Annotated in this window: 372 protein-coding genes, 5 tRNA genes, 1 pseudogene, 1 CRISPR repeat array and 2 riboswitches (2 of these 381 only partly in view); of the genes and pseudogenes, 248 read left to right on the top strand and 130 right to left on the bottom strand. The window is 40.7% G+C overall.

The features are described from left to right. From ACUR5C_RS15545 to ACUR5C_RS15515, 7 genes are all read right to left on the bottom strand, one after another. Positions 1-1198, bottom strand: the 5' portion of a protein-coding gene (locus ACUR5C_RS15545; protein ID WP_454466099.1) for a histidine phosphatase family protein. 11 nt of this gene lie to the left of the window's left edge; only the first 1198 of its 1209 coding nucleotides appear in the window; the start codon lies at positions 1196-1198; its stop codon lies off the left edge, out of view. A gap of 73 nt (positions 1199-1271) precedes the next feature. Beyond that, a complete protein-coding gene (locus tag ACUR5C_RS15540) occupies positions 1272-1799 on the bottom strand; it encodes a DUF6942 family protein (protein ID WP_454466098.1) in 528 nt (175 codons plus the stop codon). 45 nt (positions 1800-1844) lie between these two features. Beyond that, positions 1845-2054, bottom strand: a complete 210-nt coding sequence (locus tag ACUR5C_RS15535) for a hypothetical protein (protein WP_454466097.1) — start codon at positions 2052-2054, stop codon at positions 1845-1847. A 96-nt stretch (positions 2055-2150) separates the two neighbouring features. Further along, complete coding sequence (folA, locus tag ACUR5C_RS15530) at positions 2151-2663, bottom strand: type 3 dihydrofolate reductase (RefSeq protein WP_454466096.1); 513 nt, start codon at positions 2661-2663, stop codon at positions 2151-2153. 40 nt (positions 2664-2703) lie between these two features. Next, positions 2704-3555, bottom strand: coding sequence for a thymidylate synthase (locus ACUR5C_RS15525; RefSeq protein WP_454466095.1), 852 nt, complete (start codon positions 3553-3555; stop codon positions 2704-2706). Positions 3556-3568: 13 nt separating this feature from the next. After that, positions 3569-4390 carry a prolipoprotein diacylglyceryl transferase gene (lgt, locus tag ACUR5C_RS15520; RefSeq protein WP_454466094.1) on the bottom strand — a complete coding sequence of 274 codons (822 nt, stop codon included), beginning with the start codon at positions 4388-4390 and terminating at the stop codon, positions 3569-3571. Between the two features lie 60 nt (positions 4391-4450). After that, positions 4451-5284 (bottom strand): sulfite exporter TauE/SafE family protein, encoded by an 834-nt coding sequence (locus tag ACUR5C_RS15515; protein ID WP_454466093.1) that lies wholly within the window; start codon positions 5282-5284, stop codon positions 4451-4453. 211 nt (positions 5285-5495) lie between these two features. Here ACUR5C_RS15515 and ACUR5C_RS15510 point away from each other — a divergent pair, with 211 nt between their 5' ends. Next, entirely contained in the window at positions 5496-7589 is a 2094-nt protein-coding gene (locus ACUR5C_RS15510) for a VIT and vWA domain-containing protein (RefSeq protein ID WP_454466092.1), read from the top strand. Between the two features lie 257 nt (positions 7590-7846). Here the strand turns inward: ACUR5C_RS15510 and ACUR5C_RS15505 are convergent, their stop codons facing one another. After that, on the bottom strand, positions 7847-8179 hold the full coding sequence (locus ACUR5C_RS15505; RefSeq protein WP_454466091.1) for a hypothetical protein: 333 nt from the start codon (positions 8177-8179) through the stop codon (positions 7847-7849). Positions 8180-8734: 555 nt separating this feature from the next. Continuing rightward, entirely contained in the window at positions 8735-9166 is a 432-nt protein-coding gene (locus tag ACUR5C_RS15500) for a GFA family protein (protein WP_454466090.1), read from the bottom strand. A gap of 313 nt (positions 9167-9479) precedes the next feature. Between ACUR5C_RS15500 and ACUR5C_RS15495 the strand changes: the two genes are divergently transcribed. After that, positions 9480-9707: a phage integrase N-terminal SAM-like domain-containing protein gene (locus ACUR5C_RS15495; protein ID WP_454466089.1), complete on the top strand. Its 228-nt coding sequence runs from the start codon at positions 9480-9482 to the stop codon at positions 9705-9707. 13 nt (positions 9708-9720) lie between these two features. On the opposite strand, the gene ptsP is transcribed toward ACUR5C_RS15495, so the two are convergent. Both ptsP and rppH read right to left on the bottom strand, forming a co-directional pair. Further along, positions 9721-11991 (bottom strand): phosphoenolpyruvate--protein phosphotransferase, encoded by a 2271-nt coding sequence (ptsP, locus tag ACUR5C_RS15490; RefSeq protein ID WP_454466088.1) that lies wholly within the window; start codon positions 11989-11991, stop codon positions 9721-9723. A 33-nt stretch (positions 11992-12024) separates the two neighbouring features. After that, positions 12025-12567: an RNA pyrophosphohydrolase gene (gene rppH, locus ACUR5C_RS15485; protein ID WP_454466087.1), complete on the bottom strand. Its 543-nt coding sequence runs from the start codon at positions 12565-12567 to the stop codon at positions 12025-12027. A 127-nt stretch (positions 12568-12694) separates the two neighbouring features. On the opposite strand from rppH, the gene mutH reads away from it, so the two are divergent. Next, positions 12695-13375: a DNA mismatch repair endonuclease MutH gene (gene mutH, locus ACUR5C_RS15480; protein ID WP_454466086.1), complete on the top strand. Its 681-nt coding sequence runs from the start codon at positions 12695-12697 to the stop codon at positions 13373-13375. 100 nt (positions 13376-13475) lie between these two features. Here the strand turns inward: mutH and ACUR5C_RS15475 are convergent, their stop codons facing one another. Next, entirely contained in the window at positions 13476-14762 is a 1287-nt protein-coding gene (locus ACUR5C_RS15475) for a threonine/serine exporter family protein (protein ID WP_454466085.1), read from the bottom strand. 435 nt (positions 14763-15197) lie between these two features. Between ACUR5C_RS15475 and ACUR5C_RS15470 the strand changes: the two genes are divergently transcribed. Next, a complete protein-coding gene (locus ACUR5C_RS15470; protein ID WP_454466084.1) occupies positions 15198-19553 on the top strand; it encodes a two-component regulator propeller domain-containing protein in 4356 nt (1451 codons plus the stop codon). Position 19554: 1 nt separating this feature from the next. Here ACUR5C_RS15470 and ACUR5C_RS15465 read toward each other — a convergent pair whose 3' ends face one another. The 10 genes from ACUR5C_RS15465 to ACUR5C_RS15420 form a co-directional block, all read right to left on the bottom strand. Further along, positions 19555-20139 carry a hypothetical protein gene (locus tag ACUR5C_RS15465; protein WP_454466083.1) on the bottom strand — a complete coding sequence of 195 codons (585 nt, stop codon included), beginning with the start codon at positions 20137-20139 and terminating at the stop codon, positions 19555-19557. Positions 20140-20159: 20 nt separating this feature from the next. Continuing rightward, a complete protein-coding gene (locus tag ACUR5C_RS15460; RefSeq protein WP_454466082.1) occupies positions 20160-24809 on the bottom strand; it encodes a carboxypeptidase regulatory-like domain-containing protein in 4650 nt (1549 codons plus the stop codon). A gap of 242 nt (positions 24810-25051) precedes the next feature. Next, a complete protein-coding gene (locus tag ACUR5C_RS15455; RefSeq protein ID WP_454467880.1) occupies positions 25052-25579 on the bottom strand; it encodes a DUF2878 family protein in 528 nt (175 codons plus the stop codon). An 83-nt stretch (positions 25580-25662) separates the two neighbouring features. Beyond that, positions 25663-26949, bottom strand: a complete 1287-nt coding sequence (locus ACUR5C_RS15450; RefSeq protein ID WP_454466081.1) for a class I SAM-dependent methyltransferase — start codon at positions 26947-26949, stop codon at positions 25663-25665. Continuing rightward, on the bottom strand, positions 26946-27734 hold the full coding sequence (locus ACUR5C_RS15445) for a DUF1365 domain-containing protein (protein ID WP_454466080.1): 789 nt from the start codon (positions 27732-27734) through the stop codon (positions 26946-26948). The genes ACUR5C_RS15450 and ACUR5C_RS15445 overlap by 4 nt, the downstream gene beginning before the upstream one ends. After that, positions 27724-28977, bottom strand: coding sequence for an NAD(P)/FAD-dependent oxidoreductase (locus ACUR5C_RS15440; RefSeq protein ID WP_454466079.1), 1254 nt, complete (start codon positions 28975-28977; stop codon positions 27724-27726). Before ACUR5C_RS15440 ends, ACUR5C_RS15445 begins: the two co-directional genes overlap by 11 nt. Continuing rightward, positions 28974-29732: an SDR family NAD(P)-dependent oxidoreductase gene (locus tag ACUR5C_RS15435; RefSeq protein ID WP_454466078.1), complete on the bottom strand. Its 759-nt coding sequence runs from the start codon at positions 29730-29732 to the stop codon at positions 28974-28976. Before ACUR5C_RS15435 ends, ACUR5C_RS15440 begins: the two co-directional genes overlap by 4 nt. After that, positions 29732-30217 carry a nuclear transport factor 2 family protein gene (locus tag ACUR5C_RS15430; RefSeq protein WP_454466077.1) on the bottom strand — a complete coding sequence of 162 codons (486 nt, stop codon included), beginning with the start codon at positions 30215-30217 and terminating at the stop codon, positions 29732-29734. The genes ACUR5C_RS15435 and ACUR5C_RS15430 overlap by 1 nt, the downstream gene beginning before the upstream one ends. After that, a complete protein-coding gene (locus tag ACUR5C_RS15425) occupies positions 30207-31175 on the bottom strand; it encodes an acyl-CoA desaturase (protein ID WP_454466076.1) in 969 nt (322 codons plus the stop codon). Before ACUR5C_RS15425 ends, ACUR5C_RS15430 begins: the two co-directional genes overlap by 11 nt. Further along, a complete protein-coding gene (locus tag ACUR5C_RS15420) occupies positions 31172-31711 on the bottom strand; it encodes a DUF3833 family protein (protein ID WP_454466075.1) in 540 nt (179 codons plus the stop codon). Before ACUR5C_RS15420 ends, ACUR5C_RS15425 begins: the two co-directional genes overlap by 4 nt. Positions 31712-31904: 193 nt before the next feature. On the opposite strand from ACUR5C_RS15420, the gene ACUR5C_RS15415 reads away from it, so the two are divergent. Together ACUR5C_RS15415 and ACUR5C_RS15410 are read left to right on the top strand one after the other, a co-directional pair. Then, positions 31905-32552 carry a sigma-70 family RNA polymerase sigma factor gene (locus tag ACUR5C_RS15415; protein ID WP_454466074.1) on the top strand — a complete coding sequence of 216 codons (648 nt, stop codon included), beginning with the start codon at positions 31905-31907 and terminating at the stop codon, positions 32550-32552. Beyond that, the gene (locus ACUR5C_RS15410; RefSeq protein WP_454466073.1) at positions 32549-33193 is read left to right on the top strand and encodes a ChrR family anti-sigma-E factor; all 645 of its coding nucleotides are present in this window, start codon (positions 32549-32551) and stop codon (positions 33191-33193) included. The genes ACUR5C_RS15415 and ACUR5C_RS15410 overlap by 4 nt, the downstream gene beginning before the upstream one ends. 64 nt (positions 33194-33257) lie before the next feature. Here the strand turns inward: ACUR5C_RS15410 and ACUR5C_RS15405 are convergent, their stop codons facing one another. The 3 genes from ACUR5C_RS15405 to ACUR5C_RS15395 all read right to left on the bottom strand — a co-directional run bounded on the left by ACUR5C_RS15405 (position 33258) and on the right by ACUR5C_RS15395 (position 36102). Continuing rightward, a complete protein-coding gene (locus ACUR5C_RS15405; protein ID WP_454466072.1) occupies positions 33258-34658 on the bottom strand; it encodes a cryptochrome/photolyase family protein in 1401 nt (466 codons plus the stop codon). Positions 34659-34729: 71 nt separating this feature from the next. After that, the gene (locus ACUR5C_RS15400) at positions 34730-35671 is read right to left on the bottom strand and encodes a YbgA family protein (protein WP_454466071.1); all 942 of its coding nucleotides are present in this window, start codon (positions 35669-35671) and stop codon (positions 34730-34732) included. 92 nt (positions 35672-35763) lie between these two features. Then, entirely contained in the window at positions 35764-36102 is a 339-nt protein-coding gene (locus tag ACUR5C_RS15395) for a hypothetical protein (RefSeq protein WP_454466070.1), read from the bottom strand. A 259-nt stretch (positions 36103-36361) separates the two neighbouring features. Between ACUR5C_RS15395 and ACUR5C_RS15390 the strand changes: the two genes are divergently transcribed. From ACUR5C_RS15390 to ACUR5C_RS15375, 4 genes are read left to right on the top strand one after another with little or no spacing between them, the layout of a single operon-like run. Next, a complete protein-coding gene (locus ACUR5C_RS15390; protein ID WP_454466069.1) occupies positions 36362-36898 on the top strand; it encodes a rhomboid family intramembrane serine protease in 537 nt (178 codons plus the stop codon). Between the two features lie 9 nt (positions 36899-36907). Then, positions 36908-37558, top strand: coding sequence for a hypothetical protein (locus ACUR5C_RS15385; protein WP_454466068.1), 651 nt, complete (start codon positions 36908-36910; stop codon positions 37556-37558). A gap of 38 nt (positions 37559-37596) precedes the next feature. Further along, complete coding sequence (locus ACUR5C_RS15380; protein ID WP_454466067.1) at positions 37597-39561, top strand: flotillin family protein; 1965 nt, start codon at positions 37597-37599, stop codon at positions 39559-39561. 51 nt (positions 39562-39612) lie between these two features. Next, positions 39613-44859: a DNA repair ATPase gene (locus tag ACUR5C_RS15375; RefSeq protein WP_454466065.1), complete on the top strand. Its 5247-nt coding sequence runs from the start codon at positions 39613-39615 to the stop codon at positions 44857-44859. Positions 44860-44903: 44 nt separating this feature from the next. Here the strand turns inward: ACUR5C_RS15375 and ACUR5C_RS15370 are convergent, their stop codons facing one another. Both ACUR5C_RS15370 and ACUR5C_RS15365 read right to left on the bottom strand, forming a co-directional pair. Next, positions 44904-45419 (bottom strand): GNAT family N-acetyltransferase, encoded by a 516-nt coding sequence (locus ACUR5C_RS15370; protein WP_454466064.1) that lies wholly within the window; start codon positions 45417-45419, stop codon positions 44904-44906. An 11-nt stretch (positions 45420-45430) separates the two neighbouring features. Then, entirely contained in the window at positions 45431-46516 is a 1086-nt protein-coding gene (locus tag ACUR5C_RS15365) for an acyltransferase family protein (RefSeq protein WP_454466063.1), read from the bottom strand. Between the two features lie 398 nt (positions 46517-46914). Here ACUR5C_RS15365 and ACUR5C_RS15360 point away from each other — a divergent pair, with 398 nt between their 5' ends. Continuing rightward, the gene (locus tag ACUR5C_RS15360) at positions 46915-48306 is read left to right on the top strand and encodes an alanine/glycine:cation symporter family protein (protein WP_454466062.1); all 1392 of its coding nucleotides are present in this window, start codon (positions 46915-46917) and stop codon (positions 48304-48306) included. 67 nt (positions 48307-48373) lie between these two features. Here ACUR5C_RS15360 and groL read toward each other — a convergent pair whose 3' ends face one another. Further along, positions 48374-50014 carry a chaperonin GroEL gene (gene groL / locus ACUR5C_RS15355; RefSeq protein ID WP_454466061.1) on the bottom strand — a complete coding sequence of 547 codons (1641 nt, stop codon included), beginning with the start codon at positions 50012-50014 and terminating at the stop codon, positions 48374-48376. Positions 50015-50064: 50 nt separating this feature from the next. Beyond that, entirely contained in the window at positions 50065-50352 is a 288-nt protein-coding gene (groES, locus tag ACUR5C_RS15350; protein ID WP_454466060.1) for a co-chaperone GroES, read from the bottom strand. A gap of 375 nt (positions 50353-50727) precedes the next feature. Here groES and ACUR5C_RS15345 point away from each other — a divergent pair, with 375 nt between their 5' ends. After that, positions 50728-53982 carry a DEAD/DEAH box helicase gene (locus tag ACUR5C_RS15345; RefSeq protein ID WP_454466058.1) on the top strand — a complete coding sequence of 1085 codons (3255 nt, stop codon included), beginning with the start codon at positions 50728-50730 and terminating at the stop codon, positions 53980-53982. 96 nt (positions 53983-54078) lie between these two features. Here ACUR5C_RS15345 and ACUR5C_RS15340 read toward each other — a convergent pair whose 3' ends face one another. Next, positions 54079-54570: an FxsA family protein gene (locus ACUR5C_RS15340; RefSeq protein WP_454466057.1), complete on the bottom strand. Its 492-nt coding sequence runs from the start codon at positions 54568-54570 to the stop codon at positions 54079-54081. A gap of 300 nt (positions 54571-54870) precedes the next feature. On the opposite strand from ACUR5C_RS15340, the gene ACUR5C_RS15335 reads away from it, so the two are divergent. The 6 genes from ACUR5C_RS15335 to ACUR5C_RS15310 all read left to right on the top strand — a co-directional run bounded on the left by ACUR5C_RS15335 (position 54871) and on the right by ACUR5C_RS15310 (position 62283). After that, positions 54871-56574, top strand: coding sequence for a response regulator (locus ACUR5C_RS15335; RefSeq protein ID WP_454466056.1), 1704 nt, complete (start codon positions 54871-54873; stop codon positions 56572-56574). 9 nt (positions 56575-56583) lie between these two features. Beyond that, positions 56584-56943: a divalent-cation tolerance protein CutA gene (cutA, locus tag ACUR5C_RS15330; RefSeq protein ID WP_454466055.1), complete on the top strand. Its 360-nt coding sequence runs from the start codon at positions 56584-56586 to the stop codon at positions 56941-56943. Between the two features lie 47 nt (positions 56944-56990). After that, on the top strand, positions 56991-58874 hold the full coding sequence (locus ACUR5C_RS15325) for a protein-disulfide reductase DsbD (protein ID WP_454466054.1): 1884 nt from the start codon (positions 56991-56993) through the stop codon (positions 58872-58874). 346 nt (positions 58875-59220) lie between these two features. Beyond that, positions 59221-60024, top strand: a complete 804-nt coding sequence (locus ACUR5C_RS15320; RefSeq protein WP_454466053.1) for a GNAT family N-acetyltransferase — start codon at positions 59221-59223, stop codon at positions 60022-60024. A gap of 26 nt (positions 60025-60050) precedes the next feature. After that, positions 60051-60623 (top strand): hypothetical protein, encoded by a 573-nt coding sequence (locus ACUR5C_RS15315; RefSeq protein ID WP_454466052.1) that lies wholly within the window; start codon positions 60051-60053, stop codon positions 60621-60623. 79 nt (positions 60624-60702) lie between these two features. After that, positions 60703-62283 carry a polyamine aminopropyltransferase gene (locus ACUR5C_RS15310; protein WP_454466051.1) on the top strand — a complete coding sequence of 527 codons (1581 nt, stop codon included), beginning with the start codon at positions 60703-60705 and terminating at the stop codon, positions 62281-62283. A gap of 14 nt (positions 62284-62297) precedes the next feature. On the opposite strand, the gene ACUR5C_RS15305 is transcribed toward ACUR5C_RS15310, so the two are convergent. The 3 genes from ACUR5C_RS15305 to ACUR5C_RS15295 all read right to left on the bottom strand — a co-directional run bounded on the left by ACUR5C_RS15305 (position 62298) and on the right by ACUR5C_RS15295 (position 66460). Beyond that, a complete protein-coding gene (locus ACUR5C_RS15305) occupies positions 62298-63734 on the bottom strand; it encodes a tetratricopeptide repeat protein (RefSeq protein WP_454466050.1) in 1437 nt (478 codons plus the stop codon). A 99-nt stretch (positions 63735-63833) separates the two neighbouring features. Further along, positions 63834-65495 (bottom strand): DNA repair protein RecN, encoded by a 1662-nt coding sequence (gene recN / locus ACUR5C_RS15300; protein ID WP_454466049.1) that lies wholly within the window; start codon positions 65493-65495, stop codon positions 63834-63836. 65 nt (positions 65496-65560) lie between these two features. Further along, positions 65561-66460, bottom strand: a complete 900-nt coding sequence (locus tag ACUR5C_RS15295; protein WP_454466048.1) for an NAD(+) kinase — start codon at positions 66458-66460, stop codon at positions 65561-65563. Between the two features lie 223 nt (positions 66461-66683). Here ACUR5C_RS15295 and hrcA point away from each other — a divergent pair, with 223 nt between their 5' ends. The 5 genes from hrcA (at position 66684) to ACUR5C_RS15270 (ending at position 72298) form a co-directional block, all read left to right on the top strand. Then, positions 66684-67730, top strand: a complete 1047-nt coding sequence (hrcA, locus tag ACUR5C_RS15290) for a heat-inducible transcriptional repressor HrcA (protein WP_454466047.1) — start codon at positions 66684-66686, stop codon at positions 67728-67730. A gap of 144 nt (positions 67731-67874) precedes the next feature. Next, positions 67875-68459 carry a nucleotide exchange factor GrpE gene (grpE, locus tag ACUR5C_RS15285; protein ID WP_454466046.1) on the top strand — a complete coding sequence of 195 codons (585 nt, stop codon included), beginning with the start codon at positions 67875-67877 and terminating at the stop codon, positions 68457-68459. Positions 68460-68583: 124 nt separating this feature from the next. Further along, positions 68584-70518: a molecular chaperone DnaK gene (gene dnaK, locus ACUR5C_RS15280; protein ID WP_454466045.1), complete on the top strand. Its 1935-nt coding sequence runs from the start codon at positions 68584-68586 to the stop codon at positions 70516-70518. A gap of 104 nt (positions 70519-70622) precedes the next feature. Further along, entirely contained in the window at positions 70623-71762 is a 1140-nt protein-coding gene (gene dnaJ / locus ACUR5C_RS15275; RefSeq protein ID WP_454466044.1) for a molecular chaperone DnaJ, read from the top strand. 131 nt (positions 71763-71893) lie between these two features. Beyond that, positions 71894-72298, top strand: coding sequence for a MarR family winged helix-turn-helix transcriptional regulator (locus tag ACUR5C_RS15270; protein WP_454466043.1), 405 nt, complete (start codon positions 71894-71896; stop codon positions 72296-72298). A 355-nt stretch (positions 72299-72653) separates the two neighbouring features. On the opposite strand, the gene hemF is transcribed toward ACUR5C_RS15270, so the two are convergent. From hemF to purE, 3 genes are all read right to left on the bottom strand, one after another. Next, positions 72654-73559: an oxygen-dependent coproporphyrinogen oxidase gene (gene hemF, locus ACUR5C_RS15265; protein ID WP_454466042.1), complete on the bottom strand. Its 906-nt coding sequence runs from the start codon at positions 73557-73559 to the stop codon at positions 72654-72656. 99 nt (positions 73560-73658) lie between these two features. Continuing rightward, positions 73659-74243, bottom strand: coding sequence for an L-threonylcarbamoyladenylate synthase (locus ACUR5C_RS15260; protein WP_454466041.1), 585 nt, complete (start codon positions 74241-74243; stop codon positions 73659-73661). Between the two features lie 19 nt (positions 74244-74262). Beyond that, positions 74263-74769: a 5-(carboxyamino)imidazole ribonucleotide mutase gene (purE, locus tag ACUR5C_RS15255; RefSeq protein WP_454466040.1), complete on the bottom strand. Its 507-nt coding sequence runs from the start codon at positions 74767-74769 to the stop codon at positions 74263-74265. A 148-nt stretch (positions 74770-74917) separates the two neighbouring features. Between purE and bluB the strand changes: the two genes are divergently transcribed. Then, on the top strand, positions 74918-75562 hold the full coding sequence (bluB, locus tag ACUR5C_RS15250; RefSeq protein ID WP_454466039.1) for a 5,6-dimethylbenzimidazole synthase: 645 nt from the start codon (positions 74918-74920) through the stop codon (positions 75560-75562). A 9-nt stretch (positions 75563-75571) separates the two neighbouring features. Here bluB and ACUR5C_RS15245 read toward each other — a convergent pair whose 3' ends face one another. Then, on the bottom strand, positions 75572-76936 hold the full coding sequence (locus ACUR5C_RS15245; protein WP_454466038.1) for a Na+/H+ antiporter NhaC family protein: 1365 nt from the start codon (positions 76934-76936) through the stop codon (positions 75572-75574). A 209-nt stretch (positions 76937-77145) separates the two neighbouring features. Here ACUR5C_RS15245 and ACUR5C_RS15240 point away from each other — a divergent pair, with 209 nt between their 5' ends. The 4 genes from ACUR5C_RS15240 (at position 77146) to ACUR5C_RS15225 (ending at position 79332) form a co-directional block, all read left to right on the top strand. Continuing rightward, positions 77146-77286, top strand: a complete 141-nt coding sequence (locus ACUR5C_RS15240) for a hypothetical protein (RefSeq protein WP_454466037.1) — start codon at positions 77146-77148, stop codon at positions 77284-77286. A 128-nt stretch (positions 77287-77414) separates the two neighbouring features. After that, on the top strand, positions 77415-78092 hold the full coding sequence (gene rpe / locus ACUR5C_RS15235) for a ribulose-phosphate 3-epimerase (RefSeq protein ID WP_454466036.1): 678 nt from the start codon (positions 77415-77417) through the stop codon (positions 78090-78092). A 103-nt stretch (positions 78093-78195) separates the two neighbouring features. Next, complete coding sequence (locus tag ACUR5C_RS15230) at positions 78196-78765, top strand: anthranilate synthase component II (RefSeq protein ID WP_454467879.1); 570 nt, start codon at positions 78196-78198, stop codon at positions 78763-78765. Positions 78766-78918: 153 nt separating this feature from the next. Then, positions 78919-79332, top strand: coding sequence for a hemerythrin domain-containing protein (locus tag ACUR5C_RS15225; protein ID WP_454466035.1), 414 nt, complete (start codon positions 78919-78921; stop codon positions 79330-79332). Here ACUR5C_RS15225 and ACUR5C_RS15220 read toward each other — a convergent pair. Next, the gene (locus ACUR5C_RS15220) at positions 79329-81992 is read right to left on the bottom strand and encodes a bifunctional diguanylate cyclase/phosphodiesterase (RefSeq protein WP_454466034.1); all 2664 of its coding nucleotides are present in this window, start codon (positions 81990-81992) and stop codon (positions 79329-79331) included. The two genes, ACUR5C_RS15225 and ACUR5C_RS15220, sit on opposite strands and share 4 nt — an antisense overlap. A 303-nt stretch (positions 81993-82295) precedes the next feature. On the opposite strand from ACUR5C_RS15220, the gene ACUR5C_RS15215 reads away from it, so the two are divergent. The 10 genes from ACUR5C_RS15215 to ACUR5C_RS15170 all read left to right on the top strand — a co-directional run bounded on the left by ACUR5C_RS15215 (position 82296) and on the right by ACUR5C_RS15170 (position 92481). Next, positions 82296-83246, top strand: a complete 951-nt coding sequence (locus ACUR5C_RS15215; protein WP_454466033.1) for a hypothetical protein — start codon at positions 82296-82298, stop codon at positions 83244-83246. Between the two features lie 17 nt (positions 83247-83263). Continuing rightward, a complete protein-coding gene (locus ACUR5C_RS15210) occupies positions 83264-84157 on the top strand; it encodes a DUF350 domain-containing protein (RefSeq protein WP_454466032.1) in 894 nt (297 codons plus the stop codon). Positions 84158-84191: 34 nt separating this feature from the next. Continuing rightward, a complete protein-coding gene (locus tag ACUR5C_RS15205; RefSeq protein WP_454466031.1) occupies positions 84192-85922 on the top strand; it encodes a polyamine aminopropyltransferase in 1731 nt (576 codons plus the stop codon). Positions 85923-86013: 91 nt separating this feature from the next. Next, positions 86014-86430: a DUF2170 family protein gene (locus ACUR5C_RS15200; protein ID WP_454466030.1), complete on the top strand. Its 417-nt coding sequence runs from the start codon at positions 86014-86016 to the stop codon at positions 86428-86430. Between the two features lie 55 nt (positions 86431-86485). Then, entirely contained in the window at positions 86486-87166 is a 681-nt protein-coding gene (locus tag ACUR5C_RS15195) for a PspA/IM30 family protein (protein ID WP_454466029.1), read from the top strand. 54 nt (positions 87167-87220) lie between these two features. Further along, positions 87221-87859, top strand: coding sequence for a hypothetical protein (locus ACUR5C_RS15190; RefSeq protein WP_454466028.1), 639 nt, complete (start codon positions 87221-87223; stop codon positions 87857-87859). A 33-nt stretch (positions 87860-87892) separates the two neighbouring features. Beyond that, positions 87893-88207: a hypothetical protein gene (locus ACUR5C_RS15185; RefSeq protein ID WP_454466027.1), complete on the top strand. Its 315-nt coding sequence runs from the start codon at positions 87893-87895 to the stop codon at positions 88205-88207. A gap of 13 nt (positions 88208-88220) precedes the next feature. After that, complete coding sequence (locus tag ACUR5C_RS15180) at positions 88221-89345, top strand: ion channel (protein WP_454466026.1); 1125 nt, start codon at positions 88221-88223, stop codon at positions 89343-89345. Continuing rightward, positions 89338-89763 (top strand): hypothetical protein, encoded by a 426-nt coding sequence (locus ACUR5C_RS15175; RefSeq protein WP_454466025.1) that lies wholly within the window; start codon positions 89338-89340, stop codon positions 89761-89763. The genes ACUR5C_RS15180 and ACUR5C_RS15175 overlap by 8 nt, the downstream gene beginning before the upstream one ends. Positions 89764-89772: 9 nt before the next feature. Beyond that, on the top strand, positions 89773-92481 hold the full coding sequence (locus tag ACUR5C_RS15170) for a DEAD/DEAH box helicase (protein WP_454466024.1): 2709 nt from the start codon (positions 89773-89775) through the stop codon (positions 92479-92481). On the opposite strand, the gene ACUR5C_RS15165 is transcribed toward ACUR5C_RS15170, so the two are convergent. Further along, a complete protein-coding gene (locus ACUR5C_RS15165; protein WP_454466023.1) occupies positions 92471-93319 on the bottom strand; it encodes a 2OG-Fe(II) oxygenase in 849 nt (282 codons plus the stop codon). The genes ACUR5C_RS15170 and ACUR5C_RS15165 overlap by 11 nt on opposite strands. Positions 93320-93414: 95 nt before the next feature. Beyond that, on the bottom strand, positions 93415-93768 hold the full coding sequence (locus ACUR5C_RS15160) for a GFA family protein (protein ID WP_454466022.1): 354 nt from the start codon (positions 93766-93768) through the stop codon (positions 93415-93417). 285 nt (positions 93769-94053) lie between these two features. On the opposite strand from ACUR5C_RS15160, the gene ACUR5C_RS15155 reads away from it, so the two are divergent. Beyond that, a complete protein-coding gene (locus ACUR5C_RS15155; protein WP_454466021.1) occupies positions 94054-94263 on the top strand; it encodes a cold-shock protein in 210 nt (69 codons plus the stop codon). Between the two features lie 147 nt (positions 94264-94410). Continuing rightward, complete coding sequence (gene dbpA / locus ACUR5C_RS15150; RefSeq protein WP_454466020.1) at positions 94411-95796, top strand: ATP-dependent RNA helicase DbpA; 1386 nt, start codon at positions 94411-94413, stop codon at positions 95794-95796. Here the strand turns inward: dbpA and ACUR5C_RS15145 are convergent, their stop codons facing one another. Further along, a complete protein-coding gene (locus ACUR5C_RS15145) occupies positions 95797-96174 on the bottom strand; it encodes a YacL family protein (protein WP_454466019.1) in 378 nt (125 codons plus the stop codon). Positions 96175-96378: 204 nt separating this feature from the next. Further along, positions 96379-96591 carry a hypothetical protein gene (locus ACUR5C_RS15140; RefSeq protein WP_454466018.1) on the bottom strand — a complete coding sequence of 71 codons (213 nt, stop codon included), beginning with the start codon at positions 96589-96591 and terminating at the stop codon, positions 96379-96381. 357 nt (positions 96592-96948) lie between these two features. On the opposite strand from ACUR5C_RS15140, the gene hldE reads away from it, so the two are divergent. From hldE to ACUR5C_RS15055, 17 genes are all read left to right on the top strand, one after another. Then, positions 96949-98382, top strand: a complete 1434-nt coding sequence (gene hldE, locus ACUR5C_RS15135) for a bifunctional D-glycero-beta-D-manno-heptose-7-phosphate kinase/D-glycero-beta-D-manno-heptose 1-phosphate adenylyltransferase HldE (protein ID WP_454466017.1) — start codon at positions 96949-96951, stop codon at positions 98380-98382. A gap of 2 nt (positions 98383-98384) precedes the next feature. Beyond that, positions 98385-98846 (top strand): DUF423 domain-containing protein, encoded by a 462-nt coding sequence (locus ACUR5C_RS15130; RefSeq protein WP_454466016.1) that lies wholly within the window; start codon positions 98385-98387, stop codon positions 98844-98846. A gap of 186 nt (positions 98847-99032) precedes the next feature. Next, a complete protein-coding gene (locus tag ACUR5C_RS15125; RefSeq protein WP_454466015.1) occupies positions 99033-100175 on the top strand; it encodes an FIST signal transduction protein in 1143 nt (380 codons plus the stop codon). Beyond that, on the top strand, positions 100168-102075 hold the full coding sequence (locus tag ACUR5C_RS15120) for a putative bifunctional diguanylate cyclase/phosphodiesterase (RefSeq protein ID WP_454466014.1): 1908 nt from the start codon (positions 100168-100170) through the stop codon (positions 102073-102075). Before ACUR5C_RS15125 ends, ACUR5C_RS15120 begins: the two co-directional genes overlap by 8 nt. A gap of 41 nt (positions 102076-102116) precedes the next feature. Then, the gene (locus tag ACUR5C_RS15115; RefSeq protein WP_454466013.1) at positions 102117-102299 is read left to right on the top strand and encodes a hypothetical protein; all 183 of its coding nucleotides are present in this window, start codon (positions 102117-102119) and stop codon (positions 102297-102299) included. Positions 102300-103518: 1219 nt separating this feature from the next. Next, positions 103519-104010, top strand: coding sequence for a DUF2199 domain-containing protein (locus ACUR5C_RS15110; protein WP_454466012.1), 492 nt, complete (start codon positions 103519-103521; stop codon positions 104008-104010). 76 nt (positions 104011-104086) lie between these two features. After that, positions 104087-104437: a hypothetical protein gene (locus tag ACUR5C_RS15105; RefSeq protein ID WP_454466011.1), complete on the top strand. Its 351-nt coding sequence runs from the start codon at positions 104087-104089 to the stop codon at positions 104435-104437. Continuing rightward, positions 104434-104916, top strand: coding sequence for a hypothetical protein (locus ACUR5C_RS15100; protein WP_454466010.1), 483 nt, complete (start codon positions 104434-104436; stop codon positions 104914-104916). Before ACUR5C_RS15105 ends, ACUR5C_RS15100 begins: the two co-directional genes overlap by 4 nt. 14 nt (positions 104917-104930) lie before the next feature. Then, positions 104931-105209: a hypothetical protein gene (locus ACUR5C_RS15095; protein WP_454466009.1), complete on the top strand. Its 279-nt coding sequence runs from the start codon at positions 104931-104933 to the stop codon at positions 105207-105209. Continuing rightward, a complete protein-coding gene (locus tag ACUR5C_RS15090) occupies positions 105194-105667 on the top strand; it encodes a hypothetical protein (protein ID WP_454466008.1) in 474 nt (157 codons plus the stop codon). The genes ACUR5C_RS15095 and ACUR5C_RS15090 overlap by 16 nt, the downstream gene beginning before the upstream one ends. A gap of 124 nt (positions 105668-105791) precedes the next feature. Then, entirely contained in the window at positions 105792-106496 is a 705-nt protein-coding gene (locus ACUR5C_RS15085; protein ID WP_454466007.1) for a suppressor of fused domain protein, read from the top strand. 491 nt (positions 106497-106987) lie between these two features. Then, positions 106988-107413 carry a hypothetical protein gene (locus ACUR5C_RS15080; protein ID WP_454466006.1) on the top strand — a complete coding sequence of 142 codons (426 nt, stop codon included), beginning with the start codon at positions 106988-106990 and terminating at the stop codon, positions 107411-107413. Between the two features lie 67 nt (positions 107414-107480). Next, entirely contained in the window at positions 107481-107771 is a 291-nt protein-coding gene (locus ACUR5C_RS15075) for a DUF7674 family protein (RefSeq protein ID WP_454466005.1), read from the top strand. A 135-nt stretch (positions 107772-107906) separates the two neighbouring features. After that, entirely contained in the window at positions 107907-108455 is a 549-nt protein-coding gene (locus ACUR5C_RS15070) for a hypothetical protein (RefSeq protein WP_454466004.1), read from the top strand. 554 nt (positions 108456-109009) lie between these two features. Continuing rightward, entirely contained in the window at positions 109010-109831 is an 822-nt protein-coding gene (locus ACUR5C_RS15065; protein WP_454466003.1) for an FkbM family methyltransferase, read from the top strand. Between the two features lie 38 nt (positions 109832-109869). Then, positions 109870-110139 (top strand): hypothetical protein, encoded by a 270-nt coding sequence (locus tag ACUR5C_RS15060; protein ID WP_454466002.1) that lies wholly within the window; start codon positions 109870-109872, stop codon positions 110137-110139. 76 nt (positions 110140-110215) lie between these two features. After that, positions 110216-110746, top strand: a complete 531-nt coding sequence (locus ACUR5C_RS15055) for a hypothetical protein (RefSeq protein WP_454466000.1) — start codon at positions 110216-110218, stop codon at positions 110744-110746. Positions 110747-110967: 221 nt separating this feature from the next. Here ACUR5C_RS15055 and rhlP read toward each other — a convergent pair whose 3' ends face one another. Then, a complete protein-coding gene (gene rhlP / locus ACUR5C_RS15050; RefSeq protein ID WP_454465999.1) occupies positions 110968-111810 on the bottom strand; it encodes a rhombotarget lipoprotein in 843 nt (280 codons plus the stop codon). A 655-nt stretch (positions 111811-112465) separates the two neighbouring features. Continuing rightward, positions 112466-114160, bottom strand: a complete 1695-nt coding sequence (locus ACUR5C_RS15045) for an NAD-dependent malic enzyme (RefSeq protein WP_454465998.1) — start codon at positions 114158-114160, stop codon at positions 112466-112468. Between the two features lie 326 nt (positions 114161-114486). Here ACUR5C_RS15045 and priA point away from each other — a divergent pair, with 326 nt between their 5' ends. The 5 genes from priA (at position 114487) to dapB (ending at position 122786) form a co-directional block, all read left to right on the top strand. Further along, the gene (priA, locus tag ACUR5C_RS15040; protein WP_454465997.1) at positions 114487-116769 is read left to right on the top strand and encodes a primosomal protein N'; all 2283 of its coding nucleotides are present in this window, start codon (positions 114487-114489) and stop codon (positions 116767-116769) included. Between the two features lie 473 nt (positions 116770-117242). Then, positions 117243-119033, top strand: a complete 1791-nt coding sequence (locus tag ACUR5C_RS15035; RefSeq protein ID WP_454465996.1) for an FAD-dependent oxidoreductase — start codon at positions 117243-117245, stop codon at positions 119031-119033. After that, a complete protein-coding gene (locus tag ACUR5C_RS15030; protein WP_454465995.1) occupies positions 119024-120880 on the top strand; it encodes a 2-oxoacid:acceptor oxidoreductase subunit alpha in 1857 nt (618 codons plus the stop codon). The genes ACUR5C_RS15035 and ACUR5C_RS15030 overlap by 10 nt, the downstream gene beginning before the upstream one ends. Further along, a complete protein-coding gene (locus ACUR5C_RS15025; protein ID WP_454465994.1) occupies positions 120877-121929 on the top strand; it encodes a 2-oxoacid:ferredoxin oxidoreductase subunit beta in 1053 nt (350 codons plus the stop codon). Before ACUR5C_RS15030 ends, ACUR5C_RS15025 begins: the two co-directional genes overlap by 4 nt. 71 nt (positions 121930-122000) lie before the next feature. Beyond that, positions 122001-122786 carry a 4-hydroxy-tetrahydrodipicolinate reductase gene (gene dapB, locus ACUR5C_RS15020; RefSeq protein ID WP_454465993.1) on the top strand — a complete coding sequence of 262 codons (786 nt, stop codon included), beginning with the start codon at positions 122001-122003 and terminating at the stop codon, positions 122784-122786. A 127-nt stretch (positions 122787-122913) separates the two neighbouring features. On the opposite strand, the gene polA is transcribed toward dapB, so the two are convergent. Beyond that, positions 122914-125712, bottom strand: coding sequence for a DNA polymerase I (gene polA / locus ACUR5C_RS15015; RefSeq protein ID WP_454465992.1), 2799 nt, complete (start codon positions 125710-125712; stop codon positions 122914-122916). A 466-nt stretch (positions 125713-126178) separates the two neighbouring features. On the opposite strand from polA, the gene ACUR5C_RS15010 reads away from it, so the two are divergent. Next, positions 126179-126733, top strand: coding sequence for a TRAP transporter small permease subunit (locus ACUR5C_RS15010; RefSeq protein WP_454465991.1), 555 nt, complete (start codon positions 126179-126181; stop codon positions 126731-126733). Next, positions 126733-128079, top strand: a complete 1347-nt coding sequence (locus ACUR5C_RS15005) for a TRAP transporter large permease (RefSeq protein WP_454465990.1) — start codon at positions 126733-126735, stop codon at positions 128077-128079. The genes ACUR5C_RS15010 and ACUR5C_RS15005 overlap by 1 nt, the downstream gene beginning before the upstream one ends. Before the next feature lie 110 nt (positions 128080-128189). Here ACUR5C_RS15005 and ACUR5C_RS15000 read toward each other — a convergent pair whose 3' ends face one another. Further along, positions 128190-129266, bottom strand: coding sequence for a TRAP transporter substrate-binding protein (locus ACUR5C_RS15000; protein ID WP_454465989.1), 1077 nt, complete (start codon positions 129264-129266; stop codon positions 128190-128192). A gap of 349 nt (positions 129267-129615) precedes the next feature. Between ACUR5C_RS15000 and ACUR5C_RS14995 the strand changes: the two genes are divergently transcribed. Next, positions 129616-129975: a hypothetical protein gene (locus tag ACUR5C_RS14995; protein WP_454465988.1), complete on the top strand. Its 360-nt coding sequence runs from the start codon at positions 129616-129618 to the stop codon at positions 129973-129975. Positions 129976-130070: 95 nt separating this feature from the next. On the opposite strand, the gene ACUR5C_RS14990 is transcribed toward ACUR5C_RS14995, so the two are convergent. After that, positions 130071-130664: a carboxymuconolactone decarboxylase family protein gene (locus ACUR5C_RS14990; RefSeq protein WP_454465987.1), complete on the bottom strand. Its 594-nt coding sequence runs from the start codon at positions 130662-130664 to the stop codon at positions 130071-130073. A gap of 403 nt (positions 130665-131067) precedes the next feature. Between ACUR5C_RS14990 and ACUR5C_RS14985 the strand changes: the two genes are divergently transcribed. Continuing rightward, complete coding sequence (locus tag ACUR5C_RS14985) at positions 131068-131370, top strand: hypothetical protein (RefSeq protein WP_454465986.1); 303 nt, start codon at positions 131068-131070, stop codon at positions 131368-131370. A gap of 91 nt (positions 131371-131461) precedes the next feature. Here ACUR5C_RS14985 and ACUR5C_RS14980 read toward each other — a convergent pair whose 3' ends face one another. The 3 genes from ACUR5C_RS14980 to ACUR5C_RS14970 all read right to left on the bottom strand — a co-directional run bounded on the left by ACUR5C_RS14980 (position 131462) and on the right by ACUR5C_RS14970 (position 134397). Further along, on the bottom strand, positions 131462-132313 hold the full coding sequence (locus ACUR5C_RS14980) for a sulfurtransferase (RefSeq protein WP_454465985.1): 852 nt from the start codon (positions 132311-132313) through the stop codon (positions 131462-131464). 106 nt (positions 132314-132419) lie between these two features. Next, complete coding sequence (gene hemB / locus ACUR5C_RS14975) at positions 132420-133427, bottom strand: porphobilinogen synthase (protein WP_454465984.1); 1008 nt, start codon at positions 133425-133427, stop codon at positions 132420-132422. 106 nt (positions 133428-133533) lie between these two features. Beyond that, on the bottom strand, positions 133534-134397 hold the full coding sequence (locus ACUR5C_RS14970; RefSeq protein WP_454465983.1) for an alpha/beta hydrolase family protein: 864 nt from the start codon (positions 134395-134397) through the stop codon (positions 133534-133536). Between the two features lie 225 nt (positions 134398-134622). Between ACUR5C_RS14970 and rpmE the strand changes: the two genes are divergently transcribed. From rpmE to ACUR5C_RS14955, 3 genes are all read left to right on the top strand, one after another. Then, a complete protein-coding gene (gene rpmE, locus ACUR5C_RS14965; protein ID WP_454465982.1) occupies positions 134623-134838 on the top strand; it encodes a 50S ribosomal protein L31 in 216 nt (71 codons plus the stop codon). A 224-nt stretch (positions 134839-135062) separates the two neighbouring features. Beyond that, on the top strand, positions 135063-135485 hold the full coding sequence (locus ACUR5C_RS14960; RefSeq protein ID WP_454465981.1) for an Hsp20/alpha crystallin family protein: 423 nt from the start codon (positions 135063-135065) through the stop codon (positions 135483-135485). Between the two features lie 221 nt (positions 135486-135706). Further along, complete coding sequence (locus ACUR5C_RS14955) at positions 135707-136324, top strand: YceI family protein (RefSeq protein WP_454465980.1); 618 nt, start codon at positions 135707-135709, stop codon at positions 136322-136324. Here ACUR5C_RS14955 and ACUR5C_RS14950 read toward each other — a convergent pair. Next, entirely contained in the window at positions 136321-137808 is a 1488-nt protein-coding gene (locus tag ACUR5C_RS14950; protein ID WP_454465979.1) for an AAA family ATPase, read from the bottom strand. The genes ACUR5C_RS14955 and ACUR5C_RS14950 overlap by 4 nt on opposite strands. A gap of 122 nt (positions 137809-137930) precedes the next feature. Here ACUR5C_RS14950 and coq7 point away from each other — a divergent pair, with 122 nt between their 5' ends. Together coq7 and ACUR5C_RS14940 are read left to right on the top strand one after the other, a co-directional pair. Beyond that, entirely contained in the window at positions 137931-138569 is a 639-nt protein-coding gene (coq7, locus tag ACUR5C_RS14945; RefSeq protein WP_454465978.1) for a 2-polyprenyl-3-methyl-6-methoxy-1,4-benzoquinone monooxygenase, read from the top strand. 418 nt (positions 138570-138987) lie between these two features. Continuing rightward, positions 138988-140250, top strand: a complete 1263-nt coding sequence (locus tag ACUR5C_RS14940) for a hypothetical protein (protein ID WP_454465977.1) — start codon at positions 138988-138990, stop codon at positions 140248-140250. Positions 140251-140591: 341 nt separating this feature from the next. On the opposite strand, the gene ACUR5C_RS14935 is transcribed toward ACUR5C_RS14940, so the two are convergent. Next, entirely contained in the window at positions 140592-142757 is a 2166-nt protein-coding gene (locus ACUR5C_RS14935; protein ID WP_454465976.1) for a winged helix-turn-helix domain-containing protein, read from the bottom strand. 207 nt (positions 142758-142964) lie between these two features. Between ACUR5C_RS14935 and ACUR5C_RS14930 the strand changes: the two genes are divergently transcribed. The 12 genes from ACUR5C_RS14930 to ACUR5C_RS14875 all read left to right on the top strand — a co-directional run bounded on the left by ACUR5C_RS14930 (position 142965) and on the right by ACUR5C_RS14875 (position 167269). Further along, positions 142965-143786: a hypothetical protein gene (locus ACUR5C_RS14930; protein ID WP_454465975.1), complete on the top strand. Its 822-nt coding sequence runs from the start codon at positions 142965-142967 to the stop codon at positions 143784-143786. 472 nt (positions 143787-144258) lie between these two features. Continuing rightward, a complete protein-coding gene (locus ACUR5C_RS14925; RefSeq protein WP_454465974.1) occupies positions 144259-144642 on the top strand; it encodes an HIT family protein in 384 nt (127 codons plus the stop codon). Beyond that, positions 144643-145770: an HNH endonuclease gene (locus tag ACUR5C_RS14920; RefSeq protein WP_454465973.1), complete on the top strand. Its 1128-nt coding sequence runs from the start codon at positions 144643-144645 to the stop codon at positions 145768-145770. Positions 145771-145909: 139 nt separating this feature from the next. After that, entirely contained in the window at positions 145910-146863 is a 954-nt protein-coding gene (gene cas1f / locus ACUR5C_RS14915; protein ID WP_454465972.1) for a type I-F CRISPR-associated endonuclease Cas1f, read from the top strand. Between the two features lie 2 nt (positions 146864-146865). Next, entirely contained in the window at positions 146866-150162 is a 3297-nt protein-coding gene (gene cas3f / locus ACUR5C_RS14910) for a type I-F CRISPR-associated helicase Cas3f (RefSeq protein ID WP_454465971.1), read from the top strand. Continuing rightward, positions 150159-151685: a type I-F CRISPR-associated protein Csy1 gene (gene csy1, locus ACUR5C_RS14905; RefSeq protein ID WP_454465970.1), complete on the top strand. Its 1527-nt coding sequence runs from the start codon at positions 150159-150161 to the stop codon at positions 151683-151685. The genes cas3f and csy1 overlap by 4 nt, the downstream gene beginning before the upstream one ends. Continuing rightward, on the top strand, positions 151682-152860 hold the full coding sequence (gene csy2, locus ACUR5C_RS14900; protein ID WP_454465969.1) for a type I-F CRISPR-associated protein Csy2: 1179 nt from the start codon (positions 151682-151684) through the stop codon (positions 152858-152860). The genes csy1 and csy2 overlap by 4 nt, the downstream gene beginning before the upstream one ends. A gap of 18 nt (positions 152861-152878) precedes the next feature. Next, positions 152879-153859 carry a type I-F CRISPR-associated protein Csy3 gene (csy3, locus tag ACUR5C_RS14895; protein ID WP_454465968.1) on the top strand — a complete coding sequence of 327 codons (981 nt, stop codon included), beginning with the start codon at positions 152879-152881 and terminating at the stop codon, positions 153857-153859. 18 nt (positions 153860-153877) lie between these two features. After that, positions 153878-154480: a type I-F CRISPR-associated endoribonuclease Cas6/Csy4 gene (gene cas6f, locus ACUR5C_RS14890; protein WP_454465967.1), complete on the top strand. Its 603-nt coding sequence runs from the start codon at positions 153878-153880 to the stop codon at positions 154478-154480. A gap of 265 nt (positions 154481-154745) precedes the next feature. After that, positions 154746-160109: direct repeats of the CRISPR family, unit length 28 nt; unit sequence GTTCACTGCCGCACAGGCAGCTTAGAAA. 159 nt (positions 160110-160268) lie between these two features. Further along, the gene (locus tag ACUR5C_RS14885) at positions 160269-161123 is read left to right on the top strand and encodes a hypothetical protein (RefSeq protein ID WP_454465966.1); all 855 of its coding nucleotides are present in this window, start codon (positions 160269-160271) and stop codon (positions 161121-161123) included. Between the two features lie 389 nt (positions 161124-161512). Then, positions 161513-165535, top strand: a complete 4023-nt coding sequence (locus ACUR5C_RS14880) for an ATP-binding protein (RefSeq protein ID WP_454465965.1) — start codon at positions 161513-161515, stop codon at positions 165533-165535. A 327-nt stretch (positions 165536-165862) separates the two neighbouring features. Further along, on the top strand, positions 165863-167269 hold the full coding sequence (locus ACUR5C_RS14875) for a PKD domain-containing protein (RefSeq protein WP_454465964.1): 1407 nt from the start codon (positions 165863-165865) through the stop codon (positions 167267-167269). A gap of 675 nt (positions 167270-167944) precedes the next feature. Here the strand turns inward: ACUR5C_RS14875 and ACUR5C_RS14870 are convergent. After that, positions 167945-168922, bottom strand: a complete 978-nt coding sequence (locus ACUR5C_RS14870) for a hypothetical protein (protein ID WP_454465963.1) — start codon at positions 168920-168922, stop codon at positions 167945-167947. Between the two features lie 323 nt (positions 168923-169245). On the opposite strand from ACUR5C_RS14870, the gene ACUR5C_RS14865 reads away from it, so the two are divergent. The 6 genes from ACUR5C_RS14865 (at position 169246) to ACUR5C_RS14840 (ending at position 173912) form a co-directional block, all read left to right on the top strand. Next, positions 169246-169818, top strand: coding sequence for a DUF2799 domain-containing protein (locus ACUR5C_RS14865; RefSeq protein WP_454465962.1), 573 nt, complete (start codon positions 169246-169248; stop codon positions 169816-169818). 397 nt (positions 169819-170215) lie between these two features. Continuing rightward, positions 170216-170704, top strand: coding sequence for a hypothetical protein (locus ACUR5C_RS14860; RefSeq protein WP_454465961.1), 489 nt, complete (start codon positions 170216-170218; stop codon positions 170702-170704). Positions 170705-171045: 341 nt separating this feature from the next. Next, complete coding sequence (locus ACUR5C_RS14855) at positions 171046-171345, top strand: antibiotic biosynthesis monooxygenase family protein (protein WP_454465960.1); 300 nt, start codon at positions 171046-171048, stop codon at positions 171343-171345. A 6-nt stretch (positions 171346-171351) separates the two neighbouring features. Continuing rightward, positions 171352-172422, top strand: coding sequence for a cobalamin B12-binding domain-containing protein (locus tag ACUR5C_RS14850; RefSeq protein WP_454465959.1), 1071 nt, complete (start codon positions 171352-171354; stop codon positions 172420-172422). After that, positions 172419-173390, top strand: a complete 972-nt coding sequence (locus ACUR5C_RS14845) for a GGDEF domain-containing protein (protein ID WP_454465958.1) — start codon at positions 172419-172421, stop codon at positions 173388-173390. The genes ACUR5C_RS14850 and ACUR5C_RS14845 overlap by 4 nt, the downstream gene beginning before the upstream one ends. A gap of 195 nt (positions 173391-173585) precedes the next feature. Beyond that, on the top strand, positions 173586-173912 hold the full coding sequence (locus ACUR5C_RS14840; protein ID WP_454465957.1) for a topoisomerase DNA-binding C4 zinc finger domain-containing protein: 327 nt from the start codon (positions 173586-173588) through the stop codon (positions 173910-173912). Between the two features lie 84 nt (positions 173913-173996). Here ACUR5C_RS14840 and ACUR5C_RS14835 read toward each other — a convergent pair whose 3' ends face one another. Continuing rightward, positions 173997-174611: a gamma-glutamylcyclotransferase family protein gene (locus ACUR5C_RS14835; protein WP_454465956.1), complete on the bottom strand. Its 615-nt coding sequence runs from the start codon at positions 174609-174611 to the stop codon at positions 173997-173999. A gap of 76 nt (positions 174612-174687) precedes the next feature. Further along, positions 174688-175482 carry a hypothetical protein gene (locus ACUR5C_RS14830; RefSeq protein ID WP_454465955.1) on the bottom strand — a complete coding sequence of 265 codons (795 nt, stop codon included), beginning with the start codon at positions 175480-175482 and terminating at the stop codon, positions 174688-174690. Positions 175483-175827: 345 nt separating this feature from the next. On the opposite strand from ACUR5C_RS14830, the gene ACUR5C_RS14825 reads away from it, so the two are divergent. The 15 genes and pseudogenes from ACUR5C_RS14825 (at position 175828) to ACUR5C_RS14755 (ending at position 193954) form a co-directional block, all read left to right on the top strand. Continuing rightward, a complete protein-coding gene (locus ACUR5C_RS14825) occupies positions 175828-176463 on the top strand; it encodes a hypothetical protein (protein ID WP_454465954.1) in 636 nt (211 codons plus the stop codon). Between the two features lie 5 nt (positions 176464-176468). Continuing rightward, positions 176469-176690 (top strand): hypothetical protein, encoded by a 222-nt coding sequence (locus ACUR5C_RS14820; RefSeq protein ID WP_454465953.1) that lies wholly within the window; start codon positions 176469-176471, stop codon positions 176688-176690. A 389-nt stretch (positions 176691-177079) separates the two neighbouring features. After that, positions 177080-181864, top strand: coding sequence for an RHS repeat-associated core domain-containing protein (locus ACUR5C_RS14815; RefSeq protein ID WP_454465952.1), 4785 nt, complete (start codon positions 177080-177082; stop codon positions 181862-181864). 1115 nt (positions 181865-182979) lie between these two features. Further along, positions 182980-183498, top strand: a complete 519-nt coding sequence (locus tag ACUR5C_RS14810) for a DUF6714 family protein (RefSeq protein ID WP_454465951.1) — start codon at positions 182980-182982, stop codon at positions 183496-183498. Between the two features lie 90 nt (positions 183499-183588). After that, positions 183589-183834, top strand: a pseudogene (locus tag ACUR5C_RS14805) (hypothetical protein); the annotation flags it as partial. Continuing rightward, complete coding sequence (locus ACUR5C_RS14800) at positions 183831-184304, top strand: hypothetical protein (protein ID WP_454465950.1); 474 nt, start codon at positions 183831-183833, stop codon at positions 184302-184304. The pseudogene ACUR5C_RS14805 and the gene ACUR5C_RS14800, both read left to right, overlap by 4 nt. A 127-nt stretch (positions 184305-184431) precedes the next feature. Then, positions 184432-184935, top strand: a complete 504-nt coding sequence (locus tag ACUR5C_RS14795) for a hypothetical protein (protein ID WP_454465949.1) — start codon at positions 184432-184434, stop codon at positions 184933-184935. A 125-nt stretch (positions 184936-185060) separates the two neighbouring features. Next, the gene (locus ACUR5C_RS14790) at positions 185061-185504 is read left to right on the top strand and encodes a DUF3592 domain-containing protein (protein WP_454465948.1); all 444 of its coding nucleotides are present in this window, start codon (positions 185061-185063) and stop codon (positions 185502-185504) included. Positions 185505-185674: 170 nt separating this feature from the next. Continuing rightward, positions 185675-185974 carry a hypothetical protein gene (locus ACUR5C_RS14785; protein ID WP_454465947.1) on the top strand — a complete coding sequence of 100 codons (300 nt, stop codon included), beginning with the start codon at positions 185675-185677 and terminating at the stop codon, positions 185972-185974. Positions 185975-186706: 732 nt separating this feature from the next. Then, the gene (locus ACUR5C_RS14780; RefSeq protein ID WP_454465946.1) at positions 186707-187201 is read left to right on the top strand and encodes a hypothetical protein; all 495 of its coding nucleotides are present in this window, start codon (positions 186707-186709) and stop codon (positions 187199-187201) included. Positions 187202-187614: 413 nt separating this feature from the next. Then, positions 187615-187989, top strand: coding sequence for a BlaI/MecI/CopY family transcriptional regulator (locus ACUR5C_RS14775; RefSeq protein WP_454465945.1), 375 nt, complete (start codon positions 187615-187617; stop codon positions 187987-187989). Continuing rightward, positions 187989-189164 carry a TonB family protein gene (locus ACUR5C_RS14770; protein WP_454465944.1) on the top strand — a complete coding sequence of 392 codons (1176 nt, stop codon included), beginning with the start codon at positions 187989-187991 and terminating at the stop codon, positions 189162-189164. Before ACUR5C_RS14775 ends, ACUR5C_RS14770 begins: the two co-directional genes overlap by 1 nt. A gap of 310 nt (positions 189165-189474) precedes the next feature. Beyond that, positions 189475-191280 (top strand): right-handed parallel beta-helix repeat-containing protein, encoded by a 1806-nt coding sequence (locus ACUR5C_RS14765; protein ID WP_454465943.1) that lies wholly within the window; start codon positions 189475-189477, stop codon positions 191278-191280. 159 nt (positions 191281-191439) lie between these two features. Further along, a complete protein-coding gene (locus tag ACUR5C_RS14760; protein WP_454465942.1) occupies positions 191440-192864 on the top strand; it encodes an MBOAT family O-acyltransferase in 1425 nt (474 codons plus the stop codon). After that, positions 192839-193954 carry a hypothetical protein gene (locus ACUR5C_RS14755; protein WP_454465941.1) on the top strand — a complete coding sequence of 372 codons (1116 nt, stop codon included), beginning with the start codon at positions 192839-192841 and terminating at the stop codon, positions 193952-193954. Before ACUR5C_RS14760 ends, ACUR5C_RS14755 begins: the two co-directional genes overlap by 26 nt. 157 nt (positions 193955-194111) lie before the next feature. Here ACUR5C_RS14755 and ACUR5C_RS14750 read toward each other — a convergent pair whose 3' ends face one another. Further along, positions 194112-195494, bottom strand: a complete 1383-nt coding sequence (locus tag ACUR5C_RS14750; protein WP_454465940.1) for an ATP-binding protein — start codon at positions 195492-195494, stop codon at positions 194112-194114. Then, positions 195487-196185, bottom strand: coding sequence for a response regulator (locus tag ACUR5C_RS14745; RefSeq protein WP_454465939.1), 699 nt, complete (start codon positions 196183-196185; stop codon positions 195487-195489). The genes ACUR5C_RS14750 and ACUR5C_RS14745 overlap by 8 nt, the downstream gene beginning before the upstream one ends. A 255-nt stretch (positions 196186-196440) precedes the next feature. On the opposite strand from ACUR5C_RS14745, the gene ACUR5C_RS14740 reads away from it, so the two are divergent. Then, entirely contained in the window at positions 196441-196908 is a 468-nt protein-coding gene (locus ACUR5C_RS14740; RefSeq protein WP_454465938.1) for a Spy/CpxP family protein refolding chaperone, read from the top strand. 77 nt (positions 196909-196985) lie between these two features. Here ACUR5C_RS14740 and ACUR5C_RS14735 read toward each other — a convergent pair whose 3' ends face one another. Beyond that, positions 196986-198062: a patatin-like phospholipase family protein gene (locus tag ACUR5C_RS14735; protein ID WP_454465937.1), complete on the bottom strand. Its 1077-nt coding sequence runs from the start codon at positions 198060-198062 to the stop codon at positions 196986-196988. 33 nt (positions 198063-198095) lie between these two features. Then, on the bottom strand, positions 198096-198914 hold the full coding sequence (locus tag ACUR5C_RS14730) for a symmetrical bis(5'-nucleosyl)-tetraphosphatase (RefSeq protein ID WP_454465936.1): 819 nt from the start codon (positions 198912-198914) through the stop codon (positions 198096-198098). Between the two features lie 140 nt (positions 198915-199054). On the opposite strand from ACUR5C_RS14730, the gene ACUR5C_RS14725 reads away from it, so the two are divergent. Continuing rightward, positions 199055-199816: an SDR family oxidoreductase gene (locus ACUR5C_RS14725; RefSeq protein ID WP_454465935.1), complete on the top strand. Its 762-nt coding sequence runs from the start codon at positions 199055-199057 to the stop codon at positions 199814-199816. 81 nt (positions 199817-199897) lie between these two features. Here the strand turns inward: ACUR5C_RS14725 and rph are convergent, their stop codons facing one another. After that, on the bottom strand, positions 199898-200611 hold the full coding sequence (gene rph / locus ACUR5C_RS14720) for a ribonuclease PH (RefSeq protein WP_454465934.1): 714 nt from the start codon (positions 200609-200611) through the stop codon (positions 199898-199900). A 140-nt stretch (positions 200612-200751) separates the two neighbouring features. On the opposite strand from rph, the gene ACUR5C_RS14715 reads away from it, so the two are divergent. Beyond that, positions 200752-201618: a YicC/YloC family endoribonuclease gene (locus ACUR5C_RS14715; RefSeq protein WP_454465933.1), complete on the top strand. Its 867-nt coding sequence runs from the start codon at positions 200752-200754 to the stop codon at positions 201616-201618. Positions 201619-202014: 396 nt separating this feature from the next. On the opposite strand, the gene ACUR5C_RS14710 is transcribed toward ACUR5C_RS14715, so the two are convergent. From ACUR5C_RS14710 to ACUR5C_RS14700, 3 genes are all read right to left on the bottom strand, one after another. Further along, a complete protein-coding gene (locus ACUR5C_RS14710) occupies positions 202015-202614 on the bottom strand; it encodes a hypothetical protein (RefSeq protein WP_454465932.1) in 600 nt (199 codons plus the stop codon). A gap of 94 nt (positions 202615-202708) precedes the next feature. Then, on the bottom strand, positions 202709-203236 hold the full coding sequence (locus ACUR5C_RS14705) for a hypothetical protein (protein ID WP_454465931.1): 528 nt from the start codon (positions 203234-203236) through the stop codon (positions 202709-202711). A gap of 147 nt (positions 203237-203383) precedes the next feature. Continuing rightward, positions 203384-203911, bottom strand: coding sequence for a hypothetical protein (locus tag ACUR5C_RS14700; protein ID WP_454465930.1), 528 nt, complete (start codon positions 203909-203911; stop codon positions 203384-203386). 565 nt (positions 203912-204476) lie between these two features. Between ACUR5C_RS14700 and gmk the strand changes: the two genes are divergently transcribed. The 8 genes from gmk (at position 204477) to ACUR5C_RS14660 (ending at position 211393) form a co-directional block, all read left to right on the top strand. Next, positions 204477-205106: a guanylate kinase gene (gmk, locus tag ACUR5C_RS14695; protein ID WP_454465929.1), complete on the top strand. Its 630-nt coding sequence runs from the start codon at positions 204477-204479 to the stop codon at positions 205104-205106. 144 nt (positions 205107-205250) lie between these two features. After that, complete coding sequence (gene rpoZ / locus ACUR5C_RS14690) at positions 205251-205496, top strand: DNA-directed RNA polymerase subunit omega (protein ID WP_454465928.1); 246 nt, start codon at positions 205251-205253, stop codon at positions 205494-205496. Between the two features lie 42 nt (positions 205497-205538). Beyond that, positions 205539-207653: a bifunctional GTP diphosphokinase/guanosine-3',5'-bis pyrophosphate 3'-pyrophosphohydrolase gene (gene spoT, locus ACUR5C_RS14685; protein ID WP_454465927.1), complete on the top strand. Its 2115-nt coding sequence runs from the start codon at positions 205539-205541 to the stop codon at positions 207651-207653. A 137-nt stretch (positions 207654-207790) separates the two neighbouring features. Next, positions 207791-208174: a RidA family protein gene (locus ACUR5C_RS14680; protein WP_454465926.1), complete on the top strand. Its 384-nt coding sequence runs from the start codon at positions 207791-207793 to the stop codon at positions 208172-208174. 100 nt (positions 208175-208274) lie between these two features. Beyond that, positions 208275-208952 carry a tRNA (guanosine(18)-2'-O)-methyltransferase TrmH gene (trmH, locus tag ACUR5C_RS14675; RefSeq protein WP_454465925.1) on the top strand — a complete coding sequence of 226 codons (678 nt, stop codon included), beginning with the start codon at positions 208275-208277 and terminating at the stop codon, positions 208950-208952. Continuing rightward, positions 208922-209797, top strand: coding sequence for a methyltransferase domain-containing protein (locus ACUR5C_RS14670; protein WP_454465924.1), 876 nt, complete (start codon positions 208922-208924; stop codon positions 209795-209797). The genes trmH and ACUR5C_RS14670 overlap by 31 nt, the downstream gene beginning before the upstream one ends. 122 nt (positions 209798-209919) lie before the next feature. Further along, positions 209920-210819: an adenylate/guanylate cyclase domain-containing protein gene (locus tag ACUR5C_RS14665; RefSeq protein WP_454465923.1), complete on the top strand. Its 900-nt coding sequence runs from the start codon at positions 209920-209922 to the stop codon at positions 210817-210819. Positions 210820-210832: 13 nt separating this feature from the next. Then, positions 210833-211393 carry a nucleotide-binding protein gene (locus ACUR5C_RS14660; RefSeq protein ID WP_454465922.1) on the top strand — a complete coding sequence of 187 codons (561 nt, stop codon included), beginning with the start codon at positions 210833-210835 and terminating at the stop codon, positions 211391-211393. Between the two features lie 78 nt (positions 211394-211471). On the opposite strand, the gene ACUR5C_RS14655 is transcribed toward ACUR5C_RS14660, so the two are convergent. From ACUR5C_RS14655 to ACUR5C_RS14645, 3 genes are all read right to left on the bottom strand, one after another. After that, positions 211472-212116, bottom strand: a complete 645-nt coding sequence (locus ACUR5C_RS14655) for a hypothetical protein (RefSeq protein WP_454465921.1) — start codon at positions 212114-212116, stop codon at positions 211472-211474. Between the two features lie 251 nt (positions 212117-212367). Then, the gene (locus ACUR5C_RS14650; protein ID WP_454465920.1) at positions 212368-213363 is read right to left on the bottom strand and encodes a DUF3530 family protein; all 996 of its coding nucleotides are present in this window, start codon (positions 213361-213363) and stop codon (positions 212368-212370) included. Between the two features lie 39 nt (positions 213364-213402). Beyond that, the gene (locus ACUR5C_RS14645; protein WP_454465919.1) at positions 213403-213843 is read right to left on the bottom strand and encodes a YiiD C-terminal domain-containing protein; all 441 of its coding nucleotides are present in this window, start codon (positions 213841-213843) and stop codon (positions 213403-213405) included. 284 nt (positions 213844-214127) lie between these two features. Here ACUR5C_RS14645 and ACUR5C_RS14640 point away from each other — a divergent pair, with 284 nt between their 5' ends. The 6 genes from ACUR5C_RS14640 (at position 214128) to ACUR5C_RS14615 (ending at position 219956) form a co-directional block, all read left to right on the top strand. After that, a complete protein-coding gene (locus ACUR5C_RS14640) occupies positions 214128-214754 on the top strand; it encodes a sigma-70 family RNA polymerase sigma factor (protein WP_454465918.1) in 627 nt (208 codons plus the stop codon). After that, positions 214751-215458: a hypothetical protein gene (locus tag ACUR5C_RS14635; RefSeq protein ID WP_454465917.1), complete on the top strand. Its 708-nt coding sequence runs from the start codon at positions 214751-214753 to the stop codon at positions 215456-215458. The genes ACUR5C_RS14640 and ACUR5C_RS14635 overlap by 4 nt, the downstream gene beginning before the upstream one ends. A 250-nt stretch (positions 215459-215708) precedes the next feature. Further along, the gene (gene coxB / locus ACUR5C_RS14630) at positions 215709-216869 is read left to right on the top strand and encodes a cytochrome c oxidase subunit II (RefSeq protein WP_454465916.1); all 1161 of its coding nucleotides are present in this window, start codon (positions 215709-215711) and stop codon (positions 216867-216869) included. 11 nt (positions 216870-216880) lie between these two features. Then, positions 216881-218434, top strand: coding sequence for a cytochrome c oxidase subunit I (gene ctaD / locus ACUR5C_RS14625; RefSeq protein ID WP_454465915.1), 1554 nt, complete (start codon positions 216881-216883; stop codon positions 218432-218434). 30 nt (positions 218435-218464) lie between these two features. Then, positions 218465-219025 (top strand): cytochrome c oxidase assembly protein, encoded by a 561-nt coding sequence (locus ACUR5C_RS14620; protein ID WP_454465914.1) that lies wholly within the window; start codon positions 218465-218467, stop codon positions 219023-219025. Between the two features lie 31 nt (positions 219026-219056). After that, positions 219057-219956 carry a cytochrome c oxidase subunit 3 gene (locus ACUR5C_RS14615; RefSeq protein ID WP_454465913.1) on the top strand — a complete coding sequence of 300 codons (900 nt, stop codon included), beginning with the start codon at positions 219057-219059 and terminating at the stop codon, positions 219954-219956. 118 nt (positions 219957-220074) lie between these two features. Here the strand turns inward: ACUR5C_RS14615 and ACUR5C_RS14610 are convergent, their stop codons facing one another. Then, positions 220075-220302: a twin transmembrane helix small protein gene (locus ACUR5C_RS14610; RefSeq protein WP_454465912.1), complete on the bottom strand. Its 228-nt coding sequence runs from the start codon at positions 220300-220302 to the stop codon at positions 220075-220077. A gap of 95 nt (positions 220303-220397) precedes the next feature. Here ACUR5C_RS14610 and ACUR5C_RS14605 point away from each other — a divergent pair, with 95 nt between their 5' ends. The 6 genes from ACUR5C_RS14605 (at position 220398) to envZ (ending at position 225842) form a co-directional block, all read left to right on the top strand. After that, entirely contained in the window at positions 220398-221156 is a 759-nt protein-coding gene (locus tag ACUR5C_RS14605) for an SURF1 family protein (RefSeq protein WP_454465911.1), read from the top strand. Between the two features lie 4 nt (positions 221157-221160). Next, on the top strand, positions 221161-221805 hold the full coding sequence (locus ACUR5C_RS14600) for a redox-active disulfide-containing membrane protein (RefSeq protein WP_454465910.1): 645 nt from the start codon (positions 221161-221163) through the stop codon (positions 221803-221805). 27 nt (positions 221806-221832) lie between these two features. Continuing rightward, positions 221833-222858 (top strand): COX15/CtaA family protein, encoded by a 1026-nt coding sequence (locus ACUR5C_RS14595; protein WP_454465909.1) that lies wholly within the window; start codon positions 221833-221835, stop codon positions 222856-222858. Beyond that, on the top strand, positions 222845-223738 hold the full coding sequence (gene cyoE / locus ACUR5C_RS14590; RefSeq protein WP_454465908.1) for a heme o synthase: 894 nt from the start codon (positions 222845-222847) through the stop codon (positions 223736-223738). The genes ACUR5C_RS14595 and cyoE overlap by 14 nt, the downstream gene beginning before the upstream one ends. An 11-nt stretch (positions 223739-223749) precedes the next feature. Next, positions 223750-224394, top strand: a complete 645-nt coding sequence (locus ACUR5C_RS14585) for an SCO family protein (RefSeq protein ID WP_454465907.1) — start codon at positions 223750-223752, stop codon at positions 224392-224394. Positions 224395-224552: 158 nt separating this feature from the next. Next, on the top strand, positions 224553-225842 hold the full coding sequence (envZ, locus tag ACUR5C_RS14580; RefSeq protein WP_454465906.1) for a two-component system sensor histidine kinase EnvZ: 1290 nt from the start codon (positions 224553-224555) through the stop codon (positions 225840-225842). 93 nt (positions 225843-225935) lie between these two features. On the opposite strand, the gene plsB is transcribed toward envZ, so the two are convergent. The 3 genes from plsB to ACUR5C_RS14565 form a co-directional block, all read right to left on the bottom strand. Beyond that, entirely contained in the window at positions 225936-228413 is a 2478-nt protein-coding gene (gene plsB / locus ACUR5C_RS14575; RefSeq protein WP_454465905.1) for a glycerol-3-phosphate 1-O-acyltransferase PlsB, read from the bottom strand. A 156-nt stretch (positions 228414-228569) separates the two neighbouring features. After that, a complete protein-coding gene (locus tag ACUR5C_RS14570; protein WP_454465904.1) occupies positions 228570-229808 on the bottom strand; it encodes a pyridoxal-dependent decarboxylase, exosortase A system-associated in 1239 nt (412 codons plus the stop codon). A 24-nt stretch (positions 229809-229832) separates the two neighbouring features. Further along, positions 229833-231434: an acyl-CoA ligase (AMP-forming), exosortase A system-associated gene (locus tag ACUR5C_RS14565; protein ID WP_454465903.1), complete on the bottom strand. Its 1602-nt coding sequence runs from the start codon at positions 231432-231434 to the stop codon at positions 229833-229835. A gap of 375 nt (positions 231435-231809) precedes the next feature. On the opposite strand from ACUR5C_RS14565, the gene ACUR5C_RS14560 reads away from it, so the two are divergent. After that, complete coding sequence (locus ACUR5C_RS14560) at positions 231810-234050, top strand: S8 family serine peptidase (RefSeq protein WP_454465902.1); 2241 nt, start codon at positions 231810-231812, stop codon at positions 234048-234050. 79 nt (positions 234051-234129) lie between these two features. Here the strand turns inward: ACUR5C_RS14560 and ACUR5C_RS14555 are convergent, their stop codons facing one another. Both ACUR5C_RS14555 and ACUR5C_RS14550 read right to left on the bottom strand, forming a co-directional pair. Then, positions 234130-235527 (bottom strand): response regulator, encoded by a 1398-nt coding sequence (locus ACUR5C_RS14555; protein WP_454465901.1) that lies wholly within the window; start codon positions 235525-235527, stop codon positions 234130-234132. A 218-nt stretch (positions 235528-235745) separates the two neighbouring features. Next, entirely contained in the window at positions 235746-236108 is a 363-nt protein-coding gene (locus tag ACUR5C_RS14550; protein WP_454465900.1) for a DUF3192 domain-containing protein, read from the bottom strand. A 318-nt stretch (positions 236109-236426) separates the two neighbouring features. Between ACUR5C_RS14550 and ACUR5C_RS14545 the strand changes: the two genes are divergently transcribed. Then, on the top strand, positions 236427-237080 hold the full coding sequence (locus tag ACUR5C_RS14545; protein WP_454465899.1) for a hypothetical protein: 654 nt from the start codon (positions 236427-236429) through the stop codon (positions 237078-237080). Positions 237081-237143: 63 nt separating this feature from the next. Here the strand turns inward: ACUR5C_RS14545 and ACUR5C_RS14540 are convergent, their stop codons facing one another. Further along, positions 237144-238454, bottom strand: a complete 1311-nt coding sequence (locus ACUR5C_RS14540) for an NAD-dependent malic enzyme (RefSeq protein WP_454465898.1) — start codon at positions 238452-238454, stop codon at positions 237144-237146. A gap of 120 nt (positions 238455-238574) precedes the next feature. Here ACUR5C_RS14540 and ACUR5C_RS14535 point away from each other — a divergent pair, with 120 nt between their 5' ends. The 3 genes from ACUR5C_RS14535 to ACUR5C_RS14525 all read left to right on the top strand — a co-directional run bounded on the left by ACUR5C_RS14535 (position 238575) and on the right by ACUR5C_RS14525 (position 242849). Further along, the gene (locus tag ACUR5C_RS14535; protein WP_454465897.1) at positions 238575-239270 is read left to right on the top strand and encodes a Dph6-related ATP pyrophosphatase; all 696 of its coding nucleotides are present in this window, start codon (positions 238575-238577) and stop codon (positions 239268-239270) included. A gap of 468 nt (positions 239271-239738) precedes the next feature. Next, a complete protein-coding gene (locus ACUR5C_RS14530; protein WP_454465896.1) occupies positions 239739-241412 on the top strand; it encodes a tetratricopeptide repeat-containing diguanylate cyclase in 1674 nt (557 codons plus the stop codon). A 249-nt stretch (positions 241413-241661) separates the two neighbouring features. Further along, complete coding sequence (locus tag ACUR5C_RS14525) at positions 241662-242849, top strand: PQQ-dependent sugar dehydrogenase (protein WP_454465895.1); 1188 nt, start codon at positions 241662-241664, stop codon at positions 242847-242849. A 142-nt stretch (positions 242850-242991) separates the two neighbouring features. Here ACUR5C_RS14525 and ACUR5C_RS14520 read toward each other — a convergent pair whose 3' ends face one another. Continuing rightward, positions 242992-244089, bottom strand: a complete 1098-nt coding sequence (locus ACUR5C_RS14520; RefSeq protein ID WP_454465894.1) for a M24 family metallopeptidase — start codon at positions 244087-244089, stop codon at positions 242992-242994. A gap of 158 nt (positions 244090-244247) precedes the next feature. Here ACUR5C_RS14520 and ACUR5C_RS14515 point away from each other — a divergent pair, with 158 nt between their 5' ends. The 3 genes from ACUR5C_RS14515 (at position 244248) to ACUR5C_RS14505 (ending at position 258687) form a co-directional block, all read left to right on the top strand. Next, a complete protein-coding gene (locus tag ACUR5C_RS14515; protein ID WP_454465893.1) occupies positions 244248-245126 on the top strand; it encodes a GntR family transcriptional regulator in 879 nt (292 codons plus the stop codon). 104 nt (positions 245127-245230) lie between these two features. Beyond that, a complete protein-coding gene (locus ACUR5C_RS14510; RefSeq protein WP_454465892.1) occupies positions 245231-245602 on the top strand; it encodes a VOC family protein in 372 nt (123 codons plus the stop codon). A gap of 234 nt (positions 245603-245836) precedes the next feature. Continuing rightward, a riboswitch (cyclic di-GMP riboswitch) is annotated at positions 245837-245926 on the top strand. An 83-nt stretch (positions 245927-246009) separates the two neighbouring features. Beyond that, positions 246010-258687: a fibronectin type III domain-containing protein gene (locus tag ACUR5C_RS14505; RefSeq protein WP_454465891.1), complete on the top strand. Its 12678-nt coding sequence runs from the start codon at positions 246010-246012 to the stop codon at positions 258685-258687. 41 nt (positions 258688-258728) lie between these two features. Here ACUR5C_RS14505 and ACUR5C_RS14500 read toward each other — a convergent pair whose 3' ends face one another. From ACUR5C_RS14500 to ACUR5C_RS14490, 3 genes are all read right to left on the bottom strand, one after another. Beyond that, positions 258729-259889, bottom strand: coding sequence for a tetratricopeptide repeat protein (locus tag ACUR5C_RS14500; RefSeq protein ID WP_454465890.1), 1161 nt, complete (start codon positions 259887-259889; stop codon positions 258729-258731). A 102-nt stretch (positions 259890-259991) separates the two neighbouring features. Beyond that, entirely contained in the window at positions 259992-261269 is a 1278-nt protein-coding gene (locus ACUR5C_RS14495) for an NAD(P)/FAD-dependent oxidoreductase (protein ID WP_454465889.1), read from the bottom strand. A 24-nt stretch (positions 261270-261293) separates the two neighbouring features. Further along, the gene (locus tag ACUR5C_RS14490; RefSeq protein WP_454465888.1) at positions 261294-262514 is read right to left on the bottom strand and encodes a M24 family metallopeptidase; all 1221 of its coding nucleotides are present in this window, start codon (positions 262512-262514) and stop codon (positions 261294-261296) included. A 193-nt stretch (positions 262515-262707) separates the two neighbouring features. Between ACUR5C_RS14490 and dapA the strand changes: the two genes are divergently transcribed. The 9 genes from dapA (at position 262708) to purD (ending at position 273522) form a co-directional block, all read left to right on the top strand. Then, positions 262708-263607: a 4-hydroxy-tetrahydrodipicolinate synthase gene (gene dapA, locus ACUR5C_RS14485; protein ID WP_454465887.1), complete on the top strand. Its 900-nt coding sequence runs from the start codon at positions 262708-262710 to the stop codon at positions 263605-263607. A gap of 38 nt (positions 263608-263645) precedes the next feature. Next, positions 263646-265226 carry an aldehyde dehydrogenase family protein gene (locus tag ACUR5C_RS14480; RefSeq protein WP_454465886.1) on the top strand — a complete coding sequence of 527 codons (1581 nt, stop codon included), beginning with the start codon at positions 263646-263648 and terminating at the stop codon, positions 265224-265226. A gap of 45 nt (positions 265227-265271) precedes the next feature. Further along, positions 265272-266258 carry a proline racemase family protein gene (locus tag ACUR5C_RS14475; RefSeq protein ID WP_454465885.1) on the top strand — a complete coding sequence of 329 codons (987 nt, stop codon included), beginning with the start codon at positions 265272-265274 and terminating at the stop codon, positions 266256-266258. Between the two features lie 82 nt (positions 266259-266340). Further along, complete coding sequence (gene prmA, locus ACUR5C_RS14470) at positions 266341-267228, top strand: 50S ribosomal protein L11 methyltransferase (protein ID WP_454465884.1); 888 nt, start codon at positions 266341-266343, stop codon at positions 267226-267228. Positions 267229-267294: 66 nt separating this feature from the next. Next, positions 267295-268947, top strand: a complete 1653-nt coding sequence (locus ACUR5C_RS14465) for a zinc-ribbon and DUF3426 domain-containing protein (RefSeq protein WP_454465883.1) — start codon at positions 267295-267297, stop codon at positions 268945-268947. Positions 268948-269188: 241 nt separating this feature from the next. Continuing rightward, complete coding sequence (gene dusB / locus ACUR5C_RS14460; RefSeq protein WP_454465882.1) at positions 269189-270175, top strand: tRNA dihydrouridine synthase DusB; 987 nt, start codon at positions 269189-269191, stop codon at positions 270173-270175. Beyond that, a complete protein-coding gene (fis, locus tag ACUR5C_RS14455) occupies positions 270172-270465 on the top strand; it encodes a DNA-binding transcriptional regulator Fis (protein WP_454465881.1) in 294 nt (97 codons plus the stop codon). Before dusB ends, fis begins: the two co-directional genes overlap by 4 nt. Before the next feature lie 106 nt (positions 270466-270571). Beyond that, positions 270572-272149, top strand: coding sequence for a bifunctional phosphoribosylaminoimidazolecarboxamide formyltransferase/IMP cyclohydrolase (gene purH / locus ACUR5C_RS14450; RefSeq protein ID WP_454465880.1), 1578 nt, complete (start codon positions 270572-270574; stop codon positions 272147-272149). Between the two features lie 83 nt (positions 272150-272232). Next, a complete protein-coding gene (purD, locus tag ACUR5C_RS14445; RefSeq protein ID WP_454465879.1) occupies positions 272233-273522 on the top strand; it encodes a phosphoribosylamine--glycine ligase in 1290 nt (429 codons plus the stop codon). A 99-nt stretch (positions 273523-273621) separates the two neighbouring features. On the opposite strand, the gene ACUR5C_RS14440 is transcribed toward purD, so the two are convergent. Then, positions 273622-277002: a ligand-binding sensor domain-containing protein gene (locus ACUR5C_RS14440; protein ID WP_454465878.1), complete on the bottom strand. Its 3381-nt coding sequence runs from the start codon at positions 277000-277002 to the stop codon at positions 273622-273624. Positions 277003-277371: 369 nt separating this feature from the next. Here ACUR5C_RS14440 and ACUR5C_RS14435 point away from each other — a divergent pair, with 369 nt between their 5' ends. The 10 genes from ACUR5C_RS14435 (at position 277372) to ACUR5C_RS14390 (ending at position 291414) form a co-directional block, all read left to right on the top strand. Then, positions 277372-278364 carry an ABC transporter substrate-binding protein gene (locus ACUR5C_RS14435; RefSeq protein WP_454465877.1) on the top strand — a complete coding sequence of 331 codons (993 nt, stop codon included), beginning with the start codon at positions 277372-277374 and terminating at the stop codon, positions 278362-278364. Between the two features lie 12 nt (positions 278365-278376). Then, entirely contained in the window at positions 278377-279642 is a 1266-nt protein-coding gene (locus tag ACUR5C_RS14430; RefSeq protein WP_454465876.1) for a sensor domain-containing diguanylate cyclase, read from the top strand. A 217-nt stretch (positions 279643-279859) separates the two neighbouring features. Further along, complete coding sequence (locus ACUR5C_RS14425) at positions 279860-281491, top strand: TldD/PmbA family protein (protein ID WP_454465875.1); 1632 nt, start codon at positions 279860-279862, stop codon at positions 281489-281491. A gap of 38 nt (positions 281492-281529) precedes the next feature. Next, the gene (locus ACUR5C_RS14420; protein WP_454465874.1) at positions 281530-282876 is read left to right on the top strand and encodes a TldD/PmbA family protein; all 1347 of its coding nucleotides are present in this window, start codon (positions 281530-281532) and stop codon (positions 282874-282876) included. Positions 282877-282985: 109 nt separating this feature from the next. Further along, positions 282986-283693, top strand: coding sequence for a DUF4159 domain-containing protein (locus tag ACUR5C_RS14415; protein ID WP_454465873.1), 708 nt, complete (start codon positions 282986-282988; stop codon positions 283691-283693). An 18-nt stretch (positions 283694-283711) separates the two neighbouring features. After that, complete coding sequence (locus ACUR5C_RS14410) at positions 283712-284707, top strand: AAA family ATPase (RefSeq protein WP_454465872.1); 996 nt, start codon at positions 283712-283714, stop codon at positions 284705-284707. A 2-nt stretch (positions 284708-284709) separates the two neighbouring features. Beyond that, positions 284710-285615 carry a DUF58 domain-containing protein gene (locus tag ACUR5C_RS14405; protein ID WP_454465871.1) on the top strand — a complete coding sequence of 302 codons (906 nt, stop codon included), beginning with the start codon at positions 284710-284712 and terminating at the stop codon, positions 285613-285615. Further along, the gene (locus ACUR5C_RS14400) at positions 285616-286971 is read left to right on the top strand and encodes a BatA domain-containing protein (protein WP_454465870.1); all 1356 of its coding nucleotides are present in this window, start codon (positions 285616-285618) and stop codon (positions 286969-286971) included. It begins immediately after the preceding gene. Continuing rightward, positions 286968-289361: a hypothetical protein gene (locus ACUR5C_RS14395; protein ID WP_454465869.1), complete on the top strand. Its 2394-nt coding sequence runs from the start codon at positions 286968-286970 to the stop codon at positions 289359-289361. The genes ACUR5C_RS14400 and ACUR5C_RS14395 overlap by 4 nt, the downstream gene beginning before the upstream one ends. A gap of 1 nt (position 289362) precedes the next feature. Beyond that, positions 289363-291414, top strand: a complete 2052-nt coding sequence (locus tag ACUR5C_RS14390) for a hypothetical protein (RefSeq protein WP_454465868.1) — start codon at positions 289363-289365, stop codon at positions 291412-291414. On the opposite strand, the gene ACUR5C_RS14385 is transcribed toward ACUR5C_RS14390, so the two are convergent. Continuing rightward, positions 291403-292638 (bottom strand): PilT/PilU family type 4a pilus ATPase, encoded by a 1236-nt coding sequence (locus ACUR5C_RS14385; protein WP_454465867.1) that lies wholly within the window; start codon positions 292636-292638, stop codon positions 291403-291405. The genes ACUR5C_RS14390 and ACUR5C_RS14385 overlap by 12 nt on opposite strands. Before the next feature lie 263 nt (positions 292639-292901). Continuing rightward, positions 292902-293198, bottom strand: coding sequence for a ribosome assembly RNA-binding protein YhbY (yhbY, locus tag ACUR5C_RS14380; RefSeq protein WP_454465866.1), 297 nt, complete (start codon positions 293196-293198; stop codon positions 292902-292904). Positions 293199-293387: 189 nt separating this feature from the next. Here yhbY and rlmE point away from each other — a divergent pair, with 189 nt between their 5' ends. From rlmE to pdxH, 3 genes are all read left to right on the top strand, one after another. Continuing rightward, positions 293388-294008 (top strand): 23S rRNA (uridine(2552)-2'-O)-methyltransferase RlmE, encoded by a 621-nt coding sequence (rlmE, locus tag ACUR5C_RS14375; RefSeq protein WP_454465865.1) that lies wholly within the window; start codon positions 293388-293390, stop codon positions 294006-294008. 192 nt (positions 294009-294200) lie between these two features. Beyond that, positions 294201-296117, top strand: coding sequence for an ATP-dependent zinc metalloprotease FtsH (ftsH, locus tag ACUR5C_RS14370; RefSeq protein ID WP_454465864.1), 1917 nt, complete (start codon positions 294201-294203; stop codon positions 296115-296117). A gap of 98 nt (positions 296118-296215) precedes the next feature. Further along, positions 296216-296866: a pyridoxamine 5'-phosphate oxidase gene (gene pdxH / locus ACUR5C_RS14365; protein ID WP_454465863.1), complete on the top strand. Its 651-nt coding sequence runs from the start codon at positions 296216-296218 to the stop codon at positions 296864-296866. Positions 296867-297170: 304 nt separating this feature from the next. Here the strand turns inward: pdxH and ACUR5C_RS14360 are convergent, their stop codons facing one another. Further along, entirely contained in the window at positions 297171-298142 is a 972-nt protein-coding gene (locus ACUR5C_RS14360; RefSeq protein ID WP_454465862.1) for a transposase, read from the bottom strand. A gap of 452 nt (positions 298143-298594) precedes the next feature. On the opposite strand from ACUR5C_RS14360, the gene ACUR5C_RS14355 reads away from it, so the two are divergent. Both ACUR5C_RS14355 and ACUR5C_RS14350 read left to right on the top strand, forming a co-directional pair. Beyond that, complete coding sequence (locus tag ACUR5C_RS14355; protein ID WP_454465861.1) at positions 298595-299266, top strand: TIGR00153 family protein; 672 nt, start codon at positions 298595-298597, stop codon at positions 299264-299266. Positions 299267-299290: 24 nt separating this feature from the next. Beyond that, positions 299291-300559 carry an inorganic phosphate transporter gene (locus ACUR5C_RS14350; RefSeq protein ID WP_454465860.1) on the top strand — a complete coding sequence of 423 codons (1269 nt, stop codon included), beginning with the start codon at positions 299291-299293 and terminating at the stop codon, positions 300557-300559. Between the two features lie 85 nt (positions 300560-300644). Here the strand turns inward: ACUR5C_RS14350 and hslU are convergent, their stop codons facing one another. The 5 genes from hslU to ACUR5C_RS14325 all read right to left on the bottom strand — a co-directional run bounded on the left by hslU (position 300645) and on the right by ACUR5C_RS14325 (position 305545). Further along, the gene (hslU, locus tag ACUR5C_RS14345) at positions 300645-301970 is read right to left on the bottom strand and encodes an ATP-dependent protease ATPase subunit HslU (protein ID WP_454465859.1); all 1326 of its coding nucleotides are present in this window, start codon (positions 301968-301970) and stop codon (positions 300645-300647) included. Positions 301971-302034: 64 nt separating this feature from the next. Continuing rightward, positions 302035-302580 (bottom strand): ATP-dependent protease subunit HslV, encoded by a 546-nt coding sequence (gene hslV, locus ACUR5C_RS14340; protein ID WP_454465858.1) that lies wholly within the window; start codon positions 302578-302580, stop codon positions 302035-302037. Positions 302581-302863: 283 nt separating this feature from the next. Continuing rightward, complete coding sequence (locus ACUR5C_RS14335) at positions 302864-303466, bottom strand: SPOR domain-containing protein (RefSeq protein ID WP_454465857.1); 603 nt, start codon at positions 303464-303466, stop codon at positions 302864-302866. 13 nt (positions 303467-303479) lie between these two features. Beyond that, the gene (gene argS / locus ACUR5C_RS14330) at positions 303480-305165 is read right to left on the bottom strand and encodes an arginine--tRNA ligase (protein WP_454465856.1); all 1686 of its coding nucleotides are present in this window, start codon (positions 305163-305165) and stop codon (positions 303480-303482) included. Positions 305166-305302: 137 nt separating this feature from the next. Then, positions 305303-305545, bottom strand: coding sequence for a GrxA family glutaredoxin (locus ACUR5C_RS14325; RefSeq protein ID WP_454465855.1), 243 nt, complete (start codon positions 305543-305545; stop codon positions 305303-305305). Between the two features lie 364 nt (positions 305546-305909). Between ACUR5C_RS14325 and ACUR5C_RS14320 the strand changes: the two genes are divergently transcribed. Beyond that, entirely contained in the window at positions 305910-307103 is a 1194-nt protein-coding gene (locus ACUR5C_RS14320; protein WP_454465854.1) for a glycine C-acetyltransferase, read from the top strand. A gap of 59 nt (positions 307104-307162) precedes the next feature. Then, positions 307163-308188 carry an L-threonine 3-dehydrogenase gene (tdh, locus tag ACUR5C_RS14315; protein ID WP_454465853.1) on the top strand — a complete coding sequence of 342 codons (1026 nt, stop codon included), beginning with the start codon at positions 307163-307165 and terminating at the stop codon, positions 308186-308188. Positions 308189-308254: 66 nt separating this feature from the next. Here the strand turns inward: tdh and ACUR5C_RS14310 are convergent, their stop codons facing one another. Together ACUR5C_RS14310 and ACUR5C_RS14305 are read right to left on the bottom strand one after the other, a co-directional pair. Continuing rightward, complete coding sequence (locus ACUR5C_RS14310) at positions 308255-308659, bottom strand: flagellar basal body-associated FliL family protein (RefSeq protein WP_454465852.1); 405 nt, start codon at positions 308657-308659, stop codon at positions 308255-308257. A 148-nt stretch (positions 308660-308807) separates the two neighbouring features. Next, positions 308808-308972 carry a rubredoxin gene (locus ACUR5C_RS14305; protein ID WP_454465851.1) on the bottom strand — a complete coding sequence of 55 codons (165 nt, stop codon included), beginning with the start codon at positions 308970-308972 and terminating at the stop codon, positions 308808-308810. A gap of 145 nt (positions 308973-309117) precedes the next feature. On the opposite strand from ACUR5C_RS14305, the gene ACUR5C_RS14300 reads away from it, so the two are divergent. Genes ACUR5C_RS14300 through ACUR5C_RS14290 form a run of 3 tightly spaced genes read left to right on the top strand, consistent with a single transcriptional unit; the run spans position 309118 to position 311040 of the window. Continuing rightward, complete coding sequence (locus tag ACUR5C_RS14300; RefSeq protein ID WP_454465850.1) at positions 309118-309618, top strand: chorismate--pyruvate lyase family protein; 501 nt, start codon at positions 309118-309120, stop codon at positions 309616-309618. 21 nt (positions 309619-309639) lie between these two features. Continuing rightward, positions 309640-310647, top strand: coding sequence for a 4-hydroxybenzoate octaprenyltransferase (ubiA, locus tag ACUR5C_RS14295; RefSeq protein ID WP_454465849.1), 1008 nt, complete (start codon positions 309640-309642; stop codon positions 310645-310647). A gap of 24 nt (positions 310648-310671) precedes the next feature. Continuing rightward, positions 310672-311040 carry a response regulator gene (locus tag ACUR5C_RS14290; protein ID WP_454465848.1) on the top strand — a complete coding sequence of 123 codons (369 nt, stop codon included), beginning with the start codon at positions 310672-310674 and terminating at the stop codon, positions 311038-311040. 25 nt (positions 311041-311065) lie between these two features. On the opposite strand, the gene ACUR5C_RS14285 is transcribed toward ACUR5C_RS14290, so the two are convergent. From ACUR5C_RS14285 to ACUR5C_RS14255, 7 genes are all read right to left on the bottom strand, one after another. Continuing rightward, complete coding sequence (locus ACUR5C_RS14285) at positions 311066-312112, bottom strand: RDD family protein (RefSeq protein WP_454465847.1); 1047 nt, start codon at positions 312110-312112, stop codon at positions 311066-311068. Between the two features lie 111 nt (positions 312113-312223). After that, the gene (locus ACUR5C_RS14280; RefSeq protein WP_454465846.1) at positions 312224-313597 is read right to left on the bottom strand and encodes an FAD-dependent oxidoreductase; all 1374 of its coding nucleotides are present in this window, start codon (positions 313595-313597) and stop codon (positions 312224-312226) included. 10 nt (positions 313598-313607) lie between these two features. Continuing rightward, a complete protein-coding gene (gene kynU, locus ACUR5C_RS14275; RefSeq protein ID WP_454465845.1) occupies positions 313608-314888 on the bottom strand; it encodes a kynureninase in 1281 nt (426 codons plus the stop codon). A 71-nt stretch (positions 314889-314959) separates the two neighbouring features. Next, on the bottom strand, positions 314960-315787 hold the full coding sequence (locus ACUR5C_RS14270) for a cyclase family protein (protein ID WP_454465844.1): 828 nt from the start codon (positions 315785-315787) through the stop codon (positions 314960-314962). A 5-nt stretch (positions 315788-315792) separates the two neighbouring features. Beyond that, the gene (locus tag ACUR5C_RS14265; protein ID WP_454465843.1) at positions 315793-316812 is read right to left on the bottom strand and encodes an amidohydrolase family protein; all 1020 of its coding nucleotides are present in this window, start codon (positions 316810-316812) and stop codon (positions 315793-315795) included. 20 nt (positions 316813-316832) lie between these two features. Continuing rightward, positions 316833-317363, bottom strand: coding sequence for a 3-hydroxyanthranilate 3,4-dioxygenase (locus ACUR5C_RS14260; RefSeq protein ID WP_454465842.1), 531 nt, complete (start codon positions 317361-317363; stop codon positions 316833-316835). A 71-nt stretch (positions 317364-317434) separates the two neighbouring features. Next, positions 317435-317863, bottom strand: a complete 429-nt coding sequence (locus ACUR5C_RS14255; protein WP_454465841.1) for a RidA family protein — start codon at positions 317861-317863, stop codon at positions 317435-317437. 578 nt (positions 317864-318441) lie between these two features. Between ACUR5C_RS14255 and ACUR5C_RS14250 the strand changes: the two genes are divergently transcribed. The 4 genes from ACUR5C_RS14250 to ACUR5C_RS14235 all read left to right on the top strand — a co-directional run bounded on the left by ACUR5C_RS14250 (position 318442) and on the right by ACUR5C_RS14235 (position 320141). Continuing rightward, positions 318442-318981 (top strand): RNA polymerase sigma factor, encoded by a 540-nt coding sequence (locus ACUR5C_RS14250; protein ID WP_454465840.1) that lies wholly within the window; start codon positions 318442-318444, stop codon positions 318979-318981. After that, positions 318978-319430, top strand: a complete 453-nt coding sequence (locus ACUR5C_RS14245; protein ID WP_454465839.1) for an anti-sigma factor family protein — start codon at positions 318978-318980, stop codon at positions 319428-319430. Before ACUR5C_RS14250 ends, ACUR5C_RS14245 begins: the two co-directional genes overlap by 4 nt. Beyond that, positions 319427-319789 (top strand): YbjQ family protein, encoded by a 363-nt coding sequence (locus ACUR5C_RS14240; protein WP_454465838.1) that lies wholly within the window; start codon positions 319427-319429, stop codon positions 319787-319789. Before ACUR5C_RS14245 ends, ACUR5C_RS14240 begins: the two co-directional genes overlap by 4 nt. A 115-nt stretch (positions 319790-319904) precedes the next feature. Then, the gene (locus ACUR5C_RS14235) at positions 319905-320141 is read left to right on the top strand and encodes an RNA recognition motif domain-containing protein (RefSeq protein WP_454465837.1); all 237 of its coding nucleotides are present in this window, start codon (positions 319905-319907) and stop codon (positions 320139-320141) included. 203 nt (positions 320142-320344) lie between these two features. Here the strand turns inward: ACUR5C_RS14235 and ACUR5C_RS14230 are convergent, their stop codons facing one another. Beyond that, the gene (locus tag ACUR5C_RS14230) at positions 320345-322024 is read right to left on the bottom strand and encodes a glutamine--tRNA ligase/YqeY domain fusion protein (protein ID WP_454465836.1); all 1680 of its coding nucleotides are present in this window, start codon (positions 322022-322024) and stop codon (positions 320345-320347) included. 202 nt (positions 322025-322226) lie between these two features. After that, a riboswitch (TPP riboswitch) is annotated at positions 322227-322345 on the top strand. Positions 322346-322437: 92 nt separating this feature from the next. On the opposite strand from ACUR5C_RS14230, the gene ACUR5C_RS14225 reads away from it, so the two are divergent. The 5 genes from ACUR5C_RS14225 to ACUR5C_RS14205 all read left to right on the top strand — a co-directional run bounded on the left by ACUR5C_RS14225 (position 322438) and on the right by ACUR5C_RS14205 (position 326711). Continuing rightward, positions 322438-324612 carry a TonB-dependent receptor gene (locus tag ACUR5C_RS14225; protein ID WP_454465835.1) on the top strand — a complete coding sequence of 725 codons (2175 nt, stop codon included), beginning with the start codon at positions 322438-322440 and terminating at the stop codon, positions 324610-324612. A 33-nt stretch (positions 324613-324645) separates the two neighbouring features. Next, positions 324646-324909, top strand: coding sequence for a YkoF family thiamine/hydroxymethylpyrimidine-binding protein (locus ACUR5C_RS14220; protein ID WP_454465834.1), 264 nt, complete (start codon positions 324646-324648; stop codon positions 324907-324909). Positions 324910-324933: 24 nt separating this feature from the next. Continuing rightward, positions 324934-325536 carry a nicotinamide riboside transporter PnuC gene (pnuC, locus tag ACUR5C_RS14215; protein WP_454465833.1) on the top strand — a complete coding sequence of 201 codons (603 nt, stop codon included), beginning with the start codon at positions 324934-324936 and terminating at the stop codon, positions 325534-325536. Next, positions 325514-326347, top strand: a complete 834-nt coding sequence (locus ACUR5C_RS14210) for a phosphotransferase (protein ID WP_454465832.1) — start codon at positions 325514-325516, stop codon at positions 326345-326347. The genes pnuC and ACUR5C_RS14210 overlap by 23 nt, the downstream gene beginning before the upstream one ends. A gap of 106 nt (positions 326348-326453) precedes the next feature. Beyond that, complete coding sequence (locus tag ACUR5C_RS14205; RefSeq protein ID WP_454465831.1) at positions 326454-326711, top strand: hypothetical protein; 258 nt, start codon at positions 326454-326456, stop codon at positions 326709-326711. A gap of 63 nt (positions 326712-326774) precedes the next feature. Here ACUR5C_RS14205 and ACUR5C_RS14200 read toward each other — a convergent pair whose 3' ends face one another. After that, a complete protein-coding gene (locus ACUR5C_RS14200; RefSeq protein WP_454465830.1) occupies positions 326775-330329 on the bottom strand; it encodes a S8 family serine peptidase in 3555 nt (1184 codons plus the stop codon). A 452-nt stretch (positions 330330-330781) separates the two neighbouring features. Here ACUR5C_RS14200 and ACUR5C_RS14195 point away from each other — a divergent pair, with 452 nt between their 5' ends. Continuing rightward, positions 330782-332071 carry a M20/M25/M40 family metallo-hydrolase gene (locus tag ACUR5C_RS14195; RefSeq protein WP_454465829.1) on the top strand — a complete coding sequence of 430 codons (1290 nt, stop codon included), beginning with the start codon at positions 330782-330784 and terminating at the stop codon, positions 332069-332071. Between the two features lie 141 nt (positions 332072-332212). Beyond that, positions 332213-333100, top strand: coding sequence for a hypothetical protein (locus tag ACUR5C_RS14190; RefSeq protein WP_454465828.1), 888 nt, complete (start codon positions 332213-332215; stop codon positions 333098-333100). A 47-nt stretch (positions 333101-333147) separates the two neighbouring features. On the opposite strand, the gene ACUR5C_RS14185 is transcribed toward ACUR5C_RS14190, so the two are convergent. Then, on the bottom strand, positions 333148-334119 hold the full coding sequence (locus ACUR5C_RS14185) for a flagellar motor protein MotB (RefSeq protein WP_454465827.1): 972 nt from the start codon (positions 334117-334119) through the stop codon (positions 333148-333150). Between the two features lie 15 nt (positions 334120-334134). Continuing rightward, positions 334135-334893: a flagellar motor protein PomA gene (gene pomA / locus ACUR5C_RS14180; RefSeq protein ID WP_454465826.1), complete on the bottom strand. Its 759-nt coding sequence runs from the start codon at positions 334891-334893 to the stop codon at positions 334135-334137. A gap of 200 nt (positions 334894-335093) precedes the next feature. Between pomA and ACUR5C_RS14175 the strand changes: the two genes are divergently transcribed. The 8 genes from ACUR5C_RS14175 to maoP all read left to right on the top strand — a co-directional run bounded on the left by ACUR5C_RS14175 (position 335094) and on the right by maoP (position 343450). Beyond that, the gene (locus ACUR5C_RS14175) at positions 335094-335315 is read left to right on the top strand and encodes an exodeoxyribonuclease VII small subunit (protein WP_454465825.1); all 222 of its coding nucleotides are present in this window, start codon (positions 335094-335096) and stop codon (positions 335313-335315) included. 3 nt (positions 335316-335318) lie between these two features. Next, on the top strand, positions 335319-336209 hold the full coding sequence (gene ispA / locus ACUR5C_RS14170) for a (2E,6E)-farnesyl diphosphate synthase (RefSeq protein ID WP_454465824.1): 891 nt from the start codon (positions 335319-335321) through the stop codon (positions 336207-336209). A gap of 62 nt (positions 336210-336271) precedes the next feature. Further along, complete coding sequence (gene dxs, locus ACUR5C_RS14165; RefSeq protein WP_454465823.1) at positions 336272-338125, top strand: 1-deoxy-D-xylulose-5-phosphate synthase; 1854 nt, start codon at positions 336272-336274, stop codon at positions 338123-338125. Positions 338126-338353: 228 nt separating this feature from the next. Continuing rightward, a complete protein-coding gene (locus ACUR5C_RS14160) occupies positions 338354-339142 on the top strand; it encodes an SDR family oxidoreductase (protein WP_454465822.1) in 789 nt (262 codons plus the stop codon). Positions 339143-339193: 51 nt separating this feature from the next. Continuing rightward, a complete protein-coding gene (locus ACUR5C_RS14155) occupies positions 339194-340681 on the top strand; it encodes an aldehyde dehydrogenase (RefSeq protein ID WP_454465821.1) in 1488 nt (495 codons plus the stop codon). A gap of 27 nt (positions 340682-340708) precedes the next feature. Continuing rightward, positions 340709-341323 carry a LysE family translocator gene (locus ACUR5C_RS14150; RefSeq protein ID WP_454465820.1) on the top strand — a complete coding sequence of 205 codons (615 nt, stop codon included), beginning with the start codon at positions 340709-340711 and terminating at the stop codon, positions 341321-341323. A gap of 31 nt (positions 341324-341354) precedes the next feature. Next, positions 341355-342863: an FMN-binding glutamate synthase family protein gene (locus ACUR5C_RS14145; RefSeq protein WP_454465819.1), complete on the top strand. Its 1509-nt coding sequence runs from the start codon at positions 341355-341357 to the stop codon at positions 342861-342863. Positions 342864-343033: 170 nt separating this feature from the next. Beyond that, positions 343034-343450, top strand: coding sequence for a DUF413 domain-containing protein (maoP, locus tag ACUR5C_RS14140; RefSeq protein ID WP_454465818.1), 417 nt, complete (start codon positions 343034-343036; stop codon positions 343448-343450). 49 nt (positions 343451-343499) lie between these two features. Here maoP and greB read toward each other — a convergent pair whose 3' ends face one another. Further along, on the bottom strand, positions 343500-343976 hold the full coding sequence (gene greB / locus ACUR5C_RS14135) for a transcription elongation factor GreB (RefSeq protein WP_454465817.1): 477 nt from the start codon (positions 343974-343976) through the stop codon (positions 343500-343502). Positions 343977-344260: 284 nt separating this feature from the next. Here greB and ACUR5C_RS14130 point away from each other — a divergent pair, with 284 nt between their 5' ends. Next, complete coding sequence (locus ACUR5C_RS14130; RefSeq protein WP_454465816.1) at positions 344261-345712, top strand: NAD-dependent succinate-semialdehyde dehydrogenase; 1452 nt, start codon at positions 344261-344263, stop codon at positions 345710-345712. A gap of 98 nt (positions 345713-345810) precedes the next feature. Here ACUR5C_RS14130 and ACUR5C_RS14125 read toward each other — a convergent pair whose 3' ends face one another. Beyond that, on the bottom strand, positions 345811-347865 hold the full coding sequence (locus ACUR5C_RS14125) for a winged helix-turn-helix domain-containing protein (protein ID WP_454465815.1): 2055 nt from the start codon (positions 347863-347865) through the stop codon (positions 345811-345813). A 155-nt stretch (positions 347866-348020) separates the two neighbouring features. Here ACUR5C_RS14125 and ACUR5C_RS14120 point away from each other — a divergent pair, with 155 nt between their 5' ends. Continuing rightward, positions 348021-350369 carry a CocE/NonD family hydrolase gene (locus ACUR5C_RS14120; RefSeq protein ID WP_454465814.1) on the top strand — a complete coding sequence of 783 codons (2349 nt, stop codon included), beginning with the start codon at positions 348021-348023 and terminating at the stop codon, positions 350367-350369. Between the two features lie 358 nt (positions 350370-350727). Further along, positions 350728-351336, top strand: coding sequence for a LuxR C-terminal-related transcriptional regulator (locus tag ACUR5C_RS14115; RefSeq protein WP_454467878.1), 609 nt, complete (start codon positions 350728-350730; stop codon positions 351334-351336). 140 nt (positions 351337-351476) lie between these two features. On the opposite strand, the gene ACUR5C_RS14110 is transcribed toward ACUR5C_RS14115, so the two are convergent. The 5 genes from ACUR5C_RS14110 to ACUR5C_RS14090 all read right to left on the bottom strand — a co-directional run bounded on the left by ACUR5C_RS14110 (position 351477) and on the right by ACUR5C_RS14090 (position 358332). After that, a complete protein-coding gene (locus ACUR5C_RS14110) occupies positions 351477-352169 on the bottom strand; it encodes a hybrid sensor histidine kinase/response regulator (RefSeq protein ID WP_454465813.1) in 693 nt (230 codons plus the stop codon). A gap of 348 nt (positions 352170-352517) precedes the next feature. Beyond that, positions 352518-354923: a hypothetical protein gene (locus tag ACUR5C_RS14105; protein WP_454465812.1), complete on the bottom strand. Its 2406-nt coding sequence runs from the start codon at positions 354921-354923 to the stop codon at positions 352518-352520. Positions 354924-355276: 353 nt separating this feature from the next. After that, positions 355277-356968 (bottom strand): GMC family oxidoreductase, encoded by a 1692-nt coding sequence (locus tag ACUR5C_RS14100; RefSeq protein WP_454465811.1) that lies wholly within the window; start codon positions 356966-356968, stop codon positions 355277-355279. Positions 356969-357090: 122 nt separating this feature from the next. Next, positions 357091-357741: a gluconate 2-dehydrogenase subunit 3 family protein gene (locus ACUR5C_RS14095; RefSeq protein ID WP_454465810.1), complete on the bottom strand. Its 651-nt coding sequence runs from the start codon at positions 357739-357741 to the stop codon at positions 357091-357093. Between the two features lie 48 nt (positions 357742-357789). Beyond that, positions 357790-358332: a peroxiredoxin family protein gene (locus tag ACUR5C_RS14090; RefSeq protein WP_454465809.1), complete on the bottom strand. Its 543-nt coding sequence runs from the start codon at positions 358330-358332 to the stop codon at positions 357790-357792. Between the two features lie 191 nt (positions 358333-358523). Between ACUR5C_RS14090 and murB the strand changes: the two genes are divergently transcribed. The 21 genes from murB to tuf (ACUR5C_RS13985) all read left to right on the top strand — a co-directional run bounded on the left by murB (position 358524) and on the right by tuf (ACUR5C_RS13985) (position 380342). Continuing rightward, a complete protein-coding gene (gene murB, locus ACUR5C_RS14085; RefSeq protein WP_454465808.1) occupies positions 358524-359543 on the top strand; it encodes a UDP-N-acetylmuramate dehydrogenase in 1020 nt (339 codons plus the stop codon). Between the two features lie 38 nt (positions 359544-359581). After that, entirely contained in the window at positions 359582-360613 is a 1032-nt protein-coding gene (gene birA / locus ACUR5C_RS14080) for a bifunctional biotin--[acetyl-CoA-carboxylase] ligase/biotin operon repressor BirA (RefSeq protein ID WP_454465807.1), read from the top strand. A gap of 26 nt (positions 360614-360639) precedes the next feature. Further along, positions 360640-361431: a type III pantothenate kinase gene (locus ACUR5C_RS14075; RefSeq protein WP_454465806.1), complete on the top strand. Its 792-nt coding sequence runs from the start codon at positions 360640-360642 to the stop codon at positions 361429-361431. 134 nt (positions 361432-361565) lie between these two features. Beyond that, positions 361566-361641: transfer RNA gene (locus ACUR5C_RS14070), tRNA-Thr, on the top strand. A gap of 164 nt (positions 361642-361805) precedes the next feature. Next, positions 361806-361889: transfer RNA gene (locus ACUR5C_RS14065), tRNA-Tyr, on the top strand. Between the two features lie 97 nt (positions 361890-361986). Then, a tRNA-Gly gene (locus ACUR5C_RS14060) sits at positions 361987-362060 on the top strand. 13 nt (positions 362061-362073) lie between these two features. Continuing rightward, positions 362074-362149 (top strand) — tRNA-Thr (locus tag ACUR5C_RS14055). A 115-nt stretch (positions 362150-362264) separates the two neighbouring features. Next, a complete protein-coding gene (tuf, locus tag ACUR5C_RS14050) occupies positions 362265-363455 on the top strand; it encodes an elongation factor Tu (RefSeq protein ID WP_454465795.1) in 1191 nt (396 codons plus the stop codon). A gap of 59 nt (positions 363456-363514) precedes the next feature. Continuing rightward, positions 363515-363590 (top strand) — tRNA-Trp (locus ACUR5C_RS14045). Between the two features lie 42 nt (positions 363591-363632). Further along, positions 363633-364010: a preprotein translocase subunit SecE gene (gene secE / locus ACUR5C_RS14040; RefSeq protein WP_454465805.1), complete on the top strand. Its 378-nt coding sequence runs from the start codon at positions 363633-363635 to the stop codon at positions 364008-364010. Positions 364011-364014: 4 nt separating this feature from the next. Next, on the top strand, positions 364015-364548 hold the full coding sequence (gene nusG, locus ACUR5C_RS14035) for a transcription termination/antitermination protein NusG (protein ID WP_454465804.1): 534 nt from the start codon (positions 364015-364017) through the stop codon (positions 364546-364548). Positions 364549-364703: 155 nt separating this feature from the next. After that, positions 364704-365132 (top strand): 50S ribosomal protein L11, encoded by a 429-nt coding sequence (gene rplK, locus ACUR5C_RS14030; RefSeq protein ID WP_454465803.1) that lies wholly within the window; start codon positions 364704-364706, stop codon positions 365130-365132. 3 nt (positions 365133-365135) lie between these two features. Further along, positions 365136-365837 (top strand): 50S ribosomal protein L1, encoded by a 702-nt coding sequence (rplA, locus tag ACUR5C_RS14025; protein WP_454465802.1) that lies wholly within the window; start codon positions 365136-365138, stop codon positions 365835-365837. Between the two features lie 313 nt (positions 365838-366150). Beyond that, complete coding sequence (gene rplJ / locus ACUR5C_RS14020; protein WP_454465801.1) at positions 366151-366681, top strand: 50S ribosomal protein L10; 531 nt, start codon at positions 366151-366153, stop codon at positions 366679-366681. 78 nt (positions 366682-366759) lie between these two features. Beyond that, the gene (gene rplL / locus ACUR5C_RS14015; RefSeq protein ID WP_454465800.1) at positions 366760-367131 is read left to right on the top strand and encodes a 50S ribosomal protein L7/L12; all 372 of its coding nucleotides are present in this window, start codon (positions 366760-366762) and stop codon (positions 367129-367131) included. Positions 367132-367387: 256 nt separating this feature from the next. Next, positions 367388-371458, top strand: a complete 4071-nt coding sequence (rpoB, locus tag ACUR5C_RS14010; protein ID WP_454465799.1) for a DNA-directed RNA polymerase subunit beta — start codon at positions 367388-367390, stop codon at positions 371456-371458. Between the two features lie 78 nt (positions 371459-371536). Further along, a complete protein-coding gene (gene rpoC, locus ACUR5C_RS14005) occupies positions 371537-375760 on the top strand; it encodes a DNA-directed RNA polymerase subunit beta' (protein ID WP_454465798.1) in 4224 nt (1407 codons plus the stop codon). Positions 375761-375922: 162 nt separating this feature from the next. After that, positions 375923-376294: a 30S ribosomal protein S12 gene (rpsL, locus tag ACUR5C_RS14000; RefSeq protein ID WP_142942590.1), complete on the top strand. Its 372-nt coding sequence runs from the start codon at positions 375923-375925 to the stop codon at positions 376292-376294. Positions 376295-376496: 202 nt separating this feature from the next. Continuing rightward, complete coding sequence (gene rpsG / locus ACUR5C_RS13995; RefSeq protein WP_454465797.1) at positions 376497-376970, top strand: 30S ribosomal protein S7; 474 nt, start codon at positions 376497-376499, stop codon at positions 376968-376970. A gap of 46 nt (positions 376971-377016) precedes the next feature. Further along, the gene (gene fusA / locus ACUR5C_RS13990; protein ID WP_454465796.1) at positions 377017-379104 is read left to right on the top strand and encodes an elongation factor G; all 2088 of its coding nucleotides are present in this window, start codon (positions 377017-377019) and stop codon (positions 379102-379104) included. 47 nt (positions 379105-379151) lie between these two features. Then, the gene (gene tuf / locus ACUR5C_RS13985) at positions 379152-380342 is read left to right on the top strand and encodes an elongation factor Tu (RefSeq protein ID WP_454465795.1); all 1191 of its coding nucleotides are present in this window, start codon (positions 379152-379154) and stop codon (positions 380340-380342) included. 82 nt (positions 380343-380424) lie between these two features. Here the strand turns inward: tuf (ACUR5C_RS13985) and ACUR5C_RS13980 are convergent, their stop codons facing one another. After that, a complete protein-coding gene (locus ACUR5C_RS13980) occupies positions 380425-380676 on the bottom strand; it encodes a hypothetical protein (protein ID WP_454465794.1) in 252 nt (83 codons plus the stop codon). Positions 380677-381571: 895 nt separating this feature from the next. Between ACUR5C_RS13980 and ACUR5C_RS13975 the strand changes: the two genes are divergently transcribed. The 9 genes from ACUR5C_RS13975 (at position 381572) to ACUR5C_RS13935 (ending at position 389072) form a co-directional block, all read left to right on the top strand. Then, a complete protein-coding gene (locus tag ACUR5C_RS13975) occupies positions 381572-382282 on the top strand; it encodes a hypothetical protein (protein WP_454465793.1) in 711 nt (236 codons plus the stop codon). A 2-nt stretch (positions 382283-382284) separates the two neighbouring features. Next, on the top strand, positions 382285-382713 hold the full coding sequence (locus ACUR5C_RS13970; protein WP_454465792.1) for a hypothetical protein: 429 nt from the start codon (positions 382285-382287) through the stop codon (positions 382711-382713). 236 nt (positions 382714-382949) lie between these two features. Beyond that, positions 382950-383927 (top strand): transposase, encoded by a 978-nt coding sequence (locus tag ACUR5C_RS13965; protein ID WP_454465791.1) that lies wholly within the window; start codon positions 382950-382952, stop codon positions 383925-383927. Positions 383928-384114: 187 nt separating this feature from the next. After that, positions 384115-384399 (top strand): hypothetical protein, encoded by a 285-nt coding sequence (locus ACUR5C_RS13960; RefSeq protein WP_454465790.1) that lies wholly within the window; start codon positions 384115-384117, stop codon positions 384397-384399. A 616-nt stretch (positions 384400-385015) separates the two neighbouring features. Then, on the top strand, positions 385016-385480 hold the full coding sequence (locus ACUR5C_RS13955) for a hypothetical protein (RefSeq protein WP_454465789.1): 465 nt from the start codon (positions 385016-385018) through the stop codon (positions 385478-385480). A gap of 928 nt (positions 385481-386408) precedes the next feature. After that, the gene (locus tag ACUR5C_RS13950; RefSeq protein WP_454465788.1) at positions 386409-386807 is read left to right on the top strand and encodes a hypothetical protein; all 399 of its coding nucleotides are present in this window, start codon (positions 386409-386411) and stop codon (positions 386805-386807) included. A gap of 401 nt (positions 386808-387208) precedes the next feature. After that, positions 387209-387550 carry a hypothetical protein gene (locus ACUR5C_RS13945; RefSeq protein WP_454465787.1) on the top strand — a complete coding sequence of 114 codons (342 nt, stop codon included), beginning with the start codon at positions 387209-387211 and terminating at the stop codon, positions 387548-387550. 158 nt (positions 387551-387708) lie between these two features. Next, positions 387709-387978, top strand: a complete 270-nt coding sequence (locus tag ACUR5C_RS13940) for a MoaD/ThiS family protein (RefSeq protein ID WP_454465786.1) — start codon at positions 387709-387711, stop codon at positions 387976-387978. 20 nt (positions 387979-387998) lie between these two features. After that, complete coding sequence (locus ACUR5C_RS13935) at positions 387999-389072, top strand: WD40/YVTN/BNR-like repeat-containing protein (RefSeq protein ID WP_454465785.1); 1074 nt, start codon at positions 387999-388001, stop codon at positions 389070-389072. A gap of 31 nt (positions 389073-389103) precedes the next feature. Here the strand turns inward: ACUR5C_RS13935 and hslO are convergent, their stop codons facing one another. The 3 genes from hslO to ACUR5C_RS13920 all read right to left on the bottom strand — a co-directional run bounded on the left by hslO (position 389104) and on the right by ACUR5C_RS13920 (position 393110). Then, positions 389104-389958: an Hsp33 family molecular chaperone HslO gene (gene hslO, locus ACUR5C_RS13930; RefSeq protein ID WP_454465784.1), complete on the bottom strand. Its 855-nt coding sequence runs from the start codon at positions 389956-389958 to the stop codon at positions 389104-389106. Between the two features lie 173 nt (positions 389959-390131). Then, positions 390132-391886 (bottom strand): S8 family serine peptidase, encoded by a 1755-nt coding sequence (locus tag ACUR5C_RS13925; protein WP_454465783.1) that lies wholly within the window; start codon positions 391884-391886, stop codon positions 390132-390134. 408 nt (positions 391887-392294) lie between these two features. Next, entirely contained in the window at positions 392295-393110 is an 816-nt protein-coding gene (locus ACUR5C_RS13920; RefSeq protein WP_454465782.1) for a DUF1338 domain-containing protein, read from the bottom strand. A gap of 106 nt (positions 393111-393216) precedes the next feature. Here ACUR5C_RS13920 and ACUR5C_RS13915 point away from each other — a divergent pair, with 106 nt between their 5' ends. The 3 genes from ACUR5C_RS13915 (at position 393217) to ACUR5C_RS13905 (ending at position 395238) form a co-directional block, all read left to right on the top strand. Beyond that, positions 393217-394071 carry a LysR family transcriptional regulator gene (locus tag ACUR5C_RS13915; protein ID WP_454465780.1) on the top strand — a complete coding sequence of 285 codons (855 nt, stop codon included), beginning with the start codon at positions 393217-393219 and terminating at the stop codon, positions 394069-394071. A gap of 23 nt (positions 394072-394094) precedes the next feature. Next, positions 394095-394547 carry a GNAT family N-acetyltransferase gene (locus ACUR5C_RS13910; RefSeq protein ID WP_454465779.1) on the top strand — a complete coding sequence of 151 codons (453 nt, stop codon included), beginning with the start codon at positions 394095-394097 and terminating at the stop codon, positions 394545-394547. Between the two features lie 142 nt (positions 394548-394689). Further along, positions 394690-395238 carry a DUF1569 domain-containing protein gene (locus ACUR5C_RS13905; RefSeq protein ID WP_454465778.1) on the top strand — a complete coding sequence of 183 codons (549 nt, stop codon included), beginning with the start codon at positions 394690-394692 and terminating at the stop codon, positions 395236-395238. Between the two features lie 138 nt (positions 395239-395376). Here the strand turns inward: ACUR5C_RS13905 and fusA (ACUR5C_RS13900) are convergent, their stop codons facing one another. After that, complete coding sequence (gene fusA / locus ACUR5C_RS13900) at positions 395377-397461, bottom strand: elongation factor G (protein ID WP_454465777.1); 2085 nt, start codon at positions 397459-397461, stop codon at positions 395377-395379. Between the two features lie 257 nt (positions 397462-397718). Beyond that, positions 397719-398126 carry an RNA-binding S4 domain-containing protein gene (locus ACUR5C_RS13895; RefSeq protein ID WP_454465776.1) on the bottom strand — a complete coding sequence of 136 codons (408 nt, stop codon included), beginning with the start codon at positions 398124-398126 and terminating at the stop codon, positions 397719-397721. Between the two features lie 342 nt (positions 398127-398468). On the opposite strand from ACUR5C_RS13895, the gene gspC reads away from it, so the two are divergent. The 16 genes from gspC (at position 398469) to ACUR5C_RS13815 (ending at position 414639) form a co-directional block, all read left to right on the top strand. Beyond that, on the top strand, positions 398469-399470 hold the full coding sequence (gene gspC, locus ACUR5C_RS13890; protein ID WP_454465775.1) for a type II secretion system protein GspC: 1002 nt from the start codon (positions 398469-398471) through the stop codon (positions 399468-399470). Between the two features lie 65 nt (positions 399471-399535). Continuing rightward, the gene (gene gspD / locus ACUR5C_RS13885) at positions 399536-401581 is read left to right on the top strand and encodes a type II secretion system secretin GspD (RefSeq protein ID WP_454465774.1); all 2046 of its coding nucleotides are present in this window, start codon (positions 399536-399538) and stop codon (positions 401579-401581) included. A 3-nt stretch (positions 401582-401584) separates the two neighbouring features. After that, the gene (gene gspE / locus ACUR5C_RS13880) at positions 401585-403165 is read left to right on the top strand and encodes a type II secretion system ATPase GspE (RefSeq protein WP_454465773.1); all 1581 of its coding nucleotides are present in this window, start codon (positions 401585-401587) and stop codon (positions 403163-403165) included. A gap of 13 nt (positions 403166-403178) precedes the next feature. Beyond that, positions 403179-404402: a type II secretion system inner membrane protein GspF gene (gene gspF / locus ACUR5C_RS13875; RefSeq protein ID WP_454465772.1), complete on the top strand. Its 1224-nt coding sequence runs from the start codon at positions 403179-403181 to the stop codon at positions 404400-404402. Positions 404403-404428: 26 nt separating this feature from the next. After that, a complete protein-coding gene (gspG, locus tag ACUR5C_RS13870) occupies positions 404429-404884 on the top strand; it encodes a type II secretion system major pseudopilin GspG (RefSeq protein WP_454465771.1) in 456 nt (151 codons plus the stop codon). Between the two features lie 13 nt (positions 404885-404897). Further along, on the top strand, positions 404898-405581 hold the full coding sequence (locus tag ACUR5C_RS13865) for a pilus assembly FimT family protein (protein ID WP_454465770.1): 684 nt from the start codon (positions 404898-404900) through the stop codon (positions 405579-405581). After that, on the top strand, positions 405578-406105 hold the full coding sequence (gene gspI, locus ACUR5C_RS13860) for a type II secretion system minor pseudopilin GspI (protein WP_454465769.1): 528 nt from the start codon (positions 405578-405580) through the stop codon (positions 406103-406105). The genes ACUR5C_RS13865 and gspI overlap by 4 nt, the downstream gene beginning before the upstream one ends. Beyond that, positions 406102-406776: a type II secretion system minor pseudopilin GspJ gene (gspJ, locus tag ACUR5C_RS13855; RefSeq protein WP_454465768.1), complete on the top strand. Its 675-nt coding sequence runs from the start codon at positions 406102-406104 to the stop codon at positions 406774-406776. Before gspI ends, gspJ begins: the two co-directional genes overlap by 4 nt. Beyond that, positions 406769-407890 carry a type II secretion system minor pseudopilin GspK gene (gene gspK, locus ACUR5C_RS13850; protein ID WP_454465767.1) on the top strand — a complete coding sequence of 374 codons (1122 nt, stop codon included), beginning with the start codon at positions 406769-406771 and terminating at the stop codon, positions 407888-407890. The genes gspJ and gspK overlap by 8 nt, the downstream gene beginning before the upstream one ends. Further along, positions 407890-409140 carry a type II secretion system protein GspL gene (gene gspL / locus ACUR5C_RS13845; protein ID WP_454465766.1) on the top strand — a complete coding sequence of 417 codons (1251 nt, stop codon included), beginning with the start codon at positions 407890-407892 and terminating at the stop codon, positions 409138-409140. Before gspK ends, gspL begins: the two co-directional genes overlap by 1 nt. A 4-nt stretch (positions 409141-409144) precedes the next feature. Next, positions 409145-409624 (top strand): type II secretion system protein M, encoded by a 480-nt coding sequence (locus ACUR5C_RS13840; RefSeq protein WP_454465765.1) that lies wholly within the window; start codon positions 409145-409147, stop codon positions 409622-409624. Positions 409625-409627: 3 nt separating this feature from the next. Further along, positions 409628-410380 carry a type II secretion system protein N gene (gene gspN, locus ACUR5C_RS13835; protein WP_454465764.1) on the top strand — a complete coding sequence of 251 codons (753 nt, stop codon included), beginning with the start codon at positions 409628-409630 and terminating at the stop codon, positions 410378-410380. An 8-nt stretch (positions 410381-410388) separates the two neighbouring features. Beyond that, positions 410389-411048 (top strand): GMP/IMP nucleotidase, encoded by a 660-nt coding sequence (gene yrfG / locus ACUR5C_RS13830; RefSeq protein WP_454465763.1) that lies wholly within the window; start codon positions 410389-410391, stop codon positions 411046-411048. After that, positions 411045-411596 (top strand): ADP compounds hydrolase NudE, encoded by a 552-nt coding sequence (gene nudE / locus ACUR5C_RS13825; protein WP_454465762.1) that lies wholly within the window; start codon positions 411045-411047, stop codon positions 411594-411596. The genes yrfG and nudE overlap by 4 nt, the downstream gene beginning before the upstream one ends. 10 nt (positions 411597-411606) lie before the next feature. After that, a complete protein-coding gene (cysQ, locus tag ACUR5C_RS13820; protein ID WP_454465761.1) occupies positions 411607-412461 on the top strand; it encodes a 3'(2'),5'-bisphosphate nucleotidase CysQ in 855 nt (284 codons plus the stop codon). A gap of 87 nt (positions 412462-412548) precedes the next feature. Then, on the top strand, positions 412549-414639 hold the full coding sequence (locus tag ACUR5C_RS13815) for a S9 family peptidase (protein WP_454465760.1): 2091 nt from the start codon (positions 412549-412551) through the stop codon (positions 414637-414639). 40 nt (positions 414640-414679) lie between these two features. Here ACUR5C_RS13815 and ACUR5C_RS13810 read toward each other — a convergent pair whose 3' ends face one another. The 3 genes from ACUR5C_RS13810 to ACUR5C_RS13800 all read right to left on the bottom strand — a co-directional run bounded on the left by ACUR5C_RS13810 (position 414680) and on the right by ACUR5C_RS13800 (position 420433). Further along, positions 414680-418021: an amidohydrolase family protein gene (locus ACUR5C_RS13810; RefSeq protein ID WP_454465759.1), complete on the bottom strand. Its 3342-nt coding sequence runs from the start codon at positions 418019-418021 to the stop codon at positions 414680-414682. Positions 418022-418222: 201 nt separating this feature from the next. After that, positions 418223-419200 (bottom strand): malate dehydrogenase, encoded by a 978-nt coding sequence (locus ACUR5C_RS13805; RefSeq protein ID WP_454465758.1) that lies wholly within the window; start codon positions 419198-419200, stop codon positions 418223-418225. Between the two features lie 288 nt (positions 419201-419488). Beyond that, on the bottom strand, positions 419489-420433 hold the full coding sequence (locus tag ACUR5C_RS13800) for a GAF domain-containing protein (RefSeq protein WP_454465757.1): 945 nt from the start codon (positions 420431-420433) through the stop codon (positions 419489-419491). A gap of 334 nt (positions 420434-420767) precedes the next feature. Here ACUR5C_RS13800 and ACUR5C_RS13795 point away from each other — a divergent pair, with 334 nt between their 5' ends. Beyond that, the gene (locus ACUR5C_RS13795; protein ID WP_454465756.1) at positions 420768-421967 is read left to right on the top strand and encodes a hypothetical protein; all 1200 of its coding nucleotides are present in this window, start codon (positions 420768-420770) and stop codon (positions 421965-421967) included. Positions 421968-421969: 2 nt separating this feature from the next. On the opposite strand, the gene recG is transcribed toward ACUR5C_RS13795, so the two are convergent. Together recG and ACUR5C_RS13785 are read right to left on the bottom strand one after the other, a co-directional pair. After that, the gene (gene recG, locus ACUR5C_RS13790) at positions 421970-424063 is read right to left on the bottom strand and encodes an ATP-dependent DNA helicase RecG (RefSeq protein ID WP_454465755.1); all 2094 of its coding nucleotides are present in this window, start codon (positions 424061-424063) and stop codon (positions 421970-421972) included. A 9-nt stretch (positions 424064-424072) separates the two neighbouring features. Next, the gene (locus tag ACUR5C_RS13785) at positions 424073-424999 is read right to left on the bottom strand and encodes a hydrogen peroxide-inducible genes activator (protein ID WP_454465754.1); all 927 of its coding nucleotides are present in this window, start codon (positions 424997-424999) and stop codon (positions 424073-424075) included. A 278-nt stretch (positions 425000-425277) separates the two neighbouring features. On the opposite strand from ACUR5C_RS13785, the gene ACUR5C_RS13780 reads away from it, so the two are divergent. The 6 genes from ACUR5C_RS13780 (at position 425278) to dtd (ending at position 433178) form a co-directional block, all read left to right on the top strand. Continuing rightward, positions 425278-428019 carry a TonB-dependent receptor gene (locus ACUR5C_RS13780; RefSeq protein WP_454465753.1) on the top strand — a complete coding sequence of 914 codons (2742 nt, stop codon included), beginning with the start codon at positions 425278-425280 and terminating at the stop codon, positions 428017-428019. Between the two features lie 145 nt (positions 428020-428164). After that, a complete protein-coding gene (gene rpsO / locus ACUR5C_RS13775; protein WP_454465752.1) occupies positions 428165-428434 on the top strand; it encodes a 30S ribosomal protein S15 in 270 nt (89 codons plus the stop codon). 365 nt (positions 428435-428799) lie between these two features. Beyond that, positions 428800-430938, top strand: coding sequence for a polyribonucleotide nucleotidyltransferase (pnp, locus tag ACUR5C_RS13770; protein WP_454465751.1), 2139 nt, complete (start codon positions 428800-428802; stop codon positions 430936-430938). 348 nt (positions 430939-431286) lie between these two features. Continuing rightward, positions 431287-431598, top strand: coding sequence for a hypothetical protein (locus tag ACUR5C_RS13765; protein ID WP_454465750.1), 312 nt, complete (start codon positions 431287-431289; stop codon positions 431596-431598). 193 nt (positions 431599-431791) lie between these two features. Next, on the top strand, positions 431792-432769 hold the full coding sequence (gene pip / locus ACUR5C_RS13760) for a prolyl aminopeptidase (RefSeq protein ID WP_454465749.1): 978 nt from the start codon (positions 431792-431794) through the stop codon (positions 432767-432769). Then, positions 432741-433178, top strand: a complete 438-nt coding sequence (gene dtd, locus ACUR5C_RS13755) for a D-aminoacyl-tRNA deacylase (RefSeq protein ID WP_454465748.1) — start codon at positions 432741-432743, stop codon at positions 433176-433178. The genes pip and dtd overlap by 29 nt, the downstream gene beginning before the upstream one ends. 66 nt (positions 433179-433244) lie before the next feature. Here dtd and ACUR5C_RS13750 read toward each other — a convergent pair whose 3' ends face one another. Next, entirely contained in the window at positions 433245-434261 is a 1017-nt protein-coding gene (locus tag ACUR5C_RS13750) for a hypothetical protein (protein WP_454465747.1), read from the bottom strand. A gap of 298 nt (positions 434262-434559) precedes the next feature. On the opposite strand from ACUR5C_RS13750, the gene ACUR5C_RS13745 reads away from it, so the two are divergent. Continuing rightward, a complete protein-coding gene (locus tag ACUR5C_RS13745) occupies positions 434560-434970 on the top strand; it encodes an energy transducer TonB (protein ID WP_454465746.1) in 411 nt (136 codons plus the stop codon). 11 nt (positions 434971-434981) lie between these two features. On the opposite strand, the gene ggt is transcribed toward ACUR5C_RS13745, so the two are convergent. Then, the gene (ggt, locus tag ACUR5C_RS13740) at positions 434982-436712 is read right to left on the bottom strand and encodes a gamma-glutamyltransferase (RefSeq protein WP_454465745.1); all 1731 of its coding nucleotides are present in this window, start codon (positions 436710-436712) and stop codon (positions 434982-434984) included. Between the two features lie 132 nt (positions 436713-436844). Here ggt and ACUR5C_RS13735 point away from each other — a divergent pair, with 132 nt between their 5' ends. After that, a complete protein-coding gene (locus ACUR5C_RS13735) occupies positions 436845-439970 on the top strand; it encodes an aminotransferase class I/II-fold pyridoxal phosphate-dependent enzyme (RefSeq protein WP_454465744.1) in 3126 nt (1041 codons plus the stop codon). Between the two features lie 2 nt (positions 439971-439972). On the opposite strand, the gene ACUR5C_RS13730 is transcribed toward ACUR5C_RS13735, so the two are convergent. From ACUR5C_RS13730 to ACUR5C_RS13715, 4 genes are read right to left on the bottom strand one after another with little or no spacing between them, the layout of a single operon-like run. Beyond that, complete coding sequence (locus tag ACUR5C_RS13730) at positions 439973-441850, bottom strand: MFS transporter (RefSeq protein ID WP_454465743.1); 1878 nt, start codon at positions 441848-441850, stop codon at positions 439973-439975. Positions 441851-441889: 39 nt separating this feature from the next. Beyond that, a complete protein-coding gene (locus ACUR5C_RS13725) occupies positions 441890-442333 on the bottom strand; it encodes a GFA family protein (RefSeq protein WP_454465742.1) in 444 nt (147 codons plus the stop codon). A 14-nt stretch (positions 442334-442347) separates the two neighbouring features. Next, positions 442348-443043 carry an esterase/lipase family protein gene (locus tag ACUR5C_RS13720; RefSeq protein WP_454465741.1) on the bottom strand — a complete coding sequence of 232 codons (696 nt, stop codon included), beginning with the start codon at positions 443041-443043 and terminating at the stop codon, positions 442348-442350. Continuing rightward, positions 443033-443833 (bottom strand): TatD family hydrolase, encoded by an 801-nt coding sequence (locus tag ACUR5C_RS13715; protein WP_454465740.1) that lies wholly within the window; start codon positions 443831-443833, stop codon positions 443033-443035. The genes ACUR5C_RS13720 and ACUR5C_RS13715 overlap by 11 nt, the downstream gene beginning before the upstream one ends. A gap of 261 nt (positions 443834-444094) precedes the next feature. Here ACUR5C_RS13715 and ACUR5C_RS13710 point away from each other — a divergent pair, with 261 nt between their 5' ends. Together ACUR5C_RS13710 and ACUR5C_RS13705 are read left to right on the top strand one after the other, a co-directional pair. Next, positions 444095-446437, top strand: a complete 2343-nt coding sequence (locus tag ACUR5C_RS13710) for a tetratricopeptide repeat protein (protein ID WP_454465739.1) — start codon at positions 444095-444097, stop codon at positions 446435-446437. Positions 446438-446779: 342 nt separating this feature from the next. Continuing rightward, positions 446780-448813, top strand: coding sequence for an alpha/beta hydrolase family protein (locus ACUR5C_RS13705; RefSeq protein ID WP_454465738.1), 2034 nt, complete (start codon positions 446780-446782; stop codon positions 448811-448813). A 215-nt stretch (positions 448814-449028) separates the two neighbouring features. Here ACUR5C_RS13705 and ACUR5C_RS13700 read toward each other — a convergent pair whose 3' ends face one another. Together ACUR5C_RS13700 and ACUR5C_RS13695 are read right to left on the bottom strand one after the other, a co-directional pair. Beyond that, complete coding sequence (locus ACUR5C_RS13700; protein WP_454465737.1) at positions 449029-450033, bottom strand: nucleoid-associated protein; 1005 nt, start codon at positions 450031-450033, stop codon at positions 449029-449031. 166 nt (positions 450034-450199) lie between these two features. After that, positions 450200-450991, bottom strand: a complete 792-nt coding sequence (locus tag ACUR5C_RS13695) for an MOSC domain-containing protein (protein WP_454465736.1) — start codon at positions 450989-450991, stop codon at positions 450200-450202. Positions 450992-451184: 193 nt separating this feature from the next. Between ACUR5C_RS13695 and ACUR5C_RS13690 the strand changes: the two genes are divergently transcribed. Further along, positions 451185-452582: a RimK family alpha-L-glutamate ligase gene (locus ACUR5C_RS13690; RefSeq protein WP_454465735.1), complete on the top strand. Its 1398-nt coding sequence runs from the start codon at positions 451185-451187 to the stop codon at positions 452580-452582. A 99-nt stretch (positions 452583-452681) separates the two neighbouring features. On the opposite strand, the gene tal is transcribed toward ACUR5C_RS13690, so the two are convergent. Then, positions 452682-453641 (bottom strand): transaldolase, encoded by a 960-nt coding sequence (gene tal, locus ACUR5C_RS13685; protein WP_454465734.1) that lies wholly within the window; start codon positions 453639-453641, stop codon positions 452682-452684. A gap of 420 nt (positions 453642-454061) precedes the next feature. Further along, complete coding sequence (locus ACUR5C_RS13680) at positions 454062-455165, bottom strand: phosphoribosylaminoimidazolesuccinocarboxamide synthase (protein ID WP_454465733.1); 1104 nt, start codon at positions 455163-455165, stop codon at positions 454062-454064. 461 nt (positions 455166-455626) lie between these two features. On the opposite strand from ACUR5C_RS13680, the gene ACUR5C_RS13675 reads away from it, so the two are divergent. Next, a complete protein-coding gene (locus tag ACUR5C_RS13675; protein ID WP_454465732.1) occupies positions 455627-457474 on the top strand; it encodes a TonB-dependent receptor in 1848 nt (615 codons plus the stop codon). Between the two features lie 9 nt (positions 457475-457483). Here the strand turns inward: ACUR5C_RS13675 and ACUR5C_RS13670 are convergent, their stop codons facing one another. The 3 genes from ACUR5C_RS13670 to rapA all read right to left on the bottom strand — a co-directional run. Continuing rightward, entirely contained in the window at positions 457484-458524 is a 1041-nt protein-coding gene (locus ACUR5C_RS13670; protein WP_454465731.1) for a cysteine synthase A, read from the bottom strand. An 88-nt stretch (positions 458525-458612) separates the two neighbouring features. Continuing rightward, on the bottom strand, positions 458613-459929 hold the full coding sequence (locus tag ACUR5C_RS13665) for a cyclic di-GMP phosphodiesterase (protein WP_454465730.1): 1317 nt from the start codon (positions 459927-459929) through the stop codon (positions 458613-458615). 121 nt (positions 459930-460050) lie between these two features. Continuing rightward, positions 460051-461373: the 3' portion of an RNA polymerase-associated protein RapA gene (rapA, locus tag ACUR5C_RS13660; RefSeq protein WP_454465729.1), read on the bottom strand. The gene runs 1542 nt beyond the window's last position; the window shows 1323 of its 2865 coding nt (coding positions 1543-2865); its start codon lies beyond the right edge, outside the window — the gene reads right to left on this strand; the stop codon is at positions 460051-460053.

Below are 461373 nucleotides of genomic sequence, written 5' to 3'. Positions count from 1 at the left end.
TTAGGTAGCTATAAGCGGTAGCCACAACATCTATCTTTACAATTCGTGGATATTTCGTTTGAGTTGAGTAAACGACATAAGATGGCGCGCCACCTTGCACCAAAATTTTATCAACTGCGATTTCTTTAAGCCCAATTTTTATGACTTCTTCTCCCAATGGAATTAGCTCAACCGTTCGTACCAAGTTGGTCTGGGTATCATACCAATTGACAGCATATGGTGATTTTTTGGGTACTTTAATAAAGTGGATTAAAGCCAGCAAAGCATTTTTTTCGTAGGTAGGTTTAGGTAGTAATCGATCAATAGTGAGCTTACCTTGTGGCATAAAGTTATCTCGCGGGGCTAAAGAATGCCCCGTTACTTTTTGATCTAGCCAAGTTAAATCGATATTAATAGGGCTTACTCCAGAGTTGGCGCTAGATTGGTTACCAATAACACTCACCTTGCTGGGTAACAATGACTCGCGATTGAGCGTGATTTGGGACTTTCTCGACAGTGCTGGTGTATCGATTTGGCTGGTTTGAGACACTAGGATTTGCTGTTCTGTTACCGTCACTTGGTTACGCAAGGTACCGATAGGTTGGCCTTTATAGAGAATTTGATAACGAGTGTCACTTGAATGAATTTTATCTTTATTAACGGTTAGCGGTTTATGCTTTAAGCTTGGCGGTTTGGGCAAGCTTCTTAAAAGCTTTGTATGCACCTTTAGCTCGTTGTTTTCATTTCGCTTTACAATTAACTGATACAGCCGGTCATATTCTGAATCATCTATACGACTCTGCGCATTGCCGCCAAACAGCCCAACTAGTTCTGGTGTCGTATTGCTATGTCCCACGATTAAAACATTACCTGGCTCGTTTAAAACCTGATTAACCAGTAGTTGAGGCTTCTTAGGATCATAAATATGAATATTGAGCTTCAGTTTTGATGCCAGTGGTTCGGCGGTTTGCTTGGTTCGCTGGTAATCAGTTGAATAAATTTTACTAATATATTGCGCAGCTAAAAAATCACTCAGGTTTTTTGCCCGTTGATGGCCTGTTTTAGTTAGGCTGGGATCGCTTTCTCCATTGGTAATTTTTTCGGCATGGCGAACAATAAAAATTTGCTTAGTGGCGCTATTTAAAGCAAAGCTTAGTGGGCTTAATAGGCAAAGCACTATACCAATAAAAAGCAGTTTTAGAGTTCGTTCTGTGAGCATTAAAAGGTTCGCCCTTGTGGATTCATCGCATCTCTTTGTATCACAACTGAGCGTTGCTGCAAATCATTGTTTACTAACTATGGGGCTTTAGTTCATGTATTAATTGACTAAGATAGCTTATTTTGAGATTGCTGAGTTGGCGATAGTCAAAGTAAGGTGCAACAATGGTTAAGTTAGCTGGGCTAATCGCAAAACTGGGATTTATCCACTCAAATGGTAGCGCTAAATTCAATTGTGAAAAGTATTGTTTGCCGCAAATGATTTGGATCTTTTGAGCTGCTGCGTGCTTTTGTATCATTTGAGTGCTAGGCGCTGAAAATACTAATTGGTGTCGACTATTTTGTTGCAGCAGACGATTATCACGCAGTGATTGCCAGTTAGGAAACTCACTTGATTGAAGTTCAAATGCTAGTTTGGCGTAACAATTAAATATTTTCTTCCAGTGGTTTCCACAAGCCTGGCCAATGTTTGCAATATCGCCTGCAAGCAACGGCTCAATAGCGGTTAGCTGGCTAAACCTTAATAGGGGTGGTCGGTTAGCATTATAAACGATTAAGTGAGCCATTGGGTCGCCAATGGCTGCAATACGGGCAGGTTTCATTTTGTGGCGTGTTGAGCGATTAAATTATTCAGGTTTTTGGGATTATCAGGATAAATTATTAGCCCGAAAAGTTGCCGCATCAATAATTGACCACAAGTGAATGATCCAACCTAAAAGAAACCACCACAAAAAGCCAGCCATCAGAAATTGAAAGATTGCCATAATTAGGCGACCTTGTAGTAATTGACCTAGTCCTGGGATAAAGAAACTACATAACGCAGCAATAACGTTTCCGGCAGAGCCTTGACCTGACATAAATTTTCCTCTTTAGCCTACAATTTTATCTAGTTTATAAACTGAAATTGTAAAGCACAATAATAAAGGTGTTACAAAGTATCGCTAAACGTTGCTTTATGTCGCGGCTGGTTTGTTGATTTGATAATCGACAAATTCGCAGTGATAAGGGTTAGCCTCATCTGCGGAGTGATGACTTCGCTGAATTTCTGTTAAAGCCAAATGTTCAAATTCAGGGAATTGCGTATCGCCTGCGGTTTCTAAGTCAATAAACGTTAAGTAGAGTTTATTGGCAAGCGGTAATGCTTCGCGGTAGAGTTGGCCGCCCCCAATCACCATAACTTCGGGATGTTGAGCTGCTACTATGGCAATTGCATCGTGTAATGATGTAGCCGTTTCACAGCCTTGTATGGTGAGTTCTGAATTTCTTGAAACGACAATGTTTAACCGGCCCGGTAATGGGCGACCGATAGACTCGTAAGTTTTGCGCCCCATTATAATTGGTTTGCCCAGTGTGACGGCTTTAAAATGTTTTAGATCTGCCGGTAGATGCCATGGCATTTGGTTATCTTTACCAATAATGCGATTTTTGGCCATAGCTGCAACTAAACCAATTTTGGGTATAGACATGAAATTTTCCTATTTAATCAATTAACTTTTTAGCGAGCATTTAAACTGAAAAAGGGTATTGAATGGGATCATGGTGTTGGTAGCCAACCACTTCAAAGTCGTCCATGGTGACCCAAGTTTCTAGATCTTCAAGCGACTTTATTTGTGGATTGATGTTTAATTGCGGTGGTGCAAACGGCTCTCTTTTAAGCTGAACATCACGCATTAAGGCTAACTGATCTTCGTAAATATGTGCGTTGGTAATTTTATGATACGCGGTACCTGCTTTATGCCCAGTTATTTGCGCGACTAAAGCAAGTAATACGAAAACTTGAATTTGATTAAAGTTTAGCCCCAGAGGAACATCACAAGAGCGTTGATAACTAGTTAGGTAAAGCGTATCACCCAATAAAGAGAAGTTATGCGTGTGCATGCAAGGACGCAAACATCCTAAGTGAAATTCACCAGGATTATAAAAAGTTAAAATCTCTGCTCGGTCATCAATTCCTTGGCTTAAGTTGTCGACTATCTTTTTAAGTTGGTCAATAGATTTGCCCTCGGGCGTACGCCACGCTCTGCCTTGTACACCATAGACACGGCCCATATCATCTTCGCCTTGCCTGTGGGGATTATTAAGCCATGCTTGGTTTAAATTAGCATTGGCATCCCAAGTTTTAGTGCCAAGTTGACGAAAGTCTGCGGCATTATTGTAACCGCGTAAATAACCAATAATTTCAGCAATAGCAGCTTTCCAATAACTCTTACGCGTCGTAATTAGTGGAAACTGATTTGCGCCTACGGCATATTCTAAATCTGCATTGATCACTGTTAAGCAGCGCTTACCGGTACGCTCGTTTTCAACCCAAACGCCTTCGTCTATGATCCTTTGACATAAATTTAAATATTGCTTCATGTGGCTCTCTAGTTTAGTTTTTTTGGTTCGCTTGCTTAGCGGTTTCAGTTTGTCCGCGATAGGCCCACAGCATTAAGCCCACGCCAATAATTATCATAGGTAATGATAATATTTGTCCCATAGAGAGAAACTCTGCTAATTCTTTTAAATGAGCATCGGGCTCTCGATAATATTCAATAATAAACCGAAAAGTCCCGTAACCAGCTAAAAACAAGCCGCTGATTGCGCCACGAGGCTTAGGCTTTTGACTATAAAAGAACAAAATAATAAATAAAACAATACCTTCTAGAATACATTCGTACAACATGGAAGGGTGACGATAAACGCCCATAGGATCGTGAGGAAAGTGCATTGCCCAAGGGGTGTTTTCTAAACTAGTTACACGTCCCCAAAGTTCACCATTAATAAAGTTGCCAAAACGCCCTGTCGCCAAGCCAATGGGCACTAAAGGTGTAAAAAAGTCAGCGATTTGCCAAAATGTTTTGTTCGATTTTTTCGCAAAGTAGGCAAATGACACTAACACACCAAGCAAGCCACCATGAAAGGACATACCGCCGTCCCAAATCCTAAACAAATAGCCTGGATCAGATAGCAAGGTGTCTGGTCGGTAAAATAAAACGTAGCCAATGCGGCCGCCTAATACAACGCCCAAGAAAGCGTAAAATAAAAAGTCGCTGACTTGCTCAGGGTTAAATGGACTATTTGGTTTATTCGCACGGTAGGTGCCTAGCCACCAAGCACCGCCAAAGCCTAATAAATACATTAGACCGTACCAATTTAGACCGATAGGGCCGTATATTTGCCAAATGACGGGATCAATTTGTGGAAATTCCATAGATTAAACAACCTAAGTTAAAAAGCGGAAAAGTTTTACTCAAAGTGGCTAAGCAATACCTTAAAACCAGTGACTATAAAGGATTTGGCCGCCGGTGAAAAATAAAAATGCCGCAAATGTCTGCCGGAGCCGTTTAGCGGGTATTAAATGAGCAACTTTGGCGCCCCAAGGTGCCGCAATACTTGAAAATATAACTATCGCTAATGCTGCAGGTAAATATAAAAAGCCTATACTGGTGGCGGTATTTGAAGTTACTTGCCAACCGCTTATGGCGTAGCCTATCGCTCCGAACACCGCAATAGGCAGTCCGCAAGCCGCGGCAGTTGCAACGGCTTTAACCATTGGAGTGCCGCGATAGACTAAAAATGGTACTAAAATAGAACCACCGCCAATTCCCATTAAAGCCGATAAGGCACCACAAAAGTGGGCGAATACTACCGATAGCCAATTAGATTGTTGTTTTAGGGGCTTGGGCTGATGGTTAGCAAGTAAGTAAATTCCCGTGGCAAAGGCTCCGCTGACGAAAATGGCAATTAAACTCGTGCCTTTGAGACTAGATGCTAATGCGGCTCCCAGCAAACTTCCAATGATGAGTCCCGGACTGATGAGTTTAAACTGCGCCCAAATGACTGAGCCGCGTCGATGGTGGGCAAAAGTAGAGGACATTGCAGTAATACAAATACACAAAAGCGAAGTACCAATCGCATAGTGTGGGATATATTGTTCATTAATATCAGTAAAAGGAAGAACCCACACTAAAACCGGGACGACAATAAAACCTCCACCAATACCAAGAAGCCCAGCCATAAACCCTGCTGCTAAGCCTGCCAATATAAGCGTTAACCAAAGCTCCAAAATATTTCCAACATAGTCGATAGTTATTGTAACTGGCATTGTAATGGTAATTAATCACTGGGTAATCGATTTATTCAAAATTTTTTAATTTTCTAAGTGTTATTTTTTAACGCCTAATTAACCTTTCGGTGAATGGAGTATTGCTTAAGTATCTATAAGTTGCGCTATGTAATACCGAATAATTTGTACTAACGCATTGATAGCTTCTTGAATAAAACTAGCGCCAAGAGTTAACAAATAGGAGTTAGAAATGAAAATAGGAAATTATTTGATTGTTTTAATAAGTGCATGTGTGGTGTCGAGCCAAAGCTTTGCCGCCGGACTTTTAACCCCCAAAGCAAGCGCTTTGGAGGCGCTGGAGCTTTCCGAGCAACATGTAGAAGTTGTTTTAGAAAACGGATTTGCAACCACCACCGTAGAGCAAATTTTCAATAATCCACATGCGCAAGATTTAGAAGCCATTTATAGTTTTCCAGTGCCCGTTAATGGCGCAATGTCAGAGTTTAGTGTTTGGATTGACGGTAAAGAAGTTGTTGGTGAAGTTTTAGAGAAAAAGCTAGCGAAAAAAATATATCAACAGGAAAAGGCAGCGGGCAATAATGTAGGTTTAACCGAACAAAAAAGCTTTAAAACATTTGAAACGAGTGTTTACCCTATTCGTCAAGGCAGCCAAACGAAAATAAAACTGCGCTACTATCAAATAGCAAATGTTGATCTTGGCGTTGGCCGCTGGGTCTATCAATTAGAAGATGGCGGCGTTGATCAAGAAGCCCTTTCGTTTTGGAGTACCAATAGCAATGTAACAAAAGCTTTTTCACTTAATTTTAAGTTGAGATCAAGCGAGCCGATTGAAGCCGTTCGCGTACCAAGCCACTCGCAGGCTAGTATTGTAAAAGCTTCTGAAAATGAATGGCACGTCAGTTTAGTCAAGCGAGGCAGTGCAAGTGCTAACGTAGAGCCCAACCAAGACGACGTTAGCCAAGCGCTAGTTGCAACCTATGCCAAAGCGCACCCAGCACAAAATAGCGAAGCGTTAGCACATACTCAGTCAGCTCAAGGTGCAGCGTTTAACTTAAACAAAGACTTTGTTGTGTATTGGAAAATGCAAGAAGGATTACCTGCTAGTATTGATTTGGTCGCTTATCGCTCTACGGAAACTCAACGGGGAACTTTTATGATGACGTTTACTCCCGGCGACGACTTAAAGCCTATTACTCAAGGAGCTGATTGGAACTTTGTTTTAGATTTAAGTGGATCAATGCGAGGCAAATATCACAGTTTAGTCGAAGGTGTAAATCGTTCACTCAGCAAAATGCGAGCGCAAGATCGGTTTCGAATTATTTTATTTAATGATCAAGCGATAGAATTGACCAGCGGTTATGAAGCAGCAACACCGGAAAACGTAAAATATTATATTGACAAACTGAGTAAAACTGAACCTAACGGTGGAACTAATTTATTTGCCGGAATAAAAGCTGGAATTCAGTCTTTAGATTCAGATCGCTCAAGTGGTGTTATTCTTGTAACCGACGGAGTGGCTAATATAGGAGCGACTAAGCAAGCCGCGTTTTTTAAATTACTGGAAAAAGTTGATGTTAGACTTTTTACTTTTATTATGGGTAACAGCGCGAATCAGCCATTATTGGAGCCATTAGCGAGACACTCAGGCGGCTTTGCACTCAATGTTTCTAATTCTGAGGATATTATTGGTCGCGTGATACAAGCGACTGAAAAGCTAACGCACGAAGCTTTTAGCGATGTTGAAGTGAAAATTTCTGGTGTAAAAGTGAATGACTTAACACCTAGTAAAATTGGTAGTTTGTATAAAGGTCAGCAGTTGGTTTTGTTAGGCCACTATAGGCAGGGAGGTGAAGCGACGGTTGAGTTTTCAGCGAAACAGTCTGGCCAACCTGTGAGCTATAAAACTAAAGTTAATTTTCCATTGCAAGACCAAGCTAACCCAGAGCTTGAAAGACTTTGGGCTTTTGCAAAAATTCAATCATTACAAACGCGCATGCAAGACTTCGCGAACGAAGATCATCAACAAGCAATTACCGATATTGCGCTTGAGTATAGCTTAGTGACAGATTACACCTCGATGCTAGTACTTAGCGAAGCACAGTTTCAAGCGCATAATATAGAGCGTAAAAATGCTCATCGAACAACGCGAGAGAATACCGCAAGACAGCAGCGTGCTGCTCAGCCAATTACGAGTAATCGAGCAGATAAAAATCAACCTGCTTTTAAGTCAAAGCGACCTAGTAGAGGTGGTGGAAGCTGGAGTGCTTGGTGGTTAATTTTTATCGCGGCATTAGTCGGTGTTAGAGCTAAAGTTGTGCAATAAGCAAGTGTTTATAAACAAAGCTTTACTCTTTAAGCTGTAAAGCATGAATAAAACTGACTACTGACTATTCAAATCAAGAATGGTCAGTTTGGTATGCTGAGTTACTTCATAATCAAGAAGTTAAAGGTGTTGCCTTATGTTAAGTAGGTAAGTGCAGTTTTATGTTAGCGGTGAGTATTTCCTAGAGCAAGCACTTTGGGTAATACTTGCTTGAAAAATTGAAGAGGGACTAAAAAACTATGATAAATGCTCGTGAATTAATAATGCATGAAAATAAGCAGTATAAAAAATTGTGGCTTTATGGTTTGAACCAGTAAGAAGAGCAAAGAAGAAAGAAGAACAGGACATCCATTTTTATTCCTAAGCACAAGATGATAGTGGTTTGACATAATGGCGTAACTCGCCACTTCAATGGCGAATGAATCTAATTGATAGGCTATTCGTTCAACAATCCAGCTTCTTCGATGCTCAAAATTCTTTCCAGAGATTTTATCTTCCCCACATAAAAATGCACGTCTTACGCAACGAGAGACACAGTGATAATAAGTGGTTGAAGCTAAATCAATTATTGAATTGCAAGCGCGAGTCATCGTTGAAATCCCTTCTAGTCTGATATCCTTTTAAACCAAACGAATAAAAACTCGCGTCGCCGTCAAATTTATCTTGAGATGGTTTTTGAAAAAGTTGTGGGTGTCCCTTTTTTTGATTAAAATTGATGTCTGCTGACTGGTTTTAAACTTAACATTTCAATTTTATACACCAAAAGCTAGAGCCCAACCGCCTTGATTAGCCACCTCATTGGCGTGCTTTTTTAATTTAATGAGTAAGATTGTTTACACCTTAACTGAGCCTGGTAATAACTGGATAATGAAATTAAACCCTAATCTTGAATAGTGCCTTTATAAGGTTAACCGATGAATGTCTAGTGCCCCTGCTAAACTCTATGGAAAGTACCAAGCAGGCATTGTTGAGAACAAAGTAAGAGAGCCTCTATATGTGTTTGCGGTAAGCAATTGACTTCACAGCTCAAACGACAGACGAAGTAGATGATATTACTGATTAACTAGTATTTGGTTACTGAGGTAACCGAAATTAATTACTTTTGTTTATTGACTAGAGAACGGCTCATATGTGTTATGTGTATATTACACCTGACTTTTTTGAAGGCTTTTTATAAAAACATCAAGATCAGGTGGCATTTCATTGTGCTTGATACCACCATCAGGAATATCATCCCAATTAGCTTTTGAACTACAATATAGATGCGTGGTTATTCTGATATCAAAATTTTCGACTAACCCCATAGGTACCCAATAAAAATCATATTCTCTTAGCTTATTTGGAACAGGACATCCACATTGTTTACAAAAATGAGAGGTAAACCCAGAGTCTTTTTTCCAATGACTAATTGAGTCAGTACCTGAAACCCATTTAAAATCTGATTGATTTACGATTGTCGCGGTATTAGAAGTTGAACCTGATTGTTTTTGACATAACTTACAATGGCACTGGTATAAGCCAGATACATTACCTGAAACTTCAAAGCTTACCTTTCCACAATTACATGAACCTTTCATAAACTCCTTCGATTTAACACTGGTATCTGCGATACACATAACAGATGATTGTATTCAGTAAATCACAATTAAATTAAAACACTTGTTTAAATTATTACTGAATAATTGATTTAAATCTGATACTTACCTAACTTCACTTTAAAGTCAATCTTGTAACTACTTAACTTTACTGCGTACAATTCCAGACTCACTTTTTGACAACGTTTTAAATCAATATGTTACCGACTTGAAGCGTCGTAATTGCAAAACACCTTAACAGTAACTATTTGTACAAGTTGTCTGTTTTTAAATAATCATCAAAGATGGTTGACATATGACAGAAAAACCTAGACTAATGTGGTTGCTCAGGGAAAAAATTAGGACTATGCAATATTTATATTATACGGAGAAGCGCTATGTTTTCTGGATAATGCGGTTTATTCACTTCCACAACCTTTGTTATCCTAAGGGCATGTCTTCCAACAAGATTTTAGTCGAAATTAAACTGACTGATCATATTAAGTTCTCCCAACCCAAAATGTCAGTTTGGAGGCCAGGCTAATCTAACTAATGATTTAGTTTCCAGCTCTAACTAAGCCGCCTAGACCACGCTCTTCCATTTCTTTTAATAAGTAATTGCGAATCGTTTCGGCATTTTCAAACTGACTTATTTCTTTGACTAAGGATTGGGCTTCTTCAATGGTGAACTGGGAAATAGCGCGTTTTACTCTTGCTAAACAACTTACGTTCATACTTAGTTCGGTATAGCCTAATCCAATTAATAAAATTGCAGCAATAGGGTCCGATGCCATTTCTCCGCAAACTTGAACGGGTACATTGGTGGTTTGGCAAGTGTCAATAATGTTTTTAAGAACACAAATGATGGCTGGTTGATAGTGGGTATAAAGTCCCTTTAGTAAAATGTTATTTCGATCCGCTGCCATCATATATTGAATGAGATCGTTGGTTCCAACAGAAATAAAATCAACCCGCTTTAAAAAGGTTTTTAGTTGAAAAACTGCGGCGGGAATTTCTAAAATAATGCCAATTTGGGGTGTCGCTAAAGGCGTCTCTCCTTCTGCGAGCTCTTCATTGACTTCGTCAAAGGCTTGATAAATTAAACGATAACATTCTTCAAGTTCATCTAAAGTTGCTACCATTGGTAATGCTATTCTTATTCCAGAGTAACCTTTACAAGCTTTAAAAATAGCTCTTAATTGAACTAAAAATATTTCTGGATGATCAAGCGTTACACGTACCCCACGCCAACCTAAAAAAGGATTATCTTCAACAATTGGAAAGTAAGCTAGTTGCTTATCACCGCCAATATCTAGGGTTCTAATTGTAACCGGGGCATCTTGAAACTCGAGAATTAAATTGCGGTATATTTGTGTTTGAGCGGTTTCCGATGGAAACTGCTGCAGTTGCATAAATGGAATTTCACTGCGAAAGAGCCCCACGCCTTGCGCACCTAATCTACGCGCTTTATCGAAGTCAGTACCTTGGCTATTATTGATCATTAGCGCAATCGCCTTGCCGCACCGAGTTTGGCAAGGCAAATTGCTGTCTTCGGCAAGGTCTGCAGCGAGCTTTTGATCTTCTTCTATTAATTGTTGATACTGAGCAATCAAGCTTTCATTGGGTGAAATAAGCACTTGCCCAATATACCCGTCAATTATTAAGGTTTTATTCTCAACTCGGCTAATCGCAAAGTGCTCCATACCCATAATTGCAGGCACCCCTAAAGCCTTTGCTAAAATTGCCGCATGTGAGGTTATGCTGCCTTTAAGTGAAATGATTCCGGCAACGTGCTGAGGGGGCAGCTCGGCAATCATGGCCGCAGACATATTTTCTGCAACGACAATGCTGTTTTCTGGAATGTGCTGGAAATCAACATTGGCTTTAAATAGCTGCGCCAAAACTCGGTTAGCTAAGTCTTCAATATCACTGGCCCTTTCTCGCAAATAGGGATCTTGCATTGATTTAAATACTTTTAAGTGACGCTGAATTACGATTCGTAGCGCGGTCGCGGCCCAATATCCTTGGTTTATTTCCGCTTCAACTTCTTCAGATATGCCCTGTGAGCCAAGAATTTGCTGATAGGCTTCGAACAGGGATAACTCTTGCGCAGAAACTCGACCACTCATACGTCTAGCCATGCGCTCTAGTTGCAGATGAACCGCTTTAACCGCTGCTCCTAGCTTGTCTAGCTCTGCTTGGATGTTATCGGTTTTTCTATCGGGCACACTGTGAATATTTTCTGGCGGAAAAATGACTACTGCTTTGCCAATGGCGATGCCAGAAGAGGCTGCATTACCATAAACAGAGGGCGAAAAGTGCTCGGATTCGGTATCTTCTAAGAGTGCGTTGATTTCACTATTAGACAGTATTGCAGAGAGCTGTGCTGCTAAAGTGATTAAAAAAGTTTCTTCGTCTAAGCTAAACTGGCGTGGCTCTTTTTGTTGGATTACTAGAACGCCAAGAACCTTACGGCGATGAATAATGGGCACTCCAAGAAAGGCATTGAGGTCATGTTCGTTGACTTGAGAAATATCGCTGTAGGCAGGGTGACTACTCGCGCGCTCTAAGTGAATAGGCTCTTCACGCTGGCCAATTAAACCGACTAATCCTTGGTTAAAGTCGAGTCTGACTTGGCCAATATAGTCTGGGTTAAACCCTCTATTGGCCATCAACACAAACTGGTTTAACTGATAATCTGCCAAATAAATTGAGCAGACCTGCACGTCGAGTGCTTTACACACTTCTGATACAATTACATTTAACGTGTCTTGTTTGCCCTCAGCTAAACTTACAGCTTGGGTCACGCGGTGTAATTGTTCTAACAAAGTCTCCCCTCCTGCCGTTAGTGCTTTTGGTTGTTATTCGTTGTGTGACTTGCCTCTTTTATTGTGTGGCCGACGGCTGCGATTTTTACGCTGTCTCGCCTGTTGTTCTATCATGCACGGCATTAGCTCGCTGAGTGCCTCACGATAAACTTGCTGCTTGAATGAGATAACTTGACGCAATGGATACCAGTAATTGACCCACATAAAGTGATCAAATTCTGGATGTCCAGTAACATCAAAACGAATTCGCGACTCGTTAGAAACAAGTCGCAACATATACCACTTCTGCTTTTGGCCAACACACAAAGGAAAGCTACCCTGGCGGATATAACGATTGGGAAGCCGGTATTTTAACCAGCTCTTAGTTGAACCAAGAATTTTTACGTCTTGTTTTTCTAACCCAATCTCTTCTTTTAGTTCGCGAAACAGTGCTTGTTCCGCAGACTCTCCAGCATCAACCCCGCCTTGGGGAAATTGCCAAGAGTTTTGTCCTATGCGTCTGGTCCAGAGCAGATTGCCAAAATCGTTGCATACTATCATGCCGATATTGGCTCGAAATCCCTCTGAATCAATCACTTATCGATACCAATTAAAACTTTTTATAAACTAATTCAACCACACAATTGATCATTCGGCAAATTTCTTTAACATAAAGCGCTAAATAATCGGATAAACAGAGATAAAACTCAGTGGAAACTAAATTGTGATTGGGCAAATCGCTCCACCTAAATCAGTTACTGAACTGTTAGAGCGTACTCAAGCTATCGCGGGTAAGCGAATTGGCGAGGTCGCTAGCAAATTGAATATTAACGTGCCGCAGACTTTATTACGGCAAAAAGGCTGGCAGGGTCAGTTTATTGAGGTTTGTTTAGGCGCAAACTCAGGTAGTTTGTCGCAGCCAGACTTTGTTGATTTGCAAATAGAGTTAAAAACGCTACCTATCGATTTTAACGGCAAAGTCCAAGAGTCAACTTATGTTAGTGTGCTTAATTTATCTAATCAAACGGTTCAAACTTGGCAAGATAGTGCCGTGTATCATAAGTTAAAACAGGTTCTATGGGTTCCAATTGCCAAATCTGATGAAGCAACGGTTATGGACTCGGTTATTGCGACACCATTTTTATGGCGTCCTAGCGCAGAGCAGCTAAATATATTACAAATGGACTGGGAAAATGCGCTCGAAATGGTCAATTTAGGAAAGGTTGATCAGTTGAATGCTCGGCAAGGTGAAATTTTACAAGTACGCCCTAAAGCTGCCAATTCAAAAGCTTTAACGAAAGCCTACAACCGCCAAGGCGAATCGATTGAAACTTTACCCAGAGGTTTCTACTTGCGTAGCCAGTTCACTCAACAAATATTAAACGAAAACCTAAAAGTAAACTAACCCCTGTGCAAATTTAACTCAATTGGGTGGCGCTAGTCATTAGCAAATTATACGCTAAAGTATTTTTGCTAAAACGCTTTGTTAATCAAAACGCTTCGCCTTAATAGTGATCTTTAGATAAATTTTTGGGCAACGGTACCATTGATGAAATTAAAAAGCCGGCAACTAATGCTATACCTATGACGGCCACATCAAAAGCGGTTTGTAAGCCGCCTACAACGTCCTTTTCTACTAGCGCTAAAATACTGCGATAGCCTACTGAACCAGGCACTAATATGATAAACCCTGGCATCATAATCATGGCACCAGGAATGTTAAATGCTCGCGAAAGAAATTTGGCTAACAGTCCTACAATAATTGCACCACAAAATGCGCCCAAAGTTGGCCCGAGTAGTTTAGAAGCAAAATAAACACTCGTGTAGGCGGATAAGGCAGCAATTAGAAACCATAAGGTATCTTTTTTACGGGCTTCAAAGGTGGGCACTAGCGCGATTGCACCCACCGCAACTGCAATAAATGTTGTCCAAATAGGAACGCTGGCGACGGTTGCTCCTTGAATATCAAATTGAATAAATTTACCTATTTCTACTGCTAGCGCGCTCCCAAATGCTAACTGTATAAAAACTGTGGCAGCGCCAGTTAAGCGCGCCGTTCCAGAGACCATATTCTGAGTCGCTAATTCGGCCATAGCAATAGTTAATGATAAGCCCGGTAAAAGTATAATTAGCCCAGATATGACCACGACCGAGGTGGCTATTTCATGTTGAGTAAAGTGATCAATCACGATAGCCAAAGCGGTGGCTAAAAAAGCACAAATTGACGGTAGAAGATGACCTAAAAGCGGTTTGTTGCGGGCTATTTGAGCGATGCATCCCACAGTTAAGCCAATAATACCTGCCGAACACATTTCATAAATGCCTCCTGAAAATATTCGTGCGATACAAGCTGAGACTAGCCCAAAAGCCAAAATCATCATCCACCCTGCATACTCTGATTTAGCACTGGCAATGGATTTAAGTTGTTTTGCGCCATCTTCACTAGTTAAAGTTTCTTGTATAACGAGCTGAGCGACTTCTGTGGTTTGGCGCAACTTGGCTAGGTTAACTTCTCCGGGGGCCACCCGAATAATAAAGGTTTGCGGACTGCCATCTGGCGGTAATATGCTCATGCTGATAGATGTAGGTAAAGACATACATTGAATGCCGTAGCCGAGCGCTTCTGCACAGCCATTCATAGTATGCTCTAGCTCGTAGGCGGGCAAACCATAAGTATGGAGTGCTTTGGCTAAGCGCAATAGAAAACCAATGGGTTCGCTGCGCGCCGGTGCGTGAGGAACGGCGTCAAGTGAACGGTTTTCACTATCAAATGTTTCAGTTGCGTGGAACATAGGGCATCCAAAGTATTTTAGTTTGCTGAGTCGGGCGAAAATTTAACGCCATCCTAAAAAATATTGTGGCATTATGCCGCATTCAACGCAAATAGGACTAATAAGCTTAAGTTTTATCGCTATAATTAATTGATGAGATGAAGGTTAGTTGATTTTTTCGGCTCTTGCCTATTTTAAGTTAGCAATTGGTGTTCAAAACTTAGCTTAGTTTGAATGCGCTAAGTCGATGTTTTTTAAATTGGCGCTAGAATGTTAATTTGTCTATAAATTCAATGACTTTTCAACCCTTTTAAGTTATTTTCTAATTGTTTATGGCAAGTTAAACTAAGCCCAAACAGGCAACGTAATATTTGCTTCACTCGCGTTAATCAATAGTAAAGTTGAGATAGTTTGTACAAAACGGTTTTTCGAAATTTTGGCGTTTGCGTTTTAGTGATGATGTGTTTTGTCATCACTGAAGTTAATGCATCGCGAAATTCAGTTAGTTTTAAGCACATTGGCACTGAACACGGTTTACCGCAAAGTACCGTTAATACCATTCTCCAAGATAGCCACGGCTTTATATGGATTGGGACTTATGACGGCTTAAGCCGTTATGATGGTATTCGTTTTGTTAACTTTAAGAACAACCCGCAAGATCCCAATTCATTATCGAATAATATTGTCGTTTCCATTGTAGAAGATCACGAAGGTTACTTATGGGTAGGAACCGCACAAAATGGGGTTAATCGGTTTGATCCTAAAACCGGAACTTTCACTCGATTTTTAGCTAAGCAAGACGACTTTGACAGCTTAAGCCACCCTCAAGTACGGGTTATTCACCAAGACTCAAATCAAAGAATTTGGGTGGGAACTAGTCATGGGCTCAATCTGTATTTACCGGAAAAGCAGGCTTTCGCACACTTTTATCATAACCCCTTAGATAAGCAATCGCTTCCGCACGGCGCAGTTGTCGATATAGTTGACGATGGACAGGGAGGCTTATGGGTCGCTAGCAATGAATATCTTAGCCACTTTGATGTGCAGCAGCAGGTATTTTCTAGTTATAATTTTGGTGAAGCACCAAAGCAAATAAACGATTTGTTTTTAGACAACGATAATAGCTTGTGGGTAGGAACTAAATTTGACGGCATGTATCATTTAAAAACGCCGCGCTCAGATTTCATTCGTTACCAGCAAGTTGAAGGTGATAATCATAGTTTAAGTAATAACGATGTGCGTGCGATTTTGCGAGTCAAAAATGGCGATCTTTGGGTTGGTACTGAAGAAGGCGGATTAAATGTTAGGCGTAAAGGCGCTAATAACTTTATCCATATACAGCGAAATTCGGCAGACAACCATAGTTTAACCATTAACGACGTTTGGACTTTATTTCAAGATGATTCTGGCTTGATTTGGGTTGGTACTGCGGGTGGTGGAATTAATACCACCATGTCGTTTGAAAACCGCTTGTCGCGACTCAATCATTCTCCTCATGATAAAAATAGTTTGTCACATGAGTTTGTTTGGGATATTGAAGAAGATAAACAGGGAATGCTTTGGTTTGCTACGCTTAACGGACTTGATCTATATAATCCTACAAACGAAAAATTCGTACACTTTAATCAATTTAAAAGTAAATATGGTGGGCGTTTTAGTCCACAAATTTATAGTTTTACTATAGATGATAAAGGTGATATTTGGTTAGGTAATACCGAAGGCCAACTGGGTGTTTTTAACCGCCAAAAAAATGAAATCGAAATTATTCAGCGTGCAGATTTTCCGCGCGACTATATAAGTTATAACCGGGTAAGAATGGTTGACAAAGATCGCTTCGGAAATATTTGGATTGGTACCGATGATGGCTTGCTTAGAGTTGATCGCGAAACCAGAAAGGTTGTTCAAGACTATAAGTTCGTTGAGCAAGGCAGTTTAGGCGATGCGTCAATTCGGGTTATGTTACAAAATGACGACGGCTTAATTTGGTTTGGCACTTGGGGGAAAGGACTTCAAATTTATGATCCAGAGTTTGGAACATTAAAAAGTTTTGAAAATATTCCTGGAGACCAAACCTCGATAAGCGACAATACCGTTAGAAGCCTAAATAAAGATAGCGAAGGTAATTTATGGATTGGTACATTTAATGGTCTTAATGTATTAAAAGCCTCAGAAATAAGTCAGGGTAGTTTTCAGTTTAAAAGCTACTTGGAAAAAGATGGTTTACCTAATAGCGCAATTTACGGAATCGAGTTTGACGCGACCGGTAAAATTTGGCTCAGTACCAATAAGGGGCTTTCTGAGTTTGATCCACAAAACGAAACCTTTAATAACTACTCTGTAAATGATGGATTAACAGCGAATGAATTTAATGGCAATGCAATAGTACGTGCGCAGTCCGGGGAAATCTATTTTGGCAGCGTTAACGGTGTTTCAATCGTCAACCCGCTTAATAGAGCACAAACTAATTATCAACCCAAAGTAAAAATTACTGATATAGAAATTCAAGGTGAAAGAATTTTACCGAGTGGCATTCCTTATAAAGGTGAAGTTATAGAACTAAAGCATAGCCAAAACAATTTAACGTTTGAGTTTGCATCATTAGATTTTAGACACCCTGACAGAAACCAATATCGTTACCGATTAATTCCGTACAGTAAAAGCTGGCAAATGGTTGGTAAAAACAATCGCGCAGTATTTACTAATTTAGATCCTAAAAATTATCAATTTGAGTTAATGGCAACTAATAGTGAAGGCGAGTGGGTAAAGCAAAAGCTGGTTGTTTCATTTTTAATTAAGCCGCCACTTTGGAAAACTTGGTGGGCATATTTTATTTATTTTACTTTATTGATCTCACTTGTCGTTTTTTACATAAATAAGCACGAGAAAAAACTCCAGGAGCAAAAAGCGATTAATGAACATTTGCGTCGTGTCGACCAAATGAAAGATGAATTTTTGGCTAACACTTCGCACGAATTAAGAACGCCGTTAAATGGAATTATTGGAATTGCAGAGTCGCTACAAGAAGGCGTTGCTGGTTTGCAAAATCAAACCACGTTGAGTCATTTAAAGTTGATTATCGATGGAGGTAAACGCCTGGCTCAGCTAGTTAATGATATTCTTGATTTTAAAAAGTTAACCCATCATAACCTAGTATTGCAGCGCCAAGCAGTTGACCTTAACGCCATTACCAATGTAGTTGTCAGTTTACTGCAACCTTTAGCATCAGAAAAATCAATTGAATTACGTAACGAGTTACCGCGACAGCTGCCTTTAATATATGCAGATGAAAATAGAGTACAACAAATTTTACATAACCTTATTGGTAATGCCATTAAATATACTCAGCAAGGGAAAGTCGAAATTACTGCGACCAACAGCGGAAACTTTATAGAAGTGTGTGTGAGTGATACCGGCATTGGCATTGATAGCTCGCAACTAGAAATAATTTTTAAACCCTTTGAGCAAGCAACTTTGCCGGAAACAATTAGTAATCGTGGTACTGGGCTAGGTTTGTCGGTAAGTCATCAACTAATTGAAGAACATGGTGGAAATCTTTGGGTTGAATCTGTCGTTGGTGAAGGCTCTAAATTCTATTTTGATTTGCCCATTTGGATAGAAAATACTCATGAAGTCGAGGAGCGCTCGGGCATAACAAATAACTCTCAACAGAAGTTGATCTCACCTAAGCGCAAAGCAAAATCGGTAGCAAGAGGTGTCGATACCAAAGAAAAATCTAAAGGCCGAGTGTTAATTGCTGATGATGATCCTATTAATTTACAAGTGCTAACAGACTTGCTCGAAATGAACGGATACCAAGTTTCAGCAGTAGAAGATGGTATTAAAGCGGTCGAACTTGCGCTTGCTGAAAGTTTTGATTTAGCGGTTATCGATATAATGATGCCGGGACTTTCAGGTTATGAAGTGTGTAAAAAAATCCGCAAGCAGTATTCACCTATTGAACTACCCATTTTACTGCTTTCTGCGCGCAATCAACCTGGTGATATAAGTGCGGGCTTTGAAGCCGGCGCAAATGACTATGTGACTAAGCCGATTGAGCGCAAAGTTTTGTTGAGCCGCATTCACACCATGCGTTTACTGGGAGGCTTGATAGAAGCAAAAGAGCAAAAAGCGCATGCCGCAACTTTGCAACAAGCTTGTGAAAGAATGGGTAAGTATTTTCCTAAACAAATGGTTAACCAGATAGTCACTAACGATCACGCTGGACCACTTGTAGCAAAACGCAAACAAATCACGGTGCTGTTTGCTGATCTCGCTGGGTTTACCGCTATTTCCGACCGTTTTGAGCCAGAGGCAATTACTGAAATTTTAAATAGCTTTTTAGGGACTATGGGCAATTTAATTGAAAAACATAATGGTATTTTAAATGAAATACTTGGTGACGGGTTGGTCGTGTTATTTGGCGCTTTAGAAAATATGGATAAAAATACTCAGGCGTTATCCGCTGCAAGTTTAGCTTTAGAGATGCAACAAGCGATGCAAAATTTAAGTGATAAATGGCTAGAGGCGGGAATAGATCATAATGTTAAGTTGCGAGTTGGAGTGCATCAAGATTTTGCAACGGTAGGAAACTTTGGCTCAAAAGACATAGTGGCATTTCGCGCGGTTGGAAGTGGTATTAACTTAGCCGCGCGTTTAGAGAATCATGCTAAGGCAGGTGAAGTCTTAGTCAGCTACCCTATTTATGCACAATGTCGCGAAGATTTTGAATTTACTGAGCTTAAAGAAATTACTTTTAAAGGTTTTAATCACTCACATAGAGTTTGTAACTTAGTGAGCAAAAAATCCGTTTAAATTAGTAGTCGTAGCGTAATCCAAATGAAACTCTTTCACTGTCGTCTTCGGTTTCAAAGTCTGCATAGATTCCAAAGTTTTTAGTCACACTAAAGTTAAGACCGACCAAAGTATAGTCAATTTCGTAATCGCCATAAGCGGCATCAACTTGGCCTGCATCAATTCTACGAGCACTAACTTCTAATTCAAGCCACTGAGTTAATTGACTTTTTATTCCTATGCTAAACTGCTTACCTTGCTCATCAAATTCACCGGCACCGGGGCGGTTAAAAACGACCCCAACTGCGTCTAGCTGGAGAATTAACTTGGTATTATTGAGTAGTGGGTAATGATACCCAATCCCAATCGTTTTCGTTTGCATATCTAATCCGTTAGCTTCAGTTGCAATCGCTTTTCCAACGATAAAAAAATCATCTTCTAGTTGATAGCTTGCAGCAATTTCGTAACCGCTAAACTTACCCGCTAGGGTGTCGTACTCCTGCTCTGTTGAACCTATTTCTACATAGCTAAAATTAGGTTCAGCGGCCAATAGCGATACACTGTTTATGCCAAGCAGCAAAAGCCCAAGTTGAGTTAATTTTTTCATTTTTCTTCCTTTTCGCTGTTCTAATTATTCTTTGTTATTTTAATTCGGTTTGAGGTTAACCTTGCGATCAAAACTAAGACCACAAGTAAATATAAAGGAAGTGAACCACTGCCCTTAGGTTTATCAATGATGGTCACTAGAATGGTGCTATTTGCACCTAAAACACCTCCTAGTTCGCTACTTAAAGTAACGCTAAAGGTTTCGTTTTGGTGAACAGTACTAACAGGTATGCTAATTGTCTTTGCTTCACTATCACCATCCGCCCAAGCGATACTGCCGCTGGTAGCTGTATATTCGCTACCCGCTTGAGCTGTACCATTGGCCGTTGCATAGTTAATGGTTAGCGGTAGGTCGCTACCGTCACTCCGAGTTATCGATAGACTAAGTGAAGTTTCCTCATTGACATTTGTGCTCGCGCTAGCAAAGTTAATAACGCCTCGACTTGGTGGTACTACTTGTATGTTTAGCTGACTATTTTGATCGCCATAGGGCGTGTCATTGGCGACGACTAGTTGTGCAGTATAGTTTCCGGCGGTTAAATCAGTCGCACGGTAAATTACTTCAATATCAACACTTGAATTTGCTGGTACTGTTATATCAGTTGCCGAGGTAATTTCTGCCCAAGGAAGATCTCCCCAGTCGCATACGCCACTTTCGCCAGAGGCGATAGCCACCGCTTTTTTAAAGGCTCTGCTCGGTGTCCATAAGTTACCTTCACAATCAATGGCCAAACCGGCTTGCTCTTCGTCTGGCAACGGATCGTCAAGTGAACCATCGCTATCAAAGTCAGTGTCTGTGGCGTAGTTTAAGCTACCAATCGGGTCGAGTTCGGGGGTTGAGGTATCTAAAATGGTAATATCTGCGGTTGGTGATTGCGCATTGCTCATCACAAATAAACTGCCACTTGAGGGGTTGAAGGCCAAGCCAGAAACGTTGAGACCCACATTAACCGAGCGAATAATTTCACCGTCTGGTTTAAATTGGTGAATTAGCATATCGACCCATGAACCGGAGTAATAGGTATTGGTTAGAGGGTCGTAAGCTAATCCTCGCTGCCCATTCCCAAATGCCGGACAAATAGTTTCGCCGGTAACGCTTAAGTTAGATGGGTCAACTTCATGGATACAGAAGTTTCCGCCTACTTGAACCTGCCATAACATGCCGGTTCTATTATTAAACGCCAAATCAGCAGCCCAGTCGATCGAGTAGCTAGATACGTCGATTGTTTGGCGCGTAGAAACGCCAGCTTGAGTAAACTGGTGTAATTTGTCTTCGGTGGTTGCATCGCCCGCCTTTACATCGCCAATCCATAAGTTGCCAGTCGCTTGGTTAATCCCAAGGCCCCAAGCAAACTTATGCGGAAAGTCGAAATGAGCAACAATTGGGGCTTCGGTTTGAGCGAGGCCAAACTGATGATAATCAGTTTTATAGCGCGCTTTTTTGGTGGTCAGCTCGTTGAGCGCTTTAGGTCCAAAAATTCGGCTACTTGGATGATAAGGCCCGCTGGCGCGAACATTTACTATGCCGTTTACTGGTGCTGCAGTTAAATTTAAGTTTGCTACTGCATCTAGGTTACCATTATTGGTTAAACTAATGCTGCTGGTTCTAATTGCAGTTTCGGCAATTTCAAAAGTCGGTTGAATTGGTGCTATTGCCAATTGACCTGCTGAAAGTGCAATACTATTGTTTAAATCAACCGCTGAAGTTGCCACGGTTACGCTGGCATAATTGTTTTTAGTTAAAGTGATTTCTTGCGGGTCGTCAGCCACTACAAATAGTTTAAAATAGCCATCGCTAAGCGCATCATCATTTGGTGTGGTTGTGCTGGTGGTAGAGCTGGATTCGGCAGCTACTTTAACACCACTTAATCCAGTCTGGGTATTTTCATCAATGACAATACCCTGTACGAAACTACCGTTAGCCGGAACGCATTGACTACCGGCAAACCTAACATTGTCAACAAGTGCGTACCAAGTCCAGACTGCATTATAGAAGTGCCAGCGTAGCTGAAAGCTGGGTGCGCCATTAACAAATGAAGTTAAGTCGACGCTGATTTGTTCTGGCTGGTTGGTTCCAGGAATTGAAATAACTTTGTTCCAGCGGTCTTCACCGACTTTAATTTCTAAATCAAAAATATCACCTAGCTGACGGTAAAGTGTGTCGAACTCTAATGTGAGTGAGGGTAGCTCAGAAACATTAAGCACAGGTGTATAAAGCGAGCTATCAGTGGCGACGCCTTGGCCGGCAGCATCACTATCAATGATTGCTGCTTCGCCACTAGTCCCTATCAAATTGGTTCGCACATCTGCGGTGCTAGACCAAATACTGCCAGAGTTTACCGCGTCATCTACGCTCCAATTATTCGGTGGAACTCCGTCTTCAAAGCTTTCTATAAAGCCGTCAACGGTATAGCCTAATGCCACACAGGAAGCGTCGACTAGCAGTGCAAAGTTTTGCGTAGTGCGATTCGCTGGGTCAAAATCGGCCGACTGATCGATGTAGCCCGCATCAATCGCTTTGGTTGTCATTTTGACTAAGGTGCCGCCAAATAGCTCGATTGAATAAGCGCCACTACTTGGATTAGTGATAGTGGTTAAAGTGCTTCCGGGTACATTTATGGTAAGTTCTGCATAAATGCCATTTCCAAGTCCAGACCCATCGCTGACTGTCCCGGTGACTAAAATTGGGGTAGAGGGCTGTAAGCTGATGTCTTGAGTCAGTTGAGCGTCTTCAGTTATATCAATGTCGGCAATTTGTTGTTCATCCCACCCGTATTTAAAGTAACGAATTTGGTAATCATTTGCCTCAGGTAGCGTTAATGTGTAGCTGCCATCTTCCGCAGAAAAAGTTTTAAAACTTCCAGACGATACCTCTACTCCAGCAATGGGGCTGCCAGATTGGTTATCGCTGACAACGCCACTAATTTGACCAGAAGCGCCAGCAACACAATCGTCGAATTTAAAGTTACCAATATAAGTCGACCATGAAGTTGAGTTATTACCGCTCGCTTTGTAGTATTCAGTCGTAAACCACATAGTGCAGTCATCGCTTGGGTCAATGCTTAAGCTCGAGTAGTCTCCCCAGCGGTTAGCCCCGGCTTGTGAGCCTTCACCAGCTTTTAATTCTGTTTCCGGTGCAGTTAATTGATCGGCTGGGTCATTTGCAGAGCGGCCGCTAAACCGAATTGAAGGAGCTAAGTCTGGTCCAGAAACACTATAAGCGACTCCAATATTACCAATTGCATCCATTGCCGCACTACCCATCCAGCGAGAGTTGCCGTCGTCTAAGTTGAAAGTGCCTTGATTTGCAATAGAGGGCGCTCCGGTTGATTCATCTAGGTCAATTTCGTACCAGCGAACTCCAGCAATGTTAATGTTAGTATCGGATCCAACTACGGTATGATTTGCAATTAACTTATGTTGAGTTCCGTTTAAATTACGGTAGGCCAGCCGAAACATTAAGCGCTGCCCAATTGCGTCTAATTTTTGGCTATTGGGTTGTGCAATACAGTTTCGATCAAAGCCACACACTGCACCACTATAGGCCGCGACATTCAGTGTTTGTTTGAGCTCAAAAGTAGCGTTTTCAGGATTGGTCCAGTCAATATTAAAATTCCACACATCAATCGTGTTTGCTGCACCACCGGCAGAAACGAAATATTGAGGCATACTTTGTGGTGGCATTTGCACACCGTCTATGTCGGCAGGCATGGGGGTAAATGCATCCGGTGAAGAGCCTTCTAAATCAATAATGACTTGTCTAGCTGGCTGCCCAGTTAACATTTTGTCTCTTTCATATACGACTGCGCCGGCTCCAGAGTAAGCGTCACCGGTAAACTGGTTTACTCCAGCAAAGTAGCCATTATGCCAAACGCCAAAGTGTGGATAATCGTTAAACTTGGTTTCACTGTAGAGAAAGTCATATAAGTAGTAAGCGCCGGTAGGATCGCCTGTTTGCGAGATAGCGATACATTGATGGTTATCTGTAAAGCTGCCATTAAAAGCGAATTGACTCACTAGCCAACGGTCTGCAGCACCATCATAAAGCACAATTGGGTCGCCTTTATTGGTCGACTCGCATAAACCGCCAAAACCTTCCCATAAACTATTAATGGCGACAGGCTCTAGTAGGATATTGCCTTGCTTATCCCAAATAGCGATGGCGGTATTAACCATTTGTACAATGTGATTGGGACCTACATCGGCGTTAGTATCCGGTGGTACTGCGCCTTGCACATTGCCAATGCCGTCAAATCCAGTACCTACAATAGGCACATTCTTTTGATAAAGTGGATTAATCTTCGTTTGAATATTCTGTTTTTTGGTATTTTGTTGCTGCTGCGAAATTAGCTTCTTAGCCATTGGATGATTACGGTTAGGAACTTCTCTAACTAAATCTATTCCGGGGACTTTTTCGCCCGACTGCTGTAATTTATTAATTCTTGCTTGAGTCAGTTTGGGGAGTGGCTGTGCCATTTGTTTAAAAGATTTACTCAGCTTAGGCTTAGCGGTAATTACAGAATGAGCCTGTAGCGTCTGTTGCTGAACCGCTTGTGGCCACTTCACTGACTCTTTATTGGTGGTTGCGTGGCCTAAAGTGATGCTTAACACGCCAGTTAGTCCCAGAATTGCGCCACATAAAAAGCGTTTCGTTTGTTTTGTCTTGCTCATTGTTTTACCTATTATTGATAAGTCGCATGAGATGGCGTTGAAAATGGTTAATTTAGTTAAAACTTTATTAAGGTGAATTGACCTTAAGCAGCATCAGTCAAACCAAATTAAGTCTTTATAACCAGCAACTTAAGTAAGATAGCCTAATTTTATATCGAGTGTACCACTGTTCGATTGAAATTAAATCAGCAAAATTCACGAGTGAGACATGGTAGCAACTAATTTGTGGCAATTAACTAGGCTTAATCGGTTTTGCTATTAATAGGTTTTGCTAATATTCGTTGAAAGTTGGATAAGTAAGCGTAAAAATAACCGCCCCAAAATAAACCACTTAATAACGTAAACCATAATGGCTGTTGGATAGTTAGTACGGTTAAATGGGTTGCGCCCCAATAAGCGAGTGGTCCAAAAACCGCGCCTAAGACTGCACCTAACTTGGCGCGACCTTCAAGCCATTGATAGCAAGGTAAAAAGCTTAAGCTAAACCAGAACCACATTAAAAAAAGCCAGTTGGGATAACCTGCAAACTGGTACAGGAAATTATGTTGTGTTTGAGGCATCTCGAAAGTAATGAGTTTGGCATACAGAAAAAGCAAATCGCTACAAATCCCTAGCAGTGAGAACGCCAGGACTCCTTTAAAGAAGCTTTTGGATAGTGCTTGGAAGTGATTTTGACAAACTAAAAAAATCCCAAAACAAGGTAAAATCCAATAGAAGTGCCAAGTCTGGCTATTGATAATAATCAATAGCCAGCCTAGTTGGAATAAAATAAAAGCTAACCAAGCAGGAATGATATTTCTCCGGTCTATGGCAAATTAAACTGAGTAAATTGATCCTTTCTCACCTGCGCCTATCATGAGTCGAAATGCATAGGAACCCGAGCCATAGGCTTGACCAAGTGAAGCTGAACATCACTAATGACTCTTTCTCTAAATCCGCCTTCACAATAACATAAGTAAAAATGCCACATACGAATAAAGTTATCGTCGAAACCCTGCTGTTGTATTTTCTCTAGATTGTGGAAAAATTGTAAACGCCACTTTTCTAAAGTTAGTGCATAGTCGACACCCATATCAAATAAATCAAGCATGCGCATATCGGTTGCTTTAGTTATGCTTTTATTTAAAGCCGTGATAGACGGTATACAACTACCGGGAAATATATAACGTTTAATAAAATCAACATCATTTTTTGCTGCTTCAAAGCGTTGGTCTGCTATGGTGATTGCTTGAATAAGCATTTCGCCTTCGGCTTTTAGTAAATTAGCGCATTGCTTAAAAAAGATATCGTAAAACTGGTGACCCACGGCTTCAACCATTTCGATGGAAACTAACTTGTCATACTTTCCGGTTAGTAATCGGTAATCTTTTTTTAGTAAGGTGATTTTCTCAGTTAAACCGGCTTTAGCAACAGCCTGCTGAGCATATTGATATTGCTCTTCAGAAATCGTGGTGGTGGTGACTTTACAGCCAAAGTTTTTAGCCGCGTAAATAGCAAAGCCAGCCCACCCGGTACCTATTTCAATAACATGATCAGATTCAGTTAGCCTAAGCTTCTCACAAATTCTTTGGAGTTTATTTTCCGATGCTTGCTGCATTGTTTCGGTGTGATGCTTAAAAATACCAGCGGAATACATCATGGTGGGATCTAAAAACTCACTAAAGAAAGGGTTACCCAAATCGTAGTGCGCGACAATATTTTTCTTGCTACCTTGTTGGGTGTTTTTGTTAAGCCAATGAAATATTTTTTTTAGTGGCGAGGTAATTTTGGCTAACCCACCTTCCATAGAATCCATGACTTGTTGGTTCACTGCAAAAAGCTGAATAACTTGAGTTAAGTTGGGGGATTCCCAATATTGATTAATAAAAGCTTCGCCAGCACCCACACTGCCGCCTAAGCTTATATACCAGTAGAACTGTGGATCATTGATTACTATTTCTGCTCGAATGTCAGTTCTTTTATTGGAATTAAATTGGTAGCATTCACTACCTTCAAAAATAACTAGCTGACCATAAGTGAGCTGCGCTAAGCGCTTATGCACTAATTTACGCAGTCGCTGGGTAAGTTTACTATAGTCTCGCTTACGTTGTTTTGAAGCCAGTCCAGAGGCAAGTTGTTTGACAGATAAACCATCGTTCATTTTTTATATCCTTTCGAGCTAGTTTCAATTAAAGTGTTTTGTTGATGTGAATAAAACGGAATTCTTTTTAGCCAAAGTCGAAATGCTTGCCAATAAATTGCGGCTACAACCTTAAAACCCATCAATGGAAATCTGATGAGCGCCTTAGCTAAGTTTCTTGAGTTGATTTCTTTTTGATTTAATTTTAAGCAGGCATCAAATACATGTTCACCGTGGGCGAAATTTTTCATTACGATAGCCAGTTTTTCTTTAGGGTGAGTAAAGCGCCACTGATATTGCATGTCCATTGGAAAAAAAGGTGAAACATGAAATGATTTATCAAAAGTCGAGTTAACTATTACAGCGTTAGTGCTTTTACTGTCGTCGCAGGTAAGTACATAACAATGTCGCTCATCCCAAGGTGTGTTGTTAATTTGTGCAACAACAAAGTCAACTTTGGTATCGGTTTTGTTAAAGCAGTAGTAAAAGGTAACTGGATTAAAACAACCGCCAAAATAACTTAAATGAGTAAGCATTCTTATTGGGCCTTGAGGTTGTTGAGAAATTTTACTCTCCACCATTTGTTTAACAGCTTGTTTAATGTTTTCCTGTTCATTGCAAAGGTAGTTTTTAGTATGCAGCGCGGCAATGTTGGGTCGGTTAAATGACCAAAAAAGAAAGCGATCAAAAAGTGTTGGCATTTCATCTAAATCAATGTACATCATAAACATAGAGTAGCGAAAAGCATGCAGTTTGGGTTTAAATCGACGATGTAAAATTTCACCAAAATAGATTTTACTTTTCATTTTTTATCACTTTTTCAAAATCGTTAAGCGCTGCTAATGCGCTAACCACGCCATCTTCATGAAAGCCATAGCGCCAATAAGCGCCACAATAGAATGTTCTTTGGTCGCCGTTAACTAAACTGTGCTTGGATTGAGCATTGACGCCTTCGCGTGTAAAAAATGGGTGCATATAGTCGATTGTTTTAATTATCTTATTTTGGTCAATGGCCTCGCTGTTATTTAAAGTTACACAAAATGTCTGTTTAGATTGCAACGACTGCAATATGTTCATGTTATAAGTGAGCGCGACTTGATCTTTATCTTGTTTAAGTAAGTGATAGTTCCAAGCTGCCCAGGCAAGTTTCTTTTTTGGGAGTATACTCGTATCAGTATGTAGTACTGCTTGATTGTAACTGTAAGGTATCGCGCCAAGTACTTCTTGCTCTAAAGTCGATGGTTTTTCTAACATGCTTAAAGCTTGATCGCTATGGGTGGCAATGAAAACGTAATCATAGCTTTTCTCTATACCATTACTTGTAAGATAAACGAGATCATTTTCTCTTCTAATTTTTGTGACCGGAGAAGAAAGCTTAATTTTGTGTTTATGCTCTTTTATTAGCGGGCTTAAATAAGAGTTAGAGCCATTTTTTATAACATACCATTGTGGTCGATCGTTCACATTGAGCATGCCATGATTATGGAAAAACTGTACAAAAAAACGCGCAGGAAAATCAAACATGCTTTGGTGATCGGTAGACCAAATTGCCGCGCCCATCGGTACTATATAGTCGTGAATAAAGCCTTCGGTATAATTGTTTTTCGATAAATAGCTGCCTAACGATATTTGATTTTGGGTATCTTCTAGTAGCTCTAAAGACTCGCTGTTAAAGCGTAAGATATCTTTTATCATGCGCAGAAATCGCGGTCTGAATAAGTTGCTACGTTGTGCAAACAAGCTATTTAGACTGGTTCCATTATATTCGAGTCCAGAGCGCATATTCTGAACGCTAAAACTCATATCGCTATGCTGATAATCAACTTTTAACTCTTTAAGCAATTGAATGAAGTTAGGATAAGTTTTTTGATTAAAAACGATAAACCCTGTGTCAATTCGGTGGTGCTCACCTTGATGCTCTATATCATGGGTGTGGGTGTGCCCGCCAATATAATCTGCTGCTTCATAAACAGTAATATCATGTGCTTTGTTCAGGTGGTACGCCGCCACGTTGCCAGCAATTCCAGTTCCTACGATGGCAATTTTCATTGGGGTAAAGTTCCGTTAAGTAATTTGGCTGCTAAACCTGCTGGAAGAAAAGAAATGAACTTTAAAAGTAAAGTGAAACGTTTCGGAAAATGAATTTCAGTTTTCCCTTTGCAAAGTTGTTCAACAATTACTTTACCCGCTTTTTCACTGCTAATTATTGACGGCATATCGAAAGTGTTTTTATCGGTTAATGGGGTTTTTACAAATCCCGGACAAATCCAACTTACCTGGATATTCTCTGGACGGAGTTGAATTTTTAGACCTTGAAATAAGTTTCTAATGGCCGCTTTACTGGCGGAATAAGCCTGTCCTGTGGGTAGTCCATGCCACGCCACGCTGCTACTCATTCCTACTAGGAGCGCCGATTTAGAGCGGCGTAATTCCGGTAGCACTGCTTGAACGCCTTTAACCATTGATAAATAGTTGGTGTTTATCATATTTTCAAAAGGCTGGTAGTCAAAGTTATGAATATCGATATACTCGGCATTACCGGCAATTAGTATGACACAATCGATCCCGCCAAATTTTTGTACCGCTTTGCTTACGATAGCTTGATTAACCTGTAGTTGAGAAATATCACCGTCTGCTATTAGTACATTGTCTGATTGACCAAAAGCCTGCTCAAGTTTTGTTAGCGTTCTTGCGGTAACTACGACGTTTGCGCCTTGCTGAATTATTTGTTTAGCGACATGAAGCCCAATACCAGAAGACGCGCCGGTTATCCAAACGGTTTTTCCTGTGAAATTATAACTCACTATAATTGCCTCTTAATCATTCGAATAATCTTTCCAATTAGCGGCAGGTGCTCGTAGAGCATTTCACCCGCATCAAAATAGTCATGGTGCTTGCTAATTAATCCTTCGTTATCGAGCGTTAGCAGACTAACGCCGCGTACTTGATTGGTCATACCCGATTTTATTTTTGGGTGAGATAAATGCATTGTCCAGGGGAGTGAGACTTGATTGTTTTGCTGAATAGCCGTTTGAAACTCGAAACTAATCGAGTTTACGTTGGCATAAAGTTCAATAAAGTAAGCCTTTAGCGGCTCGATACCATTAACTCGATGAAAAGGATCAATAAACTCAATTGAAGGCTGGTAAATAGATTCAATGGTTTCAATATTATCTTTACTTAATTGATTATATACCCGCTTAAAGTTTGCAATTGCTTGTTCCAGAATAAGTTGGTTTGAGTTTTCATTGTCGTTTGATTGAAGTTGCTTTATTGATTCACTTCTCATTTAAAGCCTCCATTTTTAACTTAACTTTTGGCGGAATAGGTTTTAAGTCCCAAACTAATCCTACACTGCTCATTGCTTTAAGCAGATAAAAAGTAATATCAATTTCCCACCATTTAAATCCCTGTCTAACGGTACCTGAGTAGTAATGATGATTGTTATGCCAGCCCTCGCCTAATGTAATTAGCGCAAGAATAAAATTATTCTTGCTATCATCTTGAGTCTCAAAACGGCGAGAACCAAACTTGTGGGCCAGTGAATTTATCGTATAGGTGGCATGATAAAGCACGATCGTAGAAACAAAAAAACCCCAAATTAGCATTTGCGATGCATTGGTTTTTAGTTCCGGAAAGTAGCTGGCGAGTAATGCACCAAACAGATACAGCGCGAATGCCAGTAACGCTGGAATCAGCATGTCGAAGCGGTCGAGCCAACGTAACTCTTTGTATTTGGCAAAGTCTTTGATACGGCTAAGCTCAGTGGAAAAATTTTTATCAGCTAAAAACCATAGAGTATGACTCCACAAAAAACCTTTTTGCCGTGGTGAATGCGGATCGCTTGCCAAATCTGTATTGCGATGATGGTTGCGGTGGTGTGAAGCCCACCACAAAGGACCACGCTGTGCAGCACTAGCCGCGACGCAGGCAAATAAAAATTGCACCACTCGGCTGGTGGCGAAGTTCTTATGTGAAAAGTAGCGATGGTAAAAAGCCGTGATTGCAAACATGCGTACGAGGTAAAGCAACACGCACACCCAGAAAGCAGCCCAGCTAAAACCAACATAAAAGGGGCCGACAATTGCCACTAGGTGCATTAAAATAAACGGAATAATCCGAGTTAAATTAATCGTTTCTGTATCTTTTTGGGAGAGCTCACTCGTATCGAACCAGGCTCTAACCGCAATTAACTGAGTTTTCAGTTTAGCTAGCAAGGTGAACACATTTAAATGACGCTTCTTCATTGTGGCAGACAATCCTGTTGTGGGAGCAATTTGCGCATGACGATTTGAATGGAGCCAACATTTATACCCCATTTTGTCATTTGGGTTGTACCCATTAATGTTCGCGGTTCAATCAAATGCAACCAGTCATCCATGTTAATATGATAGTTGCTATCTTCTGTTGCCACATCAAGTACGTAAGTTAAGTGTAAACTGTCTCCAAAAATATTGCCTTTGGCTTTGCCTACAACGTCTCCCGCGGTACCTATCCAGGTTTGGGATTGTCGCGAGAAAGTCCAAACTCGAGTTTGTTTTTCACCGTCGTCAAACTCAAATGATTCATCAAGAACAACTAGCCCCTTTTGTTGCGTTGCAACGATGTCTGCAATAAATTTACGCTCCACTTGGCCAGAAGAACTTTTTACCAGACCCCAAGCGCAAATATTGCCGTTAAAAAAATCGGCAAAATCTAATTTAGGCGACTTGCTCTTGTAAGTTTGCTCATTGATAGAGCAAGCTGAAAGTGTAACCACCAATAATAAAGTCAATATTCTCATGCTGTTCGCTCTGGGTGTTGTTGATTGTTAGCTGATAGTTGTGTTTTACGCGATTGGTCAATTCTTAGATCAGGCTAGTAGTGAAAATAAGTAAAATAAAAAGAGTTGGGGAATTGCGCTTATTGGTGATCCATTAGTGCGAGTTTACGTAGATTAGGTCATGTATGTTTAATGAGTCAAGAGAGCGTGTTATATGCTGCAATCAAGACAACAGGCCGATAATCTAGTATATTTGCCGTTATCTCAAACACCACAGCGGCCAACGAAAATGCAGTCTGTACCAACGGCAGAGGAAAATTCAGCTAAGATTTGGGCTGAGCACTTGCGAGCAATTGCCAGGCAGCGCGATAAGGCTTCCTATCAAGCTATTTATTTACATTTTGCGCCTAAAGTTAAAGCGTTTTATCTTCAAAAAGGTTTAAAGGCGCAAGCAGAGGAATTAACCCACGAGGTTTTTCTTAAAGTTTGGCAAAAAGCAGAGACATACCAGGCGAGTAAAGCGCAGGTTTCGACTTGGATTTTTACCATTGTAAGGAACTTGCGGATTGATTATTTACGTAAGAAACGAGTAGTTGAAGTGAGTGACGAGGCAGTAGAAGAGACTGGTGAAATTGCCGCTCATATGGAGCAAGTGCATCAACAGAGAACTAATCTTCAGCTCAAAGATATTATTAACGAGCTAAACGAAGAGCAAAGAAACGTTTTGCAAAAAGTTTATTTTGAAGATAAAAGCCACCAAATTGCGGCCGATGAGCTAAGCATGACGGTGGGCGTTGTAAAATCTAGAATTAGAAGTGCGTTAAAAATACTGCGCTCGAAAATGGGCGGAGAAAGCTTATGAAACATCATCCTGATATTGATTTATTACTAAAGTACAGCAATGGACAATTAGCCCCGGCGCTTTCTATTGCAATTGGTTTACACCAGCAAGAATGTGAAACCTGTCAGCAGCAAATTCAGCAAATTGAAGCGGTTGCCGGTTCGCAACTTGATCAGGTTGAAGGCGCGCAAGTGAGTTTAGATGACTTTGAAAAACTGTTTGCTAGAGCTGAAAGTTTAGATTGTGCACCGCTAATTGATGATGGTGAAGCTTATGCTATAGCCTCTGACGACCGTCCTCTTTTTGAAAAGCTAGGTCAAAGAGATTTTTCAGATATTAAATGGCAACGATTGTCCTTTAATATTTGGCGTAGCAAAGTTGATTTTAATGATGGCCAGCATGCTATTGAGCTATTGAAGTTTGCTGCCAACACAAAAATTCCCAAGCATACCCATACAGGCAATGAGTATACTTTTGTATTACAAGGAGACTTTAGTGATATCGCAGGAGAATACCCAGAAGGTGCCTTTATCGCGCAAGACGGTCGGCATGAGCACCAGCCAGTGGCTGGCAAAAATGGCTGCATTTGCTTAGCCATTACTGACTCGCCGTTGAAGTTTAGCGGTGCCCTAGGTCCAGTTCTTAATTGGCTTAACCGTTAAGTTTAATTAAGCTAAGTGGCAGGCTTAAAGACTAATCAAAGTGAACACAAGCCGCTAAATGCGGCTAGGCAGATTGATTTTTGGCAGTTTTAAAGGTCTCAATGGCGAGCTTTCTAGACGCTTTTAAGTCCACTTGCATGCGAGGATAGTTAGCGAGTTGGTTGCTTTCAAAGCGGTGAATCGCCTTTTTATCAACAGATTGTAGCTGCGGCAACCATCGTTTAATAAAAGTGGCATTAGGGTCAAAGCGTTTTTGCTGAGAAGCAGGATTAAACACCCGAAAGTAAGGCGCCGCATCAGTGCCAACAGAAGCACACCACTGCCAGCCACCATTGTTACTAGCAAAGTCGTAGTCAAATAAATGTTGCGCAAAAAAGGCTTCGCCTTGACGCCAATCTAACCATAAATTTTTGCAAAAATAACTTGCCACGACCATTCTTAATCGGTTGTGCATCCAGCCAGTAGTTAAAAGTTGCTGGATAGCCGCGTCGACGATTGGGACCCCTGTTTTTGCTTGGGTAAATTCTACATAATGCTGTTGGTTTTTAGACCAGTTAATTTGCTTGTCTACCGGATTAAATGCTTGGTTTTGGCTAACTCTGGGAAAATGCCACATCACCGCGCGATAAAAATCGCGCCAGACGAGCTCATCTAGCCATTTTTTTGCCTTACCAGTACCAATTTGTTGGGCACTAAAAAAGCATTGTTTAACGGAAATTGCGCCTACCGCTAGCCCTACTGAAAGTTGTGAAGTTCCGCTAACACTGGGAAAGTCTCGCTGATCGGCGTAGTCAACTAAGTCTTGATGAATAAAATCCTTCAACCGAGCCGCTAAATGTTTTTCTTTAATCTCCGGTAGCTGGGGCGTTGTTGGGTTAATTTTAGGTAAATTTTTAATTACCTTAATACCCTTTAACTGCGGTAGTTTTATGCTGGCTTGTGGTTTAGGTGTTGAGTTAACAATTAATGGAGAAACTTGAATTAGTTCGTAAAATTTTCGAGCGAACGCCGAAAATACTTTATAGCCATTGTTTTCAGCATTTGTCACTTCCCAAGGTGCGACCAGTGAGTCGCCAATGCAGCGTTGACAATCTACCGAGTCAGGCAATGAGTTAACTACCTGTTGGTCACGTTGACGCTCATTGATAGGGTATTCCATATTAAAGTAAACTTTACTCACTGATAACTGCCCGCAAAGTGAGTTAATAATAGTACTAGCGCTGGCATAATCTTCACTATCGATAATAATCAGTGGGACTTGTAATTGGCTTAAGGACTTTTCTAAGTTTTCTAATGCCTGAAGAATTAGCGCCTGTTGGTTAAGTCCCACTAAATGCTCAGTCCATTGCTTTTGGCAAAGTAAGTAAACCGCAACAGTGGGGACGTCGCTATTCGACATAGCGCGCGCTAAAGCGGGGTTATCAGCAACCCTCAAATCATTTCTAAACCAGACTAATTGGTGCACGATTTTATCGTTCCTTAAACGTTTAAACTAAAAGGGCTGAGGCTTGGTGCAAGCCGTTATAAATACAACGGCTATTGCATGACTACTCTGATAGCAAGTTCTTTAGGGTAGGGATTTAAAAACGACTGCTGGCTAATGTATTCATTAGGGTGGTTTTTAAAATGATGCTTTAATAAGGTAATTGGCGCCAATATTGGTTGAATACCATCATGATAATCCATAATGCACTTAGCCAGCTCGGTACGGTCGTCAGAGGCAAGCTCTTCTTTTAAATAGCCTTGTAAATGCATTAAAACATTAGTGTTATTGCGCCTGGTTGCCGGCATCTTTAAAGCTTGCATCATCAGAGAAATGTAAGATTCAGCGATTTCCTGAATATCGCCGGTGTTCGCTGATGCCACTAAAGGACCAAGCTCTCGGTAAATCTTTTGGCAGTGAGCGAGTAAAGTAAACTTATGGCGAGCATGAAATTGATAAAGCGCGTTGGCATCTATGCCCTTAGACTGAATATCTTGCCATTCTTTATAGACATAAATTCTTTTAATAAAACTATCCCTTAACAGCGGATCATTGAGTCGCCCATCTTCTTCAATTGGTAAATTAGGAAACAACTTAGCTATTCTAGCTGCGTAAATGCCCATTCCTTTTTTTTCTGACTGGCCGCTTGCATTATAGACTTTGACTCTTTCTGTGCCACAACTTGGCGAGGCTTTGCAGAAGATATAGCCACACATTTGTTTGATCGAGTCACTATGTTGGTCGGCATAGTCGCTCAGTGCTTGAGTGAAGTCGCTACCATCGTCTTCAGAAAATACTGCCCGTGGAGACTGAATATCGCCAACTAAACGAATGGTTTTACGTGGTGTTGGCAGCCCAATGCCAACTTCGGGGCATAGCGCGACAAAATCAAACAGTTCCGCCAATTCGTTTTGGCAAAACTTATTGTTTCTATGTCCGCCGTCGTAGCGTACTTTAGCGCCTAAAAGACACTGGCTAATACCTACTTTAATCATTTATTGCTCCCTAGCTCAGCATTACGGTATTGGTCATGTATATTTAAACAATCTACGTAAATAGAAATATTTAGATCGCTTCACTGGCCAATCTAGTTAATTGGGTCCGGTTTGGTGCTGGTGTTTGTTTTATTTTGATTATTTTTTTGTGCCTCTTCTCGTTCTTTCGGTGTGGGAAAACGGTTTGGAACTTCATATGTCTCAGTGGCTACTTGAAGTGGAGTAATGGCTGCCGCTTGAGAGAGCGGTTGCGACTGTTTTGGCGCAACTTGACTAACACTTGAAGTGCCTATGATTGCTGCTTGAGGCGCTGTTTGCGTGCTATTTTCAGTGGGAGCCTCTTTCTCTGAGTGCGAGTCTTCAGAGCTAGAACAGCCAAGCACAGACAAGACAACAGTGAACAGTAAACCTAAACGAATCAATATAAGCATGAGACCCCTCCTTATTATTAATTGTTTTAATAGTCTAGTCGGATAATTAGTGAATTCAAAGGTCTAGTTAATACTTTAGGCTGCTTAGTTAAGAAAAAGTGGGCTGATTAGGATAAATAGGGAATAATATATTCGCTTTCGCGTTGCATAGTGTGAAAAGTTACTCATAGTCGCGTCAGTTTTTGGGTACAATCGACCGTTGTAAAATGGACTTCAAAACAACGCCTCAGCGCGTTTTTTAACTAAAAAGAAATAAAGTTTGAAAAGTATTCAGCAGGGATTAAAAATTTTAGCGCTGTTTTTGGCGATTATTTGGGCAATAGAACTGCTCAACATTTTAACTGATCGTGCTTTAAATAGCTTTGGCCTTTATCCGCGTCGCCTTGACCATTGGTATGGAATATTTTTCGCCCCCCTACTTCACCATGATATTGCACACATTGTTGGCAACAGTATACCGCTGTTCGTTTTGGGCGTGCTGGTATATCAAACCGGCAAATTTTGGCAAGTAACCGCAATGGTTTTTTTAGCAAGTGGCGTTATCGTATGGTTAATTGGACGACCTGCATTTCATATAGGGGCATCTGGTGTTGTTTTAGGTTACTGGGGGTTTCTGATTGCTAATGGATTAGTGAATCGCAGCTTACGAAATCTATTGTTAAGTATTGTTACTTTGCTAGCTTACGGCGGAATGTTGTTTAGTTTAATGGATTTTAGGCAATTTATTAGTTACGAAAGCCACATTGCCGGCTTTATTTGCGGCGTGATTGCTGCAAACCGACTGAAAACTCAATAAGGAGAAAATATGAGTGAAATTTGGGCCGCTGCGGTCACCTATCCAACCGCCATATTCACCACCATTAACTTGGTGCTTATAGGCTTTTGGTTATTAGTTGCTTTCGGTTTATTTGATATTGAGTTTTTAAGTGTCGACCTAGATATTGATTCTGAGTTGCAACCATCAGTGCAAAATATTGGCGGATTCGCGGGTCTGTTAAGTACTTTAGGGTTGACCGGAGTGCCTATTACTATCGTTTTCACTATTGTTAGCTTTATAGCATGGCTGCTGTCCTATATTGGGGTCTACATTGGCTTGTCTTGGAATGAAAATACCTTTATTCAAATCATACTAGGTAGCCTATTACTTATTGCAAGCTTTGCATTCGCACTTCCTATTAGCGCTCAAATAATTAAACCAATGCGCCCACTTTTCCGCCAGTTATACGGTGACAGTGGCGTAAAAAATTTAATTGGTGCTCAATGCAAAATTCGCTCGAGTCGCGTCGATGAAAATTTCGGAGAGGCAAGCTGTGATATTGATGGCGCTAATCTGATTGTAAAAGTGAGAGCCGAAAAAGGCCAACAGTTAGCGACTGGAGAGCTGGTTAGAATTATCGATTTTGACCCGCAGCAGAATACTTACTTTGTCGTTTCTGAAAAAGAATTTAATCAATAACATTAAAAATTTATCAATTTATTTGCCGAGGGATATTTATGGAAAACTTTGTTTTATTAACAGCGGGCATATGTATCGCAATTTTATTAGTCGTTGTGCTATTTATTGCGTCCGTTTATAAAAAGGTTCCGCAAGGATATGCGTTAATTGTTAACAATATATCGAGCAAACCTAAGGTCAGCTTTACTGGCTCTATTGTTATACCTGTGATTCACAAAATGGAAATAATGAAAATATCATTAATCACCCTTGAAGTTGATCGCCGGGGTAAAGATGGTTTGATTTGTAAAGATAATTTGCGTGCAGATATAACCGTTGCTTTCTATTTACGAGTGAATGAAACACAAGACGATGTACTTAAAGTGGCTAAAGCAATAGGCGTGGATAGAACCGCTGATAAATTGGCCGTTAACGAGCTTTTTAATGCTAAGTTTTCTGAAGCACTAAAAACCGTTGGTAAAAAAATGGATTTTCTCGAGTTGTTTGAAAATCGTATTATGTTCAGAGAGAAAATAGTTGAAGTTATTGGTGATGATTTAAATGGTTATGTTCTAGAAGATGTGGCAATTGATTATTTAGAACAGACACCCAAGTCTAACTTAGACCCCAGCAATATTTTAGATTCTGAAGGAATTCGGCGTATTACCGAAATTACCGCTTCTAGAAATGTTGAAACAAATCGATTAGAAAAAGATGAGAAGCTCGCCATTACTAAAAAGAATGTTGAAACGAAAGAAGCGCTTTTAGCACTAGAGCGTCAAGAGGCTGATGCGGTTTCTAAACAAGAGCGAGAAGTTGAAACGATCCGAGCAAGAGAGCAAGCAGAAACTAAAAAAGTTCAGTTTGAGGAAACGTTAAAATCAGAAGAAGCGCGCATAGTCACTGAAGAGCAGATAGCTATTCGTGAAGAAAATAAAATGCGCCAAATAGAAGTTGCTGAGCAAAACAGACAGCGAGCTGTAGTGATAGAGCAGGAAAAGGTAATTAAAGCACAAGAATTAGAGCGGGTTAATCGTGAGCGTGAAGTTGAACTTGAAACCATCAATAAAGAGAAAGCGCTTGAAGTGGAAAGAAAGATTATTGCACAAACAGTGAGCGAAAGAATCGCTGTTGATAAAAAAGTTGCAGAAGAGCAAGAGCGAATTAAAGAGGTTCAGCAGGTTTCTGAAGCTGAGCGTGCGAAACAAGTTAGAGTATTAGATGCGCAAGCTGCTGCCGATGAAGACATGATTAAAACAATTAAGCACGCAGAAGCGGAAGAGAAGTCTGCTGAATTTAAAGCGAAAGAAATTAACATGCTCGCTCAAGCTGAATTAGAAGCGTCGTCTAAAAAGTCAGAGGCAGCCAAAAAAGAAGCTGAAGGAAAGCAAGCTCAAATAGCAGCCTCTGGATTAGCTGAAGCAGAAGTTGTTTTAGCGCAAGCAGATGCTAAAGAAAAGCAAGGCTTGGTTGAGGCGAGAATAAAAGAAGCGCATGCATTAGCGCTTGAAAAAGAAGGGTTAGCGCAAGCCAAAGTATTAGAAGAAAAGCTCTCTGCAGAAGCTAAAGGTCAAGAGGAAATTGGATTGGCCGAAGCTAAGGTTAGTAAAGAAAAAGGTATGAGCGAAGCCGAAATTATTATGCAAAAAGCTAAGGCTGAGGCACAAGGCTTAATAGAGAAGTTTGCGGCGATGAATAATATGAGCGTAGAAGCGAGAGAGTTTGAAGAGTTTAAAATGCGCTTAGAGGCTCACCTAAAAGAGGAATTAGCAAAAGTTGATGCAAGCCAAATTGTTGCTAAGGATCAGGCTAAAGTGATTGCGACTGCCTTAGAGAACGCAAAAATCGATATTGTCGGTGGTCAAGGAGATTATTTTGATAAATTAGCCAAAGGCATGGGAATGGGTAACGCACTCGATGGATTTTTAGATAAGTCTCCAGTCGTTTCGTCATTGCTAGAAAAGTTTTTGGGAGGAAGTTCAGATACAAAAGATGTAACGCCAGTTTCTAGCAGCGAAAAATAATCGCGTTGAAATAAGGTAATTTTTTGTGTGTAGTGATTAAAGGAATATTGAGTGGCTGATAATCAAGAAAACGCGATAAGTCGAATAGAACAAGCTGTTGCTGAAGGCGGTGCTTATGAAATTATTTATAAGCGCTTAAAAAAACAAGGTGAACAGCTGGCTGAACACACTAGGCAGCTAAATAAAGCACGCCAGAATGAGTTTGGTAGCACCGAAATGCAAGTTTTAAATCGCTTGCGTATTCGAACTGAAAATAATTGCGAAGCAAGAGACTTAGTACTTGTTGGTGAGTATGTATTGTTTGGCTATAATGCTTTTCTTGGGCTGCGTAAAGAGACTAAGCTAGAAGATGTTTTTTCAGTTTATCGACTAAATCAACAGGATGACAATCTCGATCTTGAGCCAGTCAATATACAAAAAACATTTTTGAATGACCAAAGCTTTATTGGTGATTTTAAAGAGTTGTATGCTTACTATAAAGACACCTGTTTGTCGCAACTAGTAGTCAAAGATGGAAAGCTCCTCGCAGCATTCAAGATTGGTGAAAAGCTGTCAGATTTAAGAGTATTTCGTTGGAGTATTTCGCCAGATTTATCCAAAGTCGAGTATATTGATAATCGCGGTGAGAGAGATATTGAACTTCCGGCTAGCCACGACTTTGAATGGGTAGAGTCTCATCGAGATGATGTGGTTGCTGGCAGGCACCCGCACATTAATATTTTAGACAGTATTTTTATTGATACATTAAATTCATACCTCACAATCAAATTAGAAAATAACACTGATACAGGTCAAGGTATCTATTCAGAGCCTGTCGACGATGCGACTCAAAGTTTGGATGATGCAGAGTTTTATTTTAGTGAAGTAGGTTCGCTAATCTTACTAAAGATAAAGCCATACCGAGAACAAGAGTGGCGCTACTTAGTTTTTAACCGTAATACACAGCAAGTTACTCGAATTGATGCCATTGGTGACTCTTGTGTTCGCTTGCCAGAAGATCACGGTTTAATGTACCCCGGTGGATACTATCTTACGACAGGTGAAGTAAAGGCGTTTGACCATAATTATCAGCAATTAAAATATAAACGAACCATTAAGTCGCCAAATGGTGAAGATGTTTTATTTGTATTCTATCAACCTCAATCTAATGTGATTGGGTTGTATGCTTATAATTTGATTTCCAAGAGCTTACAAAACCCATTATTTGGTCACGGCTACGGTTTTTATCCTGACGGAAAATTAATTATTTTTTATGCTCAAGAAGAAGCAACCAGAGTACATCCAGTACAAATATGGCAAACCCCTTTTTTCTCAGACGACTATGCAAGCAACCAAACTGCTAGTCAAAGTTTTTTTGGGAAAATTGGAAACTCAGATTTAGTTAGAGGCATTTCAGAGTTATTTTCGATAGCCAAACTAGTCACTAGTAGTGATGTTTCTTCGGCGCACTTTGACGATCTGGGAAAACGTAGCCTTAAAATATTTGATAATTTTCATTGGCTTTCAGATGCGCAGTTAGATGCAGTAAAGAACTGCCTTAAACAAATACATGAAACTTCTCAACTTGTGATTGATGAGTATGAAAAAGTTACTAGTATCCAAAAGCAGTCAAGTAAAGCGTTGCGCGCCGCTCAAACGCATCAAGCCGAAATTGTTCGTGATGTTGAAAGTGAAAATTGGCATAAAATTAGTGATTTTATGCAGGCGATTGGTCGTTTAAGGCAGCAGCGTGGCCAACTTATTAGCTTGAAAGAGCTACGCTATATTGATACAGACAAAATTGAGCAGCTTCTTGAGCAGGTTGATTCGACAGAAGACAATTTAAATAAAAGGACAGTTGAATTTCTTTCAAGTGACGAAGCCTTAAAAAGTTATTTTGACGATTTAGATGCCATTCAAAGAGAGCTAAGTACAAAGCAAAGCGTTGCAGAATTAAAGCCATTGCTTGTAGCAATGGAAGATATGTCTACTTCGCTTGATTTGTTGTCTGAATTAATGGCAACGCTTAAAGTATCAGATGCCACATTACAAACACGCATTGTTGAGTCAGTTTCTGAAGTTTATAGCCTGCTTAATCAGACGAAGGCGAAACTGAATAAACAGCAGAAAAATTTTGGCGCTGAAGAAGCTGCGGCTCAGTTTGCGGCTCAGTTTAAACTGCTCTCACAAAGTGCTGAAAATGCATTAAGTCTTGCGGATACACCAGAGCGCTGCGATGAGCAGCTTACTCGGCTGCTCTCTCAATTAGAGGAGTTAGAAAGTAGTTTTGGTGATTATGAAGAGTTTCTCGATGCAGTGCTAACTAAACGAGATAACATTTTTGAAACTTTTGAAGCGCACAAGCTAGCGCTGTTAGAAAAGCAGCAGCGCAAAGCTCAATCATTATTTGATGCCGGTAGCAGGATTATAAATAGTGTAAAACGTAGAGCTCAAAAAATTTCTGATCAAGACAAGCTGAATAGCTTTTTTTCTTCAGATAGTTTAATTACTAAAGCTAAGCAGATAGTCACACAGCTTTTTGAGCTAGAAGATTCAATTAAAGCCGAGCAGCTCAGCTCACTACTAAAGTCTACCCAAGAAGATGCAATTAGAGGGCTTAGAGACAAGTCAGATATTTATGAGGGTGATGGCAAGATCATTAAACTTGGTCCCAAACACAAGTTTAGTGTTAACACTCAAACTCTCGACGTAACGCTGTTGCCAAAAAATGATCATCTATATGTACATTTGGTTGGCACCAATTTTTATGAGCAGATTAGTCACTCAGAGCTCGAAGATTTAAAAGCGTTTTGGAATATGAGCACTTATTCTGAATCAGAAAATGTTTATAGGGCGGAGTTTTTAGCTTTTCAAATTCTTAATGATTGCATTAATAATAACCACGGCTATTCATGGGAAATGCTGCACGCAGCAACAGTTGACGAAAGTAAGTTATTGAAATTAATTAAAGAGTATATTAGTCCTAAGTACCAAGAGGGTTATTCTAAAGGGGTGCATGATCACGACGCTGCTAAAATTTTAGTACCACTGGTGAATAGTTTTTCTTCCGCAGGGGTATTAAGGTATTTGCCTCAAGCACGTGCTTTAGCGGTAATTTATTGGTCTAATTTTCAAAGCGAAGAGCAACAAGCCCTTTGGCCACAGCGAGCGCAAAGTGCTAAGCAAATGAAGGAGATTTTCCCAAAAAATACTGGTTTTGAAAATCTTACTAGAGAGGTTTTTGCCGCGCTCAAGTCGATGGCACAAGAATACGACTTTAATTTAGACGACACGATTATTGGCTCAGCCAGCGAATACCTGATAGCAGAGCTAGCAAGTCAACCAGTACAATTCTCGGTGTCTAAATATGGGATAAGTTTATTTAACGACTTTAAATTACATTTAGAGACTCATAGTGCATGGAATGATTTTAGTCGTACTTTAAAGTGCTTAGAAAAACAAATTGGGAAACGCTGGGATTTTTCTAAGCAGTGGGTTGAGAGTTATTTGTTAGAGTCTAATAAGTCCGACTTAGCCCACTTTGTGCCCGAAGTGGTCATGCTCCTAAATGCAAACTCATTAATTGCAACTAGCGTATGCCAAGTTGATTTGAGTTTTAAAGTTGATGAGTTGTTAGGGGAGCATAGTCGAATTAATAACCAAACACTCGATATTACTTTGGACGATTTTTTACACCGCTTAACCTATCACTGTAATTTAATAGTACCCAAATTTCAGCGTTACTTAGAGCTTAAACAGAAGGTGACTCAAGAGCAAAGAAAAACATTAAGAGTTCATGACTTCATACCAAAGCCATTAACTTCTTTCGTGCGTAATAGACTGATAAACGAAGCTTACTTACCAGTAATTGGCGATAACTTAGCTAAGCAGATAGGTACCCTAGGTGATAAGAAAAGAACGGATCTAATGGGTCTGTTAATGATGATTTCGCCTCCCGGCTACGGTAAAACCACATTAATGGAATACGTGGCGAGTCGTTTAGGGCTTGTTTTTATGAAAATTAATTGTCCGTCAATTGGTCATGAAGTTACTTCAATCGATCCTGCTCAAGCAACAAATAGTGCCACTCGGCAAGAGTTAGAGAAGCTCAATTTGAGTTTAGAAATGGGTAATAATGTCATGCTATATTTAGATGATATTCAACACACTAACCCAGAATTTTTGCAAAAATTCATATCACTTTGTGATGGAACCAGAAGAATTGAAGGGGTATGGAAAGGCGAAGCAAAAACCTACGATATGCGTGGTAAAAAATTCTGTGTGGTTATGGCGGGTAACCCATATACTGAGTCTGGTGAGCTTTTTAAAATTCCTGACATGTTAGCCAATCGTGCTGACATCTATAATCTAGGTGACATGTTAAGCGGCCAAGAAGAAATCTTTAATATGAGTTATATCGAAAACTCGCTTACCTCAAATCCCGTATTGTCGCCATTGGCTACTAGAGACATGAGTGACGTGTATCAGTTAATTTCTATGGCCAAAGGCGGTGATGGTGCCTTGACCGATCTTAAGCACCAGTACAGTGCAGCCGAAGTGAATGAAATGTTGTCGGTTTTAAAGCGGATGTTCCAAATCCAGTCCGTTGTTTCTAAGATTAATCAGCAATATATTCGTTCTAGTGCACAAGCCGAAAAGTATCGCGATGAGCCAGCATTTAAGTTACAAGGCTCTTATCGTAATATGAATAAAATGGCTGAGAAACTATCGGCTGTGATGACCGATGCTGAGGTTGAGGCACTTATAGATGATCATTACCAAGGCGAGTCGCAGCTTCTTACTACGGGCGCTGAAGAAAACTTACTTAAATTAAAGTCGTTGCGAAATACTCTAACCCAAGAAGAATCTGCGCGTTGGAGTATTATTTTAGAGGAATTTAAGCGTGCTCAGTCTATGGGGGGAGAAGACGCCCAAGTAGGCGAGAAAATTGCGCTGCAGCTGCATGATTTAGTAAAGCAAGTTAGCCAGGTTAGCAAGTCATTGGATTTAAATGGACATCGGGAAAGTGCTAATACAGATAAAGAAAACGAATCTCTGCTGATAATAGAAATCATCAATGAGTTTAAACAGCTCACCGAGAAACTACTTCATTCGCAACCCAAAATAGAAGTTGTAAATAAACCTATGCCAGAGACAGAGAGGATCCTGGCCAGTATTGCAGACACTTTTGAAGGGAGTATTAAGCCGTTGATAAAAGTTATGGATGGAAAGCTTAATTTAGACTTAAAAACCCATGAAAAAATGGTCGATATTGAAGCAAAACTTTCGCTAATTAATGAGCAATATAAAGCCAAATAAGGTTTCTGAGTAGAGCTATTGGCGATGAAATCGTGTTTAAAAAACTAAAGGTCTAATTTAAAGCCAAACACGGCTAAATCTTGCTGGTTAAAATCTACCTTTGGAAAACGTTTAAATCCAAGCTTTAAATAGAGATCCCAGGCAACTTGCATTGCTTTAGTGGTGTGTAAGATAACTGCCTGGTTATTGTGCTGTTTGGCTAGCTGAATAAACTGCTGGGTTAACGCTTTGGCAATACCTTGTCCACGAGTAGCTGGATCGACGCCGATTAATCGAATGCCGGAGGTGTTTTTTTCTTCTAATGCTAAACCACTAGCACCATATTCTGACATATAGCGATAATAAACACCGCCTCCTACAACTTGATTTGCGCTGTTAATCGCTACCCAAACCTCAACTCCGTCTTTGATGGTTAAGTCACCAATATTCAAGAGTGTATTGTAATATTCTGGTTGCTCATTGAGCGAAGGAAAGCCATCTAACTTGGCGTAAATAGAGACAAGCAGTTTACCTAGTTGTTCTTTCTCTTGTTGCTGTATAGGTCTGAGTTTAATTGTCATAGATAGACTGTTTACTTTCCGTTGAATAAATACCGAAGTAAGTTTGATCTTACAATAATATATTTATGAATTAAAAGTGTAGCAGCTAAGGTTGAACTCATTAAAATTAACATGCTTAAAACTGGCGAAAGTTTTTGTTGTACCACAATTAGACCTATGCCAACGACAAAAATATGATGAAACAAGTAGACAGTGTATGAAGCGTCAGATAAAAACAAGGCTTGTTTAGTCGGCTTATTAGTTAGCTTATGAAAGAAATAAAAACATAGTGCGACAGCTACCCAAACGATTAAGTTTTCTAAGTAAATTTCGGTGATACTATTTAATATTTTTATCGGCCAATTAAAGTTTTTAAAACTCCAAAGTGCGCCACAGAGTAACCCAAGAAGTAACAGTGGGTTTACCGATACAAATCGGTTTAGCAGGTTAACATTAGCACCGAGAATTGCGCCAAAAATAAAATAGGGTGTAAAAATGATGAGATTATAAATATCAATAATACCAATATAATTTTTGTAAATTGGAAAGCCTAGTTTGCCAGCAGTAAAAAATGCGACAGTAATTAATGGCAGCAAAAGGATTGTAACTAGCATAGGAACTGCATTGATAAAATTAGCAATATAACGACCTATTTTGCTAATAGACTGTCTGAGATAAGCCATTGCAACAATGGCCAAGCAAAAATAAACGATTAGATTGATAAGAAACCATAAGTGGGACAAGTACTCACCATTAATAATGTAGTCAGCAAGGTTAAATGTGTAAAAGTGCGACTTTGTCAGTAGGTATGCTTGTAGCGAGTTTAAGCTGATAATGGTGACAACTAAGGGGATCGCAATGCGCTTTAAGCGTTGCGACGCAAAAAAATTAAGTTCGTAACGGGTAATAGTTAAGTAGCAGAAAAATCCAGAAACTACGAAAAAGGCGGGCATTCGAAAGGTCATTATCGAATGCACTAGGTAATAGGCTACATCAGAGGTTTGGTTGCTGAAAAACAGCCAGCTTTTATCTGGGTTATAAATTTGAGCTGAATGTAACGCGATCCCCAGCATCATCAATACTGCTCGCATTGAGTCCATAAAATGATATCGTGTCATTAATGTATTTACCCTACTATCACACCCCGGGTTAAACGGCTCCAAGGCAAATCAATGTCCTTAAAACAAACTCAGATATAAAGACGATTTATATCTATCGGTGCACTAATCCATCTAGTGCATAAATAAAGAGTCCATTGATTGTTGCTAGGTCGGCGTAATATGCGCTACTAGACACAAATCCGCTTAATATTAATGCTAAACCTGCATTTCTCCTAGGTTTAATTCGCCTCGACAGACAAATTCTTAGCCTCGTAATAGTCAATTTAGATTTAACGCTATATAAATTAATCATTTGACCCTACCTGTAGCAGTGATTAATCTGAGGCTTGTTGTTTTAATATAAAAATAAGCTGGTATCACTTTGAGAGTGAATAGCAGCCTTTAGTTTAGGGGGTATGATGCTAGCGAGTTTAAATTCATTTTTGTGGGGCTATGTTTTAATCCTACTGCTAATCGGAGTTGGAGTGTGGTTTAGCGTTTCATCGAGACTAGTGCAGTTGCGTTATTTTAGAATAATGTTTCACGTGATTAGCAACGCATTTGACAAAAAGACTGGTCAAGTGAGCTCTTTTCAAGCTTTAATTTTGAGTGTTGCTGGAAGGGTTGGAGCAGGCAATATTGCAGGTGTAGCCGTTGCAATTACGTTGGGTGGACCTGGCGCTATATTTTGGATGTGGGTGATTGCCTTAATTGGCATGGCAACTAGCTTTTTTGAATGTACCTTGGCGCAAGTTTTTAAACAGGCTGAGTCAGGCGGTACATTTCGCGGCGGCCCGGCCTATTACATGCACCGAGGGATTAATAAAAAGTGGATGGGAAGTATCTATTCATTATTACTAGCGGTTAGTGTTGGCGTTGCTTTAATCGCGCTACAGTCGTTTACGGTAGCTAACTCCTTGGCCACAAGCTTTTCGATTCCTACCTATGTTAGTGGAGTTGTATTAGCAGCCGTTACTGCGCTAGTCATTTTTGGCGGAGTTAAACGTATCGCCGAGGTGGCAGAATGGATAGTACCCTTTATGGCATTTGGGTATTTTTTAATTGGTATTGTCGTCGTCGCGCTAAATATCGAACTTGTTCCTGATGTGTTGAACATGATAATTAAAGGCGCATTTGGTATCGATGCGGCTGTTGGCGGTGGCTTTGGGGTTGCCATACTCATGGGCGTTCAACGCGGCCTATTTTCTAACGAGGCAGGCCTTGGGCATGCCGCTAATGTAGCCGCTGTTGCCTATGTTAAGCACCCAGTTAATCAAGGTATTGTGCAGTCACTCAGTGTGTTTATTGATACCATTATTTTGTGTACGGTAACCGCAATGATTATCTTAATGTCAGATGTTTATATCGACGCGACTAACACCGAGGGAGTTGCATTAACTCAGTTGGCTTTAACCCAGCATTTAGGTGATTGGAGTGGCAATTTTGTTAGTATAGCGCTAGTACTCTTTGCGTTTACCACCATTTTATATCTCTATTATTTAGGCGAAAATGGCATTAACTTTTTTAGTGGAAATAATCAAAAAGCGTTTACGGTATATCGTTTTATTATTATTGCCCAAATAGTTTGGGGGGCGCTATTACAGCTTACCACGGTCTTTGCATTTGCAGACTTTGCGGTTGGCCTTCTCGCATTAGGCAATTTAATTGCTTTGGTCTTTTTATTTAAAACAGGGAAACGGGTGATGCTAGATTATGAGTCGCAAGTAAACCAGGGCATCAAGCAACCGAGTTTTAGTGCGAGTCGTTTTAAAGATTTAAAGCTAGATAAAAATGCTTGGCCAGATTAACGAAAGACTAAAATTAGCTAAAAAAAAAGGCGCTTTAAAAGCGCCTTTTTGGGGTTTAGAGGAATGCTTACATCATTCCAGGCATGCCGCCCATTCCGCCCATGCCGCCCATATCAGGAGCACCAGCTTCTTCTTTTGGTAGTTCAGCAATCATACACTCTGTTGTTATCATCAGTGCAGAAACAGAAGCCGCATGCTGTAACGCAGAGCGAGTTACTTTAGTTGGGTCTAGAATACCCATTTCTAGCATATCGCCGTATTCACCGTTCGCTGCGTTGTAACCAAAGTTACCTTCGCCGTTAGCGACTTCGTTAAGAACAACTGAGGCTTCTTCGCCAGCGTTTTGAACGATTTGACGTAGTGGCGCGCTAATTGCGCGAAGTAGAATTTGGATACCCGCAGTTTGATCTTCGTTGGCACCGGTGAGTGAACCAATTTTTGATGCTGCACGAACTAATGCAACACCACCACCAGGTACAACGCCCTCTTCTACCGCAGCGCGTGTTGCGTGTAGTGCATCTTCAACACGAGCTTTCTTTTCTTTCATTTCTACTTCTGTTGCAGCACCAACTTTAATTACTGCAACACCGCCGGCTAACTTTGCCACACGCTCTTGAAGTTTTTCGCGGTCGTAATCTGAAGAAGTTTCTTCAATTTGACGACGGATTTGCTCAACGCGGCCTTCAATGTTTGACGCATCGCCAGCACCATCAATGATAGTTGTGTTTTCTTTTGTAATTGAGATCTTTTTAGCAGAACCTAAGTCATCTAAAGTTGCGCCTTCTAGGTTTAGGCCGACTTCTTCAGAAATAACAGTTGCACCAGTTAGAATCGCAATATCTTCTAACATCGCTTTACGGCGGTCACCAAATCCAGGTGCTTTTACCGCTGCAACTTTAACTATGCCACGCATGTTGTTAACAACAAGAGTCGCTAAGGCTTCACCTTCAACATCTTCAGCAATAATTAATAGCGGTTTGCTAGCTTTAGCAACGGCTTCTAAAGTAGGTAGTAAGTCGCGGATGTTAGAAACTTTTTTATCAACTAACAGAATGTAAGGAGCTTCTAGCTCAACAGACATGCTGTCTTGGTTGTTGATAAAATAAGGCGATAAGTAACCACGGTCAAACTGCATACCTTCAACAACGTCTAGCTCGTTTTCTAAGCCGCTGCCTTCTTCAACCGTAATAACACCTTCTTTACCAACTTTTTCCATTGCAGTTGCAATGATTTCACCAACATCTGAGTCAGAGTTAGCTGAAATAGTCCCTACTTGTGAAATTGCTTTGTTGTCTTCACAAGGTACAGAAATACCTTTAAGTTCAGTAACAATCGCTTTTACCGCTTGGTCAATGCCGCGCTTAAGATCCATTGGGTTCATACCAGCAGCAACTGATTTTAAGCCTTCATTTAAGATTGCTTGAGATAAAACTGTCGCTGTTGTGGTACCGTCACCAGCAACATCAGAAGTTTGAGAAGCAACTTCTTTAACCATTTGCGCGCCCATGTTCTCGAATTTGTTCTCTAATTCGATTTCTTTAGCAACAGAAACACCATCTTTGGTGACTGTTGGTGCGCCGAAACTTTTATCTAACACAACGTTTCGACCTTTAGGGCCTAAAGTTACTTTTACTGCGTTTGCTAAGATATTTACACCAGCTACCATTTGTGAGCGAGCGTCATCGCCAAATCTTACGTCTTTAGCCATTTTAAAATCCTCTGTTACTTGTTCTGTAGTTTAACTATGTGAGTAGTTACTTACTCAATAATTCCCATGATGTCGTCTTCGCGCATCACTAACAATTCTTCGCCGTCAACTTTTACTTCGTTACCAGCATATTTACCAAACAACACTTTATCGCCAACTTTTACGTCTAAAGAGCGGATGTCACCGTTGTCTAGGTGCTTACCATTTCCAACCGCTAATACTTCGCCACGGCTAGGCTTTTCTTTTGCGTTGTCTGGGATCACAATGCCACCGGCAGTTGTAGTTTCATCTTCCAAACGTCTAACTAAAACACGGTCATGTAAAGGACGAATGCTCATTGATTGTTCTCCTAATGAATGAATCATTTTATGGTTGTTAATTAAGTCTTCGGCTATATGGGGGTAAATTTTTAGCACTCAACCCCTCAGAGTGCTAATTTTTAAAAAATTTTAAAAAAAATTGATATAAAAGAGACTTTTATCGATTTTAAGGGATACACACTGGCCGTTATTACCTCGCATTGCGTGAAATCTGCCGCCAGGACAAGCTTTAGCGGGCCTGAGATTGCCCGAAAGGTTTGTGTAAACTGCTGGTTTATCACATATAAGTTGAGCTAATTCGACTAACTACGCTGAAATGCTTTGTTTCCACAAGCATTCTTGATAAGCTTTTCGGTCACTTTTGAAAAACTGTTTCACCTCACGGATAATGACTTGCCGAATAAACCGCTTACCTATAAAGGCCCGACTAATCAGTTAGCCAAGCTGTTAACCCACGAATGTTTATACACTGGGCTTAAATTACTCCTAGCAGAGCATTTAATTGATTGGCAAATCATTACTCCAGCTTGCAAAGCTGAGCCGCAACAAAGCGCTATTGATGAACGCCCCGAAGAAACTCTAATACAGGGTATATTTGTGCAAGATGAACGTTTGCTCAAAACATCAATAACTTGGCCATTGCTTGATATCGCTAACCAAACCGATTGTACCTGCGAAGTTTATCAGAGCTCTACCCTGCCCAATAAACAAAGTTGTGAGCATATTGCAGCGCTCATTATCGAATCTAAAGTTCGGTTAGAACGATTACCAGCACCAATAAAGCGGCAACAAACTTGGGCTAGCGAGTGGGCCTATGCCTGTCATTGGTTAGCCAAACAAAGTTATGATCCTTTCCCAAATATGGCGCGCCATAGAGTGGTTTATTTATTTAATGAAACAGAAGCTGGCTATGAGCTTAGTATGCATAAGGCTTATTTAACGCAAGCCAATGAGTATCAGCGTAAGGCAGAGCTTGATTTTGCGATATTAGCCAAGTCAAAACTTCCTAAATTTGTGAGTGAAACAGACAAAGCGATTATTGAGCAAGTTAATCGATATATTAAAGCCAATCCTGCGCTATTAATTGCAGCTAATAGGATAAGGGTAGACTTTAAAACTCACGGAGAATTACTCAATTTAACCGCGGCGAGTCAGCGTCTGTTTTGGAAAAGTTGTCATCGTGCGCCTATCCAAAGGCGATTTAAAGCACATGTTGAGCTGTCAGCTGAAAGTGTTTCTTTCAATAAGTCCAGTAATGAAATTTTGGTTGAATATCAAAGCCCTGTTAACTCCCATTTAGACCAACTACTAGAGCAAAAAAGCTTAACCCAAGTAACCCCGATGATAGAATTGACTTCATTTGAGTTTAAGTTTCCTTGGCAGCAACAAAAGTCGGTTAGCGCTTTTTTTGATTTTGCCAAAATTTATTTTAATTTTGTTGGGCAGTCAGTTCGTTTACAAGCGCTACTCGATTGGACCGCTAAGCTAGAAAACTTATCCCATGATAACCAAGAACAACTTGATGAGCTGCTGCAAATAGTTGGTGGTTGTCTACATCAGATAGATGCCCTTCCTGGTGTTTATCAACATTTTGAACAGCCTATTGCGAGTCAGTTTGATATTGCTGATAGAGTACTTCAAGATGATCTTTCTCATCACTTTGTGCTATTGCAAGGTTTGGCTAAAGAGGGCTGGCAGGTCAAATTTAATCATTCATTTCGGTTGCACCAAACTTACGTTGATGATTGGTACACAACAGTCAGCCTAAGCGATTTAGAGACGCATCAACAAGTGCACCCTAAAACGCCGACTGACTGGTTTGAATTAGATATTGGGGTCAATATAGGCACGGAGAAAATTAATCTGTTGCCTTATATCGAGCGAGCGCTTAAGTCTGGCTCAATTGAATTTAGTCAAAATGAACTAATGGCTAGTCAGTCGGCTGCTCAATTAGATACCGAAGCATTATTTCAAATGCAATTAGATGATGGTCGAATTATTCAGTTAGCGCGCCACCGCTTGGTTAATATTGTGGCTAACTTAATTGAGTTGTCGGGTGATAAAGCGTTAACCAAGCAGCAGCGAGTAAAATTGCCAGTGTCGCAATTTGATCGGCTTTTAGCGGTTGTTAACAATGTAAAACATGCTGAGTGGCAAAATACCCAGTGGCTGTTGCAAAAAGCACAACAATTAGTTCAGGTTAAAAAGCCGCCCAAAGTGCTTATTCCAAGTAATGTTAACGCTGAGCTGCGCAGTTATCAGCAAGCGGGTGTGAATTGGCTACAGTTTTTAGCGAAACAAAATCTGAACGGAATTTTAGCGGATGATATGGGGCTAGGTAAAACCTTGCAAACATTAGCGCATATTCAAATAGAAAAAAATAATGGACGTTTAAAAGCTCCGGTTCTAGTCGTTGCCCCAACGAGTTTGATGGGAAATTGGCTAGACGAAATAAATAAGTTTGTTGCAGATTTGTCGTGTATGAGTTGGTCTGGTAGCAATCGTCACAAATTGGCGACTCAACTGGCAAGTCACGATATTATTGTGACAAGTTATGGTGTCGTTGCGCGCGACTATGAAATATTAAATCAATTAAACTTAAGCTTAATTGTGTTAGATGAAGCGCAAACCATAAAAAATGCAAAGAGTAAAATTGCTAAAATTCTGTTTCAAATCAACGCAACCCAAAAATTATGTTTGAGCGGAACGCCACTCGAAAATCATTTAGGCGAACTGTGGAGCTTATTTCACTTTTTAATGCCGGGGTTTCTGGCTAGTTATGCCGAGTTTAAGCGTCAATTTCAGGTGCCAATAGAAAAATACCATGACATGCAGCGCCAAACTTTATTGGCAAAACGAATTGCACCCTTAATGTTACGCCGAACTAAACAAAAAGTTGCTAAGGATTTGCCTAGCAAAACATCGATTAATACCTTTTTAGAGCTTACCGAAGCGCAGCAAGATATTTACGAGGCCATTCGACTTAGTATGCTAGAGCAAGTACAAAACGCCTTAACCGAGTCTGGCCAAAAAGGCAGTGCTTTTATTGTTGGTAACGCTCTGCTGAGGTTGCGACAAGTTTGCTGCCATATCAGTTTAGTCAAACCCGAAGCAGAAGTTCCGCAGCCGCAGCTTTCGGCCAAACTTAATTGGCTAGAAACGAAACTACCAGAAATGATCGAAAATAAACAAAGTGTACTAATTTTCTCTTCATTTACCAGTATGCTCGACAAAATAGCCCATTTGCTAGAAGAAATAGGCTGCCCTTTCTTATGCTTAACCGGCAAAACCAGAAATCGTGATGCGCTTATAAAGCAGTTTCAAGCAGGTGAAGTACCTATTTTTTTAATCAGTCTTAAAGCTGGTGGCGCGGGTCTTAATTTAACCAAAGCAGACACGGTGATACACACAGACCCTTGGTGGAATCCAGCCGCAGAAAGTCAGGCTAGCGATCGAGCTCACCGAATTGGTCAAGATAAGCGCGTTTTTGTTTACAAGTTAATTACTCGCGGCACAGTTGAAGAAAAAATAAGTCACTTGCAACAACGTAAAAGCGCGTTAGCGGATCGGCTATATTCACAAAATGAAAAGCTTTCAATGCAAGATATTGACTGGAAAGTGTTTTTAGCGCCTCTACCACAAGCTTAGTGCTACAAATTTTAAACCAAAAGCTTTAAACCAAAAGCTTTAAACCAAAAGCTCAAAGCAAGCCACTAACGAGCAGCAAAGTTTGATTAGCGCGCTTTATGCCGAGTCTTTGGGTTTTTCCGTGCTGCTTACTTCTTCTGCTTGAGAGTCAATGACGCGGCCTGTTTTAGAGTGGTTAAATTCGTGCTGCGAATAAAAGTGGCTCGTTGAGGCCCCGCCCTGATGCATTTGTACCTTGGCTCCCCAGCGTTGGATTAATAAATGAGCGATCAATGCCCTTACTTTAGGCAGCATAAGGCTGAACCCAATGGCATCGGTAACAAAGCCCGGTGTAAGTAGAAGGGCTCCTGCAAACAACAGCTGAGCGCCTGCGGCGAGCTCTTTAGCAGGAATTTTGCCTTGCGCTAAGCTGAGTTGAATGTCGCTCCAGGCTTTTAGGCCTTGCTGTTTTAGTAAGCTAACCCCAATGACAGCCGTAGCCAATACCACTAACAGGGTCATAGGCAAACCTAGAAGGCCTCCTACCTGAATAAATACGCCAATTTCAATAATTGGAACTAAAATAAAAAGTAACAAAACAAATTGCAAAATAGTACCTTTGAAAGCTGTTGTGGAATCAGCTGTGTTTATGGAGTTTAGGCTACTTATATGGAGATGAACTTATCATTTTCAAGCAAGAAAGCTTACTCCAAGGTGAATAGGCATTTTAATGCGATAAAAGCGTGCTATTATTGAATTTCAACTTTAGATTCCGTGACTTAGCAAAGTTTGCTTGAGCTGAAGCTGCATCCTTGCTTAAAATGTTGATCGTTAGCCTGCTAGAGCTGAGCAGATTAACCTCGCTATTCTGAACAAAAATTTAAACTGTGAGCAAAAGTAATTAATTCTATGTCTGAAACCTCTGTTACCAACGAAGTCAACCAGCAGTTTCTTAGGCGAACGCCAATAAAGTTGCGCCAATTTTCTCGCCTGCTCAGTGATATGCTAACTCAAGATATTGAGCCTTTAAGAGTTAAAGCGCTTTACTCTCAAGTTAATAAAACCCGCGAAGCCTGTATTGCGCAAAACTTTGAGTCTACTGCTAAGCTACTGAATCAATTACAAAAGCAGCTTTCTTTAAGTGAAGATGCGCTTGAAACACAAAAACCCTTATTAAAGCGTCTTGTTGCCAAGTTGCAAGAGCACTCTCAAAAACTTGAGCTAGGTGTTAGGCCAATTAAAGAGAAAAAAGCGCCTGAACCAGAAATCGCTACTAGCGAAGCGCCCGAGTTAACGGCAGAGCCCGAAGTGGGAGAAGATGAGTCTGATAGTGAAGATTCGGCGTTTGGTGAGCAAAGTATTTATCTTGACAAAAATACGATTATTTTTGTGGACGAAGAAGGCCGCCATTATCAACAGCTAAGCCAGCAGTTTCAAGCGGTTGGCGTTGATGTGCGTGAAGCAAAAACGCTACCTGAAGCGAATCAAATAGCTGCTGAAAATTTAGGCTGTATTATTGTGGCGCCACTTAAGTTAGCAGAATTAAATGAACAATTAGCTGATAGTGAAGTAGAAAACGAGCGAGTTCCCACGATTTTTACCGCCGAAGAAGACAGCCAAGAAGAGCGCTTGCTTGCGTTACGGAGTGGCGGAACCGCCTATATGGTAGAACCTATTTCCCTAAGCGGCTTACTTGAACATATTGAGCGCCAGTACGATATTCACGCAGATTCTCCTTATCGAGTGCTGGTTATGGAAGACTCAAAGGCTCAGGCGCGCTATTACGAAAAAGTTTTGGCGAAAGGCCACTTTAATATTCGGGTTGTGAATGACCCTCGAGTTTTGCTTGAGGCTTTAAGAAGTTTTGAACCAGAGCTAGTTTTAATGGACATGCAAATGCCAACCTGTTCGGGAATTGAATTGACTCGAATTATTCGTCAAATGCCAAGGTTTGCCTACTTACCGATAATCTTTTTATCGGCTGAAGAGAGTTTAGCAAAACAAAATCAAGCACTTTTGGCCGGAGGTACTTCGTTTATTGTGAAGCCGGTAGAAAAGCAACAGCTGGCGTTTTTGGCGCAGCTTTATTGTCATCGATATAGAGAGCTTAATCCGCAAATTGATAGCAATCCAGACACAGGACTTAAGTTTGCTCGTAACTTTAAGCAGCAAATTGCCATTGAAACTGCTCGTATGTCACGAAGTAGCGGGCAAATCGCTTTAGCCATTTTACAAATTGACCAAGTGGCAGAGCTAGTCAAGCAGGCAGACTTCTCAGTCATTAATGTAGCAGTCGCTCAGCTTGCATCGTTATTAAAAAAGCGACTTCGTAAAACTGATTTTATTGGCCACCTAGATACCGGCCAAATTGGCATTATTTTAACCACGGGCAAGCGCTCAGATTGGATGGAGATTGTCAATCAAATACGAGTCCAGTTTGCCGAGCTTCCGTTTCATGCCCATCACCAAGATGTTGAAATGTCGATTAGCATTGGTATGAGTGAGTTAGTGAATAACTGGGACGCTCATCAATGGTTTGAATCGGCTAATCAAGCATTAAGCCAAGCGGTAGAAGAAGGTGGTGATCGTGTAAAAAGTAATAGTGCGCTGTAAAATACTGCTATGAAAAGCCAGCAACAAGACTTAAAGCAGGCTGATAGCCAAGTTTATCTTTGTTTATCTACCGCGCCCAATATTGACGTAGCCAAGACAATTGCTGAAGAATTACTGCAACAAAACCTTGTTGCGTGCGTCACTATGCTAGATGGCGTGACTTCTATGTACCGCTGGCAGGGTAAAGTTGAGTGTGAACAAGAAGTTCAGTTGCTACTAAAGACTCATGAAGCAAAGCTAGACGCATTAAAAGGCTCCTTGGCAAAGCTTCACCCTTATGATGTGCCAGAATTTATTGCATTAAAAGTTGCAGATGGATTACCTGATTATTTAAATTGGGTTAATCAAACTTTAACTACCAGCAAATAATTTTGTTTGGCAAGTAAACAAAACTCCTAGAGACGACTAGATAATTTATGAAAAACCACCTTACCATGAAACTGATGTTAGCCAAGTTATTGACTGCCGTTTTAGGATTAGCGATAGCTACCACTTTTTTTCCTAGCGCATCAGCAGAAGAGAATCCCTTAGCAAAATTATTTGCACAAGAATCTGAGTTTCTTCCGGTGGAAGAAGCGTTTAAGCTAAGCACCGATGTTCTCGATACAGAAATATTAGTGCGTTTTGAAATTGCTCCAGATTATTACTTGTATAAAAGTCGCTTTAAATTTAGTGCCAAAGGCGCAACGCTTGGCAGCCCAATGATTCCCGACGGTAAGAAAAAAGTCGATGAGTATTTGGGTAAAGTGGAGGTTTATTACAATCATTTAGAAATCAGCCTGCCTTATTCAGCACAACAAAAAGTATTTCAGTTAACCGTAGAGTATCAGGGTTGTGCGGAAGCCGGATTATGCTATCCACCAGAAGAAGTTAAGTTTGACTTAAATGCACACTCAGCCGCATTGCAAAATCAATCTGCGATAGACACGCCAACACAAAATCAATTAAGCGCTACAAGCACCAATTCCGCCCAGCCTTTTGTGCCTGAGCAAGAAAAAGTCATTAATTTTTTAACTGATAAACCACTCCTAGAAATCGTTTTCTACTTTGTGGTGTTAGGGATAGGTTTGGCGTTTACTCCATGTGTATTGCCAATGGTACCTATTTTATCCAGTATTATTGTTGGCCAAGGTGAAAAAATTAGTTCAGGCAAGGCGTTCGGACTTTCTTTAACTTACACTCAAGCAATGGCTATTCCTTACACAGTAATGGGAATTCTTGTTGGTGCAGCGGGCGAGTCATTAAGTAATACTTTTCAAGAGCCATTGTTTATTAGTATTACCGCAGCCATATTTGTACTTTTATCTTTAGCAATGTTTGGGTTCTATGAATTACAACTGCCTCAAGGGTTGCAAAACAAGTTAAATAACTTATCAAACAGTCAACAAGGTGGCTCGTATCTTGGTGCTGGAATTATGGGGGCAATTTCTGCCATTGTCGTTTCTCCGTGTGTCACCGTACCGCTAGCTGGCGTATTAATTTATATTGCGCAAACAGGCGATACTCTAATTGGAGGCGTAGCTCTTTATTCGCTGGCACTGGGGATGGGAATTCCACTGTTAATAGTTGGCGTTGGTGGCAATAAGTTGTTGCCTAAAGCTGGTGGCTGGATGAACGCGGTAAAAGCAGTATTTGGCGTCGGTATGTTAGGTATGGCTTTATATATAGCCAAGCATTTAATTCCTGGTCCGCTGTATTTATTTGCTTGGGCAGTGTTGCTTATTGTTTCGGCAACTTATATGGGGGCCTTTAGTGCGGTTACTAGCGGTGCGCAAAAATTATGGAAAGGTGTCGGCTTAGTGTTGTTTATTTACGGCGCTATTTTGGTGTTAGGTGCTAGTTTAGGTAATTCACGTTTGCTTGCACCTTTGGCAGGACTTACAGATATAGCCAGCGTATCAAGCTCTACTCAAACGGCACAATATGACGTGCATGCGGGTTTTAAAATGGTTAAAACCATTGCTGACGTAGAACGTGAAGTCGCTGCAGCTAATGCGCAAGGAAAGTCAGTGATGTTCGATTTTTTTGCGGAAAGCTGTACTGCTTGCTATGAGTTTGCCGAAAAAACTTTCCCCGACCCACAAGTACAAGCAGCATTAGCCAATAGCGTTTTAATTCAAGCAGATGTGACTGCCAACGATGCGCAAGATAAAGCCTTAATGAAGCACTATCAAGTTGTAGGGTTGCCGAGTATTTTGTTTTTTGACGCTCAAGGAAATGAAGACAAGCGGCTTCGCGCGATTGGATTTGAGTCTGCTGACATATTTGTACAAAGGCTTAACGCGGCATTTTCCCAATAAACCTATCCGTGTTTAATTAATAACTGGGCTGATTAGCTTTTGTTTATTGAAGGAAGCAAAATTCTCATGCATTCCTTTATGTTGGTTAGTTGAGCCGAGTTAATCCTAAGATAGTATTTTGGGTGGCCTTATTTTTGTTTGGGTTAACCCAGTTTATTTACTGCTTGTGACTAGTGGTTGGTTTAGGGTATATTCTAACGCTGCTCATTTGGTGGTAAAAATGATGAGTTCATGTTTGGCTTTTTCGGGCTAGCAGCGCTTAAATGATTCCATAAAGATAAAAATAAATCAGTCATTCGCTTATTCACCTCAATGCATAAAAATTTCCTAAATAAGGACGCTGTTGATGACTCAACTTAGCTTTAGAAAAGCTGACCCCCAAGATCTTGCTAAAATAATTGAGTTGGTTGCTACTCACGATGAGGACGATGCAGAGGCCATAGAGGATTCTTTGCTCGCAACTAACTTTGCTAATCATTATTGTGCGCTAATTGATAACAGCGTTGTGGGAGTTACTGGTTATACCCAGCAACCCGGCTGTGATAGAACTTTTTACTTGTCTTGGACCTACCTTCACCAAAAATATTGTGGTCAAGGATATGGTTTACAATTGATGAAATATATTTTAACGGAAATAGAAGCCGCTGGAGCGCGCAAAGTTTTTGTTAAGATTAGTGATTATGTGGATCCCGATGAAGGGGCTGTTTACGCAGCAGCCATGGCTCTTTATAAAAAGCTTGGCTTTAACGAAGAAGTTACACTGCAAAATTATTATGCGGAAAATGAAGCAATGCATATTTTAGGTTTAACTTTAGTAACGCCACAAACTATTTCAGAATTTCCAGCAGAGAAACCAAATTTAAAATTTGTTGGGCTTTACTGTGTCAGTGAAACCGAAGCGACCTACAGCTTTGAATGGGAACCAGCAAAGTGGTGGAAAGGCAGCTTTAGTGTTGCCGATGTTAATATTGGTTTGCAAGCAGCTTATGATAATAAAGCACAGCAGGTGGTGTTAAGCTTTCCGTCTACTTATCATAAAGCTCTGCAAACATTACTCTCAGCTGGTTTTGAAATTGTAGGATCACTCAAGAATTATTACGAAGATGGAATTGATGAAGTTCACTATCAATACACTTTTAATGAAAATTAAATTTTAATAGTCTATCAGGAGATAAAATGTCTAAACTAAAAGCGTTACTTGCAGCAAGCTTACTAACCTTTGTGGTTATACTTAGCGCCTGTTCAGAACGAGTTGCTAATGCCGACCTTGATCGCGTATTAGATATTACTGCCGATACTTTGTATGAGTTTGAGCAACGAGGCTCTCAACAGAGTGAAACCGCGGTAGACGACTTTACGACTGAACTACGCAATAATATGCGTAATGCCAACCCTAAAGTCCATCAAGGGCCGGTTGGAATTGAGTCTAAACAAGACGGCTCTTTGGTAGGCTTTTATGATAAAAACAATAATCAAGTAAGAGACTCTGGCGAGAAAGATTTATTTAAAGTAGAAATTGATGGAGAAAAGCAGCGTCTTATCGCCAGTGATGCTAATGGTTATGTTAGAGATCATAGCTTCAGTGGCACTGGATTTTTAGCTGGCATGTTAATCGGAAACTTACTTAGCCGCCAACGAGCCGCTGGCGTAAACCCTAAGTCTTTAAGTAATAAATCTGCAATGTCAAAATCACAATATAGCAGTGCTCGCTCGCGCTCAAGTTCGGGTAGTCATACTCGGGGTAAGTAGTTAATTGTTTGTATTGTAAGCTGATCACATCTTTGATCAGCTTGTTCACCCTTAGCAAGGATATTAGAGAAAGCCCATTGTGAATGATTCATTAAATGCGGTCTCGAGCCAGCCATCGAGTACAGCCAACCAAGTGACAAATGACGATATTACGCAACGTCAGTCAGGTATTTTGCTGGCATCTATTTTAATTGTTGCATTATGCGGTATTGCCTATGAATTAATTATAGGTACCGTATCATCATACCTGCTAGGTAATAGTGTTTATCAATTTAGTTTGACCATAGGAACTTTTATGTTCGCTATGGGAATAGGCAGTTATTTATCGAAGTTATTAAGTAAAAATTTAGTACAAAATTTTATCATTATTGAAGTTGTTATTTCATTAGTTGGTGGCGCTTGTAGCATGATCTTGTTTATGGCCTTTCCGCTAGTTAATGCCATTTATCAAGTAGTCATGTATAGCCTTATTATTATTATTGGTGCGTTAGTTGGAATGGAAATTCCTATTTTAACCACTATTTTATCGGCTAAGCAAAGCATGCGTGACTCGATTGCTAATGTCATGTCGCTTGATTACATTGGTGCGCTAATTGGTTCTATTAGCTTTCCTTTATTGTTATTACCGCATTTAGGCTTAATTCGCTCATCTTTTGCAATTGGATTAGCTAATATTCTAACGGCAATTATTAATATTTATTTTTTTCGCAAGCATCTAAAATATTATCGTTTGCTAATGACTTCGGCATTTTTAATTTTAGTTGCACTCATTGTCTTTATGGTGGTTGGCACGCGCTTAACTAGCTTTGCTGAAAGCCACTTGTATTTTGATCAGATCATTTATAAAAAACAAACTCAGTATCAAAATTTAACCTTAACCCGTTCAAACAATAATAGAGAGTTTAGACTTTATATTGATGGCCATATTCAATTTTCATCTCGTGATGAATACCGTTATCATGAATCTTTAGTACACCCTGTTATGGCCATTCCAGGAAAAAAAGAAAATGTATTAGTACTGGGTGGCGGTGATGGTTTAGCGGTAAGAGAGTTAGTTAAGTATCAATCGATTAAAAACATTGATCTAGTCGATATAGATTCTGAAATAACTCGGTTAGGAAAAGAGTTGCCTATGCTCGCTTTGTTAAATAAAGAGAGCTTGCACGATAGTCGAGTTAATATTTTTAATCAAGATGCTTTTTTATTTATAAACCAACCTGGCACCCTGTATGACAGAGTCATTATTGATATGCCTGATCCACACAACGAGGCAATTAATAAGCTTTATTCTAAAGAGTTTTATAAAATGATTGCTCGGCGTATGAGTGAGACAGGAATTTTAATTTCACAAAGTTCATCGCCATTTTTTACCCGCAAAACCTTTTGGGGAATTGAAAAAACCTTGTCTCATGTGTTTGCTAAAACCGAAAGTTTTCATATAACGGTCCCCTCCTTTGGTATTTGGGGATTCCATATGGCAACCATGAAAAATAAATTTCCAGTTAAGTATGAGTTTGGCGATGAGGCTCAATGGATGAACACGCAAGTTATGCAGGCAGCTAAAGTTTTTAGCCAAGATATCGCTCAGCTAGAAGTCCCCGTGAATTCAATTATGGAGCCTAAACTCTATCATCTTTACCTCGACGATTTAGGCCAGTAAAGCGTTTTTGCTTGTTATATTTTATCAGATAACAAGTTGAGGATAGCCTCAGGTTTTACGTGAATTTCATCCATATGCCAATGATTATTTTGGTCTGCTTTGGTTAATGCGTAAATATCTAGAAATTTGTGCGAATGTATTTTGCATAGTTCCATTAGCTTTTGATTAAAGTATGCAATCATATTGATATAGGGCTCACGCTTAAGTTCAGGTATTTTTTCCACGACTTTACGATGTGGCATTGGGACTCCATAAATAATCAAGCTGAGCTGGTTTGCATTAGCTTGACTGGTCATTAAGTCTATATAAGCCGTTAAAAGCTCATCGATGTTATCAGTTACCGCAATGTTATTTTTCTCGCAGTGAGGAAAAATCCCCTCATCATAGCGGCAGTCAATTTCACCGAACCCTAAAATTACCGTTGCTGCTTTAGGAAGCTGATTAATACCTAAAACAAAACTTTTTTGATATTGGTTGGCAGTTTCTTGAACTAAATGAAATATTTTACAGCCAGTAATAAATATCGGTGAGATTTTTTTGCGTCCCGCTGCATTTTCTAAAATCAAATTGCTACTTGAAAAACAGTGGCTTTCGCTCATAAAGTATATTTCTGGCATTGCTTCGTTAGTGAAAAGGTTGGGTGATTGAGAGTGTGAGCTATGCAAGAGTTCTAGAAATTGATGATAAACAATTAAGTTGTTTAAGTTAGGATAATTAGTATAGTTAAACCTGATTGAATGACTTAAGTCGAGACATTGTTTTAGCTGCGTCATGTTATTTTGCATCCAATGGATTTTGGCTTGTCCAATTAACAGTTCACAAATTTCTGGATCATGTAAGCATTGACTATTCATTGCTATGTTGCTCAATTCGAGAGCGTCTGTATACGCATGCATAAACATTAACAAGTCAAAAAAGTGGATATAAACCTTGCCCATTTTGGGATTTATTTCTAGCGCTTTTAAAAAGCATTTTGCGGCTTCGTCAAAGTTCCCTTGGCGCGTTTCTACAACTCCCAAATTATCATGGTACTCGGGCTTGTTAGGATCTATTGCAATTGCTTTAAGGTAAGCTTCTTTGGCTTTTTGAAATTGATTTTGTAGTTGCAGACAGTTGGCTAAATTATTTAAAGCATCAGCTTGCTTTGGGTTGATAGATAGTGAGCGTTGATAAGCTTTAATAGCCATTGTAATGTTTTTTAATTCAACATACACATTACCTAGGTTGTTGTGAGTGGCGGCATGGTTATTATTTAGCGTTAGTGCTTGGCTAAAAAGTTCCTGAGCTTCTTTTGCGTGCCCTTGTGCGTGCACGCTCATGGCTAGAAGCTGTTTAGCATCAAACAGTTTGGGTTTTTTGTCGAGTATTTTTCGGCAGATAGTTGCCGCTTCTAAAAAATTACCTTTACCATATAAAACAGTCGCTTTATCGAGTTTTTGCTGGGTGCCCATTCTGTATGCTCACTTTATTTTATTCTTCTGCGCTCTTCATAGCATAGAACAAAATTCGGCCATGAGCGTAAAATGAGTTAAAAGCGTGCAGCGACTAAATCAAACGCCTAGCATTTCTTTTGCGTGCGATAAGGTTTTATCAGAAATAACCAGTCCACCTAACATTCGTCCAATTTCTTGTACTCGTTGCGCTTGGTTAAGCAAAGTCATTTGCGTTACCGTGGCATTGGCCAGTTTGGTTTTGCTCGCGATTAAATGCTGATGCCCACAGGAAGCAACCTGCGGTTGGTGGGTCACACAAATAACTTGGCGGTTTTCACCAAGCTGTTTTAATAAGCGGCCGACGACTTCTGCCGTGCCACCACCTATACCAACGTCGACTTCGTCGAAGATTAAGCTAGGCACTAATTGTTGTTGCGCCGTAATTACGGCAATTGCCAAACTAATACGCGAAAGCTCACCACCTGAAGCAACTTTATTGAGTGGTTGTAATGGCTGACCAGGGTTAGCTGATACCATAAACTCGGCGCTTTCTTGACCTTTGCTTGAGTGTTGATGTTCTATAGGCTTAAGTTGGATTTCTAATTTTCCACCGTCCATTGCAAGTAATTGAATTTGCTCAGTTACGAGTTTTTGCAATCTTTTGGCTGTATCGGCTCTACTTTTACTGAGTTTTGTAGCGTGCTTTTGATAATCCTTTAACGCTTGTTGATAGGCTTGCTCGATAGCTTCTAGCTCGCTTTCGTCGGCGTTTAATTGTTCGAGTTCTTGTTGCAGCTGAAGGTATTTAGTTGGAAGATCGCCCAATTTAACTTGGTGCTTGCGCGCCAAATCGTGAAATTGAGCCAGTTGTTGGTCGAGCTCTGCTAAAACTTGAGGGTCTACTTCTAAACGATCTCGATAATGACTTAAATCATGCTTAGCTTCTTGGAGTAAGTTTTCAGCTTGAATTAGAGTTTCTTGTAGGTTGCTTATACTATTATCCATGGAGTGCAGCTTTTCAATTTGTTCAACCACTTTGGCCAGGCCTCCAAGCACTGAGCTGGCTTCGTCATCATCAAGTAGTAATAAACTGTAATCGGCGATTTCAAGCCGGTCATTACAGGTCGCTGCTTCTTTATGTTGTTGCTCTAGCTGTTCTAGCTGTGACTGTTCAGGATTTGCATCTGCTAATTCGTCTACCTGATAAATAAGTAAGTCGCGTTTAGCATCCCTTGCTTGTTTTTCTTGGCTTAGCGCCGCTTTGCGCTGTTCTAGTTTTTTGATTTTAAGGCTGGCATCACGCACTGCCGCCAGTAGTTCAGGATGGTTGGCATAGCGGTCGACTAAATTCAGTTGTTCTTTACTGCGCAGCAAAGTTTGGTGAGCGTGCTGACCATGAATATCTACCAAAAATTCCGCTAAGGCTCTTAATTGAGACAGTGGTACACTGCGGCCGTTAATAAAGCATTTGCTGCGGCCTTCACGAACGACCACACGGCGAATAATGCATTCCCCCTCTTCGGTTAACTGTTGTTCAATTAACCATTGCTGTGCCGCAGAATTTGCCGGTAATTCAAAAACAGCGGTTACTTCTGCCTGCTGTGCATTGGGATATACCACGTGCTGCTCTACTCGCTCGCCAAGGGTCATGCCTAGGGCGTCAATAACAATTGATTTACCGGCACCGGTTTCTCCGGTAATAACGGTCATACCCTTGCTCCAGTCAAGGTCTAAAGATTGAATTATGGCAAAATTTCTTATTTCTATGCGAGTTAACATCTATTTGTATAAGTAGTTGTTTGCTGGAAATGACATTTTATATGAGTTGCTACTATTTGAACAGTTTAGAGTTTATGACCCCAGTTTAATTTGCTTCTAAGAACCTCAAAGTAATCATAATCTAATGGGTGAATTAGCTGCATTTCGATAGGGTATTGAGTAATACGAATATGATCACCAGGTTCTAAAGAGATGATTTCTTGGCCGTCGCAGCTAAGTTGAGGGCTGTGCGGGTTTGTTTCTGCAATCACTAAGTCAATGGTGCGCTGTTTATTTACCGTTATTGGCCGACTGGTTAAAGTATGTGGACACATAGGAACTAACACCACCGAGTCGGTTTCAGGCGCCATAATAGGGCCACCGCCCGACAGCGAATAGGCAGTTGAACCGGTGGGTGTCGATACAATTAATCCATCAGAGCGCTGGCTATAAACAAACTGGTTGTCCATATATAGCTCAAACTCTATCATGCGCGCAATTTCACCGGGGTAAAGCACGACATCATTGACTGCGCAGGAAGAGCCAATCAGCTTATTCGCTCGATAGACTTCGGCGAATAATAAAAACCGATTTTCTAAAGTATATTCGCCATTAAGTATTGGGGGAATGCGGGTTTCTATTTCAGTAGGGCGAATATCGGTTAAAAATCCTAAATGACCGCGGTTTATTCCCAATAAGGGCACTTTGCTGTCGATTAATTCACGCGCGGTTTTGAGCATGCTTCCGTCGCCACCAATAACAATAACGAGTTCGCATTTTTGGCCGAGTTCTTCAAAGTTAATAATTTGTGCGCCGGCCACATTCACCGCCGATTGATGGCGTTGTGGTATGAATATATCTTTACCGGCTTTGATTAATTGTTGAGCAAGTAGCTCAACGGTTTCGTTAGCTGCTTCACTGCCTGGCTTTCCGGTGATACCAATACGGTTAAAGCCCGGCTTTTTGCTCGCTTTTGAGTCTGCCATTGAGTTGGTTTGACCTTGATTTATTGTCGAATTAATCGCATATTAATTAGCGATGTTGCATTGTCTTAATAATCGGTTGTTTTTTGTTAATTATCAAGACGCTAGCCAATTAATTACGCTTTTTATTCCAATTACTTAGGGTATGTGCAGGTTAAGACTGCCGGCCAGTGACATTATTGATACAAAAATAGAAATTAAAAACTTTAGGTGAATGAAGCCGCATATGAAACAGCGCGATTTAGTTTTAATGAAGTCATTAATCGAGTCATATATGCGCGAAGGAGCACCGGTAGGCTCAAAAGCCCTACACCAGTCTGGCCTTTTATCTGTAAGCGCTGCGACCATTAGAAATATAATGGCTGACTTAGAAAAACAAGGGCTTCTGCTTTCGCCGCATACCTCTTCAGGCAGAATACCGACTACCCAAGGGTTACGCATTTTTGTTGATCAGCTGGTTCAAGTGCAAGATGTTCAAGCTGAAAAGCTGGCTCAATTGAAGAGTTCACTTAGCCCTAATTTAGAAACTTCACGAATTTTAGGCAATGCGTCTACCTTGTTATCTGAACTAACTCATATGGCGAGTTTAGTGCAAATTCCTAGCAGTCCAGTGCAAAAGGTTGAGCATATCGATTTTGTACCTTTGTCAGATCAGCGGTTGCTGGTTGTATTAGTGCTCCAAAATGAAGAAATTCAAAACCGTGTGATTAAAGTTGAAAGAGAATATAGTCGCCAAGAATTAACTAAAATGGCGCAATTTCTCAATCAACAAATAGTTGGCAAAGCTTTAGATCAGGTGCGCCAAGAAATTCTTACCCAAATGGCTCAAGCGCGTGAACAGCTCGACGAGCTAACCCAGCAAGCTATTCTTTTAGCACAGCAAAGCATTAATAATCACAGCGATGAGCAACAGCAACCTGACTTGTTTCATTTGTCAGGTAAAACCAACTTAGTATCTATGGCTTCAAGTGGACAATTAGATAATTTAGAGCGGATTTTTCAAGCATTTAAGCAAAAACAGCAGATTTTAGATATTTTAGAGCGTTCTATTGTTGCTGATGGCGTGAAAATATTTATTGGTGAGGAAACTGAAAATCAAAATCTAGCTAACTGTTCAATTATAACTTCACCCTATCAAGTTAAAGGCGAGTCATTGGGGGTTTTAGCGGTTATTGGGCCTACCAGAATGCGTTACGACAAGGTTATTCCCATTGTTGAAGTGACCGCTAAATTAGTTTCTCAGGCATTAACGGCTAAATCTGACGAGCAATAATTGGTTTTTTTCGATATTTCGCGATTTTTTCCTTGAATCTAGCGAAGTTACCCCCATATTTGCGGACATCTCAACATGATTAATTTTAATTATTAACCAAGGCACGACATTGTCGCCCCTTAGCAGGCTTTAGGAGCTGTAAATATGAGTAACCAAGAAGAAGTTCAAACGACTGACGAAACCGTTGACGCGGTTGAAGAGACGACTGCAACCGAAGAGCCTTCTTTAGAAGATAAAGTTTCTACCTTGGCCGCAGATCTCGACGCGGCATTAAAAGAAGTTGAGTCACTTAAAGACACTGCGATTAGAGCGAAAGCTGAAGCCGAGAACATTCGTCGCCGAGCCGAGCGAGAAGTCAGCAATGCCAGCAAATTTGCTTTGGAGCGGTTTGCCAAAGAGATTTTGGCGGTTGTCGATAGTTTAGAGAAAGCGCTAGAACTTCCTGCAGAAGGCGATCAAGTTAACCCTATGCGTGAAGGTATTGAATTAACTTACAAGTTATTAATTGATATTTTGGCGAAATTTTCTATTCAGCAGATTTCACCATTAGGCGATGCTTTTGATCCAGAAAAACATGAAGCCATGGTAATGCAAGAAAGTGAAGAGCATGACCCAAACAGTGTGATGCATGTTGTTCAAAGTGGGTTTTCGCTCAATGGTCGCTTAATTCGACCAGCAAGAGTCGTGGTTGCTAAAGGTAAAGCACCAGAAATTGACGAAAAAGCTTAAAAATAAGCTTGAATTAAAAAAAGCAGCCCCCAGATAAAGGGCAACTAAGATTTAAATTAAAATTTACTTTGAATTGAGTCAGCTTTAATAGCACCAAGCAAAGTAAACATAGTGGAGAACTAAGATGGGTAAAATTATTGGTATCGATTTAGGAACAACTAACTCTTGTGTAGCTGTTCTTGATGGCAAAGACACTCGGGTTATTGAAAATGCAGAAGGTGCAAGAACTACTCCTTCAATTGTTGCATACACCGAAGATGGCGAAATTCTAGTGGGTCAATCTGCAAAGCGTCAAGCAGTCACCAACCCTAACAACACTTTATTTGCGATTAAGCGATTAATAGGGCGTCAGTTTAAAGACGACGTTGTTCAAAAAGACATCAAAATGGTGCCTTACAAAATTGCTGCCGCAGATAATGGCGATGCTTGGGTTGAAGTTAAAGGTGAAAAAATTGCACCTCCTCAAGTCAGCGCAGAAGTTCTAAAGAAAATGAAGAAAACTGCTGAAGACTTTTTAGGTGAAAAAGTTACCGAAGCCGTTATTACTGTACCAGCGTACTTTAACGACTCACAGCGACAAGCGACTAAAGATGCCGGCCGAATTGCTGGTTTAGATGTTAAGCGAATTATCAATGAGCCTACGGCTGCTGCTTTAGCTTACGGTATGGATAAAAGTAAAGGCGACAAAACTATCGCTGTTTATGACTTAGGTGGTGGTACTTTCGATATCTCAGTTATTGAGATTGCAGAGGTTGAAGGCGAGCACACATTTGAAGTATTAGCGACGAATGGTGATACATTCTTAGGTGGTGAAGACTTCGATATGCGTGTTATCGAGTATTTGGTAGACGAGTTTAAGAAAGAAAGTGGCATCGATTTAAATAGCGATCCTTTAGCACTACAACGTTTAAAAGAAGCGGGTGAGAAAGCGAAAGTTGAACTTTCTTCTAGCCAACAAACTGATGTGAACTTGCCATATATTACGGCAGACGCGTCAGGTCCAAAACACTTAAACATTAAACTAACTCGCGCTAAATTAGAGTCTTTGGTTGATGACTTAATCGAGCGTTCTTTAGAGCCAGTTAAAATGGCGATTAAAGATGCGGGAATGAATGTTTCTGAAATTGACGAGGTTATTCTTGTTGGTGGCCAAACACGTATGCCTAAAGTACAAGAAGCAGTAACTAACTTCTTTGGTAAAGAGCCACGTAAAGATGTTAACCCAGATGAAGCTGTTGCTATGGGCGCTGCAATTCAAGGTGCAGTATTAGCTGGAGATGTCACTGACGTCTTGTTATTAGATGTTACGCCATTATCGCTTGGTATTGAGACCATGGGTGGTGTAATGACTAATTTAATTGACAAGAATACAACAATTCCAACTAAAGCGAATCAGGTATTCTCGACTGCAGAAGACAACCAAACAGCGGTTACTGTGCATGTATTGCAAGGTGAGCGTAAAATGGCTTCACAAAATAAGTCATTGGGTAAATTCGATTTACAAGATATTCCGCCAGCGGCGCGTGGTATGCCACAAATTGAAGTGACTTTTGACATTGATGCCAACGGTATTCTTAATGTATCAGCTAAAGATAAAGCCACTGGCAAAGAGCAGTCTATTGTCATTAAAGCTTCTTCTGGTTTATCTGATGAAGAAGTCGAAAAAATGGTACGTGACGCAGAAGCTCATGCGGAAGAAGACAAGAAGTTCCAAGAACTTATTGATGTACGCAACAAGGCTGATGGTCTGATTCATGCGACTAAGAAAACCATGGAAGACGAAAAAGTTACTTTTGAAGATGGTGAGAAAGAGTCAATTGAAGCTGCAGTTAAGGCGCTTGAAGAAGCCCTTAAAGGAAGCGACAAGGCTGACATAGAAGCCAAAACAGAAGCATTAACTCAAGTGTCTCAAAAAATGGCAGAGCGCATGTATGCACAAGCACAGGCAGAAGCTGAGCAAGCACAACCTGATGCTCAAGGTCAGCAAGACACAACTAAGAATGCTGATGACGATGTTGTTGATGCTGAGTTTGAAGAAGTAAAAGACGACAAAAAGTAAGTTTGAATGAGCGTAACTTATGCGCTTCAATTTAGGCTAAGTTGTAGCGCGGGGAAAAGCTCCCCGCGTTACCGTTTCTGAACGTAAATTTGGTATCCGGTAAAATGTCTAAACGCGATTATTATGAATTATTAGGAGTTAGCAAAGGTGCTAGCGATCAAGAGCTTAAAAAAGCTTATCGCCGCCTTGCAATGAAGTATCACCCGGATAGAAATCCAGACTCTCAAGAAGCAGAAGAAAAGTTTAAAGAAGCTAAAGAAGCTTATGAAGTTTTAACCAACCCGCAAAAACGTCAAGCTTATGATCAGTACGGTCATGCTGGCGTCGATCCAAGTCAAGGTGGCTTCCATAGTGGCGGTGGCGGCGAAAGCTTCAGCGATATTTTTGGTGATGTTTTTGGTGATATCTTTGGCGGCGGCGGAGGTCGTGGGGGCGGTAGACAACGTCAGCGACGTGGTGCTGATCTGCAATACAATTTAGAAATGAGTCTAGAAGAAGCAGTCAAAGGCGTTAAAAAGTCGATCAAAATTCCTACCTTTGTTGACTGTGAACCTTGTGACGGAAGTGGTGCTAAAAAAGGCTCTTCTTCAACTACCTGTAATACCTGTAAAGGGGTTGGTCAGGTGCGAATGCAACAAGGCTTTTTCTCTGTTCAACAAACTTGCCCAAGCTGCCACGGTCAAGGTACTGTGATTAAAGATCCTTGCAGTAGCTGTAATGGTGAGGGGCGCACTCGTAAAGAAAAAACCTTATCGGTTAAAATTCCTCCTGGGGTTGATACCGGCGATAGAATTCGCCTAACCGGTGAAGGCGAAGCCGGTGGTCCAGGGGCTGTTCCTGGTGATCTTTATGTGCAAGTACATGTTAAACAGCATCCTATTTTTGAGCGTGACGGTGACAATTTATATTGTGAAATGCCAATTAGTTTTGCAACGGCTTGCTTAGGTGGAGAGTTAGAAGTTCCCACTTTAGAAGGCAGAGTGAAACTTAAAGTGCCAGAAGAAACTCAAACAGGACGCATGTTTAGATTGCGCGGTAAAGGAATAACACCAATGCGTGGAGGTATGCGTGGTGATTTATTGTGTAGAGTGGTAGTGGAAACTCCGGTAAACCTTAATAAAGATCAAAAGCGAATGTTGCAGGATTTTGACGAGTATTTACAAGGTAGTAAAAAACAGCACTCCCCCAAGTCGAGTAATTGGTGGGATGGCGTTAAAAATTTCTGGGATGAAATGACTAACTAAAAACTTTATTCACTTGTTAAAAAAGAAAAGCAGCCAACAGGCTGCTTTTTTATTAGTAGTTTAAATCTTAGTTGACCAACATCCTATCTCAACATAGACTAAAGCTTAGTCTGGCTAACTACTTTAAAATTATGCAGATTGTTCCTTTATTATTTAAGCTTAATCGACACCTCAACAGGCTTGCACAAGAGTCTCCTGTTTCTATTGCACGGTTAGAGTTATTGCGATTAGTAAAACAAAAAAATCCAATTACGTTACGTCAACTGTGTGATATTCAAGGAGTTAAAATGCCTACAATGTCAAAGCTAGTTGATGAGCTTCAAGCGCAAAGCTTAGTGATACGGGCACAGTCTAAAGACGATGCAAGACAACGCTGGATAGTGCCGACTCAAAAGGGTATTCAAACGCTTGAGAAGTTAGAGAAACAAAGTGCTGAATTTTGGGAAGCCAATTTAGCTGGTTTGGATAACCCGCAACAAGTCGTCGATAGCTTAACCAAATTAACTCATTTGTTGTCTGTAGACAATTTGCCATGACTGTTATTACATATAATAGCTCTGGCTTATTGGTACTTTGATGAGAAAAAGAAAAAGAAGGGACACCCTAGAAAAAGAAGGGACACCCTAAACTTTTTCCGTAGTATTGAGCAGGAATGAAACTGGATGTCCCGTTGTTCGCCCTAAACTTTTTCCGTAGTATTGAGCAGGAATGAAAATGGATGTCCCGTTGTTCGCCGTTGTTCGGGAATGAAAATGTATCTACTACCGGTTTTAAACAAGTCGTGGCTTCAGGTTCGGAGAAAAAGACTCTTATCTGAAGAGTTTGGCGTAAGCCCGTCTAACCCAAATAACTCTCTGCGAGTCATATTTAAAACTGACTAGTTACTTTTTACTACGCGCACCAATTCCGCGGCTTTAAATAATAATCGGTTAACTTTGCTTCATCACTACCAGCTTCAGCCTGCCAATTATATTCCCAGCCTACGTTTGCTGGTAACGACATAAGAATTGACTCAGTTCTGCCACCAGTTTGAAGTCCAAACAAGGTACCACGGTCATAAACCAGGTTAAACTCAACGTAACGTCCACGACGAATTTTTTGAAATGCTTTTTGTTTTTCGCCATATGGCGTGTCTTGGCGCTTTTTCACAATTGGCGTATAAGCCGGTAAAAAGCTGTCACCAACACTGCGCATAAACTTAAAAGACTCTTCAAAATTAGGTTGATTTAAATCGTCAAAAAACAGCCCACCAATACCACGGTGCTCATTGCGATGCTTAATAAAAAAGTAGTCATCACACCAAGCTTTATACTTTGAGTAAGCCGCTTCTCCTAATGGCTCACAGGCTTGCTTAGCGGTTTTGTGCCAATGTACACAATCTTCTTCAAAGCCATAATAAGGGGTTAAGTCATAGCCTCCACCAAACCACCACACTGGGCTTGTACCCGGCTTTTCGGCAACAAAAAATCTTACATTCATATGCGATGTTGGAACGTATGGATTATTGGGGTGCATCACCAGTGAGACGCCCATGGCTTGAAAGCTTCTACCCACTAATTCAGGTCTTGCTGCGGTGGCAGAAGCCGGTAATTTGTCGCCCATAACATGGGAAAAGTTGACGCCCCCTTTCTCAAACACATTGCCATTGGTAATGACTCTGGTTTTTCCGCCGCCACCTTCTGTACGTTGCCACTCGTCGACCAGAAAGTCTGACTTGCCGTCAATTTGACTCAAACACTGACAGATACTTTCTTGAAGGTTAATAAAATAATCTTTTACTGCGACAATGTCGGTCATTTATCGGTCTCTTAATGGTGACTTGTGGATTTATTATGTAGCTTGTTACGCGCTGCTAGGGTTATTCAATTGGAAAAGCCATTAGAATGATTTTAACCTTTAATCACGTAAAACTCGATGATTGATTAGGTCAATAATTCGCGATGGTCGCTGCCCCCCGCACTCGCCTCTAACTACTTTGTCGACCAAATTTTGCCAATGATTGCGTACCGCACTATATTGAGTTAGCTCAGATTTTCCAGCTTTATTGCAGCTGGTCGACACTAATGGTTGTTGAGTGAGTTCGCAAATCATTTTAGCAAAAGGATGACTGGTTAAACGAACCGCAAGTTTGTTGGAGGCTCCGCTTAGCAGTGGAGAAACACTATCTTGTTTAGGTATAAGCCAAGTCGTTGCACGATCATTAGGTTGTAAGATCATGTCACGTTGGGCTTGAGTTAATGGTTGTATCAGGGGTTCTGCTTGCTCTAGTTGGCTCACTAAAATAATGAGTCCTTTATGGGCCGGTCGCTGTTTTAATTGTAAAATGCGCGATAATGCCGACTCATTATAAGGGTTACAGCCAAGCCCGTAGACAGACTCAGTTGGGTAGGCAATCACGCCGCCCTGGCTTAATACTTGAGCGACGCGATTAAACTGCCATTGGCTAAGTCCCGCTGATAAATGACTAGAACATTGGCCCATGGCAGTGATTAACTCAATTTTAGCCTTTTAATTTTGCGTTTAAAGCCGCATCTTTAGCAATAACAGCTTCAGCATTGGCTTTACGATCATCTGCTACGCGTTGAGCTACAGCTGGATCAGCAACACCTAGCATTTGCGCCGCTAAGTAACCCGCATTTTTTGCTCCGGCTTTACCTATTGCAACTGTTGCCACTGGTACACCTGCAGGCATCATTACAGTTGAAAGCAGTGCATCTTGGCCATTTAATGGGCCACCGTCCATAGGTACGCCGATTACTGGTCGAGTGGTTAATCCGGCCACAGCACCAGCTAAGTGAGCCGCTAAACCTGCTGCACAAATAAATACTTGGCAGCCGCGACTTTCAGCGTCTTTCACGTATTCGTGAGTTGCCGCAGGTGTGCGGTGCGCAGAAGTTACTTTAACTTCTGCTTTAATGCCTAGATCTTGTAAAACCTTTAAAGTGTTTTCCATGACCGGCCAATCTGAATCAGAACCCATTAATATCGCTACAAATACATTGCTCATAAGTAAACCTTTATGTTTTGTTTAAAATTCGACCAAAAATTGAGGCTGCGTATTTTAGCAAAACCCAAATTAAAAAGGGAAGTATTTCGACAATTTCTTAGTTAAACTAAGCCCAAATAGCCGATAAAACTTCATTTAAGAGTTAAAAATGTCAAATAAGCAGTTTACAGACGAAGCGCAAATGCTATTAATGCAAATTATGCGAGCTCGCAGAGACGTTCGTGGCAATCGTTTTACTGACAAACCCATTGCTCAATCAGAGCTCGATAAAATATTGGCCGCAGCAGAAAGCGCTCCTTCGGTAGGCTTTTCGCAGCCATGGGAGTTTGTAATTATCGATGACTCTGAAATTAAGCAACAGGTGGTAGCCAGCCATCAAGCTGTTAACGCACAAGCGATTCAGCAATTTAGTCCAGCAAAGCAACAAGAGTACGCGCGTTTAAAGCTTGAAGGTATTCAAGAAGCACCGCTTAACATAGCTGTTTTTTACCGCCCTTCAAAGTTACCTGTATTGGGACAATCTTCAATGCAAGAAGCCGGTCGCTATAGTGTCGTGTGTGCTATTCAAAATATGTGGTTAATGGCAAGAGCACTTAATATTGGGATGGGATGGGTAAGCATTTTACAGCCAGCGGATATCAAAGCGCTACTTAATGCGCCAGCAGATGCCGAGTTTATTGCGTATTTATGTTTTGGTTATGTTGACAGTTTTTTACAACAGCCAGAATTAGAGCAGCTTAACTGGGAAAAACGTAAACCTATCGCTAGCTGCATTCGCTATAATCATTATTGAAGGCGCTGTTTAACTTGCGCCCATACCAATTACCACAAAAGCTCCAATGCTGACGGCACCAGCCAATAATGCATAAGGAAGTTGGGTTTTAACATGCTCTAAGTGATCGCACCCAGCCGCAAGAGAAGAAACGATTGTCGTGTCTGAAATTGGCGAGCAGTGATCACCAAACACGCCACCGCCGACAACCGCCGCAATAATAATTTCTGGCGGTAGCCCGCTAGAAAGCGCAATAGGAATACCTATAGGTATTAAAATGCCAAATGTTCCCCAAGAAGTACCTGTGGTAAACGAAATAATTGCTGCAGCTATAAATATTAATGCAGGAACACTCCACAAAGGTAAGTTTTCACTGACTATTTGGCTCACGAACTCGCCGGTTCCTAAATCTTTCATGCTGGCACCAAGCGCCAAAGCGAGCATAACCGTTGTGACCAGTGGTAATAGCTCTGACATACCTTTAAAGCTCCAGTCGAGCAGTTGTTTTGATTGAATGCCTTGTTTAGAAAATCTTAACATCGCAAATGCGACTAAGCAGGCGAGCCCTACCGCCCAAAGTACTGATTGTGAGCCTGAGCCCTGCAAGATTGAGCCATTACCGGTATACCACATAAAAAAGATGATACTGACAATCATTGTGAGCAGTGGAGCGAGCATGTATTTTACTTGGGTTGGGGGATAAGTTGGCTCTGTTTGCGCTGATTGAGTTGTTAATTGAGTTTCAGAGGTACGCATTGGACCAAACACCTTTCCGCTCCAAACCGTATAAAATACCAATGCAAGAGTCACCCACGAATAAATATTATAGGGAATTGAGTAAACTAAGCTTTGCACGGGGTTAGTTAGCGAATAGCCCTCTAATAAGCTGAGTAAATAGGCGCCCCAGGCATTAAATAAAATAATCACACAGATTGGTGCACAGGTGGAGTCAATAATATAAGCAAGTCGTGCGCGGCTCATTTTTAAGCGATCGAATAAGTCTCTTGATACAAAACCCGCAGTCAGAATACTCAAGTTGGTTTCTATAAAAATTAGCACACCTAATATGCTCGGCATAGCTGCAACTTTTCGTTTAGAGTTGGCTAGCCCCTTATGGGTTAACCATTGCACAAAAGCACTCACTCCACCGGAATGTTTAATCAAGCTAAGCAGCGCGCCAATTAATAAACTAAACAGCAGAATTCGAGTATTACCAGCGCTAGAGAATACCTTCACGATCTGGTCAAATAGTCCAAGAAAACCTTTACCCAAATGAAACTGCGAACCAATGACCTCAGCAGTGAACAAGGCTGACAACAGTGACAAGATGACATCTTTTTTCCACACAGCGATTACTATGGCAACGGTGGGTGGGAGCAAAGTAAACCAATCCAAAATTATTTCCCCAATTGAAGGTTTTCGTCGAGTTTTGTTAATTAGACTAATAGTTAGTCATTAAACCATTTTTAACCGCCTCAAATCTATAGAGGGATTATTAAAGTTTAGACTTTTCAGTTAGTTAGTAGGTTGGCCTAGTAATTGCTAATTAATCTATGCGGTTTGCCATTTAGCAACGCAGACGATTAATATTTAGGAGAAATTGTATGTTTGAATTAATCATTGGAATTATTGTAGGTGCTACGTTTGCTGAGTTTTGGCGACATTTATATCGACTAATTAAACGTAAAGCTCAGGCTTGGCAAAAAGGCACAAGTGAAGGATCAATCAATGATAAGGTTAATTAGTTTTAAATAATCTAGCCACTCTAGCGGGTATCATATTTTGCGGGTATCTTATTTTGCGGGTATCTTATTTTGCGGGTATCTTATAGAATTAGGGTTTATCTAAATAATCTTAATTTTGAGAGTTGTTAATGAAGTCTCCAATAATTGCGCCATCGATTTTATCCGCTGATTTTGCTCGTTTAGGTGAAGAGGTAGAGGCTGTTATTCAAGCCGGTGCTGATTGGGTACATTTTGACGTCATGGATAATCATTATGTGCCTAACTTAACGATAGGCCCTATGGTGTGCAAAGCATTGCGAGACTATGGCATTACCGCGCCTATTGATGTTCATTTAATGGTTAAGCCGGTAGATAGAATTATTCCAGACTTTGCTGAGGCTGGAGCGAGTATTATTACTTTTCACCCCGAAGCAAGTGAACATGTAGACCGAAGTTTACAGCTAATTAAAGATATGGGCTGCCAAGCAGGCCTGGTACTCAATCCTGCTACGCCAATACAGTGTTTAGAACATGTTATGGATAAACTAGACGTTATTTTGTTAATGTCGGTTAACCCAGGCTTCGGTGGTCAATCCTTTATCCCTAATACGCTAACCAAGTTAACTCAAGTAAGACAATTAATTGAGCAAAGCGGATATGATATTCGGCTTGAAGTAGACGGTGGGGTAAAAACAGATAATATTGGCGAAATTGCTGCTGCGGGTGCAGACGCCTTTGTTGCCGGATCGGCGATTTTCAATGCGAATGATTACGCCCAAACCATTAGTGCCATGCGTCAACAAATTAAGCAGCACACCAATCAATAATTTGGCTTGCATAGATAACGCGCTCAATATCAGTCTCAAATTACATAACTAACCCACGGTTAAAGCAGAGAAGCATTAAGTGTCTACTAAGCCAAAAGTTTTCATGCTGGATAACTACGACTCATTTACTTTTAATTTAGTGCATTATTTTGAAATGCTTGAAGCGGAAGTTGTAGTTAGACGCAATGATGAAGTAACGCTTGAGGTAATAGAAAGTTTAGAGCCGACACATATTGTCATTTCTCCAGGGCCTTGTGATCCTGATCGGGCCGGCATTTCAATTGACACTATCAAATATTTTCAGCAGCACACACCTATTTTAGGCGTTTGCTTAGGGCACCAAGCGATTGGGCAAGCATTTGGCGGTAAAGTTATAAGAGCCAAGCAAGTCATGCATGGAAAGACTTCGCCGGTTTTGCATACGGGGAAGGGAGTTTTTAAAGGAATTGAGTCACCTTTTAGCGCAACTCGCTACCATTCTCTAGTGCTCGATAAAATGAGTTTGCCCAATTGTTTGGAAGTTACCGCTTGGACAGAAAATGCACTGGGTGAGTTTCAGCACATAATGGGGGTGAGCCATAAAGAACTCAATCTTCAAGGCATTCAATTTCACCCAGAGTCAATCTTGTCTGAAAGCGGGTTAAAGCTGTTAAGCAATTTCATAGAAAACTAATACCGACTATCATGCCCAAATTTCAATGGTTAATTCAGTAGAGAACAGCCAATCTCAATATGCAATATTTAAGTAAATAAGTGAAGTTAACGATGGCCATCTGCTATTTTTATTAAGTGTAATAAAAAATCCAACATCTAAGGAGTTGTATGCATGAGTCGATTGGTCGAAGAGTTAAAACAAGAACATAAAGCAATAGTCCATAATTTAAACCAAATTAAGGCCTTGGGCGTAACCAGTGAAGAAGGGCAGAAAAAATTAGCTTTAGCAAAGGCGGGGTTGCTCGCGCATTTGCGAAAAGAAGATGAAAAATTATACCCGAAAATGAAAATTGAAGCTGCCGCTAATCCGGAGCTAAAACGTACCTTAGATTTGTTTGGTAAAGACATGGATAAAGTGTCTAGCGCAGCACTAGCTTTTTTTGATAAGTATGCTGGTGGCGGAAGTGGCTTAGAGTTTGCAAAAGACTTTGGCTTGTTAATTGCTACATTAACGCAACGAATTCATAAAGAAGAAAATGTTTTATACGAAAAATATAATCAAATTGATAACAAGAGCAATGCTTAGTTATTGACTTCACACATGAGTTTATAGGCTTCTGCTGCGGGAGAGGGTTTTCCAAAGTGGTAGCCTTGCGCAAAGCGAATATCTAACTCGCGTAAAATATTAGCGTGAGTTAAGGTCTCTACTCCTTCAGCAATCACATTTAAGTTTAAGTGCGACGCCATAAACGCGATGGTTTTTACAATAGCTAAATGCTTGTCATTTTTTTCAATCGCGTAGATAAACGAGCGGTCTATCTTGATAGTGTCGAGTTCAAATTTATGTAAATAGCTAAGCGACGAGTAGCCCGTTCCAAAGTCGTCAAGTAAAACCGGAATATTTGTATCAGCAAAGTTCTTAAGTAATTTTTGTGCTAAATGTGCATTTTCGATTAATAGACTTTCGGTAATTTCTACTTTTAAATCGGTTGCTTTTACTTTGCACTGAGAAAGTGCAGACTTTATCTCGTTAAATAAATCATGATTTTCAATTTGTTTAGATGAAAAGTTAACACTCATAGTCACATTAGATGCCACACTAGTTTGCTTTTTCCACGACGCTAAATCAGCCAAGGCAGTTTTTAAAATGAGCTTACCCAAACTATGGATGAGTCCGGTTTCTTCCGCGATGGGAATAAACTCGTCTGGTGAAATGAAGCCTAGCTCGGGATGTAACCATCTGGCGAGAGCCTCAAAGGCAACTATTTTATTGTTACGTAAGTCAATGATGGGTTGATAATAAACTTGAATAGCACTTTGCTCTATTGCAAAGCGTAATTCACTTTCTATGCGCAGTCGTTTCATTGCGTTGTCGTGCAATTCAATATCAAACAATGCGTAGCGATCTTTACCTTGCGCTTTGGCGTGATACATGGCCGCGTCAGCATCCCGCAAAACTTCTTCTGCATTAGTATAGTTTTTTGTGTTTAAAGTTATGCCGATACTCGTTGAGGTAAAAACTTTCTGTTCTTTGAGCATAAAGGGTCTGGAAATAGCAGCTAAAATCCGGTTGGCAATAATGGCTGCGTCACGCTCTTTGCTAATATTGTTTAACAGGATGCAAAATTCGTCACCGCCTAAACGCGCGACAGTATCGCCAGGCCTAACACACTCTAATAAGCGTGATGATACTTTTATTAAAAGTTGATCACCCATTAAGTGTCCAAGAGAATCGTTTATCACTTTAAAGCGATCGAGGTCTAAAAAGAAAACGCTAAAATCTCGGTTGATATTACGCTGCGAATCCTTAAGTACTTGGTGAAGTCTTTCAGAAAATAAACTGCGATTAGGAAGACCTGTTAGGTTGTCGTGAAAAGCTTCATGAGAAAGCTTTTCTTGCATTTTTTGTCTTTCATTAAGCATCGATTTTAATGAGGAATTAGTAATCGATAACTCATTGGTTCTTTCTGTTACGCGCTGTTCTAGTTCGTCGTTTATTTGCTTGAGTTGTTCATGGGTTTTTCTTAGGTTTTCGGAGCTTTTGCGTCGAGTCAGCGCAGTAGAAACCTGTTGTGAAACAAAGGTCATGACTTCTTCGTCAAGCTGGTTGTAAGATTTATCTTCACTGTAGCTTTGAATTGTTAGCACCCCAAAGACAGTGTCTTTTTCGGTTAATGGAACGCCCAACCAAGTTTGGGGAACCATACCTTTAAAAGTACCACTTTTAACCCATTTATCGCGGTTGTTTTTATTAATCAGTATCGGCTTACCACTTTTAATCACTTGCTCTGTTGGTGAAAGTTTTTCAATTGGTATGGTTAAGTCGATGGGGCGTGCTGACTGATCCGACTCATATTCGTCACTAAAGTAAGGGAAATTTACCTGTGTCTTTTCTTCGTTAACAACCGCAATATAAAAGTTTTTGGATGGCATGATGCCATCAATGATTTTATGCAGCGAAATATAAAACTCATCCAAATCTTTCGCTGTATTGGTTAATTCAGAAATCTTAAAGAGTGCTGCGTGTAATTTTTCTGCGCGCTTTCTTTCTTGGATCTCAACTTCCATTTCGAGGTTTATTTTTTGCAGTCGCGCTGTTCTATCGGCAACTTTTTGTTCTAGTTTTTCATTAATTTCGGTTAACTGTTTCTCATAAATTTTTTGTTTAATTGCCGAGGCGATTTGTTGCGCAACAAAAGTGAGTACACGCTTATCATCGTCACTATAGCCAATACTATCGTCATAACTTTGGACCGCAAGAACGCCAATCGACTGGTTATCGTGTATGAGTGGAACACCAAGCCAAAACGACGCATGCTGCCCATGTATTTCAAGCTCGCCTTGTTTAACAAGCTCTTCTAACTTAGCGGAATCTGCAAGCAGTGACTGTCCAGTTTTTAAAATATAGCCGGTCAAACGCCTTTTAAATTGTGACAAGGGTTCTGGCTCCCACTGAGTAGGATCTTCATTTTCGTCTGCTTCGTCACAATAGTATTCAAAGCTAACGTATTCTTGGTCGTTAGAGACTAGGGCAATATAAATGTTTTCGGCATACATCAGGCGACTAATAATTTGATGTATGTCTTGATAAAAAGCGTGCAGATTTTTGACGTGGCCACCTAGGCTAGCAATGTCTAACATTGCTTGCTGTACAGCTTGAGCACTTTGGGCAGCAGTTTGTGGGCGCTTTTTAGCGGCTAGACCCAGTTTTGCGGCAGTGTTGTTTGGTGGTGAACTTTTTGGCATTTTAAGTTTTTTGAGCACTGGTGATTAAGTTAATTGTTATCTTAAAAGCTTAGTCAAAAAATGACGATTCACCAAAATAAAAGTTTGATTTCACAAGGTTTTTATTGAAAAGCATCTTATTTAAGCAGTTTTTTAAAGTAATCTGGAAATATTATTACAGATTAGTCGTTTTCAGCGCCATGACTGGCTTCTAAATCACCCATCACTATGTGATTTATACAATTGCGTTTAAATTTTAAATAGGCTAGATTGCTCAACATTACGCAGCCATCTGGCTCAAAATAGTTAGAAACAGGAGATTTAATGCTTAGACATGGAATTGTGCTGACAATACTCGTTCTGGTAGCAGCATGTACTAGTAAAGCCGAGAGGTTAACAGAACAAATTCTGCAAGAGCTTGAAGTGGCAGAAAGACGAATAGACTCACTGCAAAGCTATCTAGATAAAGGCTTAATAAGAAATGCAGTGATGCTTGATAATTATGCCAGTCAATTGAAAAAGCAGCAGCCGGAGAACGCAACATTAATCGATAACTTGGCCGCTAATCGTCTACCGGATGGGCCCATGCTAGCCAGTCTTAAGGCGAGACTGCAAGAAGTTAAGCAGTTTCCTGGCAAAACGGTGGAGCACTTAGAGCAAAGTTTGGCAGAAGCTTATGCTTTGCAAGAAGCTGCGCAGCCAGAAATTTTTAATGATGCGCTTTCAGATACCGTCAATGTTTTAGCCGATTTGTCTCAAGGCCGGCTACCACGGGTGCAGTCACTAAGCAGCTCAGCAGAGCAGCAGTTAAACGCTTCTCAATCGAAAGGACCTGGCTCTCAGCTTGTTGGAAATCCCCAGTACGGACAGTGGAAAACCAATAGCAGTGGGATGAGTTTTTGGGAATGGTATGGCATGTATGCCTTGTTTTCAAATTTAACCAACGGAGGCCCATACGGATACGGTAGCTGGGCCAGAAACAGACCTTATTCTTATTATCATGATTATGGACGTCATCGTTACACTAAGCCATCGACCTTAGCCAGGCAAAAAAACATAGAAACCCGTACTGCAAAGAACTATCGCTCGCAAGGAAAACGATTTAGTAGCCCTTATGCCAAGCAAAGAAGTGGTGCCAGTCAAATGAGCCGGGCGAGTAAATCTAGACCCTCTTCTGGAAGCCTAAGAAGCGCTTCGTCTTTTCGAAAGTCGTCAAGTAGCTCTGGACGAAGAGGAAGTGCAAGAACAAATCGTGGCCCGAGCCGTGGAAAATAATTTTAGGGGAAATAGAAATGCAATTTGATCAACTCGATATATGGAATACCCAAGTTATATTATTAGATCTCGCTATCGTGGTGGGGCTAATCGTTAGTTTAAAGTTTTTAAAAGGCGTCCTTGCTAATGTTCATTCACAAAAAGAACTGGTAGAAAATAATAATGCGGCCTTTGGAATTAGCTTTGGTGGTGCAATTTTGGCATTAGCAGTAATGTTGACTGGGGTGTCTAGCGGTGATGAAGCAGACTCCTTAATGGCTGAACTTAGCGCTATGTTGGGGTTTGGTGTGCTGGGCATGGTGCTTATTTTACTAGGGCGAATTATTCAAGATAAGTTAGTGCTGCGCCAAATTGATATTCATGGCGAATTAGCCAAAGGCAATATTGCTTGTGCACTGGTTGATGTAGGTCACATGTTAGCTGTTGGAATCATTGTGCGCTCAGTCATGGTGTGGGTACCGAGTTCTGACCTATCGATTGTGTCATTGTTGTTAGTAGCTTTCGTTTTGTCACAATTAGTAATGGTTGTCGCTTCACTTTATCGCGTAAAGCTCTTTAAAGTAAGTAACAATGACGGAAGTAACTGCTTACAGACTGCAGTAGTGGGTGGTAACTCAGCTTTAGCGCTTCGTTATGCTGCTTTTAGTATTGGTGCGGCTTTAGTCGTGACTACCGCTTCTCATTTGGTGGCGTTTAGCCCTGCCGAGTATTGGTTATCAGCGGTGACTTGGGCAGGGGTAGCATTAGTTAGTATTCCTATTTATGCGGTAATTGCCGTTATTATTAGAAAGCTAGTCCTTAGCGGAGTCGATGTTGCACAGGAAGTTGACCGCGAGCAAAACATGGGAGTTGCAGCAGTTGAAGGCGCAATTTTTATTGCTTTAAGTTTGGTTTTATCGGCATTAATTTAAGCAACACGATATTTTTAGGGAATAGAATTTCACAATGAATGTGAACCCACCTAATAGACGCTGGCTACTTATTCGTCATGACATTGCCCTTATGGGCATTATGATGGTTTTAGCGGCCTGCGGTCTTATTTATGAATATTTACTTTCTCATTATGCTGGCCGCGTGCTTGGCATAATGGAAACCACCATTTACACCATGATTGGCATTATGATTGTTGCCATGGGGCTTGGTGCATGGTGTGCTAAATGGCTTAAAGATCCCTTTTCTGCATTTGCTTGGTTAGAGTGCTTAGTTGCGTTACTTGGGGTAACAGCAACCCTCTTTATTGCTTCGATTATTGCTTTAACCGGGCTGTTACCGGAGTTATTAGCCGACAGTTTTAATCTTCCGCCAGATGTGGTTCTTAAAGGTGGAATTATTGAACAATTGCAATATTACAGCCGCTTTTTACCGTTTATCATGGGGTTTTTGTTGGGGTTATTCATTGGAATGGAAATCCCGCTTATCGCGAGAGTGAGAGAAGCGGTTTATGGTCAACATTTAGAAAATAACGTGGGAACCATTTATGGTGCGGACTATATTGGAGCCGGCTTAGGAGCTTTTGTGTGGGTTTCATTAATGCTCTCTTTAGAGATAACCACCGCGGCAGTATTAACGGCATTACTTAACGTGATTGCCGGTTCGCTTTTCCTGTTTATTTACTGGTCTAAAATCGCTAATCGAAAAATTCTCGTGGCGGTACATCTATTCTTACTTGTTGTTCTGGGGATTGTGGCAGACAGTGGTGCGCGATGGATGAGTGAGTTTGCGAATGTGTTATATCGCGATCAAGTCATTTATCAAGACAATACTCAATACCAAAATATTACTTTTACTCAACGATCGTTTGGTCAGACTACTTCCGTGTTGGATATGTACTTAAACGGGCGGCTTCAATTTAGTAGTCAAGATGAGGCAATTTATCATGCCATGCTAACCTATCCTGCTTTAATGGCATCAGCTCGCCAGAATAAAGTACTCATCATCGGTGGCGGAGATGGCTTAGCACTAAGAGATGTGTTGCGTTGGAATCCGCAGCAAGTTCACCTTATTGATTTAGATCCCGGACTGGTGAGTTTGTTTTCAAATCGCTATGCATTAGATAGCTCCGTGTCGACTGAAGTGCTGCGAAAGCGATTAATGGCGCTCAATAATGCCAGTTTTGAAGATCCGAGAGTGGAGGTGATTTTTGGTGATGCTTTTATCGAAGTTGAAAAGCTGCTCGAGTCACAACTAAAATTTGATACCGTCATTATAGACTTACCTGACCCAAGCCATCCTGATTTAAATAAGTTATATTCAGATTACTTTTATGCGCGGATAAAACAGTTGCTCAGTGCTGATGGTGCATTAGTCGTTCAATCGACTTCTCCTTATCATGCCAAGAATGCTTTTCAAAGTATTGGAAAAACCGTAAAGACTGCTGGTTTCTCGCAGGTAGAGCAATATCGTCAAAATGTACCTTCGTTTGGGGAGTGGGGATGGACTATTGCAACGCTGGCTGGCAAAGCGCCAAGTCATAGAATAAGAGAATTTGAACGGTTGCCTTATCCAAGTCGCTATTTAACAATTGATCTATTAAATGGCGCGTTCGCTTTTCCGGCAGACTTTTATGCTCAACTAGAGGAAATCAATACGAACTATCTGGGGAGTGGTGTGGTTTATCAATATCACACCCAAGCCTGGCAGCGAGATGTAGGCGTTTATTCAGCCGCCAAAAAATAAATCGAAAAAGGGTGTTGACATTTTATGTCATCACAAGTATCTTAAACTCAATCACGACATAAAATGTCATAACCAAGAGGAAATTAGCATCATGTCATTAAAGGAACTCGCAATTAAACTGAATGGTTTTGTGCAAGATGGCTTTGCTTTAGATGTATTACCAATGCAAGAGAACGGTGACGGTGAAATTACCGTACTGCAGATAATTGTAGAAGGGTTTGATGAATTGCCGGTTTACGTAACGGCAACAGAAGAGCAAATTTTATGTGTAACTAACTTATTTACTATTGATGAAGTGAAGCCAAACTTAGTGGACGAGCTTAACTCAACTCTGTTGCAGCTAACGGTTAATGTGCCACTGAGCTCGTTTGGAGTTATTGACAATCAATACGTACTTTTTGGTGCAATGAGCGTTTCGACTTTGCAAGAAAACATTGCCCATGAGTTAGTGACTCAAGCAGAAAACTCGCTAGAAGCGCTTGAGGCGTTAGAGCAGTTTTTAAATTAATAACGAATTATTGAATTTTTATTATAGATTTTGTTGACCCATCGGGAGAAAGTAAATGAGTATTCTTAAAAAAATTGTCACGGCAATTAGAGGCGGAGCAAGAGAAGTTGGTGAGTCAATCGTTGATTCTAACGCCATTAGAATTTTAGAGCAGGAAATTGTTGATCAAGAAAACGCCATTGCTAAAGCAAAAGACTCCTTGACTGATGTTATGGCAGACCAGTCAAAAACCGCTCGACAAATAAACGCATTGAAAGAGCGTATTGCAGAGCACGAAAAATATGCAACCCAAGCGTTAGAAAAAGGTGACGAAGGTTTAGCGCTAGAAGTTGCAGAAAAAATTGCAGAGTATGAAAATGAAGTCAACGAGTTACAGCCTATATTAGACAATTACAAAGCAAGTGTTGCTTCGTTGAAAGATCAAATTCGTAAAGCTGAAAAGTCAATACAAGAACATAAGCGTGAATTGTCAGTGGTAAAAACAACTGAAAGTGTTCAAAAAGCACGGGTTTCGGTTAATCAATCATTGTCTTCTAATGTATCTAAATCGAGCGCAGCAAGAGACTCGCTAAATCGTATTAAAGAGAGACAACAGCGTACTGAAGATAAAATTAAAGCTTCTGAAGAGTTAAATGCAGAAAACTCAGATGCCGCTTTAAAAGACAAGCTTGCCAGTGCGGGTATTGGACAAACCAAATCACAAGCGAGCGATATTTTAGCCAGGTTAAAAAAGTAAACTGAAACAAAAAGCCAAACTAATGGTTTGGCTTTTTTGTTGTAAGGATTATTTATGCTCAAAAAACTATTTGGTAAAAAAGCCTCACCAGTTAGAAAGTTAACCAATCCTAAAGATCTGATGGTTGGTGATATGTTAGAGCTCGTTGACTCTTTTAGTTTACCCGTTGAACTAAGAGGCAAGACCTTTGCGGTAAAAGCGATTAACACTTATGAATATGAATATTCAAGCACAGCCGAGTTCTTGTTAGAAGGTCCTGAACAGCAAGCTATTCACATGAGTATTGAAAGCGAATACGGTGAAGATTACGTTAACTTTACAAAAAAAATTGATAGAAGTGAGGTTGAGTCGCTGTTTGACATGGACACTTTTGGTTTAGTTTTTGAAGAAACTATTTGTGACGAAAAAATTGAAGTGATTGCAGGCAGCGGACAATATGAGAGATGGTTGGCTGATGCTTATCGGCAACAAGGTGAATGGAGTGGTGGTTATTATTACCCTCAAGACTTAAGAGATAAGCCTAAAAGCCATTATCAAGATGGACAAAGTGAACCCTTTGAAAGCGTTAGCCTTGCCGCAGACGATGAAATGCATAGTGTTGAAATTGAAGTTTGGAAAGACGGAGCCACTGATATTTTTCTAGGTATTTCAAGACCTGTATCAGACATTAAAGCGCTCTATGGAAAAACCTAGTCGAGAGCGATTACTAATAGGCTGAAACTTTTAATGACGAAATCAAATAAAAAGTGGGATAAGCAAGCACAGGCAGCAAAAGCGACTCAGGTCGCTTTTGATGTAAGTGAGGTGGTGCATAATCACATTCAGTTTAAATCGGTTGAAGATCAGTTAAAACCGTCTGACTATATTCGCAAGTTACTTGGGCTTTCTTTTAAAAGAAAAAAAGTGAGACCCAGATTAACCGTGACATTAACTGAAGAAGACTATCTAGAGCTGGCTAAAAAATATAACCTGCCCAGTGACGACAAAATCGCGATAAAGCATGCCGTAACTAAAACCTTGATATCGGCAGCGGAAAAATAACGAATAAAATAAAATGTTAAGACAACTTAGAAAACTGCTCAGAAAAAACCGGCGAAAGCTTTACTCTAGAGGCATTATTGTAGAGTCAAGGCAGCGCATCAAGCAGCTGTTTGGTTTAGTCATGTTAATTATTCTTGCACACTCTGCGGCGATGATGATTTTTGAAGATATGTCGTTCGGTGATGCTTTATGGTTAAGCTTAACGACTATCAATACTACTGGCTATGGTGACGTTAGTAGTTCAACTTTAATTGGCCGAAGTTTTACGGTTATTTTAATGTATTTTTTAGGTATTACATTAATGGCTCAGTTGGCTACGGAATATATCGAATATCGATTTGAAAAAAAAGAACGTAAAGCTAAAGGTTTATGGGACTGGAAAGACATGAAAGATCATATAGTAATTATTAATACACCAAAATATGCACCGCAGCTGTATTTAGAGAGATTGGTTAAACAGTTAAGGCAAACGCCAAAGTTCTCCAACCACCCTATTTGCATTATTACTGAAGAGTTTGCCGATGGGTTGCCGCTTAGCTTGTTAGATTCAAATGTGGTGCATGTGCATGGTGACGGACGAAGTCGAGATGCGCTAACCCGGGCGGATGTTATGGATGCTGAATATATTACTTTAGTTGCCCCGGATACAGGCAGCATCAACTCTGACTCTATTACTTTAGATATTCTCTTTCATTTAAGCCAATTGGAAGTAAAAGCAACACTTATCACTGAAGTTGTTGACGATAGCAATCGCAGCCGGTTTTTACAGTTAGGTTCAAACGCAGTAATTAGACCGATAAGAGCTTATCCCGAATTAATTGTTAGAGCGATGGAAGCGCCTGGGTCAGAAAAATTTATGGAGAATCTTTTTGGGCACGAAGGCGATAGTGCACTTCGCTTTGACTGTGAATTTTCTGTTGAAAAGTGGAGTTTGTTAGCGTGTCATTTAATTAATTTAGGACTAGGTACTCCAGTTGGTTTTGTTAAGCCCAATGGAGACGTATGTACTAATCCCGCGCCATTAAAAAGCGCTGCTGGAATTGCAATTATATTACTAGTTCATCAGGATCATGTACCTAGTCAAAAAGTTGTAGAAAATGCAATTAAATCAATTAGCCAAGGAGCATTAAATGAATAAACCAACTGGAGCCGGTGGTACTAAAGGGGGAGTAGGTCGTTATTTAAGTGGCTTATTAATGATGGCTGTTGGCACATACTTATTTCTTTCTAAGGTTATGGTTACTAGCGGTGCTTTCTCTGGTGGCTTTGGTATGAGGACTCATCTCTATTCAATGGGTGGAGGTTTTAACGTAACCGGTGGAATGATATTAATTCCATTTGTTATCGGCGTGGTGATGGTATTTTGGAATAGTAAAAATCCATTAGGTTGGCTGCTAAGCGGCGGCAGTGTAGTGGCGTTAATTGCCGGAATAATTATTAATATTCGAATGACATTAGTACCTATGTCGGCGTTTGATATTATGATGCTATTAGTATTGATAGGCGGTGGTGCAGGGCTTTTCTTTAGTTCACTGCGTAACTTCGACTCAGATTAAGACGCTGGTGTGAGCGATTATAATAATAAAAGAATACAGTATTACGCCGCTTGCTACCGAAAAGATTCTGGCAGTATAAACTTATGGAATCTAGTAAAGTCTAATAAAAACGGTTTTTGGTGTCCGCTAGAAGAAGAGCTTATTTCTGGTTTCATTAGTCGAGTTCCCATTAATGCTGATGATGCTAGCCAACTGATACAAAAAGCTGAGTTGTATCAGCGAGAAAAAAAATTAATTTACACTAGCTTGTATTTAACCGGCGTTGCAGAAGTTAATGGACGCCGCATAGAGATTGCCTCTCCTTTTGTTTATTATGACGCGCATATAGAACAAAGCGGATCTAAATTTTATTTGCAAATTGAACCGCAGCAATATTGTATAAATGATCTGTTATTAAAGTGGATTGCGCCAAATAATGAGCAATTCCCAAGTGATAATGCGCGCTATTTCAATCCTCAAGATTGGGTCGGCTGGTTGCAAACTAACTTACCTCGAGTCGAACTAAGTTCAATTTTTGACTACCCGCGTTTAAATAGCCGCAAGTCAATACGTGCTTTAAGCAAGCAAAATAGCTTGGCCGTTTCTGCTTTCTCGCAATTACTTATTGTGGATAAGCCTAAAGGCAGTCGCGGCGTATTGCATGAGCTCAGTCAAATTCAAGCCAATGCTGAATTATCTGCGCCGCTAAAAAGCATACTTGGTAGCGGTGCGCAAACTAAGAAATCACAGAATAAAAAAACGAAAAACGCTAATCAGCAAGAAATAGATTTCTCATTGCCAGTGCTATTGAGTGAGTCTCAGAAAAAAGCATTGCGCGCTGCAAAACAAAAAGAACTGTCCATTTTATACGGTCCACCGGGTACTGGTAAAAGCTATACGATTGCGGCAGTTGCATGTGAGCATATGTCGAGAGGCGAGAGCGTTTTAATCGTAGCAAATAATGAGCATGCACTCGATGTAATAGAAGAAAAGCTCAATCAAGTATTTCAACTCAATGACCTAGCAATTAGAGCAGGAAGCAAGCAGTTTTTAAAAGACTTTAAACGCTATATTAATGACCTGTTAAAAGGATATATTTCCATTGCAGATTTCTCAAGCTTAAAATCAATTGAGAAAAATCTAAAATCACTCAATAAAAAACTGCAGTACCTAGACAAGAAATTTATCCGCTACTCTAAAAGAGCACTATTGCATAGTCATTTAAGCCAGCTTAGGGAAAGCAAACAGATAAATCTTTATCAACGTATTCGTCTTAACTTGTTAGCATGGCGGCAACAAAAGCCAACTCGACTGTACGATACTTTATGTGAAATAAAGCAAGCAATCAAAGCGAAAGAGGCGCTGGCTCAATCATTTCTGCTCGCAGGAAATGCTCAGCGAAAACAGCAGCTAATAGAGAATGATAGGCTTGAGTTAAAACAGTTTAATCAAGCGATTAGGGCGAGAACCTCGTTAAAGCAGACAAGTATTTTTGAGAATATTGATTATACAAAGTTGAATCATGCGTTCAATATTTGGCTGGTCAGTTTAGACACCTTACATAAAGTTTTGCCACTAAAAAAATCACTGTTTGATCTGGTGATTTTTGACGAAGCGACACAAAGTAATGTCGCAATAAGCTTGCCAGCAATACAGCGAGCAAAACGTTGCATGGTTGTTGGCGATAGTAAGCAGCTGCGTCATTATTCTTTTGTATCTAGGCAGTTTCAAACAGAGGTTTTAGCTGAACAAGGACTGTCTATTGATGACCCTGGAGTCGTCAGTTATCGAGATAAAAGTATACTTGACCTTGCTTATCAAGCGGTTAATGATTCGAGTTCGACAGCCTTTCTAGACGAGCACTTTCGCAGTGTGCCCAAGCTAATCGATTTTAGTAATCAGCATTTTTATCATAGTCGACTTAAGGTCATGCAACATCGACCTGATTTGTGTAACGGTGATTTAACGATATTTGCAGCCAATGGTGCTCGCAATGAAGCCGGTGTTAATCAGCAAGAAGCCCAAGCCTTGATCGACGAACTAAAAAAATTAATATTAGATTGCCAAGAACTTAACACTAAACCCAGTATTGGTGTGATTTCTCCTTTTCGTTCTCAGGTAGACTATTTAAATCAGCTACTAGAAAAGCAATTAGAACCTGCTCATTTAACTAGCCATGCAATTCGGTGTGCAACACCCTATGGGTTTCAAGGTGAAGAGCGGGATATTATGCTAATTTCTTTCGCAATAGATGCTAAAGATTCGCGTGCCGCTAGCTATCTAAATCAAGCAGATATGTTTAATGTTTGTGTCACCCGTGCAAAAACTAGCACGTTAGTTTACACATCGGTCACCTCAAATGATTTAAAAGCTAATAATTTACTTAGACTTTATTTAGAGTCGATAACGACTTTTAAGCGGCGCATAGTGAAAGATGACTCAGTCGATAAATTTCAAGAAGAAGTGGTGGGCTTCTTAGCTGAGCAAAAGATTAAGTATTGGCGCGGACATTTTATCGCAGGCCAATATATTGATGTCTTTATTAAAGTGAATGAAGACTACTTCGCCATTGACTTAATCGGTTACCCTGGCGCTTGGTATCAGTCGTTTGATATTAATACTTATAAGATTTTGGCACGAGCAAAAATAGAAGTGATTCCTTTGGCTTATATCGATTGGAAACAATCACCAAAGGAAGCGTTACTTCACCTGATAAAAAATAAAGTTACTAAATCATAGGGCCGGTGTAGTCGTTAAGACGAATCCATTTAGTGGCAATCCATTTTTCGCCTTGAGTCACTGGGCTACCACCATGAAAGGTGTTAGGATCAAGTAGTCCCGAGTCATTAGAATAAGAAAAGAAAATCGCGTTGCCTTTTCTTGGCATAATATCGAGTCCTAGCTTTGGAAAAACCGTAGAGCCTCCGGCTTCAACATCATTCAAATACATAATTAATGTTGCAAACCTTTGCCCACCCATTGACAGTGTTTTTTGATTACCTGGTTTTTCAGGATCGAAATAATCGAAATGCGGCTCGTATTCGGCACCTATAGCATAGTTTAGCGTTTGAATGGGTTCGCCTCGACTCACCGGGCACCCGATAAGTGCAGCAATACGAGCTTCAATAGTTTGTATGAGTTTATTTTCACCGCGATAAAAGGCAGCGCCATAACTGGTTCTTACTTCATCTTTGTCATAGCTTCCTGTCACTGGATTAACAACAGTTGATGGGGTGAGGCGAGATTTAGATTGAGCAATGAGTTCGTCGCACTCTGCATCACTGAGCAAGTTGGCAAATAACACAATTCGCGGATTATTAATAGCCATCAAAATGTGCACGTCTCGATCGGCGGCTCTTTGAGTACTTGGCGCAGCGGCCAAAACGCTACTCGAAGATGGGCGAATTGTTTGCCCTGCGGCTTCTAATTGGGCTAAGTAGTCATCGACAGCGAGTTCGTATTCTTTAGGATGTCCGTAGGCTTGCAGTTGCTTTAATATGACCTCTTTAGGGTGGCCATCATTAACCACTAGAGTTACCCATTGTTGGAGCTCTTCGCTTAAATCAGAGAATTTCATTGATAGTCTCGGGGTTATCGATTTTATTCTGTAAAAGTATCAAAAAATACAACAAAAGAAATGCAGATATTCACACTTTAGTAAGCTGACTCGACTCAGATAATGTTTTTTCCATCAAATGTGATAATTTCTAGCTTGTTTAAATCTAGTTCATCTATGCAGCCTAAATTGATTCGAAAGCTATTCGGGGTTTCTACACCGTTGTGAAAGGGATAAATCCCACAGCGCGAACAAAAAAAGTGATTAACTAGGCGATCTCCCCATAAGTAGCAACTTAACAGCTCTTTTCCTTTGATGATTTTAAAGTCAGCATCAGAGTAGTAGTGCTCGCTCATTATGGCGTTTTTGCGTCTACAAATAGAACAATTGCAGCTAAAGCCTCGAGTGATGACCTCCGAATCAACCTCAAATTGAATACTGTTACAGTGACAACCACCTTGATAGCGCATATTTATTCCTTTTAAATAGAGTAAGTTAGCTTAAAAATAAGCAGATTAAGTTGATTGAAGGCTTTTTATTTAAATAAGTATTGACTCAGTACAAATAAACTATATACTGGCCCCAGCTTGAAAGTAAGTCTGATATTTATGCAACACCATTTCGTTAATTATGCACACCATTTCGATGTCCTGTTCTAATTCTTGTAATGTTCTAAATAAGTAGTAGCACAACTTCTAGCAAAATCCCGGTTCGAAAGAGCCAAACTACAAATTTTTTTAATAGGAATTAAGACTATGTCTAATACAACTACTGGTACAGTAAAATGGTTTAACGAAGCTAAAGGTTTTGGATTCATCGAGCAAGAATCTGGTCCTGACGTTTTTGCACATTTCAGCGCAATCACTGGTAACGGTTTCAAAACTTTGGCTGAAGGCCAACGTGTTGAGTTCACAGTAACTGATGGTCAAAAAGGCCCTCAAGCTGAGAACATTGTAGCACTATAATGCTACGGTAGCATTGGCTACCTTAAAATTTAGAATGCAGGTATTTACCTGCTTTCAATAGAAAGGGTAAGGCTTAGGTCTTGCCCTTTTTAGTTTTTACTATACTTTATTTTATTATTTTTCTTCCTACCTATTTCTGGAAAACTTATGTCAAGCAATGCATTTTCACAATTAAACTTAATTCCAGAACTTATATCTAATCTTGAGTCTTTGGCATTTAACCAAATGACGCCTATTCAAGCGCAAAGCCTACCACCAATTATTTTAGGTAAAGATGTGATAGCACAAGCCAAAACAGGCTCTGGAAAAACCGCCGCATTTGGACTTGGTATATTAAACAAACTCAAAGTAAAGCAGTTTAGAGTGCAAACTTTAGTACTTTGCCCTACGCGCGAGCTTGCAGATCAAGTTGCCAAAGAAATTCGTCGCTTGGCGCGTGCAATTCATAATATTAAAGTACTCACTATATGCGGAGGAATGCCATTTGGCCCGCAAATTGGTTCTTTAGAACATGGTGCGCATATTGTAGTTGGCACGCCAGGAAGAATTGAAGAACACGTGAGAAAAGGCAATCTAAATTTTGACCATCTGACAACCTTGGTCTTAGATGAAGCCGATCGAATGCTTGAAATGGGTTTTAAGCCTGCGCTAGAGAGTATTATCGCGGCAATGCCTCGGCAGCGCCAAACCTTACTTTTTAGCGCTACGTTTCCAAAAGAAATTCAAGCAATCGCGAAACAGGTTATGCAGCAGCCGCAAATGGTTGAAGCGCAAGAGACACATAACCACACCAGTATAGAGCAACACTTTTATCTTGTTAGTGATTTTGCTGAACGAGTTGCTGCGGTGCGCTTGTTGTTAATGAAGTTTTTGCCCACTTCAGCGGTGGTTTTTTGTAATACCAAAAAAGAAGTCCAAGAGTTGACTATGCAGCTTTGTGATCAAGGGATTTACGCTGTCGCATTGCATGGTGATTTAGATCAAAAAGATCGCGACCAAACGCTTGTCAGATTCGCAAATCAAAGCGTTAATGTGCTTGTTGCCACCGATGTGGCGGCTAGAGGGTTAGACATAAAGTCGTTAGACGCAGTGATTAATGTTGGCATGGCGCATGATAGCGAAGTGCATGTTCACCGAATTGGGCGAACCGGAAGAGCCGGTGAAAAGGGTATTGCCTGTAGCTTAGTGTTAGAAAAAGAAAAGTTTAAAATAAAGCGTTTAGAAGACTACTTGCAACAAACCATAAGCTTTGAAGCACTGCCAGATAGAAGCGTATTGCGTGGCCAACTCCCCACTCCCAGAATGCTTACCTTACAAATTGATGGTGGAAAAAAGCAAAAAGTAAGGCCAGGAGATATCCTAGGCGCTCTTACCGGTGAGAATGGGATTGATGGCAATAATGTAGGGAAAATTCAAATTTTTCCCAATACCGCATACGTTGCGGTAGCAACTCAAGTTGCGAAACAAGCGCTTAAAAAGCTTTCGCAAGGTAAACTTAAAGGGCGCAGTTTTAAAGTCCGCCAAGTCACCTAGTTATTGAATATAGCCTAACCAAGCTTTTAGTAACGTTTCGAAGTCTTCTAGGCCTGCGACAGAGGTGAGCTCTTGGTCAAAATAATCTGCTTGGCCAAAAGTCTCTTGATCTAACTCGTTGTGGTCAAAATTATCAGCAAGTAGGTTGGCTTGAATTTCAATTTGGTGGAGAGTTAATGTCAGTTCAAACTCTTTACCTTGGAAATAATAACTGATTTTTGTCGCGTCTTTAATAAGTTCTATTTGGGCAAGCAGTGAGCAAATTAATGCTCGGTTTTGACCAACCTCTTCAGTTAAAAAGCGCGCAGTCGCTTCTTGTCCCATTTCTAATTTTGCAACAAAACTACCGAAGCCGTCTTGATAAAATTGATAGTCCATAGGGTTATGCCTGCTTCAGTTGTTGTGAAATTAACAGTGAAATAAAATTAGCGTAAGTCATGGTTTATGGAGGGTGAAGCGCAGTTGAGCTTAGTCTAAATTAAGGTATTGCTTAGTGAATGGTTTAATAAATACAGATTGAAATAAAAAAGCTGAAAAACCTAATTATCAATTTTAACGTTGATAATTAGGTCGCCGTTGTTGTTAGCTTGCTTTCACTTTTGCCGGAGGTGATGGTGGAATTTTTTCATCACCTTTTTTACGCTCTGGTACGGTTTTTCCACGATAGAGTCGATAGGTTTTATTAGGAAACATTTGTTTCACTTTTTCCATCGCGTCGTCAAAGTCTTTTGCTTGAAAAGTTTCAACAGGATCTTGTTTACCACCAGATTGAATGAGTACGGTAAAATATTCCACTTTTAGCTCCCTAGTTGCTGTAGTAATAGGATTTAAAATCGACTAGAAGGTACCAAAAGAGTTAATGGCTTAATTAAAAAAATAGCCAAATAAGGTTTATTACCAAAGTAACAAACATCATTCTATTGAGGTGAATCTACGCCAAATCGATGTTATCTAGTGCTCAGTATAGCATTAAACAGCCTTAAACGGCAGCGTGAATTCAATGTGCATAGTGCACTGCTTTGCGAGTAAGCATGAGATGCTAGCGAGCAGCAACTGCCTGATTAGATTACTAAACTAGCTTAATTGTGAACAAACTTAGCTAAAATTTTATGCTATGATCGCTAGAGTTCATTTTAGGTAAAGAAGCTAGCTATGAAAATAACCCTTCCAGACTTTCAAAAAGCCAAGGTGCTCGTTGTTGGCGATCTTATGTTAGATCGTTATTGGCATGGTGGAAGCTCAAGAATTTCACCAGAAGCGCCCGTTCAAGTGGTGAACGTTGGGCAAATCGAAGAGCGTCCAGGCGGCGCCGGAAATGTCGCGCTCAATATAGCCAGTTTAGGCGCAAAAACGACTTTAATTGGCATTACCGGTGATGACGAAGCCGCGCAAAGTTTAACAACTAAATTAACTGCAGCTCAAGTAAACTGCGACTTTGAAAAAGTTTCAGGGGTTCCTACCATTACTAAGTTGCGAGTGATTAGTCGTCAACAGCAGCTAATCCGCTTAGACTTTGAAGAGCATTTTAATGGTCGAGGAGTTGACGGCTTAGCGTCTCGTTTAAAGCAACAAATTGCTGATTGTGGCGCGTTAATATTATCTGATTACGCCAAAGGAACCTTAGATAATGTCGAGGCACTAATTGAAATGGCACGGCAAGCTAATGTTCCAGTTTTAATCGATCCTAAAGGAACAGATTTTTCGCGTTATCGCGGTGCGACAATGATAACCCCTAATTTACATGAATTTGAGGCGGTTGTTGGACCCTGCAAAAGCGAGCAAGAGTTAGTTGATAAAGGAAACCAATTATTAACAGAGAATCAATGGCAAGCTTTATTAATTACTCGCGGTGAACATGGCATGACCTTATTACGCGAAGGCCAGCCAGAATTTCATTTACCTGCGTTAGCTAGAGAAGTGTTTGATGTAACCGGGGCAGGCGACACCGTGATTGCCACACTCGCTAGTGCGATTGCCGCCGGTAGTGAATTAGAAAATGCAGTAGCTCTCGCTAATACTGCGGCAGGTATTGTCGTAGTTAAACTGGGCACGGCAACTGTGAGTAATCACGAGCTACGCCGTAAGATCCGTTCTGGAGGCGAGTTAGGCAGCGGGGTGTTAAACCAAGAGCAACTTAAAATTGTGGTCGATGAAGCCAGGGCGCATGGTGAAAAAGTTGTTATGACAAATGGCTGTTTTGATATTTTACATGCCGGACACGTGGCTTATTTAAAGCAAGCTAAAGCATTAGGGCATCGATTAATTGTCGCGGTAAATTCTGACGAGTCAGTGAAACAACTAAAGGGGGATGGGCGTCCGGTTAACCCATTAGAAAGGCGAATGGCGGTGTTAGCAGGGCTAGGCAGTGTCGACTGGGTGGTGAGCTTCTCTAATGATACGCCTCGCGATTTAATTGCAACAATACTTCCTGATATTTTGGTAAAAGGGGGAGACTATGAAGCTTCTCAAGTTGCCGGCGGACAAGAAGTTATTGCTAACGGCGGTCGAGTTGAAATTTTACAATTTGTCGACGGAGTTTCTACCACCCAAATTATTGAGAGTATTCACCACAACACTCGAGACTGATAATGCAAAATAAACTTGAGTGCTCTAAACTTGAGGACTCTAAACATGAGCATTCTAAACATGGGCATTCTAAACATGAGTGCTTTCAAAATTCGTTGCGATGGGCTGGCGTAACCGGTGCCAGCCTGAGTTTATTCGCCGTAGTGATTGGGGCTTTTTCGGCGCACGCTTTACAAGCTGTTTTAACCGAGCGTGCAATTAGCTTGATTGACACCGGTGCTCAATATCAAATGTATCATGGTATTGGACTGATTTGCATCTACTTGGCCGCTCGACAAATGCCGCGCACTATTTGGCTGAAGCTCGCCGCGGTGAGCATGAGTATTGGTTGTGTTGTATTTAGTGGCGCTTTGTATTTGATCGCATTTACCGGCTTAAAATGGATTGGAGCAATTGCACCTGTCGGTGGAACGGCGCTTATTTTAGCTTGGTTGTGTTTTGCCATAGCGCTTTTTCGTGATTAACTTTTCTGGTTTTATTCTTATTAGTAATTAATTCGTGTTTTAAGTTTCTTACTCGGTTTGTAAACTGGGTTACTCATTAAAAAAACGCATTTTTGTACTATGCTTAATTGAGTCGCTACTCAAAGGCATTCGGTAGCGCTCGCTCGTACTGCAAATTGCATTGCTTACTTTGAGAAACGCTAAATCATGAAAGTATCACAGTTTCATTATAATCACGGTGAATGGCTACCCCAACTCCCGCAAGCTGACCGAGCTAATCTTTTGATTGGGTTTGGAAATCGACAATTGATTAGTGATAGTGATTTTTATCAGCAAATACACCACAGTTTTCCCGCTGCAGAATTAGTTGGTTGTACCACAAGCGGCGAAATCTATTGCACTGAAGTTTACGATGACAGTTTTACATTAACCGCACTAGAATTTGAAAACTCTCATGTAGAAGTGCTCAGCGCGAACATTAACCAATTTATGCGCAGCTTTGACGCTGGACTCTCAATGGCGGGCACGCTGAATAAAGAAAATTTAAAGTATGTGATGGTGTTATGTGATGGCCAGTTAGTCAACGGTTCTGAGCTCACCGATGGATTAAATCATGGCATTGATAGTGATGATATTATTGTAACAGGTGGCATGGCTGGCGATGGAAATCGATTTAAGGAAACTTGTGTTTGGCGTGGTGATAATGTTGAGTCCGGAGAAATAGTCTTATGTGGATTTTACGGTGACGGCATTCGCATTGGTCACGGCTGTGCCGGAGGCTGGACAGCCTTTGGTCCCGACCGTCAAATTACCCGCGCCAGAGGTAATGTACTTTATGAATTAGATAACCAGCCTGCATTGCAACTGTATAAAAGTTATTTAGGCGAATTTAGTGAGCAACTACCCGCTTCGGCGCTTCGGTTTCCACTGAGTTTAAAACTTGCCCATGAAACTGAAAGTGTCGTGCGTACCATTTTAAATATTAATGAACGCGATCAAAGTATGATTTTTGCTGGCGATATGCCTGAAGGTTCAAGTGCGCGCTTAATGCGTGCCAATCAGTCTGCACTTGTTGATGGCGCTGTTGAAGCCGCAACCAGTGCTCAACAGCAATTGCAAGGAGCTAAGCCTCAATTTGCCTTGTTGATTAGTTGTGTAGGTCGACGTTTAGTTTTAAGTCAGCGTACTTACGAAGAGCTAGAAGCTGTCGATGAAGTTTTTGAGCACCAGTGTTTGTTAAGCGGTTTTTATTCCTATGGAGAGCTTTCACCGTTGTTAAGCCAGTCACTATGTCGACTTCATAACCAAACTATGACTATTACTACTTTTGGTGAAGTTTGCAATGGCTGATTTGCCATTACATGAATTGCTTAAAAAGCAATTACAAAGAAATTACCCCGTTAAGAAATTAAGTGACTCATTAACGCCGCTTTTATCCACCATTAGTGAAGCTTACCAAGATTTTGAAAATGACAGAAAGCTTCTTGAGCGTTCGCTCGAACTTGTATCGGAAGAGTTAAATCAGAAAAATCGAGAGCTTAGTGAAAGGCTGCAACAGCTTCAAGCTACCTATCAACAGCTTGGCGAATCTATGAGCGTACTTGATGGTATTTTTGACGCAACAGGCGAAGCCATTTTTGCATTTGATATTCAAGGAAACCTTATTAGAAGTAATCAAAGTGGTCACGATGTACTTAGGTTAGCTGAGAATCATAATTTTGAATATGGAAGTAGTATTTCACATTTAATTGGCCGCTTGTTGAAAAAACCAGATGAGTTTAGTTATGAACTACGCAAGCTAAAGCGCCGTCCCTATTCTAATATTTTTGGTGTAGTTGAGCTTAAAGACGGTCGTTTGTATGAATACCATTCTTCGCCGCAACTAAATGATAACGCATTAATCGGTCGAGTGTGGTGCTTTAGAAATGTTACCCAAATAAAAGAGAATGAGAAGAAAGTAAAGTACCAAGCTTTTCATGATGCATTAACTGAACTTCCTAACCGGTTATTATTAACTGAGCGACTTAATCACGCGATAACATTGTGTGATCGAAATGAGCATATGCTAGCGATACTTTTTATTGATCTCGACTATTTTAAAAAAGTAAATGATACCGCGGGTCATCAAGTGGGTGACAAGCTGCTGGTTGAGGTCGCTAAAAGAATTAAAACTTGCTTACGCGAACATGATACTCTTTCTCGCTTTGGCGGAGACGAATTTGTAGTGCTGTTAGAAAATATTAGCACCCATAGAGTTGCCGCCAAAACCTCACAGCGTATTATTGAGCAGCTGAAATCACCTTTTGAAATTGATGGGTATTTTTTTCACATATCGTCAAGTATTGGGGTGAGTTTATTTCCAAGAGATGATACCTCGCCAGAAGAGTTAATTAGAAAAGCCGATCTTGCTATGTACCATGCGAAACAAAATGGCCGTTGCAATTTTGAGTTTTTTGCTAGTCCATTAGAGCGCTTTGCACATTATCAGCTTCAATTAGAAAACAAATTACGAGAGGCAATGCACGGCGAAGCACTGCAGGTTTATTATCAACCTCAAGTTGATTTAAGCAATCATTCTGTATGGCGCATGGAGGCTTTAGCTCGTTGGTTTCCTACAGAAGGTAAGCCTATTGCTCCTACGGACTTTATTCCCGTTGCAGAAAGAACCGGAATTATTAATGAGTTATCAGAGAAACTTTTTGAGGTGGTATGCCAAGATATTAAAAACTGGCGTAAAGCTGGGTTCGAGAATATTTGTGTGTCGGTGAATTTGTCTGCCAAACAAATTGACGACGCTAACTTATTGACGAGTATTCGACGGCTACTGTTAAAGTACCAAGTACCTGGTCACTGTATTGAATTTGAATTAACAGAAAGCATTTTGCTAGTAGACTTAGAAAAAGTAAATAAAGTGCTAAAAGCATTTAGAAAGCTTGATATTACGATTGCAATTGATGACTTTGGTACGGGCTATTCGTCACTAAAGTACTTACAAACGTTACCTATTGATATTATAAAAATTGACCGTTCATTTATTATTGATTTAATGCAAAATGAAAGCAACCAGCTTATTGTTAACGCAATTATTTCTTTGTCTCATAACCTTAATTTACAGGTTGTTGCAGAAGGCGTTGAGGATAAATGCGTGGTTGACTACTTGACTGAAAAGCATTGCCAATTTATTCAAGGTTTCTATTTTTATCCGCCGTTACCATCAAATGACATACCCAGTGTATTAAGTTCTTCCTAAGCGGTATAATTACATTATTGATAAAACTAAGTAGTAGCGCTATGTTAAACAAGAAGCATAAATTAACGCTTGTGGCGGGCTGGGCATGCTTGCTGTTTGGGGTGTTAATGTATATTTTCCCAATCTTCTATAACTCTCTAGGGCACCAGTCTGGTCTAGTGGCGTTTGTATTGATTTTTATTGGTATTAGCTTACTAAAGTATCGTAAAGATCAGCTTAATTAGTGGTTAAAGTTTCTATTTAAGTTTAATTTACACTTTTAGCTACTATCCCTTGTAAGAGATATCTCACGTGGCGTGTAAGCCATATCTGCAATAGAGTAGCGAAATTGTCACTTCTAGCCCAAAGAAATGCCTTATTTTTCGCGCCCGTATTTTTTAAGCTGTTGAATTTAAACAAATATATTTTTGGATGATAGTTTTTTAGCTAAAAATTAACGTTAAACTTTAAAAACTGCCTATTGCGCCTTTTTAAAATTGTCTTATTCTATGAACCAAGCGTTACGGAAAACGTTGGACTCAAAGGATTAAAAGAAAGGACGCTTTATCAAGGATTAGATAAATATGGATATAGCAGGGAGCATGCTATTCATAGGATGAATTAAAAGCATATGAGGGCGACTTAGGTCGCCCTCACCTATTTCTGCTATCAATAAAATGTCTAGAGCAATAAACTGTATTTGGCGTAACCTGAAACTGACTAGTTGAATTCGACCTTGCCCTACAGTGAACAACTTCCCCTGAAGCTAAAAACTACGTATACAGATCTAGAGCTGCGAAATCACCATGTTATAACGCTCTGGGAGCACTAATCAAAAAGCTGTTATCCTTGGTTCCATCAACACTGCGGTGAGCCATTAAGTAGCAATTCCCCAGCAGTTAACACCTATACGACCGGATTAGTCAAAGAACAATGGGTTACTCTAACTTCCAATTTAATATTAGAATCCGATAAGAATATCCTGTTTGTTAATAATCACGATAATTTCATTAACGGTTTAAAAGACTGTACCAAACACCTATTGAGAGTCAGTCTAAATTTCTTTTAAAGAATTTTAGATATCTTAGCTTAGCTAAAACGCGACTAGAAATTTATCGGTTGCCCTTGGATCTGGCGCCTCAAAAGTCGGGCTTGTAAAATACATCCAGTTATCAATCATTCAGGCAAGGGGCAGCCACAAAAAAACATTCGGAATGAAAATGGATGTTCCAGTGTTCGCAATTTTCTTACTACGCCAGAAAAGCTACCTAAGTTACTGATATAAAATGAATATCCTATTTATGCTATGGAACATTATTCGAATAAAAGTTAAATAATAACGACGCGATTTCAAAGTGATCGCTCTATCTTCTTGATTTAATTTAAAAAAGTATTTCTACACCAAAGTGTTTTTGCGTATTATTGTCATTTACTGAATAGAATAAGCTGTTACGTTCAAAAATTATGAATCGAATTAAATGTGAGTGTTGTGGTGAATTACACGACGCAGAGAACATAGATATCGTCTTCAAAAAGCCTATGTCTTATTTCTTGGTGCCTGAAGCAGAGAGAGAAAACAGACTAGATCATGAAAGCGATGACTTTATAGTAATAGATAATAGTACGTTTTTGGTGAGAGGCGTTTTACCCATACCAGTTCACGAACATGATGAATTTTGTTGGGGAGCCTGGGTTAAAGTTGACGAGCAGACATTTGCTGATATTTGGCACATGCATGAGCATGATGGGACAGGGATGATTTATGAGGGGCTTCTCGATATCGAGCCAACTGGTTATGATGGGGCATACGAAGCAAAAATTCGAATTGAGTTACAAAAGCCTGACCTTAGGCCGAGATTTATGTTTCAAGATAATACATGCAAGATGGCACACGAACAAAATGAAGGGGTGTCTCTTCACGAAATAAGTGAACTTCGTGAGCGTCTACTGGGATAAAAACGTAACCAGAATATGAAATTGATTCGGCGCTAAATACGCGCCTCACTAATTATATGAGCGTTAAGTCTAAGATATGGCATTACCAAAAAATAAATCTCGTAGAATTGCAATTGACGATATTGATTATCGCTACGTCATTTCTATTTCACGGAAAGATGATGGAAATTTTGAATTTAATATCACTGTGCAAAATGAATCATCAAATGGAAGTAAACTACTTCTAAAAGGATTAGTGACGCGAAATTTTTGGCTAGATTTTTCTGATAAAGTAGGGGAGTCGATAAATAGTGACTTGTATCCGACTATCACTCCTAAGCATATAGCTTACTTTATCAGGCAGGCGATCGCGGAAGGGTGGAGTTCGGATAAGCGTGAGAAAGACTTTATCCTGAATGTGAGCAACAAAGACTTAACCAATCAATGAAAAAAGAAACTGAAAAACGTTCTTTTTATTTTGGCGTTAACACTACTAAGATGCGAAGACTTTTAACTTATGCACTTGCAACTTCAGTATACGGGCCGATGATATTGATGTTGTGGGGAGCAACTCTTTGGGTTCCAGGTCTAGTCTTTATGACCATGTTCGAAGGTGACTTTTCGATGGTGTATATGTTTGTGCCAATCGTTTTGGGCTACTTCGGTTTAATGGCTGCTATTGATCTTGTAGAGTTTTTATCTGCTAACAAAGATAGCCTTGATAATTATCGAAAGACATACTTAGGAATGGTTGCAGGAATTATAGCGATAGGATTCCATCACTATATTTTTGAACCGAGCATTTTGAATTCATTATTGATTGAATTGCCGCCCATAATTGCTTCTCTAACGATTGTAGTTTATGTTGAGAGAAAAGGTGTTAACAAGAAATTACAGAAAGACGCAAAAGGCGCGCGTCTGAATTGAGCGTTAAGTACATAATGAGACCACCTAAATATATAGACGATGGAAAAGTTTTACGCTGGGCTTTCTCTGGCAGTGAGCCCTTTGGTGTGATCAAATATTCCGACGGTAGAATTGCAGCTGAGATATATGGATTAGCCATCTGCCAATACGATGGTGACAGCAAAATTTATCGATTTAGCTGCGACAAGGATTGGGAGACTGAGCAAGATGCAGGTTATGGCTCAATTGAAGAAGCTATGAACACTGTTCCAGCTCAGTACCGCGGACAAGAAATAAAATGGCAAGAAGCGTGAAAGTACTTAACAATAAACAGCAGAAATATCAGTGTAAAAGACACACTGAATTCTGTGTAAAGCGTTATGTTTACAGGGAAGGTTCTGTGGTTCTGTTTAATTCTGATATCGTTGAAATATTAAAAAAAACTCTCAATGAGCTGTATATTGATTCAACTTTAATATCTTCTTACGGTATAGGGTTTCAATTCTGCGATGTAAATATACATTGTAATGAGCGCGTTATTGCTCGTATCAATGGAGACATCTTCGAATGGGATGATGCTCCTAATAGTGCGCCATGGGGTAACTTGGTTAGGCAACAATTTTTAGATGTTTGCTTATCCGCGCCTAATATACTTAAAATTACTCTGCAATCTGGCGACTATATTGAAATTGAAACAGTAGAAAGCCAATATGAGTCAGTCATTATTAGCTTTCCGTCAAAAAATAATGAAATAGCAATGGAAACATTCTAGCTAATGTAAACATAACAAGCGCTTTAAGCGGAACAAAAGCAGTTGGTTTGGTTCCGCTTCGCTCCACATTATAACCAACAATTTTTGTCCGCTTAAGCGGGCGTTAACTGAGCAAGGAAGTTTTGTGAATCTAGAAGAGTATAAAGAAAAATTTTCAGAAGATGATACCCCAGGTTGGTCTGCAATTGATGCAGAAATGGAAAAGCTTTACCCTGGTCAAGAGCCAAAGCACTGGGCCGCTACTCCGCATTATTCAGTTGGTGGGGATGATCCCATAGATGGAATTAGTTTTTATGAAGCCAACTATGATGGAGAAACATATTATCACTTCGTTACCTATGGTTTTAGCAATCTATATTATGATGAAGAACATGTGGGAGAAAAGTTTAGCAAATGGGGGTTCGAACTCACATTTAGATTAAAGCCGTATCACCTAGATGATAAAGGTCCAACATGGGTTTATGGATTAATGCAAAATATAGCTCGGTATGTGTTTAATTCTAAAAATTGGTTTGAACCATATCACTATATGCCAGCAAATGGTCAAATTAGACTAAGTTGTGATACCAAGTTAACAGGTATAGCTTTTTTGTTAGACCCTGATCTTGGAAAAATCTCTACTCCTCACGGTGAAGTACAATTTTTGCAGATGTTCGGTATTACTGATGAAGAAATCGACTTATTGAAAGCTGAAGAAATTGATGTAAACGAGTTAGTTGAAAGACATTCTAAGTCGAACCCAATGCTAATAACAGATCTCGAGCGAGACTCAGTTAACAAGACGCGGTTATCGAAAATTTTCTCTGCGTTTCAATTTCGAAAACGCTGAGCGTTAACTCAACAAAAATGAAATTCGGTGCAATCAATTAGATGTTCATCTTACGAAAGATAATAGTATGGCAATATTTGGCTAAGAACGATTTTCATAAGTCGCAAAATGATTCTACGCCATTTATGTCAGCCGTATTCACAGGGTGTTTGCCATTTGCGTTTCTGACACTAGCACTGCATGTGATAATGTTTTATGAATTCGATGCAAAGTTCGTGATAGATACTTTTTACCTAGTTTCAGTATCAACAATAACTCTTATTCTATATAAAATAATTTGTCTTCACGACTCTGAATTCAAGCTAGAGCAAGAGAAGTTTAACGCTCACGATAAAAGTAGACTATATCCATTAGTTTGGAGTATCGATATAGTGTGTTTCATATTAATGGCTGCTGTGTTTTATGTATATCAGAGTTAACAAGTGGTTGGTGATGCGAACTTCGTTGCACTCTGTCCAAACAACCAAGCGTTATAACTCAAAGGGAATCGTTTGAAATATTTACTAATTCTACTACTTACTTTTTCCTGTCCTTCATTTAGTTGCGTAGTGCTGCAAGATAAGTATGACTCTGATGCGTATGTGAAAGCTCAAAAGGCTGATAAGGACCCGATCGTAGAAGCAATAGAAGTTTACGTTCCGGCAAGGAGCGAAGAGTATGAGGCGAGTTACTCTTATATTTATCTAATGCAAGGTGATGATTTAGTTATTGCATCCTCTACCAAAGTTCGGCAAGCTTTAATACCAAAAGTTCTTCCGAAGGATATAGAGTTCAAAGCTATATATCTAAGTGTTCAAGAAAAGTATAAAACGGAAGTCGAGTTTGAAGTTCATTATGTTAAACCTTCTGGTCCAAGAGAGCTAACGAATTGTAGTAAGATTAAGCGGTATAGATTAAGTGAACTTAAATCGTTATAACAAGGATTAGAAATGGATTCGGCTAAAATGCAGCCTCACAATTTAAATAAGCGCTATTTGAGAAAGTATGAGTGATAAATTACATCGAAGTCTATTTGTCAGAGAAGTGAAAGAAATCTTTCCTTCGTTGGCTGATGAAGTAAATGACCAAGATGGGCTTTTGACGATGGAAGTTTCAGTGTTGTGTGATTATGCTCAGCGAAATATTAACAGTAAGGATAAAGCTGAGCTTAAGAAATGTTTTGATCTAGCATTAAAATATTATCGAGAGGGAAATCAAGATATGGTGAATGCAATTGGATTGTCATTTGCGCGCGACCTGAATTTCAGTGATACAAAGAAGAATCAACGCAGTTGAGCCAAAGAGTTATTGTCTCCAGCTCTAATGCAAATAAATGAAGATTTTAATGGTTGAAGAATCACATAACCATGCGTTGCAAAATATTCAGGCAAAAGCGCCTGAGTTTATTAACTAAGCGTTAAGAGACTAAACATGAGTAAAAGTGTCGCAATTAGTTTTATGTTGTTTTTCTCCTTGATTTCTTATGCGTTGTCTCCGAAAAAAAATATGACTCCAGAAGAGTTGTTTAAGAATGCTAGCGCGGTTGTTATCTTTCAAATCGAATCTGGAAATTATAAGTACGAATGGGGACCAGACTTTGTTCTATCAGGAAAGGTTGTTCGAGTTCTAAAAGGCAAGCCAATAGACAAAATAACCATTAATGATAGTGATGACACTGTGACCGAGTGTTTTGGCAGAGAGTTGGGAGCAGAATATATTGCATTCTTAGATAAAACAGCTTCAAATTCCTACCGTAGTCTTTGGGCGCGAGATTCGGTATTTCAAGTCCATGGTTATGGGGATGATTGGATACCCTCGGTATGCCACAGTGAAGAGAAACCTTATAGTAGTTGCGATGAGCACAAAGGTCACAAGCATGGATATGAATCAAATTGTATAAGGCCCTTACCAATTAATGAACGAATGTCAGCTATTCTAAATTATGCTCTTAACAAGGCGTCGAAAAATGATGCTAAATAAGACGCACGTTTTGACTTAGCGTGAATAACACCCTAAGAGACTCAAACTCACCGTCACTTTCGAATTACCGCGACTATCGTTTTGTGGCCGGCTTGAGTCAATAGTAACTTTAGTTAGTCCTGACAGTTTTCTCTGAGTAGTGTCACTCTCCCAGTGCAATTACGCATTTTATGGATGTAGCAGAAAGAAAATTAGTCAAAGGGCTTTCTGCAAGTCAGCGATTGTTTCTTTAGCTAAATCATATTTTATCAACTCATAATACCTTAATCAGTTTTGCTGAGGCTTAGTGTTTCCTGAAGATTAATATCTAACCGCTGTTTTCCCTGAAAGAATCTAATTCGATAAAATTATTCTCATAAAACGCAGAGTGGGGCGCTTTAAAGTTATGGTGTGGTGTTGTAGTATAAAGCAGGTATAAAAATTGATGTTTCGTTGTTCGCGTTGTTCGGTTTCCGTTGTTCGCCCCTCCTGTTGTTCGCCGCGTTCCGTTGTTCGTTGTTCGTACAATATGGCTGAAATAAGCGGGGGGTTAATTATCTGTTAGGAGTATAGATGTGAAGAAATACCTTAGTCTGGTTCGGAGTATACTAAAAACAACTCGCATGAGAATGGATGTTATCCGAGGTGTGCCGGTTCACTTCAACTTTAGAGGAAATAAATACTGGGTAAACGCTGATAAATCCGCGCTATATCATATTGCTAACTCGACAGCCAAGATTTCTAATATGACGGATTTGATACCAAGCGAAACGCGAACGATATTCGATGTCGGTGCTAATTGCGGTTTATTCTCGGCTTTCGCAGAAAGATCATGCCCAAACGCAACAATTCATTGCTTTGAACCTTCCTCAGAGTTATTGCCAATTGTTGAGCGTAATATTTCTTCTAAGAGGGTGATTGTGCACGGTGTTGCAGTTGGCGAGCGCGATGAACAGTTAGGGCTTTACGTGAATGCCAGCTCTCAACAAACTAACAGTATGAATAGAGAGGCTGTTGAACTGTTTGCTGGGCCCAATCGTGTCGAATCGAGAGTGGTGCCTTGCATTGCTTTGGATAACTTCGCGTCAGAGAACGGAATCAAGAGTATTGATGTGTTAAAAGTTGATGTTCAGGGCTATGAAGGTGCAGTGTTTCGGGGATGCAGAAAATTACTGCCTACGGTCGATATGCTATTTGTAGAGTCAACTTGGTTGGACGTCGAAAGTATAGTAGAGATAATCCCATTCGCGTTAGACAATGGCTTCACTTATGCGTCCGTTTTGAATCCTGTTCACATGGGTGCAGACATATTATTTAGTCGCCGAGAGGTGAAATCTCCTCTCATCAAGATTGCTTTCCCTATAAGCGAAGAACTCCTAACAAGACGATGGAGGTGACTTTTAACAGTGCACCTCGTCTAGGCGTTAGGAACGCAATGAATCAGGATTATCTTAATATAAGTAATGTTCTCGCCAAAAAGAGAAATGAACCTGTAATAGTAATTCTTGAGGATAAGACGGAATATCGATTTTGTGATTTCTGTGTTGAACTGGCCGACAAAAATAATAATTATGAAATTACAGCTTGGGGGGTAGAATCTGTATCAGATGGAAAAAGTCGTGATATGGAGTTCTTTGAATTAAGTGAAATAAATGAAATCAGGGATGCTCTCAGTGGACACGCTATCTACAAAAAAGCATCCTAACCAGTCATTGAAAGGTATTCATGCAAGAAAAGCATGAATTTTTCAGTTGGGCGTTAGAAACGTTTAGGAATCATTTGTGAGAATTTTATTAGTCATCGCTTACTTGTTTTCATTTATGGCAAGTGCAAGTACAAAAAATGAAATAGCTTTTGAGTCAGGAGCTAAAGTCAGAACATGCGAGAAGTACAATTCATTGAGAGCTTCTCAGCGAATTTCAGAAACAACTTCAAACATGATTATTGCAGCAGAGTATTTAGAATGCTCCTTAATGTCTGACCTAAAACAAGTTGATAGACCTACGGAAGTCATTGCACCTATTGGCAAAGAGCTACGTATCCGCTCAATTCCAACATCTCTTGGGCCCCAGGTAGATCGCATGGCTGTACTGAGTGACAAGTTTGTATTCGATGGTCATGATTCGTTTAAGTTTAGTGAGGGCAATCACAATATAGTGTTAACTTTAAAGGGCCAAATTAAGTCTGGTGAGTATTTATTTTGGGTTTTTGACGAGATATTGGATGCTACTTACAGGGCATTTTTTCCTTTAATTATTGAGGTAGACGGTAACAATATTAAAGCGAGGCCTTTCTATCTTAGCGGTTTTTAACAAGCGCTTGTTGCGGATAAATTTCCGCTACGCTTCAACTTCCCGAACAAGCGGACTATGAATAACACCCTAAAAGACTCAAACTCACCGTCACTTTCGAATTAACGCGACTACCGTTTTGCGGCTGGCTTGAGTCAATAGTAACTGTAGTTAGTCCTGACAGCTTTCTCTAAGTAGTGTCACTGTTACACTTAAACAAAATAAATTATCACAAGTTCAAATTAATTTAGCATCGCTTTTGCTTTTTGCTTTTTGCTTTTAAAAACAAAACCAATAAGTAAAAGGCTACTTAACACCCCAAAACTGCCGCCGCCCGAACGATAATAACTTTTATCGTATTCAACCTTAACTTCTTGCCCCTGTTTTACTTTTTGTTTAAATTTTTCTAATTCAAGTGTTAGATTTTGAGCCATTTGTTGCGAAGCTAGCTTAAAACTATTCACGCGCATTTCTCGATTGCCTTTTTCAAAACCAACGGCACTATGATTACGTGAGTCTGCGTGCATGCCTGGCGCTCTAAATAATAGCTTGCGAGTTTTTACGTCAAACACTGCGGTATCAACAAATGTTTGAAACTCTGTAGATTCCCCTTTTACAAAGTAAGCACCCACTATAGTCCAATAAGCCAGAGAGGATGTTCTGAGTTCATGGCTTGCGACATGGTCGTAAGACACCAAAGCCATCACATCAACATTATGTAACGCGGCTACTTGTTCAATGGTCACGAAGCCTTTTCCTTGCTTTAAGTAGAGCTCTGGCACAATTTGAATACTCTTAACACTTTTATCGTCCCTAAAACGACTGGCTACTTGTTCTAATAAGGCATGTTTTTCAAATTCCGTGAGCACGCCACTTGCGTAGTGAGATGTTTCGGGAATAAATGCGATACCAACTTTTAAGGGGAGCTTTAGCAAGGGCATTTGGTCTTGATGGTGGGAAATGACTTGTCCGTTTGGATAGAGATATTCAACTAGGTTACTCGATGCGCCGCGCTGAGTATGGTTACTCATACACCCTGTTAATAAAACCAATAGAAGCGAGCTGATTAAAAGTTTTGTTTTCATTAGTCGATAGTCCTTGTTGTGATTGTAAAGCTAAGTACTTGTTAAGCGATGATTATCTTAAGCTGCCATAGCGTTAACGCTAGATCTCCCGTTAAAGTTTAACTTGGCGGTCTTATTGGTATTAGAAGCTAATACTTTATATTGGTATTAAAAGCGAATACTTGATCGCCGAGAGCGAGTTTAGGGCTAAACTTGGTGACTATTTAACTAGGCTTAAGTTTTGTAGGCAGAGTTTTAGTTCCATCAAAAAGGCTTAGTGAGTGAGCGTTAAAAAAGTTCTCTGTGAGAGATATCTTACAAAATATGTAAGCCATATCTGCAAGCTGTTACAGATTTTGTCACTTTATAAGCTAAGAAATTGGGCTGCTCTAACCCTATTTTTTGCTAACTTATTGATTTAATGTGAGTTAAGTTGTAGTGAAAATAGTGGGCAAAAAATGCCAGCTGATTCGATTCGAAAAAGTGGCTTGTGAGATTTTCTAAATATCCTATTCTATTAATCAAGCGTTACGGAAAACGCCGGACTTAAAGGAATCAAAGAAAGGAAGCTTTATCAAGGACTTGATAAATACGGATATAGCAGGGAGCATGCTGTTCATTGGATGAAGTAAAAAGCACACGAGGGCGACTTAGGTCGCCCTCACTTATTTAGTCGCTAAAAAGATGTTCGTCGGTATTCTCTATACTCTGGCATCCAAAAGTTCTTTTCAACTGCTTGTTCTAAAACGGCTAAATCGACTTTCGTTGCCACGCCTTGCTGCATCGCCTTAAGACCAACTTGAACTGCAATATATTTACTTACTTCGCGAATTTCCGCGAGATCAGGTAACAGATTAGCATTTTCTCCTTTTACTAAAGGCGAGCACTCTGCTAAGGCGTTACTCGAAGTCATAAACATTTCATCTGTTACGCGAGTAGCGCCACTAGCAATCACACCTAGGCCTACCCCAGGAAAAATATAGCTATTATTGCACTGTGCTATTGGATAGCTTTTGCCATCAAATTCCACAGGCTCAAATGGACTTCCTGTGGCTACAATCGCGTTGCCATCAGTCCATGCAATAACATCTTTAGGAAGTGCTTCAACTTTAGAGGTTGGATTAGAAAGCGGCAGTATGATGGGTTTGTTGCAATGTTCATACATCGCAGTCACCACCGCTTGGCTAATTAATCCCGCAACCCCAGAAACACCGATTAAAATCGTGGGTTTACTGTGTGTAACTAAGTCGAGTAACGAAATATTCTCGCCATTGCTACTCCAACCTTCAACTTGTTGGTTGGATTTTGCGAATTTTTTCTGGAAATCGCGCAGTGGCATATCTTCAGTTAATAAGCCTTTACTGCTTGTTAAGTAAACTTGGCTGATGGCTTCCTCTTCAGATAGGCCGTCTGCAATCATATGTGCGACAATTTGCTCCGCAATTCCACAACCCGCAGAGCCCGCGCCGACAAAGACGACTCTGTGCTCTTTTAATTGAGTACCTTGTGCATGACATGCGGCAAGCAATGTGCCTACCGTAACCGCAGCAGTGCCCTGAATATCATCGTTAAAACAGCATAAAGTGTTTTTATATTTGTGTAGTAATGGAGTGGCATTGGCTTGTGCAAAATCTTCAAACTGAATTAGCGCATTTGGCCAGCGGCGCTTCACGCCTTGTATAAAGTCATCTACAAACTTAAAGTATTCGTTGCCACTAATACGCTTTTGACGCCATCCCATATACACAGGATCGTCGAGCAACTCTTGATTATTGGTGCCAACATCTAAAGTTACCGGCAGCGTATAAGCGGGACTTATGCCGCCACACGCAGAATATAAAGCGAGCTTACCAATGGGAATCCCCATGCCGCCAATTCCTTGGTCGCCTAGTCCTAAAATTCGTTCGCTATCAGTTACAACGATCACTTTGACATTTTGTTTAGTGGCGTTTTGTAGCATGTCGTCAATGCGATCTCGATCAGGGTAAGAAATAAATAAACCGCGTTTACGGCGATAAATTTGAGAAAACTTCTGGCATGCCAAGCCCACAGTCGGGGTATAAATGATTGGCATCATTTCTTCTAGGTGATCGGTGATTAGACGAAAGTACAAGGTTTCATTGGTATCTTGAATGTTGCGTAAGTAAATATGTTTGTCTAAATCATGACTAAACTGTTGATACTGTGAATAAGCTCGACGCGCTTGTTCTTCTATTGTTTCTATTGTCGCAGGTAATAGGCCTTCAAGATTAAATGCTCTTTTTTCTTCTACAGAAAAAGCGCTGCCTTTATTCAGTAACGGAGTTTCTAGTAAAACTGGACCGGCATATCGAATATAGAGTGGGCGTTTTTTAGGCTGATTATTTGTCATAGTTTTATCGCGTTAAGTATTTGAAAAGTCTGTTTGTTGATTATTTTTTGTGGACTAACTAGCGTTTTAATATAGCAATAGAAAGTTTGCCGAATTATAGGCTGCTTAGGGCATATGCTCTAGCACTTTGTTACGACTTTTAGCTATTCTCAAATAGCTCACTAAAAAATAATATTAACTAAGGCAAGTATAGAAGCTTTAAGCCTAATCCGCCGGATAATTGGACCTTAACGTTTACGTTAACGGATTTCACTGATTTATGCGCTTGAGAAAAAGTGAGTGATCAAGCAAAATAGCCAACCTTACTCAGCTTTTATAAGTCTCTTGTGGAACATCAGCCAAGCCAAACTGCACTTCTAAGTTTAAACAACAGCAGTAGCGATTTAATCGTTAGTGTGGCTATCAATGTCCCACTAAGACGGACCTTTGATTACCGTTTTGATACCAAGCCCGCGCACGAGCCTGAAGTTGGCATGCGAGTTAAAGTCCCATTTGGCAGCCACACCAAAATTGGTTTAATCAGTGAAGTTCATCCGATTGCCGATTATTTAGCAAAAAATCCCGAGGCTAATTTAAATAAGTTAAAACCGGTGGCTTTAATTTTAGATGAAGCACCATTGGTTTCGCCCAAGCTAATTCGTTTGTACGAGTGGATGGTTGGTTATTATCATGCTCCGCAGGGAGAGATTTGGCAAACTCTATTACCAACAGCTTTGCTAAAAGGAAGTCCAACTCAATATGTGCGTTCAAGTCGGTGGCTGATCTCTGAATTAGGCCGCGAAGTTTTACAAAAAAATCAGCTAGCGAAAAATGCAGTTAAACAAAAGTTAATATTACAGCGTCTATTTGAAAATCCCGCAGGTATATTGCACGACAGACTCAGGGAATTTGAGCTGGATTATAGCGGGTTAAAAAAATTAGCAGGCAAAAACTGGGTTGTCCGAAGTTTTCAAAAAGACTCTAGCAGTAAAGCGATTACCAAAAGCCAAGGGATGGAGAACATACACCTTAATAGTGAGCAGCAGTTCGCTATTGATGAAGTCTCTGCCTCACTTAATCAATACCAAACATTTTTGTTGTTTGGGGTAACCGCATCTGGAAAGACTGAAGTCTATTTACGTTTGATAGAAAAGGTAATTGAGCAAGATCGGCAAGCGCTGGTTTTAGTGCCAGAAATAGGTTTAACGCCACAAACGCTGCGCCGCTTTCAAAATCGCTTTGCGGTAGAAATTGTTTTAATGCATTCAGGAATGAGCGAACAACAGCGTTTGCAAAGCTGGCTAAAGGCGCGCAGTGGTGATGCTAAAATTATTATTGGCACTCGCTCTGCTCTTTTTGTTCCATTACATCGGCCGGGAATCATTATTATTGATGAAGAGCACGATTTATCGTTTCGCCAACAACAAGGCTTTCGTTATTCTGCACGCGATGTTGCTATGGTGCGAGGTCATTTAGAAAAAGTGCCAGTATTGCTAGGCAGCGCTTCGCCTTCGTTAGAATCATTGATGAATGTTGAAAAGAAAAAAATTACGCAATTAAACTTACGCCAAAAAGCCCAAGCGACTGCAGAGTTAAGTTATCAGGTCATTGATTTAAAAAAACAAATAATCAACAATGGATTGTCGCAAGAATTAGTTAAAAAAATTAAGCAGCACTTAAGCGCCAAAGGGCAAATATTACTTTTTTTAAATCGACGTGGATACGCACCCGTATTGTTGTGCCATGAGTGCGGTTGGAGCAGTAGCTGTACTCGCTGCGATACTCATTTTACCTACCATCATAAAAATCATTTTTTACAATGCCACCATTGTGGCTCTAGCAAGCGCGCACCGCGTCAATGCCCGGAGTGCCAATGCGAGCAAATGATTCCTGTAGGGCTAGGGACAGAGCGCTTGCAAGAAACCGTGGCGGCACTTTTCCCTGACGCAAAGCTGGCTCGAATTGACCGAGACACCACTCGTAAAAAAGCTGCTATGCAAGAGTTTGTGACATCTGTAAAGGCGGGTGAAGTAGATATTTTAATTGGTACCCAAATGCTGGCTAAAGGACATCATTTTCCCGATGTAACCTTAGTTGCGCTAATTGATATGGACGGTGCGCTGTATAGCGCAGATTACCGGGCTCCCGAGTATGCTGCCCAATTAATAACTCAAGTATCGGGACGAGCAGGCCGAGCGCAGCGCCAAGGAGAGGTAATTATTCAAACCCATTTGGCAGAACACCCCATGCTAGCGCAAGTTATTCACCAAGGTTATGCCGCATTTGCAAATTCAGCTTTGCAAGAAAGAATTGAAGCAGAATATCCGCCTTATGCGTTTAGTGCGATGTTTCAAGCTGAGTCACCGCACCCTGAGCCAGTGAATCAATTTTTACAAGATGTTCGCTTAATTTTGGATCGTTACACCGATTTAAAAGTAGAATTACTGGGACCTGCGCCATCTTTATATATGAAAAAGGCTGGAAAATACCGTTATCAGTTATTTTTACAAACCTTGAGCAGAAATGATTTGCACCGCTTACTTGATTTAACGTTACCCGATATTGAGAAACTTAAGAGCGCAAACAAAGTTCGCTGGCGGCTAGAAATCGATCCAGTTGGCGATTCATAATCATGGTTATTTGTTAGAAAGGTCACTTTTGGCTGAAATTTAATCAGTTGTTGCGCGACATTGAGTTAAATCAAGATAAAAAACAGATGCGCTAAATGCGATTGATTTTTATCTAATAAAAATCATTTGACCCTAACCAGAATTTTATTGAATATAGGCACCAGTATCGACGCTTTTTTGCACAAGTTTTCGATACATATTTGCGAAAATCAGTATAATCTTCGTACAATTTAAAAAAAGCTGATTGATTGCAACTTGCTGATTAGTAGGCGTATATACCAGCAAAGACTGTTTACATAGGTTAATTAAAGAGTCAACTTGTTAAAGCGGTCATAGAATTAAAGCCGATAGGCGTTTTTATGATTATCTTGTGGTATTGTCGTACTATCAATTCAGCACTAGGTGCTGTCAATTAGATTTCAAAGTCTGCCTGCAGGCTTTGTCACTTCACAAAGTATTGATGGGGGATTGGAGTGAAGCCAACAGAGATTAAAGATCCAGAGTATTTTCACAAGGTTGTTGACTGTCAGTATGCCTGTCCTGCGCATACCCCAGTCCCTGAGTATATCCGGTTGATTGCGCAAGGTCGTTATGACGATGCTTATATGATTAACTGGGAATCCAATGTGTTTCCTGGGATATTGGGCAGAGTCTGCGATAGACCCTGCGAACCTGCTTGTCGCCGCGGCCGAGTTGAAGAAGAGCCAGTTGCTATTTGTCGTTTAAAGCGGGTGGCCGCTGATAATAAAGACAAAGCAGACATTCAAGCAAGAATGCCCGAAATAGCCCCCAAAAATGGTAAAAAGGTCGCGTTAATTGGTGCTGGACCTGCCTCTCTAACCGTGGCTCGAGACTTAGCCCCGTTAGGTTACGAAATTGAACTGTTTGACGAGCAAGATATTGGTGGTGGCTTTATGCGCAACCAAATTCCATCTTTTCGTTTGCCTGTTGAAGTACTTAATGAAGAAGTGAATTACATTTTAGAAATGGGCGTTGTAGCGCACTTTAAACACTATGTTGATAGTTTAAAAAAGCTCGTTGAAAACCCAGCCTACGACGCTATTTTTGTTGGTTCTGGCGCACCCAATGGCCGCGACCTTAGCTCGCTACCCGGGCGCAAAGAAGGTGATGCCAATATTCATATTGGTATTAACTGGTTAGACAGTGTAGCGTTTGAGCACACCAAAGAAATCGCTAAAAACGTGTTGGTGTTAGGTGGCGGAAATACCGCCATGGATTGTTGCCGAACATCACGCCGTTTAGGTGGCACGAATGTGCGAGTTGTTGTGCGAAGTCCACAAGCTGATATGAAAGCCTCCCCTTGGGAAATTGAAGATACCTTAAATGAAGACATTCCAATTTTTGAAAATCACACTCCAAAAGAGTTTGTGGTTGAAAATGGTAAATTAGTTGGAATGAAGTTTGAGAAAGTTAAAGCCGTCTACGACGATGAGGGTAAACGCAGCTTAGTACCCACCGGCGAAGATCTTGTCTTTATGGAAGCCGATGAAGTTATCATTGCCATTGGACAAGATAATGCGTTTCCTTGGATTGAACGCGATATTGGAATAGAGTTTGGTAAGTGGGATATGCCTGTAGTCGATAAGACCACTTTTCAGTCTACCAATCCCAGAGTATTTTTTGGCGGTGACGCAGCGTTTGGGCCTTCTAATATTATTACTGCCGTTGCTCATGGTCATCAAGCCGCTATTTCAATTCATAAACATTGTCAAAATGAATCGGTAGCTGAGCGATTAGCACCACAGACTAATTTGCTTTCGCAAAAAATGGGTTTTCACGAATGGACTTATGACGCCCATATTGATCATGATAAACGCCACTTAGTCCCTCATGTTGATAAAGAAATAGCACTTAAAAACTTAAAAATTGAAGTCGAAAAAGGCTTTGACCAAGAGTTAGGTTACGAAGAAGCGATGCGTTGCTTAAACTGCGATGTACAGACGGTGTTTAGTGATGATTTATGCATTGAATGTGACGCCTGCGCCGATGTTTGTCCCACCAGTTGTATTAATTTTACCGAAAATGGTGACGAAGAAGATTTGCGCTCGCGTTTATTAGCGCCTGCGAACGAAAAAGACCAAGACCTCTACGTTTCTGGTGAATTAAAAACCACTCGGGTAATGGTTAAAGATGAAAACGTTTGTTTGCATTGCGGATTATGTGCGGAGCGCTGTCCTACAGCTGCTTGGGATATGCAAAAATTTACTTATTCAGTTACTAAGGCAGGCAAAGAATGCGCATAGAAGCGACTAATGATTTTGTCATTCGCTTTGCGAATGTAAACGGCACGGGTTCAGCCAGTGCGAATAATATGTTTTCTAAGGCAGTTTTTAGAATGGGAGTGCCGGTTAGCCCGAAGAATATCTTCCCGTCAAATATTCAAGGCTTGCCCACTTGGTTTGAAGTGCGAGTGACTGAAAAAGGCTATTTAGGCAGCCGTGGCGACGTCGATTTTGTGGTTGCGATAAACGGCCAAACAATGCAAGAAGACTATGACACGCTGATGCCCGGTGGCTATTTTTTATATGACTCTACTAAAGCCTTGCCACGTAGCTTTAAGCGAGAAGATATTATAGAAATTGGTATTCCTTTAACCCAAATGTGTATTGATAATTACGACAATCCACGTCAACGCCAGCTGTTTAAAAACATTATTTATGTTGGTGCCTTAGCCTATTTGTTTGATATGGAGTTTAAAGTGCTTACCGGTATGGTTGAAGATCAGTTTGCAAAAAAGCAAAAGTTGATTGCGCCTAACGTAAAAGCTTTAGAGCTTGGATATGACTACGCCAAAAAACACTTTACCGACACCTGTGGATTAAAAGTTTCTCGTCGCGATAATGTTGGTGACTCAATTATGATTGACGGTAATGGCGCAACCGGTTTGGGCGCAGTGTATGCCGGCGCGACCGTCGTTGGTTGGTATCCAATTACGCCGTCTACTTCTGTGGTAGAAGCTTTCGAAAAGTATGCCAAGAAATTTCGGGTTGAAAAAGACACCGGTAAAAATAAATTTGCTATTTTGCAAGCTGAAGATGAACTAGCTGCAATAGGTATGGCGATTGGTGCTAACTGGAATGGCGCGAGAGGCTTTACTGCTACTTCTGGTCCTGGTTTATCCTTAATGAGTGAGTTCTTAGGGCTTGCTTATTTTGCCGAAATTCCGGTAGTACTCATTGACGTGCAACGTAGTGGCCCAAGTACTGGTATGCCTACACGTACTCAACAGTCAGATATTATTTCTGCGGCTTATGCCTCGCATGGTGATACTAAACATGTATTGTTAATACCTTGCGACCCGGCTGAATGTTTTGAAATGACCGCCGCTTCATTTGATTTAGCAGAACGCTTACAAACCCCGGTCATTATTATGTCTGATCTTGACTTAGGTATGAACGACCATGTGAGTCGGCCGCTTAAATGGGACGACAACCGAAGCTTTGATCGCGGTAAAGTTTTAAGTGCAGAAGATTTAGATTCTATGCAAGAGCGCTGGGGTCGATATAAAGATGTCGATGGCGATGGCATTGGCTATCGCACCTATCCAGGTACGCATCCTACCAAAGGCTCTTATTTTACCCGTGGTTCATCGCACAATGAATACGCTGCCTATACAGAAAATAGCGATGACTATGAAGAAAATATGCAACGTTTAGTGCATAAGTGGGAAACGGCGAGAGAGCTAGCGCCACTACCCCAAATTAAATATCGTGATAAAGAGTCTAAGGTAGGCGCTATTTTTTATGGCACCAGCGCGCAAGCAAGTTACGAAGCGCTTGATGGTTTAGAAGAGGCAGGGATTAAAATAAACACTTGTCGAATTAAGTCGTTTCCATTCCATCATGATATTAAAAGTTTTATTGAAGCGCATGACACTATATTTGTGATTGAACAAAATCGTGATGCTCAAATGCGAACATTGATTATAAACGAGTTTAATATTGGTACTGAAAAGCTTCGCTCCATTTTAAATATTGACGGTATGCCAATAAGAGCACGCCGTATAAAACGAAAAATTGAAAGTATGCTTAATGGTGAAGAGGTGAGTCCTTTCACTACAGCAAAGTGCGGTAAAGAGGTGGCAGCATGAGTTATTTGAGATCACAGTTTCGTCACCCTGACGCGGCGAAGAATTCCTTAGGTTACACCCAAGCAAACTACGAAGGTGCACTTTCAACCTTGTGTGCAGGGTGTGGGCATGACTCGATTAGCAATTCGATTATTAACGCTTGCTTTGAACTTGCATTAGAGCCGCATAAAATTGCAAAAATGTCAGGTATTGGCTGTTCGTCTAAAACGCCTGCGTACTTTTTGTCTAACTCACATGGCTTTAATTCGGTGCATGGTCGTATGCCTTCGGTCACCACCGGAGCCAACATGGCGAATAAAGACCTAACTTATATCGGTGTGTCGGGTGATGGTGATACTGCGTCAATCGGTATGGGGCAATTTATGCACCTAGTGAGACGAAACCTTAATATGGTTTACATTGTCATGAACAATGGCGTTTATGGTCTAACCAAAGGGCAAGACTCTGCAACCGCAGATTTAGGTAGTGCCAGTAAAAAAGGTGTGCCTAATATGTATGAACCAATGGACCTTTGCGAACTGGCCATTTCTTTGGGATCGGGCTATGTCGCACGAAGTTTTTCTGGCGACAAATCTCAATTAGTGCCTTTGCTTAAAGGCGCAATAAAGCACAATGGCTTTGCATTAATTGATGTTGTTTCTCCTTGCGTTACTTTTAATAATAACCCGGATTCTACTAAAAGTTATGAGTGGGTAAGAGATCATAAAGAGGCAACCGGCACTTTTGATTTAGTCCCTCACGAGCAAGAAATTAAAGTGCAACAGCCGCACAACAATCAAGAGTCGATTAAATTACATGATGGCACTGTGTTAAATCTTCATCGTCAACCGGGCTCACTCGATATCACTTGTAGAGAGTCTGTATTAATGGCACTAGAAGAAGCGAAAAGAAATCAGCAAGTTTTGACTGGGTTATTACATTTAAATACTGATTCTAAAAACACTCACGAAATTATTAATACCAGTGACACGCCACTTAACCAACTCAATGAATCTGACTTATGTCCAGGTAGTGATATTCTTGAAGCCATAAATGAAAGTTTGCGTTAAGTTTTAACTCCTATTTTGCTCGCTTATTGTAGCGAGCAAAAGTTTTTAACTTCTGTTTAAAGTAATTCACCATGACAATTAAAATTGCGGTAAATGCCGCTTCTGGAAAAATGGGGCAGCAAGTAATCCAACAAGTTTGCTCAAACTCCAATGCAGAATTAGTAGCCGCCATATGTCGAGCCAAACACCGGCTTATTGGTCGTCAAGTTGGTTATTCAGATGTACTCTATTCTTGTGATGTGCAAGGCGCGTTGGCGGCCAGCGACGTGGTGATAGACTTTAGTACTCCAGAAGTTTCTATAAAGCTCGTGGAGCAAGCGAGTATTTTAAAAAAACCAGCGCTAATAGGCACAACCGGTTTTTCGGACCAGCAAATAGAAGTCTTAAAAGCAAAAGCAGACAACATTCCTTTATTGTTAGCACCCAATACCAGTATAGGGGTTAATTCAACCTTAGCCTTATTAGAGCTAGCAGCAAAAATGTTAGGTAAGCAAGCCGATATAGAAATCATTGAAGCGCACCATAAACATAAAGTTGACGCACCGTCTGGTACCGCGATTAGAATGGGTGAAACTATTGCTAACGCCATGGGGAATGATTTTGATGCGCTTCAAGTGACCGATTCGCGATTTGAAAAACGCACAAGAAAACCTGGTGAAATCGGTATGTCGGTGATTCGCGCGGGAGAAATTATTGGTGAGCACAAGGTGATGTTTGCTTTAGATAATGAAATTATTAGTATTGAACATAAAGCGCAAAATAGACACTGTTTTGCTGAAGGGGCTGTATTAGCGGCTGCTTGGTTAGCAACGCAACCCGCCGGCTTTTATTCTATGCAAGATTTTGTGGCGGCATAAAATGGTCAGCCAGCAATTAGGTGTTTAGCCAGTGCGATGGTTTTTACAACCACTGGCTTATCGCCTAATTTAAGAACGTTAATATCATGCCCACTATTGAGCATGATATTAGCTTCAGTTTAAATGGCTAATGCGCTTGTTCCCAATTGTCACCAATACCTACATCAACGTCTAAAGGGACACTAAGCTCAACTGCGCTAGACATAATTTGATTTATTTTTTCGCAATACTCAGTTAACTTTTCCTCGGCGACTTCGAATACCAGCTCATCATGAACTTGCATTACCATAAAGCAATCAGGTGATTCATTTTCTAACCACTTTTGAACTTCTATCATGGCTATTTTTATTATGTCAGCAGCACTGCCTTGCATAGGAGCGTTAATTGCCGTTCTTTCGGCGGCTTGTCGGAGCATACCGTTAGACGCGTTAATTTGCGGCAAGTATAAGCGCCGTCCGAAGAGAGTTTCTACATAACCTAACTCTTTCGCCTTTTGTTTTGTCGATTCCATATATTGGCTAACGCCTGGATAGCGAGCAAAATATGTATCAATGTAATGACCGGCTTCATCATTTTGAATATTCAGTTGTTTGGCTAAACCAAAGCGCGACATACCATAAATTAAACCAAAGTTAACGGCTTTAGCATGCCGGCGCTGTTCACTGTTTACTGCTTCAATATTGACCCCAAAGACTTCCGCTGCGGTGGCACTGTGCACATCTAAATTATTTTTAAATGAGCGCAACAAATTTTCGTCTTGAGACAAATGAGCCATAATTCTAAGTTCAATCTGAGAGTAATCGGCAGCCACTATTTTGTAACCTTTAGGCGCGATAAAAGCTTCTCGCAAACTTCTGCCTTCTGGCGTTTTTACTGGAATATTTTGTAAGTTAGGATCGCTCGACGACAAACGACCTGTGGCCGCAACAGCTTGTTGATAAGAGGTATGCACGCGTCCAGAACGTGGCTGTACCATTAGGGGAAGCTTGTCTGAGTAAGTCGATTTTAATTTACTTAGCCCTCGATATTCCATAATAACTTTGGGTAAAGGGTAGTCTAATGCAAGCTGCGCTAAAACTTCTTCTGCCGTCGACGGTTGCTTTTTAGGCGTCTTTTTAAGCACTGGCAAGCCCTGTTTTTCAAATAAAATTTCTTGAAGTTGCTTTGGTGATCCTAGGTTAAAAGGTTGCCCTGCAATTTCATGGGCTTTACTTTCTAATTCTACGATCCGCTGGCCAAACTCGTTGCTCTTTTGTTTTAGAAACTCACTATCGATTAAAACACCTCGCTGCTCCATTTTAGAAAGTACATTGACTAGCGGCATTTCTAAATGCTGAAATACATTTTTAGGCCCTTCGTCTTTTTCTAGTTCAGCCCAAATTGCTTGGTGTAGTTGCAGCGTAACATCAGCATCTTCCGCTGCATAAGCGGCAGCAATCTCTAAATCGATTTGATCAAAGGTGATTTGTTTTTTACCCTTGCCTGCAATGTCTTCAAAGTAAATACATTCATGTCCCAAATATTTTTGCGCTAAAGTATCCATATCATGTCGATTAGAAACGCTATTAAGCATGTAAGATTCAAGCATGGTATCAAACTCAACACCGCGCAAATTGATTCCTGCCGCTGCAAAAATGCTTTGGTCATATTTTATATTCTGGCCTACTTTTTTAATCTCTGGGTTTTCTAAAACCGGCTTAAGCTGCGCTAATGCCCATTTAAAATCGAGCTGTTGTGGCGCTCCTGGGTAGCTGTGACGTAGCGGCAAATAAGCGGCTTCACCTGGGGCAACCGCAAACGAAATGCCGACTAAGTCTGCGGCAATAATATTAAGGCCAGTGGTTTCTGTGTCTAATGCGATCAGCGTCGCATTGGTCAACTTTTCTAGCCACTCAGTTAAACTTTTCTCGCTTAATATGGTGACATAATTTTTGTGGCTAATCGGACTATCAAGCTGAGGCTCGTCTTCTAGTTGCGCAGCAGACTCAGCTGTATCTCCGCTCCGTTGCCCTTGAGCACTGCTGCCATCTTGAGGTTGTGGCAACGCAGATTTGCCGGCTACAATTTCTTTATGCCAAGTTCTAAATTCATATTCACTAAATAGCGCTTCTAAATATTCGCTGTCGGCTTCGCCAATATTAAGCTCCTCTAAAGATAGAGGAAGCTCAACATCGAGTTTAATGGTGGCGAGTTGGTAGGAAAGCCTGGCTTCGTCTTCATATTGCTGCATTTTCTCAGCAAGCTTTTTAGCGCCTCTGATGGGTAAATCGGCAATTTTATCTAAGTTTTTATATATCTCGTCGATACCGCCGATCCCTTGCAGCAAGCCTAATGCTGTTTTTTCTCCCACGCCGGCGACGCCAGGAATATTGTCCGACTTGTCTCCCATTAATGCTAAAAAGTCGATGATTAAGTTAGGTGGGATCCCAAATTTTTCAAGCACACCCTGTTCATTTAAAAACTGATTGCTCATGGTGTTTATTAAGCTGATATGCGGGTTAACAAGCTGCGCCATATCTTTATCACCGGTGGAAATAATTGTTTCTCTGCCGGCTTGAGTCGCATGGTGAGCGATAGTGCCTATTACGTCGTCCGCTTCGACCCCTTCTATAGAAATCAGCGGGAAGCCCATTGCCTTCACTATTTTATGTAGGGGCTCTATTTGGCTGCGCAAATCATCTGGCATGGGCGGACGATTGGCTTTGTATTCTGGGTACATGTCATTACGAAATGTTTTGCCCTTTGCGTCAAAAACCACCGCCATTTGCTCTGGGTGATATTGCTTATACAGGCTTTTCAGCATGTTGATCACACCGTAAATGGCGCCAGTTGGCTGCCCTTTCGAGGTTGAGAAATTCATGGTGTGGTAGGCACGAAATAAGTAAGAAGAGCCGTCAACGAGAATAAGCGGTGTTTTATTTTGCATAAATTAATTCATCTTATTAGTTGGTTATCGAATTATTGAGCGCTTACCGTAAGTTGCTAAATCCGTCGGTTTAAAAACCTTTTATTTGACCAAACCCAGCACAATGGGTAAGGTTGGATGCGCTCAAAATTGAGCCGCTTATTCTACCGTAGTTCGACGCTGCTGCCGACTACTATTCTAGGTAGTTAAGTTACAGAGCAAACTTAAAAAAAAAATTAATAAGTTACGGTAACTATCTAAAAAATATAGAAATATTAAGTTGCGATTATTCTGTGGATAAAAGCGTGCATAAAAAAAAGCAGAAATGCCAATAAACCTTGATGTTTTTCTAAAATTGATGGTGCTGTTGAATAAATATACTTATAAATCAGCTATATACACGTTATTTCAATGTTTCAGCTTGGCTCTGAATAAGCTGTGGGTAAGTGACTTTGAACTGTGAATAAGCTGACCTTAGGGTGATAAAATGATAACAACTTCCAACCCGTCATGGGGCTTAAAGTTAAGCGCTATGTTAAACGGACTTGCGACAATATGCGGCCAAGCAATCAGTTGGTTAACTTTTGCTATGGTGGTTTTACTCAGCTTGAATGTACTCATGAGTTGGTTACTCAGCCAAAGCTCTATCATGCTAAGCGAAGCCATTACATGGATGCACGCCGCCAACTTTTTATTAGCTGCTGCATACACTTTAAACCGTGACGAGCATGTGCGGGTCGATGTTTTATATTCAAAAATGTCGCTTAAAGCAAAAGCATGGGTAGATATTATTGGTAGCCTACTGCTTTTAATTCCCACCATGATATTTATTCTTTGGTCTAGCTGGTCTTATGTTTTATTAAGCTGGCGTATCAATGAAGTGTCAGCAGAAGCGGGTGGTTTACCTTATTTATTCGTTTTAAAAGCGCTGCTGTTAGTAATGCCCATTTTGCTGATTATTGAAGCAATTAATCAGCTTATTATTAAGTCACTGCAACTTACTGCTGACTCTCGACAGCAAGCTGCGCCGGAGGCTAACTAATGGAATGGTTAGCAATATTAATGTTTATCACTGTGTGCGTTGTTCTACTCGCGGGTTATCCCGTGGCATTTACTTTAGCGGGCACTGCGCTGGGGTTTGCCGCAATTGGTGTGGCGTTTGGTTATATCAATCCATTAATTTTAAAATCTTCATTTAGTCGCCTGTTTGGCATTATGAATAATCAAACTTTAATTGCGGTGCCCTTGTTTGTTTTTATGGGGGTGATGTTAGAAAAATCGAAAATAGCCGAAAAACTGCTTTCTGGAATGGCGGGGCTTTTTTCGAATCTACCCGGAGGTCTAGCTATATCGGTCGTGATTGTGGGCGCTTTACTTGCGGCTAGCACGGGGATTGTTGGTGCAACAGTTGTCACTATGGGGCTGCTTTCTTTACCGGTTATGTTGAAGTCAGGATATAGTCCGCAATTATCGACTGGCGTGATTTGTGCGTCGGGGACTTTAGGGCAAATTATTCCTCCTTCAATAGTGTTGGTTTTATTGGGTGATGTGATTGCCTCTGCCAGTCGAGATTCTGGGGCAGGGTTAGCGCCGGTTTCGGTGGGTGACTTATTTGCGGGCGCAATGATCCCTGGGCTAATTTTAGTTGGGCTTTATATTGTATATGTATTTATTTTTGCCAAATTAAAACCAGAGCAAGCGCCTAAAGCCAGCCTGCAGCAAAAGACTGAATTTAATTGGAGTAGTTTATTGTTGCCTTTAGTACTTATTTTGTTAGTGCTAGGTTCAATATTAAGTGGCGTAGCAACGCCTAGTGAAGCGGCGGCAATTGGTGCGCTCGGTGCAATGGGTTTAGCTATTATATTTAAGGAATTTAATTTTAAGCGCTTAACCCAAGTGGTGCGTTCAACGACCCGTACTTCAAGTATGGTTTTTATGATACTGATAGGCGCCTCTATTTTTTCTTTAGTCTTTAGAGCGTTTGGCGGCGATGACATGATCCGAGAGCTGCTAGAAAGTTTGCCTGGCGGCGTGATGGGCGCAATGTTGGTAGTGATGTTGGCAATGTTTATCTTGGGTTTTATTTTAGACTTTATTGAAATTGTATTTGTTGTTGTTCCTCTCACAGCGCCGCCACTACTTGCCATGGGCGTCGATCCTATTTGGCTCGGTATTATGATTGCGGTCAATTTACAAACATCATTTTTAACTCCGCCATTTGGGTTTGCCTTGTTTTATTTACGCGGGGTAGCGCCAGAGAGTGTCAAAACTGCGCAAATTTATCGTGGTGTGTTGCCTTTTATTGGTCTGCAAATTTTTATCTTGGTAATTCTAGCCATTTGGCCGCAGTTGGTAACTTGGCTACCCAGTGTGGTTTATAAAAGCTAGTAACTTAATAAGCTATTAGCGCGATACAAATTGAGTTGTACGCATCATCATTAGTGCTAGGCGCGGTAGGTAAAAGCTCATAGCGAATTCTATGAGCTTAAGTGGTTAGCTTATAAACTTTGTTGCATGGTTTTCCACGCGTTTGCTTTAGTTTTAAACGCAAGATAAGAGTCATAAATTCGTTTAGCTAACGGGTTGGCTTGCGCTTGTTCTGCCACCAAAGTTTCGGAAATTTTTTCTAGATGATCTAAAACCGGTTGTGGCAAACGCTTAACTTGCACGCCGTGTTTTTCTACCAACTCATTTAGTGCTGCGTTATTTTTTTCTGTGAACTCAGCTAGCATGTCGGCATTGGCTGTTAAGCAAGCAATCTTTACAATCTCTTGTAAGTCTTGGGGTAAAGCTTCAAAAGCTTGTTTATTGATCATTGCTTCTAAAGTGGTTCCTGGCTCTTGCCAACCCGGGTAGTAGTAATATTTAGCCGCTTTGTAAAAGCCAAAAGCTAGATCATTATAAGGGCCAACAAATTCTGCCGCGTCGATTCGGCCCATTTCTAAGGCAGAAAATATTTCACCGCCAGCGATAAGTTCAGGAGTTCCTCCTGCGCGCTTTAATACCTCACCGCCTAAACCGGGAATGCGCATTTTTAAACCCTTTAAATCTTCGACCGAATTAATTTCTTTATTAAACCAACCGGCCATTTGCATGTCGGTATTGCCTGCCGGCATAGGAATTAAATTATAAGGCGCATAGAGTTCTTGCCATAATTCTAAACCGCCGCCTTTAAGTAACCAGCCATTCATTTCTTGTGCGTTTAGTCCAAATGGAACAGAGCTAAAAAATGATGCCGCCGGTAATTTGCCTTTCCAGTAATAAGAAGCGCCATGTCCCATTTGGACGCTACCAGAAGCAACTTCATCAAATACCTGTAGCGCAGGAACTAATTCGCCAGCACCATAGACTTTTACTTTTAAGCGGCCATTACTCAGTTGATCAATAAGTTCGGCAAGGTATTCTGCGCCAGTGCCTAGTCCCTGAAAGCCCGGTGGCCATGTCGTAATCATATTCCAGTGAATAGTTTCGGTGTTACTCGCTGACTGGGTTGTTGTTTGGCAGTCTTTGGTTTGGCCACAAGCGGTTAATAATGTGGCAGTACCTGCTGCGGCAATAAAGTTTCTTCTTTTCATTTTTTTGTCCTGTGAAACGGTTTCGTCGGTGAATTCGAACACGCTGTTTTACTTTTGCACTCTAGAATACACAAGCTTGCTTGCCAATGAAATAGTAATAGTTACCCAGAGTCTTGGGCATAGCGGTATTCCACACATTGAATATTAAAATGCAGCTCAATGGTCGATTAAGCTTTAGCGTTTTATTTGGCTCTTAGCTTATTAATTGGTTTAACTAAATACAACTTAGCGCTATTACTGATTATTAAAGGCTAACTACAATTTTCATTGGCTTTGCTTTTTTTGCTGCGCACTGGCAAGCTTAGTTGCAGCGATAGGTGGTTTGCATTTTTTTAATGAGGAGAACTATATGTCAGATTGCATCACAGCCTTTTTTGAGGCATGGCAAATTGTAGATGCTGAGCTTCGGCTCAGCAAAATTAAAAGTGCGGTGACAGAAACGGTTCGCTACGACGACCCCCGCACGCCTGAAACGCTTCAAGGTATTGAAGCATTAAATCATTATGTGGGTATGTTTTGCGCAAATGCACCGGGGTGGTCAGCAAATGTGGTTAAAAGTGACACCATTGCTGGCGTCACTCGTGTCACTGTCGCTTTTAAAGGGATCGGGCCTGATGGAACGGAGCAAACTCAGTTTGGCCAGTATTTTGTTGAACAAGATGGAGATCGAGTATCTCGGATGATTGGGTTTGTTGGTACTGGCGAATAAAACCTATCGGTTGCCTTGGCTCATAAGTCAGTCTATGAGCCAGGCTTATTTTAAAAAACTAACCCTTTTTAGCGACGGAATAAAAAGCAGCTAAATTACTTAACGTGTTTGCCGCCGTTCCAGCCACCTTGGGTTAACACGCGCTCACCCATGGCTTTGGGGGAGTCTTCAAGATCTGTCGCCATTGAGTCGTTCCAGCGATTAAGAAATCCATACAAGCATACCGCGCCTAAAATTTCACAAATTTGGTTTTCACTCCAATGCTTGCGCATTTCAGCAAAAAGCTCAGGAGTAACAGCATTAGGTACAGAACCTGCTGCAAGGGCAAAATCTAGCGCGACTCTTTCTGCTTCAGTATATAAATCACTGCTTTTATAGTCCCAAATAGCGTCCAATTTTTGCTGTGATACACCGTGAATATTAGCGGCAATTAATGAATGTGCTTCGCAATACTGGCAGCCCGCCGCACGGCTAGAAAAATGTGCAATCAAGCGCATAAAGCCTAGGTCAACTTCGCCATCTGCTGACATTACTGCTTTGGTGAGTTCTCCAAAGCCTTTAACCATTGCAGGTTTGCGTTGCATGGTGAGTAAGCTGTTGGGGACAAAGCCGAGTATTTTTTCAAATATAGCAAAGTCGTCTGCGAGCTCTGGTGTGGTGGATTTGTCTAGGGGTTGCATGTGGGCCATTGTGGAGTCCTTTTTTTGAATCGTTTTATGAGAATAAGTGGGTTATTTATCTTATTGGTTTATTGTTGCATATGCAATATAAAATGGGGTTTTAGATTGGGGTTAGAAAAGGGGGGCTTTTGGAAAGTGCGGGTTTAGTTTTTGGTTTTGGTGGTTTATTGAGGTTAAGGGGTTTCGCATCGCTGCGCTTGCATGCGACTGACTTTTTTCCTGCGTCAAAAAAGTCAGCAAAAAGACGCTAGCGTTGGCACTGGGCACCGCGATTGGGTTTTGTGGAGGGTGTGGAGTGGTCGTTTGCGTTTTTGATCACGGGTGGGGGGAGCGCTGGTTTGTGGGGGGGTACTTATGATGCTTTGGCTTGGTTATTTTTGTGGGGTTTTTTGATGGGGGAGGTTGGTGAGTTGTGGTTTTAGGTTTTAGGTTTTGGCTTTGGTGGATTATTGAGGTTAAAGGCGGTTTCGCATCGCTGCGCTTGCATGCGACTGACTTTTTTCCTGCGTCAAAAAAGTCAGCAAAAAGACGCTGGCGTTGGCACTGGGCACCGCGATTGGGTTTTGTGGTGGCTGTGGAGTGGTCATTTGCGTTTTTGATCACGGGTGGGGGTAGCGCTGGTTTGTGGGGTGGTACTTATGATGCTTTGGCTTGGTTATTTTTGTGGGGATTGTGGGGAAGGGGGCGGTTGTGGAATTGTTATTTGCGGTTTTAATCTCAGGCGGGGCGAATGTTGATTTGTGGGGTGGGGCTTATGATGCTTTGGCTTGGTTATTTTTGTGGGGATTTTTTTAGAGGGGAGGATTTTATGGATGGCAGGGTTGAATTGGTAGGTCGTGGTTGGCTCCCCATTCGGCCCATGAGCCATCGTATACGGCTAGGTTGGTTAGTCCAATTTCGGCGGCGGCCAGGGCGATGACGCAGGCGGTAACGCCTGAGCCGCAGCTGGCGATAATTTGTTGGCTGTTAATTTCGTTAAAGTTGGCAAAAATTTGCTGGAGAGCTGGGGTTTCTTTTAATAAGCCATTTTCAAGTAGGTGAGTATGCGGCAAACAACGGGACGAAGGAATGTGTCCGCTGCGTAATCCTGCTCTGGGTTCTGGCTCTTGGGCATTAAAACGAGCTTGTGAGCGAGCGTCCAAAATAAGGCTGTTCTTATGGCCAATTAAATCGAGAACTTGTTCTGCGTTTACAACTAAGTCGGGATTAAACTGGGCTTTAAAATCACCTTGGCTATGAGTTAATTTCCAGTCGCTGTCACAATTAAAATTTTGCTTAAGCCATGCGGGTAGTCCGCCGTTTAAAACGTACACGGATTGATGCCCCATAATTTTAAACATCCACCAGGCTCTAGCACTGGAAAATATACCCATGGCATCGTAACAAACTATAATTGAGTCTTGGTTTATGCCGAGCGAAGCGACTTGTTGTTCAAACTGTTGTGGACTAGGTAACATGTGCGGCAATGGTGTTGCTGGTGCACAAATTTCGGTATCAAAATTAAACTCTATCGCTGTGGGAATTATGTTACTCGGTTTTGCAATCGGAGTACCGTTGGGCAGGTTTTTAAGCGTTGCATCGAGTATGACAAGGCGGGGCTCATTCAAATGTTGATTGAGCCACTTTGCAGAAACAATATTTGAAGTTGGCAAGTCCATCGCATTTTCCTGTGTGATAAAGCAACAATTAACGGCAATATAAACCGGGTTAGGCGGAGCTAATTTATCATTAGCCCGGCCTCAGTTTATGCACGCGCTAGTTGGTTTACTTTAACCAGCGCGCAATATCTTTGGCGTAATAAGTTAAAACGGCATCGGCTCCGGCGCGTTTAAAACCAAGCATTGCTTCCATAACGCATTTTTCTTCGTCTATCCAGCCATTCGCTGAAGCTGCTTTTAGCATCGCGTATTCGCCGCTAACATGATAAGCCATTACCGGAACTTTAAAGTTTTGTTTGGCTCTATAAATAACATCAAGATAGGGCATGCCTGGCTTTACCATGACCATGTCGGCTCCCTCTTGCAAGTCCATTGCAATTTCATGAAATGCTTCATCGCCATTAGCCGGATCCATTTGATAGGTTTTTTTATCTGCTTTACCTAAGTTGCCAGCGGAGCCAACCGCGTCGCGAAAAGGACCGTAAAACGCAGAAGCATATTTAGCTGAATAAGCGAGAATTTTGGTATTAATAAATCCTTCTGTTTCTAACGCTTCACGAATGGCGCCAATGCGGCCATCCATCATATCAGAAGGTGCCACTATGTCTGCCCCGGCTTCGGCATGACTAACCGCTTGTCTGGCTAGCACTTCAACGGTGGCTTCATTAAGCACGTAGCCCTGCTCATCAATAATACCGTCTTGGCCGTGAACCGTGTATGGATCTAATGCTATGTCGGTAATTACGCCAAGCTCGGGGAACTGAGCTTTAATTTGAGCAATTGTCGTTTGGACTAAGCCATTTGAGTTGTGTGCTTCTTCTGCGAGTAAGCTTTTTTTCGATTCGCTAATGACCGGAAATAACGCGATAGCTGGAATGCCTAAGGCCACAACTTCGGCTAGTTCTTGTAATAAAAGATCGACACTTTTTCGCTCGACGCCCGGCATAGAGGCGACCGCTTCTTTGCGGTTTTCGCCTTCTAAAACAAATACCGGATAAATTAAATCATTAGTGGACACTTTATTTTCAGCCATAAGGCGACGCGAAAAATCGCTGCTTCGCATACGTCTGGGGCGTTTAAAAGGAAAAGGGCTAAGTGTTGTAAAGTTGGCCATGTTAATCCTGTACTCAATTTAAAAGTGGGCTTTGTCGTTAGCCATATTTTAACAGTTAAATTCATTGGCTGCTGTATTTACAGCTAATTAGGCGCAAGTTTCCACTTTAAGAGGGTTTTATTTTAAGCCATTGGATAATCTTATTAACGACTAAGTCGGGCTCACGCATCCAATTAAAGTGACCAAGTAAATGGTGTGGTAGTTCTGGTGGGCTAAAGTGATGGAAACTGGCGGGCGTAGCAATTTTCTCGATTAAGGCGCGGCTAGATGAAGGCGGTGCTAAAATATCTTGTGAGAAAGTGAGCATCAGTGCATTTAGTTTTAATTGAGCAAGGCTTGCTTCTATATCACGGTTTAATCCTTTCGCTTTAAAGTTGCCGGTTCTCACGGTAAATGACCAGTCACTAATAATTTGGCGGGCTTCTCTGCCCCCAAATCCAAGTTTTCTGCCCGGAAAATAGCCCATCACAAATGCAATTGCGCGCATTAAATATGAGGCGACAACTAAACTAATGTTGGCAGGAAACGACCATATTTTATAAAAAGGTGTGCCGGTGGCCACACCAATAAAGCCCGCCACTTGCCCTGGGTTAAGTCCCGCGTAAGCAAGCCCTAACTGACCTCCCAACGAATGACCTACAATATAGATTGGGTTTTGTGGAAATTTGCTTTTCAGGTGCTCAAAAACTAAAGGTAGATCACTTTGTAGGGTTTCAGCGTAGCCAAAATTAGTTGCATGAGAAGCTCTCAAATTACTTGTGCCTAAGCCGCGCTGTTCAAATGTTGCAACTAACAAACCGCGTTGCTGTAGTTGCAAGGCTAGTGGTAAATAACTGCGTGCCGGAACTCCCATTGCGGGAAGGCACAGCATTAGGGGTGTTTGAGCTGAAATAGTGTCAGTCTGTGGGGTATGTTGAAGTTGAAACTGCGCACCATCTGAAGACTGAATCGTATTTAAGGTTAATGACATGATTTATCCAAGTTAAGCTCAAGCATTGAGTTTGAAAGGCTATTCTAGTGTAAAAAGCTAACTCCTCCAACCAGTTGAGCTAAATTAACCGCTTAGCGATGCATATCGCTTGCATTCATGCTATTTGATCGGTAAGATCCGCCGTCCTATTAATGCTGTATGGTATTTGACCAAAGGGAATGACCCCGGCTCAAATGGCGATACGCACAAAATGAGTAACTAAAAATGAAAGCTGAAATCCATCCAACTTACGAACCTATTAAAGCGTCTTGCAGCTGCGGAAACGTGATTGAAGTCGGTTCAACTTTATGTAAAGAAATCAACTTAGACGTATGTTCTGCTTGTCACCCTTTTTACACTGGTAAGCAAAAAATGGTTGATACTGGTGGCCGTGTTGATAAATTCCGTAAACGTTTCGGAGCACGTTCGCTTAAAAAGTAACTTAAATTACTTTTCAAGAATACTAAAAAGGCGCTTTATAGCGCCTTTTTTATTTTTAGCAAATCGGTTTTAAAAATATTTTAGTGCTTGCTATTGAAAAAATAATGGCCATCTCCATATATAGGTTACAGCAGCATTGCTTAACCGGTTAATGACTTTGCTCAGAAGAATTTTAATGACTTTATTAATGAATGATTTTATTAATTTAATCTGAGGAGATCAGCATGAACAGACTAAGACTTGATCCTTTACAGGATTTACATTCCTTTTTTAATATTTACTCGCATCCTGAGCGCACTAATCAATCAACCACAAAAACTGACAGAGACTGGAGTCCTAAAGTTGATGTGTTGGAAGAAGAGTCACGCTTTTTAATTGTGGCAGAGCTGGCCGGTATCGATAAGCAAGACATAAAAATTGAGCTACAAGAAAATATTTTAAGTTTAAGTGGAGAAAGAAAGCTTCAGTTAGACGATAAAAAAGCACTCCGTGTTGAACGCGGGTTTGGAAAATTTAAACGTAGTTTTTCATTGCCGGAAAATATTGACGAAACCAACATTTCCGCGCAAAGTAAAAATGGATTATTAGTGTTAAGTTTACCTAAGCTAGTGAAAGAAAAGTCTTTAAAAAATATTGAGATTCACTAAGACTAGCACACTCATTTAAGCCTAACTCGCTTACTATTCTATTGCCGAAACTTTTGCTAGGTGGCACTAAAACCATCTAGCACTTGTTTCGTTGGCTTACTCATAATAAACTCAATTTATAACCTGAGTGCTGAACCTGTGCCAATGCTAGCGCAAGTGTTAAAAAGCTTACTCAGAGTATTTGCCAAACGAAACAAATTTTAGCAATAGGAGCGTTTTAAATGAAAACAGTAAAAGCGCTTGTTGCGTTAAGCATATTAGTTTTTAGTAGTAGTTGCAGCTATATTTTGTCGCCGCGAGTCGAGTCATCTATGGTTAAGTTGACTGCGGGTGAATACCAAATCGATCCTACCCATAGCAGTGTAATTTTTAAAGTTAATCACATGGGGTTGTCGACTTTTGTCGGCCGCTTTAATCAGTTTAATGCAAGTTTAACTTTCGATCCTAAAAATAAGCTAAATGCCCGATTACACGCCTGGGTTGCGACTGATTCCATTGATGTGAATAACCCAGAGCTTGAGCAGCAGTTAGTCACTGGTACTTGGTTTAATTCGTCGGTTTACCCTAAGGCTGAGTTAACTACCTTAAGTGTCGAAGCAACGCCTAGCGAAAACCAATTGGTGTTTAATGCTAAGCTTAAATTGCTCGGTGTTGAAAAGCCAATAAAGTTATTGGCAACATTTCATGGCGGAGCCGATAATTTTTTAACTGGCTTTTATACCTTAGGTTTTTCTGCTCAAACTGAACTTTTACGTTCTGACTTTTCTATGGATAGCTACATTCCAATGGTTGGTGACAGCGTTAAAGTTGAAATTTATGCTGAGTTTCAGCGCCGTTAGTTTGCCATAACCGTTCTTTCTTTTGCCCAGTCTCGTAACCCTTGAATTTTTTCTGCCATGACGACGCTAAGCGGTTTAGTTTGTTTAATGGCGTCTAAAACCTGCGCTGAGTTTAGGGTAATATTTTCGGCGTAAGATTGATAAAGTGCAGACACCACCGCTTGTTCTATTTCGGAGCCGGTAAACCCTTCGCTGGCTTGGGCAAGCGAAGCAAGCGAAAAGTCTGCTGGCTTTTGTTGTCGTCGTGATAAATGAATAGAAAATATTTCGCTTCGCGCTTCAAGGTCTGGCAAGTCGACAAAAAAGATTTCGTCTAAGCGGCCTTTGCGCATGAGCTCTGGTGGAAGCCGCGAGATATCATTAGCGGTAGCAACTAAAAAAACTTGCTGTTGTTTTTCTGCCATCCAAGTTAATAATGTTGCGAGTACACGCTGCGATGTACCGGCATCACTCTCGCCGCTAGAAATTCCTTTTTCTATTTCGTCTAACCATAAAACACAAGGTGACATTAGCTCTGCCATTTTTAGCGAGTCACGTAAGTTTTTTTCTGTCTCGCCGTGATATTTATTATACAGCGCGCCAAAGTCTAATCTAAGCAGTGGAAGCCCCCACATGCCTGCAACAGACTTAGCAGCGAGACTTTTTCCGCCGCCTTGCACGCCAACTAGCATCAGCCCTTTAGGTGGATCTAATGGAATGTCTGGGTTTAAAAAAATGGCTTCGCGTTGCTTTAACCAGCGCTTTAAATTATTTAATCCACCCACCTCGGTAAACTTAGATGTTTCGTACTCAAAGCTTAAAACACCATCCATATCCAGCAGCTCAAATTTCGCTTTATTTACTGCGGGTAGTTCATTTTCGGTAATTGCGCCGTCGGCAATAACATTACGAATTAAGGTGCGCGCATCTGCAAAAGTCATCCCTTGCAAGTTTCTAACTAGTTTTTTAAGTGTTTCAGAATCGGTTTTAACTTTCTCACCTTGATTTTGGCGAGACCATAACGAAGCTTCTTTTCGAATCAGCTTTTCAAGTTGCGCTTCATTTGGCAGCGCTAATTGAAAGCTGGCGCTAAAGCGTTTGATTTCAGCAGGTAAATCAATTGAATGCGAAATAAAAATGACCGTATGGGCACGCTCGTGATGTTTAAGTGCAATTTCCTTTAACATTCTAACCACTTTGGGCGCATCATCTAAATGGGGGTGAAAGTCGCACAGTGCAAATAGACAGGCTCGATGAGCTTGGTTAATGTGTGCTAGTGCCGCAAGAGGTTCATGACTGTCCTCTATTTCAGCTAAATCATAAGCCAAATCAACTCGGCGCATTCCATCAACATGATCCCAGCTAAAAAGTGGACGGTTTAAATGGGCGGCAATTTCTGCAAGTAAGTCTAACGCTCTGGACTCTTCATGGGTGTCTATGGTGATAATTGGCTTACCCGTTTTTATAAGTAAACTAAGGTCATGAAAGTCTGTTTTACCGCTCATACTCATATTCCGTTTATTTTGTTAATAATGTTACTAGCAGTTAAATGGCTTTCATTATTGGTTTGGCTTAAAATACCCGCTAGATGAGCTATTTTAGTGAGTTTTCACCGAGAGTCTAGAGCATGCAGCAAATAACCCCACAAGATAAGTTAATTTTATTATTCGATAACGCCGTTAAAACCTTATTCGGCGGAGCGCAGGTGTCGTCGCGCGCAAACCCTATGGCAGGCGTTGCTGCTGGTGAACTCGACGCGACAGAAAAAAAGCATGCCGCAGGCTTAATGCGAGTGAATCATTGTGGTGAAGTGTGCGCGCAAGCTTTGTATCAAGGACAGGCGCTTACCGCGAAATTACCCAAAGTAAGAGCCAAAATGGAACAAGCGGCTATTGAAGAAAATGACCATTTAGATTGGTGCGAAACCCGCATTAAGCAACTTGATAGTCATACCAGCTTTTTAAATCCTTTATGGTATGCCGGTTCCTTTACCATTGGCGCAGTCGCTGGAGCAGTTGGTGACAAGTGGAGTCTTGGGTTTGTGGCTGAAACAGAGCGCCAGGTAGTCGCTCATTTAGAAGGTCACTTAGGGTTATTACCCCAACAAGATAAACCCAGCCAAGCAATATTGGCCCAAATGAAAATTGATGAACAGCAGCATGCCGATACCGCCATTGCCGCGGGTGGCAGTGAGCTACCTAAACCCATAAAAGACGTAATGCAATTACTGGGCAAAGTGATGACTTCGACTGCCTACTATGTGTGAAAAATAAGCGCTAAAATTATTAGCCCTCGTCTTTTTACCAAAGTCATTAGTTCATCCGGTTTAAGGTTATTATTTTGGATTGAATCATCCTGGTTCTGTGAGTTTTATTACGAGTGGTATTCGAGCAGAATTAAGGAATGATTTGGATCTTAAAAGAGAAATCGAGAGCCTTAAAAGGTTAGTCGTTGAAAAAGTGACTTGTCCCATTATGTCCATAAACATCGAAAGTCGATATTACAAATCATAATATTCATATACTATTCAGCTTTACTCTATACTATTAGAACTCGACTGGATTAATGAACAATAAGTTAACTTTCTAACTTGTACAATAATCAACCAGCCCAAATTCAGCATTTAATTAAAGGAAAAGCGCCTTCGTTTTACCAACACTCGAAGGTCACAAAACGACATAAATATGATGAATCTTCTACTTCGCACGATACTTATCACACTACTAATTGGCCTCACTATCAAGAACGCATTAGCAGAGAGGAAAATTTACTCTACCTGCACTGAAGATGTCGCCGAATTAGATGCCCAGTTTAAAAGCCCAACAGACAGAGCAGTAAACGAGAAACTACCCTATATAATCTCAGCCTTTCGTACGGGACAACCCTATTGCATTGCTCAAGTTTTTGTCTACCCATTTGAGATGCCCGAACCACTAAAAGACATTGAGAACCAAGAAGAAATGATTTCTCGTATTGACGAAGTGGTTGATGAAAAGCTGATACAACTGATAGCCAATTCTACTATTTCAGATTGGGAGAAAGTGGGTTGGCGCGGCTCAATGTTAAACAACGGTATGGTTTGGGCAGGTGAAAGTACTTGGCTAGGCACTATCTCGGTTCGCACCGAAAAATTTATAGAAAGAGCTAAACATGTAACCGAAACGCAAAAAAAATACCTACACTCAAGTTTACACAATATGGAATATCCTGTTCTAAGTTGGAACTCCGATAAGTTTAATATTCGCGTCGACTATATGGGCGACCATATGTACCGTTATGCTGTGTGGCCGGGTAATAAATCACAACAAGAAAAGCCCGATCTTATCCTAACTAACGGCGAAAAAATTTGGAGCAATGGGTCATTAAAATATCCAAGATACGAATTTAAAAATGGGCGCTACACATACACAGTCGGAAAATTGTGGAACCCAGAATGGCCCGACCATAAAATTGGCGACCTTTCAGTTATAAAAAAAGACAACAAAGGAGAAGAAGCGCTCCTTCTACAGGTCGATTATTTTGAACAAGACGCCGGTATGAAAGCGATAAAAACACTCAACGAAGAACGATTACGTATTGCAAAAGATTTCGCACAAAGAGTAATCAAAGGCAAACCTATGGCAGGGCTAGCCCCACACCCAGTTAAGTTTAGATATCATGGCAGAACAGATAGCCGTTTATCACATCACTACTGTGATATCACTTTTGATACAAAAGTAACAAAAGTATCTTTTGATTCTTTCGAAAAGCACATTAAAGAAAGTACTACCGCAGATCTTAAATGGTTAAGCGAGATCGATATTGATAAGCCGAGCTTCTTTTTCGATAAAAGCAACGATTTTATTGAAATTAAGATACACCTTACAACATTTAAATTATACTTTGATCACTATAATAAAGAGAACAGGTTGTTTAAGATTTCTATGCATAATACCTGTATGGCGTAAAGGCAATAGCCTTGGACCAATAACCGTGGACAGTCACTAATATAATTAGTTTTTATATGTCCACGCCAAATCTAGTGAGTGCCGTAAATTGAGTAAGTGTTTTGTTAATGCGAACTTGATTTGAATAAAGGTTAATATTAATAGCATGACAGAGCTCAATATAGTTAGCGCTGTTTAACGGAGTGCGGCATGGTAAAGATGCACTATTCTCATGCACTATTCTCATGAAAACTCAGTAATTTGGGTTAAGCCGCAGGTTAGGTTTTGTGACTCACCCCAACCTAGGGGCGGCCATTCAATCGATTCGATCTATTCGATCCATTCAATCCATTCAATCAATTCTATAAGGCATTAAGCTGGACAAATCTTGAGCTTTCTTGAGCTAAGCTATCGACAATAATAAAGGGCTCATTGTCGAAACTAATGTCGGTAATAAATAGGTTCGACGGAATAGTAAAATGTTCGAGCTGTTCATTGGTTTTTAAATTAACAGACTTAAGTTTTCTTAAGCCATTACTAGTTGCAATGTAGTAATAAACATCACCAATAATTTTAGACTGATAAGCAGACGGAAGGTTAGCGTAGCTATTAAATTTAAAAAGACTTTTTACTTCGCCGTTGTTGCTTTTAACCATTAGTTGAAAACTTTTATCATCAATATAATAAAGCAAATTTTTATCAGCACTTTCCTGTGCCAATTTACTTGAGTTGATCAGAACAAGGGATTTTTTCTGGTCGCGAATATTAAGGCGGTAAACATTAAACTGGTTATTCTCATTGGCAGAATAATATAAATTGTCACCATCAATAGACCAGTTTAATAAGGTATTAAGGCCTGCTAGTTGATGGCGGCTAATCACTTTACCTTGCGGCAAGCTAAATATAATTACCGAGTTACGATTATTTTTTCTGGCAATAAATGCCATGTGTTTTCCGTTTGATGAAACAACCGGCCGCTCGATCATATCGGCTTTTATGTCGGTTATTTTTTTAGTCGATTTAGAATTGGTTTGCCATAACTCAAAAGCGCCTGAGCGATTAGAAACAAAAAAAGTTGTTTTAATTTGATGATCATAAATGGCTTTAAAGTCAATATAGTCACTGTTTAAATCGCTCCACACAAACCCTAGACTTTGGCGTAAGCTAGCGATATTAATGTCGCGGTTTCGACTCGCATAAATAATTCTATCGCCAGCAGATGAAACCGCTAAACTGGCAGGTATTTCTTGCGCAGAAAAATCTGTTTTCCTCGCTAGCTTTTGATCATTCATGTTGTATTTCCAGAGCGCATGAACGCCGCTGGCGCGTCCGCTTAACCAAATTTCGTGATTAGACTGGACTGCCAGTCCCCAAACAGTATCTAGCGCTAAATTGGTCGCTGTGAGCTTTTGAGTGTCTAAGTCAAACTGTGATAGCTGGTTAATACCGCGGCTGGTTCGTGAAATAAAGTAAAGCTTTTGACTATCTTTAGAAAATTGTGGGAACTCATTGAATATTTCAGATGGCGTCTTAATATTGATGGCGCCGCTCGCATGGTTTAGCGGTAAACTCGCCGAATTATCGAGTGTAAACGCCACTATGTCGATTTTATTGTCTTTAAAAACAGACAACGCCAGTTTAGTTTCATCTGCCGACACCGCTAAATATTTAATGCGATGGCTCGATTGATACAAAGTAACCAATTCACCCGTGCTAATATGTTGCCTCACCACTTGGCATTCGTTTGTACTACATTTTACAAAATACCAATATTTATTAGTTTGCCCCCAAACCGGACTGCGATATAAAAAGTTATCCTCCGTTAAAGTATGAATTGCCTGTGATTTTAGATCTAGTATCGCCAGCTGGCCTGACAATGCGTTTTGATTAAGCGCTAGAGATTGAGTGTGCGTTTGAGTTTGCACAGATGCTTCATCTTGCGGTAATGCTTTCATTTGCACAAAGATAGCCTTTTGCCAGTCTGGCGAAACAGAATGCATGACGGTGTCTTGACTAAAGTCAGTTAAAAAGCGAGTGCTGTAGTGTGGGGCGGGAGTTTGCGGTTGATTAAAATAAACCGCGATTAATAAGATAAGCCCTAGCGCAATCAATGCACTAACTAGTTTTGTACTGGCGGAAAAATGTCGACTCTTTTGGCCAGACCCGTGGCCTAACCCATCGCCCAATGGCGAAGCATTGTCAGCTGCTATGTTTTCGACAGGATAAATAAAAACATAGCCTTTGCGCGGCACCGTTTTTATATATTGCGGCGCTTTAGAGTCGTCATTAAAAACTTTGCGCAGCTCAAAAATTGCACGAGTTACTACTTCAAGTCCTGCCACTTTCCCTGGCCACAAAAGTTCTGCTATTTGTTGGCGACTTAAAACTTCGCCGTGATGCTCTATTAAACAACACAGCACCTGCATTATTTTAGGCTCAAGCTTAAATTCTTGATCATCGACTGCGAGTTTATCGTGAGAAGGGATCACCAAATAAGGCCCAACTCTAAAATTTTCTTTGTTATGCAATCTCTGTATCCTGTTGATTTATATAGACAAATAATTCCATAATTTTTCCATTATGAGTGAATCATTGTAAGTCATCGCCTGCCCATATACAAAACAAAAAGTTGAGTTCAAGCAATGCTTAGCGTCTTAATACTTGGTTGGCGGTTTTTTAACCTTGCTGGCTTAAGTTGTAAATAGGGTTATTTTTTAAACAAGGTAGGTATGAAAGTGAGTATGATTAAGTCATTCAACAATGTTTTATCAATGGTTATTCTGTTGCTGTTAAGCGGGTGTGGATCGGGCGGTGGTTCAGAAGAGAAAATCATTGAAGAAGAAACAAAAGAAGTCACATTTAAAGTCGAAGGGATCTATGACGTTGACTATGGTCAGTTTCAGGGAACCTACGCCTTCTTAGACAATGGCGATTTTTATGGGGTGCATTATGTAGACGCGGAACTCGCCGGACACCCACGCGGCAACTTGCCACAAGCCAATAGTTTTGAGAACAAAACTCCCATTGCATGGGCAAACTTTATCGACTATCAACAGGTGGGCCAGCAAGAGCCTAATGCGATATTTGGCAAAACTGGGCATACCGAAGGCGGCCTAAAAGTTGCCATTAGAGGCACTTTTGGTGAATTTGTGGCCACCACGCATGGGCAAAGAGCTTGGGCAAGCGGATCTGAAAAGTCTTTGTATTTTGATCCCGCCTTACTCAGTGATATTTCAGGAGACTACACTGGAATACTAAGAACTGTCGGCATTCAAGAGTCAATTACCGATGTTAATAGTTTAACGATTGATCCCGCCGGCAATTTTAGCGTTACAGTTAATACCTGCACTTACACAGGTACACTCACTCAATATGCAGATAAAGGCGTATACCAAGCTTTTGCGACTGCCAGTGGTAATGAGTGTGAAATGACCAGTGCGTTAGCCGGGTTATTAATGCCATCGCAAATCACCGCAGAGCGTATCACGTTAATATTAATGCTCAACAGCAGTGACCAAGAAGACACTGCAGTATTTTTGGTCGATCAAACGTTATAACCGAGTTAGCCAAAAGCTCAAGGAAGAGCGACCAAGGTTAGATATTAGATATTGGATGTTCGATCTTAGTTATTGGATCTTGGAGATTACAAATTAAATGGAATTCATGGATTGATGTTTTTCCGCAAGTTGCTTTGGAAAGTGTTGGGTTTTTAAAAGAATCCATATTTTGATCAAAATAAAGCAATACAATGCAGAACCAAGCAAAACAAAGAAGCCAGTCAGCTGTTGTAGTATCGCTGGCTTTTTTGTTTACCTGCAGCTTTGTTCACCTGCCTTTTTGTTTATTGGTATTTTTTAATATTGATCTTCTCATTGAGCTATATATTGAGATTATTAATAAACCCCATCTCATATTTACATATCTCATTTCGCCTGTTATCGTAACGGGATAAAAATAATGAATACAAGCTGCCGTATGGAGAAAGGATTAAGGCGGTTTTTAATCTAGGAAGGTTGGAGTCGTCTATCTATGAGTAACCCGTCAACGTGTTTATTCTGTCAGCTTCCTGCTGAGCGTATTATTAGTGAATCTAGTTTATTTATCGTGATTCACGACGCCTACCCAGTAACCACTGGGCATACCCTTATTATCCCCAAACGCCATGTTGAAACCTGGTTTGATTTAACCCAGCAAGAGCAGCAAGCGGCTAATCAGTTGTTAGTTGAGCTTAAAGACAATCATATTCAAAAAGACCCCAGTATTACTGGGTTTAATATTGGCATGAATTGTGGAGAAAGTGCTGGGCAAACGGTGATGCATTGTCATATTCATTTGATCCCGAGGAGAGATGGTGATTGTGAGAGTCCTAGAGGTGGAGTGAGAGGTGTGATTGCTGGGAAGCGGGGGTATTAGATGAAAAGTGCTTCTGTTATTAGCTTTGCAGAGCGAGTAATGACCTTACTTGAGCAAGGCCGATTTACCAGCACTTATAAATATGCGGTGTTGCTTGGGTTAATGGATTTATCCATGGAGCATTTTACTACTACTCAAACGCCACCTAATTCAGTTTCAACACGCCAGCTAGCGGAAAAAATTATTCAAATTTATTGGCTGCAAACGAATCCCTTTGTTATTACCCCAAATGAAAGCGCTGTTCTATTGCAAAATGCAGGCAGGCAAGGCGCGCAAGCCAGTATTATTAATCATATTGTCGCTTTTAGACAAGCCTCACAACTGGGCGCTTATTCGCCGTATTTTTCTGCCAAACATAAAGATAGAAAAGCTTTTAACAAGCTAGTTGATCAAGTGGAGTGGACCTTAATTGAAATGCCACTACCGCGGCTACAACGAATGGGAGCAAGTGAGCGTTCGTTTATTTATAGCATCACATGGGATGACTCAATTAAAAAAAGTCAGGTGAGCAGTTATCAAAAAGGCACGAGTAAAAACTTTGATAATTTAATTCGGTTTCAACCGAATGTAGCAGGCTATTTAATTCAGTTAAGTGGTCTGTTAAGGCCGTTAATTCAGCGAGAGTGGGCTGCACGTGTAGCAGAAACTAATAAGTTAGAAGAAGCGCGGCTGCAATCATTCTTATTTAATAGTAACCGGGCTTCTACGGCAAAATTAAACGAGCCGTTAGTTGAACTACAAAACGGTCGTTGTTTTTATTGCGGTAAGCCTGTGGGTAGTGCGCAAACCAAAAAGCCCGAAGTGGATCATTTTATTCCTTGGGCAAGATATCCGAATGATTCGTTAGCTAACTTTGTAGTAGCGCATAGAAATTGTAATGCCGCTAAAAAAGATTTTTTAGCTAATGAAGAACATCTAGCCAATTGGGTGGAGCGGTTGAACAATTCAAAAATTGTGAATGAATTAGAAAGTTTAGCAGAGCAGAGTCATTGGGATGTTGGGCTTGGGTTAAGCGAGAATGTGAGTCGGGCTATTTATACTAATTTGCAAAGTGGGGTGGAGCTTTGGAAGTTGGGGAAGGAGTTTACACTGTTCAGTAAGCCCAGTGTTAGCGGGATTTGGCAATGATTTATATAAGGTGAAAAATAGTACTTAATAGCTAATTTAATCATCATGTGCATGAAAAGTATACACAGCAATTTGAGTAGTATTGGTACAAAGGAAAAATACCAATATAGTAGACGTATTAAAGTTTGAGTAAATAATTATGGAACAATTAACCGACTTAAAAGCTATTTTGCATTCTAAACGAGCGAATCTTTATTATTTAGAATATTGCCGCGTTATGCAAAAAGATGGTCGTGTACTCTATTTGACTGAACGAGAAAAACAAAATCTGTACTTTAATATTCCTATTGCGAATACGACATGTATATTGTTAGGCACAGGGACATCGGTAACTCAAGCCGCTATGCGAATGTTAGCGCAAGCAGGCGTAATGGTTGGGTTTTGTGGTGGAGGAGGAACTCCACTGTTGATGGGGACTGAGATTGAATGGATGTCTCCGCAAAGTGAATATCGCCCGACGGAATATATACAAGGTTGGATGTCTTTTTGGTTTGACGATTCTAAAAGGCTTGCGGCAGCAAAACTAATTCAAAAGTCGCGATTAAATTATATAAAACAAGTATGGTCGAAAGACCGCGATTTAGTCAATGAAGGCTTTTCGGCCCAAGACGACAGCATATCTTCTCTCATCCAAACTGCAATTCCACAAATTGAAAAAGCAAGTAAAACCACTAAGCTGCTTCAATTGGAAGCAGAGCTAACCAAAAAACTATATAAAATTTCCGCCAACCAAACTAACAATGACAATTTTACAAGAAATAGAGAGTCAACAGATTTAGCTAATGATTTTTTGAATCATGGAAATTATCTGGCCTATGGACTTGCTGCGACGACGTTATGGGTTTTAGGTATACCGCATGGCTTTGCGGTAATGCATGGTAAAACTCGTAGAGGGGCATTAGTATTTGATGTCGCAGATTTAGTAAAAGATGCACTGGTGCTGCCTTGGGCGTTTATATGCGCTAAAGAGAAAGCAACTGAACAGGAGTTCAGGCAGCAGTGCCTGCAAGCATTTACTGCTCATAAATCGCTAGATTTTATGTTTAACACAGTTAAAAAAATCGCATTAGAGACATCATGGGAGTGTAATTAACTATGATGGTTACTTTTGTCTCTCAATGTGAAAAGAATGCACTCAAGAAAACACGGCGGGTGCTTGATGCGTTTGCTGATCGCATTGGTGATAACACTTGGCAAACGATTATTACTCAAGAAGGTTTGTTAACAGTTAAAAAGCTTCTAAGAAGGACCGCTAGTAAAAGCACTGCGGTGAGTTGTCATTGGATACGTAGCCGAGCAAGAAGTGAGTTATTGTGGGTCGTGGGGAAACGAGATAAATTTAATGAAAGCGGAGTTGTTCCAGTAAATTATACAGAAGGTGATATTGAGCACTTTATGGATAAAGAAAAGTGGCAGAGTTTGACTTTAATGAAAAATGCAGTTGCTATTGCTGCGTTATTTCATGATTTTGGTAAAGCAAATGTTCTATTTCAGCAAAAACTAAAAGGCGAAGGTAAGAATAAGTATGAGCCTGTAAGACATGAATGGGTGTCACTAAGAGTTTTTCAGGCATTTGTTGGAGATCAAACAGACGAACAGTGGTTAATTGCATTAACTGAAATAGATAAAAACCATAATGATGATATTTACCAAGACGGTATTAGCTTAGGGAAAAACAATCCATTAGTTAATTTACCGCCTTTTGCTCAGTTAGTCGGTTGGTTGGTGCTTAGTCATCATAAGTTACCTTTCGTGCCTAGTTGGAAGGAAACTTTAACTCAAGAAACCTCGCCAGAAGATTTGCATAAATATGAAATCAGTCCACTAAACAGTTGGTTTGCAGAAGAATTACAAGTTTTCTGGAATTCTTACAACTTTAAAGACGAAGATAGCCAAAATTTCTTACAGGATAACTGGACATTTCATAGCGAAGGATTGCCGTATAAAAGCACTAAGTGGCGGCTTAGAGCTATAAAAATTGCAGATAATGCGCTACAAAATATCAAGCAACTATCCGGTAAAAATATTTTGCATTATGAATTGTTTACCAGTCATCTTGCTCGCATGGCATTGATGCTTGCTGATCATCATTATTCGGCACAAAAAGAGACAACAATAGAATGGCGAAGCCCTAACTATCAAGTTTTTGCTAATACAGACAGGGATACAAATGAACTTAAACAACAGCTTGATGAGCATTTGATTGGAGTCGCTAAACACGCGGTAAATATTGTTAGTAAATTGCCACAATTAAAAAACAGCTTACAAGCGCTGGAGGAAAACAAGTTTTTAAAAAGTACCAAAATTCATACTAAATACGCTTGGCAGGTAGCTGCGCAAAAAATGGCATTAGAGCTAAGTGAATCAAGTAAGAAACAGGGCTTTTTTGGTATTAATATGGCATCAACGGGTAAAGGTAAAACGCTAGCTAATGCCAAAATTATGTATGCCTTGGCGAGTAAAGAACAAGATTGTCGTTTTACCGTAGCACTGGGGTTAAGAACACTCACTTTACAAACAGGTCGAGAATACCGTAAGCAATTAGATTTAACGACAGAGCAATTAGCGATTGCCGTTGGTGGCGCTGCGTCTAAAGCCTTGTTTGAAAATGAACAACATAAAAAAACGGCTGAAGAAAGCTTCGGTACAGGCAGTGAGTCGGTTGAAGATTTTTTAGATCCAGAACTATATGTTGATTATGACCTATCAGGTGTTGAACACAGTTTACATAATTGGACTGGCCCTAATCTACGGATTGAAAAGCTTGTACAAGCGCCGGCATTAGTTTGCACAATTGATCATTTAATCCCTGCGACAGATGGCACCAAAGGCGGTAAGCAAATAGGTCCGATGTTAAGATTACTGACTTCTGATTTAGTCATTGATGAACCGGATGATTTCGGATTAGAAGATTTACCGGCGTTATGTAGACTAGTTTACTGGGCTGGCATGTTAGGTAGTCGCGTTCTGCTTTCTACTGCAACCATGCCACCAGATCTAGCCTTTGCTGCTTTCCAAGCTTATCAAGCTGGTTGGACTGAATATGCAAAAGTGAATAATAGTACTTGGAATGAAAATATTAACTGTGCTTGGTTTGATGAGCGTGAAAAGGGCGGTGCTTTTAAAGCGGAAGTTCGAGATTTTTCTAACTTCAAAGAACGTCATGAAAAATATGTTAATAAGCGAGTTGAATTTTTAAGTTCAGGCGCCGCAAAGCACAAAGCTGCAATTCTCGATAATTTAACTTTAACTGATAATATCTATGTTAATTTTGCTCAAACAATTTTGCAAGGGGCTATTGGTCTACATATAAACAATCATGTAAAGGACAAAGATAAGAAGATTTCTATTGGCTTAGTACGTATGGCTAACATTAATCCAATGGTTGCAGTCGCAAAAGCTTTACTAAACTTATCTGTACCTGAAAATACACATATACATTTATGTGTTTATCACAGTCGTTACCCTTTAGCGGTGCGTTCTTACTTAGAAAGTCAGTTAGATCAAATGTTAAATCGTAAAGAAAACTGGCCACCGCAAAATTTACAAAATCTAATAGAAAAAACAACAAAGAAAAATCAGCTATTGATTGTATTAGCCTCGCCTGTAGCTGAGGTTGGACGTGACCACGATTATGATTGGGCAATTATTGAACCTAGCTCTATGCGCTCCATTATACAGATCGCAGGGCGAGTGCTAAGACATAGAGCATATGTTCCAAAGGAAGAGAATATTCTACTCATTAATCAAAACATCAAGCAACTTAAAGGTAGTGAGCGCTGTTTTAATCAACCGGGTTTTGAAGTGGAAAACTTAAAGCTCAAGTTGAATGAGCATACGTTAAGGGAAATATTGATAGAGACACAATATCAACCCGTTAACGCAGTAGAAAGAGTGGTTAGGAGCAAACAGTCACCGTTAGAAAATTTGGTGTCACTAGAGCACCAAGCTTTACTTGAAAAGCTATTTAAGAATCCTGATTCAGCCAAGCTTTGGTGGAAAGAACAGGTGCATTGGTGTGGGGTATTACAAAAATTGCAAGTATTTAGAAAATCCGCTAAAGACGAAGCTGTATATTTTCTCTACAAGAATAATGAGCTGACGTGGGAATGGAAAAACGATGCGGTTTACCCTCCAAAAATGGGGGCGTTATCTGGGGCTGGTATTTCAATTAAAGAAGAACCAGCCATTGTGCCAGCCGAGGGTTTCAGTTTTTGGTTTGATTTAAACCCGGAAAACATATATAGCGAATTAGCCCATGATTTTAACATCAGTGAAGAAGTTGCTGCCCAGCGTTTTGGTGAAATAAGACTGGTTAGCTACAAAAAAAACGATATAAACGAATACAAATATTTCTCAAATTTAGGGATTTACCAAGAGGTGAAATTATGACCGAAAAACTACACCAAGATTCAATTAGTGAGTGCCCGGCAGGTTGGGAAGGCGTAATTACTAATTTTCTTACCGATAAATATGAGGCTGACTTTGCTAAGTATTTAAAAAACTTATTTAAAGGTATTAGCAGTATCTATGAAAAAGAAGGTTTCTTTACTAATGAGGATTTGGCCTTTATTTTTGATAATAGAAAAAATAAGAATTCAGATGAGAAAAATGAATCTGTATTTATTTTAGAGCAAATAGCCTTGTTGAAAGAGTTTAATGAAAAGCCTACTTCTATTGACTTCGAGAGCTTAGATGCTGATATAAATACTAAACAGAAAAACCTTCTAAGTAAGTATGCACCTGAAACATGGATAACTTGGGCGTCGGAAAATGCTAAAAATATTACTTTTGCAACACATGTTACTAAGTTAACGCATTCTGCAATTGATAGCCCCTCAATTTTCAATACTGTTGAAGCAACAAAAGATAGTCATCTATCTTCCTCTAGTTTAGCTAATGCAGCTATCGATGGTGCAGTGCAAGGAAACCAGTATTCACCAATATATCAATTCTTAGAGCTGGAAGTCGGTGGTAAAAAACTAGCTGGTGAATTTGTAAATTTAGATACCGTTTTACTAGAAGCTTTTGCTGAAAATTATGCGCAAATGCTGGTTTGGAATCGGGGGTTTTCAGCAGCAACAAGCGTAGGTATTCCTCGAGCTCATTTTCTATTGAAACAAACATATTTTCCCGTAAGTGAAAATAACACTAGCTCAAGCTATCATTTACTTTGTAATGTGGTTTCTTCATCTAAAGCGCAAGCTTTACATGAGTTTTCTCGTCGAAATTCAAAAGATATTTTCAAAATAAAAGACAGTAATAAATATTCAGATGAAACGTACTTTAACTTCCCAAATAAGGCGAGTATTGCTATTACAGCAAGTAATCATAGTAATGCGTCACAATTAAATGGTAAACGTGGCGGACGTTTAGGCTTGTTTTCTTGTCAGCCGCCGGTTTGGCATTCACAAATAAAGCCGCCGATTTATAGTGGGAGCTTTTTCTACGAACTATCAAAAAATTATGAAGTGAAAGAGAATGTTCAATATTTGTCTGATTTCTTAACTCGTTTTGAAAGTTTACAACTCAGCATCAAAGAGCCCAAACGCATGCGCTGGATAGTAGAGTGGATAGAGAATCTCACCGATGAGGTGTTGGTTTACGTCAAATCTATACAAGCCTTGCCAGTAGGGTGGTCTGCTACTGAGGGCATTAAATTAAAGCTAGAGCATAGAGTGTTGTTGGATTGTTATCGCCAAGATGAACAATTTTCAGAGATAAAAAACAGTAGTGATTGGCAAGCGATCATTATTCAAGACTTCGCTGCTTGGCTAAATAATCGATTAGTAAAAGCTAATGAAAAATTTACGCCACAAAATGCACATACCAAGCTTTGGATGAAAATATTTAAAGCTAATTTTAGAGAAGAATTTAATGCAAAAGGATCAATTCTACAGGAGGAGGTAGTATGAGCCATTACCTATTAATTGAAAGAATTAGGGTGCAAAACGCTAATGCGATCTCTGGTTTTACTTGGGGGTTTCCAGCTATAACCCATTTTTTAGGTTTTTGTCATAATCTAAATAGAAAGCTTAAGTCTAGTAGTGAGTTAAGCAAATTGGCTTTAAATGGTTGTTTGGTTGTAGCACATGAACAACATGTTCATTCTTATAAAGATGGCGCCACAACAAGGTTTTCACAATATAAAACAGCCCAATACTTGGGGCTGAAATTTAATAAAGGGATTCTTAAAGATCCAGCAATTAATGAAGAAGCAAAAATGAATATGACGGTTTCTTTATTAATACCAGTAGATGGTTACTTAGGCGGTTTGCAAGAATCACTGATCGAATTTATTCAGAATGCGTGCTTTTTACAGCGACTAGCTGGCGGAACCGTGTTGTCTATTGAAAATACAGACGTTATTGATTTAGCTAATGAAGAGCAACGAAGAAGCGTTAGAAGAAAGCTATTACCCGGTTTTGTTTTGCAAGATAGATCTGATTGTTTGGCAGAGCATTATTCAAAAATGAAAGAGCAAGATCCCAAAGCAGAGTTGCTTGAAGCTTGGTTTGATTTTATCGCCTTAAAGCAAGTGGCTAGGCCGGCTTGTGAATTGATAGATAGATATTTTGCCAAGCAAGCTAAAAAATGTGACTCACTTTCTTCATTGAATGATATTTGGCTTGAACATAAAAGTCTGCCATATCAACAACAAAGCATACCTAATGAAATAATTTCTTACTTTACAGAAGCTACCAAAAGAATAGAGCCTAAAATTTTAATGCAGTGGCAAGATTACTTAGAGCCAAATGAAAAAACTCCGGCTAATTGGGAGTACGTAAAAAAGCCAGAATCAGGTTATTTGGTTCCAATAATGACTGGTTACACAGCCATAAGTGAGGTTTATCCAGCAGGAGAAATTGATGGTGCTAGAGATAGCGAAACAGACTTATGTTTTGTCGAATCAGTACATTCTGTTGGCGAATGGCAAAGTGTACATCGCTTAAAAAGCCAAGAGCAATGGCTGTCTAGTGTGTGGAACTATACCCCTAATGAACAAGGTTGGTACTTGTGCCAGCAATACACAACTACAGAAAAACAAGCATTACCCAATGAATCAACTGTTGACGATATTTACTATTAATTTAAAGAGGAATGAACTATGACTATTAACTTACCAAGCATGTTAGCTTTTGAACGTAAATTAGAAACGTCAGATGCTTTAATGTTTTCAGGAGAGTGGGAAAATATGACCTCTGTTGAGGCATGGCAGGCTATCCCTATTACTAAAAGACAAAACCGTTCTACACAAAGTGCGCATGGCACAAGTGATGCGGATAAAATTAAGCCTAACCCTGTTTCATCAGACAGTGATGATGCAAATCTTCCTCTCAAACATGACACTTTAAAAGTAAGCTTTAGTTTGCGTGTAGTGGGCAACCTTGGTGTTCCTTTTGGTTGCAACTCACCTGTTTTTAGTGACGCAATTAAAGCCAGAATCGCTGATTTTAAACAAAGTGAAGGCATTAATACTTTGGCTTATCGCTATGCTTATAACTTAGCAAATGGTCGCTTTTTATGGCGTAACCGTGTTGGTGCAGAAGAAATAACGATTATTGTTAAAGCAGGGAACAGCTCTTTTAAATTTAATGCTTATGACTTTTCTTTAAAGAATTTTGAAAAATCCAGCGATAATGCGGACTTACAGCAGCTGACAGCAATCATTGCAGAAGGGTTAAAAGGAGACCAACAAAGCTTTGTGCTTGTTGAGATCAATGCTTTTGTGAAGTTAGGTCATCAGCAGCATGTGTTCCCCTCGCAAGAAATGAATATGGGTGAAAAGGGCAAGGTCTTGTTTCAACTTGAAGGCTGCGCCGCTATTCATAACGTAAAAATAGGCAATGCTGTACGCACTATTGATACTTGGTATAACCGTTATGAAGAACAAGGGCAGCCTATTGCGATTGAGCCCTTCGGTGCGGTTACTCAAATTGGAGATGCTTTTCGTAAAAACAAACAAGAAGGCGACTTGTATTCATTAATGCGTGATTGGGTAAATGGTGGTGAATTAGCTCAAGAGCAACAAGCGTATGTTACTGCTAATTTAATTCGTGGTGGTGTATTTAGTAAGTCATCTAAATAGAGAAAGTTAGGGGAGCCTATGAATTACTATATCGATATCACCCTCCTGCCAGATGCCGAAATTAGCCTCGGCTTTATTTGGCAAAAGCTATTTCAACAAGTGCATATTGCTCTGGTCGATAACAAAGTGGGGAGCAATGAATCTGCCGTTGCTCTTTCTTTTGTTGATTACGGTAACAAGGATTTTCCATTAGGAAGCAAGCTGCGTTTATTGGCCGATAGCGAAGCTGCTTTGCAAAAGCTTGATATTAACCGCTGGTTGAATAGGCTTACTGATTATTGCCACGTAAAAGCAATTAAGCCGGTGCCAACGGATGTCACGCGGTATGCTAACTTTAAGCGTAAAGCCGTAAAGTCCTTAGAGAAAAAAGCACAGCGCAGGGCGGCTCATTTGAATAAACCTTATGATGTAGTGTTGGCCTATTTAATCAAAGAAGGTAAATCAAATGACAGCAAGATGCCCTTTATCAATGTAGAAAGTCAGGAAACTAAAAAGCGAGTCGAAGAAGGTACGCGAACTAAGTTTTGTCTTTTTATTGAACGAGCTATTAGTGATAAGCCGGTCGCAGGTACTTTTGATTGCTATGGTCTTTCAAAAACGGCGACAGTTCCCTTGTTTTAACTTAATCCAATAGCCAGATGGAATCTCCATTTGGCTATTGTAGGTTTTATAATCAAGCAAACATCTATTTTGCTTTTAAATAATAGGCGCTTGCTTTTTTAGTGTTATTCTGTTCGACGAATAATCAGTTATTAGAACTAAAAAAATGCTCTTTAAAAATTAGTTAAATTAATCAATAAGTTACAATCAATGAAAAAAATAAGGGTAAAAAGGTTTTTTACCTCTAAATCATTGTTGTAGCTTATTTTTTTGATGTTAGAATGTTGTTCACTGCCGCACAGGCAGCTTAGAAAATCCGGTAGAACTTGAAAAGCTTTGAAAGGGAGTTCACTGCCGCACAGGCAGCTTAGAAAAAATAACAGGCGCAGCAAGTAGCTACGCTAGAGTTCACTGCCGCACAGGCAGCTTAGAAAAGAAGAAGAAAAAGACGAAGCTGTAGAAATAAGTTCACTGCCGCACAGGCAGCTTAGAAATTATGGAAAAAGAAGAAGTTTCTTATGAGTTAGTTCACTGCCGCACAGGCAGCTTAGAAATTGAGTACTTGTTGAAGTTCTACCAATAAAAAGTTCACTGCCGCACAGGCAGCTTAGAAATTAAAGAAAATTTAAAAGGTACTTTGTTTAGGGTTCACTGCCGCACAGGCAGCTTAGAAACAAGGGGTATCCTGTGGATTTAATGGCGGGGTGTTCACTGCCGCACAGGCAGCTTAGAAAGCTCTTAAAAAAGCGGCTGAAAAGTATCAGCGTTCACTGCCGCACAGGCAGCTTAGAAATTTTTGAATTCAGAAAAGCCTAGCCCCGCTGAGTTCACTGCCGCACAGGCAGCTTAGAAACGCCGCTGGCGTTTCGACGCTGCAATCCCCGAGTTCACTGCCGCACAGGCAGCTTAGAAATCTTTTTAAATTAATGATAAGCGCTCCAACCGGTTCACTGCCGCACAGGCAGCTTAGAAAATCGCTCTATTTAAATGTGACGGCGCTTGATAGTTCACTGCCGCACAGGCAGCTTAGAAAATATTTATACACGAGCTGCCGCACATAATAAGGTTCACTGCCGCACAGGCAGCTTAGAAAACCGAATTCGTGGTGCACAAGTATCTGGTTAGGTTCACTGCCGCACAGGCAGCTTAGAAAACAGTGAAACCTTTCTATTTCTTCATCACTTAGTTCACTGCCGCACAGGCAGCTTAGAAATTTACTAGCAATATAGGAGCGCATGAAAAGCCGTTCACTGCCGCACAGGCAGCTTAGAAAAGAATACATTGTTAATTTTCTATATAATTATAGTTCACTGCCGCACAGGCAGCTTAGAAAAAAGACAATCTTTTTTTGATGCTAAAGACGCAGTTCACTGCCGCACAGGCAGCTTAGAAAGTTGGTTACACGGTCGATATTGACGCCTATCAGTTCACTGCCGCACAGGCAGCTTAGAAAGCGATAATACGGCGTTACCGGGTGACGATACCGTTCACTGCCGCACAGGCAGCTTAGAAACAATTTTCTGAGCCTCTGAAATAAACCTTGCTGTTCACTGCCGCACAGGCAGCTTAGAAATTTTCTGTTTTCAACGTGTTCGATTCCTTGATGTTCACTGCCGCACAGGCAGCTTAGAAAATGCGGTTGGCGCTTCTCGCGCGCTCATTAATGTTCACTGCCGCACAGGCAGCTTAGAAAATAATTAAAAATGTTGTGTTCAATTTTAAAGGGTTCACTGCCGCACAGGCAGCTTAGAAAACAATCAAACACAACGCCAACCGGAATATTAAGTTCACTGCCGCACAGGCAGCTTAGAAATAACAGCAGAAACAACCACAGAGCAAAGCGAAGTTCACTGCCGCACAGGCAGCTTAGAAACACCCAAAAAAAAGTGACGCATTTGAAGGCGTGTTCACTGCCGCACAGGCAGCTTAGAAAGTAATCATCTTCCCATTCTTTGATTTTCTTCTGTTCACTGCCGCACAGGCAGCTTAGAAAAAGAAAGGCATGGACGAAAGCCAGATAACAGGGTTCACTGCCGCACAGGCAGCTTAGAAACCGGTGCGGTGCATAACTTAACCGCGCTTAATGTTCACTGCCGCACAGGCAGCTTAGAAAGTTGGTATTCCCAGCTGCATTAATCTATCAACGTTCACTGCCGCACAGGCAGCTTAGAAATAAGTTAGAAGCCCCTGCATCAACTGTAGAGGGTTCACTGCCGCACAGGCAGCTTAGAAACTAGAGCTTGTGTTTGAGGCGGGAAGCTATAGGTTCACTGCCGCACAGGCAGCTTAGAAAAGAGTTAAAAGACGACTCTACCTTATTTGGGCGTTCACTGCCGCACAGGCAGCTTAGAAAGAGCTAGACTATAAAATAGCTGATGCAATGATGTTCACTGCCGCACAGGCAGCTTAGAAAAATGAATCAACATGGCAGCTTTGCGGCTCGGAGTTCACTGCCGCACAGGCAGCTTAGAAAGAGAAATTATGTCATGACTGGTTCGAGTTTAAGTTCACTGCCGCACAGGCAGCTTAGAAAACAATCAAAAAAAGAATGCATGTTAACGGGCTGTTCACTGCCGCACAGGCAGCTTAGAAAACTTTCATCAGCATCACACCCATAAAATCCCGGTTCACTGCCGCACAGGCAGCTTAGAAAGTCCGATTCGCCAGTGATATTACAGGAGATCAGTTCACTGCCGCACAGGCAGCTTAGAAACTCACCGCGAATAGTTGGCTTAATGGTTTCAGGTTCACTGCCGCACAGGCAGCTTAGAAATTACCAAGAATTGTATAGCCATATCACCACTGGTTCACTGCCGCACAGGCAGCTTAGAAATGTGCATTTTTTCCAGCCGCAATCAAACAGCGGTTCACTGCCGCACAGGCAGCTTAGAAATTTCTTTGCTCATAGAGGTTTGAGAAAACTTCGTTCACTGCCGCACAGGCAGCTTAGAAATCACTATTACAATCAGCGCGGCCACAATAGCAGTTCACTGCCGCACAGGCAGCTTAGAAAACACTAAATGAAATTTGAGCAAGGGTGCCAGCGTTCACTGCCGCACAGGCAGCTTAGAAAGGCAGGTCTGAATATTTAACCCGCAAAAAAATGTTCACTGCCGCACAGGCAGCTTAGAAATAAATAAACTAAACCGCGATCGTTTAAAACATGTTCACTGCCGCACAGGCAGCTTAGAAAATTTAGGCGTAGAAAATGACACCAGTGCAGAGGTTCACTGCCGCACAGGCAGCTTAGAAAAAGCGGTTAATATTCCGGTTGGCGTTGTGTTTGTTCACTGCCGCACAGGCAGCTTAGAAATTTATTATAAACAAGCTCGTATAAATTAAAAAGTTCACTGCCGCACAGGCAGCTTAGAAAAATGTTTGAAACCTGTTAAATAGATTACTCATGTTCACTGCCGCACAGGCAGCTTAGAAAATACAACAATGACCTACTCTATGCTTGATTACGTTCACTGCCGCACAGGCAGCTTAGAAAAGATGTAAAAACATTGCTTGTGAATCCTTGCCGTTCACTGCCGCACAGGCAGCTTAGAAAAGTGGCCGGTATTTTTTGAAAGCGTAAAATATGTTCACTGCCGCACAGGCAGCTTAGAAATAGTAACCCCATTCACGGATCAATCTGAATCAGTTCACTGCCGCACAGGCAGCTTAGAAAACAGAATGTCAGGCTGATACTGGACGATGTGCGTTCACTGCCGCACAGGCAGCTTAGAAATCAAACAAAAGCGCTAGATAATATTTTCACTAGTTCACTGCCGCACAGGCAGCTTAGAAATATGAAGTTTCCGACTAAGATTTGGCTTATTCGTTCACTGCCGCACAGGCAGCTTAGAAACAGAGCTTAAACGCTCGAACCCGCGCGGCGTCGTTCACTGCCGCACAGGCAGCTTAGAAACTATAATTCTAAAAAATACCCGCTAATCACTAGTTCACTGCCGCACAGGCAGCTTAGAAAAGCAAGCGACGCCGCCGGAGATCTTTCTTTTAGTTCACTGCCGCACAGGCAGCTTAGAAAATTTCGCCTTCCATTGTGTCGATTGATTTCAGGTTCACTGCCGCACAGGCAGCTTAGAAAGCACTGATAAAGAATTGAATTGATTGCATCCTGTTCACTGCCGCACAGGCAGCTTAGAAAAGTACAGGCTATCGACTGACTTGCGTCATGGAGTTCACTGCCGCACAGGCAGCTTAGAAAAAATTTAGCGGGATTGCTCGCTGTAATTTATTGTTCACTGCCGCACAGGCAGCTTAGAAATGAAATAATTTTAAAAACCACTTTTAACGATGGTTCACTGCCGCACAGGCAGCTTAGAAATAGTCTCTGTGCAAGCTTTCCGGTTTTAACTGGTTCACTGCCGCACAGGCAGCTTAGAAAGCAAGTCTTGAGCTTTCGCTGAAAGTTGACGAGTTCACTGCCGCACAGGCAGCTTAGAAATATCGTAAAATACTTATGGCAAAGGTGATTCTGTTCACTGCCGCACAGGCAGCTTAGAAAAACAACCGAGATCAGATCGGTACTCATTATCGGTTCACTGCCGCACAGGCAGCTTAGAAATCCATACTCGAAGGTCTTACAGCTAACAATTAGTTCACTGCCGCACAGGCAGCTTAGAAAAAAGGGCGCAAATATGTTAAGGCTAGCCAAAGGTTCACTGCCGCACAGGCAGCTTAGAAATAGATGGTGTTCTATAATTATATAGAAAATTAGTTCACTGCCGCACAGGCAGCTTAGAAAGGCGTCATGCAAATGCTAGGCAGCCGCGATCAGTTCACTGCCGCACAGGCAGCTTAGAAATAGCTCGCGACTCATATACTCAATGATAACACGTTCACTGCCGCACAGGCAGCTTAGAAATACCGCTGACAAATCATCACTAACAACTAAAAGTTCACTGCCGCACAGGCAGCTTAGAAAAGAAGAAAAAACGCTATTGCAATCGGCTGAGGGTTCACTGCCGCACAGGCAGCTTAGAAAATATTATCATCAGAGAAAAAAGCGAGGCGTTAGTTCACTGCCGCACAGGCAGCTTAGAAAAGAAAGCATTGTCGAGCGCGCGCAAAACCAAAGTTCACTGCCGCACAGGCAGCTTAGAAATGGCAGCTACAAAGAGATCCGATTATCCAGGGGTTCACTGCCGCACAGGCAGCTTAGAAAGGGCAAAATAATTGCTGCAATTGCTGAAAGTTCACTGCCGCACAGGCAGCTTAGAAACGTTGAAAGCGGGGCGCTTGTTGGTGCGCTTCGTTCACTGCCGCACAGGCAGCTTAGAAACAACTCAGTTAATGCTTTTGCTTGTTCTCTATGTTCACTGCCGCACAGGCAGCTTAGAAATAACAGCTTGGCGCTTTCGTTTAATGAGTACAGTTCACTGCCGCACAGGCAGCATAGAAAGCCCTGGTGGCGCAATAGAGCTCGCCGAGTATGTTCACTGCCGCACAGGCAGCTTAGAAAGACACAACAGATAATTTCAATGCTGGTATGTCGTTCACTGCCGCACAGGCAGCTTAGAAAATACTTGCTGCGAGTGTCGAAATGAAATTAAAGTTCACTGCCGCACAGGCAGCTTAGAAATTGAAAACGGTCAACCGCCTTATCAAGCTGGTGTTCACTGCCGCACAGGCAGCTTAGAAAGTAAGTGGCTCCTACTCGATGAATAAGGTTAAAAGCGAACTATCAGAAGGGAAATGGCGCAAACATAAAAATGGGCTCTAAATACACTCAGGCATTATGACCTAACCCGTTAATCAGTTACAATTCAATCGAGCCAATTTAAGCATTAAAGAATTAACAATGAACCCAAAATCCATCACCCTTTCAAACTTCAAATCCATAGGCCTTGAACCCGAAAGCATCGCCCTAGATGGCATCAAATTGCCTGTAGACAAAACAAGCACTCACACTGCCTTACAAGCATTGTCTTTTTTTGCAGCCAGGGCAGGGGGCGCAGATTTAGAGCTGGATGATTTTAAGCGCTTAAAAAATCCAGAGCTTAGCAATCTGCAGCCAGAGCAGCCGATGATGCTTAAAGTAGAAGTTGAGTCAGATAGTATTTCTCATGAAAAGCTGTCCAACAAGGGGCTCGATTTATCGCGGATTCCGCACTTTATTTTACAAGGTCCGCTGTACTTTACCTTCAAGTTTAATAGCCATAATACGCAGGTCTATATCCAAGCGTTTGATTTTGGGGTAGCTAACCAAAGCTTATTTAGTTGTCAGCAAGAATTGGTAAAATCTAAGACAGATTTGGCCTTTCTGCTGGGTGATGATCCCACACCGGCTTATGAGTATTGGAAGCCTGACTTAACGATCAATTACCCATTGCTGGCGCCTAATTATCAACCTGAGCGTCAAAATTACACTTTGAGCCATTACGGTAATCGGAGAACTCCAGTCTTGCTCCTGCCTTACACAATATATGTGACCCCGCGCTCTGCTGGTGACAATGTTCCTAAGCTAGACTTAGATCCAGACGATCGCGCCATCGGCGCTAGTTTAGAGTATCTAATTGAGCGCTATTATCAGCTGTGTCACTCTTTGCAACCATCTGAGTTTGAAGAGACTGTCGGGGTAAAACCGTCAGAGCCTCCCGAGCTGACTTATAGCCCTTATCAGCCTTTTCAAGGACCAACATTTAAAGATAAATAAGTGGCAGTAAATAGAGTACAGTAAATACGGAACAGTAAATGAGGGCAGTGTTGATTAGCTAGAAGCAGCGGCCTCTCACACGTTTGTGAGACATCGCTGACTCTGTACTAGCCTGTCATTACTAGCCGTTATTAATATAAAATCTCAACTCATTCTTTGATAAAAAGCCCATTGAAAAAAACCATTGATAAAAAGCCCACGAATAAAAAATCCAGCTTAAATCTCACATAAAGATATTGCGATACGAGATTGATGGTGGCGCTAGCTGTTTTTAGCAATAGCTGCCTCATATGCTTAAAACGTTAATTTTTAAAAGGTGTTTATTTAATTCTCTTCACAGGTTACTATCAGAGTCACTAAAAATAATAATATGGATTGTTGTTATAATAATGCTTAAAAAAAGCGGCTTAGTTAAATCATTTCTTTTAGTTTTCTGCCTCGCCATAAGCTCTCCCATACTATCAAGTAACTATGCCGAAATTGGTATTCCACTTGCGGAAGTCTTCGACCAAAAAACTCACAAAGGCACCGGACAAAACTGGTGGTTAACTGAAGGAAAAAACGGTCTTATTTATAGTGGTACAGGGAATGGTTTAACCGAATGGGATGGGGAAAAATGGCGATATTACCCTACACCAAATAAAACCCTGATTCGCTCACTAACTCAATGGAAAGATGGCCGGATATATGTAGGCACTACCGATGATATTGGTTTTTATGATCATAACCAACAAGGCGTTTTAACTTATCAATCTTTGCTAACCGACTGGTCACCCGAGAAGCGAAGCTTTGGCCAAATATGGGCAATTGCGTCTAACCAACATGGGGTTATTTTTGTAAGCCGTAAATTGGTCCTTTTTTGGGACGGAAAGTCAGTCAAACAGATCCAACAAGCGGCACCTGGAATTCACCGCATTTTTGCCGTTAACGATGGTTTTATTTACAAAGCTAAAGAGGATCCACACTTATACAAAATTTCACCTCAGTTAAATGTGGTTAAAACCGATTGGCTGCTTCCAAAGTCTGCTGTGCCTCGCTTGATCACACTTAACCATCAAAAAAAGCTGGTGGTAATAACCTCTAGAGACGGAATTTTTCAACAGAGTAGCAATAGCAACAAGTTAGAGCTGCGCGTTCAAAGCTCGTCATTTGATAAAAAGGTTAGATTTTATCATGCGATAAAAGCGAGCGATGGTTATTATTATTTAGCAACTTTAAGTCATGGACTTTTTATTCTCGACAAGAACCTACAGCCAGTAAAGCAATACACAGAAGACCATGGGCTAGGTAGTAATAAAATTTATTCGCTTCTCGAAGACTCACAAGGAAATATTTGGCTTTCGGGAGCGCCTAATATTGTCAAGATGGTTCCACCTCATAAAATAAGTCAATATCAATCCGACCAAAAAATTATGCTGCCAAATAAAATAGGCTTGCTCCAACAAAAAGTGGCCATAGCCGCACACGGATTGTTTCAACTAGAGCCAGCCGCAGATCCACTTGCGCCGGCTGTTTTTAAAAAGCTTACAACTTCATACGGCGCGAAATGGGATTTTTTAGAATATCAAGGTCACTTAATTCATGCCGGCGAACAGGGAATTTTTGCGCAAAAATATGACTCGGGAAAGCTTGACGAAAAACTTCAAAAGTTAGGTACTGCTTTTGTCGCGAGAGATTTACATATTGATCCTGTTAGCCAGCGGCTGTTTGCCGCAACGCTCGATGGAATTTTATTAATTGACTATCAACAAGGAGAGTGGCGCAGCCAAAAGTTAGCCGAACTTGAAGATGAAATTAGGATATTAAGTATCGATAAACAAGGCGTGGTATGGGCGGGCACTGAAACTCAAGAATTGTACCGCATAGAAAATGCGCAGTTTCCCAACAAACCACCCATTATTAAGAAATTTACTAGCGCCGATGGCCTCGGAGCGAATGATGTGGTTCCACATTATTTATCTTCTGGGTTAGTCATTGGTAGCAACGACGGGTTGTTAGATTATGCAGCAGACAGAGATCCTCCACTAAAAAGCGTTGCAAACTATCCCGCTCTTTTTACTAAAAAAGGCAACGCGGTTCGACATTTATATGAAGATCACAAGCAACGCATTTGGTACAACATAGGAGAGCATTCAGGGTTTATTGAAAGGCGAGAAAATGGTGAATGGCACACCAATGAACAGATATTTAAATCACTACCCAAAAATGGTTATCGTGGGGTGATTACCACGGGTGATAATATCGCTTGGTTTTTATCGACTTCGGGTAATATTTATCGATTAGATGTTGAATTGTTAGCGTCTTTGCCTGCCAAGGGTTGGCTAAATATTCGCAGTGTAGAAACACTCGATTCCGAACAAACGCTTATTACCGCTCATTCAAGCAGCACGCCTTTTCAATTGACTCAAGCAAACAACTCGATTCGAATCAGCTACGCTCTCGCCGAAAATACTAATGCTAATCCCGCCATGTATCGGCATAAACTGATTGGTAGTAAACAAGAAGAATGGTCACGGTGGTTGTACGAACAACACAAAGATTATACTGAATTATCCGGGGCCGACTACCGATTTGTATTACAGTCTAAAGATGGATGGGGCAGAATTTCGACCACAGAGTTGCCCTTTGCAGTACAACCTCCTTGGTATTTGAGCGGCCTTGCGTTATTTGTGTATGCACTGATACTCGCATTATTGTTAGGTTTAAGTGGCTGGATTACACAACGACTGCGTACCAAAAAGTTAGCCAAGCTTAACCAAGAACTCGAACAGCGTGTGGCTTTAAGAACCAGTGAAGTTAAAGCTAAGGTGGAGCAACTTAAACAGCAGCAGATCCTTAAAGACCGGTTTTTTTCCAATGTATCACATGAGTTTCGTACCCCGCTTACGCTAACCATTATGCCGCTTCAGGACTTACTTAGTCAGAAACCAAATTTAGAAGAAGAAATTAGTTTCCCCGTAGAAACCGCCTTAAGAAACTCCAGAAAAATGCTAGACCTAATCGGCCAGGTGCTTGACATTAACCGACTAGAATCTGGGCAGTTCCCGTTAAACATTAATCAATACGATATTGCAGAGCTCGTCAACAGAGTCACTAAGCGGTTCGTTCCTTGGGCAGAGCAGCATCAGCAAACTATTTGTTGTAAAAATGTTGCTGATCCCAACTTGGTTTATTGTGATCAAGATCAGATAGATAAGTGTGTCGGAAATTTAATTTCTAATGCCATTAAATATAGTGGCGCAGGGAGCGAGATAAAAGTGCAGCTAGTAGAAGATAGCGCTAGTGAGCGAGTCGGTATTCAGGTTAGTGATAACGGAGTAGGCGTTAGCCAGCAAGCGGAACAGAAAATATTTGAGCGCTTTTACCAAGAAAAACAGTCTGAAGAAATTTCCGAACCTGGCACCGGAATTGGCTTGTCTTTAGTTAAAGAGCTCATTGCTTTGCATCAGGGTGAGGTTGAACTTATTAATCAACCCGGGCAAGGTTGCAGCTTTATATTATGGCTGCGCAAAGGCTACGAACACTTTGGTGAGAAAATTAACACAAGATTCCACTCTAGCAACGAGCTGGTTATAAAAAGTGAAAAGTCTTACAGTTTACCTGCTCAGCTTGTTAGCAGCGAAAATAACAATGCGCAAAGTATTGATCAGGACAAAGAAGATATCACAACTTTGCTCATCGTTGATGACAATAGTGAACTGAGGCATTTTATCGCGTTAAGGCTTTCAAGTTATTATCGAATTATTCAAGCGAGTAACGGGCAAGAGGGACTGAGTAGAGCCAAGTCGGAACTTCCGGATTTAATCATTTCTGATATTATGATGCCAATAAAAGATGGCCTGCAAATGGTGCAGGAATTAAAGGCTTGCCCTTCAACCAGCTTTATCCCAATAATATTACTAACCGCAAAATCGACCAAAAGGGAAACCGTCGAGGGGATCCAGACCGGCGCCGACGATTACCTAACCAAACCTTTTGATACGGCAGAGCTGATTGTTCGAGCCGCGGGAATAATTAATAGTCGAAAGAAGTTAAAAAGAAAAATAAAGTTAGAAATAGCACAAGCTCAACAATCTTGTAATCAGGAAATTCCTTTCGAAGTAAGACTTCGTGCGGCGATAGAATCACAAATTACTGAACCTGAATTTTCAATTGATGAACTCGCCCGTTCTTTAGCGCTTAGCCGGCGCTCACTAAGCCGAAAATGCCAACAAGAACTAAACCAATCAGTGGGAAAATTTATTACTCAAGTCAGAATGCAAAATGCTTTTGAATTGATAGAGGGAACTAATCATAGCGTGAGTGAAATTGCTTATGCGGTGGGTTATGAAAGTTTGGCTTATTTTTCTCGGGCTTTTAAAAAGCACTTTGGGATCCCACCTTCTAAAGCCAATAGAAAGGCTTTACCATAAACAACTTACCTGTAATTCATGCTAAGCCTTATTATATAAGGCTTTCAGCTAATCTATTGCATTCTTCTTTGCACTCTTTTATTGCCGATTGGCCAGAAAAGTAAAACTTTTGGCCATAGGTCACAACACCGTTCAGACCGAATTTAGCTATTGTTTGCCCCAAGGTAAATTGATTGCCCTAAGGTAATTGGTAAAGAATGGCGTTGGCCTCTTTGCGTTTACCTTTAAGTTGCTTGCAGTATTTCAATCTGCGATATCGCAGCGTTGTAATAGCTACTTTAAATTCAAAATCTTGAAGTTTAGCACTTTAAAAAGAGGAAAGTTAAAATGAACGGAATAGAAAAAGTTAAGCTCAATTTAGTCTTTAGAGAATCGCAAATAATTGTTTTCGCAATTCTTTGTTTGGCGATATCAGGCTGTGGCGGCGGAGGCGGTGGTGGTGATGAAACTCCCCAGCCTGTCGAGCCACCGGTAGCCGTTAATCAACCACCGCAGGCCGATGCGGGTTCAGATAGAGCCGTTAGTGAACAAAGCTCGGTCACTATCACCGGAACAGCAAGTGACTCTGACGGTAGCATTGCTAGTTACCAATGGACTCAAACCAGCGGCACTAGTGTGAGTTTAAATGGTAGCGATACCTCATCAGCCACTTTTATGGCTCCAACACGAACCGAGCCAGAAGATCTTTATTTTACTTTTACAGTGACTGACGACGACGGTGCAACAGCCAGCGACACGCTAGTAATTACTGTTACGCCAGTCAATACTGCGCCAACAGCAAATGCTGGTTCTAATAGCAGTGTTTGGGAGCAATCTGAATTTACTTTAACGGGTTCGGGTTCGGATACTGATGGTGAAATAGTGACTTATCGATGGAGACAAACAAGTGGTAATGTCAATTTTGATATTTCAAGTCCAAACTCTGCAGAGACAAGTGTAACGGTTCCGAATTTGAGCCAACGGGTAACAGTGACTTTCGAGTTAGAAGTAACCGACAATGAGGGCAGCTACGCAACAGATTCTGTACAAATTGTTGCTAATGCGCGCTTGAGTTTGAATCAGGCTGCTGCGGTAACAGGAACCCCAAACTATGAATATGGACACCGTTCTATTCCAAATATGGAAGTTACCGGTGTACCCGCTGACGCTGACTGGTCTAGATGGGCAATGTACGGAGCAGGTAGTAATCAGACATTTTTATTTATGATGGCTGAAGATAGTAATAATCGAGTCTATCAGTTTGGTTATAATCCACAGACCCAAAAATATGAATGGGGCCACAATTCCGCCGGTGAACTTAATATAACCAATGTTCCAAGCGATGTTGATGGCGGTATTGCCGCTACTTATGTAGAAGCAATCGGAGCGCTGTATATATTCATGAAAAAAGAATCCGAACCTACTACGATGTATTACTTTGAATACGAGCCTAACAGTGGAGACATAAGCTTTAGAGGAGAGTTATATATCACGGGCGTGCCAGCGGACGCTGATTGGGATCGTTGGGCAATGCTGCATGATGGAAGTTTTTATCGATTGTATGTATCAAAAGCTAATTCAAACAGCATACTTTATCAATCTGCGTACAATCCCTCTAGTGGTAATTGGGAATATGGATACCGGTCTTATCCTGAAATTTATATTTTAGGTATGCCAACTAACAGTGACACTCGTTCATTTAAGATGCTTCATGACAGTGTTGATTATCGCTTTTATCATCAAGCAGACAATTAACTTTAGACGCTAAGAAATGCTCGTTTAGGCGAGCATTTCTTTATTCATATAATTCATATAATTCAGTGCAACTCTCAAGCTTTATTTACCGTGGCAACAATTTGTTTGAGCATCAATTAAACCACCACGCCTAAAATTAGGAACAATAATCAATTTTCTCAAGAATCAAATGTCTCAAGAGTCAATTGTCTCAGATCTTATCAAAGAGACTACTGATACTCATCCGCGTATAATCCAATATAGGCTAGCAACTCTAGTGTTTTTATCATTAATTTAGCGCCAATTTATTACGTAAGTTTAAACAAGGCGGTTTAACAAACGATTTTACACCCTTAATTAGTCAAGTTTCGACTGTACTTTATTACCTGATTCCGATCGCGATTTTAACTTCGTTTTTTAGATCTGCCTAGCTGAAAATAACGGAACGATGAAGCCTAAGCCGCTATTTTAAATCATTAAGTTGAGTTGGCCCGATCTGCGATCCTGATTAACCATCACAGCTGGGTAGCAATCATTGAAACAGTAAGCACTGCTCGCTAGTAAAGACAGCGAGGAAGTTAAAAACAGACATCCGGGTTTTGATAAGGCAAAATTCTGAATAAAAGAGTGCGGAGCTCATATTGTCGTTTGCAAGTTGTTAAGCCGCGCTTTCTAGCGCGGCTTCTAGCAAGTTGGTTAGCTTTGTTTTACTGCGAGTAAGTTGGCAAGTTCTATTTTATGCTCTTCGAGTGCTGCATCAATAGCGCCCTGGTATAAGTTAAATGACTCAGCTTTATTTTCTGCAGAACTATTTAGAAATCCTAGTTGCGAAGAATTTTCTCTACTAAGCCATATGCGGCTCTTACCAGGTTTAAATTTATTGGCTAAGACTAGCGCTTTACCATTGCTATCGACCATTATCATATTAATCGCGACGGCTGGTTTTTTTCCTGACAGCCCAATCAATGAATCGCTGTCTTTTTCTAATAGGTAGACGCAGATTGCCATTACAGCATCAACATTCATCTCTCTAGCGATACTCGCAAGTTGTATTCTCGCGGCTTCTTTTTGTTCTCTATTGATGACCAGTAGCGGGACAGGTCCAGGATAAGACACAGGATTTTTTATCTTGACGCTTTTTGTGGCCTGCCGATAGTTTTTTTCTGCTTGTCGAATGGCTTCCATTTTTGCATCTGCTGGCAGCATGCTTGTGCGCGCTTTGGTTAATTCGTTTTTTAGCACGGTTTCTTCGGAAAGAGCCATATCCGCAGGAATATTAGTTACTGCGTTAGCTACTTCTTCCGTTGAACTAAACTGCCAGCCAAATTGCTGCTGAAACTCGCGTTGAATTTTAGTAAAAGTATACTCGTTAATTCTCTCAGCAACTAGGGTGTTCTCTTCTGGCGCTGATGAGGTAGATGTATCACCTCCTAACATTCCAGCAATTTGTCCGAGAGATGCACCTGCATCGCGAGATTTTTTGGTCTCCCAATTCATTGGATAGCGGTTGGAGAAAACGTTTACCAAAGCCACTTTCTTGACGGCATTAATTTCTGAATCGACCAGTAACAAAGGCTGCTTTTGGCTGCGGTCTATACTTGCAGTAGAGCAACCGATTAAACTCACGAGCAGACAACTCAAAATTATACTGAAAAATGATTGAACGTGTTTCATTTATTCCTCCTGATGGGCTCGTATTACCAGAGAAACAATTTACTCTTAGCTACAGAGTAGTTAGCTGCGAGGAAAGGTAATGCTGGATTGACGAGTATATTATTATAGAATTTTCACTCGATGTTAACTGAACTGTACATAACATTCAATTAATTAAAATGAGGGGGGGTAATAAATGATTAAAAATGAGCTTGACGTACAAGAATCATTAGTTGAAAGTTGCTTTTTTTTTCCTTACGCGCTAGCTTGTTAAAAAATCTTACTTTGAATATTTTTGCACTATTATTTTAGCGATAAAATATTTAAATCAATCGAGGCTTTTTATGGGAAAAAATCTCTTGCTCTATTTGGTATCGGCTTGTGTTGCGGTAGGACTTCTGATTACCCTAACTGGTTGTGCTTCGATGAGTGAAGGGCAGTGTCATACTGCAAATTGGTATCAAGTTGGCTTTGATGACGGTTATTTAGCAAAAGGTAGTCGTATTGATGCGCATTACGATGCATGTAGCGAGTATAATATTACGGTAAATCAAGCGCAATATCATCAAGGCTATGAACAAGGCCTACGCAACTATTGTACTTCTCGTAATGGCTGGCGACGCGGCACTGAAGGCACCCCGTATTCTAATTTTTGTCAGGCTGACCTAGAAGGTGATTTTTTTAACGCTTATGCTGCTGGGGCAGACTATTTTCGTCTTCAACTGGAAATGAAAACGTTGGTGGATAAAAAAAATAGCCTTGAAAAAAGAGCCATTGCAGAAAATAGTGGCTTGAGTCAAGAAGACAAAATGGCGCTTATTCGTCAGGCAGATATTTTCAAAAGTGAGATTGATAGATTGATTTATGAGTCGACAATTTTACTTGGGAAAGCACGAGAAAATGGTTGGTCGTATTAAAATATTAAGCCAAAAAACAATTTTTATCGCGCAAGACTGAAACTAGCAACCCGTAGCATAGATTAAAAATATATTAGACTATCCTTTTGTTATAGTCTTGAAGAGCTGTTTATGCGGTCATTTTTGCACGTTGACACAGGACGGGTTCTGACCAGTGCAACATATTGATTAACATCTCTAAAGCGTTTGGATGCCTTCGTTATCTATCTTTGCAAGCCCAATTTCCTTACTTAAATAATCACTCTAAGGATTTTTCTCACGTTTATTTAAGAAGATGTAATCTGACCTACAAGTTTGGTATGTTAGTCCTTATAGGCGTAGTTTAGTTGCTTCATTTTTAAGCTTTCTAATATTCAGTTTATCCGCAAAAGTCAGTAACAATTTTAGGGGTGATCATGTGAAAAGAAATATTTCTAGAATGCAGATTGGCATACTATTAATGATGCTGATTTTGTCCTCCTGGTGTGCTAGTTCGAGTGAACATAATAAACCTGTGTCAGTGAGTTCTAAGTTAAGCTTAGACTCTAAAATTTTTGACGGTAAAATAAGAGCTAAAGGTGTTTATGGATTGTTTCGCGTTAAAGGGACAATATTATTTTCTGATGGCTTGTTAACTTGGAGAGTTGCCAGCGAGAAAAATACGGAGCAGGCAATGGATTATGCGCCGGCCAATTATACGGTTAAACTGATTGATGAGTTACTTTATTTCACATCTATAATGCCGGGTCAAAGCGGTGACAAACTCATATGGAGTGGAATTTATGATGGCCAAAAGCTGAATAAAGTAGAGGCAATTTGGGTACGCCAAAAGGGTGATTGGGTACATGATTTGTTGCTACCTGAAGAGGTCATTCTTCGATTTACACCGGATAAAATTCAGCGATAGTAAGGTAAGCGGCCAGGCCGAACCTAGTTTTCAGCTAGAAATCTTTGATTCTTCTCTTGACTTATTAAATATCTAATTCTTAAAGGTTTTTTTATTCCCAACCATTGCTAAACCTGACTCAAGCAAAAGGTAACTGTGGAGTTTTAGAACTTTTTCAATTTTCAACTATACTCTAAGCAGGTTACTAAGCAGGTCATTCAAAGGACTACCACCTAGTAGGTTATTCAAAGAATACCACGGCGCTCCACCACCCATTTAATAAAAATTAGGTTGTGAGTTGACACGAATGAAAAGCTTATCATTTATCGAGGGCTTTTTCATCGGTCAAAAGAGAGGTGTAAATGTTTGTCGCAAAAAGTAAATTCGTTGTTTCAAATGGCATGGAAGCGGAAGTTAAAAACTCTTTTATCAATCGCCCTCATCTAGTCGATGACGCACCAGGATATATTAGGATGGAAGTAATGAACCCTATTGATAGACCACAGGAGTTCATTTTAGTGACCTATTGGCAGGATCAAGCAAGTTGGAAACATTGGTATCGGGGCCATACCTATAAGGCAGCTCATAAGCAGATACCTAAAGGATTAAAACTTATCCCAAGAAGTACTGAGATTACTTACTACAACTTGTTTACTGAGTGAGGACCTATGTCTTATTCAAACAAAGATGGACTTGTGCCTTTGTCTTTAGATGGTCTCAAAGCGCTTCAATTAGCCGAAGATGAAGTTAGTACCGAGGTAACGAATGGTTATTTCTCGCTCCATCCAGAGTGTTATAAAGGCGATCCTGCTCGAATTAAAAAGATGTGCCAAGCAGATTTACAGCACCACTATCGTTTTCTTTTAAGTGCGATGATTACCGCGCTGCCTAGTATTTTTAGGAATTATTCATTTTGGTTAAAAGGAGTGCTGGTTAGTCGAAATATGTCTTTACAGCATCCGAAAGATTCGTTCGAGTTAATGAAAGCTTCAATTTTAAAGCGAGTAGTAGGAACGGACAAACCAGTGGTCGTTGCTGTCTTAGATGCCGGTATATCGGTATTTTGTGACGATAGCGTTAATCCAAGCACCTTTCTTGCAGATACTAACAGCACTATATCGTCAACGCCTGAATATACTAAAGCACTGGTTTGCGGTGATAGAAAAAATGCCGAAGCAGTATTTGCAGAACAACTGAATTACGACCTATCGTTAACTGATGCTAGTGTAGAAATTGTGCAACCTGCTATGTATCAAATTGGACAGTTATGGCAGGAAAACAAAATAACCGTTGCCCAAGAGCATTTGGCAACCGCTATATCACAAAATGTTTTGGCAAGAGGTTTTATTACTGCAGATTTCAAAGCGCCTGTTGATAAACATATTTTGTGCGCTTGTATAGAAGGGAATCATCACGCTTTAGGATTGAGAATGATTAGCGATACATTTGAAGTAGCAGGTTGGGACTCCACTTTTTTAGGTGCTGACACCCCTTGTAGTTCAATTTTGCAGCAGGTCGATCTGGAACAACCAGATGTTTTAGCTTTATCAATTAGCCTGCCTCCTCAAGTTGTTGAGTTACGAAGCCTTCTAGACCAATTACACTCGGAATTGGGTCCTAAAGTTCCTTCTGTGGTGGTGGGGGGGTTGGCTTTAAATCAGCATAAAAATATTAGTTCTAAGCTTCAGATTGATGCTTTTTATCAAGATGCAAAGGCTGTTCAGGATGATATTAAATGAACGATTTATTCTTGGATAGTAAAGCATCCAGTCAACCGGTGAAAATTCCTAAACTATTGAAGAATCTTCAGTCGACAGTCGCAGCATTGATTGATGAACAAGGGTTTTTAATTGATTGCAATTTGGGCTTTCTGTTTCTCGTTAATCAGACTGATATTCCTCAACAAAATTGGAATGTTAGAGATTACTTCATACAACCAGTTTTTTCAGATTTTTTAAATGTTCATTCCAATGATTTGGAACTACCCGTCTATCAAGGGATCATGAATGTGGGTGAAATTAACATTAGCTGCCGTTCAATCAATGCTGCTGTGTATCGGTACTCTGGAGGACTATTGCTTATTGGCGAACACGACATTGCAGATCTTGAAAAGCTAAGCGCGAGTGTCGTCGAGTTAAACAACGAGTTAGCTCAGTCTCAAAGAGACTTAGTAAAAGCCAATCGGAATTTAAAACGTAAAGAAGCCAAAATAGAAGAGATGCTTTTAACTGATTCGATGACAGGTATTCCAAATCGGCGACATTTTGAAAAACGTTCGGAAGAAGAACTAAAACGCCACCAGCGACTCGTTCAACCTCTGTGTTTAGCAATGGGAGATATTGATTTATTTAAGCAGGTCAATGATACCTATGGGCATGACGTGGGAGATGAAGTGATCTGTGGATTCGCAAACGTTATGAACAGTTCAAAGCGTGCTACCGACTTTGTTGCACGTGTTGGAGGAGAGGAGTTTATTTTTCTGTTGCCACATACTGATCTATTGCAGGCACAGATTGTTGTTGACCGAATAAGAGAAGTGTTTAGCCAGCAAATTTATGATTCGATAGATCAGCCTATTACTGCGAGTTTCGGTATTACGGAGTTACAGCCAGGTGATACTATACAAGATATGGTTAAACGCTCCGATTTATGTTTATATGAAGCTAAGAAAAACGGTAGAAATAGAGTTGTTTCAAAAGCCTGTTAATCAGAAAATAATCCAACTATCACCTTAGCGCTGTAATTGATGGCCTAGTCAATTATTGGAAAAATCTAGAAAGAACCCTGTGTCACTTAAATATGAAATTGAATCTTACCCGAGTTTCAGTTTGACCGCCGAAAAGCTTTTTCTTTAATTTTTTCTCTTATTATTTTTGACGGTGATAGTGAATTTAAAACTAAAATGCCAGAAAACGTTACCTATGCTAAAGGGTATGTTGACTATATAAAATCTAAAAAAGCACCAATTCTTAGTCAAGCTGAAGTTGTGAGTATTATTCAAAGTATTCAGTCAGGTCGCTTAGCTCAGTCTATTAAAACTAATAGAGAGCATGTTAAGCATGTAAAAGAGATCCTACAGCAGAAAAATGCAGCGCGCCCTAACGGTAAAATATGCCAGAAATGTGGTGGCGAGATGCTAGAGCGAGAAGCTAAACGCGGAAAGAATAAAGGACAGAAATTTTTTGGGTGTTCAAATTTTCCTAAATGTCGGAATGTGGTAATGTCTTAGTCTTACAGGGGTAAGTCAATGGCGTCCTCGATCGATACAGGGTCATTAGGATTTGTCTAATCAATAGTAAAATAATATTAATTATTACCATTCTCCAGACTCAACAACTTTGAATTCTTCGGCTGGATTCTCACTTAAAAACTCATCAGATAGTACATAAAACCACGCTTGCCCAAAGTTTGGAATACCCACTTTGCGCCGCTTGTAAAAAGTCGGGTGACCTTCTAGCGCATCTAGCTGTGCCAAAATTTCGGGAGATATTTCATAAATTTCAATAGTAATTGCTGTACTGCCATTTTCAATCGCACCTGGGAAATGAGTTAAGTCTAATAAAGTAAATTGCGGTAGGGTTTTAAAAGTGTCAATAAACTCCGCACTGCGCAGTAGCCCATGATTGGGTAAGTTTCGTTTTAGACTGCCATAAACCGCTACGAACTTATCAAAATAGTCTAGCCAGGTCACGTCACACCAACCGTCATAATAATTCTTGGGCTGAATATCTCCGTATTTTTCCCAGTCCCATTGTGATTGTATTTCACTAATGGCGCTTTGGTTATGCACCACATCTTCATATTCCAATACATTTTTGACCAAGGCTTGAAACTCAATTTCTTGCTGTGGTGTTCGCTGGTGCTTTTTCATCGCTAATACTTGCCTTAAGCAAGCTGTATATTCTTGTTCATTTTTTATTACTGGCATAGTCACCCCTAATAGCTGATATCGATTTAATCCAATTCAAGAAGCTGATTAACGCAATTGTGATCTTGCTGTAAAGTTAGTCGAAACTTTGAATAGGCTCGGTTGGTGAGTTTAAAAAAGATTCAATCCAGTTTTTTTCAAATTGATAACGCCGCAGAGCATTCGCTTGCCATTCGCTTACTAAGTCTTTTGCACTTGTGGCTGCTTGGATAAGTAGGGTTTTATCTGACGGTAGTTGAGGGGAATTTAGTAGTGCGCCAATTGCTTCAGCGGGTACGCCGAATAATTGGTACTTAGACATATAATTATAGCTATCAGAGCAAATGTCGCGGATTAAGATGTAAAGGTGACTGACTCTATGTGCGAGATCTTGGGGGAGTGTGACCACAGTTTTACTGCCGTTTTCCTTATAACTATAATCGCCAATGGTAAACTCCACATCGGCGCCGCGCCATAATGGATAAGTAACTCGAGTGATAGTCTCCCATTGACTATTTAAGTCGAGAATTAATTGCGCTAGTTTTTGCTCGGTTCGCGCTAAATTTTGTACGGTTTTATCATGAATAAAATCACTAATCTCAAGGCGATGTAATTCAGACTTCACATGTTTTACAGAAGCAATAATAAGCGCGTTAGCAATAGCTTCAATTTTATGTTTTTTAGGAGTGGACTGCGGTAGTGTTTGTTCGGTTAGCTGCTGCTGTAATTGCGCTTCACCGGGAAACTCGAAGGACTCTAAAGCTGTTGAAATTATTTTTATAATATTGTTACCTCGGTTAGAAATTCTATTTCCCCAATAGAAATTGAATTTTTGTGCCACAGGGCGATATAGTTTGCGTTGTCTTACTTTGGTTTGACTGCTTTCTTGCATAGGCTCATTCTCCTAGTATCAGATTTCCATTCTCATTTTGCCTTAATTACTATAACGGCTAATTTGAAAAATGGAAGGGGAGCGCCTGATTTTGCGAAAAGTGGTCTGCCTGAAAAAGCGACACACCTATTTGAGCAGTATGGAAAATCTTCCGCCAACACCGTATCATTAATTAGGTGAGTACGGCTTAGCAATGGTTAAGCACTCAACGCCGCCGATTTAAGGCAACTTGCGGGCGGGGTATAAATACAGCTAAATCGTCGACTGAAAAGCAAACTGACTTTTCTCGATAGGGTGTTGCCTTGATTTATGTTTTCGTTAACGGGATCAATCAAGGAGTAAACTATGTATCCAATTGTCCAGCTCGTAATGCACGAGCTTCAAACGACTAGCCTGTATCAAACACGTCGTAAGCTTGCCAGCTGCTTCTCAACATCTTCCCGGGGTAAGGCATTTAAGCGTGCTGACGCAATCCTCGCTGGAAATATTAAACTGAACATGGCGGGTTTTTTAGCTGACTCGCTTAAGCTTGAAGTCGGTGTGGTAGAGCAAGCGATCAAGCATACATGGAGAATAAAAGAAGAAAAAGCAAGGCTTGACTATTACCAACAGCTAGGTCCTCACATTCGGGTTGAAACCCGTGGGCCTGTCACCCAAATCACTTTTGCTGCTATGTGCTATCACAAATATCGCATTTTAAAGCTACAACGAGAGATAGTTAATTGGCCGATAAAATGTCAATTAAAACAGGTGAGACAAAAGATAAAAACGCACCAACTTGATAACCCAAAACCGCTCAGCATCTTTGGTGAAATAGAAGGCTACTGCTATTGCCCCGATGCGTTTCATTCTTATCCTCTTAATCGGTCTGGCGAACTAACCGGATTAAATTCTGGGCCAGGGCTTGGTAATCCGGTAAGTATTTCAATAGGCGGAAAACCTATTAATTCACAGTCTCAGTTAATCAAAATAGGAGAGTAAATACAATGCAAGAAAAGTTAAAAGTAGAGTTGTCGGCAGAAGCCACCGCAAAGTATTTAGATTGGGTGAAAAAACGCACATTAGCGGAAGTCGCTGCCGACTGCGAGCCAGGTGGTGCAACTATTTCAATAGATATTTGCCCACCGTATTTTAATTTAGTATACGCCATGCAAGGTGAAGAAAAAATTGAGTTTGGTGAAGCTGATGTGGAATTGGTTATAAGTTAAAGTGGAAGGCTTTTTTCCTAAACAAAAAATCTGCCGCAGGCCTGTGAAGCACTGCGGCAGCAATTTAATCTAGACTATAAAACTTAGTAAATTAAGAACTAACCAAAAAAGAAACTGGTTGAATTGCGAGTAAAATTTTTTTGTTTTTTTTAAGCTAAAAAATCATTCGCTTTTATCTAAATTCAAAAACTACCGCAACTTAAACTAGTTTGAGATGCACAAACTAGCCTTATAAGCCTTATCTCACGTAACTGAGTCTCGCGTCACAAAACAATTTATATCTCATTTTTTATCTTTACCAAGTCAGGGGGCTGATATATTTTGCCCGCACTAGCCAACAGATTGATTTGACGTTGGGCCGCTCTACAGCAAAATAAAGGGATTTTAAAATGGCTAAAATAAAGTTATTCGTTTTTCTACCGTTGCTATCTTTGGCGCTCAGTGCACTTGCTAACAATGAGAGCTATATTGAAGCGCTGGAAGATCAAGAGTTAATTTATATTCAAGATATGAATTTTCACAGGCATACGAAAAACTTAGCTGAAGCAAGGGAACATACATGTATCGATCATTTAAAAGCTGGGCTACACCCTAATTCAATATTCGACGGTTGCTCAGAGCTAATTCTTACTCATCAAACGGAAAATACTTCGAGTAAAGGTATTACCTACGCTGACTATTATTTACTAAAGTATTTTTGGCATGATAGCCTAGGAAACTATTATGATGGAAAAAAGCGTAACGCAGTAACTCACTTTTATCGAAAATTTAAATATTGCCCTAAAGCTTATCCGGAAAAAATAGATATTGATGGCGATGGCGGATTGGACTTTTGCGCTAAGCAAAAAAAATGTGATGTAAAAACCCCTGGTGCGAAAGCGAGTCGAGGGAATCCGATTAAATGCGAGAATGGTGAGAAAACCGAAACCGAAGTGATTTATAGTGGCAGCGGTCCTGATCCTCTAAGTTATATTAGCTACTATTCAAGTGAAGACAATAAATGGTCTAGTAATCATTGGGAGCCGCCAATAGGATTTAATAGAGGAGATAACCTTACTAAGAAAATTGAACACGCTGAAGAAGGCGACAATTTTTCAATTTATAGCATAGTTTATAAGAACGGGTTTAATCATATCTTTTATGGAAAGGATGAAGGTGGAGAACAAGTCTTTAGAAGTAATTATGCGCCCGCTGGACGATTGGTTAGACGAGCGAATGGCACTTTAGAGCAGCACTATCCAAGAGGAAAAATTGATTACTTTGATAGTAATGGCAACTTAATAGAAGACAAATCAAATAATGGCTTTCGGCGTTTTTATACTTATACCAGTAGCGGTAAAATAAAAACTGTTACCAATTTATTTAATCAGAGACTTATATTCAATTATAACGATCAAGACTTACTCAGCGAACTGGAAGTTCCTGGCGGTCAATCGTATTTCTTTGAATATGATACTTTGACCAATCTTACTCGAGTGGTCTATCCCGACGAAACCCCTGAAGATTTATCTGATAACCCGGCGACTGTGTTTTTGTATGAAAATAGTAATTTTCCACATAACATGACAGGAAAAATCAATGAAAAGGGAGTACGTTTTGCTACTTGGAAATATGATACACAAGGGCGGGCAATTAGTAGTGAGCATGCTGATGGATTAGAGAAAGTAGAGTTTGACTTTAGCGAAGCTAATCAATCTCGTATAACAACATTTGTTAATGGACAACAGACACAGGACTCTATTTATCACTATGAACTTAATAGAGTGGATAAAGTTGAGACTAAGCAATTAGTTAAACTTGAACAACTACCTTGCGCTGGTTGTACCGCTGGTGATTGGCATTATGAGTACAACGAGCAAGGGCTGCTTGAACAAAATGTTGATCCCAAAGGTGTTATCACTCGCTATGAATATAATGATCGCAAATTAGAGGTAAAGCGCGTAGAGGCTGCTGGTACTGTAAATGAGCGCACTATTACGACAACCTGGAATAAACAAACTAGGCAGCCAACTAAAATAACAAAAGGTAATTTAGAAACGACTTATACTTACAACGCGCAAAATTTAGTTACAGCGATTAATCTAAGAGATGTGCAGTCTGGAGAAACAAGAGTCACTCGAAGGACTTATTCTGATCAAGGTTTGTTGCTTGAGCTAGATGGGCCGCGCTCTGATGTAGATGATACAAGCACTTTTCTCTATGACACTCACGGTAATCTTACCCAAGTCACTAATCCTTTAGGGCATATAACACAGCTGGGTAACTATGATGCAAGTGGGCGAGTTGGCACAATTACTGACCCCAATGGCAGTGTGACAGAGCTTACTTATACGCCGCGTGGATGGTTAAAGTCGAGCGCGACTAATGGCGCAATAACTCACTATACTTATTTTCCTACCGGCGCAGTTAAAACCATTGAATTACCGAGTGGCGCGAAAACTCACTATGAATATGACGATGGTGAAAGATTAATTGAAATAGCAGACACGATTGGCAATCGTATTAAATATGTTCGTGACTTAGCGGGTAATGTCACCGAAACCAAAATTGAAGATACCAATGGTGCACTACGTTTTTCACAAAAATCGATATTTAACGGGTTAAGCCAAATTACACAAAGCTTGGGTAATAATGGCCAGTTAAATAAAGTCACTTATGACGCGAATGGAAATGTGCAAGCATTAGAAAATGCCAAAAATAATAAAACCCTTCACAGCTATGATGCACTTAACCGGCTTGAAAAATCCATTGATCCTGACTCATTCGAAACTTCATTTACTTATAACCGTCAGGATCAGCTAACGCAAGTCACAGACGCCGAAGGCAAAACCACTCAGTACGAGTACAACGCATTTGGTGAAATGACTAAACTAATCAGCCCAGATACTGGGACCAGCACAATGACCTATGATGCTGCTGGCAACCTAACGAGTAAAACTGATGCGAGAGGTATTAAAGTCGATTTTACTTATGATGCGTTAAATCGCTTGTTAACCGAAAGCTACCCGGATAGCAGTGAAAATATTACGTATTTTTATGATGACACGAGCGATGGAAATCACGGTGTTGGTCGTTTGACTCGAGTAACAGATAGTAGTGGTTCGACTAATTTTAGGTACAACTTATTTGGTTTGGTTACCCATGAAATTCGAGTTGTTAATGGCAATACCTATACCACCGCATACCATTACGATGACATAGGGCGAATTAATACAATTACTTACCCAAGCGGTCGCAGTTTAATCTATGGGTATGATGCAATGGGGCAAGTTTCAAAAATTAGCACAGAGTTTCAAGGACAAACCCAAGCGCTTGCTAGCGATATTCGTTTTATGCCATTTGGTGCATTACAAAGTTTAACTTACGGTAATGGTCGTACACTTAATCAAACTTATGATTTAGATTATCGCTTGAGTGACAAGTCGGTTTCGGGAATTTACCAATACCAATATCAATTTGACTTGGTTAATAATATATCCGCTATTACCAACCCGTTAAGCACTTTAGACAATCAACGATTTAGTTATGATGCTTTATCACGCCTTATCAACGCTGAAGGTAATTATGGCGTGTTGAGTTATGACTATGATCGCATCGGCAACCGCTTGTCTCAAACCACCAACGGTAATACTAATAACTACCATTATGCGCCAGACTCTCATCGCCTTATGACAATTAGTGGCGCTGAGTCGCGCGAGTTCAATTATGATGCGAGCGGCAACCTGCTGATTAAAAACAGCGAAACCACCACTAGCAGTGCAACTTTAAATCAAAGTGTGCAGGCTGAAGGAGAATTAGTTAACGGTGATAACCGCCAAGTTAGCGCTCAAAAAGGGCAAGACTTAAATTATTATGTCGACCTACCCGCTGGCGCGAGTAATCTCCAAGTTCGCATTACTGGTGGTAGCGGTGATGCAGATCTTTATCTTTTAGAAGGCAACCAACCCACCGCATCGGTTTACGACTGCAGACCCTATAAGTGGGGTAATAACGAAGAATGTGTTGTGGCATCGCCTAATAAAAATCGTTATTACATTCGGCTACACGGCTATGCAGACTTTGCCGATGTTAATCTAAGTATTAGTTTTAACGCTGCCGATATTCCAGATGATACTAACCCTAATTTAACGTTCACCTACAACGCGAAAGGGCGGCTTAAAACCGCTAGCAAAGAAGGCATGAGCGCGACTTATCAGTATAACTTTAAAGGAGAGCGTGTCAGCAAAGATGTCAACGGCGCGGTAACTATTTTTGTGTATGATGCTAGTGGCCAGCTAATAGCCGAATTAGACAATAGCGGTACTCAAGTAAAAGAATACGTTTACTTAAACGGGCAGCGCATAGCCACAATTAACAACAACAAAACTTATTACGTTCACACAAACCACTTAAACACACCCACGGCGCTGACTGACGAAAATGGAAACGTCCGCTGGAAAGCCAATTACACACCTTTTGGTAAAGCCGTAATAGAAGTAAACACCATTGAAAGTAACCTTCGCTTCCCCGGGCAATATTTTGATGCGGAAACGGGTTTGCATTACAATTATTTTCGGGATTACGACCCGGAGATAGGGCGGTATATTCAGAGTGACCCGATTGGGCTTAGTGGGGGGATTAATACGTTTGGGTATGCTTATCAGAATCCCGTGATGTATAGTGACCCTGATGGACTTACTCCTGCTCACGCCATTGGGGCTGCTTTAGGGGGCGGAGCGGCTGCATTTATATACTATGAAAAATATAAATGTGGTCAGATAAGCTTCTGGGAGTATATGAGTCTTATTTCAGTTGGCGCTGCCTCTGGTGCAATTAGTGCTGGTACCTCTGTTATCGCAGGGGCTTTATTTGCGGGAGGCGGAAATGCTGCCCAACAGTATATAGAAACTGGGGATGTAAACGTGATGGAAGTCGGGATTAATATGGCTACAGCGGGTGTTGCAGGTCAGGTTGGGAATGTTTCAGGGGCGCTCCTAGCTCCCTTTAGAATAGTTTATAGAACGGAACGTCGTTGGTATACTTTGGGGCTGGTGAAACATGACGTGGTTGACCTAATTTATAATGAACCAGTAAAAAACGTAATATATGCTGGTACGTCAGGTTTGGTCGGAGGATTAGTATCTTCAGCTCCGATTCTTTTGGATGAAAATGGTTGTGAGTGTGAATCAAATTAATTTAGAAAAGAGTTTAAGCTGGGTTATATACTCTTTCATAGTTTATACGCTTGCTTTCATAGTAATGGCAGTCATGGAGAAAGAGCTCGAGCTCGAATATTTAGCTGAAGTAATCAATGTGATGAGATACATTGGTCTAGCGTTTATTGGATTATTTCCATTGGCTATTGCGATTTACAGACTTATAATTGTTGAGTTAAATTTGAAAGCATTTTTCATATTTCTATCTATTCAGAGTTTTGTGCTTTTAATAATTCTCAAAAGTATGAATATTTTTTAACTAATAACTAAAAAAATCAGGACATATATGGACGCCTCCATAATATCAAGGCATAGCTATCCTTATCATTACTAAACTTGATCTCGATGTTTTATGTTACTCCAGTTTTAACTTTTTAAATTAACGGTAACGGGTCAAGTCAGTTGCTCATAGCTCAAGGAGATTTAATACCTAGACCAGAACGTATAGAGCTCGAATATGCCTATTATCGCGTGATGAACCGTGGTAGGGATGGTAGTCTGTAATCCCCAATTATTAGCAGCAGTTAAAAGTAGAAAATTATCTAGTTGCTAAAATCCTTTTTTGCGGCACATCGCCATTTGATGAATGAGGTCGTTGATTGTTGTAAATCCATAATCACACTGCTACTAAATCTTGAACTCGGTAAGGTGGACTATACCGTAGGTTTGAAGTACAAATCCCAACAGCAATGATTTGATTGAGTAGTGATATTATTTGGTATGGATGATTTGTAAGTATTACAATTAATTTTTTTGTTTGAATGTGTGATGTTGGGATTTGTACCTCACCCTAACCTCCAGGCTTATAAACTAAAAAGTTTAAAGAAGGCAAAGCTCATGGGAATAAACCCGTTAATACTTCTACTTACAGTTTTAGTGATTATTTTTGTAGTCCCAAACCATTGGATAGTTACTTATCCTAGTGAAGCGTTGGATAGGGTTTTGTTGCATAAAGATTATTCCAAATTGAAAATCGATTTAATAATTTTTCGTGGAGTGGATTTGACGCAAAAGCCGTGCTCATTTAATTCGTATAAACATAATTGAGCGAGCGATAGAAAAACTGAAAGCGGCGCAAAGAAGGTGCAATGATAATGAATGTGAATGATGAAACAAAAAGTGCTTTGCTAGAAGATATTAAGAATAGTTTTAACGATGTGGCCTTTCCATCCCATCTAGGCTTACATGCTGCCTTAGCTAAAGATAACTGGATTAAAGATGTAGAGCAGCTTAAGAAAATTACTTTAGTTCAGGATTTTAATGGTGATTGGATTGATGTACCAGAGGAGCATCTTGAAAAAGGCTGGAGTTTAGCTCCCACTTATCTTGACTCTGTAGGTGTCGCATACTACTTACCCGCATATATGGTAAGAGCTTTGAATGAGCCTACCCCTAAAAAACTAAGCACAGTATTAACATTTGTTGACCCAACTCCTTATAGGGGAAATGAGCTGTACAATCATTTTTGTGAACGATTTAGTTTGTTTGGTTTGAGAAAGAAGAAGGCGTGTAAAAATTTTCTGATTTATATGAAATCGCTATTACAGCAAGCTCAAAAGTCGACATCTATAATAGATGAAATACTCAGTCATGAGTTTTGGGCGAGTGTTTAGAAAAAAAGTAATCATGGACAGTCATATTAAGCATATCAAGCAGCTGCGAAAAGTGGCGCCGAAGCCGATGACGACGAATGCAACGATGACAAGAATAAATGTGACGAACTCAATAAAAAAGTGCAAAATGCTAAGAATAAAGTTGGTGGCTTAGGTAAATGCAAAACGAATATGTCACAAGGAAAGTTAAAACATGTAAAGCAAGCTTGGTTAGATTTGGCTATGGCTCGAACTCATCGAGACGAAAAATGTTGGAGCGGAGGAGATGAAGGCCATCAACAGGCGCGAGCTTCTGCATGGAATCATGTTGCAAGATGTACGGCGATGATACAATGAATGTAATAGAGCTATTTAAATCTTCCTTTGGAAGCAGAGCTAAACCAGAGATTCTGACAGATTCACGACAACTGACAGAGGACGAAATGAATGAGGTTCAGCAAATTGAACAGTTGGACTGGGATAATTTAGATTGTGAACTTTTGAAAAGATCATATGATGTTTTGAATTGGTTAAGTCCAGAAGCATTTATGTATTATTTGCCACGAATCTGTGCAGTTGGTGTCGAGGGGGATAAGAGGGATTTTTTAATTTACGACTCTTTACTTCAAATGCTTGATAGAAGTCCGAACGAGGGTTACTGGGATGATTTCTTCAAAAAGCGTTTCCTTGGATTAAGCAAACAAGAGTTAACAGTAATTCAGGAATGGATTTTTTGGTTAACAGAAGAGGAGAATTTGTTTGACGAGTTGACAGTTGAAAGATCTATAGAGACGCTTGAATTGGTAAAAAACAATTTAACACATTAAAAGAAGATATTTATATTATTACTAGTACTTATTCCTTCAATACTGCTTAAAAGTAATCGTGGACAGTCATATTAAGCATTCCTAAGCGCGGTGGTGGTTTTAAAACTTGTTATCCGGTGTTGTAATTATGTTTAATATTAAATTTCAAGTTAGAGACATAAACTCCCTAACACCTAGTCAATATGACAAGGAACCTGCATACGATGCAGAGTTTGATGATGTTAACGCACTACTGTCAGATATTTGTGAGCTTATGCAAGTTGAAGGTAAATTCTCATTCTCTGTAAGTGGCTTTGGAGACTTACGTTGGCCTGTTGATATTGGGACAGATTTTTGTACGTTTCTCGAGCAGTTACCCGAAGCTTTTGATCAAATTGATAAGGATTCTGGTGAATTTGAAATAGATTTCTATGAACAAGGACTTGAACGAAGACTGGTCTTTTCGATAACGGGGCAAGATATTGTAATAGAGTGCTTGAGCGCTACCAATTGGAATCCAAGCCCTTCTAGAATTACCTTGGGTAAAGAACAAGTAAGAACTCTGCTATCGAATGTTTATAATAACTTTAAGGAGTTCGTCGGGACATCCTTTCCTCTTTTAACAAGCCATAAATGGTTTAAGGAGTACTAACTCTTCTTGAAATATAATCCGATGCCCAGTGTGCTGAGCTACTTTTAACTGCTGCTAATAATAGGGGGATTACGTTATATTTTCATAGGCGAAGGTTAAACATTAGTAATGTGTCGGAGAATATATTGAGAGCCAATGTAAAAAAGTATTTAAGACTAATAGTTGTTTCAATTTTAGCGACCTTATCTGTTGCCATGTTAGTGATTTTAACATGGCAGCTCTATTGGACTAGCGATTTGGAGAACTGGATATATGTCGATGCTCAAGTCGTAGATATACAGGTCAAGAGAAAATCAGCATCTATCGAATATAAGTATCATTTAAACGGTGATTCTTATATTGGTAATAGATTAGCTTTTCTATCCGAGGGAACAATCTTGGACAAAGATACTATTACTCAGAGTTTTAATGCAGGCCAAATTCTTCAAGTGTTAGTAAACCCTAATTCACCAGATATGAGCGTAGTCTTACATAGAAATATTGCGTTTGAATATATTAGAGCCTATCTAATAATGGCATTATTATCAGGTTTACTTGCATTTTTCTTATGGAAGAGAAAAACTGATTAGTGTGGCTTCAATTTATTAATACCTTCCAAAGCCAATTATCAGAAATGACCAGGGCATTTTGCTATCTGAAATTCTACTTTTCAGTGATGCGAATAATGGGGGGATTACAAAATGACACCTTTTGTATTGGACGATGTCGAACCAGTTGAAGAATGCGAGGAGTGTAGTCAATGACTGTAGATAAATTTCTAGAGCTAATGAAGTTTCCTGCTCAGTGGATTTCATGGAATATGTATCCAGAAGCGTTAGCAGAAATACAATTGAGCGAATATGAGAGTGGGCACGAAGATAGTTCAGAACACACTCGATTTGGAGCGTTTAATTGGTGGATAGCTTATGCTTGCTCTTTCGAGGAAATGGAAAAGTTAGTAAAGCTGAGTTACTTGGACTCTGATCAAGAAATGGCAGAACGCGCCCGTAAAAGAATGGTTAAGTCAGCTTACTTTAATTCTAAAATGTTAACTCGGTAAGTCCGTAAGTCGGGTCGATTAACCCGACAACTCTGGTTGAAGAAAGTAATTGTGGACAGTCATATTAAGAGTTCTTCCCAGGGCAATACTTTGATACGGGTATTTTCAGAGTGACCCGAATGGGCTTAATGGGGAGGGGCACTCTAACATTCGGGCATAGAAGCTAAAGAATTTTAAAGAGGGCAAAGCAAGTGGGAAGAAACCCGTTAATACTGCTGCTTACAGTTTTAGTGATTATTTTTTTAGTCCCAAACCATTGGATAGTTACTTATCCTAGTGAAGCGTTGGATAGAGTTTTGTTGCATAAAGATTATTCCAAATTGAAAGTCGATTTAATAATTTTTCGTGGAGTGGATTTGACGGAAAAACCCTCCATATTTCTTTCGGTTTTGCGCAACGATAATGACCATTTATTTGAAAAGCTTGAGCCGCTTATCTCGAATGAAGAAAAGCCTTACATTTATGACTACTTAGATTCGCATTTCACTTTAAGCGAATCGTATAAGCAAAGGTTGACTGATGGGCTGAAATTGGAATGATTAATGTAAGATTTTGATTGCGTAGTTGGTTGGACTACACCGTGAATTTCTATTGAGAAGCTAGCTTCAGTAGGTGTGGGGTACTAATCCCAACAACATTTATACGCACTAAAGGTTGATTACTGTTTTTGGCTCGCTTATTCTTTAACCAGAATATATAAATGCTTAAAAAAAGAAGCTAAGTGTCAATTGAATGAATCAAATTATCTATGAAGTATTATGGTGGAACTGGTCTTACTTAGTTTTACTTTTATTACCAATACTAGTACTAATCTATTTAGTTATTCCTAGCTTTAGAAAAACAAATACTCTCGTTGCTGTTAAGTTTAAGTACCTTAATCTCATAGTATTTTTGGCAGTTTCAACTCCGCTCTTTATTAGTATTTATTACGATTCTATGCTCTTTACTCAAAAGCAATCTAGCAACTATCAAACATTGAATGCTCAACTGCTTTCGAAACAACGCTACTCTAATTCAACTAGGTTAAAGTTTCGGAATATTGACAATAATGAACTGGTTTATCTTGATTATTATGATTCGAAGAATGCGACTCGCTGCTATCAGAATCGATTATTTCAAGCAGATGTTTTGGCGGTTGGAGAGGTTTATTCGATCGACTTTTTTCACTCCGATTATATTATGCAAGACGATACTATTTACGTTTGTATTGTCGAAATAAGAAAGTAATGGCTAGTTTTTCACGCTACTACATAAGTTAGGTTTATCGTAGATCAGGTTACTAACCCGACAACAATAGCCGCATAGAACGCAGATCAGAGTGTTTGATGTTGGGGTTTGTGTCTCTACTCAACCTAAGAGCATTTCTATTAGCATTTAGAAACTATACCCTTCATGCCCCCCGCTGCAATGCCGTAAAGCCCCCAAATAGGCAAGCTTGTAATCAATTTTATCTGCCAGTTTTAATTCTCGGCAAGCCTAAAAGGTTTGTGAATGCAGGCTTCATGCAAAAATAAAGTAAGAATGACAATTAAAGCTTGCCTTTATCGATTACGTTTGTAATACTTTGTTCCGTAGATTACGCATGTAATCTTTCGGTTTAACTTTAGACCCAATGACCCGATTAATTTTTGAGTTAAAACATGAAAATAAGTAATTCAGAGAAAAATATAATGGATGTGCTTTGGCAGACCGCGCCACTTAACGCCAAGTCGATCATTCAACGCCTAGATAGCAATCTCGACTGGGAAGCTAAAACGGCTAAAACTTTAATAAACCGACTGCTAAAGAAAGAAGCAATTGGGTTTGAAAAGAATGGTCGCGAGTATTTGTATTATCCTATTATTCAAAAACAAGAATATGTTGAACAGGCGAGCGAAAGTTTCTTGAAAAAGGTATTTGATGGCAGTGTAAGCTCCTTAGTTGCCGCATTTGCGAAACAAGAAAAGCTTACCGCAGATGATATTCAGGCACTCAGGGATGTATTAAACCAAGTTGAAAACAAGGAAGATAAATAATGAGCTTTTTTGTTGAAATCCTATTAAGTAAAGCCATTGGTTGTTTGGTTTTAGTTTTACTCATTCTTGCGCTAAGACCTTATGTATTAAAATATCTTAATGCAGATTTTTCTTATAAACAGTGGCTGGTTATACCCCTATTTTTATTGATCCCCTTTAATCTAATTGATGTTTTCACTAGCTCACATTCTCTGATTATTTTTCCTCACAGTGGCGTCAACTTAAATCAAGTTTTACCCATCAATAATGTCGAACAATGGTTTTCACTGTCTTTCTTTACTGTATGGTTAGTGGTTCTGTGCGCGCTAGTACTGGATTATGCTAGCAGATACCTGCGGTTATTAAATTCTCTAGAGCCACTTTCGCTTAATTTCAATATTGATTATTTATCTGAAAAGCAAAAGCAAATATTAAACAAGACGGTGATTTGTCATTCTTCATTAATTAAGACACCGGCGGTTTTTGGTATATTTAAAGCCTATTTAATTTTACCAGTAGACTTTAAGTTAATGCCTCAAAGTCAGCAAAAAATGATATTGCTGCACGAGCTGTTTCATATTCAAAGAAATGACTACCGAATTAACTTCGTAAAAAATATTATCAAAATAATTTTTTGGTTTAATCCTGTATTTTTAATTGCTGATAAGTACTTTGAAGCGGATCAAGAGCTTGCTTGTGACTTAGACGTGATGAGAAAGCATCAAGATATTAGTATCAAACAATATGGCTTAACTTTAATTGAAAACGTTCAAGCCTCAATGAGTTCAAATTTAGTCAATCAATGGAACTACCAATCGTTAATAACGGAGAGAATTACAATGTTAAATAAAAAACAACAGAAAAGTTGGCACTCATGGTTTTTTGGAATATTTGCAGCAGTGTCTATTTGGGGTGCAGCAACAGTTACTATCGCTGCCAGTGCAGAAGAAGCGAAACCGATTAAAGTGGTTCAGCCTAACTACCCTAAAGAAGCAGCTAAAGGCGGAGTAGAGGGCTGGGTTCAGTTCGAATTTGATTTGGACGCTAACGGCACACCCGTTAATTTAAAAGTTGCAGACTCATCACCTAAAGGTGTGTTCGACGACGTATCTAGAGCGGCAATTAGCCAATGGAAGTTTAAAACCAACGGCGGCCATCAAAATAAAAAATATACACTAGAGTTTAAAGTAAATTAATCAGTAATATGATTTAAACATTTCATTGACGACTACAGCTAAGGCCCGCTAATGTGCGGGCTTTAGCTGTTGTAACAGTTCACAAGTTCTGCTTTTTTATTCATTCTATTTAATTCCTTAATTGACAGATATCTCTTACAAAGATAGAGTGACGCCTGGTTGAATATTAGGCAATGAATCAACAGTTAATATAACGCGAAAAATTAAACTTAGGCATTGTTATGCGTCTAACGTGCTTAGTTTTCTCCTGTATATTTTAAATCTTTTTATTGGCTACTAGACACTTCATTCATATATAAAGGAAATATTAATGTTTAAATTTAAGTATTTATTCGCGCTTATTATTTGTTGTTTTTCTTTTAGCGCTGCAGCAGAGACCGATTGCTACAATGTAGAGCAAACAACAGTCGCTCAATGCGAAGCTTTAAAAGCAGTGTGGGAAAACACCAATGGACCTAGTTGGAATGATTCAGAAAGTAATTTGTGGATGCAAACTAACAATCCATGCGAATGGGATGGGGTTTCTTGCTGGGGTAGCAAAGTCGTTTACTTGTTACTTGGTAGTAAAGGTTTAAATGGCACGCTTCCGGAGCTAAATGGTCTGCCTGAGTTAAGAATATTCGATGTCGGTAATAATCAGCTACAAGGCAAGGTTCCTGATTTAGCGAAGAATAAAAAGTTAGAAAAAATTTACCTACACAATAATCAATTTATGGGGATAGTACCTGATTTAAGCGATTTACCCAATCTTGTTAAATTTGTTGCTTTTAATAACCCTGATATTGATGGACCTATAGTCTTTAACGACAACCCATCAGCACAACCGCCGGTAGTTCATAACACCAATCTTTGCCGCTCTAGAGTGATTGACTATAAGCATTGGACTAGTTCAGTAGAATATTTAGCGGCTTGTAATGGGTTACATCCATTTTATTATAGTGATTTAAGTTTTTGGGAAATAACGCCTAATGATAATAAAGATGATAGCGATGGATTTAACCAATTATTAAAAATGCTGTATTACGCGCAAGGCGAGTATACAACTGATGTGACATTATACCTAGAGTCGGGCATTTATGACTTTGACCAAAGTTTAACAATAAATAAACTCAGTAATATTCGTTTTCTAGGTGCTTCAAGCCCATACGCAAATGATATGTCGCAAATCATCTACCCTAATCCATCTCAAACTTTGTTCGTAAAAAGCGATGCGTTCAATTTGTTGTGGGACATGCAACAAGGCGCAATGGTCTCTATATTTGGCAGTAGTAATATTCAGTTTGAACAAATTGTCTTTAGAGGAAAAACCGACAGTCTTAGTGGTAATAATAATAAAGACCATGGGATCACTAACGTCAATAGCTGTGGAACAAGCGTTTTAAAAAGCGGCTTTGCTAATTTTGGTGCTGCCGCTATAGCAGACTACTCTATCGATCACAATATGACTGGTATGCCTTGTGACGGACTAAGTGGGGGAACGTTAATAAAAGAGAATGCATTTTATAATGTTTGCAGTTTAACCACCGCAAATGGTCGCGAAGGCGGCACACACTTAACATTAGAAAACAACCAGTTTGAAAATTTAAAATGTGGTTTAAAGTTCCATTCTCGTCGTCACTTAGAGAATAACTGGGATCAAACATTAACGATAAGAGAAAACACCATTAGTGGTCCTGGAAGTGATTATATGGGCTACGCGAATGGCATTGAAGTCTCTGGCTATTCTAATGTGTTAATTGAAAATAATCACATTAGTCATGGACCAAATAGTGCTATTGCACTGTTCGCTTATCAAAATAACTTCACTGTGGATGATTTTAATTGGGGTAGTATTCGAGTTGAAAACAACACTATCGAAAATTATCAGCAAGCGATTTATGTTTATAATGAAGCTAAAGCCAATGGTTTCCAGCCTACCGCTAGTCAAATTGAATTAAAGTTTAATACCATTTTAAGCAGTTGGGGTTCAATGAATAAAGCGCATATACATTTCATTGGAGACGGTTATTGGGAGTCGAGCATTACCTCAAATGAAATACACGGCGGCCAGTATGATATTTGGGTTGCGCCTTGGGGAGTAAACGCGCAATACAATACGTTCTTTCCATCGCCTTAAATTTTCAGCTTTAGAAACAATCATCTAAACCCTAAGCCGAAGTAAGTTATTGCTTCGGCTTTTTCTTTGTTGACTATTTTATAAACAGGGCTTAGTATTTATCTCATAAAATAATAATTACCAGAATGGAGTCGGTGATCAGAAGCGAGGGATTTTGCTTTGTTGTTCAACTCTTTAACCTTTATTGCCTTTTTTGCGGTTGTTTTAGCATTTCACTATGCGCCATTAACCTGGACCAGCAAAAAAGTTAACTTGCTGATTGCAAGCTACCTCTTTTATGCCGCGTGGAACCCTCCTTTTGTACTTTTGCTATGGCTCTCAACGGTAGTTGATTGGCATGTCGCTAAATGGATCTATAGCGCTAATAGTAAAGCGCAAAAACGTGCTTTTCTAATTTTAAGCTTGCTCACTAATCTTGGGATCTTGTGTTATTTTAAGTATGGTGGCTTTTTACTCGCCAACTGGGTTGAGCTAATGCGGCTTGTTGGAGTTGAGTATGTAACACCTGATTGGTCTATTATTTTGCCAGTTGGAATAAGCTTTTATACTTTCCAAACCATGGCTTATTCGCTAGATATTTACTTAGGTCGCGCTAAGCCGGCCAAATCTTTGCTCGACTTTTCTCTGTTTGTCACTTTTTTTCCGCAATTGGTTGCAGGCCCAATTGTGCGACCCACACAGCTTATTCCTCAGTTCGCAATCCCGCACTTAGCAAGTAAGCAGCAATTTGGTTGGGGTTTAAGTTTGATCGTTTTAGGTTTGTTTCAAAAAGTAGTTATAGCAGATGGTTTTTTAGCACCGGTGGCAGAAATGGTGTTTGACTCTCGAGCGCCGGTAGCAACGCTCGACGCATGGGTTGGTACGCTCGCATTTGCAGGCCAAATATTTTCAGACTTTGCTGGTTACAGTACTACAGCAATTGGTGTGGCACTTTGTTTGGGGTTTTCGCTCCCAACGAATTTTCGCTTTCCTTATGCTGCACTAGGCTTTTCAGATTTTTGGCGGCGCTGGCATATTTCATTGTCTACCTGGCTACGCGATTATCTTTATATTCCTCTTGGTGGCAATCAGCAGGGCCTAGTAAGAACTTATATTAATTTAATGCTCACCATGTTACTAGGCGGCCTATGGCATGGAGCAAATTGGAATTTTGTGATTTGGGGGGGCTTACACGGCATCTTTTTAGCTAGCGAACGCTTTGTTAACAATAACTTTTCACTTAGTCATTTAGCTAAAAATGTGCCGCTTAAATTTACTTATTGGCTGGTTACTTTTATTGCGATTAATGTTACTTGGGTATTTTTTAGAGCTAAAGACTTTCCCAGTGCAATCACTTTAGTAACGAGTATGTTTGGCTTTTCTGCTGAAAAAAGCGCAACGCCTGTACCTTACCTGTATTTGCTTGAAGTTAGTCTTATTATGAGCTTGCTAGTTATTGCTCATTGGCAAATGCGAAATACAAGTTTAGAGCAAGTAGTCGCTAAACTACCCGCATGGTTAATTTCAGTTTTATTATTTGCTATGGGTTTTCTTATTATTATTTCACAAGGATCTGGCGATGCCTTTATCTACTTCCAATTCTAATATTGAATATCGAGAGATTCCATTTCACCAATGGAGCCAGCATTTAAAAATCGCATTAATCATGTTAGTTGTTGCTGTGTTAGCTTGGGAATGGCTTGCACGAAAGTTAGAACATACGCCAGGTAACTATGCCGATGGTTTCGACGTTATGTGGGCCGAGGAGAGGCGCAAGCTAGATATAAAAGATCATCAGATAGACGTGGTAATTTTAGGTTCGAGTCGTATTTTATGGGGAACCGATTTAAATCTGTTTGAACAACAGCTTGCAACACGCCCACTACAGCTCGCATTACCGGGCACAAGCCCTGCCTTAATGTTTGAAGATATTGTTACTAATACTGACTTTAATGGTGTGGTTTTAATGGGCGTGACCCCGGGATTGTTTAATGCCATTGGCGAAGGAGCATTTGGCGGTAAGGCATTAAAAACTTACCGTAGCGAAACGCCCTCACAGTGGTTTGGCACACGAATTTATCGCGGGATATCAGACTACTTTGCATTTATCGATCATGCTTTTTCTTTGTATGAACTGCTAGATCATTATCTTGTGCTGCCAGAGCGGCAAGGAGCGAAAGAGCCACCAAAAAGCGGCTGGAAGTTGGGCAATATTTATCATCAGCGCCAAACCGATATGTGGGCACCGGTTGAAAAAGTAGGCAGTTTTGATAATGTGCAAGTCACTATGTTTTGGCAAACCGTCGGAATGGTCAATCCGATTCCGGCTGAAAAAACGGCAAAAATGCGTGAGTCGACCGTTAAGTTTTTTGCTCCGTTAATAAGTCAATTTAAACAGCGCGGCGGTGAAGTTATTTTTGTTATGTTGCCCTCAAGTGGACCATTGCTCGATGCATATAAAAAAGGCACATATGAGAAAGACGTGTGGCACCCTATGCTAGAAACATTTGATGTAATAGGAATAAATTCACTGGAATACCCACAATTATCTAGTCAACTTGAAACGCCAGAATGGTCTCACCTGTCGCGCGCTAGCCAAGACAAATGGAGCTTAAGTTTTATACCGATATTAGAAGATGCTTACCAAAAGAAATATCAAAAATCGTTTAAAAAACGATTAAGTAAAGGAGAATGATGGAAGATAGTTTTTTACTTTAACTAACGGAAAAAGCAATTTTTTCCTAAAAGCTAATATCTTAATTAAACACCCGGAACTTGAACAATAATTTTAATTGCCTGGCTTTTTGGCTGCCCTGGCTTATTTCTTTTGGAAAAAATTGGTGAAGCAAAACTTATTTTACATTAAACACCACACAAACTTTTAACCCATGCGGCTGAACGTTTTGAGCGACTATGCTGCCATGGTTAAGTTTAAACGCTCGCTTTGCTATGGATAAACCCAGGCCGACGCCACCGGAACGCCTATCGCGATCTTCTTCTGGGCGGTAAAAAGCATCAAATATTTTGTCTAAATGCTCTTCTGCAATGCCGGGACCAGTGTCTTGTATACAGAGCTCAACTGAATTATTTGATGAAGTTAAACTCACGTGAATTTCGCCTTGCGGTCCACTGTAACGTATGGCATTACGAAGTATATTTTCAATACCACTTAACATTGCCGATCGCACGCCAGAAAAATAAATATCGCGGGATATGCTGCTATGGATTGTAATGTTAGATTGCTCTGCTTCAAATACACTGTCTTCGAGAATATGCGCAAGTAGCTCGCTAAAATTAAAATGCTCGCGTTGGTTATGAATTTCTTGTGACTCTAAACGCGATAAGGTCAGTAAATTAGTAAGCATTTGATTAATGCGGTCAGCCTCTAGCTTTATTCTAGATAAGTCGGGTTTTACTTCATGAATGTTTTTTTGATTTGCTATTCCTAATGCCAGTTGTAATCGCGTGAGCGGTGAACGTAGCTCATGTGAAACATCGCTTAGGAGTTGCTTTTGCGAGTCTAAATTTTGCCTTAGCGATTCCGCCATCATTTGAAAGTCACTGGCGAGTTCGCCAAACTCATCGCTACGCTTGGTTAACGCTTTTATTGGTTGTTGGTAATCAAGATTATTGGCCAGCTGGTTTACTGCTTGGCGTAGCGATTTAATGGGACGGGTAATAAACCAAGCAAGCGCAAAACTTAATGGAAAGCTAACTAAAAAAACCGTAAACAAAAGCGTGTGGGTGAGCTCTTTAAAAAATCCACCAATGTAATGACGGCTGATAAAGCTCACTTTTTGGTGACGGTAAATCCAAATGGTTTCACCTTTGTAGTCAAAGCTTGCGCCGCCGTAAAAGGCAACACGCTTTAAATGCACACTTAAAGACTCATTCGATTTTTGAACTTGCTGATGAAGTTTTAGAACAAGCTCTGGCACGTCGCGGTCAAATAGCTCCTTGCCATTTTTGTCGAGTAGGTAGAGTGACTTTAAGTGTTTTTGTGAAATGCGATGAGTGCCTTTTTCTAAAACACTAACCGTTTTCTTTAAGGTAAGCTTTAAAGATTTTTCTATTTTTTGAGGGATAGGCAAAAAGCGAATTTTATCGCTATTCATATAGGCAACAAAAAGGTTGATGGTAAGAATAAGAATCATGCTTAACCAAAACCAACCGAGTATTTTCCAGAATAACCCCAGCTTAAAGAAACCTTTGACGTTACTATTTAAATTAAGCATGTGACCACTCTAAATATTGGTAGCCACTACCGCGAACGGTTTTAATACGTGGCTTGTTGGGCTGAAAGTCGCCAAGCTTTTTACGTAAATTGCTTAAGTGCATATCAATGCTGCGATCGAATGGCTGGAGCTTTTTACCTAAACAATGTTCGCTAATATTTTCTTTAGTAACTAAATGACCCGCGTTTTTCATTAACAAAGTGAGAATCTCAAACTCGGTAGAGGTGGTTTCTAGCGACTCACCATTGATACAAACAGAGCGGTTCCGGTAATCGAGCTTTACTTTATCAATTGTAATACTGTCATCGGCTTGTTGCTGTTGTGCGCTAAGTTGAGTTCTGCGAGTTACTGCGCGAATACGCGCTAATAGTTCGCGTGGATCACAAGGCTTGGGTAAGTAGTCATCTGCCCCCATTTCTAGGCCAATGATTCGGTCGATTTTTTCACCCTTAGCGGTAAGCATTATCACCGGAATCTGTTGGGTGTGACGCAGTTCTGCCAAGGTATCAAAACCATTTTTCTTCGGCATCATCACGTCGAGTATTAGAAGCTCAAATGTTTCACTGGCTATCCGGCTAAGGGCATCTTCTCCGTTGTGAACACAAGCTACGCTAAACCCCTCTCGGGTTAAATAGTCTTGTAAAAGCTGACATAGTTCGACGTCGTCGTCGGCAATTAATAATTTACTCATTACTGCGGCTCAAGATTTTAATGTAAACCCAAAAAACATCAAATTGCGCTGTTTAGCGATTTTCGCTGGGTTAGTCGTGCTGTTGTTTGTGATCAAGATAATAGCATATTACTAGCTAAGAGATGTTTTGATGCAAGCCTTTACAAAATCTTTACACTCTACTGACGTTGCTTTGCACTGCCTAGCCTATAATTTTTAGCGTATTCACCCCAGCTAGTATTTAGCTATTGACTGTTAATTGAAAAGGAAAAACTCATGAACCTAGCAAAAAGTATAGCCGTTGTAGCATTATCAGGATTTTTATTCAGCACTGCTGTTTCTGCAGGCCCTCACCATAAAGGCCATGGCGATAAGCAACAGCATAGAACCCATCGAATGTTAGAGGCGTTAGACTTAACTGAAGCGCAACAGGCAGAAGTTAAAAAAATACACAGTGAAGGTAAAGACGATCGCAAAGCTCAGCATAAGCAAATGAAGTCGCTTAAAAAGCAATTACATGGACTACTCCAAGCCGAACAAATAGATGAAGGTGCGATTAAAGCGGTATCGCTACAGATGGCGGAACAAAAAGCTGATATGTTGATTAATAAAGCGAGAAAAAAGCAACGGGTTTATGCATTGTTAACGCCTGAACAGCAGCAAAAGTGGCAAGCAATTGAGCTTAAGAAACAAGCCAAAAAGAACAAAAAGATGCGCAAGCATCAAGCGGAGCGCGCTGAATAAAGCCCACATTGAATACTGCAAAGCCTTATTGGAAAGTAAAAATTCCATTAAGGCTTTTGGCGGTTTAAGTGCTGTTTTTAAAGTATATTTTCAATGGGTATAATATTATTCAAGCCTTTGCCAAGCGTTACTGCCGAATGAAAGTCGTCTGCCATTCGCTGGCTTTCTTTTAATATGTTTTGCCAGTAATTAATGCGAGTTTTTTCATCTAATTGAGTAAAATCGGTGCGATCAGATATTTTACTAAATGGTAAAGCGGCAACAAATTCTGGCGAGGGTGTGACCATCACAACGTTAGCATAATTAGTCGCAGAAGCATTTCGACGTTTTAGCCCTTTGTCAAACCAACCTGGCTTTACGCTTGGGAAAAAATGTGGGTAAAGCACAAGCTTGTCGGTTTTAAAATTTAAATCAAGGTGATAATCAATAATTCCGCCATCGCGATACACGCCTTTTGGCGCGCCGGGAATGTCTTTTACACCACGTAGAACTAAAGGAATAGAACCAGAAGCAATTAAGGTTTGGTGGACATTGTTTGCGGTGAGCGGAATATATTGGGTGGGTAAATCATCAAACTCAAAGTAGGCTTGATTAAAACTTGCGTTTTTGGTGTAAAACACAAAGCGTTCAAAATGCTTTTGAATAAAGCGACGTGAAAAGGCATTAGCGGTTGCTGCCGTGACTAGCCCCGTCATTTGTACAAAGCGCTTTTCTGAGCGGTTTAAACCTTTGGCGCGCGCGACAATAAAATGTGATTGAGCTAACTCACTATTGGCCAGTTCATTTTCGCCAGAAGTCCCCAAAACTTTATCTAGCATTTGTACCGCTTTATCACTAATTTCCTGTGCATCGGGTTTTGCGGAGTAAGTCTCGCGCGAATAGTAATGGGCTAAACGAGTTATCGCTGCCACTGGATCTTCTTGTGCAAAACAAGCCATGCGCCAAGAGCCAGCAGATGAACCTATAGTGTGAATTGGCTGACTACGATTGGCAAAAAAGTCGCCAAATAAATAGCAATCTAACCCGAACAAAGTAAACCATTTGGGGCCACCAGAAGCGCCGGCCATTACATTAAACAGTTGCTGATGCAGGCCTTCAGATTGAATTTTTTGGAGTGCATTTGCGCCGGCATAAATGCTTATTGATGATGTCATATAAAGATTGCTTCCTTCGCAATATTAACTCGGTTAGCTTTGAGTTTCTTGGGCTTTAACGCTAATTTTTACTTGGTCTTCTAAACGCAATGCGGTTAACTTTTTACCCCACACACAACCGGTATCAATGGCGTACATATTAGGGCGCCTGCATTCGCCTTTTAATGAAGCCCAGTGTCCAAAAACAAACCGGCAACCTAAGGGTTCACGTGGAATATCAAACCAAGGGAAAAGTGTGTCAGGCTGAGTACCCGGTTTACTTTTGTAGCTAAACTCTAGGCTTAAGTCGGCGCGGCAATAGCGCATACGAGTAAACACATTAGTGATAAACCTGAGGCGTTCAATCCCGCTCAGTTGAGGATACCATTGGCAAGGCTCATTGCCGTACATTTGGCTAAAAAATAACTGTCGCTGATCGGATTGAATAAATTGGCTCACTTGGTTTGCAAACACTAAGGCTTCTTGAACAGACCATTGGGGAGCAATACCCGCATGCGCCATAGCAAAATTTAAGCTTTTATCGTAATGAAAAAGTGGCTGCTGTAATAGCCAGTCGGTTAGCTGTTGGCGATTAGCGGATTGCAAAATGGCGTTAAAGGTATCGCTTTTTTTTACTTTAAGCTGCGCCTCAGCTACGGCTAAAAAATGTAAGTCATGATTGCCTAATACAATACTCAGGCTGTCTTTAATGCTATAAAGAAATTCAAGTGTCTCTAATGACTGTGGGCCACGATTAATTAGATCACCCACTAACCATAGCCGATCACTGTTGGGGCAAAATTCAATTTTGTTGAGTAGCTTTTGTAAACTCTGGTAACATCCTTGAATGTCACCAATGGCGTAAGTGGCCATAACTTATCTTTAAGTAGTCTGTTGTGGTTCGCCAGTGTAACTAAAAATGAGCCTAAGTTCGAGTCTATTTCAGTTCACCTTGTTTACGTTTAAAAGACTCATCTTGGCGTTTGCTCATTGTTTATTTTTAAGGAAAAAACATGTCTAATTCGGTTAAAACTATTTTAATTACCGGCGCAAGTTCGGGATTTGGAGAAGCCAGCGCCAAGCTTTTTGCAGCCAATGGATGGCATGTTATTGCTACCGCAAGACGAGAAGATCGTTTAAGCGCATTGCAGCAATCCCTTGGTGAATCACACTGCACAACTTTTAGCTTAGATGTGACCCAACCTAAACAAATTGATCAATTAGTTGATTGGCTAAAGCAAAAATCATTATCAGTTGATGTGTTGTTAAACAATGCTGGCCTGGCCCTAGGGTTAGATTCTGCGGATAAAGCCGACTTAAATGATTGGCAAACGATGATTGATACCAATATCACCGGTTTAGTCACTATGACCAGAAAAGTACTACCTGCAATGTGTGCAAGGCGCAGTGGCCATGTCATTAATATTGGTTCTATAGCGGGTAGTTATGCTTATCCTGGCGGAAATACTTATGGTGCGACCAAAGCCTTTGTGGCGCAGTTTAGCTTAAACCTAAGAGCCGATTTAGCTGGTACCGGGGTAAGAGTGACTAATATAGAGCCCGGCTTGGCTGAAAGTGAGTTTTCAATTGTTCGATTTCATGGCGATAAAGAAAAAGCCAACAGTGTTTATCAAGGTGTTGAGCCACTAACGCCGGAAGATATTGCACAAAGTGTTTATTGGTGTGCTACGCAACCTGCGCACGTCAATATTAACCGGATTGAGTTAATGCCAACTTGTCAGTCGTTTGCGCCATTGACTATTACTAAAGATTAAAATTGATATTAGTGGGCTAAACTTAAAGTCGCTAATTTGCTTCCCCTAGTTTAGGGGAAGCAAGCTAAGCAGAGGCGAGGTTTAACCTAAAGCTTGTTTTTGAATTTCAATTAGCTCAGCGATACCTTGGTGCGCTAAAGTCATCATTTGATTGAGTTCGTCTTGGGTAAACGTGGCACCTTCTGCCGTACCTTGAAGCTCGATCATGCCTTTTTCTTCATTCATTACCACATTCATATCAGTTTCGGCTTTTGAGTCTTCAGCGTAGTCTAAGTCTAGTACTGGGTTGCCTTCAAAAATACCCACCGAGATTGCCGCAATCATATGTTTTAAAGGATTGGTTTTAAGCTGTTTTTTACGGAGCATACTGTTAATCGCGTCAGCCAAGGCAATACAAGCGCCAGTGATAGACGCGCATCGGGTTCCGCCGTCGGCTTGCAGCACGTCACAGTCAATCACAATTGTATGGTCGCCTAAAAGCTCTAAATCAACCGCCGCACGCAACGAACGCCCTATAAGGCGTTGAATTTCTTGAGTTCTTCCAGACTGTTTACCGCGCGCAGCTTCACGTTGATTGCGGGTATGAGTTGAACGCGGCAACATGCCGTATTCTGCGGTTAACCAACCTTGATTTTTGCCTTTTAAAAATCGCGGTACGCCAGACTCTACAGACGCTGTGCAAAGTACGCGGGTTTCTCCCATTTCTATTAATACCGAACCTTCCGCATGATTAGTAAAATTTCGGGTGACTTGTACAGGACGGAGCTGGTTGCTAGTTCGACCGCTAGGACGCATGAGAGACTCTCTTTAAGTTAATGACTAATGGGCGGATTTTAACTAAATCGACTAACTTTTCATATGATTTATCGAAATTAATCATTTCACAGGGTACAATTTAACCTTATTGTTAATTTTAGCGACTTAAAGGTATTCCAATGATTAGAAGTATGACTGCTTTTGCCCGTCAGCCCATAGAAGAAAAATGGGGCGTTGGTGCATGGGAAATTCGTTCGGTAAATAGTCGATATATTGAAACTAATTTTAGAATGCCGGAAGCGTTTCGTTATTTGGAGTTTAAACTGCGCGAAAAATTACGAAGCAAGTTACAGCGTGGAAAAATTGACTGTAGCTTACGTATAGACACTAGCGGCGCCAAAGCAGAGAGTTTAGCAATTGATAGCGACGTTGCTAGTTCATTAGTTGGTTCTCACGCAGAGTTACAAAAAATTGCCGGAATTGAGCAGGCCCCGGATTTAACTCGCTTATTAAATTGGCCTGGGCTTATAAAGTCAGCTGAAGTAGACAGTGAGCAAATGGAAAAGCAACTACTCAGTTTATTTGATGATGCAATCAACCAATTAATCTCAATGCGCGAAAGAGAAGGTGAAAGCTTAGCCGAAATTATTCAGCAACGCCTTACCGGTATGAGTGAGCAAGTTGAGCTAGTAAGACAAGAGATGCCCGCGATTGTACAGTGGCAAAAAGACAAAATTTTAGCGCGCTTCGAAGAAGTGAAATTGGAATTTGAAGAATCGCGCATAGAGCAAGAAATGGTGATGATTGCGCAAAAAATTGATGTAGATGAAGAGCTGGATCGTTTAGACACGCATATTAAAGAAGTTACTCGCTTAGTGAAAAAAGGTGGCTCTATAGGACGCCGTTTAGACTTTTTAATGCAAGAGCTTAATCGCGAAGCCAATACTTTAGGTTCTAAATCGATAAACAGTAAAACTACAGCTGCGTCTGTTGAATTAAAAGTTTTAATTGAGCAAATGCGCGAGCAGATCCAGAATATAGAATAAAGCCTCTATTGCGAGCTATCTTAGTAGACTAAAAAGCCAGCATTAATCGCTGGCTTTTTAGTTTTAGGCTAATATCAGTGCCCAAACAACATCCAGGATCCCGATTTTCAAGGCATGAGATTGCAAGCGAAAAAAATAACCACTTAAAAAAATTCACACCTTGAAAAAGTGGCGACACAAAGTCACTTTATCGAAAATCAAATTGCATAACTACATGAATAACATGGGTATTGCGTTTTGTTCGATAAGCAGGTTAAAAATGCATGAGCCTAGAATTTTGAAGAGTTTTATATGGTTTTCATACGATAATAGCTAATTGAAAGTAAAGCTAAGTATTAGTTTTTCTAATATTTTTTTCATGATTGCTCTTATTGGCTCTATGTGTGCCGTTATTCCTTAGCCAAACTTAAAACTTGGCTCATCCGCATTTAACTTGGTTGCTAATTCTTCGAGCGTCCCTTGGTAGCATCCTGCTTTTCCTTTTGGACAAGCTATTCGTGAGGCGATATCAAGTGATTCAAAATAGGCGACACTGGCGTCGATAGACTCGGATAGATTTGGCAATAAAATTTGCGAAGGTATTAACTTTAGTGGTATCGACTGATTCACTTCAATTAAAACCAGCTCAATAAACGCAAAGGTTCTGCCATCGCCTAATAACTCTCTAATTCGTTGAGTAAGGTAAATGGCGCTCACAATCCCTTGGTCTTTAGCGGTAATAACAACAGAACCCTTGGACTTTTCTATATCCATAATTTGTTGATCGGTTATCCCATTGCCAACTATTTGGTATTGCTCTTCAGTCAATTGGTTTAGGTTTGATTGACCCGAAGTGATGACTTGTAGTTGATCACCATTGTGCCCAATAACAGGTAATTCTAGTTGGCGGGTTTTTAGAGATTGACCAGGTAAAACATGAGGAACTTCGAGTGTCACCGTTAATAATTGATAGCTATTAATCAGCGACAAATTTTTAATTTTAGAGGAGTTTGGCATAATCAGTAAGAGTGAAGGTTTATTTTTAAATTAGCTTAAGTCGCCGGTAAATTGTTATCGCAACGCGCACAATTAGCTCGTCTTGCTAACATGGCTAACTACCTTTATTTAATCCGCACATTTTTTGTAGCAAGGTTCTCGGCTTTTTCTGTTCGATAAGGCTAATCTTTGGGATTTCCTCAACTTGATGCACTAGTACTTCGCCACAGCGACAAACAATATTAAAAGGCCTCGCCTTATTGTTTTGTGTTTCATGGGTGCTATTTAAACCACATTGGCAGCGCATAGTAAACTTTACTCTTGCCCAATCAGAATCTGGTTTTGGAATGCGCAGCGGATACTTAGAATCTTTAAATTCTTTAAACTCATATTCAATAATATAAATAGCTGTAGAGGTCGCATCGCTATTTTTTACCGAGCGCAACTCTCTGACCCAGCCATCAAAGCGATGCTTAGTGGGTGTGCAGTAAGAAAATAAGCTGGTTCTATCTAACATGACCGAACGATTGCAACGCTCACATTCCATGCAATCTAAATTAACCAAAACGGTCTCGCTAAAGGTGATATCCGTTACATATTCAGTGGTATTAACGGGTGCTTCAATTTTTAATTGTACTATCATACTACCTCAGTTAACTGAGCGACTAAACAAGCTAATGCTAATCACTAGTCAGGTTGGGCTCTTACCTTACAATGCGCAGTAAACTCTACAAGGTCGGCGCTACAGCTGGCCGCTGCAGCAATCTAAATGCGTCAACTCGGCTGGTGGTTACTTAGACCCTTTGAATATTCGTCTAATATAACTGAGTGTTCTAAGAATAATAGGTTTTTTAACGTAGTTTCGAATTTGCTCTTTCGCAATTTGCGATGGGATTTTTTTAATGCCATCACCGCCATCAATCTTATAAGTATCATTAAAACCATACTCTTCCAGTACTTTAAAATCATCAAGTTCGTTGAACATGGCATAACCGGCTACCGAGCGCACAATCCCCTCTCGCTCACAGTAGGAGTCTATCATCACATACTGAATTAACTCTTCATTGGTAAAACCATGAGTCTTCTTAATATCCTCAAGTCTAAGCCTGACATTATAATAATTAAAGCCTACTGAAAGCGCAGTACATAACCTATAAATTTCACTATTTTTAAATCGCTTATTGACTGGCTTCTTTCTGGATTTACTCAAACCTTTGCAATCTTTACAATCAGCAGCGCTAGTATTTTCCGCCATAACCGCTGGCGTACTCAGGGTGAAGCAAAATAATAGGCTGATAAAAAGGGCTTTAAGCTTCATGCTTTTCTCTCTTTATGCGTAGTTAATAAACTCATTAACGAATTAACTAACGCGCTTGCTAGTTGGCGTTAACAAATTTTTAAGTGAAGTAAGAATAATATAGCTGTTTGCATGATGCAAATGACCTGGTAAGTGTTGCTGATTGTGCAGGACATATGAGTAGGACATAAAAGTAGAATAGCTGACTTGAGGCTAGATTTAATCCGGCAGGTAAAACGCCCCTAAAATCGCTTCTGTGCATGCGCCTGTCACCGTGGGAATATTGCTAGGTAACCGACTTGGTTTACTTGCACCTAAAACGATTACTCATTATAAAGTTATACATGTTGTTTACAAAATAAAGCCATAATGCCTCACTAAAAGTTCAACCTGACCTCTGCTGCACTATTTTACTAGCCGGCAACTTATCGCTTAAAAGCTGTTATTAACTAAAGATTTTTGCGCTATCGTTGAAAAATTGATGAAAAGTCGGCATATCCTGTATATCCTTTAAGATAAACTTAAATTCATTGAAATTGTTGCTGGTTAAGATTGACGGTGGCAGATTTATTCGGGAAAAAGATTAATGGTTGATAGTCAAACTGCTAAAGGTACTCTTTATGTCGTTTCTGCTCCGTCGGGAGCGGGTAAAACCAGCTTGCTTAAGCAATTGATTTTGCAGGTTAATAATATTGAAACGTCTATTTCGCACACGACTCGCGCAATGCGCAAAGGTGAGTTAAATGGTGCTGACTATCATTTTGTGACTGAAGCTGAGTTTTTAAATTTAATTGAGCAAAAAGCGTTTTTTGAGCACGCACAGGTGTTTGGTAATTTTTATGGTACGAGCAAATCCTCTATTGAGCAGCAGCTGAGCCAAGGAATTGACGTAATTTTAGAGATTGATTGGCAAGGGGCGCGGCAAATTAGGGCTCAACTGCCAGACAGCCGCTCTATTTTTATTCTACCGCCCACCAAGGCAGCCTTAAGAGAACGACTTGAAGGGCGCGGCCAAGATGATGCAGAAGTCATAGAAAAGCGAATGCAGGCGGCTCAAAGTGAAATGTCTCATTTTAATGAGTACAATTATTTGGTCATCAATGACGACTTTGACACGGCTTTAGTTGAGTTAAAATCAATTATTCGGGCAGAAAGGCAAAAAACAGCGCCAATGCAGAAAAAACACGCTCATTTGTTGAGCAATCTTTTGGACTAAATGCGGTTTTAGGGTAAACTATGCGGCCGTTTGAAGCAGCTGGACATATTTTAGCCAAGCAATGCCTTAAATGGTAAGTGAATTTAGCAATATTGCTAAACAAAGTGAAAGCAACGAATTTTTAACGTCTCTTGGGAGTATCCAATGGCACGAGTTACTGTAGAAGATGCAGTTGATAGTATCGGCAACCGTTTTGATTTAATCATGGTTGCGTCAAAGCGCGCACGTCAGTTAGCGACTGGCGGTAAAGATCCAATGGTAGATTGGGATAATGATAAGCCGACAGTAGTCGCATTGCGTGAAATTGAAGAAAAACTAGTCAACGTCGACAACGTTGATCGTTTAGGTATGTCGTCAGTGGAAGATTCCAGCGAAAGTACAGAAAGCTAAGTACTAAAAACTAATTGATGTTAGTTTTTACGGGAGGAACTGGTGTATTTGTTTAGCGGGCTCAAAGAGCAACTTCAAACTTATTTAGATTCCTCCCAAGTTCAAGAAGTAGAACAAGCCTACGTATTTGCCCGTGATGCCCATCATGGGCAACTTCGCTCTAGCGGCGATCCTTATATTACTCATCCGGTTGCAGTTGCCAAAATATTGGCCACGTTACATTTAGATCATCAAACCATTATGGCTGCTTTGCTGCATGATGTAATTGAAGATTGTGATGTAGAGCGCGAAGACTTAGTTACGCGGTTTGGAGAAAGGGTGGCGGATTTAGTAGAAGGGGTTAGCAAATTAACCCAAATTAAATTCCGTTCTCGTGAAGAAGCTCAAGCAGAAAACTTCCGAAAAATGATGATGGCCATGGTGCAAGATTTACGAGTTGTACTGATCAAACTGGCCGATCGACTCCATAATATGCGCACTTTAGGGTCCTTAAGGCCAGACAAACAACGCCGAATTGCTAAAGAAACCATAGAAATTTATGCCCCTATTGCCAATCGTTTAGGTATGTATGCGATACGCAGTGAATTAGAAGAATTAGGCTTTGCTGCTAAATACCCTGTGCGCTGCCGAGTGATTAGAGATTCGGTAAAAAAAGCACGCGGTAACCGTAAAGAAATAGTGACCAGTATTTGTAACAATATTCAAAGTCGATTAGACGCAGAACATATTGTTGCTGAAGTTATTGGGCGCGAAAAAACGCCGTTTAGTATTTATCAAAAAATGCTAGAAAAGGTTGGCGAAAAGTACAAAGTATTTGATGACGTGATGGATGTTTACGGCTTTCGAGTCACCACCGACTCAGAAGATAATTGTTATCGAATTTTAGGCCAGTTGCATAATTTATATCGACCTGTTCCGGGGCGTTTTAAAGACTACATTGCCATTCCTAAAACTAATGGTTATCAAAGCTTACACACTACCTTAAAAGGCCCCCATGGATTGCACATAGAAGTACAAGTGCGTACTACCACCATGGATCAAATGGCCGAAAATGGTGTTGCAGCACATTGGTTATATAAAAGTGGTAATGACATTAACCGTGCAGAAATTCGAGCACGTGAGTGGATGAGTAACCTGATGGAGCTGCAAAAAAATACGCACACTTCGTTAGAGTTTATTGAAAGCGTTAAGGTCGACTTGTTCCCCGATGAAGTTTATATTTTTACACCTAACGGTAATATTATTGAATTACCTAAAGGGGCTACACCGGTAGACTTTGCGTATGCTATTCATACCGATGTTGGTAATAGCTGTATTGCGAGTAAAGTTGATGGAAAAATTGCAGCATTATCTTCATTTTTAAGTAATGGGCAAACCGTAGAAATTATTACTGCGCCAGGGGCTAAACCTAACCCTGGTTGGTTGAGCTTTGTTACTACGAGTAAAGCGCGCACCAATATTCGTCACTTTATTAAAAATTTACGCCGTGATGATGCGATTAATTTGGGTAAACGACTGCTCGAAAAAGCCTTAAATGGAACTAAGTTAGAGACTATCGATAAAAGCTTAATTGAACGTGTCAATAAAGAAACTCGCCATGAAAGTTTTGACGATATACTAGCCGAAATTGGCCTTGGTCAAACCGCGAGCGTGATAATTGCACATAGACTTGATCCTAAAGTTGAAACTAGCACCACTAAAATAGAAGATAGCAACCGACCTTTAGCCATTAAAGGAACGGAAGGTATGATGATTGAATACGCGAAGTGTTGTCATCCCATACCGGGCGATCCTATTGTTGGAACCATTAGTACCAGTGGCGGTTTTATTTTGCATCGTCAAGATTGTAATAATGTTTCTAATCATCGTAACCACCTTGATAAATACGTGCCAGTTCAATGGGAAAAAGATGTTGAAGGTGAGTTTAGAGTTGAGTTAAGAATTGATGTCGTTAATCAGCATGGTGTTTTAGCCAAGGTAACCTCGTTAATCGCTGATGAAGGGGTCAATATTGTTAATATTGAAATTGACGCAAAAGATGGTACCACCAACCAATTATGCTTTTTAATTGATGTAAGAAACCGGCTTCATTTAGCGAACTTAATCCGCAAAATTAGATTATATGATTTTGTTATTAAAGTTTCGCGCCATCGCTAAGTGTTTTAGACAATTAATAAATGTTTTAATCGCAAGTCAGTCGCAATTTTAAATGGCTCAAAAACGAATACCAAAGCATTAGTTAGGCCGGTTTTTTCACAGAGTCATCTTACTATTTAAGTTAAGGAACGCTAAATATGAGCAAGCTAATCATAAATACAGAAAATGCCCCAGCGGCTATTGGTACTTATTCTCAAGCAGTAAAAGTTGGTAAAACCGTGTATTTTTCCGGTCAAATACCATTGGTTCCTGCCACTATGGAATTTGTTAGTGAAGACATTAAAGCGCAAATTCATCAAGTATTTAAAAATTTAAGCGCAGTAGCCGAAGCGGCTGGTGGTAACTTAAATCAAATGGTTAAACTCAACATTTTTTTAACGGATTTAAGCTGTTTTCCAATAGTGAATGAGGTTATGGCCGAATATTTTACTCAGCCTTATCCGGCACGCGCAGCCATTGGCGTAAAAGAACTACCGAAAGGCGCACAAGTTGAAATGGATGGCGTATTAGAAATTGACTAATACTCAGCTCGGTTTGCAAACCAAAATCAATCAGCTAAAAACATTCGCACTGCTAGGATACTTTGCAGCAATTGAGCCAATTAAATAAAAGATCGTCACTATGAGCGAAAGAAACCAAAAAATTATTGAGCTACTGCAAAGGCGTCAAACAGACTTCACTGTATTTATGGATGAAGTGCATAAACCGCATAATTTAGCTGCCATAGTAAGAACCTGTGATGCTATTGGTGTAGGCGAGGTGCACGCGGTTTATCCAGAAGGAAGGCTGCGCGAATGTGCGGGCACTGCCGGTGGCAGTAGCCGCTGGGTAGAAACTCATACTCATAGTAATTTAAAGGACGGACTCAAGCCGTTACAAGCGCAAGGAATGCAAGTGCTAGCTGCGCACTTTTCTGAGCGAGCGGTAGACTTTAGAAGCATTGACTACACCAAGCCAACCGTGGTGTTAGTCGGTAGCGAAAAATTTGGCGTGAGTGAACAAGCGGCTGAGTTAGCCGATAAGCATGTGCTAATTCCTATGTTAGGAATGGTGCAGTCGCTCAATGTTTCGGTTGCCTCGGCAATTATTTTATATGAAGCTCAGCGCCAAAGAGAATTAGCAGGCATGTATAAAAAGCAGCAAATTAGTCAGTCAACCTTTGAAAAACTCAGATTTGAGTGGCTGCATCCTCAAGTAAAGACATTTTGTTTAAAACACCAAATTCGTTATCCATTGATTGACGAAAATGGTGATATTTGCGACCCAGAATGGCATCAAATTCGTTCATCTATCAATTAGCTGACTTTATTGCGCTAAAGCCTAACCCTGTCATTGATTTAAGAAGCCGCGAGGCTTTTGCTCAAGGTCACTATAGTGACGCGGCCAATTTCCCGGTTGAGTCTATTATTTCTCGCCTGTACCAATTACCGACAAAATCTAGTTTGCTTTATTTAATTGGAACCGAGCAAGACATCAATGAAGCGATCCGTGCGCTGAATCAAAAGGGGTATGCTATTGGTGCCAGTTTAGTTTGGTCTGTATCCTTAGCTGCGCAACTTAAAGCTAAGCACCTATTGAGTTTAGGCGAGCAGTCTCCAAGGTTATGGCAACCGGCTCCGGTAATTGAGCGCTTAGTAAAGTCTGCTCAAACTAACTCTGCAAATCCGCTTAGCGGGTTGCGCGCTTTAGATATTGGTTGTGGTGGCGGACGTGATGCAGTCTATTTGGCGTTACATGGCTGTCAGGTTGTCGCGGTTGATTATCAGCAGGCTGCCATTAGCAAAGTAAGCGAACTCGCTAAACAGCACTCAGTTAAAGTCACAGCTCAAGTGCTCGACTTAGAAATTGAGAGTAATGCACTCGATCAGATTGATGGAGAGTTTGATATTATCTCGGTTGTGCGCTATTTACACCGCCCTTTACTGAGCCAAATTAAACGAAAATTAAAACCTCATGGGTTTGTCGCTTATCAAACCTTTAGCGAAGGCTGTGAAGCTTTTGGCAAGCCTAAAAATCCTCGTTTTATTCTAAAAAATGGTGAGCTGGCAAAGGTTTTTATTGACTTTAAAATTTTGTGTGATGAAACGATTTGGTTAAATGATGGGCGTCCCAATAATGTATTTATCGCACAAAAACTGACTTAAACTTTGCAACAAACTATGAGATATTAGTATCGCGTTTGACTTAACTTAGTCTTGCGCTTAAGTGTCGTGCAGTTTTACCAGTGCAAAGAGTCCATATTATTAACGTAACAAAGGTTTTTGGTTTGAAAAAACAAGAGATTCCACAAGCAATTTTATTTGCCGATGTTTGCGGAAGCTCTGCGTTGTACAAACAATTAGGTAACATAAAAGCAAAGCTAATCATTGATGAGCTGCTTAATTCAATTCAAACAACCGTAACTGGATTTAAAGGGCGAGTGGTTAAAACCATTGGCGATGAGGTTATGGCCAGTTTCGCCACCGCAGACGACAGTTTTACCGCCGCAATTGATATTCAAAAAGCGAATCAGAACCTGTTACAAAATCATCATTTAAAGGTCGCTGTCGGTATTGGTTTTGGGCAAGTGCTCAGCGAGCAAAGTGATCTATTTGGCGATGCTGTAAATGACGCAGCATGCGTTACCCGAATGGCGAAAGGTGAGCAGGTTTTGTTAACTGAAGAGGTGTTTAATGCATTGAGTTTAGCGCATAAAGCATCGACACGAGAGTTTGACCAAGTGGTGCTAAAAGGCGCAACGGCAGCAACAATGATTTACCGAGCTTTTTGGCAGTATAAAGAATATGCCAATAATGAGACTCAAATGTTTGCTAACCAAGATATGCAATTGCTTGATAATTGCGAGCAGTTAGTGATTAATTATCGCGATCAGTCGCATATTATCGGGCCGCTTGACGTCCCCTATGTTATAGGTCGAGATGCTAACCAATGTGATCTTTTGGTGGAAGGTTCGCAAGTTTCCAGAGAACACTGCCAAATTAAATATAATCGTGGTAAGTTTGTTTTAGTCGATAGTTCCACTAATGGGTGCTATCTTTTAAGTGAAGCAAACACAGAAGTATACATTCGGCGAGAAGAATATCCTTTAATTGGCAACATTCGCCTTTCATTAGGCTTACCCTTAGCTGATGCGGAACTCGACATTATTGAATGCTATTATAATTAAAAAGGATTGAACTATGAGGAGGATTGCGTTTTGGTCACCTAAAGGTGGCGTAGGCAAAACGACATTGGCATTGAACTTTGCCGCTGCAGCATATTACTCTGGCCTTAAGGTGCTAGTGTGTGACCTTGACCCGCAGCAATCTGCGATAGATGTTTTTAATGAGAAGCAGCTCCCTTTTTCTGTTGTTCCTAACGAGCCTCAAGTCTTACCGAATGTAGATTTGTTAATTTACGACCATGCCCCCGATGTTAAAAATGTACCCACGATAGAAACGATTATCATGCCAATGCGGGCAAGTATATTAGATTTAAAGGCAGTGAATAGAGCGCAGCGACTAATAAGAGATAAACGCGTCATTCGCTGCATTAATGCTGTTGATACCCGCCGCCATGACGAACGAGTAATGGCGATGAAGTTGTATTCAGAAGGTGCTCACTTAATTAAAGATCGCTCTATTTATGTGCGAAGTTTAGCATTAGGTAAAACGGTGTTTCAGCAAGAAGTGTATGGAAGTAAAGATGCTCAAGGAGAGCTAAACCGACTACTGAATCGAGTCATGTCAGGTAAAGATTAGACTTTTAGCTAACAAATTTAGTCGTACTAACAAAAAAGGAGCCCTAAGGCTCCTTTTTATTTACTAAGCAAAAATAAATTATGCTTTAGCTGCCGCTTTAGCTGCTGGCTTCTTTTTCTTTTTAGCTGCTTTTTTCTTTGGCTTTTGCGCTGCAGAAACTAGCTTAGCTTCAAGTTTTTCCATTGCTTTAGCTTGTTTAGCTTCTAAACGAGCAATTGCTGCTGCGTCTTTCTTAGCTTGAGCTGCTAGCTTAACTTCTACTGCTGCTACCGCTTTAGCTAAATCAGCTGCTGCTTTAGCGTCAGCTTTAACAGTCTTGATTGCTGCTTTTTGCGCTTTAACTTTGTTAGCTGCTGCAGTTTTTGCTGCCATTGCCTTTTTAACTGCTGCTTTAGCTGCTGCAGTTTTCTTTTTCTTAGCGGCGTCTTTCTTAGCTGCTAATGTTTTGTTAGCTGCTGCAACTTTGCTAGTAAGAGACTTTAACGTCGCTTCTGCTTTTTTAGCTGCTGCTGCTGCTTTGTCAGCTGCTTTAGAAGTAGTTGTCATTGCTTTGTTTAAAACCGCACCTGTTTTAGCTGCTGCTTTCTTAACAACCTTTTTAGCTGCTTTTTTAGGAGCTGCTTTTTTAGTTGCTTTCTTAGCTACCTTTTTAGGAGCCGCTTTTTTAGCGACAACTTTTTTACTTGCAGGTGCTTTCTTCTTCTTAACTGCGCCTTTGGCCATGATTAAATCTCCACTTGTTTTTTTGAATGTAAGAATCTCCACAACGAAGTTTATAGTCAAGTGTGAATAAATTCAAAAAAAAAATTAAGAAAAGGGCAAAAAAAGCCAAAAAAAAGCCAAAAAAAACCGAATCTTATGTTTATTCGAGACGGATTGATAAAATTAAGATCTTTTAGCCTGCTTAAATCATTTTTTATTTTTTTTTAAAATGGCTAATTTAGAGAAAGTTTTTACAAAAAAATGGCATTTATTTAGTCATAATTGAGTGGTGAAACCCACCCAGTAATTAGTTTTGCATAGCGATTAATTTCTAAATAAAGTTGCTGAGATGAAAAAATGTCTTGGTGTATTCGAATACGTGGTGCTTGCCATAACTGTTTCCTAAAACACATTAAAAATTCGTTTTCGGATTGATCAATATTAAATAACCCCATTACTGGCAAATTTTGTGCCTTAAATTGGTTTTCTAGCATGGCTTTGTCTGCGTGCGCTAACTTGGGGTGAATAAAAACAATATGGCTAACATCTTGTGCTTGAATTTTATTATCGAGTAACCAAAAAGCACTGCGCCAATTACCAATTAAAACTAACTTTTCGGTTTTTGGTGCAATCTTTTGTAAGGTATTTTGAATTATCTGGTTTATATAGTTTTGATAAGCCGCCTTGTCACTGAAAAAAGGTTGCGTAATGGGAAGTTTAGCTGGTGGTGATTGTGCTGCTTCATTGGTATCTTGTTGAGCCGCATTTTCCGAGCTCGCTGGCGGTTGTTGCGTGTTATTAGGTTCGGTTGAAGCAGCTTGAGTCGCGGCAGGGTTTTGTTCGGCTTGTTCTTCTTTAACGACAGAAAAATCTGCCAGGGGAAGTGCCGGTGCATAAACCGTCCAACCTAAAAGGCTTAATTGTTTCGCTAGTGGGTAAATCAGTCTAGGGTGAGCTGGGTTTTCAGAAGGATCTGGAAGTAATACAATATTCCCTCGGTTAATACGACCATCTGCCCAATACTTTAAAAGTAATACTTTCGTGCTGTCTATTTCGATCCAAAATTGTTCGTCGCTGGGTTTTTTTGCGGCTAATTTTTCTAGATTGCTACTAAACTTTGCTGAGGCTGGTTGTGGCGGCTGCGCAACAGGCGTTGGTGTTGCTGTTTCAGTTTCTTGTTCCGCTGCATCAGTATTAGCAGCGAAAACCAAGATGAAAACAATCGATAACCTAATGTAGCTTAAAAACGCACGCAATAAATTTGACATGTTAGCAACAGAAACTAGCCCTTGTGTTGATAAATTAACTTATACCTTAAATACAAATTGTACTGTGAGTATGGCACATAATTGGGAATCGCAATGAATTTCGACTGATTGTTTGAATGCGCAGCTTTGATTTAGTGATACTCGTTCTAAAAGTTTAAGATATTGCTCGCTTTGGGTGTTTATCTCGCCGCTAATTAAAAAATCATTAGGAACAGGTTTTAAGTATTGAATATTTCCTTCAGCGGCAACTAATTCGGCCTTATATTCGAGCGCATCACCACAACATTTTAATAGCGTCCAAGCACTTGCCATAGCCGCTGCATATAAACTGCCTGCGAAAGCGGTTTGGTGAATATTAATATTGGGCTTTAATTGAGTTGAGGCTCGAATGGTGGTTGCGGATAAAGCTTCAATTCGCCATCCAATGCTTTTAGATACCGGAATTGTGGAATGAACTAAGTTTTGGTAATGATTTTTCAAAAAACTAACCCCTTTTATCGATTAATTGCGTTTACTGGATTAAATCTAACTTTGGCTGCATTGTTCATGTTAAGAATCTCCATTTTACTGTGGATAATGAGTTTTTTGTATTATTGAATTAGCCTCACCCGGTCGATTTAATTTATTGACAAATCAAGTGCGCGACAAAACCAACATTGTTTAATCCCAATTATGGGGGAGTTTAGGTTTAAAGTCGTTTTAAATGAAGGCAAATGTCAAAAGGCGAGTTAGGGGGAATTCCTCATTTTTTTTAAGGAGTGTTAATGGAAAGTGCAATAGAGGGCTGTTTGCCTATTGCAAATCGAAGCGAATTAACGTTCACTAAGCGTATGGAAAAAACGCAAAGTGATGAACAGTTAATGCTTCAATATGCCAAAGGTAACGCTTTGGCATTTGAGCAGCTTTACCTTAAACACAAAGGTGGGCTGTACCGATTCTGTTTACGTCAGCTAGGTAATAAAGCTAAAGCAGAAGAATGTTTTCAGGAAATTTGGATGAAAGTGGTTAATTCAAGAGAAAGCTATCAACCTAAAGCGTTATTTACGACTTTTTTATATCGAGTAGCGCAAAATCATATAATTGATACGTTACGTAAATATAAAAAATTACAGCAGGAAGTAGAACTAGAAGAAGGTGTGGTTGCGTTAAAACAAAATACCCAGTCCACCGATATCGCCGACAGCTTAGTTGCAGCAGATGAAAAACACTTATTAAGAACGCAAATTGAAGCCTTGCCATTGGATCAACGAACGGCAATTTTGCTTAAATTAGATGGAGGGCTGTCGCTAGATGAAATCGCTAATGTTCTCGACTGTAAACGCGAGACCATAAAGAGCAAATTACGTTATGCCATGACAAAATTGCGCTCTAGTTTAGGAGAAACCGCGTGAGCTCTGAACAAATAAATAATACAGGTGCGATTGAGGCAGAACTTAAGGCGCTGCAACAGAACTATTCTTTGCAAAGTTCAGAAAGTCCACCAACAGCGTTAGATAAACAAATTATTGCCGCTGCACACCGAGAGGCTGCGCGCACATTAAAACCAAAACAAATAAAAATTTCTTGGTGGAGGCGGGTCAGTTTACCCATAAGTGCACTTGCTACGGTTATGTTTACCGTGGTTGCGACTAACTTATTATGGAATGAGCCACCACGAGTTTTACCAGGGACATCTCCTGCGACTAAAATAATACCGGTAGATACGCAAAAGCCATTTAAATATGAAGTGTCTGAAATGAATCCAGAACTCAAAGCATTGCCAACTAAACCTATTATTATGGCTCCACCATCTAGCGCTGCTAACCTTGGCATTAGGCCAACTGAAGCCACGGTAGGCATTGTTGAGTATCACCAAGGCGATGAAAGTCAAAAGTCGTCAGTTCAAGCGCTCTCATCAAATTCTTCGGCTACACCTAGCTTGAGCCAAGAAGCTGGTTCTCATTCGGTGTTGTCGGAAGAAGAGCGGCGAGCGCGAGAAATTATTGATTTGTATTTAAAAGGTGAATTTGCTGCTGCAGATCATGCACTGCAAGAATTTAAGCAGGCTTATCCACAATACCCAATTGACGAGCAACTTGATTTACTGCGCCAGTAATTATCGAGTTTGTTGTTCTCGATTGACTCAATCGGCTGATTTGACAGCCAAAAAACCTGAATTTTGCTTGCTTCTGTCCGCTGCATCCTTATAATTCCACCACAATAGGGAGGGGTGCCAAATTAAATTTTGGTAAGGTTGTGATAGTTGCTCATATTTGTGCAAAAATTGCACTATAATCCTTATTCTTTCACTCAAAAATCCAAAAGTTTAAGCGGATTAGCCGTTTTTTATAATAATGGAGACTTTTATGGCCATTCGACGCAAAATTGTTGCGAGTTTGACTGCACTGATAAGTACGTTACTTTGCGGTGTTGCTCAAGCGACTGCTGAATTAAACATGCGTCCGGGTGTAACAGAGACAAGCCAAGAAGCCTACGACCTTCATATGATGGTTGTATGGGTTATGACTGGTATTGCAGTTGTTGTATTTGGACTAATGATTTATTCGATGATAGCCCACAGAAAATCGAAAAACCCAACGCCTGCGACCTTTTCGCATAGCACTTCGGTTGAGATTGTATGGACTGCTATCCCTTTTATCATCTTAGTAATCCTTACGATTCCTGCGATTAACTTGTTAATCAAAATGGAAGATGCGTCGAATCCTGATATGTCAATCCAGGTGACGGGTTCGCAATGGAAATGGCATTACAAGTATCTTGATCATAATGTTGAGTTCTTTAGTAACTTAAAACAAGCTCAACAGGAAAAGAACTTTAACCTCAGCGAAGCTTCAACTAACGAAAACTACTTATTAGAAGTTGATAATCGTTTGGTGATTCCGGCGAATAAAAAGGTTCGACTATTAGTTACTGCTGACGATGTTATTCACTCTTGGTGGGTTCCTGAGTTAGGCGTTAAAAAAGACGCTATTCCTGGTTTCATTAATGAAACTTGGACTAATGTTCCAAAAACCGGCGTTTATCGCGGTCAATGTACAGAGCTTTGCGGTAAATGGCATGGATTTATGCCAGTCGTTGTTGAAGTTGTTACAGAAGCTGAGTTTGAAGCTTGGGTAGCGAAGAAAAACGAAGAGCGTTTAGCTGCAGAAAAAGCCGCTGCTGAAGCCGCTGCTAAATCTTGGGATTTAGACAAGCTAATGGCATTAGGTCAAGAAGTCTACGAAAGCAAATGTGCGGTTTGTCATAAAGCCGATGGTTCAGGTACTCCGCCAGTATTCCCAGCCTTAAAAGGTAGTGAAATGGCAATTGACCCAGCGCAAAAAGATGCTCACATTGATATTGTAGTTAATGGTAAGTCTGGCACTGCTATGGCAGCGTTTGGATCGCAATTAACTGATGCTGAATTAGCTGCCGTTATTACTTATGAGCGAAATGCTTGGGGTAATGATACTGGCGAACTCGTTCAACCTGCTGACATTCAGGCTTTTAAAGCCGGTAACAAATAGGAGAAGATCCGATGGCTGATCATCATCCAACCGGCATCAAACGCTGGTTATTTACGACAAACCATAAAGACATAGGTTCTATGTACTTATGGTTCTCATTTATTATGTTCATAATTGGTGGAGCAATGGCAATGGTTATCCGTGCCGAGCTTTATCAACCAGGACTACAATTTGTTGATCCTTTATTCTTCAATTCCATGACAACAATGCATGGTTTAATCATGGTATTTGGTGCAGTTATGCCAAGCATGGTTGGTTTGGCTAACTGGTTAATCCCAATGCAAATTGGTGCACCAGATATGGCTTTACCAAGAATGAACAACTGGAGCTTCTGGATTCTTCCTTTTGCTTTTACGTTATTACTGTCTTCGTTGTTTATGGACGGCGGTGCGCCAAACTTTGGTTGGACTTTCTACGCGCCTTTGTCGACAACTTATGGACCGCCAAGTACTGATTTCTTTATTCTTGGTGTTCACATGATGGGGATTTCTTCTATCATGGGTGCAATAAACGTAATTGTCACAGTTTTCAATATGCGTGCGCCTGGCATGACTTTAATGAAAATGCCGCTTTTCGTATGGACTTGGGTAATTACTGCATTCTTACTTATTATGGTAATGCCAGTATTAGCCGGTGCCGTTACTATGATGCTAACTGACCGTCATTTTGGTACGTCATTCTTTGACGCAGCGGGTGGTGGTGATCCGGTTATGTTCCAGCATATTTTCTGGTTCTTTGGGCATCCTGAAGTTTATATTATGATTTTGCCAGCCTTTGGTGTGGCATCAGAAATCATTCCAGCTTTTGCACGTAAGAAACTGTTTGGTTACTCTTCTATGGTATACGCTACAGCGTCAATTGCATTATTGTCATTTGTCGTTTGGGCTCACCATATGTTTACCGTGGGTATGCCTGTTGCGGGTGAGCTATTCTTTATGATTGCTACCATGCTAATCGCTGTGCCTACTGGTGTTAAAGTCTTCAACTGGGTTGCGACTATGTGGCAAGGTTCGATGACTTTTGAAACGCCAATGCTGTTTTCGATTGCGTTCGTTATATTATTCACTATCGGTGGATTCTCTGGCGTAATGTTGGCAATGGCACCAGTTGACTTCCAATACCATGATACTTATTTTGTGGTGGCGCATTTCCATTATGTACTATTCCCAGGTGCTATTTTTGGTACCACAGCAGCTGTTTATTATTGGTTGCCTAAATGGACTGGCAGAATGTACAACGAGAAATTAGGTAAAATACATTTTTGGTGGTCGATGATCGCTGTAAACTTAACTTTCTTCCCAATGCACTTTAGTGGCTTAGCGGGTATGCCTCGTCGTATTCCTGATTACAACATGATGTTTGCTGACTTTAACCAAGTTGCAAGTATCGGTGCATTTGCACTAGGTTTAAGCCAAATATTCTTCTTTTATGTGATTATTAATGCCATTAGAAGTGGTAAAAAAGCTGAAGATAAACCTTGGGATGGTGCTACTGGCTTAGAGTGGGATGAGCTTCCTTGTCCTGCGCCGTATCATACTTTTGATACGCCTCCTAAAGTTAAGTAATCAATAAGTTAGATAGAGTTAACGATTAAAATGACAGAGCAACAGCAAGATAACCGTAACAAAAAGCTCATTATGCGCTTGGTAGGCATAGTGGGTGGCATGTTTTTATTCGCTTTTGCTCTGGTTCCTTTGTACGACGTGTTCTGCGATATTACCGGCATTAATGGTAAAACTCGTGGACAAGCAATTTATACTGCTAAAGAAGTGCAAAAAGAACGTTTAGTCACCATTGAGTTTTTAACCAATGTTAATCGTGGAATGCCGTGGGAGTTTAGTGCTACTCAAAAATCGGTGAAAGTGCATCCAGGGGAACTCAATGAAGTGACCTTTTATGCTAAAAACGTTTCACAGAAAGCGGTTATTGGGCAGTCTATTCCTAGTGTCTCTCCTGGTGAAGGCGCTTTGTATTTAAATAAAACGGAGTGCTTTTGTTTTGAACAACAGCGCCTAGCGGCGGGTGAAGAAATTCACATGCCAATGAAGTTTTATATAGATGCTGATTTGCCAGAAGACATTACCCACTTAACTTTGTCTTATCAACTTTATAATATAACCGACGCTGTGAACGCTGCAGCCGGTGCAACCAAATAATGCGCATGCTATCGCTTAGATGGAGAAAAAAATGAGTACTGAAAATCAAGAAAAGTACGAAAAGTATTATGTTCCCGAGCAAAGCCATTGGCCTATCGTTGGAGCAATAGGATTATTTTTGTTAGCTTATGGTGGCGCTAACTTTATTCAACAAACCACAGGCAAGTATGGAAATACAGGTACTATGGGTTGGGTAATTTTTGCGGCTGGACTTACTATCATTCTTTATATGATGTGGGGCTGGTGGAGAGACACCATTAAAGAGTCTATGAGTGGTTTATACAGCTCGCAAATGGATCGCTCTTTCCGTCAGGGAATGTTGTGGTTTATTACTTCTGAAGTTATGTTCTTTGCCGCGTTTTTTGGCGCTTTACTCTATGTACGCCAATTAATTGTTCCTTGGATTGGTGGTGAAGGTAACAATGCGATGACGCATGCATTACTTTGGCCAGAGTTTGTTCCGCATTGGCCATTAGTTCAAATGCCTGACGGTGAAACAACTACTGCAATGGGCGCTTTCGGATTACCAGCAATTAATACCGCAATTCTTTTGACGAGCTCTTGGACTTTAACAATTGCACACCATGCGTTAAAAGACGGTAACAGAAATGCATTAATTAACTACACTTCAATTACCGCATTTTTAGGTATTATCTTCTTGTGCTTACAAGCATATGAGTACTACGAAGCTTATGCCCATATGGGTTTAACTTTAGGAAGTGGTATATACGGTTCTACTTTCTTTATGTTGACTGGTTTCCATGGACTTCATGTGACGATTGGTACGGTGTTTTTAATTGTAATGTCGATTCGATGTGCAAGTGGTCACTTTACTAAAGAAAACCATTTTGCTTATGAAGCAGGTGCTTGGTACTGGCATTTTGTTGATGTCGTTTGGTTATTCTTGTTTATTTTCGTTTATATTATTTAAGCTTTAACTGTTTAATTAAGCGAATTAAAAAGCCGAAGTTAAAACTTCGGCTTTTTTGTTTGTGTGGATTGTTAAATTGTAAAGTTGAAACTACAAAAGCTGCTACAAACTGCGTTGTTTAAGGTTTCGCATTTGGGTCAACCATAGGAAGTCCGTGTGGCTCTATAACTCCGGTATAAACACCAACGACTAAGAGTATAAACAATAATAGCGACATGCCGATTCGCCAACTTAGGTTTTTAACGGTTCTTTTGCCATCCTTTTGCGTCATTAAGAAAAACAAACTTCTGAATAAGCTAAACAAAATGGCAAGCATGACTATAACGATAAGTATTTTTATGAGCATTTTTTATCTATTCCAGTGTAATTGGGCTCTTGATCGAGGTTAATTAATGATAGAATACGCGTCCTTGAAAACTTTTTCTAGTGGGGCTCTGCTATTTGAAGCACACCATAGAATATAATGTCGGCCGCTATCAAGTCCGCATCAATGTTTGGTTTTTAATTATTTTTTTGTTGTTACAGACTTTACTCAATGAGCTGGGGTTTTGGCAACTCAATAGAGCAAAAGAAAAGCAGCATCGATTAGCGCAGTTAGAATTAGGCGGAAAGCAGCCTAAAACAGAAACTGGGACTTTAACTAAAGCTGAAATAGAGCGGTTTCAACTGCTTGAGCTGAAATCTGAATGGGCGGCTAACCCATTAATCTTTTTAGATAATAAAGTTCATCAGAAAACGCCGGGTTATCATGTGTTGCAGCTGGTGCAAGATACTTCAACGAGTCTAAACCAAGAAGAACGTTGGATTTTAGTGAATAGAGGCTGGGTTTTTGCCGGAGTGGATAGAAATTTACTGCCGGAAACCAATGCCATGACCGGGCTTAGTGTGCTTCAGGGCAGGGTATACCCTTTACCTAAGCTAGCGAACTCTACCCGTATCGCTGAAATTGAAGAATTTGATGGAAGTTACCGACTGCCCGTTCTCGATCTGGCGGTTAAGGAAGTGTTAGAAGATAAGCTTCAGGTAAAAATTGAAGACTATATATTGCGTTTAAATGAAGACAGCCAAGGAGCGCTGTTAACAAATTGGGTTTGGACTAATATGCCCGCAGAAAAACATTTGGCTTATGCAATACAGTGGTTTGCGTTAGCTTTGGCATTTTTAATTATTAGTTTTATTGCAAGTATCAAAAAAAGGTGATGGCGTGGATTTCGAAGAATTAAAAACCGAATCGAAACAAGACAACGTGAAAAAAAATAGACTCACATTGGTATTACTTTTCGCAATTTTTGTGGTTCCGGTTGCTGTAGCCTATTCGGCTTATTTTGCTGGCTGGTTTGCTGGTGCAACTAAAAACAAAGGCGAATTGTTGGTCGAAGCAGAGGTTCTGGATGTAGAAGACTTTGCTATTACGCGTAGTAATGGTGAAAAAATTACCGGTAAAGAGTTTGAAACGCTGTATTGGTGGATTGTACCTATAGACCCTAGACAGTGCGATCAAGCCTGTATTACTTTAAATATAGTAACCGTTAACCAAACCTATATTGGTTTGGGTAAGCAAACTCAAAAAGCTGAGCAGTTATTAGTATTGCCCAATGGAAGCCAGTTTGATACCGGCCCTTTCCCTACCGCTTTTGCGGAGTTTTCACAAATTGGAATTAAAGCACTACCTAAAACGGCTTCTGGTTTAAATAAAGATTTACCTGCTAACTTTATTTATTTAGTTGATCCACTAGGCAATATTATATTGCGCTACCCCTTAGTAAAAGACAAATCGATGGCACCACAAATTAGCCGTGATATGCGCGAAGACATTCGCCGTTTATTTAAATATTCGCGTTTAGGTTAAATTTAATAATTAGGTTAAAAGATTTACATGAACAATTCGTTAGTAAAAAAATTCGCACTATTTGCCACTTGCTTTGCTGTGGTAGTTGTAATTCTAGGTGCCTTCACTCGGCTTTCTGATGCTGGTTTGGGCTGTCCTGATTGGCCTGGTTGCTATGGATTTATGCATATTCCAACTCAAGCTGAACATATTGATGCGGCAAATGCTAAGTTTCCAGAAAGACCTTATGAGTTTGCCAAGGCTTGGCCGGAAATGGTTCACCGTTATTTTGCGGGTACTTTAGGTCTGTTGGTATTAGGTTTGGCAATAGTCGCTTGGAGAAGGCAAGACAAATATACAACTAAGCACTCGTCGATTTTACTGGTGTTAATAATTTTTCAAGCGGCGTTAGGTATGTGGACCGTGACGATGAAGCTACACCCTTTAGTGGTTATGGCACATTTAATGGGCGGGTTTGCGATGCTGTCACTGTTAGCCGCTTTAACCTTACGATATCACTACCAAAATAATTGGCCGCTAATTGCCAATCAAGTGGCACCTTATAAAAACCTTATCCTATTGACGCTAGTTGTTGTAGCCCTGCAAGTGGCCTTGGGCGGCTGGACTTCAGCAAACTATGCTGCCATGGTTTGTCACGAACTGCCTATATGCCAAGGTAATTGGTTGAACGATGCTGACTTTTTACAGGGCTTTCATTTGTGGGGCGTAAAAGCAGATGATTATGAATTTGGGGTGTTAGATCAAAACTCTCGAATTGCTATACATGTCGCTCATCGAATTGGTGCTATTGTCACTTTGTTTGTTTTAGGTTGGCTGATTTTTAGATTAGCCACTTCAGGTGTTCGCTTTTTAAAACAATTTAGCTTTTTACTTGCTGGTTTGCTTTTTATTCAAATTGTATTAGGCGTTAATAATATTGTTATGAAGTTGCCACTTGCTAATGCGGTTGCGCATAACGCGGTTGGTGCATTTTTATTTGTCGCTATGGTGTGCTTACTAACGCTATCGCTAGGCGCAAAGCCCAGCCAGGAGCAAAACAATGAGCAAAACTAATCAGGCTACTTTTAAGGACTACCTAGAACTTACCAAGCCTAAGGTCGTACTGTTAATTTTATTAACTGCAGTCGTTGGAATGTATATGGCGCCTGGAGATCATGTGCCAATTAATATATTGATTATCGCGACGCTAGGAATTGGTTTTGCGGCTGGTGGCGCTGCGGTAGTTAATCATGTCGTTGATCAAAGAATTGACGCGATTATGGCCCGTACAATTAAACGACCGGTTGCCACAGGGAAAATAGATAACAAACGAGCAATTGCATTTGCGGTTCTCTTATCCGTTAGCTCTATGCTAATGCTTTATTTTTATATTAACCCGCTGACTGCAATATTAACCTTTTTTGGGTTAGTCGGTTACGCGTTTGTGTATACCATGTACTTAAAGCGTGCGACACCGCAAAACATTGTTATTGGTGGCTTAAGTGGTGCTATTCCGCCGCTTTTAGGTTGGACTGCTGTCGACGGTTATGGTGGAGAAATTCATCCTAATGCGCTGTTATTAGTGTTAATTATTTTTGTTTGGACGCCGCCGCATTTTTGGGCATTGGCTATTTTTAGAAGAGATGAATACGCCAAAGCAGATATACCGATGTTGCCGGTAACTCATGGTATTGAGTTTACAAAACTAAATATTGTTTTTTATACCATACTGCTTATTTTCGCCGCTGCTTTGCCTTACTTAGTCGGTATGTCTGGTATTATTTATTTGGTGGGTTCAACCCTTCTTGGATTAATCTTTTTATATTACGCAATTAAATTAATGCGTACTGAAGAGCGTAAAGTCGCAATGGATACCTTTAGATATTCAATTTATTATCTAATGATTTTATTTGTTTTGCTCATTGTAGATCGCTATCTTCCGGTAAACTTTTAGGACTTAGATAAATGAGATTTTTGTTAATCGTTTGTGTAACAAGCCTTCTATTGGGGTGTAACCAAAATTCAAACCAAGAAGAAAAGGAAACCTCTGCTGTTAATCATCATAAAGGGCAGCCGTTTTCACAAATGTTGGTGTTTCCAAAGAAAAATCTCATTTCTCCTTTTGAGTTAACACGGGAAGATAATAGTTTATTTACCCAGCAAGAATTTAAAGGTTATTGGAATTTTATTTTTATGGGGTTTACTCATTGCCCCGACGTTTGTCCCACCACTTTAGCTGATTTGCGTGATATTTATGCGCAAATTCCTGCGGTGAATCAAGCAAAGATGCGCATAATTTTTTTATCAGTTGACCCTCAGCGCGATCAAATTGACTACTTAAAAAAATACACGCAGGCTTTTAACCCAGAATTTTATGGCATCACTGGCGAAAAAAACCAGATAGACCAATTGGTAAAAGACTTAGGCGGAATCTATTATATTAATTCCGAAGACCCTGAGTTTTATACCGTTGATCATACCGCTAAAATATTTATTGTAAGCCCTAACGCTGAGCGTTACGGTATTATTAGCAGTGAAGCTATGCATGCTAAAGATAAATCAGCATTGGTTGCAGAAATTAATCAGCTTGTCAGTTCAAATTACCCTTAGCTCAGTCAAGTAGTGAAAAGTTTAATCAGCTGATTTTGTTAACTGAAAAACTCCTGATTTTAGAGTTACTATTTGAAACATTTTCTCAATTAAACCTGCTGACGCCATAGATATTTATCGTTATGATGGCAAGTAGGTTTTAACCAGCGGGCAGAAATTTGCGTATTAGACTCCTTCCTCAAAGTTTTTTTGGTCGTAATACCTTAATGATAGGGACGTTGCTTATCATTAGTCATGTTGTTTCTTATTTCACAGTACAGCACTTTGTGGTGGATAGACATAACCGTATTGTAATGTATTTAGTGTCTAATTTAGTTGTCCAGCAGCGAATAGGTTCGCAGTTTCCGGTGCCAGAAAATCTAGCATCGGCAGTGGCTGAAGTGACCGAATTAGAAGTTTATCCTATTGATGGCGGCGTCATTGAAAAGCTTGAAAGTGCGACGCTGCATAAAGGGTTTAGTGAGCAAGCGGAACGCTATTTGGGGAAAAATGCTCAAGTAAGAATTGAAAACTCCGATGGCATTTATTTGTGGGTAAATGAACCTGAATCTGCCGATCGTTGGTACCGGCTGCCAATCGATGACTATGAAGGCAATAAACCGGCAGAAATGATTATTTTTACAGGTATGTTGTTATTTTTAAGTTTAAGTGGTGCTTGGATTTTAGTTTTCCAGCTGCATCGACCGTTGAAGCGACTCGCTTTTGCGGCGCGAGAAATTGGACGAGGCGACTATCCCGGTAAATTAAAAGAAACAGGGCCTATGGAGCTTGTTGCGGTGACTTCAGCATTTAACCAAATGGCCTCTGACGTTCACCAGCTAGAAGAAGATAGAACTTTGCTTTTAGCTGGGATCTCACATGATTTGCGCACCCCAATTACCCGTATTCGGTTGGCGTCTGAATTTTTATCAGACGAAGATGCCGAGTTAAAGGCGGGCATAATAGACGACACCCAAGACATGGACGATATTATTGATCAGTTTATTGGCTATGTTAGATACGGCAGTGAAGAGAAGAAAGAAACCGGTAATCTTTCCGATTTAATTCAACAAGTCATTGAAGCTTCATCGAAACAGCATGAAGGAATAGAAGCCGATATTGAGCAACTCCCTTTAGTTGACTTTAAGCCTATGGCGATGAAGCGTGTGGTGAGTAATTTAATTGAAAACGCATTTCGTTATGGCAAAGCACCAGTGGAAGTCAGTGCCAAAGTAGTTAAAGGTGACATACTCGTGAGCGTAAGAGATCATGGCAAAGGAATTGAAGAGCTAGATAAAACTCGACTATTTCAGCCCTTTGCCCGCGGTGATAAAGCACGTGGTGGCAAAGGCTCGGGCTTAGGTTTAGCGATTGTGGCAAGAATTATTGAAATGCACGCAGGCCAAATCAATTTAATTAATCATCCGCAGGGCGGGCTAGAAGCAAGTTTTACCATTCCGGTTAAATAATTAATCCTTGCGCCAGTCACTGGCTTAATCGCTATAGCGCACTCGGCGTGCGCTGCTGGTTAAAGGCCAATCTAATTTTTTTACTTAAGCTTATTAAGCTTGATTGTCCCAATGAGAGTCTGCCCAAGCGGCTGTTTTTTGCATAACTTGTCGTGAGTGGTCGCTCATCATCGTTAATATTAGCTCTTGCAAGCTCCAAAGCTCTTGATTAATTTCAAAGTGATTATCAGAAGTCACATTGATTAAATTGCTTTCCCTTAGTACGCCTACTGTGCTCCTGAACAGATTCTTATCGAAAGCTTCGGGTGCATTTAAACTATACAATGCAGCAATTCGTTGAGCTAACTGTTGGCTACGTTTTTCTAGTTCTTGCCGTGTTAAATTACTGCGTCCGGCTTGAGTGGAGAGTAGTGTTAATATAATCCCATAACGTTGTAAGGTGGGGCGCGCTATTTGGGCGTGATTAAATAGTTGCTCAAACTCTGCACTTGATTCATCTGCTCTAAATAACTTTGCGTCGCGTCTAATTAAAAGGCCTTTAGAGACGAATACATTAACGCAATCATGAATATGCTGAGAGAATTGGTTTGAACTCCAGTGGAGAAAAAGCTCTTTTTTAAGAAAAGGGTAGAGCTTTTGAAGCTGCTCGATTAGTTTACGTTCTTCAAGCGAATCTTGATTAATAAAGCAACTGGCGATCAGCGCAGAGCTAATAAATATATGCAAAATATTATTGCGATAGTAAGTGAGTAGTACCGCCGTTTGCTCGTCGGTGGTAATAATTTCTCCCATTGGATTTTCTACTCTAAAAATGGTGCCAAGCTTTTCTGCTTGCTTAACTAAGGTTTCTGCCGACTCACTGGGTATATAGGTTTGTGCGCTATAAGGCGCTTGGTTGGATAGAGCTAAAATCAACTCTAACTGTTTATGAAGTTCACTGCGCCCCATAGCAATGCGCTCGCTTGAGAGTAAAATTAACGCGACCATGCTCACCGAGTTGACCGTGGCCGAGGCATTGATTCTTTGCATTAAAGTATTTGCTAAGCTGCTAACCTGAGGCGTTAACCAGTTGGGTTTAGCGTTAACTTGACCACGATAAGAATGCCAGTCTGGTTGATGTTGGGTTAAATAATCATTGAGCATTAGTGGTTCAGCAAAATTTAAATACACTTTACCAAATGCTTGTTTTAGGGTTTTTCGTATGCCCAAAAGCTGGCCAAAGGATTCTTTTTTCTTTTCTCCGCCGCGTAATTCGTTTAAGTAGCTTTTGCCTTCAAACATACGTTCATAGCCAATATAAACGGGCACAATTGCGACAGGCTTACGTGTACCTCGTAAGCAACTTTGAATGGTCATTGCCAGCAATCCCGTTTTAGGCTGGAGTAACCTGCCGGTGCGGCTACGGCCACCCTCTGGGAAATACTCTAATGGAATTCCTCGATCCATTAACTGAAAAATATACTCATTAAAAACGGCAGTATAAAGCTTATTACCGCCGAAACTGCGCCGCAAAAAGAAAGCGCCACCGCGTCTTAAGATAGGACCTGCGGGCCAAAAATTTAAGTTAATTCCGGCGGCAATATGTGGCGGAACTAACCCTTCGTGATACAAAGTATAGGAAAGTAATAAGTAATCAATGTGACTTCTGTGACAAGGAACATAAACAATCTCGTGAGAGGTGGCCAATTCGCGCACCATTTCCACGTTTTCGACTTGTACGCCGTCGTAAATTTTATTCCACAAATGGGTTAGCGCAGATTCTAATATGCGCACGGTTTTGTAAGAATAAGCCGAAGCGATTTCATTGCCGTATTTCTCTGCCAGCTTTTTTGCTTTAGCAGCACTAATATTTTTGCTTTTTGCTTCACGCTCAATCGCTTTTTTAACATTATCACTCACCACTAAGTTAGTGATAACTTGGCGGCGATTAGAGATTAATGGGCCCATGGCCGCTTGGCGGTGACGATGAAAGTGAACTCTTAGCGTGCGGGTGAGTTTAGTTAACAAGGTCGAGTCTGAAACATCGTTCTTTAGAATTAAATTGAGATCGACCGGCTTAGCGATTCTGACAAAGGAGTTTCTACCTTGAAATAAAAATAAGAAAAACTTTCTAATCGGGTTGGCGCTTTCCGTATCGGTAAAAATTAAACGTAATAATGAATTTTCTTTACCCGGATTGCGCCCCCAATAGATTGAAACGGGAATTAATTGATGCGGGGTTTCGGTGTCAATTTTTTGAGTGTGCAAAAGTCTCAACAGAAGTTGCTGGTATTTTTCTACTGGCTTTCCGCCAAACCCGAATAGGAATTTACTTTGTAGAAAAAACACGCCGCCGTTTGGAATGCTTTGTGCTGTTCTGCTTATCGTTTGCGGTTCGGGCAAGTTAAGCTGTTTAGCTTTTTCTTTTAGCATTAACAAGCTACTAGTTGAGCGCCTAGGTAAAACATAGTAAACCGGTGCGCTGGGATCGATTTGTAAGTCTTTGATTGGGTTGTCGGGTAAGAGCTTACTCGACACCAACATTTTGAGAGGTATTGATACTAGTTGTTGATAGATTCGATTTAACAGCATAAATAAATTAACTCTAATTAATGAGCACCAAGTACCGCAGTCGGTGGAAGTGTGTATTTTAAGCAATTAGTCAGTGGCTGGCTAGTTTTGCTTGCTGCGGCCGCAAAGTGCGCTTTCAGTTAGTCAAAATAGTATTGCAACTAAGCCGCTTCGTCCTTAAACCAGTATTTGCCCCGGCTTTGGGTGATCGAGAAAGTCTTTAGGGCTCGCACTGTAGCCGTAAGCGCCTGACTGGTAAATAACCACTAAGTCGCCAATTTCAGGCTCTGGCAGTTGGTATTTGTGCGCTAAAATATCAAGTGGTGTACACAATGGCCCAACAATTTGGACAGGCCCGCCAACAGCATGGTTCATTTTGTTGGCAATTGCCACTGGGTAGTTCTTTCGAATGACCTGGCCAAAGTTACCCGAGGCTGCTAAATGATGGTGTAAGCCACCATTCACAATCGCAAAAGTTGTACCTCTACTTTGCTTTATGTCTGTGATTTCAGCAACGTAAATACCGCAGTCTCCAACTAAATAGCGGCCCAATTCCATCGCAATTTCGCAGTGGTCGAGTTTTTCTGCATATTGGTCAATGAGTTCGTTTAGTTGTTCGCCAATGGCTGTCAAGTTAATCGGCGTTTCGCCAGTAAAATAAGGAATGCCTAAGCCACCGCCAATATTTAAGGTTTCCATTTTAGAGTGAGCCGACTGTTGGAGCTTTTCAGCTAATTGAAAAATTCCCTGATGCGCCATTAATATGGCGTCTTGATTTAAGTTTTGCGAGCCAGTAAAAATGTGTAGGCCGCGATAATGTAAGCCGTAATCAGCGACAAGCTGCAATGCTTTTGGGACTTGCTCTGCGTCTATTCCAAATTGTTGCGCTCCGCCCCCCATTTTCATTCCCGAACCTTTTAGCTCAAAGTCTGGATTGACTCTAATCGCAACTCTGGCACGTATACCAATGTCATCGCTTATATCTCTCAGCCGCGCTAGCTCTGTAAAAGATTCAACATTAACCGTTGAATGTGTCGCTACTGCCATGCGCAGCTCTTTTAACGACTTTCCAGGACCTGCAAAGCTGACTTTAGTGCTGTTTATTCCGCTGTTAAGTGCAATGTTTAGCTCATTGCCGCTGGCCACGTCGAGTCCATCGACTAAACTATTCATAAAGCCAACTAACGCGGGCATTGGGTTAGCTTTAATCGCGTAATGAAGCTTGAGTTGTGGAGGCATTTGTTTGCGCAACTGATGAACTTTAGTGGCTATTACACTGCGATCATAGGCATAAAATGGGGTTTGCCCTGCACGATGCTTAAGCAAGCTGACCGTATGGCCATTAACAAGTAAGTGTTCACCATTAGTCTGAAACTGACTCATTGGGGCATGGCGGGGCTTATTGTTTGAGCTCATAGTCGACTCCAAAATTAGAATTTTTTAAGCAAATAATTGCGCGAACTCTTGGGCTAGCAAGGGTCGGTTTATCTTACCATTGGGATTGCGTGGAAGCTGCTGTTTTAATTGAATTGAACGCGGCTGCATAAAATTAGGAAGCTGTTTTTTACAGTCGCTTAATAATTGCTGAGAATCAAATAAGTTTTCATCTTGAGCAACAATAACCAGCACAATTGCTTGCCCTAGTTGTTTATGATGCACGCCAATTGCCGCTACTTCTGCAACCATGGGGTTCTGATATATAAAGTCCTCTAGCTCGGAGGGGCTAATCCGATAGCCCGAGGTTTTTATCATATCGTCTTGCCGGCCAACAAAATATAAAAAGCCTTGCTCGTCTTTTTTAACGGTGTCTCCAGAGTACACGGCTATTTCTGGCGTTAACCCTTGGCAAAGTGTTGCGGGCAGCGGTTTAAATCGTTTAGCCGTTTTTTCTGGTGCATTCCAATAGCCTAAAGCTACATGTGGACCTCGGTGGACTAGCTCACCTTCCTCTCCAGGTGCGCAAATGTTTCCGCTTGAGTTTAGTACCAAAATTTCTGCGTCGGGAATGGCTTTACCTATTGAGTTTGGGCGGTTGTCGATTTCCTGAGGCGCGAGATAAGTACTGCGAAAAGCTTCGGTTAAACCATACATTAAGAAAGGGGTAGTTAAGGGAAGTTTACTGCGTAGTGATGCCAAGGTTACCTTGGGCATAGCGCCGCCGGAGTTAGTCCAGTACCTTAACTGATTGACAACTGATTTTGGCCAGGTTAACTCAGCCAGTTGGATCCAGAGTGGCGGAACTGCTGCAAGCCCGGTTATTTGGTACTTTTCGACTGCTTTAATCACGTCTCTTGGTAATAAGTATTCAAATAAGACGACACAAGCACCGCTATAAAAAGCGGTTGTTAGCTGAGATAAACCGTAATCAAAACTTAACGGTAAGACGGCAAGAATTTTATCGGTGGCAGTATTATTTAAATATTCTGCCACACTCACTGCACCAGCAATTAGGTTGTGGTGCGAAAGAACCACGCCTTTTGGGTTGCCTGTGCTGCCAGAAGTATAAAGAATTGCGGCCGCATCTTTGCTTGTTTGGTTTGGTAATGGGTAAGTGGCGTTGCAGTTAAGCAATTCTTCCCAAGAAATTAATTGGCGAGAGTTCGCTGCGCTTTTAGTGGCTTCATTGCTGATTGTTGTGCCGGATTGAGCGGCTGGGTCAACTATAACGATTTGTATGTGTGATAAGTCGAATTGACTTTTTAATTGCTGATAACGGCTCGAAGATGTCACTAATACACTGACATTACAGTCTTGCAATATATGTTCAACTTGGCGAGCTTTTAAGTTTGCATTAATAGGCACGAAAATTTTGCCTGCTAATGACGCTGCAAATTTAGCAATAACCGCTTCGGGTTGTTTAGGTAAATAGATAGCAATACGGGCCAAAGCCGGTTGCTCAAGACTTAAAAAACCTTGCGCTGCTTGGTCAATTTGAGATTGTAGTTGAGCGTAAGTCCAATGTTGCGACTTAAATTGTAGCGCAAGGTTATTTGGAAACCTTGTAGCAGTATGAGTAACTAAATGGTGAAATTGTCGCAACATAACCCTATAAACCGATTAATTTGGTAGTTAACTAGCCGCAAAAACTGGGCTATTTTACCTTAAAAATAGTTTTAAATCAGCGTTTTATATTCCGCATGAGTTAATCGGTTGAAGCGTTAGTTTAGTCTAAGCGCGAAGCGTTGAAGTATCTCAAAAGCTTGATAAAGGTTTATTTCCCTAGGGTGAGTACTGTCATTTCCTACATGGCATGGTGAGTTCTTCCACTAGTGTATCTCATTTTTTATTGTCAAGATGTGCAGCGTCAAAGATTGCTAAAGGAGGCGCTTAGAAAAACTTTCTAAGTGAGCGATTGAAGGCGTTTAGCAATAAAAGTGAAAACTTTTATATCGTAATTTTAACAAAGGACAGTAAATTATGAATATCCAATTTAAACGCAGCGCACTTGCGATAAGCTTATTAAGTGTATTTTCTGGTTACACGTTAGCAGCCCAACATCAAGGAGAAGACGGGCTAGTTTATCAGTTAGACCAACAAACCAAGCAGCATGGCCTACGCTCTTCTAGTGTTAAGTTGAGTAAAGCCGTAAGGCAAGCAGCTAAAACTCAAGAGCAGGTTGATGTTATCGTATTTTTACAGCCGCAATTTTCGGCCAAGGCGCTCCAAGTGATCGACGCCGAGCATCAGCCGCTGCTAAATGATTTGCGGGAAAAGTTAGTCGCCATTGAAAATAAATATAAACCATCAGAATCATTGTCTGAACAAGAGGAAGTTGAGTTTTTACGTTCAGATGCCGCCAAAGTGAGCGCCCAAGACAAAGCTTTGTCTCGTCAAATTAAACAAGAATTAGACACTATGCGAGATCAATTACGGCTTAAAAAAGCTCAGTTGATCCAACAAAACAATGTGGGCTTATATAGTCAGTTAGAAAGTATGCTGGTAGGCGCAGGCGCTAAAGTGACTAACCGAATTGAATTAAGTCACGCACTTAGTGCGCAAGTGCCAGCAAACATTTTAGCGCAGTTGGCAGCTAATCCAAATGTAAGAGCCGTAGAGTTAGATCGACCAGCAGATTTAGAGCTTAATGTGAGTGTTCCATCGAGTAAATTTACCAGTTGGGCACCAGACTATGATGGCTTTCCCTATGATTTTGGGGTCGTGGATACTGGCGTAAGAGAAAATCATCCCGCGTTTAATGCAAGCTTTTGTTCCAAGCCAGGATCAGCTGTCTCTGGTGATCATGGCACCCACGTTACAGGAATTGTTGCGAGTGAAAATGGAACCTATAAAGGAACGGCTCCGGGCGTAGATCAAGTTATATGGGCTAATTCAGGTAATCAGTCTACCACTATGGCGAATATGCAATGGATGATTACCGGAAGCTGCCAAGGACCAGAAGTTGTTAACCATAGTTTAGGTTATGGTGTTGCTGACGATACTGATTATAGTAACACTGATGCGTTTTACGATGCCTTTGTGCAAAATTATAATGTAATGGTGACTAAGTCTACTGGTAACTCTGGTTGGCACGATAGCTCACCACGAATTACTCATCCTGCACCTGCCTATAACCTAATGGCTGTAGCTAATATGGATGACAAAAATACCACTAGCCGCGGTGACGATGTGCGACGCAGTAGTTCTAGTGTGGGGCCAACTTTAAACAATCGAAAAAAGCCAGATATTACCGCTCCCGGAACCGCTATTATGTCAACCAATAGTGATTGGGCTACTGAGGCCGATTTTATTTCCAAAAGCGGCACTAGCATGGCTGCGCCACATGTAGCCGGTGCAATTATATTATTAGAAGACGGCGGTAATCATACGCCCATGGCACAAAAAGCGGTGCTGCTAAATACCGCTGATGCTTGGACGAGTAACAACACTTCTGGCACAGGTGATGACGCCCAAGTTTTTGGTAGCCATTGGGATAAAAGTTATGGCTGGGGTTATATTGATATGTGGGAAGCTAAATTTAATCGTGCAGACTATTTTGTGAGTTCGGTTGTACCACGTAATAATAATGCGATTGCAAACGACTACAAGCTGTTTAAAGGCAAAATGTACAGCAACGAAAAAGCGACCTTAGTTTGGCAGCGCCGAGCTAACTTTAGCAGCGGCCCAACTGGAAGCGCCTATAACTTAAGTGATTTAAATTTACGCTTGTATAATGAAGGCTCAAATAGCTTAGTCGATTCTGACTTTGATGGTAATGACAATGTTCATCAAGTCGCAGCTAACTCAACAATGGATGCGGTAATAAAGGTTTATGCGTGGAGCTCTAGTTTTGATAACGCCACCAGTGAATCATTTGCGTTAGCAACCGAAGAGAATTTTTCTGCGGTAGCACCTCCTGCATTGCAAGTACCTAATCAGTCATTTAGCGCACCGGCAAATACTTCACGAGTAATTAATATTAGTGTAAAAAATAATGGTGGTGTAGATACTTGTAGTGTAAAAGTTACTCGCCAAGGTGTCAGCGGAGTGAGCGGAACAACATCGGCTAGTATTGCTAAAATTGCCGATGCTGGTAGCGCTACAGCAGCATTTAAATTATCCGCAGTTAAGGGGTATTACTCTATTCCAATTAGAGCAACAACCACTTGTTATAATGAAACTTATACGGTGAATGGAACGATTAAGCTTTATGCTTATTAGTGAGTTATTCGGTTAGTAATTAAGTATTAAGCCCTCTTTAGAGGGCTTTGTTTGATTAATTTTTTAATATTGAATTGAGTTACTGAGTGATATGGTACTGAACCGCAGAGTCAATACCCGTTTCAAAAGAGTTGTTAACTTGCAATTGAAACAGGTTAAGTAGTTCGCCATCCATTTTTTCACAACCTTGCTCAGTTTGCATCGAGTTAATATTAACCTGCATTGGCTCTGCATTTTTATCAACAAAATAAAGTTGTTCATTTAAGTTAAATATTTGTCCTGGAGTGGCCTTAATAAAAGTATCGCCAATACAATTGTTGGTTAAGTAAAAGGCTTCGACAACTTGAAAACCTAACCCCCCTTTGTGATCAATAATAAAATGATAACCACGTAAACTGGTTGCAGAATATTCTCCCGATTGACTGCTTGGTGAAGTGATTTCTGCAATCACTTGGTTATTCTCGTTTTCGACAAACCAAATATTCTCTGATGGAGCGTTGGAGAGCGCTACTGCTGGCGCAACACTTAAGTGCTCTACTTTGTTGTTAATACGATCGAGCTTTAAGTCTAATTGACTTTTCCAAAGTGCCAGTCTGTTTTCGCTCGCGGTTAGTTGATTTTGACTTTGGTGTAGCTGAAACATTGCCCAAATAAACAGTAACGCAAGAGCCAGCGTGCTAAACACGCAAATCTTAATCCAGCGGCTCATGGTATTAATGACGAGCTCACTTTTGGCTTGTTGGTAGTCATGTTGCGACTCCATTCTAATCGCCAAAGCATGTTCAAAGTTTTCTAATGTTTGATGTATTTCGCGGGTTAAATAGCGGTTTTGTTTTTTGGTTATGTGAGCTAATTCTTCGTTGTGTAAATTTCGCTGTTGGCTAATAAAAGGTTGCGCCCGTTCTGCCCACATTGCGTTCCAGGCTTGCGCTATGACGTGGCTTAAGTTGGTAGCGGTTTTAGCTTCTTGCGGCTGCCCGTTCACTGCCGCCTGTGACAAGCTTGCGGGTGTTGCTGTGGGCGTTATGTTTTCAGCTGAATGAGGCTCATCATTAACACTAGCTGGTTTTGCATGGGGCGGGGGCTTTGCTTCAGCTTTAGGAGCCGACTGAATTAACCCCAGCTTGGCTAACGCATTTTCTAAAAACTCTTTTTCAATTCCTTTGGGAAGCACGTCCACAGCACCTAAAGCTCTAGCTTGACTCACATAAACACCACCGGACTTTGCGGTATACATCATTACTGGAATAGTTGCAGTTAACGGGTTGCTTTTAATCACTTGAATTGTTTCTAGTCCATCCATGCCAGGCATATTATGGTCGAGAAAAATTATATCGGTTTTATTGTGCTTTAAAAATTCGAGTGCCTGTTCTGCAGAGTAGACTGCCATGCTGCTGATACCAAAGCTATCGAGCATATTCCCCATCACTTTACAGGCTAAACGGGAATCATCAACGATTAGTGCATGATGAGTCATGGTGCACTCCTTGCCTTAATTATTATTAGAATAGAAGTTATTTTGATAGCTATTGTATAAAAAAACAGCAATAGGCGTGCGGCTTAGTTCACAAGTCTTTCGATGCGAACTTTGTATAACAAGTAATTAATTCTATTTATTGGTGTTAGTGCAAGGAAGGCGGGCTTTCTTATTTTTATCAGCTATTGTGGCGTGAAAACAAGTAAAGCCCGTTAAAGCTATTTTATTTGAGCTAAAGTATTGTGCCCCCAGCCAATGAGCTTATTGTTTTTAAAAATAAGCGGAGTCGTCTCGTCTTTGGTTGTGTCTCCGTCTGACTCGACATGGTGGGTTCGATAAAATAATACTCGATACTCACCACTATCTTGAGTAAAAGCTTCAGAAAAATGTGGCGCACCAAGTAATGAAACGACTGCTTGGCGTGATGTATTCATTTCTAGGGCACTAATGAGCTCACGATTCTTTTCTTGCTGAGCTTTCCAGTTGCGATGACTATCATCATGATGATCACCTACAATAATACATCCGCTAAGGCCTGTTGTAATAACGCCTGCTAATACCAATTTAAGTAAGTTGTTCATATTGATTCCTCTATCAAACTTTAGGGTGATTTACTCAAGCTGCTATTCGGTTAATAGCTGTCATGAGTTGGTGATGTATTGAACTATAACACCTAGGTTTGGAACTTCGCAAAATATTAACTATTTCAAAATGTGTTTTATGTTTCTGATGACATATTTAGTCAGTGAAGTAATTCAAATTAAGCTATATGATGCTTGCTTAAGCGATAGGGTATAGAGCGATAGGATATAGAGCGATAAGGTATAGAGCGATAAGGTATAGAGCAATAAGGTAAGACTGATTCCTAAGTACGGATTGTTAATGAAGGGTCATTGAGCGTGAACAAAGTTGAAGTAGTGACAATAAAAAGGCTAATCACCAATGGACAAGCTAAGCTAATTAAAGAATGCCTTGAGCTAAGTGAAAAGAAGCAAACCTTTAGCGAGGATATGGGGCGGGTAATAGAGTTTGGGCAGCACCCAGCGCTTGATCTTTTTCTAGATTTTTTAACGCCACTGATAGAGCAGCATACGAAAGAAAAGCTAGTGCCTAGCTATCAATTTTCACGAAAATATCTAAAGGACAGTTTTTGCCGTGCACATACTGATAGAGAGTCCTGCGTTTGGACTTGTAGCTTGTGTATCGACTGTGGATATGAAAAGGGGAAGCTAGGCTATCGCTTAAACGGAAAAGATATTGAAGTAGAGCAAAGTATTGGCGACTTAATTATCATTCGAGGGTGTGATATTAAACATTGGAGACCCAAAGTCAGCTCAGAAATTACGCAAATGTTTTTACATTATGTTCCTAACACTGATGAATACAAAGCGCTCTTTTTTGACGGAAAAAAGCAATTAGCTTTAATGCTTGAAGATTCTGGTTTGCTACAAACAGAAAATGCCGAGTCGAGATATTCAGTCGCTTTTGATCGACTAAAAAAACGATTTTTCGCCGCTTTAAAAGAATCTTTGCAAGCGGCAAAGTCGACTTAAAAAATTAAACTAATCGCAATTTAAATTGATAGGAATAAATCAAGGTTAGCGTTTAGTCTAAAGCTACTTGGGCGTACTGGGATTTAATGCCGCCTTTTTAACTGCTTCTGCCACCGCAAGATGAGCGTCTTTATTTAATGCCGAAGGGACTAAAGCGTCGGCTTTTGCGAGTAATGACAAAGTCTCTGCAGCTGCTATTTTCATTGCGTGAGTGATATCACTGGCGCCCGCATCGAGGGTGCCTTTAAACAGTCCAGGAAAGGCTAACATATTGTTAACTGTTTTGCCGTCGATGGCAAAACTTGCGCCTTGCGCTAGCGCTAGGTCTGGCTCAATTTCCGGATCGGGGTTAGTGAGCGCCATTATAATTTGACCATTTTTAACCATTTCTGGTTTGATTAAACCTTTAACGCCGGTAGTCGCAACTACAATGTCGGCACGCTTCATTAATTCTGCTAACTCAACTGGCTGACCACCTTGGCCGCGCAATTGGCGTTTAGCTTGCTCACTAATATCCGTGCCAAGAACTTCTTTTACGCCATAATCAAGCAATAAATTACAAATTCCCATGCCGGCTGCACCTAAGCCGATTTGGCCAAATATTTTATCTTTAATATTAACTTTGACACGTCTTGTTGCGCTCAATAGTGCGGCTAAAACGACTATGGCAGTGCCATGCTGATCATCATGGAATACTGGCTTGTTAATTCTGGTGATAAGCTCTTCTTCAATTTTAAAACATTCTGGCGCTTTAATGTCTTCTAATAATATGGCGCCAAAAGACGGTGAAATGGCTTCAACAATTTCAATAATTCTTAAGGGATCTTTTTCCTTTAATAAAATAGGAATGCCAGATAAACCAACTAACTCCGCTAAAATTGCCGCTTTACCTTCCATAACCGGTAAACCTGCTTCTGCGCCAATGTCACCTAGCCCTAAAATTGCGCTACCGTCAGTTACTATCGCGACACTATTTTGAATGTTAGTAAATTCTTTAATTCGCTCGGGTTGCTGTTGAATGGCTTGGCAAATTCTAGCAACACCTGGAGTATAAATGTCTCTGAGTATTTCCAGTGAGTCAATTCTGATTTTAGATTGAGTATGTATCTTTCCGCCTTTATGGCGATTAAAAACGCGATCGGACTTGCCTACAACGATTGTTTCTGGAAGCTGGTTTATGCGCTCGCAAAGCGTTTGAATATCGAAAGCGTCGTCGTATTCAACTGTAAGTTCCCACACTGTGTCTTTATACAAGCGTCGAACCGCGTTCAAGCCTTCTACAGTGACGCCAAGTTCGCCTACTATGGCTAATACTTTGGCCATATTGCCCGGTTGGTGCGGGGCTTCAACGAGCAGAGTTTCAACTATTTTCATAAGGCATTCCTTTAGTTTGGGCATTGCGAGCGCTGCTTTTAGATTCAGCTTAACTGATCCGATGACTTTGCTTAGCTTATCAGAGATAAAAATTTTCACAACTCTGCCAAAGACGATAAAATGTTATTTCATTTTTGCTTTTTAAAAGAGTTTCATTTGCCACATAAATCCATAAATGTTGTTTTAAGCTGGTCTTCGGGTAAAGATTCTGCCTTAGCGCTTACGCGCCTGTTAGCAAGCCCGCATTACAAAGTTGTTGGCCTTTTTACAACTTATGTGAAAGAGCATATTCCATTCCAAGAGGTACCGCTGCAATTAGTTCAGCGGCAAGCTGAGGCAGCAGAGTTGCCACTAGTCCTGTGCGAACTACCAGCGGTGTTTCCGAGTAATGAAGTTTATCAAGCGTTAGTTGTTGATAGCTTAAAACAAGCGCCATTGTCATTTTCTGCACTAGCGTTTGGCGATATCTTTTGTAATGGTATTAAAGAATACCGAGAAAGTTTTATTCAACCCGCGGGTTGGCAATGTGTTTTTCCGTTAATGAACAGTCAACCTGCCGATCTCGCCAATGAAGTTATTACCAGTGGAATAAAAGCGTTTATCAATTGCGTAGATACTCAGCAGTTAAGTGGGGAGTTTTTAGGGCGAGAATATGACCATTGCTTATTGCGTGATTTGCCTGCCAAATGCGATCCTTGTGGAGAGAATGGTGAGTTTCATACTTTTGTGTATCAGGCTGATTTTTTCAAACAAGCAATTAACACCACTAAAACAAGTAAAGTTGATAGCCGCTTTTGCCATCATTTATTAAGTTAGCAAAAAAGCCAAAAGATGCTTTAATTGTCATTAATAAATGGCGCTAGCAATGACTTCCGTATCTCGGTTGGCAATAATAACTGCCGGTAATAACAATGCAAAAATAACCCTAATAAATTTGTTGAAAAAGTTTTTATCCTAGTTGTAATTTTATTGCGCAAAATAATAACCCTTAAAAGCAGTTTTATAGACTCATAAGTTCTAAAAAATATTAAAAGCTATTTAAAAACGCATAAAAAAACAGCGTTTTTGAAACTTTCTCTTAAATCTTTCATTTTGAGTTTATTGAATATTAAGTTTTAGTGAAGCGTTTTTTTGATTCGATTAATGAATGCTTTATTGTTATGATGATTGCGGCTCCAAGTTCAATTGGACTGCTATTCATTGCCGAGGAATAAAGTGGGATATAGTCGTTTTAAAATCCATTTAAAAAAATCGTTAGTTGTATTTTTTTGTTGCAGTGGACTATTGATTTTTAATAGTTTCAGCTTTACTTCGTCATTAGAAGAAACCGTCGATAGTTTTTACCGAACAGAGCCGTCGGTCGTCATTAAAGCCATCAATCAACTCAGCCAAGAATCATTTTATCATTTAGATGCAGAGGTCTTAGTCAAGGCTAGTTACGCTAGCGCAATTACTGCCAATGTCGATCTGACTTTAAAGTTAACTAATATTTTATTAGAAAAAGCCATATTAGCCAGTGATCCTTTATTAGAAGGCAAGGCGCATTATAACCGTGGTGCGGTCTATGCTAGCTCAGGTAATCATGACTTAGCCCTAGACTCATTTTTATTATCTTTAGCCAGTTTTGAAAATACTCAAAGTGAAAGCGAAATAGCCAGAATAAAGGGCGCGCTAGCATTAATTTATACGGAGATTGGTGAGTATGACTTAGCCTTACCTTATTTTGAAGAAGCGCTACAGTCACATCTTGAGCGAAATGATCAAACGAATATTGCTATGGTTTTGCAAAATAGAGCCTTTATGAAGATCCAAAAAGGCGAGTTTGCCGAGCCTCGTCAAGATTTATTAAAGGCGCTTCAAATTTCTATTGATAAAGGATTAAAGTCTAACTTTCCAATTATCTATAAAAATTTAGGCAAAATTGAAACTGAATTAAATGGTTTTGAACAAGCCGAAGAGTATTTCGAACTAGCTTTAAAACATGCAAAAAAGAATAACCTTACTCATCATTTAAGCGAGATTTCGCTAGAGAATGCCCGTTTAATGTTTAAGCAAAATAAACTACTAGAGGCAAAAAGTTTGCTCAGTGACGCTATTCGAATAGCAGAGCAGTATTCGCTTTTAAAGCATATGCGAAATAGTTACCGGTTATTGGCGAAAATACTTGCTCAACAAGGTGAATACCAACAAGCTTATCAAGCGCAAGAACTCGCCAATGCGTTAGCTGAAAAAATGGGTGAGTCAAGAATTGCTTCAAATCTTTCACGTCTCGATCGCTATACCACGCAAATTAAAGAGCAAAATAAGCGCTTGGTATTAGAAAAAGAAAAAGAAATAGCGATGTTAGATGCTGAGCGCCAACATTGGTTAAGAAATTTCTCTATTGTAGTGGCCGGCTTTGCCCTTTTGGTCGCGATAATCTTTATTCGTCGTTATATTTACTCTAATCAACGCGCAGACTTATTTGAAAAGCAAAGCAAAATAGACTCACTAACAGGTGTGTGGAATCGCAGAGCAGGAGAGGCGCAATTAGCTCGTATGTGCAATCGAAATCTTGAAGGTGAGAATTTGTTTTGCATTGCCATGTTAGATATTGACCACTTTAAACAGGTGAACGATAAGTTTGGTCATGACATGGGTGATAAAGCGATAATTCACTTGTGTCATTTAATTGAAATTAATTTGCGACCTTCGGATATGCTGTGTCGTTGGGGTGGTGAAGAGTTTATTATCATTTTAGAACAAACCGATACGCCGCGTGCCTTTGACATTTGTGAAAGAATTAGAAGCAAAGTTGAAGCGAGTGAAGTTGAAGGTATTGGCCAGCTCACCGTTAGTATCGGTATTACTCAGTTCGAGCAAGATGATATTTACGAGCTTGTTAAACGGGGTGATCAAGGTTTGTATAAAGCAAAGGATTCTGGGCGTAATCAAATCGTTGTGAAAACTAAAAAATAACTGTTCTTAAATAACGTCGCGGCGTTATTTCAATAATTAGAAACCCAGTTGTTGCACAAAGCGTCGTTATTATTAATCGATAACTATTTTTCTTTAGTAAGCTTAAAATGAGCATATAAAACGGCACAGGTCGATGCCTCGCTTTAAAGAAAACTAAAGACAATGCAAAAATATCAAGACTTTTAAAATTTCCTTTTAGCAACTAGAATAGTATCTCTTTTATCTAACTTATCATTAAGTAGGTCTGCAATGTTAAATCGCTCATTCGCTGATTGTGTTTTATTTGGGGCAAGCCGCCTAGGCTTTGGTTTGAAGCAGCTTTTTACTTGCACTGGATTAATCTTGTGTGCTGTTTCTACTATTCAAGCGGCTGCCGATGCCAAACCAAGTCACCAGACTAACGCCGAAAAAATAACGGTAGAGACTGTTGCGCAAGGAATTAGTGTTCCGTGGAGTATGGCTCAACTGCCCGATGGTAACTTATTGATCAGTGAGCGAGCGGGACAAATTTTTCACGTTGACTTAAATACGCAAGCTAAAACCGAGCTAAAAGGCTTGCCAGATATTTCAGCTAGAGGGCAAGGCGGTATGTTAGATATTGTGCTGCACCCTAACTATAAGAGCAACGGTTGGATTTATCTTGCATTTGCCAGCGCTAGTGGCGAAGGCTCTGGTGATAATACTCAAATTATGCGGGCTAAACTAAAAGATTTTAGCTTAGTTGAAAAGCAAGTGATTTATAAAGCTTCACCTAATGCAAGCCAGCGCCAACACTATGGTGGAAGAATTGCGTTTGATAAACAAGGCATGCTGTATTTTAGTATTGGCGACCGAGGAGAGCGAGACGTTAACCCACAAGATATTAAACGCGACGCTGGAAAAATTTATCGTTTACACGCAGATGGAAGAGTGCCATTAGACAATCCTTTTGTTGATATACCCGGGGCAAAAACAGCAATTTTTTCCTATGGCCATAGAAACCCACAAGGAATGGCTATGCACCCAGAAAGCGGTGATATTTGGGTTCATGAGCATGGCCCTAAAGGTGGTGACGAAATTAACTTAATTGAAAAAGGGGCTAACTATGGCTGGCCAGTGGTTAGCTTTGGCGTTAACTACAGCGGAACAAAGTTTACCGAACTAACCGCGAAACCCGGAATGGTTCAACCGCTTTGGTATTGGGTACCTTCCATTGCCCCTTCTGGAATGACATTTGTAACCAGTGAAAAATACCCTAGCTGGAAAGGACATTTGTTAGTCGGCTCATTAAAGTTTGGAAACTTAGTTTTATGTGAGCTAAAAGGTAACCAAGTCATTTCTCAGCGTGTCGTCGTTGAAGGCTTAGGACGAGTTAGAGACGTTCGTCAAATGGCGGATGGGTTTATTTATGTTGCTACCGAAACCGATAAGATTGTTCGCTTAAAGTTAGCAAAATAACCTAAATTCTAGTTGATTCTTTTTGATAAGGCAGTGAGCATAGCTGCCTTAAATACAACTTTTTGACAAGCCAAGTTTCAACAGAATTAAACCAAAAAAATATTAAAACTAAATGCCACCTTTGCCGTTTTAACCGCTTTAATTAGTCAATAATCCAAAGCTTATTGTCAGTTTGGGTTATTTTTTCGTAGCCGCTGTTAGTCACTATTACGTCATCTTCTATGCGAACGCCACCCCAACCGGGTATATAAATACCCGGCTCAACAGTAATTACCATGTTGGGTTGTAATTCCCATTGACAGTTTGCATGCATGATTGGTTGCTCATGTAAAAACAGGCCGACACCGTGCCCCAAGCCTTCACCTTGGAATTTGGCGTATGGGCTGTTATCTAGTACAGACTTGGCTGCAAAGTAAGGCTTGGTGGCAGGCACATTAGGGCCTATACATTCAAATGCTTGAGCTTGTGCTTGTAGTACTGTTTGATAAACCGCTTGCTGCTTTTGGTCTGGCTCACCTAATATGATTGCTCTTGTCATATCTGAGCGATACCCTTCGACAACTGCACCAAAGTCTAAAGTGATTAAATCGCCGTATTGCAATTGCTTTGTTGATGGCAAGCCATGCGGAAAAGCAGTTTTATTTCCACTCACTAAAATGGTTGGAAAAGCGATGCCACTAGAGCCCAGTTTTTGCATTTGGTATTCAAGCTCTATGCTAAGCTCAAGTTCGCTTATTCCTACTTGAATAAGCGGTATTAATTTTAAAAATGCTTTATCCGCTATTTGCGCGGCTTGCTTAATCAAGGAAAGTTCTTGGCTATCTTTTATCATTCGCTGAGCCTCAACCCAGCCGCTAATACCCATTGTTTCTATAGGCTCAAGTTCTGTTTTAATTTTTAACCATTGAGCATAACTAAATTCGTCTTGCTCAAAAGCGACTCTGTTAACATCTAATTGAGCTAGGCTATGCTTTATTTGTTGGCTTAGGGTTACTTTCTGTCTGTCGCGTTCGGTTATGCTAAAAAGCGGGCATTCATTAATGGCTTGCTGGGTAAAACGATAGTCGGTGATTAAGTGGAGCGCGTTTTGGGTAATAACTAAATAAGCAACGTGGGGATCTTGATTATTAAATCCGCTTAGATAGCGTACATTAGATACATTGGCAATAATTATAGCGTCACAAGACTGACTGCTTAACTGACGACGTAGTGCGGAAATTCTGTTGCTATAAACTGACATATATAAACCAACTAATTAACTAGACTCGTGATTGTATTTTTTATCACATGGTGTTTCAAGCAAGTTGTTTGATATACTTACAAACCTATTTGAGTTTATTGAAAAATCTAAGTTAAACTCAGTTATTAACATACTTGTAAGTAATTTGAGTGATGACTATGAATGTTAAAGTGACGGATAGGATCAAGCAGGATTTATCCCATCAATTAAACCATTATAAAACACTTCCATTTAGGTTAACTTTAGGTGCGATTGCCGACTACTATTCGGTAAGCTTAACCCCCGTTCGATTAGTTGTTGATGAGCTTATCAGTGAAAATCTGCTTGCAAGAAAGTCTAATGGGCGTTTAAGTCGAATAAAAGTTCCTGAGGTAGCGCAAGAAGCACAGCCCGTTGAAGTTAAACAACCTTTAAAATTGACTTCTAGCTTAGATGAGCAAGTCGCCAATGACGTCGTTCGTTTATGCTTTGAACAACACAGTGATTATCTTAGAGAAGAAGCTACGGCTAAAAAATATAATACCGGCCGTACAATTATACGTCAGGTGTTTTCGCGTTTAGCTGGTGCTGGTTTGATTGAGCATGTGCCTCGCTGTGGTTGGAAAGTGAGGAGCTTTAAAGAAAAAGATATGCTTGACTACTTAGAAATTAGAGAAATATTAGAAGTTAAAGCATTAAACTTAGCGCGCCCTTACTTAAAACAAGATGATCTTAAAAAGTTTTTATCGATAAACATTGTAGGTACTAACAGCAAAGATAGTGAGTTGGACAATGACCTACATGATTACTGGATTAGACGCTGCAACAATACCTATATTATCGACTTTTTTGAGCGCCATGGCAGTTTTTATAGCGCGCTGTTTGACTTTGCTTCTTTGGGAGACAAGATAAAAATTGAAATGGCGCAAGCTCACAGAGATATTTTGCAAAGCTTAATTGAGCAAAACTGGAGCGCTGCGGAAGCGCTGCTTATTCAACACATTCGAGATCAACGAGAAAATGTTATGCAATTAATTAAGTTGAAGAAAAAAGTGTAACTTGAAATTAGCGATATTTTCAGTAATTGGTTATTAAGAAAATTTAATAACCTGTTTTGAGAATGATTTTTTTAAAACTAAGTTTGTAAACTAAGGAGTTTAAAATGGAGTTAGGTGCATTTTCGGTCAGCTTGGCAGTTAAAGATATTGAAAAATCAAAAAACTTTTATCAAAAACTTGGTTTTGAAATTGTTGGCGGTGAACAATCTCAAAACTGGCTGATACTAAGAAATGGTGATAATACCATTGGGTTATTTCAAGATATGTTTGAAGGAAACATTCTAACTTTTAATCCTGGCTGGGATAAGCGCTGCAATTCTCTTGAGTCTTTTACTGATGTTCGAGCGCTTTTAGAAGAATTTAAGTCACAAGGGATTAATGTAGTGCAAGAGTCGGTTTCGAGTGATAGCGGCCCTGGAAGCTTTGCCCTGCAAGATCCTGATGGAAACTCAATTTTAATTGACCAGCATGTTTAAGCTAAACGATTCGCGCTAAAACCTAGCCCCTTTAGCTAAGTTTTTTCATAGTAAGCCCAAGCGCTTACCCTTATTTTTATATCTATAAAACTGGCTATCTATTGTTTTTATAACCAAAACATTCAAATTTAAAGATAGTTTAAAAATATCCAAATGTTTTTGAGATATTGGCCGATAATTATTTATTGCTCAGATGATTTAAGCTGCAATTCAATCAACCTGAGAACAATTGTTAACCTTACTTGGCAACCTGCTTGAAAAAGTAGGCACGCAAAACCACCGATCTAAGAGCTTAGATAAGCTTATGATAGCGGGGTTGCGGCTATGAAATTCTTTCATGGTCAACTTCCATGTAAAAACTGTGGTTAGCTTGGTATTAATCAATCGATTTATCAATGAGGTATGGCATGAGTAAAACGCTAATTAAAGTCGTATCGACTTACTTTTATACCGTTTTACTGGGGCTGTTTTTAGCATGGGTAGCCACGCCACTGCATGCCGCGACATTATCTGGCGTAATACAAGATAAGTCGGGAGCACCTATTCAAGGTGCCAGTGCCATGGTTTTTGAGGTGGTTAATGGCAGTCTTGTACATGTAGATTCAATTCAAACGGTTGCTGCTGACGGCGCTTTTTCATGGGAGCTTGGGCAAGGCGACTATGTCTTAAGAGCTTATTTTAACGCACAAGATGTTAGTCTTGAAGGCGCTCCTAATTCAGTATTAATTCAAACACAAGATTTTCCATTAACTGAAAATATTCAAAAAGATATTATTTTTGATTTTTATGAGTTGCGCGGAAAAATTGTGGATAGCAACGGTCTACCTATTGCTAATGTATCACTGGAAACTTCGAAAGTCTGGTCTGGTCCAGAGCAAGGTAGTTTAGGGAAATATTCGCAAAGTAGTATTTCTCACGTTAATCAAAACATTCTAAGTGACGCTGATGGTAATTTTAGTGCTTTGCTATTTTCGAGCGATCAGTGTGTAGCGTCTGGCTTTTATTCAGATGCTCAAGATTGCCTGTACGATATTACCTTTAAGCCTTCAGTTGGCAGTGGCTTTGCTAACTTGGCGGAAAATAATTACGCATTTGTTAGCGATCAAACGCTTAATGCAGAATTAGAGATTGCAGATCAAATGCCGCCTCAATTGGTGGTAGCGCCTTACGTTAAAAATATTAAAGATAGCTCGGTAGTTGTGCAGTGGATAACCGATGAAGTGACTACTGGAAGCGTATCTATAAGTGGCTTAGGTAGTTTTTCAGATTCAAAACAAACGACTTTCCATAGTGTTGTAGTCACGGGTTTAAACGCAACAACAAGCTATTTGGCCGAAGTGAGTTCTAGTGATATTCAAGGCAATCTAGCAGCGAGTGCGAACGTCAGTTTTACCACCGCGGCCGAAGCTGATGTTACCCCACCCAAGTTTATTCAGCAGCCAAGTATTCTGGAAGTTAGGCACGACCAATTTAAGGTTTCTTTTTGCGCCGATGAAGCGGTTAACGGAAAAGTTGTGGTTGATTCTAATGAGCATGTGTTAACTGAACTAGCGGTTTGTCATCAATTAACAATCCAAAATTTAAATTCAAATCAAACTTATTCAGTTGCCGTTAGTATGCTCGATGGTCAGGGCAATGCTGCACCTGCAAGCCCGAGCAAATCAGTAACAACTTTAGCCGCTGCAGATTTTCGCTCTCCTCAAATTACCTTAAAGCCTGCAGTTTTTGAAATTACCGACACAAGTGCAATAGTCCGCTGGGAAACAGACGAAGCCGCCACTAGTGGCGTGAGTTACTCTGACGCAAGTGTGTGGCGAGTGATGAGTAATGAGAATTTAACTAAGCAACATCAATCCTTACTACTAGGTTTAAGCGCGCAAACAGACTATAGCTTAAGAGTTGCTTCTGTCGATGCTAGTGGCAATGGTCCAACAACTTCTGAACTTATTCAATTTACCACGTTAGCCACTCCGGATACACGAGCGCCAGATTTTATCGGGCGGCCATTAGTACAAGATATAAGTCATAACAGCGCATTAATTAGTTGGCGAACAAATGAGTCGAGTAGCGTTATTGCGCGAATCGGTACTCAAACTAATCATTTGAATCGGGTCGAAGCCTCACCAAAATTTTTAACTAATCAGACATTACTCATTACTGATTTAGCACCTAATACAACTTACTACTACACTCTCCAAGCTAAGGACTTGGCAGCCAACGCGACTACCAGCAATATCCTTTCGTTTACAACTGAAAGTGAAGCGCCGAGCGATAATTTTGAAATAACTTCTGGGCCTATTATTGAAAAAGTAACCGCTTCTAGTATTAGTTTGAGTTGGAAAACCAATCGTAACAGCGATAGTCGACTGGTGTGTGAGTCGCTAAACGGAATTAGCGAAGTGAATAAATTAGATCAGCTTAGGCAGCACCGCTTAACGCTGACTGGTTTAGATTTTAATACTCGCTATCGTTGTGCCATTTATTCTACTGACGTTAATGGTGCTATCGCGAGCCGCCAACTGGGCGTTGTTAGCAACGATGAAACTGATGTCTCTCCACCGCAATGCTCTGTTCAACCAAACGTAACTGGCTATGGCGATATTGCTGAGTTATTTTGGGAAGCGGACGAAGCTGCTCACGCGTTAATTAAATTTCGCGAGAAAAATACCAGCACTTGGCAGCAACGCTTGAGTGACACCCTCAGCACTAGCGGCACTTATTTATTATCTGGGCTTGTCCCGCAAACCGATTACCAGCTCATCATTAACCTTTCCGATGAATTAGGTAATAGCCAAGATTGTAACTTAGTTGAATTTAATTCTGGTGGTAATAGTGAGCTACCTGAGCCTGCTTTTTCAGTTCAACCATTTGTTAGTGACATTAAAACGACTAGCGCAGTGGTGAATTGGTCAACTGAAAATAATAGCAATGGACAAGTGCGTTATGGTTTAGCCGCAGAAGACTTATCAAGTGTAGCGGCAAATAGGCAACTTAGCGCTTCGCACCAATTAAGATTAAATGATTTGCAGCCAGCAACGCGTTACTACTATCAAGTGGACGCTTATAATTTAAGTGGTGTGGCTATTAGTAGTGACACACTGAGTTTTACTACCGCGAATACGCCTCCGCAAGAATCAACACCGGCAAAAATTATTGCTGGCCCGGTAGTTAAAAATATTACCGATAGCTCTGCGCTAGTTGAGTGGCAGACAGACAAAGCCGCGGATAGTCAAGTGAGTATCGTAAATGGCGCAACCTTTCGAAGTAGCGTTTTGACCCGAACTCACTCAGTTATACTGACCGGGCTTACTGCTAATACCGACTATGCAACATGGGTCACATCAACCGATGAACAGAGCAACACGACCCAACCTAAAGCGGCGAATTTTAAAACACTAGCTACAGCGGATACGACTTTACCCAGGTTTATTGCTGGGCCTAAAGTAATTGCGATAGATTACGATCGATTGACAGTTGCCTTTTGTGCAGATGAGCCTGTAACCGCGACACTTTTAATTAACTCTGTAGAACATGTGCTAAGTAACCCAAGTGTTTGTCATCAATTGAGTCTTACCGGTTTAACACCTAGCACGCTTTATTCAATTAGTGTGTCTATTACTGATATTGCAGGTAATGGTCCTGTCACTAGCCAAGTTATTCAAGCTAAAACACTTGCCGACTTAGATTTAGACGCGCCACAAATCAATGGCCCAATCGTAACTGAAATTAGCGACTCTAGTGCGATAGTTTCATGGACTACCAATGAGTCTAGCGATAGCTTTGTCACTTATACTGACGGCAACAGCGTAAGCCAATTACGCGATTCGCAGTTAGTGCTTAACCACCAAATGCACTTAACTGGGCTATCGCCGAATACAACTTATACTTTAAGCGTTGCGTCAACCGACTCTTTAGGTAACGGGCCAAATGTATCGGCACCAGTAGAATTTACAACTTTAGGAGTAGCGGATACGCTTGCTCCAAAAATTATTGCTGGGCCATTGGTTGAAAATATTACTCAAACCAGCGCGTTTATAGTATGGACCACCGATGAAGCTGCCTCGCAACTAGTTAAGTTAGGGCTAAATGAAAACGATCTAAATCAGCGATTTAGTGTTTCCGGATTAGCGCAAAACCATCGTGTTCCGCTAACGGGATTAACGCCAGATACTTTATATTACTTTCAAGTTGAGTCTGTGGATTTAGCCGGAAATAGTGTAACTAGTAGCACACATTCGTTTACTACGCTTAAGCCAGAAATTGAACTTGACCCACTAAAGATAACCGCTGGCCCGGATATTGTTAACGTTACCGATAGTTCAGTTTCAATCGGCTGGCAAACTAACTTAAATTCTAACAGTCGTTTAGTTTGTGAGACAGACCAAATGGCTATGCCGCAGTTAACCGCGGCTTTTTCTGCTGCAACACTCGCTCCGTTGTTTTTGGCAGATAAAGAAAGTGCGATAGATGGACAATATATTGTGTTGTTTAAAAATCACGCGAGTGCAGAATTTCTTAATCAAAAATCTACATTACCATCAAAAGCTCGCAGTGAGTCAGTTCGTCAATTAGCAGCCGAAGTTAGTAAAAATGTAAAGGGTAAAGTGATACACCAGTTTGCCCATGCTCTCAATGGCTTTGTGCTATCGCTACCCGCTGCAAACTTAAACAGTTTGCGTCAAGATCCGAGAGTGTTGATGGTTGAGCAAGATCAAATCGTTTCAATTAACGCTACCCAAGCAGGTGCGACTTGGGGGCTAGATAGAATAGATCAAACCGACTTACCTTTGTCTGGTGATTATACCTATGAGTTAGATGGTACAGCGGTAAATGCCTATGTTATTGATACAGGCGTTTTAGTTAGCCATAACGATTTTAATGGACGCGCCTTAAATGGTTTTGATTTTGTTGATAACGATACCGTTGCAAATGATTGTAACGGACATGGAACTCATGTAGCAGGCACTCTTGGGGCAACTACTTGGGGGGTAGCAAAAAATGTGGCCATTACCGCCGTTAAAGTTTTAGGCTGTAATGGATCGGGAACTAATTCCGGTGTGATTCGTGGAGTCGATTGGGTCGCTGCAAATGCACAGCTACCTGCGGTAGCCAATATGAGTCTAGGTGGCGGTAATTCACCGGCTTTAGATGCCGCGGTTAATAATGCGATTAGTGCTGGCATAAGTTTTGTGGTTGCAGCTGGTAACTCAAATATTAATGCCTGTTCTGGTTCGCCAAATAGAGTTCCTGCGGCAATCACTGTCGCCTCATCCACGCAAAGTGACAGTCGCTCTAGTTTTTCAAATTGGGGGGCTTGTGTTGATTTATTTGCGCCTGGTTCTAACATTACTTCGACTTGGCATAATGGATCGACTAACAGCATTAGTGGAACCTCGATGGCGGCACCTCATGTTGCTGGAGCTGCTGCTTTGTATTTACAAGCTCACCCTAATGCAACGCCTGCGCAAGTCGCTGACGGACTAACGGGATTTGCCAGTCAGGGAAAAATTAGTGGAGTTAATGGATCACCTAATTTGTTATTAAATAGTTCATTTGATGCTGAAACGGAAATTGATCCACCACCACCACCGCCGCCGGCAGAAAAACTGCGTTTTGAAATTAGCGATGATGTTATGTTGCAAGATCATTTGTTAACCCTGAGTGGTTTGCAGCCAAGCACAATTTATCAATGCACCGTTTACTCTGCAGATATTGATAATCAACAAGTGAGTGCAGAACTGCGCGCAACCACCAGTGACGTTCCGGATGTGCAAGCGCCTGTGTGTGAAGGCGAGACGAGTGCAACCGGATTTGTTAACTCAGCACAAATTAGTTGGGCTTCAAATGAACTGACAACCGCAGTGATTAATTACCGCGCAACAACTAGTAATGAGTGGTTACAAAGCGGATCACTCATTCCGAGTAAAGCTAACGAGTTGTTGTTAACTGGTCTAGCCGCTGCCACTGAGTATGAGCAGCAAGTGAGTTTAACCGACCTTGCCGGCAATACTAGCGAATGCCCGGTTGGCCAATTTAATACGATTGCGCCAGAGCAAGTACAAGATACGGTGTTTAGTATACAACCGATTGTTAGCAATATTGGACAAAATAGTGCGACAGTAAGTTGGCAAACTTTAGAGCCTTCTTCGGCTAATTTGCGTTATGGAAGATCACCTGCGTCATTGTCAAATAGTCATGCAGAAACTCAATTTAAAGTTGATCATCAAGTTGATTTAAGTGGGCTAAATGAAAATACACTTTACTACCTGCAAGTCGATGCATTTAATATTGAAGGTAGCTTAACGCAAAGTGAAGTGATTAGTTTTACCACCCGACATCCCGATAATGATTTTGATCGCGATGGGGTGAGTAATGAGTTAGACAACTGTCCGTTGGTGCCTAACCCCGATCAATTAGATAGTGATAATGATCACTTAGGCGATGCCTGTGATGATTTTAACGATGACGTACTAGAAAGTGACTTTGATAAAGATGGCGTTCTTGACGATGTCGACAATTGCCCAATAAATGCCAACCCTGATCAACTCGATAGTGACAATGATGGCATTGGTGATTTGTGTGATTCTCCAGCGGGTAGCGAAAGTGACTATGATAATGATGGGATACTCAATGATATTGATAATTGTCCTGCCATACCGAATCCAGAGCAATTAGATAGCGATAGTGATGGACTTGGTGACGCATGTGATACCCCCGATATAATTAATCCGCCTCCACCGCCGCCAGAGTTAACCGGGGTTAATTTAAGCGGAATTATTTCTAGTGAGGGTATGCCTGTTGACGGAGCCTTGGTTGCAATTTACGACAGCCAACAAAAACAATTAGCTCAGGTAGCCAGTAAAAATGCAGGCACTTACTTATTTAAAAATGTGCTCGCAGGAAACTATTACATTGGGGTGACACCGCCTTTAAATTTAGGCCTAAGTTCACCGCCATTACAGCCTATTCGAGTTGACGATAAAGATGTTGTGCATTTAATTTCACTGATAGGTGATGCCATTCAATTGTCAGGATATCTGAAAGATAGCCAAGGCCGGATTATTGATAACACTCACTTGAGTTTGCATTTACAAACCACGGGTACTCAAGTAGGGAATAGTGTTGTGACTGACTCGAATGGTTATTTTGAATTTTCAGTGGCGCCAGGGAAGTATAAGTTAAAACCGCTAATGGATATTACGAATACTCCCGTTCCAGTTTATCCAATACCTGATTTTGCTGCGGTATTTCACACGTCGCAAAATTTAACTTTGACTAGTGACAGCCAAGTAGATGTGGTTTTGCCTTTAGCTATAGTGTCAGGGCAAACTTTAGACCCATCGGGTAATCCCTTAGCCGGTGTGGGATTAACTATTCGTCATTTATTTGAGTCTACCCAGCAGAGCTTTTATTTAGAAAATTATGCCGATACGAGTATGAGCAATGCGGTTTCTGATGAGTCGGGTAATTTTTCCTTCGCGATTTTTACTGATCAGGCAATGGATATAATGCTAACGCCACCGACAAGCCGGACTGATTTGGCGGTAACCCGTATTAGTCAATATAGTTTGTCGAGCGATGCCACTGAATCTTTTAGTTTAGTTGCTGGAGTTGGTTTAAGCGGACGACTTCTGGATTCTCAAGGACGCGCGATTGACCACGCAAAGGTGAGTTTGTTGACTCAAGAAAATAGCAATAAAGTTGGGCAAGTCTATACCGATGCTGATGGTGTTTTTCAATTTCAAGTCGCTGAAGGCCGGTATAAGTTACAGCCAGAATTAAATCCTTTTGGAGTGAGTAGTGAGCTAAAATCTAGCTATCCTTTAGCAGACTTTGCAACCGTTTTATTTGCTCAAGAGAACATTCTTGTGGCGGGTAATACGACCCAAGATATTACCTTACCTATGGCTATTTTAAGCGGCACGGTAACCGACGCAAACGGAGTGCCGGTAGCCAATACGCGAGTGGTGATTAGCCATATTGCGCATCGCCAAGTGGGTGACAGCAAAACCAGTTATTATTTAGAAAACCATGGCCGTTCAGTAGTGAGTCATGGCTTAAGTGATGCTGCGGGTCAATTCAGCTTAGCCTTATTTACTAACCAAGCGATGGATATTAGTTTTATACCTGCAACTAATAACCGGCAGGTGGCAGCAACCAAAGTAAGTGACTATTTAATTACTGATGATAGAACGGATACTTTTATACTGGCTGAATCTGTCACCTTATCTGGATATTTACGCGACGCGCAAGGTATTGCGATTGATAACAGTTTGATTACGGTTCATCAACAAACTAATCGCCAACTAGCAGATAAACCTACATTGACCGATGCCAATGGCTATTTTGAGTTTAAAGTTGCTCCGGGCAGTTATCGTTTACGCCCTTATTTACAACCAGCGAACCAAGTGAATGGTTCTGCTTTATTGACCGATTATCCGGTGCCTGATTTTGCAGCAGTGTATTATCTTCCGAAAAATATTCAGGTGGCCACTGATACGCAAGTCAATGTGACTTTGCCAATGTCTTTACTTTCGGGAAAAACATTGGATATTAATGGCGTCGCAGTAGCCGGAGTTAAACTGCAAAGTGACCATGCTTTTGCCGATACTAGTGGTAGTTATTATTTAGAAAACACCGGTGATAGTGCGGCGAGTCACGCTGTATCTGATCCACTAGGTCTATTTAGTTTTGGACTGTTTGCTAATCAAACTACTGACGTGCTGGTGAACCCACCGGTTGGCTCTGGATTTGCTATAACAAATATAACTCATCATCTCACTCAAGAAACAAGTGAAGATATTTTCTTGCCTCATTATGACGTTGCAATTCCTAAAATAATTAATGGCCCAGTCATTAAATGGATTACAGATACCACTGCGGTGGTTGAATGGCAAACGGACAAGCCAGGTACCAGCGTGTGTGAATTGTCTGACGGTCAAGTGGTACAAAGTAATGAACTTAGCACGCAACACACTGCTGTGCTTACTGGGTTGGTAGCGCAAACGTTTTATGTTGCCACTGTTCACTCAGTGGATAAAGAGATGCGGCCTTCTGCATTAGCGAGTGCAGGGTTTACTACTTTAGCAACTGTCGACAATACGCCACCGCAGTTTATCAGCGGACCTAGCATTAGTGATATTACCCAAGATGAATTTAGAATAAACTTTTGTGCTGATGAAGCGGTGACGGGTAATATTCTTATCGATCAAAGTTACCTCATTTTAGATTCTTTAGCTGTGTGTCATCAGGTGGTGGTTAATCAGCGCACGCCTAACACGCAATATAATGTCACTGTCGATATTTCTGATCAGCAAGCGAATGGTCCTACTTATAGTGAGCCACAGCCGGTTACTACATTACCCCTACCTGATAGTGAACCACCGCAAATTTTATTGCTCCCCTTTGTCATCGATATTTCGGATACGCAAGCGAGTGTGATTTGGACAACGGATGAGGCGGCGACTAGTGGCGTTTCTTATAATGATGGAGTGCAATATCATGTTGTTTCTGATTCTGCATTAGTTTCAGAGCACGAAATTCAGTTAACTGATTTAACGCCTGAAACAAGCTACACCTTAACAGTGTCTTCGAGTGATGCTCGTGGTAATGGCCCGAGTTTAAGTCAGCCAATTAGTTTTACAACTTTAGCCACACCAGATACGAGTGCGCCCATTATAGTGGGAAGTCCGCTAATCCAAAACATTACTCATCAAAGTGTAGTGATACGCTGGAATACCGACGAGCCTGCGACCACTTTAGTTACCATTGGGCTTTCTCCGCAACAAATGAATCGAGTTGAAAGTCGCAATGGCGCGTTAAAAACTCAACATAACATAGCGATAACGGGATTAGAACCAGAAACGGTTTACTACTTTCAGGTTCAATCAAAGGATTTAGCAGGCAACATAGTGCGCAGTGAAATAGGTTCATTTATTTCTAAACAGCGCGGTCACCAAGGTGCACCTCACTTTATGCAAGCAGTGAGTGTTGATCAAGTTACTCATCACTCGGTTAGTGTGAGTTGGGTAACTGATGTTAATGCAGAAAGCCGACTGGTTTGTGTGGGCGCAGGTGAAACTAAACAAGTCAGTAAAGCTAAGCGAGTTAAGCAGCATCAATTAACTCTCACAGGCTTAAGCGCTGGAACGAGTTATCAATGTACCGCTTTTGCAACTGACCATAAAGGGTTTAAAGCAACCCAAGTGATTGAGCCAAATGTTCAAACGCTAGCAGATAACCCCGTGGTAAACCGTGTGAGAGATTTTATTGCACGGTTAGCCGGCGAACAAGAACAGGCTACAAGTCTTGCAATTCCTACAACCCTCTCGACACCGATAATCAGTGGTTATGGAAACTTTGCAACGCTTGCCCTAACTAGTAATGAATTAACCGCTGTTCAGGTAAGTTATCGTCCCGTTGGAGCGAACGAATGGCAACACATTGGTAGTCAAAGCGTTGCGACAAACCATTATATTCCTTTGTTTGGGCTCACCGAAAATACTCAATATGAACTGCGCTATTTACTCGCCAATATAGGCGGAGAAAGTGCACCAAGTGAGATGTTGCATTTTAATTCAGAAACTAATGAAAATTTATTAGCTCCGCAGTTCAACCTGGTTCCAAGTGTTAGTGTAATCACAAAAAATACTGCGAGTTTGAGTTGGAGCAGTAATGATTATAGCTTTGCCCAAGTGAGTTACGCTCGTGATGCTGATGCGTTATTAGAAAAAGAAGCTAGCTTTACCGCGACTCTCGATCACCAAGTCGTTTTAGTACGCTTAGAGCCAGCCACAATTTATTATGCACAAGTGCGCTTGTTTAATTTTAGTGGTGATTATATTGATAGTGATATTGTTACTTTTACCACTTCATCCATTGACAATATCAGTGATAGCGATGCTGATGGGCTGCCCGATTATTGGGAAGTCGAACACTTTCTAAACCCGCAAGATGCCAGTGATGCACTTAACGACCAAGACAATGACGGTCTGAGTAACCGCGAAGAGTTTGCCAATTTAACCGACCCTAACAATAGTGACAGCGATGCCGATGGGATGCCTGATGGCTGGGAAGTTGATCATGGGCATAACCCCAATGATGCCTCAGATGCAAATGAAGACGCTGATGGTGATGGCATTTCTAATCTTGATGAGTATCTAAACGCAAGCGATAAAGTTGCCCCAGTCATTAACCTTGAAACTCAAGTGATAATTGATGCGACTGGATTTTTGAGTGCAGTGCCTAGTCATAATATTACGGCGACAGATAATGTTGATGGCGATGTTGCGGTAAGCTTGGTTAGCAGTCGTTATTTAAAATCGGGATTTCATATTGTTGATTGGCAAGCGCAAGACCAAGCGGGAAATAAAACGCTAGCCAGTCAAATTTTAATAATTAAACCTTTGGTAAGTATTCCATCGACTCAAATTACCGCAGAAGGTAATCAAGTTATTGTGCAAGTTAAGCTGTCTGGACCGGCGGCAAACTACCCAGTAGAAATTCCTTTGAGTATTTCGGGGAGCGCAGATGTAAACGATTATTCAATTAGCCAGAGTGCGTTTATTATTGAGTCAGGTACTAGCGGGCAAGTGTTGTTAGATATTTTACAGGATGATTTAGCTGAAGGTGATGAACAAATTACGCTTAGTCTCGCAACACCGAACAATGCAACATTGGCTGCGAATAGCCAACAGAAAATTCATATTGTGAGTGGTAATGTCGCGCCCAGAGTTAAGATTAGTGCACTTCAAAATGGCTTGCCTGTTTCGCAAGTTACATGGACAGATGGACCCGTGACTTTGTCGTTGGCGATTAACGATCCTAATCGCTTAGATGAACATACAGTTACATGGAACGAAAACGATAATGCCGTATTAAGTATCGACCCGTTAACCGGAGAATTAACATTCGACCCGGCAGATGTCGCTTTAGGAGTTTATCAAAAAAGTGTGACTGTCCGTGATGATGGTTCGCCGAGTCTTGCCACAACTCACTCGATAAACCTGCTGGTATTGGCAAGTGCGCCGAGCTTGTCTGATACGCAAGACAGTGATGCGGACGGTGTGGTGGACTCACTTGATGGTTGGCAAGATAGCGACGGTGACGGCGTTCCTAACTATTTAGATAGTGAAGATGCGAATCATTTATTACAAGCGCAGACTAGTCTCGATAATGGCAGTGAAACAAACGCTTATAACCGCTTTATGCTTGAAACAGAGTTCGGCGTGAGTTTAGTGTTGGGAGCTGTCGCACAGTCTGAGCAAACAGGCGGGGCTGCGTTAAGTGCCACGACGCTTGAAAGTCATCCGATATTTGGTCAGTACGGGGCTGATATTTATTACACCCGAGTGGGAGGACTATTTGATTTTGAGTTGCATGACATTCCACAGTCAGGCAGTAAAGTGCAGCTAGTGATCCCGCAGCAACAAGCCATTCCAACCGATGCGGTTTACCGTAAACTTAATTTCGAAAATGGTTGGCAGGATTATGTGCTTGACGAGAATAATCAATTGTATTCTGCGCCGGGAGCACCTGGTATTTGTCCTTCGCCCGGTAGTGCAAATTATCAACCTGGATTGAATGAGGGCCATTGGTGTGCGATGTTACTGATTCAAGATGGCGGGCCTAATGATAGTGATGGCATAGCGAATGGCAGCGTGGTTGATCCGGGGGGCATTAGTCAAATGATAGCACCGGCAACCTTAGCTCTCACTCCAGTTGCAAGTCTCGAAGAAGGGGGTAGTTTTAATTTAGCTGGCAGCGTGACCGAAAATGGCAATGACATTGTTGCTTATTTGTGGCAGCAAACCGCTGGTAGCAGCGCTACCATAAGCAATGCCAATCAACTCACAGCTTCGGTTAACAATGCGCCGCGCGGTACCTTAACTTTTAGTTTAACTATCACTGATGCACTAGGCCGTAGCTTGACTCAATCAGTGAGCGTAGTGGTGATAGCAAAAGCCGTTACCCCAATTAACTTAGAACCAAAAAGTAGTGGTGGCGGCGCAATGCCTTTAAGCTTACTTTGCATCTATTGGCTAGTGATAATAGGCCAACGACGCAAGCGTCGAGCAAAGGTTTAGCACGCAGTAACGCCTTATATTTAAGGCGTTACTGAATCTGTTTAAAGAAGCCAGTCAGCGAATGCTTTAGACTGGGATAGCTCTTTATAGAATTCATCGTCTGCAAAATTTTCAACAGAAAACTCATAGCCAAAATCAGTTTCCAGTTGTTTTAAAAATTTAATTGCGGCTGCAAAATTTCCTTGCTCGGTATAAATATTTATTAGTGTCCAATAACCTTCTTCAAAGTCCGGTTCTAGTTTTATACTTTTGCTAGCGTAAGCTATTGCAGGCTCATATTTTTTCTGTAAAAGATAAACTGACGCAATCATATTTTCCATAGCGGCATCTTGATTGCTAAATTGATTCGAGATCTTTTGCATTTGGGCAATAGCTTGTGGATAGTCTTCAGCATAGATATAGTAATCCATTAAGGTAAATGCCGCTCGTTGATCGTCACTAAAATTCTTTGCAATGTTGGCGAGCGCTAATTTATAAAACTCCATATCGCCAGAGAGGTTGCTAGCACCACTCACCAAGCTTGATAGTACCCAGCTGCTGCCAATAATTGTTTTTTGTTCAAGAAAAACTTTTTTAACCGCTAAATAGTTTTTTTGTTTAATTAGATTGACTAGCGTCAAGGTGACCTTTCTATGCGACTTCTTATCATTAGCTAAGTCTTCGAGCTTGCCTAAAAGACCTGGTGAGGGAGCAATGCTAGTTATTAAGGTTGCAAGAGTTTCGCTATAATTTTGGCCCCTTGAATAATCATACCAGTCGACTATTTGAACTTTATTGGCTGCATTTTTTCTTAAAATAAAGCGAATATAGGCGTAACCATTTTCGCCAAGGTCAAAGCGAAAAGCTGTATCGGCTTGATGGGGGCGAATTTGATTATCAACCTGTTTAATAATGGCATCTTGGGGAACATGTTGGAGTAAGCCTGCGCCAAGCTGGGATTTTGCTGTTTGGGTAAAACTCTGACTAAATTCGTTTTTGAACTTGCTGGAAACATCTATGCCCTTAAAAGCCTTTTGCAAAAGCGCTTCAATATTGATATTCCGTGAAATAAAATCTGTGTCGCGATTAACCACGGCTTGAGACAATGCGTGTGAGGCATTTTCAAACTCAGTTTTTGACTGTTTGGCGTTTAGCATAAACGGTGAAATAAACACCCAAACACTAATAAAAGTGACTAGATAAATTCGAAAATTTTGAGGCAAAATAAACTCCCTAGTTAAAGTGCCAGCATCTAGTGGCAGAAATAATTGCAATCGACTATAACCAATAAAATCGTGAGAGTCTATTTGAGCTATTCGTAGCAGTTAAAAGCGAGTGATCTCAAATGGGTTATTCGCAGGCTGTAAGCTACCGTCGAAACACAGCTGCGCAATAATATTCGCGCTAACCGCTGCTTGGGTTAACCCTAAGTGCTGATGCCCGAATGCCCATAGCACTTTATTTTGGTGAGTACTATCAAGCACAGGAAGTGAGTCTGGCAATGAAGGCCTAAACCCCATCCAACGAGTGGAATTGTCACCATTAACTTGTGGTATAAGTTTTTTTGCATGGGTTAACAGCATGTCAGCTCTTTGATAGTTTGGCGGAGCAGATAGACCTGCAAATTCAACGGTTCCAGCAAGTCGTAAACCATGCTGCATCGGCGTCATTACAAAGGAATTTTCCCAGCTAGAAATTGGTCTATTGAGTGAAACTTGCGGCTGTGGAAGCATTAAATGGTAGCCTCGCTCGCTATCTAGAGGAACATTAAAACCAAGTTGTTGTGCCAAAGGTTTTGACCAAGCTCCGGCAGCGACGACTATTTTTTCAGCTTGTATTTGCAACCCTTTTGTACTGATCAAGACACCCTTCTCATTCGGTTGTAATTGCTCAACTTGTGCTTGCTGAAACTGACCCTGCTGCTGTAAAAAACACGCTGCTAGGCGAGTAACCAGCTGCTGAGGATCAATGCAGTGAGCACTATCTGGGTAATAGAGTGCGCCCAAAGCGGGTTTTATTTTCGGCTGCTTTGGGTGTGCGTCTGAGCTAACGCAAATTGCCGGTTCTAGGTCAGCCAGTTGTTGTGCACTGAGCATCCTCACATTAATCCCATGAGCCGCGACTTTAGTTAAATGTTGTAAACATTGCCGCTGACCTTTAGCGCTATTAAAAATAGTTAGTGCGCCTTTTTGTTGCATTAGCTCGCTGAGCTGGTGATGTTTAAGTAATTTTGTAAACTCTCCAATTGATGGCCGGTTTAATTGTTTTAACGCTGCGATTGTATGTGCACTTTTGTGTGGCATAGCTGCCCATGCAAAGCGCACAAGCCAAGGAAATAGCTTAATTAAATAACGCCATTGAATGGCAAGAGGTCCCAAGGGATCACAAAGTAATTTGGGTACTTGCAGAATTGTTGAAAAGTTGGCGAGCGGTAAAATCACATCACTGGCAAAATGACCCGCGTTGCCTTTAGAGCAGCCTTCACCTGGTTGTTGCTTATCTATTAACAACACTTGCTTGCCATTTCTTTGCAGTCGTTCGGCAATACAAGTGCCGATAATTCCGGCACCAATTACGGCAACTTCTACCGCTTTAGTTTTCAATTACTCGCTCCATTAAAAGGACTATTAATGTTCAATAGCAAGACCAAAAGGATCGTCAATTGAATAAGAAGGTTGAGTAAACCATTTTGGTCCTTGCTCAGTCATATAAAAATGATCTTCTAAACGGATCCCAAACTCACCGGGAATTACTAGCATGGGTTCGTTACTAAAACACATGCCAGGAGCTAACGGGGTGTGGTCATTTTTTACTAAGTAAGGCCATTCATGAATATCTAAGCCAATTCCATGTCCTGTCCGGTGAGGCAATCCTGGTAATTGGTATTCTGGGCCAAGCCCTTGCTGCGCTAAGTAGCTTCTGGCTGCAATATCAACCTCAGCACAAGTGGCTTGAATTTTCGCTGCATTAAATGCCGCAGCTTGTGCTTGTTTTTCTAGGTTCCACATTTGAGTTTGTCTTTGGTTGGCTTTGCCATATACATATGAGCGAGTAATATCTGAGTGATAGCCTTTAATTTTGCAGCCTGTGTCAATTAAAACCATGTCGTTTTTAGCGAGCGTTTTAGGTGACTTTACGCCATGAGGAAATGCGCTATCTTGGCCAAATAAAACAATACAAAAGGATGAACCGGCTGTGCCCATAACTTGATGCGCTTGATTAATAAAGTCGCTCACTTCTCTGCTACTTATTCCTTCTCTAAGAATAGAGGCGGCAGCTTGATGAGTGGCGAGTGTGATGTTCATAGCAGTTTGAATCAGTTTAATTTCGGCTGCGGATTTAATCATTCGACAGCCGGCCGTAATGCTTTTTGAGTCAACAAAACGAAACTCGTTGGATAGCTTAGCTAAGCCGTCAACAACAAAAAAAGGCGTGGACTCGTCAATGGCTAAAACTTTTGAGCGACTAGGTATTTGCGCTAGGCGCTGCATCACTAATTGGTAAGGCGACTCGTGCTCTTGCCATGAATAGATGGTGCCCTTGATTTGCATATAACCTTGCAGTGTATCAACCTCAAAGTGAGGACAAATATATTCTAGCTCGCCTTCCGCTGGCAAAATCGCGCCAACTAATCGTTCACTTGCATACCAACGAGTCCCGCTAAAATAAGCTAAATTAGTGCCAGCGTTTAAATACATTGCGCCAATATCTTGTTGGCGCATCAGCTGCTGAGCTTTAGCAATTCTGGCTTGATATTCATCAACGCTAATATCTTCTATTGATAAATCAAGCTTTTCAAGCTGCGCCAATGCCTCAGATTGAGTTTTGTTCCCAACGCCAAGCGTCATAATATTTTCCTATGTTGAATAGCCTATTAATTAACTCAAGCTATTTTATAACGATAGCTTAGCTGGATTATAATAATAAATTATTTTATTGTACACAAAATAATGTTAGTCTGATCGCGGTTTTAAAATATCCATTTTAGGTAATCGGCCTAATTAAAGGCTCGAGCGTTAAATAAGTTAACTGGGGAACTTTATGAAAGTGAGTTGGCAAGGTGTTTATCCAGCTGTTACCACACAATTTAAGGCTGATTTTAGTGTTGATCATGCCGCCAATGTGAGAATGCTGGATCAACTTATTCAAGATGGCGTGCATGGAATTATTGTGTGCGGAACCGTAGGAGAAAACTGTTCGTTATCGGCTGACGAAAAAAGAGCGGTGATGCAACAGGCAGTTGCTCACGTTGATGGCCGAGTGCCGGTGATTAGTGGCGTCGCAGAAAACACCACTGCGTTAGCGGTTAGTTACGCACAAGATGCAGAAAAAATTGGGATTGACGGTTTAATGGTATTGCCTGGCATGGTTTATCGCTCGACAGAGGCTGAGGCGATAGTTCATTATCAAACTGTCGCTCGTAGCACTAAGTTACCTATTATGGTTTATAACAACCCGGTTACTTATGGGGTAGATGTTAGCATTCAAGGAATGAAAGTTTTAGCAGAAGAAAGTAATATTGTTGCAGTAAAAGAAGCAACCGAAGATACGCGCCGCATTACTGAATTATTTAGAGAGTTTGACGACCGGTTTGTGGTGTTTGGCGGCGTTGATGATATCGCATTAGAGAGCTTAATGCTGGGAGCAACCGGTTGGATTTCTGGATTAACCAATGTATTCCCTAAAGAGTCTGTTGCTATTTTTAATTTGGCTCAACAGGGCCGCTTTGAAGAAGCGCGTAAAATTTGGCGCTGGTTTTTACCACTCCTTCGACTCGACACCATTCCAACTTTAGTTCAATGTATTAAATTGGCTGAGCAGTTAGCGGGGCGAGGAAGCGAGTTGGTGCGCGCTCCCCGTTTACCACTGTCAGGGCAACAGCGTGAAGCTGTGATTGAACTGTATCGAGAAGCAGAAAGAACTCGCCCACAGTTAATTTAATTTTTTGGTATTTTAATTACTAATACGAGATTTATATAATGCAGCCAGTTTTAATAGAGGGTCAATGGCGACCGGCAACAGCGGTCGGTCAGTTTCAAGCGGATAATCCGAGCAGCGGAGAAAAGCTTAGTCAAATTTTTCCTATTTCGAGTTGGGATGATTGTGAGCAAGCGTTAAATTCCGCAGTCGATGCGCAGCAAAAATTAGCAACATTGCCGGCAGAAAAAATCGCCGAGTTTTTAGAAGTTTACGCAAGCAAAATAGAGCAAAATCGCGCTCAGCTGGTGTCGGCGGCTCATTTGGAAACAGGGCTTGCAGAAACGCCGCGTTTAAATGATGTTGAGTTGCCTCGAACGGTTAATCAATTGCGCCAAGCGGCTGATGCTGCGCGACATTTTAGTTGGTGTCACCCGGTTATTGATAGGTCTAACAATATACGCTCGGTTATGCAGCCGATTGGAGTGGTCGCGATTTTCGGGCCTAATAATTTTCCTTTTGCGTTTGGTAGTGCTTCCGGTGGAGATTTTGCGGCAGCGATTGCTGCTGGTAATGCGGTGATAATAAAGGCTCACCTTTGCCACCCTTACACCACAAAACTATTTACGGAGCTTGCTTTTAAAGCGGCGGTTGAAACTAGATTACCTGCGGCTACAGTGCAAATGATTTATGCGTTAGACAATGCCGACGGTTTAAAGCTTGTTGCTGACTCGCGACTGGGAGCAACTGCTTTTACTGGCTCTAGAGCAGCAGGACTGGCGCTAAAAAAAGCCGCAGATGAAGCGGGCAACCTCATTTATTTAGAACTCTCTAGTATTAATCCTGTGGTTCTATTAGAGCAAGCGGTGGAGCAAAATGCTGAATCTATAGCCGAGCAGTTTGTTGCAAGTTGTACGCTAGCTGCTGGTCAGCTTTGTACCAAACCTGGGTTGTTGTTTGTGAGCTCAACTGCGGCAGGTGATCAAGTGGTTAGCCTAATTAGCAAAGGTTTTAATCAGGCCGCTAATGCGACCTTGTTAACCATTAATTCTTCGCAGCATTTACAGGCTGGCGCCAATCAACTTATAGCTGCTGGAGCGCAAGTTTTGGCCGGTAACCAAACGTCAACCGAACCGCGCTTTAGTTTTGCCAATACTCTGCTAAGCGTTTCAATTGAGCAATTTTTAGAAAATAGCGAATTAATGCAGCAAGAATTGTTTGGCAATGCCGCTTTGATTGTTCGTTACTCAAGTATTGAGCAAGTTGCGAGTGCTTTACATAGTTTACAAGGTAATTTAACTGGGAGCATTTATATTCAAGATGCGACGAGTGATGAGGAAGATTACCAAAAAATTGAACCGGTTTTATGTTCTAAAGTTGGCCGGGTTATTAATAATAAAATGCCTACTGGGGTTGCTGTAAGTTCGGCAATGAACCATGGTGGTCCTTATCCCGCGAGTGGTCATGCTGGTTTTAGCGCGGTTGGTTTTCCGGCAAGCATAAAGCGCTTTGCCGCAATTAAATGTTTTGATAATGTGCCAGAGTCGCGTTTACCTTTGGTGTTAAAAAATCGAAACCCACAGCCAAAGGCTTGGCGGTTAGTTGACGGTGAGTGGACCCAGCGCGATATTCAAGAGAATTAATTGTGCTTTAAAAAGCGAACAAGCAAAAAGGCGGCAGCACACACAATGCAATCAATTTCACAATTAAAGATTATTGACTCACACACCGGCGGTGAGCCAACCCGCACCATAGTAGAAGGCGCGCCAGATTTAGGCGGTGGTTTAGTCTCACAACAAGCCGCTGTGTTAGCGAGTGAATTCGATTTTATTCGACGTGCAATCATGCTTGAGCCGAGAGGTGCTGAAACTATGGTCGGGGCTTTATTAGTTAAACCTAAGAATAAAGCGTGTGCTGCTGGGGTTATTTTTTTTAATAATGTTGGTTATTTAGGTATGTGTGGTCACGGCACCATCGGGGTCGCAGTGACGCTATATTATTTGGGCAAAATCGGCCTAGGCATGCACGTTTTCGAAACACCGGTAGGTGAAGTGAAGGTAAACTTATTGTCTCCAAACCGGGTTGAAGTAGAAAACGTCGCAAGCTATCGCTATGCCAAGGGGGTAGAAGTAACGCTGCCGCCGGCTGCTCGTTTCGATGACCCTAAGGGATCTAAAGTGGTGGGCGATATTGCTTGGGGCGGCAACTGGTTTTTCTTAATTAAACAACATGGGATGCAACTGGCCGAGTCAAACAGTGAGCAGCTTTTAGAGTATTGTTGGCGGGTTAGGCAAGCCCTTGAGAGTGCCGGTATTAGTGCTGAAAATGGCGCGTTAATTGATCATGTTGAACTCTTTGGTGCACCCGCGGATCCAGCATTGGCTGAGAGTATGAATTTTGTGATGTGCCCTGGAAAAGTTTTTGATCGCTCTCCCTGTGGCACAGGTACTTCAGCCAAGTTAGCTTGCTTAATTGCAGATGGCATTATTCAACCTGGCGAGGTTTGGCGTCAACAAAGCATTATAGGAAGTATTTTTGAAGGTAGGGTTAAGTTGATCGATGGGCAAGTCATTCCATTAATTAGCGGCGAAGCCTACATCAGTCAAGAAGTTCGGATAATAGATAACCCTCACGACAAATTTAACTTTGGCTTTGCTGCTAGCGCAATTATTTAGCAAGATTTTTTCTCATCAAAATAGAATTCAGGTAAACTAGCGAGATTGAGATCCCTAGACAAAACCGAGAGAAGGCTAAACTATGCCGTGGTTACAATTTGCCTGTTTAACAACGCAACAGCATGCTGAAGAAGTTGGCGATGCACTTATTGAGTTAGGTGGATTGTCTGTTACGCTAATGGACGCAGAAGATGTGCCCATCCTAGAACCATTACCCGGTGAAACGCCTTTATGGCAAAACCTTAAAATAATGGTGCTTTTCGATGCTACAACCGATACCCAAGCATTACTTAAAGTGTGGCAAACGCACCCGCTAGCACAGTATTGCGAACAAGGTAAATTTGAATTATTAGAAGACAAAGATTGGGAGCGCGAATGGATGGAGCGGTTTGAGCCAATGCGCTTTGGAGATAAGCTTTGGGTTTGCCCTAGTTGGAAGCCGGTTCCAGAGCCCAGTGCCGTTAATATTATGTTAGATCCTGGACTCGCTTTTGGAACAGGAACACATCCCACCACGGCTATGTGCTTACGTTGGCTAAACTCGATTGATTTAAACGACAAAACGGTGATTGATTTTGGTTGTGGTTCAGGTATTTTAGCAATCGCCGCACTGAAGCTAGGTGCTAAAAAAGTGGTTGCCGTTGATATCGATCCGCAAGCTATTTTAGCGACTAAAGATAATGCCGAGCGAAATCAGGTACTAGACGAGCGCTTAATCGTTGGGCAGCCTGATATTTTAGACGGAGTAAAAGTAGAAGTACTTGTGGCTAATATTCTTGCTGGCCCATTAGAGTCATTGGCAGAGCAAATTTCCGCTCATTGCTTAACTCATGCTAAACTCGCTTTGTCGGGGTTACTTGATACACAAGCAGACAATTTATTAAAAGTTTATTCTCAGTGGTTCGACATGCAGCCTGCGGTATTTGAAAATGAGTGGGGCTGTTTGTCTGGAACTAAACGAGCGAAATAACAGTAAAGCTATCGGTAAAACAAAAATTAAAGCTTAACAAAAATAAAAACTCAAGGAAGTAAGCTAGTGCCACAAAATAGTCAATATACTCGCTGCCCTCAATGTCAAACGGCTTTCAAGGTGACTGAGCAAATGCTTGCAATGGCACATGGCAAAGTCCGTTGTGGCGCATGTCTAGAAGTTTTTTTAGCCACCGATCACTTATTACAACCTAGGGCTCAGGCAGCAGCTAAAGTTAATCAAACACAGCCTAGTCAAGTTGAGCAGGCGCCGGCAATCGATAATAAATCAATAGAGCAGGCTGAGCAGAGCGAACCTTCTTTAGGCGATATTGATGCGAGTGATGCCGATTTGGCTGATCTTAAGTTAAATTTGCAAACCCAACCGGAACAACAAGAAGCTTTAGACTTTGAGCCAGTAGACGCCGAGCCAGTAGACGCCGAGCCAGAGTCGAATGAGAGCGATAGACTGGAACAACAGGAAACTGACTGGCAAGTGCCGCAAGAGAACTCAGCCGATTCCGAACCAGAGCACTCTCTAGAAGATTTAGCACACATTCCCTCGCATGAAACTAGTCAAGAAGATGACGGCCTCAGCGCACTCGCCACTGCATCCATGGATTCTACCGAAACAACCACTGCGGAGGACTCCTCTGAACAATTGTATGAGTCATTTGAAGCCGCACTCGATGATTTAGAAATGTCGGCTTCGCCGGCTGATAAGTTAGGCGCAATTGACGAAGTTGTAGTAGAGCAAGTCGAGACTAAAGAAGTTTTACAACAAGCCGAGGATGAGCATGAGGTTGACAGCATAGAGTCGCATGAACCCGAATTAGACATCGATGCGATGTTAGACCAAGTTGAAATGAGTTTAGATGATAGTCTTTCTGATCCAACTGACGAGGCTAAAAATCCTAAACCAAAGCCACCTGCGCCAAGCGCCAATTCCGATTCAGATTCAGATTTAGACATAAATATTGACTCTAGTGTCGCCAGTGAGGAGCAACAAGATTCTCAACCAGAACTTCAACCAGAACCTCAGTCAGAGTCTAGCGAGCTAGACGAATCAGAAAACAAGTCTGGGCCTGCGCCAACAGCGAGTAAAGACCAAAGCGATGATATAGCGGAACTTGACTTAGCCGCTGAGCCAGAAGATTTAGCCAAATTGGCAGATAACTTAAGTGAACAAATAAACGATAGTGAAATAGAGCCTGATCCACTGGATGAGTTTGAAGGAATTGTTTCCACCAAGAAAACGACTTTACGTAGTTTGATGATAGCCAGTGTAATGATTATTGGTTTAGGCTGGGGGAGCTATAGCTTTTGGCAAAATAGACAAAGTTTAGCTTGGGATGAAACATGGGGTAGTGCTACCCAAAGTCTGTGTGAGCTACTACCCTGCGATATTCAGCCGCGTAAAGATGTTGCAAACATTAAGTTATTGCAGCGACTCGTAACACCTTCGGAAACCAATGAAAACCTGCTCGATGTTAAAATCTTGATGAGCAATCAAGCTGAATTTGAACAGCCTTTCCCTAATATTTTGATTAAATTTAGTAACTCGCAAGGCGCCTTAGTGGCTCAGAAATCTTTTTCTCCACAAGATTACTTTCAACAACGGGCGGATCAATTAATGCCAATTAATAGTGAAGTTCATATTAGTTTTAACATCGAGTTACCGCATCCGGATGCTTTAGGCTTCGAAATTCACTTCGAATAGTTTGTTGTGAAAGGCATTAAGTATGAGTTGCGCGTCAAGTACGCCGCGGGACTTTTTTAATGCCTTAGCTAGTTAGTTGATTCCTATACAAATTTTAAATTGCAAGGAAATTTACTAAAAAAACCACTTAAAAAATTCAACTTTTTAGTTCAGATCTCGTTTTCAAGCCGAGTTAAAGCGTGTAAAATCTGGTGCTTTCTTGACCAACCGAAATGTCGTCTCAGACTGAAAACACCTTGATATGAGGATTGGCCCATATTCACTAGATAATAATCTGTTTCTCGCGCCTATGGCAGGAGTGACTGATTTACCTTTTCGTCGCTTATGTAAAGCGATGGGAGCTGGTGTTGTTGTGGGTGAAATGGTTTCAGCAGATCCGTCACTACGGGGTTCTAGAAAAAGCATGTTGAGGCTAAGTCACGGTGACGAACCTGGTATTAGAGTGGTTCAAATTGCCGGAGGTGACGCAGAAATGCTCGCTTCATCTGCTCAGTATAACGTTGAAAATGGCGCGCAAGTTATTGATATTAACATGGGCTGTCCAGCTAAAAAGGTTTGTCGAAAGGCGGCCGGTTCAGCGCTGTTAAAAGATCCTGTATTAGTAGAAGAAATATTACATGCAGTGGTTAATGCAGTTGATGTTCCTGTCACTTTAAAAATCCGAACTGGCTGGGATCCTGACAATAAAAATGCGTTGCAAATTGCCCGTTTAGCTGAGGAGGCTGGTATTCAATCATTGGCTGTGCATGGGAGAACTCGAGCCTGTAAGTATTTAGGCATGGCTGAATATGACACTATCAAATTGGTGAAACAGTCAGTTGGGTTGCCGGTTATAGCAAACGGTGACATCGATTCACCTGAAAAAGCCAAACATGTTTTAGCTTATACCGGTGCTGACGGTTTAATGATTGGCAGAGCCGCGCAAGGTCGACCGTGGATTTTTAGGGAGATTTTGCATTATTTAAATACGGGAGAAAAGTTACCAGAAATTGAAATTCAAGAAGTTGAGCAAATATTAATGCAACACTTAATTGAATTACATCAGTTTTATGGTGAAGTACAGGGAGTTAGGATCGCGAGAAAGCACGTTTCTTGGTATTTAGCAGAATACGACCAAAGCGGAGCGGTTAAGCGACACTTTAATCAGATTCAATCAGCTGAAGAGCAGTTAAGCTGTTTGGTTGAGTATTTTAAACAGAGAAAATTTGAAAAGGCACAAGTGGCATGAATTTAGATAGCGTTGAATCTTTAGAACAAAAAGAAAGCAATTCTTTTGAAATTTTAAATCAACAAACGACTTTAAGGGAAAGTGTTGAGTTAGCGATGAAAAACTACTTCGCACAGTTAGAAGATGAAAAGCCAAGTGATATATATGATTTAGTTTTAGCTGAAGTTGAAGCGCCTTTAATGGAAAGCGTGATGGCTTATACCCAAGGCAATCAAACTAAAGCATCTCAAGTTCTTGGACTGAATCGCGGTACGCTTCGCAAAAAATTAAAAATGTACGGTTTAAACTAAGGCATTTTATAATTACAAAGCGGGCGTCAGCCCGTTTTGTGTTTTAGATATTTATATTTTTGATCAAACAGCAATTTACAGTTCACTTACTTAATTTTAACTTGGAATGATTATGAGCTCGATTCGACCCATAAAGCGCGCATTAATTAGCGTATCAGACAAAACTGGCATTTTAGAGTTTGCAAAAGCATTAATTGAAAAGAATATAGAAATTCTTTCCACTGGTGGTACCGCAAAGTTGATGATGGAAAATAACCTGCCAGTTACCGAAGTTTCTAGTTACACCGGTTTTCCAGAAATGATGGATGGTCGAATTAAAACCTTACACCCTAAAATTCATGGCGGAATTTTAGCGCGTCGCGGTAAAGATGATGCCGTTATGCAAGAGCATGATATTCAAGGAATCGATTTGCTAGTTGTCAATCTTTATCCGTTTGAAGCAACAGTAGCTAATCCTGATTGTGAGCTACAAGATGCTATTGAAAATATCGATATTGGCGGTCCTACCATGTTGCGTGCTGCGGCTAAAAATCATCACGATGTAACCGTGGTAGTCGAGCCAAGTGATTACGCTTTAGTGGTTCAACAGCTGGAAGAAAAGGGCGGAACTGAGTTAAACCTTAGATATCGCTTAGCTTGGAAAACCTTTGCGCACACGGCACACTACGACTCAGCAATTTCAAATTATTTAGGTGCTCGATTGGAAAGTGTTGACGCGCCAGAAGAGTTTCCAGAATCTTACTCTGTACAGTATAAAAAAGCCCAAACTATGCGTTATGGAGAGAATCCTCATCAAGCCGCAGCTTTCTATGTAGAGTCTAATCCACTTGAGTCATCAGTGGCTACTGCAGTTCAAATTCAAGGCAAAGCCTTGTCGTTTAATAATGTTGCTGATACCGATGCAGCATTAGAGTGCGTCAAGCAGTTTGAAGCGCCTGCGTGTGTCATAGTAAAACACGCAAACCCTTGTGGTGTTGCCGTTGGCGAAAACATTAGTGAAGCCTATGCAAACGCATTTAAAACGGATCCTACATCAGCTTTTGGCGGTATTATTGCATTCAACCGAGAGCTTGATCATGCAACTGCAAAAGCAATTGTTGATCAACAGTTTGTAGAAGTGATTATTGCACCCAGCGTATCGGAACGAGCGAAACTTGTTGTTGCGGCCAAAAAAAATGTTCGCTTGCTCGCTTGTGGTCAATGGGATGAGCCTGTATCTGCGTGGGATTACAAACGCGTAAATGGTGGATTGTTAGTACAAGATCGCGACCTAGGCATGATAACTGCGGCAGACTTAAAAGTAGTGTCTAAACTACAGCCAACCGAAGCACAAATTAAAGATTTATTGTTCTGTTGGAAAGTGGCTAAGTCAGTTAAATCAAATGCAATTGTGTACGCTAAAAATCAAATGACAATTGGCGTTGGTGCAGGCCAAATGAGCCGAGTCTATAGTGCAAAAATTGCAGGAATTAAAGCGGCCGATGAAGGTTTAAAGGTCAAAGGTTCGGTGATGGCTTCTGATGCTTTCTTTCCATTTAGAGATGGTATTGATGCTGCTGCTCAAGCGGGCATTAGCGCAATCATTCAACCCGGTGGTTCAATGCGCGATCAAGAAGTCATTGATGCGGCTGACGAGCATGGTATGGCAATGGTATTTACTGGCATGCGTCACTTTAAACATTAAACATTAAACATTAAACATTAAACATTAAACATTAAAAATTAATCAGCAAGCACAATGATGTTACATTTTTAAAGGAAAAAGATATGAAAGTTTTAGTGGTTGGTGGCGGTGGTCGTGAACACGCCTTAGCATGGCAGTCAGCAAAAGCTGACAACGTTGAAAAAGTATTTGTTGCGCCAGGAAATGCTGGCACAGCGCTAGAGAGTAAATTAGAGAATATTGATATTGCGGCTGAAGACATTCAGGCGTTACTTAAGTTTGCACAAGACAACCAAGTTGAGCTGACCATTGTAGGTCCAGAGGCGCCGCTTTGTTTAGGTATTGTTGATCTGTTTGAACAAGCTGGTCTTCAATGTTTTGGTCCTTCTAAAGGAGCAGCACAATTAGAAGGTTCTAAGGCTTTTACTAAAGACTTTCTAGCGCGTCATAAAATTCCTACTGCAGCTTATGGAAACTTTACGGAAATAAAAGCAGCGAAAGATTATGTTGTTAAAGTTGGTACGCCAATCGTAATTAAAGCAGATGGACTTGCCGCAGGTAAGGGAGTGATTATCGCTCAAACCCAAGCTGAAGCATTTGCTGCAATAGATGATATGCTAGACGGAAATAAATTTGGCGACGCTGGACACCGGGTTGTTGTTGAGGAATTTTTGGTTGGCGAAGAAGCCAGCTTTATTGTAATGGTTGATGGAAAAAATATTTTGCCATTGGCCACCTCACAAGATCATAAAGCGAGAGACAATGGTGACCAAGGGCCTAACACTGGTGGAATGGGGGCTTATTCGCCTGCTCAAATAGTCACGCCAGAAATGCATGATAAAATTATGCAACAAGTGATTATTCCAACTGTTGAGGGTATGGCTGCAGAAGGTAATCCTTACACCGGATTTCTCTATGCTGGCATTATGATTTCACCCAGTGGCGAGCCTAAAGTTTTAGAATATAATTGCCGTTTTGGTGACCCAGAGACTCAACCCATTATGTCTCGATTAAAGTCCGATATTAACCAATTGTGCTTAACCGCTTTAGCTGGCAAGTTAGATCAAGCGCAGGTAGAGTGGGATCCGCGTTTCGCGGTTGGCGTGGTGCTAGCTGCAGGTGGATATCCAGACAGTTACCCCAAAGGCGACGTGATAGAAGGGTTAGATTCTCACATTGCCGATAGCAAAGTATTCCATGCTGGAACTCAAGTTAAAGATGGTGCTGTGGTTACTGCTGGTGGACGCGTATTATGTGTTGTTGCTTTGGGTGACTCTGTAACGAGTGCTCAAAAATTAGCTTATCAGCGTGTTGAAACAATTCATTGGAATAAAGTTTATTACCGCAATGATATTGGCCATAAAGCGATCACAAGAGAAAAAAATAAAACTTAATTTAAGTTGATAACTTTCATAAAAAAAGGAGCTGCATGGCTCCTTTTTTATTCTTGATGATCAAAAATAAATACTTTCTCTATAAACTGTATGAATAATCTATTGTTGTGGTGTTGACGCAGGTAAAGTTAGCGTAAAAATACTGCCTTCCCCCAATTTTGATTCGACCTTTATGCTACCTTGATGTAGCTCTACCAGCTCCTTAGTAATTGACAGCCCTAGGCCCGTTCCACCGTAGCGCCTTTTAGCAGAACCATCGACTTGTTCAAAGCGATTAAATATGTTTTTTAATTCACTTTTACTCATTCCTATTCCGGTGTCTGTTACTTTAATAACGACGTTTGCGAGATGCTTGGTAACTTGCACGGTGACTTCGCCTTGTTCAGTAAATTTTAGCGCGTTGCTTAGTAAGTTTAAAATAATTTGATAAAGACGCCTTGGATCGGCTTTAACCCATGGTGGTGATTCAATTTGTGCCGTGATTGAAACCTTGGAGTTTTTATTGAGTAAGTTCATTTCTAAAATTAAACTATTTAGCAAAGTAGCCAAATCAACATTTTCAATACTCAGTTTAAGTTTTTTCTCGTTGAGCGCAGAATAGTCGAGAATATCGGATACCAGTGCAAGTAAGTGCTTGCCACTATCGGAGATAAGTTTTAAGTAACTTTTTAAGTCATCGCCTTGATTATAAGTGAGTTTGGGATCTTTTAATGCGAGTTCAGATAACCCTAAAATAGCATTAAGGGGGGTCCTAAGCTCATGGGTTGTGTTGGCTAAGAACTCATCTTTTAGCTTGTCGAGTTTGCGTAACTTAACCGAAACTTCACGCTCTTTGCGTGCAAGAGTCTGTTGCGCCTTTAGCTTTTGACTTTGCAAATATAAGTAGACACCAACTATCAACAGAAAAAGCAGACTGTAAATTAAATACGCCCACCATGAAATCCACCATGGCGTTGATACGCTAATATTTAAGAGCAGGGGGTTAGACCATACACCTTTTTCAGATTGAGCTTTTAGTTCCAAAAGATGCTCGCCAGGACTTAAATTAGTTAAATTAACTTGGTTTTGTTTGCCCAGCATTATCCAATCGCCTTGCTCGCTATTTTCTTTTAGGCGGTAGGCATATTGATGTGCGTCGGGGTTGTTATAGTCGGTAAGCGCGAATTGAAATGAAACGACTTTGTCTTTATAAGATAGAGATAAGTCTGTTAGCTGAGCGATTGGTTGATTTATTTCAATGGCTTTGTAGTATTTTAAAATGTTGGTTAAAACTAAGTTAACTGGTTGCGCTATTGTTTCGTCTTTGGGGATAAAGCTAATTGCGCCATCGGCACCGCCAAATAGTAGTTCACATTCATGTCCATATTGATAGGCTGTAGTATTAAATTCTGAAAATAGTAGCCCATCTCTTTTGGAATAGTTAATAATCGTTCCATTAGGTTTTATTCGTGATAGAGCGTTATTTGTTGCGGCCCAAATATCGCGTTTACAATCTGTCAGTAGCCCGTTAATAGTATTGTTTGCTAAACCATCTTTTATGGTGATATGTTGGAATACTCCGTCTTTTTCCATTCGACTGAGCCCTAAGGGACCGCCTACAAGTAAGTTATTATTGCTATCTTCTCCAATGGCGAGTACTTCATTTGAGAGCAAAGATTGGGGATTATTGGGTTCTGATTGATAGTGTTTAAAGTCATCAGTTTCGGGTCTGTATCGACTTAGTCCACCGTTTTCTGTACCCACCCAAAACTGCCCGTTACTGTCTTCAAAAAGTGCAAATACTTTTACTCCTTGAAGTGAATTAGGCTCCCCTTGTTGAGGGCGATAAAACTGAAAAGTAGACGCGTTCTTTTTGAGTCTTGCAAGTCCTTGTAGCCGTGTTGCAAACCACCAGTCGCCGTTTTTAGTCTGCAACATATTAATTACTGAGTGAGGATTCTCTTGCCCTGAAGAGCGGTTTCTTTTGTTGTATTGTTTAATCACTTTACCCGTAGAAGGATCAAAAAGATTGAGTCCTTGATAGTAATTTCCTACCCAAATTAAACCGTCGTCTCTCTCAGCTAGTGCCCACACTCTTCTACCTGCGATCGAGCTGGGGTCGTGTTTGTTTGCGCTATAATGTTGAAATGTTTCTGTTTGGGGATTGAAGCGGGTCAACCCGCCTACGTCACTACCAAACCAATAAGTACCATCTTTAGCTCGCATTAAATCCCAAATATTATCGCCACTAAGGCTATTGGAATTAAAAGGTATAGCGGCAAAATTGCGAAAGCTTTGATTGTCTAAATTGAAAGTGTTAACTCCTCCACTCCAGGTGCCAATCCAAAATAAACCACGATTGTCTTGGTAAATACTTAATACGCTGTTGTGACTAATGCTCGTGGTATCGCCTACCACCTTGCGGTAGTTAAAAAACTGTTCAGCATGACTATCAAAATAAAAAAGGCCGCCGAGACTGGTGCCAATCCACAAGGTATATTTATTGTCTAAATACAGGCTGTTGATTGGCCCCCAGTCTTCTTTGTTATTTAATTTGAAACTCTCATACTCAAGCTTAGTTTGATTATTTAAAGAATTTTGCTGGATATTTTTGTCTGTTTGGGCTGATTCCTTTGGCTGTAATTGTGCGAGTTTTTTGTCAATTTCTTTATCATTAAAGCGGTAGAGTCCGCCGTCTAAGCTAGCCGCCCACACAGAATTGTTATGGTCTTTAAGTAAATAGGAAAAGTTTGCTCCGTATAGTTGGTTCGATTGAGTCACAAATGGTTGATATTGGTCGGTTTGAGTATCGAATAGCATGAGCCCGTGACCTGTAGCCAAAAGCAAGTAGCGTTGGTTTAAAGCGAGAATATCTCTCACTCTATTGGCGAGCGCGCTGTTTGGTTTTTCCTTGATTTTAAAGCGAATTGCTTCGCCATTTTGAGGGTTGAACTTAACTAGCCCTGCTCGAGTACCAATCCAAAATACTTGGCTGTTTGCTTCGAGAATATCCACGACGATATTGCCCGTCGCTGGTTCATTGGGTTGAGTCAACGAAAACTGGCTAAAACTTTGGGTGGCACTATCGTAAAGGCTAAGTCCTTTGCCTTGGGTGCCGATCCACAATCTTTGCTGCGAGTCTTCTAGCAATACTCTAACATCATTGCTTTTTATGGCGCTTTTATCATTGGGATCGGCTCTAAAAATAACAAATTGTTTGCCGTCGTAGCGGTTTAAGCCATCTTGGGTTGCAATCCAAATAAACCCCATATGATCTTGTAGCGTTTGATAGACGTAGCTTTGAGATAGCCCGTCATCAACATTAATACGATGAAAATTTATGGTTTCTTTGCTCTGGACTGCAAGGTTTGGGGTTGCAATCACTGCCGGAGAAACAACTAACAACAACCAAGTTAGAAGGCTTGCCAGTTGAGAAATAAATGGAATTTGTATGTAATGAGTAAGGCTTGGCATTAATTTTAGGCAGTTAATCGCGCTCATTTTAAAGTGACTAATAGAATCATAGCAGGCATAACGCAGTCTAACCGACTCTTTGAGTCGTTTCCAAGCGGTTAATACGCAGTTTGAGCGCTGTTCTGTGTGGATTCGACTAGGTTAATTTATGCTGTTATTTCAAATACCCAATATCTCATATAGTTATACAATTATCCATCGCTAAACAAATCTTAGTGCGATGGCTAGTTTCAATGATTTGAATAGTTGCCAGCAGGCTTGTTTGAAATCAGGACAGCTTGTGAAATCAGGACAGCTTGGATTAAGCTATTTTTTAAAATATTGATTGATTCGATAGAATTTCTTCAATGCTGATCTATACTTATTGGTATTCACTATTTACTGGAAATGATTGTTTTGAAGTATTCCGTTGTTGCTAAGTGGGGTCTTTTGGCTGCCGCTTGCGCCATTTTGGGGTGGTTTTATGGTGCACCATTCACTAGCTTGCAGAATAATAGTCCTAAACCAGTTTCCATCGCACTAGCTAAAACGCCATTGTCTACGCCTTTCTATGTTGCACTAGAGAAAAACTACTTTGACAAAAGTTGTGTGACACTCAAAGTATCCGAAGTTATTGGAGGGCACAATAGCTTTAGTCAGATGATTTCTGGGCAAGCCGACCTCTCAACTAGCTCTGACTCTGTGATGGCCTACCAGTTAATGGAAAATTCAAACTTTGTTAACTTAGCCACTTTTGTCGAGTCGGATAATGACATAAAGGTGGTTCTTCGCGAAGGAATTGATTTTAAAGCGAACCAAAAGTTGAAAGTTGGTTTAGTCAAAGGGAGTGCAAGCGAATATTTTTTTAGTCAATACACCGCGATTAATCAGATTAATGATTCCCAACTCGATGTTCAGTTTTTGAATGTAGAGCAAATGCCAGATGCATTGCAGTCGGCTCAAGTAGACAGTGTGGTCGCTTGGGAGCCCTATGCATTTCAAAGCCTGCAAAGTAATCAACGTAGTTTTTTAGAGCCTACTAAAAATCTGTATACGTTAACATTTAATTTACTGGCTCGGCGGGGTTTTGTTGCGCAAAACGCTAAAGCGACGCGCTGTATTTTAGAAGCCTTACAAAAAGCCAATTATTACATTGCGTCTAACCCCGAAAGCGCGAAGAAAATACTCTTAAAAAAACTAGATATAAACGCTCAAGTCGTTGATTGGGTTTGGCCAGATTACATTTTCAGATTAAACCTTAATCGCTCAATGCTAATGAGTATTGACTCGCAAATTACCTGGGCGATGCAACAAGGAAAAATTCCAACGGCTCCAGTGCCAGATCTGCGCCAATTTGTGCAGCCGTCGGCATTGTTAGCGCTCGATCCTAGCGCCGTTAATATAGACTAGGTAAAGCCAAACTTGAATATAAATCGTAAACTCAATTTAGTTACTACATCGGCTCTAGTCATGCTGGTTTTAATTTGTTTAAGCGTGGGGCTTGCTTGGCAAAAAGTAGATTCTGCTTTAGCGAGAGTTGAGTATTCTCGTGCTGTAGGTAACCTAGTCTATCGCTTGCAAAATGCTCTCTTATTTGAACTTAATCCACAGCTAAGAAATAGCCATGCTTATCAATGGGAAAAAGGAATTAAAGCGCTGACTGCCAAACTAAGCGAAGCACCAACGTTTCCCGGAGAGATTCAGTCGATACAAAATAGTTTATTAGCAAAAAGTCGAAGTTTGGATGCCCTATACCTATATATAGCCGAGATTAAGCCAACAGCCGATCGGCAGGAAATTAAAAGTCATTTGCGCAAGCGTATGCTCCAACAAATTGAATCTGTACGCGAAGATAGTCAACGGCTCGTTTTGAATGCAGAGAAATCGATAAGAGAAATAATTATTCAGCAGCTATTTTTGGTGGGTAGCGGCGTTTTGATATTCTTTGTGGTTTTCTTTTTTAACCTTTATCGCTTTGTCGATTGGTTTAAGACTGCAATCGAACATTTAAACAAAGGCCTTCGTTCGGTAAGGCAAGGAAATTTCCAGCCAGTCGATACAAATCAAGAGTTTGGGTTTTTAGAGCCGATTATGTATGAATTTAATCGTATGTCAGAGCAGTTAAGAGATACCACGGTGAGCCATGATGCTATGCAGCAAATTGTAGCCGAGCGTACTGAGTCATTAAAGCAAATTGCAATAACTGATTATTTAACACAAATCCCTAATCGTCGAGCGCTTTTTGAACAAGGCTCACTAGAATATACGCGTGCTCGTCGACATAACTTTGGGTTAAGTTTACTGATTATTGATTGTGACCATTTTAAAAAAATAAACGATGTTTATGGGCATCTTACTGGAGATAAGGTGCTTATTCACCTAACTAGATTAACAACTCAAGCCATAAGAGATATTGATTTACTAGGGCGGTTTGGTGGTGAGGAGTTTATTGTTATTTTACCGCATAGTGGTCAACAAGCAGCTATTGAAATTGCTCGCCGTATTCAAAAAAACCTTTCTGAAAAGCCATTTGAGTATAACTTTAAGCCCATAGCGCTTACGGTTAGTATTGGAATTGCTTGTTTAACTCAATCGACTCAGTCATTAGAAGAGCTTATTAGTTGCGCAGACAAAGCGCTCTTAACTGCTAAAAGTAGCGGTAGGAATACTTTTGTTGTGGCCGAATAACGCTAGAAATCCTTATATAAATCAATCTTATATAGTTTCTTACATTTTCGCATTTGCGTTTGAAACTCGAAAAGTGGAGTATCGTTGTTCAAACTTTATAAGCTGAATTGTTAGCTTTATTGTCAAATAAGGCTTTAAAGAGTGAAGCGTGGCTAAGTATAACTCTGGCGAGAACGCATGATTGACTTTAAAAATAATCAAAAATTGAGGTGAAATAATGGAGAGACGAGATTTTGTAAAACTATCTTGTGCTGGTGTAGGGGGACTTGTTCTTCCTGTCACAGGCAATATAGTTAGCGCGGCCGAGCTAGTCGATAAACCAATGGACGTAGCGCTCAAAAAAAAGCTAGCTGATATTGCATTAAATGCAGCTAAATCAGTTGGAGCTAGCTACGCAGATGTTCGCATTGGACGTTATCTTAACCAGTTTGTTACCACCCGCGAAAAAGTCGTTAATAACATTGTTAATACTGAGTCTGCCGGTGTCGGTATTCGTGTTATAGCAAACGGAACATGGGGGTTTGCTTCTACCTCTAACGCTTCACCCGATAGCATCGCTAAAACCGCTAAACAGGCTGTTGCAATTGCTAAAGCCAATTCAAAATTTCAAACTGTACCTGTTCAACTAGCGCCAGTTAAGGGTACCGGCGAGGTGAGTTGGAAAACTCCGATTGTCAAAAATGCCTTTGAAATTCCAGTTAAGGAAAAAGTTGAGCGATTGCTAGAAGTTAACAATGCTGCTCTGGCTAATGGTGCTAGCTATATCACTTCTATTCTATTTTTAGTCAATGAACAAAAGTACTTTGCTTCAACTGATGGTTCATACATTGATCAAGATGTCCATCGTTTATGGGCACCGTTTTTTGCGAGTGCAGTGGGTAAGAGTGGCTTTAAACAACGCACTGGTTTAGGTAACCCCGTAGGTATGGGTTTTGAGTACTTAGACGGTAAGAAAGAAGATAAAATATACGTGCAGGGCGCCAATGTTGGGTATAAAAACTCTTACGACATGGTGGAAGATGCGACTAATGCAGGTAAAGAGTTACAGAAAAAATTAAGCGCAAAATCGGTTAAACCCGGTAAGTACGACTTAGTATTAGATCCGGCTCATTTAATGTTGACCATCCATGAGTCGGTTGGTCATCCGTTAGAATTAGACCGAGTATTGGGATATGAAGCAAACTACGCTGGTACTAGCTTTGCAACTCTCGATAAATGGCGTAGTAAGAAGTTTCAATACGGCTCAGACATCGTAAACTTGGTTGCTGACAAAACTGAAGAGCATTCACTCGGTTGTGTTGGCTATGACGACGAAGGGGTTAAAACCAAGCAATGGGATCTAATTAAAGACGGAATTTTGGTGAACTACCAGGCCACTCGAGATCAAGTTCATATGATCGACCAAAATGAGTCTCATGGCTGTTGTTACGCGCAAAGCTGGGCCGATGTCCAATTCCAGCGTATGCCTAATGTTTCTTTAATGCCAAACCCAAAAGAAGATTTAAGTGCAGATGACTTAATTAAAGATGTTGAAAAAGGTATCTATATAGCCGGTCGTGGTTCCTATTCTATTGACCAACAAAGGTATAACTTTCAGTTCGGTGGACAATTATTCTATGAAATTAAAGATGGGAAAATTGTTGATCAGATTGAAGATGTTGCCTATCAATCAAACACTCAGGAGTTCTGGAATTCGTGTGCTCAATTGGCGGGTAAGTCTGACTACCGTTTAGGTGGTTCATTCTTTGACGGTAAGGGTCAACCTTCGCAAGTTAGTGCGGTATCGCATGGCTGTCCTACAACACGATTTAATGATGTCAAAGTCTTAAACACAAAACGAAAAGTTTAAGCTTTGCTAAACAGAATAAAAGTTTGATGAGGTGAACTATGTCAATTTTAACAGAAAAAGAAGCTAAAAAATTACTTAAAAAGGTGATCGCTTTTTCAAAGGCAGACGAATGTGTTGCCACTCTAAATGGAGAAGTCGCTGGAAATATTCGGTACGCGCGGAATACAGTAAGTACCTCTGGAGCCACTAGCGATTTAACCTTAGCGGTACAGTCTAATTTTGGAAAAAAAGGCGGTGTCGCGACCATTAATGAATTTGATGACGCATCAATTGAAAAAGTGGTTAGACGTTCAGAAGAGTTGGCAAGACTTGCGCCTGAAAATCCAGAATATATGCCTTTGATAGGCCCACAAAAATATTCAAACGCAACGACCTACTTTGAGTCAACTGCAAAAGTTACGCCTGAACAAAGAGCGCAAGCCGCAGAGAATTCAATTGTACCGTCAAAGAAAAATAAACTTATCGCTAGTGGATTTTTAAATGACTCTCAAAGTATGCGTGCCATGATGAATAGTAAAGGATTATTCGCATTTAATAAAAGTACCGAAGTAAACTTTTCTGCCACTATTCGAACAGAAGATGGTAGAGGTTCAGGCTGGGTTACGCGTGATTATTCCGACGTAAAGCATTTAGATACTGCTGAGGCTTCAATGATTGCCATTAACAAGTCGAAAGGCTCGGTTGGGGCAAAAGAATTAGAGCCTGGGCGCTATACGGTAATACTAGAGCCAGCAGCAAGTGTACAATTGCTAAGTAATATGGTTGGAAATATGGATCAGCGAGCGGCTGATGAAGGACGCAGCTTTTTAAGTTACCAGGCGAAGGAAGGAGAAGAGAATCCACGTAAAAATAAGTTAGGCGATAAACTGTTTGACGAGCGTGTGAATATTTACTCTGATCCTCATCATCCAATGGTTCCTACGGCAACTTATTCCGGCGATGGGTTTCCGGTAGAGCGTACCGAGTGGATTAAAGATGGTAAAGTCGTCAATTTATACAATTCGCGATATTGGGCAGAAAAAACCGGCTCAAAGCATATTCCTACAGCAACGGGTGGAAACCAGTTTATTATGGCTGGTGGTTCAGATAGTTTAGAAAAAATGATCAAAGATACTCGCCGCGGTGTGTTGGTGACTCGCTTATGGTATATCCGTCAGCTTGATCCGCAAACCTTGTTATATACCGGGTTAACTCGCGATGGTACTTTCTTTATTGAAAATGGAGAAATTAAATACCCGATTAAAAATTTCCGTTTTAATGAAAGCCCTATTGTTATGCTTAATAATATTGAGGCATTAGGAAAGCCGGTGCGTATTAATGGCAATATGGTTCCTCCAATGAAAATTAGGGATTTTAACTTTAGTAGTTTGTCAGACGCAGTATAAAGTAGAAACTAGAAACCACGAGCAGAACTTAATTCAGGTTAAGTTCTGCTTTGTTGTTTTTAACAACTTAAGATTTGAGCCCTATGTCCTTAGCCACTAGTAATAAACAATGAGTATGAAGCGTCGTCAATTACTCCGTTCGATCACTGCAGTATGTGCTGCAGGGACACTACCTGTGCCTTGGGTATTGTGTGAAGAGAAAATATACGACTTTTATTTTACTCGGTTAAGTTACGAGTCTGGTGATTGGGAAGTTGATGAGCGTATGCCCGCAAATATACTGAACTCTCTAATTGAGTACACTAACTTGCGAGTAGATTTAAACGAAAGAATTATACCACTTGCCGATACTGCAATGCTGAAATCACCATTTTGTTATTTAGCCGGGCATCGATTAGTTGAGTTTACCGCGAGCGAAAAACAAAATTTTAAACACTATGTCGACAATGGCGGCTTTGTTTTTGTAGATGACTGCAATCATGATATCGACGGATTGTTTGCACAATCATTTGAAGCTCAAATGGCTGAATTGTTTGGCGAACAAGCGCTACAAAAGATCCCCAATGATCACCCAATTTACTCTAGCTATTTTGAGTTTGATGGACCGCCAGACACTAGCTTAGAGCTGAATGGGTGGGGAGATGATTTAGTTCATGATTACTTGAAGGCTATTCTAATCAATGGCCGTATTGGGGTGCTTTATAGCAATAAAGATTTAGGTTGTGAGTGGGATTATGACTTTAGAAATAAACGTTTTATGGCAGAGGACAATACCCGCTTCGCGGTAAATATAGTGATATATGCTATGACAGCATAATAAAAAATGAGACTAATAATGCAATCAACAGAGTTAATTGAAAAGATACGCCGTTTGCAAGCAGTTAAAAAAGAAATAGCTAAAAATATTGTTGGCCAAGAGCAGGTGGTTAGAGAAATACTTATTTGTATTATTGCTGGTGGTCACTGCTTACTTGAAGGTGTCCCGGGTCTAGCTAAAACGCTAATGGTTAGCTCAATTGGCGAAGCACTGGCACTAGATTTTCATCGAGTACAATTTACACCAGACTTAATGCCAAGCGATATTATAGGTACAGAAATTTTAGAAGAAGATCATACTTCTGGTAAGCGCTTTTTTAAATTTCAACAAGGACCTGTGTTTACCAATATCTTATTAGCCGACGAAATCAATCGAACACCACCTAAAACCCAAGCTGCATTGCTTGAAGCAATGCAAGAAAAGCGGGTGAGCTACGCGGGAACTACCTACCCATTGGCAAAGCCGTTCTTTGTACTAGCAACTCAAAATCCAGTAGAACAATCTGGTACTTACCCTTTACCAGAAGCACAACTTGACCGATTTTTAATGTTGGTAAAGGTCGACTATCCAAGTCAGGCAGAAGAGATCGAAATTCTTAAAAGAACCACGTCAAGTAACTCGCGAACTATTCAGCCATTACTCAATTGTGATGAAATAATTAAGCTACAAAGCTTAGTGAAAGAAGTTGAAATTTCTGACGCAATGGTGGCTTATACAGCTCAAATTATTCGAGAAACTCGCCCGGCGCAAAGTGGTAATAAAATGATCCGTGATTACGTAAACTGGGGAGCTGGGCCAAGAGCAGGGCAGGCGCTTATCTTATGCGCGAAAGCTAACGCATTAATGGAAGAGCGTTTTGCAGTGACCTTAGATGATCTTCAATTAGTGGTGACGAGTATCTTACGACATAGAATATTGCTTAACTTTCAGGCACAAGCCGATCAAATATCAGTAGAAACTGTGATCGAAAATCTACTCACTAGTATTCCACTACCTAAAAAGCCAATTGGGTGAAAATGCAAACTCGTATATCGCCAAAGAGCCTAGCTAAAATAAAAGATATGAGTATTGTGGCTAAAGCTACTGCAGAAGGTTTTTTGCATGGTATTCACTCTAGTCAACAACGCGGTATTGGTATGGAGTTTAGCCAATATCGAAGTTATCAGATAGGTGATCCACTGAGCTTAGTTGACTGGAAACTTTTCGCTCGTAGTGATCGCTATTATGTGCGCGAGGCGCAGCGTGAAAGTGAAGTAGATATTTGGTTTATTCTAGACACAAGCGACTCAATGGCGCAGCCTAGCGGTGACTCTAAAAAACAGTGGAGCAAGTTAGATTACTGTAAAAACTTAATTGCAAGTATTAGTCTTATTGCCTGTCGGCAAGGAGACTCGGTTGGCGTGATTAGGGCAAGTGACCAACAGTTTCATTTGCTCCCAGCAAACAATGGTGAAGCTCACTGGCGTAAAATCTTGCTAGAGCTTAACCAAACTCAAGCGCAAGGCGTATTTAAAAATAGTGAACGGTTATTGACTTACTTAAGTCAAATTAATAAGCCTTCGCTAATCTTTTTTATCTCGGATTTTTACCAACAAGAAAGTGAAATTTTTACCGCACTTAAAAGTATCAACCGCTTTAAAAGTGAGGTAGTTGCATTTCAAGCAACGTCTAATCTCGAAGCTGATTTTCCATTTAAAGGAATTGTTCGCTTTAAGGATAGCGAAACTCAGCGCGAAGTACTTGCCACGGCCGAGCAAGTAAAAAACTCATACCTAGCAAACTATCAGCAGTTTATCGCTAACTTAGCCATACAACTCAAGGGATTAAATATTAGTTACACCCGATTTAATATTGATGAACCATTTGATGAAGCATTAGAGCACTATTTAGTTCAACGTCAGCGTATTAGGCATAGCAGGTAGATGCAAATGTTTGAGTTGTTTGGGTTTCAGCAGTCTTGGTTATTATGGGGTGGCTTAGCGAGCATTATACCGGTCATTATTCACTTGATAAGTCGCAGTCAAGGGCGGGAGGTATGCTTACCATCGCTTCAGCTGCTTCCAAGGAAAAGTAAAACCCAAACTAATCAGTTAAAATTGACCCAATGGGTTTTATTAATTGTAAGGTTGATGATTATAACTGTGGTTGTGCTTATATTAGCCAAGTTGTTTTGGTTTGATAAGCGTCCGCTAGTAGAGCAGCCTTTAGTGGTTATAACCAAACAGTGGCTTGCTAATAGCGCTTTGCAAGAGCAGCAGGAGCTAGTTGAGCGCTATCCTAGTGCCAGTTACCTAATCATTCCTGATACTGAAATACAACTGAAGCCATTAACTCTTGCTAGCTTGCAGTCGTCATCACAGCAACCGCCTAGCTTAGACTCTAATGAGTCTAATAATTCTTTTTATTTAGCAGAAATAACTCAGCGCTTTGCAGAATTTAAAAATCTACATGTTTATTCCACTAATAACGCAAACACGATAGCCAACAGCGGCTTTAGTACAAGCAGCAAGATTAAATGGTTTTTGAGTGGTGATAAGACAATAAATACCAAAGCAATTGAAGTGCAGTTATGGGTCGTGTATTCAGCCGAGCGTTTAATTGATGCCAACAATATTATTCAAGTTTTATCTGATTTAAAAGCGCTTGGTGCAAATATTAAAATCCACAGGCTAGAGAACTCGCAGTCGAACTTATCAACACTTAAAAAAAGCATAGAGCAGGAAGGTTTAGCCACAAATGGTGCTAACTGGTTATTTTGGTTATCGCCAGAAAAAATCCCACAAGCATTCTTTGGTATACCAATGTTATCAACGCTTGCTGATATGCGCGAATCTTCCTACCAAGAGTTATCCTCTTTGGTGAGTACTAAGCTGGGTAATTTTCAGGTTAAGCGCATAGGGAATAGCATTGAACATCCAGCTGCAAAGGTTTGGCTTTTCGCACAAAACTTAGCGCTACTTTCGACTCGGTTTAGCCAAAATAAAACGCACTTATATTTTAATAGTCGATTTAATGAGATGTTTTCAAACTGGCATAAGCAAGGCTTTTTTGTTGAGCAGCTTGGTGATATTTTAAGTACGAATATTGAGCACTTTCCTCGGCAGATTGACGAGAGCCAGATACAACAACATATAACAAGTGCACAAAGTGTTCTTGATGAGTCGATTAGCACTAAAAAAAGTTCGCCTAGCGAAATATTGTTTTGGATTTTAATTTTTCTTACCTTATTTGAGCGGCGTTTAGCAGCTTCTAACCAGGTTTTTAGGCGAAGCGCATGATGAGCTTTTTAAAAAGGTATCGGCATAAAGCAGTGGATGAGAGCGCGCCTTTTCAGCAGGGAATTAAGCTTTTTAAGTTGCACTTTTGGATTGTTAAGTGCATAGAAATAGTGGTTCCTAGCGTGCTATTCTGGTTGTTATTTGCTGTAAGCTTCCCTACGTTGCAACAAAGCCAATTATTTAAAGCATATCCTCAAACGACACTCTATGTGACGTTTTGGTGGGCTTTAGCTGTTTTGCTAATAAGTTTTTATCAATGGCGCAAAAACACTATTAGCGAATCGATTTTTGCTGAATTCTTAAACCGTAGCGATCCAAAATATCAAGAAAGTACACAGCTATTACTCGCTAATAAAATAGATTCTTCGGTTCAGAAAATTCAAGCTGAAAAGATTAGCGCGATATTGCGCGACGACATTAAAAGCCGTGCGCTTAAACATTATTTTCCTAGATTCAATATAGTCAACTCATTAGTTAACTTAGGTCTTTTTCTGCTTGTGTTCCTAGTTTTTTTGATACCTACTTTTTTCGATGATGCTCGTATAAGTCAAGCCCAACTAAATTCCATAAAAAAGTCGGCTCTAACCGAATCCACCTTTCTTCCGGCGCTCATCATGGAGCAGCAAGTAAAGATTAAATATCCCGACTATACTGGTTTGGCAGAAGATAATTTTAAGACTTTAGATATTGAAGTATATCCCGGTTCCATCGTGAGTTGGCGATTAAAAACTAACAGCAACATACAGCAGCTATTTTATCAAGACAATCATGGTCAACAAATCCAGTTAAAGCCGCAAGGTGAGCAAGTATTTGAGCTAATAATGAAAGTTGAGCGTAATACTTTCTATCACTTTATGACCTATCAGAATAACAAACCTATTAAACTCACTAATATTGCGAGTATTCGCTTACTGCATGACTCTGCACCAAGCATAACGATTACTTCTCCTAAATTTTCTCCTTTAAATATCAGCCGCGAGTCTGAACTCGAAGTAAAAGTCGCTGCAGAGATATTAGATGACTTTGGTTTAAGTGAAGTGGTGTTAATCGCTTCTTTGGCTAAAGGCAGCGGTGAAGCGGTCAAGTTTCGAGATAGCAACTTTCCTATGCTGCAACAATCTACTCAAGTTATGGGTAAGCAGAAGTCCTGGATTTATGGTTTGAATTTGAACCTTAAACAATTGGGAATGGAAAAAGGTGACGAGGCTTACTTTAGAATTCAAGCCAAAGACAATCAGGCCCCAGTAAATAATATGACTTTATCGTCTAGTGTGATTATTCGCTGGCCAGACAGTGCAACTACTGAACTTGCAATAGAAGGCTTTCGAATTAATTTTATTCCTGAGTACTTTAGAAGTCAGCGACAAATTATAATAGAGACTAAACAGCTTATTGAAGATCGCAAGGATTTGACCCACGAAAAGTTTAGTCAATTGTCTGTTGATCTTGGGCATTCACAAGCGGATTTAAAAAATCGCTTTGGTCAGTATCTTGGAGACGAGATTGGCGAGAGCGAAGGTGTTCAACATGGACTTGCCGACGGCTATCATGGTGATGGAAGTGAAGAGTTTGGCGCTGCCAATGAAAGCATAGAGTCAGAAGAGCATGATGATAAGCATGAGCATGAGCATCAAAGCGAGTCGTCTACTCAAGGTGAAGTTAATCACCAGCATGAAAATACTTTATTAGAGAATCAGCGAGAGAGTAGCGATCTATCAGGCAAACAGCAGCTTGTTGCAGAATTTATGCATCAGCATTCAACAGAAGAAATAGGTCCATTGTCAAATATTGATCCTAAAACCTGGATGAAGCAAGCGGTGTCACAAATGTGGCAAGCTGAACTGCATTTAAAAATGTCGCAGCCAAAACTAGCACTTCCTTATGAGGAAAAGGCCTATCAACTTCTTAAACGAGCGCGGCAAGCAGAAAGAATTTATGTAAAGCGATTAGGGTTTAAGCCACCACCAGTGAGTGAAAAAAATCGGCTTAGCGGTGAGTTAAATAATTTACTAGAGCTTAGCCTTAGTTTTCAATCTCAGCCAGAAGGGGCTGAGGTTATAGAGCTTTTAACGGAAAGCTACCAATTATTGGATGACATTAAGTCAACATCAATTTTAACTAACTCCCAAATAGAATTGCTCGCAAGGCTGCAAGATTACTTTATTGAACAGTCTGCCAAACGAGTAGCGTTGTTTAAGTACGCCACAATGTTAGAGAAGATAATTTCTGTTAAAAGTATTTCTGCCGCAGGCTGTCACGAATGTGCGTTGGCAATAAAACAGAAAATTTGGCAGCTTTTACCTGCTCCCAATAAAGCACCAGTCATGATTTACAGCAAACGCTTACTAAGCGTTTCTCGAGATAAAAATCAAACTAAGAGAAGTCCTTAGTATGCAGCAGTTCATTGTTTTCAATCCCTTGTTCGATGAGATAGTACTTTATTTTGCGTTAGTTGCCGTAGCGTCTTTGCTCAGCTATTCCTGCTATTTGAGTTTCAAGTCTCAACATCATTATCGAGTGCTGATTTGTTGTTTACATGCGGTTATTAGTGTCGCATTACTTGGCATTTTGCTCGCACCTAAAATTGTTTCTACCAACGGAATAGAAGCCAATGTTATTCATGGTACCCAAGCGCTTAGAACTTTTTTAAAAGCTAATCATAATGTGCCACAAAACACTTACTATCTGGTTGATCAAAGTGAACATAAAACACTGCTAAAAGAATTAAAAGTGCCTGCTCAAATAGAAAGCATTAATTATATTCAACAGGTATTATTGCGTCAGCCTGAAATCAGCCGAATAAAGCTATACGGTGAAGGATTAAATAGTGAAGCCTTGGCTGAAATGGAGCAGGTGACTTTTAGCTACCAACCGAATAGTAAAGAAATTGCAATTTCCGATGTTAAGTGGTCACAAAAACTGCTGTTAGGTGAAAGATTTTGGTTTTCCGGAAAGTTAATTCTAGAGTCTAAATCTAAGCTGGTTGTAAAATTACTGGATCCATCAAATCAAGTTGTTGCAACGCTGACAGGAGATCCGGAGCAAAATTTTACCCTTTACCACAAGCCTAAATTAGCGGGGCTATTTGAATATCATTTAGTTATTGAAGATCAAGATGAATCGATATTGTACCAAGCGCCATTGCCAGTCGAGGTTGAACAACCTGATTATAATCGAGTTTTTATTTTGCAGTCGAAACCTTCTTTTGAAACGCGCTATTTGCAAAATTGGGCGGCAGATCAAGGAGCGAGTGTTTTAGTAAAAACTAAGCGAGTAAATGATACTTGGGCGACTCAACGGATTAATTTTTCAAGTGCTAATAAAGTTGCAGCTAATTTGCCGTTAGACGCAGGCTTAACAGAACATTTTGACATTATGCTCACAGATTTTGATACTTTAATGGGACTAAACACTACTCAACTTAACGCGCTCTATCAAAGCGTTCAGCAAGGCTTAGGCCTTTTATTAATCTCCAATAACAGTGGATTTGACCAGATTAAGCAGCGCTTAAATAAAAGTTCAAAAGAGTTACTTTTTAAATCTATTGCAAGTAATTTTCAATTAACTATAGATAAACAAGGCAAGCAACTAAATAACCTTAATGGTCAATATCATGGGGCTAACCTATCGATCGATGGCGTTGGCATTAATTCAGGTAAGCTGGTGCTAAAAACAGTTGAGTCGGTATTTGTCGACAGGTTGTTACAGTCTAATGACAAACTGCTAGCCGCCAGTTATCAAGTTGGCGCAGGCAGAGTTTCAATTTCCACTATTGAACAAAGCTTTGAATGGCAACTACAAGGCAATCAATCAGTCTATGCAGATTACTGGTCATATTTAATCGCTGCTACTGCACGCCAGCCTAATTTAACTGGGCCTTATCTAATTGGCTCTCAAACTTTTGATGCTGAACCTTCCGAACCTTCTGAACCGTTTGGCTTAACAAGTCGAAGTGCGGCATTTATCATTGAAAACAGAAAAACTGAACTTTGCGTTTATAGTGAGCAAGCGCTGGCGAGAATTGCTGTCAAATCTGGATTACTCCAAAGACAGGTAGAGCCTACTGAATCTCAAATTAGCTTAGAACAACATCCCGTTTTCAAAAATGTGTGGTGCGGTCTATTTATTGCCAAAGACATTGGCTGGAGTCAGGTCGTTTTACAACAAACTGCCAGTCAAAATTCCGAATCAATAAATCTTTTTGAGTTGGCATTTGAACAAAAAACGCTTGGAAACGTCTATGTGTTTGCGCGCAATAACTGGCGCGAGTACATATCACAGTTAAAGCAAATACAAACCAATCAATTTGCCCAAACCTTAAAAACTGCGGCTATTAAGCAAAACCATTATCAACCGATTTCGGCTTGGGTTTGGATGTTATTGTTTATCACAAGCTTTTCGCTGATTTGGTGGCTAGAAAAGCGCGCGTTATTAATTGTCTAAAGAGTCCTCCTCCTCTTTAGCTACTTCCATTGGAGTAAGGCTAAGTCCACCGCTACTTAGGCTTGGCTCTGCAGGGGCCGGAGCAGCAGCTTGAGTCGATTGTGCTGCCTCAGGTGAGGGTTTGCTTTCTGGTGCAGCCGCAGGCGCAGCTTTAGTGGCAGGGGCATTTTTTGTTAGTCGCATTTTTAACGCTAAGTTATTTTTAGAGTCTGCATTTTTAAGCGCTTCTTCTTGAGTTATTTTTCCTGACTCATAAAGTTTAAATAATGCAGTGTCAAATGTTTGCATACCTTGATTTTCTGACTTATGCATGACTTCTTTTATTTCATCAATACAGCCTTTCTTAATCAAGTCACAAACTCTTGGCGTGCCAAGTAAAATTTCGATTGCGGCGCAGCGTTTTTTATCAACGGTTGGAATAAGTCGTTGCGAGACAAAAGCCTGTAAATTAAGCGAGAGGTCGAGAAATAATTGTTTATGGCGTTCTTCTGGAAAAAAGTTAATGACCCTATCAAGTGCTTGGTTTGCGTTGTTCGCGTGTAAAGTCGAAATACATAAATGCCCGGTTTCAGCAAAGGCGAGCGCGTGCTCCATAGTTTCTTGGTCGCGAATTTCACCAATTAAAATCACGTCTGGTGCTTGGCGTAAGGTGTTTTTTAAGGCGTCTTCGTAGCTGACTGTATCCACACCAACTTCGCGTTGGTTAATGATAGATTTTTTATGTCGGTGCACAAATTCAACTGGATCTTCTATGGTGATTATATGCCCAGACGAATTACTATTTCGGTAATCAATGAGAGATGCGAGCGAAGTTGATTTACCTGAACCGGTTCCTCCGACAAATAAAATTAGTCCCCGCTTTTGCATAATTAATTTGGGCAAAATATCGGGTAGATCAAGATCACGCCAATTCGGTATGTCGACTTTAATTGAGCGAATGACCATAGAGACTTGGTTTCTTTGTTGAAAGATATTGACTCTAAAGCGGCCTATATTGGGTTCGGATATTGCCAAGTTCATTTCGGGGCGGGTCTCAAATGCAGCCCTTTGTTCTTCATCCATTAAAGCGTCGGCCATAGCTTTAACGTCACCAGGCTCTAATATGCGCCTGTCGATTGCCATTAAACGACCATGAAATTTGGCACTCGGCGGTGCTCCGGTTGACAAAAAAAGGTCCGAGCCGTCTTTTTCAGTGAGTATTTTTAAATAGTCCAGTAGTTCCATAATAATACCTATTGCGAGACACTAATCCCATGAGCAAAAACTTAAGTATAGTTAATAGAATTTATTTCGCTGCCGAAAAACGAATTAGAGCATTTGAGGGCGTTTAGCTGGTTTGGTTATGAAGCTTTATTAAACTTAGGTAATATTTGGGCTGGGTTAAAAACTTGCCTAAGTTTGAGTTGGTATATTTAAAAAATACTTAGGCAAAGTTTATAATATTGCTTATTAATGAGCGTTTTTAAGTTGGGGCGTGTTAGCCTAGCTTACTTTGGTAGCGCTATTTTGGCTTCTTTATTGCGTTTAAACAATGTAACTATATGGCCCACTCTCTGAACTTTGCTAGATTGTGTCTTTTGAGTGATTTGCGTCATCATTGCTTCACGGTCTTCGCGCTCTTCTGTTCTTATTTTAACTTTGATTAGCTCGTGAACGTCGAGTGCGCTCGCAATTTCTTCTAATACTGCGTTTGTCAGGCCTTTATCGCCTATCATCACTACAGGCTTTAACGAGTGGGCTAGGCTTCTTAAGTGTCGAATTTGTTTGTTATTTAAGTCTTTCATAGGGATTCACATTACAATTAGATGATATAAGTTTAACATTTAATTAAAAAATTTGAGACAATAAAGCCTAACAAAGTTGTTTTAATCGCATGATATTCAATATTTGTAGTCTAAAGCGATTAGATTAACGTATTTATTCAGGTGCAAAGTCAACCTGTGAGCAATTGAAAGGCTAATTTGCGAGTAATTATGGCGAAAAGTAAGAGTAGTAAAGGCTGGCTTAAAGAACACTTTGACGATGTGTATGTCAAACGTGCCCAGGAAGAAGGCGTGCGCTCAAGGGCGGTGTATAAACTTGAGGAGCTCGATCAAAAAGACCAGTTATTAAAGCCCGGCATTACTTTAGTCGATTTAGGTGCAGCGCCAGGCGGTTGGAGCGAATATGCAGCTAAAAAAGTGGGTTCAAAGGGTAGGATTATTGCTACTGACATATTAGCAATGGATTATTTAGACGGGGTCAACTTTATTCAAGGTGACTTTCGTGAAGAGTCAGTTTTAAACCAAATTTTGGAAGCCATGGATAATCAACAAGCAGACCTTGTAATTTCTGATATGGCCCCCAATATAAGTGGCGTAGATGCAATAGACCAACCTGCCTCAATGTATTTAGTCGAATTAGCGCTGGATTTGGCGCGACAAATCTTGAAGCCTGGTGGCAATTTTGTAGTAAAAGTCTTTCAGGGTGAAGGGTTTGATCAATATAAACAAGAAGTTAAGCAGAGTTTTAAGGTTTTAAAAGTACGTAAACCTAAGGCTTCGCGACCGCGCTCTAGAGAAGTTTATGTTTTTGGCCAAGGATTTAAAGGCTAAATTGAGCGTTATTGAGCAAAATATTGATTTGGCACTAAACTTTTTCGGAAATATCGCGATACAATTGAAGCGTAGAACCGATTTAATTTTAGGCTAAATCAGTTAATAATAGAAAAATTCAATCAGTCTAGGGTAATGCTAGGCGCAGATGAACTTAAATGTGGATAGATAGAGGATAATCCTTTGAATGATATGACTAAAAATATCTTGCTATGGTTAGTAATTGGCGTGGTATTAGTTTCAGTGTTTAAAAATTTTGAAGCCAGCCAAATACAATCGAGCGAGGTAGAGTTTTCGCAATTAATGACCGATATAGACCGGGGCCGTATCACGTCTGTGACAGTCTCAGGCTACAATATTGAAGCGAAAACATCGTCTGGCGAGACTAAAACCTCGAAAATTCCTGCTGGAGCTCATGAGCTGTTAGCCAACAAGGCTATTGAAAAAAATATAGTCTACAAAGGTAAAGAAGCCGAGGGTGAAAGCACCTTGTTTACTATTTTTATTTCTTGGTTCCCCATGCTGTTATTAATAGGCGTGTGGATTTTCTTTATGCGTCAAATGCAAGGTGGCGGCAAAGGCGGGGCAATGAGTTTTGGCAAAAGCAAAGCGAAGCTTTTAAGTGAAGATCAAATTAAAACCACATTTGCTGACGTTGCCGGCTGTGAAGAAGCTAAGGAAGAAGTGTCGGAACTAGTCGATTTCTTACGTGAGCCAAGTAAGTTTCAAAAACTAGGCGGAAAAATTCCGCGTGGTGTTTTAATGGTAGGCCCGCCTGGAACCGGTAAAACTTTATTAGCTAAAGCAATTTCTGGCGAAGCAAAAGTTCCATTTTTTACTATTTCTGGTTCAGACTTTGTTGAAATGTTTGTTGGTGTTGGTGCTTCTCGAGTACGCGATATGTTTGCAGAAGCCAAGAAGCAAGCACCCTGTATTATTTTTATTGATGAAATAGATGCTGTAGGTCGCCATCGTGGCGCTGGTATGGGCGGTGGTCATGACGAGCGCGAGCAAACTCTTAACCAATTGCTAGTTGAAATGGATGGTTTTGATGGTGGTGAAGGGGTCATTGTTATTGCTGCAACTAACCGTCCAGACGTGTTAGATCCTGCATTGCTTAGACCTGGCCGATTTGACCGTCAAGTAACGGTTGGTTTGCCTGACATAAAAGGGCGTGAGCAAATCATTAAAGTACACATGCGCAAAGTGCCATTAGCTGACGATGTAGATCCTAATGCCATTGCTAGAGGTACACCGGGTTTTTCTGGTGCCGATCTAGCCAACTTAGTAAATGAAGCTGCGCTATTTGCAGCAAAAGCAAACTGCCGAACTGTTAATCAAGAGTTTTTTGAGAAAGCGAAAGATAAAATCTTAATGGGTAGTGAGCGCCGTTCCATGGTGATGGATGAAGACGAAAAGTTAAACACCGCGTGGCATGAAGCTGGTCATGCAATCGTCGGACGTTTAGTGCCAAGTCACGATCCGGTATATAAAGTGTCAATTATTCCTCGAGGACGTGCTTTAGGGGTAACAATGTATTTACCTGAGCGCGACCGCTTTAGTTATAGTAAAGAGTACTTGGAAAGCCAATTAAGTTCTTTATACGGCGGGCGTATTGCTGAAGAAATGTTGAATGGGCCAGATAAAGTAACCACTGGTGCTTCGAATGATATTCAACGTGCTACTGAAATTGCGCGTAACATGATTACCCAGTGGGGCTTTTCTGAAAAACTTGGACCGTTAACTTACGCAGAAGATGAAGGTGAAGTGTTCCTAGGTCGCTCAGTGACTCAAACTAAACATGTATCTGACGGCACGGCTAAAGTGATTGACCAAGAAATTAAAGATCTTATCGCTAAGAACTATCAGCGAGCTGAAAGGCTGTTGAAAGAAAATGCCGACAAGTTAGAAATAATGGCCAATGCATTGATGAAGTATGAAACTATTGATGCGAAGCAAATTGATGACATTATGAATAATAGAGAGCCAAGACCACCGGAAGGCTGGGACGATAATGGCGATAGTGGAACACCAGCGGCAAAAGAGCCAAAGGCTAAAGTTGTTGAAGAAGAAAAGGGCACTATTGGTGGGCCAGCTGCGCAACAATAAGCTTTAATTATTGAGTTAACCAAGGGCATCTTTTTAGGTGCCCTTATTCGTTAGCACTAAGTAAATTGTGATGGTCGTAATCGGTTTAGGAAATACGAATGAATTTAGAGCAAGCAAGGCGAGAATATATTCAGTCTGGACTTAGTCGAGAGCAGTTACTCGCCGACCCTAATGAGCAGCTTAAATTATGGCTAGAACAAGCGGCAGAGGTCGATTTAGTTGATGCTACCGCAATGACTTTAGCGACGGTTAACGCGCAAGGGCAGCCTAGCCAGCGGGTAGTTTTGTTAAAAAAACTAGATGCAGAAGGATTAGTTTTTTTTACAAACTACCAAAGTCGCAAGGCTAAAGATATTAGCGAAAACCCGAAAGTTAGCGCTAACTTCGCGTGGCTGCCTTTAGAGAGGCAAGTAAAGATTGAAGGTGTCGCAACTAAAATTTCTCCAGCGGAGTCTTTAAAGTATTTCTTATCTCGACCCAAGGCTAGTCAAGTCGCTGCTTGGGCGTCTAACCAAAGCCAATCCATTCCATCAAGAGCATTTTTAATGACTGCTTTTGAGCGTATGAAACAAAAGTTTGCTGAAGGTGAAATTCCTCTGCCCGATTTTTGGGGGGGGTACAGAATTAAACCTAGTGAGTTTGAATTTTGGCAAGGTGGCGGAGCTCGGTTACATGACCGCTTTAGATACTCACAAAATGCTGGCTCGCAACCCGACAGTCAATGGCAAGTTGAACGACTAGCGCCTTAGAAGCAAAGTCCATTTGGCTCCTCGTATTGCCTTTTAGCCGTTAACTGTAAATGTTATGCCCGTAATACAAAATTAGACAGTCATGTTACAAAATACAAAATTAGACAGTCATATAAATATTCGCATTTTAAATTGCTACACTAAGCTGTTTAAGTATTATGCGAATCATCATGTATTTGTTAAAAAAGGGTTTAATTTTTGAAAGGTCCGCTGAGTTATCTCTAAAACCCAAACCAGAAGCAGCCAAAATACCCACGAGTGTGGGGATTTAAATGTTGCTTTGTGAGTGAAGTCGCTTTTGAAGTTATCCAGTACTAAACAGTTTTTCTAATTGCCGAGTTCCTTGAATCCACTGTTGCTCGAGTTGCTCAACCTTCGCTTTTATTGCATTAATGCCTCCCACAAAGCGGCCATAGTTTCGACCATAATGCTGTATTTGGCTCAGCCAATGTGACTGGTTTATATTGAGCTGTGTAAGTACTGATTGAATGTTCGCAGGCAGTGCTGCTTTGTCGGGGTAGACAATTGCTTTACCGGTCCACTCCACTAGTGCTATATAGTCCTTAAGCTTAAAGTTTAACTTGCGCTCTTTTACCTGACCGGCTATCGCGGCAACCGCTTGATTAAGTTGTTCCGTGGTCATCGACTCAACGCGATGTTTAATACTGGTATGGTCGCTTTCTGGTAGCGACTTGGCAATGCCGGCTCTTATTGGGTTTAAGTCAACATAAGCCATACAAGCAAGCGCAGCCGACTCATCTAACAGCGCTTGTGAAGTAAAGCGCGACTCCCAAAAGTGGCCTTTACAGCCATCCTCTAAATTAGCCAGCCGAGCTAGTGGTTCATTTAAGCGTCGCATTAACCATGAAATATCTCCTAATCGTTTGCGGTAAGTGGCAAGCAGCTCATCATCATTGGCAATGGCCTGCAAGCGTAATTGGCGCTGTAATTGAAATTGTGGCTTGTCTAACTTACCAGGAAAAGCTCGTAACCAGCGCTCAGCGACTTCTCGATTTGACCACTGCTGAGGCGCTTTGGGGTTAGAGTAAACCACTAGGTGATAATGGTTGCTCATTACAGCATAAGAGTAGACTTCGATGGCAAACACCTTAGCCAGCTCAAGAATACGATTTTCTATCCAGAGACGACGGTGCTCAAAGCTTATGCCGGTTTCTTTATCAAACCCACACAAAAAAGTGCGTCTTACACAGCGGCTGATTAAATGATAATAACCGGGCGTTTCAGGATCAATTTGGTCTTTTCTGGGAATGGCCATGATTCGTCCTTGAGCATTGGATAGAAGAGCATTGTTGCAGAAAATATTTAACGCTTGAATAAGCAATACTTGATAAAAAGGTTAAGAGATTGGCGCTTGGGAATGTAGGAAATTGACAGTAAGGTGACTGTCCGCAAATGAATTTTTTTGACTAGCGATTGAGGGTAGATCTTGCGACAATTTGGTCAAACCGTTAGATTATTGCGCTATTGCAACATATTGACGGCTACATGGCTTGTCATTTAGATGTCATAATTACACTTGATTTAATTCGAAAGAATTTGCTTTTAATCTATACTTATCAAATAGTTAAACTAATAGGTAGGGGCAAGTTCTGGCTAGTTTAAGGCTATGTAGAAATATGACAGTTTTATGACATCGCTCTCATAACTGGACTATCTTGGCGCTAGCCCTTAAAATTCGCACCTCAAATATGACATAGAGTGATCCTTATGAATCCAATATTAGACTTATTTGCTAGCTCACCGATGAAACCAATGCAAACGCACATGCTAAAGGTTCAAGAGTGTGTTGGTAAGCTACCTGAATTCTTTGAAGCAGTTTTTGAACAAGACTGGGATAAAGTAGATACATTACAAAAAGGCATTCGTGCTTTAGAAAATGAAGCTGATGAGTTAAAAAAGGAATTACGCTTACACCTTCCAAAAGGTTTGTTTATGCCGGTTGAAAGGACTGACTTGCTAGCTTTGTTGTCTTCGCAAGATAAAATTGCCAATAAAGCTAAAGATATTGCAGGCTTAATAACTGGAAGAAAAATGGTATTTCCGGATGCTATCAGAGAAGACCTTCGTGATTATTTAAGCCGTGGAATTGATGCTTCGTTACAAGCGAGTAAAGCGATTCAACAGTTAGACGAGTTATTGGAAACAGGTTTTAAAGGTCGCGAAGTTAAAATCGCTGAAGAAATGATTGTCGTTTTAGACGAAATCGAAAACGATGTCGATGTTTTGCAAATTAAACTAAGACGCAAACTTTTCGCATTAGAAGAGTCGCTTCCCGCAGTCAATGTTATCTTTATGTATAAAGTCTTAGACTGGATGGGTGACTTGGCAGATACATCACAGCAAGTTGGCGCTCGTTTAGAGCTACTACTAGCACGTTAGTTTTCCTGATAAGAGAGAATAACAATGGAAATTAGTAGCTTTTTTCAAGAATATCAAATGATTTTAATTTCATTAGCTGCCATGTTCGGTGTGTTAATGGCATTTGGCATTGGCGCTAACGATGTCGCGAATGCTATGGGTACCTCGGTTGGTTCTAAAGCCTTAACGATCAAGCAAGCAATAATTGTTGCGATGATCTTTGAGTTTGCCGGGGCTTTCTTAGCGGGCGGAGAAGTAACTTCTACTATCCGTAAAGGCATTATCGATTCTGGAGCAATGGTTAATACGCCAGAGTTGTTGGTGTTTGGTATGATGGCCTCGTTACTCGCGGCTGGTATTTGGCTTATTGTAGCAACGTATTTTGGTTGGCCTGTTTCTACCACTCACTCTATTGTCGGTGCTATTGTTGGCTTTGCCGCAGTGGGCATTGGTATGGAAGTGGTTATGTGGGGTAAAGTTGGCTCTATCGTCGCCAGTTGGGTGGTGTCGCCACTACTCTCGGGTACGATTGCTTTTATGCTATTTACCAGTGTTCAAAAGTTAATTTTAGATACTGAAGACCCGCTTAAAAATGCGAAAAAATACGTTCCTTTTTATATGTTTTTAGCTGGCTTTATGATCGCGCTGGTTACCTTATTTAAGGGCTTGAAGCACGTAGGCATTAAATTTGATTCAATTACTTCTATTTTAATAGCAGCCGGTTTTGGTTTAGCGGTTTTACTCGCTGGTAAGTTTTTTATCAATCGTCAAAAAGCGGTTGATACAGACCAGTCAAGTTATGCTAACGTGGAAAAGGTTTTTGCTGTATTAATGGTTGTCACTGCATGTGGTATGGCTTTCGCTCACGGCTCTAATGATGTTGCCAATGCGATTGGGCCATTAGCTGCAGTGGTAAGCGTGGTCGAAAATAATGGTGAAATCGCTAAAAAGTCTGCTCTTCCTGTTTGGATATTGTTGGTTGGCGGATTAGGTATTGTTGGCGGCCTTGCGCTTTATGGTCGTCGAGTAATGGCGACGATTGGTAAAAAAATTACCGAGCTTACGCCAAGCCGTGGCTTTGCAGCAGAGCTTGCAGCAGCGTCAACAGTAGTTATTGCTTCTGGAACAGGACTACCTATTTCTACAACGCATACTTTGGTTGGAGCAGTATTAGGTGTGGGTATGGCTCGAGGAATTGCAGCACTTAATTTAGGTGTACTAAAAAGTATTGCGGCTTCTTGGGTAGTGACTTTGCCGGCAGGCGCAATTTTATCGATGGCATTTTTCTTTATGTTTAAAGGGATTTTCCTTTAAACATTTGGTTATAGGCTGTAATAAAAAAGGCGCTTTAAGCGCCTTTTTTTGTGGTGATTTAAATTGTTTTTCTCGTGTGAGGTAACTATAGGATAAAGCGAGTTAAATCTTCATCTTGAGCAAGCTCACCCAGCTGTTCTTTTACGTAAGCTGCGTCCACAATTAAAGCATCACTAGAGTCTGAAGCGGTAAAAGAAATTTCCTCTAAGAGTTTTTCCATTACTGTGTGTAATCGTCTCGCACCGATATTTTCGGTAGTTTCGTTTACTTGCCAAGCAACTTCTGCAATCGTTTCAATCGCATCATCGGTAAAGGTGATTTCGCGGCTTTCAGTTTGCATTAATGCAGTGTACTGCTTGGTTAGCGCTGCATCTGGCTCGGTTAAAATTCGCTTAAAGTCGTCAGTTGTTAGTGACTGAAGTTCTACTCGAATTGGCAAGCGACCTTGTAATTCTGGAATTAAATCTGAAGGCTTTGACAAATGAAAAGCACCAGAGGCAATAAATAAAATATGGTCGGTTTTTATCATGCCATACTTTGTCGACACGGTGCAGCCTTCAACTAGCGGCAACAAGTCGCGTTGAACTCCTTCTCTAGAGACCTCGCCACCAGAGCCGCGATCGCCCTTAGCAACTTTATCTATTTCATCTAAGAATACTATTCCGTTATTTTCTACCGCTTCTGCAGCATGAGCTTTTAATTCGTCTTGATTAATTAGTTTGTCAGACTCTTCTTCGATGAGAAGTTTTAACGCATTTTTGATTTTTATTTTACGCTTCTTTTTTCTCGATGGAGTCGATTGTTGAAACATGTCTTGAAGTTGGCTGGTCATTTCTTCCATCCCTGGAGGGGCCATAATTTCAATACCTACAGAGGGGCCAGCTAAATCAATTTCAATTTCTTGCTGGTCGATTGTGCCTTCGCGAAGCTTTTTACGAAACATTTGACGAGCGCTTGAGTCATTACTTTGTTGGGGCTCATTGTCAAAATTTCTTGCTGGTGGTAATAACGCATCTAAAATGCGCTCTTCTGCGGCTTCTTCTGCACGTACTTTGACTTGTTGTATCGCTTGCTCACGCAACATTTTAAATGCCGCATCGACTAAGTCGCGAATAATTGATTCTACATCTCGTCCGACGTAGCCAACTTCGGTAAATTTAGTGGCTTCGATTTTAATAAACGGCGCGTTGGCTAGTTTGGCTAAGCGCCGTGCGATTTCTGTTTTACCAACACCTGTTGGGCCAATCATTAATATATTTTTAGGCGTGATTTCATTTTTAAGTTCTTCATTTACCTGCATGCGGCGCCAGCGGTTTCTTAGGGCAATGGCAACAGATTTTTTGGCCGCATTTTGGCCTATGATATGTTTGTCTAGCTCATGGACAATTTCGCGTGGAGTCATTTGTGACATTTTAATATTCCAATTCTTTCAGTTATTGGTTGGCTTAAGTTGTAATAGATAGCAGCAGTCTGATTTAGGCTTGGCAATCAAGCTCTTCTATTGTGTTGTTATGGTTGGTATATACACAAATATCACCAGCAATTTTTAATCCAGACTCAACAATTTCGCGTGCTTCTAAGTCAGTCTTGTCGAGCAAAGCACGTGCCGCAGATTGTGCAAAAGGTCCGCCAGATCCTATTGCCATCAAGCTATCTTCTGGCTCAATAACGTCGCCATTTCCGGTGATGATCAGCGAGTGCTCTTTATCGGCAACCGCTAATAGCGCTTCTAATCGGCGTAGCATTTTGTCGGTACGCCAGTCTTTCGCAAGTTCAACAGCGGCGCGCATCAATTTTCCTTGGTGCTTTTCTAATTTTGCTTCGAATCGTTCAAATAAGGTAAAAGCGTCGGCAGTGCCTCCGGCAAACCCCGCAATGACTTTTCCGTGATATAAGCGCCTCACTTTACGGGCGTTTCCTTTCATCACGGTATTACCTAAGGATACTTGGCCATCTCCACCGATAACGACTTTTCCGTTACGGCGGACGGATAATATGGTTGTGCCTCTATATTGTTCCAAAAAACTCTCCTAAAAGGGCATAAAAAGGTATTGCTGTTATGTGGGTCTTGATTGGCTTGTTTTCAAGGTGTGATAAGCGATTTATTGTTGATGATAAAAGTAAGGATTTAAGTGACCCAAGGTAAAGTGCACCGAGTTGCGGAGAGGGAACGCTACTTTTGGATATTGTATTGGTCCCATTCGCGTATTGACCAATGGCTATTAACTACTAATCACTAACCATCAACCAGTAGTTAATATACAAGTAATAAATTTACAACAATGGGGTAAATTAGCTTGTCCTTTAGTCTTTCTTTAGGTGGGTTAAAATTCTACAGTCGATAATGCCGTTATCTTGCATTCTATGGCGAATCTTTTCAGCGGCTCTTTTGCTATTAAATGGCCCTAACTGCACTCTATGCCACTGAGTTGAACCTTGCTGAGTTTGGATTATTTCGGATGAACTGCCCGCAAAGCCGATTCTTGCCTTTAGCTCTTCTGCGCGACTTTGTTCTCTAAATGAGCCGCAAGGCATGGTGTAATAATATTTTTTATAGTTTTGTGGTAGCTGTAAATCTTGCTGTGGTATTTTTACTTCTTTATTGGAAAGCTCTTGATGAACTTCATAAAATGGAATTTCATCTGCGGTTTTACTGCTAGCTTTAGGTTTTTGCTCGCTCGTGGGCACGGGCTTGGTTTTTTTTGCGCCTACTTGAGTTTGGTTTTGTGGCTCGAGAGTTTTAGCAGGGTTATACCATTTTAAATAAACAAGCCCTGCAATAAGCGCGGAGATTAATAGCAGCGTAAATAGCCAAAGGCTCACTGGTACGGCAGGCTTTTTATTGCCGCGGCTAGCGCCCCGTTTTTTCTTGGCTGGCGTTTTTTTCTTAGCGTAATCTTTTGGCATTGAGTTGTCTTACTTACATCTTTTCTGGCGCGCTAACACCTAAAATTGACAAGCCGTTAGTTAGTACTTGCTTAACTGCAGTGACCAAACATAACCTTGCATCGCGTAACGCAGCGTCAGAAACAATAAATTTTTCTGCGTTGTAGTAGCTGTGAAAATCATTGGCTAGCTCACGCAAATAGTGAGCCAACATGTGAGTCTCTAAAGCCTGTGCCGCAGACTTAATGAGTTCTGGGTACTTGCTAACCCTGTCGAGCAAGGCTTTTTCAAAATCGTTGTTTAACAAGCTTAGGTTTGCTCTGCCATTTGCCGGATCAAAGGTAATATCTTGTTCGGCTAATTGGCGGTAAACAGAACAAATACGCGCATGTGCGTATTGAATGTAAAACACCGGATTTTCATTAGTTTGTGAAGCGGCGAGTTCTAAGTCAAAAGTCATTTGAGACTCAGCACGGCGCGCAGCTAAAAAATATCGGGTGGCGTCGCGACCGACTTCATCAATAATGTCGCGAAGGGTAACATAGCTACCAGCGCGTTTAGAGATTTTCACCTCTTCACTACCGCGCATAACAGTAACCATTTGATGCAGCACGACCTCTGGCCAGCCTTTGGGAATTCCAATATCTAGTGCTTGTAAGCCTGCTCTAACTCGGTTGACTGTGCTGTGATGATCGGCACCAAACTCATTGACAACTCGTTTAAAGCCTCGCTCCCATTTATTCACATGGTAAGCCACATCGGGAAGAAAATAGGTATAGCCACCTTCCTTTTTGCGCATTACACGGTCTTTATCGTCGCCATAATCGGTTGTTTTAAGCCATAAAGCACCGTCTTTTTCGTATGTGTGGCCTTTCTCAACCAAGCTATTTACAGTGCGTTCTATATCACCATTTTTGTATAATGACGACTCTAAGAAATACACGTCGAACTGAACATCGAAAGCTTTCAGATCTAAATCTTGTTCGCGACGCAAATAAGCCACTGCAAACTCTTGGATTGCGTTTAAATCGTCGGCGTTGCCGCTAGCTGTAACTTGTTTGTCGGCCGCTTCAACAGTATCTTTATTGAGAAAAGCTTGAGCCACGTCGTTAATATAGTCACCTTGGTACCAATCGGCTTGCCAAGCTTCAGACTGAGGTAAGATTCCTTTGGCTCTCGCTTGTACTGATAGTGCTAAGTTTTTAATTTGTTGGCCTGCGTCGTTGTAGTAAAACTCACGGGTTACGTCCCAGCCATTAGCGCTGAGTAAGCGTGATAAACAGTCGCCAACTACTGCGCCGCGTCCATGGCCGATATGCAAAGGCCCAGTAGGGTTGGCAGAAACAAACTCAAGTTGAACTTTACGTCTTTGGCCACTTTGATTGAGCCCAAAGCTTTCTTGTTGGTCAAGTATTTGTTCAATGATTTGAGTTGATGCGGCTTGGCTTAGAAAGAAATTGATAAAGCCAGGGCCGGCAATTTCAACTTTCTCTAATTCGGCAGCATGCTCGATATTTTCGATAATCAATTGTGCGACATCGCGTGGAGATTGTTTGGCTGGCTTTGCCAACATGAGAGCAGCATTGGTCGCAAAGTCACCATGCGATTTATCTTTAGTGTGGGTGACTTGAAGGTTTATATTGACTGACTCTGGAAGCAATTCTTGCTGTTTGAGTGATTGAATTGCTTCATTGAGCCAAGTCTCGACTACTGCTTTCATTTGATAAATACCTAAAAACTTTAAAAGTGATTAATAATCAACTGCTTAGAGCTAAAACTTAATTTAGTTTCTTTTCTTGCAGCTGTTAGGAGGTATTATGCTAAAAAAGCAGTAGTTTGGCTATGCTATTTACGGTTTTATTCCATGATGGTTGGAAGGTATTTTTCTAAATCGTCGCAGCCACCTATGTGGGTTTCGCCATGAAAAACTTGCGGAACAGTTTCCACCGGCTTACCAATGGTTTTTGCGAGATCTTCCTTACTGATGTTTTCTTCCCAAATATCAACGTATCGGTATTCTAACTCATTGATTTCACACAATTGCTTTGCTCTAGTGCAAAAGCCGCAGCCTGGACGACCAAAGATAGTAAATTTTTTCATGTTGTTGCCTTTAAAGTTAAGTTAAAGCTGGAGACGCTCCAGGCCCTGAACTGATTTCTTTGTCTTTTGCGTATTGTGGCGTGACTTGGTGGTTTAGTCTAATTCAATGAGTCTATATTTTGTATTGTAAAAAGCTAATTTAAACCCTATTTTGGGCGCGACTTTAGCGCATTAGTTAATTGTATGTGGCCTATAGTTTTAAATATTCGCAAAAACTGCCAGTTAATAGGCGAATTTTGATTGTCCATTTTTGGGTATCGGCTTTCCTCGCAGTTTAAGTTTGGTTTTCTGCGCCATTCCTGTAAAATTGCAGGCAAATTGATGCGTCTAACCGACCTTTTTAAACTTAATTGAGAGCTACATTATGAGCCAAGATTTTCTAAATCATTTACAAGCCCAAATAAATGAGTTGCACGACACAGGGTTATATAAAGATGAAAGAGTGATTGATTCGCAGCAACAAGCTGATATTCACGTTACCACAGGCCAAAATGTACTTAACTTTTGTGCAAATAACTATTTAGGATTGGCCAATAGTAAAGCGTTAATTGAAGCTGGCCAAGCGGCATTGCAAGACTGGGGTTACGGCCTTGCGTCGGTGCGTTTTATTTGCGGAACTCAAGCCATTCATAAGACTTTAGAAAATCGGATTAGCCAGTTTCTTGGAATGCAAGATACTATTTTATATTCATCATGCTTCGATGCGAACGGGGGGTTATTTGAAACTATCTTAACGGCCGAAGATGCGGTTATTTCTGACTCACTTAACCATGCTTCTATCATTGATGGGGTTAGGTTATCTAAGGCGATGCGTTATCGTTATGCAAACAACGACATGGCAGACCTAGAAAAGCAGTTAATTGCAGCGAATGAAGCCGGAGCAAGATACAAATTGATTGCAACAGATGGGGTGTTTTCAATGGACGGCTTTATCGCCGATCTCAAATCAATCTGTGATCTGGCGGATAAGTACGATGCTATGGTTATAGTAGATGACTCTCATGCGGTAGGCTTTATTGGTGAAAATGGTCGTGGAACGCACGAATATTGTGATGTGATGGATAGGGTAGATATTATCACTGGGACTCTAGGTAAAGCTTTAGGTGGTGCATCGGGTGGCTATACTTCTGGGAAAAAAGAAATCATTGAATGGCTACGCCAACGTTCACGTCCTTATTTGTTCTCAAATACTTTAGCTCCAGTTATTGCTGCGGCGTCGGTCAAGGTTTTAGACCTGTTAGAAAGTGGCAATGATTTACGCCAAAAGCTAAATGAAAATGCGCAGTATTTTAGAGAAAAAATGAGTGCGTTAGGTTTTGAGTTATTACCTGGCGAACACCCAATTATTCCAGTCATGTTGGGTGATGCTTCTTTAGCTAAAAAGTTTGCTAATGAAATGCTAGCCGAGGGAATTTATGTGGTTGGCTTTAGTTTTCCTGTAGTGCCTAAAGGACAAGCTAGAATTAGAACCCAAATGTCAGCAGCGCATGATAAATCACATATTGATAAAGCGGTTGCTGCGTTTGAAAAAGTAGGCAAAAATCTTGGCGTGATCTAACTAAAACCTTAGTGGCAAGTTTATAGATCAATCCAGCATATGAGTGAGAGATAGCGCAAATGAAAACACTAGCAAAAAGCCATGCCAAAAAAGGTATTTGGATGGAAAAAGCCGAGCTACCCGAAGTCGGTCACAATGATGTATTAATTAAAATTAAGAAAACTGCAATTTGTGGAACCGATGTTCACATTTATAACTGGGATGAGTGGTCACAAAAAACTATTCCAGTGCCCATGACCGTAGGCCATGAATTTGTTGGTGTGATTGAAAAAATAGGCCAAGAAGTGCAGGGCTTTAAAGTAGGTGATAGGGTTTCGGGTGAAGGACATATCACCTGTGGTCATTGCCGAAATTGCCGGGCTGGACGCCGCCATTTATGTCGAAATACAGTGGGTGTTGGAGTTAATCGTGCAGGGGCATTTGCCGAATACTTATCAATTCCAGCGGTAAACGCATTTAAATTACCGGACGATATTTCGGACGAAATGGCATCTATTTTTGACCCTTTTGGTAACGCAGTACACACGGCGCTTTCGTTTGATTTAGTGGGCGAAGATGTTTTGATCACTGGCGCTGGGCCGATTGGTATTATGGCGGCAGCGGTTTGTCGTCATGTAGGCGCTCGTCACGTTGTGATTACCGATGTGAATCAATACAGATTAGATCTCGCTAAAAAAATGGGCGCAACAAGAGCTGTTAATGTCGCTGAAGAAAGTTTAGAAGCGGTTATGCGTGAGTTAAAAATGACTGAAGGCTTTGATGTGGGATTAGAAATGTCAGGTGTGCCTTCGGCAGTGCAGTCGATGTTAAAAACGATTAATAATGGCGGCAAAATTGCCATGTTGGGTATACCGCCTAGTGACATGGCAGTAGATTGGAATCAGGTTATTTTTAAAGGGCTGGTCATCAAAGGAATTTATGGGCGTGAAATGTTTGAAACTTGGTATAAAATGGTTTCTCTATTACAGTCAGGATTAGATATTACGCCAATTATCACGCATCAATTTAAAGTTGACGAGTTCCAACAAGGCTTTGATATTATGCGCAGCGGTCAATCGGGTAAAGTGATTTTAGATTGGAGCTAGGGCGAATAAGATGAATGTCCAATAACCGCCTAGTTGGGGTTATTGGACAAAATACTTTACTAAGGATTACTGATAAACGTACTGGGTAAAAAGAATATCTTTGACAATTTCTTGGCCAGTTTCTTCTTTAAGCACTTCATTTAACCGCGTTTTAGACTGCTCTCTTAACGCATCTCTTTGTGTTAGGTCTTTAATCACTTCCTCAGTTAAGCGATTGAAAAAATCGATTAATGCGTCTTGAATGAGCGGTAAGTGCTCTTCAACCAAATCGTAATGATCTTGGCCACGTACCACAACTTGTATTTGAACCACGATATAGCCAAGCTTTTTCCCCGTATTTTGATAAAAAGTTAAAATATTAGGGTCAATTTGGTAGTACATAAGTGGCTCTTGGTCTTCTGCAGCATTTAAAGAGGTCGATGGAAGCGCTGCCACCAAAAATATTGCCAGAGTAATTAAAAGAGCTTTCATAAAATTTAAATTGCTAAAAAACGATAAGGTATTGTAAGTATAGTGGAAAATTTGCGGCTTTTTTTAGAAATAGACCTGGTTGATGAATGCGGGGTAAAGGAAGGACGCAAGAGGCTAAGCACAAGTTAAGCATAGAAAATGGTAGAAATTAAATTTCTACCATTTCAAAGTCTTCTTTACCTACGCCGCACTCAGGACAAAGCCAATCTGCTGGAACATCTGCCCATGCCGTACCGGGCGCTATTCCATCTTCTGGCCAACCTTTGGCTTCGTCGTAGATCCACCCACAAACAATACATTCCCACTTTTTCATGACTGTCTCACTTGATAGTTTTATCGCAAAGGCGCATTTATAAAGATTTTTAACCGAAACTGCAAGTTACTGGCAAAAAATGTCAATAAATGGCGACACTTTGTTATAATCCTCGCTAATTCAGAACTAAATAATAGAGTATTGATTGAACGCTCAAATTTTATCGTTGCTAAGTGATAGGGGCAGCTTAACTGGTCGCTTTAAACAAGTCATGGGCGCTGCACCGCAATTGACGAAGTTAAATCAGGGCAAAAAGTTTGTTTCTGCAGAAGAGCGTATTTTATTAGAAATACCAGAACGCCAATATGCGTTGGTACGAGAAATAAAAATGGGAAATCAGTCTAAAAACTGGCTTTTCGCGCGTACCACAATACCTTTAGCGACCTTACAAGGTGGCGCATTACGCATTTCAATGCTGAACAACGAGCCTATTGGAAAAATCTTGTTTGGTAGAAATGGTGCTGAGCGAACTTTTATGAATGTCGAGTTAACGACAGAATTGCCACCAAGTTTGGCGCAGCTCAATGTTGCGACCGAGCAGCCGCTTTGGATGCGCCGCTCTATCTTTGAGTTTGATAGCGGGCCTTTATTAATTAGTGAAGTGTTTTTACCAGATTGTCCTATTTATAACGACACTCTCATTTAACCTGACTTATAGGCAGCCAGCGTGACTAAAGCTAAAATAAAATTAAAAGCGAACAAGCAAGAGTCAACTGACCGAGGCCCAAAGGGAGCTTCCCAAATTACTTTTTGGGGTACCTTGCTAGAATTAATTGGTGAGATAAAGCAATCGTTGGTGAGGCTTTATTATAATCCCCTTGTACGTGAACGGCTGCGCCAATATGCACTTTTAATGCGGGTTGATAAGCCAATTGGTATTTTGTTGTTACTTTGGCCAACTTTTTGGGCACTATGGTTAGCGGCTGAAGGAACGCCCAATGTCAGTTTGATTGTTATTTTTAGTCTTGGTGTATTTTTGACTCGGTCAGCCGGTTGTGTGATTAATGACTTTGCTGACCGTAACTTTGATGGAAAAGTTTCACGAACTGAAAATCGCCCCTTAGCAACCGGCAAAGTTTCAGAAAAAGAAGCTGTCAGCTTGTTTCTTGTTTTAGCTTTAGTGGCTTTTTCCTTGGTTTTTCTGCTCAATACACTGTCTTTAATGCTGTCGGTTATCGCTATCATTATTGCAACAGCTTATCCATTTATGAAGCGCGTAACTTACTTTCCACAAGTTGTATTAGGAGCAGCTTTTTCAATGGCAATTCCAATGGCTTATGCTGCTACCAATAATGAAATATCGAATCAAGCTTGGGTGCTCTATATTGCTAACTTATTGTGGGTGTTGGCATATGACACTTTATATGGAATGGTTGATAGAGCAGAAGACTTAAAAGTAGGCATTAAATCGACGGCTATTTTATTTGGTGAAGCCGATTTACAAATTATTGCGACAATACAGGGCTTTTTCTTATTTGGAATGCTGCTTGTTGGGCAGAGTTACCAGTTAAATTTTTGGTATTATTTAAGCTTGATTGTTGCAGCGTGTTTAATCGCATGGCAAATATATAGCGCTCGAAGTCGTCAGCCGGCAGTGTGCTTTAATGCTTTTTTGAATAATAACTGGGTTGGGGCTGTGATTTTTTGTGGTATTCTACTCTCTACCTCAGTGTGAATTCTCCGTTAAAGGAATAGGGCTATGACCGCAAAAATTTTAGTTGTCGAAGATGATTTTGCTAATCAAAGGGTAGCAAGCTTGTTTTTGAAAAAACTCGGTTATGAATCTGACATTGCAGAAAACGGTCAGCAAGCTATTAATATCTTGGAGAATGAAACTTACCAATTGGTCTTTATGGATTGTCAAATGCCGGTAATGGATGGCTTTGAAGCGGCTCGACAGATTAGAAATTTAACGAATGATAATCGAGACATACCGATTGTCGCTTTAACCGCTAATGTCGTTAGCGGTATCGTTGAAGACTGTAAGCAAGCTGGCATGAACGATGTACTAAATAAGCCGATTCAACTGCAAACCATAAAAGACATGCTGGACAACTGGTTAAACTAGTAAGCCTTTATTTATCACAGCCCGGCTAAAGGTTTTTATTGGTACACTGTTTCGGTAAATAAGCTTCATTAATTTTTTGGGCATAACATAACCAGTCGTAACGTCCACTATTATTCAGCTCTGGTTGAAGGTAAACTGAGCGTCCACTAATTTTCTCCGGCTTTTTAAATGTAATAGCCAAACTCCCATTGTTAGTAACTTGAATGTAATAGCGTTGGGTATTAAATTCGTTTGAGTTTAAATTTGCTTGCTCAAAATTTACTGGCCAATAGCCGCTTTCTTCGGCGTAATTCTCAATCGCCGGTGTCGCACTTTTAGCATGTTCTATGCCTTGAGAAATACCTGCTCTAATACTGTAATCTTGATATGCAGGCAGTGCGATTGCTGCAATAATACCGGTAATGGGAATAATTAAAACTAACCCTACTACGCCCGCAATGGCTAACGCAGACATTCCTTTAGGCGGATTTTGGTTTACCTGCTGAATTTGTTGCGGGCCAAAGTGCCGGTTGACAACTACTGCGCTGGCTATAATATCGTGAAGTGCTTGTTTACGGCTGGTAAATGCAGCCATTAGGTAGCCAATACTAAAAGTAAAATTAGAAATCACACCTGACAGCTGTCTCCCTGCCGCGTGAGCAAAGCTTAGTTGTTGGCCTTGCATATCGGTTACTTTAATACCTAACATGCGTTTGCCTAAAGTGGCTTGGCCGCTTGAGCTTTCAAGCAATGCAAAATATAGCAGGCAAATGGCTAACCAAATTCCAACTAACATAACAGCCTGCGCGACCGCAAAATTTAAATTAGTCGGTGCTACCGATACCCCTAAAACAGCAACACTAATGATAGAAATTAGGATGTAGATAATAATGTAGTCAATAAAGTAAGCAACGACACGCTTCCAAAAACCAGCATAAATATAATCTGCAGCCATTATCGGTGCGTCTTGTTGTTGTGGTGAATCATATGGCGAATGTGACATTGCAGCTAAAGAGTTTCCACAACTTACGCAAAATTTAGCCGTGTAAGGGTTGGCCGCCTGGCAAGACTGACAATTGATAGTGTTAGACATAATGGGTTCTCTTTAGCCGTGTTTTAGTCAAAGTAGATTTTTTGTGCTTTGCTGTCAAGTTGCGACGCTGCTTATTCGTTTGTTGAGCTTTTTTAGTGAGCCGCATTGGCCTTAAATTTCTGCCGGGTTTAAATTGAGTTTCGCTAGTTGCTCGGTCACTAGTTGCTCTGCTCGTTGCCAATCTACTTGTTCTATTTTTGTTAAATTTTCGCTCAGTTGAACCAGTATTTTATTTTGAATAATGCCGCGTTGGTATGCTTCTGCATAAGGTAGCCGGTGAAACATTACCATGGAATAACGAGGGCAAAAATAGTCTGGAAAACGCTTTTCTAGTTCAAATGCGATTTTAGATTTAAGTATAAATTGCGCGTCATTAACCGAATCACGCATGGTAATGTAGTTTTCAATAGCCATTGTGGCAATCGCGTCTGCATTAGGTTTGCGCAGTTTTTCAGTTTGTGAAAATACGCTCTCCCAATCGTGAGCTGATTGAGCAATAAGCTGATCGAGTTGGTAAACATCTTCAAACCCGCAGTTCATACCTTGCCCATGAAAAGGTACAATTGCATGAGCGGCGTCACCAAGCAACAGAGCTTTATCTTTATAGTGCCAAGGAGAGCACTTTACTGTACTTAAACTGCCTGTAGGGTTGTTAAAAAAGTCATTTTGCAAACTTGGTAATAGCGGCAATAAATTGGGGAAGTAATCGCTAAAAAATTGATTCAGTTTTGCTGGGGTATTAATACTAGCAAAGCTGACTTCACCTTCATTGGGCATAAACAGAGTAACTGTAAAACTACCGTCTAAATTAGGTAAAGCAATTATCATAAAGCCGCCTCGAGGCCAAATATGAAGTGCATTTTTGTCAATTTGAAAGTCACCTGTAGCGGTTGCAGGAATGGTGAGCTCTTTATAACTGTGACCGAGTGGCTCAATAGAGTTTATGCCGTCTAACTGGTTATGGATAGCATGACGAACTGCAGAGGCGCTACCATCGGTACCGATTAAGTGCTGAAAGCTGTGCTGAGTAATTTCACCGCTTTGTTCATCGGTGAGTTCAATGGTATTTTCTGCATGGTTCACTTGAGTACATTTTTGGTTAAAGTGAATGCTCACGTTGCCAAAGCTCTCAGCTGCATCCATACATAAAGAGTTAAGATCAGCACGAGAAATTGAGTAAATTTCTTCTTCTGGCCTTTGACCATAAGGTTGAAAGTTTAGATTGCCGGATATATCGTGGATCATGCGGCCTTTCATCGGTATAAGCATGGCTTCTACTTGAGGCATTAAGCCGGCTTGTTTTAGTGGGTGAATACCGCGATTAGCGAGTGCTAAGTTGATTGAGCGACCAGCAGAGATATCGGTTTTGCGCATGTCGGGGCGGCGCTCAAAAATTTCTACTTGAAAGCCTCGCTTGGCCAAAAAAACGGCGGTTAAGCTGCCTACTAATCCTGCACCGATTAAAGTGATTTTTTTATTTTTCATGTCGCTAATCCTAAGCTTGTAAACTTTTTTTGAGAATTTTGACAAAGTTAAAACAGTCGCTAAAAGTATTATATAAAGGCACCGGAGCGACGCGAATAACATTAGGGTGTCGCCAATCTCCAGTCACTCCGGCGGCTTCAATTCGATCAAATACGGTTTTACCGTCGAGCCCGTGAGTGTTGACCGTTAAACTAAGCTGACACCCATATTCGTTTTCTGTACTAGGCGTTAAAATTTGGATGTCGTCGCCCAACTCTTCGTTAAGTAAAAATCTTAAATAATCGGTTAGTTGACGAGATTTTTTAGCCAGCTCATGAATGCCTCCGGCTTGCTTAACCGTATCTAGCGAAGCACGAATCGCTGCCAATGACAAAATAGGGGGATTAGAAAGTTGCCAAGCTTCGGCGCTTTGCATTGGTTGAAAACTATTTTCCATTTTAAAACGGGTCGACTTATCGTGACCCCACCAGCCAGCAAATCTGGGTAAATCTGCGGAGTTATGGTGCTTTTCATGAACAAAGCAGCCCGCGACAGATCCCGGTCCAGAGTTTAAATATTTGTAGCTACACCAACAAGCAAAGTCTACCTGCCATTGATTTAACTTCATCACTACATTGCCTGTCGCATGTGCTAGATCAAAGCCTACCATACAGCCTTTGGCCTTTGCTGCAGCGGCAATTGCCTGCATGTCAAATACTTGACCAGTATAATATTGAACGCCAGGTAACATGACGAGCGCAATTTCATCACCGTGGTTGGCAATGATTTCAAGAATATCCTCAGTTCGAATACTCGCTTCTTGATTTCTTGGCTTAGCAAAGAGCATGGAATCGGCAGGATTAAACCCGTGAAATTTTATTTGTGACTCAACCGCATAGTGATCTGAGGGGAATGCGTGTTCTTCAATAAGAATTTTATTTCGTGTGGCAGTTGGCCGATAAAAGCTCACCATCATAAAGTGTAAGTTGGCTGTCAAAGAGTTCATTGCGACTACTTCGCTAGTCTTAGCGCCGACTAAATCTGCAAAGCCTTGGGCTAAAAATTCGTGATAGGGCATCCAAGGAAAATCGCCACTAAAATGTCCTTTCACACCCAATTTTTGCCATTGACTGAGCTCGTAATTTAAATATTCTGAAACTTTTTTAGGCTGCAGCCCAAGCGAGTTACCACATAAATAGATTTCATCTTCGCCGTTAGCTTGCTTGGGAATATGAAACTCATCTCGCATTTTGGCTAGAGGATCATTTTTATCCAAAGTTTGTGCAAAGTTTAAATTGTTTTCAAATTGCATAATAGTCTCATTCAAAAAGTTAGCTAATTTCAGTAATACCGCGAGGGTAAAAATTAATTTGTTATAAAAAATTATTCGTTTAATAAGGTCGTTTTATACAATACTGGCATTGAAGGTACAGCATCGGTCAATATTCGTGGTACTTGTAAATTGCATAAATAAAGGCCATCGACAATTGTGTCACTAACAAAAACCATTTCAGAAATTGTTTTGGCGGTTTGTGTCTTTGCGTTTAGATTCTTTTCGGCAGGATTAACTTGCCAAAAAATACGGTGGTTGCTTAGCTCTCCTTGATCATACATTTTATCGACGGAAGGAAAGTCCACCATTAAGTGTTGAACCTTGCGTTCCAAAATATAACTCATGGCGTCATTGCTTAAATAAACGGGATAATTTTTCTCGCTGTAAACGGCAGTTTGTTTATGAGTTGGATTAGGTAAGGTTCTAATCACTAAGCCTTGTAATTCTTGGTCACTAAAATGTTTGAGCTGAGCCTGAATTTGAGCTTTAGTAATGACTCGATTGTTAGAATCAAATCCTGCGGCATAGTGATCTGAAACTTGGCTAGCTATTTCTGGCTTTAATGAAATTAACACCGCAGGAAACAGCGCTTGCGGTATTGCTTGAAATACCGCGATAGGTTCGTTAACTATATGTGAAACAGATTCAGTGTGTGTGCCGTTGCAGTGAGCAACTAGCGTTAGTTGGTTTACATTGCAGCTTCCGCCTTGTTGCGTGTCACCGATAAAGCCGTCAGCGGATAGTGGCTTGCTGGTACAGTTAGGCGCGCCAAAATGATTTGGCTGTGGTTGGTTAGGCGTTAGCGTGATCGCAATATTTAGCGAGTTTGTAAGGTCTACGTGGTATCGTTTTGATGCGATCTTTACAGTTAGTTCCATAAGGCTCAATCCTGCTTGCCTAAGAAACGTTCTGCCTCTAGTCCAAGCCATTCAAGTGCAGTACCGTGGAGCAATTGTTGTCTTATTTTTTCGTCTTGTATATGCTGATTAATCAGTTTTCCTGGTTGCAGCTCGCCTAGCGGAAAAGGGTAGTCACTACCAAGTGCTAGTTTGTCTGCGCCCATAAGATTGATTAAGTAATCCAACATAGGTGCGTCATGAACGAGCGTATCTAAATAAAACTTATCGAGGTATTCTCGTGGGTTAATCGGATTGTCTTTAGCCACTAAATCGGGGCGACAATTAAAACCATGTTCAATTCGACCGATAGTTGAAGGGAACGAACCACCGCCATGGGCAAAAGCCACTTTAAGGTTCGGTAAGCGCTCAAAAACGCCTCCAAATATCATCGAGCAAATCGCCAATGAGGTTTCTGCAGGCATACCGACTAACCAGGGGAGCCAATAGTCTTTCATTTGATCTTTCCCCATCATGTCCCATGGATGGACAAATATACTCGCATTTAAATCTTGTGCTGCTTCAAATACGGCAAATAGTTCGGGTGCATTTAAATTCCATTCATTAACATGAGAGCCAATTTGAACGCCACTCAAGCCAAGTTGCATACAGCGCTCTAGCTCTTTAATTGCAAGATCTGGTGATTGCAATGGAATGGTCCCTAACCCAGCAAACCTGTGTGGGTATTGGTCACAAATACCCGCTATGTGATCATTTAATAATTTTGAAATATCAAGTGCGTCCAGAGGCTTAGCCCAATAACTAAACATCACTGGAACCGTGGATAAAACTTGCGCACTGACTTTATGTTGATCGCACTCTTGAATACGTACTTGAGGGTCCCAGCAGTTAGCGTCAATTTCTCTAAAGAAGGTTTCGTCTTTCATCATGCGGGCGCAGCCGCAGCGGTGGTGGTCGAGATGAATCCAGCCACCATAACCATATTTTTCTTTTAGGTTTGGCCACTCTTTAGGCAATATGTGGGTATGTATGTCGATAGTAAGCATTGTGAATATTCCTAATTTTTTTAGTTAAACTCATATTGGTTATGTGGCATGACTTCGCCACATTGTTCACAAGTGCGCAGTGATTCATTGGATAAAAAGCGATTAAAAACGGCGCCAAAATCATTCTCTATATCTTTTAGTGGAAATGACTCATGGTAAAGTTGGTGGTTACAGTTTTCACAAAACCACATTAAAGCATCAGTGTCTTCAGGGCGACGAACTTGCTCAATAACCAAGCCAATAGAGTCTTTAAAGCGAATTGGAGAATGAGGTACTTTGGGCGGGAGTAAAAATATTTCACCTGCTTTTATAGGGTAGTCTACAACTTTTCCATCTTGTTGGGTGCGTAGCAGCATTTCTCCCTCAAGCTGATAGAAAAACTCAGGGCCTTCGTTGTAATGAAAATCTTTGCGTCCATTTGGGCCGCCAACCACCATGATTATCATGTCTCCTTCACGGTAAACTTCTTTATTGCATACCGGAGGCTTCAACTTGTCTCTATTATCGTTGATCCACTGCTGAAAGTTTATTACTTGCATTGGTGCGCTCATCGTTTAGCTCCTTAATCTTGTGAGTTGGCTCACTAAGTTACTTTTTATTAGGCCGCTGACTTTTAGCTTGGTTATTTTTTAACTGTTGCTATACATTTTAGTTCTATTGCGATAGGTGTCGGTAAACAGTTAATTTCTAGCGTTGTTCGGCAAGGTTGATTGTCAGCAAAGTATTCTGCATAAATTCGATTATAAGTCTTAAAATCATCTTTCATGTTCGTGAGAAAGACGGTGACATCGACTAAGTTCATCCAACTTGAACCCGAAGCTTCGAGTATTATTTTTACATTGTCAAAAACACTGCGACACTGGGCTTCAATATCATAAGCTGCAATGCTGCCATCAGGATTGAGCGTGACCCCAGGAATTTCGCTAGTACCGGCTTTGCGAGGGCCAACGCCAGAAAGAAAGAGTAAATCTCCAACTTGACGCGCATGAGGGTATAGGCCGACTGGTTTAGGCGCGTTATCGGTATTAAAGGTGTTGTTTTGCTGAGTCATAGTGAAACCCTTGATGTTTTTTCTGAATATTAATCTAGTTCTAAAGTTGAACATTTATTAGTGACTATTTCGTCTAAGAAAGCACTGTTAAGTCACTGGATTGGGTATAAGCCAATTAAAGCTTAGCACAGAGGAGTTGCGCGATAGAAAAGGAGAAGGCTAGTTTAAAATAAACTTGCAACCTTGCTGGCTAGCAAAGATGTTGTGCGATGATTTATTAATTTTTATTGATTTCATTAGATAAGTTAATCAATAGCCAAAAAGGAACTTGAATAGACTGATTTTAGGAGCAATTGTTGTCGCTGTAAACCTTATATCGGCATAAATTAAGCATTTTTAGTCAACCAATGGCTGTTAGTCAGCTCAAATAAAAGAATGAGCCAATGGGAATAGTTTGCTAAATCATTCGTTATTGCGCTAATTGCTCTGTCGGACAGGTCGCTGCTATTGTGCCTGTTAGCTATTAGGGCAGTAAGATTAAGGCATTACGTTTATGACAAAAATAACTCGATAGCATGAGTTTTTAGTTTTCGGTTCAATACTTTATATCGTAATATGTGAAGGTAGCTTATTAAATAATGACGAAATTAAAGGAATACACCATGCAGGTGTCAGAAGAGTTTGAGGATTATCGGCGACAAGCCTATTCGCTCGCGTATCGTTTGCTAAGCAATAGAGATGACGCGCTAGAAGTCGTGCAAGCCTCGATTGAAAAGGGGATTAATCATGCCAATGCGCCGCGCTTAGATCATCCTGAATTTAAACCGTGGCTTTTTACCGTGGTAAGAAACAAGTCTATTGATATTTTAAGACATAAAAAACGCGTACCAAAGGTAGAGCACGAAGATTATCATTCGAGCGCGCCAAACTCTTTAGAGCCAGATAAAAGCCTACATCAATTGCAGTTGAAAGAGGCGCTTGAGCAAGCAATTAACGAATTAAAAATGCAACAAAAAGAAATCATTCTACTTCGTGATTATCATAATTTTAGTTACGCTGACATTGCAAAAATTTTAGGTATTGCCAACGGTTCTGTTATGTCTAGACTACATCGTGCGCGTATGGCTTTAAGAGAAATCCTGATTAATCGGGGTATTTCACTAGGAGGCGACTTATGAACCCTTCGTTAGATTCAAATGAAGATCAAAAATTAATGCGTTTATCGGGTTATATCGATGGCGAACTCACCCAACAAGAAGCGCAAAAAGTGGCGCTGTTATTAGACTCCGACTCAGAGTATCAACAGCTATATACTGAGCTTAAATTAATGCGCAATGAAGTACAGTCTTTAAGCCTACAAGATAAAGAGTTAAAACATTTAGATAAACTTTTTAAAGAGCCAATCGTTAAAACAAGCCGAATTTTTGGTCTTGCGCTCGTTTTTATCTCGGCAATAGCTGCAATGTTGTTAACGCTTTACATGATTTTTACGCATCCTGAGCTTGGCTTAATAGAAAAAGGACTTGTGGGGTTATTAGGGAGTGGTTTTATGTTGCTTTTAGTGAGTGTATTACGCCAAAGGCTACTCAGTTTAAAAAATGATAAATATAAGCGAGTGAAGTTATGAGCAGAGTAATCCTTTCGACCACGGAGTTTATTTACGGTAAGCAAATAATAAAGCACTTAGGGCTAGTACGCGGCACTAGCATTAGAGCACGCCACATTGGACATGATTTACTCGCCTGGATGCGGGGAATTGTGGGGGGCGAAATTCATGAATATACTAAGTTATTAGCAGAAAGTAGAGAGCAGGTACTTGATCGCATTATGCAAGATGCAGCAGAACTGGGAGGTAACGCGATTGTCGGACTTCAGTTTTCTACTTCTCATATAGCACAAGGTGCTGCAGAGCTAGTGGTATATGGTACTGCGGTTTTAGTTGAAGATGCCAATGATTTACTCGAAGAGTTAAACGAGCAGACTTAAAATGCTTGCTACACTATTCATACCTATAAGCCACTAACGCTAATGTGCTATGCTTTGACTATTCTAAATAGAACGATCTCGGTCGTTTAATAAATTAATTGGTAAAAGGTTAGGTATGAAAATTTTGGTTAGAAATCTCGCTAGATCAACAACAGAAAGCGAATTAAAAGATCTTTTTACACAGCAGGGCAGTGTGCAATCATGTGATTTGGTTTTAGACAAAGAGACTCAGCTGTCTAAAGGGTTTGGTTTTGTAGAAATGCCCAAGGCAGGTGAAGCAAAAGCGGCAATCCAAAAGTTAAATGGATTAGAACTAGGTGGTAATAAAATTAGAGTGAAAAAAGCCAACTAATATAGGTTTGTCTGTCATGGCAGAGGTGATTGTTTTCGCTTCATTGTTTCTTAACTACTTAAGAGGCGCTCAGAGTCTATCGCTTAAAATAATGGCTAGGCCTGTTTTTGGAGTGAGTGCAAGATATTGGTAAGGTCATTATAAGTTTCGGCAACAACAAAAAAGGCGCTTTAAGCGCCTTTTTTGTTGCAAGTTTAGTTAGCTCAGTCTTGCTGTTTAGCTTCAATTTTAGCCCAACTGTCCCGCAAGGTAACCGTGCGATTAAAAACTAAATTTTCTTCGCTATGTTGATATCTATCGGCACAGAAATAACCTTCTCGCTCAAATTGAAAGGCGTCTTCTGGCTTGGCATTTGCTAAACTCATTTCTACTCGTGCGTTGTCAATAACTTGTAGTGAGCTTGGGTTTACTGTCGCTAAAAAATCTTCTGCTGCGCCAGGATTTGGCACATTAAATAGACGATCATAGAGTCTAACTGTTGCTGTTCTTGAATGACTTTCCGATACCCAGTGAATAACGCCTTTGGGCTTATAGTCTTCTGGGTTTTTTCCTAAAGTGTTAGGGTCGTAACTACAAAGTAGTTCGGTAATTTCACCATTCTCGTCTTTAATAACTTGGTCACAAGTAATAACATAGGCGTTACGCAATCTGACAGCTTTGCCGAGCACTAAACGCTTATATTTTTTATTGGCACTCTCTCTAAAATCGTCTTTATCGATTAAAATAGTTTTTGAGAAGTATATTTTTCGACTGCCCATAGACTCATTTTGCGGATGATTAGGTGCATTAATTTCTTCTACTTTGTTATCTTCGTAGTTTGTTAGCGTAATTTTAAGCGGGTTAAGAACTGCCATGGCGCGAGGAGCATTATCGCCCAAATCTTCGCGAACTGAGTTTTCTAGTAAGCTCATTTCAACGGTATGAACTTTCTTAGTAACACCGGTTCGCATAACGAAATCTCTGATCGCAAAAGCGCTAAACCCACGTCTTCGCATGCCAGAAATTGTCGGCATTCTTGGGTCGTCCCAGCCGTCTACTACACCTTCTGTCACCAGTAAATTGAGCTTTCGCTTGCTGGTAATTGTATGCTCAAGGTTGAGTCGAGAGAATTCTATTTGCTGCGGGTGGCAGTCGATAGAAATATTGTCTAATACCCAATCATAAAGCGGTCGATGATCTTCAAATTCAAGCGTACACAGCGAATGAGTCACGCCTTCTATGGCGTCCGAAATACAGTGTGTAAAATCATAAGTAGGATAAATGCACCATTTGTCTCCGGTACGAATATGGTGCTGACGCTTTATACGATATATCGCCGGGTCGCGCATATTCATATTAGGTGATGCCATGTCAATTTTGGCGCGCAATACTTTTTCGCCGTCTGCAAATTCGCCCGCCTTCATGCGCCGAAACTGATCTAAATTTTCTTCAAGGCTTCGCTCGCGATAAGGGCTGTTTTTTCCGGGCTGTGTTAAATTACCGCGATAGCTGCGCATTTCTTCTGCGCTTAACTCATCTACGTATGCCAGCCCTTTTTGAATGAGCTCTTCTGCATAAAGATAAAGCTGATCAAAATAATCGGCAGCATGGCGAATTTCGCCTGACCATTCAAATCCTAACCACTTGACGTCTTCTGCAATAGCTTCTGCGTAAGCTGCTTCTTCTTTGGCTGGATTAGTATCATCAAACCTCAAATTACATTGACCTTGATAGTCGTTAGCAAATCCAAAATTAATACAAATAGACTTTGCATGACCCACATGTAAAAAGCCATTGGGCTCTGGTGGAAAGCGAGTTTGCACTTTTTGATGTTTACCCGACGCCAAATCGGCTTCAATGATATGTCGGATAAAATTCGCTGGTTTGGTCACTTCGGTACTCATTTTAAGTCTAATTCTCTGCTGTATGGTCGAAAGTTGAGCGCACAAAACGCAATATTAAAGCCAATAAAATGTAGATATGGCCTCAAAAGCGTGATTTTACCTTAGATAAGCTAATTCTCGAAGCTCTTAATCAGATTATTTAAGCATGGCTTTTAGGTGACTAAACTAGGCGTAATGATATGCATGAGTTATAATCTCGGCTAATTACCCTGAGGGGCGGCTAGAATTAGCCTGAGAAGTAACGTTATTGAAGTTAAATAACTTGAACCCTTAGAACTTGATCCAGTTAATGCTGGCGTAGGGACAGGGAAGTGCACCTCTAGAGTTATTCGTTGCTTAAAAAAAGCTAGCGTCGTGCAGTTTCTTACTTCCTACCCCAAGCTACATAGTGAAATCATTTGGAGTAGTGGTTTATGAAGTCCACCTTAGCCGTATCAACTTGCCTTATCTTAAGTCATTCTTGCTTACCACAAGCCTTTGCGCAAGCGCAATCTGAGCCGACCGTAACAGACGAAAACATTGTTGTAGTAACCGCTGATTTCAGAGATAAAAGTGTATTGCGCCTGCCGACTAGCGTGAGCGTTTTGTCTGAAGATGAGTTAATTAAAAATAATGCACATCACCTTTCTGACGTATTGAACTTAGCCCCTAATGTTAATTTTGCTACAGGGGCATCAAGAGGTCGCTTTATTCAAGTTCGTGGAATTGGAGAAAGAAGTGAGTTTTCTGAACCTGTAAACTATTCTGTGGGCGTGGTTCTTGATGGTATTGATATGACAGGAATCGCGTCTGCGGCTACTTTAATCGATACTCAACAGGTTGAAGTTTTGCGTGGCCCACAAGGTACTCTATATGGCGCTAATGGGCTTGCTGGATTAATTAATATTGTTTCTAATCAAGCTTCTGCCGAGCCAAACTTTAAAGTTTCTGCTGGTGTCGAAAGTCATTCGGGCTACAATTCGCAAATTGTCGCTACAGGCCCAATTACCGACGCGTTACTCTATCGCTTTGCTGTTGGTCAGTATGCAAGTGATGGACACATGAAAAATGTGTTTTTACAAACTGACGACACTAACAATATTGATGAAACAAGTGCTCGTTTAAAGCTTTTTTATCAACCTAGCCAAGACTTTCAATTAGAAACTAATTTTATTTTTGCCGATATTGATAATGGATATGATGCTTTTAGTTTAGACAGCAATTTCAATACTTATTCTGATGAGCCTGGTTTTGATAAACAAAGCACTAACGCTTTCTCGGTAAAAGCGCAGTGGAGTTTAGACGAAACTTTAATCCAAACTTTAGTAAGCCGTGCAAACTCTGACTCAGAATATGGTTATGACGAAGACTGGAGTCATCCTGCAATTTGTGAAGGTACGGCTTGTGACTCAGATTTGTTTGGGTTTGATTGGTGGTATTCATCATTTGACAATTACATTCGAGAGAATACTAACAATAGCCTAGATTTACGTTGGTTATCCAACTCAAATAGTCAACAGAGTAATTGGGTTGTCGGTTTATACGCGCGCCAGCAAGAGACTCGTTTAATTCGAGAATATACTTTTAACACCAGTGATTTTAATAGCGAGTTAAATAAAAACAATTATGCACTCTATGGGCAAGTTGAATCGCCTCTGGGCACTAAGTGGTCATTGATTTCTGGCCTAAGGTTCGAGAAGCAACAAACTGACTATCAAGATAACAATGCAATCTTAGCTAAGGGCAGCGAAAACTTTTGGGGTGGAAAGCTGGCTATAGAATATGCTTTTGCTCGAGAGCGCATGTTTTATTTATTATTGTCGCGAGGTTACAAAGCTGGTGGTTTTAATAATCGTCCTGAAATACCAGCCTCAGATCGCGCATACGCGACAGAATTTATGTGGAACTTAGAGTGGGGTGTCAAAGGTAACTGGTTAGAAGATAGAGTGATCTTACAGTCTAGTGTTTTCTATCAGCATAGAAAAGATATTCAATCGAAGCAATCAAGAGTGACTTCGCGTGCCGATGGCCGATTATTAACCGAAGGCGGCGAGTGTCCTTGTGATTTTAATGATTACATTAAAAATTCAGCGCAAGGTATTAGCTACGGGCTCGAGTTTGAGTTGCAATGGCTAGGTTGGGACGACGCGAGTGTTTATACCAGTGTTGGTTTGCTTCACACAGAGTTTAAAGATTTTAGTAGCTTTACTCACAACTTGGCCAACCTACAAGTTGAGCCACCAGTACCTTATAATTTAGATGGTAGAGCTGTGGCTCACGCGCCAGAGTATCAAGCAGTCGTTGGAATTGATTATTTTATTAATGATAAATGGACTTTAACACCTCAGCTGGAATTAAAAGACGAGTTTTATTTTTCTGACCGTCACCAACTTAAATCTCGCGATTATACTAAGTTAAATTTAAACTTAGCCTATCAAGCTGAAAGTTGGTCGTTAAATGTTTTTGTTAATAATGCAACTAACGAAAAAATTCAAACACGTGGATTTGGTAGCTTTGGTAATGACCCTAGAAAGTTCTATGAAACCGAGGGTTATTTCCAGTTTGCGGCCCCCAGAGTCTATGGAATAAGAGCTAGCAAAAGTTTTTAAAAGTCAAAATCAAAACACAAAAAAGGCAAAAACATGCGGATTTCTCTAGAGTTAAGTTTATATCCATTGTCTGACGATTTCTTATCCATTATTAAAGAAGTTGTAGAAATGCTCAATGCGCAAAGCGATGTTGAATGCGTGACCAATAGCATGAGTACTCAAGTGTTCGGCGAATATGATGCGGTAATGAGTTTATTAAACAAAGTAGTTCGTTTTTCTTTTGAAAAGTATGGTAAGCAAGTTTTTGTCGCAAAGTTTTTAAATGGTGACGTAGCAGCAAGCCGCGTAGTTGAATAACAAAAAACACAGAAGAAGTCAGTTGTGATTGAAAACCTTATTCAGCAAGTCATTGTTACGAGTCACTGGGAATGGCTAGCGGTTGTCCTTGCTGTTTTCTATATTTTTCTTGCCATTAAGGAAAGCGTTTGGTGTTGGCCCGCGGCATTTTTAAGCACCGCTATTTACGCGGTACTTTTTTTTGACGTTAGTCTCTACATGGAATCTATTTTAAACGCGTATTATTTACTCATGGCAGTTTATGGCTGGTATCAATGGTCTTTTGTTAAAAGTAATGAGTCTACCAAACCCATTGTGAGGTGGTCTCTAAAGTCGCATCTATTGTTGAGCGTTAGTCTATGTGGTGTGGTTTTGGTCTCGGGCTTTTTACTTGAAAAATATACTGACCAAGATTTTGCCTATTTAGACTCATTTACAACGTGGTTTGCTATTGTCGCCACTTATATGATGGCCAAGAAAGTTTTAGAGCACTGGATCTATTGGGTTGTAATTGACGCTTTTTCTATCTATCTTTACCTTAACAAAGGCTTCGCGTTAACCGCTTTGTTATTCGCGGTTTATACGTTTATGGCAATCACTGGCTGGATACAATGGAAAAAACACTTTGAAAACTCCAACCCAACCTAATTGGTGGCCATACTCGGCAACTAGTTGGCAACAATTATCGGTTGTAGTTGCTACGCTTGACGTTAGTTGTTTAGAAGAGCTAAGCAATGAAGCCAATTGGCGGCCGCAAGCTGGTGGCGTGACCAATTTTAATTATTGCTTAACTTTGGGTCATAAAAAGTTGTTTGTACAAATGATCGACGCAAGCAAGCTAGAGCGGCTGCCGCAAAAGAATTTTTACCCTATTTGTAAACTATTATCACATAATCAAAAAATTCAACCTTGGTTAGCAAAATGTTATTTAGATGCCGCAGAAATTAGAATTTTTGAATGGCTAGATGCGATGCCGTTAAGTGCGGAATATTTTGATGATTCGCAAAACATAGATCAGTTGTGTTTATTTTTAAGTTACTTACATGCAGATATTGGTACTTTGCCAATTTTAAATATGAAAGCTCATCTGCAACACTATTATGATTTAGCTGTGGCTGCGCACCCAGAAAAAGAAACCACTTATACTCAATATTTAAAGCAAGGGTTAATCTTTAGTAAAAGTTTTGTACCAAGTAAAACCTGTCATAATGACCTATCTCCAGGCAATATTCTTAAAGGGGACTCGCTCTATATTATTGACTGGGAATACTGCTGCATTAGTGACCCTTTGTTCGATTTGGCAGGCGTTAGTTTAAATTTCAATTTAAATTCTGAACAAGAATTGAGACTACTGAAGTGTTATTCAAATTTATCTTCTACTTTTTTTCATAAAGACAAGTTCTATGAAATGAAGTCTTTATATGATCTAGTTTGCAAACTATGGGATGAAACGCAATAAAGTTTTAAAAAGCCTCGGTTTTACATTTTTCAATCATTTTGCTAAACCAATAATACGATTTATGGACTATAGTTATAGTGTGTTTCTGGTCTGATGAGTATGCATTATGAGAAGTTCAAATTATTTACGACAAGCCAAACGACGCCAAAACAGAGATGTTGCAGCGGATGCCACAGGCTATATGCCAAATGATCAAATTATTGGTAAAGATACTCTCGCTAGTATGATGGATGTGACAATAACCACCGTAGAGCGTTGGATTAGAGATGGAATGCCAGTGGAGCAGCGGGGATCGCAATTGCAAGAATGGGTATTTAATTTATCCGCAGTAAAGCAATGGCATCAAGAAGCTAATCAAGATTAAAATTTTTTGTGTAAAAAAGCCATTGTAACGAATTACAATGGCTTTAATTTTTGCTTCTTTGTATTAAGGAGCTAGCTCGACTACTTCTTCAACTAAGTCTACAAGGACACTTCCAGTTAACGGGTTTACAGTAAATGCTAACACCTGCTCCTCTAAGCTTGGTTGTGGCTCAACTTCTGCATCAGCCATTTGTTGCTGACTAGTGGTTGAACTTTGGCGTTGCTTATAAGCCGTAACTTTTACTCTAAAAGTAAATAGTTCGTGCGCTGTATCATCAAATTTTAAAGTACGCACTGCCGAAGTTTCTCCCGCAGAAAATACTTGATCATCTCCGAGCGAATTAGAGTAACTAAAAAACGCACCGTTTTTTCCTCTGCCATCGCCGCCGTGATCAGCATTGAGTACTTTTACCGTACCAGTTGACGACTTCACTTTGAAAACTTTCATTTCCATTAAAGGCACATAGTCAGTATTTGACTTGTTTAGTAAAGCAAGATCAAGACTAAATACACCATTAACTAAACTCACGTTGGAAATACTCGAGTCAACTTTACTAGTAATATTTTTTTTACTGCGTCTATCGACTAGTACTTCAACAGCCTCACTCGGTGGCGACACATAAAAACCTAGCTTGCCGTCGAATAATGCTTTAACTCGATAATAGTGTACGCCGTTAGAAACATCGTTAACGGTATACTCGGTGGTAGTTGCATCGACCGAGCCAAGCAGAGTGAAGTTTTCGCCATCGCTTGAATGCTCAATTTCAAAAGCTCGCTCGCCACCATTTGGCATCCAGTTAAGGGTAATTTCGCCGTCAAAATCTACACTTTGATTTTGGTTGTTAACAAAGTCAGCAGCTGGCTGTGAAAGTGATGGAGCGATGCCACCCAGTTCTTGAGTGCTATTTAGTTGAAATGCAACTGGTGCATTAGCCCAACCAGATACGCGATAAGTGTAGGTTCCTGCGCTAGAAACATTAGCTTCAATATGCTCAGGTCCACCGGCATTAGTTGAAGCGCCAATTTGGTTGCCGTTAGGGTCTAGTAAAAATAAATCAATGTCATCTATACCATTGCCATTATAAGTTAAATCACCAACTAAGCGGAACGCAGCATCTGTCACTTCAACAGGAAAGTCGATATAAGTGGCACCTTCCACTGCTGCTGCGTTATTGTCACCCGCTAATAAGCTGCCGTTAAAAGTTTCGCTTTGCGTACCAACAACTGCAGCAGGCTCACTCATCGTGGGTTTAAGATAAAACGGCATGCGCAAGCTTTCACTACCATTGCTACTTTTAGCAACCACATACCACATCATTTGTAGTGGTGATGTATCGCCATTGCTTCTAGTTTGCATTGCTTGTCGAATTTTATCGCCGTCGATTTCTGCAACAACATCAAAAGTTGCGGTATCGTTGCCACTAACACTAACGCTCGACTTTGATAGTCGCACTGAAATGCCGTCGATTTGTAGTTCTCGATTATTAGCAATGCTTAGCTCATAAGTGGTTGGCTCAGAGTTTAACCCTTGCATCGTTACAGTCACTGGAGCGCTATTTAAAATGCGATTATTAACCACCGGAAGGGTGGCGTAAGAGTAACTTGCTAAAAACTCTGGTTCAATGATGCCGTCACCAGGTATACCCATGATTGCTCGAGTTTTCGCAGCGGCATTAACATCAATTAGGCCAGCACCTTGCGCTAGAATACTATCATTTTCAATGCCATCTGCTTTGGGTGTGTCATCGGCAAAGCGCGGGTTTGTTGCCGTGTTCATTAGCGCAGCTCTTACCGTTGCGACTGACCAGCTAGGGTTAGCTTGCAGCACTAATGCTGCTGCACCAGCAACATGAGGAGAAGCCATACTAGTACCGTTAGCCGATGTGTAACCAGTAGGGTTCGCCATAGAGGCTGTAGGTGGACCACTTTTAGTGGTCGCCGCTAAGATTGCAACGCCAGGAGCAGCTAAATCGGCTTTAATTTGACCTAACCCGATAATCGGGCCACGCGAACTAAATCCTGCGATTGAAGGTACAAACAGGTTAGGATCCAATGGGTTGAGTTGAATTTCTCGATTAGAAATACCCGCAGCATCATAGCCTAGCGATTGAAGAATTTCGCCATTGCTACCGGAAATAGTCATGACCGGAGTCGCAGCAGGAGCTAATACCGCACCTACTTCACCAGGCTCGTTGTTATAAATAACCGTCGCAATCGCACCTTTGGCTTGGCAGTTAGCGGCTTTATTGGTAAATAAACCCGTACCATTATCTGCGGCTTCTGCAGTACTACCTCTTTTTGCCAAACATATATTTCCAGCAACGCTAACCGGAACTTGGTCTGGCGTGTCCGCTAAACCGGCGTAAACATAACGGCCGCGTATTGGCGCAGTAATAGGCTGTTTTGCATTGGAGTCGGCAGATAAGGCGGCTGCCATAGCAGGAATACTGGTGTCTGGGCCACTAGCGTCTTGCGTTAATACTTCAACACTATTAGGAATAACGCCAGGATCATTACTGGCTGCCACGGCAATCACGTGACGTCCTGCCGCAGGTGAGCCTAAAGTATTTTCGCCTGGGCCGTCATTGCCAGCGGCTGCCACCACAACAGCGCCAGCTAAAGCTGCATTACTGGCTGCTACGGCAGAGGAGTCGTCTGGACCGCCTGGGCCGCCTAAACTTAGGTTAATGACGTCAGCAACTGGTTTAGCATATCCGGTTAGTGTTCTTGGAGAAACTGCGTCCTCAAGAGCAAGTAATGTTCCAGGGGTTAAGCAGCGCCCCGCCACATTACAAACTTGATACCCCATTAGCTTTGACTGAGGAGCGACACCATGTACAGGTACATCATCAGATGTGTTAGGCACGCCGTCGGAGCCCGGTGCCCAGCCTAAGTATCCAGATGACGTTGCGGCAACATGAGTGCCGTGACCGTATGTGTCTACGCCCTCTCCAGTAATTGGTAAATAGTATGTCACTTTATTATTGTTGGCCGCGGGTGTCGGTGGCAGAGCCCCATGTCTTGGTGGCGTTGCATCGTCTCCAAACATTGGGTTAGACCAATCGATTCCTGTGTCGATAACTGCAACATAAATGCCTTGCCCTTCATATCCTTCACGGTGGTCATCGTAAGCCGTTAGCTCAGGAATTTGTCCATAGAGTTTTGGCGCTTGTGTATACGCAGTACTGCGATCGAGTTGCGGTGTTAGCTCCTTTACATCGTGAACTTTTTTCACTTGGGGCATTGACGACAAAGCTGCTAAGTTGGAGTCTGGCACGTCTAAGTTAATACCGTTAAATACTAAAGTATAACGATACTCAACATTGGTGGTCTCATTGTTAAAAAGCGGTATATCCACTGATTCTATTTGAGCGCTAATACCGCTGTTGGTTAATGCTTGTAAAAAGTCATTTTGTTTGTTTTTTAGTTCGTTGCGCAACGCTTCAATTTGAGCATCTGTTAACGGGCTGCCGGACTTTTTAGCTTGGTAAATTTGATGAGCGACAGGTGCGTCATTGAGTTCAACAATTACTGACTTTGCTAAGCCTGATGTTGATGTAACACCTAGAGCAAGGGCGACGACAAGATTCGCACCAGTCCTTCGAAATGGATTCGACATGATTTTTTCCTCATTTTTATCGTTATAAAAAAGCCACTTATAATTTTTTTTAGTTTGAGGTGGCATTGAGTTTTTTTGTTGTAGTGATACTGCCGCTGATTCATCACAACACACATTTTGAGGCGGATTAAAATAGCCCATTAAAAGTCTATTTAATCTCCTCGTTATGGTTAAAAATTGAGCGCGATTACGATGACATAAACTAAAACTAGGGGGTATCAGGAGAATCCCCTTAATGCTGTAGGGGGAATCCACTATATAAGGTGTTTTAATTGCCAATTGTGAATTGGAACTGAGGAGTTATTCATTTTTAATATAACGGCAAAATATCTCAAAATTAATATAAGCAACCAGAGTTTAGCCGAGTGACTTTTTATAAATTGTTATATTAATTGAATTCTTACCAAAGCTAAGGCAGTATCTAAATTAAATTATTCAAGGGAGAGCTGCGCATGCGAGTATTTTTTCTGATTCTTGGATTGAGTTTTTACTCAGTCGTGAGCAATGCACAGCTTTCTGTCACCGAACAAAAAGTTGTCAGTCAGGTTGAAAAGCTAGTACCGCAACAAATACAACTATTAGCAGACTCGGTCAATATTAACTCGGGCACGCTAAATGTAAAAGGCGTTAAGCTGGTGGGTGACTTAATCAACGCCGAACTTGTTAAGCTAGGGTTTACTACGCGTTGGATTGATATGCCTGTAGCCATGAATCGCGCTGGACATCTTGTGGCTACGCGACGGTTTGGGGATGGGCCAGTGATACTTCTCATGGGACACCTTGATACAGTGTTTGAAATAGATAGCCCATTTCAAACCTATAGCCAGCAAAACGAAATTGCAACTGGTCCTGGTGTGGCTGACATGAAAGGCGGCAATACAATTGCATTGTATGCTGTGCGCGCTTTAATTGAGCAAGTTGAATTAAAGCGGGGGACTATTCATTTCTTTTTTACCGGTGATGAAGAGTCTGCCGGTAAGCCAATATCTCAATCTAGAAAAGCTCTTATCGATTTAGCCAAACAATCTGACTATGCACTAAATTTTGAAACTGGTCACCCTGAGTGGTCGGTGATAGGGCGCAGAGGATCTTCCGGCTGGCAGCTTAAAGTAACTGCCAAACGAGCCCATTCTTCAGCTATTTTTAACGAAAGTGTTGGTGCTGGAGCGGCGTTTGAAATGGCTAGAATACTTAATCGTTTTTATAATGAAGTACGTGGTGATTTTGGATTAACTTTTAATCCTGGCGTGGTGGCAAGCGGCACTTTTATTGAGCAAGGAGAAACTTTGACTTCGCAAACGGTTTCTGGAAAAACTAATGTTGTTGCTCAGCAAGCTGTCGCTTATGGCGGCTTAAGGTTTATGAATGAAAAGCAGAAGGAAGCGGCGCGCGATAAAATGCGGCTGATAGTGAAGGATAGTTTACCGCAGACTTCTTCTGAAATTATTTTCACCGACAGCTATCCTGCAATGCAGGAAACGGCAGCCAACCGATTATTACTGCAGCAACTTAACCAAGTTAATACTGACTTAGGCTTGCCGGTGCAAAAGGCGTTTCCACCGGAAAGGCGCGGTGCGGCAGACGTTAGCTTTGTAGCACCTTATGTCACTTCAATTGATGGATTAGGAATTTATGGCATTGGCGCGCATAGCGTCAATGAAAAAGCAGATTTAAAAAGCCTACACGCAGTGACTCAGCGAGTATCGATTCTTATTTATCGATTGCTCAATAGTTCAAAATAAAACAACAACTAGCGTGGACCGAAGTTTGTATGCTTGTGACCCACGGTATTGATTTTTATACGCAGGAAAGGCCACCAGTTAATTAAATCTTAACTAATTGATGGCTAAGTTGTTACGCCAAAAATAGGAATTAATAAGGATATGGAATCTAATGGCAAACCGACATCAAATTTTTACCATCTTACAAAATGGTATTTAATTCTTAGCTTTTTACGTAAAATTTCGCAGTCTTTATCGTTATCGGAAAGGCTTCACAAACTACGTCAAATTATCCATTTTGGGCCGTGGCGCGTAGTACCTATTAAGCTAATTAGAATGCTACGCCCAATCCCTCAGCAGCAACTTTCTGAGCATTCAATATTGCCTAATATTGTTGTTGATCAAGTGGTTCAAGAAATACGCGATAACAGCTTTGCATTTGGTGGGCAGTTACCTAAAGACCTTCTAACCGCGATTACTCAAGTAACTAATCAATTACCTCCAGACGAGTATCAGTATGTGCAGCAGGTTAATTCTAATATTTTACAAATTACCCAAGATCCTAATATTCTTAAAGTAGTAAGAAATTACTTACAATGTGAGCCAGTATTATTAGAGGCCTCGTTATTTGTTTCGCAGCCCGAAATTAACTTACCGTTTGACGGCCAGAATGCATTTCATTTTGATTATGCGGGGTGGGAATCGCTGAATGTTTATGTGTATTTAACCGATGTGAAAGTAAACTCTTCATACCATGTGGTGGCTAAAAGTAGCCATAAACAAATCTTGCTAAAAGATATTTTAAAAGGTGAACTCAGCATAGCTGAGGGGGAGCAACGATTTGCGGGTTCGATACTTAATGTTTTAGGACCAGCAGGCACCGTTTTTTTTGAGAATACAGAAGCGTTTCATCGTCGGCATCGCGGGAATGAAAAACGGGTCATGCTAAACTTATTGTTTGCGTCTCACAAAAGTTTATTAAGCCACGGCCGCGCGAGTCGAGAGCAGTTAGCAAAACGTGATCGAGAGTTTGCGAAATTACAAAATTGAACCCTGTGATAACAGCCTTAGCACGCTTTGTGTTTCTAATCGGTGTACTATGGATTCTCTTGACTAGGAGAGTCTAAACCAACGCCAACCACTTCTCCGGTTGGTTGTTCACCTTGCACAATGATAATTTCTACTCTGCGATTTGCGGCGCGACCGTCTCTTGTTGTGTTATCGGCGATGGGCTTAGTGTCTGCATAACCGGTAATGACAAAGCGGTTTCTATCGAGTGCTCCACTTTTTAATAGCTCTCTTGTAACCGATGCTGCTCGGCCGCCAGAAAGCTCCCAATTAGAACGAAAATATTCGTTATCAATTGGTAAGTTATCGGTATGTCCTGCGACTCTAATTTCACCTTTGGTGTCCTGTAAAATAGTCTCTATTTTGCGGATCACCGGAACAAACTCTTCTTCTATGGTATCTGAGGCTGACGCAAAAGAGCCTTTTTCTCTTATGCGAATAACCACATAAGCACCTTTGGCGATTAGCTCGACTTGGCCGTCGATAATTTCCATGGATAAGGCCTCTGCAATTGATTGAGCTAGTGCTTCGGCTTCTTCTTGTTGCTTGGCTAAACGCGCAGCTTTCTCTTCGGCAGTTTCACTTTCGAGTTGTTGCCCAGCACCTTGCTGGCTTTGTGCGCCGTCACCTTGATTTTCTTTTTCACCATCGCCATCTTCAGCAGAGTCTTCGCTTGCTTCGTCGAATTCGAGGGTTTCTTTAGTAACATCAACGGTTTGCTGCATGACCGATTCTATAATGGTGGGCTGAGGCTTGCCCGGCGAAAATTCTCTTGCAATGATGCTAGTTCCTTTGGGAATATCTTTTACATCAACTTTATTCTGCACTCCAAAAGCAAACTTCATAGAGCCTGCAATTTGCTTAAACTTTAATACGTCCATCTCTGAAAACGAAAGTAGCAAAACAAAAAAGCACATAAGTAGTGCCATGAGATCGGCAAAGGTTCCCATGTAGGCGGGGAGACCCTCCGGGGGACAGTCACACTCTTCTAAATCACTCATTGCTTGTGGCTCAACCTATTCTTCTGCGGTAGGGCGTTTGCCCTCAGCTAAATAGCCATGCAACACTTGCTCGATGACACGAGGGTTTTGACCAGCTTGGATACCGAGCAGGCCATCAATAATTAGATTTTTAGCGGTTTTTTCTTCTTCATCTCTAATTTTTAATTTATCAGAAATTGGTATGCCCACCATATTGGCCATTATGGCGCCATACAAAGTTGTTAATAATGCTACCGCCATTGCTGGTCCAATTGATTTAGGATCGTCCATATTCGACAGCATGGCAACTAAGCCAACGAGTGTACCAATCATGCCCATCGCAGGCGCAATATCTGCCATTGATTTAAAAATTCCTGCTCCAGCGACATGACGCGCAGATGCCATTTTGACTTCTTTTTCTAAAATATTCCGTACCACTTCACCGTCGTGACCATCCACGAGTAGGCCAATACCCTTTTTCATAAAAGGATCATTAATCTCAGCGCCCTCTAATGCGAGCAAACCACTTTTGCGCGCCATGTCGGCAAGCTCTACGATGCTTTCAATTAATTCATCGCAATTTGGTGATTTAAAGGTTAATACTTTCATCCCAGAGCCGGCTGCACCAAGAAAATCACCCAGAGAATATTTCATCATGACGACAAAGTGAGTGCCTACTACCACAATTAATATAGAAGGTACATCTATAAAGGTGAGAATGCTTCCGCCAAGAACCATTGCCATGACGACCATGGCGATTGCGCCGAGTAACCCAACGAGTGTTGCTATGTCCAACTTTAAAAGCTCCTTTGCTTTCAATCGGTTGCGATGTGCAGAGTTTCGCAACTTAATCTTTTGTTTTGCTTACTTCAAGATTAGTCAAGTTTCCTGACAATTCCAGTCTTGCAACAAAATTATGTTTTTAAAGCGCTTATTATTTCTTTCAATGACGAAATGCGCGACAATATCGCCCTTTTTACAAGTTAGAGACTGTCATGGCAACGAAAAAAGTATCTTTTGAAGCACAGCTTGAGTCATTAGAGACTATAGTGGAGAGCTTAGAGAAAGGTGATCTTCCGCTAGAAGAGTCACTAGCTCAGTTCGAAAAAGGCGTTAAATTGACACGGGAGTGCCAGAAATTGCTCGATAGCGCGCAGCAAAAAGTCACTATCCTGTCGCAAACTGACGATCAATTAGAGCCTTTTGATAAAGACTAAATTATGCCACATCAAGAATTTCTCACTCAGGTTCAGGCGCACACTAAGGAGCTGCTTGAACAGCACTTGCCTAGTGAAAGCATTGCGCCTGTGCGCCTACATCAAGCGATGCGTTATTCGGCTTTAAACCCCGGTAAAAGACTGCGTCCTGCATTAGTATACGCCACGGGTTACATGCTAGGAGCGAGCAATCAACAGCTTGACATACCGGCTATTGCGGTGGAGTTAATTCATGCTTATTCACTTATTCATGATGATTTACCTTGCATGGATGATGATGACTTAAGGCGTGGCATTCCTACTTGCCACATTGCTTTTGATGAGGCGACTGCGGTATTAGCTGGTGATGCTTTGCAAACACTAGCGTTTGAATTGCTTGCTGCCAGCCCAAAGCTAGCGGTGTCGCCAGAGGTAAGGCTGCAAATGTTAGCCAAAGTTTCACGGGCGAGTGGCTCATTGGGAATGGGGGGTGGACAGGCCATTGACCTTGAAATGACCGACAGACCGGCAGACCTGAAGACTTTAGAGTCGATGCACAGTATGAAAACCGGGGCGTTGATAAACGTTTCCGTTTTAATGGGCTATTTAGCTAGCGACGTAAGAGATGCTCATGTGCTGCAACAATTACAAGTTTATAGTGAAAGTTTAGGGCTAGCGTTCCAAATTCGAGACGACATTTTAGACATAGAAAGCGATACTCAAACCTTAGGCAAACCACAAGGATCCGATGTCGCAAAAAACAAATCCACCTTTCCTGCATTGCTAGGGTTAGCTGGAGCCAAACAAAAAGCCGAGGATTTAGTGGAAAAAGCCCTAAGTGCCTTGCATGAGTTACCCTATAACAGCGATAATCTGGCCGCGTTTGCAAAATATATCGTTCAGAGACGCTTTTAATCTAATATTTTAGGATTATGTTGTTAGTTAGACAGGTCCGAACCGAACAGAAGTTAAACAATATGCTGTGTAACCCTGAAAAATACCCTAACTTAGCGCTAATTGATACGCCTGCAGAACTCCGCGCCTTGCCGCGAGAAATACTGAGTGAAGTGTGTACTGAATTGCGCGAGTTTTTAATCGACTCGACAAGCCAATGCGGTGGACATTTTGCAGCAGGGCTAGGTACGGTCGAGTTAACCGTGGTATTGCACTATTTGTTTAATACGCCTAGCGATAAAATTATTTGGGATGTGGGTCATCAAGCTTATCCACACAAAGTACTTACGGGACGTAAAGAAGAATTAATTTCAATTCGCCAAACAGACGGCTTGCATCCTTTCCCATCACGTTTTGAAAGTGAGTACGATGCTTTTGGGGTTGGCCATTCAAGTACGTCGATAAGTGCTGCGTTAGGAATGGCGGTTGCGGCTAAAGCTCGCGGCGACGAGCGACGTTTTGTTGCCGTGATAGGCGATGGCGCCATGACCGCAGGTATGGCATTTGAAGCGCTTAACCACGCTGCTGACCTAGACGTGAACCTTACCGTGATTTTAAATGACAATGATATGTCAATTTCAGAAAATGTTGGCGGCTTAAACAATTATTTGGCAAAAGTATTATCGGGTAAGTTTTATTCAAGTATTAAAGAAGGCGGTAAAAAAGTTTTACAAAACATGCCAACTATTTCTGAATGGGCGCACCGCGTTGAAGAGCATATGAAAGGCATGGTGTTGCCTGGTACTTTATTTGAAGAGTTAGGCTTTAATTATATTGGGCCAATCGATGGACATAATTTGCCAACTTTACTAACCACCATAGAGAATATTAAAGCGCTCTCGGGCCCTCAGCTATTACATGTTGTTACCCGCAAAGGTAAAGGGTTTGAGCCCGCAGAAAAAGATCCTATTGCTTATCATGCTGTTCCAGTATTTAACCCTAAAGAAACGGAACTGCCGCGCAGTAAAAAGAAAATGACCTTCTCAAATGTCTTTGGGCAATGGTTATGTGATATGGCTGCGGTAGACGAAAAGCTGATGGGGATCACGCCAGCGATGCGCGAAGGCTCTGATTTAGTCGCTTTTTCGCGGGCTTATAGAGAGCGTTATTTTGATGTTGGTATTGCCGAACAGCATGCAGTTACCTTAGCTGCGGGTATTGCTTGTGAAGGCGCTAAACCGGTTTGTGCGATTTATAGTTCTTTTTTACAGCGGGGCTATGATCAATTAATTCATGATGTTGCATTACAAAATTTAGACGTACTGTTTGCGATTGATCGCGGTGGTCTAGTTGGCGGAGATGGTGCTACCCACCATGGCACTTTCGATTTAAGTTTTCTTCGCTGTATTCCCAATATGATAGTGATGACACCGAGCGATGAAAAAGAATGTCGATTAATGCTGTCTACCGGCTATCAGTTTAAAGGACCTGCCGCGGTAAGGTATCCCAGAGGGGCTGGTATTGGGCAAGAGCCTGGTAGTGACCTAGACGTAATCGAAATGGGTAAGGGGCGAGTCCGCCGTGAGGGTAAGAAAGTGGCTATTCTGGCATTTGGAAGCCTTTTACAAACGGCACTGCAAGCTGCTCAAGTTATCGATGCAACTGTAGTCGATATGCGTTTTGTAAAACCACTTGATAAAGACTTAATTAAACAGCTCGCCGCTAATCATGAACGTTTTGTTACGTTAGAAGAAAATGCCGTTATGGGAGGCGCGGGTAGTGCCGTGTTAGAGTTTTTAGCGCAGCAGCAAATCGTAAAGCCTGTCCTTACTTTAGGTATACCGGACAAATTTATAGAACATGGTGACCCAGCCGATTTATTAAGACGTTGCGGGCTTGATAAAGAAGGTATTTTAAAAGCAATTCAGGGTGCCTAATTGCTTTAGAAACTTAGCAATTCGTTTAAAATAGCTAAGCATTACAATAATCTAAGCAAAGCCGCTGATACTAGCGGCTTTTTTGTTTTTTCAGCTAGTTTATGGTTAATTATAAAGTCATGCGCTCAAAATTGACTAAGTCTTAGTTGATAGTATTCTCCGCCTTGGTTAAAGTGCAGTAATCATTTCAAGTGGTCTTTTTATTAAATAAAATAAGCGAGTTTCCTAATGGATCTTAATTTAAAAAATAAACATGCATTAGTTTGTGGTAGTTCTCAAGGTATGGGTAAGGCAATTGCTATTCAGTTAGCTAAAATGGGAGCTAATGTAACCCTGTTTGCGCGTAACTTAGACAAACTTAAGCAAGTAAAATCAGAATTAGCAAATGATGGTAGCCAAACCCACTATGCAATCTGTGCAGACTTTTCTGATACTGAGGCCACTGGGCGAGCACTCGACGAGCAACTTACCCTAGTACCTGAATATCAAATATTGGTTAATAACACGGGCGGCCCTGCTCCCGGTCCAGCCAACAGCGCAGAGCCTGCAGCATTTATTGCAGCCTTCAATCAGCACCTAATTAATAATCATCAGCTTGCACAAAAATTATTAGCTGGCATGAAAAAAAGTGGCTATGGCAGAATTATTAATGTTATTTCAACTAGTGTGAAACAACCTTTGCCTAATTTAGGCGTTTCCAACACAGTGCGCGGCGCGGTAGCAAGTTGGGCAAAAACTATGGCGAATGAGCTTGGCCAGTTTAATATAACGGTAAATAATGTGTTGCCGGGCGCGACTAATACGGTGCGTTTAGAAGCGATAATTAAAAATAAAGCCGAAAAGTTAGGGCTGAGCATTGAAGAAATGGAAGCAGAAGAAAAAGCAATCATTCCTATGCGACGTTTTGGCGAAGCGGAAGAATTTGCTAATGCCGTTGCTTTTTTAGCCTCTCCTGCGGCAAGTTATATTACAGGCACTAGCTTACCAGTTGATGGCGGTAGAACGAGCGCATTATAAAAAGCCTGCAAATAATTTTAATTGATTAACACTCAGTGTTGAGAAAAAGTTATGTCGAAAAGTGAAAGTAAAGCGGTTAATAAGTCGTCAGTTGATTTAATAAAAATAGAAAATTATATCAATGGACAGCTCATCGCGCCGCTTGGTGAAGGCTATATGGATAATGTAGAACCGGCGACTGGTTTGGTTTATTCAAAAATTCCCTTGTCTAATGAAACTGATTTAGAAGTCGCAGTTAAAGCAGCTAAAAATGCCTTTCCAAGTTGGTCGGCAATGCCGGCGGAAGAACGCTCGCGATTATTAATAAAACTAGCGGATGCTATCGAAGCAGCAAGTGATGAGCTTGCCAAAGCTGAAGCCATTGATAATGGCAAGCCAATAGGTTTTGCTAAAGCTGTAGACTGTTATCGAAGTGCGGCGAATATCCGTTTTTTCGCAAACGCAGCCACGCAATTTGCCAGCGAGTCACATGCAATGGGTGAAGTTGGGGTTAATTACACCCTGCGTGATCCTATTGGTATTGTGGGTTGTATTTCTCCATGGAATTTACCGCTCTACTTGTTTACATGGAAAATCGCGCCGGCATTGGCGACCGGTAACTGTGTCGTCGCAAAGCCATCAGAAATTACTCCAATGACGGCATACTTATTTTCTAAGCTTTGTATTCAGGTAGGAATTCCTGCCGGAGTTATTAATATTTTACATGGTACAGGTCCGCAAATAGGCGAGCCTTTAGTGAAACACCCTGCAATTAAAGCCATTAGCTTTACCGGAGGGAGCGCAACCGGCAAACGAATTGCCGCAATTACGGCTCCCATGTTAAAGAAGACCTCGCTGGAGTTAGGTGGAAAAAATCCTACCTTAGTTTTTGATGATTGTGAATTTGATGAAACTGTAAGTGAAGTTGCACGGGCGGCATTTAGTAACCAAGGTCAAATTTGCTTGTGTGGGTCACGTATTTATATTCAAGCAACTATTTATGAAAAATTTAAAGCCGCTTTAATTGCTAAAATTGCAAAGCTGCGCATTGGTGATCCGCTTGAGGAGCAAACTCAGCATGGTGCTTTAGTGTCAAAAGCGCATATGGAGAAAGTATTAACCTATATTGAGATTGCAAAAGATGAAGGCGGGAAAATTTTACTTGGTGGTAATCAAGTGACGCTAGCCGGAAGGTGTGAACAAGGTTTCTTTGTCGAGCCGACTATTATTGAAGGCTTGCCTCTTGAGTGTAGAACCAACCAAGAAGAAATTTTTGGTCCGGTTGTTACGCTGCAACCATTTGCCACAGAGGAAGAAGCCGTTGCGTTAGCTAATGGAACTGAATACGGATTAGCTGCTTCAGTGTGGAGTAGCAATATTAAACGCTGCCATAAAATATCTAAACAATTAGAGTTTGGTATTGTGTGGTTAAATTGTTGGTTGCTACGCGACTTGCGAACGCCTTTTGGTGGAGTTAAATCATCTGGAGTTGGGCGAGAAGGTGGTGTTGAGGCAATGCGCTTTTTTACTGAGTCGAAAAATGTATGCATCAAGTATTAAATCTTTTATGTGGGCGATGCGATAAACATGCTGAGTGAGTTTGTTTTATTGAGTATTGCTCACTTGTTTGCAGTTGCCAGCCCTGGAGCTGATTTTGCGGTTGTTTTAAAAAACACTTTAACCAGTGGACGCCGAGCGGGTATTTTTTGCGCGATAGGTGTAGGAAGCGGCATTTCTATTCACCTTATTTATACTTTCTTGGGTGTTGCACTTATTTTATCGCAGTCGCCGCATTGGTTTTTCGTTATTAAGATGATTGGTGCGGGCTATTTACTTTGGCTTGCTGTTCAGCTGTTTTTATCAAGAGCCACAGACGCGACCCACAACAAGCCGTTAGGCCAAACGAAAGTAAGCCATTCAAAAGCTTTTCAACAAGGGTTTCTGACGAATGTGTTTAACCCCAAAGTCACCTTGTTTTTTCTGGTTTTATTTACCAGCATTGTGGACGTAACAACACCGCTTATTTGGCAAGCGCTTTATGGCGCATGGTTAGTACTTTATACCATTTTTTGGTTTTGCTTAGTGGCTTGGTTTTTTTCTCGAGCCAAAATATTAGATTGGTATCAAACTCACGGACACTATTTTGACTGGCTAATGGGAGGCTTTTTGTTGTTGCTTGCCGCAAAGCTTTTATTATTTTAAATCAGCAGTAAAACACCAAGGAATAAGCCCAATGATATCGCAATCAATGCAAGACTGGCTCGCTAAAATATTTATTTGGGTAGAGCTGATTTTAGTTATCGTGTTTCTATTGTTGTTGGTTACTATTGTTATTTTATATATAAGCGATCGTCTACAAACTCGGCACGCGCTAAAAAGAAATTATCCCGTTATCGGTCGCTTTCGTTATTTATTTGAACACTTAGGTGAGTTTTTTCGGCAATATTTTTTTGCAATGGATCGAGAAGAACTTCCATTTAATCGCGCGCAAAGAAGTTGGGTATACCGCGCTGCTAAAAACATTGATAATACGGTTGCTTTTGGTTCAACCAGAGATATCCGTAAAGTAGGTAATATTTTATTTGTTAACTGCGCTTACCCAACTTTAAGCAAAGACGCGGTCGAGTCACAATCTAAAACTGTCGGTGAGAACTGTCAGCACCCTTGGACCACGCAAGCCTTTTTTGGGGTGTCAGCAATGAGCTATGGCGCTATTTCTAAACCCGCAGTGCAAGCCTTGTCTAAAGGGGCGGCAATGGCGGGAACTTGGTTAAATACTGGTGAAGGGGGAATATCTCCTTATCATCTAGAAGGCGGAGCGGATCTTATTTTTCAAATCGGTACGGCAAAATACGGCGTTAGAGACCAACAAGGAAATCTTGATGATAACAAACTGGTTCAAGTAGCCGCTCACCAACAAGTTAAAGCGATTGAGTTAAAATTATCCCAAGGTGCCAAGCCAGGTAAAGGTGGCATTTTACCCGGAGGTAAAGTCACCTCAGAGATTGCTAAAATTCGCGCAATTCCAGAAGGTGAAGACTCGATTAGTCCAAACCGTCACCCAGAAATAAATAATAATAAAGACTTACTCAAAGTTTTAAACCATATGCGTGACCTTACTGGTAAGCCAGTAGGATTTAAAGCCGTCTTAGGAGATGAAGTTTGGCTAGACGAATTGTTTACCGAAATTAATGCTCAGGGTAAACACAAAGCACCTGATTTTATTACGTTAGATAGTGCCAATGGTGGTACTGGTGCTGCACCCATGACTTTAATGGATGATGTTGGCTTAACAATTCAAGAAACGCTACCTATGCTTATTAACCGTTTACAAAATCACGGTCTGCGAGAGCGCATTAAAGTTTTTGTTTCTGGAAAAATGATTAATCCTGCTGATGTTGCATGGGCATTGTGCGTTGGAGCAGATTTTGTCAATTGTGCTCGTGGATTTATGTTTGCATTAGGCTGTATTCAAGCAATGCAGTGCAATAAAAATACTTGCCCTACCGGCGTAACCACTCATGATAAAAAGCTCCAAAGAGGCTTGGTGGTAACTGAAAAGTCACAGCGAGTAGCGCACTATGCTAAAAATATGAGTTATGCAGTTGGTGTTATTGCTCATTCATGTGGGGTTAAAAGCCCGCGCGAGCTTGCTCCTAAACACGCTCGCATTGTAATGAATGACGGTTTAACGATTCCAATTTCGCAGTTCTATAAAGACAGCCCCAATCAATCGGTTTAAGATTGCTCGCCAAACCTATCTAGCCCAGTTAAAACTAACTGGGTGACGTTCACGCTCATTATTTATTTAGTTGTCATAAAACCGTCAAAACCTGGGTGTAATCTTGCCTTCAATTACTTAGCAACTAATTATCAAATAACCTAAGTCAGCTTGAAATTGAGGTGTATCTAATGAAAAACCGTAATTACTGGAGCAATCAGCTATTTAAAGACAGTAAAAAATTACCTTATGGCTTTGCACGTTCAGGCGTGTTTACCCAAAGAGAAAGTCAGTTGCTGGAACGACATGGCTGTTTATTAAAAGCCTTAGTTGAAGAAAAAGTATTTAACCCCAATGAAACCGATTTAGCCATTGCAAAAGCGATTAGAGAAGGGCGCTTCGAGTTTAACGAATTAACGCAAGTCTGGCATAAATACATTACCTATAATCGACGTTTAATTTCAATAGGTAGTGGTTGGAGTGAGCGTAACGAATCAAGGTTAGAGCGGTGCTTGAGCGTGGCCATGAATGACGCCAACAGTGGCGTGCCTATACTTGATGTTGAAGATGAGTTTGAACCCGAGGAAGTTATTTTAAAAGCTGGATAAAGCCGCTTTGTAGCAAGTTTTTGTTAGTTTGTTGTTATCTCTTTGCCAATTATTTATATTCAATTTTATTGATATAATAGGTTGTTTGGCCTTTAGGAAGGTTGATGGTGACTTCATCATCAACCTGTTTTTTTAACAATGCTCGCGCTAACGGCGAGTCGATTGAAATGTATTCTTTTTGATAGTCAAACTCGTCTGAACCAACTAAGCGGTGTGAAATTAGATTACCTTCTGCATCCTCTAAGGTCACCCATGCGCCAAAAAATACCCGGCTTTTATCCGTGGGTAAATGTTCTATAACTTGCATTTCTGCGGTTCTTTTTTGTAAGTAACGAATACGCCGGTCCATTTCTCGCAATTGCTTCTTACGGTAGATATATTCTGCGTTTTCACTTCTATCCCCTTCGGCAGCAGCAGCGGTAATAGCGCGAGTCACTTCTGGTCGTTTATTTTTCCACAAGTCCGCAAGCTCATTTCTTAGCCGAGTGGCACCTGCTTCGGTAATTAAATTTGAACGTTGCATCATTTGGGTTACCATGGTTTAAAAATATAGGCAGGAATTCTAAAGTGATTTCTGCTAAACATCATTGATTTTTTTAGTGGCTTAATAGCTAAATATTATCAATGTATTCGTTTTATTTATGCACCTGAGTGCTACTAAATTTGCTACTATATAGTTATTTTAAAAGTATATACGTTGCTTTGGCCAGCGTAACACTCATGATAGTAAATTTATTTTTACTAATTTAGCACTATTCACAATAGAAAACCCTAGGGTTCTGCTATTTTACTGGTAAGGTTATTCACAGCGTGCAATTATCCAACTCTGCATTATTAAAAACGACTTCTTATATCAATGGCCAGTGGCTTTCTGCTGAGTCTACTTTTGCGGTTACTAACCCTGCTAATCGTGACACGATTGCGATGGTTAATGAAGTTTCTTCGAGTCAAGTTGAGGCGGCGATTAATAGTGCTCAACAAGCATTGTCAGGCTGGCAAAAACTTACTGTGGATGAACGATCTAGCTTGCTACAAAATTGGTTTGATTTAATCGTAGATAACAAATATGACTTAGCTCAAATTATGACCGCAGAGCAAGGTAAACCGTTAAAAGAAAGCCAAGGTGAAATTATTTATGGTGCCAGATATATTCAGTGGTACTTGGAAGAAGCAAGGCGAACTAATGGTGAAGTTCTACCGGTAAATCAGCAAGGGCGCAGGGCGATGGTGTTGCGCCGCCCTATCGGAGTTGTTTCTGCGATTACTCCGTGGAATTTTCCTTCGGCGATGATTTTACGCAAAGCTGCGCCTGCGCTTGCTGCGGGTTGTACCTTTATTGTTAAGCCGTCTGAACTAACTCCGCTTTCTGCTTTAGCGTTAGCCGAATTAGCCCATCAAGCGGGTATTCCAAATGGCGTATTTAATGTTGTCGTGGGTAGTCAAGCTCAACCGATTGGTGAGCTTTTAACGACTCACCCTAGCGTCAATAAGTTTAGTTTTACCGGTTCTACTGCCGTGGGTAAAAAATTATTACACCAATGCGCTTCAACGGTTAAAAAGACTTCGATGGAGCTTGGTGGAAATGCGCCTTTTATTGCCTTTGCCGATGCCGACATGCCAGCTTTAATCAAGGGAGTAATGGGAAGCAAGTTTAGAAATGCTGGGCAAACTTGCGTTTGTGCCAACCGCATTTTTGTGGAAAGAGAAATTCACGATGAATTTGTTGCGGCACTGAGCAAAGCGGTTAACGAATTGGTTGTAGCAGAAGGTACTCAGCAAGATACTACCATAGGCCCATTAATCGAAGATAAAGCGATTGAAAAAGTTGAGCGGCTAGTGGCCAGCGCGATGGAGCAAGGCGCAAAACTCGTGTTAGGTGGCAAAAGGCAGCTGCAAGATAGTTTGTTTTACCTACCCACCATATTGACTCAAGTTACTCCGCAAATGGAGATATTTAATACTGAAATTTTTGGGCCAGTTGCAGCTATTATACCTTTTGACAGTGAGCAAGAAGTTATTAAATTAGCTAACCAAACTGAGTACGGTTTATGCTCTTATGTTTTTACTCAAAATATGAACCGTATGTGGCGTCTGTCAGAGCAGTTAGAGTTTGGCATGGTTGGAATTAATGAAGGTGTTTTGTCTAACCCTGCTGCGCCTTTTGGTGGAATTAAAGAGTCAGGGATGGGGCGCGAAGGAGGGCATTGGGGAATTGAGAGTTATCTTGAAACTCGTTACGTTTGTATTGGTGGAGTAGAGTAACGTAAAGTACAGAGGCTTTTAAGCCTTTTTTGGAGCTTGTTGAATTTGGTTTTGTTTTCGTAAACAGGTAAATAAAAGTGACAAAAAAGACGAGTGAATTAATCACTAACCGTCCGATAAATGTCGCCTTTCTGTTTTTCATTTTTATGGTAAACGACGCCAAATTCTGTGAGTGAAAAATCATGGCTACTCAGAGTAACCAAAGAAAAGGCTTCGGCAGTTCCCTTTTTTAACATTAGGTGATGTTGCGCCGGAGTGCCTTGTAACCAAGCCCAAGTGTTACCTACTTTGGCGATGTTAAAACTGCGGCCGTTTAGCAAATTAACTTCGGTTAATTCAGAGTCGATGATCTCAATAGGTTCAGCCCCAGCGTAAAGTTTGCCTCGTTGGTCTTGCCATAAAGTATCCTGCAGATGCTGCGCGTATCGAATATATTTCCATTTTTCGTTGGCTTGAGTTAATTCACCGCTAGATAAATCATAATAGTGCACATGCCAGCGCTGGTCGGTGTGTGTACTAAAGGCCAATTGGGTATTGTTCTTGAGTGACATACCTCGGATTTCAGTCTGAGGAATATTGAGACGCTGCATAGCACCTGTTTGCGCATCAATTCTATGAATTTCATTCAGGGTTAACGCCAACAAAAATGTACCATCGTACGACCAGAGTAAATCTACGTAGTGGCGACTGTGGTTAAGACTGGTCAGTAGTTTGGCTGCTTGGTCTCGCTCTTTAATCCAAATTTCTTCGCTACCGGAAGCAATGCTGATAAAGGCAAAGCGCTGACCATCTGGGCTTTGGCGCGCCAAAAAATCATTGACTGTACTGTTGGCGATCGCGTATTCATTTTCGGTCTCAAAGCGATAAAAATAAGCATCGCGGTTTGAGTCTGTTGCTGGGAAAAGATAGTCCTTACCATTGCTATGGCGCGTGGGGGCTAGCACATGCAGTCCGCCAGAATAAACCACTTGCACATCGCCGCCGTGTTGGTCATAGCTCAGCAGTTGGTAAGCAGGATGATCGCCCATTAACACTATGCGTTCACCACTGTGATCCCATATTCCACAGCAGATATAGGCATCTTGCTTAAACAGTAATTCGAGTTGGTCTGTGTTTAAATCTAACGCGTAGAAGCCTTCCCACTGTTGGGCATCAGGCGATGAAATCAGTAATTTATTCTCGGTAGGGTGCAAATTAAACTGACTATTGCCGCCGAGATAAAGCTCAGGTTGAGCAACTCGACGTTTATTACCGGTTGTGAGGTTGAGTTCAAAAATTGAGTAGGGCGAATGGGTGTCAGGGGTTTCGCTAAACACCAAACGAGTTTCATCGTGGCTGAATATAATTTCTCCATAACTGCCAGCGGGGCAACTATAAATAAGCTCAGGAGGGCCTAGATTCAGTCCCTTGATTTCGCGGATAAAATATTGGCAAGATTCTTTGGTGGTAACTAGGTAAACGATTTTTGTACCGGCGCTATTCCAGGAAGCAGGCCCAATCCAAACGTCTGGGCCTTCGCCATGACTGAGCTCGACTGTGCGCCCGTCTGTTAAAGACTTAAACCACATATGAAGTTTGCCATCTTTAAACTCTCCGTAAGAAATAATGCTTCCATCAGGCGAAATGCGAGGCATAGCTTCTTGACCTGCAGAGCGTGTCAACGCTTTGACTTGAGTGATGGTTGGCTGCCTAGCCTCGGGACTCCATACTTGTTGGAAAGTCAACATAACTGCCAACAACAGTAATATAACTACCATTAGGTTCCTAGGATTGTCTAAGGCTTTGCTCAAGTTAGCTTGAGCTTGATGAGATATGGTCGAAGTTGGCTGCTGCACTGGCTGTTGATAAGGTTTTACATTCGCGATAAAGCGGTAACCTTTTTTCGGAAAAGTCGCGATAAAGCGTGGCTGCTTAGAATCATCGTCTAATACCTTGCGCAATTTAGTGACTACTTTGCTGACGGCATTGTCGGTGATAACCCGCCCCTGCCACACATTATCGATTAATTGGTCGCGACTAATGATTTGATCCGGATGCTGGCAAAAGTACGCCAGTAATTCCACCACCATAGGTTCTAGCTGGGTACTTGTACCATCTATGGTTAGTGTTTGCTGTTGATCACAAAAAAAATAATCTTCAATGCGCCAGCGCATGATTGAATTGCCTAACTTCTTAGAATTGGCCTCATGATCGCATATTTAATGGGCTTGGTCATCAAAAGTCACAACAATTCACTTTGATTTCACGACTTATTCATTGGCTATTTTTACGATGTGTCATCACTTAAACACTCATTAGGAAAAGGTACATGGAAACCATCAAACTTAAACCACAAGCTCGATTTTGGGGGCTTATAATCTTGCTGTTCACTTGCTTTGTTGATTCAAATGCCGAAACACTTGAAACTGCAAAACTGGCAACACCATTTACACTCCACAAAGCCAAAGTGAAAGATAGCTCGGAAGTAGAAGCGTTAATGCAATCAAAGCAACTGCAACAAGAGTTGCTGCTGCTGGCCGAACAGTTAGCAAAGCGTGAATTAGCTGACATTACAGATGAGCAAAGGATCAGTCTGAATTCAATGCTTGGGCATTATAATCGGGTAAATAGGATCATTACCCAGCAGTCCAATCCGCTAAGCTTTATGCATTTTAGCGTGCATGCCAAAGCGCACTTAGCGGTTAATCATCATAAAGCGCTAAAGCTCGATAATCAGATACAAACTATTTTGCAGCAGGAACTGGGCGCTCTTAGCGATGAGCAGTATTACAAAGCCAGTTACGTGTTCGGATGGTCACTTCCTATGGGTATCGATTATATGAAATATCTATTTAGTCATTATAAAGAGCTGCCAGCGCTTAGCGAGAGTCAGGCATTAAATCTAATTCGTAACTATCAATTGTATAAAGTTTATGAGAGTCTACTTCCGGTTAGTGAGTCAATTTTAATGGCTCAGCAGCAACTGCGTTTTATTATTACGGCTGATGCTTTAATCAAAACACCTGAGGGCATTACCTTATCTGCAATCGTAGTGCGCCAACGTGGACAAAAAGAGCCACGACCTAGCGCTTTTCAATTCACAATTTATTCGAATGAAAAATGGAATATCCAAACTGCCATTCACGCTGCGGCGCATGGTTATGTGGGCGTGATCGCTGATACGCGCGGTAAACGTCTCAGCCCTGATGAAATAGTGCCATGGGAGCACGATGGCAAAGATGCCACTGCCGTCATCGATTGGATTTCTAAGCAGCCATGGAGCGATGGTCGTGTAGTCATGTATGGTGGTAGTTATTTAGGTTTTACCCAATGGGCCGCAGCTAAATATATGCATCCGGCACTGCAAGCTATTGCACCTTATGTGGCAGCGAATCCAGTGATGGGCTTACCAATTGAAAACAATATCTTTATCACCCCTAATTACCAATGGGCATTCCATGTTACCAATAATAAAACAATGGATCAGTCGGTTTACAGCGACTGGAAACATTGGGATAAGGCTTTTACTGAGTTATTTGAGAGTGGACGCGCTTTTCGCGATATCGATAAAGTCGAGGGCACGCCGAACCCTTGGTTCCAAAAGTGGCTGAACCACCCAAGCTACGATGAATACTATCAGGCCATGTTGCCTTATGGTGAGGACTACAAGAAAATTGATATTCCAGTGTTGAATATCACTGGCTATTTTGATGGCGCCAGCATTACCGCGCTTGATTTTCTGAAACGTCACTACCAAGCCAGACCCAACGCAGAGCATTACCTTGTTATTGGCCCCTATAACCATAGCACTGCGCAATCGACACCCCGCGAATTTCATAGCAACTACAAGCTTGATCAAGTAGCGCTCAGTCATGATGCGCAAGAAATCACCTTTGAATGGTTCGATCATCTATTGTATGGGAAAGCTAAGCCCGCTTTACTGAAAGACAAAATTAACTACCAACTGATGGGCAGCAACACTTGGCAACATGCGCCCTCATTTGAGTTACTGAATCAACAGGGAATTACTTTTCACCTTGGTGCAGCACAGGATGACAATGGTCGCCTTGCTTTGTTCTCTGGTGCGCCAGATAGTAATAGTTACGTTCAACAAGTGGTCGATCTTGGCGACAGAAATGAGCGTCGTAATGAGCATAGCTGGCAGGTGATCCAAGATAAACTGCAAGACCCAAATGGCTTGATATTTATCACCGAGCCTTTTGACCAGCCGCAAGAGTTATCCGGCGCAATGACCGGCCACTTTTCCATAGCCATAAATAAAAAAGACGTTGATCTTGGCTTTAAACTGTATGAAGTAATGCAGGATGGTAAGGCATTTCAACTTACGCGTTATATCAGTCGAGCAAGCTACGCCAAGGATATGAGCAAACGCGAACTATTGATTCCCGGCCAAAAGACTCAAATTCCAATTATTAATAGCCGTATCAATGGAAAATTGATTATGAAAGGCAGCCGTTTAGCACTGGTACTTAATGTTAATAAAAATCCTGGCGCACAGGTAAACATGGGAACAGGCAAAGACGTGAGTGATGAAACTATTGCCGATGCCGGTGAACCGCTCAAAATTAAGTGGTTCAGCGACAGTCAAATAAAGATCCCGCTAAAACCGTGGCGTGAAACTAATGCCACCTTAGCTAAATATAAAAAATCGCTTTAAAGCAGTAATATAAATAAGCGACAGGGAAGTCTCTTTTTTCTTACAAGTTTTCGAGCAAACTTCTCAGCTACTCGAATAATTACGCTAAGCATGAATTAGGGTATTGCAAGTAATAACACTTGAGTTGTTATTTGGCTGGATTTTTTACTAAAGAATAAGTTAATAAAACTTTGCAATTACAATTATACTAAGGGATTCATGCGGTAGCTTTTTAGAATTTTTTATTTTAAAGTGGGACTTTAAAATCTTGCTGAGCTTGGAGGCATTGAAGCCGAATGAATATTCTAATCATTGATGATCATCCGTTAGTCTCTGAGTCATTAGCCCAAGTGATTAAACTAATAATCTCTCAGCCGATATCTCGTTTGCAAATAATGGCCAACAAGCAACTGAAATATCTCGGACTAATAGTTTTGACTATATTTTTCTAGATCTAGGATTACCTGATATTGAGGGTTTAGAGTTAGTCAATTTTTTTACTGAGCAGCTAAAGGGTAGCCGCTTAGTTGTTATTTCTGGAGAAAAAAGCCATCAATTAATGAAGGCTTGCTTGCAGTTTGGCGCAGTCGGATTTATTCCTAAAGGAATGGACTATGAAGTAATGAAGCATGCGTTAAATATTGTTCTGTCTGGCGAGGTTTTTATTCCGGCAGAAATGATGCATTATGTTAATGGTGTTGATACACAAACCTCGACTCAAGTAAGCTTAGTGCAGCAGAATGCCATTGAAACGCAAAATCAAACCTACGCAGCTAGTTCAACTCAAATTAAACTAACCAGTCGACAGTTAGAAGTTTTAACTTTAATGTGTCGTGGCGATGTGAATAAAATTATTGCAAGAAAATTAGGCTGCGCTGAGGCGACGGTAAAGGCCCATATTTCTGTGATATTAAAAGAGTTGGCTGCAAAAAATCGAACAGAAGCAGTTATTAATGCGCAAAAATTGAATCTAGTCGATTTAAATTAGCCGCAAAAGCGGTTTGGCTTTCAATTAATAAATATCCAATGCCAGTACGAACTAAGCTATCCTATCTGTACTATTAAAATAATCAAACTTGTGCCTAACTCAAGTTAGTGTCAGCTTATTCTAAAATAGCTAGCTTTAGCTTATTGCTCACTTTTTAATTGGCTTAAAAATTCTTTTAGCACAATAGGCGAAACGGGCTTATGCATTAATAGATAGCCACTTTTTCTTGCTTCTAAAAGTCGATCGGGTGCCGTATCACCAGTGATAATAGCCGCGGGAAGTTTAGTTTTTAAATAAGCGTTAATATGATCAATCGCTTGTATTCCTGTTTTTGAATTTTGTAATCGATAATCTGCGAGAATAACGTTTGGTTTAAAATTTGATGCTTTTAAAAATTCTAGTGCCGATTTTTCAGACTCAAAACTTTCGACCTGACAACCCCATAAAGATAATAGCGCCTTAATACCATTTCTTACTTCAAGCTCATCGTCTATTAATAACACCTTTAGATTTACGGGGAAAGACTTTGGTTTTGCTGGTGTTTTGGTTATTGCTGGTGCACTATTAGTTTGGTTAGTTTTGGGAATTGCAAGACTAAAACAAGAACCTTGATTTTCTTTTGACGTTACTTGAATAGAATAATCGAGTAAGTTAGCCATTCGCTTAACAATTGATAATCCAAGGCCAAGCCCTTTTTTTCTATCTCTTTCAGGATTATTGAGTTGTACAAACTCATCAAAAATTGACGCTAACTGTGCATCACTAATACCAATGCCAGTATCAATCACTTTTATTATAAAGTGATTGCTCGATTGGCTAAGCTGGATGTACATAACGACTAGCATAGTAATAAATAATTAAGTTAAATTTAGTTAACCGCGCTAGAAATACTTAGCGCGGTTTTTTTATCCTAGTGTTTTGAATGAGATAATTTTTCGAGAAAATTGGGCTAACTGCGCTTTTATTTTATTCGCGACTCGAAATGCATTGGCATAAATTGTAAATGTTGGGGGGCCTGACGTAATTAGTTTTAATTTAAAGAATGTAAAAGCGTCCATTAAAATGAGAATAAAAATTGAAGACACGGAGAAAAAATACTGGTACTAAACTCGATTCACTGTTTTGCAGAAATAAAAAAAAACAGGCGAAGTAATTTCGCCTGTTTTTTTGCTAGGTGAAAATCAATCGACCAGTTCACCTCCAACTACTTTCGGTGCATCTGTAACTGTGGGCTTGTCCGCTAATGTGAATGGTATTGCAGAAACATCATTAGACGTTGGTAGTACAATAGATAACGCATTATCCAAGCTCAAAGGCGACTCACCCTGGGTGCAGGATTCTATGGCTAAGTCACGCATTCTTTTTTCTAGCTCAACGGCTTTGCTAACATAGTCGCCTGAATCATTTGCAAGTAAAGTTCCATCAACAATTGAGAAGCCTCGACTATAAATACCTTGCTCAGAAACAGTATCTGGAAAGCCCCATAAGTCTCCTGGACCGCCGTACTCTAACTGAAACGATTGACCTGCATATTGGCTTTCGGTTTCGTTTCGATCGTTGGCATTGCTATGACGATAGATAAACGACATTGGACGGTCAAATTGGACTAATTCGCCTGTTGCTGAGTCGCTGATAAAAGTCATTTTATTCCAGTCATTAGGGCCGGTTTCCCATTTAAACGAAATCTCTTGGTTGTAAGTATCCCAAACATGCTCTACCGGAGTTCCTTGCAGTACCATTGCTCCAGTTTGAATTCCCCAAGTGTAAGGGCCAGAATCTGGAGCGCCTTCGTTTGGAGCCATCGCGACACTTTCGCCAGCTTCATTGGTTAAGGTTAAGTCGGTGAGATTAAAAGTATAAGTTGCTGCTGGCGCACTGGTGTCTTGTGCATTGTCTAAAAATGGCGTGTCGTTGTTTAGTGCCAGTTGTTGTGAAGTAATCCCACTTTTTAAGCAATCTGTGTAGCAGACTAAGGTAATTTCAGTACTAGAGCCAAAGGTGCTAGAGTCTGCGCCACTAATATACTCTTCACTAAATGCTACAATACTATCGGGGTCGGCGAGGCTATCATAAGCGACGCTACCGCCTAAACTTTGCGAATAGAAATGCAAAAAGTCATCGTTTAAACGCTCTGGCGTAATTGGCGTTACTTGGCGTTGACCTTGCGAATGATCAATTTGAGCGACTAGATAAAAGCCTGACTGATCAACTTGATACTGGTCGTTTAAAACTAAGTCGGCAGTATACTCAACTAAGTAATCGTTATTATTCCAGTAATTGAAGTTACTACCGTCTAAGGTATCAAGAGCAAGTGTCGATTTGGTTCGTTTAATTAAACGCCCAGGAGCATGAACGACATCGAAAGTTTGACTGCTAGTATCATTTGAAAAATCTTGTTTAGTGATTGAACTAATTTGAGTTTTATCTATACCGCCCGGTAGCCACATTCCCCAGTAACTGATATGTCCGTTCAGTTGTTGAGAGTCCACCGTGGTAGTAAATGGAAACCCTGAATTTAATTCAACAAGGCTTCCATCGGCATGGTTGTATAAATTATAACGCCATACATTTTCTTCAAAGTTAACTCGGTCGCTACAAGCTTGTGCATCGACAGTACCATCATTATTCGCATCTTTTCCTCTTAAAAAGCGCGAGGCGTCATAAGCTACCGAGAACTCTGAATGAAATTCAAAATCGCTTTGTACATTGTGAGTCGCGGTTTTGCCGACACCAGAAGTGCCTTGTTCATCATCAAGAATGACATTCGCAGCTTCGCTAAAATTCATACCAAATTGGGGCAGATCGGAACCACTATAAAACATAAATTGCAATTTCCCATCATCATTTGCAACAGTTTGCAAAGTGCCTTGCATAGAAGTGATTGTGTTTCCGTCCATCTCAACAACGCCTTCCCAGTTCATATTAAAATCACCAAAAGGAAGCTGCTCATTAGGCGAGGAATTTATTGTTATCTCAACTAAAATATTTTGTTGATCCATTGGATCGTTGCTGTCCGGATTATCACTTGGCACCCAAACTCTAACTACTTGAGGAGCGGTTTCAGATTCACGAGTAGATTCAACCGTCCATAATTGGTATTCAGTTTCGTTATTGCCACTTGATTGATTTTGCGAATCTTCTTCTTCCTTTTCGCAACGGGCGGTATCGACTAAGGCAGTATAGGTTTGGTTTACTAACGCATCGGCGCGAGTTTGACCTATGTAGCATAAAATTTGGTTAACCATTTGCATCGGCCCCATCGATTCATCCCAAACGAATGATCTAACTAGGTCGGTACTGTATTGGCTTGTTGGATCTTCAAAGGTGCTACTTTGCGAATATTTTTGTATCGGCTGTGCTGTTAAGCCCGGCTGGGGTGATGGTTCAGTTACGATACTAATAATAGGCGGAACGGTTAGTCCAGGAATATCGGTGCTAATTGGATCGTCAATCGGATCGTCAATTGGATCATCTACCGGAACATCAGCGACAATATCTTCAAGCTCCGCTTCTCCGCTACCTCCACCGCATGCTGTAATAATTAGAAGTGCTAATGGAGAGAGTTTAAATAATATCTTTTTGTTCATAAAACTTTACCTCGATACATCTTGATTCGAGTTACATCCGTTATAACGGGAACAAAGTATGAATTTGCACTACGCTGATCCTGCGAGCTATAAATATACTTGTCGACCAGTTTTGCGAATAGTTAAGGTTTTATTTAATAAAAAAGTTGGGGAAATAAAGAATTAATTTAAAATCAATTAGATAAGTTAAGTAAAAAAGCTAAAGCAAAGCTAACGAGTGCTCGAATTATAACTACGGTGGCATAGCTACATAGCACGCTCAAGCATCGAAATGAACCTCAATAAGTCTGTATATGAGTTATTAAATCGTAAAATTAATTTTGACCTAGAAAACACCGCAGATATGGGCGCAGTTAAATTCTATCTAACTGCGCTTTTATTTTATCCGCGACTCGAAATGCATTGGCATAAATTGTAAATGTTGGGGTGACGCTGCCGCCATTCGGCATAAAACTTCCATCGGTAACAAATAAATTCGATGTACCCCAAACTCGGCAGTCAGGATCGAGAGCAGACGTTTTTGGATCGGTACCAAAGCGTAAGCCTCCTGCCATCAAGTTAGATGTCGGCGAGCTAAAGGCATTTCCGTAAACTCTATCGGCCCCCATCTTTTTCATTACTTCAACACCTTTATTAACAATATATTGAGCAACTTTTAAGTCATGTGGATGATAACCAACCTTAACTTTAGCAACAGGATCTCCCCATTGATCTTTTTCGTTAGGATCTAAACTCACATGACAGTTGTCATTGGGGAGCCAATCGCAAAATACTTCAAACTTAAAGTCTTTCCGCTCGGTAAAGTGAGTTTTTAATTTTTGTTTAAGTGCAGAACCCCAAATTAAATTCCCATTATCGTCCCATTTTTGTTCGTTAGCTTCTGCAGTTGGTGAGGGTGGATCAAACACAAAGTCGATGGTTCCACCTTTAACTCGCGAAGGAAAAGCGGTTTTGTCGTCAATAAAGTACCAGTCTTGTAGTGCTCTATTAAAGAAAGGCCCGCGAACTTTTAGCTGTGCGGCTTGTTGGCTTGAAAGTTTAGTTAAGTCAAAAATACCGTGTCCGGTCCCACCAGCGCAGCAGTGTAGATTTTTACCAAGCTGTTGATGCTGATTGCCAATTCCCTCAGGATGGGCTTGGCTAACTGAACTTAGTAGTAACCGAGCCGATTCAATTGAGTAACAGGCAATGCTTATAATCTTGGCGCGAATACGGTGAGTCGTTCCATTTTCATCATAGTAATCAACAGACTCTGCATCGCCTGTTTGATTGGTATTTATTTTAAAAACTTTTGCTTTAGAAATTAATTTAAAATTACCCAGTGTCGCAACTTGATCTAACAAAGCCGCTCGCGAGCTACCTTTTGCGCCAGAGTGACAACCGTAACTGCCGCAATAGCCTGAGTATTCGCAGCTTTTTCTATTTTTATGTGGTACAGACAGGATTGCACGCGCCATAGGTAGCGGATTGAGTCCAAGCGCAATTGCGGCTTGGTCAAACCAACTGGCAACAGGGTGTTCTGCTGTTGGAGGGAAAGGGTAGTTTGGGGTTGAGCGTGGTTCTAAAAATGGATGCTTAACGACTTTTCCGGATACACCAATAACTTGCTCTACTTTGGTGTAGTAGGGTTCAAGGTCTTGATAACTAATTGGCCAGTCAACAATATTAGCACCCTCTATAGGGCCAAACTCGCTCAATAAGCGAAAGTCTTCCGGCTTTAAGCGATGAAAGTAACCGCTCATAAAGTTGCTAGCGCCGCCGACTATATTGCCGCCCCAAAATTCGCTAGTGGTATCGCTAGACCATTCTCCATCGCTTTCTGGGCTTTCTAAAACGTGTCGTTCTTTTTCTATTTTTGAGCGAAAAATATCACGCCGTGACAACATTTCGTCTTTCTTAAAATCAGCTTCTGTGTACCAGCCACCTTTTTCTAACACGCATACCCGATAACCGGCTAGAGCAAGTTCATAGGCGATTGGTCCGCTACCAGCGCCACTGCCAACCACGCATACGTCATATTCGTTTTGGGTTAAAGGTGTCTTCATGCTAAATCAACCTAATTGTTTTATAAAAAATATTGCTTTATTAAAAATTATTGTTTTATTAGAAGCAATTGTTTCGAAATTGCGCATAATCCAAGCTAAGGGTTAATGTCATTAAATTAACACTAGTCAAAGTCGCGATAAGTTTTGCCTTTTTCGGGGCGCGGGAAACCGGCTTGGTGTTCTAGCCAATGCCAGCCAACTTGATTTGGATTACCACCATAAATAGGATCTAACGTTAGCGCTTCGTTAATGTAATAAAGTAGTAACGAAAGCCAGTTTTCTCCTGCACTTGATTGAGCTATCTGCTCTAGTAAAGCTTGCTGTTTTGGTTGAGTGAGCTTTAAAAAATCTTCGCCTTGAGTTTGTTTAGCTAAGTCTTGGAGCCAGCCGACTCCTTTTTTTAAAAACTCAGGATCGCCGTCATCTTGATTTTTAGTGTCACTCATTGCAAATTCTAAATAACCCATTGCGTTGAGATCTTTTGCACTGGGGCCATTCCCGTCATCTGGAAAAAGTAGCTGCTGAACTTGTGTGATAATTTGGGTTTGAGTTGAATTAAAAGTGCTCGGTTGATTGGATGTTTGCACTGGACTTTGAGTCGAGTCTAACGTTGGGGCTTTATCATGGCAACCGAGCAAAGCTGCGCCTAATGTGGCTGCGCTGCCTCCTCTTAAAAATGCGCGCCGATTCAAGCCTTTGGCAAGAGGAAAAAAGTGAGCCGGCTTGCGCGAGCCTCTTTTGCTCTGTTTAAATTTTGTTTGGCGCTTTAACAAGTTTCGGTTTCTCCTTGGCTCTTTAGGGGCAATGTAAAATTACTATTTTTATTTGGCTTTGCTAACTCGCGTGGCTGTCTCTGCTACTCGATTCCATTGCGCTAAATGTGGGCGTAAATCATCCGGTACACCATCGCGATGAATAATGACACCATTAATGTCAATAATAAATTCGGTAGGTGTTCCCCAAACGCCGTATAAATCGGTGATTCGTTTACCAAAGTCAAAAGCCAGTGGGTAATTGAGTTGGTATTCTTGAGCGAATGCCTCGGTTTTTTTTAGCGAGTCTTTTAGTGAAGTATTAATGGCAATAACTTTAATTTGTTCAGCTAAGTGAGTTTGGGCATCTTTTAGTTTGGGAATTTTTTTAATACAGTAAGTACACCAAGTATTCCAGAAAATAACGTAAACGGCTTGTTTGCCTCTATAGTCCTGCAATTTAAATGGTTCGCCATTAAGCTGCATTATTGAAAAATCTGGCGCGAGCTGTCCTTCTTTGGGGAGGTCTTCATCGGCAAGCAGTTTAAAACTCCCACAGCATAGAGCGGCTAATGATATAAAAATGATAAAAAATCGATTCGTTTTAGTCACGTAATACCTTCATATTAAGTTGCTTTCTATAATTAAGACCCAGCAGAGAGCAAAATTGTTACACCGGAATTTATAGAATGACCGAGTTTAACCTAAAATCCAACTGTTTCCACAGAATAAGCGCTTCAAGCTATTTTGACAATTGTTGCTAGTGTAGAATAGGTTAAATCTTTTAAAGCAGGATTGATAGATTGTATCAAGTTGAAAACAAAGTAGAGCTAAAAAGCTACAACACAATGGCGGTGTCAGCAACAGCAGATACAATGCTAGTGGTGCATAGCTTGGCAGAATTACAGTCGGCAATGCCAATTATTCAAGCTAATAAAAACCGTTTGGTACTAGGTGGAGGGAGTAATCTTTTATTTTTACCCAAAGTCGAAGGGCTAGTGATATACCCGCAGATATTTGGAAAAGAATTACTTGAAGAAACTCAAGACGCGGTGACAATTCAAGTGGGCGCATCTGAGAATTGGCACGATTTGGTGCTCTATGCGTGTGCGCAAGGTTGGTATGGCATAGAGAATTTGGCTTTAATTCCAGGTACGGTTGGCGCGGCGCCGGTGCAAAATATTGGCGCTTATGGGGTAGAGGTAAAAGAGGCTATTCAGCAAGTCAATTTTGTTGACTTGAGCGATGCCAGTGAACATCAATTTAATACGGCTGAATGCCAGTTTGCCTATAGAGATAGTATATTTAAGCGCGCCGAAAAAGGTCGATATTTGATTACTTCGGTTGTTTTCAAGTTAAGCAAAGCGCCACATTTTAATTTAGATTACGCTCCGCTGAAGGCTTATTTTGCTGAGCAGGATGCAATAACAGCCAATGAAGTCGTGAGCCGAGTTTGTCAAATACGCCAATCAAAGCTTCCGGATCCCAAAGTGTTACCCAATGCTGGTAGCTTTTTTAAAAACCCCGTTATTTCACAGCAACAGTATCAAGCGTTAGTTGAAGTTTATCCTAATTTAGTTGCCTATCCGCAGTCTCATGGGGTAAAAATTGCCGCAGGTTGGCTAATTGAAAAAGCGGGCTTTAAAGGCAAGCGTGTTGGTGATGTTGGGGTGCATGCCCATCAAGCTTTAGTCTTAGTTAATTATGCTGAGTCAGCGGGGGAAAAGCTGTGGGAATTAGCACAGTTAATTAAAGCCAGCGTTAGCCAGCAGTTTGGAATTGAGCTTGAAGCAGAAGTCACTTTAATTGGAAAACAGGCTTAGCCAGATCCTTAATTGCTTTATTTAGCTTGGAAAACATTATGAAACAGTCGACCATTGAAAAAATTGACGCCTTGTTACACCGGCTAGCCGATGGGAAGTTTCATTCAGGACAAACCCTTGCCACAGAATTAGGTATATCGCGTACCGCGGTATGGAAAATGCTACAGACGATTCAGTCTTGGGAAGTTCCAGTGTATTCCATTACCGGCCGAGGCTATCAAGTGCCCGGTGGACTCAATTTACTCTGCGCTTCTCAAGTTGAGCAATCTAGAGAAAGGGTTTTAGGCGCTTCTAGTCAATTGTTACCTCGCCTTAAAGTGCTCACTTCTGTCTCCTCAACTGCAGATTATTTGGCTCAACATTGGCAGTCACACCTTGGTGGCTTGGTTTGTATTGCTGAACATCAATCTCAGGGTAGGGGACGTAAAGGGCGGCCTTGGATTTCTCCATTTGCGGCAAACTTATACTTTTCAATGGGCTTTAGAGTGCCGTTGGGGCTTGGCGCTTTAGGTGGCTTGAGCTTGGTTGTTGGAATGAGCCTAGCTGAAACCATTAATCAAATCATTGGTGAAACCGAGAACCAATCGGCACACGGGAATACTCAAAACCAAGTTAAGTTGAAATGGCCCAATGATATTTTATTTGAGCAGCGCAAATTGGCTGGAATATTAGTTGAAGCAAGTGGCGAAAGCCAAGATGCGAGTTTTTTAAATATCGGTGTGGGTATTAATTGGAATATGCAGTCAGAACAAGCCAAGTCGGTTGATCAGCCTTGGGTAAATTTATCTGAACTGACACAAAAGCGAATCCCGAGAAGCGTTGTATTGGGGCGGTTACTAGCGCGCTTAGAACAATCGCTTAATCACTACTTTAGTGAAGGCTTTCAAGAATTTGCACAACGCTGGGAGTCTATTAGCGCTCTGTATCGTCAAAACGTCGTTATTCACACCGCTAGAGAGTCAGTTTGCGGCGTTGAAGATGGTATTGAGGCTAATGGTGCATTGCGTGTTAAAGTTGGAACTAAAACACACACGTTCCATTCGGGTGAAGTCAGTTTGCGAAAAAATTAAGTGATTTTAAATAGGAAAAAATGGAAATGTACTTACTTATTGATTGGGGAAACACTCGGTTAAAATTTTGTGCAATTTCGGCTCTCAATAGTGCGCTAGTGAGCTCTAAAAGCATAGTGAAGGTAGATGTGGCAGCCGAAGGCTTTGATTTTGTTAACTCACTAAAGTCACTGGCTATTGAGCAGATTGTCATTAGTTCGGTTAGAAATGCACAAGATAATCAGGCGCTTTTTGATGCCTTATTAGTGCTAACTGAAAATATCGTATTTGCTAAAACAACTTCAAAGTTTGGGCAGCTAAACTGTGCTTATAAAGAGCCAAGACAATTGGGTGTGGACCGCTGGCTTGGCATGATTGCCGCAAACGAGCAACACCAAAGCTTTGGATTAATTAGTATTGGTACCGCTATTACCTTAGATATAGTTAAACAAAATCAGCATTTAGGTGGACAAATTATTCCTGGGTTTAAGCTGTTAAGTGAGTCTTTGCGCACCACAGGGCAAGTGAAAGCTGACGCAGTAGAACCAAACTCAGCCGAGTTTAATTTAGGACAGTCAACCACCGAGTGTGTTGATTTTGGTTTGCAGACTTTAATGATTGCCTATATAGAATGCGCCATAAATCAAAGCGAACGCATGCTAACTATCGCTGATTCGGCCCAGAGATATGATTTGGATTGGATTATTACAGGGGGGGGAGGTCAATACTGGGCTAGTCAGTTATCAACTCAGTACCGTAAATCGAACTATAGCGAGCATTTAATTTTTGCAGGTTTAATCCGTTATTTTCAAACAACATTAATTAACGAAAGTTTGTAATGCTATATTTTTCAATAAGTTAGGGGCGCTAATTTAAAAAACGTAAAAAAAGTTAAAAAACACGTTGATCATTTATAAAGATCTATTTATTATTCGCGTCCCCAGTCAAGCAGCAATGCGTTGATTTGGGCTGTGCCGACTTAGCTCAGGTGGTAGAGCAACTGACTTGTAATCAGTAGGTCGAGAGTTCGAGTCCCTCAGTCGGCACCATTATTCTGATGGGATGTTTAAATAAACATCCCATTCTCTTATCTAACCAAAGATAAGGGTAAGAAGTCGTTAAATAGTTGATAAACAACTTGATTTTTCAAGTTTTAATTGTCAAAATTCGCGGCTCGCTAGAATCACCACAATGATTTTAGTTATAAAAATTTGGAGGGGTTCCCGAGTGGTCAAAGGGATCAGACTGTAAATCTGACGCGTAAGCTTCGGTGGTTCAAATCCACCCCCCTCCACCACTATTTAAATACTAGTTCTTATTCTTAGTTTATTAATTAGTATTGGGTTGTTTTGTTTGTCGTAAAAGTTGGTGTGCGACGTTGCGCGCCTTATGCAGCGGGTATGGTACAATGGTAGAACCTCAGCCTTCCAAGCTGATGATGCGGGTTCGATTCCCGCTACCCGCTCCAGTTCGAACAAACTGCCGATATGGCTCAGTTGGTAGAGCGCACCCTTGGTAAGGGTGAGGTCACCAGTTCGACTCTGGTTATCGGCACCATTTTTCCCGGATCAATCCATAGTTGTTCCGGGTTTAGCTATGTTTGGGCATTTGTGTCCTTGCCAAGCTGATTTTAATTAAATTGTAATTTGCTTAAACTCTTTTGGAGGCATTTATGTCTAAGGAAAAATTTGAACGCACCAAACCCCATGTTAACGTTGGAACAATCGGCCACGTTGACCATGGTAAAACCACTTTAACTGCAGCAATGTGTACTGTTTTGTCAGCAGCTTTCGGTGGCGCTGCGAAGAATTTCGCAGAAATCGACAATGCACCAGAAGAAAAAGAGCGTGGTATCACCATCTCAACTTCTCACGTAGAGTACGAAACAGAAGGGCGTCACTACGCTCACGTTGACTGCCCAGGACATGCTGACTATGTTAAAAACATGATCACTGGTGCTGCTCAAATGGACGGCGCAATCTTAGTATGTTCAGCAGCAGATGGCCCTATGCCACAAACGCGTGAGCACATTCTATTATCACGTCAGGTTGGTGTACCAAAGATTGTTGTATTTATGAACAAATGCGACATGGTTGATGACGAAGAATTATTAGAGCTAGTAGAAATGGAAATCCGTGAGTTACTAGATGCTTACGAATTCCCAGGCGACGACACGCCAATCATCCAAGGTAGTGCTTTAAAAGCATTAGAAGGCGATGAAGGTAAATTAGGTAAGGAAGCGATTTTAGAATTAGCGGCAGCGTTAGATTCTTACATTCCAGAGCCAGAGCGTGACATTGACCGTGATTTCATCATGCCGATTGAAGATGTATTCTCAATCTCAGGACGTGGAACGGTAGTAACGGGTCGTATTGAGAAAGGTATCGTAAACGTTGGTGAAGAAGTTGAGATTGTAGGTATCAAAGATACAACCAAGACAACGGTTACTGGTGTTGAAATGTTCCGTAAGTTACTAGACGAAGGTCGCGCAGGTGACAACGTTGGTATTTTATTACGTGGAACAAAGCGTGAAGATGTAGAGCGTGGTCAAGTATTAGCGAAGCCAGGTTCAATCACTCCGCACACTAAGTTTGAAGCAGAAGTTTATATCTTAAGCAAAGATGAAGGTGGTCGTCATACGCCATTCTTTAAAGGTTACCGTCCACAGTTCTACTTCCGTACAACTGACGTAACAGGTGCTTGTGAACTTCCAGAAGGCGTAGAAATGGTTATGCCTGGTGACAACATTAAAATGGTTATTGAGTTAATCGCACCAATCGCGATGGACGAAGGTTTACGCTTCGCTATCCGTGAAGGTGGCCGTACCGTAGGTGCTGGTGTTGTTGCTAAGATTTTTGCTTAATTATTAAGTAATTTTCTAAAGTGTTTTTGGCGGTATAATAATATACCGCCTTTTATTGCAGGCCAGTGGCTCAATTGGTAGAGCAGCGGTCTCCAAAACCGCAGGTTGGGGGTTCGAGTCCCTCCTGGCCTGCCACTGCAATAAAATTTTATTTATCTGAAACTATTGGTTGTTTTTATGACTACACAAGAACAAGCCCCAACATCTTCTTCGTTTGATGCAATCAGATGGATCCTGGCTATTGTTGCTCTTGCCGGAGCAGTCTATGCTAACCATTATTTGGTCGATGGTTCTGTCCTCATTCGTGCAGGTGTAATTATAGTTTTAGTTGCTGTTGGTTTAGGTATTGGTTTTACTACAACCAAAGGCAAAGCAGGTTTAGCGTTTGCTAAAGAATCTAAAATTGAAGCACGTAAAGTTGTTTGGCCAACTCGTGGCGAAACAATCCAAACTACAATGATCATTATTGTGGCTGTTGCACTGGTATCTTTACTCCTTTGGGGGCTAGATGCAATACTAGTCAATATTATTAATTTCTTAACTTTAAGAGGTTAGCTTAATGTCGCTAAAATGGTATGTAGTGCAAGCTTATTCAGGATTTGAAGGTAAAGTTCGTAACTTGCTAGAAGAGCGTGTTAAACTACACGGCTTAGAAGATAAATTTGGTCAAATCTTAGTTCCAACAGAAGAAGTTGTTGAAATGAGAGCAGGCCAGAAGCGCAAAAGTGAAAGAAAGTTTTTCCCAGGCTATGTTCTTGTTGAAATGGAAATGGCTGACGAATCATGGCACTTAGTGCGAGAAACACCGCGAGTATTAGGTTTTATTGGTGGAACTAGTGATAGACCGGCACCAATTAGCCAAAAAGAAGCTGATGCAATTCTTAATCGCCTTCAGGAAACTACAGATAAGCCTAAGCCTAAAACATTGTTTGAAGCGGGTGAAGCTGTACGCGTTACTGATGGTCCTTTTGCAGACTTTAATGCGGTAGTAGAACAAGTTAATTATGAAAAAAGTCGATTACATGTATCAGTCATGATATTTGGTCGCAGTACGCCAGTTGAACTTGACTTTAGTCAAGTAGAAAAGGGGTAAACAAAGCCTCAGGCATTACCTGAGCAATACAGTTCGATGAAAACAACCATGGCCTATTATACGCTGTGGGTGTTTTTTTTACGTTAAATTAAGGGGAGCTGAAGTTTTATTAATTTTAATAAAATCAAGCGCTTGAACCCTAAAAGAGGTGAAACATGGCTAAGAAAGTCGATGCTTATATAAAGCTTCAAATTGGTGCCGGTATGGCAAACCCGAGTCCACCAGTTGGTCCTGCATTAGGTCAACACGGTGTTAACATCATGGAATTCTGTAAAGCATTTAATGCAGCAACAGAAAAACTTGAAAAGGGCCTACCTACTCCTGTAGTTATCACAGTTTATGGCGATCGTAGTTTTACTTTCGTTACTAAAACTCCACCTGCTGCGGTTTTAATCATGAAAGCGATTGGCCTTAAAAAAGGTAGTGGTCGTCCTAATACTGAAAAAGTAGGCAAGATCACTCGCGCTCAATTAGAAGAAATTGCTAATACAAAAGAGCCTGATTTAACTGCTGCAGATTTAGACGCAGCTGTAAGAACATTGTCGGGCACTGCTCGTTCAATGGGCGTAGACGTGGAGGGTTAATTGATGGCTAAATTATCTAAAAGACAAAAGCAGATTAGCGAAAAAGTTGATAAAACTAAAGTTTATACTTTAGAAGAAGCATTAACTTTATTAAAAGAAGTTTCATCTGTGAAATTTGATGAGTCATTTGACGCGGCAATCAACTTAGGTGTTGACCCTCGTAAATCTGACCAAGTTGTACGTGGCGCTACTGTGCTTCCTAACGGAACAGGTAAAGATGTACGCGTTGCAGTTTTCACTCAAGGCCCTAACGCTGATGCAGCGAAAGAAGCTGGTGCTGATATCGTTGGTATGGACGATTTAGCTGAAGAAGTGAAAAAAGGAAATATGGACTTTGACGTTGTTATTGCTAGCCCAGACGCAATGCGTGTGGTTGGTCAATTAGGTCAAATTTTAGGCCCACGTGGTTTAATGCCAAATCCTAAAGTTGGCACAGTAACTCCAGACGTAGCTACAGCGGTTAAAAACGCGAAAGCTGGTCAGGTTCAGTACCGTACTGATAAAGGTGGAATTATTCACGCGACTATTGGTAAAGGTAGCTTTGATGTTAAAGCCTTGTCTGAGAATCTTAGTGCACTAGTTACGGCTATTAAGAAAGGTAAGCCAACTTCTGCCAAAGGTACTTATTTCAAGAAGCTTTCTATCAGTTCTACTATGGGACCTGGTTTAACAGTTGACTTTGCAACAGTTGAATTAAAAGATTAGTTAGTTAGCTCAAGTTTCGCTTGAGTTAAAAAGCTAGGGTTTTTGAGTTAAGCCTGATTAATATAAATTTATTGATACAGATTAGCTCAAATCCCGTCATAGACCGTAGGTGAAAATTTTTAAAGTAGTTTACCTTTATGAGGTAATTTAAAAATGGTCTTAAAAGCAGCCTACGCAGACGGTGTAACCCGACTCAGAATTCTGGGACGGTTCACCGTTTACACGGGAATAATTAAAGACGTGAGTTTAAAATTATTCTGTAATGTAAATCCTCTAGTTAATTATTTAACTAGACCTTTTGGAGGTGAACGACGTGGCACTTGGACTTGAAGGTAAAAAGGCGATAGTTGGCGAAGTAAGCGAAATTGCTTCTAGCGCACTATCTGCTGTACTTGCTGAATACCGTGGTATGACAGTTGAACAAATGACTGCACTACGTGTCAAGGCTCGCGAAAGTGGTGTCTACTTACGAGTAGTACGTAACACTTTAGCAAAACGTGCTGTTGAAAATACTGAGTTCGCTTGCCTGAATGATGCTTTAGTAGGTCAAGTTATTTGTGCTTTTTCTTTGGAAGAGCCTGGCGCGGCCGCTCGATTAATTCGTGATTTTGCAAAAGATTGCGATAAATTGAACGCTACTGCAATCGCTATTGGCGGCACGTTACATAGTGCTGAGCAATTAGATGCAGTTGCTAAACTACCGACTAAAGACGAAGCAATTGCTTCTTTGATGAGCGTAATGAACGGTCCTGTGACCAAGCTAGCACGCACATTAAACGAGTTCCCATCGCGTATCACTCGAGTGATCAACGCAGTGGCGGATCAGAAGAAGCAGGCAGCGTAAGTTTTCAACATAACGATTGTAAATATTTCGAAATTTATAATTTTTTAATTTTAATATTTTTACCCAGGAGAATGAGTAATGGCTCTTTCTAAAGACGATATCTTAAATGCAATTGCTGACATGTCAGTAATGGAAGTTGTTGAACTAGTTGAAGCAATGGAAGAAAAATTTGGTGTAACTGCTGCTGCAGCTGCTGCTGTTGTTGCTGCACCTGCTGACGGTCCAGCTGCTGCTGAACAAACTGAATTCGACGCAGTTATGACTAGCTTCGGTTCTAACAAAGTTGCAGTTATCAAAGCTGTACGTGGCATCACTGGTCTTGGCTTAAAAGAAGCTAAAGAAGCAGTTGAAGGTTGCCCAACACCTCTAAAAGAAGGTGTATCTAAAGAAGAAGCTGAAGAAGTTAAAAAGCAGCTTGAAGAAGCAGGCGCAACTGTAGAAATCAAATAATTGATCTCTACACTGAAGCTGGCTTAAACAATCCGGCTGGTGGCATTTTTGCCTCCGGCCGTTTTGCCGTTTAAAAAAGCGATGTTTTGGTAACACTTTTTGATACGGGCCTAGGCAAATTTTTCGCTAGGTTTTGTGGTAAGTGTATCCTGTAAGCAGTTTATTTAGTTTAAAGTTTTGAAGCACGTTGATAGTCAATTTCGCCGTATCAAGAATTGATTATATAGCATGAATGAAAGCTAACTGAGGAGCCCAGATGGCATATTCATATACTGAGAAAAAACGAATCCGTAAGGATTTTGGTCTGAATAAGAGAGTTTTAGACGTCCCTTATTTGTTGGCAATTCAATTGGATTCATATCGTTCATTTTTAAATGAAGCCGATATTGTCGATTCGGGTTTGGAAAAAGCCTTTAAATCGGTATTCCCAATTTCGAGCTATTCTGGATCTGCTGCTTTAGAGTATATTAGTTACTCTTTAGGTGAGCCAGTATTTGATGTGAAAGAGTGTCAGATTCGAAGCGTGACATACTCAGCATCATTACGGGTAAAAATCCGTTTGGTTATTTACGATAAAGAAAGTAAAAACAAACAGGTCAAAGAGGTTCGTGAGCAAGAAGTTTATATGGGTGAAATGCCGCTCATGACCGACAACGGTACCTTTGTAATTAACGGTACTGAGCGAGTAATTGTTTCTCAGTTACATCGTAGCCCTGGTGTATTCTTCGATTCAGATAAAGGTAAGACGCATTCATCTGGTAAATTATTGTATAACGCGCGCGTTATTCCTTACCGTGGATCGTGGTTAGACTTTGAATTTGATCCTAAAGACTGCTTGTTTGTTCGTATTGACAGACGCCGTAAGTTGCCTGCAACTATTTTATTAAGAGCTTTAGGTTACACTACGCCTGAAATGTTAGAAATGTTCTATGAAAATGACACTTTAGAAGTAGATAAAGAAGGTGTTATTACATTAGATCTTATTCCTGAAAGACTTCGTGGCGAAATTGCGAGCTTCGATATTAAAGGAAAGCGCGGAAAAGTTATGGTTGAAGCTGGCCGTCGTGTCACTGTGCGCCATATCAAAGACTTAGAAAAAGCTGGCATTAATAAAATTGAAGTTCCTGCCGATTACTTAATTGGTAAAGCGATTGCTAAAGATATTATCGACAAAGAAACTGGCGAAATATTAATTGCTGCTAATACAGAAGTTACTGAAGAGTTATTAGAGAAAATTAAAGAAGCTGAAGTAGGGCGCTTTGAAACGCTTTACACAAATGACTTAGATTGTGGCCCTTATATTTCTGATACATTGCGAATTGATCCTTCGACTACTGCTTTAGAAGCGCTAATCGAAATTTATCGCATGATGCGCCCAGGTGAGCCACCAACTAAAGACTCAGCTGAAACTTTATTTGAGAATTTATTCTTCACTGAAGAGCGTTACGACTTGTCACGTGTTGGTCGTATGAAGTTCAATCGTCGAGTTGGACGCGGCACAGACGAAGGCGAAGGCACTTTGTCTAAACAAGACATTATTGATGTAGTAAATACCTTACTCGATATTCGCAATGGTAAAGGTGTTGTTGACGATATCGACCATTTAGGTAACAGACGTATCCGTAGTGTTGGCGAAATGGCCGAGAACCAATTTAGAGTTGGTTTAGTTCGAGTTGAGCGTGCTGTTAAAGAAAGATTAAGCATGGCAGAAGCGGATAACTTGATGCCACAAGATTTAATCAACGCAAAACCAGTTTCTGCAGCGATTAAAGAGTTTTTTGGCTCAAGCCAATTGTCTCAATTTATGGATCAAAATAACCCACTATCAGAAATCACGCATAAGCGTCGTGTTTCTGCATTAGGCCCTGGTGGTTTGACTCGTGAACGCGCTGGCTTTGAAGTCCGTGACGTACATCCCACTCACTATGGTCGAGTGTGTCCAATCGAAACGCCAGAGGGTCCAAACATTGGTTTGATTAACTCCTTGTCGTGTTACGCTCGAACTAACGATTACGGCTTTTTGGAAACGCCTTATCGTCGAGTTGATAATGGTAAAGTGACCGAACAAATTGATTACCTTTCTGCAATTGACGAAGGTAAATTCCACATCGCACAGGCAAATGTACTGTTAGATGATAATGGACAAATGGTCGAAGATCTTATCTCTTGCCGTCACATGGGAGAGTTTACTTTAACTACTGCCGACCAAGTTGAATATATGGATGTTTCGCCGCAACAGATTGTATCGGTTGCAGCCTCTATGATTCCATTCCTTGAGCATGATGATGCTAACCGTGCACTCATGGGCTCAAACATGCAACGTCAAGCAGTACCTACGTTACGCGCTGATAAGCCGTTAGTTGGAACAGGTATGGAGCGTACTGTAGCAGTAGACTCTGGTGTGACTGTTTCTGCAAAACGTGGTGGTACCATTGAGTTTGTAGACGCCAGCCGAATTGTTGTGCGTGTTAACGACGACGAAACTATTGGTGGTGAAGCTGGGGTTGATATTTATAACTTAACTAAATACACCCGTTCAAACCAAAACACTTGTATAAACCAACGTCCAATCGTTAGTGTTGGCGACGAAATTGGTCGCGGCGACGTATTGGCCGATGGCCCATCTACTGACTTAGGTGAGTTAGCACTTGGCCAAAACATGAAAATCGCTTTCATGCCGTGGAATGGTTATAACTTTGAGGATTCGATCCTAATTTCTGAAAATGTCGTGAAAGAAGATCGATTCACAAGTATCCATATTCAAGAGCTTACTTGTATCGCGCGTGATACTAAATTAGGTTCAGAAGAAATTACTGCTGATATTCCTAATGTTGGTGAAAGTGCGTTAGCTAAACTAGACGAGTCAGGTATTGTTTATGTTGGAGCTGAAGTCAAAGCGGGTGATATTTTAGTTGGTAAAGTTACTCCTAAAGGCGAAACTCAGCTTACGCCAGAAGAAAAACTTTTAAGAGCAATATTTGGTGAAAAAGCCAGCGACGTTAAAGATACTTCGTTGCGCGTTTCTTCGGGTACTGTTGGTACAGTCATTGATGTTCAAGTATTCACTCGCGATGGTGTTGAAAAAGACGCACGCGCTATGGATATTGAAGCCAGCGAAATCGCTCGTGTTCGTAAAGACTTAAATGACGAACTTGCAATTCTAAAAGGCAATATTCAAAGTCGAGCATTTAAAATATTAAATGGCGCGGTTGCTGAAAAAGGCCCTAATAAGCTTAAGAAAGGCACTAAATTAGACGAAGCTTACTTGCAAGAGATTGGCGCTGACCAGTGGTTAGATGTTCAATTACGTGACGAAGAGCTACAAACGCAAATTGAAGCTTTAGCTGAAAATCTAGAAGAGCAAAAGAAAGAGTACGACAAAAAGCTTGAAATTAAGCGAGTTAAAATCACTCAAGGTGATGACTTAGCGCCGGGCGTACTTAAAGTAGTTAAAGTGTATATGGCGGTTAAACGTCGTATTCAGCCAGGTGACAAAATGGCGGGTCGTCACGGAAATAAGGGTGTTATCTCTAACATTGTTCCGGTTGAAGATATGCCACATCTAGAAAATGGTGAAGCGGTAGATATCGTATTAAACCCACTAGGTGTTCCGTCGCGCATGAATATTGGTCAAATTCTAGAAACTCACTTGGGTTGGGCTGCTAAAGGATTAGGTCGTAAGATTGACGACATGATTGAAGAGCAGCGTAGCGTTCAAGAGTTACGTGAGTTCTTAGATAAAGTTTATAACCACCGTGAAGAAAAAACGGTTGATTTAGACTCTATGACAGACCAAGAAATTACCAATATGGCGAACAATCTAAAAGGCGGTGTTCCAATGGGCACGCCAGTATTTGATGGCGCTAAAGAATCAGAGATTAAGCATTTACTAGAATTATCTGGTGCGCTTAGCTCAGGGCAGTCATGGTTGTTTGACGGTAGAACGGGTGACCGTTTTGAGCGTCCAGTAACTGTTGGCTACATGTATATGTTAAAACTGAATCACTTAGTAGATGACAAAATGCATGCTCGTTCAACTGGTTCTTATAGCTTGGTTACACAACAGCCATTAGGTGGTAAAGCACAATTTGGTGGACAGCGTTTCGGAGAGATGGAGGTATGGGCACTAGAAGCATATGGTGCTACTTATACGCTTCAAGAAATGCTGACGGTTAAGTCTGATGATGTTAATGGTAGAACCCGTATGTACAAGAATATTGTAGACGGTGATCACCGCATGGATCCAGGTATGCCTGAATCCTTTAACGTATTAGTGAAAGAGATACGCTCACTCGGTATTAATATCGAGCTAGAGCTAGATAGCTAATCTAATACAGCGGAGATGCTCGCACCTTAGTGCGAGCGCCTAACCATCAGTTTTTATTAACTCCGGGAGGAGAGAAAGTTGAAAGATTTACTAAACTTTATAAAACAGCAAAATCAAACTGAAGAATTCGATGCCATTCGAATTGGATTAGCGTCACCAGAAATGATCCGTTCATGGTCTTTTGGTGAAGTTAAAAAGCCGGAAACCATCAACTATCGAACTTTCAAGCCAGAAAGAGACGGTTTATTTTGTGCAAAAATATTTGGGCCAGTAAAAGACTACGAATGTCTTTGCGGTAAGTACAAGCGTTTAAAGCATCGCGGTGTTATTTGTGAAAAGTGTGGTGTTGAAGTTGCGTTAGCTAAAGTAAGACGTGAGCGCATGGGGCACATTGATTTAGCTTGTCCTGTGGCACATATTTGGTTTTTAAAATCATTACCCTCGCGTATTGGTTTGCTAATGGATATGACTTTACGTGATATTGAGCGAGTTCTCTATTTTGAAGCGTTTGTCGTTACCGAGCCAGGCATGACAACGTTAGAGCGTGGTCAGCTATTAAGCGAAGAAACATACCTAGACGCATTAGAAGAATTTGGTGATGAGTTTGACGCAAAAATGGGTGCAGAAGCAGTCATGACTTTGCTAAATCAAATTAATATTGAAGAGGAAGCTAAAGCGATCCGTGAAGAGATCCCTAACACTAACTCTGAAACTAAATTAAAGAAATTTACTAAGCGCCTTAAATTATTAGAAGCATTTATTGAGTCTGGTAATAAGCCTGAGTGGATGATTATGACAGTATTGCCTGTCTTACCACCTGATTTACGTCCACTCGTACCACTCGATGGCGGACGTTTTGCTACTTCTGATCTTAACGACCTATATCGTCGTGTTATTAACCGTAATAACCGCTTAAAGCGACTCTTAGATCTGAATGCACCAGACATTATCGTACGTAACGAAAAACGTATGTTACAAGAAGCGGTTGACGCATTACTTGATAACGGCCGTCGTGGTAGAGCGATTACGGGTTCTAACAAACGCCCATTAAAATCTTTGGCAGACATGATCAAAGGTAAGCAAGGTCGTTTCCGTCAAAACCTACTAGGTAAGCGTGTTGATTACTCTGGTCGTTCGGTTATTGTTGTTGGGCCTACTTTACGCTTGCATCAATGTGGTTTACCTAAAAAGATGGCATTAGAGCTATTTAAACCATTTATTTTTGGTAAATTAGAGCTACGTGGTTTAGCGACTACGATTAAAGCGGCTAAGAAAATGGTTGAGCGCGAAGAACCCGTTGTTTGGGATATTTTAGAAGAAGTTATTCGTGAGCATCCGGTGTTATTAAACCGTGCACCTACACTTCACAGACTAGGTATCCAAGCGTTTGAGCCTGTGCTTATTGAAGGTAAAGCGATTCAGTTACACCCATTGGTTTGTGTCGCTTACAACGCTGACTTCGATGGTGACCAAATGGCGGTTCACGTTCCATTAACTATTGAAGCGCAACTTGAGTCTCGCGCACTAATGATGGCGACTAACAATGTTCTTTCGCCTGCCAATGGTGAGCCGATTATTGTACCTACGCAAGATGTTGTATTAGGTTTATATTACTTAACTCGTGAAAAAGTTAATGTTACCGGTGAAGGTATGGTTTTTGCCGATACCGCTGAAGCTCTACGTGCTTACCGCAATGGCCAAGCTGGTCTGCATGCAAAAGTAAAAGTTCGTATGACAGAAACTGAAATAAGCGAAGAAGGCGTTTCAACCGAAAAAACGACGTTGGTTGATACCACCATTGGTCGTTCACTTTTATTTGAAGTAGTGCCTAAAGGTTTACCTTTTGAGCTAGTTAATCAAAAGATGACTAAGAAAGCGATTTCTAACTTGGTTAACCAAGCTTACCGTCGCCTTGGTCTAAAAGAGACAGTTATTTTTGCTGACCAATTAATGTATACCGGTTTTAATTACGCAACTTTATCTGGTGCATCAGTAGGCATCGACGATATGGTTATTCCAGATGAAAAACGCACCATCATTGACGCGGCTGAGCAAGAAGTTCGCGAAATTGAAGAGCAATTTGCTTCTGGTTTAGTGACTCACGGTGAGCGTTACAACAAAGTAGTTGATATTTGGTCGCACACCAATGAAACGGTTGCTAAAGCCATGATGGATAACCTTAGTTCAGAAGAAGTTGTAGATGCTCAAGGTGAAACCGTTAAACAAGAGTCATTTAACTCAATTTATATGATGGCTGACTCTGGTGCTCGTGGTAGTGCAGCGCAGATTAGACAGCTAGCAGGTATGCGTGGCTTGATGGCAAAACCAGATGGTTCAATCATTGAAAGCCCGATTAAGGCAAACTTCCGTGAAGGACTAACCGTACTAGAATACTTTATTTCTACCCATGGTGCGCGTAAAGGTTTGGCTGATACGGCATTGAAAACAGCAAACTCAGGTTACTTAACTCGCCGTCTTGTTGATGTTGCTCAAGATTTAGTTGTTACTGAAGTTGATTGTGGCACTGAAAATGGTCTTGTGATGACTCCGCTAATTGAAGGCGGTGACGTTGTTGAGCCACTGCGTGAGCGCGTTTTAGGTCGAGTTAACGCAGAGCATATTTACAAGCCTGGTACTGACGAAGTGATTTGTGAGGCAGGTACTTTACTTGATGAGCAGTGGGTTGAAACATTAGAAGCAAACAGTGTTGACCAAGTTGTTGTTCGCTCTGTTATTTCTTGTGACACGCGTCAAGGCGTTTGTTCACAATGTTACGGTCGTGATTTAGCGCGTGGTCACCGAATTAATATTGGTGAAGCGGTTGGGGTAATTGCTGCACAGTCGATTGGTGAGCCTGGTACACAGCTAACCATGCGTACTTTCCATATTGGTGGGGCGGCGTCGCGTCAAAGTGCTGAAAATAACGTTCAAATTAAGAATGACGGTACATTAAAACTTCATAACGCAAAATATGTAACCCGCGATGATAACAAACTCGTTATTGTTTCGCGTTCAACCGAACTAACGCTACTTGACGAGTTTGGTCGCGAGCGTGAGCGCTATAAAGTTCCTTATGGCTCGGTACTAGAAGTCAGCGATGGCGATAAAGTTGTTGGTGGCCAAATCGTTGCTAACTGGGACCCACATACACATCCTATCATTACGGAAATTGCCGGTACTATCCGTCTGCAAGACGTAGTGGAAGGGGTTAATATGTCACGTCAAACTGACGAATTAACCGGTTTGAGCTCATTAGTTATTACCGAATCTAAACGTTCTGGTACTAAAGCCAATGATTTACGTCCTATGGTTAAGCTGTTCGACGATAAAGGCGAAGAGTTAATGATACCAAACACTAACATGCCGGCTCAGTACACCTTGCCGACTAACGCAATTGTTAGTATTGAAGATGGTACTCAAGTAGGCGTTGGTACAGCGATTGCTCGTATTCCACAAGAAGGTTCGAAAACTGGTGATATCACTGGTGGTCTTCCGCGAGTTGCTGACTTATTTGAAGCGCGTAAGCCAAAAGAGCCTGCCATCTTGGCGGAAATCTCTGGTACGGTTAGTTTTGGTAAGGAAACTAAAGGTAAGCGTCGTTTAGTGATCACACCTCAAGAGGGTGATGCATATGAAGAGCTTATTCATAAATGGCGTCACTTTAACGTGTTTGAAGGTGAAAAAGTAGAAAAGGGTGAAGTTGTATCAGATGGTGCCGACAACCCGCATGATATTTTACGTCTTAAAGGGGTTAGTGCTTTAGCTAATTACATTACGAACGAAGTTCAAGATGTTTACCGCTTACAAGGTGTAAAAATCAACGATAAGCACATTGAAAGTATCGTTCGTCAAATGTTGCGTAAAGTAATCATCTCTAATCCAGGTGATAGCTTATTGCTTAAAGGCGAACAAATGGAGTACACCCGAGTCCTCGATATTAATGACAAGTTAATTGCTGAAGGCAAAGAGCCGGTTCAATTTGAACGTGTCTTAATGGGTATTACCAAAGCGTCATTAGCGACTGAGTCTTTTGTTTCTGCGGCATCGTTCCAGGAAACTACTCGGGTATTAACTGAAGCAGCGGTTAGTGGTAAGCAAGATCGCTTATCAGGCTTAAAAGAAAACGTAATTGTAGGTCGATTGATTCCTGCGGGAACTGGTTTGACTTACCACGAAGAGCGCCGTAAGCGCTTATCAGGCGAAGTTAGCTTCGAAATTGAAGAGACTGTATCTGCAGAAGACGCTGAAAAGGCGTTAAGCGATGCACTAAGTTCTTCAGATTTAGAGAGCGACGACGCATAAACCGAATTTGGTGACTGTACCTTTGCACAATAAATGTGCAGTCATCATCTTGACTTCTCTGGTACTGACCATTACAATGCCGCACCCTGATACTTGGGTTGCATATTGTATCGAAGGAATCAGGGAAATTATTTTGTAAAAAAGCTGGAGTTATTGTAAACAATGTCAACTATTAATCAGTTGGTACGCAAACCGCGTAAAAAAGTGGTCCAAAAGAGTAACGTACCTGCGCTAGAAGCTAATCCGCAAAAGCGTGGTGTTTGTACTCGTGTTTACACTACCACTCCTAAAAAGCCTAATTCAGCACTTCGTAAAGTTGCTCGTGTTCGTTTAACTAACGGATTTGAAGTAACATCTTACATTGGTGGTGAAGGTCATAACTTACAAGAGCATAGTGTTGTAATGATTCGTGGAGGTCGTGTTAAAGATCTTCCGGGTGTTCGTTATCACTGCGTTCGCGGTAATCTTGACTTGGCTGGAGTGAAAGATCGTAAACAAGGCCGCTCTAAGTACGGTGCAAAGCGACCAAAATAAGCTTTCGAGTTTATTGAACAAGACCGAATTGAGTAATCAATTCAAATTATTGACATTCAGCTAACCGACAGTATTCTCCCAAGTCTGCAATGGATTTGGGGAAACCACTGAGTTGAATGTAGAACGACATCCCTTAGTGATGTGAGTAAGGTCCGGGCACATGTCCTGGTTAAACCTGAAGTAACACATAGGAAAATTTATTATGCCAAGAAGACGCGTAGTCGCCAAACGTGAGATCTTACCAGATCCTAAGTTTGGAAGTGAGCTATTAGCTAAATTCATCAATATCTTAATGGTTGATGGAAAGAAATCTGTTGCAGAAAAAATTGTATACAGTGCATTAGACATTATCAAAGAAAAGAAAAGCATTGATGATGCGCTACCTGTATTTGAAGAAGGTTTAGATAAAATTAAGCCGCTAGTTGAAGTTAAGTCTCGCCGTGTTGGTGGTTCTACATATCAAGTACCTGTAGAAGTACGCCCTTCACGTCAAACTGCTTTAGCAATGCGTTGGTTGGTTGACGGCGCTCGTAAGCGTGGCGAAAAATCAATGGATGCACGTTTAGCTGGTGAATTATTAGATGCTATCGAAAATCGTGGTTCATGTGTTAAGAAACGTGAAGATGTTCATCGTATGGCTGAAGCTAACAAAGCATTTGCTCATTACCGTTGGTAAGCGAGCAACTGACTTGTCAGTGATAAAATGGTTTAAGGGGAAATAAATGCCACGCAGTACTCCAATCGGTCTTTATCGCAATATCGGAATAGTAGCGCACGTTGACGCGGGTAAAACCACGACAACTGAGCGAGTACTTTTTTATACCGGTTTATCGCATAAGATTGGTGAGGTTCATGATGGCGCAGCCACCATGGACTGGATGGAACAAGAGCAAGAGCGCGGCATTACCATTACCTCGGCTGCTACCACGACATTTTGGCGTGGTATGCAGGGCCAGTTTGAAAGTCATCGCATTAATATTATAGACACCCCTGGACACGTTGACTTCACCATTGAGGTTGAGCGATCTTTGCGAGTGCTAGACGGTGCGGTAGTCGTTTTTTGCGGTTCTTCTGGGGTAGAGCCTCAGTCTGAAACTGTCTGGCGACAAGCTAATAAGTACCATGTACCTAGAATGGTATTTGTTAATAAAATGGATCGAGCCGGCGCAAACTTTTTGCGTGTAATTGATCAAATAGAGAATCGTTTAGGTTCTCATCCTGTTCCAATTCAATTGCCAATTGGTGCAGAAGAAGAATTTACCGGAGTAATCGACCTTATTAAAATGAAGGCGATTTTCTGGAATGAAGAAGACCGTGGTATGACCTTTGAGTACGCCGAAATTCCTTCAGAAATGCAATCTGAATGTGAAACTTGGCGCGAAAGAATGTTAGAAGCTGCGGCGGAAGCTAATGACGAGCTGATGGATAAGTACCTAGAAAGCGGTGACTTAACTGAAGACGAAATTAAGCAAGGCCTACGTGCCAGAACCTTAAGCAACGAGATTGTTGTCGCTACCTGTGGTAGTGCGTTTAAGAATAAAGGCGTTCAAGCAGTGCTAGACGCTGTTGTTGAGTTTATGCCGTCGCCTGTTGACGTGCCGCCGATTACTGGAATTATGGCCGACGGTGAAACCGAAGAATCCAGACCACCAGAAGACAATGCGCCATTTGCCGCGTTAGCGTTTAAGATTGCAACTGATCCTTTTGTTGGGACTTTGACTTTCTTTAGAGTGTACTCAGGTGTATTAAAAACTGGCGACCAAATCTATAACTCGGTCAAGGGTAAGAAAGAGCGAGTAGGTCGAATCGTACAAATGCACTCTAACTCGCGCGAAGAAGTTAAAGAAGTTTATGCGGGCGATATTGCCGCAGGTATTGGTTTAAAAGAAGTTACCACTGGGGATACTTTTTGTGACTCGCATAAGCCGATTATATTAGAAAGAATGGAATTTCCAGAGCCGGTTATTTCCGTTGCTGTAGAGCCAAGAACTAAACCCGACCAAGAAAAAATGGGTATTGCTCTGAGTAAATTAGCACAAGAAGATCCATCGTTTAGAGTGGCTAGTGATGAAGAGTCAGGGCAAACAATTATATCAGGCATGGGTGAATTACACTTAGATATTATTGTTGACCGCATGCGAAGAGAATTTAAAGTGGATGCCAATATTGGTAAACCACAAGTGGCTTATCGTGAAACCATTAAAAAGTCTGTAAAAGCTGAAGGCAAGTTTGTACGCCAATCTGGTGGTAAAGGACAATATGGACATGTTTGGTTAAAAGTAGAGCCTAAAGAGTCTGGTGAAGGCTACGAATTTGTAAATGAAATCGTAGGCGGAACCGTACCAAAGGAATTTATTCCTGCTGTCGATAAAGGGTGTTTAGAAGCCATGCAACAAGGTGTGTTTTCTGGCTATCCTATGGTCGATGTTAAAGTCACATTGTTCGATGGCTCTTTCCACGATGTAGACTCAAATGAAATGGCATTTAAAATTGCTGGCTCAATGGGTTTTAGGAACGCTGCTTTAGAGGCTAATCCGGTTTTATTAGAGCCAATTATGTCTGTAGAAGTGGTTACGCCAGAAGAATATATGGGCGATGTAATGGGTGACTTAAATCGCCGCCGTGGAAACGTTTTAGGAATGGATGATAATCCTTCTGGAAAAGTGATACGAGCTGAAGTCCCACTAGGAGAAATGTTTGGTTACGCCACGGCTATGCGTAGTGCTACGCAAGGACGAGCGAGCTATTCTATGGAATTTAAAAAATACGCTGAAGCGCCTGCTAGTGTTTCAGAGACAATGCATTATTAAGTTTTAATAATTTTAATTTTACTATTCAATTCAACGAGGAAAAGGTAATGTCAAAAGAAAAATTTGAACGCACCAAACCCCATGTTAACGTTGGAACAATCGGCCACGTTGACCATGGTAAAACCACTTTAACTGCAGCAATGTGTACTGTTTTGTCAGCAGCTTTCGGTGGCGCTGCGAAGAATTTCGCAGAAATCGACAATGCACCAGAAGAAAAAGAGCGTGGTATCACCATCTCAACTTCTCACGTAGAGTACGAAACAGAAGGGCGTCACTACGCTCACGTTGACTGCCCAGGACATGCTGACTATGTTAAAAACATGATCACTGGTGCTGCTCAAATGGACGGCGCAATCTTAGTATGTTCAGCAGCAGATGGCCCTATGCCACAAACGCGTGAGCACATTCTATTATCACGTCAGGTTGGTGTACCAAAGATTGTTGTATTTATGAACAAATGCGACATGGTTGATGACGAAGAATTATTAGAGCTAGTAGAAATGGAAATCCGTGAGTTACTAGACGCTTACGAATTCCCAGGCGACGACACGCCAATCATCCAAGGTAGTGCTTTAAAAGCATTAGAAGGCGATGAAGGTAAATTAGGTAAGGAAGCGATTTTAGAATTAGCGGCAGCGTTAGATTCTTACATTCCAGAGCCAGAGCGTGACATTGACCGTGATTTCATCATGCCGATTGAAGATGTATTCTCAATCTCAGGACGTGGAACGGTAGTAACGGGTCGTATTGAGAAAGGTATCGTAAACGTTGGTGAAGAAGTTGAGATTGTAGGTATCAAAGATACAACCAAGACAACGGTTACTGGTGTTGAAATGTTCCGTAAGTTACTAGACGAAGGTCGCGCAGGTGACAACGTTGGTATTTTATTACGTGGAACAAAGCGTGAAGATGTAGAGCGTGGTCAAGTATTAGCGAAGCCAGGTTCAATCACTCCGCACACTAAGTTTGAAGCAGAAGTTTATATCTTAAGCAAAGATGAAGGTGGTCGTCATACGCCATTCTTTAAAGGTTACCGTCCACAGTTCTACTTCCGTACAACTGACGTAACAGGTGCTTGTGAACTTCCAGAAGGCGTAGAAATGGTTATGCCTGGTGACAACATTAAAATGGTTATTGAGTTAATCGCACCAATCGCGATGGACGAAGGTTTACGCTTCGCTATCCGTGAAGGTGGCCGTACCGTAGGTGCTGGTGTTGTTGCTAAGATTTTTGCTTAATTATTAAGTAAAACTCAAAGTACTGAAAAAGGCGTCCGTTGGACGCCTTTTTTATTGAGAATAATAAAAAACTTCTAAAGATCTATTTTTTTTGTTTTAATTTTAAATCATTATTCGTTTGTTGTTTTTTACACTCTTTTTGTTCTTGCACTATTTCTATTGTTTGTTCTACTTTCGGATCGGGCAATACCATTTGCAGTAACATGCCAATAATAAAAGCGCCGGTCTTTTTGTTTTTAGACCACCGGTACAGTCTCACAAAAGTAAATATAAGCCCTAAATACGCTATCCAAGGTTGTAGAGGATCTAAAAAACTCCAGCTATCCGCTAACATAAGTCACCTATTAAATTTAAGTTATTCGCAAGCTAGAATTAATTTCTAGCGCCGTTAATAAATAAAGAAATTTAAAACTTAAATGAATGTGTGGATATAGTGCGGGTTATTTTTAAGTGTGAGTTGAATAAGTTGTTTTATAAAGTCTGCTTTTGTTTCACTATAAGATAAGTTAAAGCGTTTTTTTATTAAGCTTGATAATGTGTTAGTAACAAATAGTCTGCAGCTATTACTTAGTAGTTGAAGATTTTTGGCTAGTATGTGGTTAAATAACTTGTTCGGTATGGGCTTAATGTTCTTTAGCAACACAAAGGTACTTAAAAACTGAGCCTTAATTTGAGAAGTTTGCTCTTCAGCTTGGCTAAGGTAGGTGGAAGGTTTATTGGCAACACTTACAAAATGACCGAGTGACGCATGGTTAAAAAATGCGGATAAGGTCATAAAAGCGATGATTAGTGCAGAGTGTCGCATTGGGTCTTAGCTACTTTTGGTGAAGTTCGACTGTTTTATATGCGGTCGGTAAGGTTACTTTTCAAGCGTGCTGCAAATGCTTTATAAAACTGATTGTCAATAATTAGTAGGCGCCTATTGGGTAACGCGCAATAATATTCACATGAAATTGAAGAGTTTGGTTTGTCAATTATGGGTGTCGATGAACTGAAAATGAAGAAAGGGCGGTCAGCTAGTCTGCGACTATTATTTCGTCAGCTAGGTTAAGCTTTCTAGCATCTCATAATCAAAATTTTCTTGGTTGAGGGTTAGTGTTTTCTGAAAATTAATATCTAACCGGCATATGTCTTGAATGAATCTACTTCGATAAAGTTATTATCATAAAACGCAGAGAGCTGCGCTTTTAAGCAATGCTAAGATATTGTAGTATTAGGTAGAAATAAAAATGGGTGTCCTTGTTATTGAGAAAGGTGGGAGTGCGGATGTAGCGAGTGGTGGGGTTAGTGAAGGGAAGTCGAGCACCAGTCAGACAAGAGCTGCTGATGAAGTTGATTATTCTAGTGGCGGGAAGTTTCCTGTAAGACAAACAACTCAAGCAACCAAAGGTAGCTCAGTTACAACTTTGAGTTTGAAAAATGCTCTTTCTGAAGATGACTTTTCTGTTGGTGATGAACTGAGTGAGATAGGAACAGCATTCTCTATTGTATTCAACTATTTCACTGGCACAGGTCCAGAGCACAGAGATTTTGACGAGACTTCCATCCAATCATTTAGGCTCAGCCAAACTCCAGAGTTTGATCGTGTTAGAAAATTATTCTTTAAGAATTACGGAGATCAATTAGCTAAAAGCTCGGATTGGACGGGGATCAACGCGACTAACTTTGGTAAAACTATTTCTTTCTTTGAAGGATTACAGATTGCATGGGATAGTCCCACAGGAGCTTTGGTAGGAACATTTACAGTTGAGTCAATTATTGGTGGCCCAAATCGAACATTGACTTATACGCTATCAAACAGTAGCAGTTTAAGCTCTTTGACTGGAAGATTATTTGGAGAAATTTCTTACGAAAGGCCTCAAGGAGGTTGGGGAATCGGTGTTGTTATGTATCCGGGGTCGACGATTAGCCAGACTTATACTGTGAAAGAGGAATATTAGAAATGAATAGAGTTGCAATTGGCTTACTTATTTTACTGTTCGTGTGTTCGTGTTCCCCTTCGAAACATACAGTAAATGAGGGCGAGATTCCTGGAGAATACTCGGCTGATTATTATGGGAGCATAGATAAGCTCAGGATTTATAAAGATGGATCTTTTGAGCATGTATATTTGCATAATGAAAAGACAGTTATTGAAAAAGATGAGTGGAAAATACTGGAAAAGGCTGATGATGGAACGAGTTTGGTTTTAGTTTTATCTAATTTTTCTTTTCGGCAGAAAAATGGAAGTATAAACAAGAAAATGGACTGGTTTGCTAATGCTGAAAAAAGTTCTCGGATAACTCTTTCCGACAACAAAAATAATAAATCAAAGTTGGCTGTTAGACTATGTTTCAATATTGATATGGACTATTGTTTTGTAAAAAGCTGATTATGAAACCCGACACCACCTCCTATCCCGCCCTCACTTCGAGGGCGTTTTTACCTTCAATCATCGAACAAACTGAATTCAATTTTATTGACTGCTGCCGGTTAAAACTTGCCCCCGCTGAGAAAAAATGGGACACCCACAACTTTTTCAAAAAACATCTCAAGATAAATTTGACGACGACGCGAGTTTTTATTAGTTTGGTTTAAAAGGATATCAAACTAGAAGGAATTTCAACGATGACTCGGGCTCGCAATTCAATAATTGATTTAGCTTCAACCACTTATTATCACTGTATCTCTCGTTGTGTTAGGCGCGCATTTTTATGTGGCGAAGATATGTTCTCTGGAAAGAATTTTGAGCATCGAAGAGGCTGGATAGTTGAACGTATAGCCTTTCAATTAGATTCATTCGCCATTGAAGTCGCGAGTTACGCCATTATGTCAAACCATTATCACCTTGTGCTTAGAGTCGATGACGACAAAGCCAAAGGCTGGAGTGAAGCCAACGTTATTCGACGCTGGAAACGACTCTATAAGATTCCGCCTGTGGTACAGCAGTATATTAAAAATCCACAGGCGCAAGGCATAGCGGAAGTAGCGCAAGGTATGATTCAAAAATGGCGAGAGCGACTGATGGATATCTCTTGGTTTATGCGCGGTTTAAATGAATATTTGGCCAGAGAAGCAAATAAAGAAGATGAATGTAAAGGCCGTTTCTGGGAAGGACGCTTCAAATCTCAACCACTGTTAGACGAAGCCGCTGTAATCACTGCAATGGGTTATGTCGATTTAAATCCCATCCGGGCCAAAATGGCTAAGACGCCAGAAAAGTCTGACTTTACTTCAATTCAACAACGAATTAAACAACAACTAAAAGCCAAAGTCCAAACCCCAATCCCCTTAATTAAACTCACCCAATCAAAACAAAAAAATAAAAATGCGATTAATGTAACTCAACAAGACTATATCGAACTAGTTGACTGGCTAGGCCGCGCGATACTTCCCACTAAACGAGGTTATATTGAGAGCGATACACCGCCAATACTAAACCGACTTAATCTCCATGCTGATGAGTTTGTTTCATTGATGAAACAAAAAGACGATTTATCGCAACTCAGTGTCATTGGCTCTCCTAGTGCGATTACGCATTTTATGGATGTAGCAGAAAGAAAATTAGTCAAAGGGCTTTCTGCAAGTCAGCGATTGTTTCTTTAGCTAAATCACATTTCATCAACTCGTAATACCTTTATCAGCCTGGCTGAGGGTTAGTGTTTTTCGTAATTTAATATTTAACCGCAATATGTCTTGAATGAATCTAATTCGATAAAATTATTCTTATAAAACGAAAAGAAGAGCGCTTTAAAGTTATGGTGTGGTGTTGTAATATAAAGCAGGAATAGAAATGGATGTCCCGTTGTCCTTGCCACAGGACAGCTCTCTGTATTTAGATTATTGGTCTTTCAAATACTTTGTGACTGCAAACAGTATATGTATTGATGCTGGAGCAGATAAGAAATACGATCATTTCCATGGTTCTGCAGTAATAGTTTATGGCACGCTAGTTAAAAATGACTACTGTGGTTATGTAATAGAGGTAAAGAATATGGGGTATCCAATATCAAGAGAGAAAGAAATTAATGAAAAAGAAAGGGTACCCCAAACTACTTCAAAAAACATCTCAAGATAAAATTGACCGTGGCGCAAGTTTTTATTAGTTTGATTTAAAAGGATATCAAACCAGAAGGGATTTCAACGATGACTCGCGCTCGCAATTCAACTATTGATTTATCTTCAACCACCTATTACCAGTGTGCCGCTTAAGACAGACCGAGGCACTCATTACTGTTGTTGAAATGAAGCTAAAGTAAATACGGCTAGCCGGTCTGCGGTTATTATTTCGTTAGCTAAGTTACTTTTCTCATCTCGTATTACGCCCTATCATCCTTGCTGAGGATTAGTGTTTCCTGAAAATTGATAATAAACCGCAATATGTCTTGAATGAATCTAATTCGATAAAATTATTCTAATAAATCGTAGATAAGGGCGCTTTTAACTTATGTAGTGGTGTTGTAGTATTAAGCAGGAGTGATAATGGATATCCTGTTGTTTCTCCTAAGCGAATTAGTAATTCAAAAGAATCTTACAAATCAGAAGATATACTTCGATTTTATAGTCGACAACTTTATGTGGAGTAGAACATTGGCGATTCATGCTATGCGACTTGCTTTATTTTTTTTCATTTTTTTAATTTCAGTGTTTCTGAAGCCAAATCTAGCAGCGCAAGATCTTGCGATATTGAAGCTTTGGTACTTAAAGAGACAGAAGTAGTTTTAGTAAAAGGAAACACTAAAAATTTGATTAGTGTTTATTTGTTTGATTCAAAAATAACTTTGCCTTCACGGTTTGAAATTGTGATAAATGGTCAGGTAGGAAAAACTCTTGTCTTAGATAGCTCATTGTCATCTCAGACTGCGTATCAAAGTGCGATTGCTTGTATGTCTAACACTGTGTTGGTCGGAAATGTCGAAATTGGAAATAGAAAAGATTGTGAATTATGTGACATTGATATACTTGGAAAAATGGAGTTTATAATTGTATCTCATTCAAAAGAGAGTGAAGTAAATTACATTGAAACCAAGCGAAAAGGAATTGCAAAAGAATGGAATAGAATGACGATCCTGTACGATGAAAATAATTATATCTACTTAGTAGATCAAAATCCTAAGTTGGGTAAGTATATATTGGAACAAATAAAGAAAGATATTTGATAAACGTCTGCCCACAGATAATAGCTGTCAGATGTATTGCGTCATTGGAAAACATGTTAGAAGTAATGTGCAAAAAAGGTAGCACCTAAAAATTTTTCAAAAAAACATCTCAAGATAAACTTGACGGCGGCTGGAGTTTTTTATTTGATTTAAAAGGATATCAAGCCAGAACGGATGTCAACGATGATTTGCGCTCGCAATTCAATAACTGATTTAGCTTCAACCACTTATTACCACTGTGCCGCTTAAGGCAGATTAAGATACTTATTACTGTCGTTGAAGTAAAGCTAAAGTATAGGTGGTCAGCTGGTCTGCGGTTATTATTTCGTTAGCTAAGTTACTTTTCTCATCTCGTATTACCCCCATCAGTTTTACTGAGGTTTAGCGTTTTCCGAATTCATTAATCTAGCCATCAATCCTTAAGAACCTAATTAAGACGATAAAAATATTTATGTCTAAAGCTGAGAGGGGCGCTTTTAAGTGATGCGGAGGTATTGTAGTATTAGGTTGAAATAAAAATGGGTGTCCTTGTTATTTCGTTTCGTTAGCTAAATTACTTTTCTCACCTCGTATTACCCCCCATCAGTTTTACTGAGGTTTAGTGTTTTCCGAACTCATTAATCTAGCCATCAATCCTTAAGAACCTAATTAAGACGATAAAAATATTTATGTCTAAAGGCGAGAGGGCGCTTTTAAGTGATGCGGAGGTATTGTAGTATTAGGTTGAAATAAAAATGGGTGTCCTTGTTATTTCAGGGTAAGTATATATTGGAACAAATAAAGAAAGATCTTTGATAGGCGTCTGCCCGCAGATAATAGCTGACAGGTGTAATGCGTCATTGGAAAGCGTGTTAGAAGTAATGTGCAAAAAAATATCAGCTCGATATAGTAAAGGCTAGAGGCAAACCATTTATAGAGGAATTATAAGATGTATGTTGATTTGAAAATATATTTTTCATTGTCAGTGTCGCTAATTATTTGTGGCTGTATTTCCATTAATGATGCTAAGGCTAATGAAAAAGCTAGCGTAGAAAATATTAGACGTTGTCCTGGAGTTCCACTTGTAATGTTATTAAGTGATGTACCTGAATATAATAATATGTGTGTTACCACGACAGGAGTGGTCGCTATAAGTTCTGAATGGAGTTATTTGTATTTGAATTTAGAATCTAAAAAACATGGCGTGACTCTCAATAGTTTAGGGCTAGGTTTTAGCTTAAAAGAGTCTAAAATACTAACTCAATATAATGGCCAATATATCACTATCACAGGTATTTATAATAATAGTTCGAGAAGTTTGTCTGATGTTAAGTTTTTTACATTTTAGTAGTGCACCAGTCAGGGGAGGAACAAAAGCCAAAAAACAAAAACCGAAAAAAAAAGAGGACACTCACAACTTTTTCCAAAAACATCTTAAGATAAATTTTACGACGGCGTGAGTTTTTATTAGTTTGGTTTATAAGGGTATCAAACCAGAAGAAATTTCAACATTATAGCGGTGCCTATATATATTCGTGAATTTTGAATCCAGAAAAAATGTCTACTTATTGCATTGGCAATATCTTTTTTGGAGCTCCTCGAACCTGTGAGTTTTATTTAGATAAAGCTATTTTGAGTTATTAATACAGCGCGTTTAAGTTTTTTTTATCTTTTATGTCAACCGATTGAACTTAGCTTCGTTTTAAATGATGTAAACCCAATGAATCAATTAGAAAATGAGGAATTAAAATGAAGAAAATCATTGTTGTTTTAGGTATTGCGGTTGGCATTTTTAATACAGGTTTTTTAGTTGCGGCGGAAACACCGCTACTAGACAAGCGCCAAAAAGCACAAAAATTGCGTATCCTTGACGGAGTAGAGAGTGGTGAGCTTACCCGTAGAGAAGCCCGAAAAGCGGCTCGTGGGCAAGTTAAATTACAGCGTATGGAAAACAAAGCGAAGCAAGATGGTGTTGTAACCGCGAGGGAAAGAGCGCGTTTACAGCATAAAGCCAATAAAGAGTCGGCCAAAATTGCAATTAATAAGCATGATAGACAAAAGCGTTTAAAAGCCCGTAAAAACAAAGATTAACCATAACACTAAAGTTTCCAGTGAATTAGCCCGACCTAAGAGTTGGGCTTTTTTTTGATTTTTGTCAAAGCGTTAAATAAAGTTTAAGATAAGCGTTGGCGAGAGGTTCAAGTCTTACTCATAGTCATTCTTTTCGTTCGTTTTTTGGATAAAGCTCAATGGCAAAGCTACACTTTACCCCTAATTTACGGCGTCATATAGCGTGCGACTCAATTGAGTTTCAGGCGGACTCTTTAACTACAATTTTTGATTTTTTAAGTCAGCAGCATCCAGCATTAGCTAGCTACCTTTTAACCGAGCAGAATTTGCCACGCAAACATATTTTGATCTGTGTTAATGGACAAGTCGTTGCGCGCAAAAGCTACTCTCAAACCCCACTAGACGCGCAAAGTGAAGTTTATTTTATGCAAGCGCTATCTGGCGGATAAGCTTACTATAAGGAGTGCTTATGCAAACCATTGCATTTATTGCCACACGTAAAGGACTATTTCGGCTTTTTTCTGACTGGAGCTTAAGTAAAGTTGCTTTTGAAGGCGTACCGGTAACCAGTTTTGTGATTAACTCTGCTGATGGAGTCTGTTACGCAGGCTTAAATCATGGTCACTTTGGGGTCAAAATGCACCGCTCTGCTGACTGGGGCGAGACTTGGCAAGAAGTGAGTGCGCCTGCCTATCCAAAAGCGGAAGAGCCAGACAAGGGAGAGTCGGTAGAATTAATATGGAGCCTTGCTTTTGCGCGGCCGGAGAATAGTGATGAGCTTTGGCTTGGAACCGTTCCTGGCGGGTTATTTTATTCAAACAACGGCGGTAAAAGCTGGACACTGAATCAAAGTTTATTTGATTATCAACAGCAACATGAGTGGTTTGGCGGCGGTTACGATAAACCCGGCATTCATTCCATTTGCGTAGATCCAAGAAACAGTCAGCACATTCGAGTAGCAATCTCCTGTGGAGGCGTTTGGCAAACTCTCGACGCTGCTAACAGTTGGAGCAATGTTGCCAATGGAATGCGCGCTGAATATATGCCGCCCGAGCAAGCGTTTGATCTTAATATTCAAGATCCGCATTACATGGTTCAATGCAAAGCACATCCCGACTATTTTTGGGTGCAGCATCACAATGGCATTTTTAAATCTTCAGATAGCGCAAATCATTGGCAAGAAATTGAGAATGTTAAGCCTTCAAATTTTGGTTTTGCGGTAGCGGTTCATCCAAACAATCCGCAACAAGCTTGGTTTGTTCCGGGCGTTAAAGATGAGTGTCGTGTGCCAGTAGACGCTAAGCTGGTCGTTACCCGTACTAAAGATGGTGGGGAGACCTTTGAAAGTTTAAGCCAAGGTTTGCCAGAGCAAGCCTGCTATGATCTAATTTATCGGCATGCGCTTGATGTTGATGTTACTGGAGAACGATTATTAATGGGCAGTACCACGGGGAATCTTTGGATTTCAGAAAATGAAGGGGATCAATGGCGCTGCTTAAGCCACTACCTACCCCCCATTTATGCGGTACACTTTGTTAAATAAAAACGGCCCTTTTTGATAGTGCTTATGGCGCTTAGTGCTGAGTTTTGTTGCCTTCAACCGACGCATTAAGCGCTAGGTCTTGCGCACTAAACTTAAATTGGGTGCTACAAAACTCACAGCGCACGGCCAAATGCCCTTTGTCGGCAAGAACCTCTTGAATTTCAGCTTCGGGTAGTAGTTTGATAGAGTTCAACATTTTGGTTTCACTGCAACCGCAATTAAACTTAACTTCGTCAACCGCCAATCCGCGTACGCTTTCTTGATGAAATAAGCGATGCAAGATGGTTTCGCCATCTTCTGACAAGCACTCTTGCGCTGTTAAAGTCGAGGCTAGGTAAACTAAATGCTCAAATGACTCTTCAGACTGCATATCAGGTAATGCTTGAAGCATTAGTCCAAAGGTTTGCTGCGCGTTATTAAACAACCAAATTCGGGTCTTCAACTGTTCAGATTGGTTAAAATAGCTCTCAACACAGGCAGCTAAAGAATCACCATTAAGTGGCACTATACCTTGGTATCGTTTGCCTTTTTCAGGCTCTATGGTAATAGACATTTGACCGTTTTGAGTAAGCTCGCTAAAGCTTACATCTTGGTAAGATGCGGCTTCATTATATCGAATTAATCCTCGGTAGCCTAAATCGTGGGTCGTTTGCACAACCAACATTTTTAAGTTACCTGGGGTTTGTAACTGAATCGACATTTTGCCTTCAAATTTTAAGGTGGTAGCGAGTAAGACACCTACAGCGGCGGCTTGCTGTAATAAAGCTTGCAAAGGCTCAGGGTAATTGTGCGCGCTGATCATTTGTGTTGCTGAGTCAGTTAAATTGACTAATTCGCCGCGAATACCGTGGGTGTCGAAAATAAAACGATGGATTTTGTCAGACATAATTAAAATTTCAATAAACTGTGTTGTCGCTATTATACCTGTGGGATTAGGCGCTGCCCAATCATTCTGTGATTATAAAAGCGAATTAGTTGAGCGAATAAAAAAGCAAAAGGCCTAGGCCTTTTGCTTTTAAGGTGCACTCTTAATTGGTGCGGTTAGTTAAGTCTGGTAAATTAAAATGATGCGGTCATTTCGTTCGAGCAGTCATTAGAAGACTCATTACAAACCTTATAAACGTAATTTCCACTGGCTCCTCGAATTCTATCGCGGTAAGCGCCATCGTTTGCGGTTGTTTTGAGCTTACTGCCGTTGCGGAAAATATCAACATTACTGCTTGTCGCACCGTCCCACGATAAATTGACTATGCCAGTACTACGTTTAAGCTTAGTCGTTAAGCTTAAGGTAATGTCGGCTGGGGGTGGCGGTGGAGGGTTGCTGTCGTCAGTATAATCCCCAACTAAGTCGACCCCAGAGAAGCTAGAGTAGCCACGTACCATCACATAATAAGTACCGGTTTGAGGAGTTGCAAAGCTACAGGTTTCGTTATTGCCTGCAGTATAAGGTCGGCAATCATAACTAGTACTATCCGGCAGGCTACCAAAACGAACGTATAAGTCAGCATCGCCGCTACCGCCCGACATATTAAAGCTTAAGTCGGTTGCACCTGCTGGAACTTCCATCTGATACATTAACTCTTCACCTGTCGCTCCGGAAAGGTTAGTTTCTGGTACACCTTTAGTTAGAGACGCAGGAGGAGGCGGTGGTGGAGGTGGATCAATCGGTCCAACATCGCAGCCGTTCGCTAGCATGTCAAACATGGCTTTTGCTTTAACAATACCATGCCCATAGTAATTATCACGACCGGTTGCGCCGCGGTCCTGCGCAGACTTATTAATCGCTTGGCGCATTTGAGCTGCTGTACAGTTTGGATAGTGACTCCATACTAACGCTGCAACACCTGCAACATGCGGAGTTGCCATGGAAGTTCCTGACCATGCAGCATAGGTATTACCCGGTAATGTAGAGTTTACAGCAACTCCTGGCGCGGCAATTTCCACTTGTGAATTAAACTGTGAAAAGCTAGCCACATTGGCGTTTGAATCGACCGCCGCGACTGACATGACTGAGTCATAGCTTGCCGGATATGAAAGGGTGGAATTTCCATCATTGCCAGCGGCAGCTATTGATAGTATTCCGTTCGCTGCAGCGTTATCAAAAGCCGCTTGTTCTGCATTACTCGGCGCGCCTCCGCCTAAGCTCATGCTAATGACATTGGCGCCTGCGGCGGCACACTGATCAACGGCGGCGACCATGTCTGAACCATAGGCCCATGAACCGGCATTGTTAAAAACTTTAACCATATGGAGTTTAACTAAACCACTCGGGTTAACTCCAACGACGCCAGTTCCATTATTGCCAATGGCCGCAATTGTTCCAGAAACATGCGTACCGTGACCATGGCCATCTTCGTACCAATTGCCGGTGTCATATGCGCCATGACCGTCGTCGCCTGTAACGCCAGATGAAGGCAGGTCTTCGTGGCCTAACGCATAGCCGGTATCCGTAATACATACGGTCATATTACCGGTTAATGCATCACTCACTTGGTCGGCTTCTACCATACCAATACCAAAGGGTTGTGACTCGGCTAAAAGGTGTCGTTTAGGATCTTTTTCTACATATTCAACGTCGCTGCGAGCACGCAAGCTCTTTACCGCAGCGGCAGTGAGCTCTGCTGCAATGAGTTGGTGCTTAGGTAAGTTACGCTTGATGGTTCCATTGGCAGTTTGAATGGCTTGTTGGCTTTGCATAATATTCGCGTTTTTAAATTTGACAATATAACGCTGTTCATCTTGAGTCGTTAAGCTTGACGAAGCCGACACGCTAAGCGTGGTGGCTAGTGCCAATGCAAGAGGGGAGTATTTCATTATCATTATTTTAGGTCCTCGGTAATCATTATTTTCATTAGGACTCTACTGCTAGTTGGCGGTGCAACTAAGATACCCGAATCAATGTATTAAAAGACTCAAAGCGAGCCTTTAATACCGTGTTTGCAAGTTAAACTTAGCCTAGTCAATTGCAAAATCAAGCGGATGTTTTTTGAACGGCTAGTGTTTTGCTTAAAATTTACCAGCAACCAAACTCAAATACTTTTAATTGAACAAGTTTGAAATATAAAGCGCTTATCGTGTGCCGCTAAAATAGTGGCGCGCTGATGACTGAGTGGTTTGTACGAGGGAGGTGTTATCTTTTGTTGCGATATTTTGCCGAATATCAATCGATTGCTGCACCGCGCCTAAACTAATTTTGCGCGGTGCAATGCTTTGAGTCGGTTATTATGCTGCTTTAGTATTGGTGCTTTCAAAGATTTTATCTGCAGAAGCAGCGATAAAGCCTTTAAATAGCTCACCATTGGCCAAAGGATGACGTAGCGCAAACTCGTAGAAACAGCTAGGAATCGTTTTAACACAATCGCTAAATTCTACTTCAATCATATTGGCCATAGTCGAAGACTGCTCTAAGAATGACGCTGGGGTGCCTTTAATTTCGCCGCCAGAAGTATTTAGTACAAAGCCGTTGTCTTTAACAAACTGGTTAACTGCTTGTATATCTTTAAATTGACTGAGTTCGTTAATAGAAACTGTGAAGTGGTTTGGTCTAAACCCAAAAGCGGCAACCCAAGCAGCGTACTCACTTTCTTCAAGCAAACGCTCATAAATTTCGCCAGATACTTGCCAAGGTCGTCCAGAATAAAGGAACTCTTGGTTGTTAACTTGAGATTTATCAAACTGCATTGCTAAAGCTTTAATGATCCACTGAACTTCTGCTGAAAATTCTTCTACTTTTAGTTCGCTAATAAAAACTAGTGGCATTGTTGGGTGCGCATAGTGCTTGGCGCGTAGCTTTTTCTGTACAAAGTCATAACTTTCAACTTCTTGATAGCCAGCTGCCACCAATGGGGCTGCAATATCTTCTACACGCATGCCGGGTAAGCCAAATGTTCTAAAAGCAACATGGTCGTTGACTACTTTGTCATTTTTGCTGAAAAGTTGGTAAATTTTTAACGCATCAGGGTTTAGCGCTAAATAGTCTTGCCACATACTGTCAAAAACTTGCTCTATGCTAAGTTTAAGCTCTGTGTTATTGCTCATGGAAGCTCCAAAAAAATACTGACTACAGGGAAATTTGGCGCAACTATAGCTATTTTGCTGCTAAAGGAATAATATTGTTTGCGTATATTCGATATAGGAAAAACATATGGACTTACGCGAGCTTCGCTATTTTGAATCGACCTATGAGCTAGAGAGTATTAGTGCTGCGGCTAAACACTGTTTTGTATCGCAACCTTCTATATCTGCTGCCATACAAAATTTAGAACATTTCTTGGGTGAAGCGCTATTTGTAAGGCATACCCGCGGAGTAACACCAACCGATGCCGGACATCGCTTGTACCCTTTGTCTAAACAGCTGACTGATCAAGCGCGCTCTATTAAGCAAGTATTTCAGCAAAAAGCAGCCATTCAACCGTTTCGACTTGGGGTGGTACCAGCATTAGGTGCATCAAGAATGAGTCATTTAATTAAAGAAATTATCGATTCGGTTGATGGCTTAGAGCTTACTTTGGTTGACGCAGAAAAGCGCAGCTGTGAAGCGCGCATTATCGCTTCTAATATGGTGAAGCCAGGGGAAATTTTTAAGCCTTTTTGGCGCGATGAGTTTTTAATGGCACTGCCGCCGGGGCATCCGCTCAGTTACCAGTCTGAGTTAAGCTTCGAAGACCTAGACGGGCTAAACTTTATTTTACGCAGCCCTAGTCTAGTAACTCGTACCTTAATGCGTATTATGGAGCCTAAAGGTATCAAAATGAATATTCGGGCGCGCATTAAAACCGTTGAGTACGCCGTAGAGTTAGTCGCCGCGGGCGTTGGTGCTGCCATAGTACCCAACCACCCGAGCTTTTATAACACTAAAACAGTCCCCTTACTTCGCATTAAAGGAATGCAGTTTGATCGCTTAATTGGTCTTGGTTATTCTAGCGAAGCGACTATGGATAAAGCATTAGAGTCGGTTATTAATGTCTGCCAAGTGAATCAGTCGGAAGCATTTGAGTAAACCAATTGATTAAAGAGCCTACATTGCCGCAAATAAGAAAAATTTCAACTCAGTCCATTCCAATGGCGCTACTATTATTGGCTGATCCTTATGAAGCTAAAGTGAAAGCCTATTTAGCAGGGGCTGCTTGCTATGCTGCTTTCATCGATAACAAGTTAGTGAGTGCTTGCGTTACTAACGTAAACACCCACGGTGAAATTGAGCTATTTAATATTGCGACCTTTTCCGAATGGCAAGGCCAAGGTATTGGGACTCAACTGATTGAGTTTGTTATTCATGATTTACGCAGTCAAAATATTAGTAAGCTTGTTTTAGGAACCGGAACTTTTGGTTATCAGCTAACTTTTTATCAACGAGTGGGCTTTAGAGTCGACGCAGTGGTGAAAGACTTTTTTATTGATCACTACAATGAACCTATCATTGAAAATGGTCTTCAACATTTTGATATGTTGAGACTCAGTTATAAAATTAAATAAACGCTTAATTGAGTAACTGCAAAGTCCGGGTAATTAGCAGGTGAAAGGTAATTAGCAGGTGAAAGGTAATTAGCAGGTGAAAGATAATTAGCAGGTGAAAGATAATTAGCAAGCGAAAGATAATTAGCAGGAAAAAGAAGCGATGCGACGTCGACAACTGATCACTGGAGTATTAGCCGCAAGCGGTTTAACCGCGCTGGCAGGCTATGCTTATTTATCGAGCGCCCCGCAGCATACTCATTTGAGTATTAGCCAAGCTAAGCAGCGCCTTGCGGCATACGCTTTAGCGCCTAAAATAATCAGTCATAATCAATGGAATCCGGCGCAAACCTTGACCCATTTAGCCCAAAGTATTGAATTTTCGATGCAAGGCTACCCCATCCACCACTCTGTTGCAATTAAGCAAACAATCGGCCCGATAGCCTTTTTAGTGTTTAAGCGTCACGGCAAAATGAGTCACAATTTAACCGAAGCAATTCCCGGAGCGCCGCAGTTAACGCAACTTGGCTCTGCTGAAGCCACACAATTTGCCTTAGCGCGATTGATTAATGCGCTCAATGTTTTTGAGAGGTATAAGGGGGAGCTTCAGCCGCATTTTGCTTACGGCACTTTAAGTCACGCAGACTATCAACTTGCGCATGCGATGCATATTGACGATCATCTGCAAGCACTTACGATTAATCCCAGTTGAATAAGAGTTATTGCTTAGATTGAACCCTCTTAGGTTGAACCCACTTAGATTGAACCACCGACTATAAACGCAAGGCAAAAAATAACCCCGGGAGTTTGCACCACCGGGGTTATTCAAATAATTGAGTATTTTACTTAATTATTTCTTAGCTTCACGCTCTTTAACTTCTGCAATTACCGCTTCAGCAACGCTGTTAGGGCAAGGTAGGTAGTGAGAGAATTCCATTGAGAATTGACCACGACCAGAAGTCATTGTACGTAAGTGTCCGATATAACCAAACATTTCAGATAATGGAACGTCTGCTTTGATTCGTACACCCGTAACGCCAGCTTGTTGATCTTTAATCATGCCACGACGACGGTTTAAGTCACCAATAACATCACCAACATGATCTTCTGGAGTAAATACGTCAACTTTCATAATAGGCTCAATTAATTGAGGACCCGCTTTTGGAATTGACTGACGGAAAGCGCCTTTTGCAGCGATTTCAAATGCAACCGCAGAAGAGTCAACTGCGTGGAATCCACCGTCGAAAAGCTCAACTTCAAGGTCTAATACAGGGAAGCCTGCTAAAACACCTTCGTCCATCATAACTTTAAAGCCTTTTTCAACTGCAGGCCAGAATTCACGAGGAACGTTACCACCAACAACTTTAGACTCAAATACGAAGCCAGAACCAGGCTCGCCAGGTCTAATGCGGTAGTCAATTTTACCAAACTGACCAGAACCACCCGATTGTTTCTTGTGAGTGTAGCTGTCTTCAATTTCTTTAGTGATAGTTTCACGGTAAGCAACTTGAGGCTGACCTACTTCTAGTTCAACGCCGTAAGTACGCTTAAGAATATCAACTTTGATATCTAAATGAAGCTCACCCATTCCCTTAAGAATGGTTTCACCTGAATCTTCGTCTGTTTCAACAACAAATGAAGGATCTTCTGCAACCATTTTACCAATTGCGATACCCATTTTTTCTGAACCGCCTTTATCTTTTGGCTTAACAGCAATAGAAATTACTGGCTCAGGGAATACCATTGGCTCTAGTGTACAAGGCTTGTCTGTTGCACAAAGCGTGTGACCTGTTTGAACGTTTTTCATACCTACTACAGCAATAATGTCACCCGCTTGCGCGCGATCAATTTCAGTACGTTCGTCGGCATGCATTTCTACCATACGGCCGATACGCTCAGTTTTGCCTGTGAAAGAGTTTAATACTGTGTCGCCTTTGTTTAAAACGCCAGAGTAAATACGAATAAAAGTTAGGGCGCCAAAACGGTCATCCATAATTTTAAACGCTAATGCGCGAAGTGGCTCAGCTTCAGAAACGATAGCGAACTCGCCAGTTTCTTCGCCTTCTTCATCAGTTAATGGCTGCGGGTCAACTTCTGTTGGTGAAGGTAGGTAATCAACAACCGCGTCTAATACGAGCTGAACGCCTTTGTTTTTGAACGCAGAACCACAATAAGTAGGGAAGAAAGCTAAATCACGTGTTCCTTTACGGATGCAACGCTTAATGTCTTCTAGTGAAGGCTCTTCACCTTCTAAGTATTTTTCCATTAAATCGTCGTCTTGCTCAACCGCTGTCTCAATTAACATTTCGCGGTATTCAGCTGCTTTTTCAACCATGTCAGCTGGAACATCTAAGACTTCATAATTTTCTGGAAGACCAGAGTCATCCCATACGTATGCTTTTTGAGTAAGAACATCAACAACACCAACGAAGTCATCTTCAATACCGATTGGTAAAGTCATAACGAGTGGGTTAGCGCCAAGTACGTCTTTTACTTGTTTTGCAACACGGTAAAAATCAGCACCCATTCGGTCTAATTTGTTAACGAAGATAATACGAGCAACTTCTGATTCATTCGCATAACGCCAGTTAGTTTCTGACTGAGGCTCAACACCGCCTGAACCACAGAAAACCCCAACACCACCGTCGAGAACTTTTAATGAACGGTAAACTTCAACAGTAAAGTCAACGTGTCCAGGAGTATCGATAATGTTCATTCGATGATCTTTCCAGAAACAAGTTGTTGCTGCTGATTGAATGGTAATACCACGCTCTGCTTCCTGTTCCATGAAGTCAGTCGTTGACTCACCGTCATGTACTTCACCAGTTTTATGGATCTTACCGGTTAGCTTTAAAATACGCTCTGTTGTTGTGGTTTTGCCCGCATCAACGTGAGCGAAAATGCCTATGTTTCTGTATTTAGATAAATCAGCCATTGTTCTACTCGTTAAATTAAAAAATAAACCAAAAATTTTCGGCCGCTATACGCGAAAGGCGCGCATTATACACTAGATATTTGTGAGTAGCTATTTGGATTTTGCATAAAATTTAAACAAATTAAATAATTTCGCTATGCAATATAAAAATTATCTGAAAAAGCCAATTAAATGCATAATAACTTAACCCGACTGTACCCGCTTTTTAGTTGTGTGTTGTCTTGTTTTTAAAGGCACTCAAGGTGTGTGGTCGCTCGCTAACTACCTTCTGAGTCGGGGTTGTATTCGTTTATGTTTTTAAACCGGTGAATCATGCGTCTTTGCTTTTTATCTGGCTTAGGGCCTCTTTGCGGCGCTGATAGTTTACGCATTTGGGTAATTTCTTCGCGCTTTTTTATGCTTTCTGGAGTTTCACTGTAAAGTGTTTGCGCGATAGTTGCGCTACCGCGCTTGTCAGACAAGGCATCAACCACAACCGTTTTTTCATCAAAACCCTGACGAAGTTTAATTAAATCACCTATTTGAACTAATTTTCCAGGCTTGGGTTTTTGCCCGGCATAATGGACTTTACCGCCGTCTATTGCCGCTTTTGCAAGTGCTCTGGTTTTGTAGAAACGGCAGGCCCATAGCCATTTGTCTAGTCTAATACGATTTTCTTGTGACATTTTCCCAACTTAAGAGTAAAAAGTTACAACACCCTGTATTATTTTGTTATTCTTTGACCCCTTTTATAAGACAGTGGCGTTTTAATTCATAATTCTAAGCCTAAGTTTTGTAAAAGCTAAAGCGAGTAAGTGTAATCTATCTCAATTTAGTATGGGCAAATATTTAATGGTGTCTTAATGGAGCTAAGCATTATATAACAAAACAGCCTAGCAAGCCTGCCAAAATAAGAGAATGCAAATACCTGCAGGCGAGTCTAGCCAATGATCTAAAACTTGCATGATTTTGAGTATAAATTGAACGAGTAGATGGTAAGCAGGCATACTCTAAGGTTAATCTGAGAATTGGCATGGAAATATGATAATCTTGTTGAGCATGACAAGTTTGGTGTAAAGGAAATAATGAGCTTTTCTAATTTAATGAACGCAACTTGGTATAAGAACTACCAAAACTGGTTACCACTAGTGCAGTGGGCTGGATGGGTTTTATGTACCTATTTGTTAGCTAAAATTACTTGGGCTTGGGTTGGCTACATAATGACCCCTACCGAGTTTAAACCTTTTCAGGTTCAGCGTGTTGCTGTTCAGTCTAACTCTCGAAGCGGTGTTGACTTCAATCAAATTGTCAGTCGTAACTTGTTTGGTAATGTGGCCCAAGTCAAACAGGCGCCAGTTCAACAAGAAAAAGTTGTTGAAACGAAACTAAACCTGAAGCTGCGTGGTATTTATGCCGCTGATTCACAACATAAGGCAAACGCAATTATTGAAGATGGCAGGGGACAGCAGGCTGTTTATTTTATTGGCGAGCAACTTAAAGTTTCTGGACGAGTTTTTTTAAGAGAAGTAGAAAAAGATCGCGTGATATTAGAGACTAACGGTCGCCGCGAAGCACTGCGTTTAGAACAACATGAAATGGCGATAAAACTGATAGGTGGGGAACGCAAGCCCGAACTCAATGAGCGAAAACCCGATAACTCTCGCCAGAAAGTATCCGATAAACGGCAAGATGCTGAACTGAGTCAAAAATTAAATGATTATCGCGATAAGTTTCAACGCGACCCTACCAGTATTGGAGAAGTGATTAGGGGACAACCGCATGTGGTGAATGGTGAGTTACAAGGTTTTAGAATTCAGCCTGGCGGCGACAAAAGATTATTTCAAGAGCTCGGTTTAAGGCGTGGCGATGTAGTTACCGCAATTAACGGGGTGACTTTAACTAATATGCAAGATGCAATGAGTTTAATGAATGATGTGAGCTCAATGCAGGAAGTAAATGTAGAAATTCAACGAGGCAAAGAGCAGTTGAGTTTATTATTGAATTTAAATGATAAAGTAGGGCGAAGATAGTGTTTTCGGCAAATCAAAAAACAACAAAGAAATTTTCCTTCAGCATAGGACGCTATACGAAGCCTATGATTCTTGCGATTGGATTGGCATGTACCTCGGCTAATTTATTTGCTGCTAAAGCAACCCTAAATTTAAAAGAAACCGATATTGAAGTTTTTATCGAAAGTGTAAGCCGTATAACCGGTAAAACTTTTATTATTGATCCTCGGGTTAAAAATAAAAAAGTGACCGTTATTTCGCAACACGAAATGGACGAAGAAGAAATCTTCGCGCTGTTTTTAAGTGTGCTCCAAGTGCATCAATTTTCTGCGGTAGAAACTAATGGTATTTATAAAGTAGAACAGCTACAAGCAGCCAAACAAGATTCGGTTCCTGTCTATACCGAAGGCGGAAAACAATACTACGGCGATCAATTAGTCACCCGAGTTATTAAAGTAGACAATATTGATGTTGGCCAGTTAGTCCCCTTGCTTAGAACCTTAATTTCTACTCAAGGTCATATGGCCCAATACAAACCAACCAATGTGATGGTTATTCACGATACAGCAGCTAACTTAGAAAGAATTGTAAAAATTATTCGTCAAATTGACAAAGAAAGTAACGAAGAAATTGAAGTCATTGAGCTAGAGCATGCTTCAGCTGGTGAAGTGGTTAGAATATTAGAAAGTTTAGAAAAACAAAGCGGCCAATCGAAAGGCCCTGATATGAGTAAACCAAAATTTGTTGCTGATGAAAGAACCAACAGTATTTTACTTAGTGCAGACTCGAAAGCATCGTTAAGATTAAGAGCGTTAATAGCGCGATTAGATTCAGAAATTAGCAATAACGGAAACACCAAAGTTATTTACCTAAAATATGCCAATGCTGAAGAGCTAGCGACACTGCTTGAAGGCGTAGGCGAATCAATAGAAACAGAAGAAGGAAAAGAAAAAGGCCGTCAGAGTCGAAGCAATGACAAACCTTATTCTATTAAAGCGCATACTGAAACTAATTCGCTTGTCATAACGGCTGCGCCCGATATTATGAAGTCGTTTGAGTCGGTAATTGCGCAGCTTGACTTGCGCCGTAAGCAAGTGCATGTGGAAGCGATTATAGTTGAAATTTCTGATGCTAAAGTGAAAGAGCTTGGCGTTCAATGGGCAACTAAAGCTGGCTTAGTTAACTTTACCAACAGCTCGCCATCGATTGCTCAAGTTGGCGCGGGAGTTATTGCTAACCGCGGTCAAGATCCGGTTACTACGGTATCGTTTCCTGATGGGGTTAGAACCGAAGTTACAACGCCGTCTAATGGCGATAATGGCGCACTACTTGGCCAAGTTTTGTCAGGCGTTACTGGCGCGCTTTTTGGTTATACCGACGAGAAATCATGGGCGTCATTAGTCAAAGCTTTAAGTACTGACACAGACTCTAATGTACTTTCAACACCAAGCCTGACAACTCTCGATAATGAAGAAGCTTCAATTAGTATTGGTCAAGAAGTTCCAATCATTACCGGAGCAACGCTAGGCGGAAATAATTCTAACCCTTTTCAAACCGTGCAACGAAAAGATGTTGGTATCAAATTAAAAATTACACCACAAATCAATGAAGGTGACGCAGTTCGTTTAACTATTGAACAAGAAGTCTCTAGTATTGCCGGTGCTACTGGCGCAGATATTGTCACCAATAAACGCCAAATTAAAACTACTGTATTAGTCGGTAACGGACAAACCGTGGTGCTAGGTGGCTTAATTGACGATAATATTCAAGAAAGTGCGCAAAAAGTTCCGGTGTTAGGTGATATTCCAATATTGGGCAGCTTGTTTTCATCTAAAGCGACGAACAAATCAAAACGTAATCTAATGGTTTTTATTCGGCCGGTGATTATTAATGACTCAACTGGGTTTAACCAAATTAGTTCGCGAAAATATAACTTTATGCGCGCTCAACAATTAGATTGGCAACAACGAGGTGTTTCCTTAATGCCTTCGGCTGAGTCTGCGGTATTACCGGACTGGGACGAAAGATTAGCATTGCCACCGTCGTTTGATGATTCATTAAAAGCTAATGATATAACTCCTGTTGACGAATCAGGTACTACTCAGCAAGAAGCAGTGGAATCTAAGGATTAGTCAATGTCGATTAGTGAGTTTATGCAACAAGATGAAGCTAACGTCATGAATGAAGCAAGCGTTGACGAGCAGCAAGGTGCCGAAGTTATCGACGGAGTGCCTAAACTGCCGTTTACTTTTGCTAAACGTCAAGGTGTTGTATTTAAACTTGCCGAAGACGCAAGCGCAGCAGACTCTAGTCAGCCTTTACAAGCGGTAGTTAAAAAAACAACGACCCTTGCGACTATAGCTGAAGCTCGTCGCATAGCTGGCCGAAAAGTAAAGTTTACTGAATTAGACGAGGAAGGTTTTGAGGCGGTTTTAGCACAGGTATATCAAGATAATTCCGGAGAGGCGATGGCCGCTATGGAAGACATTGGCGAAGACATGGACTTGTTTAAGCTTGCCGAAGAAATGCCGGTTACCGAAGATCTGTTAGAAGCCGATGACGATGCGCCGATAATAAAATTAATTAACGCACTGCTTACAGAAGCAATTAAAGTTAATGCGTCGGATATCCACGTAGAAACTTTTGAACATGACTTAAAAGTGCGCTTTCGAGTCGATGGGGTGTTGCGAGAAGTGCTTAGCCCGAGTAAAAAATTAGCGCCCTTACTGGTTTCAAGAATAAAAGTTATGGCGAAGTTAGATATTGCGGAAAAACGTGTACCGCAAGATGGTCGTATTGCTCTTAAAATTGCTAATCGCGGAGTTGATGTGCGGGTTTCAACCATCCCTTCGAGTCATGGTGAAAGAGTTGTACTCCGACTATTAGATAAGCAAGCAGGCCGTTTAGAATTTAGCCATTTGGGAATGCCAGCTGACTTAATGGAAAAAATGAGTGCGGTGCTGCATAAACCTCACGGTATTATATTGGTTACTGGGCCGACCGGTTCGGGTAAAACCACCACATTATATGCTGGGCTTACTTTACTTAATCACTCGTCGCGAAATATTTTAACGGTTGAAGATCCAATTGAGTATTTGCTTGATGGTATTGGGCAAACTCAGGTAAACAGTAAAGTTGATATGACTTTTGCGCGGGGTTTACGCGCTATCTTACGTCAAGATCCTGATGTAGTTATGGTTGGTGAGATTCGTGATTTAGAAACCGCACAAATAGCGGTGCAAGCGAGTTTAACCGGTCACTTAGTGTTATCAACGTTGCATACCAATACCGCGTCGGGTGCAGTAACTAGACTTCAAGATATGGGCATAGAACCATTTTTACTCTCGTCTAGTTTGTTAGGTGTGTTAGCTCAGAGGCTAGTTAGAACGCTCTGCTTGCATTGTCGTAGAGAAGAGTCTGCGAATGCTCGAGAGTGTGAGTTATTAGGATTCGACCGAAATAACCCTCCTAAAGTTTTTCATCCTGTTGGGTGCGTGGAATGTAATAACTCTGGCTATCGTGGTCGACAGGGTATTTACGAGTTTTTACCTGTCGATGAAACCATTCGCGACATGATACATAACGGCGCGAGCGAGCAAGAAGTTGAGCGTCATGCGCGCAAAGAAAATATAAGTATTCGTGAAGATGGCAAAAACAGAGTGCTGCAAGGGCTTACAACAATCGAAGAAGTCTTGCGCGTTACGCGTGAAGATTAAGGCGAGATAAACCATGGCAGCTTTTGAATATATCGCGTTAGACCCTAGCGGCAAACAGAAAAAAGGAATTATGGAGGCGGATACTCCGCGCCAAATACGACAGCAATTAAGAGATAAAAACTTCATTCCTTTAGAAGTAGAAAGCGTTACCAGTAGTGGTAAAAATAAGTCGAGTAAAACCAGTTCGGGTATTTTTAAAACAAAAATTAGTGCTGCTGATTTGGCATTAATTACCCGTCAAATTGCTACCTTAATACGTGCCGCAATCCCAGTAGAAGAAACCGTTAAGGCTGTGGCAGAGCAGTCTGAAAAGCCCAAACACCGCAGCATGTTAATGGGAATACGATCGCGTGTAGTAGAGGGGCATTCATTAGCTGACGCATTAAGCGAATACCCCGCGGTATTTTCTGATCTTTATCGTTCAATGGTTGCTGCTGGTGAAAAGTCGGGACATTTAGATTTGGTTTTAGAGCGATTAGCCGACTATACAGAGTCACGCCAAGAGCTTCAGTCTAAAATATCTGGTGCGCTAGTTTATCCAATTATTTTGTCTGTTGTTAGTATTGCTATTGTGTCATTTTTGCTGGGCTATGTGGTTCCAGAAATTACCAAAAGTTTCGTTCAGTCGGGCCAAGAACTTCCAGGCTTGACTCAAGCGCTGCTCTCTATGAGTGAATATGTTCAAAGCTGGGGTTTCTTAACGGCCATCGTTTTGGTAGGAATGTTTATGGGGTTTAAGTATGCATTAACTAAACCTAAAATGAGATTGGCTTGGGACAAATGGAAAATAAATGCTTGGATTGTTGGAAAAATTATTCGCGGTATGAACGCAGCGCGTTTTGCTCGAACTTTAGCCATATTAAATCAAAGTAGCGTACCGCTTTTAGAAGGAATGAAAATTGCCGGTGAGGTAATGACTAATGAAGAGTTAAAGGCAGCTGTTAGAGAAGCGACCGTACGGGTGCGCGAAGGTGCAGGACTTAAAGTTTCATTGCAGCAATGTGGCTATTTTCCACCCATGATGCTGCACATGATCGCTAGTGGTGAAAACTCTGGCGAGCTAGAGCAAATGCTCGATAGGGCTGCGGATAATCAAGAGCGACAATTTGATAATCTAGTAGGCACTATGATGAATATGATTGGGCCGGTAATGATTTTAATTATGGGATCGTTTGTATTCACAATTGTATTGGCAATTATGCTACCCGTTTTTGCGCTGAATGAAGCGTTAACGTAATTTTATTAATTTAATTGAGGTTTAACATGCGTAAACAGTCTGGTTTTTCATTGCTAGAAATATTGGTTGCTATGGCAATCATGGCGATATTAGGCGGCATTATGGTGACCCAGTTTATGGGCAAAACCGAAGAAGCTAATTTACTGAGAATTAAAGGTGATATTCAAGCAGTAAAATCAGCATTAATTCAATATCACGCCGATAACTTTTTATTGCCAACTACGGAACAAGGTTTAGAAGCGCTAGTACAAAAGCCGCAAACCTCTCCAGAGCCTAAAAATTATTCTTCGCGCGGTTATTTAGATGGCTTAATGAATGACCCTTGGGGGAACCCTTATCAGTATGCCTACCCTGGCGAGTTTGGTGAATATGATATTTACTCTTTGGGTGCTGATGGTGAAGAAGGTGGTGAAGGCCTAGCGACCGATATTGGCAATTGGAATATAGACGAAGTCATTAAAGCTTTGAAAGAGCAAAACTAGACACAACATTATTGTGAACTTATTACCTAATGCCAAACAGTCTTTTCAATCTAAAGGGTTTAGCTTACTAGAAATTCTGGTTGCAATGGCTATTGTGTCGCTGTTAGTGGCCGTAGCCATGCCTAGGTTTGGTAATCAAGGTGATAAAATAGCGCGCGAAGAAGCGACTCGTTTATTGGCCGCAATTCATATGGTCAGAGATTTAGCTGTTATTCAAGACAAAGAGTTTGGTTTGACCATTGATGAAAATGGTTACCACTTTTTAGTTTTAGAGCCAGAAGTCGATGTAGACGATGCGCCTCTAAAGTGGAAGCTAATTGAAGAGAACCCTGCTTTGGCAAAGCATGAGTTTGCAGAAGAAGTAGAAGTCAATATTTCCATTGATGGTGAAAATTTATTTGCCAAAGACGAAGATGACGTCAATATTTTTGAAGAAGACGTTAATATTTTTGAAGAAGAAGACCAAGAAGAAAAAGTTGAACCACCGCAAATTTACTTTTTATCTACCGGCGAACAGAATCAGTTTGTTATTGGTGTAGCATCAATTGAAGCTTATCAAGAAGACGCTAACGAACCTAAATTTTTTCGCATTAAAGGTGAGCTGACAGGTGTTTTAGAGTATCAAGGGCCTTTGCCAGGCAACTTGTTTACTGACATATTGCGAGATTACAGCGACTTTTTGGAGACAGATCTGTGAGCGCAGTGAAGCTTCAAAAATGCAATCGCACTTTGGCTAAAGTGAGCGCTTTTACTTTGTTAGAAGTACTGATTGCGATGGTGATTTTTGGTATGGCTGTCACCATGTTATTAAGCAGCATGAATAGCCAGAGTCGGGCACATGTTGGAACTAGTTTAAAAGTTGTAGCTCACTGGGTTGCGCTTAATCAAATGGCACAAGTTAGGCTAGAGCCTGAGTGGCCAAATGTTGGTGTAACTAGAGGCACCAGTGAAATGCGAGGGCACAAGTGGTTTTGGTTACAAACGGTGACTAAAACGACCGAAAAAGATTTACGCCAAGTTGAAGTAGAGGTTCGTTACAATGACAAAGACGAGCTGCCAACAACGCGCTTTGTCGGTTTTATTGCGAATAAAAATATAGAGAAAACAGCGGCAGACCCAAACCAAGCCCGAGGCGGAGATCGTCAAGGCAGAGGAAATGATAATCGGCGTGGCGGCAACCAACGCGGTGGAAATGATAATAGCCGTGGTGAACGTAAATGAACTTTTGTTGGTTGCAATCCAAACCAAAACACTTGGCTAAGAGTCGAGTATTCTGTAGCCAAGGTTTTAGTTTAATTGAAGTGCTTGTGGCCATGGCAATAATGGCGGTGATTAGTGTTGGTGCACTAACCATATTAAACAAAGCGACTCAAGCGAAAAGCAATATAAAAAGCAATGGCGATCGCTTAAACAATGTGCAAAGGGCGTTTTTGTTTTTATCAAACGATATTCAGCAAATTACCAAACGCCCGATAAGAGACGAGTATGGTGATAAGCAACCGAGCATGAAAACTGAGCTAGAAGCTTCAGAGCCTTATTTTCAGTTGACCCGGTTAGGTCGACGAAACCCTGCGAAACTCGCGCGGTCAAATTTGGAGCATTTACGTTACTCAGTTGTTGATAATGTATTAGTAAGAACCAGTTTTAGTTTTACCGATGGTATGAGTGAAGACTTTGCGCTAAAGCGCCCCATTTTAGATGGGGTTGAAGAAATGTCAGTTAATTTTTATGACGGTGAACAGTGGCATGAATCTTGGCCTTTATTGGTTAGCGATCCAGAAGCTCCGGTTCAAGTGTTACCGGTTGCGATTAAATTTAAGTTAAAGTTAAGCGACTACGGTGAGCTAGAAAGGCTATTTGCTATATCTGATAGGGTAACGCCGAATGAGTAAGCTTAGCTCAAAGTGTCGCTCGCTGCGGCCCTCTAGTCTTCAGCAGCAGCGCGGTACGGTACTTTTAACGGTGGTATTAATTGCCGCCTTTATTATTGTTTTGGTGGTAGAGGCCACTAAAACGGTTACCTACCAGAAAATTTTAAGTAGTAATTTAATTAATCGTGATCAAGCCTATTCTTATTTAATGGGAATGGAAGAACTCGCTAAAATTTGGATGAAAAAATCATTCGATGCAAGCGAAGAAGATATAGTGCATTTAGGGCAGTCTTGGGCGCAAGACCAGATTAATTTTCCAATTGATGGTGGCGGAATGCAAGCCAGCATTAAAGATATGCAAAGCTGTTTTAATTTAAATTCCATTGTGTTTGAAGGCCAAAATAATAATGGCGCTAATCCTGGTGGTAATGACGGTCAAAAGGGCGCGCCTTCTGGTGACGGACAACCTAAAAGTGGCGGTCGTCAAAATGATACTGGGTTTGCAATGGAAACTCCGGGACAGTTGGTACTAGAAGAGCTAATTGAGAAAATCGATGATAAGACCGATATAACCGGGAAAGCAATAGCGACTGCTGTGAGAGACTGGATTGATGAAGATATTGAGCCAGCAGGTCCCGATGGCGCTGAAGACTCATACTATCAAGGGTTGGAAATACCCTACAGAACTGCAAACGATTTAATGGCACATGTGAGTGAGCTAAGAACAGTTAAAGACGTCTCGCCTGTTATTTATGAATTGCTAAGGCCTTTGGTTTGCGTATTGCCAGATCAAAATGTGAATCAAATTAATATTAACACGGTGACAGAAGACTCGGTGGCATTACTGTTAGCCAATTTGGGTGGACAAAATATTACTTTGTCTGACGTTACCGAAGCTCTGGCTGCTCGGCCGGAAGAAGGCTTTGAGTCAGTAGAAGCGTTTATTGAAGAACTCGGCCCTAAAAAAGCAAGTATTGACGCAAATGCTACCACTCGCTTAAGTGTTACTAGTGAGTATTTTGAAATGCGCGCGAAAGCAGAGGTAGGTAAAACGCGAGTTTACATGAAAACATTATTTAAAAAAGATTCTGATAATAATTTTAAAGTCGTCTCACGATATTTTGGTAGAGAGTAATGAATAATTTAAGTATTTTTTGGGGGCATAAAAATAGCGATAGCTTTAGCTGGCATATTGATCCCTCGGTTGCTAGCGACTCTGTGGCAGTTCCTTTAATTGAAAGCCGAGTACTGTTGAAAGCCGATTTAGCAGTAATGGCGGATATGGCTAGTCAGTTTAACGTAAGATTAATTTTAGATTCTCGCGATGTTCACTTAAATAGCGTTGTAATGCCAAACAAAGCGCAGCGACATTTACGTAAAGCTGTGCCTTATATGGTAGAAGAACAATTAGCAGAGCCAGTTGATAAAACATTTATTGCCGTTGGTGCGAGGACGTCTAACGGTAGTATTCCGGTACGCGCGCTGAACTTAGCTTATTTTTCTGAAATTATGCAACAGTTTTCTGACGCCGACATAAAATTAAAGAGCGTTGTCACAGAAATTGATTTGTTAGAGCAGCCAGAAGAAGGCTATCAGTTAGTTTTACAAGCAGATAAAATTCTCGTAAAAAATGATTCGGGTAATCATTGGTACTGTGACCCAGACGATTTTGCTTGGTTGGTGCAAAAAGAAATCGCAGAGACTAGTGCAGAAGATGAAATGCCAATTGCAATACCTATGCAGGTAGTCACCGACTCTGAAGATCGCTTTAGATTGTTTGAATCAACATTACCGGTGGGACGTTTTGCACCGCAATTGCAGCTAGAGGTTTCAATTACTGAATTTATGCACAAGGCTAAAACCAGTGCCACTAATTTAATGCAAGGTGAGTTTGAAGCTAAAGCAGAGCGCTCTCCTTATGCCGCATTAATCGTTAAGTTAGGCAGTCTTGCAGGATTACTTTTATTTGCATTTATAGCTTATCAAGGAACTCAATGGTTTACTTTGGAACAACAGAAGCAGATTTTAGGTAAGCAGCGCGCAGCATTATGGAAGCAAGCTTTTCCTGGACGCAGAGTGCCTTCTAATCCAGACAAAGCGTTAAGCAGTTACTTAAAAACTTTAAGTGGTGGTGACGGTCAAACTTCGTTTTTAGGCATGCTAGACTCAACCTCAAGTAAAATTGCCGACTTAGAAAGCCTCTACCCTACGAATATTAGTTATGATGCATCACGTAACGAACTTAGAATGGATGTTATAGCCAAAGACCTATCTATTTTAAATCAATATCGCGATCGATTGCGCGAAAGTGGCCATCAGGTGGAAATGTCGTCGGCTACTCAACGTGGCGACGGATACTCTAGCCGATTGATAGTGAGGAAATAAGACCATGCAACAAGTAAAAGAATGGTATGACGGACTTGAGCAAAATGAGCAAAGAATTGTTTTGATAGCGAGTGCTTTCTTTGCATTAATTATTCTATTTTTTGGAGTAATTAATCCGCTGAACAGCTCGGTGAATAATTTAGAGCGGCAAGTAAAAGCACGTAAAGCGTCTGTCGCAAAATGGCAACAAGCAATGCCTCAGCTAGTTAGCAGTGGTGGACAAGTTACAGCAGGCAGCAGTAACCAAGCTTTAAGTAGTATAATTACTTCAACTACACGCCGCTTTAATTTGCGAGTGTCAAGAGTAAAAGAAAATGGCGCAAATGAAACCCAGATTTGGTTTGATAACATACCATTTAATGATTTCATTCGCTGGACTGCGGAACTTGAGAAAACTTACCAAATCAAAGTGCTGTCGGCCAATATTCGAAGTAAAGATCGAAATGGGTTAAGCAGCATGGATGTTAAAATTCAAAAAAGTTAAATTATGATTAAAAAAATAGTCGTTTTAAGTTTATGTTTTATTGTGTTTCTGGTTTATTTAATTCCAGCGTCACTATTTGAAAACCATATTCCTGCAAGACAAGGATTAAGTATTAGCGGCTTAAGCGGCACCATTTGGCGTGGTGAAGTTCGCGAAACACGTTTTAATACAACCAGTGTAAGCGAAACGTCATTTTCCTTGAGTGTATTTAGTTTGTTTCTGGGTGCTCTATCTGTTGACCTTGAAATACCACAAGGGGATGTCACTGGCGAATTAAATGTGACCTTACCTTTATCTGCAAATAAACCATTACAGTTAAAAGATGCCTCGCTTAAGTTACGAGCAGAACAACTTAATCCAATAATTGGTATTCGCGATGTAAGTGTTGGCGGGCAAATTTCAACCGACACGCTTGAAGCCAAGGTGTTAGCTAAAAAGCTACTTAGTTTGAATGGCAGTGGTCGTTGGAATAATGCCAGTGTTAATTACGCAGGGCAAAACTGGGAGCTAGGCGACTTTCTCTTTTCTGCGAAAACGGATGAAGCTAATAAGTTAATAGAAATAACTATTTTAAATAGCAAAAATAAGCTAGACCTGCAAGGTAAAGCAACAATTAATTCAGCCGGTATGTTCGAGTTTATTGGTAGCATTTCTACCTCAACAGAACAAAACATTTATAATGCAATGACGCTTTTTAATAATGGCAAACCAGCCGCAGGAAGATTACCCATTAAATTTAAACAAAAAATATTCTAGGGTATTTTATGAACCCAAAAATAAACTGGGATGAAATTGACACCGTACTGTTAGATATGGACGGTACCATTTTGGACTTATCTTTTGATAATTATTTTTGGCTTGAGCTAGTGCCGCAAGTTTTCGCTCAAAAAAATAGCTTGTCATTGGCGCAAAGCCATCAGAATTTAGCGCTGCGATATGAGAAAATTAAAGGCACGCTTAATTGGTACTGCTTAGATTATTGGAGTGAAGAGCTTGGCCTAGATATTGTAGGTTTAAAGCAATCGATCAAACATAAAGTTGCCTATCGACCGGCAGCGCAAGAATTTTTAAAAATGTTAAACTCTTTGAAAAAAGAGGTTATCTTGGTCACCAATGCCCATCCTAAAAGTCTTCAAGTTAAACTAACCTCGGTTGACTTTTCTCACTATTTTAACTCTTTGACTAGCTCACATGATTTTGGCGTTCCAAAAGAAGAGCAGCATTACTGGGTACAGCTAAAACAAAAATTTAACTTTGACTGCGAACGTACGCTTTTTGTTGATGACAGTGTGAGTATTTTACAGGCTGCAAAGCGGTTTGGAATTAAATACTGCATTGGCATAGCACAACCCGCTTCAAATGCAGATAAAATAGATACTGCTCCATTTGCAGCATTTCATGATTTTGCCGGTGTTAAGCCATGACTAAAAAGCCCCAAATTATTTCAACTCGGCAAATTGCCAAAACACGCCTTTTTTGTGTTGAAGAAATTGCATTAGAGTTTTCTAACGGCGCGCATCGAACATACGAGCGCATGGTTGCTGGAAAAAGTGGGGCGGTAATGATTGTCGCTTTAACGGCAAAGAACGAGCTCATACTTATTCGAGAATATTCGGCTGGGACTCACGATTATCAATTGGCTTTTCCAAAAGGGTTGATTGATGCCAACGAAACGCCGCTTGACGCAGCTAATCGGGAGCTTAAGGAAGAAGCGGGGTTTGGTGCGAGAAAACAAAAGATCTTAAAAGTTGTCAGTTTAGCCCCTGGCTATTTTACCCATAAAATGCATATTGTTTTTGCAGAAGATTTATATCCAGAGCGTCTGCCAGGCGATGAGCCAGAACCACTTGAAGTGGTAAAGTGGCCGTTTACACAGCTTGGCGAGCTTTTAGACCGCGATGAATTTTCCGAATCGCGTTCCATTGCCGCGCTCCTTTTATTGCAGCAGCATCTTAAAACCAGAAGCACTTGAGAAAAGAGAAATGATGAATAAAACCCCGTTTAGCGCGAGCCAACTTCAGGCAATTCTTGACGATGTGATAGCGGTTTCTAAGCGTGCTGGCGAAGCCATTTTATCGGTTTATAATTCAGATGATTTTAAGGTTAAAACCAAATCAGATGACTCGCCACTAACTAAAGCCGATATGGCTGCCCACCATATTATTGTCGACTACCTAGAAAATAAATATCCCAACATACCTTGCCTGTCAGAAGAGAGTACAGGAATAAGCTTTCAACAGCGCAAAGAATGGGACTGTTGTTTTGTTATTGATCCGCTTGACGGCACCAAAGAGTTTATTGCGCGTAATGATGACTTTACTGTCAATATTAGTTTAGTCGTTAATGCAAAATCCGTTCTTGGAGTAATTTATGCTCCGGTATTAGATACAACTTATTATGCTGCCAAAGGGCTCAATGCATTTAAACAAGTTGGAAATTGCGAGGCCGAACGTATTCAGGTACGCCCCTTAGTTATAAAAAATGGAGAACCCCATTTTACTGTTGTTGCAAGCCGACGGCATGGTCTAGAGCAAGTGCAAACACTCTGCCAAAATTTTTCAAGCTTTGAACTGGCCAGTCGAGGTAGCTCGTTAAAAATGTGTTTGGTAGCAGAAGGTAAAGCGGATCTTTATCCAAGATTGGCACTTACTTGTGAGTGGGACACTGCTGCGGCTCAAGCAATTGTTGAGGAAGCCGGGGGGCAGTTGGTTCAGCTGGACTTTTCTGAAATGGTTTACAATCAAAAAGAAAGTTTGCTTAACCCATTTTTTTTAGTTTTAGGTGATCCTAGTTTTAATTGGAGAGAAAATTTAATTTTACCTAAACAAGAGAGTTAATGGCCGCCTTAATGAGGGTGGTGTGATATAACCTAGAAACATTAATTTTAAGTATGATAAACAATAAAGAGTAAGAGAGTGATGACATTGAAAAATTTTAATCAAATTAAGTTGCATACCTATTTTATTTGGTTTGCACTGAGTATTTTGGCCTGTGTTACTTTTAGCAGTAATGCTAAGTCAGGAAAAAAGTCTAGCCAAATTTCACTAGAGCAGTTAGTCGAGATGGAATCTGTGTTGGGTAGTTACACTTCTCCCGATGGGCAACATATTGCTTACACTAAGCTAGTACCAAGAGATATTTATAAGGACAAAGATGGTGGCTCCTATGTTGAGTTGCACTTAACTAATCTAGCGGGTGAAAGTCGCCCTTTTATCACTGGTGAAGTGAATGTGTCGAGTGTTCAGTGGAGCTTAGATAGCCAGTTTATTTATTATTTAGCAAAGCGTAATGACGATAAGTTTAAAAGCGTATATCGAATTGCTGTTAATGGCGGAGAGTCTCAAAAAGTTGCCTCAATTAAGTCAAATATTTCAGCTTATAGTGTCAATAAAGATGCTTCGCGTTTAGTGTTTTTAGCTAAGCCCGCTAAAGGCAAGCACTATAAAACATTAAAAGAAAAAGGCTTTAAAGCAAAAGTCTATGAAGAGTCAGTAAAAAAGACCCAATTATTTGCGCTCGATTTAACTGACAAGTCGGCTAAGCCTAAAGTAATCGAAATAAAAGAGCACGTGCTTTCTGCTAAGTTTTCACCAGCAGATAATAAGCTTTTAGTTAGAGTCGCTCCAACCGCGCTGATTGATGATAACTATACTGCATCGAGTTATCAGGTGATAAACTTAAAAGGTAAACCTATACAAAAGTTTGTTACGCAAGGAAAGCTAGGTCAAGCTGTTTGGTCGCATGACGGAAAAAAAGTAGCCATTATTGGTGCTGCAGGAATTAACGATCCTGCTGATGGACGGCTTTTTGTAGGAAGTGTAAAAAATGGCAAAGTCACAGAAGTACTTAAAGATTATCAAGGCCATGTTAAAGCTGTCGCTTGGATGTCGAATTACCAGCTAGCCTATTTAGGCAATATCGGTACAAAAAGTGAAGTCTCAAGTATTAATTTAGACAGCTTAAAAACCACCACTTTGATTGCACCGGGCAAAAATTTTGTTAAAACCATTAGCTTTGATACGAGCGGAAAACTCATCAGCTCGGTTGTTAGTAGCTCAAGCCATCCGCGAGAAGTTTATGCTTATTTACAAGGGACTGAAAAGCGTTTAACTAATCTGCACCCTTGGTTAGCCGATGTTAAAATGCCTAAGCAAGAATCAATTAGTTATCAAGCGCGAGATGGTTTGTCGTTAGATGGCATTTTAGTGTATCCAACCAATTATAAAAAAGGTAAGCGCTATCCATTAATCATGATGGTGCACGGAGGTCCTGAAAGTCATATTAGTGACGAGTGGTTAGATCGTTATAGTTATCCTATTAAGCATGCTGCCGCCAATGGCTTTGCGGTATTTTTACCAAATTACAGAGGTAGCACAGGCCGCGGCGTCGAGTTTTCAATGAAAGGGCAAGCTGATTATGCTGGAGCTGAATTTAATGATTTAGTGGATGCTATTAGTCACTTATCTAAAATGGGTTTAGTTGATAAAAAGCGTGTCGGTATTACGGGCGGTTCCTATGGTGGTTATGCTTCAGCTTGGGCAGCAACAGCACTCAGCGAGCACTTTGCAGCAAGCGTAATGTTTGTTGGAATTTCTAATCAACTTTCAAAGTTTGGAACAACTGATATTCCTAAAGAAATGTATAACGTTCATGCGCGTAATTATCCGTGGGACAAGTGGCAATGGATGTTAGAACGTAGCCCTATTTATCACACAGATAAGGCTAATACACCAATCTTAATTATGCATGGCGAAGAGGACACTCGTGTTCACCCTAGTCAGTCAATGGAGCTTTATCGTTATATTAAAACTCGTACTGACACACCAGTTAGGTTGGTATTTTATCCAAGCGAAGGTCACGGTAACCGTAAAGCCGCGGCGCAACTTGATTACAGTATGCGTTTAATGCGTTGGATGGAGTTTTATTTAAAAGGTGATAATAAAGGTAAGCAAATACCCGAGTACGAATTAAATCATCAGCAGTATTTAAATAAAAAAGCAGATAAAGAAGACTAAAAAAAATCCCAGCTAAGGCTGGGATTTTTTTTAACTGTGATTAATGTTTCCAGTGATATTGCTGTTGTTTTAGCTCAATGGCTTTTGCTGTTTCATCGGGTAATGATTGCATGTTAAGTTTCTCAAAGAAAAACGCTTCGCGTTGGCGAGCATTTTTGCGAGCAACTTCATGCATTGTATTGGCATCGAATAAACGGCCATTTATCATAGTATAAACAACGTTTTGGGATTGGCGAATATCTTCTAAAACATTGCCATCAATAATCATGAGATCGGCTAGTTTGCCAACTTCAATACTACCTAACTCTTTGTCCATACCTAAATAACTTGCTCCATCAATGGTTGCGCCTCTAATCGCTTGCCAAGGAGTAAACCCTCCTTGATTCATCATCCATATCTCCCAATGAGCAGCTAAACCTTCACGCTGACCGTGAGCACCAATTTGAACTTTAACTCCTAAGTCATTGAGCTCTTTGGCTGCTTGAGCTACGTCAAAGTGGTTGTAGTGTTCTTCTGGCGCGGTTGAGCGACGGATTGCTACTGGGTCAACCAAATAGCGCGGCGTAAAGCGCATTAACCGCTCATTTTGCCACACCTTTGTTTTGTCATACCAATAGGTTTCACCAGACAGGCCGCCATAGGCAACACCAAAAGTTGGTGTATAACCGACTTTAGTTTGTGACCAAAGCTGTTTTACATCGTCATAAACTTTCGCAATAGGTAAGGAGTGTTCTATACCGGTATGCCCGTCAACTATCATGGTCATATTGTGGTAAAACTTGGCCCCACCTTCTGGAACGACCATTATGCCAAGCTCTTTGCCTGCCGCTATAACTTGTTGTTTTTGATCGCGGCGTGGCTGGTTGTAACTTTTAACCGATATTGCTCCCATATCTTTTAAACGTTGTAAATGGAATTTAGCGTCGTCTAAGCTGTCAATGTTAGCGGTGTAACCCGGCGCTTTTGCGCCATACAAAATGGTTCCGGTAGAATAAATTCTAGGCCCTACAATATCGCCATGTCGCTGCATTTCACTCGCAGAGAAAATTTCGCTGGAGTCATTTGAAGGATCATGAATTGTGGTCACCCCAAACGCTAACGAAGAATAACTCGTCCAGTTTTGTTGGGGAGTTATTTCATTGCTCGCTTGTGGCCCATGAGCATGAGCATCGATCATTCCAGGGAAAACTGTTTTATCGGAAATATCAATAACTTTAGCATCCTTTGGAATTGCTACTTGGCTTTCACTACCAACCGCAGTAATGCGATTTCCTTCCACTAATACCACGCCATTTTCAATGATTTCTTGAGTGTTATAAGCATCACGCATGGTCACTACTTTACCACCGACTAAAGCAATTTTTCCGCTTGGGATATCGGCTTTCGCTTTAAATGACAAATCAATGCCGGTTGTGACTGGCTCAGGCAGTTCGGCAGGGCTGTTAGCAAAGTGAGAAAATGCATCTTTTAGCTCTCTCGAGTAAAGCGTTGCTCCAAGTGCCCAGCTTAATTGTTGACTGTCACGAGACCATTGGAGATATTCACCGCTGCGTTTAGAAACTTGTTTAACTGGCATAGATTGACTGCTTGAAGAAATTGACTCGTTCTTGCCGGTTAAAGCGAAGGGGGCAATGTAAGCATTAAACTGTTGCGTAAATGCGACCCACTGGCCATCAGGAGAGACTTTAAATTCAGTGATGTCAAAGCCAGTTAAGTGGTTGCGCTCGTCTTTGCCGTTTAAGTCAACACTACTGAGTTTAGACTTTGCACCCCAACCAAACTGTGAGAATAAAATGCGTTGGTTATCTGCTGAAAAATGTGGATTTATGCCAGAGCGACTGACACGTTTTAAGTTATCGCCATCGCTGTCTACGACGTACAATCCAGTTTCCATTGAGTACTCAGGCGATAATAGGTAGCCGCCGCTAAAGCGTCGAAAAGCTAACTTTTTGCCGTCGTGAGAAAATGCTGGCTCTGCATAGTGACCTGGTTGTTTGGTTATTGTTTTGCCTTTTCCGCCTCGACTAGAAACCAGTTTAATGCTCCCTAGCTTTTGATCATCCCAAGTAACGTAAGCAATTTTTTTGCTATCTGGTGAAAATATTGGGTAAAACTCGAAGTGATCATTTTGCTTTGTTAAGCGTTTAGTTTTACCTGATTTTACGTCTCTAACATAAATTTTGCCGAGTGCTTGGTAAGCAATTTTTTTACCATCAGGTGATTTTTGTGCCCACCGAATCATTTTTACGTCAAAGTTCTTAGGTGCTACATCGACCGCAAAACGCACCGCTGGGGTAATGGTTTTTTCTACTTCGACTTTAAAGGGAATAGGCGAAACTTTAGCGCTATCTATATCAACTTTGTGAATTTTTCCTCCGGCCCAAAATACCAGAGCTTTGTTATCCGGGGTCCAATCAAACTGCGTTGTATTCCCGTGACTACCATTTGTCTCTTGTAAGTCTCTGTCTAGTTGAGTGTACAGTGGCTTGTCAATTCCAGTAACTAGGTCTTTAATGAAAAGTACCGACTGGGTGTTTACTCTGCGCACATAGGCCATATATTTACCATCACTTGAAGGCGTTGGCGCGATTGCTCCACCAGCACCTGAGATTAACGTAATCTCTTCACCAGTTTCGCGATCTAAACGTTTAATGGTAAAAATTTGTGAGGTAGGATTTTTGTTATATTCCCAGCGGGTGCCGGGAGTAGAGTCAATAGAAAAGTACACATAACGGCCGTCGGGTGAAAATGCCGGTTCAGAAATGTTTTTTTGCGCTTGCTCGCCACCAATGCGTTTTTTTAATTGGTAACCAGAGCCGCCCGCTTTGTGATACAGCCAGATTTCGCCACCAGCAATACTGCGAGCGCCCACAAAGCCGCGCCGCGCTGCAATGTATTGACCATCAGGTGACCAGTTAGGTGTATGCACCAGATCGCGCTTTTCTTTACTCACTTGATGCAGGTTAGTGCCGTCGGCATCCATTATCCAAAGGTTGTCTCCACCATCTCTGTCACTAATAAAAGCGATTTGTTTGCCATCTGGGCTAAACCGAGGTTGCATATTCCATGCGATACCTTGGGTCAGCGGAGTGGCATCTCCACCTTTCATGGGAATCGCATAAATGTCACCTAGCATATCAAATAAGATGGTTTTTCCATCGGGGCTGACATCAACGTTACTCCAAGTAGACTGTTGGGTGTTGATTTTTACTTTAAGTTGCTCGCCTGGCGGGTTATTTACATCCCACTTAGCTTCTTGTTTTTCTTCGTTTTTCTCTACTTCAGACGGTGTCTCGACTTTGCTATCTGCTGCCCAGCTAATGGAGCTTGAAAGTAACAATGCGGTAAGCGCTGCTGAAGCACAAGAGGTGAGTAATTTCATGGTATCTCCCAAGTGCTTAGATTTTTGATTATATTTGGAGGCTATAGACTATTAAAGTTAATCGCAAAGGTAAATATTTTTAAGCGCAATATTCAGCAACAAAATGTTTCGGTTTCACGCTAAAGGAAAGAATTTCACTTTTCTAGCCGTAAAAAAAAACGAGACTTGAAGTCTCGTTTTTTAAATCACTAAAATTTAACTTTAAAACAAGTCAGAACATGTATCTCTTTCTTCTTGCAGTTCAGTTTGTGACTCTTGCATTTTTTGTTGAATAAAGTCATTGTTCTCTAGCCCTGCAACGATCTGCCAGTCGCCGTTTTTACAAGTGACTGGGTATGAATAAATCAGGCCTTCTTCTACTCCATAAGAGCCGTCTGAAAAAACCGCCATAGAAACCCAGTCGCCTTCTTCTGTACCTAAAACCCAGCTATGCATATGATCTATTACACCGTTTGCTGCTGAAGCTGCCGATGAAGAGCCTCGTGCACCAATAACTTCTGCGCCTCGTTTAGCAACTTTTGGCATAAATTCTTGGTTTGCCCACTCGCTATCTACCATAGTGGTAGCAGCTTCGCCATCAATAGTGGTGTGGCTAATATCTGGAACTTGAGTCGTTGAATGATTGCCCCAAATGGTCATTTTCTTGATATTGCGCATAGCTTTATTGGTTTTTTCTGCCAATTGGTAAATAGCGCGGTTATGATCAAGACGAGTTAGCGCGGTGATATTTCTTGGGTTTAGGTTAGGCGCATTCTTCATTAAAATGTATGCATTAGTATTCGCAGGGTTACCTACAACACAAATCTTCATTTCAGGATTAGCAACGTCATTAATGATTTTTCCTAAAGTACTAAAGATTTTGCCATTGTCTTTTAATAAGTCTGCTCGCTCCATGCCAGGTCCGCGAGGTTTAGCACCAACCATTAACCCGTAGTCTGCGCCTTTAAAAGCAACTGCAGCATCATCTGTGCAAATCACGTCTTCTAGTAGCGGAAATGCACAATCATTAAGTTCCATTTTTACTGCTTCTAGCACTTTTAGCGCGGGAGTAATTTCTAATAACTGTAAAATTACCGGCTGATCATTGCCTAGCATTTCGCCAGAAGCGATGCGGAATAATAAAGAATAACAAATTTGGCCAGCGGCCCCAGTTACTGCGACTCTAACAGGTTGTTTCATGTGGACTTTCCTCAGAATAGTTGAGCAATATTATAAGTAAATTGGTTGGCCTGAATTCTAGCATAATCTTTAAGCGCATACCTACCATTGGCTTCACTCGAATGCGAGAAGCGTCATTGAAAGCGGAAAGCTATTGAAAGAGGTTTAGCTTATGTCGCTGTGCTAGAGCTGCGCGACGACAAAGATTAGCGTTTCATTAACAAAATGCAAGCCCACACTATTAAAGCCGCTAATCTGAGGGAGCGGTTTAACAGTGGAGTTGTGAGTAGGAATTTTTAGTGTGCTGAATTAGGCGCTTTTTTCAGCTATTTTTTCTTCGGTTAAAATGACGAGCTCTTCGAAACTAAGCGGTGACTGACTAATATTCTCGGTTGTTGCCACCTGAAAGCGACAAGAGTGTTCGGTTTCGTAATTAAGGCGATGAATTTCTGCGCGAATTGCAGCCAACACTTTTTTTACTCGGTTCGACTGACTTTCCATAAACAATATTGCAAATTGGTTGTCGCCAATTCGAGCGGTAAATTCAGACTCGTCGGTATTTTCTTTTAAAATTACGGTAAGCTTTTTAGCCGCTATTTCTCTTTCTCTAATGGTTGAAATAGCGGTGTCATTATCATGAGGGGCAAGGGTTAGTACTGATAATGCGGCTTCTAAATTTAGCTTTTTGCAATGGTCTTTTGCTTTAGCGCCAAGCGATATAAAACCTCTACGATTAGTAATACCCGTTATATCGTCAAGCAAACTTAAATGATTTAATGCAAGCTCACGTTCGACAGTTTGAGCCAAATCTTTTAAGGTGGCTATGTCGCCGCCAGACAGCTCTCGGGGTTTAGTGTCAATAATGCATAATGTCCCAATTCGGGCGCCGTTTAAAGTATGCAGTGGGCAGCCCGCATAAAAGCGGATTTTTGGCTCGTCAGTCACCAGTGGATTGTCTGCAAAGTCTGGGTTGGTTAAAGTGTCTTCTACTACAAAGACTTCTTTATCTAAAATAGCATGTCCACAAAAGGAGACACTTCGCGGGGTTTCCGTAGCACCCAGTCCCACATTTGATTTAAACCATTGGCGCTCTTCGTCAACAAGACTAATTAAAGCAAAAGGCACATCATAAATTCGCTGCGCCATACGTGTTATGCGGTCGAATTTTTCTTCGGGCATGGTGTCGAGAATTTTTAAGGAGTGAAGTGTACTTAGTCTAAGTGGCTCACAAATAGGCAGTTGAGGTTCTTTCAATAGTTTATACCCTATTAAGAATAGTCTTTAAGATGATTGTTAGTATAGAACAATCATAGCAAAACATTTGAAAGTAAGGGGACAAAGTTTGACCAATGAAGCAGAACTTGCTTCCAAATTACAATAAGTTATAAAAAAAACGGCAACTATGCCTTTGTTGTTTTTTAACATGGCTAGCATTAACTGCCGGCTTTTAAACTAACGACTGCTTAACATTGCAGGGCACCAATGAATTTATTAGGTGTCCAAATGCACCAAGCATGATAAATTTGCAATAACAATTTCGAGTAGTTTTTATAAGTAATTGAAATCAATCGATTAAGAGGAAGCTCAAGTGGCGTTTTTAAAATCATTAATTTGCATTAGCGGCTGTGATAACGGCCGGCGATTTTTGATGATCAGTGGAGTAGTCTATTTGCTGGGTGTTAGCCTTGAATCTGCATTAAAAGAAGCATTAGGAATTAGCTTAATTTTGCTGCTGGTGCTTGCTAGTGGCTTGCTGCTGGCTAGTGTGCGACGGGTTAGAGATGCGGGGTTTAATTTGTGGTTAGCAGCAGCGCCGAGTCTTTCATTTCTGTTTATTTGCGTTTGCATTGGTTTTTTAGAGCATTGGTCTAAATATATTTTAATAGGCTTAGGCGCGCTAATTAGTGTTGCTTTTGGGCTACTGAGCAACGCAAGAAAGCGACGGAATAGAACTTATACTTTGGGTTACAGCGGCCCAGCATTAGCTCGGTCAAGTGAAGTCGTTTCGCCAATTGAAAGATTTAGTCGGATAGAGCCTAATTTAGACGTGGAAAGTGTTACTGAAATTGAAGCAGAAGACAAACCAGGCTTTGCAGAAAAATCGGCAAAGATTGCGAATTTTGATATCAGCATAGAGTCGCACCAACTCGATGAGAATGTTCACTCTGAAGCTTTATCGAGTGAGTTTGCAACAAGTGGCGCCCAGTTTAAAAAGGCACAAATTAGCGAGACTGAAGCCAGCGGAATACAAACGAGCGGCCTGCAAAGTATACAATCTTGGTTAGCGCAAAATCTTAAAGTTGTTTTTGCTGCCGTTGGAGTGGTGGTTATTTTAGGGATATTGGTTATTAGCTTTATTCAGCCAGATACTAACGAGCCGAACCAATTTGCCGAAATGACACCACAAACCGAAGTTAAACAGCGCCTCAATAAAATTAAAATGCCAGATAATTATTGGCTAATGTTTGACCAGCATAAGGCGTTAACGATTGCATGGCAAGGGGACTTTGGAGAAGACCAAGTTATATGGACTGCGGCAACTGCTCAAGGAGATGAATCTTGTGCGAAAATACGCTTTGAAAATGGCGAAAGTTATCGCTTGCTAACCGCTACTAGAAAAAATAGCGGCGACTATTATGCCGATTTTTCGCCGCTCGACTCGCAAAAATTGGTTAAAGCTATCGCTCTGCGTAGCCGTTTTAAATTGTGTGGTTATGAGTTTTCTTTAAAAGGTACGCAAGCAATTATAATGGCCAATAAAGCTTACGCTAGCCTTATTCAGTCTTAGTTTTAAACGCGGCCCAAGCTTTCGCCTTGTTTCACCCAGCGAGCAATTAAAGCTTGGCAAATTGCGGGAGCGGTTTGCATTAAATAATGGGCACACTCGTATACTTCGGGGAGAAGCTCACTATCTCTTACTAAGTCAGCAAAACGATATTCCATTACGCCGGTTTGCCGTGTACCTAAAACTTCGCCTGGGCCGCGAAGTTCCAAATCTTTTTCTGCAATAACAAAACCGTCGTTGGTTTCGCGCATTACTGATAAGCGTCGTTTGGCGTTAACAGACAGTGGTCCGTGATACATTAAAACACAGTGGCTGTCGAGTTGGCCTCTGCCAACTCGACCACGCAGTTGATGCAGCTGAGAAAGGCCGAGCCTTTCAGGGTTTTCAATAATCATCAGGCTTGCATTAGGCACATCGACTCCCACTTCAATCACTGTCGTTGCAACTAATAAGTCAAGCTCGCCAGACTTAAAGTCGCGCATTACTTGTTGCTTTTCTTCTGCTTTCATTCGACCGTGAATTAAGCCAATTTTTAGCGCAGTTAATTGCGTTTGCAGTTGTTGGTGAGTCGCTTCTGCGGCTTGGCATTGGAGCTCTTCGGATTCATCAATTAAAGTGCATACCCAATAAGCTTGTTTTTTATCATTTAAACAAGCTGAATTTACTCGCTGGATAACTTGCTCGCGCATAGTGTCACTCATCACTACCGTTTGAATCGGTTTACGGCCTGGTGGGAGTTCGTCAATTACCGAAAGATCTAAATCGGCATAAGCGGTTTGTGCTAGGGTCCGTGGAATTGGGGTAGCAGTCATAACTAGTTGGTGTGGTTGGCGGTCTTGTTGGTTTGCGGCACGAGCTTTTTCAAGCAGTGTTTTGCGTTGCTCAACCCCAAAGCGGTGTTGCTCATCTATGACCACAAGACCTAGCTGATTAAAATCGACCTGTGCTTGAAATAAAGCATGCGTACCAACAATGATTAATGCGTCGCCTTGTTTTATTGATTGAAGGGCATCTCGCTTGATCGCCGCAGGCATTTTGCTGGTTAACAAAGTGACGCGAATATCTAAAGCTTCAAATAGTGCACTGAGCGATTTAAAGTGTTGCTCGGCTAAAATTTCGGTTGGCGCCATCAGTGCAGATTGAAGCCCATTTTTAGCAACATGGAGCATGCTAATTGCCGCTACTAAAGTCTTTCCTGAGCCAACATCACCCTGTACCAAGCGCATCATAGGGTGGCGTTGGGTTAAATCATGTAAAATTTCTGTAATGACATTATTTTGCGCTCCCGTAAGCGCAAAAGGAAGTGCCTTTCTCAGCGCTGATTCTGCTTGTTGTGCCAGCTCTATTTTAAAAGCGGCATGCTGTAGCGTTTGCTGTTTTATTTTTTGTAGTGCAATGTGTTGAGCCACTAGCTCTTCAAATGCGAGCCGTTTAATTAGCGGGTGCTCGCCCGCTTGAATTGCTGCAAGCGAAATATCTAGAGGTGGTTTGTGCAGCATTTTTAAGGCGTCTGCTAATGGAGGGAATGCAAGCTTTTGAAGCCAGCTTAACGGTAAAAGTTCGGTAACTTGAGATGCGTTAAGAAGGCGAAGCGCTTGTTGAATGACCTGATGAAATGTACGCTGTTGTAAGCCTTCAGTGGTGTGGTAAACCGCTTCAAGCTGTGCTTGTAAGCGCGGTTGCGATGACGACTTTAAATAGGTCATCTCTGGATGAATCATACTAACACTGCGACCCGCTAAACTGGCTTGTCCAAAGCACTGTAAGTATTCACCTCGAACTAACTGATTCTTTTGCGCATTTGAGAAATAAAATAAGCGAATATCTAAAATCCCGGTGCCGTCGGATATTTTACAAACTAGAGAGCGGCGCTTGCCGAAAACAATATCTGCTTTTTCTATTTTGCCACAAACTAACGCGGTTTCACCTAATCTAAGCGAGCCTATAGGAGTCACACGGCTTTTGTCTTGATATTTATAAGGTAAGTGAAATAGTAAGTCTTCAATATTATGCAAATGAATTTGCGCAAATCTCTCCGCTATTTTGGGGCCAACACCTTTTAAAGTGTTAAGCGAAATACTGGCGAGTTTAGTTTGCACCGGATGAGTCTAATTTAATTTAAGTTCGAGTAAATCAACTTGTCCTGCTAGTGACTGCTGTAGCGACTCGGCAATTACTTTTACCGCTTCTTTGCGGGGAAAGCTTGAGCGCCATGCTAGCACAACTCGTCGTTTAGGGGCTGGCTCGGCAAATGGTCTTGAGTCGAGCCCAGGGTAGTCCATCTGTTTAGCTAAAGCTGTTACCGGCATGATGGTAATACCTAAGCGCATTGCCACCATATGGCGAATAGTTTCTAAAGAGCTTCCTACTACCCAGTTATCGCTACTAGATGAGGGAGAATTGCATGTAGGGCAAGCAGCAATTACTTGATCTCTAAAGCAGTTTCCTTTGCCTAACATTAATAAATTGCTGCTAGGGATATCATTAACATCAATCTCGGACATTTCGCTAAAAGGGTGTCCTTCGTAAAAAAGCGGCATAAAGTCTTCATCATAAATATCTAAAGTCTCAATCGCAGGATCAGAAAAAGGTAACGCCAATACCGCAATATCAATTTCGGCAGTTAGCAGTTTCTTGCGCAGATTTTCGGTGTAATCTTCGTCAATATGAAGCGGCATATTGGGATAATTTTCACGCATAAATGGAATTAATGAAGGGTATAAATAAGGACCTATAGTAAATATGGCGCCAATTTTGAGTGTTCCTTCTAACGGGCTCTTTTGGGCGCTTTTTAGGTAATTAAGCTTTTCCGCTTCTTCAATAACTTTTTGTGCTTGTTGCACAATAGACTCGCCTTCTGGGGTTACTTCAACTTGGCGCTTGCCTCGTTGAAATATGGTAATACCGAGCTCTTCTTCTAGTTTTCGTACCGCAATACTTAAGCTAGGCTGGCTAACATGACATATTTCAGCCGCTTTACTAAAGTGTTGTGTTTGGGCGACGGCAACCACATATCGAAGTTCATTTAAAGTCATAGAGCAAACCTTGCTTAGAGAAGTTGCAATATAATAAAACTATAGATTCTAGGAGGCAACGTTTTAATGTAAGAATGGATTTAAATCGGCAATTAATTGCAAGTAGCGATATCTTTGCGGCTAATTACCGGTGAGTTAATTGATTTAAAGTGAGCTGCAGCTAATATTTAAGGGCGTTTTTAAATTTGGACTTATTACCATAAACGAATGACTGCATATTACTTAAAATTTTGCTATTGTAGGCCAAATGGGGACATTACAATTACAAATTCGAGTTAATGAGTTATAAAAATAAAACAAAGCTTGAAGCATCCAAAAAACTGAACGCTGAAAATACGCTTAAATCCGTATGGGTGCTGGCCTTTGGTTTTCTTAGCTGTTTACCAAATTATGCAGTGGGATTTGAGCAAAGCCAAGACAGCGATCAAGCAAAGCCTGACACTAAAGTGATAGTAACCGGCTCTCGCCTAAAGAAAATAGATTTAAATGAATTGTCACCTATCCTCAGTATTTCTAGAGAAGATATCGATAAACAAGGTTTTGCTACCGTTAAAGATGTTATTGATGGATTAACTCAGAATACGGGCGGCACCATGGATAACTCGTTTACCTTTGGTTTTACGCCTGCGGCATCTTCGGTGAATATTCGAGGAGTCGGCTTTGGACATACTTTAGTATTAATCGATGGACGTCGCTTGCCTATTTACCCGGTAGGTATTAGCGGAACTAGTAATTTTGTCGACTTATCAGCAATCCCTATGGCATTTGTAGAAAGAATCGATGTGTTAACCGATGGCGCTTCTGCAATTTATGGGTCGGATGCAGTGTCTGGGGTAATTAATGTTATCACGCGTAAAGATATTGAAGGTATTTCTCTTAACTATCGCTACGGGAAGGCCACTAGTGGCGGATACCAAAATCACCGCTTTAATTTAATGACTGGGGCGCGCAATGGTGACACTCAAATAGACTTTATATTTGATATTTGGAGCCAAGCACCGCTTTGGGCTCGAGACAGAGCCTATGCTGAGTCTGATGTTGCCAATCCGCAAGGTCAGTATAGTGGTGGCGGGGTTAGTTTTATAGGCTTTGATACCGGTGAAGTATTCCAACACCCGCAATGTGGTACCGAAAATGATCCACTCGGTGGTGAAGGGGTACCCAATGTTGAGGTAAATTATTTTAACCCAAATGAAGTTTGGTGTGGTTTTGATCGCGCGCCTTACCGACAGCTGATAGCCCCTCAAGATCGATTCTCATTGATGACGCGTTTATCTTACGAAATAAATAGCGATTTAGCCTTATTTAGCCGTGTCGGTTTTTCAAACTCGAAAGTTAAAACGCAGCTTGAACCTAACTTTTACGGTGGAGCTTTGTTTAATGGGTTTGGAACTAGTGTGCCAAACATGGGGGGAATTTTAGCTCCCAATGCAATTAACAACCCAACGGCCGGTACAGCAGATGAGCAAGCGGGCGTTTTTGTGCGCCGGCTAGTCGAGTTTGGACCCAGAATATCGGAATATAAAAGTAATGCGGTTAACTTGCTTATTGGACTCGAGGGTACATTAGCGCAAGGTAAGTATGATTGGGAGTTAGGCGTTTCGTATAACCGCACTAATTTAGACACAAACAGCAATAATATTTTACTGAGTGGTTTAAATTCTGCGGTCGACTATGGGTTGGATTTGTTTGAAAAAATACCTGAGTCAGAAGTTAGGCGTTTGTCCTTTGACGCTAATCGAAGTTCATACTCAAGTAATCAAGTTATTGACTTTAGTCTATCTGGCGACTTGCCGTTTAGTTTAGCTGCCGGGCCAGTTCAGTTCGCGGTAGCTTTTGAACATGTAGATGAACGCTATGATGATAAACCTGACCCATTAATTTTGGCTGGAGATGCTTTTGATGGAACTAGTTCAGGTAAAGGTGAAAGAAATCACTTAGGCATTGGTGGTGAGTTAAATTTACCAATCAGTGAAAACTTAGAAGTTGATGTTGCGATCCGCTGGGACGACTACAAAGATGATTCAGATGTCAATGGTGCATTTAGCCCTCGTTTTGCGGTGGGTTATCGCCCTTTTGATTCATTGTTATTACGCGGTTCATGGGGAAAAAGCTTTCGTGCACCTGATATGCAGCGGCTGTTTGGTGGTGACACGCAAAGTTTTGTTGATATAGTCGATCCCGCTTATTTAATCGATGAGAATGGGGCAATTTGTAATGATCCTCAAGCCCCTAACTGCAACCCAGGGATTATACAGTCGGTTAATTTGACCGTAGGCTCAAATATAAATTTAGAAGAAGAAGAAGGTAGCAATTTAGGCTTTGGCGCGGTGTGGGAAGTTAACCGCCAGCTCGATATATCTTTAGACTATTTTGATATTCGGTTAGACAAAGTCGTTACGACATTGTCTGCTCAAGCTCTCGTCGATATTTGTTTTTTTACGGGTGTATTGTGCGATTTTGTACAGCGCGACGTAAACGGTACTTTGTTTGGTAGCGACGCAGAAATCTATACCGGCGCATTGAATTTTGCAGAGCAAGATACCAGAGGCTTAGACTTAGTTGTCAATTATCAATGGAATAATAGTGCTGGAGATTTTTTAACTAAATTGAGCATTACTTATGTGGATGAATTACAAACTCGGTTTAGTGAAGAAACAGAAAGAGTCGAAAATGTTGGTCTTGGGGTTTTGCCGGAATATAGAGCTAATTTTTTATTCGATTGGCAAAAGGCTGATTACGGGTTGACTGCAAAACTAAGCTTTATTGACGAAATGGCCGGACTCTACTGTTTTGAGTGCGAAAAAAGCAACTACCAAGCCTCATGGACTACCCTAAGCTTATCGGGTCGATATTCGTTGAATGAGTTTATCCAACTACGCTTAGGGCTAAATAATTTAACTAATCGTAAGCCGCCTACTGACCCAACTGAAAATAACTGGCCTTGGTTTAGAAATAGTGATGGTTACTATAGTGCGGTTGGCCGAGAAGTTTATTTTCAAATTGATGCGAGTTTTTAAACCTAATTGCTCGCCAAGGCTTGATAACACTTGCTTGTAGACGAGCGCTTAGGTACAATTCGCTCGTCCTGACATAGCTGAATTAGTGATTGGCTATGTTTTCTTTGTAAGCAATTGATTTAATTGCATAATTTGGAGTAGTACTATGTCACTAAGTGCAGAAGCAAAAGCAGCAATCATCGCAGACTATGCGCAAGGCGAAGGCGATACAGGTTCTCCTGAAGTTCAGGTAGCTTTATTAAGCCATCAAATTAATCATCTTCAAGGCCATTTTAAAGAGCACATTCATGATCACCATTCACGTCGTGGTCTATTAAGAATGGTTAGCCAACGTCGTAAATTACTCGACTACCTTAAAGGTAAAAATCAAGAGCGTTACGCTTCTTTGATTAGTCGCTTAGGCTTACGTCGATAAGCAAATTAATAGTCAAAAAGGGGCCTAGTGCCCCTTTTTGTCTTTTTAAGAAAAATAAACTATCCTAAATCGGGATAAATAAGGTAAGAAAATTACAAATTTTGTCAGAATAAGTCATAATACCTAAGCGAAAGCTACGCGGGCTTTAGGATAGAAATGTTCATTAGAATGTTAAATATCGCGCTCAATGTAGTCGTAATGTTTTTGTAGTCGTAAAATTAAAGTGCCTAGGTTATTCAATTGAGCCGTTAATGCGATAGGTTTTAATGCTCTTCCCAGCAGTTTCTAGTCAATAGTGTAAAGCACGGTTTAATTGAATAGTCTAGGTAAAGATAAACAAGTAAAAAGTAAATTAAGGAAATAAAGTGAATCCTATAAAAAAGTCATTTCAATACGGTAAACATACCGTTACTTTAGAAACCGGCGAAATCGCAAGACAATCTTCTGGTTGTGTCATCATTGACATGGAAGGTACAACAGTTCTTGTTTCAACCGTTGGAAAAAAAGACGTTAAAGAAGGTCAAGACTTCTTCCCGTTAACTGTTAACTACCAAGAAAAGCGTTATGCTGCGGGAAAAATCCCGAGTGGTTTTATTAAGCGCGAAAACCGCCCTTCAGATGGCGAAACTTTAACTGCTCGTTTAATTGATCGTCCGTTAAGACCTTTGTTTCCAAAAGGTTTTAAAAATGAAGTGCAAGTAGTTTGTACTGTTATTTCAATTAACCCAGAAATTGATCCGCAGTTAGTCGCATTGTTAGGTGCTTCTGCTTCAGTAGCCGTTTCTGGATTACCATTTAATGGACCCGTTGGTGCTGCGCGTGTTGGCTATAAAAATGGCGAATACATGTTAAATGCAACTATTCCAGAAATGTTAGAGTCAGATTTAGACTTAACCGTTGCTGGTACAAGTAACGCTGTTTTAATGGTGGAATCAGAAGCGAAAGAATTAGCTGAAGAAATTATGCTTGGCGCAGTTATGTTTGGTCATGCAGAAATGCAAGTAGCAATTAAAGCAATCCAAGAGTTTGCTGATGAAGTTGGTACTGAAAAGTGGGACTGGCAAGCACCAGAAGAAAATACCCAAGTATTAGAGTTAGTTGAATCTAAAGCCAAGGCAGCCATCACAGAGGCATATGCAATTGCCGATAAAATGGAACGCCAAGCTAAATTATCAGAAATTAAAGAAGCATTAGTGGCTGAGCTAGTGACAGACGCAGATGATGCACCAAGTGCAGACGAAGTGAAAACGGCATTTTCTAAGACTGAAAAATCAGTGGTTAGAAACCGCGTAATCGCCGGTGAGCCACGCATTGATGGTCGTGAGAGCGACATGGTTCGAGCGTTATATATTCGCACAGGCGTTCTACCACGCACTCATGGTTCGGCTCTTTTTACGCGAGGTGAAACTCAAGCGTTAGTTGTAGCAACTTTAGGTACAGAGCGAGATGCGCAAATTGTCGATGGAATTTTAGGTGAGTCTAAAGAAACCTTTATGCTGCATTATAACTTTCCTCCGTACTGTGTTGGTGAAGCGGGATTTATGGGCGCGCCAAAACGTCGCGAAATTGGTCACGGAAAATTAGCAAAGCGCGGCATGCAAGCAATGATCCCGTCGCAAGCCGACTTCCCATATACTATTCGTGTTGTATCTGAAATTACTGAATCTAACGGTTCTAGCTCTATGGCTTCTGTTTGTGGAACTAGCTTAGCGTTAATGGATGCCGGTGTTCCAGTTAAAGCGCCAGTCGCTGGTATTGCTATGGGACTGGTTAAAGAAGGTGATAACTATGTTGTGCTTTCTGACATTTTAGGTGATGAAGATCATTTAGGTGATATGGACTTTAAAGTCGCTGGTAGTGAAAACGGTATCACGGCATTGCAAATGGATATTAAGATTGAAGGTATCAATCAAGAAATTATGCAAAAAGCATTGCACCAAGCGAAAGGTGGCCGTTTACATATTCTTAAAGTAATGAATGAAGCTATAGGTACGGCTCGCTCAGATATTTCAGAGTATGCGCCGCGTATCACCACCGTTAAAATTGACCCGCAAAAAATTGGCGATGTTATCGGTAAAGGTGGTTCAACAATTCGTGCCCTAACTGAAGAAACTGGCGCAACCATTGAAATTGAAGAAGATGGTACAGTTAAAATTGCTGCAGTTAAAAAAGCGGCTTCAGACTTAGCAATTCAGCGAGTGAAAGAACTTACTGAAGATGTTGAAGAAGGTCGCACTTATACTGGTACCGTAGCAAAAATAGCTGATTTTGGTGCATTTGTTGACTTTATGGGTAATAAAACTGGTCTAGTTCATATTTCACAGATTGCTCATGAACGAGTTAATAAAGTTGCTGACCACTTAAGCGTTGGCCAAGAAATTGAAGTGAAAGTTTTAGAAGTTGATCGTCAAGGCCGCATCCGCTTAAGCCGTAAAGTTTTACTTGATCCGCCAGCCCAAGAAGCTAGCGCAGAAAGTTCTGAACAAGGTAACTCTAACGAGTAAACCTGCTAAGCAAAACTCAGTTGCAAATAACCACTTATTTGTGACTAATATGAAAAATCCGTTATCAAGTAATTCTTGGTAATGGATTTTTTTTTAGGTTGTTTTCTTGCTTTATAAAGCGCTTTCGCCATAGCGGTTTAACTTGTCAGCTTAAGTTTTTTCATATTTGGCCACTCAACAACTAGTGGAATTTGGCGAGTGTGGCTATACTCATGTTAATCGAAGTAACGGATTGAACCTTTTAGCTTTGCGGCTTTCAAATTTTTATGCATTTGCATTTGCATTTGCATTTGCATTTGCATTTGCATTTGCATTGGATAGGTAACAGACCGAAATAAGGATCTTAATTTGTTTAAAAAAATAATAGTAATGGGTTTAATAATTGGGCTTGTTGGGTGCTCTACTTCTTCTCCTTTAGGTGTGGTCAGAGGGCTGTTTGGTTATATTGAGCCACCGCCAAAGACAACGATTAGTGAAGAGTTGCGTATTGAATATGACCGCTGTATGAAAATTGGCGAAGAAAAAAACTGCGCCCAGGCCGCTTTTGATATTGTAAGAAAGGTTAAAGGGCTTGAGCCGAGAAAAATTCCTGAAGGATATGTCATTATCTTAGAAGGCGATGGCAATAGGGGCTCAGAAAACAATAAAAATAAGGATTAATCAAGTAAATGCGAATAATCTACGCAGCTAGCGAGCCTGCTATTGTGGATTGTAGTTTTGCGATTAGTAAGCAATGGCTGGCGCTAGCGCCGCCTTGCTTTTAAAATATTGGCGTGTAGCATGAATTAAGCTCATATAATAAAAATAGGTATGCTAGTCTTAATGACACTTACTCCGGAGATAGTGAAACTCAATGCAGCAGCTTTACCCAGAAATAAAGCCTAACCAACAGTACACCATTGACGTCGGTGAAGGTCATCAACTGTATGTGGAAGAAAGTGGTACCCAGTCAGGAATACCGGTAGTTTATTTACATGGTGGACCAGGAGCAGGCTGCAGCCCAACTAATCGACGATTTTATGATCCCGAAAAGTATCGCATTATCTTATATGATCAACGAGGTTCTGGTCGCTCAGAACCGCATGCTGTTATCGAAAATAATACAACAGATGCTCTAATCAAAGATTTAGAAGTTATTCGTGAACACCTTAATATTGATAGCTGGGTCGTAATGGGAGGAAGCTGGGGTACCACACTGGCCCTTGCTTATGCTCAAGCGCATCCTAGTAAAGTACAAGGGTTAATATTAAGAGGTGTGTTTTTAGGTCGACAGCAAGATATTGACTGGCTCTATAAAGATGGCACCAATCGAGTTTTCCCAGATCATTGGCGTGAGTTTATTCATCCTATTCCTCAAAACGAACGCGCCGATCTATTAAAAGCGTTTCATTCGCGTTTAACCGGCAGTGATGAAATCGCTCGTATGGCAGCGGCTAAAGCTTGGGCAAGTTGGGAGGGCAAGGCCGCTACTTTAGAGCCTAACCCTAATGTTGTAGAGCATCTCATGGCGCCTCACTTGGCTTTAAGCATGGCCAGAATTAGTGTGCATTATTTTGTGAACCGTTGCTTTTTAGAAGAAGATCAACTGTTAAAAAATATGCATAAAATCGCTCATATTCCGGGAATTATAGTTCATGGGCGCTACGATATGATTTGTCCAGTAGAAAATGCTTGGGCCTTACAAAATGAATGGCCCGCTAGCGAATTACATATAATTAGAGACGCAGGCCACTCGGCGAGCGAAGCAGGAATCATTGATGGCTTGATTAGAGCTTGTAAAGAAATGCACCAGGAACTAACTAATGATTGCACTGATCCAGCGGGTAACTAGCGCTAGGGTAGAGGTAGATGCTGCAACGATTGGTCAAATTAATGCCGGTCTAGTGGCATTGATTGGGGTGGTAAAAGGAGACGAGCTAGCTAATGCCGATCGTCTATTAAAGCGGCTTATCGGTTATCGAGTTTTCGAAGATCAGCAAGCAAAAATGAACTTAAGCCTTGCTGATGTACATGGTGGTTTATTACTCGTACCTCAATTTACCTTAGCCGCAGATACTCGCAGTGGGCGACGCCCTAGTTTTTCTAGCGCCGCGCAGCCAGCAGAAGGTGAAAAACTTTTTAATTATTTGGTTAATCAAGCGCAGCGTCAGTATTCGCCGGTTCAAACTGGACGCTTTGGTGCTGACATGCAGGTTTCTTTGTGCAATAACGGGCCGGTTACTTTTTGGTTAGAAGGCTAATTACGAGACTATTATTCTAGATTAGCTCGCTGAGTTTTAAAATTAATTGCTTCTGTGATACTAACCCTATTTTAGTTGAGTTCCCTCGAGTAGCGCTTTAAATTCTTTGACCAATAATGGGGTCAGCTTTTTTCCATTTGAAAGTCTAAAAAAGGTTCGCTTGTCACTACCGGAATGAATAGCCACTAAAATTTCATCAGCGTCATTAGCCAGCGTAATGAGCTGCCATTGTTGCTTAGCCTGGTTTGTATAGGTTGTTTCCGATAATGCTTTTTGCTCAGAAATGCCCATACGTCCTTTCCAAATATTCAGTACGGTTTGTAATGCGACGTTACTAGGCAAACGCAATACCGCGACCTGTGCTGATTGTTGAGCATTGTTAAACTCAAATGCTGCTGAAGCCATTCCTGAAGCCGGAATGATTTTCCAATGTTCGCTTAATTTAACATCGGCAAAGCTGTTTAAGTCTTCTTTGGCTGGCGCTTGTGGAGCTTGAGTTGATTGTGCTACCGGTGCCTGTGAAGGCTGATCGAGGCGAACTAAAACAGTTTGATTGTTATTTTGATATTTGACGAACTGTGGATCGGAGGGGCGTAAACTTAACTGGTCTCGCCAGCGCGCTATATTGTCGTCAATATTTTGATTGGCAGACAACTGGCTAACAGAAATATCGAGGCCATTAATATTAAAACTCGCAAATCGCATATTTGAATTAGATTGGCTTTTATATTCTGCTGGCACATGTGAAAAGTTAGGTTCACCTGTCGTATCAAAATTTAATTTATACAGAAAAAGTTCGGCAAAAGTAGCAGAGTTTTCGTCTACTAGTTGGGTTGAGCCTGTGGCTTTAAAAAACCAAGTTGCGTCTGCTTTAAGGTAAATAATAGCTAATATTGATTGAGACGCAGCGCTATTGCTTGGTTTAGATTGGGGCGTGTTTTTTTGACTAAATGCTTGCTGCATAACTTGAGATAAGTTGGCCAGCTCTTTTTCTGATATGGGTTTAGCATCATTTTTGATTAACCATGCGCAGCAAATAAAAAGAGTAATAAAGGCAAGAAAAATGACAGTTTTATGATTCATTAGATTTTTTAAAGCTATCCGCATCACTTTAGGTAAAATTACCAAAATGAAATTTGAGTTTGTTAAATAGCAATGTTTCGGCAATAATTCACACGATTTGCAATATTTAACTTGAAGTCAGTGAGTTTACTGAAAATTGACCAATAAGCTCAAGAGTTAATTCGATTTTATTAATATTAAAAAGTGTATCTGGATTGGAAGTCGATAGATTTTTAGGCTAGTCTTTTATTTGATGTTGCTTAGGCATAAGCCAGCAATACAAACAGAGATAATCTAATTTTTAATGAAAAGGACTTTAATGCGGCAATTAAAAGTAGGTTTTATACGCTTTCTTTGTGTTTGGGCCTGCGGGCTAATCCTTATCAGTTGTGGTGCCACTCAAAAAAATAGAGCGCAGCTTACCAGCTCGGCGAAAAGCAAACCAAGGCCTATTCCCCAGTTAACTCACCAACAAGCTAAGCCCTTAAAAGTTGTGCAACCGTGCTTTCCGTATCGAGCGATTCGGCTGAACGCTGAAGGTTGGGTGCAGTTAGAGTTTTCTTTAGACGAACAAGGCCTGCCGGTAGATATACAACCCATCGATGATTCGCCTAAAGGTATCTTTAAAGACTGCGCACTAAAATCGTTAAGAAAGTGGTCGTTTGATTTACCACGCGAGCACCAACAAGATGCTCGCTATCAGTTTGTGTTCTTATTTAAGCTTGGCTAGTGGCAATCAAGCTAGTAACCCGCAGCTTGACCGTCTTTACGAGACTCAGACGCACCATAATATACTTTGTTGACTGGATCATACTGGATCGCTTGATAACCACCGTAACCGCCACGGTCAAAGCGAATTTGGTGTCCTTTTTGAATTAACTCTAAAATTGTTTGGTAAGGAATATCTGATTCAATCGCAGTATAGCCGCCATCTTTAATATATTTAGAATTCTCTTCGGTCGGTTCGGTCGAACCAAAATGTTGCCAACGAGTTGCGTCACCTGCTTCTTGTAAGTTCATTCCAAAGTCAATAATATTGGTAATGATTTGCACGTGCCCTTGAGGTTGCATAGCACCCCCCATTAACCCAAAGCTAATTAGTGGCACGCCTTGTTTCATTACAAATGCCGGAATTATCGTATGAAACGGCCGCTTACCTGGTTCATAGACATTGGCATGAGTTTTATCCATTGAAAACAATTGACCGCGATCTTGAAAAACAAAGCCAAGTCCGGGTACCACAACACCCGAGCCCATTCCGCGATAGTTACTTTGAATGAGTGACACCATATTGCCTTCTTTATCAGCGGTAGCCAAGTAAATGGTGTCTCCTTGGTACATGGCTGGGTTTCCTGAATCAACTCGTTTAGCTGCTTTGGCAGTGATAAGTTCAGCTCGTTGTTTAGCATATTGTTTAGAAAGCAGCCCTTTTAAGGGGACTTTAAAAAAGTCCATGTCTGCGTAAAACTTCGCTCGGTCTTCAAAAACTAATTTTTTCGCTTCAATCATTAAATGTAATGTTTCGGCACTTAAAAAACCTAACTTTTTGAGATCATACTGCTCTAAAATATTGAGCATTTGCAGAGCCGCTATACCTTGCCCATTTGGTGGTAGCTCAAAAATATCGTATCCACGGTAATTGACCGATTGCGGGGTAACCCAGTCAGATTTGTGTTGGGCTAAGTCTTTTAATCTTAAGTATCCCTTGTTGTCGCGCATAAAGCGGTCAATTTTTTGTGCTATTTCACCTTGGTAAAAAGCATCTCTACCTTGCTCTGCAATTATTTTTAAAGTATTGCCAAGCTCCGGATTTTTAAATATTTCTCCTTTGGCGGGAGCTTTACCATTGATAGTGAATGTTTCCTTAAAACTGCCCGGCTGAGGTGATAAGCGCGGTACGCTTAAGTTCCAGTAGTGAGCAATCAGTTCGCTAACTGGAAAACCTTGGTTGGCATAATTGATGGTTGGCTGCAAGTTTTGCTGCATACTTAACTTGCCAAATTTCTGGTGTAATTCGAACCAACCATCGACAGTTCCTGGCACAGAAATTGGGAGCATGCCATAAGGTGGTAAAGTATCTCGTTTAAGCTTTTTAAGTTCAGATTTTAACTGCGCATAGCTAAGCCCAAGAGGAGAGCGGCCGCTAGCATTTAAGCCATAAAGTTGTTGGCTTTTGGCGTCCCAAACGATGGCGTATAAATCGCCACCAATACCGTTGCCGGTTGGCTCCATTAAACCGAGTGCTGCATTGGCTGCGATTGCGGCATCAACTGCACTTCCGCCTTGTTTAAGTATATCTAGACCAATTTGAGTGGCTAAGGGTTGGCTGGTGGCAACCATTCCATTTTGGCCAATAACTTCAGATCGAGTGGCAAAATTTTTCCCTGTGACTCGGTCTGGGGCTGCACTTATGGAGCTGCAAAACCCAAAAAAGAATAGCGCAGTAAGTTTAAAAAGAGTTGGTTTTAGCATAAGAGACCTTGAACTTATTATGGTTTTGTAAACCCCATATTAATCCTAAACTTTCACCTGAGCAAACCGTCGACACGTGTTATAGTTAGACTTATAGTGTCTAATGGTTCCCTCTTGTAGCGAGCGTTAAATATGCCTTCTAAATCAGTTAATCAGTTTATTCAACAGTGCGAACAGTCTAGCCAAGCTGCATACCTTGAGTTTAAGGGCTTGCTAACTGAGTTAGAAACACCTGAAACGCGCCCCAATGCTCTTTTATTTTTAAAAAAATTAGTCGAACATTACCAGCTTCATAAGCCGTCAGGTTGCCACTTTCAAATTTTGCAACAAAATGTGTTAGACGCAAACGATACAACTTTAAGCTTAGCTTTATTTCAATTTCCCAGTACTTTTTTACCCGAAGCTTGGTCATTTACTTTTTATGAAGGGCTACTCCGCTATCCGTTGGCAGACTATCATCAAAAACAGGTTGTCGAGTTAGGGTGTGGTATAGGCTGGATAAGTATTGCGTTAGCTTTGAGGTATGGGACGGGTAGAATTGTCGGTTTAGATATTAACCCTAAAGCCATTGTTTGTGCCAAACTCAATTTGTATTTAAATGCTTATGATGAAAATGGCGAGCTGCGTATTTTAAATAATGGCCAGTCTTTACTTGATTCAGTCTGCTTTGCTGAGTCTAACTTGCTAAGTCATTTTGCTAGTGATACGGCTTGTTTTGATAAAATTATCGGTTGTATTCCGCAAGTGTTAAACCCAGAACCAGCAGTCATGGAAAACTTAATTGCCGAAAACGCCAGCGACGAATACCTCCACTCATTAAGTAATTATTTTGCAAAACAAGGCTACATCGAAGATCAGTTTGGGCTAGGGCTTATTGCCAGTGCAGTAGAGCAGTCTATTTCATTGCTTAAAACCAACGGCAAACTCATTTTAAATCTAGGCGGGCGCCCTGGTAGAACTGTGCTAGAGCGTTTAATGCAGCGGCGTGGGTTTGAAGTGCGCCGAGTGTGGCAAACACAAGTTGAACAAGCCGCTGATACAGAAATAGACGCTCTGGTTGATATTGAGCAAAGCACCGGGCATCGCTTTGAGTTTTATATGTCGGCAAACTCCACCGTCCCTATTGACGCGACTACGGCGCAAGCTTTTGCCAATGCTGGTGGTAAAATTTATCACTCGGTAGATGTTTATGAAGCAAAAATGCTGTTTCCCGATGAAGTGAAGTCTATTTTTCAATCGGTGGATTTACTTGGCGGAAAAAGTCTACGAAGCGCAATAGATTTAACTTATGATAATTTTGAAGATGCAGAAGAGCGCTATTCGTTTTTAGCTTTTCTTGCTCGCCAGTTAAAAATAATGTCGCAATTTCCCTACCAAAATACGGCAGGGTTAAAATATTTTAGACAACAAATTGCTGAGTATTTTGGCTATTATTTAAAAGTCGATATTGCCGAAAGTAACATTGTTGTTGCGCCAGGCAGAAGAGAGGTGCTGGCAAGTTTGCAGCAAAATTATCAGCCCGAATTAATATTTATTGAAAAGCAGCTGGCTAAAATTTTGCCATCGAGCTACCCAAAATCAGCGCAAGTTTTGCATACCCCAGCTCAAGTAGAATACTTAACCGAACTCATTGGCGAGTTAACGCCACAATTAATTATTACTCGAATTGAGCAATATGAAATTCAGTCAGTGCATTTAATTGCTCAACTAATTCAAAGCGCAATTAAGGCTAATACACTACTGGTTATTGATTTAAGTGATAGTATTGAGCTTAACAGCGAACCAAAGTTACACGGTATTTATCGATACTTAAACCAGTTTGGTATGCCAGATAACTTAATATTAATGGCGAGCTTGGTAAATAACAGAGTTTATCAAAACTATTCGCTTAATTTTACCCTGACCAACAATGCCGAATTAACTAAGCATCTTGTCGACTCCGCCGAACTGACCTACAGTCGCACACCGCTGCTCAAACAAATGTACTATGCTCACTTGTTAGAGCAAATGCTTTACTTTCAACGAACTCGCCAAATTTTAAGTGAGCCAGCGCAACAAATTAAAGGCGCTAATCGTTTAGCGCTGTCTAAATCCGCAACGGCGGCTTATCAACATCCTGCAATACAAGGTAACCACTTAAAATTTGATAACAATACGATTCGGTTAGACTTTGGTGAGAATGAGTTAGCAGCGCCTCACTTATTAAAACAGGTTATATTTGAAAGCTACTTAGTGCGTAAGTGGGTAGGCGATGAAGCATCAGCTGAACAGCCTATAAGAGAATTGCTTAATTTGCGTTTTAGCTTGCCGCAGTCAATCTATTCTCCTATGGTTTTTGGCAATGGTGTTGCCCCTATTTATTCAGCGCTGTTAAATTTATGTGAGGCTGAGCAACAAGCGTTAGTTATTCCAAGTGGAAGTTACGGGTATTTTAGTGCCGCTGCAACTTATAAAAATATTAGTGTTATTCCGTTACAAACCGATGAAGCTAACAGCTTTAAAATTACGCCAGAGGCACTTGAAAACTGTTTAAGTAAAAACCCCAAGAGTTGGCTGTTCTTAAACGGACCAACTATTAATCCTACTGGTGCAGTATATTCAAGTGAAGAGCTTAATCATCTTTTCGCGATTGCTGCGCATTATCAGGCAACGGTTATTTTAGATAGTATATTTACTGGGCTTGAGTTTAATGGTGAGTCAGACTGGGACCTTGCGGATGGAATCCAGCAAGTGCTTAGCACTCGCAATTCTCGTTTAGTACTTATTGGTGGTGTTTCAAAAGAGTTTTCGGCAGGCGGTCTTAGGTTTGGATACTGTTGGTCCACCTGTGTTAGTTTGGCGCAACGTTTAAAACTAGAGTTGCCGCATCAACCGCACTTTACTTTACAATACGCGTTTAGAAAGTTATTTATAGAGCAGCTTAACGGACAACCCGAATTAATTGGTCACTTAAATGAGCAGCGTCAATTATTGAAGAAACGAGCAGAACAATTAGGCAAACTACTTAGCACAAAAGGCTGGAAGGTTATTCCTCCGCAAGGTGGTTTATTTTTAGTCGCCAAGCCTGTTGCATTTATTAAAGAAAGCCAATTAAATCCGACCGAGGCTGGCGATAAAATGACGCAGTTACTATTTGAAAAAATTAATTTAGTGGTGAACAACTCAACATGGACAGGTTTGCCCGGTTATTGTCGTTTTGTCTTATCTGCGACACACGCTGATTTTGAGCAAGCTTTGCGTCGCATAGAAGCACTTTAAGTCTATGGCGTTTTAAGCAGCTTTTTTACTTCTAGCTGTAAGCGCTCTGCGGTGACTTCCTGTGGTGGAATTGGCTGTGCAGCGGTAATGCTTATTTTTGCCATAAATTTTCGCGGCAGGCCTCGCATGGCTTTACCATTAAAGCGGCTAAACCAACTTCCCCACAATCCGTTAAGCGCTAAAGGATAAACCGGCACTGGTGTGCGTTTAATTATTTTTTCTATGCCTTTCTTAAATTCGCCAAGCTGTCCATCAGAGGTGAGTTTACCTTCTGGAAATATACAGACCATATTGCCCATTTCTAGTTGATGCGCTATTTTATCAAAGGCTTGCTGCATCATTTGCTTATCTTCGTGTGCAGGTGCAATAGGAATTGCATTGGCTAATTTAAAAAACCAACCAATAAAGGGGATGTGAAATATTTTATGATACATCACAAAGCTTAGGTTGCGTTTGCAGTACCCAGCAATGATCAGTGCATCAACAAAGCTAACGTGATTAGCTACAATAACTCCGGCTCCTTCCTTTGGAATAATACTTAGATTGTGGCGTCGAATTCGATAGATAGTATTCACAAGAAACCATGTGATTAGTCTAAATATATACAGAGGAGCCTTAGTAAAAATGTAGACAGCGACGAGTGCGTTGATTATTGAGGTGATCATAAAAAGCTCTGGAATGGAGTAACCTGAACTTAAAACGAACATTGCAAATGCGCCCGAAAGCACCATGAAAAAAGCGTTAATAATGTTAAGACCGGCAAAAGTTCTCGACATATGTTGCTTATCGCCAATTTTTTGAACTAACGAATAAAGCGGTACAGTAAACAAGCCACCACAAGCGCCGATCATGGCGCAGTCAAATAAAATTTGTATTGCATTTTCAGAATCTAAAAAGCTCAAGTAGTCGTGAACTGGAACGAGTTGACTGGCTTGGTTTGCGGTAAATAAATCATAAGCAAAGTAACTTAAACCAAACGCGCCTATAGGTACCAGACCCACTTCAATTCTTCCGCTAGACAACTTTTCGCAAAGTATAGAGCCAATACCAATTCCAATACAAAATGCTGCCAATAACAAAGTTGCAACAGTTTCGTCTCCAGCAAGTGTTGACTTAGCGTACTCTGGTATTTGTACTAAGTAAGTCGCGCCATAAAACCAAAACCAAGAAATTCCCAATACGGCTAAAAAAACAGGCTTGTCTTTTCGAATAAAACGAATATTTTTATAGGACTCAGTAAAAATATTCCAATTAATTTTTAAGTCGGGTGCAACAGCCGGTGTGTGCGGTATTTTGCGGCTTGCTAAATAGCCTGCGACAGACATGCTTAAAATAACGCTAATAGTAATCCATGTTAAATCTAGGCTGGTTTTACCGAGTAGGCTTCCTGCAATCGTGCCTAATAAAATAGCTAAAAATGTACCAGTTTCAACTAATGCGTTGCCGCCGACTAACTCTTCTGTTTTTAAATGTTGTGGTAAAAAACCAAATTTTAAGGGACCAAAAAGTGCAGACTGAAATCCCATAAGAAATAATACAAAGAGTAAAAAGTAAAACTGTTCAAAATAAAAACCGATAGAAGCAATTAACATAATGCCTATTTCACTTATTTTAAGCCATTGCATAGAGTTTGACTTTTCGTACTTTTCTGCAAGTTGCCCTGCCGTCGCTGAAATAAGAAAGAATGGCAGAATAAATAAAATTGCGGCCATATTGACCAGCGTGCTAGCGCTTTCGCCTAACTCGCTTGCTACTTGATAGGTGAGTAGCATGACTAGCACATTTTTAAAAATATTGTCATTAGCTGCGCCTAGTGCTTGGGTAATAAAAAATGGCAAAAAGCGGCGCTGTTTCAGTAAGCTAAATTGACTGTCAGACATGTTATTAACTCTCTTCAGTTTGAGTGGGGTTAACTTTGCTTATTGAGCAATAGGAGAAAATCCGTTAAGGCCACCGAATTTTTCCAATGAATCATTAAACTCTAGATAGTTAACATGCCTATCATAAAACACATGAATTTGAGGCTTTTGCAAAATATCTTGTTGGGTTGATTCTCGGGTAATATGAATTTCGTCGGGCCACTTCTCTCCGCGAAAGAAAAGCGGTGTTGCACAATGAATGCAGTGCGCTCTTTGCGCTGTTTGTGATGATTGAAACCAAACTACCGCCGACTCATCTTGTAGGTAGTTAAATTGATTTTTATTAACCCCAAACCAAGTGATCACTGCGGCTCCTTGAATGTGTCTGCATTGGTTGCAATGGCAATGAGCGCACCATTTGACCGGGAGCTGAACCTGGTATTTAACCCGTCCACAATAACACCCACCTTGGATGGATTTGTTTTCGATGGCTGGTTGTTCCATATTTAATTACCTAGCTATGTTGTTAATTGACTTTTAAACCGTTGGCTAAATTGATTGTGGTTTAAAAAGTGACGAACTTCTTCAATAAGGTGACTATCCCACGTCATAAAGGAATGATGCAATGGCATAATTATAAAGTCTGTCATATTGCGACACTGAGTATTACTTATTTCTACTACACCGTCTCCTGGCGCTTGATTAGTGGCATTTGCGTAGAACCAACTAACCGGTATTAGCCAGCTAAAGTTTTTATTCCCAGCAATAATTCCAAGCGAGCAGGCAGGCTCTTCTAAAGTTTTTAAAAGGGGGCTGTGGGGTGTGAGCTGCTTGGTGACTGGCGGGGTTAAATGTTTTAACAGCCAGTGGTTGCACATATACTCTGCGGTTTTTGTTCCTTGATTAGGAGTGCCAATAAACACGCAAGAAGTCACTTGCCAATGCGGGTTAGCTTGGATCAGGCCCCGACTTAGAATCCCACCAAATGAATGCGCGACAAAGTGTAGCGGAGCATTATTTATTAGCCAAGCTTGGATTTGCTTAGTTAATTTTTCTAGTATTTGAGGGTAGTCATTTAAAAAGCAGTTATAACCAATATTGAGTACGCGATAGCCATGAGCTTTAAGTTGCCTTTCTAGCTTCGCTAAGTTTCTGGGAGAGCGAGCCATGCCATGCAAAAGGATTACTTGCGCTTGATTTTGCTTAGCTTTCATTGGGGCTTATTCCAAAAAAGCGACAACTATTGGCAAAGGTTATTTCTGCTATATGCTCAACTGTTTGAGAACGTGCGTCTGCTACAGTTTGTGCAATATGAGGTAAATACTGCGGCAGGTTACGACTACGCTTTGGTTTGGGTTTAAGATTTCTAGGAATAAGGTAGGGAGCATCGGTTTCAATCATTAATTTGTCATCGGGTATATAACGCACTATATCGTATAATGGTTTACCACGTCTTTCGTCGCACAGCCATCCGGTAATACCAATTGAAAAGCCAAGATCGAGATAAGCCGATAGTTCTTTTTGGGTTCCGGTGAAACAATGAACTACAGCGCCGTTAACTGCGTTTGCAACTTGTTTTAATATTGAATATTGAGTAGCAAATGCGTCTCTTTCGTGTAAAAACACCGGCTTTTGTGTCTCAATAGCGATTTCAAGTTGAGCTTCAAATACTTTAATTTGGCTATCTTTTGGTGAAAAGTTTCGGTTAAAGTCTAGACCGCACTCGCCAATGGCAACAACTTCTGTGGCCTTAGCCAGCTGACGCAGTTGTTGCAAGCTATCGGTAGTAAAGTCCTTTGCATCGTGAGGGTGGCAGCCCGCAGTGGCAAAAAGTTCTTGTGGGTACTGCTTTGCCAAGTTAATAGCTTGCTCGCTCTCGAATAAGTTGGTACCGGTTACCACCATTTTTGCGACACCCTTTGCTTTAGCTGCAGCTATTAAGGTTGCTCGATCTATGTCAAAGCGCGAGTTGGTTAAATTAATGCCTATATCAATTAGTTGCAATTATTGGCTCTCCTTTCGACGATTCGATAAGATTAAATGAATTTAAAAGCGAATGCAGCTTTTAAAGTTGATAAACTGATCTAGCCATAATCAAGGCCTAATAAAGTGGCATGTTTGCCAGATTTTAAGATTGATATATGGTATAAAATTAGCCGTAGCAGTTTAACGAGATTTATGTGGTTTTTTAGCACTAAAGCGAGCTAAACGAGTGACTCGACATTGAAATACACAATTAAATAAGTAAAACAAGAAGTTAATTAAATGCAAAAGCAATCTTTTATTAAGGAACTATTCAAACGCCGTGTGCCACAAATATTGGGGTTATACGTTGCCGCGACTTGGATGATGATAGAAATTGGTGATTGGGTTACCGATCGCTTTCAAATGGCTCCTCATATTACTTCTTATATTTTTGTTGGAATGGCGGTATTTTTACCAAGTGTTTGTATTTTAGCTTATCAATACGGCCAGCCAGGCAAAGATCCTTGGAAAAAATCAACTCTGGCCATTGTACCCATTAACTTATTACTGGCGGTGTTTCTTACAACACAAATAGTCCAGCCGGTGGTGGCAACAGAGCACCGTGAGATTGTCGATGAAAATGGCGAAAAACATCGTTATGAAGTCTCAAAACAAGAGCACCGCAGACAATTGATTAGCTTTTTTTGGCGTAACCAAAGCGGCGATGAAAGCTTGAACTGGTTGCAGCACGGCGGACCCTGGTTGTTAGCTAAGGATTTAGATCGCAGCTTGTTTGTTGACTCTTATACGCCGTTTAGCTCACAAGATATGCGCGAAAAAATGAAACAAAAAGGCTTTATTGACGGGGTTAAAACACCGAATGCGCTAAGAATGCAATTGGCGAAGGACAGAAATGTTGATTACAGTATTATTGGAAAAATAGACAAGAAAAAAGGGCTTATTACTCTTTCTATCGATGTGATACAAATATCAAACCTAGAAAATATTGCGTCACTGACAGCCAGTGGCGAGAATATACTTAGTTTGATAGACGAACTTAGCGATAGTGTTAAAAGGGCTTTAAAACTTCCGACTTCAATTGCTGAGCAAACTAACGATTTACCCGTTGCTGAACATGTATCTGACTCTATTTTTGCTATAGAGAACTTTACCAACGCTAAAGTGAAGCGCATACTAAAGGCCGATTTTGAGGGAGCTAAAGCTGCGATAGAAAAGGCGATTAACGCGGATTTTAGTTTTGCTTATGCATATACCGAACTGGCGAATATTGAGCGCTATTTAGGAAATATGCAAGGTTCTGAACAGGCAATCAGCCAAGCTTTAAAACATGAATATAAGTTTACATTGCAAGAGAAATTTTTGTTTAAAGGTATTTCGTATGCAGTAAGAGGAGACTATCAATCGCAAGTAAAAGTTTATGACATGTGGTTAGAGCTTTATCCTGATGATGTGCAAGGCCATGAAGCTATGGTAGATATATTATTAACAACCGGAATTGACCATAAAAAAGCATTTAAAAGTTTACAAAAATTGGCTGAGCTCAACCCCAAAGATATGTTTTTGCTTAAAGACTTGGCGAAATATTATGTGTTAAATGATCAGTTAGATAAGGCGGCCAATAGGCTAGAATCTTTTCTAGAGAAAAAACCACAAGATATCGATACATTATATGATTTGGCTGACATTTATGCTCGAAATACTGAGTTTGGCAAGGCAAGTCAGGTTCTAGATAAAATTTTACTGCTCGATCGAAGCAACTTGAAAGCTTCATTAAAAAAAATAGAGATTAACAAAAAACAAGGTCATTTGGCGCAAGCTTTTGACTCACTCATTTTGCTGGAGCAGTCGCTCGTTGAGCAAGAGAAAAAGCACTTAGTCAAGCAAGCGCTATTAGAATACTATCTTTTACGCGGACAAATCCGCGATGCAATCAGAGTTTCAGAGGAACTACTGCAACTATCGCAACATTTACCACCGGTGAGCAGAATGTTTTCTATTGAGTTTCCAAAAAGTTTGTACTTGGCTAGTATTGGCCAAACGGCGGAAGCACTCACTCTGTTAAATGACCTAGCTAATAAAATCCAACCGCCGTTAGATGGCATACTTAATATTGGGGTGGCGTCTGTCTACTTGGCGCAAAAAGACTATGCCAATTTGCAAAAAACGTTGGATGAAATGCGAGCGTATTTCCGCCAGTATCCAAACCCATTATTTGAGAGTGCCTTTGAGTCAACTTTAGGCCAAGTCGATGCTGCAAAAGGTGACTATGCTAGTGCGGTTAAAAAATTTCGCAAAGTACTAAGCTTGCTTAGCGGTTCTTTAATTAATACGGTTCAGCAAGACTCAATTTTAAATAGCCAAACCTATCTGGCGGAAATGTTGTTTTATAGTGGTGAAATTGAAGAGGCTGAAACTTTAATTACTAAAGTGTTAGCGCGATTTCCTTCACTTCCTCAAGCCAATTTACTTTTAGCTAAAATACATCATTCAAAGCAAGAGTTTGACCCAATGCAAGCGGCGCTAAGTCACTGTATGAAGGTATGGGAAAGTGCAGACCAAGACTACCTAGAATATCAAAAACTAAGCGAGTTTTTAAAAGAGCTAAACTCAACCAATATTTAACATTGGAATAATTAGAAGCAGTGTTAACCTAACTGAATTTGATTAAATTTGAAAAGGCAAGTCGATCTAATTATTGCCTTGCGAGATAAAAAGGATTTAATTTGCTGAGTTAGCTCGCTAGTGCCATATTGACTTAATATCTTAAAAACTTGAATGAAAGCCATAAATAATGGCTCTTTCTTTCACTAAACCCTCTTTTTCTGAGAATTTTACCCTCTTTAAACCGCCAAAAGTATCCGTTAAGTGTGAATCTGTAAGTTGAAAAAGGCAAATTGCTGCTGTTATAGTCACGCCCAATTATCAAATTTAAAAAATTAAAGAAGGGAAAAAGGAGTTTATTAAATGAAGTTAAGTAAATTACTAAAACTGGTTGGTTTTATCATTATAGGAGCCAGTCAAAGTTTTAGCAGTGACCTTTTGGCAAATGACAAAGCAGTAGGTAAAGAAAACACATTAGCAGAGTTTGTGAAGCTACCTAATCATAGAAATCTACAAATTTCGCCTGATGGCAAGCATCTGTCGGTTGTTTACTCAACGAATGACTTTGAAGCTTTAGCTATTTTAGATACGAAAACACGAAAACCAGTGGCTTCGTTTAAAGCCGCGGGATCGAAAAAGGGAATAGGTGAAGTTCATTGGGTCAGCAATACGCGATTAGTTTACGGTATTACTCATAACTCGTCTTGGGACAAAGGCTATAAAGATGAAGGCCAATTAGTTGGTGTAAGTATTGACGGTAGTGATCATGAAATTATTTTTGGTCATAATGCCGGAGAAATGCAAACGGGCTCGCGATTAAAGAAAAAAGAATCCTCTTACGGCCATCACTCTATCATCGACTTACTTAAAGATGATCCTAAGCATATACTTATCGCTTTTTATCCTTGGAAAGTTAAAGGAAGTTATTGGGTTATTAATCGCGATGCAACACCAATGGTTTATAAGTTAAATGTATATAATGGCAGAAAGATTAAAGTAACCTATCTTCCAGCACCTTTGGCCAGCGCGATTGTTGATAACAGTGGTGAGGTACGTTTTGCCGTTGCGGTTAATAAAGCGAATGAATGGGAGGTTTACTATCGCGACAGTAATGCCGATGACTGGACAGACTTTAATTTAAAAAACTTTGAGGGAACTTTTATTGTTCCTCGAAGCTTTACTAAAGATAATAATAAAGTTTACTTAACTGCAAATGTGAATAACAAAACCGAGGGGGTCTATTTATTTGACTTAACGACTCAAAAGTATGAGTTGTTATTTCAAGATGAAGAACTCGATATTTCTCACTATGTTTATGATTATAAAGGACGTCGAGTCGTCGCGGTGGCTACTGAGCAGGAAGTTCCTAGCTATCATTACTTAGATCCTAAAGACAAAAAAGCATCGCTTCATAAGTCTTTAATGAGCAGTTTTGCAGGCTTTAATGTTCAAATCACGAGTGCAACTGAAGATGAAAAACAAATTATAATTCATGCTTACTCCGACACTAACCCCGGTGACTTTTACTTATTTAATACTGAAGATTTAAAAGCCGAATTTTTGTTAACGCGTCGAGCTTGGATTAAGTTATCTAAAATGCGACCGAAAGAAGGCATTTCGATTGAGACGCGCGATGGCGAAGAAATATTTGGTTATTTAACTAAACCGAGTAAAAATGCCAAAAATGTACCAATGGTTGTGCTTCCTCACGGTGGTCCTCACGGTATTCGTGATAGCTGGGAATTTGATTGGGAAGCGCAATTATTAGCCAGTAAAGGATATGCGGTATTGCAAGTTAATTTCCGTGGAAGCGGAGGTTATGGACAAGACTTTTTAGAGGCTGGCTATGGAAAGTGGGGGGCTATGATGCAAGATGACCTTACTGACGCAACTCTACAGGTAATTAATAGTGGAGTTGCAGATGCTAAAAGAGTTTGTATATATGGCGCTAGTTATGGAGGCTACGCAGCACTTATGGGAGCCGTTAAGGAGCCTGAATTATACCGATGTACAATAGGATCTATGGGCGTATATGATTTGCCATTAATGTTTGAAGAAGGGGATATTGCAGAGCGAGACGCTGGTATTGCTTATTTAAAAGAGGCTCTAGGGACTGATGTTGCTGATCAAAAAATGCGTTCGCCTGCATATAATGTTGATAAAATTAAAGCCGATATTCTATTAATACATGGCGAAAAAGATCAACGAGCGCCAATTGAACAAGTGGAGTCTTTGATGAGTGCATTAGATAAACAGAATAAACCTTACGAGTACTTGTTGTTAGATTATGAAGGTCATGGCTATTATGATGAGTCTAGTCGCTTGAAAGTTTATTCAAAAATTCTTGAGTTTTTAGAAAGTAAAATTGGTCACGGTACTAATCAACTAGGAAAGTAATTAGTTTGAGCTGACTAAAATCTAAAAGAGCCTCATTGTTATGAGGCTTTTTTGTTTTCAAGTGCTTTTATTTTTAAGTGATTTTATTTTCAAACGCTTTTATTTTGAAGCGCTTTAGTTGGGAGCTAGTGATAATCACTTTATTGAAACGGGCCTAGCTGAATTAGAAAACTGCCCAGCAAAATAAAAACTAGACGCTGTACAAAACTAGTCAACTAATCTTGTTTTAAATATTTGGCAAGTTGCTGTTTAAGCGATTTAGGAACCACTTTTAATGTTAACTCGCCTTTTTCAGGATCGTATAATACGTTATCGCCCATCATGTCTGACGAAAAGCTAATACTTAAATCCTTTTCTCTTCCATAAAATCGCATAAACTTTTTTAAGCTATTTCTGTGAGCGTATATTTCTTCTTTGGGCTCTTCTTGCTTATCTTTAACAAACTCTGCAAAGTGCTCTGGTTGACTAGAATCTAATTCTTCAGACAGGTGATTTAAATTAATTGGATTGCCTTGCATATCTTGTTCAACACAATAATCTACAATTTTATTTTTATATTGTTTACTTTCTTCAGGTGTTAAGTTTTGCGCATACTCGTCAACAATAGAAAGGAATTCGTCAGTTTGTTGCTGTAAATTGACACTAGAAACAAATCCGCAAAACTGTAAAAATGCCTGTGCAATATCTTTGTTTCCTCTGCCCGTTATTACGCTTAAATATTGCTGCCAGTTTTCTACCGCCCATTGATTAAAGTCGAGCTTAAGTGAAAAACTCAACTTACCTGAGTCAACATATTCGATATTATCAATGTCTAAATCGCTGTCGATGTATTGCGCTTCGGTATGATTTATCCAAAAAATATAAAGCTGCGACTCTTCTAATAATTCTTCTACCGCAATCATAATGTGAGCGCTAAAACCTTCCTGCATTTCTTCAAGTTTGGACTTTAAGTGGTCCACTAATTTATGTGAAACATTACTAAAGCTCATACCTTCTGCTTCTAACTGCTTTAACCAGCCTGGTAGTGGGTTATCACCTTGTTCAGGATCAAACAGGCCATATTGGCGCTGTGCGCTGCGCTGAAAATTTTGCTTTAGCTGGGTAAATAAGGAAACAATCGGGCCTTCTGCTGGATTTTCATTGTCGCGTTTTTGGACTTTTATTTCAGCGCCTTCAGCGGTTCTTTTTAGCGAGTGAATAATGCAGTGTTTGATAGACATAGTTAGTTTCTTTATTGGATGAATGAATGGTGAACTAATTATTATTTAGCTAGGGCAGTATTCTAACTAAGCTAGGCACGCCTTACTAGCGTTGGTTTGTGATAATCTAAGCTTATTATTAATAAGGTTTATGAATACGCATATAAAGTTAATTAATATCAACTAGTTACTTTAAAACACTTAGCTTATCATTCAGTTTTATGGTGCCGGTTGATCGCGGTATTAAGTTCATACCAAAGTAAACTCCACCATCACCTCGGCGGTATTGTCCTAAGGTTCTTAATGGCTCGGTGTTCATATCTTTTTGCCCTGTTTCAGGATCTACCGTTGTTAACACGCAACGGCTACAGCGTTTTACCGCGTCAAAAATAACAGAGCCAATTTTAATTTGCTGCCAATTATCTTCAGCGAATGCTTGGCTTCCGCTTATAACAATATTGGGTCTAAAGCGTTGCATACTGACCGGGGCGGCTAGACGCTGATTTAGGTCGTCTAACGATGCTTGGCTAATGATAAGTAATGGAAAACCGTCGGCAAAACTGACTGTGTCACCAGCTTGAGAATAATTAGGGTCAACCGGCCGATTGCTGTGATAGGCCACCAACGAAACTGCAAATCCGAGGAATTGACTAAACCAAAGGTTAGTCGCATCGTCAGCGACTTTGGCGATACACTGGTCGTCCCATATGCTAACTTCACGAGTTTGTTGGGTAAAATTTCGCTTAGACACACTAATAGTGGGCTGCTGGGGCGCATTGAGTTGAAACGAGTTTGCTTGCTGGGTGAGCTTAACAAGGGCAAGTTCCGGGTGTTTTCTTTGGGTAACAAACATGCCATTGCTATCAACAAGCATTAATTGACGGTCATTGTTAAACCCCTTAGGTGTCACAATAGCGGAGCTAGTTTGAAAGCCTTGTATAGACTTTATGGGATAAATAGAAAGTTCACTGACCTGCATCTTTACTCCTTTTGGGCCTATAGCCGCGTACCGCAGAGCGTTAAGCTTGCTGCAATTCGTTGATCTGATTGAATGTTCGGGCTATTCTTGCATAAATCGCAGTTTGATTCTAACTCTGGTTGTGTCAATGCAGACTAGCCAATTAAACATTTAGTGTCAGCCATAAGGTTGAGCAAACGGAGTAAACCATTTAATGGGATCGGTAGAAGGTAAAATTGTAGTCGGTAGTGAAGAGTGGTGTGCGTTTCCACAGTTGGGTATTCCTGCAATTAAAGCGCGCGTTGACTCTGGAGCTAAAACTTCGTCTTTGCACGCGTTTAATATTCAAACCTTAAAACGAAAAGGTGAGCTTTGGGTAAGCTTTGAGGTACACCCGTTGCAACAGCATCGTTATCCAATTATTCGCTGTGAAGCTAAAGTAGTAGACAAACGCAGCGTTAAAAGCTCAAGTGGCGTGGCGGAAAAACGCTACGTGATCAAAACCGAACTGCAGTCAGGTGATGAGCACTGGGAAATTGAAGTCACTTTAACTAATCGAGACTCAATGGGTTATCGAATGTTGCTTGGGCGCCAAGCCATGAATGGTCGAATGTTAGTGGACCCTTCCGCAAGTTTCCGCCTTGGCCAGCGAAGTGCAGCACAACTTAAGAAACACTACCCGGTTAGTAATAGTGAGGCGAGCGACGGTATAAAAATTGGTTTATTAGCCACCAACCCAGAGCTGTATAGCAACAAACGTCTTATGGAAGCCGCTATGGAGCGAGGGCATCAAGTCGAGTTTTTAAATATTAAGCAATGTAATTTACGCTTGGATAATGAGTCGAGCGAAATTCATTCGCGGAGCGGACAAATAATTAATCATTTAGATGCTGTAATTCCGAGAATTAGAACTAGCTTTACTACCTATGGCTGTGCTTTAACCCGCCAGTTTGAAATTATGGGCGTCACTACGTTAAATAGCGCTGAGTCAATTAAGAACTCTCGCGATAATATTTTTTCGTTACAAACTTTTTTTAAAAATGGCATTAAAACACCAACCAGTGTGTGCTCTTATTCACCATTTGAAACTAACGATTTAATCGATATGGTTGGCGGTGCGCCATTAATGGTGAAGTTGTTAGACAACCAACAGCAGCACAAAGCGGTGATGGCAGAGTCTAGAGATGCGGGGCAAAGTGTTATTGAGGCTTTTAAACATTTTAGAGAAAAGATTTTAGTACAAGAATTTTTAAAAGATGCAGAAGGCAAAGCGTTGCGTTGCTTAGTGATTAACGGAAAAGTCGTCGCATCTATATGGAGAAAGCCAATTCCGGGAAGTTTTAAAACTTCGATTAAAGATGGTGCCAGCGCTGAGCTAGCAAAAATCACCCCCAATGAGCGAAAAATGGCGTTGCTTGCCGCAAAAGTTTTGCATTTGAAAGTCGCTGGAGTCGATATGGTGCGCACTAAAAGTGGACCAGTATTACTACAAGTAACTTCTACCCCAGGACTTGAAGGGGCTGAAAATGCGACGGGTAAAGATATCGCTGGAATGGTGATAGCTGCCATTGAAAAGAAGATGGGATGGAAACGAGAGTTAGCTAAAATTTAATTTCTATTGCTCAAGCTAGTCTAGAAGCTAAAGGCGTAGGTTTTTACACCTTTCGCCTCATTAAAAATTTACAAATAGTTACCCGCTATGGGCGGAGTTTTAAAACTTTGCTTTTATTAGCGCTTCTAGTTTTTCTAAGTCTGCTGCAAAAGCTCTTATACCTTCAGCGGTTTTTTCTGTTGCCATAGCGTCTTGGTTCATTTGCCAGCGAAATTCACTTTCAGACAAAGCAGGCGGAGCAGCAATGACTTGGTCAGGCTTGCGTAAGCGGCGTTTAACTTTGGTGTTGTTTTTGGCTAGTTCGTCCAATAGCGCAGGGCTAATAGTTAAGCGATCACAGCCTGCTAGATGTAAGATTTCATCACAATTTCTAAAGCTGGCACCCATTACAATAGTGGAATAATTATGGCGCTTAAAATAGTGATAAATTTCACTAACTGATTTAACGCCCGGATCATCTTCAGCTGCAACATGAGTCAAATTATTTTGTTTTTTATACCAATCTAAAATACGTCCAACAAAGGGTGAAATTAGAAACACCCCAGCTTCAGCACAAGCTCTAGCTTGGGCAAAACTAAAAAGCAAAGTTAGGTTACAGTGAATGCCTTTTTTCTCAAGCGCTTGGGCGGCTTTTATTCCTTCCCAGGTGGCTGCAATTTTAATGAGCACTCGACTAGAGTCGACGCCAACTGATTGGTAAAGCTCGATAATTTTTTCTGCTTTGGCAATTGTCGCTTGGGTGTTAAAAGAAAGTCGTGCATCTACCTCAGTAGATATTTTTCCGGGGATTAGTTTAAGTATTTTTTTGCCAATTAATACGCTTAAATAGTCACAGGTGTCGCTGATTCTTTGTGCTTCTGTCGGCGAAGCTTGTGCTAAGTCTATTGCCTGTGAAATGATGCTTGCGTACTCTGGCTGACTAGCCGCTTTTAATAGCAAAGACGGATTAGTTGTTGCGTCTTCTGGTGCGAAATCTGCGATAGCATTAAAGTCACCAGTATCTGCGACAACCACGGTCATCGCTTTAAGCTGTTCTAATTGATTTGGTAAATTATTCATTGTTTGCAGGTCCTTTTACTTTTTTATGACATTAAGGCTTCACAGTGTGAGAGTCAATATTGTCTTTATACTATAAAACTATAGGTGTTTGAATGAGTTAATCTGTTTTATTTACTCGCTTTGAAAGTTACTATTCTTAAATAACATTCTGCTAGTCTTTTGCCTGACTGTATTTAGCAAGCGTCTATCTAGTGCATGAATCAATTATGCTTGTAAGCGCGCCGAAAGGGTTGGCAGTAATCTTGGAAAAGGCATTAGCTTGCCGACATTTTCACTTTGGACTAGTTTGATGCACGCAAAAAATAAAAGACGATTCATGCGCTTTTTCGGCAGCGCTTTTAGCATATACGCGGGTAATTTATTTGTATAAAAGCGCATAAAAAAGGCGCTTTAAAAGCGCCTTCAGTCGAACTGTGTGCTTTAGTCGATTAACTGGTAATCTTGTTTTAATATTTGGATAATTTCGGCTTTTGGATTATCGGAAATAGTAATTGCCGAGCCAGTGATTTTTTCTGCAATATCAGTATAAGTCTTAGAAACCTCCATTAGCACCGACTCGGGTAATTCGTTGTCTTTTGCTAACGCAAGCCTTTCCTGCATACGATCTTTATTGAGTAAAATATCTGGATCAGGGAAGTGGTTTAACAACAATTGGCGAAAAGCTTCTTTTGATTTTTCAACAATTTTTCCTTCACGTTGCGAAGGGCCATCCCAAATTCTAGAAGAGTCAGGTGTGCCAACTTCGTCCATGTAGATTAGTTTTTCTTGACCACTTTTGTCGCGAACATAGCCAAACTCAAACTTGGTATCAACAAAAATCTGGTCAAGTTTGGCAAGCTCATCACTAATCATGTCGAAGCCTTCTTTTAAAAGCTTTTCATACAAGTCGATATCTTGTTTAGACTTAAAGTTAAACGCGGCATAGTTGTCTTCAATGTTTTGACGCGTAATATTGACATCGTCTTGCGCTGGAACGCCGGGAATATCGTGTAAAATGCCTTTGGTAGAAGGGGTAATTAATAGCTCTGGTAGTTTTTGGTCTTTAGTTAAGCCTTCGCTAATTTGAATACCGCAAAACTCTCGCTCGCCCTTGGCGTAAGCACGCCACATAGATCCAGTGATGTATTGACGCGCAATGGCTTCAATCATGACTGGCTTGGCTTTTTGAACTATCCAAACAAACGGATGAGGAATATCGAGTATATGGCTGTCTGCTAAACCATTTTCGCGGAATAATTTGAACCAATGGTTAGAAATTGCATTTAATGCCGCGCCTTTTCCTGGTACACCATTCATGCCACCTTCGCCACGCCAAATGCAGTCGAATGCAGAGATTCTGTCGCTTATAACCATTATTGCTAATGGTGCATCTGCGGCTACGTTATAGCCTTTTTCTTGGATTAAACGAGCGCTGTCTTCAGCAGTTAACCAGTAGACTGAACGAACTTTACCACTGTGGACTGGCTGGTCTGAACGAATTGGAAGATCGTTGTTTACCGCCAATACTTTGTTAGCAAGACTCATATCAAATTGTCCTCTTATATACTCAGAGTTAAGAATTAAAGGTTTATCTAAAAAATCAAGAATGTGAGTGAGAAGCCTGCAAACTTCGCAAATAAAGCTCACCTAAAGCGCTTTTTAACGTTATTTGTAAGGTTAATAGCGAGGGATTTTCTAGAAAAGGGATTATACCAGAACAAATTTTAGTCGCCACTTTTTTCATCTTTTGAGTAAAGTGGGGCTAAAGTGCCTAGTTAGCCTTACAAAATTTTCTGCCACAAAGTTGAATATGAGTGATTCGCATTTTTTTATGTTGAGTTTGTCGGTAGAATAAGTTGCAATGTCGCTATCAAGTCTATGGAATTGTTTTGCAATCTGCGTTTTACCTCTTAAATACCGTTTTATTTAGATTGGCCGGTAAAGCACTGCTAGTGGTTGTAACTTTATGCTGTAATCTGGCGCCAAGTCATGTTTTGGCGGAGGCTATGCAAAGCGCTGTGCCTAGCGTAGCAAGCTCATTAAGTGACAATGCTTTTGAGAGCAGCCAGGTAGTCACGGTGGTTGCCAACCGGCATCAAGAAAACAAACTATTAAATAGCCAACTAGTGTCAGACAGCGATACCATTGACACGATAACCTCAGTTACAGATTTATTACAAACACTGCCTGGGGTTACACTCAATGGTCAACCGGGTTTATTTCAAACCGTCAACATTCGAGGCATAGCGCGTCAACGGGTGCTGCTATTTGTTGATGGTGTTCGAATTACTTCTGAGCGCAGAGCTGGCGTAGCGGCATCGTTTATTGACCCTAATTTAATTCAGTTTGCAGAAGTAACCCAAGGGGCAGCGTCTACTTATTATGGTAGTGGTGCGATCGGCGGTAGCGTCCATTTAACCACTAAGTCAGAATATAACCATTGGGTTGATAGCAGTCTTAGTAGTGCGGGTGGTGAGTTTGCTTTGGCCGCAGGTAGTGGTTTTGGCGATACTAGTTTTGGCGTTGCTTATAGAAATAAAAATAAAGCTAAAACACCTCAAGAAGACATTAAAAACAATCAATTCACTCAGTTGAATGTGTTATTAAACAGCCAAATTAAATTACAAGATTATAATTTTAGCTGGCGTGCTTTGTATGCCAAAGCCGACGATATTGGTAAAGATAACTTACGCTATTCAGCACTAAGAGAGATTAAGTATCCAGACGAAGAGCATCTGATTGTTAAATTTGATTTAGACCAATCGACGGATTGGCGTGCACAAGGTTATCTGCATGATCAGTCGCTGATTACACAAGATACTCGAGTACAAGAGCGGATTAATACCAGTAAAAATCAGTCAACTGACTTGGGCTTTTCGCTGGATAACCGTTGGAGTTATTCTAGCTTTGAAGGCCAATATGGTGTGGATTTGTTTTCTCGCCAAAAGGTTGAGGCAACAGAAACTGAGCTTGACTTACCAAGTTTAACCGAGACATCGACTAACTCTCTTAGTGGCGCTAGTGATACAGAGTTGGCGACATTTATCACGTTAAATACTGAGCTTGCTTGGGTAAACTGGATGTCTGGGGTTAGAGCAAATTACCAAGTTCAAAAAAGTGATTTAAGCGACCGGTTAGCGGATAAATTTACGACCTATTTTATGGGAATCGAGAGAAACATAGCAAACTTTGGCTTTTCGTTGGGCTATTCAACGGGGTTTCGTTTTGCGAGTTTGTCAGAGCGTTTATATAGCGGAATTACTGCTAGAGGAAATGTGCTAGGTAACCCCAACTTAAAACCTGAGAAGTCGCGTTCTATTGATTTTGGGGTGCAATACCAAATTCAGCAAGTTGATATTGAGCTAACTGCTTTTCAAACTAAGGTGGACAATCTTATTGAAAGGGTCAGTGTAAATTCAGACACGAAAACCTATGTAAATAGCGCGGTTGGCAAAATAAATGGTTGGCAATACCAAGCGAAACTCTGGTTGAGTGAGCAGTTTAAATTACAGCTGAGCGGCCAGAAAATATGGGGTAAAAATCAAGCAGAGCAACGATTAACCGATATACCAGCTCAGCAGCATAGTTTGAAGCTTAATTTTTCTAGCGGTGCGGTTGATATTAAAACGAGCTTTACTCGACGATTAGCAACTAACGGTTTCGGTGACGGAGAGCTAGCGCGCGAGAGCGCTAATATTCTTTCGACTAGTTTAACTTACTATGTTAATCCGCAATGGCAATGGCGTGTTTCAATTAACAACCTGTTAAATGAGCGCTACTTTGCCAGTTTAGATGATTTATCAACTATGGCCGAGCAGCGTAGCATTGGGTTAAAAATAAAATACCGTCAATGATGCTCTGGGCTATTTTACCTCGACTATTTGTTCTGGCGGGGTATTTTTATAGCGATTGAACAACTCAGTTATAGGTTCTAGCTCTTGCGAAATGTTTTTTTGTGCAAGAAATTCTGCATTGTACAGTTTAGAAGATGAACGTTCGCCAGCATCACATGCAAAGGTGACAATATTTTTACTTTCTCCTTGTGCCGCTACAAAGAGCGCGGCGGCAACGTTAAGCGCAGAACTGCTGCCTAGCAAAATTCCGTCTTTATCTCTAACGTGACGAGAAATAGTCACTAAATCTTGATCCGGTAAATTGATTGCTTTATCGATTTTTGCTTGTCTAAAATTTGCAACAGAGCGCATGATACCAATACCTTCGGTGAATGAACTACCGCTTGCGCGATATTCACCAGACTTTAAATAGGCATAAATGCCAGAGCCGTCAGGATCGACGAGCCAAGATTGAATGGCCGAACTCTTTTCTTTTAAGTATTGGGTGACGCCTGCAATTGTTCCGCCTGTTCCACAAACAGAAACAACCGCGTCAACTTGTTGTTGTGTTTGCTGCCAAATTTCGGGACCTGTATGTAAATAGTGGGCGCGCATATTACTTAAATTCTCAAATTGATTTGCCCACCAATAGTTTTCGTTTTCTTGGGCAATGCGTTTAGCCGTGTGGTAGAAGTGCGCCGGGTTTGCAAATGGGCAGGGATCAACAAGCTTTAATTGAGATCCATAAAGGCTAACTAATCGTTCTTTTTCTTGTGCTTGCCCTTTGGGCATTACGGTTAGCATATTAAAGCCAAGTGCTTTGGCTACAATAGCCAGTCCTATACCTGTATTGCCAGCAGTTCCTTCTACTATAGTCATTCCCGGCTTAAGGTCACCTTTGTCTATGGCATCTAAAACCATTTGTAACGCGGCTCTATCTTTTATCGAGCCGCCAGGGTTTTGAAACTCGCACTTAAGCATTATTGAAGTTTTGCTAAGCGCTGACAATGAGGGAATTTTTAACAGCGGAGTGTTGCCTATAAGCTTGGTTAAGTCAGAGCAAACAGTCATAAATAATGATTCAGGTTAGTTAGTCAGAGTTTAGCCAAGTAGTATAGCGCGACTTACATTAGGGTTTAAGTAAAATTGCCAGCCTGACTTACCTTTCAATGACCAGACCACGATCAAGATAAGCTTTTAAATTAACGCCAAAGGTGCCGTTTGGGTGCTCACATAATATTTTGTAGGGTGTCTCATCATCGTCACAAGGGCTATCGCGTAAATCAATGACCTTTTCGCGTCGTTTGGTTTTGTCGGCATTGAGAACTAAAATCATTCTGGGTTTTAATTTACTGTCTTTATTAGACGCAATAATAATACCTACTTCTCCATTAGTCATTTCAACGATACAGCCAGGCGGGTAAATACCAATACATTTAATAAACTCAATGGCGAGATTTTCGTCAAACTGAGTACCTTTGTTCTTATAAATTATATCTAAGGCGACCATTGAAGAGCGGCCTTTATCGTAACAGCGGCTGCTAGTAATAGCATCGTAGGTGTCGGTAATAGAGATTATTTTGGCAAATAATGGAATTTGTTGTTCGACTAACCCCCGAGGGTAGCCACTAGAGTCAATACGCTCGTGATGGCTTAGCGCCACATCTATGGCGGCATGTTCCACATCTTTGACTGACATCAGCAGCTCTTTTCCAAAAGTAGTATGTTGTCGCATTATGTCGAACTCTTCGTCGGTAAAGCGTCCGGGTTTGTTCAAAATTTCTAATGGAATTTTCGCTTTGCCTACATCGTGCAAAAGGCCGCAAAGGCCTACTTTTTCAATGTCGTGCTCAGATAAACCTAAATGCCGCGCAAAGGCGACGGATAAAATGCATACATTTAAAGAGTGCTCTGCGGTGTAGTCGTCTTTGTTTTTAATATGGCTTAACCACATAAGTGCATTACTATTACGCAAAATACTGCTGACAACACTGTTAACTGTTTCTCGGCACTCGTTCATATCGAGTGCTCTACCAATACGCAGCCCATCCATAATGTTTTTTGCAGATTGGCGCGCGCTCTTAAAGCTTTGTTTGGCGACGGTAAACTCTTTTTCTACAGGGATTTTATTAATGTAGTGAATTTTTTTATCTTCAGCGGGTAACTTATAGGCTTTTGATTTAGCATTCTCGGGCGACTTGGCACTGGCGCGGTGCTTAACTTTTCTGCCTGAAAGGCCTTGTTTCGTTTGGCGTCTTTCATGGGCGGGAATTCGGTTAAAGTGCAAACTTTGTTTAGTTTCAATAAACACGAATTCACACTGTTCTATAAGCGCTTCTAAGTCTTCTGGAGTTTGGATAAGAAAGCCTTGTAGCAAAAAACTGGTTTCTTCCCATGGGCGGTCAAGGCGCGAAACAAACATGCCTAATTCGAGTTCATCAACACTAATTTTTACTTCATCTAATTCAACTGACATTTAGTGTTTATCCGAAAGCTGCTATATATTTTAGTTGGGCAAGTAACAATTAGGCGACTCTGCAGCCGCCTAATTGAGCGAATAACTAAAGTATAGACAATATTTTCGTGTAAAGAGCAAATTATACGGCGACTATTACCCTTATTGAGTCAAGTTGAAGCTGAGACTCCGACAAGTATTTAGTCAAGAGCTTGGTTTGGTTTTCGATAAACTCGAATTCTGCTTGACGAATATTAGGGTTTTTCTTGCTGAGTGAATGTAGCCGGTTGAGCTCCTGCTGCTGTTTATTTTGCATTTCGCTAACTACATTAGCTAACAGCTGCTCTGCTTGTTGCGCGGCTTTTTTATCCGCTGATTGGAGCATGTTGCGTAACGTTTTCTCTTCACTTTTAATGACTTCTCGCGAAGTGGTTTTGGGAATTTTATGACATTGTTTACTAAGATTTTTGTGACTTACTTTACTCGCTAAATCATTACCCTTGACATCGCTAAGCACTCGAATTGCAGTGAAAGGTAAAAATCTTTGCGCTTGTAAATAAGCTGGCGCAATACTTTCAACGTGATACAGCACTTCCATCAGTAATGTGCCTGCTTTAATGGCTTTGTTTTTCAAAATACAAACGCTAGCGTTACCTTTGTCTTCACCAAGCACTAAGTCAATGGCACCATTGACCATGGGATGTTCCCAAGATAGAAAGTGAATGTCGTCGCGAGCCAGGGCTGTTTGACGGTCGTATGTAATGGTCATGCCATCTTCTGGAAGGCTAGGGAATGCTGCTACGTACATATGATCACCGGGAGAAACGACATAGCTTTTAAGTGAATGATCTTCAAACTGCACTCCAAACCGGTCCCAACAGTTTTCCATAAATGTTCTTGGCGCTAACGCATCTCTTTGGGCAACCGCTTCGATTAATTGCTCAGCATTTGCTTGGTTAAAACTAGACAACTCAAGCAATTTGTCTCTACCTGACTCTAATAAGTGGTTAATTTGTGTGGCGGCAGCCTGAGTTTGATCAATTAATTGAGTTTGTAAGTTGGCATCATTTCCGGCTAGTAAAGTAGCAAACAATTTCGCTTTCGTTTGCTTGAATATAGCAGCACCAGCAGCATTGGTTTTTTCAAACGCATTCATACCTAAGTGGTACCATTTAAACATAATCTCTTGGGCGCTTTGTTGCATGTAAGGAACATGAATTTGAATATCGTGTTTTTGACCAATTCGGTCGAGTCTTCCAATACGCTGCTCTAATAAATCGGGGTTAATTGGTAAGTCCATTAAAATTAAATGATGACTAAACTGAAAGTTTCTGCCTTCGCTGCCAATTTCTGAACAAAACATTGCTTGAGCGCCGTCTTCCATATCAGCAAAGTGCGCAGCTGCGCGGTCACGACTAATTATGTCCATGTCTTCGTGGAAGGTGCAACAGCTTAAGCCGAGTTT

The organism is Aliikangiella aequoris (genome assembly GCF_053709105.1).
The sequence above is the reverse complement of the archived record's forward strand: the minus strand, read 5'-3'. Positions and strand labels throughout refer to the sequence as shown.

Bases quoted from the DNA above. Each gene is read 5' to 3' on its own strand.
- ACUR5C_RS15460 (WP_454466082.1), bottom strand. From the start codon at position 24,809: ATGAGCAAGACAAAACAAACGAAACGCTTTTTATGTGGCGCAATTCTG.
- ACUR5C_RS14260 (WP_454465842.1), bottom strand. From the start codon at position 317,363: ATGAGCGCACCAATGCAAGTAATAAACTTTCAGCAGTGGATCAACGAT.
- ACUR5C_RS14715 (WP_454465933.1), top strand. From the start codon at position 200,752: ATGATTAGAAGTATGACTGCTTTTGCCCGTCAGCCCATAGAAGAAAAA.
- ACUR5C_RS15110 (WP_454466012.1), top strand. From the start codon at position 103,519: ATGAATCGAATTAAATGTGAGTGTTGTGGTGAATTACACGACGCAGAG.
- gspK (WP_454465767.1), top strand. From the start codon at position 406,769: ATGAGTAAGCTTAGCTCAAAGTGTCGCTCGCTGCGGCCCTCTAGTCTT.
- ACUR5C_RS15070 (WP_454466004.1), top strand. From the start codon at position 107,907: ATGAGTAAAAGTGTCGCAATTAGTTTTATGTTGTTTTTCTCCTTGATT.
- hldE (WP_454466017.1), top strand. From the start codon at position 96,949: ATGAAAATAACCCTTCCAGACTTTCAAAAAGCCAAGGTGCTCGTTGTT.
- ACUR5C_RS13745 (WP_454465746.1), top strand. From the start codon at position 434,560: ATGCGGCAATTAAAAGTAGGTTTTATACGCTTTCTTTGTGTTTGGGCC.
- ACUR5C_RS13950 (WP_454465788.1), top strand. From the start codon at position 386,409: ATGTATGTTGATTTGAAAATATATTTTTCATTGTCAGTGTCGCTAATT.
- ACUR5C_RS14410 (WP_454465872.1), top strand. From the start codon at position 283,712: ATGCAATCAACAGAGTTAATTGAAAAGATACGCCGTTTGCAAGCAGTT.
- ACUR5C_RS14155 (WP_454465821.1), top strand. From the start codon at position 339,194: ATGTCGAAAAGTGAAAGTAAAGCGGTTAATAAGTCGTCAGTTGATTTA.
- ACUR5C_RS14845 (WP_454465958.1), top strand. From the start codon at position 172,419: ATGAACGATTTATTCTTGGATAGTAAAGCATCCAGTCAACCGGTGAAA.
- ACUR5C_RS15120 (WP_454466014.1), top strand. From the start codon at position 100,168: ATGGCTGATTTGCCATTACATGAATTGCTTAAAAAGCAATTACAAAGA.
- ACUR5C_RS15190 (WP_454466028.1), top strand. From the start codon at position 87,221: ATGCTCAAAAAACTATTTGGTAAAAAAGCCTCACCAGTTAGAAAGTTA.
- ACUR5C_RS15125 (WP_454466015.1), top strand. From the start codon at position 99,033: ATGAAAGTATCACAGTTTCATTATAATCACGGTGAATGGCTACCCCAA.
- ACUR5C_RS15495 (WP_454466089.1), top strand. From the start codon at position 9,480: ATGACAGAAAAACCTAGACTAATGTGGTTGCTCAGGGAAAAAATTAGG.
- ACUR5C_RS13970 (WP_454465792.1), top strand. From the start codon at position 382,285: ATGAATAGAGTTGCAATTGGCTTACTTATTTTACTGTTCGTGTGTTCG.
- ACUR5C_RS15430 (WP_454466077.1), bottom strand. From the start codon at position 30,217: ATGAGAAGTGAATCAATAAAGCAACTTCAATCAAACGACAATGAAAAC.
- ACUR5C_RS14925 (WP_454465974.1), top strand. From the start codon at position 144,259: ATGAGTAACCCGTCAACGTGTTTATTCTGTCAGCTTCCTGCTGAGCGT.
- ACUR5C_RS13895 (WP_454465776.1), bottom strand. From the start codon at position 398,126: ATGTCACAAGAAAATCGTATTAGACTAGACAAATGGCTATGGGCCTGC.
- ACUR5C_RS13840 (WP_454465765.1), top strand. From the start codon at position 409,145: ATGCAACAAGTAAAAGAATGGTATGACGGACTTGAGCAAAATGAGCAA.
- ACUR5C_RS13725 (WP_454465742.1), bottom strand. From the start codon at position 442,333: ATGGAACAACCAGCCATCGAAAACAAATCCATCCAAGGTGGGTGTTAT.
- ACUR5C_RS14385 (WP_454465867.1), bottom strand. From the start codon at position 292,638: ATGGAACTACTGGACTATTTAAAAATACTCACTGAAAAAGACGGCTCG.
- ACUR5C_RS15420 (WP_454466075.1), bottom strand. From the start codon at position 31,711: ATGAGAATATTGACTTTATTATTGGTGGTTACACTTTCAGCTTGCTCT.
- grpE (WP_454466046.1), top strand. From the start codon at position 67,875: ATGAGTAACCAAGAAGAAGTTCAAACGACTGACGAAACCGTTGACGCG.
- ACUR5C_RS14875 (WP_454465964.1), top strand. From the start codon at position 165,863: ATGAACGGAATAGAAAAAGTTAAGCTCAATTTAGTCTTTAGAGAATCG.
- ACUR5C_RS14405 (WP_454465871.1), top strand. From the start codon at position 284,710: ATGCAAACTCGTATATCGCCAAAGAGCCTAGCTAAAATAAAAGATATG.
- groES (WP_454466060.1), bottom strand. From the start codon at position 50,352: ATGAGCATTCGTCCTTTACATGACCGTGTTTTAGTTAGACGTTTGGAA.
- ACUR5C_RS14820 (WP_454465953.1), top strand. From the start codon at position 176,469: ATGCAAGAAAAGTTAAAAGTAGAGTTGTCGGCAGAAGCCACCGCAAAG.
- ACUR5C_RS14555 (WP_454465901.1), bottom strand. From the start codon at position 235,527: ATGACTCATCATGCACTAATCGTTGATGATTCCCGTTTAGCCTGTAAA.
- ACUR5C_RS14200 (WP_454465830.1), bottom strand. From the start codon at position 330,329: ATGTCGAATCCATTTCGAAGGACTGGTGCGAATCTTGTCGTCGCCCTT.
- ACUR5C_RS14125 (WP_454465815.1), bottom strand. From the start codon at position 347,865: ATGCGCTGGCGCATTGAAGATTATTTTTTTTGTGATCAACAGCAAACA.
- ACUR5C_RS13810 (WP_454465759.1), bottom strand. From the start codon at position 418,021: ATGAAATTACTCACCTCTTGTGCTTCAGCAGCGCTTACCGCATTGTTA.
- ACUR5C_RS13965 (WP_454465791.1), top strand. From the start codon at position 382,950: ATGACTCGGGCTCGCAATTCAATAATTGATTTAGCTTCAACCACTTAT.
- ACUR5C_RS15195 (WP_454466029.1), top strand. From the start codon at position 86,486: ATGAGTATTCTTAAAAAAATTGTCACGGCAATTAGAGGCGGAGCAAGA.
- ACUR5C_RS14800 (WP_454465950.1), top strand. From the start codon at position 183,831: ATGAATGTAATAGAGCTATTTAAATCTTCCTTTGGAAGCAGAGCTAAA.
- ACUR5C_RS14640 (WP_454465918.1), top strand. From the start codon at position 214,128: ATGGAAAGTGCAATAGAGGGCTGTTTGCCTATTGCAAATCGAAGCGAA.
- nusG (WP_454465804.1), top strand. From the start codon at position 364,015: ATGTCGCTAAAATGGTATGTAGTGCAAGCTTATTCAGGATTTGAAGGT.
- ACUR5C_RS15365 (WP_454466063.1), bottom strand. From the start codon at position 46,516: ATGACACGATATCATTTTATGGACTCAATGCGAGCAGTATTGATGATG.
- ACUR5C_RS14490 (WP_454465888.1), bottom strand. From the start codon at position 262,514: ATGACGCTTGGCGTTGGGAACAAAACTCAATCTGAGGCATTGGCGCAG.
- ACUR5C_RS15270 (WP_454466043.1), top strand. From the start codon at position 71,894: ATGCAGATTGTTCCTTTATTATTTAAGCTTAATCGACACCTCAACAGG.
- ACUR5C_RS14270 (WP_454465844.1), bottom strand. From the start codon at position 315,787: ATGGAACTAACTGTAAAGATCGCATCAAAACGATACCACGTAGACCTT.
- ACUR5C_RS14780 (WP_454465946.1), top strand. From the start codon at position 186,707: ATGAATCAAATTATCTATGAAGTATTATGGTGGAACTGGTCTTACTTA.
- ACUR5C_RS14190 (WP_454465828.1), top strand. From the start codon at position 332,213: ATGGAATCTAATGGCAAACCGACATCAAATTTTTACCATCTTACAAAA.
- recN (WP_454466049.1), bottom strand. From the start codon at position 65,495: ATGTTAACTCGCATAGAAATAAGAAATTTTGCCATAATTCAATCTTTA.
- rhlP (WP_454465999.1), bottom strand. From the start codon at position 111,810: ATGAAAACAAAACTTTTAATCAGCTCGCTTCTATTGGTTTTATTAACA.
- ACUR5C_RS14730 (WP_454465936.1), bottom strand. From the start codon at position 198,914: ATGGCCACTTACGCCATTGGTGACATTCAAGGATGTTACCAGAGTTTA.
- ACUR5C_RS15535 (WP_454466097.1), bottom strand. From the start codon at position 2,054: ATGTCAGGTCAAGGCTCTGCCGGAAACGTTATTGCTGCGTTATGTAGT.
- dtd (WP_454465748.1), top strand. From the start codon at position 432,741: ATGATTGCACTGATCCAGCGGGTAACTAGCGCTAGGGTAGAGGTAGAT.
- ACUR5C_RS15525 (WP_454466095.1), bottom strand. From the start codon at position 3,555: ATGAAGCAATATTTAAATTTATGTCAAAGGATCATAGACGAAGGCGTT.
- ACUR5C_RS13690 (WP_454465735.1), top strand. From the start codon at position 451,185: ATGGGATCGGTAGAAGGTAAAATTGTAGTCGGTAGTGAAGAGTGGTGT.
- ACUR5C_RS14265 (WP_454465843.1), bottom strand. From the start codon at position 316,812: ATGCTTACTATCGACATACATACCCACATATTGCCTAAAGAGTGGCCA.
- ACUR5C_RS14980 (WP_454465985.1), bottom strand. From the start codon at position 132,313: ATGGACTTGCCAACTTCAAATATTGTTTCTGCAAAGTGGCTCAATCAA.
- ACUR5C_RS15465 (WP_454466083.1), bottom strand. From the start codon at position 20,139: ATGAAAAAATTAACTCAACTTGGGCTTTTGCTGCTTGGCATAAACAGT.
- ACUR5C_RS14510 (WP_454465892.1), top strand. From the start codon at position 245,231: ATGGAGTTAGGTGCATTTTCGGTCAGCTTGGCAGTTAAAGATATTGAA.
- pdxH (WP_454465863.1), top strand. From the start codon at position 296,216: ATGAATTTAGAGCAAGCAAGGCGAGAATATATTCAGTCTGGACTTAGT.
- ACUR5C_RS14240 (WP_454465838.1), top strand. From the start codon at position 319,427: ATGAGCAGAGTAATCCTTTCGACCACGGAGTTTATTTACGGTAAGCAA.
- rplA (WP_454465802.1), top strand. From the start codon at position 365,136: ATGGCTAAATTATCTAAAAGACAAAAGCAGATTAGCGAAAAAGTTGAT.
- ACUR5C_RS13980 (WP_454465794.1), bottom strand. From the start codon at position 380,676: ATGTTAGCGGATAGCTGGAGTTTTTTAGATCCTCTACAACCTTGGATA.
- pip (WP_454465749.1), top strand. From the start codon at position 431,792: ATGCAGCAGCTTTACCCAGAAATAAAGCCTAACCAACAGTACACCATT.
- ACUR5C_RS14320 (WP_454465854.1), top strand. From the start codon at position 305,910: ATGAGCCAAGATTTTCTAAATCATTTACAAGCCCAAATAAATGAGTTG.
- secE (WP_454465805.1), top strand. From the start codon at position 363,633: ATGACTACACAAGAACAAGCCCCAACATCTTCTTCGTTTGATGCAATC.
- ACUR5C_RS13675 (WP_454465732.1), top strand. From the start codon at position 455,627: ATGCAAAGCGCTGTGCCTAGCGTAGCAAGCTCATTAAGTGACAATGCT.
- ACUR5C_RS14285 (WP_454465847.1), bottom strand. From the start codon at position 312,112: ATGTCTAACACTATCAATTGTCAGTCTTGCCAGGCGGCCAACCCTTAC.
- dusB (WP_454465882.1), top strand. From the start codon at position 269,189: ATGAGGATTGGCCCATATTCACTAGATAATAATCTGTTTCTCGCGCCT.
- ACUR5C_RS14560 (WP_454465902.1), top strand. From the start codon at position 231,810: ATGAATATCCAATTTAAACGCAGCGCACTTGCGATAAGCTTATTAAGT.
- ACUR5C_RS14245 (WP_454465839.1), top strand. From the start codon at position 318,978: ATGAACCCTTCGTTAGATTCAAATGAAGATCAAAAATTAATGCGTTTA.
- ACUR5C_RS14770 (WP_454465944.1), top strand. From the start codon at position 187,989: ATGAGCTTTTTTGTTGAAATCCTATTAAGTAAAGCCATTGGTTGTTTG.
- rpsG (WP_454465797.1), top strand. From the start codon at position 376,497: ATGCCAAGAAGACGCGTAGTCGCCAAACGTGAGATCTTACCAGATCCT.
- ACUR5C_RS14075 (WP_454465806.1), top strand. From the start codon at position 360,640: ATGTACTTACTTATTGATTGGGGAAACACTCGGTTAAAATTTTGTGCA.
- ACUR5C_RS13695 (WP_454465736.1), bottom strand. From the start codon at position 450,991: ATGCAGGTCAGTGAACTTTCTATTTATCCCATAAAGTCTATACAAGGC.
- ACUR5C_RS15200 (WP_454466030.1), top strand. From the start codon at position 86,014: ATGTCATTAAAGGAACTCGCAATTAAACTGAATGGTTTTGTGCAAGAT.
- ACUR5C_RS15115 (WP_454466013.1), top strand. From the start codon at position 102,117: ATGTTAAACAAGAAGCATAAATTAACGCTTGTGGCGGGCTGGGCATGC.
- purD (WP_454465879.1), top strand. From the start codon at position 272,233: ATGAAAGTTTTAGTGGTTGGTGGCGGTGGTCGTGAACACGCCTTAGCA.
- kynU (WP_454465845.1), bottom strand. From the start codon at position 314,888: ATGCAATTTGAAAACAATTTAAACTTTGCACAAACTTTGGATAAAAAT.
- rpsL (WP_142942590.1), top strand. From the start codon at position 375,923: ATGTCAACTATTAATCAGTTGGTACGCAAACCGCGTAAAAAAGTGGTC.
- ACUR5C_RS15105 (WP_454466011.1), top strand. From the start codon at position 104,087: ATGGCATTACCAAAAAATAAATCTCGTAGAATTGCAATTGACGATATT.
- ACUR5C_RS14960 (WP_454465981.1), top strand. From the start codon at position 135,063: ATGAACAGACTAAGACTTGATCCTTTACAGGATTTACATTCCTTTTTT.
- ACUR5C_RS15155 (WP_454466021.1), top strand. From the start codon at position 94,054: ATGTCTAATACAACTACTGGTACAGTAAAATGGTTTAACGAAGCTAAA.
- ACUR5C_RS14650 (WP_454465920.1), bottom strand. From the start codon at position 213,363: ATGTCAAATTTATTGCGTGCGTTTTTAAGCTACATTAGGTTATCGATT.
- ACUR5C_RS14220 (WP_454465834.1), top strand. From the start codon at position 324,646: ATGCGGATTTCTCTAGAGTTAAGTTTATATCCATTGTCTGACGATTTC.
- ACUR5C_RS15305 (WP_454466050.1), bottom strand. From the start codon at position 63,734: ATGGGCACCCAGCAAAAACTCGATAAAGCGACTGTTTTATATGGTAAA.
- csy1 (WP_454465970.1), top strand. From the start codon at position 150,159: ATGACCGAAAAACTACACCAAGATTCAATTAGTGAGTGCCCGGCAGGT.
- ACUR5C_RS14785 (WP_454465947.1), top strand. From the start codon at position 185,675: ATGACTGTAGATAAATTTCTAGAGCTAATGAAGTTTCCTGCTCAGTGG.
- gspN (WP_454465764.1), top strand. From the start codon at position 409,628: ATGATTAAAAAAATAGTCGTTTTAAGTTTATGTTTTATTGTGTTTCTG.
- yrfG (WP_454465763.1), top strand. From the start codon at position 410,389: ATGAACCCAAAAATAAACTGGGATGAAATTGACACCGTACTGTTAGAT.
- ACUR5C_RS14825 (WP_454465954.1), top strand. From the start codon at position 175,828: ATGTATCCAATTGTCCAGCTCGTAATGCACGAGCTTCAAACGACTAGC.
- rplL (WP_454465800.1), top strand. From the start codon at position 366,760: ATGGCTCTTTCTAAAGACGATATCTTAAATGCAATTGCTGACATGTCA.
- cutA (WP_454466055.1), top strand. From the start codon at position 56,584: ATGAAAAGCCAGCAACAAGACTTAAAGCAGGCTGATAGCCAAGTTTAT.
- dnaJ (WP_454466044.1), top strand. From the start codon at position 70,623: ATGTCTAAACGCGATTATTATGAATTATTAGGAGTTAGCAAAGGTGCT.
- ACUR5C_RS14970 (WP_454465983.1), bottom strand. From the start codon at position 134,397: ATGTCATTAACCTTAAATACGATTCAGTCTTCAGATGGTGCGCAGTTT.
- polA (WP_454465992.1), bottom strand. From the start codon at position 125,712: ATGCAAAATAAAACACCGCTTATTCTCGTTGACGGCTCTTCTTACTTA.
- ACUR5C_RS14360 (WP_454465862.1), bottom strand. From the start codon at position 298,142: ATGGCCATTCCCAGAAAAGACCAAATTGATCCTGAAACGCCCGGTTAT.
- plsB (WP_454465905.1), bottom strand. From the start codon at position 228,413: ATGCTGTTAAATCGAATCTATCAACAACTAGTATCAATACCTCTCAAA.
- ACUR5C_RS15425 (WP_454466076.1), bottom strand. From the start codon at position 31,175: ATGAAGAAGCGTCATTTAAATGTGTTCACCTTGCTAGCTAAACTGAAA.
- ACUR5C_RS14150 (WP_454465820.1), top strand. From the start codon at position 340,709: ATGCTGAGTGAGTTTGTTTTATTGAGTATTGCTCACTTGTTTGCAGTT.
- ACUR5C_RS14740 (WP_454465938.1), top strand. From the start codon at position 196,441: ATGAACCTAGCAAAAAGTATAGCCGTTGTAGCATTATCAGGATTTTTA.
- ACUR5C_RS15090 (WP_454466008.1), top strand. From the start codon at position 105,194: ATGGCAAGAAGCGTGAAAGTACTTAACAATAAACAGCAGAAATATCAG.
- ACUR5C_RS13940 (WP_454465786.1), top strand. From the start codon at position 387,709: ATGGCAAAGCTACACTTTACCCCTAATTTACGGCGTCATATAGCGTGC.
- fusA (WP_454465777.1), bottom strand. From the start codon at position 397,461: ATGGCTGATTTATCTAAATACAGAAACATAGGCATTTTCGCTCACGTT.
- ACUR5C_RS14550 (WP_454465900.1), bottom strand. From the start codon at position 236,108: ATGAACAACTTACTTAAATTGGTATTAGCAGGCGTTATTACAACAGGC.
- gspL (WP_454465766.1), top strand. From the start codon at position 407,890: ATGAATAATTTAAGTATTTTTTGGGGGCATAAAAATAGCGATAGCTTT.
- ACUR5C_RS13785 (WP_454465754.1), bottom strand. From the start codon at position 424,999: ATGACTTTAAATGAACTTCGATATGTGGTTGCCGTCGCCCAAACACAA.
- ACUR5C_RS14795 (WP_454465949.1), top strand. From the start codon at position 184,432: ATGTTTAATATTAAATTTCAAGTTAGAGACATAAACTCCCTAACACCT.
- rpmE (WP_454465982.1), top strand. From the start codon at position 134,623: ATGAAAGCTGAAATCCATCCAACTTACGAACCTATTAAAGCGTCTTGC.
- ACUR5C_RS14700 (WP_454465930.1), bottom strand. From the start codon at position 203,911: ATGAAGCTTAAAGCCCTTTTTATCAGCCTATTATTTTGCTTCACCCTG.
- ACUR5C_RS13730 (WP_454465743.1), bottom strand. From the start codon at position 441,850: ATGTCTGACAGTCAATTTAGCTTACTGAAACAGCGCCGCTTTTTGCCA.
- ACUR5C_RS14525 (WP_454465895.1), top strand. From the start codon at position 241,662: ATGTTAAATCGCTCATTCGCTGATTGTGTTTTATTTGGGGCAAGCCGC.
- ACUR5C_RS14750 (WP_454465940.1), bottom strand. From the start codon at position 195,494: ATGCTTAATTTAAATAGTAACGTCAAAGGTTTCTTTAAGCTGGGGTTA.
- ACUR5C_RS15060 (WP_454466002.1), top strand. From the start codon at position 109,870: ATGAATCAGGATTATCTTAATATAAGTAATGTTCTCGCCAAAAAGAGA.
- fusA (WP_454465796.1), top strand. From the start codon at position 377,017: ATGCCACGCAGTACTCCAATCGGTCTTTATCGCAATATCGGAATAGTA.
- ACUR5C_RS15215 (WP_454466033.1), top strand. From the start codon at position 82,296: ATGCTTAGACATGGAATTGTGCTGACAATACTCGTTCTGGTAGCAGCA.
- maoP (WP_454465818.1), top strand. From the start codon at position 343,034: ATGAAAAACCGTAATTACTGGAGCAATCAGCTATTTAAAGACAGTAAA.
- ACUR5C_RS13945 (WP_454465787.1), top strand. From the start codon at position 387,209: ATGAAGAAAATCATTGTTGTTTTAGGTATTGCGGTTGGCATTTTTAAT.
- ACUR5C_RS14475 (WP_454465885.1), top strand. From the start codon at position 265,272: ATGCAATCAATTTCACAATTAAAGATTATTGACTCACACACCGGCGGT.
- gspJ (WP_454465768.1), top strand. From the start codon at position 406,102: ATGAACTTTTGTTGGTTGCAATCCAAACCAAAACACTTGGCTAAGAGT.
- cas1f (WP_454465972.1), top strand. From the start codon at position 145,910: ATGGAACAATTAACCGACTTAAAAGCTATTTTGCATTCTAAACGAGCG.
- ACUR5C_RS15025 (WP_454465994.1), top strand. From the start codon at position 120,877: ATGAGTTATTTGAGATCACAGTTTCGTCACCCTGACGCGGCGAAGAAT.
- ACUR5C_RS14955 (WP_454465980.1), top strand. From the start codon at position 135,707: ATGAAAACAGTAAAAGCGCTTGTTGCGTTAAGCATATTAGTTTTTAGT.
- ACUR5C_RS15075 (WP_454466005.1), top strand. From the start codon at position 107,481: ATGAGTGATAAATTACATCGAAGTCTATTTGTCAGAGAAGTGAAAGAA.
- purE (WP_454466040.1), bottom strand. From the start codon at position 74,769: ATGAGCAATGTATTTGTAGCGATATTAATGGGTTCTGATTCAGATTGG.
- ACUR5C_RS15360 (WP_454466062.1), top strand. From the start codon at position 46,915: ATGATGCTAGCGAGTTTAAATTCATTTTTGTGGGGCTATGTTTTAATC.
- ispA (WP_454465824.1), top strand. From the start codon at position 335,319: ATGCCACATCAAGAATTTCTCACTCAGGTTCAGGCGCACACTAAGGAG.
- ACUR5C_RS14185 (WP_454465827.1), bottom strand. From the start codon at position 334,119: ATGAGTGATTTAGAAGAGTGTGACTGTCCCCCGGAGGGTCTCCCCGCC.
- ACUR5C_RS13750 (WP_454465747.1), bottom strand. From the start codon at position 434,261: ATGAATCATAAAACTGTCATTTTTCTTGCCTTTATTACTCTTTTTATT.
- hemF (WP_454466042.1), bottom strand. From the start codon at position 73,559: ATGACCGACATTGTCGCAGTAAAAGATTATTTTATTAACCTTCAAGAA.
- ACUR5C_RS14595 (WP_454465909.1), top strand. From the start codon at position 221,833: ATGAACAATTCGTTAGTAAAAAAATTCGCACTATTTGCCACTTGCTTT.
- folA (WP_454466096.1), bottom strand. From the start codon at position 2,663: ATGTCTATACCCAAAATTGGTTTAGTTGCAGCTATGGCCAAAAATCGC.
- ACUR5C_RS14610 (WP_454465912.1), bottom strand. From the start codon at position 220,302: ATGCTCATAAAAATACTTATCGTTATAGTCATGCTTGCCATTTTGTTT.
- nudE (WP_454465762.1), top strand. From the start codon at position 411,045: ATGACTAAAAAGCCCCAAATTATTTCAACTCGGCAAATTGCCAAAACA.
- gspD (WP_454465774.1), top strand. From the start codon at position 399,536: ATGATTCTTGCGATTGGATTGGCATGTACCTCGGCTAATTTATTTGCT.
- ACUR5C_RS15180 (WP_454466026.1), top strand. From the start codon at position 88,221: ATGTTAAGACAACTTAGAAAACTGCTCAGAAAAAACCGGCGAAAGCTT.
- rpe (WP_454466036.1), top strand. From the start codon at position 77,415: ATGAAGTCTCCAATAATTGCGCCATCGATTTTATCCGCTGATTTTGCT.
- ACUR5C_RS15440 (WP_454466079.1), bottom strand. From the start codon at position 28,977: ATGAAAATTGCCATCGTAGGAACTGGAATTGCTGGCAACGTGGCGGCG.
- ACUR5C_RS14670 (WP_454465924.1), top strand. From the start codon at position 208,922: ATGGCATCAAATTCGTTCATCTATCAATTAGCTGACTTTATTGCGCTA.
- ACUR5C_RS14870 (WP_454465963.1), bottom strand. From the start codon at position 168,922: ATGAAACACGTTCAATCATTTTTCAGTATAATTTTGAGTTGTCTGCTC.
- ACUR5C_RS14305 (WP_454465851.1), bottom strand. From the start codon at position 308,972: ATGAAAAAGTGGGAATGTATTGTTTGTGGGTGGATCTACGACGAAGCC.
- ACUR5C_RS15370 (WP_454466064.1), bottom strand. From the start codon at position 45,419: ATGACAATTAAACTCAGACCTATACAGCAACAAGAGAAAGAACAACTA.
- ACUR5C_RS13975 (WP_454465793.1), top strand. From the start codon at position 381,572: ATGGGTGTCCTTGTTATTGAGAAAGGTGGGAGTGCGGATGTAGCGAGT.
- rpsO (WP_454465752.1), top strand. From the start codon at position 428,165: ATGTCACTAAGTGCAGAAGCAAAAGCAGCAATCATCGCAGACTATGCG.
- ACUR5C_RS15005 (WP_454465990.1), top strand. From the start codon at position 126,733: ATGGAATGGTTAGCAATATTAATGTTTATCACTGTGTGCGTTGTTCTA.
- ACUR5C_RS14765 (WP_454465943.1), top strand. From the start codon at position 189,475: ATGTTTAAATTTAAGTATTTATTCGCGCTTATTATTTGTTGTTTTTCT.
- ACUR5C_RS15260 (WP_454466041.1), bottom strand. From the start codon at position 74,243: ATGGGCCAATGTTCTAGTCATTTATCAGCGGGACTTAGCCAATGGCAG.
- dapB (WP_454465993.1), top strand. From the start codon at position 122,001: ATGACAATTAAAATTGCGGTAAATGCCGCTTCTGGAAAAATGGGGCAG.
- gspG (WP_454465771.1), top strand. From the start codon at position 404,429: ATGCGTAAACAGTCTGGTTTTTCATTGCTAGAAATATTGGTTGCTATG.
- ACUR5C_RS14810 (WP_454465951.1), top strand. From the start codon at position 182,980: ATGAATGTGAATGATGAAACAAAAAGTGCTTTGCTAGAAGATATTAAG.
- ACUR5C_RS14280 (WP_454465846.1), bottom strand. From the start codon at position 313,597: ATGAAAAATAAAAAAATCACTTTAATCGGTGCAGGATTAGTAGGCAGC.
- ggt (WP_454465745.1), bottom strand. From the start codon at position 436,712: ATGCTAAAACCAACTCTTTTTAAACTTACTGCGCTATTCTTTTTTGGG.
- ACUR5C_RS14660 (WP_454465922.1), top strand. From the start codon at position 210,833: ATGAGGAGGATTGCGTTTTGGTCACCTAAAGGTGGCGTAGGCAAAACG.
- ACUR5C_RS15165 (WP_454466023.1), bottom strand. From the start codon at position 93,319: ATGAAATTCTCTGATTTAAGCGAAGAGCTCCAACAATGGGTAACTCTA.
- rlmE (WP_454465865.1), top strand. From the start codon at position 293,388: ATGGCGAAAAGTAAGAGTAGTAAAGGCTGGCTTAAAGAACACTTTGAC.
- ACUR5C_RS15220 (WP_454466034.1), bottom strand. From the start codon at position 81,992: ATGCCAAAAAGTTCACCACCAAACAACACTGCCGCAAAACTGGGTCTA.
- cas3f (WP_454465971.1), top strand. From the start codon at position 146,866: ATGATGGTTACTTTTGTCTCTCAATGTGAAAAGAATGCACTCAAGAAA.
- ACUR5C_RS15400 (WP_454466071.1), bottom strand. From the start codon at position 35,671: ATGATTAAAGTAGGTATTAGCCAGTGTCTTTTAGGCGCTAAAGTACGC.
- ACUR5C_RS13680 (WP_454465733.1), bottom strand. From the start codon at position 455,165: ATGAGTCTTGCTAACAAAGTATTGGCGGTAAACAACGATCTTCCAATT.
- ACUR5C_RS14335 (WP_454465857.1), bottom strand. From the start codon at position 303,466: ATGCCAAAAGATTACGCTAAGAAAAAAACGCCAGCCAAGAAAAAACGG.
- ACUR5C_RS13920 (WP_454465782.1), bottom strand. From the start codon at position 393,110: ATGAGCAATAACACAGAGCTTAAACTTAGCATAGAGCAAGTTTTTGAC.
- ACUR5C_RS15445 (WP_454466080.1), bottom strand. From the start codon at position 27,734: ATGAAAAGTAAAATCTATTTTGGTGAAATTTTACATCGTCGATTTAAA.
- dbpA (WP_454466020.1), top strand. From the start codon at position 94,411: ATGTCAAGCAATGCATTTTCACAATTAAACTTAATTCCAGAACTTATA.
- ACUR5C_RS15475 (WP_454466085.1), bottom strand. From the start codon at position 14,762: ATGTTCCACGCAACTGAAACATTTGATAGTGAAAACCGTTCACTTGAC.
- ACUR5C_RS14195 (WP_454465829.1), top strand. From the start codon at position 330,782: ATGCGAGTATTTTTTCTGATTCTTGGATTGAGTTTTTACTCAGTCGTG.
- ACUR5C_RS14840 (WP_454465957.1), top strand. From the start codon at position 173,586: ATGCCAGAAAACGTTACCTATGCTAAAGGGTATGTTGACTATATAAAA.
- dapA (WP_454465887.1), top strand. From the start codon at position 262,708: ATGAAAGTGAGTTGGCAAGGTGTTTATCCAGCTGTTACCACACAATTT.
- ACUR5C_RS15240 (WP_454466037.1), top strand. From the start codon at position 77,146: ATGTTTGAATTAATCATTGGAATTATTGTAGGTGCTACGTTTGCTGAG.
- ACUR5C_RS14565 (WP_454465903.1), bottom strand. From the start codon at position 231,434: ATGTTGCGACAATTTCACCATTTAGTTACTCATACTGCTACAAGGTTT.
- ACUR5C_RS15130 (WP_454466016.1), top strand. From the start codon at position 98,385: ATGCAAAATAAACTTGAGTGCTCTAAACTTGAGGACTCTAAACATGAG.
- hslU (WP_454465859.1), bottom strand. From the start codon at position 301,970: ATGTCACAAATGACTCCACGCGAAATTGTCCATGAGCTAGACAAACAT.
- ACUR5C_RS15335 (WP_454466056.1), top strand. From the start codon at position 54,871: ATGTCTGAAACCTCTGTTACCAACGAAGTCAACCAGCAGTTTCTTAGG.
- greB (WP_454465817.1), bottom strand. From the start codon at position 343,976: ATGATGCAACGTTCAAATTTAATTACCGAAGCAGGTGCCACTCGGCTA.
- ACUR5C_RS14815 (WP_454465952.1), top strand. From the start codon at position 177,080: ATGGCTAAAATAAAGTTATTCGTTTTTCTACCGTTGCTATCTTTGGCG.
- ACUR5C_RS15010 (WP_454465991.1), top strand. From the start codon at position 126,179: ATGATAACAACTTCCAACCCGTCATGGGGCTTAAAGTTAAGCGCTATG.
- ACUR5C_RS14160 (WP_454465822.1), top strand. From the start codon at position 338,354: ATGGATCTTAATTTAAAAAATAAACATGCATTAGTTTGTGGTAGTTCT.
- ACUR5C_RS14615 (WP_454465913.1), top strand. From the start codon at position 219,057: ATGAGTACTGAAAATCAAGAAAAGTACGAAAAGTATTATGTTCCCGAG.
- ACUR5C_RS14505 (WP_454465891.1), top strand. From the start codon at position 246,010: ATGAGTAAAACGCTAATTAAAGTCGTATCGACTTACTTTTATACCGTT.
- ACUR5C_RS15100 (WP_454466010.1), top strand. From the start codon at position 104,434: ATGAAAAAAGAAACTGAAAAACGTTCTTTTTATTTTGGCGTTAACACT.
- ACUR5C_RS14540 (WP_454465898.1), bottom strand. From the start codon at position 238,454: ATGAAAATAGTTGAAACTCTGCTCGTTGAAGCCCCGCACCAACCGGGC.
- ACUR5C_RS14440 (WP_454465878.1), bottom strand. From the start codon at position 277,002: ATGAGCGCGATTAACTGCCTAAAATTAATGCCAAGCCTTACTCATTAC.
- ACUR5C_RS15450 (WP_454466081.1), bottom strand. From the start codon at position 26,949: ATGAACGATGGTTTATCTGTCAAACAACTTGCCTCTGGACTGGCTTCA.
- groL (WP_454466061.1), bottom strand. From the start codon at position 50,014: ATGGCTAAAGACGTAAGATTTGGCGATGACGCTCGCTCACAAATGGTA.
- ACUR5C_RS15470 (WP_454466084.1), top strand. From the start codon at position 15,198: ATGATGTGTTTTGTCATCACTGAAGTTAATGCATCGCGAAATTCAGTT.
- ACUR5C_RS14480 (WP_454465886.1), top strand. From the start codon at position 263,646: ATGCAGCCAGTTTTAATAGAGGGTCAATGGCGACCGGCAACAGCGGTC.
- ACUR5C_RS14710 (WP_454465932.1), bottom strand. From the start codon at position 202,614: ATGCCAAACTCCTCTAAAATTAAAAATTTGTCGCTGATTAATAGCTAT.
- ACUR5C_RS14920 (WP_454465973.1), top strand. From the start codon at position 144,643: ATGAAAAGTGCTTCTGTTATTAGCTTTGCAGAGCGAGTAATGACCTTA.
- hrcA (WP_454466047.1), top strand. From the start codon at position 66,684: ATGAAACAGCGCGATTTAGTTTTAATGAAGTCATTAATCGAGTCATAT.
- ACUR5C_RS13960 (WP_454465790.1), top strand. From the start codon at position 384,115: ATGGATGTCCCGTTGTCCTTGCCACAGGACAGCTCTCTGTATTTAGAT.
- ACUR5C_RS14745 (WP_454465939.1), bottom strand. From the start codon at position 196,185: ATGAGTAAATTATTAATTGCCGACGACGACGTCGAACTATGTCAGCTT.
- ACUR5C_RS14995 (WP_454465988.1), top strand. From the start codon at position 129,616: ATGTCAGATTGCATCACAGCCTTTTTTGAGGCATGGCAAATTGTAGAT.
- ACUR5C_RS14850 (WP_454465959.1), top strand. From the start codon at position 171,352: ATGTCTTATTCAAACAAAGATGGACTTGTGCCTTTGTCTTTAGATGGT.
- ACUR5C_RS15540 (WP_454466098.1), bottom strand. From the start codon at position 1,799: ATGAAACCTGCCCGTATTGCAGCCATTGGCGACCCAATGGCTCACTTA.
- ACUR5C_RS14175 (WP_454465825.1), top strand. From the start codon at position 335,094: ATGGCAACGAAAAAAGTATCTTTTGAAGCACAGCTTGAGTCATTAGAG.
- ACUR5C_RS15395 (WP_454466070.1), bottom strand. From the start codon at position 36,102: ATGCTTATATTGATTCGTTTAGGTTTACTGTTCACTGTTGTCTTGTCT.
- purH (WP_454465880.1), top strand. From the start codon at position 270,572: ATGATTATGAGCTCGATTCGACCCATAAAGCGCGCATTAATTAGCGTA.
- ACUR5C_RS15315 (WP_454466052.1), top strand. From the start codon at position 60,051: ATGTCTAAACTAAAAGCGTTACTTGCAGCAAGCTTACTAACCTTTGTG.
- ACUR5C_RS14425 (WP_454465875.1), top strand. From the start codon at position 279,860: ATGGAGAGACGAGATTTTGTAAAACTATCTTGTGCTGGTGTAGGGGGA.
- yhbY (WP_454465866.1), bottom strand. From the start codon at position 293,198: ATGAAAGACTTAAATAACAAACAAATTCGACACTTAAGAAGCCTAGCC.
- lgt (WP_454466094.1), bottom strand. From the start codon at position 4,390: ATGGAATTTCCACAAATTGATCCCGTCATTTGGCAAATATACGGCCCT.
- gmk (WP_454465929.1), top strand. From the start codon at position 204,477: ATGGTTGATAGTCAAACTGCTAAAGGTACTCTTTATGTCGTTTCTGCT.
- trmH (WP_454465925.1), top strand. From the start codon at position 208,275: ATGAGCGAAAGAAACCAAAAAATTATTGAGCTACTGCAAAGGCGTCAA.
- prmA (WP_454465884.1), top strand. From the start codon at position 266,341: ATGCCGTGGTTACAATTTGCCTGTTTAACAACGCAACAGCATGCTGAA.
- ACUR5C_RS14775 (WP_454465945.1), top strand. From the start codon at position 187,615: ATGAAAATAAGTAATTCAGAGAAAAATATAATGGATGTGCTTTGGCAG.
- fis (WP_454465881.1), top strand. From the start codon at position 270,172: ATGAATTTAGATAGCGTTGAATCTTTAGAACAAAAAGAAAGCAATTCT.
- ACUR5C_RS14325 (WP_454465855.1), bottom strand. From the start codon at position 305,545: ATGAAAAAATTTACTATCTTTGGTCGTCCAGGCTGCGGCTTTTGCACT.
- ACUR5C_RS14420 (WP_454465874.1), top strand. From the start codon at position 281,530: ATGTCAATTTTAACAGAAAAAGAAGCTAAAAAATTACTTAAAAAGGTG.
- ACUR5C_RS14855 (WP_454465960.1), top strand. From the start codon at position 171,046: ATGTTTGTCGCAAAAAGTAAATTCGTTGTTTCAAATGGCATGGAAGCG.
- ACUR5C_RS15320 (WP_454466053.1), top strand. From the start codon at position 59,221: ATGACTCAACTTAGCTTTAGAAAAGCTGACCCCCAAGATCTTGCTAAA.
- ACUR5C_RS15145 (WP_454466019.1), bottom strand. From the start codon at position 96,174: ATGGACTATCAATTTTATCAAGACGGCTTCGGTAGTTTTGTTGCAAAA.
- ACUR5C_RS14585 (WP_454465907.1), top strand. From the start codon at position 223,750: ATGAGATTTTTGTTAATCGTTTGTGTAACAAGCCTTCTATTGGGGTGT.
- bluB (WP_454466039.1), top strand. From the start codon at position 74,918: ATGTCAAATAAGCAGTTTACAGACGAAGCGCAAATGCTATTAATGCAA.
- ACUR5C_RS15505 (WP_454466091.1), bottom strand. From the start codon at position 8,179: ATGACTCGCGCTTGCAATTCAATAATTGATTTAGCTTCAACCACTTAT.
- ACUR5C_RS14225 (WP_454465835.1), top strand. From the start codon at position 322,438: ATGAAGTCCACCTTAGCCGTATCAACTTGCCTTATCTTAAGTCATTCT.
- ACUR5C_RS14835 (WP_454465956.1), bottom strand. From the start codon at position 174,611: ATGCCAGTAATAAAAAATGAACAAGAATATACAGCTTGCTTAAGGCAA.
- ACUR5C_RS15175 (WP_454466025.1), top strand. From the start codon at position 89,338: ATGAATAAACCAACTGGAGCCGGTGGTACTAAAGGGGGAGTAGGTCGT.
- ACUR5C_RS14205 (WP_454465831.1), top strand. From the start codon at position 326,454: ATGAGAAGTTCAAATTATTTACGACAAGCCAAACGACGCCAAAACAGA.
- ACUR5C_RS14885 (WP_454465966.1), top strand. From the start codon at position 160,269: ATGAACCCAAAATCCATCACCCTTTCAAACTTCAAATCCATAGGCCTT.
- ACUR5C_RS14120 (WP_454465814.1), top strand. From the start codon at position 348,021: ATGGAAACCATCAAACTTAAACCACAAGCTCGATTTTGGGGGCTTATA.
- ACUR5C_RS14110 (WP_454465813.1), bottom strand. From the start codon at position 352,169: ATGTACATCCAGCTTAGCCAATCGAGCAATCACTTTATAATAAAAGTG.
- ftsH (WP_454465864.1), top strand. From the start codon at position 294,201: ATGACTAAAAATATCTTGCTATGGTTAGTAATTGGCGTGGTATTAGTT.
- gspF (WP_454465772.1), top strand. From the start codon at position 403,179: ATGGCAGCTTTTGAATATATCGCGTTAGACCCTAGCGGCAAACAGAAA.
- ACUR5C_RS15500 (WP_454466090.1), bottom strand. From the start codon at position 9,166: ATGAAAGGTTCATGTAATTGTGGAAAGGTAAGCTTTGAAGTTTCAGGT.
- ACUR5C_RS14705 (WP_454465931.1), bottom strand. From the start codon at position 203,236: ATGATAGTACAATTAAAAATTGAAGCACCCGTTAATACCACTGAATAT.
- hslO (WP_454465784.1), bottom strand. From the start codon at position 389,958: ATGTCTGACAAAATCCATCGTTTTATTTTCGACACCCACGGTATTCGC.
- ACUR5C_RS14100 (WP_454465811.1), bottom strand. From the start codon at position 356,968: ATGAAGACACCTTTAACCCAAAACGAATATGACGTATGCGTGGTTGGC.
- ACUR5C_RS13925 (WP_454465783.1), bottom strand. From the start codon at position 391,886: ATGAAATACTCCCCTCTTGCATTGGCACTAGCCACCACGCTTAGCGTG.
- csy2 (WP_454465969.1), top strand. From the start codon at position 151,682: ATGAGCCATTACCTATTAATTGAAAGAATTAGGGTGCAAAACGCTAAT.
- ACUR5C_RS14255 (WP_454465841.1), bottom strand. From the start codon at position 317,863: ATGACTCAGCAAAACAACACCTTTAATACCGATAACGCGCCTAAACCA.
- ACUR5C_RS14940 (WP_454465977.1), top strand. From the start codon at position 138,988: ATGATGAATCTTCTACTTCGCACGATACTTATCACACTACTAATTGGC.
- cysQ (WP_454465761.1), top strand. From the start codon at position 411,607: ATGATGAATAAAACCCCGTTTAGCGCGAGCCAACTTCAGGCAATTCTT.
- ACUR5C_RS14990 (WP_454465987.1), bottom strand. From the start codon at position 130,664: ATGGCCCACATGCAACCCCTAGACAAATCCACCACACCAGAGCTCGCA.
- ACUR5C_RS13710 (WP_454465739.1), top strand. From the start codon at position 444,095: ATGCAAAAGCAATCTTTTATTAAGGAACTATTCAAACGCCGTGTGCCA.
- ACUR5C_RS15410 (WP_454466073.1), top strand. From the start codon at position 32,549: ATGAAACATCATCCTGATATTGATTTATTACTAAAGTACAGCAATGGA.
- ACUR5C_RS14735 (WP_454465937.1), bottom strand. From the start codon at position 198,062: ATGACATCATCAATAAGCATTTATGCCGGCGCAAATGCACTCCAAAAA.
- ACUR5C_RS14310 (WP_454465852.1), bottom strand. From the start codon at position 308,659: ATGAAAGCTCTTTTAATTACTCTGGCAATATTTTTGGTGGCAGCGCTT.
- ACUR5C_RS14725 (WP_454465935.1), top strand. From the start codon at position 199,055: ATGTCTAATTCGGTTAAAACTATTTTAATTACCGGCGCAAGTTCGGGA.
- ACUR5C_RS14880 (WP_454465965.1), top strand. From the start codon at position 161,513: ATGCTTAAAAAAAGCGGCTTAGTTAAATCATTTCTTTTAGTTTTCTGC.
- ACUR5C_RS13905 (WP_454465778.1), top strand. From the start codon at position 394,690: ATGCGACGTCGACAACTGATCACTGGAGTATTAGCCGCAAGCGGTTTA.
- dxs (WP_454465823.1), top strand. From the start codon at position 336,272: ATGCTGTGTAACCCTGAAAAATACCCTAACTTAGCGCTAATTGATACG.
- csy3 (WP_454465968.1), top strand. From the start codon at position 152,879: ATGACTATTAACTTACCAAGCATGTTAGCTTTTGAACGTAAATTAGAA.
- rplK (WP_454465803.1), top strand. From the start codon at position 364,704: ATGGCTAAGAAAGTCGATGCTTATATAAAGCTTCAAATTGGTGCCGGT.
- ctaD (WP_454465915.1), top strand. From the start codon at position 216,881: ATGGCTGATCATCATCCAACCGGCATCAAACGCTGGTTATTTACGACA.
- ACUR5C_RS15325 (WP_454466054.1), top strand. From the start codon at position 56,991: ATGAAAAACCACCTTACCATGAAACTGATGTTAGCCAAGTTATTGACT.
- cyoE (WP_454465908.1), top strand. From the start codon at position 222,845: ATGAGCAAAACTAATCAGGCTACTTTTAAGGACTACCTAGAACTTACC.
- ACUR5C_RS15045 (WP_454465998.1), bottom strand. From the start codon at position 114,160: ATGACAAATAATCAGCCTAAAAAACGCCCACTCTATATTCGATATGCC.
- ACUR5C_RS14515 (WP_454465893.1), top strand. From the start codon at position 244,248: ATGAATGTTAAAGTGACGGATAGGATCAAGCAGGATTTATCCCATCAA.
- ACUR5C_RS14230 (WP_454465836.1), bottom strand. From the start codon at position 322,024: ATGAGTACCGAAGTGACCAAACCAGCGAATTTTATCCGACATATCATT.
- dnaK (WP_454466045.1), top strand. From the start codon at position 68,584: ATGGGTAAAATTATTGGTATCGATTTAGGAACAACTAACTCTTGTGTA.
- tuf (WP_454465795.1), top strand. From the start codon at position 379,152: ATGTCAAAAGAAAAATTTGAACGCACCAAACCCCATGTTAACGTTGGA.
- coq7 (WP_454465978.1), top strand. From the start codon at position 137,931: ATGCAGCAAATAACCCCACAAGATAAGTTAATTTTATTATTCGATAAC.
- ACUR5C_RS14235 (WP_454465837.1), top strand. From the start codon at position 319,905: ATGAAAATTTTGGTTAGAAATCTCGCTAGATCAACAACAGAAAGCGAA.
- ACUR5C_RS13665 (WP_454465730.1), bottom strand. From the start codon at position 459,929: ATGTCAGTTGAATTAGATGAAGTAAAAATTAGTGTTGATGAACTCGAA.
- hemB (WP_454465984.1), bottom strand. From the start codon at position 133,427: ATGGCCAACTTTACAACACTTAGCCCTTTTCCTTTTAAACGCCCCAGA.
- ACUR5C_RS14400 (WP_454465870.1), top strand. From the start codon at position 285,616: ATGCAAATGTTTGAGTTGTTTGGGTTTCAGCAGTCTTGGTTATTATGG.
- ACUR5C_RS14350 (WP_454465860.1), top strand. From the start codon at position 299,291: ATGGAAATTAGTAGCTTTTTTCAAGAATATCAAATGATTTTAATTTCA.
- ACUR5C_RS15385 (WP_454466068.1), top strand. From the start codon at position 36,908: ATGAGTGAAATTTGGGCCGCTGCGGTCACCTATCCAACCGCCATATTC.
- ACUR5C_RS15380 (WP_454466067.1), top strand. From the start codon at position 37,597: ATGGAAAACTTTGTTTTATTAACAGCGGGCATATGTATCGCAATTTTA.
- ACUR5C_RS13705 (WP_454465738.1), top strand. From the start codon at position 446,780: ATGAAGTTAAGTAAATTACTAAAACTGGTTGGTTTTATCATTATAGGA.
- ACUR5C_RS14865 (WP_454465962.1), top strand. From the start codon at position 169,246: ATGGGAAAAAATCTCTTGCTCTATTTGGTATCGGCTTGTGTTGCGGTA.
- ACUR5C_RS14570 (WP_454465904.1), bottom strand. From the start codon at position 229,808: ATGAGCTCAAACAATAAGCCCCGCCATGCCCCAATGAGTCAGTTTCAG.
- ACUR5C_RS13805 (WP_454465758.1), bottom strand. From the start codon at position 419,200: ATGAAACAACCTGTTAGAGTCGCAGTAACTGGGGCCGCTGGCCAAATT.
- ACUR5C_RS14950 (WP_454465979.1), bottom strand. From the start codon at position 137,808: ATGAGCGGTAAAACAGACTTTCATGACCTTAGTTTACTTATAAAAACG.
- ACUR5C_RS15510 (WP_454466092.1), top strand. From the start codon at position 5,496: ATGAAAATAGGAAATTATTTGATTGTTTTAATAAGTGCATGTGTGGTG.
- ACUR5C_RS14680 (WP_454465926.1), top strand. From the start codon at position 207,791: ATGAGCAAGCTAATCATAAATACAGAAAATGCCCCAGCGGCTATTGGT.
- ACUR5C_RS14390 (WP_454465868.1), top strand. From the start codon at position 289,363: ATGCAGCAGTTCATTGTTTTCAATCCCTTGTTCGATGAGATAGTACTT.
- ACUR5C_RS13670 (WP_454465731.1), bottom strand. From the start codon at position 458,524: ATGACTGTTTGCTCTGACTTAACCAAGCTTATAGGCAACACTCCGCTG.
- ACUR5C_RS13780 (WP_454465753.1), top strand. From the start codon at position 425,278: ATGAGTTATAAAAATAAAACAAAGCTTGAAGCATCCAAAAAACTGAAC.
- tal (WP_454465734.1), bottom strand. From the start codon at position 453,641: ATGAATAATTTACCAAATCAATTAGAACAGCTTAAAGCGATGACCGTG.
- ACUR5C_RS15210 (WP_454466032.1), top strand. From the start codon at position 83,264: ATGCAATTTGATCAACTCGATATATGGAATACCCAAGTTATATTATTA.
- ACUR5C_RS15230 (WP_454467879.1), top strand. From the start codon at position 78,196: ATGCTGGATAACTACGACTCATTTACTTTTAATTTAGTGCATTATTTT.
- ACUR5C_RS14145 (WP_454465819.1), top strand. From the start codon at position 341,355: ATGATATCGCAATCAATGCAAGACTGGCTCGCTAAAATATTTATTTGG.
- birA (WP_454465807.1), top strand. From the start codon at position 359,582: ATGAAACAGTCGACCATTGAAAAAATTGACGCCTTGTTACACCGGCTA.
- ACUR5C_RS14830 (WP_454465955.1), bottom strand. From the start codon at position 175,482: ATGCAAGAAAGCAGTCAAACCAAAGTAAGACAACGCAAACTATATCGC.
- ACUR5C_RS14415 (WP_454465873.1), top strand. From the start codon at position 282,986: ATGAGTATGAAGCGTCGTCAATTACTCCGTTCGATCACTGCAGTATGT.
- ACUR5C_RS13915 (WP_454465780.1), top strand. From the start codon at position 393,217: ATGGACTTACGCGAGCTTCGCTATTTTGAATCGACCTATGAGCTAGAG.
- ACUR5C_RS13700 (WP_454465737.1), bottom strand. From the start codon at position 450,033: ATGTCTATCAAACACTGCATTATTCACTCGCTAAAAAGAACCGCTGAA.
- tuf (WP_454465795.1), top strand. From the start codon at position 362,265: ATGTCTAAGGAAAAATTTGAACGCACCAAACCCCATGTTAACGTTGGA.
- ACUR5C_RS15295 (WP_454466048.1), bottom strand. From the start codon at position 66,460: ATGGCAGACTCAAAAGCGAGCAAAAAGCCGGGCTTTAACCGTATTGGT.
- ACUR5C_RS14290 (WP_454465848.1), top strand. From the start codon at position 310,672: ATGACCGCAAAAATTTTAGTTGTCGAAGATGATTTTGCTAATCAAAGG.
- ACUR5C_RS15095 (WP_454466009.1), top strand. From the start codon at position 104,931: ATGAGACCACCTAAATATATAGACGATGGAAAAGTTTTACGCTGGGCT.
- coxB (WP_454465916.1), top strand. From the start codon at position 215,709: ATGGCCATTCGACGCAAAATTGTTGCGAGTTTGACTGCACTGATAAGT.
- ACUR5C_RS14755 (WP_454465941.1), top strand. From the start codon at position 192,839: ATGCCTTTATCTACTTCCAATTCTAATATTGAATATCGAGAGATTCCA.
- ACUR5C_RS15185 (WP_454466027.1), top strand. From the start codon at position 87,893: ATGACGAAATCAAATAAAAAGTGGGATAAGCAAGCACAGGCAGCAAAA.
- rpoB (WP_454465799.1), top strand. From the start codon at position 367,388: ATGGCATATTCATATACTGAGAAAAAACGAATCCGTAAGGATTTTGGT.
- ACUR5C_RS13935 (WP_454465785.1), top strand. From the start codon at position 387,999: ATGCAAACCATTGCATTTATTGCCACACGTAAAGGACTATTTCGGCTT.
- gspE (WP_454465773.1), top strand. From the start codon at position 401,585: ATGTCGATTAGTGAGTTTATGCAACAAGATGAAGCTAACGTCATGAAT.
- ACUR5C_RS14355 (WP_454465861.1), top strand. From the start codon at position 298,595: ATGAATCCAATATTAGACTTATTTGCTAGCTCACCGATGAAACCAATG.
- ACUR5C_RS15205 (WP_454466031.1), top strand. From the start codon at position 84,192: ATGAATGTGAACCCACCTAATAGACGCTGGCTACTTATTCGTCATGAC.
- rph (WP_454465934.1), bottom strand. From the start codon at position 200,611: ATGCGTCCTAGCGGTCGAACTAGCAACCAGCTCCGTCCTGTACAAGTC.
- ACUR5C_RS14655 (WP_454465921.1), bottom strand. From the start codon at position 212,116: ATGGCCAAAGGCGCAGTTAAGAAGAAGAAAGCACCTGCAAGTAAAAAA.
- argS (WP_454465856.1), bottom strand. From the start codon at position 305,165: ATGAAAGCAGTAGTCGAGACTTGGCTCAATGAAGCAATTCAATCACTC.
- ACUR5C_RS15030 (WP_454465995.1), top strand. From the start codon at position 119,024: ATGCGCATAGAAGCGACTAATGATTTTGTCATTCGCTTTGCGAATGTA.
- tdh (WP_454465853.1), top strand. From the start codon at position 307,163: ATGAAAACACTAGCAAAAAGCCATGCCAAAAAAGGTATTTGGATGGAA.
- ACUR5C_RS14250 (WP_454465840.1), top strand. From the start codon at position 318,442: ATGACGAAATTAAAGGAATACACCATGCAGGTGTCAGAAGAGTTTGAG.
- ACUR5C_RS14520 (WP_454465894.1), bottom strand. From the start codon at position 244,089: ATGTCAGTTTATAGCAACAGAATTTCCGCACTACGTCGTCAGTTAAGC.
- rpoZ (WP_454465928.1), top strand. From the start codon at position 205,251: ATGGCACGAGTTACTGTAGAAGATGCAGTTGATAGTATCGGCAACCGT.
- ACUR5C_RS15000 (WP_454465989.1), bottom strand. From the start codon at position 129,266: ATGAAAAGAAGAAACTTTATTGCCGCAGCAGGTACTGCCACATTATTA.
- ACUR5C_RS15225 (WP_454466035.1), top strand. From the start codon at position 78,919: ATGAGTCGATTGGTCGAAGAGTTAAAACAAGAACATAAAGCAATAGTC.
- ACUR5C_RS14535 (WP_454465897.1), top strand. From the start codon at position 238,575: ATGTTATTTCATTTTTGCTTTTTAAAAGAGTTTCATTTGCCACATAAA.
- ACUR5C_RS13735 (WP_454465744.1), top strand. From the start codon at position 436,845: ATGCCTTCTAAATCAGTTAATCAGTTTATTCAACAGTGCGAACAGTCT.
- ACUR5C_RS14105 (WP_454465812.1), bottom strand. From the start codon at position 354,923: ATGAACAAAAAGATATTATTTAAACTCTCTCCATTAGCACTTCTAATT.
- cas6f (WP_454465967.1), top strand. From the start codon at position 153,878: ATGAATTACTATATCGATATCACCCTCCTGCCAGATGCCGAAATTAGC.
- ACUR5C_RS14620 (WP_454465914.1), top strand. From the start codon at position 218,465: ATGACAGAGCAACAGCAAGATAACCGTAACAAAAAGCTCATTATGCGC.
- ACUR5C_RS14395 (WP_454465869.1), top strand. From the start codon at position 286,968: ATGATGAGCTTTTTAAAAAGGTATCGGCATAAAGCAGTGGATGAGAGC.
- ACUR5C_RS15160 (WP_454466022.1), bottom strand. From the start codon at position 93,768: ATGCGCTATCAAGGTGGTTGTCACTGTAACAGTATTCAATTTGAGGTT.
- ACUR5C_RS13720 (WP_454465741.1), bottom strand. From the start codon at position 443,043: ATGAAAGCTAAGCAAAATCAAGCGCAAGTAATCCTTTTGCATGGCATG.
- ACUR5C_RS15515 (WP_454466093.1), bottom strand. From the start codon at position 5,284: ATGCCAGTTACAATAACTATCGACTATGTTGGAAATATTTTGGAGCTT.
- ACUR5C_RS15415 (WP_454466074.1), top strand. From the start codon at position 31,905: ATGCTGCAATCAAGACAACAGGCCGATAATCTAGTATATTTGCCGTTA.